This window comes from Pseudomonas sp. NPDC078700, from assembly GCF_044542375.1.
GTDB lineage: Bacteria > Pseudomonadota > Gammaproteobacteria > Pseudomonadales > Pseudomonadaceae > Aquipseudomonas.
Genome location: NZ_JBITUI010000003.1, coordinates 1 through 461373, shown reverse-complemented (window position 1 = coordinate 461373; position 461373 = coordinate 1). Strand labels below are relative to the sequence as shown.

At 53.7% G+C, this 461373-nt stretch carries 412 protein-coding genes, 7 tRNA genes, 3 pseudogenes and 1 riboswitch (1 of these 423 only partly in view); of the genes and pseudogenes, 249 read left to right on the top strand and 173 right to left on the bottom strand.

Annotation, left to right across the window (positions count from 1 at the left end):
* Positions 1–591 carry the beginning of a PLP-dependent aminotransferase family protein gene (locus tag ACIGCM_RS12495; protein WP_397502373.1) on the bottom strand. Its footprint begins 819 nt before the window's first position, so the window shows 591 of its 1410 coding nt (coding positions 1–591); its start codon is at positions 589–591; the stop codon falls past the left edge of the window.
* A 152-nt stretch (positions 592–743) separates the two neighbouring features.
* Between ACIGCM_RS12495 and ACIGCM_RS12490 the strand changes: the two genes are divergently transcribed.
* The 3 genes from ACIGCM_RS12490 to ACIGCM_RS12480 all read left to right on the top strand — a co-directional run bounded on the left by ACIGCM_RS12490 (position 744) and on the right by ACIGCM_RS12480 (position 4570).
* Complete coding sequence (locus ACIGCM_RS12490) at positions 744–1808, top strand: TlpA family protein disulfide reductase (protein ID WP_397502372.1); 1065 nt, start codon at positions 744–746, stop codon at positions 1806–1808.
* 72 nt (positions 1809–1880) lie between these two features.
* Complete coding sequence (locus ACIGCM_RS12485) at positions 1881–3917, top strand: protein-disulfide reductase DsbD family protein (RefSeq protein WP_397502371.1); 2037 nt, start codon at positions 1881–1883, stop codon at positions 3915–3917.
* Between the two features lie 23 nt (positions 3918–3940).
* Entirely contained in the window at positions 3941–4570 is a 630-nt protein-coding gene (locus ACIGCM_RS12480) for an FMN-dependent NADH-azoreductase (RefSeq protein ID WP_397502370.1), read from the top strand.
* Positions 4571–4606: 36 nt separating this feature from the next.
* On the opposite strand, the gene ACIGCM_RS12475 is transcribed toward ACIGCM_RS12480, so the two are convergent.
* Positions 4607–5311: a glutathione binding-like protein gene (locus tag ACIGCM_RS12475; protein WP_397502369.1), complete on the bottom strand. Its 705-nt coding sequence runs from the start codon at positions 5309–5311 to the stop codon at positions 4607–4609.
* Positions 5312–5413: 102 nt separating this feature from the next.
* On the opposite strand from ACIGCM_RS12475, the gene ACIGCM_RS12470 reads away from it, so the two are divergent.
* Positions 5414–5851 (top strand): HIT family protein, encoded by a 438-nt coding sequence (locus tag ACIGCM_RS12470; protein ID WP_397502368.1) that lies wholly within the window; start codon positions 5414–5416, stop codon positions 5849–5851.
* 81 nt (positions 5852–5932) lie between these two features.
* On the opposite strand, the gene ACIGCM_RS12465 is transcribed toward ACIGCM_RS12470, so the two are convergent.
* Positions 5933–6556 (bottom strand): CGNR zinc finger domain-containing protein, encoded by a 624-nt coding sequence (locus ACIGCM_RS12465; RefSeq protein ID WP_397502367.1) that lies wholly within the window; start codon positions 6554–6556, stop codon positions 5933–5935.
* Between the two features lie 79 nt (positions 6557–6635).
* On the opposite strand from ACIGCM_RS12465, the gene ACIGCM_RS12460 reads away from it, so the two are divergent.
* Positions 6636–7478: an alpha/beta fold hydrolase gene (locus tag ACIGCM_RS12460; protein WP_397502366.1), complete on the top strand. Its 843-nt coding sequence runs from the start codon at positions 6636–6638 to the stop codon at positions 7476–7478.
* Here the strand turns inward: ACIGCM_RS12460 and ada are convergent.
* The 3 genes from ada to ACIGCM_RS12445 form a co-directional block, all read right to left on the bottom strand.
* Entirely contained in the window at positions 7475–8554 is a 1080-nt protein-coding gene (gene ada / locus ACIGCM_RS12455; RefSeq protein WP_397502365.1) for a bifunctional DNA-binding transcriptional regulator/O6-methylguanine-DNA methyltransferase Ada, read from the bottom strand. The two genes, ACIGCM_RS12460 and ada, sit on opposite strands and share 4 nt — an antisense overlap.
* 635 nt (positions 8555–9189) lie before the next feature.
* Positions 9190–9534: an FKBP-type peptidyl-prolyl cis-trans isomerase gene (locus tag ACIGCM_RS12450; RefSeq protein ID WP_397502364.1), complete on the bottom strand. Its 345-nt coding sequence runs from the start codon at positions 9532–9534 to the stop codon at positions 9190–9192.
* A gap of 28 nt (positions 9535–9562) precedes the next feature.
* Positions 9563–10024: a MarR family winged helix-turn-helix transcriptional regulator gene (locus ACIGCM_RS12445; protein ID WP_397502363.1), complete on the bottom strand. Its 462-nt coding sequence runs from the start codon at positions 10022–10024 to the stop codon at positions 9563–9565.
* A 272-nt stretch (positions 10025–10296) separates the two neighbouring features.
* Between ACIGCM_RS12445 and ACIGCM_RS12440 the strand changes: the two genes are divergently transcribed.
* Positions 10297–10722 (top strand): organic hydroperoxide resistance protein, encoded by a 426-nt coding sequence (locus ACIGCM_RS12440; RefSeq protein ID WP_397502362.1) that lies wholly within the window; start codon positions 10297–10299, stop codon positions 10720–10722.
* A 64-nt stretch (positions 10723–10786) separates the two neighbouring features.
* On the opposite strand, the gene ACIGCM_RS12435 is transcribed toward ACIGCM_RS12440, so the two are convergent.
* The 3 genes from ACIGCM_RS12435 to ACIGCM_RS12425 are packed head-to-tail and all read right to left on the bottom strand — an operon-like array spanning position 10787 to position 13981.
* Positions 10787–11131, bottom strand: a complete 345-nt coding sequence (locus tag ACIGCM_RS12435) for a YdbL family protein (protein ID WP_397502361.1) — start codon at positions 11129–11131, stop codon at positions 10787–10789.
* 11 nt (positions 11132–11142) lie between these two features.
* On the bottom strand, positions 11143–11292 hold the full coding sequence (locus tag ACIGCM_RS12430) for a YnbE family lipoprotein (protein ID WP_397502731.1): 150 nt from the start codon (positions 11290–11292) through the stop codon (positions 11143–11145).
* A 55-nt stretch (positions 11293–11347) separates the two neighbouring features.
* Entirely contained in the window at positions 11348–13981 is a 2634-nt protein-coding gene (locus ACIGCM_RS12425; RefSeq protein ID WP_397502360.1) for a YdbH domain-containing protein, read from the bottom strand.
* 797 nt (positions 13982–14778) lie between these two features.
* Between ACIGCM_RS12425 and ACIGCM_RS12420 the strand changes: the two genes are divergently transcribed.
* Complete coding sequence (locus ACIGCM_RS12420) at positions 14779–15186, top strand: tetratricopeptide repeat protein (RefSeq protein WP_397502730.1); 408 nt, start codon at positions 14779–14781, stop codon at positions 15184–15186.
* Positions 15187–15586: 400 nt separating this feature from the next.
* Here the strand turns inward: ACIGCM_RS12420 and ACIGCM_RS12415 are convergent, their stop codons facing one another.
* The 3 genes from ACIGCM_RS12415 to ACIGCM_RS12405 form a co-directional block, all read right to left on the bottom strand.
* The gene (locus tag ACIGCM_RS12415) at positions 15587–15871 is read right to left on the bottom strand and encodes a hypothetical protein (RefSeq protein WP_397502359.1); all 285 of its coding nucleotides are present in this window, start codon (positions 15869–15871) and stop codon (positions 15587–15589) included.
* Between the two features lie 213 nt (positions 15872–16084).
* On the bottom strand, positions 16085–17437 hold the full coding sequence (gene rmuC, locus ACIGCM_RS12410; RefSeq protein ID WP_397502729.1) for a DNA recombination protein RmuC: 1353 nt from the start codon (positions 17435–17437) through the stop codon (positions 16085–16087).
* A gap of 441 nt (positions 17438–17878) precedes the next feature.
* A complete protein-coding gene (locus ACIGCM_RS12405) occupies positions 17879–21355 on the bottom strand; it encodes a NahK/ErcS family hybrid sensor histidine kinase/response regulator (protein WP_397502358.1) in 3477 nt (1158 codons plus the stop codon).
* Between the two features lie 294 nt (positions 21356–21649).
* Here ACIGCM_RS12405 and ACIGCM_RS12400 point away from each other — a divergent pair, with 294 nt between their 5' ends.
* The 5 genes from ACIGCM_RS12400 to ACIGCM_RS12380 all read left to right on the top strand — a co-directional run bounded on the left by ACIGCM_RS12400 (position 21650) and on the right by ACIGCM_RS12380 (position 26295).
* Positions 21650–22222 carry a GNAT family N-acetyltransferase gene (locus tag ACIGCM_RS12400; RefSeq protein WP_397502357.1) on the top strand — a complete coding sequence of 191 codons (573 nt, stop codon included), beginning with the start codon at positions 21650–21652 and terminating at the stop codon, positions 22220–22222.
* A 4-nt stretch (positions 22223–22226) separates the two neighbouring features.
* On the top strand, positions 22227–23069 hold the full coding sequence (locus tag ACIGCM_RS12395; protein ID WP_397502356.1) for an AraC family transcriptional regulator: 843 nt from the start codon (positions 22227–22229) through the stop codon (positions 23067–23069).
* A gap of 88 nt (positions 23070–23157) precedes the next feature.
* Positions 23158–23868, top strand: a complete 711-nt coding sequence (locus ACIGCM_RS12390) for an AzlC family ABC transporter permease (RefSeq protein ID WP_397502355.1) — start codon at positions 23158–23160, stop codon at positions 23866–23868.
* Positions 23868–24197 (top strand): AzlD domain-containing protein, encoded by a 330-nt coding sequence (locus ACIGCM_RS12385; protein ID WP_397502354.1) that lies wholly within the window; start codon positions 23868–23870, stop codon positions 24195–24197. The genes ACIGCM_RS12390 and ACIGCM_RS12385 overlap by 1 nt, the downstream gene beginning before the upstream one ends.
* A gap of 223 nt (positions 24198–24420) precedes the next feature.
* Positions 24421–26295 carry an MFS transporter gene (locus ACIGCM_RS12380; RefSeq protein WP_397502728.1) on the top strand — a complete coding sequence of 625 codons (1875 nt, stop codon included), beginning with the start codon at positions 24421–24423 and terminating at the stop codon, positions 26293–26295.
* Positions 26296–26340: 45 nt separating this feature from the next.
* Here ACIGCM_RS12380 and sugE read toward each other — a convergent pair whose 3' ends face one another.
* From sugE to rdgC, 3 genes are all read right to left on the bottom strand, one after another.
* A complete protein-coding gene (gene sugE, locus ACIGCM_RS12375; protein WP_397502353.1) occupies positions 26341–26655 on the bottom strand; it encodes a quaternary ammonium compound efflux SMR transporter SugE in 315 nt (104 codons plus the stop codon).
* A gap of 153 nt (positions 26656–26808) precedes the next feature.
* Positions 26809–27756, bottom strand: coding sequence for a bile acid:sodium symporter family protein (locus tag ACIGCM_RS12370; protein WP_397502352.1), 948 nt, complete (start codon positions 27754–27756; stop codon positions 26809–26811).
* A gap of 113 nt (positions 27757–27869) precedes the next feature.
* Positions 27870–28790 carry a recombination-associated protein RdgC gene (gene rdgC, locus ACIGCM_RS12365; RefSeq protein WP_397502351.1) on the bottom strand — a complete coding sequence of 307 codons (921 nt, stop codon included), beginning with the start codon at positions 28788–28790 and terminating at the stop codon, positions 27870–27872.
* Positions 28791–29074: 284 nt separating this feature from the next.
* Here rdgC and ACIGCM_RS12360 point away from each other — a divergent pair.
* The 7 genes from ACIGCM_RS12360 to ACIGCM_RS12330 all read left to right on the top strand — a co-directional run bounded on the left by ACIGCM_RS12360 (position 29075) and on the right by ACIGCM_RS12330 (position 32413).
* Positions 29075–29150, top strand: a tRNA-Val gene (locus ACIGCM_RS12360).
* Positions 29151–29171: 21 nt separating this feature from the next.
* Positions 29172–29248 (top strand) — tRNA-Asp (locus ACIGCM_RS12355).
* A 227-nt stretch (positions 29249–29475) separates the two neighbouring features.
* Positions 29476–30237 (top strand): FKBP-type peptidyl-prolyl cis-trans isomerase, encoded by a 762-nt coding sequence (locus ACIGCM_RS12350; protein ID WP_397502350.1) that lies wholly within the window; start codon positions 29476–29478, stop codon positions 30235–30237.
* A 365-nt stretch (positions 30238–30602) separates the two neighbouring features.
* Positions 30603–31052, top strand: coding sequence for a YkvA family protein (locus ACIGCM_RS12345; protein ID WP_397502349.1), 450 nt, complete (start codon positions 30603–30605; stop codon positions 31050–31052).
* A 213-nt stretch (positions 31053–31265) separates the two neighbouring features.
* Positions 31266–31583: a multiprotein-bridging factor 1 family protein gene (locus tag ACIGCM_RS12340; RefSeq protein WP_397502348.1), complete on the top strand. Its 318-nt coding sequence runs from the start codon at positions 31266–31268 to the stop codon at positions 31581–31583.
* Positions 31580–31945, top strand: coding sequence for a hypothetical protein (locus ACIGCM_RS12335; protein WP_397502347.1), 366 nt, complete (start codon positions 31580–31582; stop codon positions 31943–31945). The genes ACIGCM_RS12340 and ACIGCM_RS12335 overlap by 4 nt, the downstream gene beginning before the upstream one ends.
* Positions 31946–32413 (top strand): sel1 repeat family protein, encoded by a 468-nt coding sequence (locus tag ACIGCM_RS12330; RefSeq protein ID WP_397502346.1) that lies wholly within the window; start codon positions 31946–31948, stop codon positions 32411–32413.
* A 203-nt stretch (positions 32414–32616) separates the two neighbouring features.
* Here the strand turns inward: ACIGCM_RS12330 and ACIGCM_RS12325 are convergent, their stop codons facing one another.
* From ACIGCM_RS12325 to ACIGCM_RS12315, 3 genes are all read right to left on the bottom strand, one after another.
* Positions 32617–33663, bottom strand: coding sequence for an FUSC family protein (locus ACIGCM_RS12325; RefSeq protein WP_397502727.1), 1047 nt, complete (start codon positions 33661–33663; stop codon positions 32617–32619).
* A gap of 177 nt (positions 33664–33840) precedes the next feature.
* Positions 33841–35589, bottom strand: a complete 1749-nt coding sequence (locus ACIGCM_RS12320; protein WP_397502345.1) for a bifunctional diguanylate cyclase/phosphodiesterase — start codon at positions 35587–35589, stop codon at positions 33841–33843.
* Between the two features lie 155 nt (positions 35590–35744).
* On the bottom strand, positions 35745–37826 hold the full coding sequence (locus tag ACIGCM_RS12315; protein ID WP_397502344.1) for a carboxy terminal-processing peptidase: 2082 nt from the start codon (positions 37824–37826) through the stop codon (positions 35745–35747).
* 127 nt (positions 37827–37953) lie between these two features.
* On the opposite strand from ACIGCM_RS12315, the gene ACIGCM_RS12310 reads away from it, so the two are divergent.
* The 4 genes from ACIGCM_RS12310 to ACIGCM_RS12295 all read left to right on the top strand — a co-directional run bounded on the left by ACIGCM_RS12310 (position 37954) and on the right by ACIGCM_RS12295 (position 42626).
* Positions 37954–38919 carry a zinc-binding dehydrogenase gene (locus tag ACIGCM_RS12310; RefSeq protein WP_397502343.1) on the top strand — a complete coding sequence of 322 codons (966 nt, stop codon included), beginning with the start codon at positions 37954–37956 and terminating at the stop codon, positions 38917–38919.
* Positions 38920–39208: 289 nt separating this feature from the next.
* Positions 39209–39772 (top strand): alkyl hydroperoxide reductase subunit C, encoded by a 564-nt coding sequence (gene ahpC, locus ACIGCM_RS12305; RefSeq protein WP_397502342.1) that lies wholly within the window; start codon positions 39209–39211, stop codon positions 39770–39772.
* Positions 39773–39971: 199 nt separating this feature from the next.
* Positions 39972–41528 (top strand): alkyl hydroperoxide reductase subunit F, encoded by a 1557-nt coding sequence (gene ahpF / locus ACIGCM_RS12300; RefSeq protein WP_397502341.1) that lies wholly within the window; start codon positions 39972–39974, stop codon positions 41526–41528.
* 303 nt (positions 41529–41831) lie between these two features.
* Positions 41832–42626 carry an SDR family NAD(P)-dependent oxidoreductase gene (locus tag ACIGCM_RS12295; RefSeq protein ID WP_397502340.1) on the top strand — a complete coding sequence of 265 codons (795 nt, stop codon included), beginning with the start codon at positions 41832–41834 and terminating at the stop codon, positions 42624–42626.
* 68 nt (positions 42627–42694) lie between these two features.
* Here ACIGCM_RS12295 and ACIGCM_RS12290 read toward each other — a convergent pair whose 3' ends face one another.
* Together ACIGCM_RS12290 and ACIGCM_RS12285 are read right to left on the bottom strand one after the other, a co-directional pair.
* Positions 42695–43249: a TetR/AcrR family transcriptional regulator gene (locus tag ACIGCM_RS12290; protein ID WP_397502339.1), complete on the bottom strand. Its 555-nt coding sequence runs from the start codon at positions 43247–43249 to the stop codon at positions 42695–42697.
* Between the two features lie 142 nt (positions 43250–43391).
* Positions 43392–43931: a PaaI family thioesterase gene (locus tag ACIGCM_RS12285; protein ID WP_397502338.1), complete on the bottom strand. Its 540-nt coding sequence runs from the start codon at positions 43929–43931 to the stop codon at positions 43392–43394.
* A gap of 145 nt (positions 43932–44076) precedes the next feature.
* Between ACIGCM_RS12285 and ACIGCM_RS12280 the strand changes: the two genes are divergently transcribed.
* Complete coding sequence (locus ACIGCM_RS12280; protein WP_397502337.1) at positions 44077–45282, top strand: MFS transporter; 1206 nt, start codon at positions 44077–44079, stop codon at positions 45280–45282.
* Between the two features lie 227 nt (positions 45283–45509).
* On the opposite strand, the gene ACIGCM_RS12275 is transcribed toward ACIGCM_RS12280, so the two are convergent.
* Positions 45510–46943, bottom strand: coding sequence for a catalase (locus tag ACIGCM_RS12275; protein WP_397502336.1), 1434 nt, complete (start codon positions 46941–46943; stop codon positions 45510–45512).
* Between the two features lie 286 nt (positions 46944–47229).
* Here ACIGCM_RS12275 and ACIGCM_RS12270 point away from each other — a divergent pair, with 286 nt between their 5' ends.
* From ACIGCM_RS12270 to ACIGCM_RS12250, 5 genes are all read left to right on the top strand, one after another.
* A complete protein-coding gene (locus ACIGCM_RS12270) occupies positions 47230–47907 on the top strand; it encodes a dual specificity protein phosphatase family protein (protein ID WP_397502335.1) in 678 nt (225 codons plus the stop codon).
* Between the two features lie 388 nt (positions 47908–48295).
* The gene (locus ACIGCM_RS12265) at positions 48296–48748 is read left to right on the top strand and encodes a (2Fe-2S)-binding protein (protein WP_397502334.1); all 453 of its coding nucleotides are present in this window, start codon (positions 48296–48298) and stop codon (positions 48746–48748) included.
* Between the two features lie 14 nt (positions 48749–48762).
* Entirely contained in the window at positions 48763–50943 is a 2181-nt protein-coding gene (locus ACIGCM_RS12260; protein ID WP_397502333.1) for a molybdopterin cofactor-binding domain-containing protein, read from the top strand.
* A gap of 10 nt (positions 50944–50953) precedes the next feature.
* Complete coding sequence (locus tag ACIGCM_RS12255) at positions 50954–52189, top strand: c-type cytochrome (protein ID WP_397502332.1); 1236 nt, start codon at positions 50954–50956, stop codon at positions 52187–52189.
* A gap of 164 nt (positions 52190–52353) precedes the next feature.
* Positions 52354–53853: a flavin-containing monooxygenase gene (locus tag ACIGCM_RS12250; protein WP_397502331.1), complete on the top strand. Its 1500-nt coding sequence runs from the start codon at positions 52354–52356 to the stop codon at positions 53851–53853.
* 15 nt (positions 53854–53868) lie between these two features.
* On the opposite strand, the gene ACIGCM_RS12245 is transcribed toward ACIGCM_RS12250, so the two are convergent.
* Positions 53869–54423 carry a UPF0149 family protein gene (locus ACIGCM_RS12245; protein WP_397502330.1) on the bottom strand — a complete coding sequence of 185 codons (555 nt, stop codon included), beginning with the start codon at positions 54421–54423 and terminating at the stop codon, positions 53869–53871.
* Positions 54424–54782: 359 nt separating this feature from the next.
* Here ACIGCM_RS12245 and ACIGCM_RS12240 point away from each other — a divergent pair, with 359 nt between their 5' ends.
* The 3 genes from ACIGCM_RS12240 (at position 54783) to ACIGCM_RS12230 (ending at position 56304) form a co-directional block, all read left to right on the top strand.
* Positions 54783–55451 carry a TIGR04211 family SH3 domain-containing protein gene (locus ACIGCM_RS12240; RefSeq protein WP_397502329.1) on the top strand — a complete coding sequence of 223 codons (669 nt, stop codon included), beginning with the start codon at positions 54783–54785 and terminating at the stop codon, positions 55449–55451.
* 233 nt (positions 55452–55684) lie between these two features.
* A complete protein-coding gene (locus tag ACIGCM_RS12235; RefSeq protein WP_397502328.1) occupies positions 55685–55924 on the top strand; it encodes a type II toxin-antitoxin system Phd/YefM family antitoxin in 240 nt (79 codons plus the stop codon).
* Positions 55921–56304 carry a type II toxin-antitoxin system VapC family toxin gene (locus tag ACIGCM_RS12230; protein ID WP_397502327.1) on the top strand — a complete coding sequence of 128 codons (384 nt, stop codon included), beginning with the start codon at positions 55921–55923 and terminating at the stop codon, positions 56302–56304. The genes ACIGCM_RS12235 and ACIGCM_RS12230 overlap by 4 nt, the downstream gene beginning before the upstream one ends.
* 34 nt (positions 56305–56338) lie before the next feature.
* Here the strand turns inward: ACIGCM_RS12230 and ACIGCM_RS12225 are convergent, their stop codons facing one another.
* Positions 56339–56800, bottom strand: coding sequence for a nuclear transport factor 2 family protein (locus ACIGCM_RS12225; protein ID WP_397502326.1), 462 nt, complete (start codon positions 56798–56800; stop codon positions 56339–56341).
* Between the two features lie 22 nt (positions 56801–56822).
* A complete protein-coding gene (norR, locus tag ACIGCM_RS12220; RefSeq protein WP_397502726.1) occupies positions 56823–58376 on the bottom strand; it encodes a nitric oxide reductase transcriptional regulator NorR in 1554 nt (517 codons plus the stop codon).
* Between the two features lie 179 nt (positions 58377–58555).
* Here norR and hmpA point away from each other — a divergent pair, with 179 nt between their 5' ends.
* Both hmpA and ACIGCM_RS12210 read left to right on the top strand, forming a co-directional pair.
* Complete coding sequence (gene hmpA, locus ACIGCM_RS12215; RefSeq protein ID WP_397502325.1) at positions 58556–59734, top strand: NO-inducible flavohemoprotein; 1179 nt, start codon at positions 58556–58558, stop codon at positions 59732–59734.
* A gap of 53 nt (positions 59735–59787) precedes the next feature.
* Positions 59788–60849, top strand: coding sequence for an NAD(P)H-dependent flavin oxidoreductase (locus tag ACIGCM_RS12210; protein WP_397502324.1), 1062 nt, complete (start codon positions 59788–59790; stop codon positions 60847–60849).
* A gap of 110 nt (positions 60850–60959) precedes the next feature.
* On the opposite strand, the gene ACIGCM_RS12205 is transcribed toward ACIGCM_RS12210, so the two are convergent.
* Together ACIGCM_RS12205 and zapE (ACIGCM_RS12200) are read right to left on the bottom strand one after the other, a co-directional pair.
* On the bottom strand, positions 60960–61838 hold the full coding sequence (locus ACIGCM_RS12205) for a YihY/virulence factor BrkB family protein (protein WP_397502323.1): 879 nt from the start codon (positions 61836–61838) through the stop codon (positions 60960–60962).
* A 102-nt stretch (positions 61839–61940) separates the two neighbouring features.
* Positions 61941–63107 carry a cell division protein ZapE gene (gene zapE / locus ACIGCM_RS12200; protein ID WP_397502322.1) on the bottom strand — a complete coding sequence of 389 codons (1167 nt, stop codon included), beginning with the start codon at positions 63105–63107 and terminating at the stop codon, positions 61941–61943.
* A 187-nt stretch (positions 63108–63294) separates the two neighbouring features.
* Between zapE (ACIGCM_RS12200) and ACIGCM_RS12195 the strand changes: the two genes are divergently transcribed.
* Complete coding sequence (locus ACIGCM_RS12195; protein WP_397502321.1) at positions 63295–64866, top strand: gamma-glutamyltransferase family protein; 1572 nt, start codon at positions 63295–63297, stop codon at positions 64864–64866.
* Positions 64867–64959: 93 nt separating this feature from the next.
* Entirely contained in the window at positions 64960–65655 is a 696-nt protein-coding gene (locus ACIGCM_RS12190) for a GntR family transcriptional regulator (RefSeq protein ID WP_397502725.1), read from the top strand.
* 71 nt (positions 65656–65726) lie between these two features.
* Here the strand turns inward: ACIGCM_RS12190 and ACIGCM_RS12185 are convergent, their stop codons facing one another.
* The 7 genes from ACIGCM_RS12185 to ACIGCM_RS12155 all read right to left on the bottom strand — a co-directional run bounded on the left by ACIGCM_RS12185 (position 65727) and on the right by ACIGCM_RS12155 (position 74305).
* Entirely contained in the window at positions 65727–66404 is a 678-nt protein-coding gene (locus tag ACIGCM_RS12185) for a type 1 glutamine amidotransferase domain-containing protein (RefSeq protein WP_397502320.1), read from the bottom strand.
* A 42-nt stretch (positions 66405–66446) separates the two neighbouring features.
* A complete protein-coding gene (locus tag ACIGCM_RS12180) occupies positions 66447–67484 on the bottom strand; it encodes an NADP-dependent oxidoreductase (protein WP_397502319.1) in 1038 nt (345 codons plus the stop codon).
* 319 nt (positions 67485–67803) lie between these two features.
* Positions 67804–68388, bottom strand: coding sequence for a TetR/AcrR family transcriptional regulator (locus ACIGCM_RS12175; RefSeq protein ID WP_397502318.1), 585 nt, complete (start codon positions 68386–68388; stop codon positions 67804–67806).
* 47 nt (positions 68389–68435) lie between these two features.
* Positions 68436–69704, bottom strand: a complete 1269-nt coding sequence (locus tag ACIGCM_RS12170) for an amidohydrolase family protein (protein ID WP_397502317.1) — start codon at positions 69702–69704, stop codon at positions 68436–68438.
* Entirely contained in the window at positions 69701–72193 is a 2493-nt protein-coding gene (locus ACIGCM_RS12165; protein ID WP_397502316.1) for an ATP-binding cassette domain-containing protein, read from the bottom strand. The genes ACIGCM_RS12170 and ACIGCM_RS12165 overlap by 4 nt, the downstream gene beginning before the upstream one ends.
* Positions 72190–73059, bottom strand: a complete 870-nt coding sequence (locus tag ACIGCM_RS12160) for a branched-chain amino acid ABC transporter permease (protein WP_397502315.1) — start codon at positions 73057–73059, stop codon at positions 72190–72192. Before ACIGCM_RS12160 ends, ACIGCM_RS12165 begins: the two co-directional genes overlap by 4 nt.
* Before the next feature lie 49 nt (positions 73060–73108).
* Positions 73109–74305 (bottom strand): ABC transporter substrate-binding protein, encoded by a 1197-nt coding sequence (locus ACIGCM_RS12155; protein ID WP_397502314.1) that lies wholly within the window; start codon positions 74303–74305, stop codon positions 73109–73111.
* 189 nt (positions 74306–74494) lie between these two features.
* On the opposite strand from ACIGCM_RS12155, the gene ACIGCM_RS12150 reads away from it, so the two are divergent.
* A complete protein-coding gene (locus ACIGCM_RS12150) occupies positions 74495–74893 on the top strand; it encodes a nuclear transport factor 2 family protein (RefSeq protein WP_397502313.1) in 399 nt (132 codons plus the stop codon).
* Between the two features lie 40 nt (positions 74894–74933).
* Here ACIGCM_RS12150 and ACIGCM_RS12145 read toward each other — a convergent pair whose 3' ends face one another.
* From ACIGCM_RS12145 to ACIGCM_RS12110, 8 genes are all read right to left on the bottom strand, one after another.
* Entirely contained in the window at positions 74934–75215 is a 282-nt protein-coding gene (locus ACIGCM_RS12145; protein ID WP_397502312.1) for a DUF427 domain-containing protein, read from the bottom strand.
* 74 nt (positions 75216–75289) lie between these two features.
* The gene (gene msrB, locus ACIGCM_RS12140; RefSeq protein WP_397502311.1) at positions 75290–75733 is read right to left on the bottom strand and encodes a peptide-methionine (R)-S-oxide reductase MsrB; all 444 of its coding nucleotides are present in this window, start codon (positions 75731–75733) and stop codon (positions 75290–75292) included.
* A 333-nt stretch (positions 75734–76066) separates the two neighbouring features.
* Complete coding sequence (locus ACIGCM_RS12135; protein WP_397502310.1) at positions 76067–76720, bottom strand: HAD family hydrolase; 654 nt, start codon at positions 76718–76720, stop codon at positions 76067–76069.
* Positions 76720–77709, bottom strand: coding sequence for an ABC transporter ATP-binding protein (locus tag ACIGCM_RS12130; protein ID WP_397502309.1), 990 nt, complete (start codon positions 77707–77709; stop codon positions 76720–76722). Before ACIGCM_RS12130 ends, ACIGCM_RS12135 begins: the two co-directional genes overlap by 1 nt.
* Positions 77706–78506 carry an ABC transporter permease gene (locus ACIGCM_RS12125; protein ID WP_397502308.1) on the bottom strand — a complete coding sequence of 267 codons (801 nt, stop codon included), beginning with the start codon at positions 78504–78506 and terminating at the stop codon, positions 77706–77708. Before ACIGCM_RS12125 ends, ACIGCM_RS12130 begins: the two co-directional genes overlap by 4 nt.
* A complete protein-coding gene (locus ACIGCM_RS12120; protein WP_397502724.1) occupies positions 78493–79326 on the bottom strand; it encodes an ABC transporter permease in 834 nt (277 codons plus the stop codon). The genes ACIGCM_RS12125 and ACIGCM_RS12120 overlap by 14 nt, the downstream gene beginning before the upstream one ends.
* Before the next feature lie 17 nt (positions 79327–79343).
* A complete protein-coding gene (locus ACIGCM_RS12115; protein ID WP_397502307.1) occupies positions 79344–80150 on the bottom strand; it encodes an alkaline phosphatase family protein in 807 nt (268 codons plus the stop codon).
* Between the two features lie 91 nt (positions 80151–80241).
* Positions 80242–81300 (bottom strand): ABC transporter substrate-binding protein, encoded by a 1059-nt coding sequence (locus ACIGCM_RS12110; protein ID WP_397502306.1) that lies wholly within the window; start codon positions 81298–81300, stop codon positions 80242–80244.
* A 325-nt stretch (positions 81301–81625) separates the two neighbouring features.
* On the opposite strand from ACIGCM_RS12110, the gene ACIGCM_RS12105 reads away from it, so the two are divergent.
* Complete coding sequence (locus ACIGCM_RS12105) at positions 81626–82342, top strand: UTRA domain-containing protein (protein WP_397502305.1); 717 nt, start codon at positions 81626–81628, stop codon at positions 82340–82342.
* 185 nt (positions 82343–82527) lie between these two features.
* Here ACIGCM_RS12105 and lpcA read toward each other — a convergent pair whose 3' ends face one another.
* The 10 genes from lpcA to ACIGCM_RS12055 all read right to left on the bottom strand — a co-directional run bounded on the left by lpcA (position 82528) and on the right by ACIGCM_RS12055 (position 91402).
* On the bottom strand, positions 82528–83115 hold the full coding sequence (lpcA, locus tag ACIGCM_RS12100) for a D-sedoheptulose 7-phosphate isomerase (protein WP_397502304.1): 588 nt from the start codon (positions 83113–83115) through the stop codon (positions 82528–82530).
* Between the two features lie 7 nt (positions 83116–83122).
* Entirely contained in the window at positions 83123–84412 is a 1290-nt protein-coding gene (locus ACIGCM_RS12095) for a M18 family aminopeptidase (RefSeq protein WP_397502303.1), read from the bottom strand.
* A 76-nt stretch (positions 84413–84488) separates the two neighbouring features.
* Complete coding sequence (locus ACIGCM_RS12090; protein ID WP_397502302.1) at positions 84489–85205, bottom strand: 4'-phosphopantetheinyl transferase; 717 nt, start codon at positions 85203–85205, stop codon at positions 84489–84491.
* Between the two features lie 77 nt (positions 85206–85282).
* Positions 85283–86287 (bottom strand): alpha/beta hydrolase, encoded by a 1005-nt coding sequence (locus ACIGCM_RS12085; protein WP_397502301.1) that lies wholly within the window; start codon positions 86285–86287, stop codon positions 85283–85285.
* Between the two features lie 89 nt (positions 86288–86376).
* A complete protein-coding gene (locus ACIGCM_RS12080) occupies positions 86377–87219 on the bottom strand; it encodes an EamA family transporter (RefSeq protein WP_397502300.1) in 843 nt (280 codons plus the stop codon).
* 100 nt (positions 87220–87319) lie between these two features.
* The gene (locus ACIGCM_RS12075; protein ID WP_397502299.1) at positions 87320–87916 is read right to left on the bottom strand and encodes a cytochrome c3 family protein; all 597 of its coding nucleotides are present in this window, start codon (positions 87914–87916) and stop codon (positions 87320–87322) included.
* A 9-nt stretch (positions 87917–87925) separates the two neighbouring features.
* On the bottom strand, positions 87926–88414 hold the full coding sequence (locus ACIGCM_RS12070) for a nitrate reductase cytochrome c-type subunit (protein ID WP_397502298.1): 489 nt from the start codon (positions 88412–88414) through the stop codon (positions 87926–87928).
* An 11-nt stretch (positions 88415–88425) separates the two neighbouring features.
* Positions 88426–90930, bottom strand: a complete 2505-nt coding sequence (gene napA, locus ACIGCM_RS12065) for a nitrate reductase catalytic subunit NapA (RefSeq protein ID WP_397502297.1) — start codon at positions 90928–90930, stop codon at positions 88426–88428.
* Positions 90927–91187: a chaperone NapD gene (locus ACIGCM_RS12060; protein WP_397502296.1), complete on the bottom strand. Its 261-nt coding sequence runs from the start codon at positions 91185–91187 to the stop codon at positions 90927–90929. Before ACIGCM_RS12060 ends, napA begins: the two co-directional genes overlap by 4 nt.
* A 47-nt stretch (positions 91188–91234) precedes the next feature.
* Entirely contained in the window at positions 91235–91402 is a 168-nt protein-coding gene (locus tag ACIGCM_RS12055; protein WP_397502295.1) for a periplasmic nitrate reductase, NapE protein, read from the bottom strand.
* Between the two features lie 207 nt (positions 91403–91609).
* Between ACIGCM_RS12055 and ACIGCM_RS12050 the strand changes: the two genes are divergently transcribed.
* Positions 91610–92794: an MFS transporter gene (locus ACIGCM_RS12050; protein ID WP_397502294.1), complete on the top strand. Its 1185-nt coding sequence runs from the start codon at positions 91610–91612 to the stop codon at positions 92792–92794.
* Between the two features lie 8 nt (positions 92795–92802).
* Here ACIGCM_RS12050 and ACIGCM_RS12045 read toward each other — a convergent pair whose 3' ends face one another.
* From ACIGCM_RS12045 to ACIGCM_RS12035, 3 genes are all read right to left on the bottom strand, one after another.
* The gene (locus tag ACIGCM_RS12045) at positions 92803–93801 is read right to left on the bottom strand and encodes an AraC family transcriptional regulator (protein ID WP_397502293.1); all 999 of its coding nucleotides are present in this window, start codon (positions 93799–93801) and stop codon (positions 92803–92805) included.
* Between the two features lie 108 nt (positions 93802–93909).
* Positions 93910–95061 carry a lactonase family protein gene (locus ACIGCM_RS12040; RefSeq protein ID WP_397502292.1) on the bottom strand — a complete coding sequence of 384 codons (1152 nt, stop codon included), beginning with the start codon at positions 95059–95061 and terminating at the stop codon, positions 93910–93912.
* 74 nt (positions 95062–95135) lie between these two features.
* Positions 95136–97526, bottom strand: coding sequence for a glucose/quinate/shikimate family membrane-bound PQQ-dependent dehydrogenase (locus tag ACIGCM_RS12035; RefSeq protein ID WP_397502291.1), 2391 nt, complete (start codon positions 97524–97526; stop codon positions 95136–95138).
* 340 nt (positions 97527–97866) lie between these two features.
* On the opposite strand from ACIGCM_RS12035, the gene ACIGCM_RS12030 reads away from it, so the two are divergent.
* A complete protein-coding gene (locus tag ACIGCM_RS12030) occupies positions 97867–99048 on the top strand; it encodes a CaiB/BaiF CoA transferase family protein (protein ID WP_397502290.1) in 1182 nt (393 codons plus the stop codon).
* A 53-nt stretch (positions 99049–99101) separates the two neighbouring features.
* Here the strand turns inward: ACIGCM_RS12030 and ACIGCM_RS12025 are convergent, their stop codons facing one another.
* The 4 genes from ACIGCM_RS12025 to ACIGCM_RS12010 all read right to left on the bottom strand — a co-directional run bounded on the left by ACIGCM_RS12025 (position 99102) and on the right by ACIGCM_RS12010 (position 101957).
* Complete coding sequence (locus tag ACIGCM_RS12025) at positions 99102–99836, bottom strand: serine protease (protein WP_397502289.1); 735 nt, start codon at positions 99834–99836, stop codon at positions 99102–99104.
* A gap of 129 nt (positions 99837–99965) precedes the next feature.
* The gene (locus ACIGCM_RS12020; RefSeq protein WP_397502288.1) at positions 99966–100466 is read right to left on the bottom strand and encodes a SprT family zinc-dependent metalloprotease; all 501 of its coding nucleotides are present in this window, start codon (positions 100464–100466) and stop codon (positions 99966–99968) included.
* Positions 100467–100581: 115 nt separating this feature from the next.
* Entirely contained in the window at positions 100582–101181 is a 600-nt protein-coding gene (locus ACIGCM_RS12015) for a Yip1 family protein (protein WP_397502287.1), read from the bottom strand.
* 167 nt (positions 101182–101348) lie between these two features.
* Positions 101349–101957 carry a DNA-J related domain-containing protein gene (locus ACIGCM_RS12010; RefSeq protein WP_397502286.1) on the bottom strand — a complete coding sequence of 203 codons (609 nt, stop codon included), beginning with the start codon at positions 101955–101957 and terminating at the stop codon, positions 101349–101351.
* Between the two features lie 167 nt (positions 101958–102124).
* On the opposite strand from ACIGCM_RS12010, the gene ttcA reads away from it, so the two are divergent.
* From ttcA to ACIGCM_RS11890, 24 genes are all read left to right on the top strand, one after another.
* Positions 102125–102949: a tRNA 2-thiocytidine(32) synthetase TtcA gene (gene ttcA / locus ACIGCM_RS12005; RefSeq protein ID WP_397502285.1), complete on the top strand. Its 825-nt coding sequence runs from the start codon at positions 102125–102127 to the stop codon at positions 102947–102949.
* An 85-nt stretch (positions 102950–103034) separates the two neighbouring features.
* On the top strand, positions 103035–103706 hold the full coding sequence (locus tag ACIGCM_RS12000) for a DNA-3-methyladenine glycosylase I (RefSeq protein ID WP_397502284.1): 672 nt from the start codon (positions 103035–103037) through the stop codon (positions 103704–103706).
* A gap of 34 nt (positions 103707–103740) precedes the next feature.
* Complete coding sequence (locus ACIGCM_RS11995; protein ID WP_397502283.1) at positions 103741–104529, top strand: NAD-dependent deacylase; 789 nt, start codon at positions 103741–103743, stop codon at positions 104527–104529.
* 45 nt (positions 104530–104574) lie between these two features.
* A complete protein-coding gene (locus ACIGCM_RS11990) occupies positions 104575–105180 on the top strand; it encodes a C40 family peptidase (RefSeq protein WP_397502282.1) in 606 nt (201 codons plus the stop codon).
* Between the two features lie 139 nt (positions 105181–105319).
* Complete coding sequence (locus ACIGCM_RS11985) at positions 105320–105964, top strand: C40 family peptidase (RefSeq protein WP_397502281.1); 645 nt, start codon at positions 105320–105322, stop codon at positions 105962–105964.
* A gap of 41 nt (positions 105965–106005) precedes the next feature.
* Positions 106006–106524 carry a C40 family peptidase gene (locus ACIGCM_RS11980; protein ID WP_397502280.1) on the top strand — a complete coding sequence of 173 codons (519 nt, stop codon included), beginning with the start codon at positions 106006–106008 and terminating at the stop codon, positions 106522–106524.
* A gap of 27 nt (positions 106525–106551) precedes the next feature.
* Positions 106552–107214, top strand: a complete 663-nt coding sequence (locus tag ACIGCM_RS11975; protein WP_397502279.1) for an O-methyltransferase — start codon at positions 106552–106554, stop codon at positions 107212–107214.
* Between the two features lie 10 nt (positions 107215–107224).
* The gene (locus ACIGCM_RS11970) at positions 107225–107545 is read left to right on the top strand and encodes a hypothetical protein (RefSeq protein WP_397502278.1); all 321 of its coding nucleotides are present in this window, start codon (positions 107225–107227) and stop codon (positions 107543–107545) included.
* A gap of 135 nt (positions 107546–107680) precedes the next feature.
* A riboswitch (cobalamin riboswitch) is annotated at positions 107681–107910 on the top strand.
* Positions 107911–108040: 130 nt separating this feature from the next.
* The gene (gene btuB, locus ACIGCM_RS11965) at positions 108041–109891 is read left to right on the top strand and encodes a TonB-dependent vitamin B12 receptor (RefSeq protein ID WP_397502277.1); all 1851 of its coding nucleotides are present in this window, start codon (positions 108041–108043) and stop codon (positions 109889–109891) included.
* A gap of 60 nt (positions 109892–109951) precedes the next feature.
* Positions 109952–110521, top strand: a complete 570-nt coding sequence (locus ACIGCM_RS11960; protein ID WP_397502276.1) for a hypothetical protein — start codon at positions 109952–109954, stop codon at positions 110519–110521.
* A gap of 83 nt (positions 110522–110604) precedes the next feature.
* On the top strand, positions 110605–111906 hold the full coding sequence (locus ACIGCM_RS11955) for a cobyrinate a,c-diamide synthase (protein WP_397502275.1): 1302 nt from the start codon (positions 110605–110607) through the stop codon (positions 111904–111906).
* The gene (gene bluB, locus ACIGCM_RS11950) at positions 111903–112547 is read left to right on the top strand and encodes a 5,6-dimethylbenzimidazole synthase (protein ID WP_397502274.1); all 645 of its coding nucleotides are present in this window, start codon (positions 111903–111905) and stop codon (positions 112545–112547) included. The genes ACIGCM_RS11955 and bluB overlap by 4 nt, the downstream gene beginning before the upstream one ends.
* A 176-nt stretch (positions 112548–112723) precedes the next feature.
* Complete coding sequence (gene cbiB, locus ACIGCM_RS11945) at positions 112724–113632, top strand: adenosylcobinamide-phosphate synthase CbiB (protein ID WP_397502273.1); 909 nt, start codon at positions 112724–112726, stop codon at positions 113630–113632.
* Positions 113625–114617 (top strand): threonine-phosphate decarboxylase CobD, encoded by a 993-nt coding sequence (cobD, locus tag ACIGCM_RS11940; protein WP_397502272.1) that lies wholly within the window; start codon positions 113625–113627, stop codon positions 114615–114617. Before cbiB ends, cobD begins: the two co-directional genes overlap by 8 nt.
* Positions 114618–114619: 2 nt before the next feature.
* Positions 114620–116089 (top strand): cobyric acid synthase, encoded by a 1470-nt coding sequence (locus ACIGCM_RS11935; RefSeq protein ID WP_397502723.1) that lies wholly within the window; start codon positions 114620–114622, stop codon positions 116087–116089.
* A 19-nt stretch (positions 116090–116108) separates the two neighbouring features.
* A complete protein-coding gene (gene cobU, locus ACIGCM_RS11930) occupies positions 116109–116630 on the top strand; it encodes a bifunctional adenosylcobinamide kinase/adenosylcobinamide-phosphate guanylyltransferase (protein ID WP_397502271.1) in 522 nt (173 codons plus the stop codon).
* Positions 116627–117682, top strand: a complete 1056-nt coding sequence (cobT, locus tag ACIGCM_RS11925; RefSeq protein WP_397502270.1) for a nicotinate-nucleotide--dimethylbenzimidazole phosphoribosyltransferase — start codon at positions 116627–116629, stop codon at positions 117680–117682. Before cobU ends, cobT begins: the two co-directional genes overlap by 4 nt.
* Positions 117679–118287, top strand: coding sequence for an alpha-ribazole phosphatase family protein (gene cobC, locus ACIGCM_RS11920; RefSeq protein WP_397502269.1), 609 nt, complete (start codon positions 117679–117681; stop codon positions 118285–118287). Before cobT ends, cobC begins: the two co-directional genes overlap by 4 nt.
* A complete protein-coding gene (locus ACIGCM_RS11915) occupies positions 118272–119006 on the top strand; it encodes an adenosylcobinamide-GDP ribazoletransferase (RefSeq protein WP_397502268.1) in 735 nt (244 codons plus the stop codon). Before cobC ends, ACIGCM_RS11915 begins: the two co-directional genes overlap by 16 nt.
* Before the next feature lie 19 nt (positions 119007–119025).
* A complete protein-coding gene (locus ACIGCM_RS11910; protein WP_397502267.1) occupies positions 119026–119295 on the top strand; it encodes a hypothetical protein in 270 nt (89 codons plus the stop codon).
* Between the two features lie 97 nt (positions 119296–119392).
* Complete coding sequence (locus ACIGCM_RS11905; protein WP_397502266.1) at positions 119393–119818, top strand: MarR family winged helix-turn-helix transcriptional regulator; 426 nt, start codon at positions 119393–119395, stop codon at positions 119816–119818.
* 30 nt (positions 119819–119848) lie between these two features.
* Complete coding sequence (locus ACIGCM_RS11900; protein ID WP_397502265.1) at positions 119849–121057, top strand: MFS transporter; 1209 nt, start codon at positions 119849–119851, stop codon at positions 121055–121057.
* The gene (locus ACIGCM_RS11895; protein ID WP_397502264.1) at positions 121054–121179 is read left to right on the top strand and encodes a hypothetical protein; all 126 of its coding nucleotides are present in this window, start codon (positions 121054–121056) and stop codon (positions 121177–121179) included. The genes ACIGCM_RS11900 and ACIGCM_RS11895 overlap by 4 nt, the downstream gene beginning before the upstream one ends.
* Before the next feature lie 71 nt (positions 121180–121250).
* Entirely contained in the window at positions 121251–121823 is a 573-nt protein-coding gene (locus ACIGCM_RS11890) for a glutathione peroxidase (RefSeq protein WP_397502263.1), read from the top strand.
* 111 nt (positions 121824–121934) lie between these two features.
* On the opposite strand, the gene ACIGCM_RS11885 is transcribed toward ACIGCM_RS11890, so the two are convergent.
* The 3 genes from ACIGCM_RS11885 to ACIGCM_RS11875 all read right to left on the bottom strand — a co-directional run bounded on the left by ACIGCM_RS11885 (position 121935) and on the right by ACIGCM_RS11875 (position 124944).
* Positions 121935–123185, bottom strand: a complete 1251-nt coding sequence (locus ACIGCM_RS11885; RefSeq protein ID WP_397502262.1) for an OmpP1/FadL family transporter — start codon at positions 123183–123185, stop codon at positions 121935–121937.
* 197 nt (positions 123186–123382) lie between these two features.
* Positions 123383–123862 (bottom strand): hypothetical protein, encoded by a 480-nt coding sequence (locus ACIGCM_RS11880; protein ID WP_397502261.1) that lies wholly within the window; start codon positions 123860–123862, stop codon positions 123383–123385.
* A gap of 227 nt (positions 123863–124089) precedes the next feature.
* Positions 124090–124944 (bottom strand): sulfurtransferase, encoded by an 855-nt coding sequence (locus tag ACIGCM_RS11875; protein ID WP_397502260.1) that lies wholly within the window; start codon positions 124942–124944, stop codon positions 124090–124092.
* 165 nt (positions 124945–125109) lie between these two features.
* On the opposite strand from ACIGCM_RS11875, the gene ACIGCM_RS11870 reads away from it, so the two are divergent.
* The 3 genes from ACIGCM_RS11870 to ACIGCM_RS11860 all read left to right on the top strand — a co-directional run bounded on the left by ACIGCM_RS11870 (position 125110) and on the right by ACIGCM_RS11860 (position 126672).
* Positions 125110–125481: an STAS/SEC14 domain-containing protein gene (locus ACIGCM_RS11870; protein WP_397502259.1), complete on the top strand. Its 372-nt coding sequence runs from the start codon at positions 125110–125112 to the stop codon at positions 125479–125481.
* Positions 125482–125514: 33 nt separating this feature from the next.
* Positions 125515–125901, top strand: a complete 387-nt coding sequence (locus ACIGCM_RS11865) for a VOC family protein (protein WP_397502258.1) — start codon at positions 125515–125517, stop codon at positions 125899–125901.
* A gap of 87 nt (positions 125902–125988) precedes the next feature.
* Positions 125989–126672: a spermidine synthase gene (locus ACIGCM_RS11860; protein WP_397502257.1), complete on the top strand. Its 684-nt coding sequence runs from the start codon at positions 125989–125991 to the stop codon at positions 126670–126672.
* 163 nt (positions 126673–126835) lie between these two features.
* Here the strand turns inward: ACIGCM_RS11860 and ACIGCM_RS11855 are convergent, their stop codons facing one another.
* Positions 126836–127894 carry an SMP-30/gluconolactonase/LRE family protein gene (locus ACIGCM_RS11855; protein ID WP_397502256.1) on the bottom strand — a complete coding sequence of 353 codons (1059 nt, stop codon included), beginning with the start codon at positions 127892–127894 and terminating at the stop codon, positions 126836–126838.
* A gap of 201 nt (positions 127895–128095) precedes the next feature.
* Here ACIGCM_RS11855 and rnd point away from each other — a divergent pair, with 201 nt between their 5' ends.
* The 5 genes from rnd (at position 128096) to ACIGCM_RS11830 (ending at position 132473) form a co-directional block, all read left to right on the top strand.
* The gene (gene rnd / locus ACIGCM_RS11850) at positions 128096–129244 is read left to right on the top strand and encodes a ribonuclease D (protein ID WP_397502255.1); all 1149 of its coding nucleotides are present in this window, start codon (positions 128096–128098) and stop codon (positions 129242–129244) included.
* Positions 129241–129534 (top strand): YcgL domain-containing protein, encoded by a 294-nt coding sequence (locus ACIGCM_RS11845; protein ID WP_397502254.1) that lies wholly within the window; start codon positions 129241–129243, stop codon positions 129532–129534. Before rnd ends, ACIGCM_RS11845 begins: the two co-directional genes overlap by 4 nt.
* A gap of 10 nt (positions 129535–129544) precedes the next feature.
* A complete protein-coding gene (locus tag ACIGCM_RS11840) occupies positions 129545–130483 on the top strand; it encodes a D-2-hydroxyacid dehydrogenase (protein ID WP_397502253.1) in 939 nt (312 codons plus the stop codon).
* 150 nt (positions 130484–130633) lie between these two features.
* Positions 130634–131083: a YcgN family cysteine cluster protein gene (locus ACIGCM_RS11835; protein ID WP_397502252.1), complete on the top strand. Its 450-nt coding sequence runs from the start codon at positions 130634–130636 to the stop codon at positions 131081–131083.
* A gap of 154 nt (positions 131084–131237) precedes the next feature.
* On the top strand, positions 131238–132473 hold the full coding sequence (locus tag ACIGCM_RS11830; RefSeq protein ID WP_397502251.1) for a hypothetical protein: 1236 nt from the start codon (positions 131238–131240) through the stop codon (positions 132471–132473).
* A gap of 76 nt (positions 132474–132549) precedes the next feature.
* Here ACIGCM_RS11830 and ACIGCM_RS11825 read toward each other — a convergent pair whose 3' ends face one another.
* Entirely contained in the window at positions 132550–133017 is a 468-nt protein-coding gene (locus tag ACIGCM_RS11825; RefSeq protein ID WP_397502250.1) for an RNA methyltransferase, read from the bottom strand.
* Between the two features lie 56 nt (positions 133018–133073).
* Entirely contained in the window at positions 133074–133445 is a 372-nt protein-coding gene (locus ACIGCM_RS11820; RefSeq protein ID WP_397502249.1) for a YajD family HNH nuclease, read from the bottom strand.
* A 123-nt stretch (positions 133446–133568) separates the two neighbouring features.
* Here ACIGCM_RS11820 and ACIGCM_RS11815 point away from each other — a divergent pair, with 123 nt between their 5' ends.
* Entirely contained in the window at positions 133569–133913 is a 345-nt protein-coding gene (locus tag ACIGCM_RS11815) for a hypothetical protein (RefSeq protein WP_397502248.1), read from the top strand.
* Positions 133914–134048: 135 nt separating this feature from the next.
* Here ACIGCM_RS11815 and ACIGCM_RS11810 read toward each other — a convergent pair whose 3' ends face one another.
* Positions 134049–134522: a cyclic nucleotide-binding domain-containing protein gene (locus ACIGCM_RS11810; protein WP_397502247.1), complete on the bottom strand. Its 474-nt coding sequence runs from the start codon at positions 134520–134522 to the stop codon at positions 134049–134051.
* 103 nt (positions 134523–134625) lie between these two features.
* Positions 134626–136656: a S9 family peptidase gene (locus ACIGCM_RS11805; RefSeq protein WP_397502246.1), complete on the bottom strand. Its 2031-nt coding sequence runs from the start codon at positions 136654–136656 to the stop codon at positions 134626–134628.
* 153 nt (positions 136657–136809) lie between these two features.
* Here ACIGCM_RS11805 and ACIGCM_RS11800 point away from each other — a divergent pair, with 153 nt between their 5' ends.
* The 3 genes from ACIGCM_RS11800 to ACIGCM_RS11790 all read left to right on the top strand — a co-directional run bounded on the left by ACIGCM_RS11800 (position 136810) and on the right by ACIGCM_RS11790 (position 138870).
* Positions 136810–137283 (top strand): MFS transporter, encoded by a 474-nt coding sequence (locus ACIGCM_RS11800; RefSeq protein ID WP_397502245.1) that lies wholly within the window; start codon positions 136810–136812, stop codon positions 137281–137283.
* A gap of 252 nt (positions 137284–137535) precedes the next feature.
* Entirely contained in the window at positions 137536–138312 is a 777-nt protein-coding gene (locus ACIGCM_RS11795; RefSeq protein ID WP_397502244.1) for a class II glutamine amidotransferase, read from the top strand.
* A 33-nt stretch (positions 138313–138345) separates the two neighbouring features.
* The gene (locus ACIGCM_RS11790; RefSeq protein WP_397502243.1) at positions 138346–138870 is read left to right on the top strand and encodes a DUF2937 family protein; all 525 of its coding nucleotides are present in this window, start codon (positions 138346–138348) and stop codon (positions 138868–138870) included.
* Positions 138871–138905: 35 nt separating this feature from the next.
* Here the strand turns inward: ACIGCM_RS11790 and ACIGCM_RS11785 are convergent, their stop codons facing one another.
* The 3 genes from ACIGCM_RS11785 to ACIGCM_RS11775 all read right to left on the bottom strand — a co-directional run bounded on the left by ACIGCM_RS11785 (position 138906) and on the right by ACIGCM_RS11775 (position 142226).
* The gene (locus ACIGCM_RS11785) at positions 138906–140084 is read right to left on the bottom strand and encodes a VWA domain-containing protein (protein WP_397502242.1); all 1179 of its coding nucleotides are present in this window, start codon (positions 140082–140084) and stop codon (positions 138906–138908) included.
* Between the two features lie 88 nt (positions 140085–140172).
* Complete coding sequence (locus ACIGCM_RS11780; protein WP_010483153.1) at positions 140173–141018, bottom strand: MoxR family ATPase; 846 nt, start codon at positions 141016–141018, stop codon at positions 140173–140175.
* A gap of 143 nt (positions 141019–141161) precedes the next feature.
* The gene (locus ACIGCM_RS11775; RefSeq protein ID WP_397502241.1) at positions 141162–142226 is read right to left on the bottom strand and encodes a DUF748 domain-containing protein; all 1065 of its coding nucleotides are present in this window, start codon (positions 142224–142226) and stop codon (positions 141162–141164) included.
* 124 nt (positions 142227–142350) lie between these two features.
* Here ACIGCM_RS11775 and cysK point away from each other — a divergent pair, with 124 nt between their 5' ends.
* Positions 142351–143325: a cysteine synthase A gene (gene cysK, locus ACIGCM_RS11770; RefSeq protein ID WP_397502240.1), complete on the top strand. Its 975-nt coding sequence runs from the start codon at positions 142351–142353 to the stop codon at positions 143323–143325.
* Positions 143326–143387: 62 nt separating this feature from the next.
* Here the strand turns inward: cysK and ACIGCM_RS11765 are convergent, their stop codons facing one another.
* The 6 genes from ACIGCM_RS11765 to ACIGCM_RS11740 all read right to left on the bottom strand — a co-directional run bounded on the left by ACIGCM_RS11765 (position 143388) and on the right by ACIGCM_RS11740 (position 150856).
* Positions 143388–144935 (bottom strand): AbgT family transporter, encoded by a 1548-nt coding sequence (locus tag ACIGCM_RS11765; RefSeq protein WP_397502239.1) that lies wholly within the window; start codon positions 144933–144935, stop codon positions 143388–143390.
* Between the two features lie 21 nt (positions 144936–144956).
* Positions 144957–146114 carry a M20 family metallopeptidase gene (locus tag ACIGCM_RS11760; protein ID WP_397502238.1) on the bottom strand — a complete coding sequence of 386 codons (1158 nt, stop codon included), beginning with the start codon at positions 146112–146114 and terminating at the stop codon, positions 144957–144959.
* Between the two features lie 465 nt (positions 146115–146579).
* On the bottom strand, positions 146580–147518 hold the full coding sequence (locus ACIGCM_RS11755; RefSeq protein WP_397502237.1) for a DMT family transporter: 939 nt from the start codon (positions 147516–147518) through the stop codon (positions 146580–146582).
* 280 nt (positions 147519–147798) lie between these two features.
* On the bottom strand, positions 147799–149106 hold the full coding sequence (locus ACIGCM_RS11750) for a CitMHS family transporter (protein WP_397502236.1): 1308 nt from the start codon (positions 149104–149106) through the stop codon (positions 147799–147801).
* Between the two features lie 56 nt (positions 149107–149162).
* Positions 149163–149504 (bottom strand): hypothetical protein, encoded by a 342-nt coding sequence (locus tag ACIGCM_RS11745; protein WP_397502235.1) that lies wholly within the window; start codon positions 149502–149504, stop codon positions 149163–149165.
* On the bottom strand, positions 149504–150856 hold the full coding sequence (locus ACIGCM_RS11740) for an acyclic terpene utilization AtuA family protein (protein WP_397502234.1): 1353 nt from the start codon (positions 150854–150856) through the stop codon (positions 149504–149506). Before ACIGCM_RS11740 ends, ACIGCM_RS11745 begins: the two co-directional genes overlap by 1 nt.
* A 104-nt stretch (positions 150857–150960) precedes the next feature.
* On the opposite strand from ACIGCM_RS11740, the gene ACIGCM_RS11735 reads away from it, so the two are divergent.
* The 4 genes from ACIGCM_RS11735 (at position 150961) to ACIGCM_RS11720 (ending at position 156021) form a co-directional block, all read left to right on the top strand.
* Complete coding sequence (locus ACIGCM_RS11735; RefSeq protein ID WP_397502233.1) at positions 150961–151830, top strand: LysR family transcriptional regulator; 870 nt, start codon at positions 150961–150963, stop codon at positions 151828–151830.
* A 131-nt stretch (positions 151831–151961) separates the two neighbouring features.
* Entirely contained in the window at positions 151962–153692 is a 1731-nt protein-coding gene (aceK, locus tag ACIGCM_RS11730; RefSeq protein WP_397502232.1) for a bifunctional isocitrate dehydrogenase kinase/phosphatase, read from the top strand.
* 60 nt (positions 153693–153752) lie between these two features.
* Positions 153753–155777 (top strand): TonB-dependent receptor family protein, encoded by a 2025-nt coding sequence (locus tag ACIGCM_RS11725; RefSeq protein WP_397502231.1) that lies wholly within the window; start codon positions 153753–153755, stop codon positions 155775–155777.
* Positions 155778–155886: 109 nt separating this feature from the next.
* Positions 155887–156021 carry a PA1414 family protein gene (locus ACIGCM_RS11720; protein WP_010483193.1) on the top strand — a complete coding sequence of 45 codons (135 nt, stop codon included), beginning with the start codon at positions 155887–155889 and terminating at the stop codon, positions 156019–156021.
* 260 nt (positions 156022–156281) lie between these two features.
* Here the strand turns inward: ACIGCM_RS11720 and ACIGCM_RS11715 are convergent, their stop codons facing one another.
* Together ACIGCM_RS11715 and speB are read right to left on the bottom strand one after the other, a co-directional pair.
* Positions 156282–157676, bottom strand: a complete 1395-nt coding sequence (locus ACIGCM_RS11715) for a sodium:solute symporter (protein WP_397502230.1) — start codon at positions 157674–157676, stop codon at positions 156282–156284.
* Between the two features lie 175 nt (positions 157677–157851).
* On the bottom strand, positions 157852–158811 hold the full coding sequence (speB, locus tag ACIGCM_RS11710; protein ID WP_397502229.1) for an agmatinase: 960 nt from the start codon (positions 158809–158811) through the stop codon (positions 157852–157854).
* Between the two features lie 166 nt (positions 158812–158977).
* Between speB and ACIGCM_RS11705 the strand changes: the two genes are divergently transcribed.
* Together ACIGCM_RS11705 and ACIGCM_RS11700 are read left to right on the top strand one after the other, a co-directional pair.
* Positions 158978–159889, top strand: coding sequence for a LysR family transcriptional regulator (locus ACIGCM_RS11705; protein WP_397502228.1), 912 nt, complete (start codon positions 158978–158980; stop codon positions 159887–159889).
* A gap of 10 nt (positions 159890–159899) precedes the next feature.
* Positions 159900–160499 carry a tRNA-uridine aminocarboxypropyltransferase gene (locus tag ACIGCM_RS11700; protein WP_397502227.1) on the top strand — a complete coding sequence of 200 codons (600 nt, stop codon included), beginning with the start codon at positions 159900–159902 and terminating at the stop codon, positions 160497–160499.
* 3 nt (positions 160500–160502) lie between these two features.
* Here ACIGCM_RS11700 and ACIGCM_RS11695 read toward each other — a convergent pair whose 3' ends face one another.
* The 3 genes from ACIGCM_RS11695 to ACIGCM_RS11685 are packed head-to-tail and all read right to left on the bottom strand — an operon-like array spanning position 160503 to position 165404.
* Complete coding sequence (locus ACIGCM_RS11695; protein ID WP_397502226.1) at positions 160503–161858, bottom strand: HlyD family type I secretion periplasmic adaptor subunit; 1356 nt, start codon at positions 161856–161858, stop codon at positions 160503–160505.
* Between the two features lie 9 nt (positions 161859–161867).
* Positions 161868–164018 carry a type I secretion system permease/ATPase gene (locus tag ACIGCM_RS11690; RefSeq protein WP_397502722.1) on the bottom strand — a complete coding sequence of 717 codons (2151 nt, stop codon included), beginning with the start codon at positions 164016–164018 and terminating at the stop codon, positions 161868–161870.
* Positions 164019–164048: 30 nt separating this feature from the next.
* Complete coding sequence (locus tag ACIGCM_RS11685) at positions 164049–165404, bottom strand: TolC family outer membrane protein (protein WP_397502225.1); 1356 nt, start codon at positions 165402–165404, stop codon at positions 164049–164051.
* Positions 165405–165873: 469 nt separating this feature from the next.
* Between ACIGCM_RS11685 and ACIGCM_RS11680 the strand changes: the two genes are divergently transcribed.
* Together ACIGCM_RS11680 and ACIGCM_RS11675 are read left to right on the top strand one after the other, a co-directional pair.
* Complete coding sequence (locus ACIGCM_RS11680) at positions 165874–173214, top strand: retention module-containing protein (RefSeq protein ID WP_397502224.1); 7341 nt, start codon at positions 165874–165876, stop codon at positions 173212–173214.
* A gap of 109 nt (positions 173215–173323) precedes the next feature.
* Positions 173324–173662, top strand: a complete 339-nt coding sequence (locus ACIGCM_RS11675; protein ID WP_397502223.1) for a tryptophan synthase subunit beta — start codon at positions 173324–173326, stop codon at positions 173660–173662.
* Between the two features lie 112 nt (positions 173663–173774).
* Here ACIGCM_RS11675 and lapD read toward each other — a convergent pair whose 3' ends face one another.
* The 4 genes from lapD to ACIGCM_RS11655 all read right to left on the bottom strand — a co-directional run bounded on the left by lapD (position 173775) and on the right by ACIGCM_RS11655 (position 177640).
* On the bottom strand, positions 173775–175724 hold the full coding sequence (gene lapD, locus ACIGCM_RS11670) for a cyclic di-GMP receptor LapD (RefSeq protein ID WP_397502222.1): 1950 nt from the start codon (positions 175722–175724) through the stop codon (positions 173775–173777).
* 9 nt (positions 175725–175733) lie between these two features.
* Entirely contained in the window at positions 175734–176423 is a 690-nt protein-coding gene (lapG, locus tag ACIGCM_RS11665; protein WP_397502221.1) for a cysteine protease LapG, read from the bottom strand.
* 200 nt (positions 176424–176623) lie between these two features.
* Complete coding sequence (locus ACIGCM_RS11660) at positions 176624–177037, bottom strand: YbaN family protein (RefSeq protein WP_397502220.1); 414 nt, start codon at positions 177035–177037, stop codon at positions 176624–176626.
* Positions 177038–177052: 15 nt separating this feature from the next.
* Positions 177053–177640: a UPF0149 family protein gene (locus ACIGCM_RS11655; RefSeq protein WP_397502219.1), complete on the bottom strand. Its 588-nt coding sequence runs from the start codon at positions 177638–177640 to the stop codon at positions 177053–177055.
* A gap of 263 nt (positions 177641–177903) precedes the next feature.
* On the opposite strand from ACIGCM_RS11655, the gene recQ reads away from it, so the two are divergent.
* The 4 genes from recQ (at position 177904) to ACIGCM_RS11635 (ending at position 183519) form a co-directional block, all read left to right on the top strand.
* Positions 177904–180039 (top strand): DNA helicase RecQ, encoded by a 2136-nt coding sequence (gene recQ, locus ACIGCM_RS11650; protein WP_397502218.1) that lies wholly within the window; start codon positions 177904–177906, stop codon positions 180037–180039.
* Positions 180040–180181: 142 nt separating this feature from the next.
* Complete coding sequence (locus ACIGCM_RS11645; RefSeq protein WP_397502217.1) at positions 180182–180616, top strand: MarR family transcriptional regulator; 435 nt, start codon at positions 180182–180184, stop codon at positions 180614–180616.
* A 334-nt stretch (positions 180617–180950) separates the two neighbouring features.
* Entirely contained in the window at positions 180951–183125 is a 2175-nt protein-coding gene (locus ACIGCM_RS11640; RefSeq protein WP_397502216.1) for a FimV/HubP family polar landmark protein, read from the top strand.
* Between the two features lie 100 nt (positions 183126–183225).
* On the top strand, positions 183226–183519 hold the full coding sequence (locus ACIGCM_RS11635; protein ID WP_397502215.1) for a SelT/SelW/SelH family protein: 294 nt from the start codon (positions 183226–183228) through the stop codon (positions 183517–183519).
* Between the two features lie 49 nt (positions 183520–183568).
* Here ACIGCM_RS11635 and ACIGCM_RS11630 read toward each other — a convergent pair whose 3' ends face one another.
* From ACIGCM_RS11630 to ACIGCM_RS11620, 3 genes are all read right to left on the bottom strand, one after another.
* The gene (locus tag ACIGCM_RS11630) at positions 183569–184420 is read right to left on the bottom strand and encodes a DMT family transporter (RefSeq protein ID WP_397502214.1); all 852 of its coding nucleotides are present in this window, start codon (positions 184418–184420) and stop codon (positions 183569–183571) included.
* Entirely contained in the window at positions 184417–184752 is a 336-nt protein-coding gene (locus tag ACIGCM_RS11625) for a tRNA-binding protein (protein ID WP_397502213.1), read from the bottom strand. Before ACIGCM_RS11625 ends, ACIGCM_RS11630 begins: the two co-directional genes overlap by 4 nt.
* A gap of 84 nt (positions 184753–184836) precedes the next feature.
* Positions 184837–185589, bottom strand: a complete 753-nt coding sequence (locus ACIGCM_RS11620; RefSeq protein ID WP_397502212.1) for an AraC family transcriptional regulator — start codon at positions 185587–185589, stop codon at positions 184837–184839.
* A 150-nt stretch (positions 185590–185739) separates the two neighbouring features.
* On the opposite strand from ACIGCM_RS11620, the gene ACIGCM_RS11615 reads away from it, so the two are divergent.
* A complete protein-coding gene (locus ACIGCM_RS11615) occupies positions 185740–186564 on the top strand; it encodes a UDP-2,3-diacylglucosamine diphosphatase (protein ID WP_397502211.1) in 825 nt (274 codons plus the stop codon).
* A complete protein-coding gene (locus tag ACIGCM_RS11610; RefSeq protein ID WP_397502210.1) occupies positions 186561–187586 on the top strand; it encodes a glycosyltransferase family 4 protein in 1026 nt (341 codons plus the stop codon). Before ACIGCM_RS11615 ends, ACIGCM_RS11610 begins: the two co-directional genes overlap by 4 nt.
* A gap of 28 nt (positions 187587–187614) precedes the next feature.
* Here ACIGCM_RS11610 and ACIGCM_RS11605 read toward each other — a convergent pair whose 3' ends face one another.
* From ACIGCM_RS11605 to ACIGCM_RS11595, 3 genes are all read right to left on the bottom strand, one after another.
* Positions 187615–189003: an adenylate/guanylate cyclase domain-containing protein gene (locus ACIGCM_RS11605; RefSeq protein ID WP_397502209.1), complete on the bottom strand. Its 1389-nt coding sequence runs from the start codon at positions 189001–189003 to the stop codon at positions 187615–187617.
* Between the two features lie 151 nt (positions 189004–189154).
* Positions 189155–189736, bottom strand: coding sequence for an HD domain-containing protein (locus tag ACIGCM_RS11600; protein WP_397502208.1), 582 nt, complete (start codon positions 189734–189736; stop codon positions 189155–189157).
* Between the two features lie 16 nt (positions 189737–189752).
* Positions 189753–190070: an Mpo1-like protein gene (locus tag ACIGCM_RS11595; protein ID WP_397502207.1), complete on the bottom strand. Its 318-nt coding sequence runs from the start codon at positions 190068–190070 to the stop codon at positions 189753–189755.
* A gap of 156 nt (positions 190071–190226) precedes the next feature.
* On the opposite strand from ACIGCM_RS11595, the gene ACIGCM_RS11590 reads away from it, so the two are divergent.
* Entirely contained in the window at positions 190227–191240 is a 1014-nt protein-coding gene (locus tag ACIGCM_RS11590) for an AraC family transcriptional regulator (RefSeq protein WP_397502206.1), read from the top strand.
* A gap of 146 nt (positions 191241–191386) precedes the next feature.
* On the opposite strand, the gene ACIGCM_RS11585 is transcribed toward ACIGCM_RS11590, so the two are convergent.
* Together ACIGCM_RS11585 and ACIGCM_RS11580 are read right to left on the bottom strand one after the other, a co-directional pair.
* A complete protein-coding gene (locus tag ACIGCM_RS11585) occupies positions 191387–192841 on the bottom strand; it encodes a TrkH family potassium uptake protein (RefSeq protein ID WP_397502205.1) in 1455 nt (484 codons plus the stop codon).
* Positions 192842–192925: 84 nt separating this feature from the next.
* A complete protein-coding gene (locus tag ACIGCM_RS11580) occupies positions 192926–194380 on the bottom strand; it encodes a TrkH family potassium uptake protein (RefSeq protein WP_397502204.1) in 1455 nt (484 codons plus the stop codon).
* Positions 194381–194689: 309 nt separating this feature from the next.
* On the opposite strand from ACIGCM_RS11580, the gene ACIGCM_RS11575 reads away from it, so the two are divergent.
* Both ACIGCM_RS11575 and ACIGCM_RS11570 read left to right on the top strand, forming a co-directional pair.
* On the top strand, positions 194690–195061 hold the full coding sequence (locus ACIGCM_RS11575) for a YkgJ family cysteine cluster protein (RefSeq protein WP_397502203.1): 372 nt from the start codon (positions 194690–194692) through the stop codon (positions 195059–195061).
* A 432-nt stretch (positions 195062–195493) separates the two neighbouring features.
* Positions 195494–196054, top strand: a complete 561-nt coding sequence (locus ACIGCM_RS11570; protein ID WP_397502202.1) for a nitroreductase — start codon at positions 195494–195496, stop codon at positions 196052–196054.
* A gap of 24 nt (positions 196055–196078) precedes the next feature.
* Here ACIGCM_RS11570 and ACIGCM_RS11565 read toward each other — a convergent pair whose 3' ends face one another.
* The 5 genes from ACIGCM_RS11565 to ACIGCM_RS11545 form a co-directional block, all read right to left on the bottom strand.
* Complete coding sequence (locus tag ACIGCM_RS11565; protein WP_397502201.1) at positions 196079–197407, bottom strand: ATP-binding protein; 1329 nt, start codon at positions 197405–197407, stop codon at positions 196079–196081.
* 96 nt (positions 197408–197503) lie between these two features.
* Positions 197504–197896, bottom strand: coding sequence for a Spy/CpxP family protein refolding chaperone (locus ACIGCM_RS11560; protein WP_397502200.1), 393 nt, complete (start codon positions 197894–197896; stop codon positions 197504–197506).
* A gap of 117 nt (positions 197897–198013) precedes the next feature.
* A complete protein-coding gene (locus ACIGCM_RS11555) occupies positions 198014–198697 on the bottom strand; it encodes a response regulator transcription factor (RefSeq protein ID WP_397502199.1) in 684 nt (227 codons plus the stop codon).
* Positions 198698–198773: 76 nt separating this feature from the next.
* On the bottom strand, positions 198774–199157 hold the full coding sequence (locus ACIGCM_RS11550; RefSeq protein WP_397502198.1) for a translation initiation factor 2: 384 nt from the start codon (positions 199155–199157) through the stop codon (positions 198774–198776).
* A 64-nt stretch (positions 199158–199221) separates the two neighbouring features.
* The gene (locus ACIGCM_RS11545; RefSeq protein WP_397502197.1) at positions 199222–199521 is read right to left on the bottom strand and encodes a YciI family protein; all 300 of its coding nucleotides are present in this window, start codon (positions 199519–199521) and stop codon (positions 199222–199224) included.
* A gap of 177 nt (positions 199522–199698) precedes the next feature.
* Here ACIGCM_RS11545 and ACIGCM_RS11540 point away from each other — a divergent pair, with 177 nt between their 5' ends.
* The 6 genes from ACIGCM_RS11540 (at position 199699) to rluB (ending at position 205608) form a co-directional block, all read left to right on the top strand.
* Positions 199699–200574, top strand: a complete 876-nt coding sequence (locus ACIGCM_RS11540) for a PHP domain-containing protein (RefSeq protein ID WP_397502196.1) — start codon at positions 199699–199701, stop codon at positions 200572–200574.
* 1 nt (position 200575) lies between these two features.
* On the top strand, positions 200576–201202 hold the full coding sequence (locus ACIGCM_RS11535; protein ID WP_397502195.1) for an L-threonylcarbamoyladenylate synthase: 627 nt from the start codon (positions 200576–200578) through the stop codon (positions 201200–201202).
* A gap of 110 nt (positions 201203–201312) precedes the next feature.
* On the top strand, positions 201313–202527 hold the full coding sequence (locus ACIGCM_RS11530; RefSeq protein ID WP_397502194.1) for a tryptophan--tRNA ligase: 1215 nt from the start codon (positions 201313–201315) through the stop codon (positions 202525–202527).
* The gene (locus tag ACIGCM_RS11525) at positions 202524–203366 is read left to right on the top strand and encodes a segregation and condensation protein A (RefSeq protein ID WP_397502193.1); all 843 of its coding nucleotides are present in this window, start codon (positions 202524–202526) and stop codon (positions 203364–203366) included. Before ACIGCM_RS11530 ends, ACIGCM_RS11525 begins: the two co-directional genes overlap by 4 nt.
* On the top strand, positions 203353–204303 hold the full coding sequence (scpB, locus tag ACIGCM_RS11520) for an SMC-Scp complex subunit ScpB (RefSeq protein ID WP_397502192.1): 951 nt from the start codon (positions 203353–203355) through the stop codon (positions 204301–204303). The genes ACIGCM_RS11525 and scpB overlap by 14 nt, the downstream gene beginning before the upstream one ends.
* Positions 204304–204459: 156 nt before the next feature.
* Positions 204460–205608 carry a 23S rRNA pseudouridine(2605) synthase RluB gene (rluB, locus tag ACIGCM_RS11515; protein ID WP_397502191.1) on the top strand — a complete coding sequence of 383 codons (1149 nt, stop codon included), beginning with the start codon at positions 204460–204462 and terminating at the stop codon, positions 205606–205608.
* Between the two features lie 176 nt (positions 205609–205784).
* Here rluB and ACIGCM_RS11510 read toward each other — a convergent pair whose 3' ends face one another.
* The 5 genes from ACIGCM_RS11510 to ACIGCM_RS11490 form a co-directional block, all read right to left on the bottom strand.
* Positions 205785–206711 (bottom strand): GGDEF domain-containing protein, encoded by a 927-nt coding sequence (locus ACIGCM_RS11510; RefSeq protein ID WP_397502190.1) that lies wholly within the window; start codon positions 206709–206711, stop codon positions 205785–205787.
* 224 nt (positions 206712–206935) lie between these two features.
* The gene (locus ACIGCM_RS11505) at positions 206936–207676 is read right to left on the bottom strand and encodes a YciK family oxidoreductase (protein WP_397502189.1); all 741 of its coding nucleotides are present in this window, start codon (positions 207674–207676) and stop codon (positions 206936–206938) included.
* Between the two features lie 98 nt (positions 207677–207774).
* Positions 207775–208446: an N-acetylmuramic acid 6-phosphate phosphatase MupP gene (gene mupP / locus ACIGCM_RS11500; protein WP_397502188.1), complete on the bottom strand. Its 672-nt coding sequence runs from the start codon at positions 208444–208446 to the stop codon at positions 207775–207777.
* Positions 208446–209144, bottom strand: coding sequence for a bifunctional 2-polyprenyl-6-hydroxyphenol methylase/3-demethylubiquinol 3-O-methyltransferase UbiG (gene ubiG / locus ACIGCM_RS11495; RefSeq protein WP_397502187.1), 699 nt, complete (start codon positions 209142–209144; stop codon positions 208446–208448). Before ubiG ends, mupP begins: the two co-directional genes overlap by 1 nt.
* A gap of 124 nt (positions 209145–209268) precedes the next feature.
* The gene (locus tag ACIGCM_RS11490) at positions 209269–210594 is read right to left on the bottom strand and encodes a TRZ/ATZ family hydrolase (protein WP_397502186.1); all 1326 of its coding nucleotides are present in this window, start codon (positions 210592–210594) and stop codon (positions 209269–209271) included.
* Positions 210595–210776: 182 nt separating this feature from the next.
* Here ACIGCM_RS11490 and mtnA point away from each other — a divergent pair, with 182 nt between their 5' ends.
* The 21 genes from mtnA (at position 210777) to ACIGCM_RS11385 (ending at position 238645) form a co-directional block, all read left to right on the top strand.
* Positions 210777–211853, top strand: a complete 1077-nt coding sequence (gene mtnA / locus ACIGCM_RS11485) for an S-methyl-5-thioribose-1-phosphate isomerase (RefSeq protein WP_397502721.1) — start codon at positions 210777–210779, stop codon at positions 211851–211853.
* Positions 211854–212157: 304 nt separating this feature from the next.
* Positions 212158–214824 carry a DNA gyrase subunit A gene (gene gyrA, locus ACIGCM_RS11480; protein ID WP_397502185.1) on the top strand — a complete coding sequence of 889 codons (2667 nt, stop codon included), beginning with the start codon at positions 212158–212160 and terminating at the stop codon, positions 214822–214824.
* Between the two features lie 95 nt (positions 214825–214919).
* Entirely contained in the window at positions 214920–216005 is a 1086-nt protein-coding gene (gene serC / locus ACIGCM_RS11475) for a 3-phosphoserine/phosphohydroxythreonine transaminase (RefSeq protein ID WP_397502184.1), read from the top strand.
* A complete protein-coding gene (gene pheA, locus ACIGCM_RS11470) occupies positions 216005–217111 on the top strand; it encodes a prephenate dehydratase (RefSeq protein ID WP_397502183.1) in 1107 nt (368 codons plus the stop codon). Before serC ends, pheA begins: the two co-directional genes overlap by 1 nt.
* A gap of 160 nt (positions 217112–217271) precedes the next feature.
* Positions 217272–218381 carry a histidinol-phosphate transaminase gene (gene hisC, locus ACIGCM_RS11465; RefSeq protein WP_397502182.1) on the top strand — a complete coding sequence of 370 codons (1110 nt, stop codon included), beginning with the start codon at positions 217272–217274 and terminating at the stop codon, positions 218379–218381.
* A 59-nt stretch (positions 218382–218440) separates the two neighbouring features.
* The gene (locus ACIGCM_RS11460; protein WP_397502720.1) at positions 218441–220645 is read left to right on the top strand and encodes a bifunctional prephenate dehydrogenase/3-phosphoshikimate 1-carboxyvinyltransferase; all 2205 of its coding nucleotides are present in this window, start codon (positions 218441–218443) and stop codon (positions 220643–220645) included.
* Positions 220645–221331 (top strand): (d)CMP kinase, encoded by a 687-nt coding sequence (gene cmk, locus ACIGCM_RS11455; protein WP_397502181.1) that lies wholly within the window; start codon positions 220645–220647, stop codon positions 221329–221331. The genes ACIGCM_RS11460 and cmk overlap by 1 nt, the downstream gene beginning before the upstream one ends.
* Positions 221332–221478: 147 nt before the next feature.
* Complete coding sequence (gene rpsA / locus ACIGCM_RS11450) at positions 221479–223164, top strand: 30S ribosomal protein S1 (protein WP_339488036.1); 1686 nt, start codon at positions 221479–221481, stop codon at positions 223162–223164.
* Between the two features lie 567 nt (positions 223165–223731).
* Positions 223732–224016 carry an integration host factor subunit beta gene (ihfB, locus tag ACIGCM_RS11445; protein ID WP_087516438.1) on the top strand — a complete coding sequence of 95 codons (285 nt, stop codon included), beginning with the start codon at positions 223732–223734 and terminating at the stop codon, positions 224014–224016.
* 332 nt (positions 224017–224348) lie between these two features.
* Positions 224349–225401, top strand: coding sequence for an LPS O-antigen chain length determinant protein WzzB (locus tag ACIGCM_RS11440; protein ID WP_397502180.1), 1053 nt, complete (start codon positions 224349–224351; stop codon positions 225399–225401).
* Between the two features lie 69 nt (positions 225402–225470).
* Positions 225471–226610, top strand: coding sequence for a non-hydrolyzing UDP-N-acetylglucosamine 2-epimerase (wecB, locus tag ACIGCM_RS11435; protein ID WP_397502179.1), 1140 nt, complete (start codon positions 225471–225473; stop codon positions 226608–226610).
* 61 nt (positions 226611–226671) lie between these two features.
* Positions 226672–227940, top strand: coding sequence for a UDP-N-acetyl-D-mannosamine dehydrogenase (gene wecC, locus ACIGCM_RS11430; protein WP_397502178.1), 1269 nt, complete (start codon positions 226672–226674; stop codon positions 227938–227940).
* A 272-nt stretch (positions 227941–228212) separates the two neighbouring features.
* Positions 228213–229460 carry an oligosaccharide flippase family protein gene (locus ACIGCM_RS11425; protein ID WP_397502177.1) on the top strand — a complete coding sequence of 416 codons (1248 nt, stop codon included), beginning with the start codon at positions 228213–228215 and terminating at the stop codon, positions 229458–229460.
* Positions 229429–230667, top strand: coding sequence for an O-antigen ligase family protein (locus tag ACIGCM_RS11420; protein ID WP_397502176.1), 1239 nt, complete (start codon positions 229429–229431; stop codon positions 230665–230667). The genes ACIGCM_RS11425 and ACIGCM_RS11420 overlap by 32 nt, the downstream gene beginning before the upstream one ends.
* A 49-nt stretch (positions 230668–230716) precedes the next feature.
* Positions 230717–231805 carry a hypothetical protein gene (locus ACIGCM_RS11415; RefSeq protein ID WP_397502175.1) on the top strand — a complete coding sequence of 363 codons (1089 nt, stop codon included), beginning with the start codon at positions 230717–230719 and terminating at the stop codon, positions 231803–231805.
* Positions 231805–232542 carry a glycosyltransferase family 2 protein gene (locus ACIGCM_RS11410; RefSeq protein ID WP_397502174.1) on the top strand — a complete coding sequence of 246 codons (738 nt, stop codon included), beginning with the start codon at positions 231805–231807 and terminating at the stop codon, positions 232540–232542. The genes ACIGCM_RS11415 and ACIGCM_RS11410 overlap by 1 nt, the downstream gene beginning before the upstream one ends.
* A 13-nt stretch (positions 232543–232555) precedes the next feature.
* Positions 232556–233458 (top strand): glycosyltransferase, encoded by a 903-nt coding sequence (locus tag ACIGCM_RS11405; protein WP_397502173.1) that lies wholly within the window; start codon positions 232556–232558, stop codon positions 233456–233458.
* A gap of 227 nt (positions 233459–233685) precedes the next feature.
* Positions 233686–234645: a UDP-glucose 4-epimerase family protein gene (locus tag ACIGCM_RS11400; RefSeq protein WP_397502172.1), complete on the top strand. Its 960-nt coding sequence runs from the start codon at positions 233686–233688 to the stop codon at positions 234643–234645.
* Complete coding sequence (locus ACIGCM_RS11395) at positions 234642–235664, top strand: glycosyltransferase family 4 protein (protein WP_397502171.1); 1023 nt, start codon at positions 234642–234644, stop codon at positions 235662–235664. Before ACIGCM_RS11400 ends, ACIGCM_RS11395 begins: the two co-directional genes overlap by 4 nt.
* A gap of 62 nt (positions 235665–235726) precedes the next feature.
* Entirely contained in the window at positions 235727–237724 is a 1998-nt protein-coding gene (locus ACIGCM_RS11390) for a polysaccharide biosynthesis protein (RefSeq protein WP_397502719.1), read from the top strand.
* 120 nt (positions 237725–237844) lie between these two features.
* On the top strand, positions 237845–238645 hold the full coding sequence (locus ACIGCM_RS11385) for an SDR family oxidoreductase (protein ID WP_397502170.1): 801 nt from the start codon (positions 237845–237847) through the stop codon (positions 238643–238645).
* Between the two features lie 44 nt (positions 238646–238689).
* On the opposite strand, the gene rfbD is transcribed toward ACIGCM_RS11385, so the two are convergent.
* The 4 genes from rfbD to rfbB form a co-directional block, all read right to left on the bottom strand.
* Positions 238690–239568, bottom strand: coding sequence for a dTDP-4-dehydrorhamnose reductase (rfbD, locus tag ACIGCM_RS11380; protein WP_397502169.1), 879 nt, complete (start codon positions 239566–239568; stop codon positions 238690–238692).
* A 2-nt stretch (positions 239569–239570) separates the two neighbouring features.
* Positions 239571–240113, bottom strand: coding sequence for a dTDP-4-dehydrorhamnose 3,5-epimerase (gene rfbC, locus ACIGCM_RS11375; protein ID WP_397502168.1), 543 nt, complete (start codon positions 240111–240113; stop codon positions 239571–239573).
* Positions 240110–240988 (bottom strand): glucose-1-phosphate thymidylyltransferase RfbA, encoded by an 879-nt coding sequence (gene rfbA, locus ACIGCM_RS11370; protein ID WP_397502167.1) that lies wholly within the window; start codon positions 240986–240988, stop codon positions 240110–240112. Before rfbA ends, rfbC begins: the two co-directional genes overlap by 4 nt.
* Before the next feature lie 71 nt (positions 240989–241059).
* Positions 241060–242118: a dTDP-glucose 4,6-dehydratase gene (gene rfbB / locus ACIGCM_RS11365; protein ID WP_397502166.1), complete on the bottom strand. Its 1059-nt coding sequence runs from the start codon at positions 242116–242118 to the stop codon at positions 241060–241062.
* A 234-nt stretch (positions 242119–242352) separates the two neighbouring features.
* Here rfbB and ACIGCM_RS11360 point away from each other — a divergent pair, with 234 nt between their 5' ends.
* From ACIGCM_RS11360 to ACIGCM_RS11350, 3 genes are all read left to right on the top strand, one after another.
* Positions 242353–243543: a CynX/NimT family MFS transporter gene (locus ACIGCM_RS11360; RefSeq protein WP_397502165.1), complete on the top strand. Its 1191-nt coding sequence runs from the start codon at positions 242353–242355 to the stop codon at positions 243541–243543.
* A 90-nt stretch (positions 243544–243633) separates the two neighbouring features.
* Positions 243634–244062 carry a hypothetical protein gene (locus tag ACIGCM_RS11355; RefSeq protein WP_397502164.1) on the top strand — a complete coding sequence of 143 codons (429 nt, stop codon included), beginning with the start codon at positions 243634–243636 and terminating at the stop codon, positions 244060–244062.
* Between the two features lie 12 nt (positions 244063–244074).
* Positions 244075–244407 (top strand): YnfA family protein, encoded by a 333-nt coding sequence (locus ACIGCM_RS11350; protein WP_397502163.1) that lies wholly within the window; start codon positions 244075–244077, stop codon positions 244405–244407.
* Between the two features lies 1 nt (position 244408).
* Here ACIGCM_RS11350 and ACIGCM_RS11345 read toward each other — a convergent pair whose 3' ends face one another.
* The 4 genes from ACIGCM_RS11345 to ACIGCM_RS11330 all read right to left on the bottom strand — a co-directional run bounded on the left by ACIGCM_RS11345 (position 244409) and on the right by ACIGCM_RS11330 (position 249718).
* The gene (locus ACIGCM_RS11345; protein ID WP_397502162.1) at positions 244409–244657 is read right to left on the bottom strand and encodes a YheU family protein; all 249 of its coding nucleotides are present in this window, start codon (positions 244655–244657) and stop codon (positions 244409–244411) included.
* Between the two features lie 127 nt (positions 244658–244784).
* Entirely contained in the window at positions 244785–245981 is a 1197-nt protein-coding gene (locus ACIGCM_RS11340; RefSeq protein ID WP_397502161.1) for an osmoprotectant NAGGN system M42 family peptidase, read from the bottom strand.
* A gap of 80 nt (positions 245982–246061) precedes the next feature.
* Positions 246062–247801, bottom strand: a complete 1740-nt coding sequence (gene ngg, locus ACIGCM_RS11335; protein ID WP_397502160.1) for an N-acetylglutaminylglutamine synthetase — start codon at positions 247799–247801, stop codon at positions 246062–246064.
* A gap of 147 nt (positions 247802–247948) precedes the next feature.
* The gene (locus tag ACIGCM_RS11330; RefSeq protein ID WP_397502159.1) at positions 247949–249718 is read right to left on the bottom strand and encodes an N-acetylglutaminylglutamine amidotransferase; all 1770 of its coding nucleotides are present in this window, start codon (positions 249716–249718) and stop codon (positions 247949–247951) included.
* Between the two features lie 111 nt (positions 249719–249829).
* On the opposite strand from ACIGCM_RS11330, the gene ACIGCM_RS11325 reads away from it, so the two are divergent.
* Positions 249830–250303: a MarR family winged helix-turn-helix transcriptional regulator gene (locus ACIGCM_RS11325; RefSeq protein WP_397502158.1), complete on the top strand. Its 474-nt coding sequence runs from the start codon at positions 249830–249832 to the stop codon at positions 250301–250303.
* Between the two features lie 96 nt (positions 250304–250399).
* Here the strand turns inward: ACIGCM_RS11325 and mnmC are convergent, their stop codons facing one another.
* Positions 250400–252403, bottom strand: a complete 2004-nt coding sequence (gene mnmC / locus ACIGCM_RS11320; protein ID WP_397502157.1) for a bifunctional tRNA (5-methylaminomethyl-2-thiouridine)(34)-methyltransferase MnmD/FAD-dependent 5-carboxymethylaminomethyl-2-thiouridine(34) oxidoreductase MnmC — start codon at positions 252401–252403, stop codon at positions 250400–250402.
* Positions 252404–252612: 209 nt separating this feature from the next.
* Here mnmC and pap point away from each other — a divergent pair, with 209 nt between their 5' ends.
* Both pap and ACIGCM_RS11310 read left to right on the top strand, forming a co-directional pair.
* A complete protein-coding gene (pap, locus tag ACIGCM_RS11315; protein ID WP_397502156.1) occupies positions 252613–254100 on the top strand; it encodes a polyphosphate:AMP phosphotransferase in 1488 nt (495 codons plus the stop codon).
* A 121-nt stretch (positions 254101–254221) separates the two neighbouring features.
* The gene (locus ACIGCM_RS11310; RefSeq protein WP_397502155.1) at positions 254222–255409 is read left to right on the top strand and encodes a thiolase family protein; all 1188 of its coding nucleotides are present in this window, start codon (positions 254222–254224) and stop codon (positions 255407–255409) included.
* A 79-nt stretch (positions 255410–255488) separates the two neighbouring features.
* Here the strand turns inward: ACIGCM_RS11310 and ACIGCM_RS11305 are convergent, their stop codons facing one another.
* From ACIGCM_RS11305 to ACIGCM_RS11290, 4 genes and pseudogenes are all read right to left on the bottom strand, one after another.
* Positions 255489–255698: a DUF6316 family protein gene (locus ACIGCM_RS11305; RefSeq protein ID WP_397502154.1), complete on the bottom strand. Its 210-nt coding sequence runs from the start codon at positions 255696–255698 to the stop codon at positions 255489–255491.
* Positions 255699–256028: 330 nt separating this feature from the next.
* Positions 256029–256170 (bottom strand): annotated as a pseudogene (locus ACIGCM_RS11300) (flavodoxin family protein); the annotation flags it as partial.
* Positions 256163–257569, bottom strand: coding sequence for a class II fumarate hydratase (locus ACIGCM_RS11295; RefSeq protein WP_397502153.1), 1407 nt, complete (start codon positions 257567–257569; stop codon positions 256163–256165). The gene ACIGCM_RS11295 and the pseudogene ACIGCM_RS11300, both read right to left, overlap by 8 nt.
* 101 nt (positions 257570–257670) lie before the next feature.
* On the bottom strand, positions 257671–258681 hold the full coding sequence (locus ACIGCM_RS11290; RefSeq protein WP_397502152.1) for a DUF2804 domain-containing protein: 1011 nt from the start codon (positions 258679–258681) through the stop codon (positions 257671–257673).
* Between the two features lie 256 nt (positions 258682–258937).
* On the opposite strand from ACIGCM_RS11290, the gene ACIGCM_RS11285 reads away from it, so the two are divergent.
* The 12 genes and pseudogenes from ACIGCM_RS11285 (at position 258938) to ACIGCM_RS11230 (ending at position 272274) form a co-directional block, all read left to right on the top strand.
* The gene (locus tag ACIGCM_RS11285) at positions 258938–259438 is read left to right on the top strand and encodes a DUF2059 domain-containing protein (protein ID WP_397502151.1); all 501 of its coding nucleotides are present in this window, start codon (positions 258938–258940) and stop codon (positions 259436–259438) included.
* Positions 259439–259566: 128 nt separating this feature from the next.
* Positions 259567–259872 (top strand): BolA family protein, encoded by a 306-nt coding sequence (locus tag ACIGCM_RS11280; protein ID WP_397502150.1) that lies wholly within the window; start codon positions 259567–259569, stop codon positions 259870–259872.
* A 504-nt stretch (positions 259873–260376) separates the two neighbouring features.
* On the top strand, positions 260377–261315 hold the full coding sequence (locus ACIGCM_RS11275; protein WP_397502149.1) for a rhodanese-related sulfurtransferase: 939 nt from the start codon (positions 260377–260379) through the stop codon (positions 261313–261315).
* 36 nt (positions 261316–261351) lie between these two features.
* Entirely contained in the window at positions 261352–261954 is a 603-nt protein-coding gene (locus tag ACIGCM_RS11270) for a DsbA family protein (protein WP_397502718.1), read from the top strand.
* Positions 261947–263725 carry an ABC transporter ATP-binding protein gene (locus ACIGCM_RS11265; protein WP_397502148.1) on the top strand — a complete coding sequence of 593 codons (1779 nt, stop codon included), beginning with the start codon at positions 261947–261949 and terminating at the stop codon, positions 263723–263725. Before ACIGCM_RS11270 ends, ACIGCM_RS11265 begins: the two co-directional genes overlap by 8 nt.
* A 174-nt stretch (positions 263726–263899) precedes the next feature.
* A complete protein-coding gene (locus ACIGCM_RS11260; protein ID WP_397502147.1) occupies positions 263900–265138 on the top strand; it encodes an alpha/beta fold hydrolase in 1239 nt (412 codons plus the stop codon).
* Between the two features lie 384 nt (positions 265139–265522).
* Positions 265523–266605 (top strand): 4-hydroxyphenylpyruvate dioxygenase, encoded by a 1083-nt coding sequence (gene hppD, locus ACIGCM_RS11255; RefSeq protein ID WP_397502146.1) that lies wholly within the window; start codon positions 265523–265525, stop codon positions 266603–266605.
* 62 nt (positions 266606–266667) lie between these two features.
* Positions 266668–267651: a fumarylacetoacetate hydrolase family protein gene (locus tag ACIGCM_RS11250; protein ID WP_397502145.1), complete on the top strand. Its 984-nt coding sequence runs from the start codon at positions 266668–266670 to the stop codon at positions 267649–267651.
* A complete protein-coding gene (gene maiA / locus ACIGCM_RS11245; RefSeq protein WP_397502144.1) occupies positions 267644–268306 on the top strand; it encodes a maleylacetoacetate isomerase in 663 nt (220 codons plus the stop codon). Before ACIGCM_RS11250 ends, maiA begins: the two co-directional genes overlap by 8 nt.
* Before the next feature lie 117 nt (positions 268307–268423).
* On the top strand, positions 268424–269884 hold the full coding sequence (locus ACIGCM_RS11240; RefSeq protein ID WP_397502143.1) for a sodium-dependent transporter: 1461 nt from the start codon (positions 268424–268426) through the stop codon (positions 269882–269884).
* A gap of 434 nt (positions 269885–270318) precedes the next feature.
* Positions 270319–271419, top strand: a pseudogene (locus ACIGCM_RS11235) (HAMP domain-containing protein); the annotation flags it as partial.
* Positions 271393–272274, top strand: coding sequence for a methyl-accepting chemotaxis protein (locus ACIGCM_RS11230; protein ID WP_397502717.1), 882 nt, complete (start codon positions 271393–271395; stop codon positions 272272–272274). The pseudogene ACIGCM_RS11235 and the gene ACIGCM_RS11230, both read left to right, overlap by 27 nt.
* 155 nt (positions 272275–272429) lie before the next feature.
* Here the strand turns inward: ACIGCM_RS11230 and ACIGCM_RS11225 are convergent, their stop codons facing one another.
* Positions 272430–273488: a metal-dependent hydrolase gene (locus ACIGCM_RS11225; RefSeq protein ID WP_397502142.1), complete on the bottom strand. Its 1059-nt coding sequence runs from the start codon at positions 273486–273488 to the stop codon at positions 272430–272432.
* Positions 273489–273647: 159 nt separating this feature from the next.
* On the opposite strand from ACIGCM_RS11225, the gene arfB reads away from it, so the two are divergent.
* Positions 273648–274061: an alternative ribosome rescue aminoacyl-tRNA hydrolase ArfB gene (gene arfB, locus ACIGCM_RS11220; protein ID WP_397502716.1), complete on the top strand. Its 414-nt coding sequence runs from the start codon at positions 273648–273650 to the stop codon at positions 274059–274061.
* Positions 274062–274089: 28 nt separating this feature from the next.
* Here the strand turns inward: arfB and dkgB are convergent, their stop codons facing one another.
* Entirely contained in the window at positions 274090–274890 is an 801-nt protein-coding gene (dkgB, locus tag ACIGCM_RS11215; RefSeq protein ID WP_397502141.1) for a 2,5-didehydrogluconate reductase DkgB, read from the bottom strand.
* Between the two features lie 230 nt (positions 274891–275120).
* Between dkgB and ACIGCM_RS11210 the strand changes: the two genes are divergently transcribed.
* On the top strand, positions 275121–276011 hold the full coding sequence (locus ACIGCM_RS11210) for a LysR substrate-binding domain-containing protein (protein ID WP_397502140.1): 891 nt from the start codon (positions 275121–275123) through the stop codon (positions 276009–276011).
* Positions 276012–276141: 130 nt separating this feature from the next.
* Here the strand turns inward: ACIGCM_RS11210 and ACIGCM_RS11205 are convergent, their stop codons facing one another.
* Both ACIGCM_RS11205 and ACIGCM_RS11200 read right to left on the bottom strand, forming a co-directional pair.
* Positions 276142–277689, bottom strand: a complete 1548-nt coding sequence (locus ACIGCM_RS11205; protein ID WP_397502139.1) for a nucleobase:cation symporter-2 family protein — start codon at positions 277687–277689, stop codon at positions 276142–276144.
* Positions 277690–277978: 289 nt separating this feature from the next.
* A complete protein-coding gene (locus ACIGCM_RS11200) occupies positions 277979–278611 on the bottom strand; it encodes a cation transporter (RefSeq protein ID WP_397502138.1) in 633 nt (210 codons plus the stop codon).
* 62 nt (positions 278612–278673) lie between these two features.
* Between ACIGCM_RS11200 and ACIGCM_RS11195 the strand changes: the two genes are divergently transcribed.
* Together ACIGCM_RS11195 and ACIGCM_RS11190 are read left to right on the top strand one after the other, a co-directional pair.
* The gene (locus ACIGCM_RS11195) at positions 278674–279096 is read left to right on the top strand and encodes a helix-turn-helix domain-containing protein (protein WP_397502137.1); all 423 of its coding nucleotides are present in this window, start codon (positions 278674–278676) and stop codon (positions 279094–279096) included.
* Between the two features lie 97 nt (positions 279097–279193).
* The gene (locus ACIGCM_RS11190; RefSeq protein WP_397502136.1) at positions 279194–279481 is read left to right on the top strand and encodes a HigA family addiction module antitoxin; all 288 of its coding nucleotides are present in this window, start codon (positions 279194–279196) and stop codon (positions 279479–279481) included.
* A 79-nt stretch (positions 279482–279560) separates the two neighbouring features.
* Here ACIGCM_RS11190 and ACIGCM_RS11185 read toward each other — a convergent pair whose 3' ends face one another.
* Entirely contained in the window at positions 279561–280025 is a 465-nt protein-coding gene (locus ACIGCM_RS11185) for a methylglyoxal synthase (RefSeq protein WP_397502135.1), read from the bottom strand.
* Positions 280026–280041: 16 nt separating this feature from the next.
* Positions 280042–281046, bottom strand: coding sequence for a type I glyceraldehyde-3-phosphate dehydrogenase (gene gap, locus ACIGCM_RS11180; RefSeq protein WP_397502134.1), 1005 nt, complete (start codon positions 281044–281046; stop codon positions 280042–280044).
* Positions 281047–281179: 133 nt separating this feature from the next.
* Between gap and edd the strand changes: the two genes are divergently transcribed.
* The 9 genes from edd (at position 281180) to ACIGCM_RS11135 (ending at position 292068) form a co-directional block, all read left to right on the top strand.
* The gene (gene edd / locus ACIGCM_RS11175; protein WP_397502133.1) at positions 281180–283006 is read left to right on the top strand and encodes a phosphogluconate dehydratase; all 1827 of its coding nucleotides are present in this window, start codon (positions 281180–281182) and stop codon (positions 283004–283006) included.
* Entirely contained in the window at positions 283003–283962 is a 960-nt protein-coding gene (locus ACIGCM_RS11170) for a glucokinase (RefSeq protein ID WP_397502132.1), read from the top strand. The genes edd and ACIGCM_RS11170 overlap by 4 nt, the downstream gene beginning before the upstream one ends.
* A gap of 47 nt (positions 283963–284009) precedes the next feature.
* On the top strand, positions 284010–284744 hold the full coding sequence (locus ACIGCM_RS11165; RefSeq protein WP_397502131.1) for a response regulator: 735 nt from the start codon (positions 284010–284012) through the stop codon (positions 284742–284744).
* Positions 284713–286191 (top strand): ATP-binding protein, encoded by a 1479-nt coding sequence (locus ACIGCM_RS11160; RefSeq protein ID WP_397502130.1) that lies wholly within the window; start codon positions 284713–284715, stop codon positions 286189–286191. Before ACIGCM_RS11165 ends, ACIGCM_RS11160 begins: the two co-directional genes overlap by 32 nt.
* 127 nt (positions 286192–286318) lie before the next feature.
* Positions 286319–287572, top strand: coding sequence for an ABC transporter substrate-binding protein (locus ACIGCM_RS11155; RefSeq protein WP_397502129.1), 1254 nt, complete (start codon positions 286319–286321; stop codon positions 287570–287572).
* A 119-nt stretch (positions 287573–287691) separates the two neighbouring features.
* Positions 287692–288600 (top strand): carbohydrate ABC transporter permease, encoded by a 909-nt coding sequence (locus ACIGCM_RS11150; RefSeq protein WP_397502128.1) that lies wholly within the window; start codon positions 287692–287694, stop codon positions 288598–288600.
* Positions 288593–289429, top strand: coding sequence for a carbohydrate ABC transporter permease (locus tag ACIGCM_RS11145; RefSeq protein WP_397502127.1), 837 nt, complete (start codon positions 288593–288595; stop codon positions 289427–289429). Before ACIGCM_RS11150 ends, ACIGCM_RS11145 begins: the two co-directional genes overlap by 8 nt.
* Positions 289430–289476: 47 nt before the next feature.
* Positions 289477–290640 carry an ABC transporter ATP-binding protein gene (locus ACIGCM_RS11140; RefSeq protein ID WP_397502126.1) on the top strand — a complete coding sequence of 388 codons (1164 nt, stop codon included), beginning with the start codon at positions 289477–289479 and terminating at the stop codon, positions 290638–290640.
* Between the two features lie 204 nt (positions 290641–290844).
* On the top strand, positions 290845–292068 hold the full coding sequence (locus ACIGCM_RS11135) for a maltoporin (RefSeq protein WP_397502125.1): 1224 nt from the start codon (positions 290845–290847) through the stop codon (positions 292066–292068).
* A 48-nt stretch (positions 292069–292116) separates the two neighbouring features.
* Here ACIGCM_RS11135 and ACIGCM_RS11130 read toward each other — a convergent pair whose 3' ends face one another.
* Positions 292117–292971: a MurR/RpiR family transcriptional regulator gene (locus tag ACIGCM_RS11130; RefSeq protein WP_339488709.1), complete on the bottom strand. Its 855-nt coding sequence runs from the start codon at positions 292969–292971 to the stop codon at positions 292117–292119.
* A 190-nt stretch (positions 292972–293161) separates the two neighbouring features.
* Here ACIGCM_RS11130 and zwf point away from each other — a divergent pair, with 190 nt between their 5' ends.
* The 5 genes from zwf (at position 293162) to ACIGCM_RS11105 (ending at position 297166) form a co-directional block, all read left to right on the top strand.
* Positions 293162–294631: a glucose-6-phosphate dehydrogenase gene (gene zwf, locus ACIGCM_RS11125; protein ID WP_397502124.1), complete on the top strand. Its 1470-nt coding sequence runs from the start codon at positions 293162–293164 to the stop codon at positions 294629–294631.
* On the top strand, positions 294618–295331 hold the full coding sequence (pgl, locus tag ACIGCM_RS11120) for a 6-phosphogluconolactonase (RefSeq protein ID WP_397502123.1): 714 nt from the start codon (positions 294618–294620) through the stop codon (positions 295329–295331). The genes zwf and pgl overlap by 14 nt, the downstream gene beginning before the upstream one ends.
* Positions 295332–295364: 33 nt before the next feature.
* Entirely contained in the window at positions 295365–296036 is a 672-nt protein-coding gene (locus ACIGCM_RS11115; RefSeq protein WP_397502122.1) for a bifunctional 4-hydroxy-2-oxoglutarate aldolase/2-dehydro-3-deoxy-phosphogluconate aldolase, read from the top strand.
* 263 nt (positions 296037–296299) lie between these two features.
* On the top strand, positions 296300–296728 hold the full coding sequence (locus ACIGCM_RS11110; RefSeq protein ID WP_397502121.1) for a YciI family protein: 429 nt from the start codon (positions 296300–296302) through the stop codon (positions 296726–296728).
* Between the two features lie 21 nt (positions 296729–296749).
* The gene (locus tag ACIGCM_RS11105) at positions 296750–297166 is read left to right on the top strand and encodes a VOC family protein (RefSeq protein ID WP_397502120.1); all 417 of its coding nucleotides are present in this window, start codon (positions 296750–296752) and stop codon (positions 297164–297166) included.
* A 68-nt stretch (positions 297167–297234) separates the two neighbouring features.
* Here ACIGCM_RS11105 and ggpS read toward each other — a convergent pair whose 3' ends face one another.
* The 3 genes from ggpS to ACIGCM_RS11090 all read right to left on the bottom strand — a co-directional run bounded on the left by ggpS (position 297235) and on the right by ACIGCM_RS11090 (position 302470).
* Positions 297235–299517: a glucosylglycerol-phosphate synthase gene (gene ggpS / locus ACIGCM_RS11100; RefSeq protein WP_397502119.1), complete on the bottom strand. Its 2283-nt coding sequence runs from the start codon at positions 299515–299517 to the stop codon at positions 297235–297237.
* 179 nt (positions 299518–299696) lie between these two features.
* Positions 299697–300968: an MFS transporter gene (locus ACIGCM_RS11095; RefSeq protein WP_397502118.1), complete on the bottom strand. Its 1272-nt coding sequence runs from the start codon at positions 300966–300968 to the stop codon at positions 299697–299699.
* A gap of 170 nt (positions 300969–301138) precedes the next feature.
* Positions 301139–302470 carry a DUF2254 domain-containing protein gene (locus ACIGCM_RS11090; protein WP_397502117.1) on the bottom strand — a complete coding sequence of 444 codons (1332 nt, stop codon included), beginning with the start codon at positions 302468–302470 and terminating at the stop codon, positions 301139–301141.
* Between the two features lie 203 nt (positions 302471–302673).
* Between ACIGCM_RS11090 and ACIGCM_RS11085 the strand changes: the two genes are divergently transcribed.
* Complete coding sequence (locus tag ACIGCM_RS11085; RefSeq protein WP_397502116.1) at positions 302674–302925, top strand: type II toxin-antitoxin system Phd/YefM family antitoxin; 252 nt, start codon at positions 302674–302676, stop codon at positions 302923–302925.
* On the top strand, positions 302925–303350 hold the full coding sequence (locus tag ACIGCM_RS11080) for a type II toxin-antitoxin system VapC family toxin (protein ID WP_397502115.1): 426 nt from the start codon (positions 302925–302927) through the stop codon (positions 303348–303350). Before ACIGCM_RS11085 ends, ACIGCM_RS11080 begins: the two co-directional genes overlap by 1 nt.
* Here ACIGCM_RS11080 and ACIGCM_RS11075 read toward each other — a convergent pair.
* From ACIGCM_RS11075 to phhA, 3 genes are read right to left on the bottom strand one after another with little or no spacing between them, the layout of a single operon-like run.
* Positions 303325–304557 carry an amino acid aminotransferase gene (locus ACIGCM_RS11075; protein WP_397502114.1) on the bottom strand — a complete coding sequence of 411 codons (1233 nt, stop codon included), beginning with the start codon at positions 304555–304557 and terminating at the stop codon, positions 303325–303327. The genes ACIGCM_RS11080 and ACIGCM_RS11075 overlap by 26 nt on opposite strands.
* Positions 304554–304910, bottom strand: coding sequence for a 4a-hydroxytetrahydrobiopterin dehydratase (locus ACIGCM_RS11070; protein ID WP_397502113.1), 357 nt, complete (start codon positions 304908–304910; stop codon positions 304554–304556). Before ACIGCM_RS11070 ends, ACIGCM_RS11075 begins: the two co-directional genes overlap by 4 nt.
* 57 nt (positions 304911–304967) lie before the next feature.
* The gene (phhA, locus tag ACIGCM_RS11065) at positions 304968–305756 is read right to left on the bottom strand and encodes a phenylalanine 4-monooxygenase (RefSeq protein WP_397502112.1); all 789 of its coding nucleotides are present in this window, start codon (positions 305754–305756) and stop codon (positions 304968–304970) included.
* Positions 305757–306011: 255 nt separating this feature from the next.
* Between phhA and ACIGCM_RS11060 the strand changes: the two genes are divergently transcribed.
* Positions 306012–307562, top strand: coding sequence for a sigma-54-dependent transcriptional regulator (locus ACIGCM_RS11060; RefSeq protein ID WP_397502111.1), 1551 nt, complete (start codon positions 306012–306014; stop codon positions 307560–307562).
* 157 nt (positions 307563–307719) lie between these two features.
* Here ACIGCM_RS11060 and ACIGCM_RS11055 read toward each other — a convergent pair whose 3' ends face one another.
* From ACIGCM_RS11055 to gloB, 9 genes are all read right to left on the bottom strand, one after another.
* Positions 307720–319209 (bottom strand): VCBS domain-containing protein, encoded by an 11490-nt coding sequence (locus tag ACIGCM_RS11055; protein WP_397502110.1) that lies wholly within the window; start codon positions 319207–319209, stop codon positions 307720–307722.
* Positions 319210–319428: 219 nt separating this feature from the next.
* Positions 319429–320223 (bottom strand): enoyl-ACP reductase FabI, encoded by a 795-nt coding sequence (fabI, locus tag ACIGCM_RS11050; protein WP_397502109.1) that lies wholly within the window; start codon positions 320221–320223, stop codon positions 319429–319431.
* Positions 320224–320251: 28 nt separating this feature from the next.
* The gene (locus ACIGCM_RS11045; protein WP_397502108.1) at positions 320252–321865 is read right to left on the bottom strand and encodes an ABC transporter ATP-binding protein; all 1614 of its coding nucleotides are present in this window, start codon (positions 321863–321865) and stop codon (positions 320252–320254) included.
* A gap of 1 nt (position 321866) precedes the next feature.
* Positions 321867–322886 (bottom strand): ABC transporter permease, encoded by a 1020-nt coding sequence (locus ACIGCM_RS11040; protein WP_397502107.1) that lies wholly within the window; start codon positions 322884–322886, stop codon positions 321867–321869.
* A 1-nt stretch (position 322887) separates the two neighbouring features.
* A complete protein-coding gene (locus ACIGCM_RS11035) occupies positions 322888–323961 on the bottom strand; it encodes a microcin C ABC transporter permease YejB (protein ID WP_397502106.1) in 1074 nt (357 codons plus the stop codon).
* A 1-nt stretch (position 323962) separates the two neighbouring features.
* Positions 323963–325897, bottom strand: a complete 1935-nt coding sequence (locus ACIGCM_RS11030) for an extracellular solute-binding protein (protein ID WP_397502105.1) — start codon at positions 325895–325897, stop codon at positions 323963–323965.
* A complete protein-coding gene (locus ACIGCM_RS11025; protein WP_397502104.1) occupies positions 325894–327687 on the bottom strand; it encodes an extracellular solute-binding protein in 1794 nt (597 codons plus the stop codon). The genes ACIGCM_RS11030 and ACIGCM_RS11025 overlap by 4 nt, the downstream gene beginning before the upstream one ends.
* A 253-nt stretch (positions 327688–327940) precedes the next feature.
* Positions 327941–329485, bottom strand: coding sequence for a LysM peptidoglycan-binding domain-containing protein (locus tag ACIGCM_RS11020; RefSeq protein ID WP_397502103.1), 1545 nt, complete (start codon positions 329483–329485; stop codon positions 327941–327943).
* Positions 329486–329584: 99 nt separating this feature from the next.
* Complete coding sequence (gene gloB / locus ACIGCM_RS11015) at positions 329585–330358, bottom strand: hydroxyacylglutathione hydrolase (protein WP_397502102.1); 774 nt, start codon at positions 330356–330358, stop codon at positions 329585–329587.
* 77 nt (positions 330359–330435) lie between these two features.
* Between gloB and ACIGCM_RS11010 the strand changes: the two genes are divergently transcribed.
* Together ACIGCM_RS11010 and rnhA are read left to right on the top strand one after the other, a co-directional pair.
* Positions 330436–331218 carry an SAM-dependent methyltransferase gene (locus tag ACIGCM_RS11010; protein WP_397502101.1) on the top strand — a complete coding sequence of 261 codons (783 nt, stop codon included), beginning with the start codon at positions 330436–330438 and terminating at the stop codon, positions 331216–331218.
* A gap of 61 nt (positions 331219–331279) precedes the next feature.
* Positions 331280–331732 (top strand): ribonuclease HI, encoded by a 453-nt coding sequence (gene rnhA / locus ACIGCM_RS11005; protein ID WP_397502100.1) that lies wholly within the window; start codon positions 331280–331282, stop codon positions 331730–331732.
* A 60-nt stretch (positions 331733–331792) separates the two neighbouring features.
* Here the strand turns inward: rnhA and ACIGCM_RS11000 are convergent, their stop codons facing one another.
* Both ACIGCM_RS11000 and ACIGCM_RS10995 read right to left on the bottom strand, forming a co-directional pair.
* Complete coding sequence (locus tag ACIGCM_RS11000; protein WP_397502099.1) at positions 331793–332449, bottom strand: CoA transferase subunit B; 657 nt, start codon at positions 332447–332449, stop codon at positions 331793–331795.
* A 27-nt stretch (positions 332450–332476) separates the two neighbouring features.
* Positions 332477–333175 carry a CoA transferase subunit A gene (locus ACIGCM_RS10995; RefSeq protein ID WP_397502098.1) on the bottom strand — a complete coding sequence of 233 codons (699 nt, stop codon included), beginning with the start codon at positions 333173–333175 and terminating at the stop codon, positions 332477–332479.
* A gap of 116 nt (positions 333176–333291) precedes the next feature.
* On the opposite strand from ACIGCM_RS10995, the gene ACIGCM_RS10990 reads away from it, so the two are divergent.
* The 6 genes from ACIGCM_RS10990 to nudC all read left to right on the top strand — a co-directional run bounded on the left by ACIGCM_RS10990 (position 333292) and on the right by nudC (position 340986).
* Entirely contained in the window at positions 333292–334179 is an 888-nt protein-coding gene (locus tag ACIGCM_RS10990) for a LysR family transcriptional regulator (protein ID WP_397502097.1), read from the top strand.
* 51 nt (positions 334180–334230) lie between these two features.
* Positions 334231–335007, top strand: a complete 777-nt coding sequence (gene dnaQ, locus ACIGCM_RS10985; protein ID WP_397502096.1) for a DNA polymerase III subunit epsilon — start codon at positions 334231–334233, stop codon at positions 335005–335007.
* Positions 335008–335127: 120 nt separating this feature from the next.
* A complete protein-coding gene (locus tag ACIGCM_RS10980; RefSeq protein ID WP_397502095.1) occupies positions 335128–337383 on the top strand; it encodes an Orn/Lys/Arg decarboxylase N-terminal domain-containing protein in 2256 nt (751 codons plus the stop codon).
* A gap of 233 nt (positions 337384–337616) precedes the next feature.
* A complete protein-coding gene (locus ACIGCM_RS10975; protein ID WP_397502094.1) occupies positions 337617–338429 on the top strand; it encodes a crotonase/enoyl-CoA hydratase family protein in 813 nt (270 codons plus the stop codon).
* Between the two features lie 50 nt (positions 338430–338479).
* The gene (locus ACIGCM_RS10970; protein ID WP_397502093.1) at positions 338480–340156 is read left to right on the top strand and encodes a ferrous iron transporter B; all 1677 of its coding nucleotides are present in this window, start codon (positions 338480–338482) and stop codon (positions 340154–340156) included.
* Positions 340156–340986 carry an NAD(+) diphosphatase gene (gene nudC / locus ACIGCM_RS10965; RefSeq protein WP_397502092.1) on the top strand — a complete coding sequence of 277 codons (831 nt, stop codon included), beginning with the start codon at positions 340156–340158 and terminating at the stop codon, positions 340984–340986. The genes ACIGCM_RS10970 and nudC overlap by 1 nt, the downstream gene beginning before the upstream one ends.
* On the opposite strand, the gene ACIGCM_RS10960 is transcribed toward nudC, so the two are convergent.
* Positions 340954–341733, bottom strand: a complete 780-nt coding sequence (locus ACIGCM_RS10960) for a TSUP family transporter (protein WP_397502715.1) — start codon at positions 341731–341733, stop codon at positions 340954–340956. The two genes, nudC and ACIGCM_RS10960, sit on opposite strands and share 33 nt — an antisense overlap.
* Before the next feature lie 95 nt (positions 341734–341828).
* Between ACIGCM_RS10960 and ACIGCM_RS10955 the strand changes: the two genes are divergently transcribed.
* Complete coding sequence (locus ACIGCM_RS10955; RefSeq protein WP_397502091.1) at positions 341829–342476, top strand: hypothetical protein; 648 nt, start codon at positions 341829–341831, stop codon at positions 342474–342476.
* Positions 342477–342662: 186 nt separating this feature from the next.
* Here ACIGCM_RS10955 and ACIGCM_RS10950 read toward each other — a convergent pair whose 3' ends face one another.
* The 4 genes from ACIGCM_RS10950 to ACIGCM_RS10935 all read right to left on the bottom strand — a co-directional run bounded on the left by ACIGCM_RS10950 (position 342663) and on the right by ACIGCM_RS10935 (position 345923).
* Positions 342663–343430, bottom strand: a complete 768-nt coding sequence (locus ACIGCM_RS10950; protein WP_397502090.1) for an SDR family oxidoreductase — start codon at positions 343428–343430, stop codon at positions 342663–342665.
* 25 nt (positions 343431–343455) lie between these two features.
* Positions 343456–344523, bottom strand: a complete 1068-nt coding sequence (locus ACIGCM_RS10945) for a phosphotransferase family protein (RefSeq protein ID WP_397502089.1) — start codon at positions 344521–344523, stop codon at positions 343456–343458.
* A 321-nt stretch (positions 344524–344844) separates the two neighbouring features.
* The gene (locus ACIGCM_RS10940; protein WP_339488174.1) at positions 344845–345156 is read right to left on the bottom strand and encodes an SCP2 sterol-binding domain-containing protein; all 312 of its coding nucleotides are present in this window, start codon (positions 345154–345156) and stop codon (positions 344845–344847) included.
* Between the two features lie 56 nt (positions 345157–345212).
* Positions 345213–345923 carry a histidine phosphatase family protein gene (locus ACIGCM_RS10935; RefSeq protein ID WP_397502088.1) on the bottom strand — a complete coding sequence of 237 codons (711 nt, stop codon included), beginning with the start codon at positions 345921–345923 and terminating at the stop codon, positions 345213–345215.
* A gap of 371 nt (positions 345924–346294) precedes the next feature.
* Between ACIGCM_RS10935 and sohB the strand changes: the two genes are divergently transcribed.
* Positions 346295–347314 (top strand): protease SohB, encoded by a 1020-nt coding sequence (sohB, locus tag ACIGCM_RS10930; RefSeq protein WP_397502087.1) that lies wholly within the window; start codon positions 346295–346297, stop codon positions 347312–347314.
* Between the two features lie 110 nt (positions 347315–347424).
* The gene (locus tag ACIGCM_RS10925; RefSeq protein WP_397502086.1) at positions 347425–348417 is read left to right on the top strand and encodes a YhdH/YhfP family quinone oxidoreductase; all 993 of its coding nucleotides are present in this window, start codon (positions 347425–347427) and stop codon (positions 348415–348417) included.
* Between the two features lie 56 nt (positions 348418–348473).
* Here ACIGCM_RS10925 and ACIGCM_RS10920 read toward each other — a convergent pair whose 3' ends face one another.
* Together ACIGCM_RS10920 and ACIGCM_RS10915 are read right to left on the bottom strand one after the other, a co-directional pair.
* Positions 348474–349478 (bottom strand): DUF2860 family protein, encoded by a 1005-nt coding sequence (locus ACIGCM_RS10920; protein WP_397502085.1) that lies wholly within the window; start codon positions 349476–349478, stop codon positions 348474–348476.
* 521 nt (positions 349479–349999) lie between these two features.
* Complete coding sequence (locus ACIGCM_RS10915; RefSeq protein ID WP_397502084.1) at positions 350000–351046, bottom strand: AraC family transcriptional regulator; 1047 nt, start codon at positions 351044–351046, stop codon at positions 350000–350002.
* Positions 351047–351277: 231 nt separating this feature from the next.
* Between ACIGCM_RS10915 and ACIGCM_RS10910 the strand changes: the two genes are divergently transcribed.
* On the top strand, positions 351278–353581 hold the full coding sequence (locus ACIGCM_RS10910; protein WP_397502083.1) for a tetratricopeptide repeat protein: 2304 nt from the start codon (positions 351278–351280) through the stop codon (positions 353579–353581).
* 21 nt (positions 353582–353602) lie between these two features.
* Here ACIGCM_RS10910 and ACIGCM_RS10905 read toward each other — a convergent pair whose 3' ends face one another.
* Entirely contained in the window at positions 353603–354040 is a 438-nt protein-coding gene (locus tag ACIGCM_RS10905; RefSeq protein ID WP_397502082.1) for a group II truncated hemoglobin, read from the bottom strand.
* Between the two features lie 135 nt (positions 354041–354175).
* Between ACIGCM_RS10905 and ACIGCM_RS10900 the strand changes: the two genes are divergently transcribed.
* On the top strand, positions 354176–354358 hold the full coding sequence (locus ACIGCM_RS10900; protein WP_339488181.1) for a PLDc N-terminal domain-containing protein: 183 nt from the start codon (positions 354176–354178) through the stop codon (positions 354356–354358).
* Here the strand turns inward: ACIGCM_RS10900 and ACIGCM_RS10895 are convergent.
* Both ACIGCM_RS10895 and ACIGCM_RS10890 read right to left on the bottom strand, forming a co-directional pair.
* Positions 354353–354850: a methylated-DNA--[protein]-cysteine S-methyltransferase gene (locus tag ACIGCM_RS10895; protein ID WP_397502714.1), complete on the bottom strand. Its 498-nt coding sequence runs from the start codon at positions 354848–354850 to the stop codon at positions 354353–354355. The genes ACIGCM_RS10900 and ACIGCM_RS10895 overlap by 6 nt on opposite strands.
* Positions 354851–354852: 2 nt before the next feature.
* Positions 354853–355740, bottom strand: a complete 888-nt coding sequence (locus ACIGCM_RS10890; RefSeq protein ID WP_397502081.1) for a DNA-3-methyladenine glycosylase family protein — start codon at positions 355738–355740, stop codon at positions 354853–354855.
* Positions 355741–355969: 229 nt separating this feature from the next.
* Between ACIGCM_RS10890 and speE the strand changes: the two genes are divergently transcribed.
* The 10 genes from speE to ACIGCM_RS10840 all read left to right on the top strand — a co-directional run bounded on the left by speE (position 355970) and on the right by ACIGCM_RS10840 (position 368425).
* On the top strand, positions 355970–356839 hold the full coding sequence (speE, locus tag ACIGCM_RS10885) for a polyamine aminopropyltransferase (protein ID WP_397502080.1): 870 nt from the start codon (positions 355970–355972) through the stop codon (positions 356837–356839).
* A 341-nt stretch (positions 356840–357180) separates the two neighbouring features.
* Entirely contained in the window at positions 357181–359259 is a 2079-nt protein-coding gene (locus ACIGCM_RS10880) for an LTA synthase family protein (RefSeq protein ID WP_397502079.1), read from the top strand.
* A 265-nt stretch (positions 359260–359524) separates the two neighbouring features.
* On the top strand, positions 359525–361915 hold the full coding sequence (locus ACIGCM_RS10875) for an alpha/beta hydrolase fold domain-containing protein (RefSeq protein ID WP_397502078.1): 2391 nt from the start codon (positions 359525–359527) through the stop codon (positions 361913–361915).
* On the top strand, positions 361915–362682 hold the full coding sequence (locus ACIGCM_RS10870; protein ID WP_397502077.1) for an SDR family oxidoreductase: 768 nt from the start codon (positions 361915–361917) through the stop codon (positions 362680–362682). The genes ACIGCM_RS10875 and ACIGCM_RS10870 overlap by 1 nt, the downstream gene beginning before the upstream one ends.
* Positions 362683–363016: 334 nt before the next feature.
* Positions 363017–363364: a ribonuclease E inhibitor RraB gene (locus ACIGCM_RS10865; protein ID WP_087516541.1), complete on the top strand. Its 348-nt coding sequence runs from the start codon at positions 363017–363019 to the stop codon at positions 363362–363364.
* Positions 363365–363495: 131 nt separating this feature from the next.
* A complete protein-coding gene (locus ACIGCM_RS10860) occupies positions 363496–364230 on the top strand; it encodes a type 1 glutamine amidotransferase (protein WP_397502076.1) in 735 nt (244 codons plus the stop codon).
* A gap of 217 nt (positions 364231–364447) precedes the next feature.
* A complete protein-coding gene (locus tag ACIGCM_RS10855; protein ID WP_397502075.1) occupies positions 364448–365857 on the top strand; it encodes a circularly permuted type 2 ATP-grasp protein in 1410 nt (469 codons plus the stop codon).
* 2 nt (positions 365858–365859) lie between these two features.
* Positions 365860–366810, top strand: a complete 951-nt coding sequence (locus tag ACIGCM_RS10850) for an alpha-E domain-containing protein (RefSeq protein ID WP_397502074.1) — start codon at positions 365860–365862, stop codon at positions 366808–366810.
* Entirely contained in the window at positions 366807–367604 is a 798-nt protein-coding gene (locus ACIGCM_RS10845) for a transglutaminase domain-containing protein (RefSeq protein WP_397502073.1), read from the top strand. The genes ACIGCM_RS10850 and ACIGCM_RS10845 overlap by 4 nt, the downstream gene beginning before the upstream one ends.
* A gap of 86 nt (positions 367605–367690) precedes the next feature.
* On the top strand, positions 367691–368425 hold the full coding sequence (locus tag ACIGCM_RS10840) for a peptidase (RefSeq protein WP_397502072.1): 735 nt from the start codon (positions 367691–367693) through the stop codon (positions 368423–368425).
* A gap of 12 nt (positions 368426–368437) precedes the next feature.
* Here the strand turns inward: ACIGCM_RS10840 and ACIGCM_RS10835 are convergent, their stop codons facing one another.
* Both ACIGCM_RS10835 and ACIGCM_RS10830 read right to left on the bottom strand, forming a co-directional pair.
* The gene (locus ACIGCM_RS10835) at positions 368438–369163 is read right to left on the bottom strand and encodes a c-type cytochrome (RefSeq protein ID WP_397502713.1); all 726 of its coding nucleotides are present in this window, start codon (positions 369161–369163) and stop codon (positions 368438–368440) included.
* Positions 369164–369246: 83 nt separating this feature from the next.
* Positions 369247–369606 carry a rhodanese-like domain-containing protein gene (locus ACIGCM_RS10830; protein ID WP_397502071.1) on the bottom strand — a complete coding sequence of 120 codons (360 nt, stop codon included), beginning with the start codon at positions 369604–369606 and terminating at the stop codon, positions 369247–369249.
* A 758-nt stretch (positions 369607–370364) separates the two neighbouring features.
* Between ACIGCM_RS10830 and ACIGCM_RS10825 the strand changes: the two genes are divergently transcribed.
* Both ACIGCM_RS10825 and ACIGCM_RS10820 read left to right on the top strand, forming a co-directional pair.
* Positions 370365–371570, top strand: a complete 1206-nt coding sequence (locus tag ACIGCM_RS10825; protein ID WP_397502070.1) for an acetyl-CoA C-acetyltransferase — start codon at positions 370365–370367, stop codon at positions 371568–371570.
* A gap of 74 nt (positions 371571–371644) precedes the next feature.
* Complete coding sequence (locus ACIGCM_RS10820; protein WP_397502069.1) at positions 371645–373789, top strand: 3-hydroxyacyl-CoA dehydrogenase NAD-binding domain-containing protein; 2145 nt, start codon at positions 371645–371647, stop codon at positions 373787–373789.
* A 105-nt stretch (positions 373790–373894) separates the two neighbouring features.
* On the opposite strand, the gene ACIGCM_RS10815 is transcribed toward ACIGCM_RS10820, so the two are convergent.
* From ACIGCM_RS10815 to ACIGCM_RS10805, 3 genes are all read right to left on the bottom strand, one after another.
* Positions 373895–374140 (bottom strand): hypothetical protein, encoded by a 246-nt coding sequence (locus ACIGCM_RS10815; RefSeq protein WP_397502068.1) that lies wholly within the window; start codon positions 374138–374140, stop codon positions 373895–373897.
* A 154-nt stretch (positions 374141–374294) separates the two neighbouring features.
* Positions 374295–374489, bottom strand: a complete 195-nt coding sequence (gene ptrC, locus ACIGCM_RS10810; protein WP_397502067.1) for a type III secretion system co-regulatory protein PtrC — start codon at positions 374487–374489, stop codon at positions 374295–374297.
* A gap of 38 nt (positions 374490–374527) precedes the next feature.
* Positions 374528–374671 carry a hypothetical protein gene (locus ACIGCM_RS10805; protein WP_397502066.1) on the bottom strand — a complete coding sequence of 48 codons (144 nt, stop codon included), beginning with the start codon at positions 374669–374671 and terminating at the stop codon, positions 374528–374530.
* A gap of 312 nt (positions 374672–374983) precedes the next feature.
* Between ACIGCM_RS10805 and ACIGCM_RS10800 the strand changes: the two genes are divergently transcribed.
* On the top strand, positions 374984–375697 hold the full coding sequence (locus ACIGCM_RS10800; RefSeq protein ID WP_397502065.1) for an amidotransferase: 714 nt from the start codon (positions 374984–374986) through the stop codon (positions 375695–375697).
* Between the two features lie 55 nt (positions 375698–375752).
* Here the strand turns inward: ACIGCM_RS10800 and ACIGCM_RS10795 are convergent, their stop codons facing one another.
* The 4 genes from ACIGCM_RS10795 to ACIGCM_RS10780 form a co-directional block, all read right to left on the bottom strand.
* A complete protein-coding gene (locus ACIGCM_RS10795) occupies positions 375753–376727 on the bottom strand; it encodes a magnesium and cobalt transport protein CorA (RefSeq protein WP_397502064.1) in 975 nt (324 codons plus the stop codon).
* 138 nt (positions 376728–376865) lie between these two features.
* Positions 376866–377588, bottom strand: coding sequence for a 1-acylglycerol-3-phosphate O-acyltransferase (locus tag ACIGCM_RS10790; protein WP_397502063.1), 723 nt, complete (start codon positions 377586–377588; stop codon positions 376866–376868).
* Between the two features lie 265 nt (positions 377589–377853).
* The gene (locus ACIGCM_RS10785) at positions 377854–378543 is read right to left on the bottom strand and encodes a crotonase/enoyl-CoA hydratase family protein (RefSeq protein ID WP_397502062.1); all 690 of its coding nucleotides are present in this window, start codon (positions 378541–378543) and stop codon (positions 377854–377856) included.
* 98 nt (positions 378544–378641) lie between these two features.
* Positions 378642–379079 carry a hypothetical protein gene (locus ACIGCM_RS10780; protein ID WP_397502061.1) on the bottom strand — a complete coding sequence of 146 codons (438 nt, stop codon included), beginning with the start codon at positions 379077–379079 and terminating at the stop codon, positions 378642–378644.
* Positions 379080–379289: 210 nt separating this feature from the next.
* Between ACIGCM_RS10780 and ACIGCM_RS10775 the strand changes: the two genes are divergently transcribed.
* From ACIGCM_RS10775 to leuD, 3 genes are all read left to right on the top strand, one after another.
* Positions 379290–379379 (top strand) — tRNA-Ser (locus ACIGCM_RS10775).
* 271 nt (positions 379380–379650) lie between these two features.
* Entirely contained in the window at positions 379651–381072 is a 1422-nt protein-coding gene (leuC, locus tag ACIGCM_RS10770; RefSeq protein WP_397502060.1) for a 3-isopropylmalate dehydratase large subunit, read from the top strand.
* Between the two features lies 1 nt (position 381073).
* Positions 381074–381682 (top strand): 3-isopropylmalate dehydratase small subunit, encoded by a 609-nt coding sequence (gene leuD / locus ACIGCM_RS10765; RefSeq protein WP_397502059.1) that lies wholly within the window; start codon positions 381074–381076, stop codon positions 381680–381682.
* A 55-nt stretch (positions 381683–381737) separates the two neighbouring features.
* Here leuD and ACIGCM_RS10760 read toward each other — a convergent pair whose 3' ends face one another.
* The 3 genes from ACIGCM_RS10760 to pobA form a co-directional block, all read right to left on the bottom strand.
* On the bottom strand, positions 381738–382661 hold the full coding sequence (locus ACIGCM_RS10760) for a LysR substrate-binding domain-containing protein (protein WP_397502058.1): 924 nt from the start codon (positions 382659–382661) through the stop codon (positions 381738–381740).
* Positions 382662–382792: 131 nt separating this feature from the next.
* Positions 382793–383677: an alpha/beta fold hydrolase gene (locus ACIGCM_RS10755; protein WP_397502057.1), complete on the bottom strand. Its 885-nt coding sequence runs from the start codon at positions 383675–383677 to the stop codon at positions 382793–382795.
* 181 nt (positions 383678–383858) lie between these two features.
* Entirely contained in the window at positions 383859–385043 is a 1185-nt protein-coding gene (pobA, locus tag ACIGCM_RS10750; RefSeq protein ID WP_397502056.1) for a 4-hydroxybenzoate 3-monooxygenase, read from the bottom strand.
* A gap of 129 nt (positions 385044–385172) precedes the next feature.
* Here pobA and ACIGCM_RS10745 point away from each other — a divergent pair, with 129 nt between their 5' ends.
* From ACIGCM_RS10745 to ACIGCM_RS10725, 5 genes are all read left to right on the top strand, one after another.
* Complete coding sequence (locus tag ACIGCM_RS10745; protein WP_397502055.1) at positions 385173–386042, top strand: helix-turn-helix domain-containing protein; 870 nt, start codon at positions 385173–385175, stop codon at positions 386040–386042.
* Positions 386043–386054: 12 nt separating this feature from the next.
* Positions 386055–386987, top strand: coding sequence for a pca operon transcription factor PcaQ (gene pcaQ / locus ACIGCM_RS10740; protein ID WP_397502054.1), 933 nt, complete (start codon positions 386055–386057; stop codon positions 386985–386987).
* A 244-nt stretch (positions 386988–387231) separates the two neighbouring features.
* Positions 387232–388233 carry a tripartite tricarboxylate transporter substrate binding protein gene (locus ACIGCM_RS10735; protein ID WP_397502053.1) on the top strand — a complete coding sequence of 334 codons (1002 nt, stop codon included), beginning with the start codon at positions 387232–387234 and terminating at the stop codon, positions 388231–388233.
* 61 nt (positions 388234–388294) lie between these two features.
* The gene (locus ACIGCM_RS10730) at positions 388295–388771 is read left to right on the top strand and encodes a tripartite tricarboxylate transporter TctB family protein (protein WP_397502052.1); all 477 of its coding nucleotides are present in this window, start codon (positions 388295–388297) and stop codon (positions 388769–388771) included.
* A 15-nt stretch (positions 388772–388786) separates the two neighbouring features.
* A complete protein-coding gene (locus tag ACIGCM_RS10725; RefSeq protein ID WP_397502051.1) occupies positions 388787–390295 on the top strand; it encodes a tripartite tricarboxylate transporter permease in 1509 nt (502 codons plus the stop codon).
* A gap of 82 nt (positions 390296–390377) precedes the next feature.
* Here ACIGCM_RS10725 and ACIGCM_RS10720 read toward each other — a convergent pair whose 3' ends face one another.
* Positions 390378–392114, bottom strand: a complete 1737-nt coding sequence (locus tag ACIGCM_RS10720) for an FAD-dependent oxidoreductase (RefSeq protein WP_397502050.1) — start codon at positions 392112–392114, stop codon at positions 390378–390380.
* Between the two features lie 218 nt (positions 392115–392332).
* Here ACIGCM_RS10720 and ACIGCM_RS10715 point away from each other — a divergent pair, with 218 nt between their 5' ends.
* The 28 genes from ACIGCM_RS10715 to pcaC all read left to right on the top strand — a co-directional run bounded on the left by ACIGCM_RS10715 (position 392333) and on the right by pcaC (position 419535).
* Complete coding sequence (locus ACIGCM_RS10715) at positions 392333–393112, top strand: IclR family transcriptional regulator (protein ID WP_397502049.1); 780 nt, start codon at positions 392333–392335, stop codon at positions 393110–393112.
* A 146-nt stretch (positions 393113–393258) separates the two neighbouring features.
* A complete protein-coding gene (locus tag ACIGCM_RS10710) occupies positions 393259–394308 on the top strand; it encodes a Gfo/Idh/MocA family protein (protein ID WP_397502048.1) in 1050 nt (349 codons plus the stop codon).
* Complete coding sequence (locus ACIGCM_RS10705) at positions 394308–395117, top strand: sugar phosphate isomerase/epimerase family protein (RefSeq protein WP_397502047.1); 810 nt, start codon at positions 394308–394310, stop codon at positions 395115–395117. The genes ACIGCM_RS10710 and ACIGCM_RS10705 overlap by 1 nt, the downstream gene beginning before the upstream one ends.
* 154 nt (positions 395118–395271) lie before the next feature.
* A complete protein-coding gene (gene pcaH, locus ACIGCM_RS10700; RefSeq protein ID WP_397502046.1) occupies positions 395272–395988 on the top strand; it encodes a protocatechuate 3,4-dioxygenase subunit beta in 717 nt (238 codons plus the stop codon).
* Positions 395989–395999: 11 nt separating this feature from the next.
* A complete protein-coding gene (gene pcaG, locus ACIGCM_RS10695) occupies positions 396000–396605 on the top strand; it encodes a protocatechuate 3,4-dioxygenase subunit alpha (protein ID WP_397502045.1) in 606 nt (201 codons plus the stop codon).
* Complete coding sequence (gene zapE, locus ACIGCM_RS10690) at positions 396577–397650, top strand: cell division protein ZapE (protein WP_397502044.1); 1074 nt, start codon at positions 396577–396579, stop codon at positions 397648–397650. The genes pcaG and zapE (ACIGCM_RS10690) overlap by 29 nt, the downstream gene beginning before the upstream one ends.
* Before the next feature lie 10 nt (positions 397651–397660).
* Complete coding sequence (locus ACIGCM_RS10685) at positions 397661–398602, top strand: AEC family transporter (RefSeq protein WP_397502043.1); 942 nt, start codon at positions 397661–397663, stop codon at positions 398600–398602.
* Positions 398603–398718: 116 nt separating this feature from the next.
* Positions 398719–399561, top strand: coding sequence for an IclR family transcriptional regulator (locus ACIGCM_RS10680; RefSeq protein WP_397502042.1), 843 nt, complete (start codon positions 398719–398721; stop codon positions 399559–399561).
* 196 nt (positions 399562–399757) lie between these two features.
* Positions 399758–399985: a DUF2790 domain-containing protein gene (locus tag ACIGCM_RS10675; RefSeq protein ID WP_397502041.1), complete on the top strand. Its 228-nt coding sequence runs from the start codon at positions 399758–399760 to the stop codon at positions 399983–399985.
* A 417-nt stretch (positions 399986–400402) separates the two neighbouring features.
* A complete protein-coding gene (locus ACIGCM_RS10670) occupies positions 400403–401356 on the top strand; it encodes an AraC family transcriptional regulator (protein WP_397502040.1) in 954 nt (317 codons plus the stop codon).
* A gap of 226 nt (positions 401357–401582) precedes the next feature.
* Positions 401583–402941 (top strand): benzoate 1,2-dioxygenase large subunit, encoded by a 1359-nt coding sequence (gene benA / locus ACIGCM_RS10665; protein WP_397502039.1) that lies wholly within the window; start codon positions 401583–401585, stop codon positions 402939–402941.
* The gene (gene benB, locus ACIGCM_RS10660) at positions 402938–403426 is read left to right on the top strand and encodes a benzoate 1,2-dioxygenase small subunit (RefSeq protein WP_397502038.1); all 489 of its coding nucleotides are present in this window, start codon (positions 402938–402940) and stop codon (positions 403424–403426) included. Before benA ends, benB begins: the two co-directional genes overlap by 4 nt.
* A gap of 75 nt (positions 403427–403501) precedes the next feature.
* On the top strand, positions 403502–404512 hold the full coding sequence (gene benC, locus ACIGCM_RS10655; protein ID WP_397502037.1) for a benzoate 1,2-dioxygenase electron transfer component BenC: 1011 nt from the start codon (positions 403502–403504) through the stop codon (positions 404510–404512).
* A 104-nt stretch (positions 404513–404616) separates the two neighbouring features.
* Positions 404617–405393, top strand: coding sequence for a 1,6-dihydroxycyclohexa-2,4-diene-1-carboxylate dehydrogenase (locus ACIGCM_RS10650; RefSeq protein ID WP_397502036.1), 777 nt, complete (start codon positions 404617–404619; stop codon positions 405391–405393).
* 56 nt (positions 405394–405449) lie between these two features.
* On the top strand, positions 405450–406790 hold the full coding sequence (locus ACIGCM_RS10645; protein ID WP_397502035.1) for an MFS transporter: 1341 nt from the start codon (positions 405450–405452) through the stop codon (positions 406788–406790).
* A gap of 21 nt (positions 406791–406811) precedes the next feature.
* Positions 406812–407933, top strand: a complete 1122-nt coding sequence (locus ACIGCM_RS10640) for a muconate cycloisomerase family protein (protein ID WP_397502034.1) — start codon at positions 406812–406814, stop codon at positions 407931–407933.
* 35 nt (positions 407934–407968) lie between these two features.
* Positions 407969–408259, top strand: a complete 291-nt coding sequence (gene catC, locus ACIGCM_RS10635) for a muconolactone Delta-isomerase (RefSeq protein ID WP_397502033.1) — start codon at positions 407969–407971, stop codon at positions 408257–408259.
* 35 nt (positions 408260–408294) lie between these two features.
* Entirely contained in the window at positions 408295–408459 is a 165-nt protein-coding gene (locus ACIGCM_RS10630; protein WP_397502032.1) for a hypothetical protein, read from the top strand.
* Positions 408460–408546: 87 nt separating this feature from the next.
* Positions 408547–409488, top strand: a complete 942-nt coding sequence (gene catA / locus ACIGCM_RS10625) for a catechol 1,2-dioxygenase (protein WP_397502031.1) — start codon at positions 408547–408549, stop codon at positions 409486–409488.
* 122 nt (positions 409489–409610) lie between these two features.
* Positions 409611–410825, top strand: coding sequence for a benzoate/H(+) symporter BenE family transporter (locus tag ACIGCM_RS10620; protein WP_397502030.1), 1215 nt, complete (start codon positions 409611–409613; stop codon positions 410823–410825).
* A 223-nt stretch (positions 410826–411048) separates the two neighbouring features.
* Entirely contained in the window at positions 411049–412257 is a 1209-nt protein-coding gene (locus ACIGCM_RS10615) for an OprD family porin (protein ID WP_397502712.1), read from the top strand.
* 214 nt (positions 412258–412471) lie between these two features.
* Positions 412472–413815: an MFS transporter gene (locus tag ACIGCM_RS10610; protein WP_397502029.1), complete on the top strand. Its 1344-nt coding sequence runs from the start codon at positions 412472–412474 to the stop codon at positions 413813–413815.
* 209 nt (positions 413816–414024) lie between these two features.
* A complete protein-coding gene (locus tag ACIGCM_RS10605; RefSeq protein ID WP_397502028.1) occupies positions 414025–414876 on the top strand; it encodes a CoA transferase subunit A in 852 nt (283 codons plus the stop codon).
* Entirely contained in the window at positions 414876–415658 is a 783-nt protein-coding gene (locus ACIGCM_RS10600) for a CoA-transferase subunit beta (RefSeq protein ID WP_397502027.1), read from the top strand. The genes ACIGCM_RS10605 and ACIGCM_RS10600 overlap by 1 nt, the downstream gene beginning before the upstream one ends.
* Positions 415655–416860 carry a 3-oxoadipyl-CoA thiolase gene (pcaF, locus tag ACIGCM_RS10595; protein ID WP_397502026.1) on the top strand — a complete coding sequence of 402 codons (1206 nt, stop codon included), beginning with the start codon at positions 415655–415657 and terminating at the stop codon, positions 416858–416860. The genes ACIGCM_RS10600 and pcaF overlap by 4 nt, the downstream gene beginning before the upstream one ends.
* 105 nt (positions 416861–416965) lie before the next feature.
* Positions 416966–418327, top strand: coding sequence for a 3-carboxy-cis,cis-muconate cycloisomerase (locus tag ACIGCM_RS10590; RefSeq protein WP_397502025.1), 1362 nt, complete (start codon positions 416966–416968; stop codon positions 418325–418327).
* Positions 418328–418336: 9 nt separating this feature from the next.
* The gene (gene pcaD, locus ACIGCM_RS10585; RefSeq protein ID WP_397502024.1) at positions 418337–419125 is read left to right on the top strand and encodes a 3-oxoadipate enol-lactonase; all 789 of its coding nucleotides are present in this window, start codon (positions 418337–418339) and stop codon (positions 419123–419125) included.
* Positions 419126–419139: 14 nt separating this feature from the next.
* Positions 419140–419535: a 4-carboxymuconolactone decarboxylase gene (gene pcaC / locus ACIGCM_RS10580; RefSeq protein ID WP_397502023.1), complete on the top strand. Its 396-nt coding sequence runs from the start codon at positions 419140–419142 to the stop codon at positions 419533–419535.
* 262 nt (positions 419536–419797) lie between these two features.
* Here pcaC and ACIGCM_RS10575 read toward each other — a convergent pair whose 3' ends face one another.
* On the bottom strand, positions 419798–420631 hold the full coding sequence (locus tag ACIGCM_RS10575; protein WP_397502022.1) for an aldo/keto reductase: 834 nt from the start codon (positions 420629–420631) through the stop codon (positions 419798–419800).
* Between the two features lie 266 nt (positions 420632–420897).
* Positions 420898–422142, bottom strand: coding sequence for an OprD family porin (locus ACIGCM_RS10570; protein WP_397502021.1), 1245 nt, complete (start codon positions 422140–422142; stop codon positions 420898–420900).
* Between the two features lie 728 nt (positions 422143–422870).
* Here ACIGCM_RS10570 and quiC point away from each other — a divergent pair.
* On the top strand, positions 422871–424796 hold the full coding sequence (quiC, locus tag ACIGCM_RS10565) for a 3-dehydroshikimate dehydratase QuiC (RefSeq protein WP_397502020.1): 1926 nt from the start codon (positions 422871–422873) through the stop codon (positions 424794–424796).
* Positions 424797–424899: 103 nt separating this feature from the next.
* Positions 424900–425568, top strand: a complete 669-nt coding sequence (locus tag ACIGCM_RS10560; protein WP_397502019.1) for a TetR family transcriptional regulator — start codon at positions 424900–424902, stop codon at positions 425566–425568.
* Between the two features lie 97 nt (positions 425569–425665).
* Here the strand turns inward: ACIGCM_RS10560 and ACIGCM_RS10555 are convergent, their stop codons facing one another.
* From ACIGCM_RS10555 to aroQ, 5 genes are all read right to left on the bottom strand, one after another.
* The gene (locus tag ACIGCM_RS10555) at positions 425666–426682 is read right to left on the bottom strand and encodes a TRAP transporter substrate-binding protein (RefSeq protein ID WP_397502018.1); all 1017 of its coding nucleotides are present in this window, start codon (positions 426680–426682) and stop codon (positions 425666–425668) included.
* Between the two features lie 56 nt (positions 426683–426738).
* On the bottom strand, positions 426739–428019 hold the full coding sequence (locus ACIGCM_RS10550; protein ID WP_397502017.1) for a TRAP transporter large permease subunit: 1281 nt from the start codon (positions 428017–428019) through the stop codon (positions 426739–426741).
* Positions 428016–428531 (bottom strand): TRAP transporter small permease, encoded by a 516-nt coding sequence (locus tag ACIGCM_RS10545; protein ID WP_397502016.1) that lies wholly within the window; start codon positions 428529–428531, stop codon positions 428016–428018. Before ACIGCM_RS10545 ends, ACIGCM_RS10550 begins: the two co-directional genes overlap by 4 nt.
* A 75-nt stretch (positions 428532–428606) precedes the next feature.
* Positions 428607–429464 carry a shikimate dehydrogenase gene (locus ACIGCM_RS10540; protein WP_397502015.1) on the bottom strand — a complete coding sequence of 286 codons (858 nt, stop codon included), beginning with the start codon at positions 429462–429464 and terminating at the stop codon, positions 428607–428609.
* Positions 429465–429469: 5 nt separating this feature from the next.
* Positions 429470–429910: a type II 3-dehydroquinate dehydratase gene (gene aroQ / locus ACIGCM_RS10535; protein ID WP_397502014.1), complete on the bottom strand. Its 441-nt coding sequence runs from the start codon at positions 429908–429910 to the stop codon at positions 429470–429472.
* A gap of 488 nt (positions 429911–430398) precedes the next feature.
* Between aroQ and ACIGCM_RS10530 the strand changes: the two genes are divergently transcribed.
* From ACIGCM_RS10530 to ACIGCM_RS10505, 6 genes are all read left to right on the top strand, one after another.
* Positions 430399–430608: a hypothetical protein gene (locus ACIGCM_RS10530; protein ID WP_397502013.1), complete on the top strand. Its 210-nt coding sequence runs from the start codon at positions 430399–430401 to the stop codon at positions 430606–430608.
* 155 nt (positions 430609–430763) lie between these two features.
* Complete coding sequence (gene earP / locus ACIGCM_RS10525) at positions 430764–431936, top strand: elongation factor P maturation arginine rhamnosyltransferase EarP (RefSeq protein ID WP_397502012.1); 1173 nt, start codon at positions 430764–430766, stop codon at positions 431934–431936.
* Positions 431937–431982: 46 nt separating this feature from the next.
* Positions 431983–432555, top strand: coding sequence for an elongation factor P (gene efp / locus ACIGCM_RS10520; RefSeq protein ID WP_339488265.1), 573 nt, complete (start codon positions 431983–431985; stop codon positions 432553–432555).
* Between the two features lie 344 nt (positions 432556–432899).
* Positions 432900–434216: a branched-chain amino acid transport system II carrier protein gene (brnQ, locus tag ACIGCM_RS10515; RefSeq protein ID WP_397502011.1), complete on the top strand. Its 1317-nt coding sequence runs from the start codon at positions 432900–432902 to the stop codon at positions 434214–434216.
* 142 nt (positions 434217–434358) lie between these two features.
* Positions 434359–435093: a DUF599 domain-containing protein gene (locus ACIGCM_RS10510; protein WP_397502010.1), complete on the top strand. Its 735-nt coding sequence runs from the start codon at positions 434359–434361 to the stop codon at positions 435091–435093.
* Positions 435090–435482 carry an MAPEG family protein gene (locus tag ACIGCM_RS10505; RefSeq protein WP_397502009.1) on the top strand — a complete coding sequence of 131 codons (393 nt, stop codon included), beginning with the start codon at positions 435090–435092 and terminating at the stop codon, positions 435480–435482. Before ACIGCM_RS10510 ends, ACIGCM_RS10505 begins: the two co-directional genes overlap by 4 nt.
* Before the next feature lie 128 nt (positions 435483–435610).
* Here the strand turns inward: ACIGCM_RS10505 and lpxH are convergent, their stop codons facing one another.
* The gene (gene lpxH / locus ACIGCM_RS10500; RefSeq protein WP_397502008.1) at positions 435611–436345 is read right to left on the bottom strand and encodes a UDP-2,3-diacylglucosamine diphosphatase; all 735 of its coding nucleotides are present in this window, start codon (positions 436343–436345) and stop codon (positions 435611–435613) included.
* A complete protein-coding gene (locus ACIGCM_RS10495; RefSeq protein WP_397502007.1) occupies positions 436342–436836 on the bottom strand; it encodes a peptidylprolyl isomerase in 495 nt (164 codons plus the stop codon). The genes lpxH and ACIGCM_RS10495 overlap by 4 nt, the downstream gene beginning before the upstream one ends.
* Before the next feature lie 471 nt (positions 436837–437307).
* Between ACIGCM_RS10495 and ACIGCM_RS10490 the strand changes: the two genes are divergently transcribed.
* The 3 genes from ACIGCM_RS10490 to ACIGCM_RS10480 all read left to right on the top strand — a co-directional run bounded on the left by ACIGCM_RS10490 (position 437308) and on the right by ACIGCM_RS10480 (position 442377).
* A complete protein-coding gene (locus ACIGCM_RS10490; protein WP_397502006.1) occupies positions 437308–438972 on the top strand; it encodes a glutamine--tRNA ligase/YqeY domain fusion protein in 1665 nt (554 codons plus the stop codon).
* Between the two features lie 116 nt (positions 438973–439088).
* Entirely contained in the window at positions 439089–440471 is a 1383-nt protein-coding gene (cysS, locus tag ACIGCM_RS10485; RefSeq protein WP_397502005.1) for a cysteine--tRNA ligase, read from the top strand.
* A 352-nt stretch (positions 440472–440823) separates the two neighbouring features.
* On the top strand, positions 440824–442377 hold the full coding sequence (locus tag ACIGCM_RS10480) for an arylsulfatase (protein WP_397502004.1): 1554 nt from the start codon (positions 440824–440826) through the stop codon (positions 442375–442377).
* 84 nt (positions 442378–442461) lie between these two features.
* On the opposite strand, the gene ACIGCM_RS10475 is transcribed toward ACIGCM_RS10480, so the two are convergent.
* The gene (locus ACIGCM_RS10475; protein ID WP_397502003.1) at positions 442462–444354 is read right to left on the bottom strand and encodes a sigma-54-dependent Fis family transcriptional regulator; all 1893 of its coding nucleotides are present in this window, start codon (positions 444352–444354) and stop codon (positions 442462–442464) included.
* A gap of 267 nt (positions 444355–444621) precedes the next feature.
* On the opposite strand from ACIGCM_RS10475, the gene ACIGCM_RS10470 reads away from it, so the two are divergent.
* The 6 genes from ACIGCM_RS10470 to ACIGCM_RS10445 are packed head-to-tail and all read left to right on the top strand — an operon-like array spanning position 444622 to position 450625.
* Positions 444622–445716, top strand: a complete 1095-nt coding sequence (locus tag ACIGCM_RS10470) for an ABC transporter ATP-binding protein (RefSeq protein WP_397502002.1) — start codon at positions 444622–444624, stop codon at positions 445714–445716.
* Positions 445716–446882 carry an ABC transporter ATP-binding protein gene (locus tag ACIGCM_RS10465; protein ID WP_397502001.1) on the top strand — a complete coding sequence of 389 codons (1167 nt, stop codon included), beginning with the start codon at positions 445716–445718 and terminating at the stop codon, positions 446880–446882. Before ACIGCM_RS10470 ends, ACIGCM_RS10465 begins: the two co-directional genes overlap by 1 nt.
* Positions 446869–447732 carry a carbohydrate ABC transporter permease gene (locus tag ACIGCM_RS10460; RefSeq protein ID WP_397502000.1) on the top strand — a complete coding sequence of 288 codons (864 nt, stop codon included), beginning with the start codon at positions 446869–446871 and terminating at the stop codon, positions 447730–447732. The genes ACIGCM_RS10465 and ACIGCM_RS10460 overlap by 14 nt, the downstream gene beginning before the upstream one ends.
* Positions 447733–447743: 11 nt before the next feature.
* Positions 447744–448541 carry a carbohydrate ABC transporter permease gene (locus tag ACIGCM_RS10455; protein WP_397501999.1) on the top strand — a complete coding sequence of 266 codons (798 nt, stop codon included), beginning with the start codon at positions 447744–447746 and terminating at the stop codon, positions 448539–448541.
* Positions 448542–448551: 10 nt separating this feature from the next.
* Positions 448552–448824, top strand: coding sequence for a DUF2160 domain-containing protein (locus ACIGCM_RS10450; RefSeq protein WP_397501998.1), 273 nt, complete (start codon positions 448552–448554; stop codon positions 448822–448824).
* 58 nt (positions 448825–448882) lie between these two features.
* The gene (locus tag ACIGCM_RS10445) at positions 448883–450625 is read left to right on the top strand and encodes an extracellular solute-binding protein (RefSeq protein WP_397501997.1); all 1743 of its coding nucleotides are present in this window, start codon (positions 448883–448885) and stop codon (positions 450623–450625) included.
* 78 nt (positions 450626–450703) lie between these two features.
* Here ACIGCM_RS10445 and folD read toward each other — a convergent pair whose 3' ends face one another.
* Complete coding sequence (gene folD, locus ACIGCM_RS10440; protein ID WP_397501996.1) at positions 450704–451558, bottom strand: bifunctional methylenetetrahydrofolate dehydrogenase/methenyltetrahydrofolate cyclohydrolase FolD; 855 nt, start codon at positions 451556–451558, stop codon at positions 450704–450706.
* Positions 451559–451835: 277 nt separating this feature from the next.
* Between folD and ACIGCM_RS10435 the strand changes: the two genes are divergently transcribed.
* The 10 genes and pseudogenes from ACIGCM_RS10435 (at position 451836) to ACIGCM_RS10390 (ending at position 461251) form a co-directional block, all read left to right on the top strand.
* Positions 451836–451912: transfer RNA gene (locus ACIGCM_RS10435), tRNA-Arg, on the top strand.
* Positions 451913–451943: 31 nt separating this feature from the next.
* Positions 451944–452019 (top strand) — tRNA-His (locus ACIGCM_RS10430).
* A gap of 59 nt (positions 452020–452078) precedes the next feature.
* Positions 452079–452163, top strand: a tRNA-Leu gene (locus ACIGCM_RS10425).
* Between the two features lie 608 nt (positions 452164–452771).
* Complete coding sequence (gene tig, locus ACIGCM_RS10420) at positions 452772–454082, top strand: trigger factor (protein ID WP_397501995.1); 1311 nt, start codon at positions 452772–452774, stop codon at positions 454080–454082.
* Between the two features lie 92 nt (positions 454083–454174).
* A complete protein-coding gene (gene clpP / locus ACIGCM_RS10415; RefSeq protein ID WP_397501994.1) occupies positions 454175–454816 on the top strand; it encodes an ATP-dependent Clp endopeptidase proteolytic subunit ClpP in 642 nt (213 codons plus the stop codon).
* 105 nt (positions 454817–454921) lie between these two features.
* On the top strand, positions 454922–456205 hold the full coding sequence (clpX, locus tag ACIGCM_RS10410; RefSeq protein ID WP_397501993.1) for an ATP-dependent Clp protease ATP-binding subunit ClpX: 1284 nt from the start codon (positions 454922–454924) through the stop codon (positions 456203–456205).
* Between the two features lie 150 nt (positions 456206–456355).
* Positions 456356–458752 carry an endopeptidase La gene (gene lon, locus ACIGCM_RS10405; protein WP_397501992.1) on the top strand — a complete coding sequence of 799 codons (2397 nt, stop codon included), beginning with the start codon at positions 456356–456358 and terminating at the stop codon, positions 458750–458752.
* A 114-nt stretch (positions 458753–458866) separates the two neighbouring features.
* Positions 458867–459163: pseudogene (locus ACIGCM_RS10400) on the top strand (HU family DNA-binding protein); the annotation flags it as partial.
* 51 nt (positions 459164–459214) lie between these two features.
* Positions 459215–459291: transfer RNA gene (locus ACIGCM_RS10395), tRNA-Asp, on the top strand.
* 97 nt (positions 459292–459388) lie between these two features.
* Positions 459389–461251 carry a SurA N-terminal domain-containing protein gene (locus ACIGCM_RS10390; RefSeq protein WP_397501991.1) on the top strand — a complete coding sequence of 621 codons (1863 nt, stop codon included), beginning with the start codon at positions 459389–459391 and terminating at the stop codon, positions 461249–461251.
* Positions 461252–461373 lie beyond the last annotated feature (122 nt).

Sequence of the window (461373 nt, the reverse complement as noted above, 5' to 3'; positions counted from 1 at the left end):
GATCAGACCCAGCGCATGGATGATTAAACCCAAGGCACCGGTATAGCCGTTGGTAATGATGATCTGCGCAGGGGAGCAGCTCAAACCACGTGCGACAGACAAATAGGCTGCGATTTCTGTACGCAGTGCGAGTTCACCGCGCGGGTCTGGGTAGCTGACAGAGCCGACTGTTGCCGCTTCGCGTGCGGCTGCCGAGGTTAGGCGACTCCAGAGGCTTACCGGGAACATATCCTGAGCGGGCACCCCCATTTGAAACATCAGCGGTGGCTGGCTGAACGGATGTACAAAAAAATCTGGGAGAGGGCTGCGTAAGTCGCGTATATCGGCATTACTGCTTAAGGGCAGTTGATGGGCGACAAAAGTGCCCGCTGCTCCGCGCGATACGATGAGCTGCTCATCAATCAAGCGCTCATAGGCCACACGCACAGTGCCGCGAGCAACGCCAAGCTGTGCGCTGAGATCACGCCAAGAGGGCAAACGTGCACCCGAGTACAGGCGACCGCTACGAATAGATGCGCCAATCGCGGTGCTTATTTGCGCGGCTATGGGTACGCCTGTGGCGCGGTTTAGCTCGATATGTAAATTTTGCATAACTGATGGTACAGCCAAATGCATCAGTCTTGGGTCTTTATCCTGAACCTATAAGTCGGGATCATCGGTGCTATTAACCCCGCAGAACCTTCTGCATGCTGCACCTAGCAGGACCGGGGTATTTTGTAATGACGGTTTCAAGGAGACTCGCCGTGCAACGCTTAACGTTTTCAACCTGTTTTAAGCAACTGGCCGCATTGTTATTGCTTGCCAGTGTTTGTCATCTTGCCCATGCAGATAATCAAATCGATCACAGTTACGACGCCGAAGGTAAGCGCCGTGCTCAGGCTGCCGGGTCTTCACTTATTGGCAAGCCGGGGCCGGCAGCGGTACTCAAAACCGTAGATGGTGAAGAGATTGACCTGTCCAAGCTCTACGGCAAAAAGCCGGTTTACCTGAAGTTTTGGGCCACTTGGTGTGTACCTTGTCGTCAGCAGATGCCGGGTTTTGAGAAAACTCAACAAGAGCTGGGCGATAAGATTCAGATCATTGCCGTCAATACTGGCTTCAGTGACGACCGTGAGGCGGTGCTGGCTTATCGCAAAGAGCATGGGTTGACGATGCCGATTGTAATCGATGATGGCAGCTTGGCCGCAGAGCTTAATCTGCGCGTGACCCCGCAACATGTATTGATTGATCGCAGTGGTCGTATTAGTTATGTCGGTCATCTTGATGATCAGGTCTTGCATGACGCCCTGCAAGAAGCGCTGGTGCAGGATTCTCAAGCGCCCGTTCAGGCGACAGCTGAAAGCGCCAATACGGATAAGGTTTTTGCCGTAGGTGATGACGTCAGTGGGCTGCAAGCTACAACCGTTGATGGTCGAAAAGTTGAGTTGGGTAAGGCTGCATCGGGCAAGGCGCAGGCGCTGGTTTTCTTTGCGCCTTGGTGTGAGTCGTATTTGGAGACCAGCCGTCCGCAAACATCAAAAGCCTGCCTGAGAGTACGCGAAACAGTTGAGAAAATGCTCGGTCAAGGTGATGTCGAATGGCTCGGCATCTCTTCAGGGCTGTGGGCGAGCCAGGATGACTTGCTGGATTATCAAAAAACCACCACGACCCAATTGCCGCTTGCCCTCGATGCTGAAGATGCCTTGTTTCGCGCCTTTGCCATTCGCGATATTCCGAGCGTGGTGCTGATTGATTCAAAAGGCCGGGTTAGCAAGATCATAGGCCCGCAAGACACCGACATACAGGGTGCTGTGAAGGCCTTACGCTGAGCATAGTTGTCGCTGCTGGGCTGACGTTGTGTCAGTCCAGCTTTTGTTTTATTGCCTAAGGCCGAGCTGCTTATGCCTATCGCATCTTTCAAGGCGCTGTTTGTTTATCTGTGCCTGTGTTTCGTGCCTGCTGTTTGTGTTGCAGCCGACATGCCCGCTCAAGATGAGGTATTAATTGCTTCATCGCTGGTAGCTGAAAGCCAAACGCCAGCCGCGGGAAGTCACACTACAATCGCCATCTACATGCAGCCGCAAGGTGAATGGCATGGCTACTGGAAGCAGCCCGGGGATGTCGGTCTGGCACCCAAGTTAAGCTGGCATTTGCCCCAGGGTGTTAGCGTCGGGGAGGCGGCTTATCCGGTGCCACAGACTCTGCTTGTCGATGGTTTGATGAACCATGTGTATGAGCATCCTTATGCCCTGTTATTGCCGCTGCATATTACTAAAGAAATTGCTGCTGGAACCCCGTTAGAGATAGGTCTGGATATGCAGTATTTGGCCTGTCGCTATGATGCCTGCGTGCCCGAGCGTGCCTCATTAAATCTAACGCTAATGGTTGGCGACGGAGCTAAGGATCCAACCCGCCAACAACAATTCGCACAGTGGCGTCAGGCCTTGCCTAGGCCGCTGGGGTCAAAGGCCAGCTTCAATATTGATCAGGGTGTATTGCAGCTTAAAGTGCCACTTCCGGCCTCTATGCAGATCGAGCAACCGCATCTGTTTTCAGCGCGCAAAGATGCGGTTAAAAATGCAGCGCCACAGCGCTTTGAACGTAAAGGCGATGTGCTGATTATTGAGACTCAAGCGGGAAGCCAGCCATTCGACTCATTAAGTGGCGTTTTGGCGATCGGTAATGGCTTAGGGCTTGAGTTTGAGGCCACGGCTGATGCCGCGCCGAGCAGCAGTGAAAGCACCTTGAGTGTGACCTTGCTGGCGTTAGCCGGGGCTGTAGTCGGTGGTTTATTGCTGAACTTGATGCCCTGCGTATTTCCAATACTCAGTCTCAAGGCACTGAGCATTGCCCGTTCAAGTAGCAACGCGGCCACGGCAAGAGCAGAGGCGGTTGCCTATTCGTTAGGCGTGATAGCAGTGTGTTTGTTGCTCGGTGGCTTGCTGTTGGCATTACGTGCCGGGGGCAGCCAAGTGGGTTGGGCTTTTCAACTGCAAGACCCGCGGGTGATTGTCGTTTTGCTGCTTCTTACCAGTGCAATCGCCTTTAACCTTTCAGGGTTATTTGAGTTGTCGTCCCTAAGTGCTGGCACGAGCCTGGCCGAACGAAAGGGGGCCGCGGGTGCATTTTGGACTGGCGCGCTGGCAGCTTTCGTCGCCACTCCTTGTACCGGTCCATTCATGGCGGCTGCACTAGGCGCTGCGTTGATCCTGCCGACAGCGGCGGCCTTGCTGGTATTTGCTGGGCTTGGTTTCGGCATTGCATTGCCATTTCTGTTATTGGGTTTTATCCCGCCGTTGCAGCGCCGCTTACCTAAGCCGGGTCCCTGGATGCAAACGCTGCGCAATGTGCTTGCGGTGCCGATGTTCATAACGGCGCTGGCATTACTCTGGGTGCTCAGTCAGCAAGTCAGTGCTAATGCGTTGATCGTCGTGATTGGCTGTGCCATGTTGCTTGCTCTTGGTTTGTGGGCAACGGGTTTACGTCAGCGGTTGTTCAAGAGAGCGGCTTGGCTGCCTGCCGTATTGGCGACGGTGCTGGCACTTGCTCTTGGGATCAGCCAAGCCAGTCACAAGCCTGTGACTGCAGTGGCTCAACCCGATCAGTTAGTGTTTGATGAAGCTAAGCTGGCGAGATTGCGCGAAGCTGATAAGCCAGTTTTTCTGTATTTCACCGCAGACTGGTGCGTGACCTGCAAGATCAATGAGCAAGTGGCGATTGATCGAGCTGAAACCCATGCCGCCTTTGCCAAGGCTGGTGTGGTGGTGATGCGGGGCGACTGGACCAATGGTGATGCAAAAATTACTGAGTTCTTAGCCAAACATGGTCGCTCAGGTGTACCGCTGTACCTCTGGTATAGGCCGGGTGAGCCAGAGCTAAAGGTCTTGCCACAAGTGCTTACGCCCAGCGCGCTGCTGGAACCACTCGCGAATAAATAGTTTCGCAAGGATAGGGGATATCGATGAAGACGCTCTTGGTGATAAATGCCAGCCCTAACAAAACTCAATCCCATAGCCGGTTACTCACTGAGCGTTTTGTCAGCCTTTGGCAGCAACAACATCCTGAGGATCATTTCATCTTTCGCGAATTGGGCAATGAACCAATCCCCCATGTTGATCAGCAGTGGGTCAAGGCTGCGTTCACGCCGCCAGAGGCAAGGGACACTGAGGACAACCAAGCCATCGCTTTTAGCGACTTGCTGGTTAAAGAGCTACAGGCCGCAGACGTTATTGTACTTGGCAGCCCAATGCATAATTTGTCTGTACCTAGCAGCCTGAAAGCCTATATCGACCAAGTGATAAGGATGCAGGTCACCACCACGCTGGCACCGGGTACTCCCGGCAGTCCCTATGTTGGGTTGCTGCATAACAAGCAGGCTTATTTATTGTTGGCGCGTGGTGGTTACGGCTTTGGTAAGGGTGAAATCTATGAGCACATGGATTTTCAAGAGCCCTATTTGAAGGCAATCTTGCTTATGCTCGGGATCACCGATGTGACAAGCATCAAAGTCAATCAAACCGCCATGGGCGAGACGTCGAGGTTAGCTTCGTACGAGCACGCCCTGGCGCAAGTGGATGCGCTTTTTATTTAGCCGCAGCGCTGCAACCTCACGCCGCATGTTAGTCGATTAACCACGGCTTGGAATGTTCAAGCCACGTTTAACAGCAGGGCGTTCGACGAATTTATCCAGTACGCGTTTGATGTTCGGGCATTTGTGGAATTCGACCAACTCGCCTGCGTCATAGAAGCCAATCAGATTACGCATCCACGGGAAGATGGCGATATCGGCGATGCTGTAGTCGTCACCCATAATCCATTCGCGGCCCTCTAAGCGCTGCTCTAATACGCTGAGCAGGCGCTTGACCTCTTCCACGTAGCGGTCGCGGGGTCGTTTATCTTCAAAGTCTTTGCCGGCGAATTTATGGAAGAAACCCAGTTGGCCGATCATCGGGCCAATGCCACCCATTTGAAACATCACCCATTGCAGGGTTTCATAGCGCAGGGCCGGGTCGCTCGACATTAGCTGGCCGGTTTTTTCCGCGAGATAGACCAGCATGGCGCCGGACTCAACAAGAGCGAGCGGCTGGCCGTTCGGCCCGTTGGGGTCGATCATCGCCGGGATTTTGTTGTTGGGGTTAAGCGACAGATATTCCGCTGAAAACTGGTCGCGGGTCTCGAAATTCACTAGGTGTGGCTCATAAGCCAAGCCGATCTCTTCGAGCATGATCGACACCTTGACGCCGTTCGGTGTTGGCAAGGAATAAAGTTGCAGGCGCTCGGGGTGAGTGGCTGGCCATTTCTGGGTAATCTTAAATGCGGATAGATCTGGCATATAGGCTCCTGGTTTCAAGGTTATGCGAATAGTGCAGTGGATTTATCTGACACGGCAAAACCGGTATGGTTACAGCTTAATCCACGGATAACGGAAACACTTATGAGCTTGCATGGCGATTACGACTCTCAAAACATTTTTGCCCAGATCATCCGTGGCGATGCGCCGTGCTACAAGCTCTATGAAGACGATGATGTGTTGGCATTTCTCGATGTGTTTCCGCAGTCATTTGGCCACACGCTGGTAATCCCTAAGCGATCTGCCGCACGCAATATGCTTGATGTTGACACCGACAGCCTGTGCAAGGTCATGCAAGTGGTGCAGAAAATCACCCGAGTTTTGGTTGCTGAGCTAGAGCCCGCTGGCGTTCAGGTTGCGCAGTTCAATGGCGCGCCTGCTGGACAAACGGTGTTCCATATCCACATGCATGTGATCCCACGCTTTGCTGGTGAAGACCTTGGCATTCATGCCAGTGCCAAAGCCGATGCAGCCGAACTTGAAGCCTTGCAGGCACGCTTGATTGCCCGCTTAAAAGCCTAAGCGCGGTGTTTGGGCCGTCTAAGCTGCTCGCTGATGGCCCCAAATACCAAGGCCCCTCAACGACAACGCTTTAGTAAGGCGTTATGTGTTGTTTTCATTTTGATAGAAGCGCCGTGCCTTTGCCCGGTTGCCGCAGGTGCTCATGGAACACCAGCGTCGTTTGCGGCTGCGTGAGGTGTCGATAAACATCCATGAGCAGGCCTCACATTCTTTGACCTGCTGATACTTCCCGCCAGTCATGGCTTGGTTCAGATGCAGTGCCAAACGGTACTTGATGGTCAAAAACGCTGCTTGGTGTGAGTCAATGCGCCAGTCGGAGGGCTGACCTGGCGCGTGGTGCAACTGAGCAGAGGCCAATGCCTGCTTGATAACCGTCTGCACACGCTTCGCCGCAACGGCGTGCGGTTCCTCACCGGAGGCGAGTGCATGCAGTAGCGCATGCACCGCCTCACGCCACTGGATTACCTGACTCAGTTCGTTATCAGCAGTTGCTGAGTCGGCTTGAGAGTGCTGCAACAACCGTTGATATTCATCGTTATCAATCAATTGGGAGGCTAAACCCCAGTCAAATAATGCCGGGCTGGAAGCGAGCCTTTCGTTTTCGCGCGCTTTGCTTTTACCACCCGTGGTGTTGAGGAAGTCGAGCAGCAGGTCTTCTGCGATGAAGTCTGCCGCAGTCCAGTATGGGTTTTCGATTGTGTTCATTTAACCCCTTTAAAAGATAATAAAGGTTAGGTATGGTGAAAAATATTCTAACCTTTAAATAAGCTAAAAGGGGTTAAATATGAATGCCGCCGATCAATCATTACCGCTGCCACACAGTTTTGAGTATGCCGGTCAGCAGGTTCGTTACGGCGTGATGGGCGATGGCCCTGCATTGGTTCTGGTGCATGGCACGCCATTTTCGTCTCAGGTTTGGCGGCGTATTGCGCCGCTTCTCGCCACTCAGTATCGGGTCCATTACTTTGACTTGCTTGGCTATGGGCAGTCAGAAATGGCCCAGGGGCAGGATGTTTCGCTGGGTGTGCAAAATGGCTTGCTGGCTGGGTTGATCGAGCATTGGGGGCTGGATGAACCTCATCTGGTTGCCCATGATTTTGGTGGTGCTACGGCCTTGCGTTGCCTGATTCTCAACCAAATAGACTACGCAACACTGACCTTGATTGATCCGGTGGCAATCGCTCCGTGGGGCTCGCCATTTGTGCAGCACGTGCGTCAGCATCAACAGGCATTCAGCGGTTTGCCGGGTTATATCCATCAGACGGTTGTCGCTGCCTATATTCAGGGCGCGGTGTATCAGCCGATGCTTGATAGCGACTTGATGCACTATCTGAAGCCCTGGCTGGGCGAGGGCGGGCAAGACGCTTTCTATCGACAGATCGCGCAGATGGATCAGCGTTATACCGATGAAGTGCAAAGTGCCTATGATTCGATTGAATTCCCGGTTTTGTTGATCTGGGGCGAGCAGGATCAATGGATACCGGTTGATCGCGGCATGGAGCTGGCGCAAAAAATTCGTAACTGCCAAATGGTGCGCGTGCCGAATGCAGGGCATCTGGTCCAAGAGGATGCACCGGAAGCTATCATTGCGGCGTTGCTGAGATTTTTACATAGCCAAAGCGGTTAATTTTGCGACTCACGCTCCAGCAGTTGCTGTTTGCGATCGATGCCCCAGCGATAGCCCGACAGGTTGCCGTCGCTTCTGACTACCCGGTGGCAAGGGATGGCAACTGCAAGCTTATTCGCACCGCAGGCTTGGGCGACGGCCCGGAATGATTTGGGTGCGCCGATTAACTGGGCGATTTCAGCGTAGCTGGCGGTTGTGCCCACGGGGATATTGCGCAGGGCTTGCCAGACGCGCTCCTGAAACGCCGTGCCGCGAAGATCCAGCGGTAGGTCCAGCCCGATTGCTGGTGCTTCAATAAAGCCGACGACCTTGGCAATCAGTTGTTCAAATGCTTTGTCAGCGCCAATCAGGTTGGCATGAGCAAAGCAGTCTTGCAGTTCATGGACCAAGGCTTCGGGCTCATCGCCAAGTAAAATCGCGCACACCCCACGGCTGCTTTGTGCAACCAGAATCGCCCCAAGCGAGCATTGGCCAACCGCAAAGCGGATGTCGGTATTAGCTCCGCCTGCACGGTAGTCGCTGGGCTTCATGCCCAGTAACTCTGCGCTGCTTTCATAGAAGCGGCTGCTGGCGTTGAACCCCGCATCGTATAAAGCTTCTGTGACCAAACCGCCTTTTCTCAGTTGGCCGCGCACCTTGCGCGCGCGGTTTGCCGTGGCGTAGGCCTTGGGCGTCAAGCCTGTGGCCGCTTTGAACAGGCGGTGAAAGTGATAGGGGCTAACGCCCAGTTGTTCAGCCAACTGATTCAAGCTCGGTATCTGCTCGGCATGCTGGATAATCTGGCAAGCTTTATTGACCAGTTGCGCATGCTGTTGGTTGAGTGAAGTGTCGCCGCAGTTGGCCCGCTTGCAAGGGCGATAGCCCGCGTCAACGGCGTGTTCTGGTGTGTCGAAAAATTCGACATTGCTCAACTTAGGACGCCGTGAAGGGCAGCTTGGGCGGCAATAAACGCCCGTGGTTTTAACCCCGTAGACAAAGGGCATATCCAGAGAAGGATCGCGCTGAAGCACACGCTGCCAGCGTGGGTCCTGTTCGCTTATTGTTACTTTAGCGGTTGTAGATTTGGCCTGTCTCATCGCAGTGCCCACAAGCTATGAAGTTGATTGAAGCTTAAGGGGTTAGATCGAAAGTAAAACTCCGAGTCTTGCTTTGTAATTCGTAGACCTTGATTAGTAGCATGGCCGACACTTTTTTTGCCACCATTTTGGCTCATGCAAATTGGCGTTGTGTGCCGGTTTGCGGTGGCCAAGCTTCGCGTTGGCCACCCTACGATGGCCACCGTTTGCAGCCATAAATGTACGCTTGTGGGAAACGCTCTTGTAAGGTGTCGACGCCTTTTTCGGCCACCATTTTGGCCGATGCGAATTGGCGTTATGTGCCGGTTTGCGGTGGCCAAGCTTCGCGTTGACCACCCTACGATGGCCACCGTTTGCAGCCATAAAGGTATGCTTGTGGCAAACGCTCTTGTAGGGTGGTCGACGCCTTTTTCGGCCACCATTTTGGCCGATGCAAATTGGCTTTTGTGCCGGTTTTCGGTGGCCAAGCTTCGCGTTGACCACCCTACGATGGCCAACGTTCGCAGCCATAAATCTACGCTTGTGGCAGACGCTCTTGTAGGGTGGTCGACGCCTTTTTCGGCCACCATTTTGGCCGATGAAATTGGCGTTATATGGCGAGTAATGACGGCCACTCATTGATGACCTATGCGCGGCTAGCCATCATCTCGAGTCAGCACTTCAAGCAGTTCGATTTCGAAAATCAGATTTGAGTGTGGTTTGATGTGCTGACCCATTGAGCGCTCGCCGTAGCCCAGTTCTGAGGGTACAAAGAGCTTGCGTTTGCCACCGACTTTCATGCCCATCAGGCCTTGATCCCAACCTTTAATGACCCGGCCTGTGCCAATTACACACTGAAAGGGTTTGCCGCGATCATAGGACGAATCGAAGGTCGTACCGTCTTCAAGTGTGCCGTGATACTGGGTGGTGATCAGTGCGCCTTTGACTGCTGCTTTACCGTCGCCGAGAACGATGTCCTCGATAATTAATTCGTTGCTCATTAGTGTTCTCAATCAGTCTGTAGCCATTTCAGTCGTTGTCCAGCGATTCGCGCAAGTGTTTGCGTAAGGTCACCAAGGCTTGTTTGATCTCTTCAAGCTGCTCCATGGGCAAGCCAGTGGCTTTGAGGATGCAGCCCGGAATCGTTTTAGCCTGTTCATGCAAAGCGCGACCTTTGGCGGTTAGATGCAGCTCTACCACGCGCTCATCTGCTTTGGTGCGGATACGTTGGAGCAAACCTTCGGCTTCAAGGCGTTTAAGCAGCGGTGTCACAGAGCCCGGGTCGGTGAGAAGGCGGGCACTGATTTCGCCCACGGTGATGCCGTCCGTTTCCCAGAGCACCAACATCGCCAGATATTGCGGGTAGGTGAGCCCCAGTTCTTGCAGCAAGGGCTTATAGGTTTTGGTCATCATGAGCGATGTTGAATGCAAGGCGAAGCACATCTGGTTATCCAGCAGCAGGGCATTGCATGGGTCAAGCGGGGTGTTCATCGAGATGACCTGTGTGCGGGAGAACAAGGCAATTAAGTTAACGCACTAACAGCCTCTACGCCAATAAGCTTTGGCCTTGCTGAGGGCAATCGCAAAAGGTGATTGAGCCGCTCAATCATGGCGATAGATGAATTATTTGTTAATTATATTGCGCGCTAAATAAATGCGCGCTAATATTTTCTCAAGATCAACGGGAACGCTAAGCTGAACAAGCAAGTTCTTGTTGCAGTTTTGAAATCACCCACTTATTTGAGTACCAAGAGGAAATTGCTATGTCGATCGAAACTGTTGCGTATCGTGCTTATGCTGAAGCCACTGGCGGCCGTGATGGCCGTGCTGTTTCTTCCGATGGTGTGCTTGATGTTGCCCTGACCACACCAAAAGAACTGGGTGGAGCAGGCGGTGAGGGTACAAATCCTGAGCAACTGTTTGCCGCGGGTTACTCTGCTTGCTTTATCGGTGCGATGAAGTTCGTAGCGGCGCGCGACAAGCTGCAGATTCCGGCAGATGCTTCGATTGAAGGGATTGTTGGCATTGGTGCAATTCCCAATGGTTTCGGGATCGAAGTTGAGCTGCGCATAAGCCTGCCAGGCCTCGATAAAGATGCCGCGCAGACACTGGTTGAGCGCGCTCACATCGTTTGCCCATACTCAAACGCCACCCGTGGCAACATTGATGTCACCCTGACGTTGGTGTGATGCTGTGATCAAAAGCAACAAAGGCGCCTAAATGGCGCCTTTGTTGTTTGGTTTGGCTGCAGCCCTACTTTTTAACCCACTGACCGCCTTGCTGGATGTACTGACCAGAAGGGGTTTTCTCAATGGCTTTCTTACCGGCAATGGCTTCTACCGCGCTGACTTCAATGCCGTTCTTCTCGGCCAGTTTCTTGTACTCATTGCGCCGTGCGTCGTTAATCAGTTTGGCAATTTCATCGGCATTGCCGCCGGGTTTAACCACACCTAAATAACCGGTTTGCATTTCGCCCAACTGGCCGGACGATTTAGCCCCGCCGAGTGCCGACATGGCATCATTTAGGTTCATGGCAAAGGCAGGAATGCTCAGGCTGAGCAGCAACACCAGGCTGGCGATACGTTTATACAGGGTCATGTGTTAGCTCCTTAAAACAGTCCGCTTGATTCGTTAAACATGCTGTCGAGTTCTTTATCGACCTTGATGTAAATCTCGTGCTCGATTTTGACGTTGAGATTGATATTGATGGGCTCGTTTGGCACCGCAAGCTGGACTGTTGGTGTACAGGCCACACTCATCAAAGCCAACGTCAGAGCGGCTAAACCGTTGCGTAAACGCATGCTGCGTGCTCCCTCATTGATTGTCCTTTGGCGTTGTTTGTTGCTTCCGTTTGAGAATGAATTGCTGGACGCGTTGCTGAACGATATCACTGACCTTATCGCTGAGCTGGATGCTGGCCAACAATGTTGGAATGTTTTCTTCCAGGTTGATATTGAAGTTGATCGGTCGTCCTTTCTCGATTGCCGGGTTTCTGCCTTCCAAACGCAGGGCGAGTAAGAGCTGGCCTTGCGGGTCGTAGCTGACACCACTGGAAAGGGTGGTGTAGTGGAAGTCTTCGAGCGACTGCGCGACCAATTGCATGGCTGGATTACTTTTGCCCATGGCTTTGATTTTGTCGTTGTCGAATTGTAAACGCCCACCGGGTTGTCGCGCGTGGATTTGGCCTTGATTCACGCTGAACCCCGCAGCGTTAATGTGCAAAGGAATCGAGCCGTCAATCAAACCGCTGCCTGACAAGCCTTGGGCTGGGTACGCTGCAAACAGGTTTTCCAGTTTTAAGCCTTTTAGGGTCAGCGGGAAGAGCAGTTCAGGCCGCGCTAGATCCCATTGTTCGGCTGGTAAGGTGACCTGTCCGCCAAGTATTTGGGCCGTGGCCTGCTGCAACTTAAGCTGGCCTTTATCGAGTGCACTGATTGTGGCCTTGTAACTGCCACGCAGGTCGATAGGGCCAAGCGCTATACCCGGATTTGCCTCCGCTAGGGTTAGATGTTCGACCTCGGCCTGGAGTCGTTGGTTCGCCAGACTTAATTGCACCTCAGTGGTCAGGCCGCTAAATTCGGTACGGTCATAAATGCCTGAAAGCCCTTTGCTGGTGAGATCCAGGGTTACTTCTGGGTGACCACCTGGGGCTTGGTGCAGATTGGCCTTGGCACTGATCCGACCATTATTGAGGTCGAGCAGGGCTGGCCAACTGGTAAGGGTGCCTTTGATAGGGTTGCCTGCACGTAGGAAGACCTCAGCGAATTTGGCGTCTAACTGAACACCCTTTTGGGCGTCGTTGAGTGCAATCAACTGGGCTTCTAGACCCGATCCAGCTGTCAGCGAGCCTTCCAGTCTTTGTTTTTGTGCATCGGCCTGTAGTTTGCCTTTGAGGGTCCAACTTTGCGGCTTCACCGCTGACTGCTGCAGCGACTTAACGCTGAGGGCAAAGGGGCCGCTGATTTGCCAATCACTGAGCGCAGAGTCGTTCAGCTGGGCTGTTAGGTTGAGCCCTGCTGTTGTGGCTTCGAGGCCGCTGGCACGCACTTCAGGGTGATTCAGCTGCGTCAGTTGCAGGCGTGAACCTTTAATTAGAGTGAGCCAGACTTGCTGCGCGTCAGCATAGCCATTGAAGGCCAGGGCCGCGTTGATACCATCCGCTTTCCAGTCCCCCAGTTGCAGCGTTTTGCTATTGGCCTTGAGCCTTGCGTCGCGTAGTTGCACAGCCCAAGGCAGAGTGTTGGCCAGCGCGAGGTGGGCCTGCAACTCAAAGGGGCTAGCACCACGGCTACTGATATTGAGGTCCAGCGGCAAATTGCGTCCGCGCAGTTGTTCTTGCAGAGGGTTTGACGCCTCATCTTGCAGCTCAGCAGGCTGCACATTTAGGGTGAACGCATCATTTTCCAGTGCTTCTGGCAGTTGGTTGCGCAGTGTTTCAGCGAGGTGTTGCAGCGTTAGATTCGCTTTAATTTGCTTGGCCAGCCATTGCCCGTTTTGGGCATCTAGAGCCAGACTGAGTTCGCCTTGAACCTGACCAACACCTGGCACTGGCCAAGGCTCGGGTAGGTGGGCGGTGGCGGTAATGGTGCCTGTTGCCTGTTGCAGCTGTTCAAGGCTGATCGCCCCGGCAGGCAACTTTAGTTGCCAATTTGCGGATAACGCAGCTGCATGTGGCGCATCAGGTAATTCAACCTTTGCCGGCAAAGCCCACTGGCGCAGCCAGCCTTGCAAGGTGCTGGCCTGGCTCAGGTTGGGCGCAGCTATAGCGCCGCTAAGTTCGCTGCTTGGTTGCCCAGCAGCATCGGTCAGCTTGTGATAACTGATAGTCACGCCAAGCTGTGGTTGTTCGTCGACTTGAAGCGCCAATTGCAGTTCTAAATCGGTTTCTGAGCGGTGCAACTGGCCATCTACTGTCAGCAGTTCCCCTTGACTCTGTAGGTTGCTCTTAAGGGTCATAGCCAATGGCTGTTGTGAGGTTTTGTTGAGCGTTAAATCGCCTTGCAGAGTGCAGCGTCCTTGCGCGCAAGGCAATTGGGCAGTGAACTGTTGAATTGTGAGTGATTGCGGTGCCAGAACCAGCGGGCCAAGCAACTGCAGCAGATCAATGGCGGGTGAGGGTGCAGGCGCGGCGCTGGGTTTGCCTTGCCAGTCTAGGTTGAGTGTTTCGAGTTCAATGTGCTGCCAGAAGGGGGTGACTGTACTGAAGTCCTGCCATTTTAGGATCAGCCCTTGGGCGTCAATGCTGAGGTTCGCGTTTTCACTCTGTTGGGCGATGGAGAGTGTTTGCAGATGAATGCCGTCAAGGGAGATGGATACACCTTGCCAGTCGAAATGACTGATCTGTTGACGCTGTAAAAAGCGCTGCCAGCTGACGGCAGCAAAAACAGCGAGCAAACATAGAAGCACAATCAGCCCGGCTAATCGCAGCCAGGTTTTTCGGCTAATCATGGGTAACCTTCCATTGCGTGAACTCGGGCAATCAATTGCGATGAAACCTCTGAAGACGACGGTGTTGAGTGATTGTGCTTCGGCTCGCTACAGCATGGGATGACGTTAGCGCATGCTGCTACTGCTGCCAATGCAGATGTCCGCGGCTTTGTGCATGAGCACCATCAAGACCATTTGCTGCTGTAAGCAGAGATGTCGGTGCGTCTCAAATGGTTCCGGTTTATGCGCGCCGAATGTTTGCCGTTACCGGTAATAAGCTGATCGACCGGTTAACTAGGTGAGAATTGGCCACGCCGACAAAATTATTTGGCTGTGTGCGAATTTGTCGCAGATTTATTTACCTTGAGCGTTCAGGTCGGCTGGAGATCGCTTGGCTACTGGGGTTGCAAATTATGGTCAAGACTTTGACGCCTGCTGGCGCGGATTTAAAGATGGTAAATATGCGCTCTATTAGGGCATTTCTGACCTGCGGTAAATTGACTTGTGCACAATTTCAATGCGCCTTATCAAGCTTGTTTCAAAGAGCGCCGTAAATCATTGATTATTCATAGAGATTTTTTAAGTCAATGAAAAATATCAATTTTTTTTGCTGGTGAAAAAATCGTCAGTTTAAGCTCAGCCCCCATACTACAGGCGTTCACAGCGCTTGCTCCCATCTTGTCCACCGAGTTATCCACAGCTTCTGTGGATTGTCTGCCTAGGCGTTACATACGTTTGTCACATTAGTCTGTTTAGGGGTTTACCTCTGAAAAAAAAAGAGTAGAGTGGCGCGCCTTTCCAGCCTAACGCCGTTATTTATGCCTCGCGTATTGCCCCGTACCCAAGCAGCACCTGTCTCCATTAGTTCAAAGTTACCGATGCGCGTCGCGCTGTGGCTGCTCGACAGCCCGCGTTTGGGTCATGCACCTTCGGTTAAGCGCTTTGCGGGTCAACTGCTCAAGCAGCCTGCCCGTGAAGGAGTGGTCGCTGCGCAAAGCCGTTTGGGGCAAATGCTTTGCCGTGATTGTGGTAACACTCGCGACCGCCGTATGGGCCTTGAAATGCTGCGTCTGGCTGCGCGTGCCGGTGATAGCTGTGCTCAGCTGGAGTTGGGCCGTCATTATCTCAAGCCTCGCGTTAACGAGCCGCGTCAAGCCCATCAATGGCTTGAGCAGGCCGCCGCCCACGGTTCACAAGAAGCCAAAGCGTTGCTCAAAACCCTGTAGGGCCACACGCGGAGCTTGTCCGCTAAGACTGGCAAATCGGCGAAATAGCTGTGGTGTAAGTGACGGGCAGAAAAGCGCTGTCTTCCCAATGTTTAGGCTTTAAGCTGTCTGTAACTTGTGGCTATTTTTCTCGACGTATGAAGTACTCGCAAGATAAGCACGTTCTCGGCTTCAATCGCATACACCATCACGAATGGGAAGCGTGTTACCGTCAATCTGCGCTGCTTAGCTGAGCGCGCGATTTATACCCCGGCCTGCGGGTTTTCCTGCAGCAACGCAGCTAACACCTTGAACTTATCGTCCGTGGCGTTCGCTACTTGCAACCCTGCTTCCTTAAATAGGAAGCGGTAGTTGCTTTCTCGGTCTAACTGAGCCCGACTCTCCCAAAGTACATGATGCTTCACAACTTACCTTGCGCTGCCAGAACCTTAAGGTTATCCATGCGCTGGCTCATCTCTTCATTGCTGATAAAGACGCTGTTTCCGGCATCATAACGACTGAAGGCTTCGCAGATTTGCTGTTCTAGCCAATCATCCTGCGTATTGTCCTGATACTGGCGCTCTTGAGCTGCCAGTTCTTGCGCCCGCTGTCTCATTAACTCCGTCAGGCTAATTTTTTGTCGGGCGGCTGCCTGCGTCGCTAGTCGCTTGGTTTCTTCATCTATGCGGAAGTGGATTGTGGTCATAGTTGCTGGCCTTTCATGGTGTCGCTTGTGTTGTCATTATGGGCGTTTTCCGGGGTTTTTTCAGCCAGGTATTTATGCCAAGACCTCTCTTGTGATCTACCCGGTTTTGGCTTTCCTAGGGGGCCACACGCGGAGCTTGTCCATCAAGACTGGCAAATCGGCGAAATAGCTGTGGTCTAAGTGACGGGCAGAAAAGCGCTGTCTTCCCTATGTTTAGGCGTCATCCAAGGGCAGTTGCGCTGCTTGGTCGAGCAGGTCGGCTGGCAAGCTTTTGCTGGCGCGGGCACCCAGTAGCTTTAGATTCTCGACACGGCTAATAATATTGCCGCGGCCATCGCAGAGCTTGTTACGCGCCGAGGCATAAGCCTTGTCCAGTTGCTGCAGGCGTGCGCCTACTTCGTCGAGGTCTTGGATAAAGGCATAGAATTTGTCGTACAGCGCCCCGGCGCGCTCGGCGATTTCCCGAGCATTCTGGCCTTGGCGTTCTTGACGCCAGAGGCTGTCTGTCACCCGCAAAGTGGCCAGCAAGGTGGTTGGGCTGACGATCACGATATTCTGCTCAAATGCCTCCTGAAAAAGTCCAGGCTCGGCCTGCAATGCAGCGGCGAATGCAGCTTCTATCGGTACGAAAAGCAAAACAAAGTCCAGGCTGTGCAGGCCTTCAAGGCGCTGATAATCCTTAATCGACAAACCTTTGAGATGGCTGCGCAGCGACTGCACATGCTGCTTTAGCGCCTGCGTGCGGCTGGCGTCATCCTCCGCCGACACATAGTGCTGGTAGGCAGTCAGGCTGACTTTGGCATCCACCACAATTTGCTTGTCGCCGGGCAACTGGATCAATACGTCAGGTTGAAAACGTTCGCCCTCGGCGCTTCTCAGGCTGACTTGGGTTTGGTACTCGCGGCCTTTTTCCAAACCCGCGTGCTCAAGCACTCGTTCAAGAATTAACTCACCCCAGTTGCCTTGAGTCTTCTGGCCCTTTAAGGCACGGGTCAGGTTGGTGGCTTCATCGCCTAAACGTTGATTGAGCTGCTGCAGGCGTTCCAACTCTTTGCCGAGGGAAAAGCGCTCACGGGCCTCATGCTGATAGCTTTCTTCGACGCGCTTCTCGAATGCCTGAATCCGTTCTTTTAGCGGATCGAGCAACTGGCCTAGTCGCTGCTGGCTGGTTTCAGCAAAGCGCTGTTCACGGTCATCGAAAATCTTTCCCGCAAGCTCAGCAAATTGCGCACGCAATTCATCTCGCGAACCTTGTAAATCATTGAGACGCTGCTGATGGTGCTCTTGCTGATCTCGCAGCTCAGCGCCAAGGGCTGCGCGTTCTGAGCCTAGGCGACGCAATTCAGCTTCTTGCTGCTCACGCTGCTGCTGCCAGTCGCGGGCCGCTTCTCGGGCTATTTGTTGCTCATGCTGCAACAGTTCGGCCTCACGGCGCATAGCCGCGAGCTCGGCTTGCTGATCGGCTTTGATTTCAGCGATTTCAGAGATTTCTTCGCGGCAGGCATCGAGCTGGGCACTCAAGCCAGTTTGTGCCAGTTGCGCGCTGCTTAAGCGCTCCTGCAGCAAGCTGCATTCAAACCCCAGTGCAGCAGCCCGACGCTGCAGCACCAGCGCCAGTGCCAATAAAGGAATGCCGGCCCCGGCAAGGCCGATGAACACACTGGGTAAATCAATAGGCATATGCAACTCCGCATCAACATTACTGGAAGTATACCCAGTAGTTTGCCAATGCGTTAGGCAGCGAATGCCTTAATAAATGGATTTTCTTGAAGCTTGGCCGGGCAGCGCAGCGCGTTGTTGCCCCTGGCCAAACAAACCCTAGGGAAGACAGCGCGTCACTTGCAGCTCAGATAGTGTGTCGATTGGACGATATTGGTGGACAAGCTTAGCTTGTCGCAGCCTAACGAGAGCCAAACCACCTGCCAGCGCAAAATTCTGAGTTCGCGCAAGGATTGCCGACGTTTTGGTGGGTAAAAAAGCGCTACCCACCCGTTAACCATTTTAGGTTTAGCGTAAGGTCAGGTGTCGGCTGAGCAAGGCTCGTAGCGCTGCTGGTTTGACCGGTTTGGACAAGTAATCAAGCCCTGCCGCATGCACAGCAGCAATCAACTCAGGACGACCATCAGCACTGATCACCACGCCGGGCACCGGCTCGCCGAGCCGAGTGCGCAGCCATGCCATTAGCTCCGTACCGGTGTCGCCTTCATCCAAATGGAAGTCGATCAGCGCAAGTTGCGGACGAATATCTTCGCTCAGCAGGTGCTCGCACTCCAAGCGATTGCGCGCCGTCCAAACCTGACAGCCCCAGCGAGACAGTAAGCTGTGCATGCCGGTCAGGATGCTGTCTTCGTTGTCGATACACAGCACGTGGGAGCCTGGAAGCAGCGCATTATTTTGTTCAGCGCCAATAACGACAGGTTTGTGTAACGGGGCCCGTGCCAGAGGAACGGTGACACTGAATACACTGCCCTTACCAGGCCATGAGCGCACTTCCAGAGGGTGATTAAGTACGCGACACAGGCCGTCTGCAATCGCCAGGCCCAGGCCCAGGCCTTTTTCTGCGCGGGTCTGATGACTGTCGAGGCGTTTGAACTCTTCAAAAATTTCTTTGCGCTTATTCTCAGGAATGCCCGGGCCACGATCCCACACTTCAAGGCGCAAATGGCCGGGAGTATGGCGCACGCCCAGGATCACCCTGCCTTGGGCATAGCGGAAGGCGTTAGTCAGGAAGTTCTGCAGCACGCGGCGCAACAGGCGAATGTCACTGTCTACACGCTGGCGACTGCCGCGAAGACGAAAATCGATACCTTGTTCGGCAGCCAATACCTTGAACTCAGCGCCGAGGGTGTCGAACAGTGTACTGAGCGGGAAGGGGTTGCAGTCTGGGGTGATGCGTCCGCTTTCCAGGCGCGAGATATCCAATAGATCGGTGATTAGCTCCTCAGCAGAACGTAGCGAGGTGTCGAGATGACGCACCAACTCCTGCGCTTCATGGGGCAGGGCATCATCCTGATGGGACAGTGCGGCGGAGAATAGTCGAGCCGCATTCAAAGGTTGCATCAGGTCATGGCTGACTGCTGCCAGGAAGCGGGTTTTCGACTGATTGGCCGCTTCAGCATTACCCTTGGCATCGGTCAGTGCAACATTGAGTTGCGACAGCTCATGGGTGCGCTCGCTGACCCGCTGCTCGAGGCCTTCGTTGGCTTCTTTAAGGGCCTGCTCGGCTTGGCGGAACTCGGTAATGTCAGTGAAGCTCATGACAAACCCGCCACCCGGCATTGGGTTGCCGATCAGTTCGATCACCCGGCCATTGGGAAACATGCGCTCAGAGGTGTGGGGTGCACCTTTGCGCATCCAGTACAGGCGTTTGCTGACGTTGGCTTCAATGCCACCTTCACGAAAGAGCCCGCGCTCAGCGTTATAGCGGATGATATCTGCAATTGGGCGGCCTACTGAGATCAAATCCTCTGGGTATTCGAATAGCTCGATATAGCGGTGGTTCCACGCCACCAGCCGTAGTGACTGGTCGACCACACTGATGCCTTGCGTGATGTTTTCAATCGCGCCCTGCAACAAGGCTCGATTGAACTGCAGCACTTCAGAGGCTTCGTCGACGATGCGTACGACATCCTCAACCTGCATGTCACGGCCTTCAATTGCCGCTTTTACCACTGCCCGTGTCGAGGAGGCACCCAGCACGCCGGCCAGCAAGCGCTCAGTGTGAGCGATCCACTCGCTGTTGGCTTGGTGGTTGGGGTTGAACTCAAGCTCTTGGCGCACCGCAAAGCGCATAAAGCTCTGTTTCGCCCGTTCTTCGCCAACAAAACGACTGGCCAACAGCAGCAAGTCATTTACTTGCACCGCCAGGCTGTTGCGTGCGCCGAGCTTGCTGCCCAGGTCGTGGCCAATAAAACGCCCGGCTTGCCAATGTTCCGAGACGCGGGTTCGTGAGAAGTATGAGACCCAGGCAAACAGCAGCATATTGCCCGCCAACGACAACACCACGCCGCGGGTCAATGCATCCACTTCAAAACCAATGGGTGCATACAGCAGGGTGTGAAGACCGGGCATGCGGTCAATCGACCAACCCAGGCCGCCGACTATCAAGGGGATTATCAGGGTGTAGAACCAGATAATCGCACCAACAAGCAGCCCGGCAAACACGCCACGGCGATTAGCCTGTTTCCACACTAAAGCGCCGAACATAGCCGGTGCCAATTGACCAATAGCCGCGAATGACACTTGACCGATGGTGGCAAGGCTCGCGTTGGACCCCAGTAAGCGATAGCAGACATAGGCGAGCAACAGGATCAATACAATGCTGAGGCGACGCGCCGTAAGCATCCAGTGGCGGAATGCCTCGTATGGCCGTTCGGTGCTGTTGCGATGCAAAAGCCAAGGCAAGAGCATGTCATTTGAAATCATAGTCGAGAGTGCAACAGAGGCAACAATAACCATGCCGGTTGCCGCTGAGGCACCCCCAATGAACGCGAGCAAGGCGAGCGCTGGGTGAGCCTCTGCTAGCGGCAGGCTGATCACAAATGAATCGGAGGTCACACCATCAGTCAGAAGCATCTGCCCGGCCAGGGCTATTGGCACCACAAACATTGCCGCCAGCACCAGGTACGCCGGGAAAACCCAGCGCGCTAAGCGCAGGTCTTGGGGTTCGATATTCTCTACAACGGTGACGTGGAATTGGCGCGGCAGGCAGACTATTGCAATCATTGCCAGGCAGGTTTGCACAAGCATGGCGGGCCAGTTGACCGCTACTTGCCAGAAGTCAGTCAGCTCGGTGGAGTGTTTCGCTTGGCTGAATACATCGGCAAAACCATCGAAGAGGCCAAAAGTTACAAAGGCACCAACCGAGAGAAATGCCAGCAGCTTTACCAGGGATTCAAAGGCAATAGCCAAGACCATGCCACGGTGGTGCTCGGTGGCATCAAGGTTGCGCGTGCCGAATAAAATAGTGAACAGCGCCAATACCAGTGTGACAATCAGTGCAGTGTCTTGCGCCCGGGTGCCGGTGGAGTTGGGTACGGAACCGACCAACAGGTTTACTCCGAGCACGATGCCTTTGAGTTGCAAGGCAATATAGGGCAGCACACCAACCAGGCAGATTAACGCCACCGCGATGGCAAGGCCTTGCGATTTGCCGTAGCGCGCAGCGATAAAGTCAGCAATTGAGGTGATGTTCTCTTGTTTGCTGATCAGCACCATTTTCTGCAGCACCCAGGGCGCGAACAGCAGCAGGAGAATAGGGCCGATATAAATAGGCAAGAACGACCACAGTTGCTCGGCAGACTGGCCCACCGCGCCGAAGAATGTCCAGCTTGTGCAGTAAACTGTCAGTGATAAGCTGTAGACCCAAGCGCGAACTTTGGACGGCAAGGGTTTGCGACGTCTGTCGCCATAAAATGCGATCGCAAACAAGACCGCCATATAAGTAAGGGCAACAGCAGCGATCAGCCCGCCAGACAGCGACATGCAGACTCCAACAGCAAACTAAGTAGGTTTAACTCGGTCTCATTTCTAGCAACCGATGTTTATAATATTTTTGGCGTTTCAGAAAAAACAGCTGGCCACCTCAACACAACTTTTCAGGTTGCTTGGGTGTGGCGCTTCAAACGTACCGACAGTGTCGCAGTAAAGTCTGCAAACGTCAGTTGCGACCTTGGTCGCAGAGCGCGTGCAAGGCAATAAATCAACGTTCGGACTTTGTGTAGTGCCAGCCAGCCTGTTAGCGTGATCTGTTGCTTGAAACGCATGTAGAGGAGCCTTATGTTCAAGCCGCAATTAGTAACCCTGCAGCGGGGCGCCTTGCGCATCGAGCCAATGGTTGACGCGGATATTCCGGCGTTGGTCGAGTTAGCAGAAGCTAACCGGCATGAGTTGGTCTACGTCGATGGTGCCCAGCGCCTTGACTGGTACCGTCAGGGGCTATCGGAACAGCGCGAAGGCAGGGCGCTGCCCTTTGTAATCCGCCTCGGTGATCAATTGGTCGGCACCACGCGCTTTGCAGATTTTCTGCCTAAGCTGCCCGCCACCGAAATTGGTTGGACTTGGCTCGATCACGCCCAGCACGGTACCGGACTCAACAGCATGATCAAGTACCTGATGCTGCGCCATGCGTTTGAAAACTGGCGAATGGTGCGTGTGCAGTTAAAAACCGCGGCGAGTAATTTGCGCTCGCAGGCCGCGATAGAAAAACTTGGCGCTGAGCGGGAGGGCTTGCTGCATAATCATCGCCGCCTGGCTGATGGGCGCCTTGATGACACCGTGCTATACAGCATCACTGATCAGCAGTGGCCAGCAATCAAACAGCAATTGGAGGCGCGGTTTAGCGCGTTGTGAAGCAATGAGTCAGGTGGGTGAGCAAACACGGTTCTGGCAGGCTAACGGTTTGGCCGATGTCGAACTGCTGCATGCGCGCTATGTGCAGCAGCGCTTTGCTCCCCATGTTCACGAGGGCTTTGTTTTCACCGTGATTCAAAACGGTGCTCAACAATTCAGGCATCGTGGCAGCGACCATTTAGCGCCGCAAGGCAGCATGGTGTTGATCAATCCTGATGAGGTTCATACAGGCTCCAAGGCCCATGATGATGGTTGGCGATATCGCGCATTTTATCCGGACAACCGCCAAGTGCTCGGCGTATTGCAAGAGCTTGATCTCGCCGGGTCCGGGCTGCCCAGCTTTGCGCTTAGCGTACTCCACGACCCACAACTGCACGCCGCATTTACTAGCTTGCACCTGTTGCTGGAGGGTGGCGCTGACGCCTTGCAGCAGCAAATCGTCTGGCGTGAAGCGATCTTGCTGTTGTTCCAGCGCTACGCCAAGGTGGCGGAGCCGCGTGCACCGGGCCGTGAAACCCGGGCGGTGGAGCAAGCCAAGGAGCTGCTCAGCAGCCAGTTAGCCGCCCCACCTTCACTTGAGGCTTTGGCGGCAGCGGTGAATCTTTCGCCATTTCATTTTGCTCGAGTATTTCGCCGGGCGACGGGCTTACCGCCCCATGCTTGGTTGAAGCAGCGGCGTCTAAGTCAGGCTCGGGCTTTGCTCAAGCAGGGGTGTATGCCGCTGCAAGTGGCCATGCAGCTTGGCTTTGCTGATCAAAGCCACTTGAGTCGTCAGTTCAAGCAGGTCTTTGGTGTTGCGCCCGGCGCGTATCGAGCGGCAAGTTTGGGGTTGGCAAGTCTGCAGTAGGCCTGTTGGCAAAACTCTGTAGGTGAGCAATATCGTTCAAGCTGCACGTCTGCGCCTGCGTTAGGCTTGCGGGTCAAGGAGAAGTGTTATGACCCGCGTGCAGGAATTTTCTCAAGGTGTCCGCGACATGCTGCCAATGCTGTTGGGGGCCATGCCGTTCGGCATTATCTATGGCAGCCTGGCTGTAACTGCAGGGCTCAGCCCATGGCAAACCGTGGCGATGTCGGTTTTTGTCTTTGCTGGTTCTGCGCAGTTTATTGCGATCAGTTTGCTCGGGGGGGGCGTCGGCATTACCGTCATACTGCTGACCACTTTTGTGGTCAACCTGCGCCATGCACTCTACAGCGCCAGCTTGCAGCCGTTTGTGCGTCACTTGCCTACTCGCTGGCGCATGAGTTTGGCCTTTTGGCTGACAGATGAAGCCTTTGCTGTAGTGCAACACCGCTATGCCTTGGGTGATGAGTCGGTCAATAAGCATTGGTATTTTCTCGGCGCATCACTGGCGATGTACAGCAATTGGCTGCTGTGCACGGTGATTGGTTTGGTGTTTGGTCAGTCGGTGCCGAACCTGGCCGAGTGGGGGTTGGATTTCGCCATGCTCGCGACATTTATCGGCATCGTGGTGCCAATGTTGCGTAATCGGCCACAGGTTGCAGCGGCGTTGGTAGCTGCGGCGGTTGCTTTAGCCTGCCATGACCTGCCTTACAAGTTGGGGCTAATGGCTGCGGCCTTCAGTGGAATTATTGTCGGTGTGGTATTGGAACGACGCACTGAGTTGCCAGAGCAGGAGCTTGCCTGATGGATAATTGGTTGCTGATTTTCGGCATGACGGTCATTACCTTCAGCATTCGTTACAGCTTGTTTGCCTTGCCAAACTTGAGCTTTCCACCCTTGGTGCGCCAAGGCCTGCACTACGTGCCAACCGCTGTACTGACTGCGATCGTCGTGCCTGGCATGCTGCTACCTGACGGGCAGCATTGGCAGCTGTCACTGGACAACGTCTACCTCATCGCGGGTTTGATCACCATTGCTATCGCGGCCTTTACTCGGCATCTGCTGGCCACAATCGGTGGTGGGTTATTGGTGTTTTTCCTGCTGCGTTGGGCAATGGGACAGTTGCCGATTTAACATTTTATACAATGAAAGCGCGCCACTCCCGCTTGTACTGGGCGCTGAGGTTTTTCAGCCACCATTGCGCTCGTTAACATTCGGGATCTTCCACCCCCTTTGGGTGGGGGTGAGGTTTACTGTGCTTTTTCACTAATTATCTGCAAATAATTCCTTTGGATGTGGCTTTCGGCGGATGGGATGCAGTCAAATGCATAACGAATCCGCCACAGGTACATGGACGATGACCCAACAATCGCAGTTTGCGTTACTCGGCACCAAGCGGTTTTTGCCGTTTTTTTTGACTCAGTTGCTCGGCGCTTTTAACGACAATATTTTCAAACAGTCGTTGATTCTGGCCATTCTCTTCAAGCTCACGGTGACTGCAGACCGCGATTTATTGGTCAACCTGTGCGCGCTGTTGTTTATCCTGCCGTTTTTTCTATTCTCCGCGCTGGGTGGGCAGTTCGGTGAGAAGTTCGATAAAGACTGGCTGATCCGCAAGATCAAGTTCGCTGAAATCATCATCATGCTCGCGGGTGCGGCAGGGGTGATACTGGGTAGCTTGCCGCTAATGCTGTTGGTGTTGTTTGCGATGGGCACCCAGTCAGCGCTTTTTGGCCCGGTTAAATATTCAATCCTGCCGCAGCATTTGCAGGAGCGTGAGCTCATTGGCGGCAACGCATTGGTTGAAATGGGCACATTTCTGGCCATTCTGGCGGGGACCATTGGTGCTGGCGTGATCATGGCCAGCAGCAACTATGCCAGCATCGTCGCGGGATCTGTGGTGACTGTCGCTGTGCTGGGCTATCTAACCAGCTGCAAAATTCCCGCTGGGCCTGCCGCCTTGCCCGAGCTGAAGATGGATTGGAATATCTTCCGCCAGTCCTGGGCAACAATGAAAATCGGTCTGGGCCAGACCCCAGCCGTGTCACGCTCATTGGTGGGGAATTCGTGGTTCTGGTTTCTCGGTGCGGTGTACCTGACGCAAATTCCGGCTTACGCGAAAAACTGGCTGTACGGCGATGAGAGCGTTGTGACCCTGATTCTCACGGTCTTTTCGCTGGGTATTGGCCTGGGTTCGATGCTGTGCGAGAAAATGTCCGGTGAGAAGGTCGAGATTGGTTTAGTCCCGTTTGGTTCTATTGGCCTGACGGTCTTTGGTATTTTGCTCTGGTGGGTTTCAGGTGGTTTTCCACAAGGCGCGCAACCCTATGACTGGCTCGGTGTGCTGAGCCACGCCCAGGCCTGGGCAATTATGGGCTCAATCATGGGGATAGGCCTGTTTGGTGGCTTCTATATCGTGCCGCTCTATGCATTGATTCAGTCGCGCAGTGTTGAGCGTGAACGGGCGCGTGTGATTGCCGCGAACAATATTCTTAATGCCTTGTTTATGGTGGTCTCGGCAATCGTTTCGATTGCGTTTTTGACACTGGCCAAGTTGTCGATCCCGCAACTGTTTTTGGTCATCTCGCTGATGAACATTGCCGTCAACAGCTACATCTTCAAGATTGTTCCAGAATTCAGCATGCGCTTTATGATTTGGCTGCTTAGCCATTCGATGTACCGCGTTGAGCACAAGCACTTAAATGCGATTCCCGATGAAGGTGCAGCGCTGTTGGTCTGTAACCATGTTTCTTTTGTCGATGCCTTGCTGGTCGGCGGCGCGATTCGGCGGCCAGTGCGCTTTGTCATGTACTACAAAATCTACAATCTACCTGTACTGAACTTTATCTTTCGTACAGCGGGCACCGTGCCGATTGCCGGGCGTCATGAAGACCTGCTGATCTACGATGCGGCATTCAAGAAGATTGCCCAATACCTGCGCAATGGTGAGGTGGTGTGTATCTTCCCCGAAGGCAAGTTGACCACTGATGGCGAGATAAATGAGTTTAAGGGTGGGGTTGAGCGCATTCTTGAAGAGACCCCTGTGCCGGTGATTCCGATGGCGCTGCAAGGCCTGTGGGGGAGCTTCTTTAGCCGTGACCCGGGAAAGGTGTTTTTAAAGCGTCTGTGGTCGCGTATCACTTTGGTTGCCGGACAGCCTATTGCTGCTGAAGAGGCTAGCCGTGGGTATCTGCAAGAGCAGGTTGAGCTGCTGCGTAGCGATATTCGTTGAGCATGACCAACAGCCCGCCAGCGCAGGATGGCGGGCTGTTGGATTTTAGTTGCTGAGCTTCAAGCCGAGTAAGCCGCAAACGATCAAGGCCACACTGATCACGCGCATGGGCGCCATGGATTCGCCAAACAAAATAATGCCCGCAATCACAGTGCCGATGGCGCCAATCCCCGTCCAGATCGCGTAAGCGGTGCCGAGCGGCAGGTCTTTCATGGCCATGCCAAGCAGCATCAGGCTTATCGCCATGGCGGCGATGGTCAGTGCGGTAGGTAGGGGGCGGGTAAAGCCGTCGGTGTACTTTAAGCCGACAGCCCAGCCAACTTCGAACAAGCCGGCGAAAAACAGAATAATCCAAGACATACAAACCTCCAGACGATAAGCAAACGTCGCTGGGGTCGTCCCCGAACAAAGGGTGTGTGGTTTGAGGTCGTCCTCAATATTTGCCTAGTCTACCCTAGTTTTACGCTGGAAGAGCGGCGCGGTGAAGCGCCGCAATATCCAAATGTTTCTGTCTTACTTCTCTTGCTCTGGCGCTTCATCTTTCATGCGTCGATAAATGCTTGCGACCAGAGGGCCGGAAAGGTTGTGCCAAACGCTGAACAGGGCGCTAGGCACTGCTGCCAGTGGTGAGAAGTGGGCGCTGGCAAGGGCAGCGCCGAGCCCTGAGTTTTGCATGCCGACTTCAATGGACATGGTTTTGCGCTGCGCCAATGGCATGCCCATCATTCGTCCGGCAAGGTAGCCAAGCGCCAAGCCGATGCCATTATGCAGGATCACCACTGCCATGATCAGCAGGCCCGATTCAGCGATCTTGGCCTGGCTTGCAGCAACAACGGCAGCGACAATCGCTACGATGCTGACCACTGAAATGAGCGGCAGTACATCAACTGCCAGCTTGACGCGTTCACCCAGCAGGCGCTGGACGATAATGCCGAGGATGATTGGCAACAGGACCATTTTCAGGATCGAGATAAACATCGCCATAAAGGATACCGGCAGCCAAGCTGAGGCAAGCAGCCATATCAGTGCAGGGGTCACCAGCGGAGCGAGGAGGGTGGTCACTGCGGTGATCGCCACTGACAACGCGACATCGCCACGGGCGAACCAGGTCATGACATTTGACGCGGTGCCGCCTGGGCAGCAGCCGACCAGAATCACCCCGACGGCAATCTCGGCTGGCAGGTTGAGCAGTTTGCACAGTAGCCACGCCAGGCACGGCATGATCACAAACTGCGCGATAACGCCGGCAAAAACACGGATTGGGCGACGGGCAACTTCACGAAAATCTTCGGTTTTCAGGGTCAGGCCCATGCCGAACATAATCAAACCCAGCAGCGGTACGATCCAGGCTGTGAGCGGTAAAAATACGCTTGGCAACATAAAGGCCAAGACTGCAAATAACAGCACCCACAAGGCGAAAGTGTTACCGACAAAACGGCTCAGGCTAATTAATGCACGCATGTTGTTGATCCAACGGAAGGTTAGGACTGAGGCAGAGGCATGCGCCACTCTTATTTATAGGGTGGAGCAAACGTTGGGATGCGTCAGTCAGGCGCATCCCAACATTCAACGGGTTAGAGCCCTTGGGGCGTATCTTCACCGCCCAAGGCTTCAAACAAGGCCGGTAAGAACTCGACGAAGGTCAGCATCATCAAGGTGAAGCTGGCATCAAGTTGGCCGAGGTTGTCATCGCCGCCGTCCTGTTCCGCTTGCTCTTGCAGCAGGTCTTCAAAACGCAGGCGTTTAACCGTCAGCTTGTCATCGAGTACGAACGACAGTTTCTCCTGCCACGCCAGGGACAGCTGAGTCACTTGCTTGCCAGATTCCATATGCAGCTGAATTTCATCGCTGGTCAGGTCTTGGCGTTTGACGCGCACCACGCCGCCATCTTCATGGGTGTCGCGCAGTTCGCACTCGTCGAGTACGTAAAAATCGTCGGCACTTTTCTGGGTTTTGACCCAGTCGGTCATGGTCGCGGTTGGGGCGATTTTGACGGTCAGAGGACGCACAGGCAGTGAGCCAATGGCCTCTCGTAGGGTTGAAAGCAGATCTTCAGCACGCTTAGGGCTGGATGCATCAACCAGAATCAGGCCCTGCGCAGGGGCGATAGCGGCGAAGGTTGCGGACTTGCGGATGAACGCGCGGGGCAAGAAAGCCTGGACGATTTCATCTTTGATTTGATCGCGCTCTTTTTTATAGACCTTGCGCATTTGCTCAGCTTCGATCTCATCGACCTTGTCTTTTACAGCGTCACGTACAACGCTGCCCGGCAGAATGCGTTCTTCTTTGCGCGCAGCTATCAGCAGAAATCCTTGGCTGCTGTGAACCAGGGGGGCGTCCTCGCCTTTGCCAAACGGTGCGACAAAACCGTAAGTGGTCAGTTCCTGGCTTGCACATGGGCGCGCCGGCTTGGCGGCAAGTGCGGCTTCTAGCGCATCTGCATCAAACGGCACATCTTGGGTGAGGCGGTAAACCAGCAGGTTACGAAACCACATAGCAGGGTGACTCTCCATTAACGCAAAGCCGCCATTATTCCCGCGTAAGCGTCTCAGGCCAACCCTGAGTTGAGCATTTGCCTTAAAAGCGGGTAAACGGCAGCGGTGCAAGGTTCAATAGTGTGAAGGTGCGTCGCTTGGGCAACGTTTTAACTCAGGAGTGCCTGCTAGAGTAGTTTTTCAGGATTTATCTAAGCCTTTGGCAACTAAATAAAAATTATTTTTAAAAGGGGCTTGCCAAGGTGCGATTGGCTCTCTAGAATGCGCCCCACTTCGAGAGTGAAGGGTGATTAGCTCAGCTGGGAGAGCATCTGCCTTACAAGCAGAGGGTCGGCGGTTCGATCCCGTCATCACCCACCAACTCGCTTTTTGAAGTTACGCGCAGCGGTAGTTCAGTTGGTTAGAATACCGGCCTGTCACGCCGGGGGTCGCGGGTTCGAGTCCCGTCCGCTGCGCCATTTTTCCCCCTCGCTTCAAACGCAACATCCCCTCCTGTTTTTGCAATACACCCTCTAGTTCACCCTGTTTCGCTTTTGATCGATTCTTTTAGCAGGATTTCGACTTAAATAGCTGAACTTATAGGCATTTTCCTACTCTTAAGCTGGTAGCCAGTGATCGTTGTGGCCTGCTAAGCTCGCGCTTTCACTCGAATGCCCTACGGGCGTGCACCGAACAAGGAATAAGCATGAAACAGCATCGTTTAGCAGCTGCGGTAGCCCTGGTTGGGCTGGTGCTCGCTGGTTGTGATTCGCAAACCAACAGCGTGGAACTGAAAACCCCAGCGCAAAAAGCTTCTTATGGTATCGGCCTGAATATGGGTCGTAGCCTGGCTCAAGAAGGCATGGACGATCTTGATTCGAAAGCAGTCGCTCTGGGCATTGAAGATGCAATCGGCAAGAAAGATCAGCGTCTTAAAGATGATGAGTTGGTTAAGGCATTTGCTTCGCTGCAAAAGCGTTCCGAAGAGCGCCTGGCCAAGCTAAGTGACGAGTCGAAAGCAGCTGGCAAAAAATTCTTGGATGAGAACGGTAAGCGCGACGGTGTCGTGACCACTGATTCTGGTCTGCAGTACGAAGTAATCAAGAAGTCTGACGGCGCCCAGCCAAAGCCTACTGATATCGTGACTGTCCATTATGAAGGCAAGCTGACTGACGGCACTGTTTTCGACAGCTCGATTGAGCGTGGTAGCCCGATTGATCTGCCAGTTAACGGCGTAATCCCTGGTTGGGTTGAAGGCCTGCAACTGATGCACGTTGGTGAGAAGGTCAAGCTGTATATCCCTAGTGATTTGGCTTACGGCGCACAAAGCCCAAGCCCGGCAATTCCAGCGAACTCGGTTCTGGTTTTCGATTTGGAGCTGATCGCTATCAAGGATCCAGCAGCAGCTGAGTCCGCCGCTCCTGGCGCTCCCGCCGAGCCAGCAGCAGAGGCTGATAAGGCCGAGTAATTCATACAGTGGACAGCGCCCCGTTTCGACGGGGCGTTGTTGTTTCTGCGGGTCATAAATAGAACCAAAAAGCGACTCTTCGGTCTGAAAGTGAAGAGGAGAGTCTACGACTGTTACGGTTATGCACATTTGTTGAACAGTTCTTTTTTAGCAATTTTACCCGGCCTGAAAAAAACCTTTGATTTATATAACTTATTGAATTTAAAGGAATATATTTGCTGAGCAAAAAATGCCCGATCTGTTGAGAAACCGCATGAGCTGGGCGTTTGGTAAGCTAATCCAGTATTTGTTAACAAGGTTATCCACAGCTTTGGTGGATAACCTATGCCAGCCCTTGCGAGGCGCGGGCTGACGAGGGAGGCACGATGAAAACACCGCGTAATTTTTCGCGCTACCTGAAGCTTGCACAAAATTTTTTAAGCAATGGAAGGTTGCCAGCATTACTCGCGGCCACCACTCAGAAAATCACCAAAAAAAGTGCAGCCTTGAGCGGTTTGAAAGACGACTTGGTCTTGCTGCAAAGTCTGTGCATGGCTTGGTGGCGAGGCGAGTACCGTGCGGTTAGTAACGAAGCGTTACTGGCCTTCGTGGGGGCGTTGTTATACTTCGTAACACCCATTGATGCGATACCCGATTGGATTCTCGGCGTCGGGTTTGTTGATGATCTAACAGTGCTCGCTTGGGTGCTACGCAAATGGTCAGATGAACTGCGCATGTTCCGCTTGTGGCAATCACAGCAACCGGCTGAAAAGCTTAAGCGCATCGAGCAATTACCTGAATTGCCTGCGCTTGAAATGAAAGAGCTCAAGCCTTAAATCCAAGGCAGGCTTGGTGATTTCGGCTCGGTTTAATGGGCTCAATTGATACCCGCAGACTTGTTCAATGGCGCCAAACAGGCGTCGATCACGCTTATTGCCCCTGTGGACTGCTAAGATGTTGATTAGCAGTTGCAAAAATTAGACAGGCGCTGCGCTTTCTCACGAGCATTTGCTCTGTATTAAGAAGCGCAACGGGGTGGAGAGTTGAACATGAGTTTGCAAGTTATCTCACGTGATGGTGAGCCTGAATATGCAGTCATCCCTTGGGCGCAGTATCAAGCGCTTTTGCAGGCAGCAGGGGCCGCTCAGAGTGTTGCTGAACCTGAGTCTGGTGAAACCACCGCTTTAAGCCGATTAAGCGCTCTGCGCGAAGCCAAGGGCATGGATGTTGATTCATTGGCACGTGCCGTGGGGATAAGCCCTCATTATCTAAAGATGATCGAAAGTGGTGAACGGGAGCCAGATGCCGCGATTCAGCGTGCGTTAGCTTGGAATCTGGGCGTTGAGGGCTGGGAGTCAGACTCTTGAGTGTGCGAATTACTCGACACCACTATGACGCTCTACTGATCGCCCTGGATGATGCTCGGCGTCAACGCCATCTGTTGACCTACCGGGCCCTAATTGAACGTTTGGAATTGCCCGCGCCAGCAATGCAAACACTGACAGCAGCGCTTGAGCACTTGGCGGCCCTGGACGCGAGAGCGGACCGTCCGTTGCGCAGCTCCCTGGTTATAAGCCAAGGCGCTAGCCGCCTTCCGCGTACTGGCTATTTTGATTGTGTAGCCCGCCTAGGGCGCTTCAGTGGCGCGACTGATGGCGTGGCGGCTGCTTCGTGGCATGCTGCTGAGGTGGTGCGGGTGTTTGAGTTCGATTATCCCGCGGAGCAATAAATGCTGCATAAATTGCGTGCTCAATTTAGCTACTGGTTAGCTCGACGTTTGTTTCACTGGCCATGGTTTGTGAAGCAGCCCCGGGGTTGGCAGTGGCTTGAAGGGCAGTTTGCTCGAATGGCTAATATTGGTGATGTGCATGCCCAGAGTTTTTATGGGCACATTCTGCTGTTTCGCGGTCAAGGGTTGGGTGCTCGCGAAGAGGGTGCTCGCTTGTTGCGTTTAGCGGCAACTGCGGGTGATGCAAAAGCGGCATATCAGGTCGGAGTGTTGTGCCTCAAGGGCGACACTCGGCAAGCACCCGATGCGAGTCAAACCGCACATTGGTGGGCAATCGCTGCCGCTGCCGGGCATCCACTGGCTGCGCAGCGTTTATCTGAGCTATACCGAGATGGTGGCCCCGGCCTACCCGCGGATCCCGTGCAAGCAGAGCACTTCGCGATGCGTGCCGAATCACTCGGTCTTTAATCAATCCTGTTCTCCTGCGAGGTCATTCCTGCTGCTTCAGGGTGTCGGCGCTGTTTTCGGCCACCATTTAGTGCCGAATAATCCCCGGACGGAGGCCACCTCAAGCTTGCAATCGCTTGAACCACGGTGGCCAAGCTTCGTGTTGGCCACTCGACGACTCCGATGTTGGTGGCCATAGGGGTAGTTGACGCATCGCCAGCCTGTTAATGGGCTTTCCAGCGCTTGGCGCTGTAGGCGAGTTGCTGGCGCATGGTCTCCAGGCTGGCGGATAGCTCAAATGTCAGCAGCACATAACCGCCCATGCTGGAGGCAGCAGCTGCTTGCAAAGCAATCAACTTCTCCTGCGTCGGACCAGGATCATCGAGCATTCTTGCTGAGCCAAGGCGCAGGGCGCGGGCCATGCCGATCAATAGCCCCCTGATCCGTTTGTTTTCAGGTGCGAGGGTCGATTGCAACAGTGCCAGACCTTTGCTGTCATCTGCTTCTGGGCGTGTGTGCGAGAGAATTTCCAAGGTGCTGATGCACATGCGCAAGCTGCGCTGAATGGCGTCCAGACGGGTCATGGATACATGCATTTCTTTTGATGCTGAGGGCATCAGCGAGCGTTGTTCCACCATCCGTTTGTTCAGGCGGCTAAGGAGCTTTTGGTGTTCGTCATCGGTCACTGACATGCCGCTGATGATGCGCCTGTGTATGGTCGCGCAATCGCGTAGCGCGCCTGACAAGTTGTATCGCCATGAGTAGAAGGCATACAGCGGCAGGGCGAACGAAAAGATCAGTGCCAGGGCAATGCCAATGAGGATATTGATCCCGCGCCAGATACCATCACTGATCGGGTTTTCGCCGTGACCGGCAACTACGAACAAGGTGATGGCGGCGAGGAGGGCGGTATACCCCCCTTTGCCAATGGCGTGATAGGCAAAGAAACCGCAGCAAATGGACATCAAGACGTAGGTCAGCCCCGGGACATCCATGTAGCTGTGCTGGAATACCAAGAGCAAACCAAGGCCTGCACCGATCAATGTACCAACGGCTCGTTCAGCTGCTTTTCTACGAATATTGCCATGGTGTTGCAGGCCGCCAATTACCACCAGCATCGTCACTGAGGCCCATTCGCCATGGGGCAAGTTGAAGCCGGTGGTGAGCAGGATCGATGTCAGCAAGCCAACAGAAATTCGTGCCGAGTGAATCAGCCTGGCATTGCGATAACGCCGATAGGGGTCTGTGATGGGTCTGGCGATTTTGCGCATCAATGCGCTGATAAAGGATGTGCGCACGTTACCGGCCTTGGTCATAAGTATGTCGCTGGCTACCAACAATGGCAGTCAGTCTCGCTGCGACAATCTTAACGCAAGGTCTGAGTCTATCGCAGCGAGGTTGTGACTAATTACGTTGCCAGAGGTTCGCTGCGGTCTATTTCAGAGGGTTCAGGCTGTGTCAATCAGGTGCAGGCTGTAGCCGGGAATTGCCTTGGCGTGGTGCTTGGCTTCTGAGGCTAAGGCGGCAAGCTGGCTGGCGTCCATGTCTGTAGAAGATTGCGGGGTAATCTGCACAATGCCTATTGAGATCGACAACAAGGCAAACTCTTGGCGTGTGCCGTGGCGGTCATGGGAAACAAAGCAGCCAGCATTTAAGTCTGCTTCACGGTAGAAGCGCCTGCATTGATTTTGAAAGGTTTCAAATACTCGGCTTAGTTGAGTACGCCATTGCTCCGAACTGAGTACCAACAAGAAGTCATCCCCCCCAATGTGGCCCACAAAATCACGGGTCGGGTCGACGCATTCACTCAGGCATTGAGCCAGGTAAAGTAAAACCTCATCGCCTTTGGCGTAGCCATACAAGTCGTTGAAGGGTTTGAAGTTATCAATATCCACATAGCAAACCACAGCAGGTCTGGCTTGCTGGAGCAGGCGGTTAAGGCATTGCTGGATGGGGACATTGCCGGGCAGCATGGTCAGTGGGTTGGCGTGTTTGGCTTGCTGGATTTTCAGTTCGGTAATGAGCTTGAGCACATCAATGACTCTGCCAAGTCCTTGATAGCGGCCGTTGAGGGTGATGATGAAGTCTTCCTCAATGCGTTGGCGCGCTCGGCTGGTCAGCAGGCGACTGACTTTTTGCAGTGATTGGCCAATCTCGACGCTGAGAAAGTCGGTGCTCATCAACCGGCTTATGGGTTTGCGAGCAAAGAGTTCGGCGGCAAAGGGTTTAAGCAGCGCGTCAGCAAAGGCTTGGCGGTGGACTATACCGACAGGCTGTTTCTCATCGTCCAGCACCGCAAGTGAATTGAGGTTGGCTTGCAGGCGAAAAGCTTCAAGCACCGCGGCTGTTGAGGTGTTGATGGTCACGGCAGGTTGTTCGTTGAGTAGGGCACAGAGGTCACCTCCTTCCTCACTGAATGTGGCAGGCGAGTTGTGCTGTATAGGCAGTAGCTTGCGTGCATCACGTGGCGGCTGCTCCTGCGGGCGGCAGAGTAGATAGCCCTGAAGCAAGTCGATGCCCATCTCTGACAGCACTGCGAGTTCTTCTTCAAGCTCAATGCCTTCGGCTATGACCGTTGCCCGTGAAGCTTGAGCCATTTTCAGGATTGAGCCAACAAACTCACGTTTTACTGAGTCGAGGTGAATGCCGTCGATAAAGTGGCGATCAATTTTTACGTAGTCAGGCCTTAACTCTGACCATAACCGCAAGCTTGAATAACCAGCGCCGAGGTCATCGAGAGCAATTGAAAAGCCCATTGCACGGTAGTGATGCAGCGCGGTATGAAGCAAGCCAAAGTCTTCGGTTGGGGTTTGCTCGGTGAGCTCGATCACCACATTGTTGGGTGATATGCCAAATGCTTGCAGCAGTTGCAGGGTGCGCCCGGGGCGGTGATTGGCCTCCAGCAATGAGTCGGGGGAGACGTTGAGAAACAGCTTGCCTTCGAGTTTTTGTTGGCTGAAACCTTGGCAGGCACTTTTACGGCAAGCCATTTCCAGCTCGCTGAGGCGACCGGCATGACGCGCCACGCTAAATAGGTTAACCGGAGAGTGCAGGACACTATTGGACGGGCCGCGAGTGAGCGCCTCGTAACCGATGATGCGTCGCTCAGATAGCGAAACTATGGGTTGGAAAAGGCTATGCAAGTCGCCGTGAGCCAGGATGTGATCCAAGGCGCTCAACTGCTCGGGGACGGTCATTTAGAGTCTCAGCGTCAGAAAAAACAAAGGGCTGATAGTGATATCAGCCCCTGATTTTGCGACAAATTAATGACTCTTTAATGACAGCTCGACTTGCCGCTAGGGGCAAATCTCAAACCTGCTCAAACTCCGTTTCGAGCTTGAGCAGGTGCAGATCATTTCTTAGCGACAGCTGAACTCAAGTTCAGGTAGTCGAGCAGAATCTGCCCGGCTTCGCTAAGAAAGGCATCATCTTCCGGCTTGGTTTTCTTCTCCTCGGTCGGGGTGGCGTCTTCATCCACCTCTTTGAGTTTGGTCAGCAGTTCTTCGCCTTTTGCCTTGCGTCGGTTGTTTTCGATGGCCAGTTGCTCGCCCTCGATTTGCTTGTGCTGTGCACGGCGGGTGACTTCATTGAGGCTGACTTCGGTTTCCTTCATGAGCTTTTGCGCAAGCGCCAAGCTGTCACGCGCGTATGTGAAATCTGGGTTGTGTGCCGTGCGCGCTTCGTAGTGTTCCTTGAGGCGCACCAAGTAAGGCTTGAACGGGTCGCGCTCAGGCTTGATGGCCGGGCTGATGGTGTCCCAAGGCATGGCTTCAGGCAGCGCACTTTCGCCAATTTCCTTGGTGTCCATTACATCCGGATAGGCGATATCAGGCAGCACGCCTTGATGCTGTGTGCTTTGTCCCGAAACCCGGTAGAACTTGGCCAGGGTCAGCTTCAGCTCGCCGTGGTTAAGTGGTTGGATGGTTTGTACGGTACCTTTACCGAAGGTCTGGCCGCCGATGATCAAGGCGCGGTGATAATCCTGCATGGCACCTGCGAAAATCTCTGACGCCGAGGCGGACAGGCGATTAACCAGCAACACCATTGGCCCATTGTAGAAGATGCCCGGGTTTTCATCGTTGAGCACATCAACACGGCCGTCGCTGTTGCGTACCAGTACCGTTGGGCCTTGATCAATGAACAGGCCGGTCAGTTCGGTGGCTTCTTGCAGGGAACCGCCGCCGTTGTTGCGCAGGTCCATCACAACGCCATCGACTTTCTCTTTCTTCAGCTCAGTCAATACCCGCTTAACGTCACGGGTCGTGCTTTTGTAGTTCGGGTCGCCAGCACGGAATGCTTTGAAGTCGAGGTAGAAGGCAGGTACTTCAATCACGCCGAGCTTATAGTCACGGCCATCGTGCTTAAGCTTGAGAATCGACTTTTGCACCGCTTGGTCTTCAAGTTTCACCGCTTCACGGGTGATAGTGACGACTTTGCTGGTCTGGTCATTCGGTGCATTGCTTGCCGGAATCACATCCAAGCGCACTTTCGAGCCTTTAGGGCCGCGAATCAGTTTGACCACTTCATCCAGACGCCAGCCGATGACATCGACCATCTCGTCATCGCCTTGGGCGACGCCGATGATTTTGTCTGCAGGCTTAATCTGCTTGCTCTTTTCAGCAGGGCCAGCAGGAACCAGGCGCACGACTTTGACGTTGTCATTGTCGCTTTGCAGCACGGCACCAATACCTTCGAGCGACAGGCTCATGTTGATGTCGAAGTTTTCCGCGTTATCTGGCGACAGATAAGAGGTATGCGGATCATAGGACATCGCGAAGGCGTTGATGTAGGTCTGGAAGATATCTTCGCTACGGGTTTGGTCAAGTCGCGCTAACTGGCGCTTGTAGCGCTTGATCAGGGTTTCTTGAATGGTCTTGGTGTCTTTGCCAGCGATCTTCTGGCGCAGCACTTCATCTTTGACCTGGCGACGCCAAAGGTCTTCTAAAGCCGCCTCGTCTTTAACCCACGGCGATTTTTCGCGGTCGAGGGTTAATTCTTCATTGACCGTAAAGTCGATTTTGTCGACGCCTTTTTCGAGCATCGCCAAGGCGGAGTTGAGACGATTTTTCAGGCGCTCAAGGTGGCGTTTGTACATGACAAAGCCAGGCTCAAGGTTGCCGCTTTTGAGGAAGTCATCAAACTGATCTTTCCACTTGTCGAACTCGGCGATATCGGCGTCAGTAAAATAACTGCGCTGAGGGTCGAGCATCTTCAAGTAGCCGGCGTAGATGATCTCCGAGCGGGCATCATCGAGCGGTGGCTTGCTGTAGTGATGGCGCTTAAGCAGCTCCACTACGTTGAGACTTGCAATGACTTGTTCGCGATCAGGCGTCAAATAATCCCAGCTATGGTCGCTGGTGGTCTTTGCTGCCAAAGGCAATGCACTCAGTCCGAGGGCAAGGGCGAGGGTGGCGCTGATAAATGAACGCTTCATGCTGATTCGACGTAGGGGCTGTTGATAAAGCATATTAGGCCATCTTTAAGGGCGCCGAGTTCCACCGGCGCAATGCAAAAGCCCGACAGTCGTGCCGGGCTCGGTTCAAATGCACTATGGAGGCAGCGTGAAGGCATTGCAAGGCGTTGAAGGTCGTACTGAGTGGTTAGAGCTCACAAACACACCCTGTGATGTGGGTGAAATCCGTATAAAAGTGGCGGCTGCAGGGCTTAATCGAGCCGATTTACTGCAGCGTGCAGGGCTTTATCCGCCGCCACCTGGTGCCAGCGTTGCGCTCGGCCTTGAGTGCTCCGGAGTGGTGACAGAAGTCGGTGCAGGTAGCGATTGGCAGGTGGGCGATCGGGTTTGTGCGCTGCTCACTGGCGGTGGAATGGCCGAAGAAGTGGTCGTCGATGCGCGCCATGCGTTGCCAGTGCCAGACGGTGTCTCACTCCATGAAGCCGCCGCTATACCCGAGGTGTACGCGACCGCTTGGCTTAATTTATTTCAATTGGCCGGACTTAAACCGGGTGAAAAAGTGCTGCTGCACGCGGGTGCCAGCGGTGTGGGTTCGGCGGCCATTCAGCTGTGTAAGGCCTTTGGAAGCCCTTGCTGGGTGAGTGTAGGTTCGGCTGAGCGCTTGGCTTATTGTGAGGGCCTGGGTGCACAGGGCGGTGTTCTGCGGGGGGATGATGGCCCGCAAGCGCTGCGCGATTTTGCCCCATTTGATGTGATTCTCGACCCAGTTGGCGGCAAATATGCTGCGCTCAACTTGCAGTTGTTGGGGCTGGATGGGCGTTGGATAAACATTGGTTTAATGGGCGGACGCAAGGCTGAATTGGACATGGCGCTGCTGTTAAGCAAGCGGGTGCAGTTTATTGGTTCGACCTTGCGCAGCCGGGACGACCAGTTTAAGGCGGATCTGATGAGTGATCTGCTGCAACAGGTTTGGCCATTGTTTAGCGAAGGCCGCATCAGCCCACAGCTTGTAAAGAGCTTCCCGATTAAAGATGCTGAAGCTGCGTTTGCCGAACTTGCGGGTAATCAGGTCAGCGGCAAGCTGATTTTGGTGATTGACCCAAGCCTGTCCTAAGCCCTAACTCCTAAGCTGTAGCAGATTGGTATTACCGATCAAAAGAATGTTGACCGCGCTGCTTTGCAGGCGCGGGCGATATTTTGCTGCAACTCTTGCATTTGATTTACAGCCAAAAGCGGCGTTATTGACGGGCTAGAACACAGCTTATCTATATGTTTTAAAAAGGTTTTATCATAGTTCGATTGAGTAAGCTTATCAGCGTTATGGGATCAATCAATAAGACCTTTGATGAGTCGGTGGGTAACCTTGGCAGGGTAAATTTTTAACCCTCCCAAGGAGTTCACCGATGTCTTATATCAATAGCGAAGTTAAGCCGTTCAACGCCACTGCCTACCACCAGGGCGAATTCGTTGACGTCAGCGAAGCCAACCTGAAAGGCAAGTGGTCGGTCGTATTCTTCTACCCGGCTGACTTCACCTTCGTTTGCCCAACCGAACTGGGCGACTTGGCTGATAACTATGCTGAGTTCCAGAAGCTGAATGTTGAGATTTACGGCGTGTCGACTGACACCCACTTCACGCACAAAGCCTGGCACGACACGTCTGACACCATTGGCAAAATTCAGTACCCACTGATTGGTGACCCAACGGGCACCATCACCCGTAACTTCGGTGTGATGATCGAAGAAGCTGGCTTGGCTGATCGCGGCACGTTCGTAATCGATCCAGAAGGCAAAATCCAGATCGTTGAAGTCAACGCTGGTGGCATTGGCCGTGACGCCCAAGAACTGCTGCGCAAAGTGAAAGCGGCTCAATACGTTGCTACTCACCCGGGCGAAGTTTGCCCAGCCAAGTGGAAAGAAGGCGAAGCCACCTTGGCTCCATCGCTGGATCTGGTCGGCAAAATCTAAAACCGCTTTGAACGTTGCCAGCTAATGGCTGGCAACTTTTGATCGCAGGTTTATAACGGCTGAGGTGTCTAGGCACCTGTGTCGTTTGATGAAGCTGGCAACTGCGTTTTCGAATCAACATCGATGACGCATCAAGCGCCTGGGCGCAATCCGTCCGGGCGTTTTTGTCTCTGGAATTTGGAATACGGGAAGTCAAATCATGTTGGACGCAAATCTAAAAAATCAGTTGAAGGCCTACCTGGAAAAGGTCACCCAGCCGTTCGAGATCGTCGCGTCCCTTGATGACAGCGCAAAATCTCGCGAATTGCATGGCTTGCTTGAAGATATTCGCAGCCTTAGCGACAAGATTACCTTGAAGACCGATGGCGCTGATGCACGTACGCCGTCGTTCTCGTTAAACCGTCCTGGCGCTGAAATCAGCTTGCGCTTTGCCGGTATCCCCATGGGGCACGAATTCACTTCATTGGTGTTGGCGTTGCTACAGGTCGGTGGGCATCCATCGAAGCTGGCCGCCGATGTTATTGAACAGATCAAAGGGATTGAGGGCGATTTCGCCTTTGAAACCTACTACTCGCTGTCATGCCAGAACTGCCCGGATGTGGTTCAGGCGCTAAATTTGATGGCGGTACTCAATCCGAATATCCGTCATGTGGCGATTGACGGTGCACTGTTTCAGGCTGAAGTCGAAACACGCCAGATCATGTCGGTGCCAAGCATCTACCTCAACGGCGAACTGTTTGCCCAAGGGCGTATGGACGCCGAGCAGATTCTGGCCAAGATCGACACTGGCGCTTCTGCACGGGATGCTGAAAAGCTCAGCAGCAAAGAGGCCTTCGACGTATTAATCGTTGGCGGGGGGCCGGCTGGTGCTGCCGCAGCTATCTATGCTGCGCGCAAAGGTATTCGTACTGGCGTTGCGGCTGAGCGTTTTGGCGGTCAGGTGCTCGATACCATGGCCATTGAAAACTTTATCTCGGTGCAAGAAACAGACGGCCCGAAAATGGCCCGCGCCCTGGAAGAGCACGTTAAGCAATACGATGTGGATATCATGAATCTGCAGCGCGCCAGTGCCTTGATTCCGGCCACCGCGGTAGGTGGCTTGCATGAGGTTAAGTTCGACAGCGGCGCGTCGCTAAAAGCTAAAACAGTGATTCTTGCCACTGGCGCACGTTGGAGAGAGATGAATGTGCCCGGTGAACAGCAATATCGTGGTCGTGGCGTGGCTTACTGCCCACACTGTGATGGTCCGTTGTTCAAGGGCAAGCGTGTTGCCGTGATCGGTGGCGGTAACTCGGGTGTCGAAGCCGCAATCGATCTGGCCGGTATTGTGGCGCAGGTCACCTTGATTGAGTTTGACAGCCAGTTGCGAGCCGACGCCGTGCTGCAGAAGAAACTCGCCAGCCTGCCAAACGTGACGGTGATCAAGAGTGCGTTGACCACTGAAGTATTGGGTGATGGCCAGAAGGTCAGCGCACTGGTCTATAAGGATCGCAATACGGATGAGTTGGTGACGGTAGAGCTCGAAGGTATCTTCGTGCAGATTGGGCTGTTGCCGAACAGCGACTGGCTCAAAGGCGCGATCGAGTTGTCACCACGCGGCGAGATCATCGTTGACGCTAAAGGCCAGAGCAATGTGCCAGGCATTTTTGCTGCCGGTGACGTGACCACTGTGCCATACAAGCAAATCGTCATCGCTGTGGGTGAGGGCGCGAAAGCCTCGTTAAGTGCATTCGATCACCTGATCCGAAGCATTTAAGCCCCCTGCACGCCTCGAAAGCGGATAACCAGAAATGGTTATCCGCTTTTTTGTGCCTGCTGGTTTGTTATTTTCTGCGCCTGTCAGGCGTTCCATGATCCTGGGTATCGGCTGTAACACCCGTGTGTCGCTGCTTGCCTCTCGCAGCTTAGGGATCAGCTAGCCTTGTTGTGTTGTTGTTCGGCAGCTTGGTTAATTAAAATTATGATCATAATATAAATATAGAATTATGATTGTAATCTAAAGCGCGCAATAGTGGCTTCACCGGCTCAAACGCAGCCACAACACTCAGAGGACGCAGCAATGAATCAACAAACAACTAAAGGCACTGCTTTGGTCACTGGCGCATCCTCAGGGATAGGTGCCACCTATGCGCAGCGCCTGGCTAACCGAGGCTACGATTTGCTGTTAGTGGCCCGTGATCAGCAGCGCCTTGAAGCCCTTGCCGAAACCTTAAGCAAAGACACCGGTGTCAAGGTTGAGGTGCTCAAAGCGGACCTGACTGACAGTGCTGATTTGCAGCGGGTCGTGCAACGGCTGCGCAGTGATGGGGCGATCAGCCTGTTGGTTAACAATGCTGGGGTAGCAATAAATGGAACGCTTGCAGAAGGGGATGCAGGCAAGGTCGATACCCTGATTCAACTCAATATTGTGGCCCTGACGCATTTGTCTGCGGCTGCCGCATCCAGCTTTAGTGCAGCGGGCCGCGGCGCAATTATCAACCTCGCATCGGTAGTCGCCTTGATTCCCGAGATGTTCAATGCGGTCTACAGCGCCAGCAAGGCCTATGTGCTGAGCTTGACTCAAACCTTGCAAGCTGAAGTTTCCAGCAAAGGTGTACAGGTTCAGGCGGTACTGCCTGGCGTGACCCGCACGGAAATCTGGGAGCGCTCAGGCATGGATGCATCGGCATTACCGCCAGAAATGATTATGGAAGTAGGCGAGATGGTCGACGCTGCGCTGGCAGGCTTTGATCAAGGTGAAGGGGTGACGATTCCCTCATTGCCTGATGCGGCAGACTGGCAGGCCATGGTCATCGCGCGCACACACTTGGGGCCTAACCTTTCACGTAATCAGGCTGCTGCACGCTATAAGTAAATCCGCTGCAACAAACGCCCCAGGCAACCTGCGTTGCGTGGGGCGTTTTTGCAGCTTGCCAAGTGCACTCAGGCTTGGTTCAAGAGCTGTTGGCGGGCGGTTTTAAGCAGCCGTTGCGACAGCTCAGGATCACTGACACTGCGTGCGAGCACGAGTGCACCGATCATCGTCGAGAGCATGGCGATACTTTCTTCAGCGGCATTTTCACCGGGCAGGCATGCCTCTATGGCGGCGAGTCGGTTGCGTACAATTTGATCGGTAACGGGGCTGGCCTGTCCACGTTGCCCAAGCTCTGCAGACATCGTCGGCAGCGGGCAGCCTTCACCGGGGTTGGCGCAATGGGCTGTGGACAGGTAGCTGCGGATGAATGTGGCAAGCGGCGCTTCACTGGCAAACACATGTTCAGTACTGGAATTCAGTTGCTCTGCACTATGGGCAAGCGCTGTTTCCACCAGCTCATCTTTTGACTTGAAGTGTGCATAGAAACCGCCATGGGTCAGCCCAAGGGTTTTCATCAGCGGTTGCAAGCCAGTCGCACCGACACCGTCGCGGCGAAACAGGTGCGCAGCTTCTTCAATAATGCGCTGGCGGGTCTTGGCCTTGTGATCATCTGAGTAACGCATCGCTTGCCTCATCGATTATTGCATGCTGATCGACATATTAAAGGACTCTCCAGTACAGGGGGAATCCTTAATGATCAACGGATTCATGCAGCGCGCATGCCCCTGTTACTGCTTTTAAAGAGCAGGGTGAATGTTCGATAGCTCAACTCGCTGTACCAAGGATCATGCAGGTGGTTGAGCCAACGGCGTAAAGACGATCGTCAACATCATAAATGCGCCCCTCAGCGATTGCCGTTGAGCGGCCCACATGCACGATGCGACCTTCCGCGCGTATTGGCCCGACTTTGCTGGTCAGGGCGCGTATATAGCTGATGCGTAAATCAGTGGTGGTGTAACCCTGGCCGCGTTCCAAGCGGGTATGAATCGCACACCCCATGCAGGAGTCGAGCAAGGTGGCTGCATAACCGCCATGCACCGTGCCCAGCGGGTTGTAATGCCGGGCATCGGGCGAGCCCTGAAACAAGAAAAAGCCCTCTGACCATTGCACTGGCACAAAGTCCACTAGGTGGCCGAACGGCGGGCAGGGCAGTTGCCCTTCGCCAATGCCGTTGAAGAACTCTGCCGGTGTCATTTCACTCACTTGAGCAAGGCTCATGCTGCCAGGGGCGGCGAGTTTGCTGCGGGCGAGTTGTTCGGCGTCAATCCAGGCGCTGAGTTTTTCCTCTCTTGAGGCTGTGCTCATGGTGGGCTCTCTATAAAAGTTTATCTGAGTGATTGCTTTATTAAATTACACATGTAATTTTACTGTGTAAATTATAGTCATAATATAAACATAGCAATGTTTATTGGATGACTGGCTCAAGCCACCTTTGTGCAGGAAAATCGTGATGCAAACCGCTGTTGGACCGACGCGACAACTTTTGGTGTTATTGATGGCACTCACAGCGCTGGGCGAGATATCCACCCAGCTGATTATTCCCAGTCTTTCGGCTATTGAATGGGTGATGGCCGCTAAGCCGGGGAGTAGCTTGCTGGCGCTGTCAGTGTTTGTGGCGGCATTTGGCCTCGGCCAGCTAGTGCTCGGGCCGCTGTCTGATCGTCTAGGACGACGACCTATTCTGTTGGCGGGGTTGCTTGTGTATCTGGCGGCCACCAGTTGGATGCTGCTGGCAAACAGCATGGGCGAGTTCATCGGTGCGCGCGCTCTACAGGGATTGGGTGCCTGCTCGGCCTTGGTGATGGCGCGAGCAATCGTGCGAGATGTGTGGCAGGCCCAAGCCGGGCCCGCATTGGCCATGACTGTGATAGGTATGCTTTGCGCCATTGTTGTTTCTCCAGCGCTGGGCGGCTTGCTGACGCGCCTTGGCGGTTGGCAAGCACCGATTTTGCTGGTTCTGATTGTGGCGAGCGTAATTGTGGTGGTTGTCCTTAGCCGCTATCGGGAAAGTAACCTCGTGCGTGATCCACAGGCGGGCAGGCTGTCAACGCTGGCAGCTAACTATGCGGACTTGCTCAAGGACCGCTCATTTTGCGCCTTGGCCCTGACGCTGGCATTCACCTATGGCGCTATGTTTGCGGTTATTGCCGGTTCATCAGCGGTGTATATCGGCTTGCTGCACTTAAGCCCAAGCCAGTACGGGATGACCATAAGCGCCATTGTTGCGGCGTTGATTGCCGGTGCGCTTTTTACTCAGCGCACCATTACTCGGCTGGGCCCGAACAAGATCGTCAGCCTGGGTGTGAGTTTGGTTGCGCTGGGTGGGATTGCGACCTTAGTCACCCATCAAATTCTCGGATTATCTGTGCTGGGGCTTTCACTGCCGCAGGTTTTAGTGACGCTCGGCGGCGGCATGGTGTTGCCGGCCAGTGTCGCCGGTGCAGTGATTCCCAATGCGCATCGAGCAGGGCTTGCGGCGGGCTTTATGGGGTTCGCGCAAATGGCCGGCGCAACGATTTGCGGGTTATTGCTGACCACACTGCAGGACGGCAGCGCCTGGGCTATGGTCATGCTCAATGCGAGCTTTGCATTTGTCGCCTGGTCAATATTCCACCTGCTGCAACGCCAGACCCGGCGGGCTACCGCTTTGCCTTAACCCATTGATTGATGGAGAGGTTCAGGACGACGTGATCATCATTGGCGGCGGAGCTGGCGGTTATAACGCCACCCTCCACACCCAACACGCTCAGAGGCTTTGCATCAGGCGGCGATGAATGTCCACGGCTGGGCGATGCAAGCTTAGGCGACTTCTGCGGGGTATTCGTCGTGGCATATAAAAGCCCGCCAGATTTGCGCTGGCGGGCTTTTATACATCACTAGTTTTTACAAACCGAGCGCCTTGGCAACGCCTGCGCCGTAAGCTGGGTCGGCTTTGGCACAGTTGTCAGCATGGCGTTGTTTGATTTCATTGGGCACGCCTTCCATTGCCCCGGCCGTGTTATCAAACAGCGCCTGTTGTTGCTCTGGGCTCATCAGGCGGAACAGATCCCCTGGCTGCTCGTAATGGTCCACGTCAACGCGATGGTCCCAGGCTTTGGCGTCGCCATCTAGTGGCAATGGCGGCTCAGGCTGATCCTGATGGTCTGCCCATTCGCCATAGCTGTTTGGCCAGTACGCGATTTTTGAGCCCTGGTTGCCATCGGTGCGCATAGTGCCGTCGCGGTGATAGCTTTGATGCGGGCAGATAGGCGCATTGACTGGGATGTGGTTGAAGTTGACGCCCAAACGATAGCGTTGTGCATCGCCATAGGAGAACAGGCGTGCTTGGAGCATTTTGTCTGGTGAGAAACCGATGCCCGGAACGATGTTGGCGGGGGAGAACGCCGCTTGCTCAACCTCGGCAAAATGATTTTCCGAGTTGCGATTGAGCTGCATCACACCGACATCGATTAATGGGTAATCGCCGTGGGGCCAGACTTTGGTCAAGTCGAAAGGATTATGCTTGTGCTCGCGTGCTTGTTCTTCCGTCATCACCTGGATGCATAACTTCCAAGACGGGAAGTCACCCGCTTCAATGCTGTCGTAGAGGTCGCGCATGTTGCTTTCGCGATCTTTACTGACCACGGCTTCAGCCTCTGCGTCCGTCAGGTTTTCAATGCCTTGCAAGCACCTGAAATGAAATTTGACCCACACACGTTCATTGGCGGCATTGAGCATGCTGAAGGTATGGCTGCCGAAGCCGTGCATATGGCGAAAGCTTTTCGGGATGCCACGGTCACTCATGACGATGGTTACCTGGTGCAAGGCTTCAGGCAGCAGGCTCCAGAAGTCCCAGTTGCTAGTGGCACTGCGCATGCCAGTGCGTGGGTCGCGCTTGATCGCATGGTTGAGGTCAGGGAAGCGCATGGGGTCGCGAAAGAAGAATACTGGTGTGTTGTTGCCAACAATGTCCAAATTGCCTTCTTCGGTGTAGAACTTCACCGCAAAACCACGGATGTCGCGTTCAGCATCAGCGGCACCGCGTTCACCTGCAACCGTTGAGAAGCGTACAAACAGTGGTGTCTCTTTGCCCACTGTCGAAAACATGGCGGCGCGGGAGTATTGGCTGATGTCATTGGTCACGGTAAAGGTGCCGTGAGCGCCAGAACCTTTGGCGTGCATGCGCCGCTCCGGGATCACTTCACGGTCGAAGTGGGCAAGTTTTTCGATCAGCCAAATGTCTTGTAAGAGGGCCGGGCCGCGCGGGCCAGCGGTTTGTATATTGAGGTTGTCGACGACAGGTGCGCCGGTTGCGTGGGTCAGGCTTTTCTCGGTCATTGCTGAGTTCCTAGTTATGGGTGTGCTCTGCAGATAAGGTTTCTGAAGGGGCTGCGGCTGGGTTGTTCAGAGACTCACTGGGTCCCTTGACTGATTGGTTATGCGGATCAAGTTGATGCTCAGACTACTCAGCTTAGCCCATGTGTTCCCTTATCCATTGGTATCGACTACTAACCTAGACCACCTTTGTTGCTTATCGTTACTTATGGCGTTTTCTTCACATCCATTTCATGCGGTTTTCACATGTGAGGTAGTACCGTTGTGCTTCTGATTCTAGGAGCCATTCATGTCATTACTTTCCCGCAAAATCATTCTTGGTGTCGCTGCGGTCGGCATAGCCGCTGCTGCTTATGCCAATGTTGATTTGCGTGGGGTAGGGGGCATCAATGCCAGCTCCATCGCGGCGCAGCATCAGCAGCAGTGGGCCTCGCCAGTGGACAAAGGTTTTAATCTGTATCGGATGACACCCTGGCTGTATCGCAGTGCATTGCCGGATGGCAACGATGTTGCGACCCTTAAGGCGGCCAATGTCAGAACTGTGGTCAGTTTTATTAAAGATGATGACAAGCAGTGGATAGGCAATGCACAGATGAGTACCGTCAGTATTCCTTTGCATGCTGACCGGGTCACCGATGCCGATGTCATTCGTGTATTGCATGTGCTTGAAGATGCGCAGAAAAATGGCTCAGTGTTGATTCATTGCAAGCATGGTCGCGACCGCACCGGCTTGATGGCGGCGATGTATCGCATGGTTATCCAAGGCTGGAGCAAAACCGAGGCATTGAACGAGATGCGCAGCGGCGGCTATGGCGACCCGCAAAACATGGAAGATGCTTTAGCTTATGTGCTGCAGGCTGATCCGCTGAAAATCCGCACCGCCTATCGTGCTGGTAAATGCAGTACAACGATCCTCTCGACCTGTTATGCAAAAGCCTGGGTGCAAAGCTTGCTGGCATCTCGGTAGCCGTCCAGTTTCAGTCGCTTCTTGCCCACCCCTTGCATGCTGCGTGTTTTTCTCCCGTAGCAGGGCGCATTAAAATCCAGTCTCTATTTGACCTTAAGCGCGCGTCGAAATTGTCTTTCACTTTTTCGGGCGAAGCATCAGCGGTCATTTGTGCGTTTATGAGTGAAATTTATAGACGACTGGTCTAATATGTAGAAGGCCTTTCTGGCTTACCTCCTTCCTCTCGCAATTGGCACTTCGACGCGTTGAACCTGTAATGTAGATCCAGTGCCTTTAATAGGTAAATGCCATTATTTTTTGTCTGACTTGTAACTAATTGCTGAGAAAGAAATCCAGTCTACTTAGCCTGAATAAATATGGGCACACATAAATTATCCGTGAGGTCGCTATGCACACACTTTTGGTCAATGGACGTGAACAACAGGTTGATGTGCCCGGCGATATGCCGCTGCTTTGGGTACTGCGTGATGTTTTGGGTATGACCGGCACTAAGTTCGGTTGTGGAATTGCACAGTGCGGCGTTTGCACTGTGCACCTTGATGGCAATGCAGTGCGGTCCTGTGTGCTGCCTATCAGTGCCGCTGTTGGTCATGAGATCAGCACGATTGAGGCTGTGGGCGAAACCGAAATGGGTAAAAAGGTTCAGGCTTCCTGGCTTGAGCATGAAGTGGTGCAGTGCGGTTATTGCCAGTCGGGTCAGGTGATGTCTGCAGTTGCTTTGCTTGAGAAACAACCGGGTGCAGATGACTCAGCGATTGATGCGGCCATGGCTGGAAATCTGTGTCGCTGTGCAACTTACACCCGTATTCGTGCTGCCATTAAAAGCATCAGCCAAGCCTAAGGAGAGGTTTATTCATGGAAAATCCAAGGTTTAAATCTTCTCGCCGACGCTTTTTGCAGGGCAGTACGCTTGCAATGGGAGGGCTGGTATTAAGTACGTGGTTACCGCCATTGGTTGCGCGCAGTGCGGCTGCTGACGCCGTGGCAGCAGGGCGTTTGGGTGAGCAAAGCCCCAAGGGTTATGGCGCTTTTGTACGGGTTGGGCACGATGGTCGGGTAACCGTAATTTCACCCAAAATTGAAATGGGTCAAGGTACCCATAGCGGCATCGCGATGATGGTGGCGGAAGAGCTTGAGGTCAGTCTTGATCAGGTTGACGTGGTTGATGCACCACCGAATGCTGAGCTTTATACCGACTCGCTGTTGCAGTTTCAGGCAACCGGTGGATCAACGTCGACACGTGTGACTTGGGAGCCATTGCGCCAAGCCGGTGCCACAGCACGAACCCTATTGATTCAAGCCGCTGCCCTGCGCTGGAAAGTAGCGCCGAGCCAGTGCCATGCCGAAAACGCAGCCGTCATTGGCCCCAATGGTTTACGTGCGGGCTACGGCGAGTTGGTTGATGCAGCAAGCGCGCTGCCGGTACCGAAAGATGTGGTGCTCAAACAACCAGAGCAGTTCAAGATCATTGGCAAACCATTGCAGCGAATCGATACGCCAAACAAGGTCAATGGCAAAGCCAAATTTACCATCGACCTGAATATTCCTGAGATGCAGATCGCCTCGACACTGACGTGCCCTGTGTATGGCGGCACCTTGCGCAGTGTTGATGACAGTGCCGCGCGCAAGGTGCAAGGCGTGCGTGACGTGGTCAAGCTGGATAACGCAGTTGCCGTCATCGCAAGTAACTACTGGGCCTGCCAGCAGGGGCTTAATGCGCTGAAAATCCAGTGGGATCTTGGCGCTAATGTCTCGATTAACTCGGCCGGGCTCGACCAGGCCCTGCAAGATGCCAGCAGTCGTGATGGCGTCATTGCGCACAAATCCGGTGATATCGCCGCAAGCTTGAAGTCTGCAAGCCATCAGTTTGAGGCGGTTTACGAGCAACCCTTCCTGTCACATTCACCGCTCGAGCCCATGACCTGTGTTGCCCACGTTCGGCCCGATGCTTGTGACCTTTGGGTCGGCACTCAAGTCCCGGTTTTTGCCCAGCAGACCGCTGCACAAATCACCGGTTTGGCCCCTGAAAAAATTACCATACACAACCAATTGATTGGCGGAGCCTTTGGTCGGCGCCTGGATTTTGATTTCATTACTCAGGCTGTGGCCATCGCCAAACAGGTCAGTTACCCGATCAAAATGATCTGGAGCCGCGAGGAGGACATGACCCATGACATGTATCGTCCTCACTATGTTGACCGCATGAATGCGGCCTTTGATGGTGACAAGCTGCTGGGCTGGCAGCACCGGATCGCAGGCGCATCAGTGTTGGCTCGTTACGCTGGCAGCCTGCCGCCAAACGGTGTGGATGCTGATGCGGTAGAAGTGGCGATAGAACCGCTATACGCCATGGACAGCTTGCAAGTTCACTACATCCGCGAAGAACCAAAGACTATTCCGGTTTCGTGGTGGCGTGGGGTGGGGCCGCTGCGCAGTACCTATGCGGTTGAAAGTTTTATTGATGAATTGGCCCACAACGCCAAAGCTGACCCGGTTGAGTATCGCCTTAAGCTGATGAAAGACCAGCCCCGCGCGCAAGCAGTGCTGAAAATGCTCGCTGAAAAAGCCGACTGGAAAACGCCACTGCCTGCCGGTCAGGGCAGGGGGTTAGCGGTGAGTGCGGTATTCGGTAGCTATGTTGCAACCTTGGTAGAGCTGGAGATGCAGGGCGACAAAGGCGTGCGCATCAAACGCCTGGTCAGTGTTGTCGATTGCGGCCTGGTAACTAACCCGACGTCGGTTATGGCACAAATTGAAGGGGGCACATTGTTTGGTTTGTCCGCAGCCTTCTTCAACGAGATTTTGCTTGAGCAAGGTCAGGTCCAGCAAACCAATTTCCATAACTATCGCCAGTTACGTATCAGTGAAGCGCCGGGCGTTGAAGTGCATCTAATGCCAAGCCTCGAAATGCCTGGCGGTGTAGGTGAGGCAGGAACTGCGCTAATCGCCCCGGCATTGGTCAACGCACTGCATGCGGCGTCTGGTACGCGTCAACGACGTTTGCCATTGACCCGTGCTGGCTACTTCATTGTTTAGGGATGAACGTATGAGCTATTTCAAAAACACCCTGGTGCTTTTAGGTTTGTCCGTAATAACAGGCACCGCAGGTGCTGCGACAGCCAGTACAGACGCTCTGATCGCAAAGGGCGAGTACCTGACCAAAGCGGCTGATTGCGTTGCCTGCCATACCACTAAACAAGGCAAAGCCTTTGCCGGTGGCGTCGAGTTCGAGCTGCCATTCGGTTCGTTGTTTTCTCCGAATATTACACCTGACGTCGATACCGGGATTGGTGCCTGGACTGATGACGATTTTGTCAGCGCCATGCAAGAAGGTGTGGGCCGTGACGGCAAGCATTACTACCCGGCGTTTCCCTACACCTCGTACACTTTGATGCCTAAAGATGAAATTCTGGCGATTAAGGCGTATTTGTTCAGTTTGGCCCCGGTCAAACAAGCCCCGATTGAAAACAGCTTGTCGTTCCCGTTCAACCAACGCTGGGGTATGTTCTTCTGGAATGCGTTATTTCTTGATAACCAGCGTTATGCACCCGATAGCACGCGATCTGTCGAGTGGAACCGTGGTGCCTATCTGGTGCAGGGGCCAGGCCATTGTGGTGAGTGCCACACGCCACGCACTCTGTTCCAGTCGCTCGATTCAGATCAACAATTAGCGGGTGCGCCGATTCAAGGTTGGCAGGCTTACAACATTAGCAGTGATCCGGTGCATGGTATTGGCGCGTGGTCAACCGACGACCTGACTCAGTACATGGCCAAGGGGTATGCCTCAGGCTACGGTTTTGCGGGTGGCCCCATGGCTGATGTGGTCAAGCACAGCTTGAGCCAATTGACTCCGGAAGACCAAAAAGCCATTGCGGTGTACCTGAAAAGCACTCCAGCCCAAACCACCGGTGTTGCACGTGCAGTCACCGATGATCTGAGTGTCAGGGCGGTGGTTGCCAATGATCTGGGCAGTAAGATTTTCGCCGAGGCTTGTGCCGCCTGCCACCGTTGGGACGGTGAGGGTAATCAGAGTCCAGCCGCTAAATTAGCGGGGCTGAAAACCGTTAATGATCCAAGCGCTGCAAATCTGCTGGGCGTCCTGCTCAACGGCCATATGAACCCGGGCGCCCCCGTCGACCGCCGAATGCCGAACTTTGCCACAGGCTATAACGACCAAGAGCTTGCTGCTGTCAGTAGCTTCGTACTTAAGCAGTTTGGCCAGAGCGGTGCGGTGGTTACACCTGAGGCCGTGGCTGAGCGGCGTAAGGTCAAAAGCCACTGATCAATACGGCTTATTGAAGGTACTCGCGCAACCCAGGCAATCGCCGAGCTTCTATTTCAGAGGCTCGGCGTTTTTTTTGGTGGTGATGATTGCAAATTTAAACCAAGCACCTGCTTGGTGCTATTGTTTGGGTTCCTCAAGTGTTCAGTGCGAGAACAAAAACAATGGCTCATGAACATCATTCAGTTGTGATTATTGGTGCAGGTTTGTCCGGTATCGGTATGGCCTGCCATCTTTCGCGTCAGTGCCCGGGCAAAGGCTTCAGCATTATTGAACGGCGCGACAACTTGGGCGGCACCTGGGACCTGTTTCGCTATCCGGGTATTCGCTCCGATTCGGACATGTTCAGCTTTGGTTACCAGTTCCGTCCTTGGAATGAACTCAAAGTGCTGGCCGACGGCCCCTCCATATGTCAGTACATTAGCGAAACCGCTGAGCAATACGGCATCTCGCAACACATCCAGTTTGGCTATGAAGTCACCGCGGCTGACTGGTCCAGCGCTGAGCAGTGCTGGATGTTAACAGTGCAAGCCAACGCCACTGGCCAGATACGCACTGTCAGCTGTGATTTCTTGATCTCCTGCACTGGTTATTACAACCACCGCAGCGGCTACTTACCGGATTTTCCGGGTATTGAGCAGTTCAATGGTCAATGTATTCATCCGCAACACTGGCCTGAGGACCTCGATTACCGAGGCAAGAACATCGTGGTGATTGGCAGTGGTGCAACCGCTGTAACGCTGGTGCCAGCAATGGCCGAGGAGGCCGGGCATATCACCATGCTGCAACGTTCCCCCTCGTATATTTTTTCGGTGCCGGGGCGGGATCAGTTGAGTGCTTTGCTGCGGCGGTTTCTCCCTGAGTCATGGGTCTACAAGCTGGCACGCAAGCGCAATATCGCCGTGCAGCGCTGGATGTTCAAGGCCGCCAAGCGCTGGCCAAATAAAGTCCGCAACATATTGCTCAAGGGTGTGCGTAAACAACTGCCGGATGACTTTGATATGCGTCATTTCAGCCCAGCCTACAAACCATGGGATGAGCGCTTGTGCGCGGTGCCTGACGGCGATTTATTTCGCGCAATCAGCCATGGCAAAGCGTCCATAGTGACGGATCAAATTGACACCTTTAACCCGCAGGGGATTCGCCTCAAGTCGGGCCAGCAACTCGATGCCGACATCATCATTACCGCTACCGGTCTGCAATTGCAGGTGCTTGGCGGGCTGACGCTAAGCCTCGACGGCAAGCCGTGCTTGATCAATCAACAACTCACCTACAAAGGTGTGATGATGGAGGGTGTGCCGAATATGGGATGGATCTTCGGATACACCAATGCATCCTGGACGCTTAAGGCTGATATTGCCGCCGGTTACCTTTGTCGTCTGCTCAACCACATGGATGAGCAGCAACAAAAAACTGTGGTCGCGCGCGACACTGAAGGGTGCGCGGTGGATGAGTCGATCATGGGGGCACTGCAATCAGGTTATGTGCAGCGTGCCAATGAAGTCCTTCCGCGCCAGGGTTCAAAGTTGCCGTGGCGGTTACTCAATGACTATGCCCGCGATTCAACCATGCTGCTTGAAGAGCCGGTTGCTGATCCCTACCTGCAGTTTGCTCCAGCCAAAGCGGTGCGCACTGAGGGGGTGGTTGAGACGCAACTTAGTTGAACCGCTCTGGGTTGCCTAGCGCTGGGTGACCCAGTAGTCGTGAAGCGCCAGCGCTGCAGGTTTAATCGCTGCAACATTTTGCTGATGCAGGTCGATATCAAGGTCAGCCGGCAGCTCGAAATTGTCTTGCTCAGCGCACAGCGAGAGGGTTTGGAAGGTTGCCGTCAGGGGAGCGGGCAGTTCTGTCCAGTTGGCCAGCGAAACACCGCGCAGGTAACCAAAACACCATTCTTCGGCGAGCGTCAGCGGCTGGCCTTGATGCTCGGTTTGCTCAAGGCGAGGCTCGAACGCCAGGGGATTGGTCGCCAGTTGGCTGGCTAATGTATTCATATGACGCACGCTCAATTCGATAAACTGCTTGGCCTCCTCAGGGCTGCTCCAGTCTGGGTTTTGCCCGTCCCAGATCGCTGGGAACCAATCACTGATTTCCACTTGCGCAGGGCCAGAAACCAGTGCTGTGAAATAGCCATCAAGTTCAGAACAGTTGAGTACGCAATTATCATTGCCGTACTGGAGCAGAGCAGCCTCAAGAAAGTCGAACTCAGTGGCGTTTAGAGGTTGGTCTTGCATGGCAGATTCCTTCAGTAATGGATAGCTACAGCGTTAATGGCTGCATTGAAAATAGGCGCTTAGGATGGCGTTCTTAGCGGGTTTTATCCAGTCTTGGCAGCGGCTAAATGTCGACCTGTTGAGCTGTTGTTTCAAAGCCCTCGGCAAATCCATAGCGCCATCTATCCCTTTGCAGTGAACTCATTCTAGTGAGCTGCTGTCTGTGTTCTGTCGGCCCGCCGGGTGGATGATGTTGGAGTAAGGGACTGCTCGGCCGCTCATACCATCACCCGCGCGTATTTCTGCATTTTACTTGGCCGATCTTATTTGCGTGCCCGTTTGCCGGGTTTCTTTTGATTGCCATGTGAAGATATTGCCCCATGTCCTTATTTAGCCACTCTCTTGTTCGTGCTTTTCCATCTAAGCGCAATACGCTCAGCGCCTGTGTTCTCGGTGGTTTGCTTGTCGCTGGCGCATCTGTGCAGGCCGAAGAAGCTGCTACCAATTCTCGCTGGGTAAGCGATAGCCTTAACACCTATGTGCGTAGCGGCCCCACCGATGGCTACCGCATCGTCGGCACATTGGCTTCCGGGCAGAAACTTGAATTGCTGAAAACCCAAGGCGACTACAGTCAAGTGCGTAGCGAAAATGGCGACAGCGTGTGGATTCCAAGTCGCGATCTGCAGGATGTACCGGGCCAAGCTGAACGTCTGCCCCAATTGGAGCAAAAGGCTGCTGAGCTGACGTCTGAGTTGGCGGGTATCGACGACACCTGGAAAAACCGTGTGCAGGGCATGCAGGAAACCATGGATGCGCGTAAAAAGCTGATCGACGAGTTACAAACGGCGCGTACCACGCAAGACACAGCGTTAAGCCAAGCACGTTCCGAGCTGCGCGAAGCCAAAGCCCAGCTCGGCAATGAGCAGCAGCAAGTTTTGATGCGCTATATGGTGTACGGCGGTGGTATTGCCGGCGCGGGACTGTTTGCGGGTTTGGTCTTGCCGTCATTACTGCGTGTGCGTCGCAAGCGTAATGATCAGTGGTTCTAATCGCTGTGGTCTAGTTTGAGGCGCGGCGATGTTTGCCACCCGCAGAGCATTGCGGAGGGCGTCAGCTACAGGGTGGTTGAGAGAGGCTCGACCCCTCCGTAGCGCTAAGACGGTGTGAGTCTGTTCACTCCCGTACAACCATCTACCGGTTGCTTTTTCATCGTGACGCTTTGCTCTTCAGCCGCCTTGATTTCTCGACTAAACTAACCGAGTTAGTTCATTGGGGAGTAATCATGAGTCTTCAAGTCGTTAACATTCATGACGCTAAGACCAACTTGTCTAAGTTAATCGAGCAAGCGAGTAAGGGCGAAGCCTTTATCATCGCTAAAGCTGGCAAACCAATGGTCAGAGTGGAGTCGGTTAAACCGAAGTCTCGTCTAGGCGCGCTTCGCGGTATCTGCAAGGTGCCTGATGATTTCAACACTTTGATGGCTGACGAAATTGAAACGCTGTTCAATGGGTGTACTGAGTGAGGCTCTTACTTGACACTCACCTACTGATTTGGGCGATGGTTGAGCCTGAGAGACTGCCAGCTTTGGCGGTGAGTATGATTGAGAATCAGGACAACGAAATCTTCTTCAGTGCTGCAAGTATTTGGGAATTGGCAATCAAGCAGAGTGCTAAGTCGGGCTTTGACCTCGACCCTAGTCTATTTCGTCGTGAAATGCTGGAAGTGGGTTATCAGGAACTCCCCATCAACGGCCAGCACAGCGCTGCTGTAACTAGCTTGCCAAAAATTCATGGAGACCCGTTCGACCGTATTCTTGTTGCCCAAGCCAACGTCGAGGGTATGGAGTTACTGACCCGTGATTCGAAGGTCGCGGCGTATCCCGGGCCAATAAAGGGACTGTAACAAACAGGCCTAAGTCCTTCTCGTTTATTTTGCCTCAACCTTTACGCGAACCCCCATGCAATTCGCGGTTACCCCAGCTGCGTAGCAAGCGCTGGGTGATGCTGGCGATTTTTAATCGGCCGTCCTCTTCCCGTAAGACAAACTCGTAAGCCCCGCATGAGTGGTAAAAGTCTTCGCTGTTTTCGCTCACATGATCAGCAAAGCGCAGGATTAGGTACTTGCACCGAGCCTCAATGCCCTCAGCAGTTTTCGACAGCAACAGATTAGAAAAACTGTGGTGCTTATTGAGGCTGTCTACTGCATTTTTGCGGCGCTGCACGAACTCATGGTTGGTCATCAGGCTGGGCTGCTCGCGTCCAGATGAGGCGTAGTCAATATGCACCTGCGGTGCGAGGCAGTCGGTCATCAATTGCCAGTCGCGGGCATCGAATGCCAAAAAGAACTGACTCAACAGTTGATTGATGGCCATAAATTCGAGTGGGTTTGGTGTCTGCATCAGTCATGCTCCTGAGTATTTTTTAGCGAAGCCCTAAACGCTTGGCCAGTCGATTGAGGTTGGCGCGATCGACCCCCAGTTCACGGGCCACTTCTGACCATCGACCTTGGTGGCGAGTCAGTGCTTCGCTGATTAAGCCGCTTTGATAGATATCAATCGACTCTTTCAAATCCCGCCCGCGAACAACTGAGGCGTCGCTCTGTGGGGCGGTGGTCATCTTGTTCTGGGTTTGTGCATCCAGTCCCAAGGCATTTTCATCGATAGTTAACACGCGCGGTCGTTCAGGCTTGGCCTGCATAGCTTTTAGGGCTGCCCGACTGACCAGATGCTCAAGCTCGCGCACATTGCCGGGCCAGTCGTAGGCGAGTAATGCGTGTTGGCTGTCGCTGCTTAAACGCAAGCTGCGCAAGCCGAGACGTGCGCGGTTTTGTTCGAGAAAATAGCCCGCAAGCAGCAAGATATCGCGGCCGCGTTCGCGCAGCGCAGGCACGTGCAGCGGGTAAACACTGAGGCGATGATACAGGTCAGCGCGGAAGCGTCCGTTGCGCACTTCGTCTGCAAGGTCGCGATTGGTTGCAGTGATCAGCCGTACGTCCACATGGTGCTCGCGATCGGAACCGACCCGCTGCAACTGGCCGCTCTGTAAGACGCGCAATAACTTGGCCTGCATGGCCAGTGGTAACTCACCCACTTCATCCAGAAATAGGGTGCCGCCATCCGCCAGGTCAAACTTGCCGCTGCGCTCATTCATGGCCCCGGAGAATGCCCCTTTGACGTGGCCAAACAACTCGCTCTCGGCCAGTGTTTCCGGCAGCGCGGCGCAGTTAAGGCGAATCAGGGGTTTGCCCGCACGTGGCGATTGTTGGTGGATCGCCTCGGCAACCAGTTCTTTGCCGACCCCGGTCTCGCCGGTAATCAACACGCTCAAGGCACTGTTGGCAACGACTTCGATTTCTTTGCGCAATTGGCGCTGGCTGTTGCTTTGGCCGATCAACTCCTTGTTTTGATGACCGTCGGCTGCACGTTTGTAGATCTCGGCCAGTTGTCGCTGATCTTCAGCATTACGCGCCAGTAGATTGATCCGTTCGCTGGCCATTACCGTCGCAGCGGCGAGACTGGCGAATGCCTCCAGATTACTCAAGTCAACGCTGCCAAAACGGGAGGGGTCCAGTGAATCCAGGGTAATCAGTCCCCATAGTTGCTCTTGCACATAGAGCGGGCAACCCAGGCAATCGTGAACCTCAAGGTGCACGCCGTGGTTTTCAACCAAGCCGTCATAGGGGTCAGGCAGTTCGCAGTCCGTTGCAAAACGGGTTGGACCGTTGTTCTCCAGCAACACTTTCAAACGTGGGTGCTCATCCACTTTAAAGCGCCTGCCTAATGTGTCTGTGCTCAAGCCGTTGACGGCCAAAGGCACCAGCACCGGCCCCTCCAGTTTGAGCAGTGCCACAGCATCGCACGGCAGCAATTGGCGCAGTGCCTGAAGCAGGCGGCGGTAACGCTCATCGTCTGGCAGGTCGCGGGTGAGGTCCGCCATCAGCGGTATCAGCGCCAATAATAAAGGATTAGTCAAAATGACTCCTTTTGTCTTTATGACTACAAATATCTAGAGTCACAAAGACTATTTATTTTATAAGCTGTTGAGTTTAAAGGTTAATTTATTTGGCATGGAAAATGATTGCCTATCAGCGAACAACAGTATCACGCGGCTTTACTACCGACTAGTTTGCTGACCTTGCTAAAGGAAATACCAGAATGACCCCCGAACAGCGTGCAATCGTAAAATCAACCGTGCCATTGCTTGAAACCGGTGGCGAAGCGCTCACCCGGCATTTTTACGCGATGATGTTTTCTGAGTACCCGCAAGTTCGCGCTCTGTTCAATCAAACGCATCAGGCCAGTGGTGATCAGCAGCGTGCATTAGCCAATGGCGTGTTGATGTATGCCAAGCACATTGATCGCCTTGAGGCGTTAGGCCCTCTTGTTGGTCAGATAGTCAGCAAGCACGTGTCTTTGAATATCTTGCCGGAACACTACCCAATCGTAGGTACTTGTTTGCTGCGGGCCATTCGTGAGGTGCTGGGTGAAGAAGTTGCCACTGATGAAGTGATTGACGCCTGGGCACAGGCCTACGGCCAACTGGCGGATATTTTGATCGGTGCCGAAGAGCAGGCTTACAGCAGCAATGAGCATGCAGCAGGCGGCTGGCGTGGGCGTCGTCGCTTCAAAGTTGCGCGCAAAGTCATTGAGAGTGAAGAGATTACTTCGTTTTACTTGAGCCCAGTCGACGGCAAACCGGTTCTTGCTCATCAGCCGGGTCAGTACATCTGTGTGGTGCTGACTATAAATGGTGAGGAAGTACGGCGTAACTACTCATTGTCAGCACTGAGCAACGGTGAAACCTACCGCATCAGTGTCAAGCGCGAGCCAGAGGGCAAAGTGTCCAATCACTTGCATGACAACCTCTCTGAAGGTGCTGAAATCGAGCTATTTGCCCCAGCCGGAGACTTTGTTTTACGTGAGTCGAATAAGCCTCTGGCACTGATAACCGCAGGGGTGGGTATCACGCCTGCGCTGACCATGCTTGATGCGGCCAAAGTCAGTGGTCGGCCGGTTCACTTTATTCACTGTGCACGTAATGGTGCGGTGCATGCATTTAAAGATTGGGTTGAAACACAAGCTGCAGCGCATCCTCAGTTGCAGCGGTTTTTCTGTTACAGCGAGCCCGCAGCGGAGGATCAGAGCGATGCCCAAGGCTATCTAAGTCGCGAGCAGTTGGCGCAGTGGCTGCCCGAGAACCTGGATCTGGACGCCTACTTTCTAGGGCCAAAACCTTTTATGGCGCAGGTTAAAAAGCACTTGAGCGATTTGGGCGTGCCGAGCGATCAGTGCCATTATGAGTTTTTTGGTCCGGCCAGCGCGCTTGAAGCCTGACCGGCACTTCCACCAAAACCAATGTGGCATCTGCAGGAATACAAGGGGACACAATGACAGCTCTGACCCAGCGTTTAGGCATCGAGCATCCGATTATTCAGGCACCTATGGCGGGCACTTCAACTGCGCAGTTGGCTGCGCAGGTCAGCAACTCGGGTGGCTTGGGCTCAATTGCTATAGCGGCGGTTGATGCCAGCACCGGGCAAAAAATGATCGCTGAGACCCGTGCGCTGACTTCGCGACCCTTTAATGTGAATGTGTTCTGCCACCAGCCGAGTACACCGAACGCGGCGATTGAGCAGGCCTGGATTGAGCACTTGCAGCCTTACTTCGCTGAGTTTGCTGTACCTGCTCCGGCCGCGTTGAAAGACATTTACAGCAACTTTTGCAACAACAATGAACAGCTCGACGTGTTGCTGGCTGAGCGTCCCGCCGTGGTGAGTTTCCACCTGGGCTTACCGCCACAATCTCGCATTGATGCACTTAAAGCAGCGGGTATTACCTTATTTGCATCGGCGACAACCCTTGAAGAGGGCCTAAGGGTGCAGGAGGCTGGCATCGATGTAATCGTTGCTCAGGGTATTGAGGCGGGTGGACACCGTGGTGTTTTCAATCCAGAGCAAGATCAGGCGATTGGGACAACGGCTTTGGTGCGCTTATTGGCCACTCACACTCGGCTGCCAGTGGTTGCGGCAGGGGGCATTATGGATGGTGCGGGTATCGCCTCGGTTATGGCCCTTGGTGCCAGTGCAGCGCAATTGGGGACAGCCTTTGTGTTGTGTCCGGAAAGCGCTGCGAACGCCGGCTACCGAAGCATGCTCGGCAGTGATCGCGCGCATACCACGCAAGTGACCACGGTGATTTCCGGGCGTCCGGCGCGGGGCATGGTCAATCGCTTTATGCGGGAAGTGGGTGCCCCAGGGCATCCACCCGTGCCCGGTTTTGGTATCGGTTACGACGCGGGTAAGCAGTTGATCGCGGCCGCAGCGGCAGCGGGTAATCTGGAGTTCGCCGCCTATTGGGCGGGGCAGGGTGCAGCACTGGCGAGGGCACTCCCAGCAGCTGAACTATTTAAGTTGCTGGTAGAGGAGTATCAGGCAGCGCTTGTCCACTAAAGCCACAGCGACGCGCAGTGCGTGAGCGGCCTGGATGATCAGCCTCCAAAGAGGCTGTCGTCCAGAGCAGAGTGTTAAAGCGTTAGCGGGCAGTTCAAGGCTGCAACGTCTCAGTCGGGGTCAATCTGCTTTTCGCCCGGGTCTTTGCCTTCTTCGACGCTGTGTTCAATGACCGCATTCAACTCGGCACCAAACAGCAGCACTGCGGAGGATATGTACAGGTACAGCAACAGAACGATGATTGCGCCAATGCTGCCGTAGGTGGCGTTGTAGTCGGCAAAGTTCTGAGCGTAATAACTAAACCCCAATGACGCGGTTATCCAGACGATAACCGCAAGGATAGAGCCGGGCGTGATGAACCGGAATTCTTGTTCGACATCGGGGGCCACGTAATAAACCACGGATACCACCAACATCAACATGGCAATTGCAACGGGCCAGCGCAGGATTGCCCAGAGTGTGACCACGATTTGCTCGATCCCCAACTGTTGTGCAATCCAGTTGAATGCTTGAGGTCCCAACACCATCAAGCCTGCTGCGCCGAGCAAGGTAATGGCGATAGCGATGGTGTAAATGAATGACAGTGGAAAGCGCTTCCAGGCTGGACGGCCTTCTTTGACACCATAAGCCCGGTTGGTCGCAACCATGACCGAGCGAACTGCTGATGACGCTGTCCAGAGTGCAATCACAATAGCGACCGAAAACAACCCTGCTTTTTTTGATTGCAGTTGATCAATGGCTGGATTCACCAAGTCATATGCAGCGCTTGGCATTACCAGCGCTGCTTGTTGGCGCAGCCAATCAAAAAACGGCTGTATATCGAGTACGCCAATGATTGCGACTAAAAACAGCAGGAAGGGAAACAGAGAGAAAAAAAGCTGAAACGCCAATGCAGAGGCATAGGTGGGCAACTCGTCATCGACGAAATCGACAACGGTTTTCTTGATGATTTTGTGTAACTTGAGACCGGTCAAATCCGGAAAAAGCATGCTGTTTCCTTACTGCGTGCGTGTGGTTAACCCATCAAAAAATCAAGGTGTAGCCTAGTTTGAGCGCTACCGATCAATAACAGTTCCCGGCCTTCTGTAGGGTCAAGCTTCGCTGGTCTCTAGTGTGCCCGTCTTTGCCGGTGCTTCACCGCTGAAGCGTTGCAACTGCATCTCTTGCAAGCGACTGAGGGTACGGCGAAAGGCAAACTCTAGATAACCTTCGGTATACAACTCGGTCAGCGGTACTGCCGCTTCAAGATATACCGGTATGCGCCGATCGTAGCACTCATCTATCAGGGCAATGAAGCGGCGCACACTGTCATCAAACACCGCCAGGCTTGGCAGCTCGCGGTCTCCAGCGTCAATGCGCTGTACCCCATCCTCCGTGCCGCGGGCGATCTTTGCGCTGCGTTGCTGGCCACTTAGACATGGCACATCGCTGATCAAAATCGCGCTGAATCGGTCGCAAAGCGCAATATAGTCTTCAGACCCCAGCGGTTCTACGCAGAGATTGGCGAACCGGCACCAAATAACACTGTCGGCACGGCGCACCAGTTTGATCTCGCGCTGATTCAGGGTAATCGCGTCAGCTGTGTTTGGCTGGCCCTTACTCAGCGTATTAAAGACGCTATGCAAGGCGCTGGGGCTGTCATTGGCGGTGAGCCAGTAACGCTGTACTTGCGTGCCCGGATGCAGGCGGTGGTCCTGGCCTCCATCTACATTCACCACCTGCATGCTCGCCTCGATAGCGGCGATTGCAGGGAGAAAGCGCTCACGATTAAAGCCGCCCTCATAAAGCTGGTCAGGCGGTTGATTTGAGGTGCAGACCATGACCACGCCTTCCTCGAACATGACTTGAAACAGCGTGCCGAGAATAATCGCGTCGCCAATATCATTGACGTAAAGCTCGTCAAAACACAGGACCCGGACTTCATCACGCAGCTCACAGGCCAGCGCTCGCAAAGGGTCCGCTGTGCCCGTCAACTGGAACATGCGCTGATGGACCCAGCGGATAAAGTGATGGAAGTGTTGACGTCGGGCGGGAACCTGCAGGCTCTTATGGAACTGATCCATCAACCATGTTTTACCGCGACCCACGGGGCCCCACAGATACACTCCGGTTGCTAGCGGCTTGTTCGTTGCATTGCAATGCAGCGCTTCATAACAGGCTTGCAGTTGTTGGGCGGCAAACAGTTGAGAGTTGTCCGGCTTGAAACCCAGTTCGTCGAGGGCATGCTGATAAGCGGCAAGAGGGGCGAGTTCGGTCATGGATACGCGTGTGCTCTAGAGTTTTACTCGACAATACAGCTTGGGCGATCGCGCAGGCGAGTATGGGTTGCACATAAACCCGATTGTAACGTGCTCAGCCATGAGGTGAAAAAGATTAGGGAACAGATATTGCTTACTTTGTTAGCAAAGTGCTTGTAGATAGCTAGCAAAGTCAGGAGTTGAATTCATGATAGCTGAGTCCCGAGGGGGTGTGATTTGTACCCCACACCCGGATGCGAGTGCCGCAGGCATGCAGATTCTAGAGGCAGGCGGTACTGCGATTGATGCCATGTTGGCTGCGAGTGCGATGCTGGCAGCGGTCTATCCACACATGACCGGCTTGGGTGGTGATGCGCTATGGATGATTCACGACAGCCGGGTTCGCACCATTATGGGTATCGGTCAGGCTGGGCAGCGGCTACCTCAGGGTGGAGTTATTACCTTGCGTGGCCCGGGTGCTGTGGCAACCACTGCTGGTGCAATGGCCAGTTGGAAGACTGCCCAGCAGATCAGCCAGCACGAATGGGGGTCAGGGATGCGCTGGGTTGACCTGCTCGGCGACGCGGCTGCAACCGCTCAGCGCGGTGTAGAAATATCCGAGTCGCAATTGTTCTGGCAAGAACGACGTAAAGGCATCATTGATGGGCTGCCTGACCTGCATTCGCTGTGCAAGCGTCAAGGCCGCTGGATGCAAGCGGGCGATATATTGCGTCAGCCTGAACTGGCCAATACGCTGTTGCAACTGTCTCATGCCGGGATCGATGATTTTTATCAGGGTGAGTTGGCTCAGGCATTTGCCCAGTCGTTCAATCAGTTGGGGTGCGGCTTAACCGCTGCAGATTTAGCTGCCACACAGGCTCCAGAAGTTGCGCCTATATCCATCCGCTATCGTCAGGGCCAGCTCTTCAATATTGCGCCTCCCTGCCAAGGGCTTTACACCCTTCAGGCCATGTCTGCGCTGCAGCATAAACCGCTTTACGAATATGCAAATGGTTCTGCACCTTACTATCACTGCCTGGTCGAGGCTATCAAGCAAGGCCTTCTGCGGCGCAATGCGCAGTTATGTGATCCACTTTCGACGGGCTGGGATTACAACGCCAGCTTGTCTGATTTGAGTGCCCGGCAATACGCCGCGCAAATTGATGATAGTAAAGCCGCTCCTTGGGCTGAGCCGGGACGCCCTGCCGATACGGTGTGGATGGCCGCAACGGATGAGCAGGGCCGTACAGCCTGTCTGATTCAGAGCTTGTTCCATGACTTCGGCTCGGGCTGCATCCTCGGTGATACGGGGGTGCTTTGGCAAAATCGGGCAGCGGGGTTTAGCGCCGATCCTGCACACGCAAATGCCTGGGGAGCAGGTAAGCGCCCGGCCCATACGCTTAATCCTTCTTGTTACTTGGCGGATGATGGGCGTCAATTGTTCTTTGGCACCCAAGGCGGTGATGGACAACCACAAACGCAGATGGTCCTGGCAACCCAATTGATCGACTTTGCGCAACCCATTGATAAAGCCTTGAGCATGCCCAGGTTTTTATTGGGCAGAAGCTTCTTTGATAGCACCGATAATCTAAAACTCGAGGCGAATATCGACAACGCCGTGGTCAATCAACTGGTCGCCTTGGGCCATGAGGTTGAAATTATTCCGGCAAGCAGTCCATTTACAGGTCAAGCCGGTGCAATCGCCATTGAGACAAATGGCAAGCGCTTTGCAATGCATGACCCACGGGGCCAAGGTGTGAGTTTGGCCCAGGCCGAATAGGCCTTGCATGCGCGTTCAGCATTTGCCGGGTTGTCGCCTGTGGCGGATAATATGAGTGTTTTGCAATCTAGCGACTGGGTGACCGAGGACAAGATGGGTTCGATGAGCGTCAGTGCTAAACAAGTTGAGGTTCAGCGCATTGTTGATGTGCTGTCAAAAGCGATTGCCCAGCACCGCTTAAGACCGGGTACACGCTTGGTTGAGGCGCAGATTGTCGAAACGCTGCACGCTAATCGCAACCATGTACAAGTGGCGATACAGCGCTTGGCGATGCTGCGTATTGTCACCATCGAGCCAAATCGCGGTGCCTTGGTTGCGCAGCCAACAGCAAAAGAGGCGCGTGAAGTATTTGCTGCGCGTCGGGCTATTGAGCGGGCGATAGTCGAGAGTATCAGCCCCCGGATGATGCAGGCGCATGCGCAGCGCGTGAGCACTCATTTAAGTAACGAGCGCTGCGCCACCAATGCAACTGATCGCCGTGCCATCGTGCGTGAACTTAGTGAGTTTCACCTGTTATTAGGTGAGCTCAGCGGCAACAGTGTGTTGAGTGAGATCCTGGCCAACTTGATGGTACGCAGCTCCCTTATTGTTGCGCTGTATCAGCGCAATGATGTGCCATCTTGCGCCTCCGACGAACACCAAGAGATTATTACGGCCTTGCAAGAGGGGGATAATGAAAAGGCTGCGCAGGTCATGCTTGAGCATCTGAACGAGCTTGAGGGGCAGTTGGCACTTGATGAGCAAGCACCTGAAGAAGTGAATTTACGTCAAGCCCTTGCCGGGCTTTAAGCCAGACGCAGATGGGCAAAAAGTAAACGCCCCGGCACGCTGAGTAAGCGATGTGACGGGACGTTCATAGCCTACTGAAGCAGTTTCAATACTGCTTCGGCTACAGCTTCCGATGATGCTGGATTCTGGCCGGTTATCAGATGCCCATCACCGACCACGTAGCTTTCCCAGTCGGCTGATTTTGAGTAAATACCGCCATTTGCCTGGATCATGTCCTCAACCAAGAAGGGCACAACATCAGTCAGTTGCACGGCAGCTTCTTCACTGTTACTAAAGCCGGTCAGGCTTTTACCGTTAATCAGTGGCTTGCCATCAACCCCTTTGGTATGACGGAAAATAGCCGGTGCATGGCAAACGGCACTGACCGGTTTACCAGCAGCATATAAGTCTTCGATCAGGGTAATTGAGGTTTTGTCTTCCGCCAAATCCCACAATGGGCCGTGGCCACCTGGATAGAACACCGCGTCATAGTCGGTGGCATTTACGCTTTCAAGTTTAACGGTAGTGGCCAAGGCCTTTTTCGCCGCTTCATCACCTGCAAAACGCTCGGTGGCCGCCGTTTGTGCATCGGGCTCATCACTTTTGGGGTCCAGAGGTGGTTGGCCGCCTTTGGGGGACGCGATTGTGATTGCGGCGCCAGCATCTTTGAACACGTAGTAAGGTGCGGCAAACTCTTCAAGCCAGAATCCGGTTTTTTTACCGGTATCACCCAGGCGGTCGTGGGACGTTAATACCATCAGAACTTTCATATAAACCTCATCGATAAGAGTGCAAATGCGCTATGCGCTGGATCAGTCCTCGTTACCCACTTGAATCACCAGTTTGCCGAAGTTCTTCCCTTGAAGTAGGCCGATAAAGGCTTCTGGCGCGTTCTCCAGACCTTCCACTATCTGCTCGCGATACTTGATCTTGCCGTCGGCGAGCCATTGGCTCATGTCGCGGGCAAATTCGTCATAACGGTGAGCGTAATCATCGAAAATGATGAAGCCTTGAATTTTTAGGCGTTTGGTCAGAATCGTCCGGGTGAGCAAGGTCATGCGGTCAGGCCCATCGGGCAGGGCTGTCATGTTGTATTGAGCAATCAACCCACAAACCGGAATCCGCGCTTGGGCATTGAGCAGCGGTAAAACAGCATCAAAGACCTTGCCGCCGACGTTTTCGTAATACACATCAACACCATTCGGGCAGGCGTTGGCCAGTTGTTCCGCAAAGTCGCTGGCATGGTGATCCAGGCAGGCGTCGAAACCCAGCGTCTCAACCGCATGCCGACATTTTTCCGCGCCGCCTGCGACACCAACTACACGGCATTGCTTAATTTTGCCGATCTGGCCAACGGTTGCGCCAACCGGCCCAGTTGCAGCTGCCACGACCAAGGTTTCACCGGCTTTCGGTTGACCAATATCGAGCAAGCCCATGTAAGCAGTAAAACCAGGCATGCCCATGATGCCCAAGGCATAAGCAGGGTGATTGGGGTTGCTGCCAAGGTTGGTCAGGCCAGTGCCATCGGACAATGAATAATCTTGCCATCCGCTATAAGACAACACCCAATCGCCGACCTTGAAGTCCGGGTTGTTTGAACTCACGACCCGGCAAACAGTGCCACCTACCATCAAACTGTCGACCTCAACTGGATCGGCGTAGGAGGCAGCGTCACTCATGCGTCCGCGCATATAGGGGTCGAGTGACAAGTAGACAGTGCGAAGTAGCAACTGATTGTGTTCAGGGGTGGGCAGTGGCTTTTCTTCAATTCGAAAGTTGTCGACGGTCGGTGCGCCATGCGGGCGAGAGGCGAGAACTACTTGGCGGTTAATACTCGTTGATTGCTGCATATCTGCATGACTCCTTTTGAGTGGGTTCAGGTACGACTTAACGCGTGGCTACTGAATGTATTAGTCGGGCTTTCAGCGCAATGGTTTCAATTTCAGCGGTGCCCGCTCAGCTTAGTCGTTCTTTATCATGAGTTTTATTAGACTGGTCGTCTAGTTATGGTTCAAATCAATTTACTTACGGCTGGAGGGCCAACAGGTGTTGCCTTTTGGCATCCGGGGAGGTGAAACCAGTGAGCACTGTGTGACGAAAGGAAGAGGTTTGGTCTGGAGTGGCATCGCTGGTTTTGGCGGATGATAACCCGCCTGACGGGCAGAGAGCTCAGGGCGCAAGCAGTTGCTGCGATACACGCATGGCTTGCTGCATCGGCTCACTGGTGCGGTGTAGCTTGCTCAACAGGCTTGCGCCCAGCCATAACTGGTAGAGCATTGCAGCATTGGTTTTGGCCTCAAGGCCTGGCAACGAACCGTCAGCGTTGGCGGTTTCAATGCAGTCCGCCAACCGGCCAATTATCTGGTCAGTGCCATCGCGCAGGGTGATACGCATAGGCTCTGAGAGGTCTGCAACCTCGGCACTTAGCTTCACAACAAGGCACTTGGCTTCACATTGCGAGCCACTGTAGCCGTTAAGCCATTGTTGCCAGTAACTCAACAGCCGCTCACGGCCGTTGACTAATTGATTGGCAAATCGCTCATCAAGTTGCGCGAGATAGTGCTTGAAGTAGTCTTCGAGCAGGGCTTGGCCGAATTGCTCTTTGGATTTGAAGTAATGGTAGAACGAGCCCTTGGGAATACCGGCCGTTTGCAGGATTTCATTGAGGCCAACACCCGAAAAGCCCTTACTCGACATGATCTGATGACCGGTGTCGAGTAGGTGCTGGCGAGTGTCGTCGTATTTAGGCTTCATGGGCCATAGCTTAATTGAAACATTGCCCCATGAGCTAGCAGGCTGGGTTATTGGTCGAGAGTCCGTGATGTTTCTGGCTTATCACGAGTCCGGTCAGGCTTTAGCAATTTTGCCTGATTGCGCTGGAAGGTTTGTTTGCCCGCTTTAAAACCAAGCAGCGGTGGGCTGATTTCGGCTATCACTGCTGCACTGTTTGGGGCATCGAAGACAATAAAGTCAGCTTGGCAACCCGGCGCAAGTCCATAATTTTGTAAATGCAGAAGTTTTGCTGACTCCGTTGATACCCAGCTCATGCAGTTGAGCAATTCGCTCTCGGTGGCAAGTTGGCTTACGTTGGCAAACAAGTTTGCCTGGCGTACCAGAGAAGCGTCACCATAAGGGGTAAATGGATTGCCGATGTTGTTGGTAGAAATCGAGCACCTCACCCCGCAGGCATGTAAGTGGGCGAGTGGGGCCAAGCCTCTGGGTTTGTTATGAAAATGCTCGCGAGCGGTTAAAAATAAATCGGTACTTGGCAGGCATGTCACCTGTACACCTGCCTCGGCCAGCGCCATTGCCAAGCTCATCAACTGGGCTTGGGGCAGGGCCGATAGCTTGGTTACATGGCCGATGGCAACTCTGTTTTGCCAACCAAAATCAAGGGTGCAACGAATCACTTCATCAACCGTCAACCCTTCGGGGTTCAGGTCGAAATCGAGGTGGAAGTCGATATCGCAATCGTATTCGTGGGCCAATTCAAACACGCGCTGGATATGCGCCACGGGTTGATCGTCCATATAGGGGCAGCCGCCAATGACGCTGGCTCCTTGCTCCAGTGCTTGACGCATAAGTGCTTCGGTCCCGGGGTTATTAAGCAGCCCTTCTTGGGGGAATACGCACAGCTGTAAGGTGATCGCCCAGGCATAGTCCGCCTGCAAGCGCTTGATCGCGTTAAACCCGGTCAAGCCAATTTGAGGGTCAATCTCAATGTGCGTTCGAATGTGGCTGGTGCCTTGAACTATGGCTTTTTCGAGCACACTTGCACCGCGCTGATAGACATCCTCTTCACTAAAGTTGGCTTTGGCGGCGCGGGTCTGGCTGATTGCTTCACTCAGGGTGCCGTGTACCAGTTGGCAGCGTGACATGATGCAGGCTTTATCTAAGTGAATATGGCTTTCGACCAAGCCCGGCAGGACTAACTTTCCTGCAAGGTCGAGTATTTCGACGTTGCGATCAGGGGAGGGGGCGGCTACGAAATAACCGTCCTCAACATATAAGTCGACTGTCTGGCTGGGGTGTTCGGCGCGCCGTGCGTTGATGATTTTCAAGTACTTCATGCGGCGGCTCCTTCTCCCAGGTAGGCGGCTTCCAGTTCAGGATCACCGCGCAGTTGTTCGGCGCTGCCTGTCTTAACGATCCGCCCGGTTTCAAGCACGTAGGCGCGATCTGCGACCTGCAGAGCGAGGTTAGCCATCTGGTCAACCAGCAGGATGGTCACCCCCTCATCGCGCAGTGCTGCTAGCGTGTTGTACAGCTCACCGATCATGGCGGGTGAGAGACCCAGTGAGGGTTCGTCGAGCAACAATATTTTGGGTTTGGCCATTAGCCCGCGGCCAATGGCGACCATCTGTTGTTCACCGCCCGAGAGCAATCCGGCTGGACTGTCTATCCTGTCGCGCAAACGCGGGAAGCGCTTGAGAATGGCTTCAACTTCGGTTGTTGCATCATAGGTATCGCGACGTGAGTAGCCGCCGAGCAATAGATTGTCGCGCACACTCAGCAAGGGGAACACTTGGCGGCCTTCCGGCACTAACGCCAGGCCTTGCGCGGCAATACTGTTGGGTGGGGCATGATGAATACTTTGGTTATCCAGCAGGATGGAGCCGGAGGTTGCTGAGTGCAGGCCCGCCAGGCATTGCAGGATGCTTGATTTGCCCGCGCCATTAGCGCCGAGGATAGCCACCAGTTCGCCCGGATTAACCAGCAGATTGACCTTGTCCACGACCGGGGATGCGCCATAGTCAATGACCAGGTCTTTGACAAACAGACGTGCATCGCGTGATCCATCCCAAGGGGTATCACGCGGGGTCGCCTGATAGCTGGTACTGCCCAAGTACGCCGCAATTACGCGCTCATTGTTGCGCACTTCCTCAGGCGTTCCCCAGGCTATAGGTTTACCAGCATCAAGCACCAGCAAACGCTCGGAAACGGCCATAACCAATGTCATGTCGTGCTCAACCAAAATCACGGCAATGCCAAACTCGGCCAAGTGCTTGAATAGAACTGCCAGTTTGTCCGTGTCACTGCGGCTCAAACCTGCCGCAGGCTCATCGAGTAACAGCACCGCTGGAGATGTCGCCAGGGCACGGGCAATCTCAACTAAGCGGCGGTCTACGTGCGGCAAGTCTTCAGTAGGCGTATTCACTGAGCCCGCATAGCCAACCAAACCCAGTAGCTGCATAGCCAGTTCACGCTGTTGCTCATTTGCCTGACTGAAGGGTTGCTTGAGTCGGCCTTTTTGCAGGGCAACCAACAGATTTTCAAGTACCGATAATTCACCAAATAGCTGCGTTGTCTGGTAAGTACGGGCGATACCGGCCCGGGCAACCTTCCAGGCAGGTTTGCCAGCCAGGGCTTGGTTCAGGTCGATACTGCCGCTGTCGGGTGCATAGAAACCGCTGATCATATTCAGTACGGTGGTTTTACCCGCGCCGTTGGGGCCAATAATGCTGGTGATACTGCCGGGCTGCGCCGTAAAGCTGATGCCTTGGGCTGCCTGAACACCCCCGAAGCGAATACCTATGTCGTTGGCCTGTAAGCCTGCGCTGGCTTCAGGCTGAGCGAAGTGTTGTGCCAGTAGCTGTGTGTCGACAGTACTGCTGACCAGCAGCTTATTCGGGCGCATCCATAGATTGGCCAGCGTACCCAACACGCCGCGCGGGGCTACCCACAGCACTCCCAGCAACAGGGCAGAGAAAATAAGTAGCCGGTACTCGGCAAAATCCGAAAGCATTTCAGGTAATAGCACGATTAATAATGCGCCCAGTACAGGGCCAAACAATGTGCCGCTGCCGCCGACAATTACTGCCAGCACAAACAGGATGGATTGTGAGAATGGGAAGGAGGCCGGATTGATAAACATCATCAACGGTGCAACCAAGGCACCTGCTAACCCTGCCAGTGCAGCTGACAAGGCGAAGGCCAGGGTTTTGCTGTGCATCGGGTTAAAGCCCAGTGATCTGGCGGCAATCTCGGTTGACTTAACCGCGCGCATCGCCAGCCCCCAGCCGCTATTTCGTAAGCGCTGATAGAACACCAATGATGCAATCATCAAGGCGCTTGAAATCAAGGCCAGGGATATTGTTGGGTCAAGTGAGCCCAACGCGGGCAATGGAATCCCCATGAGACCATTCGCGCCGCCGGTGACTGAGCGCCATTCGATCAAGCTGTGATGGACCACCAAGGCAAAGGCAATAGTAATCATCGCCAGGTAAGGGCCGCTCACACGCAAGGCCGGAATTGCCAGTAGCCCACCAATAACTGCACACACCAGTCCTGAGGCCAGCATGGCGAAACCCAAGGGGACTTGCGCCATGGTCAGCAACGCACAGACGTACGCGCCAATCGCATAAAAAGCGATATGGCCAAAAGATATCTGGCCACTTAGGCCAATCAGAATGTTCAAGCCAACACCGACCACGACGGTTAGCGCGCAGAAGGTGAATACCAACAGCGAATAACTGTCGAGTGTCAGCGCTAGCACGGCGCTGCTAACTGCAAGCAAAGCCAGGCAAGCGGGTGCTACTAGTCGTTTGTTAAGGCTCATACTTTCACCAGTGTCTTGCTGCCAAATAGGCCATTAGGGCGCAGTGCCAAGGCCAGGATAACCAGCGCAAAGGTAAATATCTGGGTAAACGCTGAACCGAAATAAACCGTGATCAGGGCTTCAGCCAAGCCAAATAGCAGCCCAGCCGCGAAGACGCCGCTGGCGCTGGAAATTCCGCCCAAAATAGCCACCGCAAAGGCTTTAAGGCCAAACAAGGTGCCCATCTCAGCACTGACGTTGAAGAGTGGCGCTATCAGCAATCCGGCCAGAGCAGCAAATACACTCGACACGGCGAAAGCGATAGCCACTACCCGATTAACGCGAATACCCATCAGCATGGCTGCACGCGGATTTTGTACGCAGGCTTCCAGCACTTTGCCCAAACGCGTATAGCGGCGTACCAGGAATAGCGCAAGCGCGATGCTGGCACCGGCAATGGGAATAAGCAGTTGCAAGGTGCCAACACTATTACCAAAGAGCTCAACGCTCTGGTTGGCCAGTGCTGAAGTGAACTGGCGCGGTTCTTTGCCAAAGCTGAACATCGCCAGGTTATCGACCAAAATACCTCCGGCGACCGTAGCCATCAGCCAGGCTTCAGAGCCGCGCGAGTGGAAGGGCCTGACCAGAAAGCGTTCAATGGCCAAGCCGTAAATCGCGCACAATGTCAGTGTCGCCGGGACCGCCAGCCAGAGCGGCCAGCCCCAAGTGATATAGAAGCTGTAGCCCAGAACAGCGCCCACCATCATGGCGCTGCCCTGAGCGAAATTGACCGTGCGGGAAACCACGTAGGTGATATGAAAACCCAGGGCCAGCAGGGCGTACATACTGCCCAGGCCGATGCCGGTAATGATGGCGGCGGTGATCATCTAAGTATCCTTTTCGCGGCCCTGCACGCAGAGCCGCTCACTACAGCGTTTAGGGTGCGATCGGAACAATCTGGTTGTTTACGAAGTGTGTGAATACATAATCATCCGGGCCCAGGGCGTCATGTTTGGTCGGCGTGAACGGCTGTTTGTAATCTTTGATCAGGCCGTTGTAGTCGGTGATTGCATAAAAGCCATCACGTACTTCGGTGCCTTGGGTGCTGCCGGCTTTCTCGATAGCTAGAGAGGCGAGGAACATGGCATCGTAGGCGTTGGCAATACCCACGGCTGGCGTGACATCAGCCAGGGTTTTGATTTCCGGGTAGCGCTTTTTCAGTGCAGCCAGAACCGAGTCGCCTTTGGCGCTGTTTTTATCGGTAAAGACATAGGTTTGGATGAAGTGAACCTTGTCTGCATTTGGCCCCGCTAATTCACCGAACCGACCACCTGCCGGACCCCAGTGAGAAACAATCGGCACATCCCAGCCCATGCGGTCGAGTGACTTCACCACTTGCGCCGAAGGACCCACGTTGCCGACCATCAAAAGGCTGTCGGCGCCGGCATTTTTGAGGCGGGTTAGCTGGGGTACAACGTCAAGATCGCTGTCTTCTATGCGCTCAATGCCGGCTGCTTGCATGTTGCGTTTTTCCAGGGCGTGCTTGAAACCGATTTCGTTCGACTCGCCCCACGGGTTGTTAATCAGGATCATGCCGGGTTTGTGCATGCCTTTTTTGCTGACGCCATATTCAACCAAGGCTTCGTCGACCAGCTCGTCGACGGCTGACACCCGAAACACATAATTATCTTTAGCCCCGTTTTCAGTGATCTTGGTTCCGGCCGCCCAGATCCCCATGAAAGGGGCCTTGAGTTGATTGGCCAGTGGCACGATAGCCAGTGATACCGGGGTGTCGAGACCGCCAAATAAAACGGCAACCTTCTCGCGCTGAATCAGCTCGCGTGCTGCCAGCATGCCTTTGGCCGGGTTGCTTTCATCGTCACGGCGAATGAGTTCCACAGGCCGCCCGAGAATCCCCCCAGAGGCATTGATTTCATCAATGGCCACCGTCAAGCCACGAGTTAAGGCTTCCCCTGATTTGGCCGATTGTCCGGAGAGCGCTGCAACCAGCCCCACTTTGATCGGCTCTTCGGCATAAGCACTGCTTAGCGTCAGTAAGCTTACTGTGGCTATAGCTATCGCCTGAGGCAGTAAGTTGGTCAGGGGGGAGAGCAGTTTTTGCATGTTTTGCATGTTGTTTCTCCAGATTGCTAGCATTTGTATGAACTTTGCTAGCAAACTGGGTGCCACATATGAAACGCCAGTGTTTCTGGGGTGTTGGGCACAATTTTGCAGCTTTTGTGCACAGCATTTGGGCGGCTCGCACCAGAGCAAGGCGTCAGTTTGACGGTGTACATTTCTATTGATTCGGAGTTAACAGCTATGCAGCACGACAACCCGGCAGTACAGATTGTGAGTGATTTTTTAGACGCATCGATGGCACCTGACCCCGTCAAGGCAGCAACCTACATGTCTGAAGATGTCCGGATTACCTTTACCGGTGGCCGTGTCATGCCAACCGCAAAAGACATCACGGCCTTCAACGCGGCGCGCTATAACTGGGTGAAAAAGGCCCTGGGCCAGTTTGATTGGACAGAGCGTCAGGATCATACGGTGGTGTACTCGAACGGCACACTTTACGGCGAATGGCCTGATGGCCGCAGCTTCAGTGGCAATCGCTACCTGGACCGCTTTGAAGTGCGTGACGGGAAAATTACTCGGATGGATGTCTGGAACGACAGTGCCGAGTGGATACTGGCACCAGAGGTAGCGAAGGCGTAGGGCGTATGTAATTGGCCGTGATTGCTTCACGGCCAGACTTTCAGTCGCTTATGGAGACGCCTTTCCAGAACGCCACATAACCACGAATCTTGGCTGCTGCATCTTTGGGTTCTGGGTAGTACCAGGCTGCATCAGCGTTGTGTTTGCCCTCAACTTCAAGCGAGTAGTACTGCGCTTGGCCTTTCCATGGGCAATGGCTGCTGTGGTCACTGGGTTTGAAGTACTGGCTGACGATGGAATCTGCCGGGAAATAGTGATTACCTTCAACCACAACGGTTGCGTCTGATTGAGCAATCACGGTGTTATTCCATATTGCTTGCATCGTTCTGTCCTCATCGCATAACAGGGCATGGTGCGAGTAGACACCATGCCCTGAACCCAGCTTGATCAGCGGTGCTAGTCGAGCTTTTTCAGCGCGACTGCGTTCATGCAGAAGCGTAAGCCCGTTGGTTCTGGGCCATCTGGGAAGACATGCCCCAAATGTGCATCACAAACGTTGCAGGTGTTTTCAATCCGGGTCATGCCGTGGCTTGAGTCCGAATGGTAGGCAACCACATTGTCTTTGATGGGCTGGGTGAATGATGGCCAGCCGCTGTGCGACTCATATTTGTTGCTGCCGTCAAACAGTGGCGTATCGCAGCACACACATCCATATACACCCGGTTCAAATAGGCTGCACATTTGTGAACTGTGTGGGCGTTCTGTTCCGGCTTGGCGAGTGACCCTGTATTGCTCCGCGTCAAGCTGAGCGCGCCACTCTTCTTCGGTCTTGGAGACCTTGTGATCGGGCGCTGGGTTGCCGTGGGTGGCTCGAGAAATAACATCGTTCCAGTTATGCATCTAAGGCTCCTAGCTAAATATCGATTGTGCAGCTGAGTGAGACAGCACAGGTAGTCGCTATTTGTTTCGCTTTGTTTGAGAAATCAAGGCCTGTGACTTCTCAGCGAGCGGGCTAACTGGCGTCTACGCACATAGAGACGTACGAGCTGGCACAGTGTTACAAAAAGATCGGTTGATTGGCAGCTTGGCCTGTAACCGTTGACGAATAATGCACCCTCCACCTTACAAAAGGTGTGGCAAGGCGAAGCCTGCCGACCAACCCGCAGCAAGTGAGTGAAGGTCAGCGGTCAACTAAGCGCTATTCAGCGGTCGCGGTGCAGGCAGCTAAAACCTTCAACGCCAGTTGAGGATAGGCCATCCAGCCTGCTCGGCATAGTGTTTAAGCTCTGGGTCTGGATTGACCGCACGCGGGTTGTCGACTTGCTTGAGAAGAGGCAGGTCATTGCGTGAGTCCGAGTAGAAATAGGCTCCGGCAAGGGATTCGCCATTGTCCGCCAGCCACTGTTTCAGGCGTATGACTTTACCTTCGCGATAGGTCAACACGCCTTGAGTGTTGCCGCTGTAGCAGCCATGCTGAATGTCCAAGTCAATGGCCAAAACGTCTTCGATGCCTAGGCGTTGAGCAATTGCACTGACCAGGAAGTGAGCTGAGGCGGAGATCATCACGATTCGGTCGCCTGCCTGGCGATGAGTGGCCAGGCAGCGAGTTGCGTCGCTGTGCAACAGTGGTTCAATCACATCTTCGACGAAGGGCTCGACCACAAACGCGACTTCCTCTGCTGTACGCCCCACAAGTGGCGAAAGGCTAAAGGCCATGTAGTCTTCCATCGCCAGTTCGCCTTTGGCGTACAAGGCCATCAACTGATGATCACGGGCCAGAAAACTTTCGCCGTCGACCCAGCCAATCTTGGCCATCTCATTGCTCCACAAGCTGGCGCAGTCGCCATCGATCAAGGTGTCATCCAGATCAAAAATTGCCAGGGTCATCACGCCACCTCGCGAATGGCTTGGCTGTCGATACTGAGGATGATGCGCTGGCCTTTGCTGTGCAGATCACTCTCGCTGCGGTTGAGCACGTCGACCAGCAGTTCAACACCACGGGCCTCTACCCGGTAGCGGATCACATTACCGAGCAAGCTGTGACTGCGGATCAGGCCTTCAATCTCGCCACTGGGGCTGATGGCGATCGCTTCCGGGCGAATGGCAACGCGGGTGCTGATCGGGCGATCGAGCAGGCGGCTGGCGGTTTGAGCATCCAACAGATTGTAGTTGCCGATAAAGCTCGCAGCGAAGGCATCAACTGGCTCTGCGTAGAGGGTTTCAGCATTGCCGCTTTGCACGATCTTGCCCGCGTTCATTAAGAAAATACGGTCACTCATCACCAGTGCCTCTTCCTGATCATGCGTGACGAAGACCGTTGTCAGGCCCAGGTCTTGCTGAATCTCGCGGATCTGTTCGCGCAAATGTTTACGGATCCGGGCATCAAGCGCCGACAGCGGCTCATCAAGCAATAATAAACGCGGACGGGTCACCAGCGAGCGTGCAAGTGCCACACGCTGACACTGGCCGCCCGACAGTTGATGGGGGTAACGATTGGCGAAATCGCCAAGTTCAACCATTTGCAGCGCATCCTTAACGCGCTCGCGACTTTGTTCTTTGTTGACCTTCTGCATGCGCAGGCCAAAAGCGACGTTTTGCTCGACGCTCATGTTTGGAAACAGCGCATAGCTCTGGAATACCATACCGATGCCGCGCTTTTGCGGGCTGACCGGTACTAAATCATCACCATCGAGAAGAATCTGGCCACCGTTGACTGTGGTTAGCCCGGCAATGCAGCGCAGTAACGTCGACTTGCCGCAACCTGAAGGACCGAGCAGGGTGACAAATTCGCCCTGGGCAATTTCACAATTAATATCGCTGAAAATTTGCGTGTTGCCATAGCTTTTGTTCAGGCCCTGAATACTCAGAAAACTCATGATTTGTCCTTGTTCAGGCGGTTAGCGGCCCAGGTAAATATCAGCACAAAGAAGAAATAAGAGATCACCAGCGCACTGTTGAAGTGACCGCTGCTGTTGCGCATGTTGTTGAGGTAAACCTGCAAGGTTTCGTAGCGCGTACCGACCAGCATATTGGCAAAGACAAACTCGCCAAACAGAAACGAAAACGACAGAAACAGCGAAACCATCAAGCCTTTGCGCAGGTTTGGCAGCACCACCAGGAAGGCGGCTTTCCAAGTGCTGGCGCCAAGCAGGTGGGCGGCATCCATCAGGTCGGGCAGGTTGATTGCCTGCAGGTTATTGGTGATGGCGCGATACATAAAGGGCAGGGCGATGGTGAAGTAACAACCGATCAGAATCCACGGCGTGCCGACCAGCTGAACGGGTCCAGAGCCATAGACCTGCAGCAAGCCAACCGATGACACCACTGGCGGCATGGCGAAGGGCAGCAGGATCAGGATATTCATCAGGGCGTCGAGCTTCGGAAAGTAGTAATGCACCACGAACAGTAACGGCAGAATCAGCACCGAAGCCAAAAACAGCGCAGCAAAGCAGATCAGGAGTGACTGACCAAACGCCCTGAGAAAACGTGGTTCACCCCAGAGGTCTATGTACCACTTGAAGGTGAGGCCGTCAGGCAAAATGGTGGCCGACCAGCTTGTGGCCAAGGAGTACAACAGGGTTCCCGCCAGGGGTAGCAGCAGGATTAAAAACAGCAACCACACGACTGTCCGGTGGTAGAGGATGCTGGCGGTATGGCTCTCAGCGCGCGACATGGTAGCTCCTCTTCAGCAGTACCTGATGGACGATGGTAATCAGCGCCATAAGGCCGAGCAGCACCATGGACAAGGCGCTCGCCAGGTTCGGATTCAGCGAAATATCACCGGATACCAAGCCTGCAATCCGAATCGGCATGATGTTGAAGTTGCCGGTTGTGAGGTAATACACCGTGGCGTAAGCGCCCAATGCATTAGCCAGCAAGATCACGAAGGTGCCCAGCAGTGCCGGTGTCAGCACAGGCAGGCCAATGTGGCGCCAAAAATCCCAGGTGTTGGCACCCAGCAGTGCAGCCGACTCGCGCCAGTCTTCACGCAAGGCGTCGAAGGCGGGGTAGAGAAGCATCACGCCGAGCGGAATCTGGAAGTAGGTGTAGAGCACAATCAGGCCGGTTTTGGAGTACAGATTGAAGTCATCAATCCAGCCAATCTGCTTGAGCAGCAGGGTGATGGCACCATTGAAACCGAGCAAGATGATGAAGGCGAAGGCCAGAGGCACCCCGGCAAAGTTGCTGGTCATATTGGAGAAAGCCATCACGAAGTCGCGCAACTTTGAGTCGACTTGGTGCAGCGAGTAACTGCCAATAATGGCGATGATAATGCCGAACAGACTCGACCAGAACCCAACCTGCAAGCTGTGTTTGATCGCTTGCAGGTAGAATTTTGACGTGAATATTTTTTCGAAGTTGCCCAGGCTCCAACTGCCGTCAACGTTAACGCTGTTGAGGGTTATCCAGATTAGAGGGGCGATCTGAAAAGCGAAAAAAAATACAGCAAAGGGCACAAGGCAAAGTATGGCCAGCCACTTGCTACGGGACAGTGGGGGTTTAGCAGCACTCACTTAAGCAGTTCCTTGCACAGTGGTTTGTCATGAGCGACCCCCAGTAGCTGGCAGACAGTGCCGCACAACTGCGTCTGCTTGGGCGCGGCTTGTAGATCAAAGCTAAAGGCGTCACCCAGAACAAACAACGGGACTTCACGTTCTTCGGCCAACAAGCCGTTGTGTGAGCGGTCGTTATTCATGCCGTGATCGGCAGTGACCATAACTTGGTAATCGGCATCAAGCCAGCGTTGCAAATATTCGGCGAGAACCAAATCAGCGCGCCTGGCGCTGTTACGGTATTGCGCTGAGTCGAGCCCATGCTTGTGACCTGCATCATCAATATTCATAGGGTGAACCAGCAAGAAATTCGGTGCGTGCAGAGCGCGTAAGTGTTCAGCGTCATCAAACAGGTGTGAGTCTGGGTAATGATCGGCGTAGTAGAAGTGGCCGTGTTGAATGGCCAGCGTAGCGTCTTCAGTGTGACGGTCACGCGCGGGGACAAAGGGGGCGCGGTTATACAGCTCGCTCATCCAGTGATAAGCCGCCGCAGCCGTGCTCAGGCCGGCATCACGAGCGTAATGAAAAATGCTGCGTTGATTGCTAAGGCGTACAACATCGTTATGCACGATGCCGCTGTCGATAGGTGCAACACCGGTCATGATGCATTCATAGAGAGGACGAGACAGCGACGGCAGCTCGCATTCGAGCTTATAGAGCGCAGCGCGACCAGCGCCACAGTAAGCCTGCAGGTGACCCATGGCATGCTGGGCGACCTCATAGTTCAGGCCGTCCAAAATCACCAGAATGACATTGTGTTTCATAGTCGACTCAGGGCCCATTCAGCATTGTTCAAAAGTGGCATAGGGAGACAACTCACATTGCCTCCCTATTGGTTGTGCACGCTCGAAGCGCTTATTCCATGTTGATGATGACGTTCTCTTGCCACAGTTGCGGCAGTGCTTTGGATGTGGCTTCCCAAGCGGCGGCATCTTTGATTGGCTTAACATTGGCGTACTGCTCGTTAGGCAGCAGCTTGGCCTGAACCTCGGCTGGCAGCTTCAGGTGGTCAGCGCGAATGGGCCGTGCATTACCTTTAGCCAGATTGATCTGGCCTGCGTCGCTGAGGATGTACTCACGCGCCAGTTTGGCTGCATTGGGGTGCTTGGCGTATTTGTTGATGATGGTGGTGTAGCCCGAAATGACCGATCCGTCAGATGGAATCAGCACTTCGAAGCGGCTTGGGTCGATCTGATCGCGGTAGCTCAGACCGTTGAAATCCCAGACTACGCCGACCTCAACTTCACCTTTCTCCAAGGTCTGGATGGTCGGATTGGACAGCGACAAACGACCCTGCTCGGCAATTGCACCGAAGAAGTCCAAGCCCGGTTGAATGTTCTTCTCGTCGCCGCCGTTAGCGATAGCCGCCGCCAACACACCATTTACGGCTTGAGCGGCCGCGCTGACATCACCAATGGCAACCTTGTACTTACCGTTTTTCAGGTCAGCCCAGCTTTTGGGGATGTCTTTGACCAGCTGTTTGTTGACGATAAATGCAATGGAGCCTGTGTAGGCGAGCATCCAGTGGCCATCTTTATCTTTGGCCCAATCTGGAATTTGATCCCAGTTGCTTGGTTTGTACGGCTGAGTGACACCTTGCTGCACGGCGATTGGGCCAAATGCAGCACCAACATCCCCAATGTCGGCAGTGGCATTGTCTTTTTCAGCGGCAAACTTGGCGATTTCCTGAGCGGAGCTCATGTCAGTATCGAGGTGTTTGAGGCCGTAGGTTTTGTTCAGATCAGCCCAGGTGTCTTTCCAGTTAGCCCAGCTGTCAGGCATGCCGACGCTGTTCACTTCGCCCTCAGTGCGAGCAGCCTGCTCGAGTGCTTTGACATCTGTATCCGCAGCCATTGCGTGTGTCGCCATGGCGATGGCCGAACCCATCAATGTAGCTAGCAGCAGTTGTTTCATTGGAAACTCCCTTGCAATTGAGTGTTGGTCTAGATCAGCAATACCCGAGCCAATTTAGGCGGAAAAAATGACAGTTTTATGTCCTCCGCCACTGCTTATTGTTAATACGCTCTGGCGGCGTACTGCTCTTCAAGCGTAGACCATAGATAAGTGGCTGTTTTAATGGATCATATTTGCCCATCTCGCTGGCATGGGAGGTGCTTTAGATCAGCTTGTCATCTAGCGGTCATCTAGACTGCCTAGGCTTGGCGCAATTGCTGAGCTGCTTAAATGCTGTAATTCATGCCCTTAAATAGGGCTGGACTAGTCCAAGAGGAACAACTTGATGCGTGAGGTATCGCCGCGGGCCGTGACGACCATCTGTCGTGCGCTGGAAGAGCAGATTGAGCACGGCTTATTGGCATCCGGAACCAAGCTACCTGCTGAACGTAAGTTGAGTGAGCTGTTTGATACCACGCGTATTACGTTGCGCGAGGCTCTAGGGCAGCTGGAAGCGCAGGGTTTGGTGTACCGTGAGGAGCGACGGGGCTGGTTTGTTTCGCCAGCACGTGTGGCGTACAACCCTCTGGTGCGCAGCCATTTTCATGCGATGGTCGCAGAGCAAGGCCGAGAGCCTGCGACTGAGGTATTAAGCGCCCGGTTGATTCCGGCCAATGCAGAAATTTGTCAGATACTGGGCCTGGCAGCGCTGACCAGCGTATATCAGATTCGCCGGGCCCGCCGTATTGATGGTCGCTTGGTGCTTTATGTCGAGCATTACCTGAATCCAGCTTATTTTCCGGCAATTCTCGGATTTGATCTGACCCGTTCGCTTACCGAACTCTACGCCAAGCAATATCAGATTCGTTACGGGCGGGTGCGCTTCGACATGGTGCCCACGGCGCTGCATGCAGAGGCCGCGAGCAGTTTGAAAGTGGCGATAGGCAGCCCGGCACTACGGATTACGCGGATTAATCGCGATCAGCATGATCGTTTGATCGACTGCGACCTCGAATATTGGCGTCATGACGCCATTCACGTCAGCGTTGAAGTGCCGGATTAATCGATGTGGGCGGCGCTTTTTAGATCCGCCATTGCGGTCGAGAGCATTCGGGGTATTTGCATGAGCCACGGTTGGCAAGCTTTGGCTTGGCCTGCCACGCGATGCACGGCGTTCATGGTTGTGCGGGTTGTCGGGGGCGATGTGTGGGTGGATGAAGCTATTTTCATCCACCCAATAGGGTGCAGTTATGCGTAGTTTTCAGGGCTTAGCTTACGCTCGATCAGCTCAATCAGGATGTGCACAACCTTGATGTGCAGCTCCTGAATACGGTCTGCATAGTTGCCGCCAGGAGCGCAAATGCACACATCCGCCAGCTCTTCGAGCTTGGAGCCAGGCTTGCCGGTCAGGCCGATGACCTTGACCCCAAGTTGCTTGGCGGCGGCTACAGCATTGAGCACGTTGGGGCTTTTGCCACTGGTGCTGAAGGCCAGCAAAACATCACCTTCCCGGCCATGGGATTCAATATAACGCGAGAAGATGTATTCATAACCGAAGTCGTTGGCCACGCAGCTGATATGGCTGGCGTCGCTGATTGAGACAGCCGCAATGCCGGGGCGATTACCGCGATAACGGCCCGTCAGCTCTTCCGCAAAGTGCATGGCGTCGCACATCGAACCGCCATTGCCGCAAGAAAAGGCTTTGCCTTTTTGCTCAAAGCTATCGACCAGCATTTGTGCGGCGCGCTCGATGTTGTGCAGGGTCTGTTCATTGTTGATGAAGTTATCCAGCGCGCTTTGCGCTTCCAGCAGGCTGTTGCGAATGTGCTCAATCATAAAGGCCTCAAGGCAGCTCAGGGCTGCTGTAGAACGCACTCAGAACGGTAACCAGGTGAGCCAGATCATGGCTGCCGGCAAGCTCACGGATTGAGTGCATGGCAAAGGTTGGCAAGCCAATATCAACGGTACGAACACCCAGCTGGCTGGCAGTGATTGGACCGATGGTCGAACCGCAGGCCATGTCGCTGCGCACCACAAAGCTTTGTACCGGGACTTCGTTTTCCAGGCACAGGTGGCGGAAGAAGCCCGCCGTTTCGCTGTTGGTTGCATAGCGCTGGTTGCTGTTGATTTTGATCACTGGACCGGCATTAAGTTTGGGCCCGTGATTCTCGTCATGTTTGTCAGGGTAGTTCGGATGAATACCATGAGCATTATCCGCCGACACCAGCAATGAGCGCTGGATGCTGCGCACGAAATCCTGATCATTAGGAATGACTCGACGCAGCACTTGCTCAAGCATCGGGCCGTCTGCACCACAGGCTGAGCTGGAGCCAATCTCTTCGTGGTCAGTGCAGACCAGTACGCAGGTTTCGGCGTCCCCGGCGCTAAGTAATGCCTGTAATCCGGCGTAGCAAGACAGCAGGTTGTCGAGACGGGCGCCGGCAATGAAATCACGGTTAAGGCCGATCACTGCTGCAGGCTGGGTGTCGTAAAAGCTCAGTTCGTAATCGAGCACCGCATCGGCATTCAAGCTGTGCTCAAGTGCTAGCTGGCTGGCGAGCAGGGCGCGGAAATCAACCGGTTCAGTGCCCGCTACTTGCGCCAAGATAGGCGGCATTTCGATTTGCTTATTGATTGCCCAACCGTTGTTCGCTTCACGATTAAGGTGAATGGCGAGGTTGGGGATGACTGCAATCGGCAGCTCGAAATTGATCAGTTGGCTTTCAACCTTGCCGTCACGGCGGAAGGTCACGCGCCCGGCCAAGGATAAGTCTCGGTCGAACCATGGCGCGAGCAGGGCTCCGCCATAAACTTCGACACCGAGTTGGAAAAAGCCATGACGTTGTAATTCTGGGGTCGGTTTGACGCGCAGGCATGGGCTGTCTGTATGGGCACCCACCAGACGGATACCGGCTTCGGTCAGCGGGCGTTTGCCGACTTTAAAGGCAATGATGGCTGAATCATTGCGAGTGACGTAGTACTGGCCACCGGCTTCGGTGTGCCAGGTATCGCGCTCATCCAAGCGTTGGTAACCAGCTGCTTCCAAGTGAAGTGCAAGGTTAGTTGTGGCATGGAAGGGTGTAGGCGAGGCTTTGAGAAAGTCGATCAAGCCTTGATTCAGTTCGTCGCGCATAGGTGCTCCTGGCAGCAATTACCAGAGTTTATCGGATTTGCGCGCCAGAGGGGATTAACTAAGGCTACTGCGATGATTAAGCGGGAATATGGACCATGCTCAGCAGATGGTTGTCGAGCCTGCAGAATTGCCCTTCGACTTCGCTTCCGGCAATCCAGTGGTGATTCAGATCGACCAGAAGACGCAGGCGGGCATGGCCCTGTTCGCCGCTGTCACAGTCGACCAGTTCGGCGTCTTCAAAGTAAAAGCGGGTTAAAACCAATGGGTACAGGGCTTTAAACAGGCTTTCCTTGAGCGAGAACGTCAGGCTGACCTGCCTGGCTTGTTGCTGTGGATTGGAAGTTGCGGCCCGATGCATTTCGCGTGGGGTCAGGATTTCCTTGGCCAAACGGGCCGCCCGCTCGGTACTCAGAGGTTGCTCGATGTCTAGGCCAACACCTTGCCAGCGGGTCCTGTCAGCAACAATGGCCGCAGCCAAACCGCTGCCGTGAGATATTGAGCCGCAAACACTGGATGGCCAAACCGGCGCACGGTCTTCACCCACTGCTGGCACTCTAGGTTCGCCGGTCACGAGCCGCAGTGCCTCACGTGCACAAAGACGCCCAGCCAGGTATTCGGTTTGGCGCTTGGCGACGCCACGCACAGGGGCAATTGCACAGCGTTCAAAGGCGGTGGGATCGAGTAGGCTGGGGTCAAACCGGGTGCTGATTAACTGCGTGCCCGGTAGTTCCAGTGGCAATGGCCAGTCTGCACTCAATGGCGAGCAGCAGTTCGGCAAATAGTCTTCATGCATCGCTGTATTCTGACCTGTGTCAGGCAGCGGAGCCAGACAAAGCTGTAAATACACGGTGTTGCGATGCTCAGTGGGGATTATGTCGCCGCTGGGCGGATCAGGTTGTAACACCGCTGCGCCACAGCAGGGCTGCGGGTCGGCAGGATACTGCGGTCAAGGTCGCCCTTGAGTGTTTCAAACAGATCAAGGGTAAATACCCGGTTCCCAAAGAACCATGAATGGTTTTTGTTGCCATGAAAGCCATTGGGTTGATCAGCCGCTTGCAGGGATTCATTTTCGAGTAATGCCTGATGGTAAAGCGAGCAGTCAATATCGGCGCTCGTGTTCGGTGCCAAAGGCGGTAAGCCAATACGCCCGGCACGTGGCGCGACACCCGCGCGCTTGACGTTGCTCAGTTTCAACACGCTGTCACCCAGGCTGAAGTAATTGGTCAGGCGGGTGCTGTGGCGGTAGAGCGAATCGCTTGTGGCGTTACCTTCACTCAGTGATCCGGATGAAATGTCTGCACCAATAAACAACAATTGGCTGATCATCCAGCTGTTGTTCTCAAGCCGGGCATCGTCGGCATCGTCGAAGGCTTCGCGCACCACATAGGCACCCATGGAGTGGGCCAGAATATGGGTGTTGACCGCGCAATCTGGGGTTTGCTTGGCGGCCAGCAGCGAGATCAAATCGGTGACCAGTTGCATCGCGCTTTGCTTGGCATCGTGGCGGTCTTCTAGATAGCCTGCGGTTTTGTTGTCGCTAGGCCAGTCAAACGAGACCAACGCACCTTTCCAGCCAACCTTGTAGAGGTCGTTTTTGAGCTGGCGGTGACGTGCCATCAGGTCCACCGGGCTGTTGTTGTAGCCATGGACGAAAATCAAAATATCGCCACGTGCAGCTCCAGTGCGCTCATCAACACCCCAAATCGCCACCTCAAGCATTTGCTGCAACCAGGCGTTAATCCATGTAACACCGGTACGTCCATCTTGGGGTTGCGGTAACTGGTTGTCTGCAACCAGCAGGAATCGGGAAGGGCCGGGCTCGGCAATAAACGCTCCTTGTTTGATGCGACGTGCGCTGACGACGAAATCGTTCATCGTGAAATCCTCCATGGCTGCCAACAGGTCGACAGACTCAGATTAGGAGGTCGTGAACGCTACGTCCAGCCAGCAAAATGTCTGCTTACTCAGGCGAGTTTTAATGTCACGACGCCGAGCAAGATCACCAGGCAAGAGACAATCCTGAGAACCGGTAATGTTTCTTTGAGCAACCAGCGGCCTATCAACAAGGCAAACAACACACTGCTTTCTCGCAGCGCTGACACCACGGCAACAGGTGCCAGTGTCATGGCCCAGATGACGATACTGTAGGCCATGAGTGACATCACGCCACCGCCCAATCCGCCTTTCCAGTGCTGGCTTAGTTTGCCCATGACTGCTGGACCGCGCATGCCTATAAGAATGATAAATGTCACCGCTCCATTCATCGCAAATAGCCACATGGCGTAGGAAAGTGCATCGCCATTGATCCGTGCGCCTACAGCGTCAGTCAGGGTGTAGCCGGCGATAAAGCTCGCAGTAGTGAGCGCTGTAAGCAGCAGCGGGGTATTGAACGGGCTGTCTTTGTTGGTGCGCAATGCCATCAACCAGATGCCGGTGACCAGGATCATCAACCCGCTGATCTGCCCCCAACTCAGGCTTTCATGCAGCAGAGCAACGGATATCAAGGCCACAATCAGCGGCGAACTGCCACGGGATAGTGGATAGACCTGACTCAAGTCGCCGTATTTATAAGCATGGGCAAGAAAGCCGTTGTAACCAATATGCAGCAGCACCGAGAGGATGATCCACGGCCAGGCAGCGGTTTCAGGAAAGGCTAAAAACGGCAGCGTGCAAATGGCGGCAATGCCAGCCCCCATTTGAATCAGGCATACGCTCAGGTAGCGGTCGAGGCCGATTTTAATCAAGGCATTCCAACCGGCATGCAGGCCAGCGGCGGCCATTACGGCGAAAAAGATACTGCTGTCCAAGCGCGTGGATCCTTGTGCAAAACGTCTGTACGACTAACGCGCTATATCCATAACAGTAGAAACAGGCGATCGCGCTAGCTTACACCTGTCTTTTTACAATTTACCAACCCGGTACACCGCTCATGCTAGGTAATTGATGGGCAATGCCTTTATGACAATCAATACAGGTGGCTTCACCCTTGGCCAGTGAGGTTGAGTGCATTTGTGCGGCGCGTTTACTTTGTTTGGTGAAGTCCATGAAGTCAAAGTTGTGGCAGTTACGGCACTCCAATGAATCGTTGGCTTTGAGGCGTTTCCATTCATGTTCAGCCAGCTCGCGGCGGTGGGCGAGAAATTTGTCGCGGGTGTTGATGGTGCCAAATATTTTTCCCCACACCTCTTTAGATGCCTGCATTTTGCGGGCGATCTTATCGGTCCATTTGTGCGGTACATGGCAATCCGGGCAGGTGGCGCGAACGCCCGAGCGGTTGCTGTAATGAATGGTGCTCTTGAGCTCAGCAAATACGTTGTCGCGCATTTCATGGCACGAGGTGCAAAACTGTTCAGTGTTGGTGACCTCAAGCGCGGTGTTGAAACCACCCCAGAAAATGATGCCGGCAATAAAGCCCCCAAGGGTTAAAAAGCCCAGGCTAAAGTGCAGGCTAGGACGACGCAGGGTGTTCCAGTATCCCTTAAGCCAGGCGAATAAAGATTTCATAACGCCTCCTTAAGGATTGCCCGTGGCCGATTTGTTTTCTTTTTCAAGAACGGTATCGATGTTCTCGAAGGTGTTGCCCACCAGCGGTGGCGTTTCATCCTGGGTCACATGGCACTGGTTGCAGAAATAGCGGCGAGGCGAGACTGCCGCCAGCGCCTGACCATCACGGTCCATATAGTGGGTGATGCTGATCATCGGCGCCTGCGTCTTGGCACTGTTAGCGCGGCTGTGGCATGACAGGCACTTATTGCTGTTTTTGTCCAAATGATAGCCACGGATGCTGTGGGGGATTGTCGGTGGTTGTTCGGGGTAATTACGTTCGCGCTTGATGTCTTTATTCTCGGTGCTGCTCAATTTGGGCGCGGGCAGATCCTGACTCAATGTGCCACCCGGACGACGCCCATCCGGAGCCGGTGCATCGAGTGGGTAGTTGAGATCGCTGGCGACGGCAATGCCGAAGGCGGCGAGTAATAACAGTGGCAGTAGGCGATAGCTCATGGCTGCATTCCTCAGGCCAAGCTGACCAGTTCGATTTTCACCGCACATTTTTTGTAGTCGGTTTGTTTGGATATCGGGTCGGTAGCGTCCAGGGTGACTTTGTTGATCAATTTGCGGGCATCAAAAAACGGTACGAATACCAGCCCTTGAGGCGGTTGATTGCGGCCGCGAGTTTCGATTCTGGCGCGGGTTTCGCCGCGCCGACTGATGACCTTAACTTCACTGCCGCGGCGCGCATTCATGGCTTTGGCATCCTCTGGGTGCATGTAAACCACTGCATCTGGAACCGCTTTATGCAGTTCAGGCACACGCTGGGTCATGCTCCCGGTATGCCAGTGTTCGAGCACGCGACCGGTGCACAGCCAGAACGGATATTCGGCGTCAGGGGACTCGGCCGGTGGCTCATAAGGCAAGGCGAAGATAATGGCTTTCTTGTCCGGATAACCGTAGAACTGCACTTCGCTGCCTTGCTCTACGTAAGGGTCTGAGCCTTCGCGGTAGCGCCACCGCGTCTCCTTGCCATCCACCACTGGCCAGCGCAGGCCACGGGCATTGTGGTAATCGTCAAAGGGAGCCAGGTCGTGACCGTGGCCACGGCCGAAGGAGGCGTACTCTTCAAACAGGCCTTTTTGCACATAAAAGCCAAAGGCTTTGACTTCATCATTAAGATAGCCTTCAGCCAATTGCTCGCTGGGGAACTGGTCGACCTGGCCATTTCTGTAGAGCACATCGAATAGCGACTTGCCCTTGAGTTCTGGTGTTTTTGCCAGCAGCTCTTGCGGCCAAACATCTTCGGTTTTGAACCGTTTGGAGAACTCCATCAGTTGCCACAGGTCCGACTTGGCTTCGCCCGGTGGACTGACCAGTTGGTGCCAGAACTGGGTGCGCCGCTCGGCATTGCCATAAGCCCCTTCTTTCTCGACCCACATGGCGGTGGGCAGTATCAGGTCGGCAGCTTGTGCTGAAACGGTTGGGTAGGGGTCCGACACAATCACGAATACTTCCGGGTTTCTCCAGCCGGGCAAGACTTCCTGCATGATGTTGGGGCCAGCCTGCATATTGTTGCTGGCCATGGTCCAGTAGACCTTGAGCACGCTGTCTTTGAGCATGCGGCTCTGTTGCACCGCATGGAACCCCGGTTTTTCTTGAATGGTTCCGGCGGGCAGCTTCCAGATTCTTTCTGCGGTTTCCCGGTGCTTTGGATTGGTGACCACTAAATCGGCCGGTAAGCGGTGGGAGAAGGTGCCCACTTCACGTGCGGTGCCGCAGGCTGATGGTTGCCCGGTCAGGGAGAATGGGCTGTTGCCGGGCTCGCTGATTTTGCCGGTAAGCAGGTGGATGTTGTAGACCATGTTGTTGGCCCAGACACCACGGGTGTGCTGGTTAAAACCCATGGTCCAGAAGGACACCACCTTGCGCTTTGGATCGGCATACAATTCGGCTAACGCTTGCAGGCGTTCGGCGGGTACACCGCTTTCTTTGGCTGCACGCTCAAGGGTGTAGGGCTTGACGAACTCGGCGTACTGCTCGAAGGAGATATCGTCCCAAGTATTGGCTTTGTCAGCGTTCTTGGCTTGGGTTTCCAGTGGATTGTCAGGGCGCAAGCCGTAGCCAATATCATCGGCTCCCTTGGCGAAGCGGGTGTGTTTGCCGACAAAGTCTTGGTTTACCGCACCCGACTGAATAATGTGATTGGCGATGTAGTTAAGGATCAGCAGGTCTGTTTGTGGGGTGAACACCATCGGGATGTCCGCCAACTCAAAGCTGCGGTGTTCAAAGGTCGACAGCACTGCCACTTTGACATGGGGATGACTTAAACGTCGGTCGGTCAGGCGGCTCCAAAGAATCGGGTGCATCTCGGCCATGTTCGAGCCCCAGAGCACAAAGGCGTCGGTGGCTTCGATGTCGTCATAGCAGCCCATGGGCTCATCCATGCCGAAGGTGCGCATAAAGCCCATTACCGCAGAGGCCATGCAATGCCGTGCGTTAGGGTCGATGTTGTTGCTGCGAAACCCGGCCTTCATTAACTTATTGGCGGCGTAGCCCTCCCAGACAGTCCATTGACCCGAGCCAAACATGCCTAGGGAAGTCGGGCCGTCTGTCTTGATAGCCTCTTTGACCTTGGTTTCCATGATGTCGAAGGCTTGTTCCCAGCTGATCGGTTGGAACTCACCTTGTTTGTCGTACTGACCGTCTTTCATGCGCAGCATGGGTTGAGTCAGGCGGTCACTGCCATACATGATCTTCGACAGGAAATAACCCTTAACGCAGTTCAGGCCGCGATTGACCTCTGCCTTCACATCGCCATGGGTGGCCACAACCTGATTGTCGCGGGTGGCAACCATCACACTGCAACCGGTGCCGCAAAAGCGGCAGGGGGCCTTGTTCCAGTTCAGCGTGGTCATGTCCGACTCTGTGATCAAGTTTGAGGCGGTGGTAATGATTGGCAGGCCTGCTGCGGCTGCAGCTATTGCAGCAGCTTGAGCTTTGGCAAACTGGCGACGTGTCAGATTCATGGTGTTTCTCCTTCGCTGGCGAGGAGTTCGTGGTAAACCAATGCGGCGTTCAGCACGCCGGGAATGTTGTTGATCTGCTCAATGCGCTGGAGTATTTGCGCCTCATCAGAGGCTTCAATCACCACAACCAGCTTGCCCAAGGGGCTCTCCTGGTGCAGTTCAAGATCCGGTAACAGGCGCAAGTTGGCTTTCACCGCGACGAAAAACTCGGGGCGAGCGTGTACAAGCAAACTGGCGATATGCAGGGAATCATCCATGGTCACTTTGCTCCAGGCCTAGGGCATGTCGAACGAGGGGGGCGTGATTAGGAGGGCGGGCCAGGCGGACCGACAAGCATCTGCATAAACCAGATAAAGAAGCCATAGCCACCCACGATGGCAACGGCTAGCGCAGGAAATAGGCAGATCACTAAAAATAGGAAGAGGCGGGTCTCTTTGCCCTTCGTGCCCTTCTTATCCGTCGAAGGTTGCATACAGGCTCACTCATCAGGTGGTCTGAACAAAAGTCTAGACTTGGATGCGGAGCGTCGAATGATCTGAGTCAATAACCAGACAAATGGTAAGGAAAAATCTAGTGTGTTGATGGCTGCTGATTGCGCAGGTTAGAGGGGTAAACAAGGTAGGTAGCATGCTAACATTTGTATGCGGCCAGTCAGGGGCCGTTTTTTGTGAGCTATTTAATGTCCGATACAGCTAGTACAAGCCATCTGCAGCAAGGCACTCCAGCCTATAAGCGCGCCACCTTGGCGCTTTTCTGCGCAGGGTTTTCGACCTTCGCCTTGCTCTATTGTGTGCAACCCTTACTGCCGTTATTGGCCAGTTATTTTAGTGTTTCTGCCGCAGCAAGCAGTTTGGCGTTGTCCCTCACTACATTGAGTCTTGCATTGTGCTTGCTGGTTTCAGGCGCGCTTGCCGAAAGCTGGGGCCGCAAGCCGGTCATGGCGGTGGCGTTGGGCTTGGCTAGCCTGCTTGGAATTGCCTGTGCATTGGTCAGTGATTGGGATCACTTGCTGATCTTGCGTTGCATGCTTGGTTTGGCGCTCAGTGGCTTACCGGCCTTGGCGATGGCCTATGTAGGGGAGGAGTTTGACCCCAAAGCCTTGCCTGCAGCGATGGGACTTTATATCGGCAGTACTGCACTGGGTGGCTTGCTGGGACGCTTGTTGGCGGGTTTTCTCAGCGATATTGGCGGTTGGCACCTGGCCTTGGCCGGTATTGGCAGCCTCGGTGTATTGGGTCTGGGCTTGTTTATCTGGCTGTTGCCAGCATCCAGGCATTTTCAGGCGCAGTCGTTGTCGCTCAGCGGGTTGCTGCGTAACTTTAAAATCCATCTGGCCAACCCAGAGTTACGCCTGTTGTTCAGCATGGGCTTTTTGTTGATGGGCGGCTTTGTCGCCATGTTCAATTATGTCGGCTTCCGTTTAGCTGCGGCACCTTTCAACCTGTCGTCGACTGTGATTGGTTTGCTGTTTACGGTTTATCTGGTGGGTATTTTCAGCGCTGGTTGGGCCGGTAGACTGGTGCCGCGATTGGGCGCACGCCAAGTGATGCAGGGCGGTATTGTCATCATGCTGGTGGGAGTTGGCTTGTGCGCAACACCTTGGCTGGTCGCTGTGGTGATCGGTTTAGGTCTGTTTACCCTGGGCTTTTTTGCTGCCCATGCGGTCGCCAGCGGTCAGATTGGCCAGCGCGCCAAAGGCGCCAAGGCACAAGCCTCGGCACTTTATCTATGTGCCTATTACCTCGGCTCAAGCGTGGTCGGTTATGTCGGCGGCTATGTGTGGGAGCACGCCGGCTGGCTGGCGCTGCTGGGTATTCTGGCCGCTCTGTTTATGGTTGCGGCATGGCGAGCGCGGCGTCTGTGATCTTGGGCTTAGTGTTCTAAGGTGCGGTAGGCACCGGGCGTCAGGCCTGTCCATTTTTTGAACGCCCGATGAAAAGCCGACGGTTCGGAAAAACCGAGTTGTTCGGCAAGCATCTGAATTGAGACTTCATCGCGGCTCAGGTGGTAAATCGCCAAGTCACGGCGCAAATTGTCTTTCAATTCCTGAAAACTTGAACCTTCCTCGCGCAGGTGACGGCGTAAGGTTTGTGGGCTCATGTGCATTTTTTGCGCGATGCTTTCCAGGTCGGGCCATTGGTTACAGTCGCGCCCGAGCAAACGCCGGATCTGGCTGATCAAGCTATGGCCGCCGTCTGGTCTTGCAAGCAGGTCGGCCGGTGAATGCTGTAGAAAATGCTTGAGGGTGCGTTCGTCCTGCAACAAGGGCATCGTCAGGTAACGCTTGTGAAAGCGCAGGCAGGTGCGTGGGCTATTGAAGTGCCGGGGGCAAGGAAATAGCAACTGGTAGTGGGGTTCATGCTCTGGTTTGACGTAGTTAAATGTGGCCTCTTCAAGGCGAATACGTTGGCCGATAAGCCAACTGCCCAGCCGGTGCCAAATCACCAGTAATGACTCGACTAAGAAGTGCTCTGGATCATCCAGAGCTGAGCCATCGACAGTGAGGCAGGCGAGGTCACCTTCATGGCTAAGCTGAATACTGGGGGCTTGAGGAAATAAGCTATAAAACAGACAGCCCCGACTCAGGGCTTTTTCCAGTGAGCGGCAATGGATTATGGCGTGGCACATCATCGCGAAGGTGCCGCGTTTGCTTGGGTATTTACCGAGGCCGAGGTATTCGTCGTCGAGCATTTCCCACAGCTGCTGAATGAGCAACGCGAATTGCTCCGGGGTGATGCGTGCGCGTGGCTCGTCAAGTAGTGCTGGTTGGATATTGAGCTGACGCAACACCATTGAGCAGTCGTAACCTTTGCGCTGCGCACCGCCTATGGCGGCGCGGACAAAATGGCTGGCGATGGTTGCTTCGCTCATAAACACAGATCCCTGATAGCGGCTGGCCGATGGTGCCAGTCTGTCGCTACAGGGACAAGCATGCCTGCTTAGCCATGCGCTGAATTGGCCAATTCAGCGCATCTGTTGTTATCTATCTGCACCGATAAACAGTAGGTCGGAAGGGTTACCGATCTTGACCTGCTGTTGTACTTCACCGAGTTTTCCCGTCTGTGGGTCGCGGCCAATCACCAGCACCTCGTTGCTGCCTTGATTGGCAATCAACATATGCTTGCCACTTGGATCGATGCGAAACTCACGCAATTCTTTACCGGCGACGGGGTGGCGCTGCAGCAATTCAAGTTGAGTGTTAAACACCAATATCTGGCTTACGGGCCCGCGAATTGCCACGTACAAAAAACGACCATCAGCCGAGGTATGCAGAGCGCCGGCCGCATAGGTAGCAGAGCCTGAGCCAGGCGGGTCAAGGTCGATTATTTGCTGCTGATGCAACGAACCTTGCGCATAGCTGAACACTGCCAACTGATTGCTCAGTTCCAGTGTCAGATAGGCATGAGTGCCATCGTTGCCAAACAGCAAGTGACGCGGGCCGCTGCCGGGGGGTAAAGCAGTGCTGCTAGCCTCGCTTAGCGGTTTGTTTGACTGGGCGTCATAGCGATAGCGGACAACTTGGTCGGCACCCAAATCGCTGGCAAAGACATACTGCCGATCTGGGCTCATCACCACCGAGTGAACATGTGAGCTGGCTTGACGCTCTTTATTGGCGTTGCTCGGTTTGTTCGTCAACAGCTGGCTTGGCGGCTGTAGTTCGCCGGCCGGGCTAACCGGGAGTACGCTCAGGCTACCACCGGGCTTTGGATGAACCGCATAATTGGCGACGAATAAGAAGTGACCATCAGGGCTCATGCTGGCGTGGGTTGGCTCATCGCCGCCGGTGTCTACTCGGTTTATTGGGCTGATCGAATGGTCATCAGGCTCCACAGTAAAGCTGCTGGCCTGACCCACATTGTCGGCCTGTCCCGGACCGTTTTCGTTGACGCTATATAACCGGGTCTTATCCGCCGAGAGCAACAAGAATGAGGGGTTAGCTGCCGGGACTATCTGTACCGGTTGCTCACTGATGCGACCCGTCTGCGCATTGTAGTGATAACGGTAAATACCTTGGCTGGTGCCTTGGGTGTAGCTACCGATAAGTAGATCGTATTGACTTGGCATGGTCTGGCTCGTGGTGCATGCGCCTAAGCTGGTGAGGCTTAGGAGTAGGGCAAGAGACTTGAGCATCTTGGCTCCTTGGCTTAATCGAAAAGAGGGCCTTGCGGCCCTCTTATAAGTACATAGAGTCGATTTAGCGGCTGTTACTTTTTCGGCAAAGCAAAGGCCATTACATAATCGCCTTGCTTGGTGCCAAGTGAACCGTGACCACCGGCAACCACCAGCACATACTGACGACCGTCTTTGCCGGTGTAAGTCATCGGCGTGGTCTGGCCACCAGCAGGAAGCCTGCCTTCCCAGAGTTGCTTGCCGTTACTGACGTTGTAGGCGCGCAGGTACTGGTCCAGCGTACCGCTGAGGAAGGCAACGCCTGCTTCAGTTGTGATAGTCCCGCCCAAGCTTGGAACACCCATCGGCAGTGGCAATGGCACCGGTGAGCTGTCGCGCACAGTACCGTTTTTGTGCTGCCAGATAACCTGATGGTTGGTCAGGTCAACGGCTGCAATGTAGCCCCAAGGTGGTGACTGGCAAGGCAGGCCCAGTTGCGACAGCAGCGGCTGCAGGATTACACCGTATGGCGCGCCTTTGTTGGGCTGTACACCTTCGGTTTCACTTTTGCGCGCGGGGCCGCCTTCAACGGCTTCGCTTGGCACCAATTGCGAGGTAAACGCCATGTAGTTAGGGTTTACGATGGCAATCTGGCGCTTAGGATCAACCGAAATACCGCCCCAATCGAACACCCCGAAGTTACCCGGGTAGACGATAGAACCTTGCAAAGAGGGCGGCGTGTAGATGCCTTCATAGCGCAGCGATTTGTACTGGATGCGGCAAAGCATCTGGTCAAACGGTGTGCCGCCCCACATGTCCTTTTCGGTCAGCGTTTTTGGCATGAAGTTGAGTTCCGACATAGGCTGGGTCGGCGAGGTGAAATCACCTTCGACTGCGCCCTGCGGAACTGGCACTTCCTTGACCGGAACTATCGGCTGACCATTGCTGCGATCAAGCACATAGATGCTGCCTTGCTTGGTCGATGCGATTACCGCTGGCTTGACTCCGTCGGCAGTCTTGATGTCGATCAGGGTCGGTTGGCCACCAATGTCCATGTCCCACAGGTCGTGGTGGGTCATCTGGTAGGTCCAGCTGACTTTGCCGGTTTTGATGTCCAGTGCCGTTACGCCAGCGCTGTAGGTTTCCGATGCCTTGGAACGGTTGCCGCCCCACTGATCCGGCATCTGGTTGCCCATCGGCAGGTACAGCAGGCCGAGCTTGTCGTCGATGCTCATCACCGACCACATGTTCGGCGAGTTGCGGGTGTAGGTTTCACCCTCGGCTATCGGTGCGGTTGCATCAGGCTTGCCGCTGTCCCAGTTCCATACCAGATGACCGTCTTTCGCGTCATAGGCGCGAATGACGCCTGAAGGCTCATCCACCGAAACATTGTCCGTCACGTGGCCGCCAATGATGACTAAGTCGCCGCTCACGCCTGGAGGCGAGGTGGAGTAGTAACCCCCCGGCGTAAAGCTGCCCATGTTGGCGGTCAGGTCAACTGTGCCATTGTCGCCAAAGTCGCTGCAGACCTTACCGGTGTCGGCGTTGATCGCCATCAAGCGGGTGTCAGCTGTTGGCAGGAACAAGCGTCGCGGGCAGGCATTTTGCTCAGGCGAGGTGCTGGCCTGAACGGCGCTCTTATCTTCGTGATACGCCACGCCACGGCAGGTCATGTGTGCCCAGCCTTTGAAGCTGTCAGCATGTTGCGTGGTGATTTTAGGATCGAAGCGCCAGATTTCCTTGCCGCTGTCTGGGTCCAGAGCTATTACCTGGCTGTGTGGTGTACACACATAAAGCATTCCGTTGGCTTTTAGCGGGGTGTTTTCTGCGGTGGTTTCTTGCGGGTCGTTTGGCCCTGGGATGTCGCCAGTGCGATAGGTCCAGGCCAGTTCTAACTGGTGCGCGTTTTCCGGGGTGATTTGCCCCAGTGGTGAATAGCGATCACCAAAGCTGGTGCGGCCATATGATTGCCAGTCGCCGTCAGGCATCTCAGGTGCAGCGTTTTCGACATCAGTGCTGGCGCGACTGAGTTCGCCTTTGATTTCTCCGTTGTAACCGGTGAATTGGCTAGCAATTGCCACCGCTCCAGCCAGCACCACCGAGGCACCGAGCAGGCCGTTGGCCAAGCCAACAGGTTGTGGCTGCAGCGGGCGGCGAATCCAGGGTAGACAAAGGACTAAGCCGATGGCGAACCACAACGCCAGACGCGGGACCAGCTGCCACCAATCAAGGCCGACTTCCCACAGCGACCAGCCGGTGCTGGCAAACAGGAAAATCGCATAAATAATGATGACTGCTGGGTGCAGTCGGAACAGGAAGAAGCCGCTCAGGCTAACGCCAATACCGGCCAGCAAGTAATACCAGGAGCCGCCAAGCATGCCCAGGCGAATGCCACCGATCAATAAAGCCAAGCCCATGATCAGGAGAAGCCCAGCTAATAATTTGGCGGGTATTCGGCCGCGACTCCGTGCACGAGCTGTGCGCATAGATAAAGCTCCTGTTAGAAATGAACGACTGCTGTGGTTCGTAGATAGTTAGCATCAGAATATTTGAACAGCTATTTGGTTCAGCGCCGAAGAGCATTTTGATATCACTCGCGCGGGCTGTTGGCTGTTCGGAATATTTTGTGACAGGTGCCTATAGTACCTGACTGAAACAGTCACTGCAGTCTGAGCATATGGGTCATTGAGGCTCAGCGCTGCGGGATCTAGTCTTATTCGGTAGAACCGAATTACTGCTAAGCAGTTTATTTACGGTAAAAACTTTGTTCGCGTTACTTAATGCCAATTTAAAGATTAGCCGATCCATAATGATTAAGGAGTTGCAATGAACGGCCCGCTTGCTTCGCTCAAAGTGCTGGATTTTTCGACGCTGCTACCTGGGCCATTTGCTTCGCTGTTATTGGCGGATATGGGGGCAGATGTATTACGTGTTGAGTCACCTACTCGGGTCGACCTTGTGCGGGTTTTGCCACCGCATGTAGACGGCGTTTCAGCCAGCCATGCCTACCTCAATCGCAATAAACGCAGTATTGCCCTGGATTTAAAGCAGGCCGCAGCGGTCGAGGTGGTCAAGCAGTTGGTCAAGGATTATGACATCGTGCTAGAGCAGTTCCGGCCTGGGGTGATGGACAAGCTTGGGGTGGGTTACGAAGCATTAAAGGCAATAAATCCCAAGTTGATATATGTGTCCATCACTGGTTACGGGCAAACCGGCCCCTACAAAGACCGCGCCGGACACGATATCAACTACCTCGCATTGGCTGGCATCGCCAGTTATACCGGTCGCAGTGAAACCGGGCCCTTACCCTTGGGTGTGCAGCTTGCGGACATAGCCGGCGGTTCGTTGCATGGTGTCATGGGGCTGTTGGCAGCGGTTATTCAGCGTAATCACAGCGGTGAAGGCCAATATGTTGATATCAGCATGACTGACTGCGCATTCAGCCTCAATGGCATGGCGGGGGCCGGGTATTTAGCTGCTGGTGTTGAGCCGCAGATGCAAAAGCAGGCGCTCAATGGTGGCAGCTTTTATGATTACTACCGCACCCGTGATGGTCGTTGGTTTTCGGTGGGCAGTCTGGAACCGCAATTTATGCAGCAGTTTTGTTCGGCAATTGGCCGGCCTGAATTGGCTTTACATGGTTTGTCGCCTAAGGCTGAGGAGCAACAGGCGCTCAAGCGTGAGTTGGAAATCGAATTTGAAAAACACGATTTCGATGAGTTGTGTCAGCGCTTTGCGCAAATTGATGCCTGCGTAGAACCCATGCTTAATCTTTCTGAGGCCTGTGAGCATCCTCAACTCAAGGCTCGTGGGGTGGTCACAGAGGTTTCGCGCGATGGCCAATCTGCGCAAAAACAGTTGGCTTGCCCGATCAAGTTTTCCTCTGGCTTGCCCGAGCCTCGTCATGTGGGGGTTGAGGTCGGGTCGCATACTGCTGAGGTGTTAGCTAACCTGGGTTACAGCGAACAACAAATTGCAGACTTGAGGGCCAGTAAGGCTGCAACCTAGACATTAGCGGGCTCATCAGGGATCAGTTATGACTGAGCCCTGATTTCACGGGCTCAGCTTTCCGTCAGCGTCATCAAAACATCGGCATACCATGTGCAATTGAGGCCTAGCGCTTCATCGAGCGCAAGGTCGCGGGTGCCGACATCAAGCCGCGCCGAGTGGATGCCCAGCAGTACCCAGGGTAATTCGCCGAGTGCGTCTTTTTGCTCCGAGGTCGCCCGCATGATTACGGGTGCACCACTGATGCCACGGTGCGTGCGGGCATCACTCAAGAAGTAACCCTGGCCCTGAAAACGTAGACCAAATGAGGATGCGATCACGGCCTGTCTGACCACGGGAATGTGGTGCAGGGTGTCGTGAAAGCCCAGCGGGAAACCTACCACCAACAGTGAAGTGCCGACCTCGACTTGGTCCAGCGAGTGCTGCAGGTGCTCAGGTGTGTAGGCTTGATAGAACATTTCTTTGGGCAAGGCGGCGCGATCAAGTTCTACCACTGCCACGTCAATTTCGCCCGTGGTGTCTTCAGCCTGCCGCCAAATGCTTTTGCCTTCGTGATACAGCGGGACAGAGAAACCGATTGATTGTGCGATGTTGTCAGCGTCTGTGTGCAGTTCGATTTCGAGGCGGCTGGGGTAGTGCTCGGTGGCTGCGTCGATTACCACGTGCCGGCTGGTGACTAAAAACAGGCGTTCGTCTCGCTCAAAATAAAAGCCCGTGGCGTTAGTCAGGTGACGATCTATATCAAAAGTCGAGAGGCGGGTTGCGGCGAGCAAAATGGGTTCGATCATCGGCGTGTCCTTGCGCATGTGAAGGTTGAGTATGCACCTTGTCGTCATACTTGAGGCATTTGACGAGGCGATGGCGCAATAGTTGCCAGCGCAGCGATTAACGGTTCAGCAGGACCGCATGCACCAGGTTTATTCGACCCGTTGTTCGCCAGTAAAACTCAGCGTGACTTTGCAGCGGCGGCAGAAGTAGCGACGACCTTTGGCAACCAGCGCGTGACGCTGGGCAGAGAAGGGGAATTCGCCCTTAGTATCGGGACAGGTACAGCGGTAGATATAGCGCTGGACTTGGCGGCGTTTGACTTCGTAGCTGTGGCAGCGATGGGGCGGTAGCTCGTACACGCCACGCATTATCAGTTGCCATTCCTCGCCATGGGCCTGAATGCTCAGGCCAAACAGGTGATGGGCAATCAGGTGGGCGACTTCATGAGGGACTGTCTGTTTGAGAAAGTCTTGCTGATTTTCCCGGTACAATTGCGGGTTAAAGCGCAGTTTGTTCTCTGTGAGGTGTGCAACCCCGGCTTTTTGTCCGCGCAGCTTGAAGCAGACTTCAGGGCGCACAAAGGGCTGTTTGAAGAAGGCTTCAGCTTGTAAATAACAGGCCTCTACACGTTCGTGTATCTGGTCGAGCATAAGCGTCACAGTCAATGATTAGCGCCTGATTATGCCCGCGTCCAAGCTTTCTGGCAGCTACAAAACGACGAAACCACCCTTAGGTGGTTTCGCTTGTTGCCTCTTTACCTTGTCATTAGCTGGTGTATTCCGGGCCAAGACCGATGCCCCAAAGGATTACCGATGCGCTAATCATCGCAACCAACACCACCAAACCAACGGCAAGCACCGAGCTTGAGAACATAAAGCCCTCATCATCAGGAATGCTCATAAAGGTTGGAATGCCGACATACAGCAAGTAGACCGTGTAGCAGATGGCTACGGTGCCAATCACCATGCCCAACCACATGTGTGGATAAAGTGCAGCCAAACCTCCTATAAATAGTGGTGTAGCGGTGTAAGCGGCAAAGACCACGCAGCGGGTAAATGACGGGGTGGCGTCATAGGTTCGTGCCATCCAGTGAATGAACGCGCCCATGACCGCAACCCCCGCAAGCATGGCAAGGTAGGCCATGATCGTGAGTTGTAATGCGCTGCCTTCAGTGAGCATCACGGGGGTATGGCCGGCGATTGACCAGCCTACTTGTGTGGTTCCGATATAGGCTGAGACTGCGGGTATCGCTGCGAGTAGCAGGACATGGGTGAGATACATGTGGCTTATGGATTCTTCTTCGCCACGGATTTCTTGCCATTCTTGGTCAGGATGGGTGAAGAGCCCCCAAACATGGTGGATCATACCTGGCACCTCCTTTTGTTATAGCGGTCGCCCCCCGGCGGAGCGCCCGGAGCGCGTGAGCAGCGTTGCCGGGTACAGGCCAATTTAAATGCGACCGTATGTCGCAGTATAGGCACTGTGTGGCGAAAGTGAGGAGGGCTGGCTTAGAGCAAATCGGTATTTACGAGTCACTGGTAATAGCGTGTAAGAATTTCCATGGCTTTATTGATCGACTGCAAGCGCTCTGTATTGCCGCCTCGGTCCGGGTGATGGAGGCTGACCAGTTGGCGGTAACGTTGTTTGATCTGGACTAAATTCAGCGCTTCAGAACTTTGGTTCAGCTCGAAAAGTTCCAGTGCCGCGCGTTTTTCATCGCCGCCTTGCATCCTCGTCCAGAAACTGACCAGCAGTTTTTCAACATCCTGGGTCTCAATACCGCTGAGGTTGTCCATGTCCAAGTAATAGCTGCGCAGCGGATCTTGTTCGCTGGGCATTTGTGCGTCCGCTTGCAAGCTAGGTTGATAGGGACGCAGCTCAATAAGCAGTGCACTGATATGCAAGCAAGCGCTTTGTTGTTGAAAAAGCTGGTCACGCAGCCGGTACAGCGCGTTAAACAGCAAAAAGTGAGTGCGAAACAGCACCAGCTTGTCGGTCAGCGGCAGATTGGGTATGTGGCTTGAGTGCTGGTTTTTAAGCTGCTGAATCAGTGCATATTCGCTGATCCCAGCAGGCGTCGCTTTAAGCAGGCTGAGTATTTGGGCGGGTAGGTCGAGCTCGGGGTCTAAAACAGTCTTCATAATCCAAGCCTACCAACTAAGCGGTCTCCGTGCAGTCGAGGCTCGATATCTGCGTATAGCGTCTCATTTATCACTTGCGTGGCATCAGCTGATTAATGGGGTAGGGCGGCGCGCACAATCTAGGTAAACTAGCGGGCTTAGTATTTCTATGCGGACACCAGCGCACCATGGGCACCCTCTCGGTCAATCAGAACAAACTGCAAAAACGTCTGCGTCGTCAGGCTGGCGAAGCCATAACTGACTACAACATGATCGAAGATGGCGACAAGGTGATGGTCTGCCTGTCTGGCGGTAAAGACAGCTACACCATGCTTGATGTACTGCTGCATTTACAGAAAGTAGCGCCGATTAAGTTTGAAATCGTCGCGGTGAACATGGACCAGAAGCAGCCAGGCTTCCCGGAGCACGTGTTGCCGGCGTATCTGGAGTCGATCGGTGTGGCGTACCACATCGTCGAGAAAGACACTTACTCAGTGGTGAAAGAGAAAATCCCTGAGGGCAAAACCACCTGTTCACTGTGCTCGCGTCTGCGTCGTGGCACGCTCTACACCTTCGCTGATGAAATCGGTGCGACGAAAATGGCGCTGGGTCATCACCGTGATGATATTTTGGAAACTTTCTTCCTCAATATGTTCTACGGCGGCACCCTGAAAGCGATGCCGCCCAAGCTGCGTTCGGACGATGGTCGTAACGTGGTGATTCGCCCGCTGGCCTACTGCAATGAAGCTGATATCGAAGCCTATTCGACCTTGCAGCAATTCCCGATCATTCCATGCAACCTGTGTGGTTCTCAGGAGAACCTGCAGCGTCAGGTGGTCAAGCACATGCTGCAAGAATGGGAGCGCAAGACCCCAGGGCGCACTGAAATCATGTTCCGAGCATTGCAGAATATTGTGCCGTCGCAATTGGCTGATCGTGAGTTGTTTGATTTCGCCAGCCTGAAGATTGATTCGAATGCGACGCCACGCTTTGTCGATGTGATGAACCTGTAACGCCCGATAATTATTTAGGCTGCAAGCAATTGCTTGCAGCCTGCTGGGCTAAAAATGCAGACCCCTCACTTGGCAAAGGTAACCCATGCGCGACTATAAATGGCTCAACGAGTACTGCCTCAATCGCTTTGGATCAGCCGCCAAGCTTGAGGCTCACCTGCCGCAACCTGAAACCTCTGAATACTTACGCAGCATTCCTGATGACCGTTATCTGTCGGTGATGAGCCTGCGGGTGTTTCGTGCAGGCCTCAGGCACAGCGTGATTGACGCAAAATGGCCGGCGTTTGAGCAGGTCTTTTTTGGCTTTGACCCCGACAAGGTTGTGCTGATGGGGGCTGAGCGAATTGAGAACCTGATGCAGGATGCGCGAATTATTCGCCACCTCGGCAAGCTTAAAAGCGTGCCGCGCAATGCTCAGTTTATTCTCGATGTACGCCATGAGAAGGGCAGTTTTGGCGAGCTGATTGCCGACTGGCCGGTAAACGATATTGTGGGCTTGTGGAAATACATAGCCAAGCACGGTGCGCAAATGGGTGGATTGTCTGCACCGCGCTTCTTACGCATGGTCGGAAAAGATACCTTTGTGCCGACCAATGACATGGTCGCGGCACTCAATGCGCAGAATATCATCGATAAAGTCCCAACCAGTCTCAGGGATCTCGCCACGGTGCAAGCTGCATTCAACACTTGGCATGAGCAAAGTGGCCGCCCTTTATGTCAACTGTCTACGATGTTGGCTTATACGGTTAATCACTGACGACGACTATTTACCGCGTCGGCAAGGGGACGAGATGTTGAGTGATATCGAACGGCTGGCCCAGGCCTTCAATTGCGCTGAGCGGGTACTGATTATCACCGGTGCGGGGCTTTCCGCAGATTCAGGGCTGCCCACCTACCGTGGTGTTGGTGGTCTGTACAACGGCAATACCAGCGACGGCTTGCCGATTGAAGCGGCGCTGAGTGGCCCAATGCTTCAGCGCGATCCTGCGCTGTGCTGGAAATACTTGGCCGAATTGGGCCGCGCATGCCTCGGTGCCCAGGCAAATGTCGGGCATCAAGTTATTGCGGAGCTGCAAAGGCTCAAGCCGCAGTGTTGGTTGCTCACGCAGAATATCGATGGCTTTCACCGAGCCGCCGGCAGCCCTGATGATCGGCTGATTGAAATTCATGGCCAGCTTGCGCCGCTCTATTGCCAATCTTGTGGCCAGCAAGAGGATGACTTGGCGGGTCGTTTAACCGAGCAATTGCCGCCGCTGTGCCGCCATTGTGCTGGTATCTTGCGGCCACCGGTGGTGTTATTTGAAGAGATGTTGCCTGAGCGGGCCATCAGCACACTCTATGAACAGCTGGGCGAGGGCTTTGACTTGGTGCTGACCATAGGCACCAGTTCCAGCTTTGCGTATATTGTCGAGCCGGTGCTGCGTGCACGGGCAGTTGGGGCGTTTACTGCGGAGATAAATCCTGCCCGAACTGGAATTAGCGACAGTGTCGATGTGTATTTGGCTGGAAGAGCCTTAGATGTTTTGCCGGAACTCTTAAGTCACATTTCAGTCAATAGAATTTGCAAATCATCGCCATAGAAGGCATAGTCTCGCGAATTTATTAAATTCGACACGGCTGTGCCCATGCTAAAACGCTTCGCACCCCTCGTGCCTATTGCACTTACGGTCCTTCTGGCAGCCTGTGCTAGCCAGGCACCGCAACCTCAAATCAGCACACCAGAACCGGTGGCTGAGGCGATCAATCCAGCGACGGAAGACTTTACCGACTTCACTGATGCGCTAGCCGCACAGAAGTCGTATCAGTTGCCCCAGTTGGCTGACAGTATTCTAGAACACGGTCTTTCGCTGGTCGGTACGCGCTACCGCTGGGGCGGCAGTAGCGTGAAATCGGGTTTCGATTGCAGTGGCTTTATTGGCTATCTGTTTGAAGAAGAAGCGGGCATGCAGTTGCCGCGCTCAACCCGTGAAATGATTAACATCGATGCGCCGCTTGTGAAGCGCGATGAGTTGGAACCCGGGGATTTGGTGTTTTTTAGCACCAACGGCCGTGGTCGTGTCAGCCATGCCGGGATTTACATGGGTGATGATCGTTTTATCCACTCTGCCAGTCGGCGCAGTGGTGGCGTCCGAATAGACAGTCTTCAGGACGCCTACTGGAAGCGCAATTACATGGAAGCTAAGCGCGTACTGGCGATGGCTTCAACCGGGCAGGGAGTTACTGTCCGTTAGTGTGTGTGCAAAGGCGCTTAGGCGCCTTTTTCATTTTTGGTGGTGCCGGTTGTCTCGCACGTTTGTGGGTATGGAGCGGTAAAACTGTATTTTTAATTTTTTTGGCATCCGCAACCGCTGTTGCTGCTCGGGTTTCGTAATGCGTAAATCTCTCTTAAGTGTTTTGTTTTGTTGCTCCTTTGGGTTGTTTTCCAGCTTTTCAGCTCAGGCAAATGAGAAGCACGCCAGCTTGGAAAAGGCCTCATTGCCTAAAGCGGCTGCGGTTGTTGGGCGTGCCCAGGAATTGATCGGTGTGCCTTATCGTTGGGGTGGCACCAATGCGCGTCGTGGTTTCGATTGCAGTGGTTTGATTGTTTATCTTTTCGGTAGCGAGGCCAATATCCATCTGCCGCGCACCACAGGCCAGATGATCAAGATGAACGCGCCGAAAGTCGCCAAAAGCGACCTGCGTGCCGGTGATGTTGTGTTCTTTAATCACAACGGTAATGGCCGGGTCAGTCACATTGGCCTGTATATCGGTGAAGGAGAGTTCATTCACGCACCGCGTACGGGCAAGTCCATCCGCATCAGCAAGCTGGGTAACAGCTATTGGAGCCGTCACTACATTGGTGCCAAGCGCTTCCTTAAAGGCGATGGGTCACGTGATCAGCCTATGCTCGCTTCGCGGGGGCATTCGAAGCTCGGCCATCAGGCCGGTTTTACCCGCACTGTCGTCTCCGCGCACAAGGCTTCGCGCAGTCAGCCAATGCTCGCGTCACGCTCACGCTTGCGTCATAAGCGATAGCACGGCAGAGTAGGCGCACTACGTTATTTGGTGCGCCTCGCATGACTCGAACGATCCGCATTGCATTGTTATCACTTGCAGCGCTACTAAGCGCCTGTTCTAGTCATCCTCCTTCGCCGCAACCTGTCCCTCGAATAACCAATCCTGCTGCTAATGGTAATGCCGACGATGTGCTGATTCGTGCTATTGGCTTGGTTGGCACCCCTTACCGTTATGGTGGCAATACCCCTGATGGCGGCTTTGATTGCAGTGGCTTAATCGGCTTTGTCTACCGTGACGTTGCCGGTATTAGCTTGCCGCGCACCACCAGCCAGTTAAGTCAGATGCGTGGGCAAAACATCAGCCGCAGCAACCTTCAAAGCGGTGATCTGGTGTTCTTTGCCACCAGTGGCGGCAGCAAGGTCAGCCACGCGGGCATCTATGTGGGTGAGGGCCGTTTTGTGCATGCCCCTTCGAGTGGCGGTACTGTACGCCTCGACAGTCTGAGTAGTAGTTATTGGCAGGGCGTCTACTTGGATGCCAAGCGCGTATTTAGCGGTGAGCTGGCGCACAATATGTAAAGGGCTGCATTCGGTACGGAGACGCCAATGACCAATCGAACGCTTAATCTCGACGAACCCTTGTACCACTACCTGCTGGATGTTTCCCTGCGCGAATCCTCTACGCTGAAACGGCTGCGTGAAGAGACGGCCATGCTTGCCAATGCGCGCTGGCAAATTGCACCCGAGCAGGGGCAGTTTATGGCGATGCTGGTGCAGTTGCTGGCGCCCAAACGGATCATTGAAGTCGGTACGTTCACCGGTTACAGCGCGATCTGCATGGCTCAGGCAATGCCCGCTGACGGTAAGCTAATCTGTTGTGATCTGGTGGCCGATTACAACGCAATCGCTGAGCGCTATTGGCAAGAGGCTGGGGTTAGTGATCGTATCGAGCAGCGTTTGGCTCCCGCACTGGATACCCTTGCACAGCTGGAGCGCGAGGGGTTTGCAGAGACGGTCGATATGATGTTTATCGATGCCGATAAAGCCAATTACCCCGACTATTTTGAACAGGCGCTACGCTTGCTTAAGCCGGGTGCCTTGCTGCTTTTCGATAACACCCTCTGGAGTGGACGGGTGCTTGAAGCCGAGCCTGAAAGCGAAGACACGCGCGCGATTCAAGCGCTGAATGCGCAGCTCAAAGATGATGCGCGTATCGATCTGACATTACTGCCGCTGGGTGATGGTTTGACACTCTGCCGCAAGCGTTAACATCTGCCTTATGTCCGAACCTATTCGTCTGCCACCCCAGCCTGACGCCTGTGAATTGTGCGCGCGCGATACGCTGTTGACTCGACATCATCTGATTCCCAAAGCGCTGCACAACAAAACCTATGTGCAAAAGCGCTACGCCAAGACAGAGCGCATCACTGCAACCCTGTGGCTGTGTCGCGCCTGTCACAACCAAGTGCACCGCTTGTTTAGCGAAAAAGAATTGGCGCTGACCTACAACTCGCGGGAGAGCTTGTTGAGTGATGAGCGCCTGCGCACCTTTGTTGAGTGGCTTGCGGTCAAACCCGCCGACTTTTATCCGCGCCATTGAAACTGAATCGACACTTTTTCATCCAGCATTTTAACCGGCAATCGGTTTTTTGAGTGCTCAATGGTGGGTAAACGTCGCGTTGCCACGCCCAGTGCCATTGCATTGGTGTTTGACCTTCTAGTCGCAAGTCACTACTCTGCGCGGCTTGCTTCAGGTGCCTTGTATTTACAGGGTGAAACAGGGAAGTCGGTGAGTTTTGCGTGTTCACGCAAGCAATTCCGACGCTGCCCCCGCAACGGTAAACGAGTCAACTCAAACGCTTTTTCAACCACTGTGCTCAGGCATGGGAAGGTGTGTTTGATGGTGTGCTGGCAACAGTGCGCTGCTCGTAAGCCCGGAGACCGGCCTGTCGCATGTTCACGGCATCGCGGAGGGCTTTGTCGGGCGTATCACCCTGTGGGCGTTTTTTTGCGTACCTGTGGCTAATGCGTCTGCTGTTCTCCGTATGTCTTTCCCAGTCTAGGTCGCACGGGTGAGAGCGGCGGAGCATACGCAATGAGCAGTAAGTCCTTTTTCACGTCAGCAGCCGTCGTGCTGTGTGGCGTATCCAGTGGTTCCCAGGTTTTCGCAGTAGAACCGAACCAGCTTGACGACACCGTGGTTACCGCCACGCGTACAGCACAAACGGCCAACCAGAGCCTGGCTGCTGTCACGGTATTTGATCGTGCAGAAATCGAGCAAACACAGGTCAATTCTGTGCCTGAGTTATTACGAAAAGTCCCAGGTGTTTCGTTGGTCAATAACGGCGGGCCCGGTAAGTCGACCTCGCTATTTATGCGTGGCACTGAGTCTGATCACGTGTTGGTCATGATTGATGGCGTCAAGATTGGTTCGGTCAGCTCCGGCGGTGCTGCCTTGCAGGATCTGCCCATTGAGTTGATTGAACGCATTGAAGTCGTACGTGGACCGCGCTCCAGCCTGTATGGTTCTGAAGCCATTGGTGGGGTTATCCAGATTTTTACCCGCAAAGGAAAGACGGGCGAGGCTAAACCGTTCTTTTCTGCTGGCTACGGCACGCATGACGCCTCTACCGGCAGCGCGGGTGTTTCTGGGGGCAGTGACAAGGGTTGGTACAGCCTTGGCGTCAGCGGTTCGGATACTGACGGGATTAACGTCAAATCAGCTGGGGTCAGCGGGGCTGAAAGTGATGACGATGGTTATCGCAATCTGTCCGGCACCCTGAGTGCCGGTTATCGTTTCGACAACGGCTTGGAACTTGATGCAAACCTGCTTAAAGCCAAGTCGCACAACGATTACGACAGCGTTAACCGCAGCCGTACCTCAGGTTTCAATGCCAATGCTGACGGCGAGTCCAATGTCTATGGTGGCCGTGCCCGTTTCTCGCCGTTCGATATCTGGCTGGTGACTTTGCAGGCTGGACGCAGTGAGGATAAGTCCGATGCCTACACGGACGGCAAATTCAGCTCACGCTTTGATAGCCGACGCGACACGGTAAGTTGGCAGAACGATATAAGCGTTGCTGAGGGTCAGACAGTGACGCTCGGCACTGATTACCAGCGCGATGAAATCAACGGCAGCACTGATTACGATCAGGACTCACGTGACAATAATGGCTACTTTGTTCAGTACTTAGGCGAGGCCGGGCGTCATGACTGGCAAGTAGCGCTGCGCCGCGATGATAACGAACAGTTCGGTGATCATCAGACCGGTAATATCGCCTACGGCTTTGCGTTGACCGACTGGTTGCGCAGCACCATCAGTTACGGCAGTGCATTCAAGGCACCGACCTTTAACGAGTTGTACTTCCCTGACTACGGCAATCCAAATCTGGATGCTGAAACCTCAGAAAGCATTGAAGTTGGGCTAACCGGTCAGCACGATTGGGGGCACTGGTCGGTTAACGCTTTCCGCAATGAAATCGATGACCTGATTGCATACGACGCTTCGATTCAAGGGCCATCCAACGTCGATAAAGCCCGAATCAATGGTGTGGAGCTGGTTGTGGCCAGTCAATTGCTGGGCTTCGATTGGAACGCCAACTACACATTGATTGACCCGCAGAACCAGTCGAGCGGAGCCAATGACGGTAACCAGTTGGCGCGGCGTGCCAAGCAACTGTTCAACCTTGATGTTGATCGCCAACTAGGCAAGTTCAGCATCGGCGGCAGCGTGCATGCTGAAGGTCAGCGTTATGACGACCTGGCCAATACCAAGGAGCTTTCAGGTTTCGCCACCGTTGACTTGCGCGCAGAGTATCGCCTCACAAAAGAGTGGCGGCTGCAAAGCCGTGTCGCGAATTTGTTGGGTGCTGATTATGAGACTGCGGACGGTTACAACCAACCGGGGCAGGCCGTGTATTTCAGCGTGCGTTACCAAGCACTCTAGTCGCCATGCCTTGACCATGGCGTAGTTTCTGCGCCCTGGCACGGCCAAGAGGAGAAGATTATGAACATTTCGCCACGCAGCCAGTTACTGATCGCCATTGCGCTTGCCGCATTGATGGCCATGACCCGTGGTCAGCATTTCGCCACGGTTAACCTGCCCAGTGCATCCTGGGCTGTGTTCTTTCTGGCGGGTGCTTTGCTTAAGCCGCGCTGGGTATTTCCAGCACTGTTTGTCGAGGCTTCATTGCTTGATATCGCGGCCATGCAATGGGCTGGGGTAAGTGACTGGTGCATGTCGCCTGCCTATTGGATGTTAATTCCGGCCTATGGCGCTATGTGGCTCGGTGGTCGGCTTTACGCCGTTATGCATCGTCATCAGCCAAGCAGTCTTCTGTTGCTGGCTGCAATTGCTTCGGTCAGCGCCTTTGTGTGCTATTTGTTTTCGGGCGGTGGATTTCTGTTTTTCTCGGGCCGTTACCCAGACCCAAGCCTTGGCCAGTTGGTTGAGCGTATCGCGGTGTACTACCCGCGTAACCTGACTAATTTGGCCTTGTATCTGGGCGGTGCCAGCGCTTTGTATCTGGGCCTGCACGCAGCCTTTGCAGCACGTCGGCGTGAGGTGCGGTCATAATTATGCTCGCCATAATGCGCAAAAGAAGCGTGAGTCCTGATGTACCTTGCTGTGCTTTCCATCTGCTTAGCGGGGTGAGTTAGATGAGCAGCACAGCGCCGCATCATTGCCCGGCATTGTTGATCGCAGCGCCTGCCTCCGGGCAAGGCAAGACGACGGTTACAGCTGCACTTGCGCGCTTGTATTCACGGCAGGGTAAGCGGGTTCAGGTCTTCAAGTGTGGGCCCGACTTCCTTGATCCGATGATTCTGGCGCGTGCATCGGGTCAACCGGTCTATCAGCTCGATTTATGGATGGTTGGCGAAGCCGAAAGCCGTCGTTTGCTTTGGCAGGCAGCGCAAAATGCGGATTTGATTTTGATCGAGGGCGTGATGGGGCTGTTCGACGGCTCGCCTTCGGCCGCCGATCTTGCTCAGCACTTTGGCGTTCCAGTGATGGCGGTTATTGATGCCTCGGCCATGGCACAAACCTTTGCGGCGCTGGCCCACGGGTTAGCGACGTTCCAGGTGGGTTTACCATTCTCCGGGGTGCTGGCGAATCGTGTTGGTAGTGCACGCCACGGGCAGATTCTGGCCGACTCGATAGCTGACTCCATGCGCTGGTATGGGGCTTTGCCGCGCAGTGTCGAAATCGAACTGCCAAGTCGTCACCTGGGGTTGGTTCAGGCCGATGAGCTGGCCGATCTTGAGATTCGCTTGGACGCGGCAGCAGATGCACTGGCCGCCAGTGCGCAAATTGAATTGCCGCCTGCAATTCACTTTGCAGCCCCTCAAGAACGCAGCATTAAACCGCTGTTGGCGGGTGTGCGGATTGCGGTTGCGCGGGACGCTGCTTTTGCCTTTTTGTATCAGGCAAATCTTGATGTATTGCGCGAGCTTGGGGCGCAGATTTGTTACTTCTCACCGCTCAACGATGCTGCGTTACCACAGGCCGATGGCCTTTATTTGCCCGGTGGTTATCCTGAGCTGCACCTGAAGCAACTGGCTGGAAATCAAGGCATGGCTGATTCAATTCGCGCACATCACGGCGCGGGTAAGCCGTTGTTGGCCGAGTGTGGTGGCATGCTCTATCTGCTTGAGTCGCTGACCGATAAACAGGGCGAGAGTGGCGCTATGCTTGGCGTGCTCCCCGGTCGCGCGATCTTGCAGTCGCGCCTTAGCGCGCTGGCGTTACAGGCGGTTGAGCTGCCAGAGGGCATGCTGCGGGGGCACACATTTCATCACTCTACGCTTGAGGGCCAATTGCCTGAAATCGCCCGGGGTGAATGTCCAAATTACCGGCGCACCAGCGAATCGGTTTATCGCGATGGTCGCCTGACGGCCTCGTACATTCATTTCTACTTCGCCTCCAATCCGCATGCCGTGGCAGAGCTGTTTCGCCCATGAATGAACATGCCTACAGCGCAGCAGAGCGCGCCGCGATCTACCGGGTCATTGCCGAACGCCGTGATATGCGTCACTTCAGTGGCGGTGAAGTTGCCCCTGAATTACTCGCCAGGCTGCTTGAGGCGGCGCATCAGGGGCCGAGTGTGGGCCTGATGCAGCCGTGGCGATTTATCCGCATAACCCAGGTGCAAACCCGAGAAGCCATCGCTGAGTTGGTTGAGCAGGAGCGAGTACGCACAGCAGAAGCACTGAATGAGCGCTCTGACGCGTTTATGCAGCTCAAGGTTGAGGGTGTCCGGGAATGTGCTGAGGTGTTGGTGGTGGGGCTGATGGATCGACGCGAGGCGCATATTTTTGGCCGGCGCACCTTACCCGAGATGGATTTAGCCTCGGTGGCCTGTGCGATTCAGAATATGTGGCTGGCTGCACGCGCTGAAGGTTTGGGCATGGGCTGGGTGTCACTGTTTGATCCGGTTGCACTTGGCAAACTATTGAATATGCCCCTCGGCAGTAAGCCTTTGGCCGTTTTGTGCATTGGGCCTGTGGACGCGTTTTATCAGCAACCCATGTTGCAGGAGCAAGGCTGGGCGAAGCCTCGCGAGCTGCGTGAACTGATTTTTGAAAACCAATGGGGAGCCTGATTGCAGCTACGCTGTGTGCCCGTGAAGGCGTCAGCTCAGGCTTAGCTCGGGGTTGTGCCTGGGGAAAACAGCTGCACGAGATTAAATCGGCGGATATCCTCCTGCCCGACACTGCTGCGCTCAACTAGATGCAGCAATTAGAGGCATTGATAAGAGGTCGCGTAGAAGCGCTAAGGATGAGTTTGTTTTTAAGCACAATTGCGGGGGTGGCGGCGGATGCCGTGTTTGGTGAGTCCAAGGGCTGGCATCCTCTGGTGGCGTTCGGTCAGTGGGCCGAGCGGATTGAGCAACGATTCAATCCGTCAGGGGCAGGTTGGCGCAGTCATGGTGTCAGCGCCTGGTGCCTGGCTGTGTTGCCATTGACAGCAATGGTTTGGTTGCTGAGCCAAGTGGCGGCGTTCGGCTGGTTTGTCGAGATCGTCGCGCTTTATCTTGCCTTGGGTTTGCGCAGCCTTGGCGAGCACGCACGGCCGATTGTGCAGGCATTACGCTTGGGCGACCTGAACTTGGCCCGCGAGCGAGTGGGTTATATGGTCAGCCGCAATACGGCGCAACTGGATGCAAATGGAGTGGCGCGAGCGGGCACCGAATCTGTCTTGGAAAACGGCAGTGATGCGGTCTTTGCAGCGCTGTTCTGGTTTATGGTTGCCGGTGCGCCTGGCGTGGTCCTGTATCGCCTGAGCAATACCCTGGATGCCATGTGGGGCTATCGCAATGAGCGCTTTGAACGCTTTGGCTGGGCCGCTGCAAAAATAGATGATGTGCTCAATTTTATTCCCTCACGCTTGGTTGCCCTGACCTATGCGCTGCTGGGCCATACCCGCAATGGCTTGCGTTGTTGGCGTCAGCAAGCTCCGCTGTGGGATAGCCCAAATGCAGGGCCGGTAATGGCTGCAGGGGCCGGGGCCTTGAATGTTCAACTGGGCGGTGCTGCGCAATATCACGGGGAAACACACCAGCGCCCGGACTTAGGTTCAGGGCCGCAAGCGCGCGCTGCCGATATCGAGCGTGCGCTTAACCTGGTTTACGGCGGTGTATTGCTTTGGCTGCTGCTGTTAGGTGCATGGGAGTTGTTCAGTGCTTGAACACGGTGGACGGTTGCGACTTGCCACGCTGCAATACGGTATCGCGCTAGCGGACTGGCTGGATTTATCAACGGGCGTAGCCCCTTATGGCCTGGCGCTGCCCGATATTCCTGCATCCGCCTGGCAGCGGCTACCTGAAACTGAAGACGGTTTGGAGTCGGCTGCGCGCGACTATTATGGCTGCCGCTCGCTTTTACCGGTGGCTGGCTCGCAAGCTGCAATTCAGGCATTGCCTCGGCTGCGGCGTAAATCAATTGTCGGCATGATGCCTTTGGCTTACGCAGAACATGCTGCTGCATGGCGACGTTACGGGCATAAGTTGCTGACCTTTAGCGAAGCCAGTATCAATCGTGCGCTTGAACGTCTGGATGTGTTGGTGCTGGTCAACCCAAATAATCCAACTGGGCGCTTTATCGAGCCGGAGCAGTTACTGCAATGGCATTCGCGTCTGGCTGAGCGTGGCGGCTGGCTAGTGGTCGATGAAGCTTTTATTGACTGTACGCCGCAGCAGAGCCTGGCCCGGTATAGCCATCTGCCGGGGTTGGTTGTATTGCGTTCATTCGGCAAGTTTTTTGGCATGGCTGGCGCTCGCCTGGGCTTTGTATTGGCGCAGCAACGCTTACTGCATGATCTGGCCGAGATGCTCGGGCCGTGGCCGGTTAGTGGGCCGACACGGGTGATCGCAACCGCCATGCTGAATGACGTTGAGGGGCAGTCAGTGCAGCGCCAACAGTTGCTTAATGACACTCAGCGTCTTGCACAGGTGTTGGCGACGCACGGTTTGCCTGCGCTTGGTGGGTGTTCGCTATTTCAGTGGGTTGCGACCGAGCGAGCGCCGCAACTGCACGAGTATCTAGCCAATAAAGGGATTTTGCTGCGTCACTTCGAGCGCCCGCAAAGCCTGCGCTTTGGGTTACCGGCAGATGAGGTCGGTTGGCAGCGTTTAAACGCTGCACTGCAGGGTTTTAATGAGTGTTTAGAATGAATATGGACGATCCCCAAGGCGCGACATTAATGGTGCAAGGCACCACCTCCGACGCCGGTAAAAGCACGCTGGTGACCGCATTGTGTCGCTGGTTGCGGCGTCAAGGTGTGAGTGTGGTGCCCTTTAAGCCGCAAAATATGGCGCTCAACAGCGCAGTAACTTTTGATGGGGGGGAGATTGGTCGCGCCCAGGCGGTGCAAGCGCAGGCTGCCGGTTTAACGCCGCACACCGATATGAACCCCATATTGCTCAAGCCGAGCAGTGATACCGGTGCCCAAGTGATCATTCACGGGCGGGCAATCAGCAGCATGGATGCGGTGGCGTATCACGATTATAAAAAAGTCGCGATGAATGCTGTGCTGGCGTCTCATCAGCGTTTACGCAGCGCCTATCCAGTTGTGATGGTCGAAGGCGCGGGCTCACCAGCTGAGATCAACCTGCGGGCTGGGGACATCGCCAATATGGGTTTTGCCGAAGCGGTCGATTGTCCGGTGATTCTGATTGCTGATATAGATAAAGGCGGTGTTTTTGCCCACTTGGTCGGCACCTTAGCGCTGCTTTCAGAGAGTGAGCAGGCACGGGTTAAAGGGTTTGTAATCAATCGCTTTCGTGGTGACATTGCTTTGTTGCAACCGGGGCTGGACTGGTTAGAGGCGCGCACTGGTAAGCCGGTGTTAGGGGTTTTGCCCTATCTGATGGACTTTCACCTTGAAGCTGAAGATGCGATCGATACTCGGCAAATCTGCAAGGCTGAGCATGTACTCAAGGTCATAGTCCCGGTATTGCCGCGTATCAGTAATCACACCGACTTCGACCCACTGCGTTTGCACCCACAGGTTGAGCTGACGTTTGTCGGCCCGGGCCAGCCGATCCCTAATGCCGATTTGATCATCTTGCCTGGCTCAAAAGCTGTGCGCGCCGACTTGGCATTTTTGCGCGAGCAGGGTTGGGATTCGGCCATCAACAAACACCTGCGTTACGGCGGCAAAGTGCTGGGTGTATGCGGTGGTTTGCAGATGCTTGGCAATAGTATTGATGACCCGCACGGGCTTGAGGGTACGCCAGGAAGCAGCAGTGGCTTAGGGTTGCTGGCGATTGACACCCGGCTTGAGCCTCACAAGCAATTGCGCAATGTGAGTGGCCGGCTGGTGGCGAGTGGAGAGGCCATAAAGGGTTATGAAATCCATGCTGGGGTCAGTGTCATTGAGCCTTCGCTGACGCCAGCAGTTGAACTTGATGATGGTCGCTACGAGGGTGCCATAAGCGCTGATGGACAGGTTCTGGCGACCTACCTGCATGGATTGTTTGAGTCGCCGGCAGCTTGTTCGGCGTTGTTGCGCTGGGCGGGTTTGAGCGCGGTTGAAGAGGTGGATTATCACGCCCTACGCGAGCGCGATATCGAGCGTTTAGCTGACATGGTAGAGGCGCACCTTGATTGCGCAACGTTAAAAAAACTGTGCGCAATAAGTTGAGGCCGATCAGGGGAAATGTATGCATGAATTAATTCTGGGGGGGGCGCGCTCAGGCAAGAGCCGCTTGGCCGAGCGTTTGGCGCAGGATTGCGGTCTTGCTGTGACCTATATCGCCACCAGCGAACCGCTTGATGATGAAATGAGTCAGCGAGTTGCCCAACATCGCTTGCGCAGACCCGCTCATTGGCCGTTGATTGAAGAGCCGTTGCAGTTAGCCAAGGTGTTGCAGGAAAACGCTGCACCGGATCGCTGTTTGCTGGTCGATTGTCTGACGTTGTGGCTGAGTAATCTGCTGATGGCTGAAGATGAAGTTTTGCTGCAGCAACAGATCGATGCCTTGCTGACATGCATCGACACCTTGCCCGGACGAATTATTTTGGTCAGCAACGAAACCGGGTTGGGGGTGATTCCCATGGGTGAGTTGACTCGCCGTTATGTTGATCAGGCTGGCTGGCTGCATCAGGCCTTGGCTGAGCGTTGCCAGCGCGTGGTGTTTACCGTCGCGGGGTTACCGATGGTGCTCAAAGGAGCTGCGTTGTGAGTGCGTCATGGTTGCAACAGGCCTGCCGCCAGCCCGACTTGACTGTGCAGCAGGCTGCGCTGGCACGTCAGGCGCAGTTGACCAAACCCGCCGGCTCTTTGGCTCAGTTAGAGCAGTTGGCCGTGCGCTTGGCCGCGCTACAAGGGCGTCACGCACCGGCGGTTGAGTCAATCTGGATCAGCATATTTGCCGCTGATCATGGCATCGCCAATGAGGGTGTCTCAGCTTTTCCGCAAGAAGTGACCGGGCAGATGTTGCGTAACTTTGTTGGCGGTGGGGCAGCCATTAGTGTGTTGTCGCGTCAGTTGGCGGCAGCGCTTGAAGTGATCGATCTCGGCACGGCAACGCCGCTTGAAGCATTGCCCGGTGTACGCCATTTAGCCATAGGCCCAGGAACCCAGAGTTTTTTAAACGGCCCAGCCATGAGTGATGCTCAGGTGCTGCAAGCACTGGCAGCAGGTCGTGACGCGGTATTACGCGCTGAGATTGCGGGCGCCGAGTTGTTTATTGCTGGCGAAATGGGCATTGCGAATACCACCTCAGCTTCGGCACTGGCCTGTTGGTTACTGCAATGCGAGGCTAGCGCTGTGGTGGGGCCCGGCACAGGTTTGAACGCGGCAGGTATGCAGCATAAGGCCCAGGTCATTGACGCTGCATTGGCCTTGCATTGCCCTCAAATAAACGATGTGGTTGAGGGCCTGAGGCGCTTGGGCGGCTTTGAAATCGCAGCGCTAGCCGGTGCTTATTTGGCCTGTGCGCAGCAAGGCATCGTGGCGCTGGTTGACGGCTTTATCTGCACTGTTGCAGCCTTGGTTGCGCAGCAGTTAAATCCGGACTGTGTGGACTGGTTGTTCTTCGCGCATCAGGGCGCAGAGCCGGGGCATGCCAAGGTCTTGCAAGCGCTGGGTGGGCAACCACTGCTGAGTTTAGGGCTTCGCCTGGGTGAGGGCAGTGGTGCGGCTTTGGCAGCCCCATTGCTACGGATGGCCTGTGCACTGCACAACGAAATGGCCACCTTCGCGCAAGCCGCTGTTGCCGGGCGGTCAGCATGACCTTGTTGCTCGATTTGTTGCGCCATGGCGAGACCGAGCAGGGCGGCGGTATGCGCGGTTCGATTGATGATGCGTTGACCGCCACAGGCTGGGCGCAACTGCGTGCAGCTTTGGCAGTTGCGTTGGACAACCCGCAGAACCAGCCACTGTGGGATCGGGTGGTCAGTTCGCCGTTGCAACGTTGCGCACGTTTTGCTGAAGAGGTTGCGCAGGCGCAGGGCGTCGCCTTGAGTTTTGATCCAGGTTTGCAGGAGTTGCATTTTGGTGACTGGGAAGGTCTCAGCAGTGCCGATCTGATGGAACAGGATGCTCAAGGACTTGGTCAGTTCTGGAATGACCCCTATGCATTTACCCCGCCCAATGGTGAGCCCTTGGTTCAGTTTGAAACGCGCATTCTGGCCAGTTTACAGCAGTTGCAGCAGGCCTATTCTGGTGAGCGGATATTGCTGATCACTCACGGTGGTGTAATGAATCTACTGCTGGCCAGAGCGCGAGGTTTGCCCCGCAGTGACTTGATGCAAGTCAGCGTTGGGCATGCTCAGTTGATCAAGCTGAAACTTGAAACCAATGGCACGATAAGCGAGCGCCTATGCAAGCATTCCTGATTGCTTTGCAATTCTTAACGCGCTTGCCGATCACTCTCGCGCAGGTGCCCAGCGTCGAGCAAAATGGCCGTTCGGCCCTGTATTACCCCCTAGTTGGGCTATTGATTGGCGGGCTGCTGATACTGGCTCAACATCTGCTAAGCGATGTTCCGATACTGTTGCAGGCTGCACTGTTATTAAGCCTGTGGGTCGCCGTTACGGGTGGCTTGCATCTTGATGGTCTGGCTGATAGCGCCGATGCATGGGCGGGCGGTTTTGGCGACCGCCAGCGCACCTTGGATATTATGCAGGACCCGCGCAGTGGGCCTATTGCCGTTGTGGTGTTGATGCTCCTGTTGCTGCTCAAGTTTGCTGCGCTAGTTGCCTTGCTCAGCTTAGCGTCGGTTTCGGCGCTGGTGTTGGCTCCACTGTTGGCACGCAGCGCCTTGCCTTTATTATTTTTAACTACGCCCTATGTGCGCAAGGGCGGCTTGGGTGAGGCGTTCTCGACACATTTACCGCGTAAACAACTGCCCTGGCTGCTCGCTGCCGTTGTGGGGCTGGCTTTAATCTTTGTTCCAGGCGCTTGGCTGGCTGTGGTAATGGCAGGGCTGGTGTTTGCCCTGTGCCGACACCTTATGCTCAAGCGGATAGGCGGAACCACTGGCGATACCGCAGGTGCGTTGCTTGAGGTGCTGGAGTGCGCAATAGTGGTGGTCCTGGCCTGCGCCGCCAATTGATTAACAACAGGATCTAACCGTGACCGAGAAAATCATCATTGCTGTGGTTGTTATCGTCACGCTCGCCGCCCACTACTGGCTCTATCGCTGGGTGAAGTTCAAAATGGACGAAGGGGTGATTCTCAAGTGCCTTGAAGATGCCAAAACGGTATCAACTGAGGCAGCTCTGAGTAGCCAATCCATTGCTCAGCAGACCCAACTCAAGCCGCAGCGTGTGGCCTTGATCTGCCAACAAAGCCCTAAGATCAAGCGCGCAACAGAAGCTGTAGATACTTGGCAGCTTTCATAACCGAGCTTCGTTTGAACAATCAACAACCCCTCTAAGCAATCGCGATATGGTTCGATTTTGGTTGCTTATTAGTTGATGCGGGTATATACCCGTAATTATGTTATCGACCGAATGTTTATGTACTCAGCTGCGCCGTGCAAGTCGCGGGGTTAGCAAGCTATACGACGATGCGTTAAGTGCTGTCGGGATTAACGTTGCCCAGTACGCTTTGCTTAAGCATTTACAGCGCTTACAACAACCCAGTATTAGTGATCTGGCCCAAGCGCTGGGGCTTGACCGAAGTACACTCGGGCGCAATCTGCGTGTGCTTGAGGCAAAGGGTTTAGTGGTGATGCAAGAGGGCGTTGATCAACGTAGCCGTATCGTTTGGCTCAGCGTTCAAGGGGAGCAGGTCATCATCGAAGCCTTTGCTGCGTGGCAGTGTGTCCAGGCGTTACTCGCCGAGCGTGTAGGGGCTGACCGGGTGGAAACACTCACCCATTTGCTCAGTGAGTTACAAGCATTCGACTCGGAGCCCGATTAACGGCAGGCAACTGTATGTCTAGGAATTGATATGAATAATGTGTGGCGCAAAAGTGCTTGGGTGATGATTGGGGCTTCGCTGATTCTTGCATTGTCGCTTGGAATCAGACATGGCTTTGGGCTGTTCCTGCCGCCTATGAGTGCAGAGTTTGGTTGGGGCCGTGAAGTCTTTGCCTTTGCCATTGCTTTGCAAAACCTCATCTGGGGTTTAACGCAGCCGTTTACCGGTGCTATCGCAGACCGGTATGGCGCTCAACGCACAATAGTCGTGGGCGGTGTTTTGTATGCCTTGGGCTTAGGCTTGATGGGCTTTGCCGACTCACTTTGGTCATTGTCCTTGAGTGCGGGTTTACTGATAGGCATGGGTCTTTCAGCCACGTCGTTTTCGGTGATTCTCGGTGTGGTAGGGCGGGCCGTTGCTGTGGAAGATCGCAGCATGGCAATGGGTATTGCCAGTGCTGCGGGTTCATTCGGACAATTTGCTATGTTGCCCGGCACACTCGGGCTGATTAGTTGGTTGGGCTGGTCCTCAGCCTTATTGGCGCTGGGCATGCTGGTTGCCCTGATTGTGCCGCTGGCCAAGATGATTAAAGATGCGCCCATTCCTGTTCAGGTCGGCGAGCAAACCTTAGTCGAGGCGTTACGTGAGGCCAGTTCGCATTCGGGTTTCTGGTTGTTGGCGTTGGGCTTCTTTGTCTGTGGTTTTCAGGTGGTGTTTATCGGTGTGCACCTGCCTGCCTATCTGGTCGATCAGCACTTGCCGGCTCTGGTGGGAACCACTGTGTTGGCGCTCATTGGCCTGTTCAATGTGTTTGGCACTTATACCGCCGGTCTACTGGGTAGCAGTCACTCCAAGCCGCGCTTGCTCAGTGTGCTTTACTTAGCACGGGCAGTGGTGATCAGTGCATTTGTGCTTGCACCCCTGACGGTCTGGAGCGCTTATGCATTTGGTATTGCGATGGGCTTGCTGTGGCTATCAACCGTGCCCTTAACCAACGGCACTATCGCCACCATGTTTGGTGTGCGTAACCTGTCAATGTTGGGCGGGATTGTCTTTCTGTTTCATCAGCTTGGAGCGTTTTTAGGCGGCTGGCTTGGCGGCTATCTGTTTGACAAAACGGGGAGCTATGATCTGGTCTGGCAGATTGCGATTGGCTTGAGCCTGATCGCTGCGGCACTCAATTGGCCGGTGCATGAAAAACCGGTGGCACGCTTGCAAACTGCCCAGGCTGGGGTATGAATAGCAGTTGGCTGATCCGTTCTGGCCTGGCTGTAGCTGGGCTGTTGTTGCTGGGTTTGATTTGGTGGGGCTGGCATCAGGGCGGCTTGGCAGTCATGCAACTGGGTGTCGGGGTTTGCTGAGTCGTCACTCAGTGATGCTTGGTGAGCCTTTGCCGTGGTATTGAGTTAAATCAGCGGCTTGGAGTTGTACCATGAAACTGGGTCTTTACAGATTGGCGTCAGTACTCGGCAGTATTGCCTTAAGTGGGCTCATGACTGAGTCAGCAACCGCAGCCGATTGTCCGGCGCTACTCAACGGCCAGTTGCAAAAACTGCGCAGCAAGGATTCGATTGATCTGTGCCAACAGTTCGGCGCAAAGCCATTAGTGGTGGTTAACACCGCCAGCTTCTGTGGGTACACGCCGCAGTTCAAAGGGCTTGAGGCTGTGTACCAGCAATACAAGGAACAGGGCCTCGAAGTGCTTGGTGTGCCATCTGATGACTTCCGACAGGAGTCGAGTGATACGGGCGAGACGGCCAAGGTTTGTTTCGTCAATTACGGCGTGACCTTCGCCATGACCCAACCGCAGTCAGTTACCGGTGATTCGGCTATTCCCTTGTTCAAGGCTCTAAGCGAGCAGACTCAGCCGCCGAAGTGGAATTTCACCAAGTACGTGGTCGACCGGCAAGGCCGGGTGGTTGCGCGTTTTCCAAGCAGCGTCAAACCTAATGATCCGCAAATGATTGCAGCCATTGAGCAGGCATTGAATTCCAAACCTAAATAAGATGTGCTGTGCAGCCTTGAGTACTGCCAGGGAAGAGAAGGTGGCGGTAGATTTGCGCGGCTTTCTTATTATTATTTGTGCCGCACAAATTGAGTGCTTAACCGCTACTGATTAGAAGCGGTAAGTCACTTGAGCGCCTAGACCGTGGGCGCTGTTTTCATAGGTAGAGCTGTAGTTACCGCGTAACGGATCACTGTTGTTGACCTTGGCGTCGTCTTCTTTCAGGTAGGAGTAAGCCACGTCGATGGTCATGTCATCGGTGGGGCTCCAGCCGGCACCCAGGCTGAAGATTTTGCGGTCACCGGTTGGGATACGTGGTGAGCGGTTTGTGTTGTTGGCAGGCGACTGATCAACAGCCAGGCCGGCACGCAATACCCACTCTTTGTTCAGCTTGTAAGCAGCACCAATGGCATGGCCCCAGGTGTCGTGCCAGTCTTGTTCTTCGCTGATGGTTTCAAACGGGGCGCTTACGCCTTCGTTGTTGACAGTGATGTCTTCCAGACGACTCCAGCGTGTCCAAGTGCTGCCTGCATAGACAGTCCACTGATCGTTGATGTCATAGGTCAGGGACATATCAACGGATTCTGGCGTGGTGATATCCAAGCTGGCGTCATACTTGCCTTGGAAGCCGCTTAACAAGCTACCCGTTGGTACTGAAACCTTGGTGTCGCCATCCAGTTTGTAATCGACCTTGGAGTGATAGGTCACACCGGCACGGACGTGTTCGTTGAACTCATAAAGCACGCCTGCGTTAAAACCAATGGCAACATCGTCGCCCTTGATTTTGACCTTGCCGTCTTCAGGGGTGAAACTTGGGATCTTCGAGGTCAGTTCGCCCGAGATATGGTTAATGGTTGGACCAAAACCGATCGACAGGTTGTCATTGAAGCGGTAGCTGACGGTTGGCTGCAGAGTGATGACTTGAACTTCACTCTTATCGCCAAAGTAACGCCCTTGGAAGTCGCTCTCGTAGTCGGTTACCAAACCAAATGGTACATACATACCGATACCGAAGCTGACTTTGTCGTCGATTGGCTTCACGTAGTAGCCCATTGGCACGCCTACAACTGGAACCATATCGCCGTCATTGCTGCCACTCAGGCTGCCGTCTGCGTGTTTGATGTCGGTTTTCGCAATCACCGCAGCCGCACCAACCGCCACTTCTTCACGCTTGAGGCGCGACATGCCTGCAGGGTTGCCGTACAAAGTGGTGGCGTCGTCGGCAGAGGAAGAACGGCCAGCAAACGCTGTACCCATGCTACTGATGCTTTGCTCATTGAGAGCAAAGCCGCTGGCTAGGCTGTAGCTGGATGCGACGCTGATGGCAAAGGCCAAACTGCTTTTTAGAATTTTTTGGCTCACAGGAGGACTCCAAAGGTAGCTAGGGAGCGCAAGCTAACAGGCTTTTAAGGTCTTTGCCAAGAGGAAGAAGTTCTCCTAAAAGCCAAGTTTTGTAGGACAATTTGTGGCGTTTAGCTGTCAACTCCGTTGAATGTGAACAGGCGTTCACTGAGTCAAAAGGTCTGAAAGCCTGACTATTCGGACAGTTTGGGATTGTGTCAGGCAACTTGACCGAGTTGGCCGATGCAGCGCTGCCATGCCTCAATAAAGTCTTGTGCGTGTGCCGTTGGTCGAAAAACATGACGCCAGATTTTTGCCATGGCAGCTAAATCATCAACTGCTGGCAGAGGTTTATGCTCGATTTCAATCAGCATCCAGGCGATTGCAGTGGCGTAGCGCAGGTTGACTGTCAGCTCTATGTGCGGGGCATCGAGGAAAGCATGTTGGCTGGCAAGTCCACGGATTTTGCTTGCCAAGTCAGGATCAAATGCAAGATGGACATCCCAGAGTTGTTGATGCCGTGCTTCCGTTATGCGGAAAAGGCCATGACCCAAGCTGTCATCAAGTTCAGAGCAGAGGCTGGATTGGCTGGCCGCAGCGCCCAGTAGTAGCGCTTCAGCGGCAGGTGAGTAGTGGCCCAAGTAGACCAATGTTGGGCGAATAACGTGCTGGCTGAGTTCACAGGCCGCAATTCCCATACCATCCTCACAAATAGGAGACCGGTAGGGAAGGGCGCTTGGCAGCGGGTTGTTTGGATAAAGACCCTACCGGGAGCGGGGTTAGCCGCTTATGTTGAAGTGTAGTGCGACCTTTGGGATGTAAAGGACTGTTTTTAAATTGTTTTCTTTGTTCCTAAATTACCTATATATCACTTGGTAATTAACAAACCCGCTGATGTAGCGGGTTTACATGCCAGTCAATATGATCAATCGCCACTGGCTACGGGCCTTTGCTGGTCGGTAATCCACTCACTCCATGAGCCTGCATAAAGAGCGGCTAATGGATAGCCGGCCAAACATAGGCTAAACAGGTTATGGCAAGCCGTTACGCCAGAACCACAGTAGGCAACCAGTTGTTCGGCCGAGCGCTGTGCGAGCAAATCGCTAAAGCGCTGGCGTAGCTGATCTGCTGGCAGGAAGCGTCCGTTACTGTCTAGGTTGTCGGTGAAAACTGCACATTGAGCGCCTGGAATATGTCCGGCTACAGGGTCTAGAGGTTCGACTTCGCCTTTGAAGCGAGGCAGTGCCCGTGCATCCAGCAGGGTCATTTCAGGTGCGTTCAGGCGTGCCTGTAGTTGCTCGGCCGAGAGCACCAACGATTCATCGGCTTGACCGCTAAACGTGCCTGTCTTCGCCGGTTGTACCTCGCTGCTAAGTGGCAGACCAGCATCTCGCCAGGCATTGAGGCCGCCATCGAGCACGTACACCCCCTCACGCTTACCCAACCACGCCAATAACCACCAAGCTCTTGCGGCATAAGCACCTGGGCCATCATCGTAAAGAATGACCTCGCTGTGCTTGTCCAAACCCAGCGCCGCCAGTCGTGCAATTAACTGTGCCGGTTGTGGCAGGGGATGGCGGCCAGTAGTACCCGCTTTGATTTCCCCGGATAAATCTGCTTCCAGGTCGAGAAACTGCGCGCCCTCGATATGTCCTTGGTTAAAGCTGCGCTGGCCGTAGGCGGTGTCGTCGAGTGCGAATCGGCAATCAAAAATACATGTATTCGGGTTTTGCTGGCGGTCGTGCAGTTGTTCAGCAGTGATCAGTTGGGCGATAGGCATGTGGGCATTCTCGGGCTGGTTGGGGCAGGCGCGCTGCTTGATGCAAATAAGCGTTTTATCATTGCAGCAAGCAAACTCAAACCTCCTAGCGTGGTCTTATTAATTATCGTACCGGTTGAACAGGTGCCTGTGTTTTAAGCATCTGCACATTACGAGGTGGATGAAATGCTGACGATTAAACCGAGTGAACATACTAATATCATTGAGTTTGAGCTTGATGGCAGCTTGAGTCGTGAGGAGTTTGATCAACTGGCGGCGCGTATTGAGCAAACAGTCGTAGAGTACGGTGAGGTCCGCATGATCGAAGTCGTAAAGCATGTCGGCTCGATTTCTCCCTCCACGCTCTGGGCTGATTTTAAATTCGCCCCCAAGCATCTGAAACACTTCTCGCATGTGGCCATTGTTGCTGATCAAAAATGGATTGGCTGGTTCAGCGAGTTGGTTAAGCCATTGCTCCATGCACAGATCAGCAATTTTAGATTGGATGAACTCGAGCAGGCGCGTTACTGGATTCGTAACGCCACAGAAACGGTTTGATTACCACCCTTTATAACCATGAGATCGGGCGAAATGCAGCCACAACCCTTGATCGCAGTTGCCGATGTGATAGCCAGCAGTTTGTGGTACCAGCAATTGCTCGGGTGTAAATCGGGCCATGGTGGCGCTGAGTACGAGCAGTTGGTTGATTCCAAGGGGCACATGATTCTGCAACTGCATGCTTGGGGCGCTCATCACCATAAATACTTGGGCGACCGCAGTGTGGCTGAGCGCGGTAACGGCATGCTGCTGTGGTTTCAGGTCAATGATTTTGCCGCAGCTCTGGTGCGTATTGCTGCCCTGCATATCAAGGTTTTGCAAGGACCATTGTTGAATCGAAATGCCCAGCACCGGGAGGTCTGGCTGCGCGATCCTGATGGTTACACCGTGGTACTTGCAGGCCAGCACGGCGAGTTTTGAGCTAATACGACTGCGCTCGAAAATACCCTTTTAAAGCCGGGCGGCGCTGCTGTATGGTTCGCGCCATTGATTTAATTCGAGTTGCCGATGAAACGCTTTGTGTTGCTGGACACCGCTCCTATTCCCCACAGCGATAGCGCGCTTTGCTTGTTTGAGTATGGCGAGGATTTTGTGATCAAGATTGCCGGTGGTGACGGCGGTCAATTGATGAACACACGTATGCACGGTTCGGAAGATGCCTTGGCGGCTATTCCATGTAAAAAGGTTGCCGCACGCCCTGAACCGCGCGTGTTGATTGGCGGTTTGGGCATGGGCTTTACGCTGGCCTCAGCCTTGTTGAATCTGGGTAAAAATGCCGAAGTTGCCGTCGCAGAATTGGTCCCAGGCGTGATTGAGTGGAACCGTGGCGCGCTCGGTGCTAAATCGGGTTTCCCCATCAATGACCCCCGTACAAAAATCATTGAGGATGATGTTGCCAATGTGCTCAAGGCCGCCAGAAGCGACTATGACGCAATCATGCTCGATGTCGACAATGGCCCCGAAGGGCTAACGCAGAAAACCAATAGCTGGCTGTACTCAATGGAGGGCTTGCGCCAGTGCCATAAAGCCTTGCGCGCCAAAGGCATGCTGGCTGTTTGGTCTTCGAGTGCGGATCGCAAGTTTTCAGAAAAAATAGCCAAGGCGGGTTTCAAGGCCGAAGCGGTGCAGGTCTATGCTCACGGCAATAAAGGCACTCGGCATACCATCTGGATTGCTGAAATGCAGGGCTGATGATGCTCGGCTAGCGTTTGTTATTGGCGGTTGGAGCAAGTCGAAATTTGGCCCGTGGTGTGGCAAGTCCGAGAGTATTTGCGGTGGCCGCGGGTGGCTGAAAAGAGCGTCAACCACCTAAAAGCGTCGACCACAAAAAATGTCGGCCATTCTTGAGTGAGTGTTAGCGAATTTTCAGCTTGCCGATCCGGTCGTTTTCAAGGCTGCCAAGATACAGATAATCGCCCACCGGCTTTGCCGAGGTAACCATACTCAAGTGGCTGCCACTGGTGTCGTGCAGGCTTTGAGTGATTTTTCCTTGCTCGTTAATTGCAATTACCAACCCGTAAGTCGTGGCTTTGGGCCAGAACATGCGTGGCAGTTTACCGATTTGCGCCTTTAACCAAGGGTGTTGGTGCAGGAAGTCGGCATCAGCTTTGCGCGGCGATGGCATTGCAACCCAAAAGGTGCCTGCTCGATCACCCTCAAGATTGTCAGGCAAGCCAGGCAGGTTATCGATAAACACATCATGGCTGCCTGCCTTTTCACCTTTTAGCCAGTAACGGGTGATGCGGTAGCGGTAGGTTTCGTTGACCAACACGAAGTCTTCTTTAGCTGACAAGGCGATACCATTGGCGAAATACAAATCTTTGAGTAGAACCTTGGTTTCCCCGGTGCTCGGCGTGTAGCTGAGCAAACGCCCCCATGGACGCGCTTCGAGCAGGTCCAGCAAGTAGTCGGGTTGTCCAAAGTGCGAGCTGGCATCGCTGAAATAAATCGTGCCGTCGCTGGCGATATCTAAATCATCGGTGAACTTGAAGGGCAGACCATCAGCGCTGGTGGTCAGGACTTTAATGCTGCCCTTGGGGTCAATTGACAGCAGGCCTTTGTATGAGTCGGCGACAATCAGGTTGCCTTGGGCGTCGAAGTCCATGCCCAGCGGGCGACCCCGGGTATCGGCAAAGGTGTCGACTTTATCGCCCTCAATTCGCACGACCCTGCCGTCAGCCAGGCCCGCATACACACGGCCCTGGGCATCAACCGCGGTGTCTTCTGGGCCATGAATCTGACCTTTGCCAATTAATTGCGCTTTCATCAGCGTGTCATTTGGCTCAAGTACACCCGTCATTGCGGGGGCTTTAGGTGCTTGCCAGGCGACAGGGTTGATTGGGCTAGGCGTTACCGCGAGGAAAATCGCGACGCAGGCGATCAGCAGAATTAGAAGACCAAGCAGTTTTTTCATTATTGTTTTCCGTGTTGGGTGATGGGCACAGCACGTTTTAATGCACACCAGCAGACTACAGGGTCAAGACAGGCCCTGCGCCAATTATGCAGGGCTTTGTGGTCGCATCATTCAGCCAACCGGGTTGATCAGTGATCTGCATAAACCCCGATATGTGGCGCGGGCATATATACTGTCTGCCATTCAGCATGGGAGAGCCGCGTGGCTATCGATATTCAGTGGATCAGTGACAATCAAAGCTTGGCTCAGCACTGCGCACAATGGCAGCGCTTGGCGTTTGTGGCGTTGGACACTGAGTTTATGCGGGTGGACACCTTTTACCCGATCGCGGGCCTGATTCAGGTGAGTGAAGGTGAGCGTGCCTATCTGATTGATCCGCTGTTGATTAGCGACTGGATGCCATTTGCTGCGCTGCTTGAAGACCCACAGGTGGTTAAAGTGGTGCACGCCTGCAGTGAAGACCTCGAAGTCTTTATGCGCCTTACGGGCAGCTTGCCGGCGCCCTTGTTTGACAGCCAGATCGCCGCGGGATACCTCAATCTGGGCTTCTCCATGGGGTACTCACGGTTGGTTAAAGCCGTACTGGATATTGACCTGCCAAAAGGTGAGACCCGTTCTGACTGGCTCAAGCGTCCGCTTTCCGAAACCCAGGTTAGCTACGCCGCAGAAGATGTCTTGCACCTGGCGCATGTTTATTTCGAGTTGCAGGCGAAGCTATCGCCGGAAAAATACCAATGGGTGCTTGATGACTGCGCCGACATGGTCAATAACCTGGGGCGTGAAGTTGAACCGCAAGAGGCGTATCGCGATGCCAAGCTGGCGTGGAAACTCTCGCGTGCGCAGTTGGCTGTCATGCGTGAACTGTGCGCCTGGCGTGAGCGTGAGGCGCGGGCGCGTAATCAGCCGCGTAACCGGATTCTGCGTGAGCATTCGTTGTGGCCGTTGGCAAAGACTCAGCCTGACAACTTGCAGAGCCTGGCGCGTATTGAAGACATGCACCCCAAAACCGTGCGTCAAGACGGTGAGTTTATTCTTGAACTCATCAAAAAGGCTGCTGCACTTCCTGCTTCAGAGTGGCCAGAAGCATTGCCAGAGCCTTTGCCAATCGAGGCTTCTTCAGTGCTGAAAAAGCTGCGTGCTATTGGCCAGCGCGAGGCTGAACGGTTGGATATCGCTCCGGAATTGATGCTGCGTAAGAAGATCCTCGAAGCCCTGCTCAAAAGCGGTTACCCAACCGGGCCCTATGAATTACCCGAGTCCCTGACCGGCTGGCGCCGTGAGTTGATGGGGCAAGCATTATTAGATCGTCTGGCTAAAATCAGCGAAGCCAAAGAAGAGGAAAGGGTGTGAAGCGCATCTGCAATATTTACAAGAGCTCGAAACGCAATGAGATGTACCTTTACGTCCTGAAAAGTGATGAGCTTAAGCGTGTTCCAGAATCCCTGCTCCTTGCATTCGGTACGCCGACTTTAGCGTTTAGCATGATCCTGACCCCTGAGCGCGCGCTGGCCCGTGAGGACATTCATCAGGTCTTGGAAAACCTTGATAATCAGGGGTATCACCTGCAGATGCCACCGCAAGAAGAAGACTATATCCAGCACTTGCCTGAAGAGTTGCTGCGCCGTAACGATCCTGTCTAAGCCGATCCCCATGCGCGTATTGATTGCTGAGAAATCCCATCTTGCTTACGTTGAGCAGCTCAGGCCCGCCCTGAGCTCACTCGAGCTTGAGTGGGTTGCCAGTGATGATCCTTTGCGTTTGCCAGCGTTGGCCGCAGATTGTCAAATCTGGCTGGGGCAGCCTGATTTAGTGGCGGGATTGTTGCGCCAGGGTTTCAAGCCGCAGTGGCTCCAGTCGACTTGGGCAGGGATCAGTCCAATGCTGGCTGATGATTTACCCCGTGATTACCTGCTCAGCCGAGCGGTGGGTATTTTCGGTCAGGTGATGAGTGAGTACGTGCTTTGCCACATGCTCGCCCATGAGCGTCAGCTATGCGCCCAGCATAGCGCCCAGATTGAAAAGCACTGGCGTTCGGTCATGCCGCCTAGCCTGGCTGGAAAACGGGTGTTGATTGTCGGCTGCGGTGACATCGGCCACAGTGTTGCCCAGTTTTTGGCACCCTTTGGGGTTGAGCTCTATGGGGTTGCCAGCCAAGCCCGTGAGCAGTCACCTTTTATTCGGGTGGCAGCAATGGCGCAGTTAGCCTCGATGGCAGGCCAGGCGGATTATTTAATCAACCTGTTGCCCGATACGCCCACTACTCAAGATATTTACAACGCTGAGCTGTTTGCTCAGCTTAAACCCAGTGCGGTGTTTATCAATGCCGGGCGCGGGGTTGCGGTGGTTGACGCTGATTTGGTCCGCGCGTTAGAGCTGAACCAACTTGCGGGGGCGGTGATAGATGTGTGCCGGGTCGAGCCATTGCCTGCCGGGCATATATTCTGGACGGCGCCACGCCTATTGCTTACCGGACACAGCTCGGCGCCAACCCTCAATACATTGATGGCGCAGTTGTTTGTCAGCAATTTGCGGCGTTTTATGGCAGGTCAGGCGTTGCAGGGGCAGGTCGATTTCAGTCGCGACTATTAAGCGTGTGGCCAAGGCCCCAGCTTAATCGCTTCAGTCGCGGTCAAAGCGACTACGCTTTAAATATCAGCTATCCGCCGAAGTAGGCTTGGTCGCCCAAGGGGACCGCGTTAGACTGCCGGCCTTTTCGTCCCTCATTCGTAGTTTTTTGCCATGGCCGCTAAAGTCGAACCCTTCTGGAAACGTAAAACCCTCGATCAGCTTGATCAAGCTGAATGGGAGTCGCTGTGCGATGGCTGTGGACTGTGCTGCCTGCAGAAACTTGAAGATGAGGATGACGGCAGCGTCTATTACACGCGTATTGCCTGCAAGCTACTTGATCTGGACACCTGCCGCTGCACCAACTACGAGAACCGGATCAAGTTCGTCCCCGACTGCATCCAACTGACGCCTGCCCAGGCTGATCAGTTCCAGTGGCTACCGCCGACCTGCGGCTACCGCTTGGTCAGCGAGGGTAAAGATTTACCCCTCTGGCATCATTTGGTATGCGGTGACCCCGAAGCCGTGCATATCGAGCGTATTTCCCAGTCCGGGCGGATGCTCAGCGAAAAAAACGTCGCTGAAGATGACTGGGAAGACTATCTGATTTTTCGCGCAGGCTGATTTGCCCACATATAGCTTGCAGAAATATTCGCTAAAGTTACCTGAGTGCTTTTGCTGACTACGCATTAAAAATGCCGGGTCTGGAAAGGAATTGCCAAGCGGGCACCTTGTCTATGCTTGGAGTTGATCTTGTTCGCCATGGAGTTGCCCTGTGATGTCGATTCGTCGTGTATTGCTGTCTGCTGCACTGCTTAGCTTGAGCTCGCCATTATGGGCAGCCAATAAAGTCGATCTGGATTACAACGTGCGATTCGTGCCTGAGAGTGATGTGGCCGAAGTCAGCATGTCATTGGACAAAGGCGAAGCCATTAGCCAGTTTTCCTTTAACCTCGGAGATCAACAGCGCTATTCGGATTTCACCACTGAAGGCGGTGAATGGACTCAGGAAAGTCCTGAACGCGGCATTTGGAAGCCGGGTAAAGGCAAGACCACACTCAGCTATCGGGTGAAGATCAGTCATCCCCGCGATGATGGCAAGTTTGATGCGCGCATGACCGAAGATTGGGCACTGTTTCGGGGTGATAACCTGATACCCAGCGCGACCACGCACATCCAGGACAAAACCATTCTGAGCACGCACCTGACCTTTAAACTGCCTAAAGGTTGGCCGAGTGTTGAAACCGGCTGGCCACGGGTGGGCAAAAACAAGTTCTGGATTGATAACCCTCAGCGCAAGTTTGATCGCCCAACGGGTTGGATTCTTGCAGGTAAAATCGGTACCCGCCGGACCAAACTCGGCGAAACCGATGTCACCATTGCTGCGCCAGATGGCCAAGGTATGCGGCGTATGGACATGCTGACCATGCTTACGTACGTCTGGCCCGAAGCGCAGGCCGTATTCCCGCGGGACCCGAAAAAGCTGCTGGTGGTCGGCGCAAATGATCCAATGTGGCGGGGCGGACTGTCGGCAACCAACTCTTATTTTATGCATGCCGGGCGTCCGACTGTCAGCGAAAACGGAACCAGCTCACTGGTTCATGAACTGGTCCATGTGTTCACCCAAATTAAGGACACCGACAAAAGTGATTGGATCAGCGAAGGCCTGGCTGAGTATTACGCCATTGAGTTGGTGCGTCGCTCCGGTGGTATGACTGAGGAACGCTACCAGAAAGTACGCGAGCAACTGATCAAGTGGAGCAAGCCAGTCAAAAGCTTGCGCACCGAGAACTCAACTGGCCCAATTACTGCCCGTGCGGTACTGATGCTGCAAGATCTGGATCGTGAGATCCGCAAGGCCACTAAAGATCGCAAGCAGTTGTCACTCGATGATGTCACCCGTGGCTTGATGCGTATGGACAAGGTCAGCACCAAAGACTTTATCGAGATCAGCGAAAACGTGATGGGTAAGTCATCTGACGTGCTGGACACCAAGCTGCTGAAGAGCAAATAAGCCAAGCCAGCAACGAGTACTTGGGTGCCTGCTGGGGTGGATGACATTTTTCATCCACCCTTTGCGACGCTGAATATTAAAACTTCGGCCCGGACTTAGTATTGTTGCCTTTGGCCATGCGGTCGTAGAGCACCACGTTAACCGTGGCAGCCAAATTCATGCAGCCTTGGGTGGGGATGTACACCACGTCTTCACACCAGGCGCGAATCTCTTTACTGAGCGAGCCGTCTTCCGGGCCGAAGATATAAATGGCGCGGTCTGGATGGGTGTATTCCGGCAAGGCGTGAGCACCCTCAACCAGTTCTACAGCGACGGGTGTGCAGCCCAGCGGAATGATTTTCTGCAGGTCATCAATGTTGATCAGCGGGATATCAAGGTGCACGCGCTTGGTGTCGGTGACAAAGTCTTTGGCGCGGTCGTAGCGGGTGCCTGTGTAGAACACGCTGCTCACGCTGTAGCAGCCTGCAGCCCGCATGATAGAGCCGACATTATCGGGTGACTTCGGGTTGACCAAGCCAATGCAACTGTATCGTTTGTTCGCCACGGCTTGTGCCCTTTGCGCAAAAGGCGCTGATTATACGTGGAGTTGGGCGTGGGCGTTTACTCTTTGCTTTTTAGGAGTGCCGCCAAGTCAGCAAAGGGATTGTGCGTGGCAGTTGAGGCTTTCGGTGAGCTGAGCGAGTCGTCCGAAAAGTACTGCTGATCGGTATAACGAGAGTGCTCGTTATCGTGGCAGAACAGGCAGAGCAACTCCCAGTTGGAACCATCTTGGGGGTTGTTGTCATGGTTATGGTCGCGGTGATGAACGGTTAACTCGCTCAAGCGTTTACCGGCGAACTCACGGGCACAGCGGCCACAGACGTGCGGGTACATTTTCAGCGCTTTGTCGCGATACCCTTCTTCGCGGCTGCGCTGGGCGTCAGCGAGGATGCGGTCGAGTTTGGCGGTGGCAGGTGGTTTTGGCAAAGTCATGCAGGTTATCCGAGAGAGTGACCAATATCGACTAGTCTAGCGCCAGTGGTGATCAAGGAGAACTGTCTTCAATCCCTGGCGTCCAATCTCTATGTAGCTGAATCCGAGGTAGAGGAGGTTAATATGCAAGGCATAAGACCTGTTGTCGGTGCTCTGGTACTGAGTTTATGCGCCACAGTTACGGCGGTGCAGGCTCAGAATTACGGGACACTTGGTTCTGGTAGCTCATCGAGTCATTCCGCGGGCAGTGCAAATCCGCAGCCCTACGAGCAACCCCGCTTGCGCTCAGCGCCCAGCGGTGCTCCGGCAACCAGTCCGCGGCTGCTTAATAATTCAGTCAACCAACCGATTCGCCAGCAAAGACCGACCACCACCTTGAGTCCGGCGGATAAGCCTATACCTGAGCTTGAAGAACAACTTCAGCGTAACAGCGACGGCCTGAAGACCGAGCCTGAACCCGAGCAGTAGGTTGGATTTTTAGGTGGCTGTGGATGAAGCGCTTGTAGAGTTGCTGACGCTCTTAGCCGTCTACACATATCTAAAAATAACACCACGGTGGGCATGCTTCGCTGTCTCATCCTACGAGTTGCCGATAAACGCCAGTCAGAGCTGTTGCTCAACACGTTGGCCGTCCAGCATTCGTAAACGCTTGGACATGGCCACGGCAATCGCCCTGATCAGTTTGGCGGCGGCCTTGGGGGATTCGTTGATCATCTTTTCCAGCGAATCCCGCGATAACACTACCAAGGTGCAGTCGCTGACAGCCACGCAACTGGCAGAACGGCGCTCACCATCGAGCACCGCCATCTCGCCAAATGCGCGCCCTTTGCGCAGCTTGGCAATTTCAACATTGTCGCCGCTGGAATTGGTCTTGTAGACCGACACCGCGCCGAAATGAATGACGCACATAAAGCTACCGGCTTCGCCTTCGCTGCAAATTAATTGTTCGGGCGCATATTTGCTGATGCTGAAATAGCCTGCTGCTGCCAATACATCTGCTGGGTGCAAGCTATTGAACAGGCCGCAGTCGAGCAGCATGTCGCGGATTTCGTTAATCAGGTAGGAGCTGTCGGTCATGATGTCAGGGCAGTTTCCAGGATTGGCGCAAGCATGCCAGCCTTGTGGTGCGCAAGCTGTGAACGCCAGCACAGCCAGACGTTCACAGGGTGCAACCCAGGCCCTAGCTGATCTTCAACACCTTGAAAATGAATGCATATTCCAAGGCCACATCTTTTAGTGCCTGGTAACGACCGCTCATACCGCCATGCCCTGCATCCAGCTCGGTTTTGAGCAGCAACAGTTTGTCGTCGGTTCTACTGGCACGCAGCTTGGCTACCCATTTTGCTGCTTCCCAATACTGCACCCGACTGTCGTTGTATCCCGCCACCACCAGCATGGCGGGATAGGCCTGGGCGCTGACATTCTCATAGGGCGCATAGGCTTTGATGCTGTCATATACATCGGGGTGGTTGGGATCACCCCATTCGTCGTACTCGGTAACGGTCAGTGGCAGATCCGGGTTTAGCATGGTGTTTAGCACATCAACAAAGGGCACTTCAGCAATGGCTGCTGCGAACAGGTCGGGCCGCTGATTGAGCACGGCGCCCATAAGCAAGCCGCCTGCACTGCCGCCGCTGATGACGAGCTGTTCACTACGGGTAAAACCAGCGGCACACAAATGCTCGGCGCAGGCGATAAAATCACTAAAGCTGTTGGGTTTGTGCGCAAGTTTGCCTGCTCGATACCAGGCTTCACCCAATTCACCGCCGCCGCGAACATGGGCGATCGCGAACACTACGCCGCGATCCAGCAAGCTAAGGCGTGCGTGGGAGAACCATGGGTCCAGGCATTCGCCATAAGCGCCATAACCATAGAGGTACAGCGGGCAGGGCGTGCCGAGCAAGTCTTTGCGCGCAACCAGGCTGACCGGGATTTTCTGGCCGTCGGCAGCCGTTGCCCAGACCCGCTGACTCACATAAGCGTCAGGGTCAAACGGGCCTTCAACTGGCGTTTCTTTGAGCACCTGTTGCTCACCTGTGGCCAGGTCTAGCTGGCGCACCTGTGCTGGGCGGTTCAGTGCCTCGTAACGCAAGCGCATGGTGTTGCTGTCGAATTCCAGCGCATCTTGTACATAGAGGCTGTACGCCGCATCGGGCAAGCTCACGCGGTAAGTTGGCAAACCTTGCGGGGTGACCTCAATGACCGGTAAACCACCTTCACGCAAGCTCAGCAGCAGGGCATGGGCATTGAGCGTCATGCCGTCAATCATCACCCGCTCATCATGGGCGCGCAGTTCGATCCAGCTTTCCCGGGTGAAGCTTTGTTCTGTGGCGTGATACAGGGCGAAGTTGATGCCGCTTTGGTTGCTGCGAATAAACCATTGCCACTGGCCATTGTGCAGGCCGTGGTCAACGTCGTATTCGTGGTCTTCTTGGCGCGGGGCCACGCAGCTAAAGGCTTGGTCCGGTGTCTCAGCATCCAATACCCAGGCTTCGCTGGTGGTCTTGCTGCCCATCATCAGGATCAGCTGGCGTTCAGATGAGGCGCGGTAGCAATGCAAAAAGAAACGCCCGTCAGGCTCATGAAACACCAGCTCGGCCTGATCGCTGCCGAGTGTGGTGCGGTACAGCATGTGCGGGCGATGGGTGTCATCCAGCTCGACAAAAAACAGCGTTTGGCTATCGTTGGCCCAGGTCATGCTGCCATCGCAGTTTTCAAACGCAAGGCTGTGTACGCTGTTATCGCTGAGTTGTTTGACATGCAGTTGGTAAATTTCTTCACCGCTGGTGTCGGTGCTGTAGGCCAAGCGCTGATGATCAGGACTGATACTGAATGCACCGAGCGAGAAGAACCCGCCGTCAGCCAACTGATTGGGGTCGAGGAGCAATTGTTCGCTGCTTTCATCGACCACGTGGGAGCCATCTGCCGGGCGTTTGCAGCGATAGTGTCGCGGGTATTCGTCTCCGGCTGTGGTGCGTTGGTAATACAGGTAGGGCCCCCAAGGCGAGGGCAAGGATAAATCGGTCTCGCGGATTCGGCCTTTAATCTCTTGGAAAAGCTGTTCGCGCAGTTCCTTTTGATCGTCTAGCTGCGCCTCAAGGTAGTCGTTTTCGGCCCGCAAATACTGAAGCACATCTTGGCTATCGCGATTTTCCAACCAGCGGTAAGGGTCGCTGCCAGGCTCGGTGTGGGCGACAGGGGCGTTGGCCATGGAATAACTCCGGAATCATTGAGTACCGACGGCAGGGGCACCGTTCAGCGTAAAAGTCGCTATCATAAGCGTGACTTTACAATGTCCGCCATAATTTAGGGTCGTTCGCGGCTCGTGACGAAATGGGAACAGACCCTAAGGATTTGCCACATTATGTTTGAGAACGAAAACCTGCTCGCCTGGGCTGTCTACGGCATTGCTGCGCTGGGCTGCTTATTGGTTTGGTTCCGTTTAACCAGTTGGATGTGGCGTTATTTGCGCGAACCATTGCGAGTGCTCGTCGCGGTTTTACTGTTCAGCCCGACTATCGTTGACCCCAGCAAAGAGCTGTTTGCACCGGCGATTGCCGTGAGCGCTCTGGATATTTTATTCAAAGTGGGTAACAACCTCTGGCGCGCAGTGGCCGATCTGGCCCTCTATGGCATGATCGCCTTTGTCGCCTACCTGATTTTTGTAGCGGTTCGCTGGCCGATTGAGCGCTGGTGGAAAAATCGCCGCCAAGCAGCGCTTGAACCCGAAGACGCAGGTGATCCGCGCACCTTGCGTGAGATTATGGATGATGGTGATGCTGAGCCCGATTATGCTCACCATGACCGCCCGGGTATGCGCGTAGAACCACGCCTTTAGGCCTATCAAGCGCTGATAGCCTTTGCCTGAACCTTGGGGTTCGCCAACAACTGTTGGCGGGCCTGAGCAGCTCACGCGCTGTCTTGCGCAAAATACTTCGAACCTAAAGACCCTGACCTTTGCTGTTTGCCGATAGCGAACTAGCGTTGTGCTGCCCGTGAGGTAATCTTGGTCAAAGCAAATGAGCGTCACGGCAGCAATAGGACGTCTTTATACTGAGCCATTAAAGCTGCGGCGGGTGGAGAAACAGCAATGTGCGAACTGTTGGGCATGAGTGCGAATGTGCCGACTGACATAGTTTTTAGTTTTACCGGGCTGATGCAGCGGGGCGGCAGCACTGGGCCACATCGTGACGGTTGGGGTATTGGCTTTTATGAAGGCCGTGGCTTGCGTTTGTTTCAGGACCCCAGCGCCAGTTATGAGTCGGAAGTGGCAAAGTTGGTGCAACGTTACCCGATCAAGAGTGAAGTGGTGATTGGGCATATTCGCCAAGCCAACGTGGGGCGGGTTTGCCTGGCCAATACCCATCCCTTTGTGCGTGAGATGTGGGGTCGCAGTTGGTGTTTTGCACACAATGGGCAGTTGGCAGAGTTTGAACCTGAGTTAGGGTTTTATCAGCCCATTGGCGATACCGACAGCGAAGCGGCTTTTTGCGACTTACTCAATCGTTTGCGCAGTGAGTTCCCTTGCGCGGTCGATGTTGAAAAGATGCTGCCAACCTTGGTTGATGCCTGTGTGGCCTATAGACGCAAAGGCGTGTTCAATTGTCTACTCAGTAATGGCGATTGGCTATTTAGCTTTTGTTCAAGCAAGCTTGCCCATATCACCCGTCGCGCGCCCTTTGGTCCGGCGCAGTTGATGGATGCAGATGTACAGGTCGATTTTCAGTCTGAAACTACACTTAACGACATCGTCACAGTGCTGGCAACAGCGCCACTGACCAATAACGAGAACTGGAATTTATACCAGCCGGGTGAGTGGCGTTTGTGGCGTGCTGGGGAATGTATTGCAAAGGGGATCACGGCTTAACCTTTGCTCAACAAAGGATTAATGGGGACTCGGATGCTTAGAAGTTATTTACGCTTGGCATTATTTGCCTTGGGCTTGCTGGTTGGGGTGCAAGTACCAGGTTATATCAACGATTACAGCAAGCGTGTTGATGCGCATCTACTCGAGTCGGAGCAGAGCCTGCAAGGCTTTCGCGAAACTGCCAAGCGCTTCTTCAAGGGCGATATGGTTGCTTTGGTCGCGCATTATCAGGCCAGCGATGATCCGGTGATGCAAAGCGATGCCAAAAGCGTCAACACCCTGGTGATGCGGGCAGACTTACTTAAAACTGAATCTCAAGCCATGCATGGGCCGTGGTATCAACAGGTTTGGCATTTAAGTACTGCGGCCGACTCGCAGTTGCTTGAAGAAACCTACAACGCCTACACCTTCCAGGTGTTGTTGGTCCCTGAGGCGATTGCTTGGGGAATTGCCTGCGCCTTGCTGCTGGCGTGGGTGATCGAGCTGCTGCTGGTGACTATTGTCGGGTTGCTGGGCGGCGGTAATGATCGCCGTGTGCGTGATCGTCACTGGCGTTAGACACACGCCGCAGTGATCTGCGGCGTAGTCAGTGTTTATTTCGAGAGCAGCTTCATACCGTCTTCCAGACCTTGCAAGGTCAGCGGGTACATCTTGTCTTCAACCAATTCCCGCATGATATTGGTTGAAGCGGTATAGCCCCAGGTATCCTTCGGGTAGGGGTTGATCCAGATGAGTTTCTTGTACTTCTCCATGAACCGCTTGATCCACACGTAGCCCGGCTCTTCGTTCCAGTGCTCGACGCTGCCGCCTGCCTGGGTGATTTCATAGGGGGCCATGGCGGCGTCACCGACAAAGACCACTTTGTAGTCAGCGCCGTATTTGTGCAGCAAGTCTTGGGTGGAGAAGCGCTCAGAGGTGCGACGCAGGTTGTTCTTCCACACCGACTCATACACGCAGTTGTGAAAGTAGAAGTATTCCATGTGCTTGAACTCAGTCTTGCACGCAGAAAACAGCTCCTCACAGACTTTGACGTGGGCATCCATCGAGCCGCCGATGTCGAACAGAATCAGCAGTTTGACGGTGTTACGCCTTTCAGGACGCATCTGAATATTGAGCAGGCCCGCGTCCTTGGCGGTGTGGTCGATGGTGCCGTCGAGATCCAGCTCATCTTCCGCGCCTTGGCGGGCAAACTTACGCAGGCGACGCAGTGCCACCTTGATATTACGCGTGCCCAGCTCGACCTGGTCGTCTAAGTTTTTATACTCGCGCTGATCCCACACCTTGGCGGCTTTGCCTTGGCGTTTGCCCGCATCCCCGACACGAATGCCTTCTGGATTGAAGCCGCCAGAGCCAAATGGGCTGGTGCCACCGGTGCCAATCCACTTGTTTCCACCGGCGTGGCGTTCTTTTTGCTCTTCGAGGCGCTTTTTAAACTCTTCGATGAGTTTATCCAGACCGCCTAGCGACTCAATCTTGGCGCGCTCTTCTTCGCTTAGGGAGCGTTCAAATTCTTTGCGCAGCCATTCATCCGGGATCAATGCCTCAATATGTTGATTGAGGTTTTCCAGGCCGTTGAAATAGGCACCAAAGGCACGATCGAACTTGTCGAAGTGACGCTCGTCTTTAACCAAGATAGTACGGGCGAGGTAATAAAACTCGTCCATATCAGCGAACACCACGTTGTGTTTCAACGCATTGATCAGATCGAGCAGCTCGCGCACCGATACCGGCACTTTGGCTGCACGCATTTCATTGAATAGGTTTAGCAGCATGGCTGCACCCTCATCTGTAGATTCTGGCTAGGGCTGTACACCACGGCCATGCGCGGGTCTGGCTTGGCAAACCTGCGGCTGAGGACTGTTAGCGACCGGCGCGGCGGCTCATAAAGGCCAAGCGTTCGAGCAATTGCACATCCTGCTCGTTCTTGACCAAAGCCCCTGCCAGTGGCGGGATGGCTTTCGTCGGGTCACGTTCGCGCAGTACCGCCTCGCCAATGTTGTCAGCCATCAGCAGCTTGAGCCAATCAACCAGTTCAGAGGTCGAAGGTTTTTTCTTCAGGCCCGGCACTTTGCGCACATCAAAGAAAACGTCGAGGGCTTCGCTGACCAGGTCTTTCTTGATGGTTGGGTAGTGCACATCAACGATGCGCTGCAAGGTGTCGCGATCCGGAAAGGCGATGTAATGGAAGAAGCAGCGACGCAGGAAGGCGTCTGGCAGCTCTTTCTCGTTGTTTGAGGTAATGATGATAATCGGGCGCTGGACGGCCTTGATGGTTTCGTCTGTCTCGTAAACGTAGAACTCCATCTTGTCGAGTTCTTGCAGCAAGTCGTTAGGGAACTCGATGTCAGCTTTGTCGATTTCGTCGATCAGTAGAATGACTCGTTCCTGGGACTCAAAAGCTTCCCAAAGCTTGCCCTTCTTGATGTAGTTACGCACGTCATGGACTTTGTCTGAATCGAGCTGTGAATCACGCAGGCGGCTGACCGCATCGTATTCATACAGACCTTGGTGAGCCTTGGTCGTCGATTTGATGTGCCACGTGATCAGGCGCGCACCAAAGGACTCGGCCAGTTGCTCGGCAAGCATGGTTTTGCCGGTGCCTGGCTCGCCCTTGACCAGCAACGGGCGTTCCAGCGTAATGGCAGCATTAACCGCAAGCTTGAGATCGTCTGTTGCGACGTATGACTGAGTGCCTTCGAACTTCATGGGTAAATCCTCACGCCAGAACGCCCGTGGCTCGACCACGGGTCAGCTAGATAAAAAAGTAACTATACCGTGCTGCCTGGGCGACTGTGAACGAAGACGCAGTATTCAGTCACTGAATGGCGGGTCGCCAGGTGACTGCGCAGTTATTCCTGTGGGGAGTCAAACCTATTGCTGAATGCTTTGACGAAGGCATTGCGCAAAATCTCGACAAAGGCTTGCCAAGGGCTGACGTCGGTGGCTTTCAAATCCCCGGAAATCTCGATGCGCGTGGCGAATTGGTCTTCGCTGTGGTTTTTTAACAGCCAGCCACCGCTGCCGACCAGTGCTTCCCAAATCCCGGTGAAAAAGTTTTTATCCTTGGCCTCGACATCTTGCTTCCAGTCGAAAATCTCCATGTCGCGCAGCAAAGGCTTGGCATAACCCTTAACTTTGCCTTTACGGGCATCCAGCTCCATGACGAAATCACCATGCCCTTTGACAAAGTCAAAGTCGGCGTAAGTGCGGGTGAAACTGTTGAGTTGTTTGAGCTCGATATCGGTGATGCGCAGCTTCATGTCGAAGTCGTCCAGTTTGCCCAGCGGGTTGAGCTTGGCACTGGTTTGCAGGGGCGCATTGCCAAATATTTTGGCTGTTGCATTGAAGCTGGCAGGCAGCAGTTCTTTACTTTCGTTGGTGTTACTCAGATTGAGCAGGGTGGCATTGAGCTGCGTGGCTTTTAAATCGACGGGTGGTTTTGAGTTGAAGTTACGAAATGCCAATGTGCCTTGATTCACGCGTACCTCATTGAGGGTGATCGGCAGCAGTGCTTTAAGTTGCTGACGCCAGTCAACGCCTTCACCGGTCTGCGAGTCTTCAGCATTGCCGCCATCGACAAAGGTCAGTTTTGGCTCCTCGAAGACCACACTGGCAACCACTGCGTGATCATTCCACAAGGCTTTCCAGCTGACCGACAGATCAATCGAGGGTGCCTCAAGCAGCGGCACGGGAACCTTGCCGTTTACCTTGCTGATGTTGAGCTGATTGATTCGATAGGCACCGCGCCAGAGCGCTAAGTCAACGTCGGTAATATGTCCGCGGTAATCACCCATGTCGGCCAGTTTGTCGTTTAGGTAGTCGCGCACAATCGAAGGCAACATGATGTGCAAGACCACCAAAGCGCAGGCCAGGGTGATGAGTGTCCACAGAGGTATAGCGAAACGTTTTCTCATAATTAAATCGACTCACTCAATAACAATTAGGTTCCAATCTTCTTAGTTAAGCAGTTGCTAGACACTGGACTGCAACCCGCTTGCGTCATAGGCTAATCAACTCACTTCGTTCAAGGATCCCGTCATGAGCCGCATCTTTGCAGACAACGCACAAGCCATCGGTAATACCCCGCTGGTGATGATCAATCGCTTGGGCCCGAAAGGTGTGACCATCCTTGCCAAAATCGAAGGTCGCAACCCTGCCTACTCCGTGAAATGCCGGATCGGCGCCAACATGGTGTGGGATGCGGAAGCGCGTGGCGTGCTCAAGCCGGGCATGACCATCGTTGAGCCGACGTCGGGTAACACCGGTATTGGCTTGGCGTTTGTGGCAGCTGCACGAGGCTATAAGCTGCTGTTGACCATGCCTGCATCGATGAGCCTTGAGCGCCGTAAAGTGCTCAAAGCCCTTGGTGCCGAGTTGGTTCTGACAGAGCCTGCCAAAGGCATGAAAGGCGCTATCGAAAAGGCCGCTGAGATTGCCCAGTCGGACAGCTCCAAATACTTTATGCCACAACAGTTCGAGAACCCGGCAAACCCGGAAATCCACGAGAAAACGACCGGTCCGGAAATCTGGAATGACACCGAGGGTGCGATTGATGTGCTGGTGTCGGGTGTGGGTACTGGCGGCACCATTACCGGTATTTCCCGCTACATAAAAAACACCCAAGGCAAGCCTATTGTGTCGGTTGCAGTTGAGCCGGTCAGCTCTCCGGTTATCAGTCAAACCATAGCGGGTGAAGAAGTCAAACCGAGCCCGCACAAGATTCAAGGTATTGGTGCTGGTTTTGTGCCGAAAAACCTTGATCTGACCTTGGTTGACCGGGTTGAGTTGGTGACCGATGAGGATTCAAAAGCTGTGGCATTGCGCTTAATGCGCGAAGAAGGGATTCTTTGTGGCATCTCCTGCGGTGCCGCCATGGCTGCCGCATTGAGACTCGCCAATGAGCCGAACATGCAAGGCAAAACCATCGTCGTCATCTTGCCAGACTCCGGTGAACGTTACTTGTCGAGCATGTTGTTCAGCGACATGTTCAGCGAGCAGGAAATGGTTCAGTAACCTGCTGCACCCTGCAGCCACCAATGTGCGCTGCAGGGTGCTATTTCTATGATGTGCTGAGGTTACATGTGCATATAAATGTCAGGGCCTACAGGCAAACCCAGCATGACCCACAGTACGATGAAAATCGTCCAGGTAACCAAGAAACCCAGTGCCAGCGGCAGCATGGTCGCCATCAAAGTGCCCAACTTTAGCTTGGGGTAGTACTGCTGCATAAACGCCAGGACTACCGCGAAGTAGGGCGACAGCGGCGAGATGATGTTGGTTGTACTGTCCCCCACTCGAAACATCGCCATGGTGAAGGCTGGTTCAATATTGAGTTGCATGAGCATTGGGATGAATATGGGCGCGAACAAAGCGAACTGTGCTGAGCCTGAAGTCATGAAAATATTCATCAGCGCAGTCAGCAAGATGAAGCCGACAATCAGGCTGTAGCCGGTCAAGCCCAGTGACGACAAAACTGTCGCGCCTTCAAAGGCCACCAGGCTGCCAATGCCGCTCCATTTGAACAGTGCAATAAACTGCGAAATCATAAAGAACAGCACCAGAATCGAGGCCAGGTTCTTGATGCATTCGGTCATGATGTCGGGAATGTCTTCGGCTTTTTTGATGGCCCCGGAGGCTTTGCCATAGATGTAGCCGATGCTGAGAAAATAGATAAACAGAAAGGGCACAAAGGACTTCATAAACGGTGAAGGAATGAGCCCGCCCTCGGGGTTTCTGAAGGGTGAGTCTGAGGGCAGCAAAATTGCCACAATGAGTCCGACGAACAGCAGAGTAAACAGCCCAACCTGTTTCAGTCCGCGCTTTTCGTCTGGGCTGATGGCCTTGTCCAAGGACGCTTGCGCATTAGGGTTGATGGTCAATACCGACTGCGGTAAAAGCCGGTTGAGTCGCGGCTCGACTACCTTATCGACAATCAAAGTGCCCACAATCGCCAGCATGACCACCGAACAGGCAGCAAAGTAGTAGTTGTCGACGGGTGACACGTACGCATTGGGCTCTATGATTCTGGCGGCTTCTGTTGCAATCCCTGAGAATATGGCATCACCAGCGGTGACGAAGAAACTGGCGTCATAACCGGCACCCACTGCTGCGTAAGCAGCGGCGGCACCGGCAATAGGGTGACGGCCAACTGATTGGAAAATCATTGCCACCAAAGGAATGAAAATCAAAAAGCTGGCATCTGAGGCAATCGAAGATGACACGCCAGTGACAAACACCAGAAAGGTCAGCAGGTGGCGGGGCGCTTTGGTAACGGTTTGCTTCATGACAATGGAGATAAGCCCGACATGATCGGCCACGCCGATGCCGAACATCACCACCAAAATCGTTCCCAGCACCGGGAAGTTAACGAAGTTGCTCACCAGGCTGGTGAATATATGAACAATCCCTTCTCCCGAGGCGAGACTTTTAACCAATACGGCCTCGCCGGTTTTCGGGTTGATGCTCTGCACGCCGAAATAATTCAATACGGCTGACACTATCAGGGTGATGATCGTTAAATAAAAGAACAGATAGAACGGGTGGGGAAGTTTGTTGCCTGCTTTCTCGATGGCCCCTAAAAAACCAGAAGGGGCCTCAGGCACAATTTCAGTGTGCGTGCTCATGCGTCTTTCCTTTTTATAGTTTTAAGACAGTAATGAAGCGGCCAGGCTCAGGTAACAGTCCTTCGCAAGCGGGATCAGGGCGTCGTTGAAGTCATAGTGGGGGTTATGCAAGTAAGCGGTGTTCAGGCCATTGCCGATGAAGAAGTAACAGCCGGGGATTTTCTGCAGGTAAAAACTGAAGTCTTCTGCGCCCAAGGTGGGCATGTAATCAATTTTCTCAATCAGTTGGTTGGGCATGTGCTGCTTGAAGGCGTTGAGTGCAGTATCCGTTGCCTGCGCGTCGTTAATAAGCGCCGGAATATCCAGCAGAAGATTAAATTCGTAGTCACAAGCGCCTGTGAGGCAGGCAGCTTTCAAGGCATCTTCTGCGGCTGCCACCAATAGGTCCCGGGTGGCCAATGAGTCAGAACGGATGCTCAAGGTCAGGCTGCAATCGTTGGGAATCACATTGATACCCTTGCGACTGCCGGCCTGGATGCTCGATACCGTGACAACGCCAGAGGCTAAAGGTGACAACTGCCTCGCAACCGCTGCTTGGACATTGTTGATAAACATCGCTGCTGCAGCGATGGGGTCACGGGCCAGGTGCGGCATGGCGGCATGTCCACCTTTACCTTTGATGATGATTTCAATTGAGGTGTCGCCACCCATGGCTGAACCGGGCTTGGCAAAAACATAGCCTTGTTCGAAACCCGGCCGGTTGTGGTAGCCAAAAATCATGTCGACGTGCGGGTTTTCCAGCACCCCATCGTCAATCATCGCTTTTGCCCCAGCACCACCTTCTTCAGCAGGCTGAAATATCAGTTTGATTTTGCCTTTGTAGTGCGCCTTGTTCTGCATCAGGGCTTCAGCCGCACATAACAAGGAGGCGGTATGACCATCATGGCCGCAGGCGTGCATCTTTCCATCAACAGTGGATTTATAGGGCAGCGCATTTAGCTCATGTATGGGCAATGCATCCATATCGCTGCGAAAGGCAATGCAAGGGCCGGGGCGGCCGGTGTCTAGCAGACCGATGACGCCTGTCTTACCGACGCCTTGGGTCACTTCATAGCCTAAGTCCCTAAGGGTTATTGCGACCAAGTGTGCCGTTTGGGTTTCTTCATATTTGAGTTCAGGGTGTTTATGAATTTCATGGCGAAGCGCAACATACTTGGTAATGTCAATTGTGTGGCTCATTGGACAGATGTCTCTCTGCATACGCACTCGATACCGTCTCCAATACGCCTTGTCAGCGCATGGAAGCGTTATCTATTAAGTGGCGTTTAAGGGGTGTTAATTGAGGTGCATGCCATTAGGCAGGCTGTGATCAATTAATTGGACATCGCTGATTGAGGCACACTGAACGACGCGTCAGGGAATAGAATATTTGCAGCCAGCATATTGGAATTGTTATGGGCATGGTGAACTCCACAAGGGTGCGAAAGTGCACCGCTACCTTAGGCAGGAGAGGTGATCATCATCAATAAAGTTGGCCGAATAACCATTACTCTGGGGTTAATAGTTGTTTCGCTTTAACTAACTTTGGATATGTTGACTGTTTGCCTTAATCAGCCGTTCTTGTGGGAGGGTGTTGATTTTATGTGTAGCCAAAACTAAAACGCGCCACCAACCGGTGACGCGTTATGGCTTAAGTCTGATTAACTACTGAACCGGTTTGTCGGTCACCAGTGGTGCTGCTGGCGGTGCAATGGGCGCTGCTGGTGCGCTGGGTCTTACCACCAGCCACAAGGCGAGGGCGATAATGGCCCCGCCATACACATAGGCCCAAGATAAGGGTTCATCAAGCAGCAGCCAGCCCCAGAGCACTCCGAATATGGGGATCAAAAAGGTCGTGGTGGATGCCTGAACTGGGCCAATATCGCTTATCAGGCGGAAATACAGCACGTAAGCAAACGCGGTGCAGATAAAACCGAGTCCTGCCAGCGACAGCCACTCACTGCTGCCACCCCATGAGACTGGCGGCTGTACAATCAGTGAAGCTATAAATAGCGGGGTCAGGAACAAGCTGGCACCCACCAAGCTGCTGAAGGCCGTTAGGCGATTGTCGAGTCCGCCCTGTTGGCCAATCCATTTGCGGGTCAAGAAACCCGCAAAGCCATAGCAGGTCGTTGCCACTAGACAGGCAGCGGCCCCCAGTAGCATTTGCAGGTCAACGCTGACTGGACCTGTCTGGGTAAAAAGCCACACACCAAATAAACCCAGGCCAACGCCAATTGCTTTGCTGGTGGTCAGTGCCTCTGTAAAAAACAGCATGCCGATGAGAACCCCCATCAGCGGCGTCATCGCATTAAATATGGATGAGTACCCGGCTGGGAGTACGAGGGCTGCTAAGCAATACATCGCTGAAGGCAGGCCAGCGTTGATGATCCCGAGCAGCAAGCATTGTTTGAGCTTGCCGCGAAAATCCCATTTGACGCGCATTATCAGCAGAATAACCAGCAAGCCCAAAGCACCTAGAGTGGCGCGAAAGAATGCGGTCGGCATGCTGCCGAGCACGGGTGCGACGATACGCATAAACATAAAGCTGGCACCCCAAATGGCGGCCAGCAACAACAGTCGGCTTAGGTCAATCAGGCGCACGGCAGAACTCCAGGGCAGGCAAGTTGCGTAGTGTTGCTATCTGCAGGTGCGATGGCAATCCGAAAGTTGCTTTTGAATGTTCTGAGTCACCTTTATGTACAGCGCACATAGGAAAAAACCGTCTAGACCTCAGCGAGCTCTAGACGGTTTTGATGTGCTGAGATCGCGGCGCATTAATGACGGTACTCAGCTTGGAGCACTGTTCAGAACGGGGCGGACACCGCCCGGACTTCCGCGTTTTCTGTTGCACTTTTATGAGCAGGCTTTACAACCGATCCTCTCAGATTTGTACAGCGCCCGTGACCAATGCAAAGGTCAGCATCACCAAACTCACACTCCAGGCCCAGAAGAAGGTGTAAGCGATGTGTTTGCGCAGCTCTACACCTGCCAATGCAAGGGCGAGGTAGACGCTCGGCACCACCGGGCTGATTGCAAAACCGGTGTTTTCGCCAATCAACATGGCCCGTGCGACTGATTCCAGTGGCACTCCTGCTGCTACGGCAACGTCGCGGATTACCGGTAGCAGGGCAAAGTAATAGGCGTCCGGTGAGAAAATCATGCCCAGCGGTACACCAAAGAGGCCAACCAGTACGTGCAGGTATTGCGCTGATCCCTGAGGCAGGATGTCGATGATTGAAAGCGCCATCGCATCGGACATTTTAGCCCCAGACAACACACCTAATAGCACGGCCGCCGCCATCATCACCAAGGACATTTGCAGGGCATCTGCCGCGTGCGCCTTGATCCGCTCGGTCTGCACATTGAGGTCGGGAAAATTCAAGGGCAAAGCGATTCCGAGCCCAACCATAAAACATGCGTACAAGGGGAATGTGCCGGTGAACAGGCAGGCCAGAATGGCGACGGTGAGCGCCACGTTGCACCAATAGCGCAGCGTGCGCGGCGACAAACCAAACTCACGCGTCTCAGGTTGTGCAATGGCGGGGTCGAAGGCAGACGCGGCGCCCAGGGAAACCGGCATATTGCGTTGCGCACGCAGGCCCAGCCATGTCGCTATCATCAGCATCATCGCCAGTCCTACCAGCTGGACCGGGAGCAAGCCAAGCCAGAGTTCTGTCGCATCCAGCCCCGTGGTCGCGGCTGCTCGAGCAGTGGTACCGCCCCAAGGCACCATATTGATGACCCCAGCGGTAGTGCCTATAAGCATCAATAACAGGTGAGGGCTCATATTCAAGCGCTTGTAGATCGGCAGCAATGCGGGAATGACTAAAAGGAAGGTCGCCGCGCCCACCCCATCAAGGTGAACAGATGCGGTGATCAATACCGTGACTAGCGCGATAGCCAGGGGTTTCCCGCCGGTGCGCCGAATCAGGAAGTTGACCAGTGGATCAAACAGTCCACGGTCGCGCATGATGCCAAAATACAGAATGGCGAACAGAAATAGCGCGGCAGTGGGCGCAACGGTTATTAGGCCACTTTTGATAAAGCCGCCGACTTCGCCTGGTGTGAAACCGGCGAGCAGGCAGATCGCGACAGGGATAGTGGTGAATGCCACTACCGGACTCATTTTGCGCAACAAGATTAGCGAGATGATGCCAAGCATCATCAAAAAGCCCATGGCTGTGATCATTTTGTACCTCAATCATTATTTTTATTGTTTAACGCGTCGCCGGTATGGAAGCGACTTTATGCTGTTGCCGATGCCTGATTAGGTGCCGGCAACTGCATGGCTAAAAGCAGATAGCTCAAACTCTTACCGTGGCGATCAAGTCCTGGACTGCTGGTAACTCCGCCTTCCAGGGCATCTTCCAAGACGAAGTTCAGGGCTTGTAGCGAGTCAATTTCATAGCGTTTGATAGCCGTTGGCCGTCGGCCGGAAAACTGCTCGGCAACCCGTTCTGTTGTCAGTTCACGCTTGAGCCATTGATAGTGCTCAGGGTTCAACACAAATACGGCTACGCACAGAATGTTGCCCTTGTCGCCGGCGCGGGCGTGGGCGTAATCGGCAAGGGTAATTGTTGTATTCATCAGTACCACTCCAAGCGGGTTTCAACGGCGCTGCGTGGGATGAGGAAGTCACGGGTGGTCAAGGACTCACTGAGATGCCTCCGGACGCCACCGCCGCCAGCAGGGCCGTTGGTGTAAAGCGACTCAACCTCAGCTTGGAGTTGTTCTATTAACTGACGGTTTTGATCAACGATACCGACGCGGACCTGAACATCTTCTACCACTGGCGACTGGGCAAGACGCTGGTTCAGGTACTTGCCTTGAGAGTCATTGAACAGGCTGGCGACGCCAATCAGATCAATCCATGGTTTGAGTTGCGGGCCAAGCAGCTCGAAGCGCTGAAGCAATATGTCGCGCGCCAGGTTCGCTCGGGCAACAGCGCCGGGGCCTGCGTAGCTAATAGAGGCTTCACCGAACCAAAGCCCGCGCACGCCCGCTAAGCCCTTGAGGGTGTCTGGACGTGGATGGCCTTGAATGCCGGCAACCTTGACCCGGTTTTCACCGACCTGCTCAACGCTCACCTGGCCGAGGTCGAGTATGACGTCTGGCGTCAGGTAGCGCCGTGGATCGTGGATCTCGTAAAGCAGTTGTTCTTTGACCGTGCGCTCGTTGACATAACCACTGCTGCCTTCGACCTTGGTCACGACGAGGTCGCCATCAGCGCTGATTTCAATGATCGGGCAATCAAGATTGGCCGGGTTAGGCACATCTTTTATCCCCGGGTGCGCAAAGTAGCCACCCGTTACCTGAGTGCAGCATTCCAGTAAATGACCAGCAGTTGAGGCGATCGCCATTTTTTGCCAGTCATCAAATGCCCAGCCAAGCCCGTGACGGACGGGGCCTACAGCCAAGGACGGATCGGCAACTCTGCCGCACAATACGATGTTGGCACCTTGCTCTAAGGCTTGGGTAATGCCGTCAGCACCGCTATAGATATTGACCGAAATCAACTCGCCGGGCAGGTCTTCTGCCGCTAGCCATTGCTGTAAGTTCTGCTCGCCAAGTTCGAGCAGATCGTCACCTAGCACGCAGGCAATTTTCAGCCCTGTATGACGCCCCGCTAAGGAGGTGCGTAGCTTGAGCGCTGCAGCCCTTGGATTGGCCGCGCCACCATTGGTGATGATGGGAATGCCCGACTCAATGCAGGTGTCGAGAATAGGGTCGAGGAAGTCAAACAGGCGGGTGGCGTAACCACTGCTTGGGTCGAGCTGTTTACGCAACTGTGCTTCCGCTAGGGTGCGCTCAGCAAGGAGCTCAAGCATCAAATAGCGTTTCCCTGAGCGTTTGGCCAAGCTTCGGGCCAAGCGCAAGGTTGCGTCTGGGCGATCACTGGCAAAACCTGCTCCGCAACCGATATGAATTATATTTGTCATGGCTTAGCGCTCGGTATTCGTGGCCGAGCCATAGTGGCGTTAATTGATATTTCTGTGAATTTTAATTATAAGAACAACTATTCAATAAATTCTAATGATCAGGCATGGACATCAATTTCCGCCAGTTACGGGCCTTCACCCTGATTGCGCAAACCCTGAGTTTTACCCGTACCTCAGAGTTATTACATCTTTCGCCACCCGCGCTGAGTTACAGCATTCGCAAGCTTGAGGAGTCCCTTGGACTAAAACTGCTCGCACGTAACACCCGTAGCGTTGAATTGACCCCGGCGGGTGAGCATTTTTTGCCGCAGGCCCAGCAGTTGCTACGCCTTATGGGTGATGCGGTCAGTGATGCGCAAGACTTGTTGAACCTGGACAGCGGCACCTTGCGGCTTGCTGCATTGCCGACTGCTGCCGCATCATTTCTGCCCAGGGCTATAGCCAGCTTTAGCCGTGATCATCCCGGGGTGCAGGTGTCTTTGCTGGATGGCCGGGCAGGGGAGGTCAGGGACTGGGTCCTGACTGGTGAGGTCGATGTGGGGGTCACCTCTTTGCCTGAGGATATGTTGGGGCTTGAGTTCAAGCATTTGGTCAATGATGACTTGGTATTGCTGGTGCGCGACGATGGAGAAAGCTGGAAAACCAAGCCTTACATTGCTTTAACGACTGACACCAGTATTCGTCCGTTGGCGGATATGACATTGCATCACTTGGGTGTAAGCGCCCACCCATCCTGGCAAGTCTCACACATGAGCACTGCTGCTGCCATGGTTCGTGAGGGGTTAGGGTTTTCGCTACTGCCAGCGAGTTGCGCATTGTTTTTGCATTTGGGTGAAGGGTTACTGGTGTTACCTGTGGAGCAACCAGGGCAAAGAGCCTTGGGGCTGCTGCAGCGCAAACCTGTACGGCAAAGCCCTGCCATGCAGATGTTCCTACACTACCTGGATAACGGCTTGAACCAAACGCCAACCTAAATGCTGGCGGTGCTGTATCGCGAGTTGTAGAGCAATTTTTCAACATGCCAAATGCGGCTGTTCTGCTTTCGCTAACGCGGGCATCTGGCTAAGCTCGGCGACAAAGGAATTGTTACCGCAGAGGCTTGCCCATGATGCAGCAAACGCCAGTGGCAGATATCGCTCGCTTGATCCTTGATGGCTTTGACGATTATCGCGAGCATTTTCGTCAGATCACCGACGGTGCCCGCGCACGCTTTGAGCAAGCGCAATGGCAGGCAGGTCAGCATGCGTCCGCGGCGCGCATCAACCTCTACGAAGAAAAGGTCCAAGAGTTCAACCAACGCCTGCGCCAGACCTTTGGCGATGAGTTGTTTGATGTCGATCGCTGGCCGCATGTCAAATCGGCCTACATCGAATTAATTGACACGCGATTCGACGATGAGCTCTCGGAAACCTGGTTTAACTCGATTTTTTGCAGTTTGTTCAGCCATGATCAGATCAGCGATGACTGCATGTTCATCCATACCACGCGGCCTTCCATACAGAGCCGCCAGCGAGCGGCGCAAACGCGGCGCTACACCTTGGGCAGCGATTATTCCCAGGCTAATGGCTTGGGCTCACTACTTGAAGCAATCTTCACTGATTACAATTTCAGTGCACCCTTTGAGGACTTGCCCCGTGATCTTGCGCGTCTTGAGACGCAACTGCGCGAGAGCTTGCCTGACTGGGTGTGCAAAGACCCGGATCTGACCATTGAGTTGTTTTACTCGGTGCTCTATCGCAACAAAGGTGCCTATCTGGTCGGGCGCGTGTTCAATCAAGATGAGCAGTGGCCGCTGGTGTTTGCGCTGCTTCACCGTGAAGGGTTGGGCATTCAGGCTGATGCGCTGATTACCGATGAGGCGCAGGTATCGATTATCTTCTCTTTCACCCGCTCATATTTCATGGTTGATGTGGATATTCCCGCTGAATTTGTTGGCTTTCTCAAGCGTATTTTGCCGGGTAAACACATCGCCGAACTGTACAGTTCAATCGGTTTCTACAAGCATGGCAAGTCGGAATTCTACCGGTCGCTAATTAACCATCTGGCGAACACTGATGATCAGTTCATCATGGCGCCAGGGGTGCGTGGCATGGTCATGAGTGTGTTTACATTGCCGGGTTTCAATACAGTTTTTAAGATTATCAAGGATCGCTTTTCGCCAACCAAAACGGTGGTGCGTAGCACGGTGATCGAGAAGTACCGTTTGGTTAAAAGTGTTGATCGGGTAGGGCGTATGGCTGACACCCAGGAGTTCGCCGACTTTCGCTTCCCAAAATCCAAATTTACCCCAGCGTGTCTGGCTGAGTTGCTTGAGGTCGCACCATCCACTGTTGAGGTAGAGGGCGATACAGTGCTGGTGCGTCACTGCTGGACCGAGCGGCGTATGACACCGCTCAATTTGTATGTTGAAAGTGCCAGCGAAGCGCAAGTGCGTGAAGCACTTGAGGACTATGGCTTGGCGATCAAACAGTTGGCGGCGGCGAACATATTTCCAGGGGATATGTTGCTGAAGAATTTTGGTGTGACTCGCCATGGCCGAATCGTGTTCTATGACTATGACGAAATCTGTTTTTTGACTGAGGTTAACTTCAGGCGCATACCGCCGCCGCGCTATCCAGAAGATGAAATGGCGTCGGAGCCTTGGTATTCAGTTGCACCCAATGACGTATTTCCGGAAGAGTTTCCTCCGTTTTTATTTGCCGATATCAAGCAGCGGCGGCTATTCAGCCAGCTACATGGTGAGCTTTACGATGCCGATTACTGGAAGAGCCTGCAGGCGGCGATTGTTGAGGGTAAAGTCATCGATGTGTTCCCATATCGGCGCAAATCTGAATAACCCAGTTGTTCTGTCTCACTGGGTTTTCTCAAGTACTTAGGGATTGTTTTGAAATTAACCATGATAACGGCGACCGGCGTGTTGCTCGGAACCAGTGCCGGCTTCTTGAATGCAGCTCAGACCCGTCAAGCTGATGCCCTTGAAATGTCTCCGTTAGTAATTGTTTCACCGCGCACCAGTACCCGCTGGCTAAGCACGCCTGCTGCGGTGAGCGTGGTTGAAAGCAGTAAGTCGAGCGCTGAGAAAAACCTTACGCTGCAGGGTTTGTTAGCCTCGGTGCCTGGTGTGTTTAGTCAGAACCAATACAACCTGGCGCAAGGGTTGCGGCCGTCTATTCGCGGGTATGGCTCCCGTGGCAACTTTGGCGTGCGTGGGGTGCGAGTCTTGGTAGACGGTGTGCCGCTCACCATGCCAGACGGTCAAACTGAGCTTGATGGCTTGGACCTTGGCTTGGTTGAGCGCATGGAAGTGCTGCGTGGACCCTCTTCGGTGCTCTACGGCAACGCGGCCGGTGGCGTGCTCAATATCGAAACCCGGCAACCCCCTGCCACGCCTTACAGCTTCTTTGACCTCAGTGTTGGTGAGCTGGGTTACCAGCGCGCCCGGGTCGAGACCGGCGGCACTGTGGGCGATATTGGTGGATTGCTGGCATTTAACAGCACTCAGTCAGATGGCTATCGGGATCATGCCAAAGCTGAAACCAATAGTTTGACCGGCAAGCTCAATTGGTACAGCGACTACGGCCGTCTGGGCATCAACTTCAATGCCATCGATAATCGCGCTGAAGATCCTGGTGGGCTCAATGCCAGTGAGGTCGCGGACGACCGCGGCCAAGCCGCACCCAATAATCTGCGCTATGACGCCGATGAATGGATTCGCCAGCAGCGTCTCAGTGCTATTTGGGATGGGTATGGCGCAGGGGATGACGAATATCAGCTGCGTACCTATGTTGGGCAGCGTCAATTTGGCAATAGTTTGTCGTTTACAAATGGCGGGCAAACCACTTTTGATCGCCTGTTTGCAGGCGTTGGCAGCCAATATAGTCACCGTGAAGAGCTGCTTGGCATGGCGCATAAATTCACAGGCGGTTTTGACCTCGAACTCCAACGCGATGACCGCAGGCGCTATGACAATCTCCTCGGTGAACGCGGTGATGAAACCTTAAAACAGGATGAAAATGCGGATAGCAGCGGTATTTTTCTCGAAGATCAGATCGATCTGACCGATGATTGGCAGGCGACCCTGGGGGTGCGTTACGACCGTGTTCGTTTGTCGGTTGATGACCGTTTTCTCAGTGATGGCGATGACTCTGGCTCACGTAACCTGGAAGACTGGAATTACAGCGCAGGCCTGAGCTATCGGCTGGATCCGCACCAGTCGGTTTACGCCAAGGTTGGCACCTCATTTGAAACCCCGACCATCAGTGAATTGGCCAACCCTAACGGTGGTGGTTTTAACGCCTCGCTTGATCCCGCGCGTACGCTCAATCGCGAAATTGGCCTGAAAGGTGAGTGGTCAAGCCTGCGTTATGATGTGGCGTTGTTCAGCATGAAGCTGGATGACGAGCTGGTTGGTTACAGCTTGCCGGGCGAGTCGGGCCGCAACTATTACCGCAATGCCGGTACATCAAGTCGAGACGGTCTGGAAATGAGCCTTAGCTGGCAGGTGGCCGAGGCTTGGCGTCTGACAGGTGCCTACGCCTACAGCCGTTTCAAGTTCGATGATTATCAAGTTGACGACAATGATTACCACGGCAACTCGCTGGCTGGTATTCCCCGGCAGACCCTGTTCACTGAAGTTGCCTATGAGCACAACGACAACTACGCCCGCTTGAATTTGAGTGCTTACGACGCCATGTATGCCAATGATGCAAACAATGTTGAGGTCAGCGGCTATGCGTTGACTAACTTGCGCATCGGTAAGCGGATAAAAGCTGGTGGGCAAACGTGGGAGCCTTATCTGGGCGTCGACAATCTGTTTGATCGCGAGTATTACGACAATGTGCGGATCAACGATGCCAACGGCCGCTATTTTGAACCGGGGCCAGGGCGTACGGTCTATACAGGTCTGCGTGTAACATTTTGAGTAAAGTTACTGATGCATATCAAACTGACGCAGAGTCATTCAAGGTAATCTATGCTTATGCAAGACGTGTGATGCGTCTTTTCCGTAAGCCTTGGCAGGAGGAAGTTAAATGATCGCCAAGATGCAGAATGCTTTTCACGATCTTCTGGTGGCCTTGGGGTTGCTTGACCGACCTAAGCTGCAACCCATTCCAGTGCGCAATGACGACCCTCGTCGGCCTCGGGAACCACGCCGCCAACGCTGAGCCTGGCTCAGTCGTTATGCCGTTAAAGATTGATCAGTGGCCTTGCTGGCACTGATCAACTGCCCGCGCACCTGAACATTTGAAATTGATCGCCTTAGTCGGGATGCCGCTTGTGCATCCCGACTGCGTGCCTGCGCTATGCGATAGTCCGCGTAGTAACAATCTTCAATGGCGTATGAGGTCATCGCTCGATAGCCTGCTGTCGTCACTGCTACTGTGCGCCGCATAAGCGCTGAAACCTGGGCGCAAAGCTTGTAGGCTTAGTCATTGGTGGCCAGGCGAGGTTGTGTGCTTGCTATCGGCGAAAGCAGGCTGACAGCTATAAAACTGACGGCGCCTACAGCCAGGCTGTAGTAGATCGGTGTATTGGCTGCTAGCCCATCGGTGAACATGAACACTGCTGCCGTGAGGCTGCCTAGCGCCATACTGGTAATGGCCCCAGCAGTGGTCGCGCGCTTCCAGTAGATCGCACCGAGCAGCGGGATCAGCATCCCGCCAACAAGCAGGTTGTAAGCCATTGTTAGGGCGCTGATCACATCGCTGACAACCAAGGCAATCGCCAAGACCAAAGCGCCCAGCACTAAGGTGAACACACGGTTTATATGTGCGCTTTCACTGGTGTGAGTGCGCTTGCTCAGCAGGGGCCAAAGGTCTTGTGCAGCAGTGGTTGAGGCCGCCAAAAGTCCAGCGCTGGCAGTTGACATCAATGCAGCCAGCGCCGCAGCAATTACCAAACCGCGTATGCCATCTGGCAGGCTGGCTTGCACAATGCTCGCGAACGCGTCATTGGCGTTAGCCAAGTCGGGCAATACCACTTTAGCGGCCATGCCGATAACGGCTGCTGCCAAGCCGTAGAGAATGCAGTACATACCGGCTGCAGTGCCGGAGACTTTTGCCACTTTCTCACTGCGTGCGGTAAAAACGCGCTGCCAAATATCCTGGCCGATAAAGATGCCGAAGAAGTAGATCAGGAAGTAGGTGATGATGGTGTCCCAGCCAATCGCGGTGAGCGAGAAGTAGCTGGCCGGGAGTTTCTCAACCAGTGCATTCCAGCCGCCAGCGTCACTGATCGACATCGGCATGAGGATAAACACCAAGCCGATGGTCATGATCAAAAACTGCACGATGTCCGTCAGGCTCAGCGACCACATACCGCCAATGGTCGAGTAGGCGACCACAATACCGCCACCGATCAGTACGGTCATCCAGAAGGGCAGGCCAAACAATACTTCCATCACTGTGCCGATGGCGATGGTTGAAATGGCGCCGATCATTACCGCGTAGATCAACATAATGGCAGCACTTGCGTGCCTGGCTGTCGGGCTGTAGCGACGCTCAAGGACTTGGGTGACGGTATAGATTTTCAGCTTTAACAGTGGCTTGGCCAGCAGCAGGCTGATGCCGATGATACCCAGCCCCAAGGATGCGCAAAGCCAAAAGCCGGAAAGACCATACACATAACCAAGGCGCACTGTACCGATGGTTGATGCGCCGCCGAGTACGGTTGCAGCCATTGTCCCGAGGTAGAACATTGGCCCTAGATTACGCCCTGCGACTAGGTAATCTTCACGGCTTTTGCTGCGACGCATGCCGTAGAAACCCAGGCCCAACATGGCAGCAACGTAAATAAGAATTACAAAAAGATCTAGAGTCATTTGCTGTGTCTCTTTAATTGTTTTTATATTTGGCACCTGTTTCGGTGCAAATCTGTAGCTCGGGTTTTGCAGGCTGTTGTGAGCATGATGTACAGCTGTCAGCGCAATCTCACGCTGGGTTGGCGCAGCCATTCGGCAGGCTGCGCCACATCCTTCATCTTTCAGGCAGCCGTTTTTAGCGGCGCTCTACACCTGGTAGCACGCAGAGCATTTCATAGAGGAGGTTGGCACCGAGCAACGAGGTGTTGCCGGTGGTGTCATACGGCGGGGACACCTCAACCAAGTCGCCTCCAATCAGGTCGAGGCCTTGGCAGCCGCGGATGATTTCAATCGCCTGGATGGTGGTCAGGCCGCCTATTTCAGGGGTTCCAGTACCCGGTGCCCATGCCGGGTCGATACCGTCGATATCAAATGACAGATACACAGGGCCGCCACCGACCTTTTCACGAACCTCAGCCATCAGCGGTTCAAGTGACTTGTGCCAGCACTCTTCAGCCTGTACCACACGGAAGCCTTGTTTGCGGCTCCAGTTGAAGTCTTCGGCGGTGTAACCCTGAGCACGCAGACCAATCTGAACCACGCGGTCGCAATCGAGCAGGCCTTCCTCAACCGCGCGGCGGAAGGTGGTGCCGTGGGCAATTTTCTCGCCAAACATATGATCATTGACGTCAGCATGGGCGTCGATGTGAACCAAACCAACTTTGCCGAATTTCTTCTTGATTGCGCGCAGAATTGGCAGGGTGATGGTGTGGTCACCCCCGAGGGTAAGCGGAAGAATGCCATCCTCCATAATCTGCTCGTAAGCCTCTTCAATAATGCGCACTGCCTCGGCCATATTGAACGTATTGATCGGCACATCACCGATATCGGCAATGTTCAGCGAGTCGAATGGAGCCGCACCGGTGGCCATGTTGTAGGGGCGGATCATCACCGATTGAGCGCGGATCTCACGGGGACCGAAGCGGGTGCCAGAACGCAGTGAGGTGCCAATATCCAACGGAATACCAACAAAGCCAACGTCCAGCTTTTTGCGTTCTTCAGGGGTTTGGATGTGCGGTAGGCGCATCATGGTGGCTATGCCGCCGAAGCGTGGCATTTCGTTACCGCCCAGGGGCTGGTGCAAAATCTTGTCCATGGGATGGCCTCACGGTTGTTATGGTTGTAATGATGTTGAGCCGATTCTTGGCCATTGCCGCGCTGTGACAAATCGCTGAGAGCAAAAAGTTAGTTCAGAAATTTCTAAACTAATGGTGAAGGGCTTAGACTGGCCAGATTGCTGAGATTACTGCTGTGGAGCTTTTATGAGCCAGGCTTTACCCGACCTGAAGTTACTTAAGATTTTTGCCAGCGTGGTGCGCCATCAAGGCTTTGCTGCTGCTCAGCAAGAGCTCAATTTATCGACTTCAGCGATCAGCACCTACATGAGTCAGCTTGAGGGATCACTGGGCTTGAGTCTCTGTCATCGAGGCCGAGGTGGTTTTAGCCTGACCAGCAAAGGCGAATTGTTTCATCAGGAAACCTTGCGCCTGCTCGGTGAGCTTGAGGGCTTCGAACGCTACTCAGCCGCGCTCAAAGGCGAGTTGCGGGGCACTCTGAATTTAGGTGTTCTTGACTCGACGGTGAGCGATACGGCTTTACCATTAGCTGAAGTAATTGGTGCTTACAGCCACGAACACCCGGCTGTGCACCTGCATTTGTCTGTAATGAGCCCCTATGAGTTGCAGCTAGCGGTGTTGGATAACCGATTGGACATTGCCATCGGTGCCTTCTCAACACGCATGAATGGTCTGTTCTATCAGCCGCTTTACCGTGAGCAACACTGGTTGTATTGCAGTGAGCGTCATTCGCTGTTTGAGCAGCGGCGCATTCCTGCCGAGGTGATTACTCAGCAGCGCATGGTGGGGCGTGGTTACTGGAGCCAGGCTGAGTTGGCGCGTCACGGTTTCAAGCACAGCGCCGCAACTGTAGAGTCGATGGAAGCACAGCTGATTTTGGTATTGTCAGGTGCCTACATTGGTTATTTGCCTGAGCACTATGCTCAGCACTGGGTTGAGTTGCAGCAGTTGCGTGTATTGCTGCCGGCGACCTTTGGCTATCAAGCCCCGTTTTCCTTGATTTTACGTCGCGGACGCTCCCGTGAACCTTTGATTCAGACCTTTCGCGACCTTCTCAAGACCCAGTTGAACGCGGTTGATAAGCACGCCAACAGTTAAGGAATTGCACATGCCTCGCCCTCGCTGTGAACACTGCGCACGCCCACTTGAGCTGTGCCTGTGTAAGTTGATACCGCGCTTAAACAGCCAAACCCAGGTATTGATTTTGCAGCACCCAAGCGAGGTTAAGCACGCGCTGAATACCGCGCGCTTACTGGCGTTGGGGTTACAAAGTGCCGAGTTGTGGGTCGGTGAGGAGTTTGAGCAGTTGGCTGAATATTTGGCGCAACCGGGTTGCCGCAATTATTTGTTGTTTCCGGGGGACGAGGTGCAGTCGCTGGTTGACGTACGCAACGACTCAAGTGGGATGCCGATTCGTCTGGTGGTGCCCGATGGAACATGGCGCAAAGCGCGCAAGTTGCTCTACCTCAATCCCGTGCTCGAAAGCCTTCCGCGAGTCACTTTGCCTGCGGGGCAGCAGTCGCGCTATCGCTTGCGCAAAGCGCCGATGGAAGGCTCATTGTCGACCATCGAAGCGGTAACAGCGGCGTTGGAACTGCTTGAGCCGGAGCGTTCATTTGCCGCGCTGTTGCAACCGTTCGAGGCCTTGATAGAAGGGCAGATCAGCGCCATGGGCGCGCAAACCTTTGCCCGTAATCATCTCAAGTAAGGCTCAGCGTTCGCGCAGCGCTTCGGTACGCGCTTTTAATACAGGCTTGAGCAGGTAATCGAGCACGCTCTTCTGGCCGGTGATGATATCGACTGTAGCGATCATGCCGGGGATGATCATCAGCGGGTGCTTATCGCTGCCTAAATGGCTTTTATCGGTGCGTAATTGGATCAGATAGAAGCTATTGCCTTCATCATCGGTGATGGTATCGGCGCTAATCAGTTCCAGATTCGCCTTCAGGCCACCGTAAATGGTGTAGTCATAGGCGCTGAATTTGACCATGGCTTTTTGTCCGGGATGGAGAAAGGCAACATCCTGCGGGCGCACCTTGGCCTCAATCAGTAAGTTGTCTTCCAGGGGCACAATCTCAAGCATGTCGCTGCCGGGCTGGACCACACCGCCAATGGTGTTGACCTTGAGTTGCTTGATGATGCCGTTGACCGGCGAAATGACCGTGGTTCTGCTGACGCGATCGTCAATCGCCGAGCCGCTGGCATTGATTTTCTTCAGGTCAGTGCGGGCATCGTTCAGTTCTTTGAAAGCGTCAGAGCGAAAGCTCAACTCGGATTCTTCGACCTTGCTTTTTATCTCGCTGATGGCCGACTCCGCTCGGGGAATGGCCAGGTTTGTCGCATCAAGCGAGCCACGGACTTCAACCGCACTACGGCGTAAACGCAGAATTTCGACCGGCGAAATCGCCCCCGCTTTGACCAGGGGTTCTGACATATTCAACTCCTGCTGTATCAAACCGAGGCTGGAGCGATACTGCTGCGCCTTGGAGCGAAACTCGGCGAGCTCCTGGGTCTTTTGCCGCAACTGTTCGCCAAGGGTACGTTGTTCACTTTGCAGACGTTGCTGGCGTGAGTTGTAGAGCCCTGTTTCGTCGTCTGCCAGTTGTGGGGCATTGCGGGTTATTTCTTCGGGCATCGCCATTGGCCGGCCTTCTGCCTCGGCGCTCAAGCGTTCGACGCGGGCGATCAGGGCGAGCCGGTCGGCATCACTTTCACCCTTGTTCGACAGAAAGCGTGTGTCATCAAGGCGCAGCAGGACATCGTTTTTGTTAACGACCTGCCCATCACGGACGAAAATTTCGCTGACAATGCCGCCTTCAAGGTTCTGTATTACCTGAATTTTGCTTGAAGGAATGGCTTTTCCCTGACCGGTGGTGACCTCGTCCAATACCGCAAAGTTAGCCCAAATCAGTGCAGCGGCAATGCAGGCGGTGACTGCCCAAATGGTGATGCGAGCAAACCATGGCGTGTCCTCAAGCACCGCGCCGTCAATCTCCGGCATAAACTCGGTGTCTTGCTTGCGTCCTTTGCTGGCGGTGAAGTAGTTGCTGAGAATCTGCTGGCTCATAACGACTCCTTAAACCGCGGCCGAGCCGACACGGCCTTTGCGCAGTGCTTCGATGACCGATTCTTTTGGGCCGTCGGCGACAATACGGCCGTTATCCAGAACGATGAGTCGGTCAACCAAACTGAGCATGGATGCGCGGTGCGTGATCAGCAGCAGGGTTTTGCCCTGTGTCCAGCTATGCAAGCGATTGCGCAGCGTCTCTTCGCTGGCGTTATCCATGGCGCTGGTGGGTTCATCGAGCAGCATGATTGGCGGATCCAGCAACATGGCGCGGGCCATTAATACCGCTTGGCGCTGGCCCCCAGAGAGCAATTGGCCGCGCTCACCCACTGGCCGATCAAACCCTTGTGGATGCTGCTTGGCCAATTCGTTGACCCCGGTTAACTCGGCGACTTCAAGCATGCGTTCATCACTGACATAGCGCGCACCCAGTGTCAGGTTATCGCGCAGGCTGCCTGATAACAGCGGCAAGTCATGGGAGACAAATCCTATCTGGTGACGCAAATCAGCCACATCCAGCTGGCGCAGGTCCAGATTGTCGAGCAGTACCTGGCCTTCAGATGGCATGTAAAACGCCATGATCAACTTGGCAAGGGTACTTTTTCCCGAGCCACTGCGACCAATAATGCCAACCCGTTCACCGACGGCTAAACGCAGGCTGACGTCATTCAAGGCGGGGCTGGACTGGTTGGGGTAGCTGAAAGTGACCTGACGGATCTGCAGTTCCCCGGACAGGTGAGTGCGTTCCAGGGGCCGTTGTTTGGCTTGGCGCTCTTGCGGCATTGCCATAAGCGCATCGGTGCTGGTCATGGTCAGGCGCGCTTGTTGGTAACGGGTAATCAAACCGGCAATTTGCCCAAGTGGAGCCAGTACCCGGCTACCAAGCATGTAGCAGGCAACCAATGCGCCAACACTAAGATTGCCTGCGATGATGCTGTAAACCCCGGCAACAATGGTTGCCATACCGGCGAACTGCTGCAAGAACAACGTGCCGTTTGTTGCCAGCGATGCGAGGAAGCGCGCATGCGTATCGAGACGGGTGAGGGCACCGTGGGTCTTCTCCCATTGATGCTGGCGTTCACTTTCAGCGCCACATGCCTTGAGGGTTTCCAGGCCGCCAAGGGTTTCGATCAACAACGCCTGCCGCTGAGAAGCCAGAACCAGGCTTTTCTCCACCGTGTCGCGCAGTTGCACCTGAATGATCAAGGCAAATAGGGCGGTGATTGGAAATGCCAGAATGGGGATTGCCACCAACCAGCCGCCAAGGAGGCCGATGACGGTGATCATCAGCAAGGCAAAGGGTAGGTCAATCAAGCTGGTCAAGGTGACCGCAGTCAAAAACTCTCGCAGACCCTGAAAGTCATGAATACTTTGGGCAAAACCGCCAATGCTGGTGGGGCGTGAAGTCATCGACATGCCGGTGATGCGTTCGAACAAGGTTGCCGAAAGCACCACATCGGTTTTCTTCCCGGCAGTGTCGAGCAGGTGGGCGCGAAGTACCCGCAGCAATAGTTCGAAGCTGGTGCCGATAAATAAACCAATGGCTAATACCCACAAGGTCGCAGTGGCTTGATTGGGCACAACCCGATCATAGGTCTGCATCACAAACAACGGGACCAGTAGACCTAGTAAGTTGATCAGCAAGCTGGCTAAAACGGCGTCGGCATACAGCCAGCGTGAGAGTTTTAAGGTGTCGCGAAACCAGGCTTCGATTCGCGGTACCAGCGGCTGCCGGGCTTCCTCCAACTCATGTCGTGGTCGCGCAAATAGCGACTGACCGCTGTAGGCATCCGCAAGCTCTGCGCGGCTAACCGATTGCTCGCCGCCGTCCGCTTCGCAGGGCAATATCAGCGCGGTATCAGGATCAAGCCACTTTTGCAGCACAGCGCTACGGCCATCTTTTAGCAGCAGCAGCACCGGTAGATTGAGTGGCGATATCGCGTTTAGTGGGCGACGCAGCAAGCGGCCTTGTAATCCCGCTCTTGCAGCAGAGCGGGTCAGCAACTCAGGCGTCAGGCATTGCTTGGGCATGGGTAAGCCCGCGCTCAAACTGCCGCGGCTGACAGTGCAGCCGTGGAGTTTGCACAAAATCATCAGGCCATCCAGTAACGGATCGTCGTGACTTAGGCGCGGGTCGCCGTGACTGGTTGGTAGCTCCATGGTCGTCAACGTACTGCTCCTCGCCTTGGGCTACTTCATTTCTGGGAGTCGTGCTTCACTTTTCACATCGCTCAAGGCAATGGCCTCGCTCGGAACGATGACTTGCTCTTGTTGAAGCAATGCGCCCATGGTCGCCATGACCCGGTACATGGAGAACTCTTCGGTGTAGCGAACATCTGCGTAGCGACGGTTGGCGGTGAACAATTCGTTTTCACTGTCGAGCAAATCGAGCAGGGTGCGTTGCCCCAAGCTGAACTGCTGCTGATAAGCCCCTCGCACGCTGGACGTGTAGTTCGCATAGTCACGTGCTTTGGGGGTCTGCAGTCGCGCGTTTTGCAAGGCGTTCCATGCCAGGGAGAGGTTTTCGTTGAGCATCCGCAGTGCATTGTTGCGGATATCCATCGATTGATTAACCTGGTGCGCGGAAGATTGCATCCGTGCTTTGTCGCGCATGCCGTTGTACAGGTTGTAGTTCATCACAACCGCAGCACGCCAGGTGTTGTAGTGGCCTTCATCGCCCTGAATGTTGTTGTCTGCTGTGGTCGCCAACTCACCATCGAAGCGTGGGTAGAAAGGCGATTTGGCTACCTCGTATTGTTTCTCGGCTGCGTTGACATCGGCCTGGGCTGATTTCAGGTAAGGGTTGGACTCCATCATGGTCTGCCGAGCGACCAGTAGGTCTTCTGGCATATTGCCTCGGATGGTTGCCGGGCTCTCCAGCTCATCGGCGGGCCGGCCCACTGCGCTGTAGAAGTTGGCTTCAGCGTCCGCGAGGTTGACTTGCTCGGTATACAGGTTGTTTTCAGCCAATGCTAAACGCGCACTGGACTGATCGAAGTCTGCGGTGCTGCCAACGCCTTGCTGGCTGCGCAGGTCTATCTGGTCGTTGATGCGCTGGTGCGCTTGGAGGTTGTTTTTTGCCAGGCTGACCATTTCTCGACGTTTGAGCACGTCGAGGTATACCTCGACGGTGCGCAGCGCCAAGCTCTCCGCAGTGCCGCGCACGTAGTAGGCACGGGAATTGACCACCGATTCGGTGCGCGCCACTTCGTTTGGCGTATTGAAACCATCGAAAAGCATCTGCCGCAGACGTAACTCAGAGGTTCCGTAGTTCAGCGTTTCGTCGTTGTGGTTGCCAAGAAAACGCGTGCTTGGGCTGTCGGTATTTTCCCGACCATACCCGGCCAGCAAGTCGACGCTGGGTTGATAACCACCCTTGGCAATTTTTACTTCCTCGTCTGCCGAGAGCCGGCTGTTCATTCCCGCATGCAATTCGGGATGATTATCGAGGGTGCTTTGAATCGCTTCAGACAGCGACATAGCCTGCGCCTGTGAAAATGTCATTGCTATGAGAATGCCGCTGTAAAGCACGTTTAATGCGCTCATGTTGTTTGCTCCTTGTTGCTTGCCCTAGCATTGTCGCCAATTAGTTGACGTTTTTTAGTGTTAAACCGTTTCAGGTTTGTAACAACAAAGCTAAGAACATCTTTGGCGAAGCCTCATAAAAATTTCTCACAAGGGTTATTCCTAAAAAATCTTAGGCACTCTGAGAAATTCAGCACATTGTTACTCTCAGATGGGCCAGCAAATAATAGGCTTTGTCCATTTTAGGCAAGTGTGTTGCAGCAAAGGTGCAAGGGCGAATACCAAGAAATAAGTATTAGGGCGGGGCTGATTCAGATGGTTGTGGTAAGTGGTTCGTTAAGCGACATTTTTTTGGCATGACGTGTTTTTGAAGTACTTATCGCGCCATTTGAATCTATTTTTTATGCAAAGCTCGATACCTGAAAATTGTGTGTTCGTCTTCTAAGAGATGTGCCGGTGAAAGCCGGCCGCCGTAGATGAGGACGAGACAATGGCATCCCTGATTGGTGTAGTTACCCAAGTTGTTGGCGAAGTAATTGCGGTGGCCGGCAACGGTTCACGGCGTCCCTTGGTTGAGGGGGATCGCCTGTTCGCAGGGGAGCAAATTATTACCGGGGCAGCGGGTGCGTTGGCGGTCAGACTCAGCAACGGCGAAATGCTTACGCTGGGACGTGACAGTAGCCTTAATCTTTCTGAACAGATGCTTGCCCATTCTTCGGATGGCGCTGGCGTGCCGGTGCAGGATCTGCCTGTTACCGCGCCAAGTGCCGAGGATTTAACCGAGGTTGAAAAGCTCCAGGCTGCAATTGAAGCTGGCCAGGACCCGACACAAGAAGCTGAGGCAACAGCAGCAGGCCCAGGTGGCGGTGCTGGTGGTGCCGGTGGAATCGGCGGTGGTCACAGTTTTGTGTTGCTGGATGCGGTCGGCGGCGGCGTTGATCCTGAAATTGGCTTTCCAACCGTTGGCTTGAACAGGGGGCCTGAGTTCGTCAATCCGGATATTGAGGTCGATCCAAGGCCCGAAGCGGTTGTTGCACCCGAGCCGCCAGTGGTCCAGCCACCCATCGAACCTCCGGTGGTGCAACCGCCTGTTGAGCCTCCAGTTATTATTCCTCCAGTAGTCGAGCCGCCAGCGCCCCCTGTACCTGAAAACTTCACACCCGTTGTCACGGTGGATTACCAAGACTTTATCGGTAGCGTGATTGCCGGTCCGGCCATCGTCGAGGAATCGGCACTTGCCCAAGGCACCAATCCTTCAAGCAATACCGAACAGGCCAATGGCACCTTTGTCGTTGAGTCTCGTGATGGTGTGTCGGCGCTTGAAGTGATGGATGTAAATGGCAACTGGGTGAATGTCACTCAGGGTGCCAGCGTGCAAGGCCAATATGGCGTGCTGACGGTGGATGCCAATGGCAATTGGAGCTATGTGTTAAGCACCAATACCTTGGATCACACCAACCCCAACGCAACCGGGGCAGATGACCAAGTTGGTGAAAGTTTCAGCGTACGGGTAACCGACCTTGATGGTGATGTTTCTCCGACCGCTACTTTGAATGTGTTGGTCAATGATGATGGACCCATAGCCGTTGTTGATGAGGCCGCGCAGATTCATTTGTTTGTCGATGAGGATGAAACCGCCCAAGGCAACACCGATGGCGACAGCACCACCAACAGCACTTCAGCGGCCCCAGGTACGCTCAATACATTGGTCAATTTTGGGGCCGATGGTGTGGGTTCATTTGGCCTATCTCACAGTGGCGCTGCAATCAGCGCTCTTGAAAGCCAGGGCCTTACTTCTGGTGGCGCTGCGCTGAGCTACAGCGTGGTGGGAAACACCCTTACCGCAGTGGCCAATGGGCAAACCATATTTACCTTTACGGTGGGGGCTGACGGCAGTTACAACTTCACCCTGACCGGGCCGGTCGATCATCCCGTGCAGGACGGCAACGATGACGAGCTACTGAGCTTCCCCCTCGACCTTTCGGCGATCCTGACTGCAACCGATGGCGATGGCGACGCTCTGGCAGCAGGTTTCCCGGCTGGTAGCTTTACCGTCAACATTGAAGACGATGTGCCGGTGTTTGCCGGACCGCCAAGCGGCCAGAGTGAGGCTAGAACGCTGTTCGCTGTGGCACAGCCCTTTGGTGTACATGGGAATGTTCAGGAAGATGCGCTTACCACCTCGGGCGGCGCACCCTATCAGGGCAACCCTGAAGGTGGGCAAGTGGTTAGCGCCCATGGTGATGCTGGTGTACTCAGCAGCCTGGTGAATTTTGGTGCGGATGGCCCGGGTGATTTTTTCCTCAATACCGATGTTAGCCAGCTCAATGCCCAAGGCCTAACCAGCGAGGGCTCCGCTTTAAGCTACGCAGTTGTTGGCAATACGCTGACAGCCAGCGCTAACGGTCACACCATCTTCACATTAAGTGTAACTGCCACCGGTGGTTATGATTTTGTACTCGAAGGCCCCATCGATCACCCGGTAATCAATGGCGATGACAGTGAAGATCAATCGGTTCTTAGTGTCGATTTCTCTGCATCAATAGCTGTAACAGATGGCGATGGTGACCCCTTAGCCGGCGGTTTTCCACCCAATACCTTCACCATCAATATTGAAGACGATGTACCGATTCTAGTCGGTGGGGAAAACAGCCCAGTCGTCAGTGGCAGCGTCCAGGAAGATGCATTACTCAGCGCCAATGGCGCGCCTTACCAGGGGAATCCAGAGAGTGGTCAGTCGGTTAGTGCCCACGGCGCTGATGGCGTGCTTAAAGCACTGGTCAGCTTTGGTGCGGATGGCCCGGGTGATTTCTCCCTAAACGGCAAAACGGCGTCACTTATCGCGCAGAACCTGACCAGTGAAGGCACTGCGCTGACCTATACCTTTGCCGGTAATACGCTGACAGCCAGTGCCAATGGTCACGCTATCTTTACCCTGAGCGTAACCGCCACTGGCGGTTATGATTTCGTGCTCAAAGGCCCAATAGACCACCCGCTCGCCAATGGCGATGATAGCGAAACGTTGCCCGGTTTAGGGATCGATTTCTCTGGCATTCTCAGTGCCACCGACGGCGACGGTGACCCGCTGACTGGCGGCTTTGCGGCCAATACGTTCACCATCAATATCGAAGATGACGTGCCGGTTGCACAAAACGCCATCGCCCCATTAATCCTTGATGATGAAGGCTTATCCGGCGGAATCAACGGGGGTGTTGGTGACACCCTAGGTGCCGCCACCAGTGTCAGCGGTACGCTCAGCTATGCCGCAGGTGCTGATGGGTTGAAATCCGTGGTGCTTAGCGGGCCGATTAAACTTGGGGTAGAAACTGTTGATTCGGTATGGGATGCAGCCAGCAACACGCTGACCATTTCCTCGGGCCGTGGCGATTTGGTTACGGTTGTTCTTGACCCCGCGACGGGAGGCTACACCCTGACGTTACTGCAACCCGTCCTGCACGTTGAGGGCGGGGCGGAAAACGATGCACTGCTTAATATCAATGTCACTGTCACCGATGGCGACTCAGACGCGGTGACCAGCACCCTGAGCGTTACCATTGACGATGACACACCAAGCATTGAGCTAGGTGCTGTGGCGGATACCTCGTTTGTGACCTTCAACGGCAGTGATGCAGGTTACGACAATAGTTATGGCTACTACGTTAAGAACTCAGACGGTACGCCCGCCAGCGGCAAAATTATCTGGGCTAATGTGCATGATGTAAGCATTGGCCAAACCGCCAGTCTGGACGGCTTGAACCCTGAGGATGTTGGCTTCTTTATCATTCCAAACGGTGGCGCAAATTCCAGCCTGAGCGATGGTGCTGAGCTGACCTTCGCCATGGTCGACGGCAAATGGCAGGCGCAACTCAATGGTTCAGCCTTGACGGGTGCTGACGGTGCCAATGTGCTGTTTAGCGATGCCACGCTTAATCCGGGCGGTGCGCATTTGCAGGATACGGCTGATCCTGGCAACCAGAACTGGGAAGACCAGACCCTAAGCTCCGACTTCGACTACAACGACGTCAGCACTTCAGTCACTTGGGGCGGGCAGTTACAAGTCGATGAAAGCTACCTGGATATCAATGCCAGTCGTGATTTTAGCGGGGTTTTCAATGTTCAGGCCGGTGCTGACGGCCTGCGCAGCATGACGTATTCGCTGGGCATTGCTGACCCTGTATTTGGCATCGTCGATTCTGGTTTGATCGATTCGCTGACCAATCAGGCGGTGTTGCTTTCAGTCAACTCAGCGGGTGAAGTTGAAGGCCGCACCAGTGGTGGCGATTTGGTATTCACTGTCAGTGTCAGTTCTGCCGGTGTGGTAACCCTGGATCAGGCACGCGCCATTGTTCACCCAACCAGCGACCCGGATGAAGTCAAGGTACTGGGCAGTGACCTTATCCACTTGACCGCAACGGCAACCGACAATGACGGTGATTCGGTTGGCAGCACTCTGGATTTGGGCAAGTTAATCAGCTTCAGGGACGATGCGCCCACCGCCATTGACGATTTTGCGCAAACCCTGACTGAAGGCAATGTGAGCAATATTGCCACCGGCTCGGTATTGACCAATGACCTGGCAGGTAATGATGGCGGCAAAGCCTTCGTCGGCTGGAACAGCACGCTAAACGCTGGCGCGATAACCGAACTGAGCAAGTACGGCACCCTAGTGCTAAATGACACTACCGGTGAATACAGCTTTACCCTGAACAACAGTGATCCTGACACCATCGCGCTCGCCCAGGGACAGATTGTCAGTCAAAACCTCGATTACACCATGCGCGATTTTGATGGTGATATTTCGACTGCAACCCTGACCATAAAAATTGTCGGTAGCGATACCGGTGTGACCCTTGAAGGCTTGAAGGTGGAGGGCGGTGAGCTGACCTTCAATGAAGAAAACCTTACCAACGGCAGTTCGCCCAATGCAACTCTGCTCAGTGATGATGGAAGCTTCACCATCACTGCCGGTGATGGCATTGCCAGTATCCAGATTGGCACCAGCAGCTTCACCTTCGCGCAACTGCAAGGCGCGACCCCCGGGGCTCCATTGAGTGTCGACAGTCCTGCCGGGGTGCTGCATATCACTGGCTACACCGGCACCATTGCTGGCGGCACCGTCAGCTACTCATACACCTTGCAAGACCCATCGATGCACCCAACAGCCAATGGTGAAAACTCAATTGTTGAACAATTTGCCATCAAGGTCACCGACCTTGATGGTGACACCGACAGCGCTACCCTGGATGTGACCGTGATCGACGATGTGCCGACAGCGGTTGATGACAAGCCAGCCTGCATCATTCAATCAGCTCAACCTGCGGTGAACCTGACGCTGGTGCTGGATGTGTCTGGCAGCATGCAGGGCGCTAAGCTCAATGCGTTGAAAGCGGCGGTGGCAAACCTTGCACAGTCTTACGCTGAGTTGGGTACTGCGGTGCATATCAATTTAATTGCCTTTGCAGCATCGGCGTCAGAAATCGGCGATTACAGCTTTTCCTCGACGACTGATCAGGGTTATCTCGACCTGCTCGCCAAAGTTCAAAGCCTGAGTGCTAATGGCAACACCAATTATGAAGCGGCGCTCAACGTCGCTAAAACCGAAATTGGCCATGACCTGGCCGCGCCAGGGGCTGACCCCGCTCAGCAGAATAAGCTGTATTTTATTTCCGATGGCGAGCCCACTACGGGTAAAACCGGTCAAGCGCTTACCAACTGGATCAACGACAATTGGAGCAACAGCTTCATCGGCAATATCGATGGCGATGGCAACCCGGCCACTAACAGTTTTCAGGCCTATTCGGTAGGGATTAGCACCACGGGTTCATATTTGCAGCAAATATCCAGCGACCATACGGTGACCAATACCTCGCCGGCTAATCTGGCGGCAACCCTGGCTGATCTTGCCGGGGTGGGCGGTGATGTTTCTGGCAATGTGCTGGCTAATGATCAACCGGGTGCCGATGGCATCGACCATATCCAGACCATTACTGTTGGTACGCAAAGTTTTAGCCTGAACGCAGCAGGGAATGGCATCATTACCAGCGGTGTTGGATCGGTCAGCTATACCTACGATGCCGCGACCGACAAACTGACGCTGACCACTGCAACCGGTAAATTGACCATCTACCTTGATAGTTCACCTGGCCATGCAGCCGGCGAGTTCAGTTTTGTCGCCAATGCGGACTTGGTGTTTGGTGAAACCGGGCAGATAACACAAACGTTTAACTACACGGTGGTCGATGGTGACGGTGATCCAAGCAGCGCCAACCTGGACATCTGTATCCGCAGTGATCAGGCCGTGCTGGTCGTCGGTAACAACGCCAGCGACTATGGCACCGGCATCGACAGTTCAGTCACGCCGCACTTTATCGCCAGCCCGTTTGACAGTGATGGCAAAGGACAGATTACTGGCGTCGGCGGTAAAGACACCCTGATTGGTGACATCGGCGGTGCTGGCGCGCCGAGCATTGATCCTGCGAAAGACTACAACATCGCACTGATTCTCGATCGCTCGGGCAGCATGGCCGATGACCCGGATGGAGCTGGTGGTCATAGCAGCCGCCTGAGTTTGCTCAAGGATGCCGTGCGTTCTTTTCTCGATAAGCTTGAGGCGCATCCAGGCAATATTAACGTCGCCTTGGTGATCTTCTCTTCGACCTCATCATTATTACTGAGCGGTTCACTGGATGATGTACAGGCGGCACTGAGTGGTAACAGGGATGCGTTGGACAAAGTCACCGCCGATGGAGGCACTAATTACGAAGCTGCTTTCAAAACCGCTAATGCCTGGTTTGCAGGGGTTGAAGGAAATCACTATGAAAATCTGGCGTACTTCCTGACGGATGGTGACCCAACCACCCATAACAATGACAACAGCGATACTGGCACTGTGGTCAATATCAATGATGTCAATCGTGCGCTGGATGACGCCAGCGTACTGATGGGTCGAGCCGAGCTGCATGCAATCGGCATTGGCTCGGGTATTAACAGTGATGTGTTGCGTTACTTTGATAACACCGAGCATCAGCCCGGCAACGTCAGCACCCATGTGGCTGGCGGTACGGTAACCGCAACCACTGGTCAGCCTGAGATTGTGCTGACAGCGGATCAGCTTTTTGCATCGCTTGATCCAGGGCATACCACGCCTGGCTCATTATCGACATTGGGTAACGATCATTTAGTCGGTGGCGGTGGCGACGACCTGATCTTTGGCGACGCCTTGAACACCACATGGATCGCTGGTTATGAAACTGCCGCGCCAGGCTTCCAAGTGCTGGTTGATCACCTGACCAGTGTTAATGGCGGTACGGCACCGAGCCAAGCGCAAATCGTCAGCTTTATCGAAACCAATGCAGAGGCTCTCGGGCTCTCTGTGCCAAACTCGGGCGGAAATGACAGGCTTGAGGGCGGAAGCGGTAACGACTGGTTATTTGCTCAGGGCGGTGATGACCTGCTGATTGGCGGTATCGGTAATGACCAACTGTTTGGCGGCACTGGGGCTGATAAATTCGTATGGACCGCTGATGACCGAGGTAGCGGCTCCCATGATGTGGTGCACGACTTCAGCGCTGCACAAGGCGACGCTCTGGACCTGTCCTCGCTGTTGGTCGGCGTGGCTGACCCCGGCAATGCAAATGAGCTCAGCGCTTATTTAAATTTCGCACCCAGCGGCGGCGGTGCTGATACGCAAATCAACATCTCCAGTTCAGGGCATGTCGCTGACCCCGGCAGCATTGATCAAACAGTTACCTTGGCCAATGTGACGCTATCAGGCGGTGATACCGCAGGCATTATTCAAAACATGTTGGATAATCACACCTTGGTATCGTGATGGCCGTCACCTTGCAAGGCGCTGTTTTTTAAAACAGCGTCTAACCTTAATCAAGCCCGTCAGCTGAAACGCTGGCGGGCTTTTTTCTGGCCTACACGAGGTGATGCCCATGGTTTATGTTCAGCTTGATGAAAAGCAACGGATTCTGCGAGTCGAGCAAGAACCATTTGCGAGCATGACCAAAACCATGGCCCAAGATAACCCTGATGTACAAGCCTGGTTGGCCAGTCATGCCTTGAATAATCGACTGATTGACTTGCAGCGATCTGATCTGGAGATGGTTCGGGTGCTGGAAGATCTGGTCACGGTACTGGTTGATCGCGGCGTCATCCGCTACACCGATTTACCCGAAGCGGCGCGGCGAAAACTGCATGTTCGTGCAGAGGCTAGGGCCACATTGGATGGTTTGAGTGGCTTGTTAGGGGATGCTGATGAGCGCATTCCGTAGAGAGAGAATTACCACAGCTCCGTGGCCGTCATGCTACGCAATACTCGCCACCAATGATGGATGAAAACGCGCCATTTCCCCCCACAAAGGCCTGTGCCAGGGCCTGGTTTTGTTAATCCTGCCAAGGGCTTGGCGCGCCAATCAGGCGGCCCATTGCGCCTTCAACGCCCAATTCTTTGAGCACATCAAGTTCACCCTGCGTTTCTACCATCTCGGCAATCAGCGGCAGATCGATGCTGTTGGTTGCACGGTAAATGGCTTCTATAAACAGACGTTTATCGCTTTCCTGATCGATTGCACGAATATAACTGCCATCGATTTTAAGGTAAGCCAATCCTAAATGGGTCAGATTGCCGATCAAACTAAAGCGCCCGCCAAAGTGCTGTAAACCAAGAGGGTAACCGGAGGCGCGGATTTTCTGGGCCAGTGCCTCAAGCTCTGCCGCTGGTGGCAGATGGCGCTCATCCAATTCCAGGGTCATCAAAGCGGCTTGTTCAGGATGCTGATTTAGCACTTCGAGCAATTTGGCCCAGCTCTGCGGTTCACGCAGGGTGGCCGCCGATAAACTCAAGGCGAGCGGGGTGGGGTGCTGTTCCAAGTGCCTGAGGCTATGTTCAAGCATGGCCAAGTCAAATCTTGAAGCCCAGCCAAGCCGGTCTATCCAGGGGATAAACCGGCCAGCGGCTATGGCCTCACCTTGTGCATCCAATAAGCGTGCAAGCACCTTGTTGTGCATCAGGCTGTTGGTGTCGTCACAACGGCAAACCGGTTGAAAGTACAGCTGGATTTTATCGCCAGTTAACGCCTCGTTGATCCATTCCCGCCAGTCGTGAATGCCTTGACCGGTTGCCAGATTAAAATCGTCAAGGCGTTCCCAAGGTTGCTGCGGGTTTTTACTCTGTGCTTGCGCCAATGCCTGATCGGCGCGACCGATAACGGTCTCGGGGCTTTCTCCCGGGCGGTAGGCGGCAATTCCCATGTGGGCGACCGGCTCGCAATCACTGGCACCCGTTTGACTCAAGAGTTTCAGTTGTTCGCTGAGTTGTTGCGCCAGCTTGTCGGCGTCTTCACCACTCAAGCCTGGCGCGAGCAAGGTGAACTCACCACCACGGCTGCGCGAAGCGAGCCAATCGCCGGCTTCATGTTGCTGCATAACCTGGGTCAGCTGACCGCCAATGGCCTGAATCAACCTGTCGGTTTTTTGCCCGCCCAGACGTTGGTTGAGACCACCCAGATCATTGATCCGCAGGAACATCAAATAACCATCTGAGTTTTGTTCTGTCAGGTCGAGTTGCTGCGTCAGTTTGAGGTCAAACAAACGCCGGTTCGCCAAGCCGGTCAGGCTGTCCTGATAGGCTTGCTCACGCAATTTCTCACTGCGTGCGGCTTCTTCGGCGAACAAGGTTTTGAGTTTTTCGACCATCAGATTCATGGCCAGAACCACGCGTTTGAGTTCGGGCGTACGCGGGACTTTGGGCAGCGTCAGGAATTCACGCCGGGTAATCGCCTGTGCCTGCTGCACCATATTGTCCAGCGGTCGCAGTTGAGTGCGCAGCAGCCAGCCGCCCAGCACAGCACTGACCAAGCCGCAGCCTAGCAGCCAGAGCAAGCTGCCAATGGCGCTATCCCAAAGTTTGGACAAGGCAAACTGCGGATGGCTGAGCACTTCAACGCGGGCGGCCTGTTCCCAGCCGCGCATAATTAACGCGTCACCCCCTTCGGGCGTTAGGTCCACAAGCTCGACAAACCAGGCGGGGACGTTTTCCGGCGCTATGGTGGTGCGCCGCTCGACAATGACGCTGTCATCAGCAATGTTCACCACCCGAATCGTGGCGTAGTAACCACTGTCAAATATCGAGCTAACCATCAGCTCAATCATCGCTGGGTCATCAACATGGGGTGTCAGCGACAGGCCCAGAGCCGTTGCCGCATCCTGCGCGTGGGAGCGCAACTGGCTCAGTAACTGTTCACGCGAGCTTTCCATTCCGGTGATAAAGCTGCCTGTAAAGGCTACGACCAGAAACAGGCAAATTGCCATAAACAGCTGTTTGAGTAATGACATCAGAATCTCCTAGCCTTCGCCTATGGCGAAACCTTCCGCACGCATTTTTTTAAGCAGGTCTTGCCAGCGTGATAGTTTTTTAGTGTCACTTTTCTTGCTGTTCGAACCCGGCAGGTAAACCCCTTCAGCGTTGAACGCATAAACCGGCAACAAATCTTTGCGCTGCGACGCTGGGCGGATCTCACCCACCAGATTGTCGAGCACCAGTGGTTCGCTGGTGGGGCTTGAGTAGTAGGTCAGCACCATGTGCGCTTGGTTTTGCTGCAGTGCTTTGACGTAAGTGATGCGCAGCTTTTCACTGGGAATGCCGAGGCGGCGCAGGGTGAAGTACTTGGCGATGGAGTAATCCTCACAATCGCCTGCGCCTTTGACCAGCGATTCAACAGGGGTTGCCCAGTAGTCGGCTTGACGCCAATTACGGCGGTCATCGGTGAAGCGCAGTTGTTGGTTGAAGAAATTATTAACCTTTTGCAGTTGCTGGTTTTCAGGGCTTTGCAGATTGCTTTCAATCAAGGCTTGCCACTGTTGCAGGCGTTGCTCGGCAGGCCCAAGCGAGCCGTAGCGAGCCTGAGCATTTTGAATGATTAGGGCGAAATCCCAGTTGGCTACAGCAGTGGCTAAGCCCAGCGCAAATACCAAGGCCCCTAGCCATAACAGGCCAAGGTATTGGGAGGCACGGCTGAACAGGCGTGGCGGCATCTGCATTTGCTCGACGAGGATCGCTCAAAGTTTAGGTGCTGTAATGGCTTTGTGCCTTAGGAGATGATCTATAAAAGCGCAATTAAGAGGGGCTAGGGTGGCAGCCTATGGCTTGCCCACCATGGGTCAAGCACCGCAAGGCTTATGGATGAGTCAACCGTGCGTTTTTTTTGCAGCGCTAAAGGGTGGATGCAAAAGCATCATCTACCCAGTTTATTGGCGTCTGGCAGGGTTTTCTGGCGCAGGATATAGACGGTCACGCAGACTGAGCTGGTCAGCATAAAGACGCGGGCCCAGAACATCGGCACCAGGTAACAGGATAAACCGATACTCAGCCACATCAGGCTTATTGAGTAGATTTTGGCCTTGCGCGGAATCCCTTCACCTTCAAGGTAGTCGCGAATCCAGGGGCCTAACTTGGGGTGATTAACCAGCCAATCATAGAAGCGCTCGGAGCTGCGCATAAAGCAGGCAGCGGCGAGTAGCAAGAACGGTGTGGTGGGTAGAACAGGCAAAAAGATACCGATGACCCCAAGCGCTACGCTCAGCCAGCCAATGGCTAGCAGGGCGTAGCGAACAGCGGGGTTACGGCTTTGCCTGACTTTACCCGTCATGCGGACGGCGCGAGATCAGTGTTGACGCGGCTTGAGCAGCGCTGGTTTTTCTTCCGGGGCATTGCACAGAAGAAACAACGCAGTCAGCAATTCAGGAATTTGCTCAACCATGCTGTCTACGAGATCGCGGTCACGGGCGATCTCGTCAAACTCTGGCTGCTCATCAAACAAGCCGGAACCGACCATGATGGGCAGCAGCAACTCGCTGACTTCGTCTTCCGAGTCTTCGAACCAAACCGACTCACGCAGGAATACGCCTTCCATAAAGCCGATACACCAGCCGCGCAGGTCAGAGTCATCTGGGTCTTCGCCCAAATCCAGCTCGCATGGCATCTCAGGATCATCATCACTGGCCAACTGGCGGGCGATGTGAGCCTTGAGCAGCACCAAGGTCGCTTCGATCTCTTCGCGCTCAGCGTCGCTGCGATAGTGTGGTGCTTCAGAGAAGAGGGCGTCGATCCACTCACGCTCAGGCACCTGTTCGCTGCAGATCGACAGGGCAGTGAGGTAGCCGTGGGCGGCGACGTAGTCCAAGGCTTCTTCGTGCAATTCATCAGCATCGAGGAAGTCTTGTAGACGGGACAGTTGCTCGGCAAAGGACATCGGGGGCTACCTTGAGGAAGTAAACGAGGCTGAATTCTAGTCTAGACAGCGCGCAGCGGCCATAGCTCAAGTCTAAACCATGCATAAAGGGTTGCAGGATTGTTGCGGTCAGTTGCATGTAATTCGCTTGGCCTTGTGCCTGAAAGCCACCCTGAAAGACTATTTTCAGGCATTTTTGGGGGCAGCCGGCGACAAATATCAGATGCAAAATTTTCTGCGCCGAGCACGTGCGTATAATGCCGCACTCGATTTGGAGACCTTTCATGCAAGACCCGGCACAACGCATCCTCAAAGACATCTTCGGCTATGACAGTTTTCGCGGCCGTCAGGGCGCGATAATTCAACGTGTAGCCAGCGGTGGTGATGCCCTGGTGCTGATGCCCACAGGCGGCGGTAAGTCGTTGTGTTTCCAAGTACCGGCGCTGATGCGTGACGGGCTGGCGGTGGTGGTCTCACCGCTAATCGCCTTGATGGATGATCAGGTTGCAACCCTTGATGAGCTGGGCGTCGCTGCGGTCGCATTAAACTCGACCTTGAGTAACGATGAGCAACGCGATATTGCCGACCGGATTCGCCGTGGCGAAGTCAAAATGCTTTATCTGGCACCCGAGCGGTTGGTCCAGCCGCGTATGTTGGCTTTTCTCCAGCGACTGGATATTGCGCTATTCGCCATTGACGAGGCGCATTGCGTTTCGCAGTGGGGGCATGATTTCCGCCCTGAATACTTGCAGTTGGGGCAGCTGGCTGAGCTCTTTCCGCACGTGCCGCGTATCGCCCTGACCGCAACGGCAGACATGCGAACCCGTGAAGAGATCATTAATCGGCTGCATTTGCAGGATGCCGAACGTTTTTTATCGAGCTTCGACCGGCCCAATATCTTTTATCGCATCGTGCCCAAAGAACAACCGCGCAAACAACTGCTTGGCTTTCTGGCTGCACGTAAAGGCGATGCAGGTATCGTTTATTGCTTGTCGCGCAAGAAGGTTGATGAAGTCGCCGCCTTTTTGAGTTCGCAGGGGTTTCCAGCATTGCCCTATCACGCAGGCTTGCCCAGCGAGTTGCGCGCTTACCACCAGAAGCGCTTCCTGAATGAGGAAGGCTTGATCATGGTTGCCACTATCGCGTTCGGTATGGGCATCGACAAACCCAATGTGCGTTTTGTCGCCCACCTGGATTTGCCTAAATCATTAGAAGCCTATTACCAGGAAACCGGTCGTGCGGGGCGTGATGGCTTGCCCGCCGATGCGTGGATGGCTTACGGCCTGCAAGATGTATTGCTACTCAAACAAATGCTCAACAATTCCGATGGCGATGAGCGCCATAAACGGGTCGAACAGCACAAGCTCGACGCCATGCTTTCGCTGTGTGAAGAGACGCGCTGCAGGCGTCAGGTGCTGCTGGGCTACTTTGATGAAGTCCTGGAAAACCCCTGTGGGCACTGCGACAACTGTATTGATGGCGTGCAAACCTGGGATGCGACTGAGCCTGCTCGCCAGGCGTTATCGGCTATTTACCGCAGCGGCCAGCGTTATGGCGTCGGCCACCTGGTCGATCTGTTGCTGGGCCGTGATAACGACAAAGTACGCAGTCTTGGGCATCAGCATCTGTCGATCTTCGGGGTGGGCAAAGACCGGGCTGAGGGTGACTGGCGCACCTTGTTCCGCCAGTTGGTTGCCCGTGGCTTTGCGGACGTTGACCTTGAGGGCTTCGGTGGTTTGCGCTTGTCTGACAGTTGCCGGCCGCTGCTGCGTGGCGAAGTACAACTTCAGCTTCGCCGCGATCTTAAACCTCAACAGAGCGCGAAGGCGTCGAGCAGCGCCGCCAGCCAATTGGTTCGCGGTGATGAGCGTGAAATGTGGGAGGCGTTGCGTACACTGCGGCGTAAACTGGCAGAGGAGCATGCGGTTCCGCCTTATGTCATTTTTCCAGATGCGACCTTGCTTGAAATGCTCCGCAGTCAGCCCGGTAGTTTGAGTGAGATGGCTCAGGTTAGTGGTGTAGGTGCACGCAAGCTGGAACGATACGGCGCAGCATTTCTAGATGTGCTGGGCGGCAAAGCGCAGGCTCCACGCGTGGTGACAGATATGCGCCACGAATTAGTCAGCCTGGCTCGCGCGGGCATGACCCCTGAGCAGATCGCCAGCCAACTGCAATGCGGCACTAAAAGTGTGTATGCAATGCTCGCTGAAGCGATTAGTCGTCAGCAGTTATCACTTGAACAAGCCTTGGATATTCCAGAAGAGCTCTTGGGTGAGGTGCAAGACGTATTTCTCAATGGCGACGGCGAACTGCCAAGCGTTAATGAAATCAGCCCGTTGTTTACCGGGCGGGTAGAAGAGGGCGTGCTGCATTGTGTGCGTGCGGCCCTACAAGCCGAGTTTGAAGGCGGAGCAGAGTAGCCTTAAAGCGACATTTATTTAGCCCAGTGCACACTCTGACGCATCTTGTAAGTCATTGGTGGATATCAACCTTGCTCTACTGACGAGGTTATGATTAGCTCACTAATAATTAGTTTTTCATACTTATAAGAGTCGTTTCATCATGTCGCTATCCGATCAGCATCGTTTTGCTATGCAAATTGCACAAATGTCCCGTTCTTGGCGTGCCGAGTTGGACCGTCGTCTAGTCGGTCTCGGCCTTTCTCAAGCGCGGTGGTTGGTTCTGTTGCACCTGGCACGCTTTGCTGAATTGCCGACGCAACGTGAGTTAGCGCAAAGCGTTGGCGTCGAAGGGCCTACATTGGCACGCTTGCTCGACAGCCTGGAAGCGCAAGGTTTGGTCAGCCGTCAGGCAGTGCCCGAAGACCGCCGCGCCAAAAAAATTGCCCTGAGCCCACAAGCAGAACCCCTAATTAAGAAAATCGAAGCGATTTCTACCGAATTACGCCAAGAGCTTTTCGCTGGAATCAGTGAAGACGAATTGGATCGCTGCCAGCAGGTTCACGCCAAGATTCTGAGCAATCTGGAAAAGCGCTAAACGCCACTTAAAGCCAAGAGCAGCCCGTCATTGCGACGTGCTGCTCTTGGCGTCTGCCGAGCTTTTTTAGCAAAACTGTGACGCAGGTCAAATTGATTTCCAGCATCGCCAAAGGGATTCTAGACGGGAACCAGTGATGGCTATTTGCCCAGAAAGTGCCCGTCCCTTATAGGATGCTGGTTTCAATAGTGGCTATACTGTCGAGGCAGTGGGCGGCACAAGGAACGTAACTCCCGATTAAGGTTCTACAGCTACGGATAGATTCATCACTCGGCAAGACGCAGCTAAGGCGTCAGTGATGAAGGCTGAGTTGTTAAGTGTTAAGGGAGAATCTATGTCTCGAGTTCGCCATGTATTAATCGGTCTAGTCTCTAGCTCGGCACTTTATTCTAGTTTTGCACCTGCACTTGGGCTTGGTGAGATAACCCTGCACTCGGCATTGAATCAACCGCTTGACGCTGAAATCCAGCTTGTTCAAGTGGGTGACCTGAATGCCAGTGAGATCAAGGTAAAACTGGCGTCTGCAGATGTGTTTAATCGCTCGGGTGTTGAGCGTTTTGTATTTCTTAATAATCTAAGTTTTACCCCGGTACTGAATAACGGTCGCAGCATTGTTCGGGTCACTTCAAGCCAAGCGGTGCGAGAGCCCTACCTGAACTTTATTGTCGAAGTCTCACGGCCCAATGGCCAGTTGTTGCGTGAATACACGGTATTGCTTGATCCGCCGATCACCTCAACCTACGGTTCCGCCTCGGCTGCGCCAAGCAGTCAGTACAGCGCGGGCGCAGCCCCTGCAGTTTCGACGCGCAATCCTGCGCCCGCTCAAACCTATGTACCGCAAGCACCCAGCGTGATGCCTGCGACCGAGCTCGGCCAGACACATCAGGTGCGCAGTGGCGACAGCATGTGGCAGATCGCATCTCAATTGCGCAATCAGGGCAGCACGGCGTCCCAGCAGACGTTGATGAATGAAATTTACGCCCTCAATCCTCAGGCGTTTACCAATGGGGATATCAGTCGGCTTAAAGCCGGTGTTAACTTGCGCCTGCCAGACACTGTTGTTACCGAGTTAGCCGAGGTGGTGGCAAGCCCAACAAGCCCAACAAGCTCAGCCGAAACTGAACCTGCGCCAACGACCGCTGCCAGCAATGGCTCAGTTGACGAAGCTGTTGGCGCAAACACCGCGGATTCAAACGCACAGAGTGCCAATACTGTTGCAGCGCAAAATACTGACGTCGCAGGCATCGATGCTCAAGCTGAAACCTTGGCGCAGATGCAACGCCGACTGGACCTTGAATTGGCCAATCAAACCAATGAGAGCCTGCGCCTGCAGCAACGCTTTGCTCAATTACAAGAGCAGGTTCACGCCCTGCAAGCCCAAGTTGATGCCAAGGACCAGCAGTTGTCCGAGTTGCAGTCACAACTGGACGCAGGCTCAGTACAACAAGCTGCAAATAGTGATCAACCTCAAGCGATTGCTCCAGCGCCCATCCAGCAGGACGAGCAGCCAACCAATTGGATGAGCTACCTCTATGGTTTGCTTGCGCTGTTGTTGGCCTTTTTGTTGGCACTGTTGTGGCGTTCCAAACGCGAGCCACAGCCGACGCAGGAAGTACCTGCTGTAGCGGTTGCTTCTGCAGAAGTTGAAGAATCGCCGACCTTGGATTCACTGTTTGAAGCACCTGCGCCGGCTCCTAACCCTGCATCCGTGCCTGTACCCGCTGTTGCAGCCAGCCGCCCAGGCGCGCCGGTGGATGCAATTGAGGCTGCCAATCTTTACATCACATATGGTCGTTACCCCGAGGCAGTAAGCGCCTTGCGCAAAGCCTTGCAAGTGCACCCTGAACGTCACGATATTCGTTTTCGCTTGCTGGAGGTTCTGGCATTGCAGGGCGATGCACCCAGTTATCAGGCAGAGGAAAACTTGCTGCGCCACAGCAATTTTTCCTCGGAGCGGATTGATCAACTAAACGCGCGTTACCCGCAGTTGCATGAAGATGACTTGCAGCTTGATTTCGAGGCGCTGGAACTTGACGAGCCGGCTGAGCCAACTGAGCCGAAAGCTGAATCAAGTGCAGCACAGGATTACCAGCTTAACCTTGACGACCTATCCTTGGATGCGGACTGGGACTTGGTGAGTCCATTCTCTCCAAAAACCAAAGCTAAGCCAGCCAAGCCTGAGCACGTAGATATAGAGACGAATCTACGGGACCTGCCAAGCCTCGAAGAGCTGCCCCATGATGACGATGCGTTCGCCACCCTTACCGCGGAAAACGAAGCAGACCTGGATGCGTGGTTCGAGGATGAGCCGAAAAGGTCGCTGGCCAATGTCGATGACCTGGCTGACTTGAAGACCAATACAACTAATGTTGCCAAGCTCAACCAAGCGTTGGCGTATATTGATCAAGGCAGCATCGAAAGCGCCTGCGACATCCTCAATGAGGTCATCAATGACGGCGATGCTAAGCAAAAGCAGGAGGCGCGCGAGCTTCTCGCTAAGATTGCATGAGTGTGCTTATCAAAGCCTGCCCCTGAGAGGCAGGTCTTTATTACTGATCAAGCCGGTTACACAGGTTACTATGGGCTGCCCGTGACAGTTGAGAACGATCATGCCTAGCGCGAAACCTGAAATTACCATCACCTACTGCACCCAGTGTCAGTGGCTGCTGCGCTCCGCTTGGTTGGCTCAGGAGTTACTTTCAACCTTCGGCGATGACCTGGGCAAAGTGAGCCTTGAGCCCTCTACGGGTGGCGTATTCAAGATTGTCTGCAATGGCGTACAAATCTGGGAGCGCAAGGCCGATGGCGGCTTTCCCGAGGCTAAAGTACTCAAGCAGCGAGTGCGCGATCAGTTTGATCCTCAGCGAGACCTTGGCCATAACGATGATCGCAAGATCCATTGATTCAGGCGCCTAGGGTGGCTAACGGTTTTATCCACCCTGGCAGTGCCTGTTACTTAGCCATTCGTGCTGACACAACGATGGCCACTATAATCAAGCTGCCGCCCGCGAGCATGCGCAGGGTCGGTTGTTCGCTGAACAGCCACCACGCAAACGCGATGCCGTAAACCGGCTCCAGAGCAAAAATAACTGCAGCAGTGCGAGCCTTTATCACCCGCAGACTGGCGACAAACAAGCTGTGGGCAAGCCCTGTGCAAAACACCCCTAGCAATGCCAGCCAGAACCAATTGACCAGGGTGATTTGCGGCAGTTGTTGCCATGCCATAGGCATAAAGACCAGCATGACCGTGAGGTTCTGGCACAGCGCCGCCTTGACCGGATCCAGCCCTTGGGTGCTGGCGCGGTTGAGCAGCGACAACAGTGCAAACAAAAAGCCTGAGAGCACCGCCCACAGCAGGCCGACGTTGGCTTGACTGTTCAGGTTGAAGTCTGGCGTCACCAGAATCAAGCCCAGACAGACTACACCCACCATCAGGTACTCGCGGCGGGGGGTGCGCTCACGAAACAACAAACCTTCGAGAAGCACGGTAAAGGCCGGAAAGCTGGCAAAACCCAAGGTGGCGATAGCGACGCCGGAAATTTTCACCGACTCAAAGAAGGTGATCCAGTGGCTGCCCAGTAGCAGCCCGCCAAGCGCCAGTAAGCCCAATTGGCGCGCACTGGGACGAAGGCCACGAGACTGGCTGGACAATTGCGCAAACAGCGCCAGTGCCAGCACGGCAAATACGGCTCTGCCTGCCGAAATATTCAGGGGTGTGGTGGTGGCTAATTTACCAAAAATCCCTGAGAGCCCGAAGAGCAGGGCACCCAAGTGAATGGCCAGTAATGCTTTACGTTCAGTCATGCCAAGCGTGCACCATTGGCAACAGGCATGTCGAAGCTCGCCAGTACCACCTTGTTGTCAGGGTCATATACGCCAGTGACCAGTACCTCTGAGGTAATCCCGGCAATGCGTTTTGCGGCAAAGTTGCACACGCACAATACCTGACGACCGATCAGGTCTTCGGCTTGGTAATGAGCCGTGATTTGTGCGCTTGAGGTCTTGATGCCGAGTTCCCCTAGGTCAACTTTGAGCACATAGGCAGGCTTGATTGCCTTGGGGTTATGGGCTGCCGAGATAATGCTGCCAACGCGCAGTTCAACTCGAGCAAAATCTTGCCATTCAATCTGCTGCATAACGCCTCCATATTTTGACATGGGCCATTCTAGAGTGCCCTGAACGAGGCGTCTGTCGCAGAAATATCAACTTTTATCGCGCTGCTATCGTCTTGCGCGAATTGAACGGGGCGTGCAGCCTGAATGGCGTGATAAGGCCGCAGTAAAAGCACTTTGCGATGAATAGCCAACACGCGCAGCCACTTCACCGACCGCAAGGTGGCTGCTTTGCAGCAACTGACGGGCTATTTCGAGGCGCTGATTGCGCACATATTCCATAGGCGTACAGCCGGTTTCGACTAAGAACCGGCTATGGAACCGTGCATTCGACAGGCCCGCTAAGCGTGCAAGATCGCTCACCTGTAAGGGGTACGCGGCATGCTCATGGATAAACCGGTCGATTGCCTGCAAAGGCAGGCGCGGCTCGTTGGCGTGCAGGCTGGACTGTTCACTGAGCAGGCTTGCCAGTAACAATGCCGCGCCTTGTTCGGCAATCACCGGGTCGTTGATCGGACTGGTCGCCAGCCAATTGACCAGTTGGCCCTGGGCACTGTTGAGGGTCAACGCTTGAATCTTGTCTGCCATCCGCAAACCGGCATCGGCATGTACACCCAGCCGCTCTTTTAGCCATTGTTCAGAGGGGATGTCCATGACTAAACAGTCGCTGCCTTCAGGGCTGCCACAGGCATGTCCGGTTGCCGCCGGAACCACCGCCACACGGTGGCGAATGACCTGACTGCTAACGCCTGCGACCTCGAACTCAAGCAAGCCGTTAAGGCCGAATACCAGTTGTGCATGGTCATGACTATGGCTTAGCAGGTCATGGCTGTAATGGCGCAGTGAGAGTGGCGAGTGCATACCGATATCCCCTTTGAGTCAGGCGATTCTATCAGTAGCCAGCGGGATCAGTGCACGACTGTGCAGTTGTCATTGAATTGAAGCGATAGCGTCATATTGCATTCACCCGCCTCACGCAAGCTCAATAAAACTCTGCCTGAGGATGCCAGGATGACGAGCGCACAGTTGATCAAGCCAAGCAGCAAGCAACGGGTCAGGACCTTATGGATTTCTGATGTCCACTTGGGCACACGGGACTGTCAGGCCGAGCACCTCTCAGCTTTTTTAAAGCGCTATCAGGCGGACAAGGTGTACCTGGTTGGCGACATTATTGATGGTTGGAAATTGCGCAGCGGCGTTTACTGGCCGCAGTCCCATAGCAACGTGATTCGGCGGTTGCTGACCATGAGCAAGCGTGGCACCGAAGTGATTTATGTCACCGGCAACCATGATGAGTTTCTGCGCCGCTACTCGAAGCTGATTCTCGGCAATATTCATCTGGTCGACGAAGCTGAGCACGTCACTGCGGATGGTCGCCGATTGCTGGTGATCCACGGTGACCAATTTGATGTGATCACCCGTTATCACCGTTGGTTGGCATTTTTAGGCGATTCAGCCTATGAGTTCACCTTGACCTTGAATCGCTGGTTGAATCATTGGCGGCGCCGTTATGGCTACGGTTATTGGTCGTTATCGGCTTACCTCAAGCACAAGGTCAAAAGCGCGGTTAACTTCATCAGTGATTTCGAGCAGGCAATCACCCACGAGTGTGCCAAGCGCGGTTTTAACGGTGTCGTTTGCGGCCACATTCACCATGCTGAAATTCGCCCAATGGGCGATGTTGAATACATGAATTGTGGCGACTGGGTCGAGTCATGCACGGCGTTGATCGAACACCTCGACGGCACCATTGAGCTCTACCGATTGGCTGAGGACCAGGCACGACAGGCGCAGTTAGTTGCTCAAGCGTCACCAGCGGTTGAGCCTGTTGCATGAGGATACTGATCGTCAGTGATGCCTGGGTACCTCAGGTCAATGGCGTGGTCACCAGTTTGCAGGCACTTATTGCTGAGCTACAGGTGATGGGCCATCAGGTGAAGCTTTTATCGCCCACTGATTTCCGTTCAATACCCTGTCCGACCTACCCGGAAATTGCGCTGGTCTGGAATCTCTGGCGGGTCGGGCCGGCGATTGAGCAGTTTCAGCCCGATTGCGTGCATCTGGCTACAGAAGGGCCGCTTGGCTGGGCTGCACGACGTTGGTTGAATAGGCGCAACCTGCGCTATTCCAGCGCTATTCACACCCGCTACCCTGAGTACGTGACTGCGCGTTGCGCATGGATTCCTCTACGCTGGGGGTATGCCTATTTGCGCCGTTTTCACCGCCGCAGCCAGGCGGTTTTGGTCAGCACCGAGCATTTGCGCAATGAGCTTTGCGGATGGGGGTTGCAGCGCTTGAGGCTTTGGCGCAAAGGGGTCAATACAAATCTTTTTCACCCCGAGCAAGAGGCGCGTGACGCTGTGCAGTCTGGCCCTGTGTTTCTCTACGTTGGGCGGCTGGCGCCGGAGAAAAATCTTGAGGCGTTTCTTGATCTCGACTTGCCCGGTATCAAGTGGGTCGTTGGCGACGGGCCGCAACGTAAAGCCCTTGAGCAGCAATATCCGGATATTGCGTTCTTGGGTTATCAGCACGGTGAAGCCTTGGCTAAGGCCTATCAGCAAGCAAGTGTACTGGTATTTCCCTCCCGGACGGATACCTATGGTTTGGTCATGCTTGAAGCGCTGGCCTGTGGTACACCTGTCGCTGCATTTGCTGTGCGTGGTCCCCTTGATGTGCTGCAACAGGGAGTCACTGGCTTTATGCATGAAGACCTTGGGCATGCGTGCCTGCAAGCGTTGGCGCTCAATAGTGAGCGCTGCGCCAGCGAGGCGGCCAAGCAGTCATGGAAGGTTTCGGCTCAAGAGTTTCTGGCTGAGCAGCCCTTACTGGATGCCGAGTTGCAGCAGATTCTGATTTGAGCGCCAACCATAAGCAGGCCGCGAAGGCCTACATGATTACCTTATCGCGCAATTCTTTAGCCGCTTGCTGCAACGCTTGAATTACGCGCTCTTTATCGAAGTTCTGAATGCCATTGGTGTCCAAGTACATCGAGAAGCCAGGCAGTTCATGTTCGACGTAACTGGAGGTTGCGCCCAGGTCACGGCGGAAATCGACCACTTGGTAAATCTGCACCGGGCGGGTAAAGCCCTTGACGTTGATCTGGCCTTTATCGCGGCACATGATCAGGTCTTTTACCAGCGAATAAGTCTCGTGGGAGATCAATATCTCGCCTGACTCCGCGGCGCTTTCAAGGCGGCTGGCGAGGTTTACGTCGCGGCCAATGATGGTGTAGTCCATCCGTGTGTCCGCGCCAAAATTGCCCACGGTGCAGTAACCCGTATTGAGGCCCATGCGAATTTCAAGGGGTTTGGTGATGCCTTGGGCGCGCCATTGTTGGCGTAGCACTTTCATGTGCTTGCGCATGGCAATGGCCATTGACACCGCAGCGACGGCGTCTTTCTTCGCGCCTTTGCTGGCGGGGTCGCCAAAGAACACCATAACGCTGTCGCCAATGAACTTATCAATGGTGCCGCCGTATTTCAGGCAGATCTTCGACATTTCATTGAGGTAGGTATTCAGTAGGTCGGTCAGCGCTTCTGCTTCAAGTTCCTCGGACAACTCAGTGAAGCCTTTGATGTCGGAGAAAAATACCGTGAGCTTTTTGCGTTGAGTCTCCAGCCGTACGGTTTTTTTACCACTGAAGATCGACTCCCAGACCTGCGGGGACAAGTACTTAGCCAGGCTGCGCGCCAAACGTGCGGCCTTTTCCTGCTCACGCTTGATGTCGCTGCGCACCTGCGCCAAATGCAAACCCTGTTGGTGGACAAAGTAGGCAGTAATGGCGATATAGAACATGGTGAACAGAATGCTCACCAGCGAGACCAGCGTTGGGGTTTGGCCTATGAACCTGGGGCTGAGCAACGCCGAGCAGGCTAGGGTGCTGATCAAGGTGGTGACCAGTGCCCAGCTCATATTGCGTAATCCGCCGACCACCAACGAGCTAAACAGCAGTGTCAGCAGGCTCATCAAACTCAGGACTGGGGAAAAATTCAGTAGAACAGCCAAGCAACCGCAATGTATGGCGTCAACAATCATTAAGCCTTGAGTGGCTTTTTCTGGATAGTCACGCTTGTAGCGCTGACTAATCTGATACGCCAAATGCGGATAGAGCAGGGCGTAAGGAACAATCCATAAAATGCTGTAATTGAAGTAGTGGGCGTAAGTCCCGGCTGCAATACTGGCAGCGACAGAAATATAAGCCAGAATGCGCGAGTAATATTCACGCATTAATGGCGCTGGCAATACATGGGGTAATGCAGCGGTGCGGACGGTCATGATACGGCTATGATCCCTAGCATTAGAACGCCTCTAGGTGGACGTTATATCGGCTGTTCGGCCAAACAGGGATCATAACCAAGCCGGGCTTAACCGCCAAGCGACAATGATGAATGTAGCGCTTTGGCGGATTATTGGTTGTGAGCGCGATTTAAGCGCTCTGTTTCACATCGCGGTAGATTGAACTTTTAGGTTGGGCAAACACGCGCCTCAACATGGGCTCGAAAAACTCGAGGGGCAGTGTTTCGTATGCGGGGTCAAAGGCTGAGGCATCATATTTTGCGCAGAAATCGATAGTTGCCTGGTACTGGGGATGGTCTTTGAATTGTTCGCGCAAGTGACGATCCATGCCCAAATGATGGAAGAAGTAGTAGCCCTGGAAAATTGCGTGCTTCTCGACTATCCAATGATTCTCTGCGCTGACAAAAGGCTTGAGCATGGCGGCTGCAATGTCGGCATGGTTGTAGCTGCCCAGGGTGTCGCCAATGTCATGCAGCAGTGCACAGACCACGTACTCTTCGTCACGACCATCTTGGTGCGCGCGGGTTGCGGTTTGCAGCGAGTGGGTCAGGCGGTCAACCGGGAAACCACCGAAGTCACCATCAAGCAGTTTAAGGTGCTTGATAATGCGATCAGGCAGCAGGTCGGCAAATGCGCGAAAGTCTTTGGCAATAATGGCCCAGTCATCTTGAGTGCCGTTTTCCATATGGGTGAAACGCGCGTGCATATTCATTGCTGAGCTCCTCTTATTAGAATTGAATGCGGCCGGTAAAGGCATCTTTGAGCATGACCCAGTCACCCAGTAATGAGTAAAGCGGGTATTTGAACGTCGCCGGGCGGTTCTTTTCGAACACGTAGTGGCCAACCCAGGCAAAACCGTAGCCCGCCACCGGCACTGCCAGCAGCCATAGCCATTGTTGCGTCAGTAAGCTGTACGCCAGGATCAACAGCACCAAGCTACTACCGGCGTAGTGCAGGCGGCGGCAGGTCGGATTGCTGTGCTCTTGCAAGTAATAAGGATAGAACTCAGCAAATGATTGGAAACGGTCTGAAACGTGGGCCGTCATGCTATGCCTCCTGTTGTTATTTTATTCAGGCTCAATAATGCTTACAGTCTAGGCTTGCTACGGCTATTAACCAGTGACATTAAGTGCCACATTGCTATCCTTAGCCGCCATTGCTGTCGCTGCGGCGTATGTCGAATCTCACAATAAGAAACCTCAATGACTGAGCGCACAACATCGTCCAACTGGGCTCTAGGTATCGTTCAAGCACTGGAAATGGGCGGTGTAGACTGCCGTACGATATTTCCTGAGCTGGGCCTCGATTACGCATTGCTCGAAGACCCTGACGCGAGGTTTCCGCAAGATGGCATGACTCGACTCTGGACCCGCGCTGTTGAATTGTCGGGAAACCCGGCGATTGGTTTGAACATGGCAAAAGTTGTGCGGCCAGCTTCATTCCATGTGGTGGGCTATGCCTTGATGTCGAGCAGTTCCCTCAAGGAAGGTCTGGCGCGGTTGGTTCGTTATCAGCGAATCATTGCCGAAGGTGCAGACCTGAGCTTCAGGCCAACCGCTGATGGCTATGAGCTGGTGCTGGCGATTCATGGCGACCGGCTACCGCCTGCGCGCCAGAGCGCAGAGGCATCATTGGCTTACGCGTTGGCTTTTTGCCGATGGATGACCGGTAAGTTGATCCGACCCCGCAGGATTCTCCTGCAAGGTGAGCCGCCTGCTGATATCGAGCCGTTTGAGCAAGTGTTCCAAGCGCCGTTGCAGTTCAATTCCAAGCATTACGCCTTGCTGTTTGAGCGCGCCGACATGGAAATGTCATTACCCACTGCCAACCCATCCTTGGCGCAATTGCATGATCGTTTTGCCGGTGAATATCTGGCGCGGTTTTCCGAAAGTCGGGTCACTCATCAGGCGCGACAAGTGATTTGCCGGTTGCTGCCGCAAGGTGAGCCGAAGCGTGAAGTGGTCGCGCAAAGCCTGCACATGTCGCAGCGCACCTTGCAGCGTCGCTTGCAAGAAGAAGGCACCAGCTTCCAGCAAGTGCTCGATGACACGCGCTGTGAGCTGTCAGAGCAGTACCTGGCACAGGCGAGCCTGACTTTGCTTGAGATCTCTTATTTATTGGGTTTTGCGGATCCGAGTAACTTCTTTCGCGCATTTCGCCGCTGGTTTGAATTAACTCCCAGCGAATACCGCGCCCGGCTTGGGGCCGGTGATTGATGCTTTTCTAGGGGGGCGGCGCTTTTTCGGCCACCATTATCACCGCACTCACCAGATAACTGAGTTCATCTTGAGCCTCGTGGTGTTTGATCCATGGTGGCCAAGCACGGAAACTTGCGTCTGCATACAGGCGGTGTGTTTTTGTATTAATGCCGCCAGAACGAAGGCATTAATACCACCATCACCGTCAGGATTTCCAAGCGGCCAAGCAACATGCCGCAGGTCAGAATCCACTTTGCAGTATCCGGCAAGCTGGAAAAATTGCCTGCGGGCCCAATGATTGGACCCATCCCCGGGCCGACGCCGGAGACCGTGCTGGCTGCTCCGCTCAGTGAGGTGATCCAGTCCAGGCCACATAGGCTCAAGCCCAGTGCCATCACCGCGATAGTGGTGGTGAAGAAGAATGAAAAGGTCAAGATCGAACGTACGATGTCTTCGTCGAGGCGGTGTCTGTTGTATTGCTGCTTGATCACCGCACGCGGGTGAACCAATTGTTTAAGGTTGGCTTTGAGCAGGATGTAGGCGACCTGGAAGCGGAATATTTTCAAGCCCCCGGCCGTTGAGCCCGAGCAGCCGCCGATAAAGCCAAGATAGAAAAACAGCATGCCCGCAAAGCCGCCCCAAAGCGTGTAATCCCCCAGGGCAAAACCGGTCGTGGAGATGATCGAGGTGGTATTGACTGCCACATGGCGGACCGCTTCGAGCCAATGTAAATCCGTGGTGAGTGCATACCAACTGCCGAGAATAATCCAGGTGCAGAGCAAGATACCCAGAAACCCACGCACCTGTTGATCGTAATACAGGGCGCGAAAATTACCGCGAAGGGTTGCGGCATAGAGCACAAACGGCAGGCTGCCGAGAATCATCAGCAGCACGGTAACCCAATGCACGGCGGGTTGTTGCCAGTGGCCAATTGAACTGTCTGAGGTGGAGAAACCGCCAGTGGCGATGGCTGACATGGTGTGGTTGATCGCATCAAACCAGCCCATGCCTGCGAGCCACAAGGCCACAACCCCAAAAATACTCAAGCCAACATAGGCCGCGACCATGTATTTGGCGACCATGTGCGAGCGCGGCATGATCTTGTCAGAGCGGTCAGATGATTCGGTCTGGAACAGGCGCATGCCACCAATGCGCAGCATTGGCAAAATGGCCACGGCCATGGCAATAAAACCAACGCCGCCAAGCCAGTGCAAGAGTGAGCGCCAAATCAAAATACCTGGCGACATACTGTCCAGGCCACTGAGAACAGTTGCCCCGGTCGCCGTTATGCCCGACATGCTTTCGAACAATGAATCAGTAACACTCATGTGTTGAGCAAAAATAAACGGCAGTGCGGCAAACAGGCAGACCATGACCCAGCTGGAGACCGTCAGCATATACATGTCACGTGGGCGCAGTTGGGTGATTTGTTGGCGACCTTGGGCAACGAGCACCAAGCCACTGATAAAGGTGACCAGGCTCGACCATAAAAATGAATTGATTTCGCCCGGACGCTCGAAAACCAGCAAGGTAATGACTGGCACGAGCATACTGACCGACAGGGTGATCAGGAACACGCCATTGATAAAGGCGAGAATGCGCAGTGTCGATTTAGACATCCAACTCAACCCCCCGCACTTATTATTAATTTCATTTTGGAACCTGCATCCTTGCGGCTCGTTTTGTATTTTAGTTGGCTGATATCAGTGACGCCAAAATGAGCGAGTGACCAATACCAATACCGTCAGAATTTCTAATCGGCCAAGCAGCATACCTAAGGTCAGTAACCACTTGGCGGCATCTGGCAGGCTGGCGAAATTTCCAGCAGGTCCAATAATAGGGCCTAACCCAGGACCAACGTTACACACTGCAGTGGCTGCGCCGGTCAGTGCGGTTATCCAGTCCAGGCCGAGTAAGGCTAAACCCAGTGCAATGACACCAATGGTGATGGTGAAAAAGAACGAAAAGGTAATCAGCGAGCGAACAATATCTTCATCGAGATTGTGGTTGTTGTATTGCTGTTTGATCACTGCTCGCGGATGAACAAGCTGCTGTAAGTTGGCGCGCAGCAACACGTAGGCCACTTGAAAACGGAAGATCTTCAAGCCGCCAGCGGTTGAGCCCGAGCAGCCACCGATAAAGGTCAGGTAGAAGAACAGCATGACCGCGAAACTGCCCCAGAGCGTATAGTCACCCAGTGCGAAGCCGGTGGTGGTGACCACTGAAGTCACGTTGACTGCAACGATGCGCACTGCATCCATCCAGCTGTAGTCAGAGTTGATCCACAGCCAAGTCCCGAAGACCAGCCAGGTCAAAACAAGAAACCCAATAAAGCCGTGAACCTGGTGATCACGGATCAGTGCGTGGCGGTTGCCACGAGCGGTGGCGACGTACAGGGTAAATGGCAGGCTGCCGGATATCATCATCAGGACAGCCACCCAGTGCACAGCAGGTTGGTCCCAATGGGCCAGTGATGAGTCTGAAGTTGAATAACCGCCGGTGGAGATGGATGTCATGGCATGGTTGATCGCCTCAAAGGGCGTCATGCCTGCGAGCCAGTAGGAGACACCGCCAAGCAGCGTCAGGCCCAGATACACCAGCAGAATGTATTTGGCAGCCATATGCGAGCGCGGCATGACTTTCTCGCCCCAGTCGGAAGACTCGGTCTGGAACAGGCGCATGCCACCGACGCGCAGCAGCGGCAGAATCGCCACCGCCATACCAATAAAGCCAATGCCGCCCAGCCATTGCAGCATTGATCGCCAGATAAGAAGCCCCGGGGATGCGGTGTCGAGCCCGCTGAGCACGGTCGAACCGGTGGTGGTAATACCCGACATGGTTTCAAAAAAGGCATCGGTGTAACTGATGTGGTGGATTTGCACCATTGGTAATGCCGCAAAAATGCACACCACAATCCAACTGCCAGTGGTCAGCAGGTACATATCGCGGGGGCGTAGCTGGGCGTTTTCAGGGCGTCCTGGAATGACCAGTGCAATACCCGCCACGGCAGTAATCAGGCTCGACCAGAGGAAGGGGTCGAGGTCATCGGTACGTCCGTATACCAGTAGCGTCAGCAGAGGAATCATCATGCTGAGCGCTAGCGTCAATAAAAAAATACCGAGGATGAAGCCAATTATTCGCAGTGTCGCCAAGGCCATATAGGGGGCTCAAGTGGTGGACAGACGGAAAGTCGCAAAGGGCGCCATTCTACGCGTGAGAAAAAAGCTGTAAACCAACTATTAACTTTGCTTTACAACGCCATCGGTATGCATAGAATAGCCGCCAGGTCAGGGTGTGTGAAAACGTCACGAACGAAGGCAAGACAAGGCTTTAACAGGCGAAAAAGCGCAGTTTAGGTGTTCTAAATGAGCATTTTTCGTCTGTTTATAACGCTGTATTGTCGAGTGCAGTAGTTTTTCACACAGTCTGAGGTGCCGGCCCTTGCCGGTTTCTGAGTTCTTATTATCATGTCTGAAACTAATCCTTGTTTAACGTGTGGCGCCTGCTGCGCGTATTTTCGTGTGTCTTTCTTTTGGGGCGAGTGCCAGTCTGCTGGTGGTACGGTGCCGGATGATCAAGTGGTATTGATTACTCCGCAACGTGTGGCCATGCGTGGTACAGAGCATAAACCAGCACGCTGCAACGCGCTGCTGGGTGATGTTGGCGAAGGCGTGCGTTGTACCTTGTATGAAAACCGCTCGAGTCCGTGCCGCGATTTTGAGGCTTCCTGGGCCAATGGTGAGCATAACCCGCGTTGTGATGATGCGCGAAAGGCTTACGGTTTGCCGCCGCTGACGCCGCCGGTTGCCCCGAGTGTGTCGCCGGATCGGGTGGCATAAAAACTAGGTTAAACCGCGAAATACTAGGGTGGTCGATGCTGTTTTCGGCCACCATTTTCGCTGCAAAAGCCCGTGCTATTGATCCAACCTCCACGGTGGTAAGTCTTGGTGGCCTTGCGTATGTGGGGTGATTGATGCTTTTGGGTGGTGGGCACTTTTTCGGCCACCATTTATCACCGCGCCCAGCAGATAACTGACTTCACCTTGAGCATTGCGGTGTTTGATCTGTGGTGGCCAAGCTTCGCGTTGACCACCCTACGACGGCTATCATTTCGGTCAGGGATTTTTGCGCGTTTGTTGATGAGTCATGCTGGACACGCTGCGCGTTTCGCACCTTAGGTTGGGTTATATCCGAGGATTTATCTCAGGTTTTTCCCACAGCGGTTGCCGCAGGCTCTAGAATTTAGCTTCATGTTCTACCTGAGGTGACCAATGGACGCGCTAGATGCACTTATAAACCGAGTTTCTGTTCCGCGCTTGAGCGAGCCTGCCCCGGATGCAGAACAGCGTGAGGTGTTGTTTCGTGCGGCACTGCGGGCCCCTGATCATGGGCAACTTCGGCCTTGGCGCTTTTTGACGGTTGAGGGTGATGCACGTCAGGCGTTGGGGGAGCTGTTTGCTGAGGCGCTAATGGCAGGTGATGCAGAGCCTAGCCCTGAGGCGCTCAATAAAGCCCGGGCGATGCCGCTGCGCGCGCCGTTGATGGTTGTGGTGATCGCCAGCGTGAAGGCGTCGCCAAAAGTCCCCGCGCAAGAGCAAATAATTGCCGCATCCTGCGCCGCTCATGGCATCTTACTGGCGGCGCATGCTCAAGGTATTGGTGCGGTCTGGCGTACGGGTGATATGGCCACCAACGCACATGTGGCTGCTGGCCTGGGGTTGTCCGCTAACGAGCAAGTCGTGGCGTACTTATACCTGGGCACCGCTGAGCGTGAGTTGCGTACTCCGCCGACGCTGAATGTCGAGGATTTCGTCAGTGCTTGGCCGCGCTAGCGGCTCAGCAACGGCTCAATAGCTTCAGGATTTTGCCTCAGCCTGAGTTGTGATTATCAAGCTGGCGCAAAAACCGCCTTGAGCATGATTATCCAATACCAGCTTGCCCCCATGGCGTTCCGCGGCGCGACGGGCAATGGCTAAACCCAGGCCATGACCTGCAGCGGTTTGGCCTGGCGCACGGAAAAACGGCTCGCCCAGTTGGTGCAGGTGCTGCTCATCAACCCCGGGGCCGTAGTCGCGTACGCTAATGATTACTGCGCCATCCTTCGGGTACGCCTTAACCTCAATCGGCATGCCTTGAGGGTTGAAACGCAAGGCGTTACGCAGCAGATTGTCGAGGGCGCGTTCAAGCATATTCGGCCAACCATCAAGGCTAATGCCGGGTGCGATATTGATATCGACCTGCTGTTCGGGTGCGGTGATGTGCACGTACTCGACTAATTTTTGCAGCACTTCTTCAAGCTTGACTGGTTGGACAGCACCCAAGTTGGCATCCAGGCGGGCGAGTTCGAGAATCTCACTGATCAGCGCTTCAAGGCGATCACACTCTTTTGTCAGGCGCGGCCACAGCTTCTCACGCTCCTGTGGTTCGGCGCGTTCGGCCAGTGCTATGGCAATGCGCAGGCGTGCCAAAGGTGAACGCAGTTCGTGGGAGACGTCACGCAATAACTGACGTTGACTGCCGATAAGGCCTTGTAAACGTGAACCCATCCGGTTGAAGTCAGTTGCCAGCAGGCCCAGTTCATCGCGGCGTTTGGACAGGTGTGCCAAGCTGTTTTGTTGGTAGCTGGTTTGCCCCAGGTCATGCACCGCGCCACGTAAACGATTCAGGGGGCGGGTTATCGATAGGGTCAGTAGCAGGCTGAATACGGTTAAGACCACCAGTGCAATAACCAATGCGCTGATCGGCCAGAGCAGGCTGTCACGGTGCCAGCCGTTAAGAACCTGATAGGGTATGCGGTAAATGAATAAATAGGTTTTGTCAGTCGTTGGGCTGACGTATTCGGTGGTCAGGCGACGCCAGGGCAGGCGCTTGTTCTTCTGGCGTGACTCAAAGGCTTCGGCACGCGGTGGAAACGTACCGGGTACCAGATGCTGGCCGTTTTCCCCCAGCACCTGCACATCTACTTGATATTGATCTTTGTGCTGCCTGAGGAATGCCTGTGCGGCCTGTTTGCCTGCGCTCTCATAGCGCTCGGTCCAGGTTTCGGCGAGCCCTTGCAGGGCAGGGGTGTTGTTGAGAATCCAACTGTCCTGATTCAGTGCTCGGCCAAGTAGCATCGACAGGCCAGCAACCAAGGCGATGGCCAGCCAGAAACTCGCAAAAATGCGCCAGAACAATGACCGCACGGGGTTCTCCTAGATGCAGTCAAGCCCGAGAGCAAAAAGCTGTCGGGCTTAACAATTAAGTGATCAGCCTCGCCAAGGAGGCTGTGTTCAGGCTAGTTACTCGGTTTTAGCCTTCATTTTTTCAGCGCGAAGCGCTTCCATCTTCTTCAGGTGCTCATCAAACTTGGTTTGCTGCTCTGGAGTCAGTAGGTTACGCATTGCTGCCTGCTGCTTGTCGAAAGAGGCTTTCAGCTCAGCCTTCATGGCTTGTTGCTCTTTTTCTGGCAGTTTTTCCAAGTAGCGCTTGGTGATGTCGTGGCGGGTTTTCATCTGTTCGCCCATCAGTTTGCGCATGTCTTGGCGCTGTTCTTTGTTCAGGTCCAAATCTTTGAACATGTGTGCACCGCGGTGACCAGGGCCTTTACCGTCATGGTGAGCGCCGTCTGTTGCAGCCATGGCCAGTGTAGGCAGAGTCAGGGCGAGTAATACTGCAGTTAATGTCTTGCGCATGATGTATCTCCTAATCTCAAGGCCGGTTCGTTACCGGATGAGCTCAGTTTATGCGGGGCTTGGTCAAGCGCGGTCAGCGAATGGTAAAGGCAGCGTAAAGATCAGGAGCGCGCTAATTTACTCGCTGTAGTAATAGCCGCGACTGCGCAAGGCCATGATGCGGGGGCGGCCGTCTGGGTGCGGGCCTATCTTCTTGCGTAAGTTGCTGACATGCATGTCGAGGCTGCGGTCATAGAGCGTGAGTTTGCGACCCAAGGCCAGTTGCGCCAGATCTTGCTTATCAACCGGTTCGCCCGGTTGATTCAACAAGGCTTCAAGCACTTTGCTTTCTGAGAGTGTCAGCAGTACCTCAGTCTCACCAATGTTGACGACGCCGCGCGCAGGGCTGTGTTGCAGGTCGCCCAACGACTGTTGCTGCGGTGTTGATGCTGTTGCAGTGGTGCTTCGGCGCAACACAGCACGCAAGCGGGCGGTCAACTCACGAGGGTCGCAGGGTTTGGCCAAGTAATCATCGGCACCCAACTCAAGGCCCAGGATACGGTCAAGTGGCTCCCCTCGCGCAGAGAGCATCAGCACCGGAAGTTCGGCATGCTCGCTGCGTAATTGTTTGAGCAGCTCAAGGCCGCTGCCATCCGGCAGCATCACGTCTAGCACCACAGCATCTGGAGCTGAATGACTCAGGGCCTGGCGAGCCTGCTGGCCGTTATGGCAAGCGGTCACTTCAAAGCCTTCCTGGGTAAGCCAGTGGCTCAGCAGTTCACAAAGCTCGATGTCATCATCGATGAGTAGCAGTTGGCTCATGTTGATTGGGGTCTGTTCTCGTTTCGTTCACGGTCGCGCCTTACCTGCTGTTGTGCAGGGTAAGGCACGAGACACATTAATTCGTCCATTCACGGCGGCGACGCCGGCTACCACGCAGAAGTGCACCAATGATAACGCCCAGCAGGCCAGAGCCAGCTCCGACCGCAAACCATTGCTGGCGTTCACTGATCAACGGTGGCGGCGTTTGAGCCTGGGCTGTTTTAAGTTGCAGTTTCAGCCGCTGGTTATCCTGGCGCAGGCGTTGCAACTGAATGCTTTCGCGCTCTGCACTCTGCTCTTGTAATTGCGCATTGAGCTGCACGCGCTGGTCTTCACTCAAGGCGAGGCGTTGCTCCAATGCATCTATCCTAGCTTGCGCCGTTTCAGGTTCGGGCTCTGCCCGCAGAGCAGTCGGTAGTAAACATATGGCAAGCAGCAAGGTAAGCTTAGTAGGGCGCATTGGAGCTCCTTTGTCCTACTCTAATAGTTTGTTCTGAGTTGGCGCGTGCTTGGCAACGTGGTGCTTAGGGCAGCACCAGCTTGAAGGGTTTAACCACGACGCGGGCATACACCCCGGCTGCTTTATAAGGGTCGGCATTGGCCCAGTCTTGCGCGGCGCTTAGAGAGTCAAATTCAGCTACGATTAAACTGCCGGAGAAGCCTGCACTGCCCGGATCGTTGCTATCAATTGCTGGGTGCGGACCGGCGAGAATGAGTCGGCCTTCTGCTTTAAGTTGCTCCAAGCGGGCAAGGTGCGCAGGGCGTGATGACATGCGGTTTTCCAGGGAGTTTTCGACATCAGTGGCGATAATGGCGTAGAGCATTTCAGTCCTTATTCCGTAATGGGCGCAGCGGCCGTAAACATAAGTGCAGATTGAGTCAATTATACAGCGTTGAATCAGCACTTCTGGGCTTATAAAACAGCTGTTTGCGACTCAAGTCAGCAAGAATCTGCATCTGTCGGCATAATATCAACCATAAATTACTGAGATAGTGCCCATATGGATGTTGATTTACATTGTCACAGCACTGCATCCGACGGCGCACTTGCGCCGGCAGTGGTTGTGGCGCGGGCACATGAACGCGGAGTCAAACTCCTGGCATTGACCGATCACGACACGATTGAAGGCCTTGATGAGGCTCGTATTGCAGCTCAAGAGCACGATATGCAGCTGGTCAATGGCATCGAGCTGTCTTGTATGTGGGGCGGTGCGACTATTCATGTGTTGGGTTATGCCTTTGCCAGCGATGCGCCGGCGTTGAATAAAGCCATTGAAGCGCTTCACCATGGCCGCTGGCTGCGGGCAGCAGAAATTGGTCAGCGCCTTGAGGCCAAAGGTATGCCGGGAGCGCTTGAGGGCGCCCGGGCTATCCAGCAAGAGTTGGGCGATAGTGGTAATGCGCCAGCCCGGCCTCATTTCGCCGAATTTATGGTGCGGGCGGGGTATGTCAAAGATCGTGCTGAGGCATTTCGTAAATGGCTTGGTTCAGGCAAGTTGGGCGATGTGAAGCAGCATTGGCCGGCCCTGGATGATGCTGTGGCGACATTAAAACAAGCCGATGCATGGATTAGTCTGGCGCACCCGTGGCAGTACGACTTTACTCGTAGTAAGCGCCGCCGTTTGGTCGCTGCATTTTCAGAGGCAGGCGGGCACGCGCTTGAGGTGTGTAATGGCATGCAGCCGGCTGAGCAAGTTGGAGGCTTAGCCATATTGGCCCGAGAGTTTGATCTGCTGGTCAGCGCTGGCAGTGATTTTCATGCCCCGGGCAACTGGTCAGAGCTGGGTATGTACCGTCCCGTCCCTGAAGACCTTTCGCCACTATGGACGCGTTTTAAGCATGTCCAACATTCAGCAGCCTTACGAGCAGGGAGCTAACGTGAGTCAATTTTTCCAGGTTCACCCGGAAAACCCTCAGTCGCGCCTGATAAAACAGGCGGCGGAGATCATCCGGGGTGGTGGCGTCGCGGTCTACCCGACTGACTCTTCCTATGCCATAGGCTGCCGTTTGGGTGACAAAAATGCGCTGGAGCGCATCAGGCGCTTGCGCCAATTGGATGACAAACACAACTTCACGCTGGTCTGCCGTGATCTGTCGCAGCTGAGCACCTTCGCCAAGGTTGATACAAGTGCTTTTCGTCTACTCAAGACCCATACGCCTGGGCCTTATACCTTCATTCTCAATGCGACCCGTGAAGTACCACGCATTATGTTGCACGCTAAGCGCAGAACCATCGGCCTACGGGTCCCGAGCCATCCGATTGCTCAGTCATTGCTTGAGGAATTGGGTGAGCCGATCATGAGCGTCAGCCTGATCATGCCGGATGAAACACTGCCCATGAGCGACCCCTATGAAATGCGCTCACTGCTTGAGCATCATGTGGACTTGATCATTGATGGCGGTTTTGGTGGTTTGGCGGCTTCTACCGTCGTCAATCTGGCGGATGATGAGCCGAAAGTGGTGCGGGTGGGCTGCGGCGATCCGGAACCCTTTGAAAATCTTTGAAGCATTAATCGGCGTGTGATGCAGGCTGAAAATTCGATGCTTTAACAGGCTGTCGTTAAGCGCTGTGTCTTGCTAATGTCTGTGTAATTGCTTTTAGCGGGAAACCCGGTTTGAACCTTGTAGATTCTGAGCGGCGGGTACTTTCAGGTATGCGCCCAAGCGGCCAATTGCACATTGGCCATTACCACGGTGTCCTAAAAAACTGGGTCCAGCTGCAACACAGCTATGACTGCTTTTTTTGCATCGTCGATTGGCATGCACTGACCACTGATTACGAAGATGTCAGCCAGTTGTCCAAGCATGTGCTGGATATGGCGGTTGATTGGCTGGCCTGCGGCCTGAGCCCAAGCTCGACAACCTTGTTTATTCAGTCGCAGGTGCCGGAGCATGCTGAGCTTCATCTTTTGCTGTCGATGCTCTGCCCACTGAGCTGGCTGGAGCGTGTGCCATCCTACAAAGAGTTGCAGGATCAACACCAGGGACGCGATCTGGCGACCTATGGCTTCCTGGGTTATCCATTGCTGCAAGCCGCTGACATTCTGCTTTACCGCGCAGGTGTTGTGCCGGTGGGCTCAGACCAACTGGCGCATATTGAATTTGTCCGCGATGTGGCGCGGCGATTTAATCACCTGTATGGACGGGAACCCGGTTTTGAGGCCAAAGCTGAGGCGGCAATCCTCAAACTCGGCAAAAAGAATGCAAAGCTCTACAACCACCTGCGCCAGGCTTACCAAGAGCAGGGCGACAGTGAGGCGTTGGACACCGCACGGGCATTGCTTAAAGAGTTGCAGAACGTCACGCTGGGCGACAAAGAGCGTTTGTTCGGTTATTTGGAAGGCGCTGGCAAGCTGCTGTTGCCCGAGCCACAAGCGATGCTGAGTGATGCGCCACGTTTGACTGGGTTGGACGGCGGCAAAATGTCCAAGTCGCACAACAACGCGATTTACCTGCGCGAATCCGAAGCGCAGGTGGAAGAGAAAATTAAACGCATGCCAACGGATCCCGCCCGTGTACACCGCAATGACCCTGGTGAACCTGCGCGTTGTCCGGTGTGGCCGCTCCACAAGCTGTATTCGAGTGAAAGCACCTGTGATTGGGTGCAGCAAGGTTGCACCAGTGCGGGTATTGGCTGCCTGGAGTGCAAGCAGCCGCTGATTGAATCGGTGCAGCAGGATTTGCAGCCCATCCAGCTGCGCGCCGCTGACTATGAAGATAATCCCGATGTAGTGCGCGGCATCCTTGCCAGCGGTGCAGAGCGTGCCCGTGATGAAGCGCGCGACACCCTGGTCGAAGTGCGTCAGGCGCTTGGCATGAACTACCGATGAGCCAAGCCACGCCAGAGATCCTTGACGATCAGGCCAACGCCCAGCAAGAACTGCAGTTTGCCAAGGTCTATGGCGAGGCACTGACTGAGTTGCCGCTGGACTTATATATACCGCCAGATGCACTCGAAGTCTTTCTTGAGGCTTTTGAAGGCCCGCTGGACCTGTTGCTTTACCTGATCCGTAAGCAAAATATTGATGTGCTGGATATTCCCGTTGCGGAAATCACACGGCAATACATGGGTTACGTTGAGCTGATGCACACCGTGCGTTTGGAGTTGGCTGCTGAGTACTTGGTAATGGCTGCAATGCTGGCTGAGATCAAGTCACGCATGCTGCTGCCGCGCTCTGCCAGTGTTGATGAGGAAGAAGACGATCCCCGCGCCGAACTGATCCGTCGCCTGCAAGAGTATGAGCGTTACAAGGCCGCCGCCGAAGGCTTGGATATTATCCCGCGGGTTGGCCGCGACCTGACAGTGCCACGTCTGGATGCGCCGCAAGCCAAAGCGCGCAAGCTGTTACCGGATGTCAGTCTGGAAGAATTGCTCTTGTCGATGGCTGATGTGTTGCGCCGCGCCGATATGTTTGAGAGCCATCAAGTGACCCGTGAAACCCTCTCGACCCGTGAGCGCATGAGTGATGTACTGGAGCGGCTCAAAGGCGGTGAGTTCGTGCCTTTTGTCGGTTTGTTTCTGGCCGAAGAAGGGCGCTTAGGCGTAGTGGTGACCTTTATGGCGGTGCTTGAGTTGATCAAGGAATCGCTGGCTGAGTTAGTGCAAAATGAGCCCTATGGCCCAATTCACGTCCGGGCGCGAGCTGAGCAAATAAATGAATTTGAATGAACCTCAAGACTTAGCCACCTTGCTTGAAGCTTTCTTGCTGGCTTCGGGCAAGCCGCAATCGCTCGAACGCCTTTATGAGTTGTTTGAGGAAGCTGAGCGCCCAGATCCCGCTGTGTTCAAGAAAGCCATCGAGGTGTTGCGCAAAGCCTGTAAAGGTCGCGCGGTCGAACTGGTTGAAGTGGCTACCGGCTACCGGCTGCAAGTGCGAGAGAAATTTGCGCCCTGGGTTGGGCGTTTGTGGGAAGAGCGCCCGCAGCGCTATTCACGGGCCATGCTCGAAACCCTGGCGCTGGTCGCCTACCGGCAACCCATTACCCGTGGTGAAATCGAAGACGTTCGCGGCGTTGCAGTGAATAGCAATATTGTTAAAACACTGCTTGAGCGTGAGTGGATTCGAGTGGTCGGTTACCGCGATGTGCCGGGCAAGCCAGCCATGCTGGCAACCACCAAGCTGTTCCTCGATCACTTCAACTTGAAAAGCCTTGATCAACTGCCGCCTTTGGCTGATTTGCGAGAGCTGGAGTCAGCTGTCGAGCCAGAGCCCGAGTTCGTGGGCTATGCCGAGGGCGAAGCGCCTGTGCCGGCTAGCTTGCAAGCCCGTGCAGACCTGGCGTTGGCGGGTGAGGAAGGCGAAGTCGAAACCGAGAGTCCGTCTGAGAAAATCCTTGAAGAAACCAGCTTTAGCAGTCTGTTGGCCGAGCTGGATAATATGGAACAAGGCCTCAAAACCGACTTTGATGACCTTGAGCCGCTGCCTGCAGATGAGCCCTTAGCCGATGTGCAAGCGCCCGAGGATCAAGCGGTTGATGTGCCTGTCGAGCAGGTTCCGGCAGATGTGCCACACTATGATCCTGTCCAAGCAGAGCTGGACGAAGAAGCCGAAGCTGAACGCGCCTTGCAGGCGGCCATTGCCGATGAGCTTAGCGGCCGTTATTAATCGGGACTGACACGCGAAGCTTGTCCACCAAGCGCAGTGACGTTTCCACGGATTCTGGCGGACAAAAATGCGTTGTCCGCCCTACGTTGGGCGCGTATGATGCGCGCCCTCGACGAGATGTCGTCCTATCACAGAGAAACACCGGGAGGTGCCCAGATGAGTGAAGAAATTGAACAAATAAGCCCTGCAGGCGAAAAACTGCAGAAAGTCCTGGCGCGTATGGGTTTGGCCTCACGTCGTGAGATCGAAACCTGGATCGGCGCAGGCCGTGTCAAGGTCAATGGCGTTGCAGCCAGCTTGGGACAGCGTGTTGATTTGCACGATGCCATTGCCATTGATGGCAAGGTCATCAAGCGCGAAGAGGCTGCCGAGTCCCAGCGTCGTGTGTTGATCTACAACAAGCCCGACGGCGAAATCTGCACCCGTGACGACCCTGAAGGCCGTCCTACCGTATTTGATCGTTTGCCGCGCCCGAAAGAAGGCCGCTGGATCAATATTGGCCGCCTGGACATCAACACCACCGGCTTGCTGATGTTCACCACCGACGGTGAATTGGCCAACCGTTTGATGCACCCTTCCTATCAGATGGACCGCGAGTACGCCGTGCGTGTACGGGGTGAAGTCGATGAAGAGATGATCGAACGCTTGAAGGCTGGCGTCATGCTTGAAGATGGCCCGGCCAAATTTACCGACATCAAAGAAGCACCGGGCGGCGAAGGTTATAACCACTGGTATCACTGCGTGGTGATGGAAGGCCGTAATCGTGAAGTGCGTCGGCTGTGGGAGTCCCAGGGTTTGGTGGTTAGCCGCTTGAAGCGCGTGCGTTTCGGCCCGGTATTTATGACCTCCGACCTGACCATGGGCCGCTGGCGTGAAATGGGTCAGCGCGAAGTTGATATTCTCAGTGAAGAAGTCGGCCTCAAGCCTGTAGCCTTGCCCGATATGAAAGAAAAGGCGCGTGATAAGCTGGATCGTCAACAGCGTAAGTCAGCCAAGCCAGTCGGTCGAGGCGAGCGCTCGGCGCGTACCTTGCGCCCAGCGCATGGTGGCCCGGCTGACGGCGACGTACGTTCTGGTCGTGGTTCACGTGATCAGTCGCGCGGTGGTGCGGGCAAGTCCTCTGCAGTTGCTGAGCGTCCAAGCGACGTCAGAAAGCAGAGCACCTCGGGCAAGCCGCGCACAGAGTCAGCCGAACGTGGTGGGCGTAAGCCTGCAGCTGCGCCGGCTAAGCGTCGCAGTACACCTGCAGCTGAAGGTCAGCGTCCAGGCTTTGGTCGTGGACGTAAGCCCGAGCCAAAGGCATAAGCCTCTAGCGCGTAGAAAAGGGTCGCCTGGTGCGACCCTTTTTGCATTTTGTGGGTTGCGCTAAGGATATTTGGGTAGTCGAGGCGAAGCTTGCCCACCATGGTTTTGCAAATATTCTGAATATTTGTGGCCACAAATGGTGGCCGACAACAGCATCGACCACCCGGTGGAGCAGTTTAGCCGGCCATGCTTAAGCGGTTGCGCCCATCGCGCTTGGATACGTAGAGCGCGTTATCGGCTCGGCGCAGCAGGCTTTCGTCTGATTCGCCGGGCAATAAGCTGGCACCGCCAAGGCTGATCGACAGAGCAACTGGCTGGCCTTGGGTGACATATTGCAGTTCCTCAACCGAATGACGCAGGCGTTCGCCAACCATTGCCGAGGCGTCGCGGCCGGTGCCTGAAAGCAGCACTAAAAACTCTTCACCGCCGTAGCGGAAAATCATATCAACGTTGCGCAGCTGCGCCTTGATGGTGGTCGCCACAGCCTTGAGCACTTCATCGCCAACACTATGGCCATGGGTGTCGTTGATTTGCTTGAAATGGTCCAAATCGAGCATTAGCAGCGATAGCGGCTGTAGATTGCGCCGAGCAACATCCACTTCGCGGTGCAGCATTTGCTCCATTGCAATGCGGTTGCCGGTATTGGTCAGCGGGTCGCGCAATGCGTTCTGGATGGCGGTGCGGTAAAGCAGGGCGTTACGCAGCGGGTATAGCAAGCTGCCAAGCAATGCTTCGAGTTGTTTAAGCTCGTCTTCGCTAAAGCGCAGTTTGCGGCGAAATACCAATTCGCCAAGGTATTCACCTTCATGGCTTAGGCGATAGCTGGCGGCATTGCCGACTGTTTGACCAAACTCCAGGCTGAGGTCACTGACATTATGCTGGTAAGACAAACCATCGAGCATGACCAGACGCTGAATTTCACTGAAAAACAGATTCAGGGTGCGCTCTGCATCCAGGCTGGTTTGCAGCTGTAGATTAAGGTGCTGGCGCAGCTGCGCAAGATTAAGCGGCTGCAGGGATTGCTTTCGCTTGATCAAATAACCGAGACGCTGCAGCTTGGCTGCATCGAAATCGATTGTGTTGTTGGAGTTGGGAGGAACCATAAACGCTAAACCTCTGGCGCTAAAGTGCGGCAATAATGGTTTAGAGCGATTTTCGTGCCAGCTGTTTCAGCCAAATAAAAAATAATGTGAAGTCAGTCACTTACAGCTGGGAGTTAGCTGCTGTAAGGGCCTTGCGGGCGGGCCGATGACAAAAGACCGGCAAGCAGTTGCCGGTCTTTTAAACTCATTGCCAGAAAAATGGCATTGTTTTGCCACTATTGAGTTTACTGAGCGTCAAACGCCTGGCCGCTGACACCTGTGCTGTCTGGGCCCATCAGGTATAGGTAAACCGGCATGATGTCAGTGGGTACTGGGTTGTTGTCTGGGTTTTCACCCGGATAGGCTTGGGCGCGCATGTCGGTACGTGTGGCACCTGGGTTGATGCTGTTGGCGCGCACAGGGGCCACATCTTCCAGTTCGTCTGCCAGGGTTTGCATTAAGCCTTCGGTGGCGAATTTCGATACGCCGTAAGCACCCCAGTAAGCGCGGCCTTTGCGGCCAACGCTACTGGAGGTGAAGACCACTGAACCATCGCTGGAGAGCTTGAGTAGCGGCAGCAGGGTGCTGGTGAGCATAAACATGGCGTTAACGTTCACGTGCATGACCCGCATGAAGTTCTCGCCAGACAACTGCTCGACCGGAGTGCGTGGGCCAATGATAGAGGCGTTGTGCAGCAAACCGTCGACTTTGCCGAATTCAGTTTCGATCATCGCCGCCAACTCATCGTACTGATGGGGCAGGGCTGTTTCGAGATTGAACGGGATGACCGCCGGTTGCGGGTGGCCAGCCGCTTCGATTTCATCATAGACCGCGCTCAGGTTGCTTTCGGTCTTGCCCAGCAAGAGCACCGTTGCGCCGTGGGCCGCGAAGGTTTTGGCGGCTGCTGCGCCAATGCCGCGGCCTGCACCAGTAACTAAAATCACGCGACCTTTGAGAAGCTCGGGGTGGGCGGTGTAATCGAACATGATCGGTCTCACTTGCTGGGCTATGGCGCCGCTGCGTCATAGCCAGTGTCAATGGTATCGCGCCGACCTGCGTAAGATGGCGCAGGTCGGCAGAGGTTTCAGCAGCTGCAGAGGGCGTTGTCGAGCACTGTGCGTAGTTGCAGTGGGTGATCGACGACCACATCGGCGCCCCAGTTGCGCGGGTTATCCTCAGGGTGAATATAGCCGTAGGTAACGGCTGCTGTTTTGGTCCCGGCAGCGCGGCCCGACTCGATATCACGCAGGTCGTCGCCGACAAATAAAACACTGGCCGGGTCCAGGCCCAATGTTTTGCAGGCCAGAATCATCGGCTCAGGGTCGGGTTTGCTGTTTTTGACGTGATCCGGGCAGATCAGGATGGCTGAGCGTTTAGCCAAGCCCAGTTGTTGCATGATCGGTTCGGCGAAGCGCAGCGGCTTATTGGTAACAACGCCCCAGATCAGTTTAGATTGCTCAATTTCGGCAAGCAATTCGTTGATCCCGTCAAAAGGGCGAGTCAGCACTGCGCAGTGGTCTTTATAGCGTTCTAGGAACTCAAGGCGCAGTGGCTCAAAGTCGGGCGCTTGCGGGTCAATGCCAAAGGTTACCGACACCATGGCGCGGGCGCCGCCTGAGACTTGGTCGCGGATCAGTTTTTCAGCAATGGGCTCAAGCCCGCGCTCAACGCGCATGGCTTGGCAGATCGCAATAAAATCAGGGGCACTGTCGAGCAGCGTGCCATCCATGTCGAAAAGTACTGCACGCAGTCGCATCATTGCTCCTTGAGCGTTTGAATCATGTAATTGACGTCAACATCGGATGACAGCTTGTAGTGCTTGGTCAGCGGGTTGTAGGTCAAGCCGATGATGTCTTTGACTTCTAGGCCCGCAGCGCGGCTCCAGCTACCCAGTTCGGATGGGCGGATGAATTTCTTGAATTCATGGGTGCCGCGGGGCAGCAGGCGCAGCAAGTACTCCGCGCCGATCACTGCAAACATATAGGCTTTTGGATTGCGGTTGATGGTCGAGAAAAACACTTGGCCACCCGGTTTAACCATGCGATAGCAAGCGCGGATGATCGAGGCGGGATCAGGCACGTGCTCTAGCATCTCCAGGCAGGTGACGACGTCGAACTGCTCGGGCATTTCTTCAGCAAGGTCTTCAGCAGTTATCTGGCGGTACTCCACCGAAACCCCAGACTCAAGCTGATGCAGCTGGGCGACCGATAACGGCGCTTCACCCATGTCTATCCCGGTTACGGTTGCGCCGCGCTGGGCCATGGATTCACTGAGGATGCCGCCGCCGCAGCCAACATCAAGCACTTTTTTGCCGGCCAGGCCGACACGCTCATCAATCCAGTTAACCCGCAGTGGGTTTATTTCGTGCAACGGTTTGAACTCGCTTTCGCGGTCCCACCAGCGGTGGGCAAGGGCTTCAAACTTGGCGATTTCAGCTGGGTCGACGTTACTCATTGAGCTGTTCCTGATTAAATCTGCAATTCGGTTGCCTGCACGACCTATGGTGCCATTTTCATGACGCCTAGTGGGCGCTTGCCAGCAGGCCAGTGTATGTCAGTTTGTCGCAGTGGCCGCTGGCTTATTCGGCCTTAGCTGCAATTTTTTCGCCCCAGGCCCGGGTTTTTGCGATGATTTGCGCTTCATCCATGCGAGTCAGTTTGCCGTTCTCGAGCAATTGCTTACCCCCGACCCAGACGTGCTCAACACAGGCGCGACTGCTGGCATAAATAAGTTGTGATACGGGGTCGTACACCGGCTGTTGGGCCAGACCTGACAAGTTAAAAGCACAGATGTCGGCAGCTTTGCCAACTTCAAGTGAGCCAATTTCGGCTTCAAGACCCAAGGCGCGCGCGCCATTTAGCGTCGCCATGCGCAGTGCGCGGTGGGCATCGAGCGCCGTGGCTGAGCCTGCGACTGCTTTGGCCAATAGCGCAGCGGTGCGCGTTTCGCCCAATAGATCGAGGTCGTTATTGCTGGCCGCGCCGTCTGTGCCAATGGCGACGTTAACGCCAGCATTCCACAGTTTCTCCACCGGGCAGAAGCCGCTGGCGAGCTTAAGGTTGGACTCTGGGCAGTGGATTACGCTGGTGTTGCTGGCGACAAGCAGTTCCAGGTCGTCGTCATCTATTTGGGTCATGTGCACGGCTTGAAAGCGCGGGCCCAGCAGGCCAAGGCGCGCCAGGCGTGCGAGTGGGCGCTCGCCAAGTAGCTCTTGGCTCTGTTGAACTTCAAATGCAGTCTCGTGGACGTGCATATGAATCCCGGCTTCAAGCTCTTCGGCAAGGACGTTGATATTGCTCAGCTTGTCATCGCTGACGGTGTAAGGGGCGTGTGGGCCGAATGCGATTTTGATTCGCGGGTGGTGTTTTAGATCGCTAAACAGCTCCAGGCCTTTGTGCAGGGCTTCGGCAGCGTCACGGGCACCTGGAATTGGGAAGTCGAGGATCGGAATGGTGATTTGCGCACGAATGCCGCTGCTGTGGACTTGCTGGCTGGCAATTTCAGGGAAGAAGTACATATCCGAGAAGCAGGTGATGCCGCCTTTAAGTTGCTCGGCAATTGCCAGTTCGGTGCCGTCCTTGATGAATGCTTCGCTGACCCATTTGGCTTCGGCTGGCCAGATGTGTTTTTCCAGCCAGGTCATCAGCGGCATGTCGTCTGCCAAGCCGCGAAACAACGTCATTGCCGCATGGCCGTGGGCATTGATCAGGCCGGGGCTGAGGATGTGTTCGGGTAGTTCGCGAACTTCCAGTGCGGCATGTTGGAGTGCTTGTTCCCGTGGTGCAATAAGCACGATTTTACCGTCGCGAATCCCCAGGCCGTGGTCGCGCAACACGACACCTGCCGGTTCAACAGGGACCAGCCAAGTGGGGAGCAGGATAAGGTCGAGTGGGGCTTCAGGCATGTTCGGCGGGTTCCGCAGGGCAAGTGACCCGCAATTCTATAGTGGAACGCGGCGCGCATGAAGCCAAAAGCATGGCAAACGAGGCATGGGTTGCTGATTTCGCGATTTTGCTGCAACTATGGCTACAGGCCTGCTTGCGCATGGGCGTATACTCGGCGGCTTTGCTTTACGAGGGTGGGTCGATGCGCGAGCAGTTGTTAGCAGCAGAAAAAGTCAAGGCTATTGAGTGGCGTGATGGCCGTCTTTATCTGCTAGATCAGCGCGCCCTGCCTTTTGAAGAGCTTTGGCTGGCCTACGACAGCGCTGCTGAAGTCGCTGTTGCCATCAAGTCAATGGTCGTGCGTGGTGCGCCGGCCATTGGTATCAGTGCGGCGTATGGCGTGGTGCTGGGTGCTCGTCAGCGGATTAAAGAAGGCGATGGCTGGCGTGAAGCACTTGAGGCTGATTTCAACGTGCTGGCAGATTCGCGGCCGACAGCGGTCAACCTGTTTTGGGCGCTGAATCGCATGCGCGACCGTTTAGCCCGGATCAAGCCGGAAGATGACGCGCTAGCTGTGCTGGAAGCTGAGGCGTTGGGTATTCACGAGAGCGATCGCGAAGCCAATCTGACCATGGCCCAACTGGGTGTGGACTTGATCCGTAAGCATCAGGGCAATCTGCAAAATCTGTTAACCCACTGCAATACCGGCGCGCTGGCAACGGGTGGCTTTGGTACGGCACTGGGCGTGATTCGGGCGGCCTATCTCGATGGTTTGGTTGAGCGAGTCTACGCCGATGAAACCCGTCCCTGGCTACAGGGTTCACGGCTGACGGCGTGGGAACTGGCTAATGAAGGTATTCCGGTCAGCCTCAATGCGGACTCCGCGGCGGCCCATCTGATGAAGACGCGCGGTATCACCTGGGTCATTGTTGGTGCCGATCGCATCACCGCCAATGGTGATGTCGCCAACAAAATTGGCACCTATCAATTGGCGGTCAATGCCATGCACCACGGTGTGCGTTTTATGGTGGTGGCACCCAGTTCGACCATCGATATGGATCTGGAAAGTGGCGAGGACATCCCGATTGAGGAGCGTGACGGCAGTGAACTCCTGGAGGTTGGAGGCAAGCGCGTTGCGGCAGGGGTTGAGGCCGTTAATCCGGTATTTGATGTCACCCCCGCTGACTTGATCGACTTTATTGTCACCGAAAAAGGTGTGGTTGAGCGCCCGGATTTGGCCAAGATGACTCAGTTGATGTGCCGCAAACGGCTTCATTAACCACGCGAAAGCTGCATTCGGGTGGCCTGTGCGTGTGAGGTCGCTTGAGTGGAAATCGGCTTGTGCGGCCTCTCAGTGCGTCACAGGGCCATTCAGCGATTTTTCAGGGTGGTTTTAGGGTAGGTGTAAAGCGCGCTTTGTGGTAACCTCCGGCAGTTATCAGGGCAACTGCTTATGCTTGCCTCTACTGCATCTATACATGGCATAACTTATTGATTTGTCGTGAGTCGGTTACAGCGACAGGCTTCGCTTCGTTCATGACGAATGGCGCGGAGTTTCACCAGAAAAAGGAACCAGGCTACTCATGGGCGAACTGGCCAAAGAAATCCTCCCGGTCAATATCGAAGACGAACTCAAGCAGTCCTACCTCGATTACGCGATGAGCGTAATCGTCGGTCGTGCACTGCCGGATGCGCGCGATGGCTTGAAGCCCGTGCACCGTCGCGTGTTGTATGCGATGAGCGAGCTGGGTAATGACTGGAACAAGGCGTACAAGAAGTCGGCTCGTGTGGTCGGTGACGTGATCGGTAAGTATCACCCGCACGGTGATACTGCGGTCTATGACACCATCGTTCGTATGGCTCAGCCATTCTCTTTGCGCTACCTCTTGGTAGACGGTCAGGGCAACTTCGGTTCGGTCGACGGCGATAACGCCGCGGCCATGCGATACACCGAAGTGCGTATGACCAAGCTGGCCCATGAGCTGTTGGCCGACTTGCATAAAGAAACCGTGGATTGGGTGCCTAACTACGACGGCACTGAAATTATCCCGGCGGTTATGCCGACCAAGGTTCCTAATCTTTTGATCAACGGCTCCAGCGGTATTGCTGTGGGCATGGCGACCAACATTCCGCCGCATAACCTGACCGAGGTTATTAACGGCTGCCTGGCGCTGATTGAGAACCCGGAGCTAAGCATCGATGATCTGATGCAGTACATCCCGGGCCCTGATTTCCCGACTGCCGCAATCATCAATGGTCGCGCGGGCATCATCGAAGCCTATCGCACCGGTCGTGGCCGCATTTATATGCGTGCTCGTGCCGAGATCGAAGACATCGACAAGGTGGGCGGTCGCCAGCAAATCATCGTGACTGAGCTTCCTTACCAGCTGAACAAAGCGCGCTTGATCGAGAAGATCGCCGAGCTGGTTAAAGAGAAGAAGCTTGAAGGTATTACCGAGCTGCGCGATGAGTCTGACAAAGACGGCATGCGCATTGTGATCGAACTGCGTCGCGGTGAAGTGCCGGAGGTTATCCTTAACAACCTCTACGCTCAGACCCAGATGCAGGGCGTGTTCGGTATCAACGTAGTGGCATTGATCGACGGCCAGCCTAAGGTGCTTAACCTTAAGGACATGCTCGAAGTCTTTATCCTGCACCGCCGTGAAGTGGTTACCCGCCGCACCGTGTTCGAGCTGCGTAAAGCCCGTGAGCGTGGCCACATTCTGGAAGGCCAAGCGGTAGCACTGTCGAACATCGACCCGGTTATCGCATTGATTAAAGCCTCGCCGACCTCGGCTGAAGCCAAAGAAGCCTTGATCGCCAAAGCCTGGGAATCCAGCGCTGTACAAAGCATGGTTGAGCGCGCAGGCGCTGACTCATGCCGCCCGGACAACCTGGATCCGCAATACGGCTTGCGTGACGGTAAGTATTACCTGTCGCCAGAACAGGCTCAGGCCATTCTTGACCTGCGCTTGCACCGCTTGACCGGCCTTGAGCACGAAAAACTGCTGGCTGAGTACCAAGAAATTCTGGCGCAGATTGGCGAGTTGATCCGCATCCTGACCAGCGCTGAGCGCTTGATGGAAGTGATCACCGAAGAACTGGAAGGCATCAAGGCAGAGTTCGGCGATGCACGCCGTACTGAAATCCTCGATAACCGCCTCGATCTGACCCTGGCCGATCTGATTACCGAAGAAGACCGTGTGGTGACAATTTCTCACACCGGTTATGCCAAATCCCAGCCATTGGCCGCGTATCAAGCGCAACGTCGTGGCGGTAAAGGCAAGTCGGCAACCGGCGTTAAGGATGAGGATTACATTTCTCACCTGCTGGTTGCCAACAGCCACACCACGCTGCTGCTGTTCTCCAGCCGTGGCAAGGTTTACTGGCTGAAAACTTACGAGATTCCAGAAGCCTCACGCGCTGCACGCGGTCGTCCATTGGTTAACTTGCTGCCACTGGATGAGGGTGAATACATCACCACCATGCTGCCGGTTGACGAGTACACCGAAGGCCACTTCATCTTTATGGCCACCGCTGGCGGTACCGTGAAGAAGACCCCGCTGGAGCAGTTCAGTCGTCAACGCAGCGTGGGCTTGATTGCCCTTGATCTGGATGAAGGCGACACCCTGATCTCTGCCTCTATCACTGATGGCAGTCGCGAAGTGATGCTGTTCTCCGACGGCGGCAAAGTAACCCGCTTTAAAGAAAGCGATGTACGCGCCATGGGCCGTACCGCTCGCGGTGTTCGCGGCATGCGTTTGGCTGAAGGCCAGAAGCTGATCTCGATGTTGATTCCGGAAGAGGGCAGCCAGATTCTGACCGCTTCTCAGCGCGGCTACGGCAAGCGCACCGAGATCGGCGAGTTCCCAGAGTACAAGCGTGGTGGTCAGGGCGTAATTGCCATGGTCAGCAACGAGCGTAATGGCAAGCTTGTCGGCGCGGTTCAGGTGCTCGATGGTGAGGAAATCATGCTGATTTCCGACCAAGGCACACTGGTGCGTACTCGTGTGGGTGAGGTTTCAAGCCTGGGGCGTAATACCCAGGGCGTCACCCTGATTCGTCTGGCCAAGGACGAGAAACTAGTCGGTCTGCAACGTGTTCAAGAACCTTCGGTTGAAGAAGAATACGATGAAAACGGCGAGTTAATCGTTAATGAAGACCTTGAGGGTGAGTTGGAAGATGCGCCGCAAGAAGGCGCTGAGCCTGAAACACCTGCTGCGGATGAGAACCCCGTCGATCCAGAGTAATCCACGCAACAAGCCTGCTTCGGCAGGCTTTGTTGTCTGTGGTGTTTGATCAGGCGCTGGCTTAGGGCCAGCGTCCATTTTTTGAGAGAGTGGATGTGAGCAAGCGAGCCTTTAACTTCTGCGCCGGCCCGGCCGCGCTTCCCGAAGCTGTTCTGCAACGTGCCCAGGCTGACCTTCTCGATTGGCAGGGCAAAGGCCTGTCCGTGATGGAAATGAGCCATCGCAGCGACGAATACACTGCCATTGCCGAGAAGGCCGAGCAGGATCTGCGTGACCTGTTGTCCATTCCCTCGAATTACAAAGTCCTGTTTTTACAGGGCGGTGCCAGCCAGCAGTTTGCTGAGGTCGCCCTGAATTTATTGCCAGAAGACGGTGTTGCTGACTACATCGATACCGGCATTTGGTCGAAGAAAAGCATTGAAGAAGCCAAGCGCTACGGCAATATCAATGTCGCCGCCAGCGCCAAGCCTTACGATTACTTTGCAATTCCGGGCCAGAATGAATGGCAGCTGTCGAAAAATGCCGCCTATGTGCATTACGCCAGCAACGAAACCATTGGTGGTCTGCAGTTTGACTGGATTCCCCAGGTGGGTGACGTGCCACTGGTTGCGGATATGTCTTCTGACATTCTTTCGCGCTCCTTGGATGTGTCCAAGTTTGGTTTGATCTACGCCGGTGCGCAGAAGAATATCGGCCCGAGTGGTTTGGTTGTGGTCATCGTTCGCGAGGACCTGCTGGGTCGCGCACGCAGTGCTTGCCCGACCATGCTCAATTACAAGGTCGCGGCTGACAACGGCTCGATGTACAACACCCCGGCGACCTTCTCCTGGTATCTGTCGGGCTTGGTCTTTGAGTGGCTTAAAGAGCAGGGCGGTGTCCCGGCGATGGAAAAGCTCAATCGCGCCAAGAAAGAGCTGTTGTACGGCGCCATTGATAGCAGTGGGCTATACAGCAACCCGATCTCATCTAATGCCCGTTCGTGGATGAACGTTCCGTTCCGTCTGGCTGATGATCGTCTGGATAAGCCATTTTTGGCCGGCGCTGATGCGCGCGGTTTGTTGAACCTCAAAGGTCACCGTTCGGTTGGCGGCATGCGTGCCTCCATCTACAACGCCGTTGGCCTCGATGCTGTGCAGGCGCTGGTTGCCTACATGGCTGAGTTCGAGAAGGAGCACGGTTAATGTCGGATCAAATCACCGAGCAGGAATTAAAAGCGCTGCGCCTGCGTATTGACAGCCTGGATGAAAAAATTCTCGAGCTGATCAGTGATCGCGCCCGCTGCGCTGAAGAAGTCGCCCGCGTCAAAATGGCAGCCTTGCCAGAAGGCGAGAAACCGGTTTTTTACCGTCCTGAGCGTGAAGCCCAAGTGCTCAAGCGCGTTATGGAGCGTAATTCCGGTCCTTTGGGCAATGAAGAAATGGCCCGCTTGTTCCGTGAAATCATGTCTTCATGCCTGGCCCTTGAGAATCCACTGAAAGTGGCTTATCTCGGCCCAGAAGGCACTTTCTCTCACGCGGCAGCGATGAAACATTTTGGCCATGCGGTGGTCAGTATGCCGATGACCGCGATCGACGAGGTGTTCCGTGAAGTGGCCGCGGGCGCGGTGAACTTCGGTGTGGTGCCAGTGGAGAACTCCACCGAGGGCGCGGTTAACCACACGCTCGATAGCTTCCTTGAGCACGACATGGTGATTTGTGGCGAAGTTGAGCTGCGTATCCACCATCACCTGTTGGTGGGTGAGTCGACCAAAACCGACAAAATTACCCGTATTTACTCCCACGCGCAGTCTTTGGCGCAGTGCCGTAAATGGCTGGATGCGCATTACCCTAATGTTGAGCGTGTTGCTGTTGCGAGCAATGCTGATGCAGCCAAGCGGGTGAAAAGCGAGTGGAATTCGGCGGCAATCGCAGGCGACATGGCGGCCAGCCTCTATGGCCTGACCAAGGTGGCGGAAAAGATTGAAGACCGTCCGGACAACTCGACGCGCTTCCTGATTATCGGAAGCCAAGAAGTGCCGCCAACAGGAGATGATAAAACTTCGGTGATTATCTCCATGAGCAACAAGCCGGGTGCGCTGCATGAGTTGTTGGTGCCATTTCATCAAAATGGCATTGACCTGACCCGGATTGAGACTCGTCCATCGCGTAGCGGTAAGTGGACCTATGTGTTCTTTATCGATTTTGTCGGTCATCACCGTGATCCATTGATCAAGGATGTGCTGGAGAAGATCAATCAAGAAGCCGTGGCGCTGAAAATTCTGGGTTCCTACCCTAAAGCCGTTTTGTAAGCGATTGGTGGGTGAACACGGCTTTACGTAGGGTGGTTGACGCTTTTTTCAGCCACCATTTACGCGCTTGGATATTTGGATCGTTGCCTGAAAATGGTGGCCAAGCTTCGCGTTGCCCACCCTACGAGTTTGCGGAATTACGGATTGAACGAGGTTAATAATGAGCTGTGATTTCCTCGCGCTGGCGCAGCCAGGCGTGCAAAAACTTTCGCCTTATGTTCCCGGCAAGCCGGTCGATGAACTGGCGCGTGAGCTGGGCCTTGACCCAGCCAATATCGTCAAGCTTGCAAGCAATGAGAATCCGCTTGGCCCAAGCCCGAAAGCGCTTGAGGCAATCCGGGCTGAGCTGGCTGAGCTGACGCGCTACCCCGATGGCAATGGTTTTTCGCTGAAAACCTTGCTGGCCGCGCGTTGTGGTGTTGAAACTCAGCAAGTGACTTTGGGTAACGGCTCAAACGATATTCTCGAACTGGTCGCCCGTGCTTACCTGGCTCCGGGGCTGAATGCGGTATTCAGTGAGCACGCTTTTGCGGTGTACCCGATCGCCACGCAGGCTGTTGGCGCGCAGTGCAATATCGTACCTGCGAAAGAATTTGGTCACGACCTCGATGCCATGGCCAGGGCGATCAATGAACAGACCCGCGTGGTGTTCATTGCTAACCCAAATAACCCGACTGGCACTTGGTTTGGCCCACAAGCCTTGGCGGACTTTTTGGCCAAGGTGCCTGAGTCCGTGCTGGTGGTGCTGGATGAAGCCTACATCGAATACGCCCACGGCAGTGAACTGCCTAACGGCCTGGATTACCTGAACCAGTACCCGAATCTACTGGTCTCCCGCACCTTCTCCAAGGCTTATGGCTTGGCGGCATTGCGTGTGGGTTACGGCATCAGCACTGCACAGGTGGCAGATGTGCTCAATCGCGTACGCCAGCCATTCAACGTCAATAGCTTGGCTCAGGCCGCAGCCTGTGCGGCGTTTGATGATGCTGATTACTTGGCACAGAGCCGCAAAGTCAACGATGAAGGCATGGCGCAGCTTGAGGCGGGCTTCCGTGAGCTTGAGCTCAGCTGGATCGCCTCGAAAGGCAACTTTATTGCCGTGGATTTGGCGCGTGACGCCGGGCCTATCAACCAAGGCTTGCTGCGTGAAGGTGTCATCGTTCGGCCAACGGCGAACTACGGCATGCCGACCTATTTGCGCGTGTCGATTGGCTTGCCAGATGAAAACAGCCGCTTCCTTGCTGCGCTGCGTAAGGTGCTTAACGCGTGACCGAGGTTAAACCTGTCGCAACTGAGTCTTCTGTAACCTGCGCGCAATCCTCTGCTCCTATGATCGGCCGCTTGGTCGTTGTCGGGTTGGGGTTGATTGGTGGCTCGTTCGCTAAAGGTTTGCGTGAGCGGGGCGTTTGTCGTGAGGTGGTCGGGGTTGATCTCGATCCGCAGTCACGGGAAACAGCAGTCGCCTTGGGTGTGGTTGATCGCTGTGAAGAGCAGTTGTCGGTCGCCTGTCAAGGCGCGGATGTGATCCAACTAGCCGTGCCGATTTTGGCCATGGAGCGTGTGCTCGCGGAGTTAGCTAAGCTTGATCTGGGCAACGCTGTGCTGACCGATGTCGGCAGTGCCAAAGGCAATGTGGTGCGCGCTGCGGGCCAGGCGTTTGGTGATATGCCTGCTCGTTTTGTGCCGGGTCACCCCATTGCAGGCTCTGAGCAGAGTGGGGTTGAGGCGGCCAATGCAGAGCTGTTTCGCCATCACAAAGTGATTCTGACACCGCAGCAAAGCACTGATCCGCAGGCGTTGCAGTTGATCGATCAACTCTGGCGCGAACTGGGCGCAGATGTCGAGCATATGCAGGTTGAGCATCATGATCAGGTGTTAGCCGCAACCAGTCATCTGCCTCATCTGCTGGCGTTTGGCTTGGTCGATTCGCTGGCCAAACGCAGTGAGAATCTTGAGATTTTCCGTTACGCTGCCGGCGGTTTTCGCGACTTTACCCGCATAGCTGGCAGTGATCCGGTGATGTGGCATGACATTTTTCTGGCCAATCGCGAAGCCGTGTTGCACAACTTAGACATATTTCGCAGCGACCTTGACGCGCTTCGCGCCGCGGTCGATGCAGGGGATGGGCATCAACTGCTGGGCGTGTTCACTCGCGCCCGCGTTGCCCGCGAACACTTCAGCAAAATTTTAGCCCGCAGGGCTTATGTGGACGCTATGCATACGAATGATCTGATTTTTCTGGCTAATCCTGGTGGCAAGGTCACTGGCAACATTCGCGTACCAGGCGATAAATCCATTTCGCACCGTTCGATCATGCTCGGTTCAATTGCCGAAGGTGTAACTGAAATTGAAGGGTTTCTCGAAGGCGAAGATGCTTTAGCAACCTTGCAGGCATTCCGCGATATGGGTGTTGTGATTGAAGGTCCTCACCATGGTCGCGTAACAGTCCATGGCGTCGGCCTGCGCGGTCTTAAAGCGCCGCCTGGGCCTATCTATGTGGGTAACTCGGGCACATCAATGCGTTTGCTCAGTGGTTTGCTGGCGGCGCAGCCGTTTGATGTGACCCTTACGGGCGATGCCTCGTTGAATAAGCGTCCGATGGGGCGTGTGGCCAAGCCGCTGCGCGCCATGGGTGCGATCATCGAGACCGCCGCTGAAGGCCGTCCACCGTTAACCGTTCGTGCGGGTGGCCGTTTGGGCGGCATGACCTACGAAATGCCAATGGCCAGCGCTCAGGTTAAATCCTGTTTGTTGCTTGCAGGGCTCTATGCTGCGGGTTCCACCACTGTAATTGAGCCAGCCCCGACTCGCGACCACACCGAGCGTATGTTGCGTGGTTTCGGCTATCCGGTGAAATCCGAGGGCAATGCGGCCACCGTTGAGTCGGGTCATACCCTTAAAGGCACCCATATTGAAGTGCCAGCCGACATCTCGTCTGCAGCGTTCTTCCTGGTGGCGGCAAGCATTGCTGAGGGTTCTGATCTGCTCCTTGAGCACGTTGGCGTCAACCCGACACGCACAGGCGTTATCGATATTCTCAAGCTGATGGGCGGTGATATTACGCTTGAGAACGAGCGTGAAGTTGGCGGTGAGCCAGTTGCTGATATTCGTGTACGTTCAGCTAAGCTTAAAGGCATCAATATCCCTGAAGATTTGGTGCCGCTGGCGATTGATGAGTTCCCGGTATTATTCGTCGCTGCGGCCTGCGCTGAGGGCCGTACTGTGTTGCGTGGTGCTGAAGAGCTGCGGGTTAAAGAGTCGGATCGCATTCAAGTGATGGCGGATGGCTTGATTGAGCTGGGCGTGAGTGCTGAGCCGACCCCAGACGGCATCATCATCGAAGGCGGGGCTATGGGCGGCGGTGAAGTGCATGCCCATGGCGATCACCGTATTGCCATGGCCTTTAGTGTCGCCTCGCTGCGCGCCGGCGCGCCGATTCGCATACATGATTGCGCAAACGTTGCCACTTCGTTCCCGAACTTCCTGGCCCTGGCTGCACAAGTTGGGATGCAGGTGGGCGAGGAGGGTAAGTGATGAATGTTGCGCCAGTCATCGCAATCGACGGACCTAGCGGTTCAGGTAAGGGCACTATTGCCTGTTTAGTTGCACAGAAACTAGGCTGGGGCCTGTTGGATTCTGGTGCTCTTTATCGTTTGCTGGCCTTCTCTGCGCGCAATCACGGTGTTGATATTACCAATGAGGCATCGGTGACCATGTTGGCGGCGCACCTTGATGTGCAGTTTGTTGCCACTGCCGACGGTAAAGGTCAGCGCATCATCCTTGAGGGTGAGGAAGTCACCGACGCTATCCGTAACGAGCAAATCGGCGCGGGTGCATCGCAGGTTGCAGCGTTGCCAGCGGTGCGTGAGGCGTTGCTGCAGCGTCAGCGAGCGTTTCAGGAGTCTCCGGGGTTGGTCGCAGATGGCCGAGATATGGGCACGGTCGTGTTTCCGGATGCGCCGCTGAAGATATTTCTGACCGCCAGTGCAGAGGAACGTGCGCGCAGACGTTACTTGCAGTTGAAGGCTAAAGGCGATGATGTTAATCTTGCGAGTCTACTTGATGAGATTCGCGAGCGCGACGAGCGTGATACCCAGCGCACAGTGGCTCCGCTTAAGCCGGCAGCTGATGCGATACAGCTGGATTCAACCGAACTTTCCATCGAGCAGGTGTTTGAACGAATTCTCAGTGAGGTCGCCATTCGCGATCTCGCTGGTTAATAGAGCTGCGGCAGTAGCCGCTAGTTCGCCAGGGAGGCATGCAAGAGACCAGTCCTAGTCTTGCACGCCTCTTTTTATATGAACGTACCCACATTGTCTGGAGTGTGGTTTGGGCAGATTCACTGCCCTGAATCAACAGGAATCAACATGAGCGAAAGCTTCGCGGAACTTTTTGAAGAAAGCCTAAAAACCCTCGACATGCAACCGGGCGCCATCATTACCGGTATCGTAGTCGACATCGACGGTGACTGGGTCACTGTTCATGCCGGTCTTAAGTCAGAGGGCGTCATCCCACTCGAGCAGTTCTTCAACGAACAAGGCGAGTTGACCATCAAGGTCGGTGACGAAGTCCACGTTGCGCTGGACGCGGTTGAAGATGGCTTCGGTGAAACCAAGCTGTCCCGCGAAAAAGCCAAGCGCGCTGAGTGCTGGATTGTTCTGGAAGCAGCTTTCGCCGCTGAAGAAGTGGTTACGGGCGTTATCAACGGTAAGGTTAAAGGCGGCTTCACTGTCGACGTTAACGGCATCCGTGCGTTCCTGCCAGGTTCTTTGGTCGATGTTCGTCCAGTGCGTGATACCACTCACCTGGAAGGCAAAGAGCTCGAGTTCAAGGTCATCAAGCTGGACCAGAAGCGCAACAACGTTGTTGTTTCTCGTCGTAGCGTCCTCGAAGCTGAGAACAGCGCTGAGCGTGAAGCTCTGCTCGAATCTCTGCAGGAAGGCCAGCAAGTTAAAGGTATCGTCAAAAACCTCACCGACTACGGCGCGTTCGTGGATCTGGGCGGTGTCGACGGCCTGTTGCACATCACCGACATGGCTTGGAAGCGCATCAAGCATCCTTCCGAGATCGTCAACGTTGGTGACGAAATCGACGTTAAGGTTCTGAAATACGATCGCGAGCGTAACCGCGTATCGCTGGGCCTGAAGCAGCTGGGCGAAGACCCATGGGTTGCTATCAAAGCGCGTTACCCAGAAAGCACCCGCGTTGTTGCACGCGTAACCAACCTGACCGACTACGGCTGCTTCGCAGAGCTGGAAGAAGGCGTGGAAGGTCTGGTGCACGTATCCGAAATGGATTGGACCAACAAAAACATCCACCCATCTAAAGTCGTTCAGGTTGGCGATGAAGTGGAAGTTATGGTTCTGGATATCGACGAAGAGCGTCGTCGTATCTCCCTGGGTATCAAGCAGTGCAAAACTAACCCATGGGAAGATTTCTCGGGTCAGTTCAACAAGGGCGACAAGATCTCCGGCACCATCAAGTCGATCACCGATTTCGGTATCTTCATTGGTCTGGACGGCGGCATCGACGGCCTGGTTCACCTGTCAGACATCTCTTGGAACGAAGTTGGCGAAGAAGCCGTACGTCGCTTCAAGAAGGGCGACGAGCTGGAAACCGTCATCCTGTCTGTTGATCCAGAGCGCGAGCGCATCTCCCTGGGCATCAAGCAACTGGAAGAAGATCCGTTCTCCGACTACGTTGCAGTTAACGATAAAGGCACAATCGTGACCGGTACCGTTAAAGAAGTTGATGCTAAGGGCGCTGTAATCACCCTGGCTGACGGCATCGAAGCAACTCTGAAAGCCTCCGAAATCAGCCGTGACCGCGTTGAAGACGCGCGTAACGTTCTGAAGGAAGGCGAAGAAGTAGAAGCTAAGATCATCAGCGTTGATCGTAAGAGCCGCGTAATCAGCTTGTCGATCAAGTCGAAAGACGTTGAAGACGAAAAAGAAGCAATCAAAGAAATGCGCACTAAGCAGGACGAAGCTGCTCCTGCTGGTCCGACCACCATTGGTGATCTGATCCGCGCTCAAATGGAAAACCAGAACTAAGTTCGGGTAATCCATAGAAAAAGGGAGCCTTCGGGCTCCCTTTTTTGTACCCGCTATTTACAAGATCTAAGCACGAAACTTTCGTAGGGTGGTCGACGCTTTTTTCGGCCACCATCGCTGTCCGTTCGCCAATGCAATTGCCTCATGCTTACGCACCGCGTAGGGCGGACAACGCTTTTTTGTCCGCCATCTGATCTGGCGAAACACTATTCTTGACAACCGCCTGCTGGGAAAACTGCCTTTTGTTCGCCGTTGGCTCGCACTAACCAACAGCTGTCGCCTCTCTAAGCTGTGATGCTAATACGTCATGTAAACAGCTTGCATAACGGCTCATTGCTAACACCGAACATCATCACTGCAGGGTCCGTTCGAGCGGCTAAAGGCAATAATTATCTAAATCAAAGGTAAGGACGTCGTTCTGGGTTAAAAGACTGTTTGGCTGGCGTAATTGAAGGCGTGAACGGAATCAACATCATAGAAGCGTTTTTAGAGGCTGTTCAAAAGCTTGGTAGCGTGCTAAAACAATTCTATCAAGTGATCTAGCCGCTTGAAAACGAAGGGAAAATTATGACCAAGTCGGAATTGATCGAAAGGATCGTGACCCATCAAGGCCAACTCTCATCCAAGGATGTAGAACTGGCGATTAAAACAATGCTTGAACAAATGTCGAGCGCCTTGTCATCAGGCGATCGCATCGAGATTCGTGGCTTCGGCAGCTTCTCGCTGCACTTCCGTGCACCGCGAGTAGGGCGCAACCCGAAAACAGGCCAGTCCGTCAGCCTCGATGGCAAATTCGTACCTCACTTCAAACCTGGCAAGGAACTACGTGATCGGGTCAATGAGGACGAGTAGCTCTTTTCCAGTTTTAAGAGCGAAATAGCTTAATCAATCAATGATTTAGCTGTTTCTTGTAGTGGCACAATGCTGGTTTAAAACGTTAAACTGCTCACGTTTTTTGTCTTGGGCAAAGTTGGAATGCGTGATTGGCATCACTCGCCACGAAAAATCACCAAAGTCATGGAATAAATGGAATTTGTGGCAGGAATTTGCGTCTAACCTTGTTGGATCGCCTTTTTGCCACTGACGTTGTTGTAATCAGTGTGCGCGGCATAAACCCTTGTTGAGTGCAGTGGGTACCGGACCTACGCGCTCGTGATTAACAATGACAAAAAACTGGAGCTTGTGTGAATCAAAGAATTACTGCTGAGCAGCCTCGTGCTTCCGATGAAATCGATCTGATTGAGCTGGTTAAACAGCTATGGTTGCAGAAATGGCTGATAGTCGGCTGTACAGTAATTATTACCGCTCTTGCCGCCGCATATGCCTTTCTAACCCCGCCCACTTACGAAGCCTCAGCAGGCGTGATGCCGCCCCGTCTCAGCGATATCTCTGGCTATAACCTCGGCCGCAGTGAAGCCAAGTTAAATGAATTCACCGTTGAAGATGTTTTCTCGGTTTATAAACGTAACCTGCTATCAGGTTCGCTCAAATACCAGTTTTTCGATGAGATTTATTTACCGAGCTTGCCGGCTGAAGATTCAGCGGGCGCAAAAGATAAGTTGTGGGATCGCTTTAATTCCGGCTTTAGCGTTCAGGCACCTGATGCAAAAAACAACCCTGATTATTTCGTCGTAAAAGTCAAAGGCGAAAAACCTGAAGTGGTTGCTGAGTGGGCGAATCAGTACGTCAAAATGGCTGCTGATAAATCAGCAGCTGGCATGCGTACAAACTTGTTAACTGAGATTGGTACTCGGGCTCAATCGCTCTCAAGGCAGATCGATGCATTGCGCGTAACCGCCGAAAAACGACGTAATGATAGAGTTGCACGCCTTCAAGAGGCTTTGGTAGTGGCCGATGCAGTTGGTTATGACGCGCCTCAAGTCACACCCGGCAAGACCTCCTCAGACGGTGATTTCGCCGAATTTATGGACGGCAACCTCATGTACATGCGTGGGGCAAAAGCCGTAAAGGCAGAACTCGCCGTACTTGAAAAGCGCACTAACGATGACCCATTTATCGCCGAGTTGCGCGGTATAGAAAATCAGATGGATTTTCTACAGAAGATCGATGTGAATCCTGACAACGTAGCAGTGTTTACGCTTGATAGCCCGGCACTGGTTCCGGAAACGCCTATTGCGCCTAAGAAAATGTTGATTTTAGTTTTAGGACTGGTGTTAGGTGCAATGTTGGGTGTGCTAATTGCATTAGTCCGAGCGCTTATTATTAAGCGTATGTAAGCTAATTGAGTAAAATAATCAAAATTTCATGTTTAGCATGCCATTAAATTCCAAAACGGAGCTGTTTTAATGAAAGTACTTAGCGTTTTTGGAACGCGACCAGAAGCAATTAAAATGGCTCCGTTAGTCCTTGCTCTTGAGTCAGACCCTCGATTTAACTCACGTGTCTGTGTGACGGGGCAGCACCGTGAAATGCTTGATCAGGTGTTAGATCTTTTTTCTATTAAGCCTGATTTTGATCTAAGCATTATGCGTCCCGGGCAAGACCTAACAGACGTGACGTCATCGATATTAATAGGAATGAAACAGGTTTTTACCGAGTTTAAACCTGACGTGGTGCTGGTACATGGCGATACGGCAACGACTTTTGCAACTACTTTAGCGTCTTATTACCAGCAAATACCAGTTGGTCACGTGGAAGCAGGGCTCCGTACCGGCAACCTATATTCTCCTTGGCCGGAAGAGGGTAATCGCAAGCTAACAGGGTGTTTAGCCCAAATACATCTTGCACCGACTGAAACGTCAAAATCGAACCTCTTACGTGAGGGTGTTTCCAAACAAAACGTTTTTGTTACTGGTAATACCGTTATTGATGCGCTGCTAAGTACAGTTGCCTTATTTGATAGCAAGCCGGATCTTAAACAAAACACGGCTAAGGTATTCTCTTTTTTAAATCCAGATAGTCGTTTAGTGCTAGTGACAGGCCACCGCCGTGAAAGTTTTGGGGGGGGATTTGATCGAATCTGTACGGCGCTGAAGCAAATTGCTACTGCTAATCCTGACGTTGAGATAGTCTACCCGGTGCATTTAAACCCAAATGTCCAAGAGCCTGTACAGCGTTTACTCGCAGGTGTAGAGAATATTCATCTAATAGAGCCTCTTGATTATCTTCCTTTCGTATATTTAATGAGCCAGTCTCATATAATTCTTACAGACTCCGGTGGTATCCAAGAAGAAGCACCTTCGCTTGGAAAGCCGGTACTGGTGATGCGTGAAACAACGGAAAGGCCAGAAGCTGTAAATGCTGGGACAGTAAAATTGGTTGGTACTGATAGTTCAAATATTGTTAAAGAATTACAAGTATTACTTTCGGATGATAGCGCTTACCAAAAAATGAGCTTCGCTCACAATCCCTATGGCGATGGCAATGCATGTCAACGGATCTTAAGCGCTTTAATCGAAAATTTAAATAATGATAGCCGTAGTTAATTTCTACTGTTAGACGTTATAGTTGATTTTATTAAAAAGTTATTGATATATAGGGATTCACATGTCGTTTGAAACTATATCTGTTGTTGGCCTTGGCTACATTGGTCTCCCTACCGCTGCAGTATTTGCATCGCGGAAGAAAAAGGTCATCGGCGTTGATGTGAACCAAGCGGCCGTAGATCTCATAAATAAAGGCCAAATACATATAGTCGAGCCAGACCTAGACTTGGTGGTCCACACTGCGGTGACCGAGGGTTACCTTCGTGCCACAATATCCCCTGAGCCGGCGGATGCTTTTTTGATTGCGGTACCAACGCCATTCAAAGACGATCATCAACCTGACCTTAGCTACATTGAGTCCGCAAGTCGGGCAATCGGGCCGGTCCTAAAGTCGGGTGATCTGGTAATTCTAGAATCTACTTCTCCAGTAGGCGCTACTGAACAAATGTCAGCCTGGCTGGCCGAGTGTCGTCCTGATCTGACTTTCCCCCAGCATGCTGGTGAGGAGTCGGACATTCGAATCGCCCATTGTCCTGAGCGCGTCCTTCCAGGCCACGTACTGCGTGAGTTAGTGCAAAACGACCGCGTTATTGGCGGTATGACAGATAGATGCTCTAAAGCTGCAGTAAGTCTATATCAGATTTTTGTCGAGGGTGAGTGTGTTATCACAGGCGCACGCACAGCAGAAATGTGCAAGCTAACAGAAAATAGCTTTCGAGATGTAAATATCGCATTTGCAAATGAGCTTTCGATTATTTGTGAAGAGTTAGACATCAATGTTTGGGAGTTAATACGTTTAGCTAATAGGCATCCTAGAGTAAGTATTTTACAACCGGGCCCCGGTGTTGGCGGGCACTGTATCGCCGTTGATCCTTGGTTTATCGTTAGTAAAACTCCAGACTTGGCAAATCTGATTCGTGCGGCACGAAAGGTTAACGATTCAAAGCCTGAATGGGTCGTGGATAAAGTGAAAATTGCTGTTGCGAGTTTTTTGCAGGCTAATCCTACTAAAACCGCATCTGACCTTACTGTGGCTTGTCTAGGATTGGCTTTCAAGCCAGATATCGATGACTTACGTGAAAGTCCAGCGATGCTTATCAGCCATAGACTATCAGCAATCCATCCAGGACGATTACTGATAGTTGAACCTAATATTAAAAAACTTCCCAGAACATTAGAAAATAGTTGTGAACTTCATGATCTTTTAAGCGCTCAGGAAAAAGCCGATATTGTAGTACTTCTAGTTGATCATAAACAATTTAAAGGGATTAAGCTCAGTAGTTTCAGAACACCGTGGGTAGTTGATACACGGGGAGTCATAAGCAATTGACATTCGCTGTTGTTGCCGGCACTTAATTGTTCAGGGTATCTGGCATCCACAAGGTTAAAGTGTTTACAGATCACTGTATAATCTGTATTTAGGTATAGAGATAGTGGACGGGGAGAATGTATTTATTTTAAATATATTATTGTCTGACAGAAAAAACTGCAGTGATGTAAATTACTGTTTTTCTTGGGTTCTGAAATAGGTTTCGACGTTCTATTTAGCAAAAACTGTAAATTTATTATGGCCAATAAAATTGATTGAAGATATCAAGTAAAATGCGAATAATCCAATATGAACGGTCACTTAGTGTAGCACTAAGAGCGGGTGCACTGGTAAGTCGATTTTTACTGATTCTTTCGTTGGCATACTACTTAACCGCGCTAGAGTTCGGGCAATATGGCTTGTATCTGGCGGCTACAAGTTACCTTGTTTATTTTTTGGGATTTGATTTTTACAATTATACTACACGAAAAATAATAGGGCACAGCAAGAGAGAAATTGAGTTTGCTTTGAAAGGGCAAGCAGTTTTTTTTATGATTTCTTATGCTATAGCTATACCCTCTTTAGTCGCACTGTCTGTATTGAAATACTTACCAATTAATATAACCACGCTATTCATCGTTATTTTGGTTTTCGAGCATGTAAGTCAAGAGTTATATCGGTTACTGATTGCTTTATCTGAGCCGCTCTGGGCAAGTGTCACTCTATTTGTGCGTACTGGGTTGTGGGTCGCCGTTCTTATTCCTTTAATGTTATGGGAAGCCAACTTCAGAAATTTATATATAGTTATGTTGTTCTGGGCTTTTGGGGGAGGACTGTCATGTGGGGTAGCAGTTTATCGCGTACATAAAAAAAAGTTTTCCTTTACAAATATCAGCACCAACTGGAAATGGATATGGCAAGGCATCAAAGTAGCAATTCCATTGTTAGTTGCGACTCTTTCGATTAGGGCATTATTTACATTCGACCGCTTTTTTGTAGATTCAATTAACGGTAAGGACTTTCTTGCTGTTTATGTACTTTTTATCGGTGTCTCAGGAGCTATAGCGTCTTTTCTTGAGGCCGGTGTTTTTGTTTTCACCTACCCACGTTTAATTGAACTGTACAAGAACGATTTAAAAAATGAGTTTGTTTGTGCGGCAAAAAAAATGCTTAAGCAAACGATATTGATTTCTGGGGTCTGCGCAATTTTTTCGTATTATATACTTAAGGTATATTTGAAGGTTTTCGATAAAGAATACTTCTATTCTTATATAAATATTTACCCATGGTTAGGACTAGCTATGTGTATATATTGTCTTTCTATGGTGCCTCATTATGTGCTGTATGCTATGGGGCGTGATAAATGTATTGTATTATCTCAGATTTTAGGTGTTCTAGTTTTTGCTGTCAGTTCATTTGGTTATGACAGTGGAGTACTAACTGTTCCGTATGCTCTTTGTATATCTTTCGTTACGGTTTTCATAGTCAAAACTACCGGGTGTTATTGGTATGATAAAACCTGGACAAATAACAGGTGTTAGCATTAAAAATCAAACAGGTCGTATTTCGGTGTTAATTAATAATAAGTCAGGCTTAAGCTATTTTATAGGATTTCTAATAAATCTTCCTATGCTTCCTGCTATTTTAGGTTTCGATATTTCTGGTGTAAGTGTTATTTATATAATTTCGCTGGTATTGTTCGTTATTAAAATGATGGTAACACCCAGTTCGGTTAAGGTAAGTGTTATTGGGGTTTCACTATTTTTGGGTTTTGTTATATCTTTTGTACTTTCATTTTCCTTTAGTGATTATACAGATTACGCTAACTATAAGTTTGCATTTTTTTTTGTGAAATGCGTAACATTGTTTACTGTAGGTATATTGGCTTCATATAATATTTATAGTTTTTTTAAAGGCTACTTTCACTCGATAGTTATCGTCGCCACAATCGCTTTAGCTCAATTTTACATGCATAGTATTATGTCCGGTCTTGGTTTCTCTATCAGCAATCGGCTTGAGGTTGGCTCGGTAAACCCTATATGGCTATCTAGGCTTTTAACTGAAGCATTTCTTTGTATATTGATATTTTCCTTAAACCGAAAATATCTGGCACTGGCTTTTTTTATAGGGTTGCCGAGTGTTTTGCTATCGGGATCAAAGGGACCAGTGCTAGCTCTTTTTATATCATTATTTTACAGGTTAAAAAATATTGATAAGCGAAAACTTATATTTTTTTCATTTATGGTTATCGCGCTCTTGATTATATTTATAAATAGTTTTGCGAGTAGCGAAGTCCAAGAGTTTTTTCAGCAACGATTCTTGAGAGTAGTACCCGATACAGTTGGTAGTGATGATATTGCTAATAGTCGCAGCGCTATATGGTTGCATTCTTTACAACTGGTTTTTTCAAATGCTGCGCTTTTTTTTCAAGGGGTTGGAGTTGGAAACGCTTATCTAGTAGTTTTTGATTCCCCAATTAGATTTTATCCACATAATATATTCATTGAAATTCTTCTGGAGAACGGTTTCACAAGCTTGCTGTTATTCGTTACAACAGTAACCTGTGCTTTTTTAAAAGCACGTAGGTCCTATTGGATGCCGTTGTTTATATTTCACGTCGTCAATGCTCTATTTTCTGGAGATATAATACAGAATGAAAAGTTATTCTTGTTCATTGGGTTAGCGTTTTCTTCCGCAGTTTATGTAAAGCGCACCCTGAATGGTCAAATATATTATGTTAATAAATAATTAATATACATATTTTGGTTGTTGAGTTTATAGTTGTTAAGAGGTACCCATGAAATATATATATATAACTACAGAGAATATTGATCGCCAACCAATTTTAACTAGTCAGGTTATACCCTTACTTAAAGGTCTAGAAAGGAAGGGCGTGCCGACCTTTTTAGTTACCTCTGGTGATAGTAATTATTCGGACACGCGACGCAAGTCATTCATAAAAAGTAATAATTTTCAGTTGCTGAAAGCGTTTTTTTTCTTTCTAAAAAACAATTCTGACAGTACTTCAGTTATTCATGTTCGCTCTTATTGGGCAATGATACCTGTGCTTTTTTTGAAGTTATTCAAGCGATTTAAGGTTATATGGGACCCCCGAGGGTTGTTACCACAAGAATATATTATGCGGTTTGGAAAACTTAAAGGTGGTGGTGCTTTTATAGTTTTTTCTATTTTAGAGTTTTTTGCTGTGGTATTTACTGATTTAATAATTTTAGTTTCAGATAATTTTAAAACATATTTTATATCAAAATACTCAATTCTTAACGAAGATAAATTGCATGTAATAAGAACTTTTTCTGCAGCTTCTTCGCGGGTATCTATTGGTCGACCTGTAGGCTTAAGTTTTGTATATTCTGGATCTATTGAAGCTTGGCAGTGCATAGATCAGTTAAAAGTTTTTTTTGATAATATTCAACGACTTGAATCGTGTACCTTAACTATACTGACAAAAGATGTTGAAAAAGCATTGAATTTCTTCACAGGGTATTCGACCGTAACAGTCAAATCACTACATCCTGATGAGCTTACAGAAGAGATTTCAAAATATTCTTTTGCAATAATTTTCAGAGAATATGATGTTATTAATCATGTTGCGGCACCCGTTAAAGTTGCTGATTACATAAAGGCGCGTACCCCTATAATAACCAACGGAAATGTAGGGGATTATAGTGATGCGCTATTGGGTTTCGGAGTTGGTTTTTCTTGGAGCGACAATATCGACTTGCCAGAGTTCGTGAATAAACTTAATGATTATAAGTTCAACGATATAGCGTTTGTAAAATTTGAGGAAGAATATCTTTCCTTTGATCGAGCTGTGAACAGTTATTACAATCTGATTCTTGGGTGTTTACCTGAAGGTAAGTTGTAATGACTTTAAATAGACGAGTTAGTGTGTGCATTGCTACCTATAATGGTGCCCCTTTTTTAGAAGAGCAACTTGTCTCAATAGCAAGTCAGCTAAGAGCTGACGACGAAATAATTATTTCTGATGATGGTTCGCAAGATGACACTTTAAAAATTTGTGAATTGGTAAAAAATACTTTTCCGAAAATTAGCACTTCTATTTTGAGCGGGCCCCAATTAGGTGTGTCTAAAAATTTTGAAAATGCAATTTTAGCCTCAACTGGAGATTATATATTTTTATCTGATCAAGATGATGTTTGGTTGCCAGACAAATTGCATACTTTCTTGGAGGCTCTTTCACATGCGGACTTGGTTTTGTCTAATGCATATATTGTAGATTCACAATTAAATATAAATCACAATGCAGTGATTTTTCAAAATGTTGCTGAGCTAGGTTTTTTTAAAAATATTATACGCAATAATTATGTAGGATGTTGTTTAGCTTTTCGTCGTAATATCTTACACAATGCTCTACCGTTTCCATCTCGTATACCAATGCATGACTGGTGGCTCGGGTTGATAGCACGTTCATTTAACTATAATACTTTTTATATTGATAAACCTCTTATGCTTTATCGCCGACACGGTGCGAATGTATCTGCTACATCTGAAGGCTCAAAGTCCTCTCTATACGATAAGGCTAACTGGCGTCTTTATTTACTTTCAAGAATATTATTTCGATGGTTGAAGGCAATTTTTTAATGAGGATTTTAAATTGATTACACGTCCTCGCATTGCAGTCCTTATGGCTTCATACAATGGGATCCGCTGGATTGCGGAACAGGTAGATTCAATTTGTAATCAAGTTGATGTTGATGTTCATCTTTACGTTAGTGTTGACCTGTCCACGGATGGAACCTACCAGTGGTTGGATGAATTGTCTCGCACATCCGCAACAGTTTCTATCTTGCCTTATGGTGAAGTCTTTGGTGGTGCTGCTAAAAATTTCTACCGTCTAATCAGAGATGTAGACTTTGGAAATTATGATTATGTAGCTCTAGCAGATCAAGATGATATCTGGTTTCAATATAAGTTAATAAATGCTGTTGATTCGCTTTTGAAGAATCACTGCAGTGCATATTCCTCTAATGTTATTGCTTTCTGGGAGAATGGTAGCGAAATTATAATAGAAAAATCACAGCCACAACAAAAATACGATTATTTATTCGAAGCAGCTGGCCCTGGTTGTACGTATGTGATGGCTACTGCCGATCTTCTAAAATTCAAAGACTTTTTAGTTGAGCATTGGTTACAAGTTCAGAGTATAAAATTACATGATTGGTTAATCTATGCTTGGTATCGGTCACAACAGAACCTATGGTTTATAGATCCAATGCCCAGCATGCGCTATAGGCAGCATGAATCAAATCAAGTTGGAGCGAACAAGGGGTTCTCTGCAATGCGATCACGTTTACTTTTAATTAAATCTGGCTGGTATAGTGGAGAGGTTTTAAAAATCGCTAGTCTCGTTACCCCTAGTTCAAACGGATTACTGTTAGATGTCTTTAGTGAATCTGGAATTAATAAGTATTTTGCTATTAAAAATTTTTTAACCTTAAGAAGAAAGCTTACAGATAGCATTTTCTTAGCAGTTGTTATTGTCTTAGGTATTTATTAGTCTGGTTTCATTAAGGTATTATATTAGATATATCTAGTTATTTTAAATGCTATGATTTATAGTGAGGGTGTTGAGTAACTCTGCTGCGATGAGTTTTGTTGATGTTTTGACTCGTTATGGTTGTCATTCACTTTCTATGTTGGTTTAGTTTATGAGGCATAAGTTATATTTTTTATAAACTTACTCTAACTAGCAAATATTTTTTATCATAAGACGAGAAGTTAACTGTGAACATACTCTTAACCGGTGCTAGTGGTTTCGTTGGTCGCGAGTTGCTGCAGCAGCTCACGATCGGCGGTCACAAGGTCACCGCTGCTGTACGCATGCATAACACGAACCTAGACCCTAGCGTCAGTCAGGAACTCATCACTGGTTTGACTGTGGACCAAGATTGGATGCATATGCTTCAAGGTCAGGATATAGTTATCCACCTTGCCGCGCGAGTCCATGTCATGAATGAAACATCACTTGATCCATTAGATGCTTTCCGCGCAGTAAACCTTCACGGTACACTCAAACTTGCAAAACAAGCCGCAGCATCAAGTGTTAAACGTTTTATTTTTGTCAGCTCCGTAAAAGTTAATGGTGAAAGTACGCAGTTGAATTACCCGTATAAGACTGATACTCCTGCGATGCCGGTTGATCCTTATGGGATATCCAAAATGGAGGCTGAACAAGGATTATTTGAATTGGCTAATGCCAGTGATATGAACGTTGTGATCGTGCGTCCTGTTTTAGTCTATGGGCCAGGTGTCCAAGCCAATTTCTTGAGCATGATGAGCTGGCTGAATAAAGGTATTCCTCTACCTTTTGGTTCGATTCAAAACTTACGCAGCATGGTTGCTTTGGATAATTTGACAGATCTTATTGTTACTTGTTTGGATCACCCTGCTGCTGCGAATCAGGTTTTCTTGGTAAGTGATGACGAAGATCTATCTACCACAACACTACTTAAAAAAATGGGTTCTGCTTTAGGTAGGCCTCCGCGCTTAATATCCTTACCCGGCTGGCTATTACAAATGATTTTTACTGGAGTTGGAAAGAAAGCTATCGGCCAACGCTTGTGCGGGTCTTTACAAGTTGACATCAGCAAAACGCGTGATTTACTCGGATGGACTCCGCGTGTTTCAGTTGATGATGCTTTGCGTAAAACAGCTAGTGATTTTTTGGAGGGGCGCGATAAATGATTATCTGGTGGATATTGCCCGCTGTAACCCTGCTCACACTTGTTCTCACCGACGTACTACGCCGTTATGCTCTGTCTAAAAGACTTATTGATATTCCGAATGCACGAAGTTCACACTCCGTTCCTACACCCCGCGGCGGCGGGCTTGCAGTCGTTATTATTTATTTGACTGTTCTTCCTGTCCTTTTTTTTATAGGTCTAGTTACTTTTTCTTCTATGCTTGCATTATTCGTTACCGGGGCGGTCATTGCGATTATTGGGTTTGTAGATGATCATGGTCACATTGCGGCTCGCTGGCGCTTGCTGGGTCATATAGTGGCTGCGGTCTGGGCTGTGTTTTGGCTTGGCGGCTTACCACCAATTGCTATCGCTGGGTTCACAGTCAGTAGCGGCTTTATCACCAGTTGCATAGCTGTTTTTTATTTGGTTTGGATGCTAAATCTTTATAACTTCATGGATGGCATTGACGGGCTGGCTAGCCTTGAGGCAGTTACTGTTTGCGTTGGGGGGGCAGTAATTTACTGGTGTTTAGATGAGCTTTCTTACGTTTACCTGCCGCTCACATTGGCGGGAGCTGTTGCAGGCTTCTTGTTTTGGAATTTTCCGCCAGCCAAAATTTTCATGGGTGATGCGGGCAGTGGTTTCTTAGGCATCACCTTAGGCATCTTATCAATTCAGGCAGCCTGGGTTGCTCCACAACTCCTTTGGAGTTGGCTGATACTGCTGGGTGTATTTATTGTTGATGCTACGTTTACCCTGCTTAGACGATTATTGCGTGGTGACAAGGTTTACGAAGCACATCGTAGCCATGGTTATCAATATGCCGCTCGTCACTATAAAAGCCACCTCCCTGTATCTCTTGGAGTGACTGCGATAAATATTGTCTGGTTATTTCCGCTAGCACTGTTGGTTGCCCTTGGCCACATGAGTGGGTTTTGGGCCATGCTGTTAGCCTATGCACCTCTCGTATTTTTGGCTGTAAAATTCAGTGCAGGCTCTATTGAACCCCAAAATTCATAAAGCTATTTAATCTCCACCTATAATTACGATCATGAGTTTTCGCCGTTAGGAATTACGTCAAAATTATGGATACGCTTCGCGTCTGGCTTCTCAAACTCCCTCGGCGATACAAGCGCCTTTTACAGGTTTGCGTTGACACCTGTCTTGTCTGGGGGGCACTTTGGTTGGCCTTCGCTGTGAGGTTGGGAATTGAAAACCCCGTTAATCCAATAGGGAGCCACCTTTGGCTGTTCTTAGCGGCGCCCCTCATCGCAATCCCTGTTTTTACTCGGATAGGCATGTACCGAGCGGTCATGCGTTATTTCGGCAATGACGCGCTGATCACTATTTTTAAGGCGATCAGTGTTTCCTCGCTACTGCTGGCGCTCGCTGTCTATTGGTATCAGTCATCTCCAGTCGTGGTGCCGCGCTCAGTCGTCTTCAATTATTGGTGGCTTAGCCTGGTAATGATTGGTGGCTTGCGTTTGGTCATGCGCCAATATTTTATGGGCGATTGGTACGTAGCTTCGCAGCAGGTGCCGTTCTTCAATAAACATGAAAATTTGCCCAAAGTTGCTGTTTATGGAGCAGGTGCTGCTGGTAACCAGCTTGTCGCCGCGCTGCGTATGGGCAGGGCTATGCGGCCAGTCGCTTTTATCGATGATGACAACGACATCGCTACTCGCGTCATCGCTGGGATTAAGGTCTTTAAGCCCAAGCATATCCAGCAGATGATTGATGAAACGGGTGCGGAAGAGATTCTGCTGGCTATACCGTCTGCAACGCGTGTTAAACGTCGTGAAATCCTCGAGCATCTTGAGGGCTTCCCGCTTCATGTGCGCAGTATTCCTGGATTTATGGATTTAGCCAGCGGCCGGGTTAAGGTGGATGATGTTCAGGAAGTCGACATTGCTGACCTGCTAGGTCGCGACGCTGTCCCGCCACGTAAGCCTTTATTTGAGCGTTGCATTCGTGGTCAGGTGGTTATGGTCACTGGGGCAGGTGGGTCCATCGGGTCTGAGCTGTGTCGACAAATAATCGCCACTGGGCCAACCACGCTTATTCTGTTCGAGCATAGCGAATTCAACCTATACAGTATTCACACCGAGCTTGAGCAGCGCGCTGTACGCGAATCGTTACCCTTGAATCTTGTTCCGATTCTAGGCTCCATCCGTAATCCAGGGCGTTTGCATGATGTGATGCGTACTTGGAAGGTCAATACGGTCTACCATGCTGCCGCTTATAAACATGTGCCTATGGTTGAGCACAATATTGCCGAAGGTGTGCTCAATAACGTCATTGGGTCGGTCAACACCGCTCAAGCGGCGCTTAAAGCGGGTGTTGAGCATTTCGTGTTGATCTCGACCGACAAAGCTGTACGGCCTACCAATGTCATGGGCAGTACTAAGCGTCTTGCAGAGATGGTTTTGCAGGCGTTGAGTCAGGAGTCGGCGCCAGTCTTATTTGGTGATAACGACACCGTACATCATGTTAATAAGACCCGTTTCACTATGGTGCGTTTTGGCAATGTGCTGGGCTCATCGGGTTCCGTCATTCCACGTTTCCATGATCAGATCAAGCATGGTGGGCCGATTACGGTTACGCACCCAAACATCACCCGCTATTTTATGACCATTCCAGAAGCCGCTCAGTTGGTCATTCAGGCTGGCGCAATGGGGCAGGGCGGTGATGTGTTTGTGTTAGATATGGGCCGACCGGTAAAGATCGTTGATCTCGCTGAGAAAATGGTTCATCTCAGTGGTTTGAGTGTCCGTTCGGAGAAAAATCCGCATGGCGATATCAACATCGAGTTCACCGGCTTGCGCCCAGGTGAAAAGCTCTATGAAGAATTACTGATTGGTGACAATGTCAGCCCAACTGAACATCCTATGATCATGCGAGCTAGCGAAGAGCATCTGGCGTGGGATGACTTTCGGCGTGTTATTGATGATCTAGTCCGTTCAGTTGGCAACGATGATTACGACCGGGTGCGCCAGTTACTGCGAGAAACTGTCAGCGGATATAAACCCGATGGTGAAATCGTGGATTGGATTCACCAACAGCGTCGCCTAGAGCCTTGATGCACAGATGAGTTGCTGTGGTTTGCCCTGATCATTCAGGAGGCTAATGGTACGTGGGTAGGATTATTTCCTTGAGTACACTGCTCAGCACTACCCACAGCACCATAAGGCGACCTCGGTATGCAAAATCGCATCATGATTACTGGCGCAGGCTCAGGTTTAGGCCGTGAGATTGCATTACGCTGGGCGCGTGAGGGCAGTCAGCTTGCACTCTCTGACGTAAACGCTGCAGGTCTTGCAGAAACACTGGTCCTTGTTCGTGAGGCGGGTGGGGATGGCTTTACCCAGCGTTGTGATGTGCGCGATTACAGCCAGCTAACTGAGTTTGCTCAGGCGTGTGAGGATAAGTTCGGTGGCATTGATGTGATCGTCAATAACGCCGGCGTCGCTTCGGGTGGCTTCTTCAACGAACTGTCGCTTGAGGATTGGGATTGGCAGATTGCCATCAATCTTATGGGCGTGGTTAAGGGTTGTAAGGCCTTCTTACCATTGCTTGAGCGCAGCAAAGGTAAGATCATCAACATCGCTTCAATGGCTGCGTTGATGCAAGGCCCTGCAATGAGTAACTACAACGTAGCTAAAGCCGGTGTCGTTGCCTTGTCCGAAAGTTTACTGATTGAGCTAAAGGCGCAGGAAATTGGCGTACATGTTGTCTGTCCGTCGTTCTTTCAGACCAATTTGCTTGATTCGTTTCGCGGGCCTACACCGGCAATGAAAGCTCAGGTCGGTAAGTTGCTCGAGAGCTCGCCCATCAGCGCGGCAGAGATTGCGGATTACATATACCAGCAAGTCGAGCAGGGCGAGTTTATGATTCTGCCTCACGAGCAGGGACGCATGGCTTGGGCGATAAAGCAGAAGAATCCGCAAATGCTTTACGATGAAATGAGCAATATGTCTGAAAAGATGCGCGCAAAGCGTTAACAGGTTCGTGACTGAGGAGCCTTTGCAGCTCCTCAGTTGTTTGCTTAAAGCGTTATCTCTTTAAGCATTTCAGCAAGCTCATCCCGCCAGTCACTCAACTCAATATTCAGCTTTTCCTGAATAAGGCTGCAATCCATTACAGACCACGCGGGGCGCTGTGCTGGGGTTGGGTAGTCCACGGTGTTGATTGGATTAACCTTTGGCGCTTTTGCCAGCATTTTTAGCTCAACTGCTTGGCGGAATATCTCTTCAGAAAAGCCATGCCAGGTTGTCGCTGGAGTGTTGCTGAAGTGATAGGTGCCCCAGTTCAAGCCGCCTTCTTTAAAGAACTCGGTTGCCAGCGCCCATAGCGCTTTGGCGATGCTGGCGGCTGAAGTTGGGCAACCCTGTTGATCAGCTACCACACCTAATTCATCTCGGGCTTGCGCTAGGCGCAGCATGGTTTTAACGAAGTTATTGCCATGGGCACCAAACACCCAGCTTGTACGCAGGATGATGTGGTGTGGGCAGTGCTTGGCTACCGCCATTTCACCCGCAAGTTTACTCGCGCCGTAGACACCGGTTGGGCCAGTTGCGTCTGATTCTTTATAGGGCGTTGTAGCATCGCCGCTAAATACATAGTCGGTCGATATATGTAAAAGCGGGATGCCGAGCTTACCCGTTGCTGTGGCTAGGTTTTCCGGGCCTTTTGCATTGACTGCATAGGCGTGGTCGATTTCGCTTTCTGCTTTGTCGACTGCGGTATAGGCGGCGGCATTGATGATTAACTGCGGCTGCAGTTCGACAACTTTGCTGGCAACTTGCTCAGGGTTGCTGATATCAAGTTCTGCGGAGCCAAGGGCTATTACGGTAAATCCAGCTGGGGCAAGACGAACGAGCTCATGGCCGACTTGGCCATGAGCTCCAGTGATTAATACACGCACGCTTAAGCCCCTTTGCCTAGCAACTGTCGCAAGCTCGGGTTTACTTGGTCTTTGCCAGAGAGTTGCGGTTGCTCGATGGGCCACGGGATATTGACGTCAGCGTCATTCCAGATCAGGCCGCCTTCGTCTTCTGGGAAGTAAAGGTCAGTGCACTTGTACTGAAAGTCTGCGATTTCACTCAGAACGCAAAAGCCGTGGGCATAACCAGGTGGTACCCAAAGTTGGCGGTGGTTTTCATCATTCAGTTCAACACCTACGTATTGGCCGCAGGTGGGTGAGTCTGGATTGATATCAACCGCGACGTCATACACCGAGCCACGGCTCACGCTAACCAGCTTGCCCTGAGGGCGCGTGCGCTGGAAATGCAGGCCGCGCAGTACGCCGCGCTGTGAGCGAGAGTGGTTGTCTTGCACGAAGGGCAGGTCGATTCCGGCTTCGCGATAGCGCTCGGTTTGAAAGCTTTCTAAGAAAAAACCACGGTGGTCGCCAAACACCTTTGGCTCAATGATCACTACACCAGCCAGTGCCGTTTCAATAACCTTCACTGTGGTTTCTCCTGTTCTAACAGGCGGCTTAAGTACTGGCCATAGCCTGTTTTGCTTAGCGCTTTTGCTTGGGCAGACAGCTGATCAGCGGATAGCCAGCCTTGGTTGTAGGCGATTTCTTCAAGGCAGGCGACTTTCAAGCCTTGGCGCATTTCAATGGTATGCACAAACTGGCTGGCTTCCATTAATGAGTCATGGGTGCCAGTGTCCAGCCACGCAAAACCACGACCAAACATGCTGACGTGTAGGTCGCCACGCTGCAGGTAGGCATTGTTTACGTCGGTGATCTCAAGTTCGCCGCGTGCCGATGGTTTAACGTTTTTTGCAATCTCGACCACTGAGTTGTCGTAGAAATACAGGCCTGTGACCGCGTAGTTGGATTTAGGCTTGGTCGGCTTCTCTTCGATGGAAATGGCCTTGCCCGTTTTGTCGAATTCGACAACGCCGAAGCGTTCTGGGTCGCTTACATGGTAGCCAAAAACTGTCGCACCGCTTTGGCGGTTCGCCGCTTCCTGAAGCATCGCACTAAAGCCATAACCGTAGAAAATGTTATCGCCAAGTATCAGGCAAACATTGCTGTCGCCGATGAAGTCTTCGCCAATAATAAAGGCTTGGGCAAGGCCATCAGGCGAGGGTTGTTCAGCATAGCTAAGCTCAATGCCAAACTCATCGCCATTGCCCAATAGCTTGCGAAATTGTGGTAAGTCCTCGGGTGTCGAGATGATCAAGATTTCTCGAATGCCGGCCAGCATCAGCACCGACAATGGATAGTAGATCATCGGTTTGTCATACACCGGCAACAGCTGTTTGGAAACGCCGCGTGTAATAGGGTGCAAGCGTGTGCCGGAGCCACCAGCAAGGATGATACCTTTCATAAAAACGTCCTGTACAAAACTCTGATATTTGCTGACGCGGGACAGGTGTATTGATTGCCCCGTAGCATAATTTAGATCTCAGCGCCGAGGCGGCCCAGGCGGTAGTCCCCGGTCAGCACACGTTGCCACCAGTCTTTGTTATCGAGATACCAAAGCACGGTTTTGCGAATACCGCTGTCGAAAGACTCCTGTGGTGTCCAGCCCAAGTCGCGCTCAATTTTCGAGGCGTCAATGGCATAACGCAGGTCATGCCCTGGGCGGTCTTTAACAAAGGTGATAAGCGCCTTGTAGCTCTCTGACGATGCCTGTGGCACCAGTTCATCAAGCAGTTCGCAGATGGTTTCAACAACCTCTAGGTTGCGCTTCTCATTGTGGCCGCCAATGTTGTATGTCTCGCCTACAGCGCCTTTGCTTACCACTTCAACCAAGGCGCGGGCGTGGTCTTCAACGTAGAGCCAGTCGCGAATTTGCGAGCCGTCGCCATAAACCGGCAACGGCTTACCGGCCAAGGCATTGAGAATTACGTGAGGAATCAGCTTTTCCGGGAAGTGATACGGGCCATAGTTGTTCGAGCAATTGGTCAGCAGTACCGGCAAGCCATAGGTGCGCTGCCACGCGCGGACTAAGTGGTCGGAGCTGGCTTTTGATGCAGAGTAGGGCGAGCTCGGGGCGTAGGAAGTAGTTTCGGTGAACAGGTCTTCTGTGCCTTCAAGATCGCCGTACACTTCATCGGTGGAAATGTGGTGAAAGCGGAAATCTTGCTTTTCATTCTCAGGCAATGCATTCCAATAACGGCGCGTCGCTTCCAGCAAGTTGTAAGTGCCGACGATATTGGTCTGGATAAACTCAGCAGGTCCGTCGATTGAGCGATCAACGTGGGACTCAGCTGCGAGATGCATCACTGCAGTTGGCTTAAATTCTGCAAATACTGTATCCAGCGCAGCGCTGTCACAGATATCCACCTCATAGAAACTATAGCGGGATGAGTCTTCAACCTTGGCCAGAGATTCTAGGTTGCCTGCATAGGTCAGCTTATCGAGGTTGGCAACCACGCACTGGGTGTTCTCAATTAGGTGACGCACAACAGCAGAGCCAATAAATCCCGCGCCGCCAGTTACAATAATCCGCATTCATGCTTCTCCGCTAAAGCGACTTTCCAAAGTGCTTTGAGATAAATTTTTTAACCTGAACATATTACATCAACTTTATTCTTGATTCTTTAAAGCCTAGTGCTTTCTGTCCGGCACAGGATCTGAACCTATTCTGACTATTAGGTCAGTTTTTTTGCCGTCTGATCTTGCCCTATTAAAGTGCGGCGGTTAGGGTGGCTGGCTAATCATTTAGCTCACGACTCTGGACGCCTTGTGAAGCCTGCATCTAAGACCTTGCTGCTCATCGTTTTGATTGTTGCAGCGATCAATCTGCGCCCCGGTATTACTTCGCTTGCGCCGTTGATTGAGCGTATTGCCGATGAGCTATCCCTGAGTCGCAGCCTGATCAGTTTGACCACCGCATTACCGGTTTTATGCATGGGCTTGCTAGCACCTTTTGCCCCTCGTTTTGCACTTCGCTTAGGGCTTGAGCGAACCATTATGCTCTGCTTGATGCTTATTAGCGGGGCCTTATCCATTCGTTTAATCGAAGATTCAACCCCTGTTTTGATCGGCAGTTCGGTGGTGTTGGGCGCAGCCATTGCGATTGCTGGGCCGCTGCTTTCGGGTTTTATTAAGCGCTATTTTGTTGGGCATGTCGGCAAGGTGGTGGCATGGTATTCGCTGAGTATGGCTATTGGCGGGGCGGCGGGGGCGGTGCTGACTGCATTGGCGACTCAGCTGCTGGGTGATAACTGGTCGCGCGGTCTGGCTGTATGGGCATTGCCAGCCGTTTTTGGAGTGCTTTTATGGCTGTTTATACCGAATCAGAACGTGGCCGCCGAAGCTGCTGAGCAACCCGCTGGGTTGCCGTGGCGTAAACCGCGCGCTTGGCTTATCAGCGGCTTTTTCGCGCTGCAAGGTGGTTTGTTCTATGCCATCGCAACCTGGACTGTTGCCCGTTACCACGAGGCCGGCTTCAGCTTGCTACAGAGCAATAATCTGTTTGGCATCATTATGTTGATGGGCTTGCCCAGTGCATTTCTTTTACCTTGGCTGGCTCAGCGGTTTAACAATCGTTATGTGTTGTTGATGCTGTGCGCAGCAACTTCGGCGCTGTGTTTGGCGATGATGACGTTTAAGCCAAGCCTTTTGCCGGAAGTGTGGGCCGTTGCGTTGGGCTTCGCGCTCAGTGGCTCTTTTGCTTTGTCTTTGGTGTTGCCGTTATATGAAACCAATTCACCTTTAGACGTCAGCCGTTGGACTGCCATGATGCTGTTCATGGGGTACAGCTTAGGTAGTTTGATGCCGATTATGACCGGTTTTATGCGCGATTTTTCCGGCTCTTACCAGCTGCCTTTTGCCGTAATGATGAGCATGGCATTGCTGATGACTGTACTCGCTGGCTTCTTGCGTCAAGGCACTCAACCCGCTGATGCAGCACAAGAACTCGGGAGTGCCTGACTACGGTTCATGTGCTCGGTGGGCAAGCTTCGCGTTGCCACGCCCTACGACCTAGGATATAAGGCAGCCTGATTTTTGTGGAGTGGCGGTGTGGAGTCTGAGTCGATTGTTTATGGCTGTATTCGCGATTGGCCGTCAGACAGCGCGCTTGAGAGCCGTTTGCGTCGGCAAATTAACCGACAGGTGCTGAGCGAGCTGCCTGCTGGGGATAGCTGGCCGCTGTTGGGGCGTGACATGTTCTCAGCTTCTCCGGCCCCGAGTGGGGGCGTTTACCAAACCCAGGTGATCCACTTTGGCGCGAGTTATAAGTCGGTCGAGTACGAGTGGAACCTGTGGATTGAACAATTCGAGACCTTGCTCAAGCGCTTGTATTGGGCCAGCGCGGTGGTACACCTTGAGACAGAACTGAATGGCACTCACACCTTCCGCTGGGAGTCCGATGGCGACTTTCATAGCCCGCAAGAGGGCGATCTGCGCGTACGTTGTGCGTGGGAGCGGGAAGGTGGCGGGCGTAAATAGCGAGGCGATCCAATGCTGAATTACCTGTGGTTTTTCATGGCAGCGGTATTTGAAATTGCTGGATGCTACGCCTTTTGGATGTGGCTCAGACTCGGTAAAAGCCCGCTGTGGATGCTGCCGGGCTTAGCCAGCCTACTCATATTTGCGCTGTTACTGACGCGAATCGAGGCCAGCTATGCAGGCCGTGCTTACGCGGCCTATGGCGGGGTCTACATTGTTGCATCACTGCTGTGGCTAAGCGCGATTGAAAAAAGCCGGCCGCTGCTAAGTGACTGGCTCGGCGCAGGGCTATGTGTGGCTGGAGCATTGGTTATATTGCTCGGGCCACGCTTTTCGAATCCGTAAACTAGTCGAGCGAGTCGGCTAAATCTTCAAGCCACTCTTTGGGCACATCACGCTTCATCGCCAGTTGGCACTGTTCGCTTTCAGGGTCGAAGATGATCACGGCTTCGCCTTTATCAAGGGCGCGGCGGACACGTTGAACGCGGGTTTCTAGCGGCGTTTCATCACCATTATCCGTGCCGTCACGGGTGACGAAGTCTTCGATCAGCAGGGTTAGCGTCTCGACTTGTAGCATCTGGGCAGGGATTAACACGCGAGCGCTCCATAGCGATGGGAAATTCAGCGGCGATGCTAACCCTTGCGCTCGCCGCTGACCACTTATGTTGCGTTTGAGTGCGCATGCCATAGCCAAGCAATTATGGAGCGGCTATGGCAGGTCGTCACTTCTCCTTGGTGTCTTCTAATGTATTGAGCAGGCTGTCAACCGAGGGTACGCGTGTGTCGCTTTCCATTTGCGCAGTGTGCTCGAGCTGATGGCTGAAACGTTCTAGCGAACCTTCGGCTGGCTGTGCATCGCTGGCAAATACCGGCGGGCTGAGCAGGTAGGCGCTGATGAGCTTGGTCAGTGCTGAAAGGCTGTCTATGTGGGTGCGTTCGTAGCCGTGGGTTGCATCACAACCGAAGGCCAGCAGGGCGGTGCGGATGTCATGGCCAGCGGTTACGGCGGACTGTGCATCGCTGTGGTAATAGCGGAACAGATCGCGGCGAACAGGAATGTCGTTCTCGCTGGCAAGCCGCAGTAGTTGGCGTGAGAGGTGGTAGTCATAGGGACCGCCTGAATCATGCAGCGCCACGCTGACCGCATGCTCACTCGACTGCTGGCCAGGCGCAACAGGGGCGATGTCGATGCCGACAAACTCGCTCACATCCCAAGGCAATGCACCGGCTGCACCTGAGCCGACTTCTTCGGTGATGGTGAAGAGCGGGTGGCAGTCGATAGGTGGCTCAATACCGCTGTCGACTATCGCCTTCAAGGATGCGAGCAGGGCAGCAACACCGGCTTTATCGTCAAGGTGGCGGGCGCTGATATGACCGCTTTCAGTGAACTCTGGCAGCGGGTCGAAGGCCACAAAGTCACCGACCGAAACGCCCAAACACTCGCTGTCGGCGCGGGTGGTCGTTATCGCATCAAGGCGTAACTCGATATGATCCCAGCTCACGGGCATCTCATCGATTGCAGTGTTGAAGGCATGCCCTGATGCCATCAACGGCAGCACACTACCGCGTAACACGCCGTGGTCGGTAAACACACTGACGCGGCTACCCTCGGCAAAACGGCTTGACCAGTGACCGATTGGCGCCAAGCCTAAGCGGCCGTTGTCCTGCACGGTTCTGACGATTCCGCCAATCGTGTCCAGATGCGCCGATATGGCGCGATCAGGGCTGTAGCGTTTGCCTTTGAGGGTGGCGCGGATTGTGCCGCGCCGGGTCATTTCAAAGGGGATACCCAGCTCATTCAAACGCTCAGCAACATAACGCACAATTGTGTCGGTAAAACCGGTCGGGCTGGGGATGGCGAGCATCTCGAGCAGTACTTTCTGCAGGTATTCAAGATCCGGCTCTGGGAGTGATTGCATAAATGCCTCCTGACAAATGAAAGGGTCTTGGGCTTTGAGCACCGACGTGCATGGGCACGCCAGCGCTCAGTGCTGATGGCTTACTTGACGCCGCGACTCAGCGGAAATAACAAGTCTATAAAGCGCTCGGCGGTCGGCTGGGGCTCGTGATTGGCGAGTCCGGCACGCTCATTGGCTTCAATAAATACGTATTCGGGTTGGTCAGCCGCTGGCACCATAAGGTCCAGCCCGACCACGGGGATGTCGAGTGCACGTGCCGCTCTGACTGCGGCATCTGCGAGCACTGGATGGAGTATGTCGGTAACATCTTCAAGGCTGCCGCCCGTGTGCAGGTTGGCAGTCTTGCGCACGAACATACGCTTACCCGCAGGCAAGACGCTGTCGTAATCAAGCCCCGCAGCTTGCAGGGTGCGTAGGGTTTCAGTGTCCTTGGGGATTTTGCTTTCGCCATCGGTTGCAGCTTGGCGGCGACGGCTTTGGGAGTCGATCAAATCGCCAATGCTGTGCCGACCGTCACCCATGATTTCTGCTGGGCAGCGTATCGCGGCGGCCACCACTTCAAAGCCGATTACGACGATACGCAGGTCGAATCCCTCATGGAAACTTTCGAGTAACACGCGCTCATCAAACATTTTGGCGCGTTCGATGGCGTCGTGAACTTCCGTTGGGTTGCGCAGATCGACAGCAACGCCTTGGCCTTGCTCGCCATCGACCGGCTTGACGACTACCCGTTGGTGAGTGGCCAGAAACGCCGCGTTTTCTTCAGCGTTACCAGCCAGTCGCTGCGCGGGCATGCTCAAGCCCGCACGACTCAGCGTGCGGTGGGTAAGGCGTTTGTCTTGGCACAGGGTCATGCTCACGGCACTGGTCAGGTCAGTGAGTGATTCGCGGCAGCGAATACGCCGGCCCCCGTGGTTGAGGGTAAACAGACCGGCTTCGGCATCATCAACGCTCACTTCAATGCCCCGGCGCATGGCTTCATCGACGATGATCCGTGCATACGGGTTCATTTCGCTTTCCGGGCCAGGACCGATAAACAGGGTTTGGTTGATGCCGTTTTTACGCTTGATACTGAAGGTCTGCAGTTCGCGGAAGCCAAGCTTCGCGTAGAGACGTTTGGCCTGTGTATTGTCGTGCAGTACCGATAGGTCAAGGTGGCTCAGGCCACGGCTCATTGAGTGTTCAATCAAGTGACGCACCAGCACTTCGCCGACACCTGGGCGCGAGCAGTGAGGATCAACCGCCAGGCACCACAAACTGCTGCCGTTTTCCGGGTCTCGGTAAGCCCGTACATGGTTGAGGCCCATGACGCTGCCGATCACAGAACCATTGTCTTGATCCTCTGCCAGCCAATAGGTTGGGCCACCTTGTTCGTAAGGGGTCAGCTTTTCAGGATCGATGGGTTGCATGCCGTGTAGCTGGTAAAGGCAGTTGATGGCCTGCCAGTCTTCAGCATTTTGTGCGCGGCGGATGTTATAGCCACGAAAGCCACGGCGCGCAGGGCGGTAGTCCGAGAACCAGATACGCAAAGTGTCGGAGGGGTCGAGAAACAGTTGCTGCGGAGCGTGCGCCAGCACTTGATGCGGTGCCGCTACGTATAGCGCAATATCACGCTCGCCGGGTTCTTCGGTGATCAGTTCGTTGGCCAGTGCAGCTGCATCGGGGAAGGTGTGACCAATCAGGAGCCGGCCCCAACCGCAATGCACCGCTGCCGGCTCACTGGGTTGAGTTTCACGGTCTTCGGCGAGTCGTGCTTGCAGGCGCTCATAAGTGGGAGCTTGGCCGCGCAAAAGGCGCTGGTTGTAGGCATTGGCACGCATTGGAACTGTTCCTTTGCTTTGCGAATCCCCGAATTGAATCCGGGTTATTAAAATATGCGTTAACCCGACGCATAGGTCGGGTTAACGTGAGTTTGCACGACAGTCAGTGGATGCAAGTGACTGCTGCAACAGTTTATTGACCGCGATTTACAGGCCCTGTTCGCTGAGCCACAAATTCAGTGCGGCCATTTGCCAGAGTTTGGAGCCGCGCAGGGGCGTCAATTGGCCTGCAGGGTCGCTTAACAGCTTATCCAGCATGGCCGGATTGAATACGCCACGGTTCTGACTTGGGTCAGTCAGCAGGTCGCGAACCCAGCCCAGTGTTGCGCCTTCAAGGTGTTTAAGGCCCGGAACCGGGAAATAGCCTTTTTTGCGGTCGATGACTTCTGACGGGATAACCTTGCGGGCGGCTTCCTTGAGTACGTATTTGCCGCCCTCTGGTAGCTTGAACTGACCAGGTACACGCGCTGACAATTCCGCCAGGCGGTAATCAAGGAATGGGGTGCGCGCCTCCAGTCCCCAAGCCATGGTCATGTTGTCCACCCGCTTGACTGGGTCATCGACCAGCATCACCGTGCTGTCGAGGCGCAGGGCTTTGTCGACAGCCGCGCTGGCACCCGGTTGGGCGAAATGTTCACGGACAAATTCACCCGCGTGGTCATCAGTCAGCCAAGCAGGCTGCACGCAGGCTGCGTATTCGTCGTGTTCACGGTCGAAGAAGGCTTTGCGATAAGCGGCAAAGGCATCATCAGCACCATCAACCAACGGGTACCAGTGATAACCGGCGAATAGCTCATCAGCACCTTGCCCGCTCTGTACCACCTTGCAGTGTTTGGCCACTTCGCGCGACAGCAGGTAAAAAGCGATGCAGTCGTGGCTGACCATCGGCTCGCTCATCGCTCTAAACGCTGCTGGCAGCTCATCGAGAATCTCGTTCTCGCCAATGCGCAGTTGGTGATGATTGGTCTCGAAGCGCTCAGCAATCAGGTCAGAATACTGGAATTCATCGCCACGCTCGCCACCGGCATCTTGGAAGCCAATCGAGAAGGTCGAAAGGTTTTCAACCCCGGCCTCACGCAGCAGGCCAACCAGCATGCTTGAGTCAACACCGCCTGAAAGCAATACACCCACATCGACTGCAGCGCGTTGACGAATCGAAACCGCTTCGCGCATGCCATCGAGTACTTGGTCGCGCCAATCTTCAAAGCTGTAGTTTGCTTCATCAGGGCGAGGGCCGAAGTCGAGCTTCCACCAGCTTTGCTGCTCGCAGTTGCCTTTGGCATCTATGCGCATCCAGCTTGCCGCTGGAAGCTTTTCAACGTCTGCCAGAATAGTGCGAGGCGCTGGAACGACGGCATGGAAGTTGAGGTAATGGTTCAGCGCAATCGGGTCGAGCGTCTTGCCGATATCGCCGCCCTTGAGCAGGGCAGGCAGGCTCGATGCGAAACGCAGGCGCTGGCCGGTTCGCGACATATACAGCGGTTTGATGCCAAGGCGGTCACGGGCGATAAACAGCTCTTGGCTGTCGCGCTCCCAGACGGCAAAGGCAAACATGCCGTTGAGCTTGGGCAGCATATCTTTGCCCCAAGCGTGATACCCCTTGAGCAATACTTCGGTGTCACCGCCTGAGAAAAAGCGATAACCCAAAGCTTCAAGCTCAGCGCGTAGTTCGGGGTAGTTGTAGATAGCGCCATTAAAGACCATGGACAAGCCCAGATCGCTATCGATCATCGGCTGGCCTGATGCCTCTGCGAGGTCCATGATTTTTAGTCGGCGATGGCCGAGGGCAATAGGGCCTTGGCTGTGAAAGCCATGGGCATCTGGGCCGCGAGGGGCCAGATGATGGGTAATTCGCTCAACTGCAGCCAAGTCGGCTGGTTGATTATCAAAGCGTAGTTCACCTGCTATTCCGCACATATATCCTTACCGGAGTTGCCGTTGGGGAGCTGTTCTGTGTTGCTTAAGCTTTTACACCAAAACAAAAAAATGCTTTCATGTCAAAGTTTGTGGCAGCTAGTAGATAGATAAATGGCAGATAAAAAAGTTTCAACTGAAATTAAATTGTCATCCGTTGTGGCGTTTGAAATGCCGATCTTTCAAGCCTTGAGGCGTCTCCAGCAAGCCGGTGAGGTGCATGCCAAGCGCTTGAGCCGCTTTGGTGATTTGACACCAATGCAACTGATGGTTCTGCAAGTGCTGGAAAAAGAATCACGGATAACCGCCAGTGATTTGAGCGGGCAAGTGAGCCTTACCGCCGCCACATTGTCAGGTTTGCTTGATCGCCTGGAGGAGCGCAACTTGATGCACCGCCAGCGTGATGATCAGGACCGGCGTCGCCAATGGTTATTGATCAGCGATCAAGGCCGTGAATTATTGAAGCGCGCGCCGTCGTTGTTACCGCCGGAATTTAATCAGCGTTTAGCGGCGATTCCTGAATGGGAACGGCACAACCTGACCGCCGCACTGCTTCGCGCCGCCGAGTTCTGTGGTGATGACGAGTAGGGCTGGTAAATATACCGAATGTTTGTGGCTGAAAATGGTGGATGAAAAGGCGTCATCCGCTACGGCTGGGTGCAGCAGATTTCAGGACGCCTTTGGCTAAAGGTTGCGGATCAGCTTTCGTAATACAAAGCGATTGGGGTGGCAGCCCTCGGCAACATCACGCGGGACAGGCAATGGTTCGTCGTTAAGCCAGGCGGCGATTATCTCGCCTGACAATGGCGCGGTGATCAGGCCACGAGAGCCGTGGCCGCTGTTGATATACAAGCCGTCCAGCCAGGGGCAAGGTATGTCCGGTATCTGTCGGGCATCCTTGCGCAGCACGCTGTAACGGTCGAGAAACGCCTGGTGATCAGCCAGTGGGCCAACGATGGGCAAATAGTCTGGGCTGGTGCAGCGAAAGGCTGCGCGTCCGGCTAGGGACTCAGGAGTTTGCTGCGCGATATTCAGGCGGTTGCTGAGGTCGGGTGATATCTCTTCCAGCATCTGCAAGTTACCAATGTGGTCGGCGCTGTTGAGGCTTAAATCATCACTGTCAAAGTCGAAGCTGGCCCCCAGTGTGTGTTCGCCTAGACGAGCCGGGGCGACGTAGCCTTGGGCGCAAACAACCGTGATAAGTGCGCTGCTCGCTGCGGTCTGTTTTAAGCTGCTGATTTGCCCGCGAATACGTTTGAGTGGCAGCTCAATGCTGTAGGCAAAGCCCTTAATATCGGCAGCTCCAGCCAGAACCACGACTTCAGCGCTGGCCAATAACCGCTCGCCATCCCAGGCTTGCCATTGATTACCCGCACGCAGAAGTTGCAGGGCATTATGTTGGCTGAGCAGATTTATAGTTGGATAACGCGTTAGCAGCTCACACAATGCGGGCGGGTGTACCCAGCCTGCCTCTGGATAAAACAAGCCGCCAGCGGGTAGTTGGGTGCCGGCCAATTGCTCAGCGGTGTGCTGATCGATTTGCTGCAACAGCCCCTGTGGGAATGCGTCGGCAAGTTTGCTTTGCCGTTTGTGCTCCTGCTGGTTAAACGCGAGCTGCAAGACGCCACAGTCATCCCAATCCTGGCCTCTCTCCAAACGCTCAAGCAGCCGTCTTGTGTAACCAAAACCACTGACGATCAAGCGCGACAGAGCGGTGCCATGGGCGGAGAGCTTTAGGTATAGCACCCCTTGCGGATTACCCGAGGCCTCCTGAGCTATTGCAGCGTGCCGCTCCAGCAGGCTGACCTGCCAACCCCGAGAGGCGAGGCTCGCGGCCGTGGCGCAACCGGCAAGGCCTGCGCCAATAACGAGGGCGTGGCGGTTGGCAACCTTGAGCAGCGCGCGGCTATACCATGGTTTGACTTGGCTGGTTTGTACCTCTGTTGGTCGTTCATTTGGCTCAATGAAGTGGCCTTTCAGTACGTGCCATTTGCCGCCAATTCCTGCCACCCGTTTGATCTTGAAACCCGCATCTTTCAGTGCGCGACGTACATCCCCAGCACTGGTGAAAGAGCCAAGAGTGGTTCCCGGTGCTGACAGGCGAGCGATTTCGGCAAACAGCTGAGCTGACCACATGTCTGGGTTTTTCGCCGGCGCAAAACCGTCGAGAAACCATGCATCCACCCGCGCATCCAACTGGCTGAGCATCTCCCAAGCATCGCCGATCAGTAGATCCAGGGTGATGCGCCCGTTGTCGAACTGCAAGCGCTGGAACCCCGGATGAATCGCCACATACTGCGCTAACAAAGCCTGAGTAAAAGTTGCCAGCTCAGGCCAGAGACTCAGGGCGCGCTGCAGGTCGGCGCGGCTCAACGGGTATTTCTCAACACTGACAAAATGCAGGCGAGCATCAGCTACAGCATGCTGTTCAAACAACTGCCATGCACAGAAAAAATTCAAACCCGTGCCGAATCCGGTTTCAGCGATGGTCAGTTGTTGATGGTCTGTGAGGGTGCTAAAGCGTTGGGCAAGGTCATTGTTGTGCAGAAACACGTGGCGCGTTTCTTCTATCCCTTGTTGGGATGAAAAATACACATCATCAAATACTGAGGAGAGCGGGTGGCCCTGATCATCCCAGTTAAGCTGTGCTAGCGGGTGCTGGGTTGGGGGTTGTGCTCGCTCAGTCATGGTCTTCGCTCGGGGAGTTAGGCGCGCATTCTAGCTGAATCTGACGGTGAACCCTCCCTCAGTGACGTTCCGGTGGCCGCACAATCAAGACAACAGTTGCGCTAATCCGCTAGTCTGAAACAAGTTTATCGTCTGTTGGCGTTTCGGGCACTGAAGCTGGCTTCGGCATGGCCGGGAACGAAAGGGCAACAGACCCTATGGAGAGGCATATGTTCGAGTCTGCAGAGATTGGTCGCACTATTGACAAGGAAACCTTTGATGATGCTGAGCCAGCACTGCGTGAAGCCTTGCTTGAGGCTCAATATGAACTGCAGCAGCAAAAGCGCTTCCCCGTCATCATCTTGATCAACGGGATAGAGGGTGCGGGGAAGGGGGAGACCGTCAAGCTACTCAATGAGTGGATGGACCCGCGACTGATTGAGGTCAACACCTTTGACTCTCCCACTGATGAAGAGCTGGCCAGACCTGCTGCCTGGCGCTATTGGCGTCAGTTACCGGCCAAGGGCCGTATCGGCATTATGTTTGGCAATTGGTACAGCCAGATGTTGCAGGGGCGAGTGCATGGGCGCTTCAAAAATGCGGCGTTAGACCAAGCCATTGATACCGCTGAAAGCCTTGAGCGCATGCTGTGCGATGAAGGCGCGCTTATATTCAAATTCTGGTTTCATCTGTCGAAAGACCAGATGAATGCACGGCTTGAAACCCTCAAGGATGATCCGCTACACAGTTGGCGCATTAGCCCATTGGATTGGCAACAGTCGAAAACCTATGACAAGTTTGTGCGCTACGGTGAGCGTGTCTTGCGCCGCAGTAGTCGCGATTACGCGCCTTGGTACGTGGTTGAGGGTGTCGATGAAAACTATCGCAACCTCACGGTTGGCCGCATCCTGTTAGAAGGCTTGCAAGCTGCCCTGAAAGTTAAAGATCGACCCGTCCCCCAACCCCATGCAGCGCCATTAACCTCTGCGCTTGATGGCAGCGGTCTGCTCGACAGTCTGGACATGACCCAAGCGCTGGAGAAAGACGATTACAAAGAGCAATTGGCGACTGAGCAGGCACGGCTATCGGGTTTGATGCGTGACAAGCGTATGCGCAAACATTCGGTGGTCGCGGTGTTCGAGGGTAACGATGCGGCGGGTAAGGGGGGCGCTATTCGCCGCGTTGCAGCTGCGATGGACCCGCGCCAGTACCGCATCATTCCAACTGCCGCACCCACCGATGAAGAATTGGCTCAACCCTATTTGTGGCGGTTCTGGCGGCATGTGCCGGCGCGTGGCAAGTTCTGCGTTTTTGACCGCTCGTGGTATGGCCGGGTACTGGTTGAGCGGGTCGAGGGTTATTGCTCGCCAGCTGATTGGCTGCGTGCCTATGGCGAGATCAATGATTTTGAAGAGCAGCTAACCGAGGCCGGGGCGATTGTTGTTAAGTTCTGGCTGGCGATAGACCCAGACGTGCAGCTGGAGCGCTTCAAGGCGCGTGAAAAAATCCCATTCAAGCGTTTCAAGATTACTGAAGACGACTGGCGTAATCGTGATAAGTGGCCGCAATATCGTGACGCGGTTGGGGACATGGTCGATCGAACCAGCACGTCGATCGCCCCCTGGACCTTGGTCGAGGCCAATAACAAGCACTTCGCCCGGGTTAAGGTGATTCGCACAATCAATGAAGCGCTTGAGGCGGCGTTTGCTAAAGACTAGCCGCGGCTTATGCGCAACATATTTGTGGTGAATGATCATCGCATACGAGCATTGTACGAACTTATGCTCAAGCCAACACTCGCTCCAGGTAGCGGGCCCGTACTCAACATGGAGAACAGCTATGCGCGAAGTCGTGATTGTCGAAAGTGTCAGAACCGGTCTGGCTAAGTCTTTCCGCGGAAAATTCAATATGACCCGGCCGGACGACATGGCTGCGCATTGTGTCAACGCATTGCTTGAGCGCACCGGCATTGATCCTAAACTGGTGGACGATTGCATCGTTGGCGCAGGCTCCAACGAAGGTGCGCAAGGCATGAACATCGGCCGTAACGTCGCTGTATTGTCTGGTTTAGGCACGCACGTCGCCGGTATGACACTCAATCGCTACTGCTCATCAGGTTTGCAATCGATTGCGATTGCCGCGAACCAGATTGCCTCCGGTTGCAGTGACGTGATTGTCGCGGGCGGTGTTGAATCAATCAGCTTGACCATGAAAAGCATCAACATGGACAACCTTTACAACCCGATTCTGCAGGAAAATGTCCCTGGAATTTATTACCCGATGGGGCGAACGGCTGAAGTTGTGGCTCGTCGCTATAACATCAGTCGCGAAGCGCAGGACGCACTTGCCTTGCAAAGCCAGCAACGTACTGCCGACGCACAGAAGGCCGGGCTATTCGCTGATGAAATCGTGCCGATGAAGGTCAGTTACCAAGTCGAAGATAAGGCCACTGGTGAGAAATCAATCGTTGAGGGTGTGGTTGATCGCGACGATTGCAACCGTCCGGACACCACACTCGAAAGCCTTCAAGGTTTGAAACCCGTGTTCGCGGAAGACGGTTCGGTCACTGCTGGCAACGCTTCACAGCTGTCAGATGGCGCTTCAATGACTCTGATCATGAGCCTGGATAAAGCCCTTGAATTGGGTCTTAAGCCAAAGGCCTACTTCCGCGGCTTTACCGTAGCGGGTTGTGAGCCGGATGAAATGGGTATCGGGCCTGTCTATGCGGTGCCTAAATTGCTCAAGGCCAAGGGCCTGGAGGTAAGCGACATCGATTTGTGGGAGCTCAATGAAGCTTTCGCATCGCAGTGTCTCTATTGCCGCGATGAGTTAGGGATCGATAACGATAAGTACAACGTTAACGGCGGTTCGATCTCGATTGGTCACCCCTTCGGCATGACGGGCTCACGACTGGTCGGCCATATGATCCGTGAGCTTCAGCGTCGCGAACTGCGCTATGGTGTTGTGACTATGTGTGTGGGCGGGGGCATGGGTGCGGCTGGGTTGTTTGAGGCTTATCAAGCCTGACCCTAAGGGTGGGTGGACAAGCGCCATCCACCCTTGTCGGCCCGTGTAAATGGTGACAGGTAAACCTCATCCCCGGGCGCTAGAACGCTCGACTCTCAATTAGCCTGTGCGCTTGAATCATGCGTTGCACGTAGCGGTCGATGTGGTGTTCGGCATCGACGCGGGTGAAGTAGGGGCCTTCCAGCGTGCCTTCGCGAGTCGAAAAAAAATACTGACCGTTCACCGAACTGATGCGATCACTGCGGTAGTGCGTGTTGGGTCCGGGGTCAATAGCGCGTTGGCCTAGCATGGATACATCCTCAGTTGACGAACCTGTGAGAAACAACTGCGCTACATTTCTCATCGGCTCATTCGACACACGGTTTTTTATGAGTGTAATAGCCAACCCGAATCCTGTCTTGCAGGGCGACAAGTGGTTGTTTTTATAGGCCTTTAGTTTGAATTGGCAGTATTTTGGCGGCGATTAAATGACTTTTCTGCCGGTGCCTTATTATGCCCGTTCACCCAAACTTTCAGAGTCACGCCACTTTTTCGAATATTCATGACCCTAATGGTGGGTGGAAAAACGTCACCCACCCAGGTCGGCCCCTGTAACTGGTGACAGGTAAACGTCATCCCCGCCCACGCTGCGTGCACCCTGTGTGTAGGCATCACAGAGTGCATGGCAAAGACTGCTGCATTTCGGCGTTCCAAAGAATCATCAAGATGCGTTTGCCGTCGCCCTCAACGGGCGTGGCACCGCTCTTGATTGGCTCAGTCATGGTGAGGTTCGAGCATGTTTTCTGGGCGAACCCATTGGTCAAACTCTTCAGCGCTTAGGTGGCCCAATTCTATGGCAGCCTCACGCAAGGTTGTGCCGTCGTGATACGCCTTTTTCGCGACTTCAGCGGCCTTGTCGTAACCGATATGCGGGTTGAGTGCCGTTACCAGCATCAAGCCGTTATCGAGGTGCTTGGCCATCTGCTGTGCATCAGGCTCCAGCCCAGCAATGCAGTGTTGCTGAAAGTTGCTGCAACCATCGGCCAATAAGCGAATTGACTGCAAGATGTTGTAGATGATTACCGGCTTAAACACATTCAGTTGCAGCTGACCCTGACTGGCGGCAAAACTGATGGTGGCATCATTGCCCATCACTTGGCAGGCCAGCATTGATAAGGCCTCGCACTGTGTTGGATTGACCTTGCCCGGCATGATTGAGCTGCCCGGCTCATTGGCCGGTAACCTCACTTCCGCAAAACCGGCGCGTGGCCCTGAGCCTAGCAAGCGCAGGTCATTGGCGATCTTCATCAAGCACACCGCCAAGGTTTTCAGTGCGCCGGACATATTGGTCAAGGGTTCATGGCCCGCCAGGGCTGCAAATTTGTTAGGCGCGCTGGTCAAAGGTAGACCGGTAAGGGCTGCGAGTTCGGCGGCGATTGCCTGGCCAAAACCTGGTGGTGAGTTCAAGCCGGTGCCCACCGCCGTGCCACCTTGGGCTAACTCACAAACAGCAGGCAAGGCAGCGCGAATGGCTCGTTCGGCGTAATTAAGCTGAGCGACAAAGGCCGACAGCTCCTGACCAAATGTGATGGGGGTTGCATCCATCATATGGGTGCGTCCGGTTTTCACCAGCTTACTGTGACGCGCCGACTGTTCTGCGAGCCCCCCGGACAGCTCGGCAATAGCCGGGAGCAGTTGCTGAGTAATCGCCCGCACTGTGGCAATGTGCATGGCGGTGGGGAAGCTGTCGTTGGAGCTTTGAGCGCGATTAACGTGATCATTTGGGTGAACCGGGCTCTTGCCGCCACGCTCACCAGTTGCCAGCTCATTGGCGCGCCCGGCAATCACTTCGTTAACGTTCATGTTGCTTTGCGTGCCGCTACCGGTTTGCCAGACCACCAGCGGAAACTGATTATCGTGCTGCCCGTTGATGATTTCGTCAGCCGCTTGTTCGATGAGCCGGGCAATGTCTTGGGGCAGGTCGCCAATGCGATCATTTACTCGTGCGGCGGCCTTTTTGATCAGTGCAAGCTCGTGCAGTACTGCCAGTGGCATGCGCTCTTGGCCAATGGCGAAGTTAATCAGTGAGCGTTGGGTCTGGGCACCCCAGTAAGCATCTTCTGGTACTTCAATTGGGCCGATGCTGTCTGTCTCGGTACGACCTGTCTCGGTACTACTCATGACACTCCTCCGATTGGTGTTCAAGTCAGTTTAGGTTGTATTTATACCCAACAGGTTCCCGATTCGTCGCTTATTCAGCAAAACCAAAGAGGGTCATTGCGCTACCAGCGTGCATCAGTGGTCCCGAGCCAACCCAGTGCGGCCTTTACGGGTACGTGTTCGCCTTGGGGGCTGAGCAGTTCGCCGTTGAAGTGACCGAACCACTGGCGGGTATCGGCAAAAAGTGGCCCGAGGTGCGGCGAGGCATGATGCAACTGGAGGGGGGTGAATGTCAGATCTACCCGCTGATCAGGGCTTTTGAGACTCCAGCTTGCCATTGGGTCAGTCTGGGTCGGTGCTATCTGGACATTATTTTCCAGCCGCTGTAATTCGCCACCAAACCACAGGGCGTTCTCTGAAAGGCCGCTGTAATCAGTCCAGTCGGTGCCAAAGTTGCCAGCAATTCCGCCGGGTGCAGCGAATGCAGCGCGCTTCCAGTGGCTATGGAGCGGCCAAACGCCGCGGCCGAAATCCATAGAGGCAAAGCTTCGGCCGGGCTCGCAGGCATAACTGCGATCACCTAGCTGGACACTGCCGATAATGGGTAAGCCGAGTTGGCGGCAGGTCGCGTGAAAAGTCTTTTCGCCCATAGGCGCAACTAAGTTGACAGACTCAAGGTGGCTTGGTCGCTGAATATCCAGCAAAACCTCAATCGGATGTCCACCAAAGTCGTTGGCGCTGAGGCTTAAACAAGCGCGTCCTGGGTATTCATTGAATTGGAATGACAGGTTGCGATGATTAAAAGCATGGCTTTGCTGGGGCTGGTCAGGCAGTTTGCACCCGCGCCCCAATATCCGCATTTGACTGAAGCTTGCGAGCTCACCGCTCGTAAGATCAAGAAAATGTGCAGCGCCATAACCCACGTAGTCAAGATTGGCTTGAGTGACTGAAAGCATCCACTTGGGCGTGGTGAAGCACCAGTGGTTCCAGCGTTTGCTTCGACCCCAGTGGTGAGCCAGTGCGCAATTAATTTGCGGGCGATTTGACCAGCCGACTACGTCAGGGTTGAGGGTGCCGTTGTCTAGGCATAAATCTGCCTGGGCAAGAGTAAAGGGGTATGTTGCGCTGTGCATGTTACACGTCCGTGTGGGTGCCACGCGGCCGCGCAGCAATTGTCAGATAATAGAGCATTTACGGCCGCGAGCATGCCTTTAGTGGGCAAACAGCTTCAAGTAATGGCAATTTGCCCAAAAGGCGCTGCGTGATCAAGTGCACAAACCCTACTTTTAGTGGGTAGGTTTGCGCAGTTTTGCGAATTATTCAGTGCTTGGGCACAAAATAGCTGTAGTGGCTGTCCAATCCAATTCAAACCTTTGTTAGGAGTCGCCAATGCCTCGTTTTCCGGTTCTATGCCTTGCTGCTGTGCTGTCGTGCGCCAGTGCTCAGGTGTTCGCAGATGCAGCCAGCCACGCAGCCGATGCTGAGCGGTTTTTACAATTAGCCCATGCCGACAAGCTTGCAGTGCCCGTTTATGCTCAGGTACAGCAGATGTTTGCCCAGCGTTATGCGCAAAGTGGCGCTGGCGGTGAAAAGAAGGCATTGCTTGAGACCTACCAAGCCAAAGCAGATGCGGTGCTCGACCAATCGATCAGCTGGAATAAGGTCAAGCCTGACCTTGTTAAGCTCTACACCACCAACTTTACTGAGCAAGAACTCAAAGAGTTGATCAAATTTTACGAGTCGCCAGTGGGTGCGAAAGTGCTCAAGACCATGCCCCGCCTGACCGCTCAATCAGCTGAGCTGACCCAGAGCAAGTTAGAGCCTGCGGTGCCTAAGGTTAATAAGCTGCTAGAAGACATGACCAAAGAGCTGGGCCCTAAAAAGTCCTGATCGGCGGCACATTCAGGCATTTTTTGGCTGGATGACAAAAATGGCTTTGGCTTGAGCTTTACACTTCGTAAACTCACCGCCTAAGCCATTTTTTTACGCTGCGATTAAGCATGCGTTTTGGAGTCAAGATGACCAAGCTAGCGCAGCTTGAAACCGCACTCGCCACCTTGCAGCCTGAGTATTTGCAGGTGTTGGATGAAAGCCACATGCACAGCCGTGGGCTTGAAACGCATTACAAGGCGGTGATCGTCAGCGATCAGTTTGAAGGGTTGAACTCTGTTAAGCGTCATCAGAAAGTCTATGCCAGCCTTGGCGACCTGATGAGCCAGATTCACGCTTTGGCCCTGCACACCTACACCCCGCAAGACTGGGCGAAAAACGCCAGCGCACCGGCATCCCCGACCTGCCTCGGCGGCAGCAAACACGACCATTGAGCGAGTTGGCCGTATATCCGTATCCGGTTTGAAGCTTTGTAGAGTGGTCGCCGCTCTTTTCGGCCACCATCCCATTCTCGGGCATTAGGATTGTATGTTCAGACCATGGTGGCCAAGCTTCGCGTTGACACACCCTACGCGAGCCAGCATTGGCAGCCACGTCTGCGCAACGCCTGTAGGGTGGTCGACGCCTTTTTCGGCCACCATCCCATTCTCGGGCATTAGGATTGTATGTTCAGGCCATGGTGGACACGGTTCGCGTGGTCACACCCTACGCGAGCCAGCATTGGCAGCCATGTCTGCGCAACGCCTGTAGGGTGGTCGACGCCTTTTTCGGCCACCATCCCATTCTCAGGCATTAGGGTTGTATGTTCAGACCATGGTGGCCAAGCTTCGCGTTGACACACCCTACGCGGGCGGCTGAAAAAAACGGTAAACTACCGCGCACCTGTAAATAATCACCAGTCCGCCCTTTACGTGGGTGACTACTGAGGACGTAAAAGCATGACCGACAAAATTGTCGTTGCAGCCTTGTACAAATTCGTCTCGCTGCCAGATTTCCATGAGTTGCGTGAGCCGCTGCTCAATACCCTAATTGAACACGGCGTGAAGGGCACACTGTTGATTGCCGAAGAAGGTATCAACGGTACGGTTTCAGGGAGCCGTGCAGGTATTGACGGGCTTTTTGCCTGGTTTGCCTTGGACCCACGACTGGCCGATGTCGATCACAAAGAGTCCTATTGCGATGAGCAGCCGTTCTACCGCACCAAGGTCAAATTAAAGAAAGAAATCGTTACCCTCGGCGTCGAAGGCGTTGACCCGAACAAGCAAGTCGGCACCTATGTTGAGCCTAAAGACTGGAACGCGCTAATTGCCGATCCGGAGGTGTTGCTGATTGATACCCGTAACGATTATGAAGTTTCTATTGGCACCTTCGACGGCGCTATCGACCCGAAGACCAAAACCTTCCGCGAGTTTCCTGAGTACATCAAAGCGAACTTCGATCCGGCTAAGCACAAGAAAGTCGCGATGTTCTGCACCGGTGGCATTCGTTGTGAAAAGGCTTCCAGTTACATGCTCAATCAAGGTTTCGAGGAGGTTTATCACCTGCAAGGTGGCATTCTTAAGTACCTGGAAGAAGTGCCTCAGGAAGAGTCGAGCTGGAAAGGTGACTGCTTTGTGTTCGATAACCGCGTCACCGTCCGCCATGACTTGAGCGAAGGTGAATACGACCAATGCCACGCTTGCCGTACGCCCATATCTGCGGCCGACCGCGAGTCTGAGTTGTTCACACCAGGGGTAAGTTGCCCGTATTGCTGGGATTCCTTGCCAGAGAAAACCCGCGACGGTGCCCGCGAGCGACAAAAGCAGATCGAGCTGGCCAAGGCGCGCAACATGCCGCATCCCCTTGGTTTTAATCCGCGTTTAAAAACACAAGGCTAAACCATGCAAACTCGCTTGCTGTATGTGATGGACCCGATGTGTTCGTGGTGCTGGGGGTTTGCCCCGGTTTTTCAGTCCCTCGCAGAGCAGGCGCAGGCCCAAGGCGTTGAATTACACCTTATTGCCGGTGGTTTGCGCACCGGCAGTGGCGCCGCGCTGGACAGCACCAAACGCAAGTACATCCTTGAGCACTGGCAGGCTGTAGCAGATGCAACGGGGCAGCCTTTCAAGTTTGACGGCGCTTTGCCTGATGGCTTTGTTTACGACACTGAGCCTGCGTGCCGAGCCTTGGTCACGGCACGAAATCTTGACCCTCAAAGCGCTTGGCCGTTGGTTAAATTAATTCAGCAGGCGTTCTATGCTGAAGGTCGCGATGTCACTCAGGCCAGTGTTTTAGTCGAGCTTGCCGAGCAGGCCGGCCTGCCGCGCATTGTCTTTGCCGAAGCATTCGACAGTGCCGAGCAGCACAGCGCGACAGCCGCCGACTTCACTTGGGTCCAGGACTTGGGCATAGCTGGTTTCCCAACCCTGCTGGCTGAGCGTGAAGGGCAACTTGCACTCTTGACCAATGGTTATCAGCCGCTTGAAAGTTTGTCGCCTTTACTGGCGCGTTGGTTAGAGCGCGCTGCCAATGCGTGACCGGCTAAGCTGGGCGGAAATTCGCCGTCTGGCTTTGCGCCATCGTAAAGCCTTGATTCTGGCCAATGCTGTGGCAGTGCTGGCGACCGTCTGCAGTGTGCCCATTCCGCTGTTACTGCCACTGTTGGTTGATGAAGTCCTGCTTAAGCAGGGTGATTCCGCCTTGCAGGTCATGAACAATTTCTTGCCAGTTGCTTGGCAAAGTGCGACTGGCTACATCGGCCTGATGCTCGCGTTGACATTTTTGCTGCGGGCCAGCGCGTTGATTTTCAACGTGCTGCAAGCGCGATTGTTTGCTCGGCTGTCGAAAGACATCGTTTATCGGATTCGGGTCCGGCTGATCGAACGCCTCAAGCGCATATCGTTATCCGAGTACGAAAGTCTTGGCAGCGGCACCGTGACCACACACCTGGTGACTGACCTCGACACCTTGGATAAATTTGTCGGCGAAACCTTGAGTCGTTTTCTGGTGGCGATCCTGACGCTGGCCGGCACTTCGGCGATCCTGGTCTGGATGCATTGGCAATTAGCTTTACTGATCTTGCTATTCAACCCGTTGGTTATCTACGCCACGGTGCAACTCGGCAAGCGGGTCAAGCACCTCAAGAAGCTGGAAAACGACAGCACCTCACGCTTCACTCAAGCATTAACCGAAACCCTGGATGCGATTCAGGAAATTCGTGCAGGAAATCGCCAGGGCTTTTTCCTGGGCCGGCTCGGTACGCGTGCCCAGGAAGTGCGTAATTTTGCCGTCGCCTCCCAATGGAAAAGCGATGCGTCAAGCCGAGCCAGTGGGTTGTTATTCCAGTTTGGGATTGATGTGTTCCGCGCTGCGGCGATGCTCACCGTACTGTTTTCTGATTTGTCGATTGGGCAAATGCTCGCGGTGTTCAGCTACCTGTGGTTTATGATCGGTCCGGTGGAGCAGTTGCTCAGCCTGCAATACGCTTTTTATGCGGCAGGTGGCGCGCTGTCGCGTATTAATGAGCTGCTTGCACGCACGGATGAGCCGCAATACGCCGGCGGCGCTGACCCTTTCAGTGGGCGTGAAACCGTTGGCATCGAGATCGAAAAGCTGACCTTTTCCTATCAAGATGAGCCGGTGCTTGACCAGTTGAACCTGCGTATTGCACCGGGCGAAAAAGTAGCCATTGTGGGTGCAAGTGGCGGTGGTAAAAGTACCTTGGTGCAATTGCTGCTGGGGTTATACAGCGCGCAAAGTGGTTCGATTCGATACGGTGGGTGCAGCCTGCAGGATATCGGTCTTGAGCAGGTGCGCGAAAATGTGGCGGTGGTGTTGCAGCATCCAGCTTTGTTCAACGACTCGGTTCGCGCCAATTTGTGCATGGGGCGCGAGCGCAGTGATGATGCCTGCTGGCACGCACTGGAAATAGCCCAGCTTGCCACCACTATTCGCCAATTACCCAAAGGCCTGGACAGTATTGTTGGCCGTTCTGGCGTGCGTTTATCAGGTGGCCAGCGTCAGCGCTTGGCCATTGCCCGGATGGTGCTGGCCGAGCCTAAAGTAGTGATTCTCGACGAAGCGACCTCGGCGCTGGATGCCGCCACCGAGTATGCCCTGCATCAAGCCATGAGCAGCTTTTTGGTTGGGCGCACCACCTTGATCATCGCTCACCGGTTATCAGCGGTGAAACAGGCTGATCGCGTATTGGTATTTGATGGCGGTCGTATTGCCGAAGATGGCGACCATCATCAATTGATAGCCGATGGTGGTCTGTATGCACGGCTCTATGGACACCTTCAGCAGTGATCAGTGCAAGGCGGTACGACTGGTAGCGAGCTGCTAGGGTTGTAGCTAATAGAATTTAGCTAACACTTGGCGTAATGAATGGTTGCGATCTGCGTCTAATTAGCCATCGCCCACCTTCGCCGGATTCTATGGAGAATCATTCTGGCGTAACGATTAACCGCGAGGGATATGTGAATGAATCGAGTCAAGGTTGAGTTTACCGGCAGTTTAGGCCAGCAATTGGCAGGCTTGTTAGAGCTGCCAAATAGCCCGCAACCGGTAAAGTATTACGCACTTTTTGCCCATTGTTTTACCTGTGGCAAAGACATTGCCGCCGCCTCACGAATTAGCCGTGAGCTTGCCGATCAAGGCATTGCGGTGCTGCGCTTTGACTTCACTGGGCTGGGTAACAGTGACGGTGATTTCGCCAACACCAACTTTACGTCCAACGTCCAAGATCTGGTTGCCGCAGCGAAAATGCTTGAGGCCGAGTACGCAGCGCCAAAGTTGATCATCGGCCATAGTCTTGGCGGCGCAGCGGTACTTTCAGCGGTCGATAAAATCCCCTCACTGCAAGCGGTCGCGACCATTGCCGCGCCTTCTAACGCGCATCATGTGCAGCACCTATTCGCCAGTTCAAAAGATGAAATCCAAGCGCAGGGCGAAGCCAAGGTTAAGCTGGGGCTGCGTGAGTTTTCGATTAAGAAGCAGTTGATTGAAGACCTCGATCAATACACCGATTTACAGCACATCGCGCGCCTGCGTCGGCCCCTCATCGTTTTTCACTCGCCGATTGATAACATTGTGCCCGTCGATGAAGCCGCGAAAATTTTTACCGCAGCCAAGCATCCGAAAAGCTTTGTGTCCCTAGATAACGCCGATCACTTGCTGAGCAAGAAGGAAGATGCTCGTTATGTCGCCAAGACCCTGGCTGCCTGGGCTGAGCGCTACATTGAAGTGCCAGTAGCAACTTCTGTTGCATCAGAGCTGCAAGAAGGTCACGTGCTGGTGACTGAGCTGGACAAGAAGTTTCTGCGCGGTCTTTATACCAGTGCGCATCATTGGGTTGCCGATGAGCCGCCAAGCGTGGGTGGTTCAAATCTGGGGCCAACACCCTACGCATTGCTGTTGATGAGTCTGGGCGCTTGCACCTCGATGACGATTCGTATGTACGCTGCACGCAAGGGTATTCCGCTGGAGGATATCGATATTCGCCTGGTCCATGACCGTGTCCATGCTGAGGATTGTGCGGCCTGTGAAGGGCGCGATGGTCAGATAGAGCGCATCCAGCGCTTTATTAGCTTCAAGGGCGACGAACTCACTGCAGAGCAGATCGAAAGCATGATGAAGATTGCCAATCGCTGCCCGGTTCATAAAACCCTTGAGTCCAACCCAGTGATCACCACTGAACTGGAGAGCTTGTCGGGCTTTTGAGAAATAGGCCCTGGTAGGGTGGCTGGCGCTTTTCCAGCCACCCTTTGGCCCCGCGTAACCTGAGTATTTCCGCCGTGCTCCCTTTCCCCACAGTTTGCCTTTGGTGGGCAAGCTTGGCCTTGGCCATTGTGCGATTGGTTGGCGTGCATGATGGCGTTGGCAGCTTATTGAGCCGCCTTGTAACGATAAGTTTACGGGTTGTGGGCGTTGGTCAGGCGGTTCTTGTCATAAATCCAGGGCGTAAGGAAAACGTGCCACGCCAGCCTGACAAAAGGGCAATGGCGGGTCGTCTCTGTGCTTGTTTGCTCGTTGTTCTAAGGGTGTTATGGCTGCACTAAAGCTGCTCTAAGGCAGCGCATAACAGCCCTACAACAAGGAGGCGCAATGAACGCCGTGAACAAAATCGAACAGCACAATCCAATTGGTACCGATGGTTTTGAATTCGTTGAGTACACCGCTCCGACGCCCGAAGGTATTGCCCAGTTGCGTGAGTTGTTCACCGCCATGGGTTTCACCGAAACTGCAAAGCATCGTTCCAAGGAAGTGTTTTTGTTCCAGCAGCACGACATCAACTTCGTTCTCAATGGCAGCCCAACTGGCCATGTTCGCGAGTTTGGTCTCAAGCATGGTCCGAGTGCCTGCGCGATGGCATTCCGGGTTGAAAACGCTGCACAAGCTGCTGCTTATGTTGAGTCTCAAGGTGCCAAACTGGTCGGTAGCCACGCCAACTTTGGTGAGCTGAACATACCTTGCGTTGAAGGCATTGGTGGCTCGCTGCTTTACCTGGTGGACCGCTTTGGCGAGAACACCATCTATGACGTCGACTTCGAGTTTATCGAAGGCCGTACACCAAATGACAACGCCGTTGGCCTGGTCAGCCTTGATCACCTGACGCATAACGTTAAGCGCGGGCAGATGGATGTGTGGTCGGGCTTCTACGAGCGCATCGCCAACTTCCGCGAGATTCGCTATTTCGATATTGAGGGCAAACTCACCGGCTTGCTGTCGCGGGCAATGACGGCACCCTGCGGCAAGATTCGCATCCCGATCAACGAGTCGGCAGATGACAAGTCGCAGATTGAAGAGTTTATCCGTGAATATCAGGGTGAAGGCATCCAGCACATTGCCCTGAGCACAGAGGATATTTTTGCCACCGTGCGTCAGTTACGTGCCAATGGTGTCGACTTCATGAGCACGCCAGGCACCTATTACGACAAGGTTGATACCCGCGTCGCTGGGCATGGTGAGTCAACTGAAACCCTGCGTGAGCTGAGCATTTTGATTGATGGTGCACCGGGCGATGACGGCATCTTGCTGCAGATTTTTACCAATACGGTGATTGGCCCGATTTTCTTTGAAATTATCCAGCGCAAAGGTAATCAGGGCTTCGGGGAAGGCAATTTCAAGGCCTTGTTCGAGTCGATTGAGGAAGATCAGGTCCGTCGTGGTGTGATCGCCGCCGACTAATCTTCTAGCTGGCGCAGCAAATCGTGCTGCGCCATAGCCTGCACCCATTTTAAGGTTTGATTATGAAGTTAGCCTCACTCAAGCACGGTCGTGATGGAACCCTGGTTGTGGTTTCTCGCGACCTTAGCCGCGCTATCAGCGTTCCTGCTATTGCCGCGACCCTACAAATCGCGCTGGATGACTGGGCAACTATTCGTCCGCAACTTGAGGCGGTGTACCAGCGTTTAAATGACGGCCTCGAATCCGCTGCCTTCGCCTTCGACCAAGGTGCTTGCCACAGCCCATTGCCACGTGCCTTTCATTGGGCCGATGGTAGCGCCTATGTGAATCATGTGGAGTTGGTGCGCAAAGCCCGTGGCGCTGAAATGCCCGAGAGCTTCTGGCATGAGCCATTGATGTATCAAGGGGGTTCCGATTCCTTTGTTGCACCGCACAGCGCTATCCGTATGGCTGACGAGGCTTGGGGTATCGATCTGGAAGCCGAGATCGCTGTGATTACTGACGATGTGCCCATGGGCGTTAGTGCTGCTGAAGCCGCCGAGCATGTGCAACTGCTGATGCTGGTCAACGATGTGTCTCTGCGCAACCTGATTCCCGGTGAGCTGGCTAAAGGCTTTGGCTTTTATCAGAGCAAGCCTTCATCGAGTTTTTCACCGGTTGCGGTGACCCCGGATGAGCTTGGCGATAGCTGGAAAGAGGGCAAAGTGCATCGTCCTTTGGTTTCGCATATCAATGGCCAACTGTTTGGTGAGCCGGATGCTGGCACTGATATGACTTTTAACTTTCCGACACTGGTCGCGCATGCCGCCAAAAGCCGTCCCTTGGGGAGTGGCACCATCGTTGGCTCGGGCACTGTGTCGAACTACGACCGCAGTGCCGGATCGTCCTGTTTGGCGGAAAAGCGCATGCTCGAAGTGATTGAGCAGGGCGAAGCGAAAACGCCATTTCTGAAGTTTGGAGATCGCGTACGCATCGAGATGTTTGATGCTGCCGGGCAGAGCATCTTCGGCGCAATTGATCAGGCGGTGGAACGCTACGATGGCTGAGCTGACGCTCTATTCCTATTGGCGTTCCAGTGCGGCCTATCGCGTGCGAATCGCCCTTAATCTGAAAGGGCTGGCCTATCAGCAGGTGCCAGTGCATCTGGTTAAAGAGGGCGGTGAGCAACTGGCCCCTGCGTACCAGCAGCTCAATGCGCAAGGTTTGTTGCCACTGCTGGTCGATCATGTGTCGGGACGTGATGAAATCAAAATCGCCCAGTCCCTGGCAATCATCGAATACCTCGAAGAAGTCTTTCCTGTGCCTTCGCTCTTGCCTGCTGAACCTGCGCTGCGTGCGCAGGTTCGCGCGCTGGCCTTGCATATCGCATGCGAAGTTCATCCGCTGAATAACCTGCGGGTACTCAAGTACTTGACTGCCGAGTTGGGTGTCGCAGATGAAGCCAAGACCCAGTGGTACCAACATTGGGTTCACAGCGGGCTGAAAGCGGTGGAGCAGGGCTTGGCCGTGTTTGCGGGTAAGTTGTCCCTTGGTCAGAGACCTGGATATCTGGAAGCCTGCTTGATCCCGCAGGTGTATAATGCGCGCCGTTTTAACTGTGACCTCGATGCGTATCCGCGCATTCTTGCCATGACGGCGCGTTGTGAAGCCCTCGAAGCCTTTAAAAAGGCCGCTCCGGAGGTGCAACCCGACGCAACTTAAGGTTTACCAGCCTTGCGGGGAGACCGGTGTGTTAGCCACGCTGGACTCTTCATCACTCCGCCGCGCCACAAGCGTAGCGGGTTAGATCCCGTCACAGATAAAAACAACAGGTGACGCATGACCCGAGAAAAACCGAAAAACCTCTGGCTCTCTCGCTGGGGCTTTATTCTTGCTGCTACTGGCTCTGCTGTGGGGCTGGGCAATATCTGGAAATTCCCTTACATCACGGGTGAGTACGGCGGCGGTGCCTTCGTGCTGATGTACCTTGCCTGCATATTAGCCATTGGCATCCCGGTGATGATGACTGAGATCGCCATTGGTCGCCGTGGTCGTGGCAGCCCGATCGATGCAATCGGTCGTGTTGTTAAAGAAAACAACGGCAACCCGTTGTGGAAAGCGGTAGGCGGCATGGCCATGCTTGCCGGGTTTATGATCCTGTGTTTTTACGTGGTGGTGGCCGGCTGGGCCTTTGCTTATACCTGGAAAATGCTAGACGGCTCACTTGCTGCCACAAGCGTTGATGCCTTGGGAGCCGTGTTCGAAGCGCACAATGCCAACCCATGGCAACTCGGCGGCTGGAGCGTGCTGGTGGCACTGCTGACATTGTGGATCGTCGCCAAGGGCGTGCAAAAGGGCATTGAAAGCTCGGTGCGCTGGATGATGCCGGGTCTGGCAGTGATGTTGGTGGCGCTGGTTGGCTATGCGTTTACCAGCGGTAGCTTCTCAGCAGGTTTCGACTTCTTGTTCACCTTTGATGCCTCGAAGATTACAGGTGAAGCGCTGCTTGCAGCTTTGGGTCATGCCTTCTTTACCCTGAGCTTGGCATCCGGGGCGATTTTGACTTATGGCTCGTATATCCCTGACGGTCAGTCAATCGCGCGGACGACCTTTATGGTTGCCATCTGCGATACCGCTGTTGCCTTGTTGGCGGGCTTGGCCATCTTCCCGATCATCTTCGCCAACGGCATGAGCCCGAGTGCAGGTCCTGGCTTGATCTTTATGAGTTTGCCGCTGGCCTTTCAGCAGATGCCATTTGGTACGGCATTCGGTGTGCTGTTTTTCGCCATGGTTTCAATTGCGGCGTTGACTTCCGCGATCTCAATGATCGAAGCGACTGTGGCTTATCTCAACGAAAAACATGGGATCAGCCGGATGAAATCCGCCGTGGTTTCAGGTGCGGTGCTGTTGGTCATCAGCATGTTGGCGATGCTCTCATTCAATCTGCTCGCGGGTTGGACGCCAATGGGTAAGAACTTCTTTGATTGGCTCGATTATCTGACGTCACGCTGGATGATGCCCTTGGGTGGAATCTTTATCGTGCTGTTTGCCGGTTATGCGCTGCGTGATGAAATCATGCGTGACGAACTGAACTTGCCACCCCTGGGTTATGCCCTTTGGCTGTTTATGGTGCGTTATGTATGCCCGGTGCTGATCATGATCGTGTTCCTCAACGCCTTGGGCTGGTTGGGCTTTGACCCGATTGCAGGTTGGTACTGGATTGCTGGTGCCATTGGCGTGCTCACCATCTTGGGCGAGCTCTTTCGCCCACGTGTGATGCCGGTGTTAGCCGGACGTTAAGCGCTCGCGGTGGACGACGCGTCATCCGTCCACCGCCTACAACGCAGATATCTGGGTTGTACGCCGAGTTTGCTGGATAAGCTGCGTTTGTCGCACCCCCCGTTTCGGCATCGGGGACGGCGGAATCTTGTCGCATAGGGTGAGCGCTTCACCGGCAACAGCGTTGTCACATTCAGCAGAATATTGACGCCTAAGAAATGGCGAAATCTCGCCAATCATTAGTTCAGCTCAGCGTAAAGCTGCCGATAAAGCTGTACTAGAGGTTGTGATTCGTTCCTCGTGGTCCGCTGAAATGCCCGCAATAGAGGCTGTTGCCAATTGTGGCTCATTGATGGCACAAGGCTTGCGATGGTAAGGGTCCAACAATCACTGTGTCAGCCCAACCTTGCTAGCAGGCTGGCGATTTCAGTGAATAAATATAACGGAGTAGTCCCATGTCCTTGTCTGTCTCACGCCTTTTCACTGATCTTGCCGTAGGTAAAAAACTGCTGGGTGGTTTTGCCTTGGTGCTGCTGCTGACGCTGGCAGTTGCCTTGACCGGTTATTGGGCTGTGGAGGCTGTTGCAAGCAGGCATGAGCAAGTCAGTCAGTTTTCGGAAATTGATTTGGCAGTATTGGAGGCGCGCCGCTTTGAAAGTAACTTCGCGCTGAAGAAAACCCCAGAGGCGGCCGCGAAAACCACGCAACAATTAACCTTGGTTAAGCAGCTGATTGCGACGCAAATCGCTGTGGCGAATGCTGACAAAAAAGTCCAGCTGCAGGCAATGGATAAGGCCGTCACTGAATATCAACAACAGTTCGACGGCTTTGTCCGGTTTAATGATCAGTCGCGCACTGCACGGGAGCAAATGAGCAAAGCGGCAGGCGAGGCGCGTGATCAGTTTGATGTTATCGAGTTTGAGATGTATGACGCTGTGCGTGAATTGCGCCTGCAGGGAGACAACCTGAAGGGCAGTGACCCGTTGACACTGGCAGAGACCGCTTCAGGTTTGAGCAAGCGCATGCTTGACCTGCGCAGTAACGAAAACCTGTACATCATTGATAAATCTGCAGATGCCTTGAAGGATTGGAAATACACCAACGAAGACTTAGAAACCGTTGCACGCAATTTGATGATCTGGCTCACCGATGAGCAAAAAAGCTCGATCACAGCCGCCCTGGACGCGCTGAAGGTCTACCAACAAGCCTTCACCAATTATGAGCACGTGATTGATCAGAGTGAGAACGCTGAAAAAACCATGCAGCAAAAGGCGCAATCGGTGCTGGATCTGGTTCAGGCGGCCAAGGCAGTAGAAGATCAAAGTATGCTGGAAATTCGCAATCAAGCCCTGCTGGGTTTGATTGTGATAGCGCTGGCGGCCTCGGTCATCGGTGTACTGGCCGCACTGTTGATTACCCGTTCGATTGTCACTCCATTGCGCCAGGCGGTGCGCTTTGCCGAGCAAATATCTGAGGGCGATCTCAGTCAAAATATTGCCAGCAACCGCAGGGATGAAGTTGGCCAGTTGATGTCGGCCATGCAGCGCATGACCCAGAGTCTACGTGAGTTGGTCGGCCATATTGGTGGTGGCGTAGGTCAAATCGCAGCGGCAGCCGAACAGCTTTCGGCCATCACCGCGCAAACCAGTTCCGGTGTACAAGAACAGAAGCTTGAAACCGAGCAGACCGCAACCGCAATGCACCAAATGGCAGCCACTGTGCAAGAGGTCGCACAGAATGCTGATCAGGCATCGACTGCGGCGCGTGAGGCTGATCAAGAAGCGCAGCAGGGCAATCAAGTTGTGCAGCAAGCGGTTGGGCAAATCAACAGTCTTGCCGGTGAGGTCGAGCAATCTGCCCAGGCCATTCAGGCGCTCAATCTTGAAAGCGAGCGTATTGGCAGTGTGCTTGAAGTGATTCGTTCGGTTGCAGAGCAGACCAACTTGTTGGCATTGAATGCTGCTATTGAGGCAGCGCGAGCGGGCGAGCAGGGCCGAGGGTTTGCCGTAGTGGCCGATGAAGTTCGAGCCTTGGCGCAGCGAGCACACAGCTCGACCGAAGAAATCGAAGCGCTGATTGCAGGTTTGCAATCGATGGCCAAAGATGCGGTGGCGCAGATGGACAGCAGCTTGAGCCTTACTCAGCGCACCGTGGTGTTAGCCGGTCAGGCCGGTGACGCCCTGGGTCGTATTACTCAGTCGGTGAGCACCATCGAGCAGATGAACCATCAAATTGCGGCGGCAGCTGAAGAGCAAAGCAGCGTGGCTGAAAACATCAGCGAGAGCATTACCCGCGTTCGCGATATCGGTGACCAAAGCGCTTCTGCAAGCGAGCAAACCGCAGCCTCCAGTGCCGAGTTGGCGCGTCTTGGGGTTGAGCTACAAGGCTTGGTTAAGCGCTTTCGCACATAGACCTTTGTGATGGGGAGGGGGCGGCGCGTAGCCGTCCATCGTGGTTCACGCAAAAAAACCGAATATTCGAGATCGCAATGGTGGCCGAAAAAGGCGTCGACCACCCGGGAGATCCGCGTAACGGTGGATTGGGAGAGCGCGATCCGCCGCTGGTTTTAATGGCTTTGGCTGACCATTGGCTTGCTTAATTCGCTGGCCCAGAGCGCGAGTGGGATTGGGGTTTGTGGCTGCCAAATGCGTGTCCACAGGAGCTTCAAACGGTTAAAGTCCCCGCGCCCGGTTGGCCAGCGTTGGATATCAGGTTGTACCTGCCATTTGCCGTCTTGCCAGTGGGCGAAGTCAAAGCGAAAGGGGTGAAAGCCCGTCATACCTAAGCGCAGGTCGGTGACGATCAAGTGATCATCAATGCGGTCATAGCGCAATACGCCGTCGGTGAACCAGCTCAGGCGGGTCAGCGCAGGTGAGCCAGTCAGCGCTTTACCCAGTTCAGTGCCCAGCGGAATCCGTTCAAGGGTTGGCGGTGCGGTATCAAACCAGCCTGAAAGCGCCTCAAAGTAGTCATCGCCATCGATAACAATTACGCGCCATAACAGGGTATTGAAAGGTGTTGGCGTGCTGAATATTTGCTGCGCCTGAATTCCTTGCCGGGCAAGTTCTGCTTCAACGCGATGTTCAGCGACGTTTTTGCCTATCAGGCTTGAAGCCAGATAGGCGGTTGAAATTGCCAGGGCGATAGCGGGAGCTTTTGCGACTTTGCCCCGCAGGCCATAAATCAGTCCGAGGATCATCGCCACCAGCAATGGCACGGTGTAGAGCGGGTCTATGATAAAAATACTTGACCAGGCAACAGGTGTGGGTGTCATCGGCCAGAACAGTTGCGTGCCGTAACTGGTGAAGCTATCGAGCAGTGGGTGAGTGGCCAGGACCAGCCAGAGTGTCAACATCAAACGCTGGCTTGAATAACCGGCGTTTGGCCAAAAGCGCCTGACCAGAAGCGTTAATAGCAGTGCGACACCGCTCAGTACGAATATTGAGTGGCTGAAGCCACGGTGATAAGTCATCTGTGCCACGGCATCGCCGTAGTGAATCAGTACATCCATATCCGGCAGTGTGCCGAGCAACCCGCCATACAGCAGCGCTTTGCGGCCTTGCCAGCGCCCCAATAACGCGCCTTGGATGCCAGCGCCAAGCACCACCTGTGTAAGCGAATCCATTGCCAGCCCTCATATTCGAATAGCGCTTACGTTAACCGAGACTGGCCCGCGCCGATGAACTGAAATGTACTAAAAAACATTTCAGTTGAGGTCTCAATATCCGGGGTAGGACGAGCCGATGTTGTATTCTTCATGCATATTCTTGTCCAAGGTTTTGCCATGCTGGTGGTTTCAAACAGTATTCACCTCGCCGATGATGAAATTGAGCTGACTGCAATCAGGGCTCAAGGCGCAGGTGGGCAAAACGTCAACAAGGTATCCAGCGCCATGCACCTGCGTTTTGACAGTCAGGCGTCGTCCTTGCCGCCATTCTATAAGGAGCGCTTGCTAGCAATGCGTGATAGCCGGATCACCGCTGATGGTGTGGTGATTATCAAGGCCCAGCAATTTCGCACCCAAGAAAAGAATCGTGCAGATGCGCTGGAGCGTCTGAGCGAGTTGATTCGCAGTGCCGGTAAAACCGAAAAAGCCCGGCGCCCGACCAAACCAACTTTAGGCTCAAAGAAGCGCCGACTAGAAGGTAAGACCAAGCGCGGGGCTATCAAGGCTGGGCGCGGGCGAGTCGATTTTTAGCCTTGAAACCCATGCCTGCTGGCCGCCATTAATCCCAGTTAGGCGCAAAGCCTGGGTTGGCCAAGCGCTCGCCACGATCCAGTTGGGCTATTTCAGCCATTTCAGATTCGCTTAGCTTGAGGTTCATTGCCTGCAGGTTACTTTCCAGATTGTTGCGCTTGGTCGAGGAGGGGATCACAGCAAAGCCTTGCTGAAGTAGCCACGCCAGTGAAACCAGTGCCGGGGTGGTGCTGTGGGAGCTGGCGATACGCTGCAACACCGGATCATCCATTACTTTGCCGTAAGCGAGCGGCATATAAGCGGTGAGTTGCAGACCGTTTTCATGGGCAAACTCAATGACCTTGTGGTTTTGCAGGTAAGGGTGAATCTCGACTTGGTTGGTTGCGATCTGCTCTGCACCGACGGTTTCAAGCGCCTGCTGCATGTGTTTGATGGTGAAGTTTGAAATACCAATCTCACGGGTCAGGCCTTGGGCTTTGGCCTCAAGCAACGCGCTCATATATTCACTGACTTGGATCTCATCGTCAGGCGATGGCCAGTGAATCAGCGTGAGGTCGACATAATCTGTCTTCAGCTTGCTCAGGCTTTGTTTAAGGCTGGGGATCAACGCATTGCCAGCAAGGTTATCGGTCCAGATCTTGGTGGTGATATACAGGTCTTGACGAGGTATACCGCTTGCGGCAATTGCTTGGCCGACCTCGGCTTCGTTGCCATAAATCTGTGCAGTGTCGATATGCCGGTAACCGAGCTCAAGGGCCATGGTGACTGAGTCGATGACTTGTTGATCCTTTAGGCGGAATGTACCAAGGCCGAATGTTGGAAGCGTCATTGTTACTCCTAACTGCTTGAGTGAGTCGTTAAAAAATATTCAATCGATAGATCAGCTGACAGTGCTTGTTGCGGGTCAGTTCGATCCATTTGCCCGTCGGGTAAAGCAATGGATAAGGGATTTGTCGTTAAAAGCGTGTTTGCTGAGGTGCGAGTGCGCTGCAGTTTGCGCGGTTTATTTGTGCGCAGTAATACAGTTGCAGGCCTAAGATATTTGACTAAAATTCATGAATGAAAACGACATTAGATGAATTGCAAGCCTATGTGACTGTGGTGGACAGCCGCTCCATCAGTGCGGCTGCCGAGCAACTTGAGCAAACCGCCTCCGGAGTTAGCCGGGCCTTGAGCCGGCTTGAAGAAAAGCTCGATGTGACCCTGATGCGGCGCACTACCAGGCGTCTTGAGATCACTGAAGAGGGGATCGTCTTTCTGGCTCAGGCGCGCAAGATTCTGGCTTCAGTTGAAGAGGCCGAAGAGCAGATGGCACTGCGCCGTCAACTGCCTGCAGGGCGTTTGCGGGTCAATGCAGCTGCCCCTTTTGTGTTGCACAGCATTGTGCCGCTGGTGGCGGGCTTTAGGCAGCAGTATCCGGATATTGAGCTTGAGCTTAATAGCAGTGACCAGATTATTGATCTGCTTGAGCAGCGCACGGATATCGCGATACGTATTGGTCCGCTGCGCGATTCAACCCTGCATGCGCGTCTGTTAAGCACCAGCCCGAGGCGGGTTCTGGCCAGTCCAGAATATCTACGCCAGCATGGCGAGCCGAAAACAGTTGAGAGCTTAAGTCAGCACAGCTTATTGGGTTTTACTCAGCCTGAATCGCTCAATCACTGGCCGCTGCGTTGTGAGCAGGGCAACGCTTATGCAATTAACCCGAGCTTATCGGCGTCCAGCGGGGAGACGCTGCGACAACTGGCTTTGGAGGGGGCGGGTATTGTCTGTTTGGCAGGATTCATGACGGATAAGGACCGCGCCAGCGGCAGGCTGCAGCAACTACTTAAGCGCGATACCCTTGAAGCGTTGCAACCGATCAATGCGGTTTACTACCGCAATACCGCCTTGGCTTCGCGGATTACCTGCTTTATTGATTACTTGGCCCAGCACATGCCTAAGCAATAATGCCGTTGGGTGGTTGAGGCTTATGCAGCCATTATCTGCGGGGGTGGGAGCGGTTGCGTCTTGGGGATGAACTTCGCGTAACACCCTGCGGCACTTATGTGCTCGCAGGGTGCTTGATGCTTTGTTGGGCCTAGACGTGTTCCGTCGAGGGCTTGCCTGTGGCGTTCGTTCGCGCCTCGGTTGGGTTGAGTGCCGCGCTTTGTGTCTCGGCACCGATGATCGGCACTTCATCACCTTGGGCGTTGAACAACTTGCCACCTTTGAAGTAGTCGCCGTCTTCCAGTGCTTCAACATCGCGGTAGCGCAGGCTGCGCTCAGTGCCAGCCACGAACACCGACTGCTGATCTGAGTTGCCAGTGGTGAAGTGGTTGAAAGCCAGGTTCAACAGAATCGCCATGATTGCAGCTGAGCTGATACCCGAGTGGAAAATGGTTGCAAACCAGCTTGGGAAGTCATGGTAGAACGTTGGTGCTGCGATAGGGATCATGCCGAAACCGATTGAGGTAGCGACGATGATCAGGTTCATGTTGTTGCGGTAATCAACTTTCGACAGGGTACGAATACCGCTGGCTGCAACGGTGCCAAACAACACAATGCCAGCACCGCCCAGTACCGAGGTCGGCACCGCTGCAATGATTCGGCCCATTACCGGCAGCAAACCGAGCAATACAAGGAATATACCGCCAGTGGCAACCACGTAACGGCTTTTGATCCCGGTCACTGCGACCAGGCCGACGTTTTGAGCAAAAGCACTTTGAGTGAATGAGCCGAAAATCGGTGCCAGCATGCTTGAGAGCATGTCGGCGCGCAGGCCGTTACCGAGTCGCTTGGAGTCAACTTTGGTCTCGATGATTTCACCGACCGCCAGGATGTCCGCACTGGTTTCGACCAGGGTCACCATGATTACGATGCACATCGAAACAATGGCGGCAATGTGGAAGGTTGGCATGCCGAAATGAAAAGGGCTAGGCATTGCTACCAGTGCGCCATCGCCAATGCGCGAGAAGTCGGCCATGCCGAGGGTCATGGCAACCAGCGTACCGATGACCATCGATAACAGAATCGATAAGCGCGAAATGCTTGCACTGCCAAGTTTGCTCAGCAGCAACACGAAGACTAGGGTCACCGCAGCCAAGCCAATGTTGGCCATGCTGCCGAAGTCCGGTGCGTGGCTGTTACCGCCCATGGCCCAGCGAGCAGCCACCGGCATTAAGGTCAAGCCGATAGTGGTGATGACGATGCCCGTCACCAATGGCGGAAAGAACTTGATGATTTTGGAGAATATGGGGGTAATCAAGAGGCCTATTAACGAGGCGACTACCACCGCACCGAGTACGGCTGGAATACCGCCGGCACCGTCGCCTGTCACGATAGCAACCATGGTTGCTACGCCCGCAAATGAAACACCTTGAACCAGCGGCAGTTGGCAGCCAAAAAATGGCAGGCCCAGGGTTTGCAGGAGAGTGGCCAAACCACCGGCAAATAACGATGCGGTGATCAGCAGGCCGATATCGCTTGGCGATAATCCGGCTGCCTGCCCGACAATCAGCGGCACCGCGACAATGCCGCCGTACATGGTCAGGACATGCTGTAAGCCGTAAGCCATATTGGCTCCGACGCCGAGGTTTTCATCTTCAGGGCGTTGCGATGAAGCACTTTCAACTGATGGCGATTGCATAGTGAGGTGTTCCCGTTTTTTTCTTGTGTTCGTAATGTAGGGAACAATAGGGGGGCTTGGCTAGTGCTTGTATACAATTTATTGATAAAAATTGCATAACCTGTCCGAACGGTCAGTCACAAAGTGTCTGGGTAGTTATGCTGTAGGCCTTGTAGATAGGAGTTTTCTCTGTGGTTTCTGAAGAATTATGCTGATAAATATTGTGTACGATTGGCTAATAACTAATCGACAAAAGGTACAGGGGTGCCGCAGTTTGGGCGCTGCGGCGGACCCTTATCGCTTTAAATTGTTAGGCATGAGCGTGTTCTGTACGCAATTCTTGCTGGGCCTGGCGGGTGACTTGGTAAGCCGAAGTGATCGCCAGTAGTGCCATGACGCTGGCGACAAGTAAGTCTGGCCAAGCGGTGCCAGTACCGAATACACCCACGGCAGCAAGCAGTACTGCAACGTTGCCGAGCGCATCGTTACGTGTACACAACCACACGCTGCGCATATTGCTATCACCTTCACGGTAGGCATAGAGCAGGGCGGCTACGCCTAGGTTTGAGAGCAAGGCCAGGCTGCCGATCAATCCCATGGTTTGCGGCTCTGGAACTTGGCCGCTAAGTGCGTGCCAAATCGCCATTCCCAATACGCCCACACCAAATATCAACATCGACACCGCTTTGAATAATGAGGCTTTAGCGCGCAAAGCGATGCCCATGCCCAGCACCCACAGACTGATGCCGTAGTTGGCGGCGTCCCCGAGAAAATCCAGTGAGTCGGCCAGCAATGAAACCGAACCTGCTTTAACGCCGCTGGCAATCTCGATAAAGAACATCCCGAGGTTGACCACCAGGGCTATCCACAGAATTTTGCGATAACGCGCGGGTCGTTGTTGGCTGGATGGATCTGGGGTGTGATTGCAGCAATTGGCGCCCATAAGACTTCTCCTTGTTTGCGATAGGCGTTACGCTAAACCCTGTAGTCGCTACGGAGTCAAGCATGAGCAAGCCATTTACCATCAGCGCATTAAGCAAGCAGAGTGGCGTCAATCTTGAGACGATTCGTTTTTACGAGCGCAGCGGCTTGTTACCGGAGCCACAGCGCACGGCATCTGGCTATCGTAATTATCAGGATGCTGATGTACGGCGTGTGCTGTTTATTCGTCGGGGGCGCGAGTTGGGTTTTAGCTTGGATGAGATTCGCACCTTGCTGGATCTGGCAAATAGACCGCATAGCCCGTGTGAGCAAGCAGATAAGCTGGTGCAAAGCCATCTGGTGACCATTGAGGAACGTATCCGCGATTTGCAAAAAATGCAGTCCGAGTTATCGCGAATGGCCAATTGCACCAGCGCAGAGGCCGAACATTGCCGGCTTTTAGAAGCGCTCGATAATCGCCAGTGTTGCGCTCCTCCACCGACGTAGGATGCTACAAGCGAAGCTTGTTCACCATTTTCCATTTTATTGGCTCCATTAGTGAGTTGGTCAATTACTTGGATTACCACTAATGCGAGGGCACGACATGCCGATACACAACCCGCCCCATCCGGGCGAAGCCTTGCGCGATGACATTCTGCCAGCCCTAGGCTTGAGCGTTACCGCGTTGGCTCAGCATTTGGGCTATTCGCGGGGCCAGCTCTCGACAGTGATTAATGGCCATGCCGGCATTAGTGCCGACCTAGCGCGCCGTCTGGAGCTTGCAGGCGTTGGCGCTGCTCGAGCCTGGCTCGCCCAGCAAGCAGCGTTTGATTTATGGCAGGCGGAACAGCGCCCATGCCCTGAGATAACGAAGCTCAAGACAGTGGCGTAGGTGCCTCAGTATTTTTCCGGGAAAAACGGCTTGGGATGACGCGTTAATTTCAGGCGCAATACCGTGGCCCGCCGTGTATTTAACAACGCTCAGCCAAATAGCTTTGGTAATCGGGGATTCGGTATGAATGTTGTTGTTCCAACAAACTACTGCTGAGCATGTAGTCGGCGCTGCTCTCGTTGCAGGCCACAGGTATGTTCCAGACTGCCGCCACTCGCAATAGGGCTTTGATATCTGGATCGTGGGGTTGTGGCTCAAAGGGATCCCAGAAAAACACCAGCATATCGACACGTTGTTCGGCGATGCGCGCGCCAATTTGCTGGTCGCCACCCAAGGGGCCGCTGATCATGCTTTCGACGGGCAGATTTAGCTTGCTGCTTAATAACGCCCCAGTGGTGCCAGTGGCCAACAGGTCGTGATTAGCCAGTTTAGCTCGGTGGCGCTGGCACCAATCCAGCAAGAATACTTTGCAGTGATCATGGGCAACCAGCGCTATGCGCTTACGCGCTGCCAACGTGGCGGTGGTGAAGTTGATGCGGCTCATGTGCTAATTCCTACAACTATTGAGGTGCGTTGCACAGGGCTAGGCAAGTATCGAGCATACGATTGGAGAAGCCCCATTCGTTGTCGTACCAGGCCATGACTTTGAGCATTTTGCCGCTGACCTTGGTGTGATTAGCGTCGAAAATCGATGAAAGCGGGTTATGGTTAAAGTCGCATGAGACCAGTGGCAGGCTGTTGTAGCCGAGTACGCTTGAGCGTTCGCTGGCACTTTGCATCAATGCATTCACCGCTTCCGGGCTGGTTTCTCGGCTGACCATCAGGGTTAAATCGACCAGTGATACATTGATCACCGGAACCCTCACAGCCATCCCCGTTAGCTTGCCGGCTAGCTCGGGAAGGACTAAACCTACAGCTTCGGCTGCGCCGGTTTTACTTGGAATGAGCGATTGGGTGGCCGAGCGCGCGCGGTACGGATCGCTGTGGTAAACATCGGACAGGTTTTGGTCGTTGGTGTAGGCGTGAATGGTGGTCATCAAGCCATTCTCGATGCCCAGTTCGCGGTGCAAGACCTGGGCAACCGGTGCCAGGCAGTTGGTGGTGCAAGAGGCGTTAGAGATAATCTGATGAGATTGGCGCAAAATATCCTGATTAACCCCGTAAACTATGGTTGCATCAGCCCCTTTAGCAGGTGCAGAGATAATCACTTTGCGGGCACCAGCGCTGAGGTGCGCAGCGGCTTTATCCCGTGAAGTGAATAGTCCGGTGCATTCAAATACCACATCAATTGCCAGGCGCTTCCATGGCAGTTCACTCGGATTGCGAATTGCACTGACAGCGATACGGTCACCGTTTACCGTCAGGCTTTCCTGATCAAACTCAACATCGCCATCGAAGATGCCATGCACGCTGTCGTACTTGAGCAAATGAGCATTGATAGCGCTATCACCAAGGTCGTTGATAGCTACGATTTGGATGTTTTGGCGGTAGGCTTGGGTGTAGAGGGCGCGCAATACATTGCGGCCGATACGACCAAAGCCATTGATAGCGATACGCAGAGTCATAAATGCAGTCCATTAATTATTTTGTTGTTGGAATTACAAGATTATTCCCGTGAATGTAGAAATCAAGCCTTTTAAGTGGCAATATTTTGTTAAAGGTACAAATAAATTTGCCCGCTAGCCTGGAGTCGACAACATGCATCCCCGTGTCCAAGAGGTAACTGACCGCCTTATCGCCCGCAGCCGTGCTACACGTGAGCGTTATTTGACGATGATTCGTGCAGCAGCGAGTGACGGTCCGCAGCGTGGCAAATTGCAGTGCGCCAACTTTGCTCACGGCGTCGCCGGTTGTGGCGCTGATGACAAGCAAACCTTGCGCTTGATGAATGCTGCCAACGTGGCAATCATTTCTGCATACAACGACATGCTCTCTGCACATCAGCCTTACGAGACCTACCCAGAGCAGATCAAGCAAGCCCTGCGCGATGTTGGCTCGGTGGGCCAATTCGCCGGTGGTGTGCCTGCCATGTGTGATGGCGTGACCCAGGGCGAGCCGGGCATGGAGTTGGGTATCGCCAGTCGTGAAGTGATTGCCATGTCGACTGCCGTGGCGTTGTCGCACAATATGTTCGACGCCGCACTCTGCCTGGGTATTTGCGACAAAATTGTGCCGGGTTTGGTGATGGGCGCATTGCGCTTTGGTCACCTGCCGACAATGTTTGTGCCTGCTGGGCCTATGCCGTCTGGTTTGTCGAACAAAGAAAAAGCTGATGTTCGCCAGCGTTACGCAGAAGGCAAAGCCACTCGTGATGAGCTGCTTGAAGCTGAAATGAGTGCTTATCACAGCCCAGGCACCTGTACATTCTACGGCACCGCCAACACCAACCAACTGCTGATGGAAGTGATGGGCTTGCACTTGCCGGGTGCTTCCTTTGTGAATCCCAATACGCCATTGCGTGATGCGCTGACTGTTGCGGCTGCGCGGCAAATCACTCAGATGACCAAGCAAAGCGGACAGTTTATGCCGCTGGCTGAGATTGTTGATGAGCGCTGCCTGGTTAACTCGATCGTCGCCTTGAGTGCGACGGGCGGATCAACCAACCACACCTTGCACATGCCTGCAATTGCACGGGCTGCCGGGATTATGCTGACCTGGCAGGACATGGCTGATTTGTCCGCTGTGGTGCCGACCCTGGCTCATGTTTATCCAAATGGTAAATCCGACATCAACCACTTTCAGGCAGCTGGCGGTATGTCATTTCTGATTCGTGAATTGCTCGATGCCGGTTTGCTCCATGAAAATGTCAACACAGTTGCCGGTCATGGCCTGAGCCGTTACACCCAAGAGCCTTTTCTTGAGGATGGTGCGCTGGTGTGGCGCGACGGCCCACGCAAGAGCCATGACGAATCAGTCTTGCGCCCGGTGGCCAATCCGTTTTCTGCCGAAGGTGGGTTGCGGGTAATGGAGGGCAATCTGGGGCGTGGAGTCATGAAAGTTTCGGCTGTTGCCCTTGAGCATCAGATTGTAGAGGCTCCAGCGCGTGTATTCGAAGATCAGCAAGAGCTGGCTGATGCCTTCAAGGCCGGTGAGCTTGAGCACGACATGGTGGCTGTGATGCGTTTTCAGGGGCCGCGCTCCAATGGCATGCCTGAATTGCACAAGATGACGCCATTTCTGGGTGTGCTGCAGGATCGCGGTTTTAAAGTCGCGCTGGTGACGGATGGCCGTATGTCGGGGGCTTCAGGCAAAATTCCGGCAGCTATTCATGTGTGCCCTGAAGCATTTGATGGTGGGCCGTTGGCGCGGGTTCGCGATGGCGACATCATCCGGGTCAATGGCCACACCGGCGAGCTTCGGGTGCTGGTAGATGAGAAAGAGTTGGCTGCTCGTGAGTTGGCGAGCAGTTCGCTGAACAATGGCGAAGGTTGTGGGCGTGAGTTGTTCAGCTTTATGCGCCATTCATTCAGTACCGCCGAGCAGGGTGCCAGTGCATTCACAGAGAGCCTGGAGTCGCTTAAGTGAAGCTGGCGCTAGTCGGAGATATTGGCGGCACCAACGCGCGCTTTGCGTTGTGGCGTGATGAGCAGTTGGAGTCGGTCAGCGTTCTGCCAACGGCTGATTTTGCAACGGCTGAAGCGGCGATTGAGCAGTATCTTGCCGAACATAATGTGCCACTGGGTTCACTTGGCTCGGTGTGCCTTGCCTGTGCTGGGCCAGTGAGCGATGCCGTGTTTCGTTTTACTAACAATCACTGGCGGATCAATCGCGCCGAGTTTTGCCAGCGTCTTCAGATCGATCAGTTAGTGCTGATTAATGACTTCAGCGCCATGGCCCTAGGCATGACCCGGCTGGCTGAGGGTGAGCGCCTGACAGTGTGCGAGGGTGTTGCCGATGCCAGTCGCCCAGCGGTGGTGATTGGTGCTGGCACCGGCTTGGGCGTGGGTACATTGCTGCCGCAAGCTGAGGGTGGCTGGGCCGCACTGCCGGGCGAGGGCGGTCATGTGGATTTACCCATTGGCAGCGCCCGTGAGGCGCAGCTCTGGCAAGTGCTGTTCCGTCAGTTGGGGCATGTACGCGCTGAAGATGTGCTCAGTGGCAATGGTTTGCTGGTGTTGTATCGCGCCATGTGTGAGTTGGACCAAATTGCTCCGCAACTGGCCAGCCCGGCCGAGATAACCACTGCGGCATTGGCAGGTGATGCCACGGCAAGTGCTGTGCTTGAGCAGTTTTGCTGCTGGTTGGGGCGCGCTGCCGGCAATAATGTCCTGAGTTTGGGCGCGCGCGGCGGGGTTTACATCGTTGGCGGTATAGTCCCGCGGTTTGCTGAGTTTTTTTGCGGCAGTGGTTTTGCGCACAGCTTCAGCGACAAAGGCTGTATGAGCGATTACTTTGCCGGCATACCGGTGTGGCTGGTAACGGCTGAGTATCCGGGTTTGATGGGCGCAGGCGTGGCGCTGCAGCAACAACAAAGTCTGTAGTAGAAGCCGGCGTTGGCGGCCACTCATAACAATAAAAAGGTGATGTCTTGAGTCAGAATGGAAGGTCGATCTTATTGGTCGATGACGATCAGGAAATTCGCGAACTTCTGCAAACCTATTTGAGTCGTGCCGGTTTTCAAGTGCGTGCTGTCGGCGATGGTGCGGGGTTCCGTCAGAGTCTCACCGCGGACTCGGCTGACCTGGTGATCCTCGATGTGATGCTGCCCGACGAAGACGGATTCAGCCTGTGTCGCTGGGTGCGTGAGCATCAACGCTTTGCCCATATTCCGGTGATTATGTTGACCGCCAGCTCTGATGAAGCTGACCGAGTGATCGGCCTTGAATTGGGCGCTGATGATTACTTAGGTAAACCCTTTAGCCCGCGTGAGTTGCAGGCGCGAATCAAAGCGTTGCTGCGTCGGGTTAACTTCAGTCAGGAGCGAGGCGCTGAGGTATTGGCCTTCGAGGGCTGGCGACTGGATATGGTCAGTCATCGCTTATTCCATACTGACGGTGAAGAAGTGATTCTTTCCGGGGCGGATTTCACCCTGCTCAAGCTGTTTCTCGACAATCCGCAGCAAATCCTGGATCGCGACACCATTGGCAACGCTACCCGTGGTCGAGAGGTCATGCCGCTTGAGCGAATAGTCGATATGGCGGTAAGTCGATTGCGTCAGCGCCTGCGTGATATCGAAAAACCACCGCGACTGATCCGTACGGTTCGTGGCAGTGGTTACTTGTTGGCTGCCCATGTTGAACCCCATCAGGGTCACGGTTATTAAGCGCTTGTTAGGGTTGCTGATACCGCGTTCCTTACTGGCCAGAATGCTGGTATTGACCTTGCTGGTGGTGGTTATTGCCCAGGCGCTTTCAAGCGTTATCTGGGTTTCACAATTGCGCGCCAGTCAGGTTGAAGGCTTGGTCGCCAGTTCGCGCAGCTTGGCGCAGTCGATGGCTGCCAGTGTCAGCTATTTTCGCTCGTTGCCGTTGGGCTATCGGCCAATGGTGCTGGATCAGCTGCGCAATATGGGTGGCACCCGTTTCTTCGTATCACTCAATGACAAACCACTGAGCATGGATGTGCTGCCAGTTACGCCGCGTAAGCGGGCAGTGATTGATGCGGTTGACGCAACGCTGCGCGAGCGCTTGGGTCACGATCTAGATTTGTCAGTGCAATTTGTCAGCCCTGATGATCTGCGTATTTTCAATAATGCGGTGAAGCTCGATGAGTTGCCACGCTCATGGGCACACTACGCATTGAGCCTTGAACCGATGAATCCGCCCGTGCTGGTTACGCAGATACGAATTGGCCCGGAGGAGTGGTTGTACCTGGCCTCGCTGATGCCCGAACCCTATGTGAGCCTGGAGCAGCCAGGGCTGCCTGCCCAGCAGCTCTGGTTCATTATTTTGACCAGTGGATTCTTGCTGCTGTTTATCGGTTTGATGGTGCACTGGCAAAGCCGGCCGCTCAAGTATCTGGCGGTGGCCGCGCGGGAAATGTCACTGGGCACCGAGGTTGAGCCACTGAAAGAGGCGGGCGGCAGTGAAGTGGTGGAGGTCAGTCGTGCCTTTAACACCATGCGCGAGCGGATTGGTCGTTATCTGCGCGAACGCAGCCAGCTGTTCAGTGCCATCTCCCATGACTTGCGCACGCCGATTACCCGGTTGCGCTTACGGGTTGAATTGCTCGACGATGAGGCCGTGCAGGAAAAGTTTGGTCGCGACCTTGATGAGCTTGAGCTGCTGGTAAAAGGCGCTTTGCAGTGCGTCAAAGACACAGATATTCACGAAAATATCGAAGCGATAGACCTCGATTATCTGATCAATTGCGTGATTGAACCCTATCTGGCACCTGCCGGTAATGGCTTGGTAACGCTTGCCGGGCAGAGCGACTCAAATTACCAGGGCAAGCCCTTAGCCTTAAGGCGCTGCATCGGTAATCTGGTCGATAACGCCTTGAAGTATGGCCAGCGTGCGCTCTTGAGTATTGAAGATAATGATGGCGTCTTTGTGCTGCATGTTGACGATGAAGGGCCTGGGGTGCCTGAGCAGCAACTGGAGCACGTGTTTGAACCGCACTTTCGCTTGTCCGCACAACAGCAGGGCTACGGCCTTGGTCTGGGTATCGCGCGCAACATCGCCCACAGCCATGGTGGCGAAGTAACCCTGAAGAACCTCCGCGAAGGAGGTTTGCGCGTGTCGCTGTATTTACCCCGTTTCGCCGATTAGCTTTTGTAACTGTTCGGTGACGTTTCTCTATCCCTTCGTTACCCGTTTTCGCCGATGTCTTGGTTAGTATCCAATGCAGCACAAGCGTCAGACTTGTTCGCGAATAACAACAAGAAAGGTACTGTTGATGAAAGTTATCTCTCGCCTGGCAACTGCTGTTTACCTTGCCTCCCTGATTCCGTTTGCTGCCCATGCTGGTGAAGTCGAAGTGCTGCACTGGTGGACGTCGGGTGGTGAAAAGCGCGCCGCTGATACCCTTAAGCAAATGGTTGAAGCCAAAGGCCACACCTGGAAAGACTTTGCCGTCGCCGGTGGCGGTGGTGAGGCGGCCATGACCGTACTCAAGACGCGTGCTGTTTCAGGCAATCCACCTGCGGCTGCACAGATTAAAGGCCCGGACATTCAAGAGTGGGGTGAGCTGGGTTTGCTCACTGATTTGAATGACGTTGCCAAGCGCCAAAAGTGGGACGAGCTGCTGCCTGAGCAAGTCGCCAAAATCATGAAGTACGACGGTGATTACGTGGCCGTGCCGGTGAATGTGCATCGGGTTAACTGGCTGTGGATCAACCCAGAGGTATTTGCTAAAGCCGGTGCTACGCCGCCAACCACGCTGGACGAGTTCTTTACCGCAGCAGACAAGCTGAAGGCTGCAGGCTTTATCGCAATTGCCCATGGTGGCCAGCCTTGGCAAGACGGTACGGTTTTTGAAGATTTAGCATTCGCCATTCTCGGTCCGGCTGATTTTCGCAAAGCCTTTGTCGATCAAGATGAAGCCGTGTTAACGGGCGACAAGATGGTCAAGGTTTTTGCCACCCTGAAAAAACTGCACGGTTACATCGATGCCAACGCAGCGGGGCGTGATTGGAATACGGCAGCTGGCTTAGTTATTAATGGCAAGGCTGGCATGCAGATCATGGGTGATTGGGCCAAGAGCGAATGGACCGCTGCTGGCAAGACCGCTGGCAAAGATTACACCTGCATACCGTTCCCCGGCACTCAGGGCAGCTTCGCCTACAACATCGATTCCCTAGCGATGTTTAAGCTGGCCAATGCCGACAACCGCAAGGCCCAAGAGGATCTCGCCGAGATTGTTATGGGCAAGGAATTCCAAGGCATCTTCAACAAGGCCAAGGGCTCGATCCCGGTTCGTCAGGACATGGACATGAGCAGCTTTGACAGTTGCGCCCAAGCCTCAATGAAAGACTTCAAAGAGGCTGCCAAGACTGGTGGCTTGCAGCCAAGTCTGGCCCATGGCATGGCGGCTTCAAGCTATGTGCAAGGCGCGGTTTTTGACGTGGTGACCAACTTCTTCAATGACGCCGATGCAGATCCGAAGAAAGCGGCCCAGCAATTGGCTGCGGCAATTCAAGCCGTTCAGTAGCCGTCCATAGCTGCTGGTTCGCCGGCAGCGACTCCTTAGGTAGAGCCATTCAAGGTGTGCAAACCCGCACCGCGGATTGGCTCGTCTGGAATTTGTCTTTGCGATGTTGAGGGGCCTGTATGCGCTCAGTAGCAATTATGAGCAAAACGTCACCACTGGATGCGTTGCAACGCTGGCTACCTAAGCTGGTGTTGGCACCGACCATGCTGATCGTGCTGGTTGGCTTTTACGGTTATATCCTGTGGACCTTTTTATTGTCCTTTACCAGCTCGCGGTTTATGCCCAGCTACAAATGGGTTGGCTTGCAGCAATACCAGCGGCTGATGGAAAACGACCGCTGGTGGGTGGCGAGCAAGAACCTGATGATCTTTGGTGGCTTGTTTATCAGCATCAGCTTGATCCTTGGGGTGTTTCTGGCGGTGTTGCTTGATCAGCGCATTCGCCGTGAAGGCTTTATCCGCACCATCTTCCTGTATCCGATGGCGATCTCGATGATTGTCACTGGTACCGCCTGGAAGTGGTTGCTTAACCCTGGGTTGGGGCTGGATAAACTGCTGCGTGACTGGGGCTGGGAAGGCTTTCGTTTTGACTGGCTGGTGGACACCGATCGCGTGGTCTATTGCCTGGTGATCGCCGCTGTGTGGCAGGCCTCCGGCTTTGTCATGGCGTTGTTTCTGGCAGGTTTGCGTGGGGTTGATCAGTCAATCATTCGCGCCGCTCAAGTGGACGGTGCCAGCCTGCCAAATATCTACCTGCGCATTGTGTTGCCCAGCCTTGGCCCGGTGTTTTTCAGTGCGGTGATGATCCTTTCACATATTGCGATCAAGAGCTTCGATTTGGTCGCGTCGATGACCGCAGGTGGTCCCGGTTACTCGTCTGATCTGCCCGCCATGTTTATGTATGCCCATACCTTTACCCGCGGCCAGATGGGGCTTGGCGCGGCCAGTGCAATTTTGATGCTGGGCGCGGTGTTGGCGATTTTAGTGCCCTATCTGTATTCCGAGTTGCGGGGCAAGCGCCATGACTAATCAGCCTAAATTCAGCTTTAGCCGTTTGGCTATTTACGCGACGTTGCTCGCGGCCTGTGCGGTGTATCTGGTGCCGTTGATTGTGATGTTGCTCACCAGTTTCAAAACACCGGAAGACATTCGCAGTGGCAATCTATTGACCTGGCCTGATGTGATTACCGCCATTGGTTGGGTTAAGGCCTGGGACAGCCTCGGCGGCTTTTTCTGGAACTCGGTGAAGATCACCGTGCCTGCGGTGCTGATCTCCACCGTATTGGGAGCGCTTAACGGCTATGTGCTAGCCATGTGGCGTTTCAAGGGCTCGCAGTTGTTCTTTGGCTTGCTGCTTTTTGGTTGTTTCCTGCCGTTTCAGGTGGTGTTACTGCCGGCGTCTTTCACCCTTGGCAAGCTGGGTTTGGCCAATACCACGACCGGGTTGGTGTTGGTGCATCTGGTTTACGGCATCGCCTTTACCACGCTGTTTTTCCGCAATTACTACGTCAGTGTTCCGGATGCTTTAGTGCGTGCTGCGCGGCTGGATGGGGCAGGGTTCTTCACGATTTTCGGGCGCATTCTGCTGCCGATGTCGGTGCCTATCATCATGGTTTGTTTGATCTGGCAATTTACCCAAATCTGGAACGACTTTTTGTTTGGGGTGGTGTTCGCCAGTGGTGACACCCAGCCGATTACGGTGGCGCTCAATAATCTGGTCAACACCAGCACTGGAACCAAGGAATACAACGTCGATATGGCTGCCGCAATGATCGCTGGGTTACCCACGCTGGTGGTCTATGTGCTGGCAGGTAAGTACTTCTTGCGCGGGCTGACAGCTGGCGCGGTGAAAGGCTAACAGGTCGTTACCTGAACGCTGGGCAATGGCCTGTTTGGAGAGACAATATGGCAACGCTTGAACTTCGAAATGTACACAAGAGCTACGGCAGCGGGTTGGCTGACACGCTGAAAAATATCGAATTGAACATTGAGTCAGGCGAGTTCCTGATTCTGGTTGGACCCTCGGGTTGTGGCAAGTCGACGCTAATGAATTGCATCGCGGGGCTTGAAAGCATTAGCGGTGGCGAAATTATTGTTGAAGGTGCTGATATCAGCGGCAAGAGCCCGAAAGATCGTGACATCGCCATGGTCTTTCAGTCGTATGCGCTGTATCCAACCATGAGTGCTCGCGACAACATTGCCTTTGGTTTGAAGATGCGCAAGATGGCACCAGAGGCGATTGATCAAGAGGTTGCACGTGTCGCCAAGCTGCTGCAAATCGAGCATTTGCTCAAGCGCAAGCCGGGGCAATTATCGGGCGGCCAGCAGCAGCGTGTGGCGATGGGGCGTGCTTTGGCGCGGCGGCCAAAAATCTATTTGTTTGATGAGCCCTTATCCAACCTTGACGCCAAGTTGCGTGTCGAAATGCGCACCGAAATCAAGCTGATGCATCAGCGGCTCAAGACCACCACTGTGTATGTCACCCATGACCAGATCGAGGCCATGACGCTGGGCGATAAAGTGGCGGTGATGAAGGATGGTGTGATTCAGCAGTTTGGTACGCCGCAGCAAATTTATAACGATCCAGCCAACCTGTTTGTCGCCAGCTTCATTGGCTCGCCGCCGATGAATTTTATTCCTGTGAAGCTTGAGCGTCGCGACGGTCATGTGGTTGCGCAATTGAGCAGTGGTGAAAAGGGCGAGCTCACAGCTGATTTGCCTTTGCAGGCTATGCCCGAAGGTGTCGAGGAGCGCGACGTGATTCTGGGGGTGCGCCCTGAACAGATCCAGACTGTGGCCAGTGCCCCAGGGTTGGTGGCAATCAGTGCCGAGGTAGAGATTATCGAGCCAACAGGGCCGGACACTTTAGTGTTTGTCACGCTCAATCACACCAAGGTGTGTTGCCGCATGGCACCTGATGATGCGCCGCGTGTTGGGCAGGTGTTGGCGCTGCAGCTTGACCCGGAGAAGGTCATGCTGTTTGACGCCAAAAGTGGCGAGCGTCTTCGTTCAGGCGCGTCTGTAGGCAGAGATTCAACCGCCAATGTCACGCGTTTGAGAAGCCTTTAGGTAGGCGATTAACCGCGGATTTAAGCGCCGCGATAGAGATCACGAGATGTTACTCAGCCGGGCTTTTGGGCTCGGGTGAGGGAGCTTTTGCGCATTTTTTTTGCGTGGATATGGATATCGCCAAGGGTTCAGGTGATGGCTGCCTTGTTACGTCACCTGAGCTGATCAATGACCGACTTAACAATAAAAATAATTGGAGTTGAAATGAAAGCAGCAACGCAATTGAGGTTTGTCTTGGCGCTGGGCTACTTGGCGATGCCAGTGGCTGCCAACGCACTGGAGTTCTCGGGGTACGTGCGTAGCGGTGCGGGTGGGTCGGAAAACGGCGGGACTCAATCCTGCTTCCAGTTGCCGGGTGCGCAGTCCAAGTATCGTCTGGGTAACGAGTGTGAAACCTACTCAGAGCTGGATTTACGTCAAGATCTGCTAAGCCTTGACGATGGCTCAACACTGAGTGTCGAGGGCATGGCTCAGCTGTATAACGAATATGGCCATACGCCTAAGTTTACCGGTGATTATGGTTTTGCCCGGATGAATCAGATGTACGCCGAGTGGAGCAACATGCCGGCGTTGAATGGTGGCTCGTTGTGGGCGGGTCGACGTTTCTATAAACGTAATGACATTCATATCTCTGACTTCTACTACTGGAACCAGAGCGCGACCGGTTTCGGTGTTGATGAAATGGTTATTGGTGATCTCAAGTACAGCTACGTGTTTTCACGTAAGGACAGCTACTTTCAGGATGACTACACCACTCGCCAGGACTTCAACGTAGGCGGTTTCAAGACTAACCCGGGCGGGGAAGTCGAGGTGGGTTACAGCTATATCAACAATCCGCACCGTGGCGACAGCAGCAGCGGTTGGGCAATCACCGGGCAGCATGTGCAAAAAATGTTTCTCGGTGGCACCAACAAGTTCGCTTTGCAATATGGTCAGGGGCCAGGTACTGGCTTGGGTACTACGGGGGATGTTGGGCTTGATCGCGACAGCAAGAGCTACCGTCTGGTGGAGTTCTTTGATTGGCAGATTACACCACGCCTGGGTGGTCAGGTTGAGGTGGTCTACCAGAAAGATATTCGCCCAGACAGCGATGACCAAAACTGGTTATCTGTGGGTGGGCGCACCACCTATGCGTTGACTGATCAATTCAAGCTGGTCGGTGAATTGGGCCGCGATCAGGTGGATGCTACAGGTGGCACACGCAAGTTGACCAAGTTCACCGTTGCGCCTACATGGTCGCCGGCGGGACCTGGTTTTTGGGCGCGACCTGAATTTCGTCTGTATTACACCTATGCCAGTTGGAATGAGGCGGCGCAGCGGGCTGCCAGCCAGATGTCCGCAGGTTCAGCGCTGTCTGATTCAGGGGTGTTCGATAATGCGCGGCATGGCTCGAACTTTGGTGTTCAGGTCGAGTACTGGTGGAAGTAAGCCTGCGTTGGGACAGGCAGAATCTGCTCTGCCTGACCGCCAAAGGAGTCAGTCTTCGTCAGTTGGATAGCGGCTGGCGTTGAGGCTTTCTTTGATCTTGCGCAGGTGCGGTTGGAAGTCGACGCCGCGGCGCAAGGTGACGCCCGTTGCGAGCACATCGAGCACGGTCAATTGAATGATCCGTGAGGTCATCGGCATATAGATGTCGGTGTCTTCCGGCAGGGGAATATTCAGGCTTAAGGTGCTGGCTTTTGCTAGGGGTGAGTTGGCGGCGGTCAGGCCCAAAACTGAAGCGCCTTTTTCCCGGGCGATTCGTGCCACTTCAACCAGCTCACGGGTGCGGCCGGTATAGGAGATAATTACGAATAAGTCACCGGTATGGGCGACCGAGGCCAGCATACGCTGCATCAGCACATCGGCATGTGCAGTCACGGCGAGGTTAAAACGGAAAAATTTATGCTGTGCATCCAGCGCCACCGGGGCCGAAGCGCCTAGACCGAAGAAGTGGATCTGCCGGGCTTGAATCAACAGGTCGACAGCGCGGCTGATCAGCTGTGGATCAAGCGACTGGCACGCACTGTCCAGCGAGGTAATAGCGCTGCCAAAAATTTTGCGAGTGTAAGCCTCTGGGCCGTCATCTGCTTCAACGGCGCGACTGACATAGGCTGCGCCACTGGCAAGGCTTTGGGCCAGTTGCATCTTCAGTTCCGGATAGCCGTTGACGCCGAATGAGCGGCAGAAACGGTTAACCGTTGGTTCGCTGACCGAGGCCGCTTGTGCAAGCGCGGCTATGCTCAAGCGGGTTGCTTGCTGCGGGTTGTGCAGAATCACTTCGGCAACCTTGCGCTCGGCCTTGTTGAGGCTGTCGAGACGGGTCTGAATTTGCTCCAGAAGGTTTCGCACGCGATCCATTTTTGTTCCTTATGCAGACAGGCAGCTGACGAAAATGCAGGCCTATCGTACTGATCAGCCCTGATTGTCACCACTTGTTATGTTAATTTCCGCGAAATGTTGTTTTTATTACTACATATTGCGGTGTAACATGCCAGCAAATCCGCTATTGCTCGCTTAACTTGATAGAAGAACATATATCATGCCAAGCATAACTGTTGAACCTTGTACCTTCGCCTTGTTCGGTGCCTTGGGTGATCTAGCGTTGCGCAAGCTGTTTCCCGCGCTTTTCCAGCTGGATCAAGCTGATCTTTTACATGCCGATACGCAAATTCTTGCCCTCGCACGCGATGCGGGTGAACCGCAGCAGTACATCGACGCGATTGAAAACGCTCTGCGCGGGTACATTGAAGCAAAAAACATCGATGAGGCGGTGATGCAGCGCTTTTTGGCGCGCCTTGACTACCTGCGGATGGATTTCTTGCAGGCCGATGATTACTCAGCGCTGGTAGAAAAAACTGCAGGCGATAAATGCCTGATTGCTTACTTTGCGACCCCTGCATCGGTTTACGGCGGCATATGCGCAAATTTGGCGGGAGTCGGTTTGGCTGAAAATACCCGGGTTGTTCTGGAGAAGCCGATCGGTCACGACTTGGCTTCATCCCGTGAAGTCAATAATGCGGTCGCGCAGTTCTTCCCGGAGACACGGATCTACCGTATCGACCACTATTTGGGTAAAGAAACCGTGCAGAACTTGATTGCACTGCGTTTCGCTAACAGCCTGTTCGAAACCCAGTGGAATCAAAATCACATTTCCCATGTGGAAATCACCGTTGCTGAAAAAGTCGGCATCGAAGGCCGTTGGGGTTACTTCGATAAGGCCGGCCAGTTACGCGACATGATCCAGAATCACTTGTTGCAGTTACTGTGTTTGATCGCGATGGATCCGCCAAGTGATTTGTCTGCCGACAGTATTCGCGACGAGAAGGTCAAGGTGCTAAAAGCGCTTGAGCCGATCACCGCCGAACAGCTTAGCCACCGTGTGGTGCGCGGTCAGTATGTGGCTGGCAACAGTGCGGGTAAGCCCGTGCCTGGCTACCTTGATGAAGAAAACTCGAATACTGAAAGTGATACTGAAACCTTCGTTGCACTGCGGGCCGATATCCGTAACTGGCGGTGGTCGGGCGTGCCTTTCTACCTGCGCACCGGTAAGCGCATGGCGGAGAAAATGTCGCAGATTGTGATTCATTTTAAAGAGCCGCCGCATTACATCTTCGCAGCGGAGCAACGCCCGCTGATCAGCAACCGACTGATTATCCGCCTGCAACCCGATGAAGGTATATCGCTGCAGGTCATGACCAAAGACCACGGCCTCGACAAAGGCATGCAGCTGCGCAGTGGACCCTTACAGCTGAGTTTCTCGGATGCTTACCAAAGCGCACGCATTCCCGATGCCTATGAGCGTTTACTGCTTGAGGTGATGCGCGGTAACCAGAATTTATTCGTGCGTAAAGATGAAATCGAGCACGCATGGCTCTGGTGTGACCAGCTCATTGCGGGCTGGAAACGTCTTGGTGATAAACCCAAACCCTATGCCGCTGGCTCGTGGGGGCCAATGGCTTCAATTGCTCTAATTACTCGTGACGGGAAGGCTTGGTATGGCGATCTCTAAACTGCAACTACCGGCTGGAGTGGTCACCCACAGCCTTAACAGCCCAGCCAAACTGGCCAATCAGTTGGCCGCAGACGTGGCGGATGCGTTACGTGCGGCTATTACTGAAAAAAACCAAGCCACATTAGTGGTGTCGGGTGGTCGCAGTCCGGTGGCGTTCCTTGAGGCGTTGTCGCAGCAAGAACTGCAGTGGTCCAGCGTTGTGGTAAGCCTGGCTGATGAACGCTGGGTGCCGACGACCCATGCTGACAGCAATGAAGGTCTGGTACGGCGTCACTTGCTGCAAGGCCCCGCTGCTGCGGCACGGATGCTGGGTCTGTATTACAGCGCCCCATCCCTGGATCAGGCCGCACTTGTTGCTGATCAGGCGTTGCAGGATTTACCGCCAATAGACGTAGTGGTGCTGGGCATGGGCGATGACGGCCACACCGCTTCTTTGTTTCCTGGCAGCCCCAATCTGCTTGAGGCCATGTCGCCAAATGCTCAGCGCCATTGTTTGCCAATGCTTGCGCCGAGTGTGCCGCATCAGCGTTTAACCATGACCCTGCCATTGCTGACCTCAGCGAAACGGCTGGTATTGGCAATCCAAGGTAACAGCAAGCTGGCAACGCTGACACAAGCCTTACGGGTCGACTCACCGGCGAATATGCCCGTGCGCGCATTCTTGAAATCACCTCTTGAAATTTACTGGTGCGCCTAGCCCGGTAGTTCTAGTTTTAAAGGACCTTGAATAATGACAACTCACGAAACGAATCAGCAGCGCATGGTTGCTAAGACTGCCCAGATTGACGCCATCTGTGCGCAGGCGAAAATAATTCCGGTCATCACCATCTCCCGTGAGGAAGATATTCTGCCGATGGCCGATGCGTTGGCTGCCGGTGGTCTGACGGTACTGGAAGTGACCCTGCGCTCTGAGCATGGTTTGACAGCTATTCGCCGCTTGCGTGAGGCGCGTCCGGACTTGATCGTGGGTGCCGGCACTGTGCTTGATGTCGATATGCTGGCTGCGGCTGAAGCGGCGGGTGCGCAATTTATAGTCACCCCGGGTTGCACCCGTGAACTGTTAGAAGCCAGTTTAGCCAGTGATATACCACTGCTGCCGGGCATCGCCAGTGCTTCGGAAATCATGCTGGGCTATGCCCTAGGCTATCGTCGCTTCAAGTTGTTTCCTGCTGAAGTTAGTGGCGGTACAGCAGCACTTAAAGCCTTGGGCGGACCATTCCCCGCTGTGCGTTTTTGCCCGACTGGCGGTGTCAGCTTGGCGAATGTCAAAAGCTACATGGCACAGCCTAATGTGATGTGCGTCGGTGGCACATGGATGCTCGACAGTGCCTGGATCAAAGCCGGTGACTGGGCGCGTGTGGAGCAAACCAGTGCTGAAGCGCTGGCATTACTGGCCCAATAAAATCCGCCTCACGGGCCGGCTGATAATCAGCCGGCCTGCTGTTTTTCCTTTTCTCTTTTACCCTCGTCGATTCACCGTTAGTCAACCAGGCTAGCGACTGTTTGATCCCTCTCCTATGGTCATTCGACCAACCTTAAGCGCGGCATACCCAGCCATCCGGCGCGCCAATTCAGTTGTGCAAAATATTTTTCCCCGCGCTGTCGAATTGCCGTGCACCGGTTCGACTATTGGATAGTCAAATCGAAAATAAGAAGGAGGTGGTTATGCGTTGCATGGTGATAGTGAAAGCCAGCCCAGAGTCAGAAGCCGGTGAGATGCCCACAGAAGCGTTGCTTGAGCAGATGGGTAACTTTAACCAGGAACTGGTAGATGCAGGGGTCATGCTTGCCGGTGAAGGTTTGCACCCCAGCAGTAGGGGTGCGCGGGTGCAGTTTTCGGGTGAGCGGCGCACGGTGGTGGATGGCCCTTTTATGGAGACCAAAGAGCTCATCGCCGGCTTCTGGATATTCAATGTCGCCTCCATGCAAGAGGCCATTGATTGGGTCAAGCGCTGCCCAAATCCGATGCTCAGTGATTCGGAAATCGAAATCCGGCCGATATTTGAAGCCGAAGATTTTGGCGAAGAATTTACCCCGCAGTTGCAAGAGCAAGAGCGTCTTTTGCGTGAGCAAATTGAACAACAAACCAAATAAATCGATTAGAGGGAGTGAACAATGAAAATTAATAGCTACCTGACATTTGATGGCAATTGCGAAGAGGCTTTCAACTTTTATGCGCAATGCCTGGGCGGCAAGATTGAGGGCTTAATGCGCTTTGCGGATATCCCTTGTGAGGATGCTCAAATTCCACCTGGGTCCGAAGAGCGCATTATGCATATGCGTTTGCTGGTGGGTGACCAGGTGTTGATGGGATCGGACTCATGCCCCATGCAACCTTACGAGGGGATCAAGGGTAACTCGGTAGCCTTGAATCTGGATTGTACCGATGAAGGTGAGCGCATCTTCAATGCGCTGGCCAAAGGCGGAACCATCGAAATGCCCTTTGAGAAAACCTTCTGGGCGACTCGTTTTGGATCGGTCAAAGACCGTTTTGGCGTGCCGTGGCTGATTAACTGCGAAGTCACTGAATAAATGCGCAAATGCCCTGTACTACTTAGTAGCAGTGCAGGGCATTTTTAGCCTGGCAGCTGTTCAGCGCCTTAGGACGCTAGGCCAATGGTGCTGATGTTTTCAGGCTTTTCCAGTTCGAATGGCGCTTCGGCAACCGCCGAGAGGAATTCATCGCCCCAGCGACGAATGTCGTTGTAGCTGACAATGTCGAATAGCTCCCGCAGACGTGCCTGTGCTTCAACCTTAGGCAAGTTCAGCGCCCAGTAGCAGGTGCTGACAAGGTCAGCCGGATCATGAGGGTTGGTCAGCAGTGCGCCTTTAAGCTCTGCGGCTGCACCTGCAAACTCGGACAGCACCAGTACGCCGCTGCCACCGAGTAAACCTTGGGCTGCGACAAACTCTTTGGCGACCAGATTAAGGCCGTCGCGCAGTGGCGTGATCCACATTACGTCGGCCATGGCATACCAAGCGCTGACTTCTTCAAATGGCAGACTGCGGAAGAAGAACTGCAGGGGCGTCCAGCCAATGCGGGCAAAGCGTCCATTGATGCGGCCAACAGCTTGCTCAATCTGGGATTGAAGCTCGTTGTAGATGGTCATCTCTTTGGCCGCCGGTACACATACAGTGACTAAGGTGACCTTGCCGATTAGCTCGGGGTTCTCTTCAAGAAGGCGTTCATAGGCATTGAGTTTTTCCAGAATGCCCTTGGTGTAGTCGAGGCGTTCTACTGAGAGAATCAGCTTGATGCCGGTCAGCTCTTCACGCAGTCGCCCCATCATTTCGCGGATTTTCGGGTTATCCAGGGCGGTGCGCACACGGTCAATGTCCAGACCCACGGGATGCGCGCCGAGTTTGACCACGCGGCTGCCCGTGTCGACCGCTGTGGTCATGCGCTCAAGCCCAACCGCGCAACCATAGGTGATAAAGCGCGGTGCGCAGTTTTGCCGGCTAACTGTTTGCAGCGGCGTTACACCGCGCGCTACGTCGACGAAGTTTTCCACCTGGCGGGGAATATGAAAGCCAATGTAGTCGCACTGCAGCAGGCTACCAATAATCTGACGACGCCATGGCAGTACGTTGAAGACGTCAGCCGATGGAAAGTAGGTGTGGTGGAAGAAGGCAATCTTCAAGTCCGGGCGCATCTCGCGCAAATAACCGGGCACCATCCACAAGTTGTAATCGTGCAGCCATACAGTTGCGCCTTCTGCGGCTTCAAGGGCAGTGCGTTGAGCAAAGGCCCGGTTTACCTTAAGAAAGATCTCCCAGTCGTCTTCACGGAAGGTGGCACGCTCCCAGAAGGTATGGAGTGTCGGCCAGAAGGCTTCTTTGGAGAAGCGCTTGTAGAAGATATCGACTTCTTCTTTGGTCAGGGCCACACGTGCCGCTTTGAGTTTGGGATAGCGCTCGGCATCAACTGTGGTATGGGTTTCAAAAGGCTCTTCTTCATCGCCTTCGTGAATTGCCCATGCCACCCAAGAACCTGGGCGGCCATCACCAAAGAAGCTGAGCAGGGTCGGAATGATGCCGTTGGGCGAGGTCGGTCGCCGGCGCTGTAGCTTGCCGTCAGTGCCACGGTACTCTTCGTAGGGCAGGCGATGGTAGACCATGACCATTTCTGATTTGCCCGGCTGCGCAGCTTGACGTTTTTCGGCGGCGATACCGTGCTCACCCAGAAAACCAAAGTGAGCAAATGCTTCGAGAATCCCACCGCAGCCACTGCGATGTGCATGCAGGGTGCGTGAATGGTGCAGGGTGGCGTCTAACAACGCTTGTTCGGATTTACCCACGCAAACGCCGTGGAATTTGCTGTTGAGCATATTCAGGTCGTTAAGGGTGTCGCCTGCGGCGAGAACTTGATCGCTATCCAGTTCAAGCCACTCGGCCAATGCTTCTAGGCTGCTGCCTTTGTTTACGCCCTTGGGCAAAAAATCCAGGTAGCGGGCAGCCGAGTAGAGCAGGTCGCAACCCAGTGCGTCGGCAGCGGCTTGCAGTTCAGGTGCAGCGGCTTGTTCTGGGGTGCAAAAGTAGGAGCAGCGGCGCACTTGAGGTACATCCTGACGCTCAAGGTTAAAGCCCTCGATGGCACTGGCCACTTGACTTTCGCCCGGCCAGCGGGCATCGACGGCATTTTGCAGGGGTTGAATAGGTTGCAGGCTATCACCGTGAACCATGGTCGCACCGACATCAGCAATGATGTAGTCGGGGTGCGGCAGGGTTGGGTCTGCCAGTAAAGGTAATACCGCTTCAAGACTGCGGCCAGTGACATAGGCCAGCTTGATTTCAGGGTGAGCGGCAATGGTTTGGTAAAGGCTTAAACGATCCTCTGGATCGCCAGCAAGAAAAGTACCGTCAAGATCGGTTGCAAGTAGCATGCGCTGTCTCCCTGTCCATTTAGTGGGTGCAGTTGACGCGCCGACATCAGCCGACGAGCTTGAGCGTGCTGTTGAATAACTGCGCTGTTAGTCAACAACAGGCTCTGCGTTTCGGGCAGATGCACCCAGAGTGTAGGTGACTGCCATTATTGTTATGTAGCAGCAGAATATGACTGCTGTTACGGTGATTCCGGTTCAGGCCCAGCATGGTTGGTGCCTGAGTCTAGATCTGCATGCGGTGCATCAGGCATGAGTTCCAATACGGTGTGGCTTGTGCGCAGCATCGGCACAAAGTGAGCCTGATCGCCGCTGACCAAATCGCTGACATGGCGCAGCCGGTAAAGTGTATAGGCCGCCAACAATCCCAATACAGCAGCAAAATACAGCGGTAAGGCTTGCGCGCCGATGTGCTGCATAAGAACACCAGCAAGGAGCGGGCCACATACTGAGCCAATACCGTTAACCATCAGTAAACTGCTGGAGCCTGCGAGGATTTCGTCGCTGTGTAACTGGTCAATCAGCTGTGCCACAGCGATGGGGTAGATGGCAAAAGCCAACCCGCCCCAGACAAACATTAAGCCTAGCAGGATGGGGCCTGCGGGCATGAAACTCATCAATATAGCGACCACTACCGACAGCGCTACGACCCAGAACATGATCATACGTCGATCGTGTTTATCTGAATAACGACCAATGGGCAGTTGCAGTAACGCGCCGCCAAGAATGGCGCTACTCATCAGCAAGCCAACGCCTTTGGCGTCGAACCCGCTGAGGTTGGCATATACCGGTGCCATGCCCCAAAAAGCGCCAAGGGCCAAGCCAGACAGGCCGGCGGCAGCTATCGACAGAGGTGCGATTCTGGCGATTTGACGAACGTCGGTGTGCAGGGTTTCTGGCACCGTGGGCTGAATCTGCCGGGTCATGGTAATGGGCATCAATGCCGCGCTGATCAGTATCGCCGCCAGGGCGAAGAGCATGAACTCGGTTGGCTCGGCCAAGTTGAGCAACTGTTGCGCTGCGGCTAATGCACCCAAATTGACCGCCATATAGATGGCGAACACGGTGCCGCGCTTGTCATTGGGCACCTGAGCGTTTAGCCAGCTTTCAATAACCATGTACAGGCTGACCAAAGCCAGGCCGTAAATAACCCGCAAGCCAAGCCAGACCCAAGGGTTAACAATCAACACGTGGAGCAGGGCGGCGATGGCCGCAAGTGCTGCACAAAACGCAAACGCACGGATATGTCCGATGCGCCGTACCAGCGGAATCGCTAGCCAGGTGCCAAGGAGAAAGCCGACAAAGTACCCGGACATAATCAGTCCGAGCATTCCGGTGGAATAGCCTTGGGCTACGCCGCGCAGAGTCAGTAGTGTATTGAGCAGGCCATTGCCGAGCAGGAGTAACGCGACCCCGCTCAGCAGTGAACTGATAGGGGCAATAAGGGACCACATGGCGAGCTACCCTAGGGAACTAGTCCTAAGATAGCAAGCACAAAGCGCGCCACTAACTTTTGGTTTGTTTTGCTAACTTGTTGATTTTAATCAATAAATATAGGTTGAAAATATATTCACTAATTTTTTATGACCAGGCCGTGCACCGTGGCGGTGCGTTATTCCAACGGCTAGCAGGCTTTTGCCTTTGTCAGGGCAGGCAGATTCACTTTAGCGGCACTGTTAATTCGCTCGATAAAATCATTGATTTCCTCGCGGTCTCGTGGCGTTGCGAGGTTCTCATCAGCGGTTTCCAAAACACTGCGTGTATGACGCAACAGCTGGGCTTTGTGCTCCGACTTTGGGTGTTGGTGGAGGATGTTTTTAAAGGCTTGAAGCAGGCTTACCAGCACGCTCGGGTCTGCGGCACCATAGGTGCGAATAGGGCCGAGGATCTGCTGCAACAGCTGATCCAGGGGCAACTCATTGAGGAACAGACGCGGAGGCCCCTCTTCCGACTCGCTAAAGTCAAAATCCGGTAGGTTCAAGCGCTGGCTGAACAGCACACTGAGCATATCAATGGCTTTGATTGCAGTGCCGGGGTCATTGATTCCCGGGCTCAATGCCTTAACCGCAATTTCAGATATTTGTTTGCAGCCAAACAGATAATGGGTGCTGGGGTATTCCTCGATAAAGAAGTCGAAGCAATCCAGTAGTTTGTTAATCAGCGCCTCATCGACTTTGCGGTTGAGCTTGAACAGCGGATGGCCTTCTATGACGAAGAATCCACGGTGCACCTGGATGGTCATGGTCAGGTCATGGTCGCTGAGTATTTCATTGGCCAGCGCTGAGTTGATCTCCTTGAAATAACCACTGCGTTGAGAGCGGACTTGTTGCCATTTACGGTCATCAGGCCAGTGTGGTGCGGGGCTTTGGGCTGCCATCTTGCTGACACGTCCGTTGAAAACGTCCCGCGTCACATGGTAGAGGTTGCTTAGGATGTGCTCGACTTGGATTGACTGTGAAATTGACCGAATGAAGTAAACAAACAAGGCCAAACAAGCAATCCCCAGGCCGAGTGAAATCAATACACCGAGGCTTGGAACCTTATCGCTGCCATTGAGCTCAATGGTGGTAATCAGCAGCAGTGCGTAGATGATAGTGCCCAAGTAAAAGCCTAAGGTCTTCTGGTGACTTTTACTGCTTACAAGGCCTGGCAGTACCCGCGGAGAAAGGACCGAGGCTGCATTGTTGAGCACCACCATGACCATTGAGAAGCTGAACACCATCAGTGATATCAGGCCGGCGACCAAGGTGCCGAGAATCAGTCGGGCGTTATCTGCATTGCGCACCAGGCCCACTTCAAACTCATCTTTAATGGCCATTAACCAGGGCTGGTATTCAATGGAAATATTGACCAAGCAGGCCAAGACAAAACCCAAGGCAATCAGCGTCGGATAAAACGCCAAGCTGTGAATCATTCGCTGATAGACGCGAAAGAGTATGTTCGAGGGACTGATCACAAATGTTCCTTTTCAGACAGTCACCGAACTATAGCTAAGTGGACGGGGGAGATAAAACTATGGATTAAGGAAAGGCGTATATCGACGCGGATATCCTTGGGTATAGGGTCAGTGAGCAAGATTGGCATACAAGAGGTTGCAAGATTGACCATATGGGCATATGTAGTAACGTGTCTACTTATTGTGAATGGGAGGTTGTCGCCATGCACACAACATTGAGCAGCCGCGAATTTAATCAGGACACCAGTGGCGCTAAGAAAGCTGCCCGCTCAGGACCCGTTTTCATTACTGATCGTGGCAAACCCGCACATGTATTGTTGTCGATTGATGACTACCAGCGCCTTACTGAATCTAATGTCAGCATTGTCGACATACTGGCGATGCCGACAACGGATGATATTGAGTTTGAGCCGCCTCGTGTGGCTATTAAAGCCCGTCAAGTCGATTTGTCCTGATGTTTGTTCTCGATACAAATGTGGTTTCAGAGCTGCGTAAGGTTAAATCCGGGAAAGCGGATGCCAGAGTCATTAAATGGGCGCGTTCCATTCGAGCAAGTGAGATGTTCGTGTCGGCTATTACCATCATGGAGCTAGAAATGGGCGTGCTTCAAATGGAGCGGCGCGATGTTGTTCAGGGTGCTGCTTTGCGGGCATGGCTTGATCAACATGTGTTGCCAGGTTTCAAAGGCCGTATCCTCACGGTAGATGCCGCTGTTGCGATACGCTGTGCCCAGTTGCATGTCCCTGGTCCGAGCGCTGAGCGTGATGCGTTGATCGCAGCAGCTGCGCTCGTCCATAGGATGACAGTGGTGACCCGGAACGTATCCGACTTTGCGCCTACAGGGGTACCTGTTCTCAATCCATGGAGCCTGACTCCATGATTGTTTCAGGCGCAGCGCAGACTATCGCAATCGCCTGTGCCAGTTGCTCAAAGCGCAGCGCGTCGATACCGGCCACATTGGCCCGGCCTGAACCGACCATATAGATGCTGAAGTCTTCACGCAGCCGTTTCACCTGAGTGGGTGATAAGCCGGTGTAAGAGAACATCCCCCGTTGTTGGCTGATATGGGCGAAGCGCTCTGCCAAGCCATGGGGCTCAAGCGCGGCCACAAGGCCCTCGCGCAAACTGGCCACCCGTTGGCGCATATGGTTTAGCTCATCAACCCACAGAGCTTTAAGGTCATCGTTGGCTAAAATTGTAGCGACCACGGCTGCGCCATGGGCCGGTGGCGTTGACCACAGGTTGCGCGCCATAAACGCGAGTTGACTGCGTATATCGATTAGCTTCTCGGTATTAGCCGCGCACACCAGTAGCGCGCCGGTACGCTCGCGATAGAGGCCGAAGTTTTTCGAGCAGGAGCTGGTAATTAACAGCTCGGGCAAGGCGTCTGCGAACAGTCTGACCGCCCAAGCATCTTGCTCGAGGCCGTCGCCAAAACCTTGGTAGGCAAAGTCGATCAGCGGCAGCAGCTCGCGGGCTTTGACCACCTCAAGCACGCGCAACCAGTCAGCCTGACTTAAATCAAAGCCGGTCGGGTTGTGGCAGCAGGCATGCAGCAGTACCACGTCGCCTTGGGGGATCTGGTTGAGCGCGGCAAGCATGGCTTCAACATTTAAGCAGTTGTCCGGCCCCACATAAGGATAATGACTGACGCGCAGGCCTGCTTCGGCAAAGATGCTTTCATGGATAGGCCAAGTCGGGTCGCTTAACCAAATGCCACGTCCGGGCAGTTGATGGCGAATGAAGTCTGCTGCGAGGCGCAACGCACCGGTGCCGCCCGGTGTTTGCGTAGCGCCGGCGCGCAGTTCGGTCAGGGCTTGGTTGTCCGTTCCCAGGACTAATTTTGCCAGCAACTGGGTAAACAGCGGATCGCCGTGGCCGCCGATATAACCTTTGCTGGTTTCAGTCTCAAGCAGACTTTGCTCAGCCAGTTTGACCGCTTTGGGAATGGGTGTCAGGCCCTGAGCGTCTTTGTAAACGCCGACGCCAAGATCGAGCTTGCCCGGGTGGCTGTCTGCGCGGTACGCCTCCATCAGGCTCAGAATTGGGTCACCGGGTACGCGGGTTACAGAGGCGAAGTGGTTCACTTGCGACCCTCTGCGCCTGCGGCGACCTCATCGGTACGTGCGGCCATGATGAAATCATTGCGGTGCAGGCCTTTGATGGAGTGGCTCCACCAAGTCACAGTCACTTTGCCCCACTCAGTCAGCAGACCCGGATGATGGCCTTCAGCCTCGGAAATGTCGCCAACAGCGTTGGTGAAGGCCAGTGCATGCTTGAAGTTTTTGAACAGGTAAATTTTTTCCAGCTGCATGATGGAATCACGAACTTCGATGTTCCAATCTGGGATTTGCTTGAGTAATTCAGGCAGTTCTTGATCCGAAACCTGGGGGGCACCTGATTGGCAGGCTTCGCAATGGGCTTGAGTGAGCGCAGTCATAATGACTCCTTAAAAAATTGAGGTGATGAGTCTGAGATGCCGCAAAGTGGCGGGGGTTCACGCCGCTTGTTTAGGCGGAAATTGGGGAGCATGAAGACCCAACTGACGGGCTTTAATGACCATCGCCATGATGTCCTCATGGGCAAGGTCGAACAGTCGTTTCAGCTCAGGCAAGGCAAAGTAAACCGGCTGCAAGATGTCGATCCGATAAGGGGTGCGCATTGCCTCGACTGGGTCAAAGGCCTGATGTTGTGGCTGATCAGACAAGCAATACACCGTTTCTTTCGGGGATGACAGAATCCCACCTCCATAAATCTTGCGGCCTTGGCTGGTGTCAACCAGGCCAAACTCGATGGTCATCCAATACAAGCGGGCGAGGAACACGCGTTGCTCCTTATTGGCTTGCAGGCCGAGCTTGCCGTAAGCGTGGGTAAATTCAGCGAACCAAGGGTTGGTCAGCAGCGGGCAGTGGCCGAATATCTCGTGAAAGATGTCGGGCTCCTGCAGGTAATCGAGTTCTTCCGGGGTGCGGATAAAGGTTGCGACCGGAAATTGCTTGCTGGCCAGCAATTCAAAAAATGTCTGGAAGGGGATGAGTGCAGGCACCCGGGCGACTTGCCAGCCGGTGGTCGATTGCAGCACCTGATTAACCTCATTGAGCTGCGGGATACGCTCATGGGGCAGTTTCAGCTGCTCAATACCATCGAGGTATTCTTGGCACGCACGGCCCTCTATCACCTTTAACTGACGTGTGATTAGGGTGTTCCAAAGCTGATGCTCAGCTTCGGGGTATTCAATAAAGCCGTCGTCATTCGGCTGGCGGGCGACGTACTGCGTACTTTTCATCTATTCGCCTTCTGATGGAGATTTTGTTGTTGTGTTAGCTATGGATAACTCAACAGCAGAGGCGTTTACAGCCTAAAGCAGCAGCCCGGCTTTAATTTCGCCGGTAAATACGTAAAGAATTGATTACAAATATGCGAAGGTGGCGAAATAGAATCTTGCTGAGCCGCTAAACTGTCACATATTCTTGACGGGTAATCCGCGCATTCAGCGATTTCTTACGGGTGCGGTCCATAAAAATACGATCAGAGCTCAGTCATGCGTATCAAAGTTCACTGTCAAAACCGCATTGGCATCTTGCGTGACATTCTAAATTTGTTGGTTGAGTACGGTATCAACGTCGCCCGAGGTGAGGTCGGCGGTGAACAGGGCAATGCGATTTACCTGCATTGTCCGAACTTGATCAATCTGCAGTTTCAATCGTTGCGCGCCAAGTTTGAAGCCATTACCGGCGTGTTTGGCGTTAAGCGTGTGGGCTTGATGCCCAGTGAGCGTCGTCATCTAGAGTTGAATGCATTGCTGGGTGCCTTGGACTTCCCGGTGCTATCGATCGATATGGGCGGATCGATCGTTGCGGCTAACCGTTCTGCTGCGCAGTTGTTGGGAGTCCGCGTCGATGAGGTGCCAGGAATTCCACTGTCGCGCTATGCCGAAGACTTCGACTTGCCTGAGTTGGTACGGGCAAATAAATCGCGAATCAATGGCCTGCGGGTCAAGGTTAAGGGCGATGTGTTTCTCGCTGATATTGCGCCGTTGCAGTCGGAGCATGATGAGAGCGAAGCGTTAGCTGGAGCAGTGCTGACCTTGCATCGAGCAGATCGGGTAGGTGAGCGCATTTACAACGTGCGCAAACAAGAGCTGCGCGGCTTCGACAGTATCTTTCAAAGCTCAAAAATCATGGCCGCTGTGGTGCGTGAGGCGCGGCGGATGGCGCCATTGGACGCGCCCTTGCTGATTGAAGGTGAAACCGGCACGGGTAAGGAGCTATTAGCTCGCGCCTGTCATTTGGCCAGCCCGCGGGGACAGTCACCTTTTATGGCGCTTAACTGTGCTGGTTTGCCGGAGTCGATGGCTGAGACTGAGCTATTTGGCTATGGGCCGGGCGCATTCGAAGGTGCCCGCCCTGAAGGTAAGTTGGGCCTGTTGGAGTTGACGGCAGGCGGCACGCTATTTCTTGATGGGGTGGGAGAGATGAGTCCACGCCTTCAAGCCAAACTCCTGCGTTTTTTACAAGATGGCTGCTTTAGGCGAGTTGGCAGTGATGAGGAGGTGTATCTCGATGTACGCGTGGTATGCGCCACTCAGGTGGACTTATCGGAATTGTGCGCGCGAGGTGAGTTTCGCCAAGACCTTTATCACCGGCTCAATGTCCTGAGCCTGCATATTCCCCCCTTGCGTGAATGCCTGGATGGCTTGGCACCGCTGGTTGATCATTTTCTTGACCAGGCCAGTCGGCAAATTGGTTGCGCGCTGCCTAAAGTCGCGCCACAGGTGCTCGAACGCCTCAGTCACTATCACTGGCCAGGGAATGTGCGGCAGTTAGAAAACGTGCTGTTTCAGGCGGTTTCCTTATGTGATGGCGGCACGATCAAAGCTGACTACATTCGTTTACCGGATTATGGCGCGCCGCAGCCCATTGGTGACTTTTCCCTTGAGGGTGGGTTGGATGCGATCGTAGGTCGGTTTGAAAAAGCCGTGCTTGAGCGTTTGTTTAGTGAGCATCCGAGCAGTCGTCAACTCGGCAAGCGCCTGGGTGTTTCGCACACAACTATTGCCAATAAGCTGCGTGAGCACGGCATTGGCAAATAGATGAACAAATACCCTGAATAAATGGCTCGCGTAGGCTGGCCAAATGGTGGGTGGACAAACGCCACCCGGCCTACCAATCGACCCGCGCAATGAGAAGTGTAGGGCGGCCAAGCCAAAGCTTGCCCGCCTAGGTTCTAACGCTAAGGGGTCATAATCCTCAGCTTTCAGGTCTGATCAACGTGCGTTGCTGCGCAGCGTTTTTCAGTTGGTTTTGAAAGCTGTTCGCCGTTTGCGCAGGTTCAGGTTGCCGTTCTCGATCCTGTTCTTGATTTTGATCTCGCTCAGGTACCTGCCATGAATGAATCAGGTTATCCGGGTTGGTGCCGAACAGCGATGGATCACTGAGCAAGCCGTCGGCAGTCAAATCTACTCGCTGTTGACGACTGAGTATCCAGGTCATGTCCAGTTCGCTGTCGAATTGACTGTCAAGCACCTCCTGATGGACAAACTGGCCAGGAACAGGGTCAATCCCACCCTTGTCGCTGAGGAACCCGCCAGGAGCGCCTAGCATCAACTTGCTGCCGTCGACCTCGCGGGCCATAAAGGCGTTGATCTTGCTATCACGTTGCACGACAGGACTGATGAACACCACAGGATCAATATCTTTGAGTAATGGCTGATATTGATCTGCGGGATCACGATCGTCTTCATGGTGGAAGGGGCCGTCTACCGGTGCCGGAATAAAGGGGGCGGTGATATCCAGATTAATGACCAGCTCGGCAGGGTCTGTTGCACCCGCCAAGTCACCCAGGGTGTAGGTGAATACATCGCTCAGCACCTGCCCCAGCCCTGCGGCTGCAAGCACTTCATTGTTGGTTAGGTCGATGCTGTAGGTGTAGCTGCCGTCAGCATTGAGCACCAACGTTCCGTAGCGTCCAACCAGTGGCTGGCCAAGGGTGCCTGTTGTGCCGGTTGCATTCTCAGCGCCGGTGCGGATCGCCACCACTTGCAAGCTGTCGCCGCCATCGACGTCGCTGTCATTTGGCAAGACGTTGCCACTGGTTTGCGGGGCCGGGAACTGATCACTGGCCACATTGCTGTCATTGACCGCCAGCGGGTTGTCATTGGCCCCCTGAATCAGCAGGTTCAAACGTGCAGTCGACTCAGCCCCTGCCGTATCGCGCATGCGGTAGGTGAAGGTTTCGCGCAGGGTCTCGCCAGCCGTGCGCAGGGCTTGGACTGTCGGATTGTTGTTGTCCAGTACGTACTGATAGCTGCCGTCGGCATTGAGTGTAAGGCTGCCATAGCGGCCCACCAGTACTTGACCTGCGCTGGCTGAGTTGCCGGTTTCGCTACCGGCGCTGATAACCTGCTTGGTTTCACCATTGGCCACGCTGTCGACGTCGGTGTCGTTATCCAGCACATTGCCTTGCGGGTTCACGCCTGGGGTATTGTTGAACACCCCTCCCGCTTCAACGGCGGTGGCGTTATCGTCATTAGCCACAGGCGTGTCGTTGCGCCCGTCAATGGTAATCACCAGCTGGGCAGTGTCGTCGGCAAGGTAGGGGTCTTCGACTGTGTAAGTGAAGGTCTCGGTGAGTGTTTGGCCACTGATGCGCAGCGCTTGCACCGCGGCAAGGCTGTTGTCCAATACGTAATTCCAGCTGCCGTTGCTGTTGAGGGTCAGATTGCCATAAAGGCCACGCAGGCTGGTGCCGACGCTGCCGTTAGTGCCGGTTGCTGATTCAGCGCCGGTGCGTATACCTGTGACTGTGAGTACTCCATTCTCCAGATCGGTATCGTTGCTCAGCACATTCCCGCTCGGGTTGACCCCGGGCGTGTTGTTGTTAAGCCCGCCAGCCTCAATGGCCGTGGCACTGTCATCATTGGCAACGGGTGGATCATTGCGGCCGATAATCAGGATCGACAGTTGCGCCGGGTCGCTGAGGCCGCCGTCGTCAGTAGCGGTGTAGGTGAAATAATCGAAGAGGGTATCGAGCAGGTTGAGGGCCAGAACATCTGGATTGCTCTTGTCGAGCACGTAGTCGTAGGTGCCGTCGGCATTGATTATCAAGCTGCCGTATTGACCGACCAGTACGCTGCCCACAGTACCAGCAGTGCCGGTGCCACTCTCTTGGCCAGTGCGAATGGCGGTGACGGTTAAGCTGTCGCCGGCATCAACATCGGTATCATTGTTGAGCACGTTGCCGCTTGGGTCGATTGAAATACCGTCACCATTGTCGGCAACGGCGATACCCACATCATTGGCTGCAACAGGTGTGTCCCACGCGCCTTGAATGGTGATCAGAAGTTGCGAGGCAGCTTGAGCTCTAGCTGTGTCGTGCATGCGGTAACTAAAGGTTTCGCGCAGGACGTCGCCAGGCTTAAGTGCTTGTACGGCGGCTAAACTATTGTTAACCACATAGCTGTAGTCGCCATTAGCCAATACGGTCAGCGTGCCGTAGGTACCGGTGATTGATTGGCTGGCATCCACGCCAGTGAAACTGCCGCCAACCAAGATGACGCCGTTACCGATGCCATCAAGGGTTTTGCTATCGCCGCTGTCAACATCGGTATCATTGGCGAGTAGATTACCGCTTGGGTTCGTACCAGGTGTGGTGTTGTTGATGCCACCTGCTTCAATGGCAGTGTTGCTGTCGATGACTGCCCTCGGGGTGTCGTTTTGCCCGGAGATGGTGATGGTCAATGTAGCGGTAGTGGTTGCACCCGCCACATCGCGAATGGTGTAGGTGAAGCTTTCACTGACTCGGTTTAGCGCGGTTCGCAGTTGTTGTACCAGAGGATTGTTGTTATCAACGGTGTAGGTGAAGCTACCGTCGCTATTCAGTCGCAAGCTGCCGTAGGTCCCCGCGAATGCAGTGCCAATGCTGCCGCCGGTTACCGCGGTAACTGTGAGCGCTTCGCCATTGCGGTCCACGTCGGAGTCATTGTTCAGCACATTACCGCTTGGATTAACCCCGGGCGTGGTGTTGTTTAACCCGCCGGCTTCAACAGCCGCAGCGCTATCATTTCTGGCGACCGGGGTGTCGTTAGTGCCCTGGATGGTGATGGTCAGCAGTGCTGTATCGGTTGCGCCAGCGGTATCAATTACGGTGTAGTTAAAAGTGTCAGTGAGCGTATTACCTTCTCGCAAAGCCTGAACCGCTGCCATGTCGTTGTTGACTCGATAGCTGTACTGCCCATTACTACCAATGGTCAGCCAGCCATAGGTGCCCTGAAGTTCAACCCCAAATGTACCTGCGGTGCCTGCTCCTTCCGTTGCGCCTGTTCGCACTGAATCTACGGCTTTAGTTTCGCCATAATCAATTGGATCGGCAGGGATTTCGCCGCCATCAACATCAGTGTCGTTGGTCAGTACGTTGCCGGTAGGATTCAGCCCGCCGGAGCCGTTATTAATGCCCCCTGCTTCAATGGCGGTTACGCTATCGTTTACTGCTATAGGATTATCATTTTTGCCGCGAATGATAACGTTGATTTCGGCGCTATCGCTTAACAAACCCGCGTCGCTAACGGTGTAGGTGAAGGTTTCAGTAAGGGTATCGCTCTCCACACGCAATGCCTGCACTGCGGCCAGGGCGTTGTTGACTTCATAGGTGTAGCTGCCATCTGCGCGTATGGTCAGCCAGCCATAAGTGCCTTGGAGGCGGGTACCAACGGTGCCGGCTGTGCCCGTGCCTGCTTCTGTGCCGGTACGTATAGCGGTAACGGTAAGCGCGTCGCCATCTGGGTCTGCGGCCGAGATATTGCCGTTCGGGTTAATCCCTGGAGTGGTGTTATTTATGCCCCCAGCCTCTGTTGCCAAGGCTTGCTCATCTTCGGCGACAGGCGGGTTGTTTGCGCCGGTGATTCTGATCACTAATTGCGCGGTATCAGTCAACCCGGCAGTGTCGGTTATTTCATAGGTGACGATAACATCGAGGGTTGCGCCAGCCGGTAAGGCAATAATATCTGGGTGATCGCTGTTGACATCAAAGCTGTAGGAACCATCCGAGTTGATGGTCAGTTCGCCATAGGAAATTGCATTCGGATTAGCGAGGGCAGTCCCGGTTGATGTCTGCGCGTAGAGGGTGTCGAGAGTGGTGCCAGCACCGACTAAGCCCAGCGCGCCACCCGCCAATTCAGTGCCGTTGCGAATACCTGTTACGGTCAGATTAGTGTTAGGGGTGTCAGCACTGTCAACGTCTTGATCGATACCGTTACCGCCAGGGTCGTTAATATTCCCCGGCCGACTTGGCAGGGTAATAACGTTGCCAATCGGATTATCCTCTGTGCCGTCATCGTCAGTCACTCCCGCTTGTGCTTCGCCCAGGTCATCACTGGCAACCGGGTTGTCGTAGTTGCCTTTAACAGTGATGGTCAGGTTGGCCAAGTCGTTTAAGCCCAGCGCATCGGTAACCTGATAACTGAACACATCGGTCAAGGTGTCGGTCGGGCCTAAGCGTTGAACATCAATATTATCCTGATCAATTACGTAGCTGTATTCACCATCGGCGGAGATGGTTAATCGGCCGTATAGGCCATCGATGGAGGCCGAACCACCAGGTGGCACAGAAGTGGGTGTACCGATCTCTGTTTCGGGCACATTACGAATAGCGGTGACGCTTTTCGACTCGCCATAATCAATAGGATCGCCGGCAGTACCATCCACATCGGTGTCGTTGTCCAGCACGTTGCCCGTGGCATCAGCGCCAGCAATTGGGAAGCCTGGTGGTGGCGTATCTCCAGGATTACCTACGTCAGTGTTACCGACGCCGCCTTTTTCTATTGCCGTGCCGGTGTCATCGACGCCTACAGGTGTATCGTTGGCGCCTCGGATGGTTATCGTGAGATTTGCTTGTGAATTTGGCGTGTCAAGGGGGTCGCCGCTGTCACTCATTTCATAGGCGAAGACTTCGGTTAGCGTCTGGCCACTCAGGCGCAGGGCTTCGACTTCAGGGTTATCGTTATCGACAACGTATCGATAAGCACCGCTGGTATCGACAAATAAACTGCCGTATTTGCCGATAATTTCAACAGGGGCACCCGCTGTAATTGTAATGGTTCCGATGGTGTCATCAGGTGACGTGACGGATACCAGAATAAGCTCTTCGGTGTCTGGGTTGGTAATCAGGTCGACGTCTGTATCATTGTCAAGCAGGTTGCCAGTTGGGTTTACCCCAGGGGTTGCGTTATTACGACCGCCAGCTTCTGTCGCTGTCGCAACATCATCTACAGCCGTCGGTGGATCATTGACGGGTGCTACGATGATTGATAAGGAATCCTCATCAGTAAGTGCGTCAGTGGTTTCACCGGGAATGCCGTTACCGTCGAAGTCACCAAAGTTACCTAAATCACTGGTGAGCACGGTGAGTGTGTCGTTACCGTTGAAGTCCTGGTTGCCCAAATAGTTGAGGTTGGCCAGTGCTGTGTTGATGTCCGTGATACGTCCGACCAAAACCAGGGTGTTGCTGTTGCTGCCACTGACTGTGATGCCAGAAGGTGCTGCGCCGGTCAAGAACAATGTGCCTTGGGTAACGCTCAAGGTGACTTGAATAGCTCTGCTAGTATCAACTGGATCGCGTTCGGCATCGGCGTCACTCACGGTAATGCCGGTGATGTTTAAGGCAATGTCTTCTTGGGCATTCTGTGTGCCTGGCAGGCTGTTTACCGGGGCATCGTTGAGTTCGACGTAACCGGAGTTGGCTTGTTGACTGTCGGCTTCGCCTAAGATGATATCGACTTGACCAAGGGTGCTGCCATCGGTGTCGATGCGAATGCGTAGGTTGCCAAAGTCATCGGGAATCAGATCTGTAGGCGTGTTGTTTATATCGGTGGGGGAGTCAATGCGATACAGGCCTGAGGGTAAAACCCCGAACATGAAGCGACCATTGCTGTCCGTTATCGTGGTGAAAGAATCATCGTCAGCATTGCCCCAGATGCCGTCAGCACCCGCCCAGTTAAGCGTGACTTCTAGCCCCTCAAGACCCGGGCCATCTGGCGTAGTCGATGTATCGGCTGAACTGGTGTCATTCCACAGGGTGCCACTGATGATGCCAAGGCCTGCGGCTTCAACCAGTTTGTAGTTATTGAGCACCGTGTTGTCTGGCCCAACCCCGTCAGCGCTGGTACGCTCGCCGTCAGCAGTGCCGTCGGTGCCGACAGTGCTGTTGCCCCAAGTAGTGAAGGTTTCTGGCAAGCTGCTCCAGGTGAGGCTGGCATCGGTGTTGGCAACAACGGCATCGTTGGGTACATCAACGGTGTAGACCACGCTAACTTGACTGCCAACATCAATTTTTGTGAAGTCAATATCAAGTCCACCGGTGGTGCTGACAGTGATGCCAGCAGCAGCAAGTTGAGCGGGTGTTGTATAGGTAGTACCGTCAACGGTTACACTGACCAGTTGATAGTTGGTGCCGGTTGGGAAACTGTCGCTCAGGTTAACGTCATAAGCAGGCAGCTCCCCGCTTTGATTAAAACCGACGGTTACGGTTGCGGTGCCTGTGGTGCCGCCGACATTTGGGTTGAAATCTGTCACTGATTTGTCTAAGTCAGTAAAACCGCCTTCTACAACGCGCTCGAACAAGGTGTCGCTTGTAGCGCGCAAGGTGTCGCTAACTTGGTCTTGAACGAAGACACCGAGTTGATCACCCGCTTGATTGTCCAGTGTGTTGTTTACCCGGGCGGTAAACTCGATAACGATACCTTCGAGGTTGTTATCGACTAGGTCCCCTTCAGTGTTAGTGATTGTGCCTAAATTAATGGTGACGACCATTTTGCCACCCACCATCTCAGTGGTCACGTAGGGTGGAATTGCGTTCAGTATTCCGGTTGGACTTAAACCAGAAAGATCGGGCTGGATGAAGCCGGCTTGAGCAGAGTTCTCATCACCGAAAATGGCTAAATTACCGTTGGTGGTGATGTCGGCGCGGCTACTTGTGAGACCTCCGTTGGAGATGAAACCAATCCGCATACTGGCGAGGTCTGCCAATGTCAGGCCCGCATCCAGGGTTATTATCATTTTATAGTCAGGGTTTTCACCTGCGGGTATAAGCGCGGTAGCGCGATAGCGCACCAACTCACCGACGGCGACATTCTCGACACTGGCGTTGGTCGGGTTGGGGGCGGCGGTATCATCCAGACCACCCACCCGAGAAATTCTGATGCCTTGGGCCACGGGGATGATCAATGTGCTGTCACGGCGGTAATCATTGAGTACGCCGCTATCCAGCACGCCGTCTACGCCTGTGCGTTCATCGCTATTGGTACCCTCCATGCTGGTCCATTGAACTTGCGCTTGGTTATCAAAATTTGGCACTGCCGCGCCGGTGGCGTTGACCACGCCACTGACATTAATTGCAATGCTGCCACCTTTGGCAATATCAACATTGCCGGTGTTTACCAAGGTGTTGCCGACTATGGCGAAGCTCGCAGTGATATCAGTCGGCACCCCGTTAACCGTGTAGATAACGCTGGTGATAGTCAGGCCGCTTAATTCGGTCGGCAGGGTGTCAGTGAAGTTGATATCAAAGGCATCAAAATCAGTGCTGCTGTTGCCATTGGTGATGGTAATGGTGAAGTCAATCGGGTCATCTTGGTCAAAGCCGAAATCGGTCGGGGTATTGATGGTCTGGCTAATTTGCAGGGTCGGTTCACGCAGGGTGATGGTGGGTTTGTCGCCGGTTAACAGCACAGCCACGTCAATAGCGTCCGCTGGGTCGGTGCTGTTGGCTGTGTTGCCGTCAGTGTCGGTATAGCCGAGTGTCGCATCGTTTTGGCGTACGGTGCCGGCTTGATTGTCGATGACGTCGGTGGCAATCAAACGCACCCGAATCACAAATTTATTGTTGTCGACATTATTGTCGCCCGTGGTCGTTGACGCACTAAAGGTAAAGCGCGCATCGACGCCATCTGTACCAAGGGTGCCGCTGGGTGCGGAAATTGTGTCGATCACCACGTTACCGGCGAAATCAAAGTTCAGTACATCGCCCTGAGTGGTAATCAACTGGTAACCACCGGTGCCGAAACTGGTGTCCAGACGCATGCCTGGCGGTATCAAATCGGTGATGTTGAGTGACTGAGTGACGCCTTCAGGCAGGGTGACAATGATGTCGTAGAGCATGCTTTCGCCTACGACCAAATCCGCTCCAGTGGTATGGCTCGCGCTTGAGTCGCTGTCATCGAGACCTCCGCCGGCGAAATCCTTGCTGATAGTCGGTGCTGCGACCTGTTGCCCAGCGGTGTCGGTTAGTACACCGCTATCGAGGAAGTTTGCGCCGCCTTCAACACTGGCGTAGTTGACCAATGTGCCGGTGCTTTGCAGGGTCGCGCTGGCGTTGATAGTGCTAGCCACCACCGCGTCGTAGGTGATCACAATCAGGTTGGCACCGCTGTTATCAGCATCGGTCCCCGGGCGACCCGCGAGCAGAGCGCCAACGCCTGCACCATCGATAAAGGTGATGGTGTTGGTGGCATCATCGACGGTGAAATCCACTCCCACAGTAAGCTGGGTGCCATCACCGCGGAATATCAGCAGGTTGGCGGTAGACAGGTTGTCGCCAACAAAGGATAGGCCCGGTGGCAGGGTAATTTGGGTGCTGACATCATAGGCATTGCCGCCCCCGGAGTTTTCAATTGCCGTGGCTAATCGGACTGTGTCGTTAGCGTCAATATTAACGACATTACCTTCAATCGCATTGATATCAGTGACACTGCCGGTGAAGGGCGGCGTCGTTGTTCCTGGCTGGCTCCAGCTCCCCGTGGTGCCGCTAACGGTGCCGTTGGTTGAAGACACGACACCATGGGTGATGCTCAGCTCTGGTTCGGCTACCGAAGCAATAAGGGTCACGTCATCCGAGGACAGAATTTTGTTTTTATCAAGGGTGGTGGTTTGGCTCGACTCAGCCAAAACGTTAAATGAACGTTGGTCAGCAAAGGGCTGATCGCTGACGGTCAGGGTAAAGTCGATTTGAATGGTGCTGCCATCAACGCCTGTGTTGACATAGTCGTCGAAGGTGAAAATTAGCGAGTTACCTGGCCCAATAGTCACAGAGCTTGGGCTGTTGGGGTTGGTGTTGTCGGTACCGAGTTGCCACAAGGTGTTGGCATCAAGACCGGTTAAGTCAAATAACGGCAATGGTAGATAAGCGGTGAGGCTGAAGTTCTCGTAATCACCTGTCACCAAGTCATAGGTCAGGCTAAAGGTTACTTCATCGCCTGGACGCAACTCTGTGCCTGGGGCTGGTGCGCCATTGTTGTTGAGGTCCGCAATCTCGATATCTACATTACTGGTTGGGATTGTGCTGGTGGTGGTCGATGAGTCTGATTGGTCTTCTCCGGTGAGGTTAACCGGGTCTTCCATAATGGTGGCGGTCACTGTTGCATTATTGCCTAGCGAGTCACCTTCGTTGATTTCACTGTGGGGATTACCAGCTGGTGGCGTATAGCTTTGGCCAATGATGGCTTGATAGCTCAGAACGGCTGTACTGGCACCCTGCAAAAAGTCATCGAACGCAAGGTCGCCATTGATCCACTGATGGTTTGGATAAACTTGCTCAATTGATGCCGCGATATCGAATACCAGCGTGGTGGAACCATCTGGATTTACTGTTTGGGTAAAAACCACTGGAATTTGATAATTAACTCCGTCGATGTTGCCAGATAGCGTAAGGGAGTCGCTGTCCAGCGTTTGTCCATCACTGAGCTTGTCGGTGATCACAAAGCTACCCTGGTTGAGTAGGGTTTCACCGAAGGCGAAATAGTCGGAAATGTTGATATTAATGTTGTAGCTCAGGGTGTCACCCGGGCTCAAGCCGGTGGTGCCAACATCAGTATCTAGCGTGACCTGTTTCTCTAAGGTGATTGACTTGGCAATGATGCTTGTTGCCGTGCCGTCACCACTGAAGGCAATGGTGCCGCCTGGGGTGTCGGTGTCTCGCGGGTCCAGTGGCTGCCAAAAACCACTGGCGCTGGGCGGACCAAAGGTGATGGTTGAGTCGTCACCGGTGATAGGGTCGAGGACTGGATTACCATCGACATCAGCATCGGGGATGAAGAAATCAACACTGGTGGTCACAGGCGCTGAAAAATCGCTGTACGACACGGTAAACGACTGGATATACACATCATTGGTCTGATCGGCGTCGTTATTGCGTGCAAATACTGCATTGATTAATGCGGGGTTGCTGATGGTGTCGCCGTTATACAAGGTGATGGATGTGAGCGTGCCGTTTGCTCCCGGTGTTATCTCGGTAATGATTACATCGTCAGGGACCGGCTGAGTGATCACAAGGTTGGTGATGGTCTGTGATGTTGCCGGGCTCACGGTAAGCTGCAATTCGCGGCCAAAGTTAGGCCCGGTCGCGGTTTCACCTTCTGGAGCGATGATGGTTTCATCGAAGGTGATAATCGTTGGGTGGACGACATAGCTGATCGCTGCGGCTTCAACCAGACTCGGGTCAAGCGTCGGGTTGTTCAGTGCGTCATTACCGTATTGAAAACCGCTGCGGGCGCGGATTGTTAAATCAGGCGAGGCTGCAGAGCTTGAAAAATCGGTATCGGCCAGATCGCTCAGGCTTGCCGTAACTTGAATGCCGATATTCGGCTGGCCCTGACTGACGCTGGCAAAGGGCAGCTCCAGCACAACCATTTGGTCGCCTGCGCGCATGCCATATGTGGATGCACTAATGACTAAAGGCTGACCATCGGCCCCTACTGCCAGAGGGTGAACCGCCTGCCCATTGGCATCGAATGTAATCACATGTGCTACCAGTGCTTGACCCTGATAGCTGGCCGAGACAAAGCTGATGCCGTCATCAATCTCAGCACCTGCACCGTCGACACCTGTTGTGGGCAGGAATACGTCTACAAAGGGGGCGTAGCCTGACTGTGACGAGGTATTGGAGAAGTTCAGGGTAAAGGTAAAGTTGCCGCCTAGCTGAACATCCGCTCCGGCGCCACCGACTGACAAGGTGGGTGCCGCATCTGCCAGCAGACCGGAAAAACTATCGAGAGTCGCAGCGCTTAGGGCAATTGATTTATCAATATCGCCATCGCGTACTTCCAATTCCCAATTGCCACCCGCGGCTTTACTGCCAGTGTCATCATTGGATGCGCCAACATCCGCGCCTGTCCAGCGAGCCAGTTCACCCACCAAGGTTTTACCTGCCTCGCCGGCACCGACCTTGCAGCCATAGAGTTGAATGTCCGCACCGGTATTGAGGTTGTTGCTCCACTGGGCGAAGCGACTGCCAAGTTGATCAATATTGTCGCTTGATACCGTGGTGCTGCCCAAGGTGAACTGGCCAGCGCCGCCATGGGAAAGAATCTGTATGGAGTCGACCTTGCCCAAGGTTTCAAGGGCTTGCTCGATGGCCGCAATACCATCTTGTTTGCTGTCGACCACTATGGCTTTGACGCCCTGAGGCAACTGCTGGGTAAGTTGCTGGCTGTTTTCCAGCCGACTGTCTATGACCAATAACGCCGTGGTAGCAGATGTTGGCGCAGGCGCCGAACGTGCAGCCTCGACTGGGCTCGCAGGCGGATGGCTGTTGTCTTGGGTGTCGTGACTGGACTGTGCGGGGGCATCGCTAGCATGTTGCTCGGTCGCAACTGCTGCTGCACCGTCGAAAAGAATCCTGGGTTCCAATGCCAGCGTCCGGGCGCTAGGCTTGAAGGGATTACCATTACGACCGATGGTGGCTTTTGACATCGACAGGGCTCCATGCACATAAAAAAGATCGTGAATAAAGAATAGACGGATCTGTCGAAAGCGTCGTGCAAAAATCAAATAAACCGCGTGCTAAAGCGGTAACGCAGCAATTTACAGGGTCGTAAAGCAACACAGATTGGAATATTGGGGCGCATAAAAAACGCCCGGGCAAACAATGCGCCGGGCGTTTCAGGGTGCAAGCATTATGCGTGGGGCAAATTACTCGTCCATTGCACCCATTGCGGTGGTGTTAAAGCCGCCGTCGACGTACATGATCTCACCGCTCACGCCCGAAGCCAGGTCGGAGCAAAGGAAGGCACCCGCGTTGCCAACTTCTTCGATGGTTACGTTGCGGCGCAGGGGTGTTTGTTTTTCGTTAGCGGCCAGCATTTTGCGGAAGCTCTTGATGCCCGAGGCCGCCAGCGTGCGAATAGGGCCAGCAGAGATGGCGTTAACACGGGTACCCTCTGGACCGAGGCTGCCTGCCAGATAACGGACACCGGCTTCAAGGCTGGCTTTGGCCATGCCCATGACGTTGTAGTTAGGCATGGTGCGCTCAGCACCCAGGTAGGACAGGGTCAGCAGGCTACCATTGCGGTCCTTCATCATTTCGCGACCGGCTTTTGCCAAGGCAACAAAGCTGTAAGCGCTGATGTCGTGAGCGATGCGGAAGCCTTCGCGGGTGGTGACATCAGTGAAGTCGCCATCCAGTTGGTCGCCAGGGGCAAAGCCGACTGAGTGAACGATGCAGTCAAGGCCGTCCCACTTTTTGCTCAGGGCTTCGAAGACAGAGACAATTTCTTCATCGTTTGCCACGTCACATGGAAAGCACAGATCCGCGTTTGAGCCCCAATCAGCGGCAAAGCCTTCAACACGGGCTTTGAGTTTTTCGTTCTGATAGGTGAACGCCAGTTCAGCACCTTCACGGTGCATCGCTGCAGCAATGCCCGAGGCGATTGAGAGTTTGCTGGCAACGCCAACGATCAGTACGCGCTTACCGGTTAGAAAACCCATGTGTTGTTCCTCTTCCTATTCGCAAGGATTAGTCAGCCGTTGCTGGTGCCAAGAAGGCTGCCTCCAGCAGTTGCTGAGTATAAATATGCTGCGGTGCGGCGAATATCGCCTCTGCCGGACCTTGTTCAACTACCTGACCTTGTTTAACCACCATTAAATGATGGCTGATTGCCCGGACAACTGCCAAATCATGGCTGATGAACAGATAGGTCAGGTTGTACTTGGCCTGCAATGACCGCAACAACTCAATAACTTGGCGCTGAACAGTCCGGTCGAGCGCCGAAGTGGGCTCGTCGAGTAGTATCAGCGCCGGTTTAAGTACCAGTGCACGGGCAATGGCGATACGTTGCCGTTGCCCACCTGAAAACTCATGGGGATAGCGATGCCGAGACTCCGGATCGAGACCTACCTCTATGAGTGCATCAATTACAGCTTGTTCCTGCTCCGCCTTGCTGCCCATGCTGTGAATATCCAGGCCTTCACCGATGATTTGTCCCACTGACATGCGTGGGCTCAAACTACCGAAGGGGTCCTGAAACACCACCTGCATTTGCCGGCGTAACGGCCGTACTTGCTTCTGCGAAAGGCCATCAACTGCCTGACCCTGAAAGCGTATCCCGCCTTGGCTCCCGAGCAAGCGCAAGATAGCCAAGCCAAGGGTGGATTTACCGGAACCACTTTCACCCACAATGCCCAGGGTTTGGCCCTGTGGCAGGCTAAAGTTAATGCCATCCACTGCTTTCACATAATCAACGGTACGGCGCATGAGCCCTTTTTTGATCGGGAACCACACGCGCAGGTCGTCAACTTCCAATATGGGTTCACCCGGCGGGTTATCGACGGGGTCGCCGCTGGGTTCCGCTCCGAGCAGTTCCTGAGTATAGGAATGCTGCGGTGCAGCGAACAAATCTTCACATGACGCCTGTTCGACGATCTTTCCGCGCTGCATGACACATACGCGGTTAGCAATTCTTCTGACCAGGTTCAGATCGTGGCTGATCAGCAGCAATGACATACCCAGTCGCGCCTGCAAATCCTTGAGCAGTTCAAGGATTTTCAGCTGCACGGTGACATCAAGTGCGGTGGTCGGCTCATCGGCGATCAGTAGCTCTGGTTCGTTGGCCAGCGCCATGGCAATCATCACCCGCTGGCGCTGACCGCCTGACAATTCATGGGGATAAGCCTTGAGACGTTTGCGTGGTTCAGGAATGCCGACCAGGCCGAGGAGTTCAAGGGTGCGCGCCGTGGCTGCTTTACCGCTCAGGCCTTTATGCAGCGCGAGGACCTCGTTGATTTGTTTTTCGATGCAGTGCAGTGGGTTCAGCGAGGTCATGGGCTCCTGAAACACCATGGCGATGCGGTTGCCACGGATGCCACGCAGTTTCTTCTCGTTCATGCTCAGCAGGTCTTCGCCCTGGTAGCGAATGGTGCCGCTTGGGTGCTGGGCCAACGGGTAGGGCAGCAGGCGCAGAATCGAGTGGGCGGTGACGGATTTACCCGATCCACTTTCACCCACCAGGGCCAGTGTTTCACCGCGGCGGATATCGAAACTGATGTTTTCGACCACCCGCTGGCGTTTATCCCCGGTGACGAATTCAACCGCCAGGTCGCGTACTTCGATGAGGTTGTCAGTGTCGGTCATCTTACTTCCTCGGGTCGAAGGCATCGCGAGCGGCCTCGCCTATAAACACCAACAAACTGAGCATGATTGCCAGCACGGCAAATGCACTGATCCCCAGCCACGGCGCTTGCAGGTTGGATTTGCCTTGGGCAACCAGTTCGCCAAGCGACGGTGCCCCTGGCGGCAAGCCAAAGCCGAGGAAATCCAGCGCGGTCAGGGTGCCAATCGCGCCGGTGAGAATAAAGGGCATAAAGGTCATGGTCGAAACCATGGCGTTGGGCAGAATGTGGCGGAACATAATGGCACCGTTCTCCATGCCCAGTGCACGGGCGGCGCGCACGTATTCTAGGTTGCGCCCGCGCAGAAACTCGGCGCGGACCACGTCGACCAGGCTCATCCATGAGAACAGCAACATGATGCCCAGCAGCCACCAGAAGTTGGGCTGGACAAAGCTGGCCAGGATAATCAGCAAATACAAAACGGGTAGGCCGGACCACACTTCAAGAAAGCGCTGGCCGACCAAATCGACCCAGCCGCCATAGAAACCCTGCAAGGCACCTGCGAATACGCCGATGATCGAACTGAGTATGGTCAGGATCAAGGCGAACATCACCGAGATCCTGAAGCCATAAATCACCCTCGACAACACGTCACGACCTTGGTCGTCAGTGCCTAGCCAATTGACCGAGGAGGGTGGGGCTGGCGCGGGAACTTGCAGGTCGTAATTGATGCTCGAATAGCTGAACGGGATGATCGGCCAGATCATCGTGCCATCTTTATCGGCAATCAGTTCCTGAATGTACGGGCTCTTGTAGTTGGCCTGGAGTGGGAACTCGCCGCCGAACACGGTTTCTGGGTAGCGCTTGAATACCGGAAAGTACCATTGGCCGTCGTAGCGCACGGCCAGGGGTTTGTCGTTGGCGATCAATTCCGCGCCCAGAGTCAGGGTGAACAATGCGAGGAAGATCCACAGCGACCACCAGCCACGCTTGTGCGCTTTAAATCGCTCGAAGCGGCGCTGGTTAATGGGGGACAGTGCCATATCAATTCTCCCTGCTTTCAAAGTCGATGCGCGGATCGACCAGGGTGTAGGTGATATCGCCAATCAATTTCACCACCAAACCCAATAATGTGAAGATAAACAGGGTGCCAAATACCACTGGGTAATCACGGTTGATTGCTGCCTCAAAACTCATCAGACCGAGGCCGTCGAGTGAGAAAATCACTTCAATCAATAGGGAGCCGGTAAAGAAAATACCGATAAACGCCGCCGGGAATCCGGCAATGATCAACAGCATCGCGTTGCGAAACACATGGCCGTATAGCACGCGGGTATTGGTCAGGCCTTTGGCGCGAGCGGTGACTACATATTGTTTGTTGATCTCATCGAGAAAGCTGTTTTTGGTCAGCAGCGTCAGCGTGGCGAAGTTGCCGATTACCAGCGCTGTGACGGGCAGGATCAAGTGCCAGAAATAATCCAGAATCTTGCCCGTGGTACTCAGGTCATCGAAGTTGTTTGAGGTCAGCCCACGTAAGGGAAACCAGTTGAGATAACTGCCGCCGGCGAATACCACAATCAACAGAATGGCAAATAGAAACGCCGGAATCGCATAACCGATGATAATTGCCGAACTGGTCCAAACGTCAAACGCACTGCCATGGCGGGTCGCCTTAGCGATGCCCATGGGGATCGAGATCAAATACATGATCAAGGTGCTCCAGAGCCCAAGCGAGATGGAGACCGGCATTTTTTCGATGATCAGGTCGAGTACCTTGGCATCGCGGAAGAAACTCTCGCCAAAGTCGAAGTGGGCGTAGTTTTTGAGCATGATCCAGAAACGCTCTGGCGCGGGTTTATCGAAGCCATACATATGCTCGATCTCAGCAACCAGTTCTGGATCCAGGCCTTGTGCACCACGGTAGTTGGAGCCCGCGACCGAGACTTCAGAACCGCCACCCGCAATCCGGCTGGTGGCACCTTCAAAGCCTTCCAGCTTGGCAATCATCTGTTCAACAGGGCCGCCTGGAGCGGCCTGAATGATGATGAAGTTAATCAGTAGAATGCCAAACAGCGTCGGAATGATGAGCAAGAGGCGACGAATGATATACGCCAGCATATTATTGCTCCGTGCCTTTAGCTTCAGGCGCTAGGTCAGGCGTTTCGGGTGTTTCTTCTGGCTCGGCAGCGGGTGCTGCAGCAGGGTTTTCAGCTTCAGCTTCAGCTTCAGCTGCGTGCTTTGCGGCTTCTGTTTCAGGCGAAGCCGGGCGGGCCCACCAGGTATTGATGCCAATGTCATACATGGGCGTTACATCGGGGTGCTGAAGGGTGTTCCAGTAGGCTACGCGCCACGTTTTGATGTGCCAGTTAGGTACGACGTAGTAGCCCCAGAGCAGGACGCGATCGAGGGCACGCGTGTGATCAATTAGATTCTTGCGCGAGTCAGCGCCGATCAGGCCAACCACCAGTTCATCGATAGCAGGGTCTTTGAGTCCGATAAAGTTACGGCTGCCCGGGCGATCGGCACTGCTCGAATGCCAGTATTCGCGCTGTTCGTTACCCGGTGAGTTGGATTGCGGAAAGCCCCCCACAATCATGTCGTAATCACGCGATCGCAGGCGATTGATGTATTGCGAGACATCGACGCGGCGGATGACCATGTCGATACCCAAATCGGCCAGGTTGCGTTTGTAAGGCAACAGGATGCGCTCAAATTCCGTTTGGGCGAGTAAGAATTCGAAGCTGACCGGTTTGCCACTCGCGTCCAGCATATGGTCGCCTTCGACACGCCAGCCGGCTTCCTGCAATAGCTGGTAGGCGCGGCGCTGCTGTTCGCGAATCATGCCGGTGGCTTTGGTCACGGGCAGGGTGAATTCGTCGGTAAACACCTTGGCAGGAATCTTGTCGCGTAGCGGTTCAAGTATTTTCAGTTCGTCGGCATCCGGCAGGCCACTGGACGCCAGCTCAGAGTTATCGAAATAGCTGTGGGTACGGCTGTAGGCACCATTGAATAGCTGTTTGTTAGCCCACTCAAAGTCAAACAGCAGACCGAATGCCTCTCGCACACGCGGGTCTTTAAACAAATCCCGGCGGATGTTGAAGATAAAACCTTGCATCCCGGTTGGGTTGGCGTTTTTCAGTTCTTCTTTGATCAACTGGCCATTGGCTACGGCTGAAGTGTTATAGGCCGTTGCCCAGTTCTTTGCACTGGTTTCCAGCCAGTAGTCGAACTGACCGGCCTTGAGCGCCTGCAACGCCACGTCGTTATCGCGGTAGTAGTCGATCCGCATGGTGTCGAAATTGTAGAAGCCGCGGTTGACTGCGAGGTCTTTGCCCCAGTAATCCTTGACCCGCTCGTAGCGGATGGTACGGCCAGGCTTAACCTCGGCAATGCGGTAAGGACCACTGCCCAGTGGAACGTCCAGGTTACTTTTGCTGAAATCGCGCTCCGCCCACCAGTGTTTTGGTAACACTGGGAGTTGACCGACAATCAGCGGCAGTTCGCGGTTGCCTGCATGCTTAAATTTGAAGCGAACTTTAAGAGGGCCTTCAACTTCGACGCTTTCTACGTCCGCGTAGTAGCCGTGGTACATCGGGGAGCCTTTGCTGATCAAGGTGTCGAAGGTGAACTTGACGTCTTCGGCGGTGACTGGGGTGCCGTCATTGAAGCGGGCTTCGGGGCGCAGGTAGAAGCGTACCCAACTGCTGTCTGGGGCTTTTTCTATTTTGCCGGCGATCAAGCCATATTCAGTGAACGGCTCATCCAGGGAGTGAACGGTGAGGGTGTCATAGATCAGCCCCAGGTCATCGGCAGACACCCCTTTGTTGATATAGGGGTTGAGGCTGTCGAAGCCGCCAAAACCGGCCTGGCGCAAGGTTCCACCTTTGGGCGCGTCCGGGTTCGCATAGTCAAAGTGGGTGAAGTTCGCCGGGTATTTTGGCGCTTCGTCATACAAGGTGACGGCATGTTGCGGCGCTGCCTGTGTCAGGCAGGACAGACCGAGCAGAAAAATGGCGCTTGTGTGAACTGCAAATGAGCGCAGTGAATGCGTCATTGGGTTTTCTCCGTGGGTTTCAGCCACCAGGTACGCAGCCCCAATGTATAGGGCGGTGTGGGGACATGAGCAAAGCGATTGCGATAAGCCAGCCGATGATAATTGATGTACCAGTTGGGGATACTGTAATAGCCCCATAGCAGCACACGGTCTAAGGCGCGCGTTGCTGCAACTTGTTCGTCGCGAGTTTGTGCCGAGAGCAGCTTTTCAACCATGGCATCAACCACGGGGCTGTCGATCCCTGCATAGTTTTTGCCGCCCTTGACCTTGCCTTGGCTGGAATGGAAATACAGGGACTGCTCTAGTCCGGGGCTAAGGGTTTGCGCAAGGGTCAGGGATATCATGTCAAAGTCGAATTGATCCAAACGTTGTTTGTATTGGGCACGATCGACGCTGCGCAAATCTGCTTGAATCCCGAGGATTGCCAGGTTCTTGGCAAATGGCTGATAGATGCGTTCAAGGCTTGAGTTAACCAGCAGTAATTCAAAATGAAACTGTTCACCCTTGCTGTTCACCAGGCCATTGGCTGAAGGCTTCCAGCCAGCGTCGGCCAATAGACCCAAGGCGCGGCGTAAGGTTTCCCGCGGAATACCGTGACCTTGTGTTTGCGGTACAACAAAGGGGTCGGTAAACAGCTTTTCCGGCAGCTCGCTGCGGTAGGGCGAAAGCAGCAGCCATTCAGCACCTACCGGCTTACCAGTGGCAGAGAACTCGCTGTTTGGGTAATAACTGCTGGCGCGGGTGTATGAGGTGTTAAACAGCGTGCGGTTGGTCCACTCAAAGTCAAACATCAAACCTAATGCTTCGCGGACTCTGACATCGGCAAACAGCGGCCGCCGTGAGTTCATAAACAAGGCTTGGGTTTGGGTTGGAATCTTGTGCGGGATTTCAACCTTGACCACGTCGCCACGTTCCACTGCCGGGAAGTTGTAGCCGTTGGCCCAGTTCTTGGCTTGTTGTTCGATGTAGAAATCAAACTCTCCAGCTTTGAACGCCTCGAACGCGACATTGCTATCGCGATAAAAATCGACCCTAACCTTATTGAAATTGTATTTGCCGCGGTTTACCGCCAGGTCTTTGCCCCACCAGTTTTTCACCCGTTCAAAGGTCAGGCTGCGGCCTGGGCTGACGTTAGTGATTTTGTAGGGGCCACTGCCGAGCGGCGGCTCGTAAGTGGTGGCGGTGAAATCGCGGTCTTTCCAATAATGCTGCGGCAACACTGGCAACTCGCCCAAGCGCAGTATCAGCAGTGGGTTGCCTGCACGCTTGAACACAAAGCGAATGCGATGCCGATTGAGGATATCGACGCGCTTCACTTCCTGCAGGTTGGTGCGATATTGCGGATGGCCTTCCTTGAGCAATGTGCGATAGGAGAAGGCGACATCATAGGCGGTAATCGGTTTACCGTCGTGAAACTTGGCATTTTTACGCAGGTTGAAGACCACCCAGCTGCGATCTTCGCTGTATTCAACCGTCTCGGCGATCAAACCATAACTTGATGCCGGCTCATCCCCAGATGGGTCATAAGCGCCGGTGCCAACCATCAAGGGCTCATTCATCTCGGTGACGCCGTACTGCAAGAAATTTGCAGTCGAGATCGGGCTAGACCCCTTGAATGTATAGGGATTAAGGGTGTCAAAGGTGCCCGAGGCCATGATTTTCAGGGTGCCACGCTTCGGCGCATCAGGGTTTACCCAATCGAAATGGGTAAAGCTAGCAGGGTACTTGAGCGCACCGAATTGAGCATAGCCATGGCTTTTGATAATGGTTGCCCCGGCGGGACAACACATAACAAGGCTGATCAGTAATGGGATGAGGCGACGTATCAAGTGATATTTCCGATCCGTGGCGGCTATGGGCATCTTGCCCGGTACAGTAACAGCTTGTATCGACAGGAAAAAGACTAGGCGCTTGAGTGTCTTTAGCCGTGTGATTAGTTTTGTCGTGGGAGTGGCCGGGCAGCGCACTGCGACAGCACTGCAATCCCACAAAGCAATTGGTGACTGGCAAGGTGAGCTACCCAAGCGCCGGGCGGCGCTTGCATTAGCGTGGCAGGCGTAGGGTCAGGGTTTGGCCGGGACGAAGCGCGCTGCCGGTGCGCGGGTTCCAGGTTTTAATGTGTTTCATCGGGACTTTGAAGCGCTGCGCAATCACCGACAGGGAATCACCTTTACGCACCTTGTAATAGGTCACAGCGTTTTGCTTGCGGCTAATGGCTGATCGCGCGCTGGATGTATCCGCCATGGCCAGGGTTTGACCTACTTTCAGCGAATTGCCGCTGAGCTTGTTCCAGCGTTTTACTTCAGAGACTGAAACCTTGTTGGCCTTGGCAATCGACCAAAGGTTATCACCTGACTTGACTCGATAGTTTCGTAGCTTTGCCGGGCGGGCACTGGCAAGTTGTTGGCCTGAACTCAGCGTTGTTCCTGCGCGCATCGGCAAGCTAAGGTTTTGGCCGATGCGCAGGTTATTGCCGCTTAACTTGTTCAGCTCGCGAATACCGCTGATGCTGGTGTTGTAGCGGTTGGCGATACTGCTAAGGGTGTCGCCACGACGTACTTTGTATTCCTGCCAGGTCACCATGTCTTGCGGTTTCATGGTTGACAGGCTGGCGGTCAATATTTCGGCTTTTTCGACCGGTACCAACAAGCTTGGCGGGCCGTCCATGGTGATACGACGCTTGAAGGCCGGGTTGAGTTGATAGAGCTCATCCTCATCAAGGTCCATCATTTCGGCAATTTTCGACAGATCCATGTTTCGGTTCAGTGCGACTTGCTCGAAGTAGGGCTGGTTGGCCACTGGGCTGAGGCTGACGCCATAAGCTTTTGGCGTCATGATGACCTGTGAAAGGGCCAGCAGTTTTGGCACATAGTTTTGCGTTTCAGTCGGCAGCGAGAGGTTCCAGTAATCGGTTGGTAGCCCCAGTTTCTGGTTGCGTTCGATCGCGCGGCTGACCCGGCCTTCACCGGCGTTGTACGCCGCCAAAGCCAGTAGCCAGTCACCATTGAACATATCGTGCAGGCGCGACAGGTAATTCATGGCTGCATTGGTTGACGCCATGACATCACGGCGGCCGTCATACCAGCTTGTTTGGCGCAGGTTGAAGTGTCTGCCGGTGGCGGGCATAAATTGCCACAAGCCTACTGCGTTGGCGTGAGAAAGCGCGAGGGGGTTATAGGCACTTTCAATCATCGGTAGCAATGCCAGCTCTGTTGGCATATCGCGCTTTTCGAGCTGTTCTACGATGTAGTGGATGTAGGGGCTGCTGCGTTCGCTGGCGTTCTCGATAAAAGAGGGGTTGCTGACAAACCAGAGACGCTGCTGTTCAATGCGAGGGTTGATACCGATGGTATCTTGCATCGCGTAACCGTCACGCACCCGTTCCCATATATCAGTGGCGACCTCTGGCTCGGCCTGAGTGTTGAGCCACACAGGTTGTGGTTTGTGGCGCTGGATTGACGTCACTTCGTCGCTGACCTGTGGCGTGCTTTGACAGCCAGCCAGAGTCGCACAGAACACCACCACGAGCGCTTGTGCGCCTTGTGCTAATGCCTTTGGATTCAAGGGGTTGCGTGGTGATAAAAGCATTAGCGATGATGGTCTTCCAGATGCAAATGTCGGGCGATTCTAGAAACCGTTTTTACCCTGGTCAAGTTTTGACCAGGGTTTTGTGGATGCGTCGACCTTTTAAAAGCTGTCTTTCCAGGCGCGAAGTTCAGCAAAGGCCTGCACCTGGGAGCGCTCGCGGGGGCCGCTCCGCTCGTCTAGTTTTTGCAAAACAGCAGGTTTGTCTGTACGTAAAAAAGGATTGGTTGCCAGTTCCAGTTCGAGGCTGGAAGGCAGGCTGATCTGATCATTTTTTCGCCATTGACTGACATCGTTGATGCGCTGTTCAATGGCTGGGTTGCCGGGTTCAGCTGCTTGGGCAAAGCGTAAATTGCTCAGGGTATATTCGTGGGTGCAGTACACCGCCGTATTGGCAGGCAGGGCAGCCAGACGACTGAGTGAGTCATGCATTTGCTCAGGCGTACCTTCAAACAAACGGCCGCAACCTGCGGCAAATAAGGTGTCACCGCAGAACAGCAGGTTCTGATCTTGCTGGTAGTAGGCAATATGACCCAGTGTATGGCCCGGGACTTCAATAACCCTTAAGGTTTGCCCCAGTACTTGAACTTCATCGCCTTCGCGTAACGCCACGTCGCGTGCCGGGATTTTTTCATTGGCTGGGCCGGTCACGCGCGCGCCAGTAGCGGCTTTGAGTTGCTCGACACCGCCCACATGATCGAAATGATGGTGGGTGATCAGGATGTCGGTTAATTTCCAGTCTGGGTTACTGTTCAGCCAGGCTTCAACCGGTGCGGCGTCACCTGGGTCCACCACTGCACAGTGGCGTAACTCGGGATCTTGTAACAACCAGATATAGTTGTCTGAGAATGCAGGTAGGGCTTGGATGTTTATCATGGTCGTCAGTCGCCAAGGTTTAAACAAAGGTGCATCTTAGGCTTCACGGCCTCTAAGGGCTACGCAGGAATCGATGAATGTCAGATCAGCAACGCTCAGAAACGCCGTTTGCCAACGCCGACGTACAGTGGCTAGATTTGATTGCCAGTGCTCGACAATGGTTTAGCGGGCCTTATGGCCAGCTAATGCTGGAAAGTCAGCAGCCCTTGATTGAAGAGGAGCTGGCACGCTTCTTCGGCAGTTACATGCTGCATTACGGGCCATTTGCAGGCGAGCCTCCCCGGGTCGAACAGATTCAACATTGCGTGCGGGTCGGTGCTCCCTTTGCTGGGGTCGACATTGCCTGTGAAGAGCACGCTTGGCCAATGACCGAGCATGCGGCTGATGTGGTGGTGTTGCAGCATGGGCTTGATTTCAGCCTGTCTCCCCATGGTTTATTACGTGAGGCTGCGCACAGTGTCAGGCCCGGCGGGCATTTACTGATAGTCGGTATCAATCCGATCAGCAGTTGGGGTTTACGGCATGTCCTGACGCGCGATGCCTTGCATCAAGCGCGCTGCATTTCTTCCAGTCGGGTGTGTGACTGGTTACGCCTGCTTGGTTTCGCGCTGGAGAAACGCCGCTTCGGGTGCTATCGTCCGCCGCTTGCTTCACGCGTCTGGCAGCAGCGACTCGCGCCATTAGAATCATGGGCGGGCGCTTGGCAAGCACCAACGGGTGGCTTTTATTTATTGGTGGCGCGCAAATTGGTTGTCGGCTTACGGCCGCTGCGTGAACCGCGACGTGAGCCTATGGGCGCTCTAGTGCCGATGCCGGTGGCTAAGATCAGCCGCTGCGATGCGGATAAGTCCGCTACCTAGGTGCGTATTACCGCATTTGTCGGCACCGGCTTGATTGAATTTATTGAGAGAAACGCTCTGCATGTCAGAACAAGTTGAAATCTATACCGATGGCGCGTGCAAGGGTAACCCTGGCGTAGGTGGCTGGGGTGCTTTGTTGGTGTTTAAAGGTGTCGAGAAAGAGTTGTGGGGTGGGGAAGCCGAAACCACCAACAATCGCATGGAGCTTACCGCTGCAATTCGGGCCCTGGCTGAGCTTAAGCGTGAGTGCGATGTGCGCCTGGTTACGGACTCGCAATATGTGATGCAGGGCATTCAAGACTGGATGCCCAACTGGAAGAAGCGTGGCTGGAAAACCGCTGCCAAGCAGCCGGTCAAGAATGCTGACCTGTGGCAACAGTTAGATGAGCAGGTTAATCGCCACAAAGTGACCTGGCAGTGGGTGCGCGGCCATACCGGCCACCCTGGCAACGAGCGGGCGGACCAACTGGCGAACCGTGGCGTTGATGATGTTAGAAGCCTGAAGCAGGGCTAGCGTTTAAGGCGTTAGCCTTCCCTCGCCATTTGACGGAGGGAAGGCTAGGTGCAAATGCCATCAGAATGTCATTTCCGGTACATGTTCAGGGATGATCAAGCGCCCTGCAGTTTTTTCGGCAATTTCTTCGACGCTCACGCCAGGTGCGCGTTCACGAAGAATGAAAGCGCCGCCTTCGATTTCAAGATAGGCAAGGTCGGTCAGTACTTTCTTGATGCAGCCAGCGCCCGTCAGCGGCAGGCTGCAGCGTGGCAGTAGCTTGGACTCACCGTCTTTGGATGCATGCGTCATTGTCACGATGATGTTGTCGGCTCCTGCCACAAGATCCATTGCGCCGCCCATGCCTTTGATCAGCTTGCCTGGAATCATCCAAGAGGCGATGTTGCCTTCGATATCAACCTCGAAAGCACCCAGTACAGTCAGGTCAACATGACCGCCGCGGATCATGGCGAAAGACTCTGCCGAGGAAAAAATTGAAGCACCCTTGATTGCCGTGACTGTCTGTTTACCCGCGTTGATCATGTCTGCATCGACATCTTCATCCTTGGGGAAGGCGCCCATGCCGAGAAGGCCATTCTCCGATTGCAGCATCACTTGGATGTCATCCGGTACATAGTTGGCTACCAGTGTTGGAATGCCAATGCCCAAATTCACGTAAAAACCATCTTTTAATTCGCGGGCTACGCGCTGAGCCATTTGTTCGCGGGAAAGTGCCATAAGCAGCCTCTCTTTAGTGTGGGTGGCTCACGCCTGTACGGTGCGTTTTTCAATGCGTTTTTCGAAGCTGCCTTGAATAACTCGGTCGACGTAGATGCCGGGCGTATGGATCTGCGCCGGGTCGAGTTCGCCAGGCTCGACAATCTCTTCGACCTCAACCACCGTGATGCGGCCAGCGGTGGCGGCCAGTGGGTTGAAATTTTGTGCCGTGTGACGGTAGATGACGTTACCGAAGTGGTCAGCCTTCCAGCCTTTGACGATGGCGAAGTCGCCAGTGATTGACGGCTCAAGAATATAGTGGCGATCACCGTATTGGCGTACTTCCTTACCCTCGGCCACTGGAGTGCCATAACCGGTGGCAGTGAAAAATGCCGGGATGCCAGCACCGCCTGCGCGTAGTTTTTCCGCAAGCGTGCCCTGTGGCGTCAACTCAACTTCCAGTTCGCCGTTGAGTAACTGCTGTTCAAAGAGTGCGTTCTCGCCGACGTAAGAGGCAATCATCTTGCGAATCTGTCGATCTTCAAGCAGTACGCCCAAGCCAAACCCGTCGACGCCGCAGTTGTTGGATACCACGGTCAGGCCTTTTACGCCTCGGCGGCGGATCTCGCCGATCAGGTTTTCGGGGATGCCGCAAAGCCCGAAGCCCCCGGCCAATACGGTCATGTCATCAGTGAGGCCAGCAAGGGCCTCCTCATAGCTGTATACGCGTTTATCTAGCCCAGCCATCTCATTGCTCCTGTGGTCGTGGCGTCGGTCGGGGACCGGAGATGGCTTCAGTGTCTGTTGCTGAGTATTATTTGTTAAGTTTGTTTTTAATTAGAATTAATAGGTTTTTCTGAATAATGTCCATTAAGCAGCTTCGTGCCTTTCTTGCTGTTGCGCAGTCCCTGTCGTTCGCCCAGGCAAGTCACCACTTGCACCTTTCACAGCCGGCACTGAGTTTGGCGATCAAGACACTTGAAGACTCGCTCGGCGGAGCTTTGCTCGTCCGTACAACCCGCAATGTAGCGCTGACTCGCGAAGGGGAGGTGCTATTGCCGCTTGCCCGCCGGCTGGTGGCTGACTGGGACAATACCGAAGAGCTTTTGCGTCAGCATTTCACCCTGCAACTGGGGCGTGTGGCTGTTGCTGCGCTGCCATCGTTTGCGGCCAGCCTGCTGCCGGTGGCGCTCAAGGCATTCCGTGATTGTCACCCCAACATCAATGTCACGGTGCATGATGTGGTCAATGAACAGGTCGTGGAAATGGTACGCAACCACCGTGTCGAGTTGGGGGTTGTGTTGGAGCCGCAGTCTCTTGAAGGCTTGAATTTCACGGCCCTGTATTTAGATCGATTTATCGCTGTAGTGCCCGCAACCAGCCCGTTGGCGGACTATGCAGAACTGCAATGGAACGACTTGCTCAGTGAGCCGTTTATTGCCTTGCAGAGGCCTTCTGCGGTGCGAACCTTGCTGGAAAACAGCGTAAGCGCAAGGCCCGGTCGACTGCCCGTTGCATTCGAAAGTCATCAACTGGTGACCATCGGGCGCATGGTGTCTCAAGGTTTGGGCGTCAGCGTGGTGCCAAGCCTGTGTCGCGAACAAATGCAGGCGTTGGGCGCGCGTTGTGTGCCGCTCGACCAACCGCGCATCGAACAACGCGTCGGGTTGATTCATCTAGCGGGAACCAATCTTTCAGCGGCAGCCAAAGCCCTTACGGAAAAACTAATTGAGACTGCTGGCAAGCGCTAGTGGCGGTTCAGCCATGTTAAGATTCAGCCTGAGTTTAAAGGCGGATATGTGATGACGGTTAACAATCAAGTGGCTGATAGAAAAGTAGTTCTCGATACTGAAACCACGGGTTTACCTGTTACAGATGGACATCGGATCATCGAGATCGGTTGTGTTGAGCTGATTGGCCGACGTTTAACGGGTCGTCACTTTCATGTGTACCTGCAACCTGATCGTGAAATCGATGAAGGTGCAATCGCCGTCCACGGTATCACCAACGAGTTTCTGACGGGTAAACCGCATTTCAAAGACATCTCGGATGAGTTCTTTGAATTTATCAAAGGCGCTCAGTTAATCATCCACAACGCGCCGTTCGACGTCGGTTTCATCAACAATGAGTTTGTCCTGCAAGGCCGCCAGGATCGCTCCGACCTGACCGACCATTGCGCTATTCTCGACACCTTGGTCATGGCCCGTGAGCGGCATCCGGGGCAGCGCAACAGCCTTGATGCGCTGTGTAAGCGTTACGATGTCGACAATTCAGGCCGTGATTTGCACGGTGCCTTGCTCGACGCCGAAATTCTGGCAGACGTTTACCTGGCAATGACCGGTGGCCAGACCAACCTGTCGTTGGCTGGTGACGGTTCCGAAGGCGATGGTTCAGGGGGGCGTCAGCAACCCACGGCAATTAAGCGCCTGCCAGCAGATCGCCTGCTGACCAAGGTGATCGCTGCCAATGAAGCTGAGTTGAGCGAGCACAGCACACGTTTGGCTGCGATTGAAAAATCAGCCGGTGCACTGCCTTTATGGCTGCAGTTGGAGCAGCCGAAGGTCGAAACCGAGTCTTGAGAATTATCCGCGCGCGACCTTTTCGTACACTGTGAAGCAGTGGGGGTTCCGTCGGCGTTGCGCAAGCTCTAACCTGAGGTGATAGACAGGCCGTGGTCTGTCACTTTCAGGGACAACATAATGCATAAAGATCTAAAGTTTCCTGTACTGATCGTCCACCGTGACATCAAGGCTGACACTGTCGCCGGTGATCGCGTACGGGCGATTGCCCAAGAGCTTGAGCAGGATGGGTTCAGCATTCTGTCGACAGCAAGCTCGGCAGAAGGGCGCATTGTTGCCTCAACCCACCATGGTCTGGCCTGCATATTGGTGGCCGCCGAGGGAGCGGGGGAAAATAAACACCTGCTCCAGGATATGGTTGAGTTGATTCGCATTGCCCGTATGCGTGCACCGCAACTGCCCATCTTCGCCCTGGGCGAGCAAGTCACTATCGAGAATGCCCCGGCTGAAGCCATGGCTGATTTAAATCAGCTGCGCGGCATTCTGTATTTGTTTGAGGACACCGTTCCCTTTCTCGCCCGCCAAGTAGCGAGGGCAGCACGCAATTACCTTGATGGTCTGTTGCCGCCTTTCTTCAAAGCGCTGGTTCAACATACTTCGCAATCCAACTACTCCTGGCACACGCCAGGCCATGGTGGCGGTGTGGCCTACCGTAAAAGCCCGGTGGGGCAAGCATTTCACCAGTTTTTTGGGGAAAACACCCTGCGCTCAGATTTGTCGGTTTCTGTGCCTGAGTTGGGCTCACTGCTTGACCATACGGGGCCGTTGGCCGAAGCGGAGGCTCGTGCAGCGCGTAATTTCGGCGCCGATCACACCTATTTCGTGATTAATGGCACCTCGACAGCCAACAAAATCGTTTGGCACAGCATGGTTGGGCGCGATGACTTGGTGTTGGTTGACCGCAATTGCCATAAATCGATTTTGCATTCGATCATCATGACCGGCGCGATTCCGCTCTATCTCTGCCCGGAACGCAATGAACTGGGGATTATCGGGCCCATTCCACTGAGTGAATTCAGCCGCGAGTCGATTCAGGCCAAGATCGATGCCAGCCCTCTGGCGCGTGGTCGTGAACCCAAAGTCAAGCTGGCGGTGGTGACCAACTCGACCTATGACGGGCTCTGCTACAACGCCGAATTGGTCAAGCAAACCCTGGGTGACAGCGTTGAAGTGCTGCATTTCGATGAAGCTTGGTTTGCCTATGCGGCATTCCATGAGTTTTATCGAGGTCGCTATGGCATGGGCACAACACGTACAGAAAACACGCCACTGGTTTTTACCACGCACTCCACACACAAATTGCTCGCGGCTTTCAGCCAGGCGTCGATGATTCATGTGCAGGACGGCGGCGTGCGCCAACTGGATACTGATCGCTTTAACGAAGCCTTTATGATGCACATCTCGACTTCGCCGCAGTACGGGATTATCGCCTCGTTAGATGTGGCATCGGCGATGATGGAAGGTCCGGCAGGGCGTTCGTTGATTCAGGAAACCTTTGACGAGGCTTTAAGCTTTAGGAGAGCACTGGCCAACCTAGGGCAGAATCTCAGTGCTGATGATTGGTGGTTCACTATTTGGCAGCCACCGCAGGCCGAGGGCACGGATGAAGTAGTAACCACTGATTGGGTGCTGCAACCTCAGGCTGATTGGCATGGTTTTGGTGACATTGCCGAAGATTACGTGCTGCTTGACCCCATCAAGGTCACCCTAGTCATGCCCGGGCTCACCGCAGGCGGTAAGCTCGATGATCGTGGCATTCCAGCGGCTGTGGTGAGCAAGTTCCTGTGGGAGCGCGGCTTGGTTGTTGAGAAAACCGGCCTGTATTCATTCTTGGTGCTGTTCTCAATGGGGATTACCAAGGGTAAATGGAGCACGCTGCTGACCGAATTGCTTGAGTTCAAGCGCAGCTACGACGCCAACCTACCGCTGCTCAGTGTGTTGCCATCAATTGCCAAGGCGGGTGGCGTGCAGTATCAGGGTCTTGGGTTGCGCGACTTGTGCGATGCATTGCACAACTGTTATCGCGAAAACGCCACAGCCAAAGCCCTCAAGCATATGTATACCGTGCTGCCTGAAGTCGCCATTAAGCCCGCCGATGCCTACAACCAGTTGGTCCGTGGGGAGGTCGAAGCCGTGCCCGTCAATCAGTTGGAAGGGCGTGTGGCTGCCGTGATGTTGGTTCCATATCCACCGGGGATTCCGCTTATCATGCCAGGCGAGCGCTTTACGCCAGCAACGCGGGCAATTATTGATTACCTGGAGTTCGCACGGCGCTTCGATAACAGCTTCCCGGGATTTGATGCGGACGTGCATGGTTTACAGCGCCAGGAGGAGGCTGGCGAAGTGACCTATACCGTTGATTGCATCCGCCAGTAATGCATCTGTTGCGGGGCTTGCACCGGCACGGGGTGCCAGCATCCGCTCAGGGGGGATTGCTATTGCCGGTAGATCAAAGTGTTAGCTGCGCTTATCAATGTCATGCTTTAGCCTGAGAAGGTGGCCTGCGTCACAGTGGATAGGATCGACATTTATGCCGGCCTTGATATAGTTGGGCGGTTATTATTAGAAGAAAATTATGCGCGCTCCGTCTGCCGCTGAGGAACCAAGCCATGGCCGAATACAAAGCCTTTCACGTTGAATTGGCGGATAAAATTGCCCATGTGCAAATCAATCGCCCGGAAAAAATCAACGCAATGAACGCGGACTTCTGGACGGAGATCATTGATATCTTCCGCTGGATTGATGCCACTGACGAAGTTCGCGTTGTAGTGCTTTCGGGTGCGGGTAAGCATTTTTCGTCAGGGATAGACCTGATGATGTTGGCGCAAGTTGGCAATAACTTGGGCAAAGATGTCGGACGCAATGCCGAAACCCTGCGCCGCAAAATTCTTGAGCTTCAAGCCTCTTTCAATGCCGTTGACCTGTGCCGCAAGCCCGTGCTCGCGGCCATTCAAGGGTATTGCCTGGGCGGTGCCATTGATTTGGTCTCTGCCTGCGACATGCGTTACTGCACTGAAGATGCACAGTTTTCCATTAAAGAAATCGACATCGGCATGGCCGCAGACGTCGGCACATTGCAGCGCCTGCCGCGTATCATCGGCGATGGCATGATGCGTGAGCTGGCCTTTACCGGCCGAACCATTGACGGTCATGAGGCGCGCTCCATCGGCTTGGTCAATCGCACTTATGCTGATAATTCAGCCTTACTAGACGGCGTGATGCAGCTGGCTAAAGACATTGCTGAGAAATCGCCCGTGGCAATCCGTGGCACCAAAGAAATGATTCGCTACATGCGTGATCATCGTGTTGATGATGGCCTGGAGTACGTTGCCACCTGGAACGCCGCCATGTTGCAGTCCGCAGATTTACGCGTGGCCATGGCTGCTCATATGAGTAAACAAAAGCCGGAGTTCGCCGACTGATGCAGCGCCCGCAATCAATAAAACTGACCGCGCGGGAGGCGCAATAGCTCATGGTTTCCGGTGCGACTTCGCTTAACCTGGTTCGTGAAGAACTATTCGCTACTATGTTTGAGGCCGAATCGAGTCTCGAGCAGTTTATTCTCGAGCGGCACAACGGCAGCTTGTTGCAACAAGCTGTGGAAAGTCTGCATCAGGTGCGAGGCACGCTCAACTTGATCGAGCTGGCCGGTGCTGAATTGCTGGCTCAAGAAGTGCTCGATCAGGCCACTGATATTCCAGCAGGGGCGGGTGAAGAGCGTGACGTGCAGATTTCCGCACTGAGCAATGCCTTGCACGTATTGCGTCGCTATCTTGAAAACGTTGACGCTCATCGTCAGGAAATGCCCGAGTTATTGCTACCGGCCATCAACGACCTGCGCAAAGCGGGCGGCCAGCATGCATTGCCGGAAAGTTTCTTTTTCAGTGTGCGGCTTGATCAGCCGCGGCCGCGTACCCCGACTGCCGCGTTGGATGGTGCTGCCAAAGAAGTTGAAGGCCGTCGGCTACGGCAGATGTATCAGGTGGGCCTGCTTGGGTTTATTCGTGAGCCAAACCCGCAAGGTAGCCTGAAATTAATGACCCGGGCCATGCAACGCCTTGATGGTTTGTTTGCCAATGAGCCCCGTGGTCGACTGTGCTGGATTTGTGCTGCCGCTTTGGAAGCGCAAAATGAAGGCTTGTTGCTCTCCCGTCAGCCGCGTAAGCAGCTGTTTGGCCGGGTTGACCGCGAGTTGAAAAAGATCCTGCTCAACAGCACCTATGAGCCGCCGCGCAGTTTGCTCAAAGAATTGCTTTACCTCGTTGCGTTGTCCGACAGTGCAGGCCCGCAAGTGTCTGCCTTGCGAGATGTTTTCGGGCTCACGCCGCTGCCGTTTACCGACCACCTGATCGAGGAAGAGTCGAAGCGGCTAGCTGGGCCGGGCAAGTCCGTCATGCGCTCACTCAGCACCGCGATTCGTGAAGAGTTGTCCAGCGTCAAAGATATGCTCGACCTCATCGAGCGCGGCACTGTTCAGGCTGATGTGTTGACCAGTTTGCACGCCTTGCTTGGCAAAATGAGTAAAACGCTGGGCATGGTTGGATTGAGCTCGGCTGGCAACTCACTGAGCGAGCAAGTGCTGGTCGTTGCAACTTGGCGCGAGGGGGCTGTACCGCCCATGGCTGAGTTGCACAAATTGGCTGATACGATTCTTTATGTCGAAGGTATGGTCGCCAGCCTCAATGCTGACCAGCCACGCATGCGTCCTTCAGCTGAGCCCCAGCGTAGCGAAGCGGAACTCTTTGCTTATCATCAATTACTCGAAGCGCGAATTGTGGTGATTGATGAGGCGCAAGCAGGTTTGGCCCTGAGCAAGCGGGCAATTACTGCTTATCTGGAGTCCAATGGCGATCGCATGCACCTGTCCAATGTGCCATTTAGCCTGCAGGCGGTCCGTGGCGGGCTGTGGTTCCTGGGTCAGGAGCGCGCCGCTGAGTTGATCGGTGCCTGCGCGGGCTATATTCAGAGCCAGATGGTGGACAGCACCCAAATGCCAAGCGAACATATGCTCGAAACGCTCGCGGATGCGCTGAGCAGTCTTGAGTATTACCTTGAAGCAGGTGCGGTGATGCAAGAACAAACACGTCCAAGCGTATTGGACCTTGCGGCTGAAAGCGTTCGTACGCTGGGCCTTTCGGTAGCAGCCTGATGAGCACACGATGGCAGCCATCCATTGTCGATCATCTGCAGGCCGGTGGCTGGGCCATTGCTCACTGCAAGCAACACTTTCTGGCAGACAGCAATGGTGTTTTGTTTCCGCGTGAGTGGCTGAAGAAGCAAGATATTGCGGTAATCGCCGAGCACGGTATCGGTCATTTTGATGGCGATACTATTTACTTGCTTGAGCTTGACTCGGCAGTGGATTTACCGGGGTTTAGTTGGCAAAGCTTGCGCCAGGTCATGCTTGAAGGTGATGCGGATATGTTCCGCTTGCTCAGCTACGCGGCACAGATTGGCACCTGGTCTCGTGAACACCGTTTTTGCGGTAGTTGTGCAGCGCCGATGCAGCAAGTGCTTAATGAGCGCGCAATGCAGTGCCCGCGTTGCGAACTGCGCCATTATCCGCGCTTGTCGCCGAGCATGATCGTGTTGGTCACGCGTGGTGATGAGGTTCTGCTGGCGCGCTCCCCGCGCTTCGTCAGTGGTATTTACAGCACTTTGGCGGGGTTTGTTGAGGCCGGTGAGTCGGTGGAGCAATGTGTCGCCCGTGAAGTCTTTGAGGAAGTCGGCGTTCAAGTCAAAAACGTCAATTACCTGGGGAGTCAGGGTTGGCCATTTCCACACTCTTTGATGCTCGGTTTCCATGCTGAATATGCCGCTGGCGATATCGTCATGCAGCCAGAAGAAATTGAAGATGCGCAGTGGTTCAATGTGCGCGAGTTGCCACCTTTACCGGCCAGCCGCTCGATTGCGCGCTACTTGATTGATCTGTATGTGGCGCGTCGCTTAGGGATGCCCGAACCAGTGCTGCCAAGCTAGGCGCGCGGTCAACGCTAAGACCACCAGGATAAACACCGGACGGATAAACTTAGAGCCGCCTTTGATTGCGGTGTGCGCGCCAATATAAGCCCCCACCATCAGGGCTGAGCCCATGCAAATGCCCAGAATCCAGGCCACTTGCCCGCTGGCGATAAAGATCGCCAGGGCGCAGATATTGCTGACAAAGTTCATGGTGCGGGCGACGCCGCTGGCCCGAACCAGATCAAGTGGGTAGAGCAGCAGTGTGCTGACTGTCCAGAACGCACCAGTGCCTGGGCCAGCAACGCCGTCATACAAACCCAAGGTGATGCTTTGCGGCCACTGGCGGCGTTTGGCGATGGGGGCGTCAGGGTCAAGGGGGATATCCGGGGTTTTACCGAACAGCAAGTACAGGCCACAGCCAAACACGATTACCGGCAGCATTTGATTCAGCCACTCGGCGGGTAACCATTGTGCGATGGCTGCGCCAAGCAGTGCGCCCACCGCTGTGCCGATTAGCGCGTTGCGCCAGTTGACCGGGTTAAACAACTTACGCCGGTAAAAGGTGTAACTGGCGACTGCGGCTCCAAATGTAGAGCTGAGTTTGTTAGTGCCCAATACCAGATGAGGGGGCAGGCCTGCGGTTAGCAGGGCTGGAATGGTCAGCAAACCGCCGCCACCGGCAATGGCATCAATAAAACCGGCGATAAATGCGACACCTACCAGAATTAGTAAAGTCGTTGGGTCAACAGCAAGCTCGAAAGGCAGTAGCATAAGAAAAGAAAACCTGTGTTCGGTTCGCAGGGCGGTAATGCAGTCGCTGCGCATAATGCCAGCATTTTCATCAATAAGGGATGTGCTTGATGCAATACGATGGCTTGGCGTGGGCAACAGCGCTGTTGGCGGTATTAGCGGTGCTGGTAGCAGCGCGTATTTTGTTTGGCGGCAACTGGTTACTTGGCTGGCTGCGTGGCACCTGTGGCTTGATTTTTTTAGGCTTGGCTGCGCTTATCGGGTTGGTCGCCTACGACCTTTACAGCTATTCGCCCTTGCCTGAAAACGGCCCGTTGGCCACGCTGAGTTTTAAAGCCGATGGCGATCGCTATCAGGTTCAAATCACTGAAGGCGAGGCCAGGCACAAGGTGATCATTCAGGGTGATTTGTGGCAGTTGGACGCGCGTTTGCTGCGCTGGAAAGGCATCGCTGATCTGATTGGTCTCAAGCCGGGCTATCGCTTGCAAAAGCTTACCGGGCGGTTCTTGGCAATTGAGCAGCAGTCTATGTCGCAACACGCGCAGGCTGAGCTTGCGCAAAGCCCGTATGGTATTGATCTGTGGCGCTGGCTGCGCTTGGGTAAACACGACTTGCTGATGTTTGAGCCGCAGGCACTGCGCGTGACCTATCTGCCTGTCGCCGACAACGCCCAGTATGCCGTTACCCTGACGCCGACCGGGCTGCTTGCAGAACCCACCAATGAGGCGGCCCGCCAGGCACTTAAAGACTGGAAGTGATGCTCCGTGTAAGGAATAGTTGGCAAGGTTTGCGCCGTTCGTAATGGCTTGGTTTTTGGTAAGGCGGATGACGTGTGTTCATTCGTCTTTAGGCTTCACATCTGCGGAGTCAAATTTGCAGGACCCTCGCGCAATGGTGGCTGGATGCTTTTCAGCCACCATTGCGCTGCGAATAGCCGCCTGACTTTACGAAAGGAAGCCGCCGTCGACGTTCAGGGCAACACCTGTGGTGTAGCTGGATGCGTCACTGGCAAGGTAGAGCACAGTGCCAGCCATTTCGCTTGGGTCGGCTACACGCTTGAGTGGAATACGTTGCAGTGCAATGTTGAGGATGGCGTCGTTCTTGGTCAGTGCCGAAGCGAATTTGGTGTCGGTCAGGCCCGGTAGCAGTGCATTGCAACGGATACCGAATTGAGCGCATTCCTTGGCAAAGACCTTGGTCATGCTGATGACCGCAGCTTTGGTCACGGAGTAGATGCCCTGAAACTCGCCTGGTGAAACACCGTTAATTGACGCAACGTTGATAATGCTGCCGCCGCCGTTTTGCTTCATCAGTTTGCCGCCTTCGATCGACATGAAGTAATAACCACGAATATTGACGTCGACGGTCTTTTGGAAGGCGGACAGGTCCGTGTCAAGCACGTTGCAGAACTGTGGGTTGGTGGCGGCGTTATTGACCAGAATATCCAGGCGACCAAACTGTTCACGAATCTGCGCGAACACACTTTGGATTTGCTCCATCTCACCAATGTGGCAGGCAATCGCAGTGGCTTTTCCGCCCTCAGCGATTATTGCATCGGCAACGGCTTGGCAGCCATCAATCTTGCGGCTGGAAACAATAACGTGAGCGCCTTGCTGGGCCAGGAGCTTGGCAATGGCTTCACCAATGCCTCGGCTGGCACCAGAAACGAATGCGATCTTGCCGTCGAGGTCGAACAGTTGCGTCTTGGACATGAAGTTCTCCTGAAAAGGGGTCAGCTTAAAGTTGTGATTTATTGATGACCTGCAGGCTCATTTGCTCCAGCAATTTGTTCATGTGAATGAACTGTGCAAAGCGCTTGTCCTGAGTCTGTCCGTGGTAAAAACGGTAGTAAATTTGTTGGACAATGCCCGCCAAACGGAACAAGCCGTAGGTGTAATAGAAGTCAATGCTGTCGATTTTGATACCGGCGCGCTCGGCGTAGTAATCGGCAAACTCCTGGCGCGTCAGCATCCCCGGAGCATTGCTCGGTTGGCGACGCATCAGTTGCATGGGGGCTGAGTCTTTAGCTTCAATCCAGTAGGCCAGGGTGTTGCCAAGATCCATCAGCGGATCGCCAATGGTGGTCAGTTCCCAGTCAAGCACGCCAATGATTTGCATTGGGTTGTTTGGGTCGAGGATGACGTTATCGAAGCGATAATCATTGTGCACAATGGCCGGCTTATGGTGGTCTGCTGGCATCTTATCGCGCAGCCAAGCCTTAACCGGCTCCCAGAGTGGGGCGTCAGGTGTTAAGGCTTTCTCATAGCGATCTGACCAACCGCTGGTCTGGCGCTGAACATAACCCTCTGGTTTGCCCAGATCACCTAGGCCGCATGCCTTATAGTCAACGTTGTGTAGATCGACCATTTTGTCGATGAAACTCATGCACAACTGACGGGTTTTTTCAGCATCGAGATTAAGCTCGGCCGGAATGTCTGAGCGCAAAATAATGCCGTTGACCCGTTCCATAACGTAGAACTCTGCGCCAATCACCGTTTCATCGGTGCAGTGCACGTAGGCTTTTGGGCAGTATGGGAAGCCGTCATTAAGCTGGTTGAGAATGCGGAACTCACGGCCCATATCGTGGGCTGACTTGGCCTTGTGACCGTGGGGTGGACGGCGCAACACAAACTCTTTGTCGGGGTATTCAAGCAAGTACGTCAGGTTCGAGGCTCCGCCCGGAAACTGGCTGATTTGTGGCGTGCCGTTCAGGCCTGGAATATGTGCCTTGAGGTAGCTGTCTATGGTCGCCGCATCAAGTTCTTCGCCTTCACGAATACGGGTGGACTGATCAGTAACCGCCATGTTTATCCCTTTTACTTATGATTAGGGTCCGAGATTATTGACTAATCTAATGCCGAGTTTGCGCGCCTACAAGCAATTCGCGTCGTTATAGATGGGGTTGTTTCTGCTTAATCAAGGTGCCTGATTTTTGCGTCCAATGGTGCTTGTTGATGTGACCCCAATACTGGGCCTTTCGCTGCTGCTCTCTGTGCGTATTGGGGGTTGTTGGTTGAAAAAAAACCGGAGCCTGGGCTCCGGTTTTAAGGGTGTCTGCATAACTGTCTTGATGACTAATACTGTGCCAGGCACTGGGCGTAGGCCAAAACAATCATCAAGCGGTTATTAAACTGGGAACAGTTCGCCCAGTTTCATTGCCAGCATCATGTCGCCTTCGGCGCGCAGCTTGCCAGCCATAAAGGCCTGCATGCCGTCGGTTTCGCCGCTGGTGATGCCTTTCAGGGTTTCGGTGTCCATGATCAGGGTCACGTTGGCGTCAGCGCTTTCGCCTTGGTGAACAGCACAAGTACCGTCTTTAACGACCAGGTAGTGGTTTTCGCCATCTTCGATGTTGAACTGGAAGACCAGGTCCAGGCCAGCTGCGGCACCGGCGTTGAACTTGGAATTCATGGTTTGGACAATGTCTGCAACGCTCATGGTGTGTTCCTTTATTTTCAAGTTTTTATTGCGCCTAGGGCGCATGAATCCAGATCTCACCGATAGGTGATGAGTTCTGGGGTCCTCTCCAGCATTAAATGCACATTGCTGTTGAAGGAAGCCAGGCTCACTTGTTTACCGCGAAATCTCAGGCAACTAAGTGAGCTGTTAACAATTTGCCAGTTCAGCTCAAAGGCTTTATCTGGGCGTATTCCGGTGATCAGGTGGAGCAGGGCGGTTATTGTTCCGCCTGAGGTAAACACCGCAATACTTTCTTTGTCGTGGGCGCTATCGAGTAAACGGTTGAGCCCTTGCTCAACTTGAGCGACAAAGCCAGTCCAGCTTTGCAGCTCAGGTTTGTCATATTCGCCGCTAATCCAACGACCGATCAGCTTGGCAAACAAACGTTGAAATTCGCTGCGTTGCTGTTTGGCGTTGCGTAGGACCTCCAGCGCTTGGGGTTCTTCCGGCAAAATGTCGGGAAGCAGGGCACGGATAACCGCGTCTGCGTCAAACTCATTAAAGGCTGGGTCAATCTGCAAATGCGGAGCCGCATCGCCCGCTTTACTTAACTCAGCCATAGCCGAGTTAGCCGTATGTTGTTGACGTCGTAGGTTGCCGCTAATGCAGCGATCAAGGCTGACGCCTTGCGCGGCTAAGTGTGCGCCTACGATTTCAGCCTGACGGATTCCGATTGGCGACAACACGTCGTAATCATCGGTGCCAAAAGAGGCTTGACCATGTCGAATCAGGTAAATTTTGCCCACGTGCGCTGGTATCCAGGTACGTTGAAGTTTAGCGAGGGTATGAGCTTCACAGGGATACTGTCAACGAAAAAACATACGCTTGTTTGAATCTCTATGTTGCACCGCTTTGCTCGCCGCGAAATTACTGGGCATGGCGCTATACCATAACCCTTTGACTGTAATAGCTGATGGCATACGCCTGGCCTAGCACTTGAGCTCTGCTGTATGGGTTGGCATTAGTCGCTGTGATCTGGATGGAGGGAATAAACCCTGTTGCTAGGCGTTATCGAGGGAGATCGGTATGCTTGATCAATCTACAACTAGGGTGCTTATGAGGGTTTTTCATGGGTGCACTATGCAGTGTGGTTTTGAATATATTTTGAGGGGATGACGTGGATTTTCTTGCCGATTACGCAGGGTTCTTAGCCAAAACTGTCACCTTGGTGGTGGCAATTCTGGTGGTATTGGTCGCCATAGGTGCGGCGCGCAGCAAAGGCCGACGTGCGCCAGGGCATTTGCAGATCAAAAAGCTCAATGACTTCTACAAACAACTGCGTCATGGGCTAGAAGAGGCCGTTTTAACCAAGGACCAACTCAAACAACTGCATAAGGCGGAGGCCAAGACCGCCAAGCAGGAAAAAAAATCACCTTCGACAAAGTCCCGGGTCTTCGTGCTGGATTTCGATGGCGATATCAAGGCTTCGGCAACCGACAATTTGCGCCACGAAATAACCGCGCTGTTGAGTCTTGCGACACCACAGGATGAAGTCGTTGTGCGCCTGGAAAGCGGTGGCGGTATGGTTCACAGCTATGGTTTGGCATCCTCTCAGTTGGTGCGGATTCGTGATGCGGGTGTGCCATTGACCATTTGCATCGACAAAGTGGCCGCCAGCGGTGGTTACATGATGGCGTGCATAGGCGAGAAAATAATATCTGCGCCCTTTGCGATTCTCGGCTCTATTGGCGTGGTTGCTCAGTTACCCAATGTGCACCGCTTGCTGAAGAAACATGAAATTGATTTTGAAGTCCTGACTGCCGGTGAATACAAGCGCACGTTGACTGTGTTTGGTGAAAATACCGATAAGGGCCGCGAGAAGTTTCAGCATGACTTGGAAACCACTCATGAGCTGTTCAAGGGCTTTGTCTCGCGGTATCGGCCGCAGCTCGATATTGATGCAATCGCCACGGGTGAAGTCTGGTTAGGCATGGCTGCTCAAGAGAAGCGTTTGGTTGATGAGTTGAAAACCAGTGATGAATACTTGGCCAATCGTGCTAAACAAGCGGACCTGTTTCATTTGCATTTTTCCCAGAAAAAAAGCCTGCAAGAACGTGTTGGAATTGGTGCAAGCGTGGCGCTCGATCGCTTTGTATTGAATTGGTTGAGCCGTCTCACTCAACAACGTTTCTGGTAATCCGCGCTACCGCTTTGTTTACAAAAGCCTGTAGTTCTGGCGCCGTTCGGACCCGATTGTGAAAAGCAGTTGTTACTACGCTGACCATCTAAAAACTTTGGAGAATTGCGATGAGTACATTTAGTGCATTGGTTGCACGCCAGAACGCTGAAGGGAAATTCGAGCAAGTGGTCGTTCAGCGCTACATGGACGATTTGCCGGCGGGTGAGTTGTTAATCCGGGTTAAGTACTCTTCGGTCAACTTCAAAGATGCCTTGTCAGCCAGTGGTAGCAAAGCCGTAACCAAGCATTTTCCGCATACCCCAGGCATTGATGCCGCAGGCATTGTTGAACGCTCAAGTGTTAGTGGTTTCAGGGACGGAGATGAAGTGATCGTCACTGGCTATGACCTCGGCATGAATACTTCCGGCGGCTTGGCTCAATACATTCGCATCCCCGCAGCCTGGGCGATTAAACGCCCTGAAGGCCTGACCTTGCGTGAATCGATGGTCTTGGGCACTGCTGGCCTGACGGCTGCGCTGTGCATTGATAAGTTACAGTCGGCAGGCGTGATGCCTGAGTCTGGCCCGATTCTGGTCACAGGTGCGACTGGCGGCGTTGGTACTGTTGCTGTGTCATTGCTGACTAAGCTGGGTTACAGCGTTACAGCCTCAACGGGCAAGGCCTGGCAGAGTGACTTCCTTAAAGCCTTGGGTGCGAGCGAAGTGGTGCTGCGCAGCGATTTACAGCAAGGTACTGAGCGGCCGATGCTCAAGGAGCAATGGGGCGGTGCAGTCGATACGGTTGGCGGTGCCATATTGTGTAACGTGGTCAAATCGTTGCGCTATGGCGCGAGCGTCGCGGCGTGTGGTTTAACCGCAGGTGTCGATATGGCAGGCACTGTGCTGCCGTTTATTCTGCGCGGGGTTAACTTGCTGGGGGTTGACTCAGTTGAGCTGCCGTTGTCGGTAAAAGCCGCAGCTTGGCACAAGCTGGCAAATGAGTGGAAGCTCGATACGCTGGATTCTTTGGTGACTGAAATTAGCCTTGAGCAAGCGCCTGAGGCGTTGGCCAAATTGCTCGAAGGGCAGATGGTTGGCAGGGTAGTTGTTGCTTTAAGTTGATCGGGTTGTACCGGGCAAGGGCTCAACACCGCTTGCCCGGTACAGTTTTGTACGCCTTAGAAGTTGTAGAGCATACCCAAGCTTAAGCTCTTGATGCTGGTGTCATAGAAGTCGACGTTGCTGTCTTCTTCGCCGTAGTTGGCCACGACACGGGCACGCCAGTTTTTCAGGCCGAACGGCTCTTTGTAGGTGGCCGCAAGCGAGATACCCATGCGGTCCAGATCAGTTTTTTTATCGTAGATCGGGTTGTCGTCATCGCTTTCCAGATGGCCCGCCGTCAAGTTGGTCACCAACTCCCAACGATCAAAACCGGTGTACGCGTAGTTCAACTCCAGCTGATAACCGTCCATGGCCATGGCATCGCCATCGAGGTCACGGTTGATGTAGCTCAGGGTCGGGATCACGATGTGATCAGTGCCGATACCCCAGACATAACGCACATCGACTTTGTTTTCGTCGCCTTCACGGTCCAGCAAGTCACGCTGAGCGGGCGTCAGGCCCAATGCCTCACCGCTATTTTCGTCGTCGATGTCTATTTTGCGGTGGGTGAGGGTCACATCAAAGTCGGATTGAAAAATGTGCTCCCAAGCCACCCGTGCGCCGCTGCTGGTGCGGTCGGTTTCTTTGCGCTTGCCGTTGACCAAATAGGGGTCTTCCCAGACTTCAACCGGGGTCGAGGCCAAAAAGCTGGCGCTGAGGTTGCCCATCTGGCCAATGCCTTGGCGAACGCCGAGGGCAAGCGTGCCGTCTTGGGTCAGGAAGTCTTCAAGTTCAGTACCGCCGAAAAACTCGGTGCGGCTGCCTTGCAGTTTATAAGATAGGCCAAACGCCGGAAGGATTTTGCTAAAGCTCTTGCTGTCGGGCGAGCTGTTTAAAGAATCAATATGGCTGTCGCTGACATCAGTGCCGCCCAAGGTCGCAACCGTATTACTTTCCATGCGGTTAGTGCTGGCACCAAGATAGACATAACCACTAAAACCATCCTTCTTAGGTATACGGTCGAAGGCTTGCGCAGAACAAGCGACCGCCAAACCCAGCGTGGTAAGGATAACTCTACGCATGTATTACTCCTGTAAATGCAATTGGGCATAAGAAATCATTGGGTACTGAAAACAGCCAAGGGGTTGCGTCCCTTATAGCTTTGTTTAACGCGCGAGCATTAAGGTCTGTATTTTTACCCGTATTAGCGTGATGGGCGACGTCGTCGTGATGAACACAGCAACTGCATGAATAATATGCACAATCGTGCGCTTGTCGAGCGTTGTGCCGAGATTAAAGACAAATAGTCACAATAAAACCGACCGTTAACTTGGGTCTCAACTGCCTACGGATTAATCTGCGTTATCTGATTAGGTTGTTTAAAGCCGAGGGCGACACATTGGTCGCATGCAATTAGGGATCCTCTGAAAAAGGTAGCGAGCGACGGGAGTACAAGGCAAAAAGATGCGAAAAAGCGCAGTTTAGTTGTCCTAAATGAGCATTTTGAGCAGATTTTTAACGCCGTAATACCTAGCGCAGTAGTTTTTCAGAGGTTCCTTAGGTTCGCTGATAGAAACTGGCTAAAGCTTGGACTGTGGTTCAGTCAGTGCTGGCGTTTTGATGTTGCTCGAAGGCGTGGCGTTAATCGTTGTTGAGTATTTTGTTTTTTCCATTCGCGTGGGCTTACTCCAGTCCACCGCTGAAAGGCGCGTGAAAAAGCACTGAGTTCAGAATAACCCAAGAGTTCGGCAAGCTGGGTCAGGCTTGTCGATGAGTCACGCAGGTAGCGGGTCGCCAAAGACTGGCGGGTCTGATCGAGCAGGTTCTGAAAGGACGTGCCTTCCTCCGCTAAGTAGCGTTGTAAGGTCCGTGTGCTGAGCATCATATAATCAGCGATCTGCTCAATAGTGACGCGACCATTGGGCAAAAAATTACGCAACAGTTGCTGCACATAACTGGGCAGTTCATTAATTTGCAGTTCATCGAGATTGTCGAGGTGCGCCTGCAAAAGCTTATGCAACTCTTCATCGGCAGAGCTTAAGGGGATGTCGAGTAACTTGGCATCAAATAACCAGGCGTTGTAGGGGCTGTTGAACTGGGGCGTAACATCCCAGGCACGTCGGTAGTTGTTCGAACTTGCAAGTGCGGCATGCTGTAATAACACCCCCTGGGGTTGCCAACGCGCGCCGAGCAAGGTTCGCATTAGCTGCGCACCAACAGAAATTGCCAGTTCAGCCGCCTGAGGCAAGCCTACGAGGTTTTGATCTTCAGTGTGGTAGCACAACAAGATGTGGTTACCTTGAACCTCAATCCGTACCTCGGCGGCCCCCATGTGCAGGTGGAAATAATTACCGAGGTCATGTAAGGCATCGCCTACAGTGCGAGCGTTACGGATGAGGTAAATTAGGGGGCCAAATACACTGATGCCTTGATGCAGGCCGTAGTGCAAACCAAATAAAGGGTCATTGCATTTCAAGGCGCTGATGTTGAGTAAATTGACGAACTTACGGTACGAAATCATCGTTTCCTGACTGTTTAACATATCGCTTGGCAATTTTGCCTCAGCCAGTAACTCAACCGGGTTGAGCCCTTTGCTAAGGGCAAACGCGTGATAACCGGACAGCGAGGAAGCACGGGCAAAGTCGGTCATAGTCGGGCCATTTATTGGTATGGGTCAGGAAGGTAAATTTTGAAGATGGCACTGATAGTCGCATCATGTCGTAAATTGTCAAGTTACCAATTGTTTTACATTTTCATGGCCTTGGCAGGTCTTTTGCCATTGGGTAACGCTTGCAAAGACCATCAAGTGACTATTCAATCAGCGGTCTGACGCACAGATAATTACCTGGTTTAGCCTCCGGTTCATAATAAGGATCATCTTTTGCTTTACGTCCGTGCTTTGTTCATTGGTTTTCTGTTGGTTGTGCTGGGAAATACACCCTTGCTCGCAGATCAAACGCTAACGCCAGGGGTGGCAAAACAGGCCGAAGGCTATGCGCCAGAAGGCACTTGCGATGCTTGCCACACCCAGCAAGTCAAAGATTGGAAAGACTCTGATCATGCATGGGCGATGCGTAAGGCAACAGCTGAATATGTACTGGGTAACTTTAATAACGCGACATTCAAAGATGGCGATGTCCAGGCGCGTTTTTTTAAGCGTGACAACAAGTACTTCGTCAATATTGAGGGCGAGGACGGCAAGCTCAAAGACTTTCAGATTGCCTACACCTTTGGACATGATCCGCTGCAACAATACCTGATCGAGTTAGATCGCGGCCGCTTGCAAAGCCTTACTATCGCTTGGGATTCCCGCACCAAGGCTGCAGGTGGACAGCGTTGGTTTTCATTGTATCCGGGGCAAAAATTCACCCCCAATGATGCCTTGCATTGGACCGGGCGCTACCAGAATTGGAATGCCATGTGTGCAGACTGCCACTCGAGTAATCTGCAAAAAAACTACGATGACAAAACCGACTCATTCGCCACGACTTGGCATGAGCAGAATGTCGGTTGTCAAAGCTGCCATGGTCCAGGTCAGGCCCATGTCGATTGGGCAAGCAAGGCTAAACAACAATCGCCGACTGAGCAGGATTACAACTCGGTCGCCGACATCGGCTTGCCAGTGGATTTCAAAAAACTGGGCAGCCATGGGCTTGTTGAGCAATGTGCGCGTTGCCACAGCCGTCGACAAGGCCTTGGCGTAGGTCCGCAGCCGGGTAAGCCACTGCTAGACGCGATGCTGCCATCAACTTTGCGTCCGGACCTTTATCACGCTGATGGCCAGATTGACGGCGAGGTCTATGTCTATGGCTCATTCACTCAAAGTAAAATGTTTGCGGCAGGTGTGACCTGCACTGATTGTCACAACCCGCATAGTAATAAGGTCAAGATTGAAGGCAATGGCCTATGCCTGCAGTGCCACACGCAAACCCCGCCTAAACGGTTTCCAAGTCTGCAAGCGAAAAACTACGATAGCCCAGAACACCACCATCACCCTGTGGGCTCGGCCGGGGCGCAGTGCGTCAATTGCCATATGCCGACCAAGACATATATGGTTGTTGATCCGCGCCGGGACCACAGCCTGCGTATTCCGCGTCCTGACTTAGATGAAATAACCGGCAGCCCTGACGCCTGCACGGCATGCCATACCGATCAAAAGCCGAAGTGGGCCGCCGAGGCCATCAAGGGCTGGTTTGGTGAGCCCGGATTGCCTACGCACTCCGGTGAAGCGTTTCAGAGTGTACGGCAAGGCCATCCTGACTCAATCAGTCAACTGGCGGGCATTATTGGTGATTTGGGCAAGACTGAAATTGTTCGTGCAACTGCAGCGGAGCAACTTGCAAACATGGGTGCACCTGCGGTCTCAGCCCTTGAGCCTGCGCTAAAAGATGACAGCGCCTGGGTGCGCGCAAGTGCAGCGTCTGGCTTTGTGGGAATGAGCCCGGTCGATCGCGTCAAGCACCTGCTGCCGCTTATGGATGACCCGCACCTAGCGGTTAGAGATGAGGCTGTTCGTGCGCTGGCCGGCATCCCGTCTATCGCCATGCCGAAGGAGCGTCGTGATGACTACAAAGCAGCCTTGCAAGATTATGAAAAGCGCTTGCGCGCCAACGCCGACTTGCCCGGCAATCGGCTTAACCTTGCGGTTCTTATGGAGCGCCAAGGGCGTGTACTCGAAGCGCTTGAGCAGTACCGCGAAGCTTTGAAGCTTGACCCGTACTTCTCACCTGCACGGGTTAATTTGGTCACTCTGGCAAACAATAACTTGCGCCAGGATGAAGCCATCAAAACCTTGCGCGAAGGCTTGGACTTGCCGGATATGCCCAAGGGCGATCACGGCAATTTAGCCTATATGTTTGCATTGTTGCTGGTTGAAGCCGGGCAGCAGGAGGAGGCTTTAAAGTGGATGAATGTTGCCGCGCTGGAACTGCCTGATAATCCACGAATCCTGTATAACCAAGGGCTGCTCAATATGCAGCTCAAACACCCGGAGCAGGCGGTAAAAGCCCTTGAGGCCAGCATTGCGCTAAATCCCAATGACCCAGATGTGCTCTATGCATTGCTGTTTTTGAATGCAACTTCAGGCAATCGTGAAAAGGCGGCTCAATACTATCAGCGCATGCAACAGGTTGCGCCGAATGACCCACGTTTGCAGCAGTTGCAGCAGCAGGGTGGTCCTCGCTAATGGTGTTCAGGCCTGGCGTGCTTAGCGCCAGGTCTGTTGCGCGGCGCGGCGATTACTGCTGGCCTGGACCACGCGTTGTGCAGGTATGCGCAGTTGACGTAGCAGGTATTCGGCAAAGGACGCCGAATAGTTTTGCCGGGCGATTGCCAGCGTCATGCAGTGCAGCCAAGCTTCGCTGTGGGCTTGGTCGATGGGCCACTGTGCATGAAAGACCGGGATCGAGATTGAACCGTATTTTTCGCTATACAGTCTGGGGCCACCTAGCCAGCCACTGAGAAAGCATGCCAGTTTGTCTCGTGCCATATCCAGGCTGGCGGGGTGCATGGCGCGTATATCCCGCGCAACCGGTTCGGTGTCGAGCAGCATGTAAAAGTCATCGACAAGTTGGCGAATGCCATTAATTGCGCCTGCCGCTTGGTAGGAAGCATCAGCATTGCCATACACTTCAGTTGTTGTCATGGCTCTACCTCAATATTCAAAGTCTACTTTGGTCACGAAGCACAAATCATAGTTTTATCCGCAATCAGTGGGGGCGGGTTTATTTTAAATTGCGGTCTATGCTCAGAGAGTTAACCCAAATTAAGGATAAAACACATGCTCTCTAACATTGTCGCACTGATAATTTTGGCATTGGATATCTGGGCAATCATCAGTATCGTCAAGAGCAATGCAGAAACCGGCAAGAAAATATTGTGGGTCATTCTGGTGCTGCTGCTGCCAGTGATTGGCTTGATTATCTGGGCGCTTATGGGGCCGCGCGGCAACGTCAAACTATAAAGATAATCGAGTTTGCTCAGGGAATGACGCACCTTCCAGCGTGAGTAGCTGAGCTTTACGATGCAGGCCCCCAGCATAGCCTGTGAGGCTACCGTCGCGGCCAATGACTCGGTGGCAAGGAATGATCACCGAGATTGGGTTTGCACCATTGGCCGTGCCGACAGCACGGACTGCTTTAGGCTTGCCCAATTGTTCGGCGAGCCGGCTGTAATAACTGGTTTGGCCATAAGGAATTTTTTGCAGGGCTTTCCATACGCTTTGCTGAAACGCGGTTCCTTGGGGTGCCAGTGGCAGTTCAAAGACCTGGCGGCGTCCGGCAAAGTATTCATCGAGTTGCCGGCAAACATTATCGAACTGCTTGCCTGCAAGTTGCCAATCTTCGGCTATGTGCCACGAATGCCGCTCTGTATCCATTAGCAACTGCTGCAAGCCGCCGATGTCGCCACTGAGGAAAATGCGGCCGATAGGGGTTTCGTGATAACGATAAAACACGCTCATACCTCTGAATAGTTTTGCCATAAATGCGCTGCCGCATAGGCGCGCCAAGGACGCCAGCTTTCAGCAAGGGCATGTAGCTGTTTGGCATTGATTCCTTGGGCTCCCCAGACCGGGGCTTTAAGTAGCCCCAAGTCGCTTGCCGGAAAGGCATCGGGCTCGCCAAATGCACGCAATGCAATGTACTCGGCCGTCCAGGGGCCGATACCGGGAAGCGCGCAGAGGGTTTCAACGAGTGAGAGATAACCCTGCTGCATGTTAAGTTGCAATTCACCGTTGGCGATTTGCCCAGCGAAATATTGCAGGGTTTGCACGCGTTTACCAGGCATGCCGATACCTTCAAGGTTCGCTTCGGCGATCGCCTGCGGTTGTGGAAATAGACGCTCAATGCCCTCAGGGTTTGTACCCGCCAAAGGCTCGCCTAAGCGGCTGACTAATCGACCTGTCACTGTCACGGCAGCTTTAACCGTGACCTGCTGGCCTACAATGGCGCGTACCGCTTGCTCAAACGGATCAAATGCAGTGGGCAGGCGCAGGCCAGGATTACCTTTGACCAGATCAGCGACATGTGGGTCCGCGCTAAAATGTTTCGCTATCGCCAGTGGGTCTGCGTCCAGATCAAACATTTTACGAACACGCGGGATCAATTGATCCAGGCAGCCACGTGCAGACTCACTGACGCTGAGCTTGAGCGCATTTTGCTCAGTCTGCGGCTCAACCTTAAACCAGCCAGCATACGCGCCCAGCTGGAAGCTGCGCGTGTAGCTATTGTCACTCAGGTGCTCAACACCGAGCAGTTTGCGCAATGCAAAATGCGCATGAAACTGTTGCCAATGCCACGGCGCATTGTAAGCCAGTAAAACCGTTGTGACGTTTGAGGTATCCATCGCTCGACAATAACCCTGCCCAGGTATTTTGTCAGCCTTATACCGAATAGAGGTTCGACCTGTCATAGGGCGCAACGTAGAATAGCGGCCTGAGTTTATTTGGCCGCCTTAATGGCCATTCATTGCGCGGGCTTAATCGTCTGGCGCGACACCTGATTTCGACGTTTTTTTTTGACATTCGCCTTGCTGCGCGTGTCAGACATGTTCTGAATTTGCTAGGAGCACGCCCATGACTGATTACCAAGAAACCCTCTACCCAGGCTACGGCCAACGCTTCGCCATGGATAAACTGTTGCATGAAGTTCGCACCGAGCATCAGCACTTGGTGATCTTTGAGAACGCCCGTATGGGTAGAGTGATGGCATTGGATGGGGTCATTCAAACCACCGAAGCGGATGAGTTTATCTACCATGAGATGCTCACCCATGTTCCGATTCTCGCCCATGGCCTGGCCAAGCGTGTACTGATCATCGGGGGTGGTGATGGTGGGATGCTGCGTGAAGTGTGCAAGCACGATACGGTTGAACATATCACCATGGTCGAGATTGACGGCACTGTAGTGGACATGTGTAAAGAGTTTTTGCCCAATCACTCAGGTGGCGCCTATGAAGATTCACGGCTGAATCTGGTCATCGATGACGGCATGCGGTTTGTCGCAACCACTGAAGAGAAGTTTGATGTAATCATCTCTGACTCAACCGACCCGATTGGTCCGGGCGAGGTGCTGTTTTCTGACAACTTCTACCAAGCTTGCCGGCGTTGTTTAAATGATGGCGGTATCTTGGTGACCCAAAACGGCACGCCATTTATGCAACTCTCTGAAGTGCAAACAACCGCAGGGCGGATGAATGGGCTGTTCAGCGACTGGCATTTTTACATGGCCGCAGTGCCCACCTACATCGGTGGCAGCATGACCTTCGCTTGGGGCAGTACTGACCCCGCCTATCGAAAAGTCTCGCTGGAAACCCTGTGCGCTCGTTTCACTGGTAGCGGCATCGTCACCCGTTATTACAACCCGGCGATTCACATTGGCGCATTTGCGTTGCCGCAGTATGTATTGCAAGCGATCAATAAACCGAGCAATGACTGTATCGAGTAATTGTTAAGCTGTTTAAAAGGGCCGGCTCAGGCCCTTTTTTGTACTTGCCCGTTGCGCGGAAACAAATTGTGCCAGTGCGAGGATTAGAAAAATTAACTAAACGACAGAATTTTCACACTTTAAGCCGTCGGGTTGATTTATTCTCATCATCGCTTTGCCGCATGGCCTTGCACGCCCCAGAACATCTCGAGACAGTCAGTGTCTACCTGTGTTGAATCCATTCACGCATTCTGTTGTGCGCTTTGGCGTCGCGTTTAAAGGCGCCTGTTGCGGTGTGTATTACATATAAACTGACGTGCTGACTTCAGCGATAAATGATTGCCTAACGGATCCGGAATTACATGGCTACCAACGTTAACAAGACTGAGTCACCTGCTGCGGCAAGGTTCAGGCCAACGATTAAAAGCCACTTGGCTTTTACAGCACTTAGCGCTGCTGCGCTGTTAATCATTTACGCATTATTGCGTGTGGCGTTGCTGGTTTATAACCGCGAATTGATTGACGATGCGCCCGTCTCGAATTTTATCGAAGCGTTCTACAACGGTTTTCGTTTTGACTTGCGCTTGGTGGTGTATGCCTGCGCACCGTTGTTGTTGTCGTTGCTCAGTGTCAAGGCGATGACTGCCCGTGGTTTTCATTGCGCCTGGTTGACCTTCTTCGCCAGCGTCACATTGTTCCTTGGGATTACCGAGCTGGATTTCTACCGGGAGTTTCATCAGCGCTTGAATAGCCTGGTTTTCCAATACTTCCAAGAAGACACCAAGACCGTCATGAGCATGATCTGGAATGGTTTTCCAGTGGCGCGTTATTTGATTGCTTGGGCCATAGCAACCTGGTTATTGGCCAAGTTGTTTAAAGCATTGGACGTGCTGAGCCGACCAAAAGCCTCGGCCAATACGTCGACAAAAGCCCCGGCTTGGTATCTGCGTGGGTCGGTGTTCGTGGTGTGCTTGCTGGTTGCGGTTATCGCTGCGCGCGGCCATTTGCGTCAAGGCCCGCCTTTGCGTTGGGGTGATGCTTACACCACCGACTCAATGTTTGCTAACCAACTGGGCCTCAATGGCACCCTGACCTTGACCTCAGCGGCCATGGCGAGCTTTTCTTCGCACCGTGACAATGCATGGAAATCAACCATGCCAGACGAGGAGGCCTTGGCAGCCGTGCGCAAAATGCTGCTCACGCCACATGACAAGTTAGTGGATGCTGACACCGCTGCCATTCGCCGTGATTTCACCCCGCCTGCCGACAATACCTTGCCGGTGAAAAACGTGGTGGTCATTCTGATGGAAAGCTTCGCCGGGCATTATGTCGGTGCGCTGGGAGGTCGCAGCAATATCACCCCGTATTTCGACAAATTGGCCGAAGAAGGCCTGCTGTTTGATCGTTTCTTCTCCAACGGCACTCACACCCACCAGGGTATGTTTGCGACCATGGCCTGCTTCCCGAACTTGCCAAGCTTTGAATACTTGATGCGTACGCCAGAAGGCGCGCACCAATTCTCGGGCTTGCCGCAGTTGCTCAGTGCCCGGGGTTACAACGACCTGTATGTCTATAACGGTAACTTTCAGTGGGACAACCAATCGGGTTTCTTCAGTAACCAGGGCATGACCAACTTTATTGGCCGTGAAGACTTTGTAGACCCGGTCTACATGGATAAAACTTGGGGTGTGTCTGACCAAGACATGTTTGACCGTGGTGCAGCAGAGCTGGACAAAAACTTTGCCGGTAAAGACAAACCCTTCTATGCCTTGCTGCAAACCTTATCCAACCATACGCCCTATGCGCTGCCTGAAAACTTGCCGGTTGAACCTGTCACCGGTCACGGCTCCACCGATCAACACCTGACAGCCATGCGTTATTCGGATTGGGCCTTGGGTCAGTTTTTCGAGAAAGCCAAGAAGTCCAAATACTACAAAGACACCTTGTTTGTTATCGTAGGTGACCATGGTTTTGGCAGTGACGAACAGCTAACCGAGATGGATCTATTCCGCTTCAACGTGCCGCTACTCTTGATTGCGCCGGGTATCCAAGAGAAATTCGGCAAGGTCAATCATCACGTTGGTACTCAGATTGATATCGTGCCCACCATCATGGGCCGTCTTGGCGGTGAAGTGCGTCATCAGTGTTGGGGCAGGGATCTGCTCAATCTGCCAGAAGGAGATGAGGGCATGGGTGTTATTAAGCCATCTGGCGGGGAGCAAACAGTTGCAATCGTGACCCCTGAGCGAATTTTGATTCAGCCGAAAGGTTTTGAACCACGCCTCTACGAGTACCAGCTAGGGGCTAAGCCAAGTGCAACACGTTTGCATACGGATATCGACCCTCTGCTGCAAAAGGACCTGGAAGCTTTTATACAAACCGCGACCAAGAGCCTGCTGGATAACAGTGCCGGGGTGAAGGACAGCCTCAACCAAAAATAAACCACAACCCGCACTGTTAACGACCTTAAAAAAACGCACGAATAAGTGCGTTTTTTTATGCCTGCCTGAAGTTGGATCTGGAGCCGGTTATACCCGGCTGTAAGAACAGTTATGCAAATTTTCGGCTGACTAATGCGGCATATCTGTCATTTTGCAGGACGATATTTCTGCATGTTCCCACTCGACCAATCGGCTATGTCATAACGCTGGGAGGAAATGGAAAGCAGTTCTGCACTGCTCATGTCAGCACACTGGGCCTATAACAATGCATAAGAAAGCCGAAACATGCGCGAATGTGCGCATCCTCATTATTGGAAGTGGTTTTGCCGGGCTGGGCCTCGCCATACAGCTGCAAAAGGCAGGCATTGATGACTTTCTAATACTGGAGAAGGCAGAGGAGGTGGGTGGCACCTGGCGTGATAATAGTTACCCTGGCGCCGCCTGTGATGTGCCATCGCATTTGTATTCTTTCTCTTTTGAACCCAAGCTGGACTGGACCCGTAAGTTCGCCCCGCAAGCAGAAATCCGCAGCTACATTGAGCACTGTGCGGATAAATATCAGCTCGGTCGGCACATCCGCTTTAACAGTGAGGTGGCGAGTGCTGTGTATGATGCCGAGCAGTCCCAATGGCAGGTTTCCTTACGCAGTGGTGAGCAATTCATTGCGCACATACTCGTCAGTGCCTGCGGGCAGCTCAACCAACCCGCTTATCCCTCGATACCGGGTCATGACAGCTTTACGGGCGTAACTTTCCACTCGGCGCGCTGGCGCCATGATATCGACCTGAGTGGTAAGCGGGTCGCGGTTGTCGGCACGGGCGCATCGGCTATTCAATTTGTGCCGCAAATTCAGCCGGATGTAGCTCATCTGACCCTGTTCCAGCGCTCAGCGGCCTATGTGATCCCTAAGCCTGACCGTGCCTACCGGCCGTGGGAATTGGCAATCATGCGCCGTTTCAGCTGGCTGCAGAAAGTTGATCGGGGCCTTAAATATATTCAGCATGAGTCACGTGCACTGGCGTTTGTATCATTTCCAGTGCTGCTTAAAGGCATGCGCTTAAGCTTTGAACGTACCCTGGCGCGAGGTATTAGCGACCCTGGGTTGCGCCGCCAGCTGATGCCTGATTACCCAATGGGCTGTAAGCGAATCTTGATCAGTAACGATTATTACCCGGCGCTGAGCAAAACCAATGTCAGTGTGGTCAGTGCGGGTATCAAAGCGATCAGCAGCGATGCAGTGATCACCGATGATGGTGTTGCTCATCCCTGCGATGTCCTTATATACGGTACCGGATTTGCGGCTACTGACTTCTTGTCACCGATGAAAATTACAGGACTGCAAGGCCGGGATCTGAATCAATCATGGCGCGAGGGGGCAGAGGCCTACAAAGGCATTAGCGTCAGTGGTTTTCCTAACCTGTTCCTGCTGTATGGGCCCAATACCAACTTGGGCCATAACTCGATTATTTACATGCTCGAGAGCCAGTTCCGCTATGTACTCGGCTGCATAGATGCGCTGGAGCGCTCAAGCTTGAAGGCCCTGGATGTTAAGCCGCTGGTGCAACGCCAGTTCAATGCCAGGGTGCAAAGCGCAATCCACCGCACAGTGTGGGATCAAGGGTGCACCAGTTGGTACCAGACAGCCTCAGGCAAGAACACCAATAACTGGCCGGGTTACACCTTTAACTATCGGCGAATGACTCGAGCCCCGGACCTGCAGGACTATGAAACCATGCCTACACATTTCACGCCTCCGGCTGAAGCTCAACCGCTTGCGCGCGCACTGTTGCGCGGGCTGCTCTGCCTGGTCTTTCGCGGTTTAGTCCGGCCGCCAGTGCCGATCGCGATTCAGCGTGGGCTGGTTACTGCCTTGACCGTGCCACATTTGGTTAAAACGCTTGGCACTCGCCGTAAAAGCACTTTAGCGGGTCGCACATGTGAGTGGTATATGCCTGCTGAACCGAGTGATAGCATCATTATGTATTTGCACGGCGGTGCCTATCTGATTGGGGGCGCGCACACACATCGAGCTATTTGCAAAACACTGATGAGCAAGGCCCAGGTTCAGCTTTGTGCGCTTAATTACCGCTTGGCTCCTGAGTCGGTGTTTCCTGCAGCGCGAGACGATGCAGTAGCCGCTTATCAAGGCTTGTTGGAACAAGGTTTTGACCCCCAAAAAATCATTATTGCTGGCGACTCAGCTGGCGGCAATCTGACCCTGGCTACGGTGCTGCATTTACGTAAATTGGGTCTGGCACTGCCTAAAGCCATGGTCTGCTTGTCACCCTTGACCGACTTCAGCCTTGAGCGTCTGCATACACCAGAATCGGGCGACCCCATGCTCTCTAAAGCCTGGCTGGAGCAATCCCGAAAACTCTATCTACCTGAGGCTGTATCCGCGACAAGCCCGGATGTATCGCCTGTCTATGCTGATCTGAGCGGGTTACCACCTGTGCTGATTCAGGTCGCAGAGCAAGAGTTACTGCTTAATGACAGTTTGCGTCTTGAACAGCGGCTTAAAGCTGCCGGTGTTGATGTTCGCCTAGAGCTTTATCCAGGTGTCTGGCACGTATTTCAGGCCCATGCGGGGCTACTCAAATCATCTGATTATGCACTTGCACGTATTGTCAGCTTTATCAGCGAACAAGGACTTTAATGAACAATAATAATATTTTGATCACGGGCGCTGCTTCTGGCATTGGCGCAGCAACTGCTCGCTTATTTCATTCGCGAGGCTGGCAGGTGGGGCTGCTGGATATTAACAGCGAGGCCTTGGCCCGCTTGTCCGCGGAATTGGGTGGTTGTTGGTATCAGCAACTTGATGTGACCGATATTGATCAGGTGCGGCCTGCCTTGGCTGCGTTTTGCGCCCTGCATAATGGTCAACTGCGTTTACTCTTCAACTGCGCGGGTATTTTGCGGTTTGGCTATTTCGAAGAAATTGAACAGGCTGAACACCTGCGCATCATGCAGATAAATGTAATGGGCGTCTGCAATATGACCCACGCTGCATTTAGCTATCTCAAAGCCACCCACAATGCGCAAGTTATCAATATGGGCTCGGCATCCGGGCTCTATGGCGTCCCAGAAATGGCAACCTATTCGGCCTCAAAATTTGCGATTCGCGGGTTCACCGAGGCGCTGGATCTGGAGTGGGAGCGTCACGGGATTAGGGTCGCAGATCTGATGCCGCCTTTTGTTAATACTCCAATGGTCAGCAGTCAGCAGCATGCGCCCGCCACGTTGTCACGCTTAGGGGTGAACTTGGAGGCCGCTGAAATAGCCAACGCCGTATGGCAGCAGGTTGATAGCCATGCTGTACACCGGCCCATAAGCCTACAATTTAAGTTGATGTATTGGGCGGGCCAGATCTCACCGGCATGGATGTCACGCCTGAGCATGCGCTTGTTGAGTCGCAAGTAGCGGACTGGAAGCGGCTTGAATGCTTGGCGTGTCGTCATGGTTTTGTCACACGCTGTAAGCAAAGCATGCATAATTTTTTCTACAGCGCTATTCTGCAACAGACGCTTGCGAATAAATCACTTTGAGAGGCGTGTAACAAAGGAGGGACATCGCGTTCTAAAAAGCAGCGTCTTAAAGGTTTGGATCCACTCCAAACCTACGACTCATCAGTCAGGACCTAGTTTGCACTTTGTTGATACTCGGGCGACACGCTAATAGGTGTCGCGACACCGCTGAGGTTCAAGCGGTTGCAATGGAAGAGCAGCATCCAACCATCGCCTGAGGAGATCGTATCATGAGCATAGTCATGCAAGATGATGTCAGCAGCAACGTCCTAAAGCGCATGAAAGAGGGTGGTTTCGATTTCGCGCGCTTTCATCCCATTGAGTTCTACGCCATTTTTCCCGACGAGGAACGGGCCCGAATGGCGGCCACAAACTTTCGTGGTGAATCCCTTAATGCGCAGGTCACACCCCGTGAAGATGGTGTCTGGCACTTACAGGTCAGCAAAGTAATGTTCGCGACCTATTACGGCATCGGTGATTTTGAGCAGGACCTGGGCTCAGTCGTGCATCCGCTGGGTGGCAAGCTTGAAGGTTGGGGCGTCACTCAGGAGCGCAAGGATTTATTGCCCGTTGATTGACGCTGCTATCTAACGACCAAGCAGTACACGTCGGCTAACAGAGGTTGGCCGACGTTTAGATCAGCCTTCTTTTCCAAATACCTATCGACCTCAAACCGGTTATTGCGCGAGACTGGCGCAAAGGAGGGTGTATGGCCGACATTCTGATTATTACCCATATCGACTACTGCACACCGGGGCATTTGGCAAAGGTGCTTGATGACGCGCAACTCACTTTTATCGAGTTACGTGCCGACCTTAATGAACTTGATGGTTACGACCTGGACCGTCCTAAAGCCGTTGCGATTATGGGTGGCCCCATGAGCGTTAACGACCCCTTACCTTGGCTGCAGACAGAAATCAGTGCGATCCGGCACTTTATCAAGCGCGATATCCCGCTGCTGGGCCATTGTCTGGGAGGCCAGTTATTGGCTAAGGCATTGGGTGCGCGAATCAGCAAAATGACCTATACCGAAAGTGGTTGGCAAGCCATGGATATTGTTGCGGGAGCAGAGCAGAGTCCCTGGCTCGCACACCTTCCTGAGCGGTTTGATATTTTTCAGTGGCACGGGGATACCTTTGCTTTGCCTGATGGTGCCGAGCCGTTGCTGAGTAATCAATGGTGTCAAAATCAAGCATTCGCATGGGGCGATAAGGTATTGGCATTGCAGGGGCACCCTGAAATGACCGAAGCGTTAGTCAGTCAATGGTTGCGTGACTGGTCGCATTTACTGGATGTCAGCCAGCCAAGTCAGCAGTCACTTGAGTTCATGTTGGATGGGCTCAATCACAAGGTTGCCGCACTGAACCAAGTGGCAGAAGGCTTTTATCGTCACTGGTTGAATAAGGCATCAGGCCTTGATGTTCAGCTAAACGGTTTGAATTAACTGCTTCAGCGTTGTCTATATTTAAATGGTAGGGCAGATAAAAAACCAAAAGGAGAATGCTTCGCCTTGGCGCAGGAACCGCTGAGGCATTTAATACGTCGCACTGTTTCGGTGCCTGATATTTTTGCTTAATAATTAAGTGTTTGATTTTTAATAAAAATATCAGCTGGCTCGGGCTTTGCAGTGCTATGGAACATTGGGTGACAAGGAGTTAGGCATGGCCCACACCTTTTATGACGAAATGTACTTAGCGAATGGCGAGTGCCGTTCTCATTATCGGGAATTTACCCGTTGGTTGGCAGAAACGCCCAGCGATGTACTGGCACAGCGTCGACGCGAAGCTGACTTGCTGTTTCACCGTGCAGGCATCACCTTTACGCTCTATGGTGACGATCAAGGCACTGAGCGATTAATTCCCTTCGACATTATTCCCCGCAGTATTCCAGCCAGTGAATGGCGCATCGTTGAGCGTGGTTGCATCCAGCGTGTGCAAGCGCTGAACATGTTTCTTGCCGATATCTATCACGACCAGCGCATTCTTAAAGCTGGCATTGTCCCACCTGAACAAGTGCTGGCGAACGAAGGCTATCAGTTGGCGATGCAAGGATTGGATCTGCACCGCAATATCTACTCACACATCTCCGGCGTTGACTTAGTGCGCGACGGTGATGGCAGTTACTACGTGCTTGAGGACAACTTACGCACGCCAAGCGGTGTGAGCTATATGCTCGAAGACCGCAAAATGATGATGCGCCTGTTCCCTGAGCTGTTTGCCGCTCAGCGCGTCGCACCCATCAATCACTACCCGAACATGTTGCTCGATACCCTCAAGTCTTCCAGCCCGATGGAAAATCCAACGGTGGTGGTGCTGACGCCCGGGCGCTTTAACAGTGCTTATTTTGAGCATGCATTTTTGGCCCGCGAGATGGGCGTTGAGTTGGTCGAAGGGGCCGACTTATTTGTACGCGATGACAAGGTGTATATGCGCACCACAGCAGGTGCGAAACCGGTAGATGTGATTTACCGCCGTCTCGATGACGCCTTCCTTGACCCCCTGGCTTTTAACCCCGACTCGATGCTGGGTGTGCCAGGGCTGCTCGCAAGCTATCGTTCGGGTAATGTGGTGCTGGCAAATGCCGTGGGCACAGGCGTTGCGGACGACAAGTCGATTTACCCTTATGTCGATGAAATGATCCGTTTCTATTTGTCAGAAGAACCGATTCTGAAGAATGTGCCGACCTGGCAGTGCCGCAAGCCCAAGGATTTGTCACACGTATTGGCCAATCTGCCTGACCTGGTGGTTAAGGAGACACAAGGCTCTGGCGGCTACGGCATGTTAGTCGGGCCTGCTTCAACCAAGGCGCAGATCGAAGAGTTCCGCGCCCGCTTGATAGCCCGGCCAGAGGCCTATATTGCTCAGCCGACTTTGTCGCTGTCGACCTGCCCAACCTTTGTCGAGAGTGGTATCGCACCGCGCCACATCGACTTGCGTCCGTTTGTATTGTCGGGCCGGGAAACGCGGCTGGTGCCCGGCGGACTGACCCGTGTTGCCTTGCGTGAAGGTTCACTTGTGGTGAACTCGTCACAAGGCGGCGGAACCAAAGACACATGGATAGTGGGGGACTAATTATGCTCAGTACGACTGCCTCCAACCTGTACTGGATGTCGCGTTACCTGGAACGTGCCGAGAATCTCGCGCGCATGCTTGAAGTCAGTTATTCGCTGTCATTGATGCCGCAAGATGACCACGGAAATGGTCTTGATGAATTAGCCATGCCGCTGATTATTACCGGCACCCTTGAAGAGTATCTCGAGCAGAACGGCGAAATGCATGCCGAGCGTATGCTCAACTTCTTTGGCCTGGATGCCAATAATCCAGCGAGTATTTATTGCTGCCTTCAAGCCGCGAGGGTCAACGCCCATGCCGTGCGTGGACGCATAACCGCGGACATGTGGGAGAACATCAACGCCAGTTGGCTCGAGATTCGCGACATTGCCCAGCAGGGCATTGGCCGGTACGGCATCAGCCATTTTTGTGAGTGGGTCAAGGAGCGTTCGCACCTGTTTCGCGGAGCAACATTCGGCACCATCATGCGCGGTGAGGCCTATCGGTTTATTCGCCTGGGAACCTTTATCGAGCGTGCCGATAACACCTTGCGCCTGCTTGATGCTCGCTACGAGTTGTTAGGTGAGGATATCGACGAAATCGAAGGTCGCTCAGCCCGGAGTTATTATCAATGGACAGCATTACTGCGTGCGCTGTCTTCATTTGAGGCGTTTGCCGAGATCTATCGTGGATCGCCGGGCGCACGCAAAGTATCTGAGCTGTTGCTGCTGCGCCCAGAGGTTCCACGCTCACTGCGTTCGTGCACAGAAGAGCTGTATTCGATGCTAAGTAGTTTGCCCGGTGACAACGGTCGTCCGGCGCAACGTCTGGCAGCAGAGCTTGAAGCGCGTTTGCGCTACACCACCATTGACGAAGTGTTGGACGAAGGCCTGCACACCTGGCTGAATGATTTAATTCTGCTGATCCGTGAGCTGGGCCAAGCCATTCAAAGCTCTTATCTGGAGGTCGCATGAGACTGTCCATTAGCCACGACACCACCTACCACTATGACCAACAAGTGCGTTCCAGCATTCAGTACCTGCGCATTACGCCGCAGCAAAGTGAGCGGCAAAAAGTACTTAACTGGGAGCTGAACTTGCCTCGCCCGGTGCGTGCTCAGCGCGACCCCTATGGCAATATTTTGCATGTGCTGACGGTTGATGTGCCCCATGACAACATCGTTATCGGTGCTCAAGGGCAGGTGGACATCGACATCACCTGTGAATCCGAACATGAGCAGCAGTCCGCGTTGCCTTTCTTGCGGGTTACCCGTTTAACCGAGGCGGATGAAGCCTTGCGCGAGTTTGCACAAGTGCAATGCAAAACCCGACGTGACCGTACTGCGATGATTGATTTGATGCAGGCCTTGAACGCGCATATTCGCTACCAGAAAGGGGTGACCACCACCGAAACCAACGCCGCTGAAGCTTTTGCCGCCGGTTGTGGTGTTTGCCAAGATCATGCCCATGCATTTCTAGCCTGTGCACGCAGTCTGGGTGTGCCGTCACGTTATGTCTCAGGTTACTTGTATACCGATGATAGCGACCACCTTGCCAGTCACGCATGGGCTGAGGCCTGGTTGGACGGTGCTTGGTATAGCTTTGATATCACCAACAACTTGACCCTTCCCGAGCGTCACCTGAAGCTGGCGGTTGGCCTTGATTATCTTGATGCCTGCCCGGTGCGCGGCATGCGTCGTGGTGGTGGCAGTGAGCAGATGCATGCTCACGTTGATGTCTCGCCACTTCTTATGGTGCAGGTCCAGTAGCGTTGCTCTAGTGTTTGCACCGTCAAACTGCAACACAAAAAGGCCCAGTATTCGCTGGGCTTTTTCATCTTACGAAGGAAATAGATATGACCTATTGCGTTGGCATCAGCTTGGAGCAAGGCTTGGTGTTTGTGTCGGATTCACGCACTAATGCCGGGGTAGATCAAATCGCCACCTTTCGTAAGTTGCATGTGTTTGGTGTGCCTGGAGAGCGGCTTATTGTCCTGCAAACCGCGGGTAATCTGGCCACCTCACAATCGGTGATCAGTCTGTTACGGCAACGCTTAAACGGTGAGGGCATCAACCTACATAGTGTCATGAATATTTACCAGGCAACCTCGCTCGTAAGCGAAACCATGCGCGAGGTTATGGCCCGTGATGGTAATGGCGTGATGATGCAAGGCGTCGATCTGAGCTGTTCGTTTATTGTCGGGGGTCAGGTAAGGGGCGAGCCACCAGAACTCTATAATATTTATCCGCAGGGTAACTTCATTGCGGCAACTGAGGACACGCCTTACTTTCAGATTGGCGAAAGTAAATATGGCAAACCCGTTCTCGATCGCTCCTTAGATAGCAGTGTAAGTCTGCAGCATGCATTGTTGACTGCCTTGATTTCTTTTGACTCGACTATTCGCAGTAATATTTCCGTGGGTATGCCATTGGACGTGTTGGTCTACAAGGCTGACAGCCTTGAAGTACCCACTGGATTCCGTGTCAGTTCAGATGATGCCTATTACCAAGGTATTCGCCAGCAATGGGGCAATGCTTTGCAGCAACTTATATTGGAGTTGCCGCAAGCACCCGATGAATATCTGTTGTAATAGCCAAGGGCTTTATTGAGTTTTGCGGCCGGCCATATGGCTTAGGTAGGCCACTAGCTGACTGAGCTCAGTGTTGCTGATACTGCTTTCTGTAAAACCCGGCATCTTGCCTTGGGGCCAGTGGCGCATGCTTTGCGGGTCACGAATATAGCGGCTGAGAAACTCTGGCTTGAAGTATTCAGTTGGGTTGTGTGGCAGGTTCAAGTCTGGCCCAAACTGCGAGTCACCGGCCTTGTTGAGGCGGTGACAAGCCAAGCAATTTTTTTGGAATTGAGCAAAACCGAGCTTCACGTCCTCACTGGCATCGGCGGCTGGCAGGAGCGCGGGGAAGCGCTCTGCAACCGGAGCCAGTCGGCGTAAGGTGGCGACTTGAAATGGCCATTGTTCAGGGCCGATATGGCTTGCTTCAGGCTTGTCCCACACGAGGTAAAAGGGGCCCGCACTCTCACCTTTTTTATTCAGCGCAGGCCAGGGTTTGCCCGGCTCCTCAATCGCCAGCCAAGCGGTTGCACCTTTGTTATTTAACAGAGGTGCTGCCGGTAGTTCTGCGGCAAATCCATCAGCAGCAATCGCTTGGATATGCTCACTGGGCTTAACCGACTTGAGCAGTACAGCCACGGGCACAGCCTTGTAAGTCATATCACGCTTGTAGCTAACATCGGCGGTGATCTTGATTTCCCGCACCTGTGGCAGCGCAAGTAACTCAGCTGTCGACCAGCGCCTGCTCTGCTCGCCCAACTCAACACTAAGCTCAGCGGCATGGCTGGTTGTGTAGGTAAAAAATACTGAAAAAAGCGCGGTACAAAAGAGGTTATGGAGCTTCAATCACTTGCCTCCAGTACCGACTTCAATTCGTCATAACCACCCGCGTTAATCACGTTGCTATAGCCCAGCTTGGTAAGCTCGTCCTGGGCGATGCCAGAGCGTCGTCCGCTTTTGCAATACAGCACAATCGGCGCGTCTTTATCGGGCTGCAATTGACTGATTTTTGCAGCGATGTCCTGATACTCGACGTGCTCGGCACCTTGCAGCATTCCGCTAGCAACCTCTTGGTCGGTCCGCACATCTATCAACAACGCATCCTTTGTTTGCAGCGCGTCGACTGCCGTGAGCTGGTCAACATCGGCCGCCAAAACAGTTGCGCTTAAGCACAACGCAACTAAACCCATTAATACGCGCATGATCGTCTCCTTTGACCATTACTGGTAGGGCTAACATAGCAGCAAAGACTCTTTAGTGCAGAATTCAACAGCGCCAATGAGGCGTATGAATCTGCGCACTGATCGTTGATAAATAGATTCGGGCTGGGCGAACGCTACCTGATGATGTGGGTCAGGTTGGGGATGATCAGAACGACTGTAACAACAAATACAATCAAGCTGGCTTGGCGGATTTTTGGCTGATTACGCATGGCAATTGCCTTTTATTGTTGGAATAACAAATTGTCATTTGGGTGCAGTCGTTAGCCCTTCAACTGAAGGCGCTTCGCGTCCAAAATGTTCACCGAAACTACAGGTGCGGCAGCTGGGAATTAGGCCCCATCATCATTGATGTTTTTAGTGTGTGTTAACGCACTGTAGATTTTTTATCTTAGATGTCTATCACAACAAATCTAGATGACTTGGATGTAAATCTTGTGGCTTTAACAACTTGTTGTTCTGTCGAACTCGCATTGGGTCAAAGCAACCCTTGAGCCAGAGGCATTCATTGTTGCGCTCGGGCAAAGTGCCATCAGTTAACCGTTTGTCTGACAGTTAAAAGAGACTTTCACCACGCCACTGTGTTGGCATGAACAAAGCGGTCAATGGCGCTGAGCAGTTCGGTCATTGAGGCGAGCGTCGGGCGGCGTATTGTGTGTACTGAACAATGTATTCAGGTTGCTGCCCGCGACCTAACACGCCGTTGCGCTATCCACCTCCAAAGAAGGTTTGAGGCCGTTATGACCGAAGCATATATTTTTGATGCGGTGCGCACGCCCCGCGGTAAGGGTAAGAAAGATGGGGCGCTCTACAGTGTCAAACCGGTCAACCTGATTGCCGGGCTGCTAAGCGCACTGCAAACACGGAACCACCTTGATACCAGCCATGTAGATGACATTGTTCTGGGTTGCGTGACCCCGGTCGGTGATCAGGGCGCAGATATTGCCAAAACGGCAGCTATGGTTGCCGATTGGGATGTGAGTGTCTCGGGTGTGCAACTTAATCGGTTTTGCGCCTCAGGGCTTGAAGCAGTCAATCTAGGCGCAATGAAGATACGGTCTGGCTTTGAGGATTTGGTGGTGGTCGGCGGTGTAGAGTCGATGTCACGAATTCCCATGGGGTCCGACGGTGGGGCATGGGTAATGGACCCTGAAACCAATATGCATACCCATTTCACACCGCAAGGGATTGGCGCTGACTTGATCGCCACGCTTGAAGGTTTCAGCCGTGCCGATGTCGATGCCTATGCACTGCGTTCGCAGCACAAAGCCGCCCGGGCCAGTGCTGATGGTTCGTTCAGCAAGTCCTTGGTTCCGGTGGTGGATCAAAACGGCATTGTATTGCTTGACCATGATGAGTTTATCCGCGGTGACTCAACTGCTGAAGGTTTGGGCAAGCTCAAGCCGAGTTTCGAAATGATGGGGCAAATGGGCTTTGATGGCACGGCGCTGCGGGTTTATAGCCACGTTGAACGTATCAATCATGTGCATACACCCGGCAATAGCTCAGGCATCGTCGATGGCTCTGCCTTGATGTTGATCGGTTCTGAAGCCAAAGGCCGTGAGCTAGGCCTGAAGCCACGTGCACGGATAGTCGCCACTGCAGTCACCGGCACGGACCCAACCATCATGCTCACCGGCCCTGCGCCAGCTACACGTAAGGCATTGGCCAAAGCAGGCTTGAATGTCGCCGACATCGATCTGTTTGAGGTGAATGAAGCGTTTGCGTCTGTCGTGATGAAGTTCATGAAGGACATGGGCGTCAGTGAAGACAAGGTCAACGTCAACGGGGGTTCGATCGCCATGGGCCATCCACTGGGTGCAACAGGTTGCGCCATCCTTGGCACCTTGCTCGATGAGCTGGAACGACGCGAGTTGCGTTACGGCCTGGCCACCTTGTGCGTCGGCGGCGGTATGGGCATTGCCACCATCATTGAACGAACTTAATCAGCGTTTCGCGCGTGCATGCAAGCCTGCTTGCAACATCGCTGAAGCTCTCCCAGCGCTAGGGAAAACACAAAATGACAGATGCAATTGATTACCAAAAAGGGCAGGACAATATTGTCGTCCTGACTCTCGACATGCCGGGCCAAAGTGCCAACACCATGAACGCCGTTTACCGTGAAGCAATGGCGGCAACGGTTGATCGATTAGAAGCTGAAAAAGACAGCATTTGCGGGGTGATCATTACCTCTGCCAAGAAAACTTTTTTTGCAGGCGGCGACTTAAACGAATTGATCAAGGTCACCAAGGCCGATGCCAGTGATTTTTACCACATGGTACTTGGCATTAAAGCGCAATTACGCCGCCTTGAACTGCTGGGTAAACCCGTGGTGGCGGCTATCAATGGGGCGGCTTTAGGAGGCGGTTGGGAGATTTGCTTGGCTTGCCACCAGCGCATCGCACTGGATAACAGCAGTGTGCAAATCGGCTTGCCTGAAGTCACCCTTGGATTACTGCCCGGCGGTGGTGGCGTGGTGCGTATGGTGCGCTTGCTCGGTCTGGAGAAAGCACTGTCGTTTCTGGCCGAGGGTAAAAAGGTTCGCCCAGATGCAGCGCTGAAAGCGGGTTTGATTCACCAGCTAGCCACTGATAAAGACGACATGATGACCAAGGCCCGGGCCTGGATTAGCGACAATCCGAACGCTAAACAACCCTGGGATACGCCGGGCTATAAAATACCGGGTGGCACTCCGTCGAGCCCTAATATTGCGCAAATGTTGGCAATTGCACCCTCCGTCTTGCGCGATAAAACCAAAGGCTGCTTTCCCGCGCCAGAGAAAATCATGTGTGCCGCCGTTGAGGGCGCGCAGGTTGATTTCGATACCGCGCAACTGATCGAAACCCGTTACTTCACTGAGCTGACAACCGGCCAGGTAGCCAAAAACATGATCGGCACCTTTTGGTTTCAGCTCAATGAAATCAATGCGGGCGGTTCTCGGCCTAAAGGATTTGAACCCGCCCTTACACGGAAAGTCGGTGTGCTGGGTGCTGGCATGATGGGGGCCGGTATCGCTTATGTCTCAGCCGCGGCAGGGATCGAAGTGGTACTCAAAGATGTATCACTTGAGGCGGCAGAGAAGGGCAAAGCCTACTCGGCCAAGTTGCTCGATAAGAAAGTGGCTCGCGGACACATGAGCGCTGAAAAGCGTGATGCGTTTTTGGCCTTGATCATACCCAGTGAAAACGAGGCGGATTTTGCTGGCTGCGACTTGATCATCGAAGCGGTTTTTGAAGACCGCGAGCTTAAAGCTAAAGTCACTGTTGCAGCAGAACGTCATGCATTGAGTGATGCGGTGATTGCTTCAAACACCTCAACCTTGCCAATTACTGGCCTCGCCAAGGCCGTCGACAAGCAAGATAAGTTTATTGGCCTGCATTTTTTCAGCCCAGTCGACAAGATGCCGCTGGTTGAGATTATCCGTGGCGAACACACCAGTGACGCCACGCTTGCCCGTGGCTTTGATTACGTGATGCAGATTAAAAAGACCCCGATAGTGGTCAATGACAGCCGCGGCTTCTTCACCTCGCGGGTATTTGGCACCTTCACCAACGAAGGCCTTGCCATGCTCGGCGAAGGTATAAGTGCCGCACTGATTGAAAACGAAGCGCGCAAAGCTGGGATGCCGGTGGGGCCGTTGGCAATTAGTGATGAAGTTTCGATGAGCCTGATGAATCACGTACGCCAACAAACCATTAAGGACCTCGAAGCCGAAGGCAAGCAATTGCCTCAGCACAAAGCCTTTGCGGTTATCGACATGATGCTCAACGAATACAAACGTCCAGGCAAGGCCGCAGGTGGCGGTTTTTATGAGTATCCAGAAGGTGGCAAGAAATACCTCTGGCCTGAACTGAAGACAGCTTTTGAGCTGGCCTCTGCGCAAATTTCACAGCAGGACGTACGTGACCGTATCTTGTTTATTCAGGCTATAGAAACCGTGCGCTGTCTGGAAGAGGGCGTTTTGACCTCAGTGGCTGACGCCAACATAGGTTCAATCTTCGGCATTGGTTTCGCTGCTTGGACTGGTGGCGCGCTGCAGTACATTAACCAGTATGGCTTGCAGGATTTTATTGCCCGCGCCGAGTATCTGGCTGAACAGTACGGCGAGCGCTTCAATCCACCTGCTTTGCTTTTGGATAAGGCCGCGAAGGGAGAGGCATTTTAAGCCCTCATGGGGCGAATGGAAAGCCGGCCGATCTTGAGCCGGTTAATGAGAGGGTCAGTCCCACACCCTGCGAGAGCTATGCTTTCCCAGGGTGTTATTTAAGGCTTAGGCCGATGCAAAACTGCCAAGCTCAAAGCGGCTAACGAATACACAATCTGCTTTATTTGGCGGGGTGCTGGTCATTAATTTCAGTTGTTGGGCGACTTGCAGGTTTCGCGCAATATTTGAATTGCACTCAATGGTCCGCGCCAATGCACCTGCAGAGCCGTAGTTGAGCCCGAATAAAGACAGGCCGTTGGTCATGATTGCCAGCGCCGCGATGATCAGCAGATTGCGATTTTTCAGTTTCATGGTGCGTTGACCTAAAATTGAGCTGTAGCGGATATTGGTGATTGTCAGTTCAGTTAGTAGGGGCAAGCCGCTTTCTCGACTTATGGCCAAAAAGAGCGGTTTGCCGGGGCATGGTGAACAAGCTTTGCGTTGTCTCAACCTGGAATGGGTGCACTCAACAGCCGTATTGCTCGCACATCACCTGTTCAATAGCCCTGCGCTCACTGAGCTGGGTCGGCATTCGTAAGGTGGCCAACTTACCGTCAGCGAGTTGGATTGCCAGTTCCGACTCGTAGTGAATCCCACGGTCATCAAGCGTGGCGTAGGTGACTGCATAGACATTTTGTTGAGTGATGGATTCGACTCTCATAACCCGCTCCTGAGGCTGCAAATAAACCCTTGTGTGATTTATTTGCTGGATGAGACAGAAGGCTTTTGCCCTTGAGTTGCAACGCTTTGGGCTTTATCCAGCTGGCGCTGACTGTCAGCATTTATGCTGCCAGTAAATGCTGATGCGGCGATCAAGCTGGCGATTGCGGCGAAACTATTCATGATGAGTTTCCTTCTGTCTAAGTAGGCGGCTGCCCGATGGAGCGATAATCCGTCGCGGCGAGAATTAACAGAAGTGAATGGTCGTTATGGTGACTATCAAGGCCACTGATATAAGGGGGCCGCTGTGTCTCAACGTTGCTCAGCTATGTCTAATCCTTAGTGCTGGGCTCTTGCCATCTGAGGTTTCTCAAGGCAGGCTACTGGCGCTCGCAAAAACCGTTCTTTGCAAACGGCACTGATCGCGCCGTTTATCGAACTTGGACGGATTTTTGCTACTCAATGCATAACCACTCGCTCACCAGGAACACTTCCATGCCGTTGCAAATTTGTATTCTTGAAACAGACGTACTGCGCCCCGAGCTGATCGATCAATACCAAGGCTATGGCAAGATGTTTGAGCGCCTGTTTGCGAACCAGCCGATTGCCGCTGAGTTCACCGTATACAACGTTATGCAAGGCGAGTATCCGGCGGACAGCGAGCAATTCGACGCCTACTTGGTAACCGGTAGCAAGGCTGACTCATTCGGCGAAGACGCCTGGATTCAAACACTCAAGACCTATTTGCTTGAGCGCTATACCCGTGGCGATAAGTTGCTCGGTGTGTGCTTTGGCCATCAGTTACTCGCACTGTTGTTGGGCGGTGAGGCCAAACGTGCTGCTCAAGGTTGGGGCGTGGGCATTCATCGGTATGACTTGGCCAACAAGCCACAGTGGATGACGCCAGTGCTTGATGACCTGACGCTGCTGATCAGCCACCAAGACCAAGTCACCAAGCTGCCGGAAAACGCCACATTGTTAGCGTCGAGCGAGTTCTGCCCGATTGCAGCTTATTGCATTGAGGATCAGGTGCTTTGCTTCCAGGGGCACCCCGAGTTTATCCACGATTACTCGAAGACCTTGCTGGATATTCGCCAGCAGCACATCGGTGAGCAGAACTACCGTAAGGGCGTTGATAGCTTGAAAGACGCCCATCAAGGCCATGCAGTGGCCGAGTGGATGATGCGTTTTGTGGCCAACGGACGTTAAGCTTCAGCTTCTGCATAAAACCATAAAGCCCAGCTCCAAGCTGGGCTTTATGGTTTTACAGCCAGCCGTGGTATTTGAAGCTGGCGAATAAGCTGACGCAGCCTGCCCCGATGAATCCAAGTACGCCAAAGTAACCGTATTGCCAGTTCAGTTCTGGCATGTTGTGAAAGTTCATGCCGTAAATCCCAGCGATTGCGGTTGGAAAGGCCAGAATTGCTGCCCAGGCTGCAAACTTGCGTTGGGTAATACTTTGCCGGGCAGAATCCATCAGTAGGCCGATTTCGATTGCATGGTCTGCCATTTCACGCAGCGCCGTTAGGTCTTCTAACAGGCGATTTACATGGATCGCCACGTCCCGGAAGTACGGGCGCATTTGTTTGTCTATAAACGGGAAGTCTAGGCGTTGCAGCTCTTGGCAGATCTCCACCAGCGGACTGATATTGCGGCGCAAGCGCAGCAAGTCACGGCGTTGGCTCTGGATTTTCACCGCATCGGCCATGGTTACAGCATCTTTAAGCACCGTTTGTTCGATTTCTTCCAGCGTGCTGTTGTAGCTGTCCATTATTGGCCGGTAGTTCTCAGTGACGAAGTTGAGCAGGGCGTACAGCACGAAGTCCTCGCCGTGTTCAAGCAACAGCGGCCGTGCCTCGCAGCGTTGGCGCACACTTGAGTAAGGAGCAGATTGGCCATAACGGGCACTGATTACATAACCCGAGCCCGCAAATAACTGAGTTTCGACAAATTCCAGCTCGCCGTTTTCAAGAATGGGGGAGTAAAGCACCATAAACAGCGCGTCACCAAAGGTTTCGAGCTTGGGTCTTGTATGGCGAAGCAGCGCGTCCTCGATTGCCAGTTCGTGCAGGTGGTATTGCGCCTGGAGCTTGGTGAATACCTCAGGTTCAGGGTCCTTAAGGCCTATCCAGGCAAAATGTCCGGGCTTACCCACCCAAGTTACATCGTCCTCCAGACTAATATCCCTGACCTTTTTCCCCTGGCAATACACTGCTGCTGCAACAACACTCTTATCCATATTCTACTCAGCCAACGTGTTCCGATATGCGCCCAGCTTAGCCTGAGTAAGGCCTTCGTGCTGAATCAATCGCTGGGTTGAAGCACAAAAAAGCCCGCGCTCAGTATTGCTGACGCGGGCTGGTTGAGTGGCTGGCGCTTAAGCTTGAGCCAGCTCTTTATTCATGCTCTCGATACACGCCTGCATTTGCGCTTGGCAAGTCTCGATCAATGCGGGCACGTCGGCGACGCTCATCCCAGTGGTGGGGATCTCGGGCAGCGAGCGGATTATGATCGTGCCGCTGTTCCATTTATTGACCTGCAGTTGGTTTGCATACGTGCTGGTGCAAACCGGAATAATGGGAACGCCAGCGGCAATCGCCATTAAAAATGCCCCTTTCTTAAATGGCAGCATTTGCGGGCCTGGATGGCGCGTGCCTTCTGGGAATACCCAAATGGAAGTGTTTTTGTGCTTAAGCGTTTCGGTGGTCTGTAGCATCGCCTGTTTAGCACTGCGCGAGTTGCCACGGTCGAGCAAAATATTGCCAGCCAACCAATAGAGCTGGCCGAAAAAAGGCACCCATTTCAAGCTTTTCTTACCGAGGCTCACAGTGCGATAGGGCACCACTCGGCCAAGCACATACAAATCGTAGTTGGACTGGTGGTTAGCAATCACCACGCATGATTTACTGTGGTCACGCAGTCCATCCGTTTGCGGGATGACCTTTAGATTTAGGATGCGCAGTGCCGGTAGCGAGTAGATGCGTGCACAAATACGGCTGTTATCAGGGTTAAACGGGCGGCAAATACCAACCAATAAACCCAGCACGCCAGCGATAATAAAGTGCACGCCCATTAACGCCATGCGCAGAATAAAAAGCATTGAATACGCTCGTTTAACCTAAAAGGCGCGCAGTGTACGGCTGTAAACTGTTTTCAGCAATTGCGGCTGACCAGCAAAAACACAATAACTGTGTGTGAATATGATCGGCACAAAAAAGCCCGGAAAATCCGGGCTTTAGCGCGATCGGGTGGGTGAATGAGGCTTTATTCATCCGCTGCTTCGGCCGCGAATCCTGGGCTACTTACGACCCACTGCGAACAGGCTTGGCGTTGCTCCCCCATCAATAACCGCAAAACTGCAAAGGTTAGAGGGTGATGCTTTTATCCAACTCGATGGCCTGGTCGAGGGTTTCCAGCAGCGCCTTGCGAACTTTGAGCTTGGTGTTCTTGTGCGCAGTCATATTGATTTTTTTCAGTTGTTGGGCAACCGCCTGTGCTGTCGCCATCAACTGCTCCGCGGGAACAACCTTATCAAGGAAGCCTGCTTCGACAGCGCCTTGTGGATCAAACATCTCGCCACAGATGACCGAACGGTGGAAAGCCGATTTACGCAGGCGGTCACGGGCCAGCTCAATACCCACGTGATGCATGGTCATGCCGATCTGAACTTCATTGAGGCCAATGCTGAACTTGCCCTCAGTACCCAAACGGTAGTCAGCAGAAAGCAGGATAAATGCGCCCTTGGCAACGGCGTGACCTGGGCAGGCAACAACAACCGGGTAGGGGAACGCTAACATGCGTCTGGCCAGCGTCGAGCCTGCCGCAACCAGATCGATGGCATTTTGTGGGCCAGATGTCATCACTTTGAGGTCGTAACCACCTGATAGAATGCCGGGTTGACCGGTAATGACAACAACGGCTTTATCCTGTTCTGCGCGATCCAGGGCCTGATTAAAGGCTGCAATTACATCGGGGGAAATAGCATTAACTTTGCCATTGCTCAGAGTGAGCGTGGCGATGCCATCTTCTAATTGGTAGCTGATCAGGTCGCTCATGGTCGAAATCCTTGTGCTGAAGATGCGCAGACGTTACCCATCCCGAGCCCGTCGGTAAAGCGCTATAAGCGACTGATCAGTCAGTAATGACGCCGTGCTTATACCTGCGCTGCCTGCGTCCCGTGTTGCTTGCGGGCACGCACCAGATACAACCCTGCACAGCTAAAAACAGCTAATGACAGTATGTAACCGATATAAAGTAATGTGCCTGCTCGATTGAGGGCACTGTTGAAGTCCATGCCTTCGGTTTCCATGACATGACCCACAGCTCCCCATACCGCGCCGGTTACCAAACTGATCAGCAGTGTTGGAATGTAGGTTGAGAGCATTACCAATTGCGAGCCGCGGTGTTTGGCAGGGGCAATGAACCATGCAGCAAGGTAAAGCAGGGAAATCGTCAAGGCGCTAGCGTACGCACCGACATTCATCGCCCAGTGTGAAAGAGGTCTATGGTCTAGTGTTGGTAGGGCTAATGCGGTGAGCAGTAGTGCGCAGGCACCGATAAATGTGATCAGCCATAGATTTAGCGAACGCATAACCATCCTTGTCATGTCTTGAGTGTGCTTCTATTTTTACCATCTTATGATAACCCAATGTTTGGGCCTGCTTCACAGGGCCGGCAAGCCGGCGGAGGGTTGCCGTGATGAAAGGGTAAGCACATGAAAATTCTGAAAAAACTTTTGCTTTTAAAGCTTTGTTCGGCTACATTAGCGCGCCTCGACAGACAGCAATGCATGTCGAGACCCGGTGAAGTGTCCGAGCGGTTGAAGGAGCACGCCTGGAAAGTGTGTATACGAGAAATCGTATCATGAGTTCGAATCTCATCTTCACCGCCACTTTCAAAAAAGCCCTGCAGATCAATGATCTGCGGGGCTTTTTGTTTTCAGATACCCCAATCGGAGCGCAATGCTCTGTCCTCGCGCTTACTCCTCTAGCTTAATTCTCATGCCGCCGTAGGGCACGGCTTCGGCCTGAAGATGGAGTTACTATTCACGAACCGTGTACTCAGGCATTACTTAATGGCTGTTGAGTTGCATATTGCACTCAATATCATGGTTGGTATGACTAGTGGCTGTGAAGCCTTCAATCTGCCTGAGCGAGAACACCATGAGCGGCCCCAGAACGCTTTACCAAAAGCACATCGATTCTCATACAGTCTGCACCTTGGACGATCAAGGGCATGTGCTGCTTTATATCGACCGGCAAGTCGCCAACGAGTACACCAGTCCGCAAGCGTTTAGTGGTTTGCGCGAGGCTAATCGAAGGGTTCGACGCCCGAGCGCAACCTTGGCGGTGGTTGACCATGTGAATCCGACCAGCCCCAAGCGCGTTGCCGCAATGGCTGATGCGGGTGGCGCTTTGCAGGTGTCCTATTTTCAGGAGAACTGCAATGAATACGGTATTGAGCTGTTCAATGTGTTGGATAAACGCCAGGGCATTGAGCATGTCGTCGCGCCTGAGCAGGGGTTTATCTTGCCAGGAATGGTGATCGCCGCGGGTGACAGTCACACCACGACTTATGGGGCATTGGGCGCTTTTGGTTTTGGGATCGGTACATCTGAAATCGAACACCTGCTGGCCACCCAGACACTGGTCTATAAACGCTTGAAAACCATGCGGGTGACGGTGCTGGGCGAGTTGGGCGCGGGTATGACTTCCAAGGACATTATCATGGCCTTGATACAGCGTATCGGTGCCTCAGGTGCAACCGGCTATGCCATCGAGTTTGCCGGGCCTGTGATCACTGCGCTGAGTGTTGAAGCGCGCATGACTATTTGCAATATGGCCGTTGAGGCCGGTGCCCGTGGTGCATTTATGGCTCCGGACGATAAGGTTTACGCTTATCTGGCAGACAAGCCGCGAGCGCCAAAAGATGAGCTGTGGGATCAGGCACTAGTCAGTTGGCGTGAGTTGTACACCGATGCAGGTGCACAGTTTGATCGTGAAGTTGAGCTTGATGCTGCGGGTTTGGAGCCAATGGTGACTTGGGGTACAAGTCCCGATCAAGCCGCAGCCATTGGCGGTTGTGTGCCGGACCCCATGAATGAACGCGACTTGATTCGCCGTCAGGATCTGCAGCGCGCGCTGCGCTATATGGGGCTGGAGCCAGGGTCGCTGTTGAGCGATATTCAAATCAGTCACGCCTTTATTGGCTCGTGCACCAATGCCCGAATCGAAGACTTGCGTGACGCAGCCCGTGTGGTTCGTGGTCAGAAAGTTGCAACTCATGTGCGGGCAATGATCGTACCGGGTTCGACCCAAGTGCGAGAGCAAGCCGAGGCAGAAGGTATTGCGCAAGTGTTTATCGATTCTGGTTTCGAGTGGCGTCAATCGGGTTGCTCGATGTGCCTGGCAATGAATGACGATGTGCTGGCGTCTGGTGATCGGTGCGCATCAAGTACCAACCGCAACTTCGAGGGTCGCCAGGGTGCAGGCGCGCGCACTCACCTTATGAGCCCCGCCATGGTTGCCGCTGCTGCAATACGTGGCCATCTAACCGACGTGCGCTGTATGGCTGAGGAGGCCTGATATGCAAGCTTTCAAAACTGTTAGTGGGGTTGTCGCGCCAATGCTTGCAGCCAATGTTGATACCGACGTGATCATGCCCAAGCAATTTCTCAAAGGTATTGACCGCAGTGGCTTGGATAAGGGCGTATTTTTCGACCTGCGTTTCTTGGCCGATGGTAAGGCCAACCCAGAGTTTGTGCTGAACCAGCAGCCATGGGTGGACAGTTGCTTTCTTGTCGTAGGGCCAAATTTTGGCTGTGGCTCAAGTCGAGAACACGCGGTTTGGGGGTTAAAGCAGTTAGGTATTCGTGCACTGATAGGCAGTAGTTTTGCTGGCATTTTTTTTGATAATTGCCAACGCAATGGCGTGCTCTTGATCCAGCTCAGTGAGGCGCAGATTCAAGCCTTAGGCCAGTTGGCAGCAGAGGGGCAAAACGCGACGATAAGCATTGATCTTGAACAGCAAAAAATCCTCTTGCATGACGGGCGCAGCATTGAATTTGAGATCGATGCGTTGCGCAAACAATCGCTGGTGCTCGGTTTGGATGCGATTGGCGGCACGCTGCAACGAAGCGAGCAAATTAACGCCTTTGAGGCCAGGCATTTGCAGCAGAACCCTTGGCTGGCGTAAGCCGATCATGAACCGCGTGCGGGTATGCCGCACGCGTGGTTGAGTTCATGTTTCGTCACAGAGAAAGGGCTTTAAAATGCTCGCTCAGAAATTCGACGCAAACGCGCAGCTTGGCAGAGTTGGATAAACGCGTCGGATAGAGCGCCCAGACGTTGGCGCTCTGGCTGTACTCGGGGAGTACCTGAACCAATTCCCCTGTCTCCAGAAGCGGTTTCACATCCCAGAGTGAGCGCAACAAAATGCCTCGGTCCTTGAGCGCCCATTGCAGCACGATCTCGCCGTTGTTTGAGGATAGCGGCCCGCTGACCCGGACTGAGTGCTGTTTGCCTGCGTTGTCCAGATCCCAGACGCCAAAAACGTTTTTGCCCTCCTTGATCACCAGACAATCGTGGTGTTGTAAGTCTTCCAGACTTTCAGGAACACCCCGTCGCTGCAAATAAGCGGGCGTCGCACAGAGAATGCGCTTGTTACTGACCAGACGCTTGCAGATGTGTTGACCCGGCAGGTCATCCCCGACACGAATCTCCAGATCAAAGCCTTCGCCGACCAGATCAACCACACGGTCGAATACCTCCAGGCGGATTTCCAGCTCAGGGTATTGTTCTGCCAAGTGGGAAATGGCAGGCGCGACATGATTTCGACCGAAGCCAAACGAGCTGCTGATATGCACCAGTCCTCGTGGGGTATGCCGGGCCTGAGAAAGCTCATCGAACAGATCATCAAGATCGCCAAGGATGCGCACGGCCCAGCGCTGTGCACGCTCGCCATCTTCGGTCAAAGCGATACGCCTGGTTGTGCGATGGAGTAAACGGGCTTTGAGGGCGCTTTCGAGAACCTGAATGCGCTTGCTGACGTAGGCCGGAGAAGCGCCCAGTTCATCAGCAGCACCGGCAAAACTTTGTTTGCGAATGACCGCAAGGAAAACACGGAGGTCCTCAGGCAGTGGGGATTGCTCACGAACTGTGTTGATAGGCTCCATAAAGCACCATTTTTTTCACGATAGGTGAAATATAGCATGGCGACTATGATGGGTGCTTAAACCCCAAGTTGGCGGCTTGCCATCTTTCAGACTGCAGGCAAGTACACCGCTAACTTGGTCAACAGTGTTTTCTATAACGGCGTTGTCAAGAAAGGTATTACCTCGGCAAGCAGCTGCTCAGGTGCCTCTTCGGGGATGTAGTGACCACAAGGCAGCGCCTTGCCTTGCACATTGGTCGCGATCAAGCGCCACTCATGCAACGGATCGAAACAGCGCCCGACCACGCCTTCAGCTCCCCATAACACCAGCAACGGTGTCTCAACGCGCAAACCCGCTTTGCGGTCTTGCTGGTCATGTTGTAAATCGATACCGGCGCTGGCGCGGTAGTCCTCGCATATCGCATGAGCCGTTCCCGGAAGTTGCAAGCAGCGTAGGTATTCGGCAAAGGCTTCGTCCGTGAAGGGTTGCATACCGGCGCTGCGCGTCCCCATGACGCTGCGTAGATAAAACTCGGGGTCCGACTCCAGAAGGCGTTCGGGGAAGGGCGCTGGGCGAATCAGAAAGAACCAATGCCAGTAAGCCCGCGCAAACGCTTCGGTGGTCTGAGTGTACATGGCCAAGGTCGGCGCGATATCCAGCATGATCAGGCGGCGCACTGCTGCGCCATGATCAGCGACCATGCGGTGGGCAACCCGAGCACCGCGATCATGGGCTAATACGTCGAATTTATTGAAGCCCAGTGCACGCATCAGCTCGACGTTATCCTGAGCCATTGCGCGTTTTGAGTAGGTCAGATGCTCCTCGTCGCTACTCGGTTTACTGCTGTCACCGTAGCCGCGCAGATCGGCTGCAACGACGGTGAAGTGCTGAGCGAGTTGCTCGACAACCTTGTGCCAAATCACATGGGTTTGCGGGTGTCCGTGGAGGAGCAGAAGGCCAGGCCCTGTTCCACCTATACGGTAACTAATACTGACCCCATTAACCTGGCACTCGCGCTTTTTGAACTCAGCGAACATAGCGAAATTTCCTAATCGTTAGTGCCTGACATACTAGGCCGAAGTAGAGCAGCCGCAAGCTCGCAACCGTGGTTGGGTTATTTATGAATCGTGGATAAAGGCTGTATTTTTACACGCATTAGCAGCAGTCTTGGTCGCAATTATCATGCTCGTTTGTGGCTGACTCTGCATGTAGAACGCCTTATTCAATGGGCTCATATTCAAGGCCGACATAGTTTTCGGCGATGGTTGTACGCCCGGCCTCAGAACCGACAAAGTAATCCAACTCGGTTTGTTGCATGCGCTGGCTAAAGGCATCTGTATCGGGGAATTTGTGCAGCATTGTGGTCATCCACCAAGAGAATCGCTCCGCTTTCCAGACGCGTTTCAGGCAGACCTCGGAATAGCGCTCGAGCAGGTCAATGCGGTATTCGCGATAAACCTTGAGCAGGATTCGGTACAAGGTATTGACGTCACTGGCCGCTAAGTTAAGGCCTTTGGCGCCAGTGGGGGGAACAATGTGGGCTGCATCGCCGACTAGAAACAGGTGACCATATTGCATGGGTTCGACCACGAAACTGCGCAGCGGCGCGATAGATTTCTCGATCGAAGGGCCAGTAACCAAGCGCTGTGCGGTATCTGCAGGCAAACGGCTTCTCAGTTCATCCCAGAAGCGCTGATCGGGCCAATCTTCAACTTTTTCTTCGGCCGCAACCTGTACGTAATAACGCGTGCGAGTAGGGGAGCGCATGCTGCACAAGGCAAAGCCGCGTTCATGGTTGGCGTAGATCAACTCCTCATTGACTGGCGGGGTATCCGCGAGCACACCGAGCCAGCCGAACGGATAGACCCGTTCAAACTCTTTCAGCACGCCCTCTGGAATGGATTGCCTGGAGACTCCATGGAAGCCATCGCAGCCCGCGATATGGTCGCAGTCCAGGTGTACGAGTTCATCGTTGAGGGTGAAGGTTACGTGGGGCTTGCTGCCCTTGAGCTCATGCAGCTTGGCGTCTTTGACGTCGTAGAAGGTTTCAGCACCACTGGCTTTTCGGGCCTCCATCAGGTCTCGGGTGACTTCGGTCTGGCCGTAGATCATCACCGTCTTGCCGCCCGTCAATTGCTTGAGGTCGATACGCTCGCGACGCCCAGCGAAGGCTAATTCAAAGCCGTCATGGGGCAGGCCTTCGCTGTCCATGCGTTGGCTTACGCCAGCCTCACGCAGCAGGTCAACCATGCCTTGTTCGAGCACCCCGGCTCGAATGCGGCTAAGTACGTAATCCGGGGTCTGACGTTCAATAATGATGTTGTCGATGCCTGCTTTGTGCAGCAACTGGCCAAGCAGAAGCCCGGACGGGCCGGCACCAATAATAGCGACTTGAGTCTTCATTTTTATTGTCCTGTGCGAGCCGGGTTGCTGGCTCGATGTGGTTGAAGTCGCTGTATTTTTGGTGGAATGCTGAGGCTTTTGAAGGCACTATCCGATTACTTTTATGGACTTTCCGAGGATGGCTGGCCAATGAGCAAGACACCCACCACTCATGTGCCGGTGTTCAAGTTATACGGCGAAACGGCTGCCTGGCCGACGCCAGACTTGATTCATTGTGAGTCCATCCCTGAGCGCAGCCGCCTGCACGACTGGCAGATAAAGCCGCATCGCCATGGTGATCTGGTGCAGTTGCTGTATGTTCAGGCAGGGCAGGCAGAGCTTGAGGTCGAGGGTCAAATCAATAGTGTGAGCCAGGCATCGCTACAAGTTGTACCTGCCTTCAGTGTCCATGGATTTGGCTTTTCCGAGGATGTGCAAGGTTATATTTTAAGTCTCGCTCAACCCTTGGTCGATACGCTCAGCAGCGCTTTGGAAAGTACGCCACTGGCCACTGCCGCTTGTTATCCGCTGGGATCAGAGCATGCGTATATAAGGACTTTGTTTGATTCGATAGTTGAGGAATACAACGATCAGGCGTTGGGTCGCGAGCTGATGCTGCAATCACTGATCAGCACCTTGTTGGTGTGGGTTGCTCGGCGTTCGCAAGCACTGGATTGCAATGATGCGCAGGTTCCAGATCGCGGTCGAGAGCACTTGCAACGTTTTACCGGCTTGCTGGAAGCTCACTATCGCGGGCACCGGCCCATTGAATTTTACGCCGGTGAATTGGGCATCAGCGCCGCCCATCTCAACGCCTTGAGTCGGCGTTTGGCAGGGCAGTCAGCCTTACAGTTGATCAACCAACGATTATTGTTGGAGGCCAAGCGCAGCCTGGTTTATACCGCGATGACGGTCAATCAGGTTTCCGATAGTCTGGGGTTTTCAGAGCCGGCCTATTTCTCCCGCTTCTTCAAGCGTGGTTGCGGGCTTACGCCTAAAGCCTTCCGTATGCAGCGTTGAATTGAGCCCTACATGAATATCGATAATCGCATCAAGTTTCGCCACCTGTTGTGCTTTCTTGAAGTGGCGCGCCAAGGCAGTTTGGCGCGCGCTGCTGGTGAGCTAGCCATCAGCCAACCAGCGGTTTCAAAAACCCTTAAAGAGCTTGAGGAAATTCTCGACAGCCGCTTATTCGACCGCAGTAAGCAGGGGGTTGCGCCGACTGCTGCAGGCTTAGCTTTTTTGCGTTATGCCGGTCCAAGTGTGCAGGCATTGCAAGAAGGGGTGCGCAGTTTGCGTTCTGGAGAGCATGAAGCCGGCGTGGTTCGTCTTGGGGTTCTGTCAACGGTCGAAAGCTCGTTGTTACCCGACGTGGTCAAGCGTCTGCACGATGCACATGCCGCTGTGGTGGTTAGCATCGAGACTGGGCCAAGTGCCTATTTATTGGGCCAGTTACGACTTGGCGCGCTGGATTTGGTGGTTGGCCGTATGACCGACAGCCCACAGATTGCCGGGCTAACATTCGAGCATTTGTATAGCGAGTCGATGGTGCTGGTGGTCAGTCCTGGTCACCCATTGCTGCAGGTCAATCTGAATGACCGCAGCCGCTTGGGTGACTACCCGGTGGTGTTGCCGCTGGCTGGCACGACTATTCGCCGCTATGCCGACAGTCTCTACGTGCAATGTGGTATTCATTTACCGCAACAGCGCTTGGAAACCTTGTCCGTGGCATTGAGTCGGCGCTATGTGCAATCCAGCGCGGCGGTATGGGTCGCCCCCCATGATGCCGTACGCCAAGATTTGGACCGAGGTGAATTGGTGATGCTGGATCTGGGGTTGAGAGAGCCGGGCGGTTCAGTGGGCATTTGTAGCAACCCCTCAACGGCCGCAACCCTCGCAGCGCAGTGGTGCTGTGAAGCTTTACGGGCAAGTGCCGCTGAATACCTTGAGTTGTATGACGCTTGATTTCATTTCTCAAGTAGCGGTTTAGATGCTTGCAGTGAGCTGTCGATTATCGGTATAGATCCCTAAGTTGTGCGGTAATCGGACGGCAAAACCTCGCAGTATTTGACGGGGCGTGGCTATAGCAAATAAATTGTACTAACTGGTTAATTTGCAATCTTGAAGATTGTTACCGGATTGTCACGAGCGACCCAATGGAGTCGAACGGGCAGAGCACAACAACCATAAAAAGCTCAGAGGATTTAACATGTTCAAACATCTTGTTGCAGGTGTTCTGCTGTCTTCTACCTGCCTATTGGCCGCGTTGCCGGCCCATGCCGATTACCCCGAACGTAATATTCAAGCCGTTGTTCCCTGGAGCCCGGGTGGTGCCACCGACAACGTCGCCCGCAGTTTGGCCGCGCTGGTCGAAAAAGAGTTGGGGCAAAGCCTGATCATTTCTAATCGCCCGGGCGGAACCGGTGTGATTGGAACTAGCTTCGTCATGAAGCAACGTCCCGACGGTTATACCTTGCTGATTGGCGCTGAAAACCCGCAGTTGTATCCGCTACTTGGTCTTGCCAACTTCGATTACAACGGACTCGATCTGATTAGCCTGATCGGCCAGAACATGGCGGTAATCGCCACGCCACCTGATAGCCCATGGAACAGCATGGAAGAACTACTGGCTGACGCCAAGGCTCACCCCGGAACCTTGCGTATGGGTAGCACCGGCGCTGGCGGCTTGCCGAGTAGCGTACATGCAATGATCAGCTCGATTCAGCCACTGGATGTGCGTGAAGTGACCTTTGCGGGCGACGGCCCAGGTGTTGCTGCATTGCTGGGCAAGCATATCGATTTTATGCCGCTCAGTATGGCTGCTGCTCGTGAGCAGATCGCTGCTGGCAAGCTTAAAGGTTTGGCTGTCGTCGGCACTGAAGAGCTAGACAGTTTGCCGGGTGTCCCGCCTATCACTAAAGCGCTGCCGGAGATTGCCTCATACCTGCCTTGGGGCCCGTTCTGGGGCGTGTGGGTGCGTAAAGGCACGCCTGAGCCGATCAAGCAAAAGCTGACCGAGGCATTCAGCAAAACCCTGGCAACGCCCGAAGCACAGACCTTTATCAAGAACTTTGGCGCCACCCCGCTGAACCTGAGCGGTGCTGATGCCAAAGCCTATCTTGACCGCTGGCAGTCAGTGACCACCTGGTCCATGTACAAAGCTGGCGCAGTTAAGGTCTCGCCTGAATCGCTGGGCATTCCAAAGCCTTAAACGTCGTTTTGCTGGGCGAACTGGATAGGCATCGCTGTCCATCCAGTTCGGGAGGTCTGTTATGAACGTTGAATCCAAGAATCCGCTGCAGCCACTTGAGCGGACGTTCTATTGGTTGCTGCTGATTTTTAGTGTTGCAGTTATTTATCAAGCTTTCAGCATTGCTGGGTTTGAGATCGCCAACTCTTCGGGCTCCTTGCCAATGGGAGCCGGTCTGGCGCTAGGCATTTCGTCACTGGTTATTCTGATCGGCTCTTATCGCCGTCAGCCTCCAGAGTTAAGCGGCCTGCTGGACCAAATACGAGCGTTTCGCCGGGTTAATCTACCGGCCGACGTGCTGGTGTTCTCGACGTTGTGCATTGTCTATGTGGTCGCCATGTATTACCTGGGGTTCTACCCGTGCACCTTGGTGTTTCTGGCGTGCAGCATGATTTATTTGATGCGGGGCAGGGTGTTTTATGCGCTGTTGATTGCAGGCGGCTCGCTGCTGTTTATCTATGCGCTGTTTTCTCTGGTTTTCCATGTTTATTTGCCCTGAGTCGAGACTGCCACAATGACTGATATGTTTTCATTCTTGACCATGGCCTGGGTTGACCCCCAGTTGCTTATGCTCACTGCGCTTGGCACCTTTGCCGGTATTTACATTGGCGCGATGCCTGGGCTTTCCGTGACCATGGCGGTGTCTTTGCTGGTTTCATTTACCTTTTCATGGGAGGTCAATGATGCGCTGGCGCTGATCGTCGGTATATTTGTCGGCGGTGTGTATGGCGGCTCGCGGGCGTCTATTTTGCTGAATATGCCGGGGACTCCGGCAGCGGTTGCGACTTCCTTTGATGGTTATCCACTAGCCAAGCTCGGTGAAGCAGGGCGGGCAATTGGACTGACGACCGTCATGTCGGTTATCGGCGGTCTGATCAGCGTTTTGGTGTTGGCGCTATTAGCGCCCTATCTCTCTGAATTCGCATTGGAGTTCGCCCCGCGCGACTATTTCTTGATTGCCATGCTGGGGTTGTTACTGGTGGGCAGTCTGGCCACGGACTCCTTGGCCAAAGGTGTATTTGCTGCCGCACTTGGCGTGCTTATCAGTATGGTCGGCATGGACCCGGTGACCGCGCAAGGCCGTTTTACCATGGGCAACATGGACCTTTTGGGCGGCATTAACTATGTCGCGGTCATGATCGGTCTGTTTGGTGTTTCTGAGGCGCTTTATCAGCTGCATAACCTCAAGCAGGTGCCGGTTCGGCAGGATGTCAGCAAGATTGTGCCGCCACTGCGACTGGTGCTGAAGTTCTTGCCCTTGTCGATTCGCACTTCATTGATCGGCGTATTGGTCGGTGCATTGCCGGGTGCTGGCGGTGATATCGCGGCATTGTTTGCCTATGATCACGCTAAACGCACCGTGAAAAACCCATCACGACCATTTGGTCAGGGCGCTTATGAAGGGCTGGTCGCGCCAGAGACCGCCAACAGTGCGGCAGTGGGTGGTGCGTACATGCCCATGCTGACATTGGGCATGCCCGGGGATGCGGTAACAGCAGTAATCCTCGGTGCACTGGTGATTCACGGGATTAACCCGGGGCCACTGATGATGGTGGAAAACCCGCATATATTCTGGTTCACCGTGGGCAACCTGGCGTTGGCGAATATCTTTCTGCTGGTGTTCGGGTTGATGGGGATCAAGCTGTTCGCCAAAGTTGTTGAGCTGCCTAAATCGATCCTGGTGCCGGTTATTCTGGTGCTGTGCGTGGTTGGCACCTACTCGATTAACAGCAACATGAGTGATGTGACCTGGATGCTTAGCTTTGGCTTTGTGGGTTATCTGCTGAAACTCTTCGGCTTCCAGATGGGGCCCATAATCCTCGGCGTCATTCTTGGGCCGCTGATGGATACATCCTATCGTCAGGCGATGTCTTCCGTCGGGGATAGCCCAGTTGCGCTGCTTCAAGAGCTGATCAGCAATCCGTTATCGGCTTTCTTGTGCGCAGTATTGATTCTGCTATTGCTAAGCCGTGCACCAGGGGTCAAGCGCCTGTTCAAGCGTGGCTCTACTGCAACGGCTTGATTCACTTAACGCTGAAATAAAAAACCGGGATTTAAATCCCGGTTTTTTATGCAAGGGTGGACAAATACCGCGTCGTCTCAAGTCAGTTAAAGGCCTTTACAGGGGAAGCGCCTGCCACATGACAGGCTGCGATGTAGCCAAATGTCATGGCTGGGCCAAGGTTGATGCCGCCGGATGGATAGAATCCGCCCATGATGCTGGCCATGTCCGAGCCCGCTGCATATAAATCGGGAATCACCTTTCCCGCTGCGTCGAGCACGCAGGCGTTAGCGTCTGTGTGCAAGCCCGCGAAAGTGCCGAAACTGCCGGGTTGAACCTTCACTGCATAAAAAGGGCCGCTTTCGATGGGCGCTACACAGGGGTTCTTGCCCTTGTGCAGCGGGTCACCATTTTTACGGTTGAACGCTGTCGTGCCACGTCCAAACTCGGGATCTTCGCCGTCGCGCGCTGCTTGGTTAAAGCGCTGGACCGTTTGCACCAGACCTTCTGCGTCAATGCCGCAGGCCTCGGCCAGTTGCTCAAGAGTTGCGCCGCGTTTGAGGTAGCCGTTGCGCACATGTGGACCAACAGGTAAGGGGGCCGGGCGGGCAAAACCGAGGCCATAACGGCGTTGAAAGCGATGGTCGCAGATCAGCCATGAACAAACTTCCTGATCTGCGGGGACTTGTTTGATCATCGCCGAAACGTAGTCGTAATAGCCGTGGGCTTCATTGACGAAGCGCTTGCCGTTTTGCAGCACGCCGATAATGCCGGGCTTACCGCGTTCGATAATGTGCGGGAAATGTCCAAAGCGGCCATTACCATAGGGCACCCTGGACACTGGAGCCCAGGCCACAGGCGATTGCAGTTCGGCACTGACTTGAGCGCCAACAGCCTCCGCCAGACGCAAACCATCGCCACTGCAGGATTTGGGCGGTAATGCCAGGTGCTCATGATCGGCGCGTGGAAACATTGCTTGGCGTCGCGCCGCGTCATGGGGAAAGCCGCCTGTGGCCAGTAACACGGCTTTGGCGCGCACACTGCGTTCACCGTTTTTACCCGCGAGTACTGCACCGCTGATGCGTTCTTGCTCTTGCAGCAGGCGCACGGCGGGGGCTGAATCGATCAATTGCACCCCCAGATCAGTAGCGGATCTGGCCAGCCGTGCAATCAAAGCAACGCCGTTAACCAAGTGCATGCTGCGACCGTAACGCGCCAAATGATAGAGGTGGGTCGTGAAGCGTTTACTCACATGCATCAAGGCTTTCGGCGAGCGGGTCATCGAGAGAAATGCAGCCAAGTCTGCACCGGCCATGATGGGCATGCCCATAAATGAAGTTTCAGCCATGGTTTTGCGCAATCGCGGCAGTAGGTCGCGTACCTGCAGGGCGTTATAAGGCGCTGCAATCAGTTGATGGCCACCGGTTGCCGCTCCTGGTGTGTTGCCGTGCATGTCCGGAATGGCATTGCCTTCGGCAAATTGCAGTGCGCTGTTTTGCTCAAAGAACGACACCATGGAAGGGCAGGCATTGAGAAAGGCATCAACCCGCTCGGCGTTGAATTGGACGCCCAGTTCGTTCTGCAAATAGGTGCGAGGCTGATCAATGGATTCGTTGATCCCGGCACGCTGCGCAAGGGGATTACGGGGCAGCCACATCCAGCCACCTGACCAGGCCGTTGCGCCGCCAAGTACCTCATCTTTTTCTGCAACGACCACGTTCAGCCCATGCCAGGCAGCTGTCACGGCGGCAGACAATCCAGCAGCTCCTGAGCCGATGACAAGCAAGTCGCAGTTTATATCTGCATCTGCGCAGGGCAATTGAGTGGCTGTATCAGGCATAAGGCAATAGTCTCATTTTGCATATTGTTAAAAATGGAACTGTGTTCCAAATTGTAATTTGCATAAGCTCAACTGCCAAGCAACAATTGCCTGCAGCGACTAAGCGCATTTCAATGGGTTAACGCTAACCGCTGTTGTGGTAAATAAACGCGGTGAGTTCCCTGCCTTGAACGATGCCGTTAGAATCCCCGCACAAATTCAAACTGGGTTTCAGCACTATGGCCGGTAGTCAGATCGAACGCGCGCTCAGCCTTCTGGAAAGTCTGACGCAAGAGCCTCAAGGTTTGCAGATGCAGAGCCTGGCAGACGCGTTGAATATCCCCAAAAGCGCGACCCACCGCATGCTGGCCGAACTGATCCGCTTGGGTTATGTAAGGCAGAATCCCGACAACAGCCGGTATCAGCTGTCGACCAAGTTAGTGGCGCTGAGCTTTCGCTATTTGTCGAATGCAGGCTCTGATGTTGTTCAGTCGATTCTCGATCGATTGGCCGAAGAGTGCGGTGAGCTGGTGCGTCTTGGCGTGATTGATGGCGATCGCCTGACCTGGATTTCCAAGGCCCAGGGCGCAAAAGGTGGCCTACGCTATGACCCTGATATGGGGCGCGATGCGCCGTTGTTTTATACCGCATCCGGCCATGCATGGTTGGCGAGTATGGATGACGCATCGGCGTTGGCATTGGTAGAGCAGCAAGGGCCAGTGCTTGACCCGCAACAGTTAGGGCCAAACGCGCCCCGTGACGCTGCAGATTTACTTGGCTATCTGCAGCGGGCACGGCAATTGGGCTATGCCTGGGTTGAGCAAAGCTCAGCCATTGGTACTTCTGCGTTGGCTGCCGTGGTTTTAAGCCCAGATCATGGACGTTGCATTGGCGTATTGAGTATTGCCGGACCCAGTGCGCGTTTGGATGAGCCGCGGATACAAGCGCTGGCGCAGCAGCTGCTGGCTGCGGCGCAAGAGCTGTCCGCGACCAGTCCAGCTTCCGAGTTCTTTCCCTGATCCCAGGCCGCTTTTGCGGCCTGAATTTTATCGATTGCAGTTAGTGGTCGGTTATCGATCTGTTTTCTTGATTTGAAAATGGAACTAGGTTCTAAATACAAATGTATTTTCAGAACCTGATTCTAATAAGACCGGAGACAGACGCCGTGCAAACCCCACTATCTATCGCCTTGATCGGAGCTGGCTCTATGGGCCAGCAACACCTTGAGCATCTCGAAAACCTGAGCCAGGCCAAGCTCTGCGCCATATCCGATCCTAATCCGCAGGTCGCAGACTTTGCTAAGGCCCGTGGTGTGGCGTACTTTGCCGATCACCGGCAGATGCTCATTCAAGCTAAACCACAGGCGGCGATCATCGCCAATCCAAATAATTTGCACGTGCAAACAGCTATTGAATGCTTGGAAGCTGGTGTGCCGGTCTTGCTGGAAAAGCCTGTTGGCGTAGGTCTTGATGAGGTTCGCAAACTGGTCAAAGCATCGCAAGACAGTGGTGTTGCGGTTTTGGTTGGCCATCACCGGCGTCATAACCCCTTGATTGCAAAAGCCCGGCAGCTGCTTGAAGCGGGTAAGTTAGGGCAACTGACATCGGTTACTGCTTTGTGGCAGTTACGAAAGCCTGACAGCTATTTCGAGACCCCTTGGCGTCGTGAGCCGGGTGCAGGAATGCTGTTAACCAACTTGATCCATGACCTTGATTTGCTGCGCCACCTCTGTGGCGAGGTCCAGTCGGTGCAGGCTATAACCAGTAATCAAACCCGCGGATTACCTAACGAAGATAAGGTGGCGGTGCTGTTGCAGTTCGCTAATGGCGCCCTTGGCAGCCTGACTGGTTCGGATGCTGTAGTGGCACCTTGGAGTTGGGAGCTGTGCTCGGCAGAGAATCCGATCTACCCCCATCAAGCCGATCAGCCTTGTTATTTGCTGGCCGGTACAGAGGGCGCATTGAGCTTGCCACAATTGAAGCATTGGCATTACGCCGAGGCTGACGGCGGCTGGCATCAGCCGTTACTGAGCGATGTGCAGCCCTACACGGATGCACCTGCATTGACCCGCCAGTTGGCGCACTTTATTGAGGTTGCCCAAGGTAATGCCGAGCCATTGGTCAGCGCTGCAGATGCCGGTCGTACGCTGGCCTTAATCGAGGCCATTCGCCAAGCTGCTGAATCAGGACAGGCATGTACGCCTGAGCAGATCTGATGGCTGATCAAGTCTTTTCACTGGCCGCGCTCACTGTGCTTGAGCTGTCGCCACCGGAGATGGTCGAAGTCGCCGCCCGTGCTGGTTATAGCCATATCGGCCTGCGTTTGCTGCCAGCTACGGCAGAGGAGCATCATTTTCCCTTGATGACCGATTCCGAATTAAGACGTCAGACCCAGCAGCGCCTGCGCGACACCGGTATCGGCGTGCTGGATGTTGAAATATTGCGGCTTAAGCCAGATACCTGCATTGCTGATTTACGCCCGCTGATGGAAGTTGGCGCTGAGTTTTCTGCCAGTGAATTGCTGGTCGCGGGTAATGATCCGGATGAAGCTCGGCTGAGCGATAATTTTGCCCACTTATGCGACTTGGCCAAGCATTTTGGCCTGCATCCGCACCTCGAATTTATGCCCTGGACTGATGCCCCCGACCTTAACAAAGCGTTGCGCATTGTCGAGGCGGCGGGGCGCAGCAATGGTTGCGTGCTGGTGGATGCTTTTCACTTTGATCGCTCAGCTTCAAGTCTTGAGCAGCTTGCGCAGGTTGATCCGACTCGTCTGCGCTATGCCCAGCTTTGTGATGTGCTTGGCCCGCGACCGGAAGATATGGCCGAGATTTTGCGACAAGCGCGAAGCGAACGCCGTTTTCCAGGGGAGGGTGACTGTGATTTGCAGGGATTGCTTCACGCCTTGCCCGCACAGATCCCACTAAGTCTCGAAGTGCCGGTTCAGCTGCAAGGCATCAGTGCCTTGGAGCGTGCAGAAATGGCCCTTGCCGCGACCAAAATACTGCTGGCTGAACGGCGATAGCCTCACAGTTCAACACCTTCACCCATAACCGCTTGGTTATGGGTGGCTTTGATATTTTCAATATTCAAATATGAAGTTCTGCTGGAAACTGCAGGTCACTTGGCCTTTAAAAGCCAGCGGTAGGATTAATTCATTCTAATAAGAGGATATCGGTATGTCTGATGCGGATAGCCGTTTCGTCATTCGTGATCGCAACTGGCACCCGAAGGCATTAACGCCTGACTATAAAACTTCGATTGCCCGCTCGCCGCGCCAAGCATTGGTGAGTATTCCTCAATCTATTTCAGAGACCAGCGGGCCAGATTTCTCGCACCTGAAAATGGGCGAGTACGATAACGACCTGCTGCTCAACTTCAATAACGGCGGCCTGCCAGTTGGCGAACGCATTATCGTAGCCGGTCGAGTGATTGATCAGTACGGCAAGCCAATCCCACATACCCTGGTGGAAATGTGGCAAGCCAATGCCGGTGGCCGTTATCGCCACAAGAACGACCGTTACCTGGCACCGCTCGATCCTAACTTTGGTGGCGTTGGCCGAGCCCTGACTGATCGTGACGGTTATTACAGCTTCCGTACCGTTAAGCCGGGTCCATATCCATGGCGCAATGGCCCGAACGACTGGCGACCTGCGCACATCCATTTTTCCATCAGCGGTCCGTCTATTTCGACGCGCTTGATTACCCAATTGTATTTTGAGGGCGATCCGCTGATTCCGATGTGCCCAATCGTTAAGTCAATCGCCAACCCTGATGCGGTACAAAGCCTGATCGCCAAGCTTGATATGAGTGCAGCAAATCCAATGGATTGCCTGGCCTATCGCTTCGATATTGTGCTGCGTGGACAGCGTCAGACTCACTTTGAAAATCGCTAAGGGGAATTGAGATGCCTATTGAATTACTACCCGAAACCCCTTCGCAAACAGCTGGCCCCTATGTGCATATCGGTCTGGCTTTAGCTGCTGCGGGTAACCCATCTAGACCACAGGAAATCTGGAATAGGATGGCCAAGCCTGAGGCAGCAGGCGAGCACATTCTGTTGATCGGCAATGTCCACGACGGCAATGGTCATCTGGTTAAAGACTCGTTTCTGGAGTTTTGGCAGGCTGACCACCAAGGCCACTACGACAGTGAATTTGATGTGGAGAAGCCCTTCAATTGCTTTGGCCGCACTGCCACCACTTTTGAAACCGGCGGCTGGACGCTCAACACGATCAAACCCGGTGTGGTCAACAACGCTGCGGGTGTGCCGATGGCGCCGCATATCAATATTTCGTTGTTTGCCCGCGGGATTAACATTCACCTGCAAACACGCTTGTACTTCTCCGATGAAGAGCAGGCAAACGCGGTAGATCCGGTGCTTAACCTGATTGAGCAGCCACAACGACGCGAGACATTAGTCGCGCAACGCTGTGAAGTTGATGGCCAATTGGCTTATCGTTTCGATATCACGATCCAAGGCGATGGAGAAACGGTGTTTTTTGACTTCTAGCGAGAAGCTGCCAGAGCAGCTTGTGAGTGCGCATTTTACGACGCTGCTGCAATCAAATGGCTTTATCGCCGACAGTGCACAACAGATTGCCATTGACCGTCTTGGTCAGTGGCTTTCGGCGTTTCTGGCTGGCCGTTCTCGTTGGTTAGCCAAGCCAGCGGCTGGCGTGTATCTGTGGGGCGGGGTTGGGCGCGGTAAAAGCTTTGTGATGGATGCCTTCTTTGCTGGCGCTCCGCTGCAGAATAAACGCCGTGTGCACTTCCATGGTTTCTTGCAAGAGTTGCAACAGCGCATGTTGGCATATACCGGCCAGCCCGATCCTTTAGCGCGAGTTGCCCGGGAGATTGCTGAGCAAACGCGACTCCTGTGTTTCGACGAGTTCCACGTACACGACATTGGCGATGCAATGCTCTTGGGGCGTTTGCTTAAGGTGCTGGTGGAAGAGGGCGTCGGCGTGGTGTGCACCTCCAACTATGCGCCTCAGGGCTTGTGCCCGAATCCACTGTATCGCGAGCGTTTTATGCCGGCGATCAGTTTGATTGAGCAGCGCTTTGATGTACTGCAACTTGATGGCGGTACTGACTATCGCCAACGTACAGGCTATTGCTGGGGCGAGTTTACCTGGCCTGTTGACGAAGTGAGTGATGCATTTGGAGCAGGCCTTGGTTTTACTGAGCGAGCTGAATATGACGTTGCGATCAGCCTTAATCACCATCCATTGAAACTGCGCGCCCGTGAAGGCGCGATGCTTTGGCTTGATTTCAGCGAACTGTGCCGCCAGCCGCGCTCAACTGCTGATTATGTGTGGCTGTGCAATGAGTACGCCCAGTTAGCGGTTGGCGGTGTGCCCTGTCTCGATGCTGAAGGGATCGATGTGCAGCAGCGTTTTCTCAACTTTATCGACATTGCATATGACCGTGCCGTGCACCTTTTATTGGGTTGCGCAGCGGGCTTGGATGAGTTGTGTCAGCCCGGCAGTCATGTCGATTTTTCGCGTACGCTCAGTCGTCTTCAGCAGTTGAACAACTGCCAATTGAAACCATGAGTTCATCACTATGCTGCAGATTTTAGGTATTACTGCACCGATTTTTTTGATCATCGGCATTGGTTTTGTTGCGACCCGCCTGCAATGGATAAGCCGTGAGCAAGTAACGGGAATGGGCCGTTTCGTGATCAGTTTTGCGCTGCCTGCGTTGGTCTTTAAAGCGCTGGTTGAGCGCCCGTTGGATGAGGTGTTTGAACGTAACTACATACTCGCCTACGCCATGGCATCGCTGCTCATCTTCACCTTGGGTTTTGTCATTTCACGGCGTTTGCGCGGTGACACACTTAGCGGCAGCGCACTTGCTGCAGTCGGTATGTCAATGTCCAACAGCGGCTTCATCGGCTATCCGATTGCCGCGCTGGTGGTCGGTGAGGCTGCAGCGGTCGGGTTGGCTATGGGCGTGCTGATCGAGAACTTGTTGATGCTGCCGCTGGCCCTTGCCTTGGCAGAGGCGGGTGAACACCAAGGGTTGGGTATGCGCGCAGCGGTAATCTCAACCGCCAGGCGGCTGCTGAGCAACCCCATCATTATCGCTATCTGCTTGGGGTTGGTCGTCGCTTTACTCGGGTTGCATGTGCCCGCGATCCCTATGCGAGCAGTAGAGATGCTGGCCCAGTCCTCAGCGCCAGTGGCCTTGTTTGTAATTGGAGGCAGTTTGGTTGGAATGCGTGCAGGTGGGATGGTTGCGGATGTATTGCAAATAAGCCTGGGCAAACTGGTTTTGCACCCGCTCGCGGTGATGCTGTGTTTTGTATTGCTTCCGGTTGAGGACCCCGCCTTGCGCGTGGCTGGGGTGTTATTTGCCTGTGCCCCGATGATGAGCATTTACCCCATTGTCGGCCAACGGTTCGGCTTGGAAGGCCGCTGCGCTGCGGCTTTGGTCGGCGCAACGGTGTTGTCCTTTGTGACCTATAGCGTCTTTATCGGTTGGTTTGCCAGCGCCCATTTATAAATTACAGATCGGCTCACAAGGTCCAGGCCTTACGCTGGGAATGCCATTATTGCGATTATCGATCATTGGTTCGATAATCGCTCAAGGGATTTGTATATCAAAACAGGATTACCACAATGAGCGATGAGCAACGCCAACCGCTGTCAACACTGGCACCGCCTATTGTGGTCTCGCCAGCCAAACGTATTGAAGCGCTGACTGGCGATCCAAACTTCATGACCTCCTTGGCACGTGGGCTGGCAGTTGTACATGCCTTCCAAGAGCGCAAGCGTCACCTGACCATTGCCCAGATCAGCCACCGTACCGAGATACCGCGCGCCGCTGTGCGCCGCTGCCTGCATACCCTGATCAAACTGGGTTATGCCACCACCGATGGGCGCACCTATTCGCTGTTGCCAAAAGTGCTGACGCTCGGTCACGCCTACTTATCTTCGACGCCTTTAGCCGTAACGGCCCAGCCGATCCTGGACCGCATCAGCGAGCAACTCCACGAAGCCTGTTCGATGGCCAGCCTTGAGGGTGATGAGATCCTCTACATTGCACGGTCGGCCACACCACAGCGTTTGATTTCAGTGGATCTCAGTGTGGGTAGCCGGCTGCCAGCCTACTGCACATCAATGGGCCGGATTTTGTTGGCAGGGCTGGATAACCCCACGCTCGATGAATACCTCGAACACGCCGATTTGCAGATTAAAACCAGTCGCACATTGCATACCCCGGAAACCTTGCGCGAGAACATCGAACAGATCCGTCAGCAGGGCTGGGTGATCATCGATCAAGAGCTTGAGATCGGCCTGCGCTCGATTGCGGTACCACTCAAGGATTCTGCAGGTCAGGTGCTGGCCGCATTGAACGTCGGTACCCATGTCAGCCGAACCAGTCGTCAAGAGCTTGAAGCACGCTTCCTGCCGGTGCTGCTTGAAGCCAGTAAAGAGTTGAGTACGCGACTGTTTCACTGAGCATTCAACTTTAAAACTTCAATTGTCAGATCGTGTAATTGTCATGGCTGCCCAGCATTACATTTAGCGAACGAGTCACTGTTAAGTAGTGGGGTATTGTTGCTTTTAATGTAATAGTGCCTTGCTTACAACCTTCTTTTTCAGCTTCTGAATCCTACTTAAGCTGTGCCTCATTAAGTAATCACTGAGGTGCCCGATGAAATCTAAATACTGGTTGTTTGGCCTGGCTGTTGTAGCTCAGGGCGCTTTCTCCGCAGATGTACAGCAATACAGCTATGGCCAAAAGCTTGATGTTGCTCAGATTATTTCTATCAAAGCGCCTGAAGGTTGTGATGTCGGGGAGGCGACCATGGTGTACAAGGACTCGAACGGCCAAACTCATACCCTGACTTATCTGCGTACTGGCGAAAACTGCTATGAGTAAGTGGGTGTGGTGATACGATTTTTGGTCTCTAGATATTTCGCAACAAAGACTTTATCCGCTGCTTAGTACATTGCTGGCTGACTGGTGCATCAGCCGCCAGTAATGCTCTAGACCGTGTGTTCAGCTCATATCTACCCGGCGCCACGTACACGCACACTATGCATTTCATTGGCGAGCGGAGCGGTTGGGACCTTGTTGAATTTGTGCGATTATCGATCGCGAAGCCTATTTTACTCACTCCAACTATCTAAACTGCGCTATTAATCAGCATCGATTCAGTCGCTAGCCTCAGGCTGTGTATTTAGATCGATCTTGATGTTGCCGATAAAGCTTTATTAATAATGACCCGTGAGCGGATGCCTTGCCCCGACCGGCTCAGAGTGTCTAAAACTATAAAAATTATAAGAGCACCCCGTGATGAATTGTCGTCTTCTTGACACGAGTAGTCAGGTCTTCCTCAATGCGGACCCTTATGCGGTTTCCGAGTATGTGAACCAGCACGTCGGCTCGCATTGTATCCGGTTACCTAAAAGCGGCAGGCCCGAAGCCAGCTTGAGCCATCGTACATTCGGCAGCCTCGATTTATGCCGAATCAGCTACGGCGGCAGTGTTCGTGTTACCTCTCCCGCGCTGGAAACCATCTACCACCTGCAGATTCTGCTGCAAGGTAATTGCTTGTGGCGTGGCCATGGCCAAGAGCATTACTTCACCCCCGGTGAGTTATTGCTAATCAACCCGGATGATCAAGTCGATCTGACCTACTCAGATGACTGTGAAAAATTTATCGTTAAGTTACCTTCTGCATTTCTAGATCGAGCATGCACGGATAATCACTGGCAACGCCCAACCGACGGCATCCGTTTCACGGCCCGTCATGACCTCCAGCAAGTCGAGGGCCTGGTGAGTCTGCTTGGCTTAGTCTGCGATGAGGCCGAAGGCACGCAGCAATTGCCGCTGGTGCAAGAGCAGTACACGCGTATTATCGCCAGCAAACTGCTGGGTTTGCTGACAAACAATGTGTTGCGCGAAGAGCTGGCTGAGAGCAATCCTTCATTCGAGCGTATCGTCCAGTTCATTGAGGACAACCTCAAACAAGACATTAGCCTGGAGCAACTCGCACAAGTGGTACGCATCAGTCCGCGCTCGCTCTATGCGCTATTCGACCGGCATCTCGGCACCACGCCCAAGCACTACATCCGCAATCGCAAGCTGGAGAAGGTCCATGACTGTCTGACTGATCCAGCGTCCAAGGTGCGCAATGTCACTGAAGTGGCGCTGGATTACGGCTTTCTGCATCTTGGGCGTTTCTCTGAAAGCTACAAAAACACCTTCGGCGAACTGCCTTCAGATACGCTTCGCCGCCGCGGCTGAGCCCCATCTATCAGCGTGTCGTTCGACAGTTCAGCGCTAACCCTTTACTTAACTCCTGTGACTTAACTCGCCAGGCAGCCGTGTTTATCTAGGGTCTGTTACAGCATTATTCCAAAACCGAAAAGCTGCAGAAAACGGATAGTGGTCGTGTAAAAACTGGATATTGCCGTTGAGGGCAGCACCGTAGTCTTGGTTTCGTTGAAACAATAATAACGGAGCCATGGCGATGAACCTGGGACTCGAATACTTAAGTAGCCTGCTTGAAGATGATAAGGATCAAGGCGTCTACCGCTGCAAGCGTGAGATGTTCACCGATCCGCGTTTGTTCGAATTGGAGATGACCCACATCTTCGAGGGTAATTGGATTTATCTGGCCCACGAAAGCCAGATTCCCAATAACAACGACTTCCTCACTACCACCATGGGCCGTCAGCCGATCTTCATCGCGCGCAACAAGGACGGTGAGCTTAATGCCTTCCTTAATGCCTGCAGTCATCGAGGCGCCATGCTATGCCGTCACAAGACCGGCAATCGCTCGAGCTACACCTGTCCATTCCACGGCTGGACTTTTAACAACAGTGGCAAACTGCTGAAAGTTAAAGACCCAAAAGAGGCTGGATATCCAGAAAGCTTCAACTGCGAAGGCTCCCATGACCTGACCAAAGTTGCGCGCTTTGAGTCCTATCGCGGCTTCCTGTTCGGCAGCCTAAATGCTGACGTTAAACCATTGACCGAGCACCTCGGAGAGTCGGCGAAGATTATCGACATGATTGTTGATCAGTCTCCAGAGGGGCTGGAGGTGCTGCGCGGTTCCAGCTCCTATATCTATGAAGGTAACTGGAAATTGACCGCCGAGAACGGCGCCGATGGCTATCACGTCAGCTCAGTGCATTGGAACTACGCTGCCACCCAGAACCAGCGTAAACAGCGCGAAGCGGGTGAAGAGATCAAAACCATGAGTGCCGGAAGTTGGGCCAAAAACGGCGGTGGTTTCTATTCGTTCGACCACGGCCATTTGCTGTTATGGACGCGCTGGGCTAACCCTGAAGATCGTCCTGCATACGAGCTACGTGAAGAGCTTGCACGTGATTATGGCCAAGCCCGAGCAGACTGGATGATCGAGAACTCGCGCAATCTGTGCCTGTACCCGAACGTCTACCTGATGGATCAATTCAGCTCGCAGATCCGCATTGCCCGACCAATCTCGGTAAACAAGACCGAGATCACTATCTACTGCATCGCGCCCAAGGGTGAGAGTGCAGACGCGCGCGCTAAGCGAATTCGTCAGTACGAGGACTTCTTCAACGTCAGCGGTATGGCCACCCCTGATGACTTGGAAGAGTTTCGTTCTTGTCAGACAGGTTACGGCGCTGGTCGCGGCTGGAATGATATGTCGCGTGGGGCCGAACATTGGGTGCAAGGCGCAGATGCTGCTGCCCAAGAAATCGAACTTAAGCCGTTGCTCTCTGGTGTGCGCACCGAAGACGAAGGCCTGTTCGTGTTGCAGCACAAGTACTGGCAAGAAACCATGCTCAAAGCTGCTGCGCAAGAATCGCAGTTGATCCCTGTGGAGGCGGTGCAATGAGCAGCACCTACGAAATCGTGCGCGACTTCCTCTATCGCGAGGCGCGCTATCTGGATGATGGTGAATGGGATCAGTGGCTGGAACTCTACACAGCCGATGCGACGTTCTGGATGCCGTCATGGGATGACAACGACAGCCTGACTGAAGACCCGCAAAGTGAGATCTCACTGATCTGGTACGGCAATCGTGGCGGGCTTGAGGACCGTGTGTTTCGCATCAAAACCGAGCGCTCCAGTGCGACGATGCCGGATACACGAACCTCGCACAATCTCGCCAATATCGAGATCGTCGAAGAGGCTGACGGGCTATGTCAGGTGCGTTTCAACTGGCACACCCTGAGCTTTCGCTACAAGACCACCGATAGCTATTTCGGTAGCAGTTTCTACACCCTTGATATGCGTGGCGAGCAGCCGCTGGTCAAGGCTAAGAAAGTGGTACTGAAGAACGATTACGTTCGCCAGCTAATCGATATTTATCACATCTAAGGGACGCAGCAGCAGGCCATTACGTGACGCCATGAATGGTGCCTGATGAGCCAAACTGTGCCCGCGAGGTGCGCTATGAATTACCAGATTGCTTTAAGTTTTGAAGACGGTGTTACGCGTTTTATTGAGGCTACTGGCGAAGAAACTGTCGCCGATGCTGCATACCGCCAAGGCATCAATATTCCACTGGATTGCCGCGACGGTGCCTGCGGAACCTGCAAGTGCATGGCTGAAAGCGGCCGTTATGACCTCGGTGAAGAATACGTTGAGGACGCGCTTAGCGAGGAGGAGGTTGAGCAAGGGTATGTGTTGACTTGCCAAATGCGCGCCGAGAGCGATTGCGTGCTTCACGTGCCCGCATCAAGCGATGTATGCAAGACCGCGCAAGCCAGCTACGAAGCGTCGATTAGTGCTGTGCGGCAGCTGTCTGACAGCACCATTGCGTTGTCAATCAAGGGCGAGGCGCTGAGCAAGTTGGCGTTCCTGCCGGGGCAATACGTCAACCTTAAAGTGCCGGGCAGCGAACAGGCGCGTGCCTATTCATTTAGCAGCCTGCAAAAAGATGGAGAGGTCAGTTTTCTGATCCGTAACGTACCCGGCGGGCTGATGAGTAGCTTTCTTACCAGCTTGGCCAAAAACGGCGACAGCATGACGCTGGCGGGCCCATTGGGTAGCTTCTATCTGCGCGATATTAAGCGGCCATTGCTGTTACTGGCTGGCGGTACCGGCTTGGCGCCATTTACCGCCATGTTGGAAAAAATTGCCGAGCAAGGTAGTGATTATCCGCTGCACCTGATCTATGGGGTCACTAACGATTTTGATCTGGTCGAGATGGACAAGCTTGAGACCCTGGCCACTCGCATTGCCAATTTTACCTATAGCGCCTGCGTAGCCAATGCCGAGAGCAATTATCCGCATAAAGGCTATGTCACCCAGCATATCGAACCTAAGCACCTCAATGATGGCGACGTTGATGTCTACCTTTGTGGACCGCCGCCGATGGTCGAGGCCGTGAGCGGTTACATCCGCGAGCAAGGCATCGCACCTGTGAATTTCTACTACGAGAAGTTTGCCGCTAGCGCCTAAACCACTTTGGGCCGTCTTTGCGTTATGTCGGCCTGTTTTATTCAGTTACCCGTGCGCTGGCGAAATTTGCGGCGCGCGGTGAATAACAGATTGAGGTCAAGACCATGAATCAGCGTTTTCACAATAAGGTCGCAGTAATCACCGGTGCTGCCCAAGGGATTGGTCGTCGTGTGGCTGAACGTATGGCCGAGGAGGGCGCGCAACTGGTATTGGTTGATCGTTCTGAGTTAATCCATGAGCTCGCTGACCAGTTGGCAAATGTAACCCAGGTGCTGACATTGACTGCCGATCTTGAACAGGCTGCAGATTGCCAGCGAGTAATGGCTGCAGCAATTAAGACCTATGGCCGCCTGGATATTTTGGTCAATAACGTCGGCGGCACTATCTGGGCCAAGCCTTTTGAGCATTATCGCGAGAACGAAATAGAGGCCGAAGTTCGTCGTTCGTTGTTTCCTACGCTCTGGTGTTGCCATGCAGCATTACCGCAAATGTTGGAGCAGGGGAGCGGGGCCATCGTCAACGTTTCCTCGATTGCCACACGTAGCGTTAATCGTGTGCCTTATGGCGCGGCTAAAGGCGGCGTAAATGCACTGACGGCTTGTTTGGCTTTTGAAACTGCTGAGCGTGGTATTCGGGTGAATGCCACCGCGCCGGGTGGCACTGAAGCACCGCCCCGGCGCATACCACGCAATGCCGCTGAGCAGAGCGAGGAAGAGAAAGTCTGGTATCAGCAAATTATCGACCAGACCGTCAGCAGCAGTCTGATGAAACGCTACGGCACCCTCGATGAGCAGGTCGGTGCAATTCTGTTTTTGGCATCCGACGACGCCGCTTATATCACCGGTCTAACCCTTCCTGTGGGCGGTGGCGATCAAGGCTGAACTCAGAAACATCCATTTAACCGCATCAATAACACAACAATAAGAGACCCGATGCCATGCGAACTATTGACGTACATGAAGTGATCGACAACGCGCGATTCAACCGATACCACTGGATGGTTATGTTCTGGTGCGCTTTGTTGCTGATTTTTGATGGCTATGACTTGTTTATCTACGGCGTGGTGCTGCCAGTCATCATGAAAGAGTGGGGGCTGACCCCTTTGCAAGCGGGCGCATTGGGTAGTTATGCCTTGTTCGGAATGATGTTCGGCGCACTGATCTTTGGCACCCTGGCAGACAAGATTGGCCGCAAGAAAGGGATCGCCCTGTGCTTTGTACTGTTTAGCGGTGCAACCCTGATCAATGGCTTTGCCAGCAACCCTACCGAGTTTGGAATTTGTCGTTTTATCGCAGGGTTGGGCTGTGGCGGTTTAATGCCCAACGTAGTGGCGTTGATGAATGAGTATGCGCCGAAGAAGCTGCGTAGCACGCTGGTTGCGATTATGTTCAGCGGCTATTCGTTGGGCGGCATGCTCTCCGCTGGTGTCGGTATCTATATGCTGCCGCGTTTTGGTTGGGAGTCAATGTTCTTCGCGGCGGCTGTGCCCTTGCTATTGCTGCCACTGATTTTCTATTTCCTGCCCGAGTCTGTGGGATTTCTGGTTCGCCAGGGGCGCACTGAACAAGCGCGGGCAATCCTCAACAGGGTTGAACCGAGCTGCGCGATTTCGGCTGACGACATCTTGAGTGTTGGCGCTGCGAAGAGTGGTTCTGCCTCAGTGCTGGAACTGTTTCGCGAAGGGCGATTGCTGCGCACGCTGTGTATCTGGGTGGCGTTCTTCTGCTGCCTGCTAATGGTTTATGCCTTGGGTTCGTGGCTGCCAAAGCTGATGGCTAATGCGGGCTACAGCTTGGGTTCGAGTCTGTCATTCCTGTTGGCCCTGAATTTCGGTGGCATGGCAGGGGCAATATTCGGCGGTTGGTTGGGGGATCGCTTGGATCTGAGCAAAGTAACTGCGGTGTTCTTTATCGCCGCAGCCGTTTCAATCAGCTTGCTCGGTTTCAAAAGTAGCCCTGCGCTTTTGTATTTTCTGATCTTCATCGCTGGCGCTACCACCATTGGCACGCAGATTTTGTTGTATGCCGGAGCCGCCCAGTTTTATGGCCTATCGATACGCTCTACCGGCCTGGGTTGGGCATCCGGCATCGGCCGCAATGGCGCCATTGTCGGTCCGTTACTGGGTGGTGCGCTGCTGGGCATCAACCTGCCGTTGCAACTTAACTTTTTGGCATTCGCCGTGCCGGGCGCCATCGCTGCAATCGCCATGGCGGTATTTGCTATCAGCAGCCAGCGCAGCCTCGGTACCACCGCTGATCCTGCGCTGACAGCTTCCTGATTATTCTCTGTGGAAACTGAAATGAACCAAGTTCTGATCGAAAACATTGAAACGATCATTGTAGATCTGCCAACCATCCGGCCGCACAAGTTGGCGATGCATACCATGCAAAAGCAAACCCTGGTGGTCATCCGGTTGCGCTGCTCAGATGGCATCGAAGGCCTCGGCGAGTCCACCACAATTGGTGGGCTTGCATACGGAAACGAGAGTCCGGAGAGCATCAAGCAGAACATCGACAGCCACCTTGGGCCGCTGTTACTGGGTCAGGATGCGGCCAACATCAATGCTGCAATGTTGCGGCTTGATAAAGCTGCCAAGGGCAATACATTTGCCAAATCGGGCTTGGAGAGCGCGCTGCTCGATGCGCAAGGCAAGCGCCTTGGTTTGCCAGTAAGCGAACTGCTGGGCGGCCGTGTACGTGACAGCCTTGAAGTTGCCTGGACGTTGGCCAGTGGTGATACCGGTAAAGACATCGCCGAGGCTGAACAGATGCTCGACGCGCGTCGCCATCGTATTTTCAAACTGAAGATCGGTGCCAACCCAGTCGAACAGGACATCAAGCATGTGGTTGCGATCAAGCGTGCTCTGGGTGATCTGGCCAGCGTGCGAGTTGACGTTAACCAGTACTGGGACGAGTCCCAAGCCATACGCGCTTGTCAGGTGCTGGGTGATAACGGCATCGATCTTATTGAACAGCCGATTTCGCGCATTAACCGTTCCGGACAGGTGCGCCTGAACCAACGCAGTTCTGCGCCAATCATGGCGGACGAGTCGATTGAAAGCGTTGAGGACGCATTCAGCCTGGCCGCTGCCGGAGCCGCAAGTATCTTCGCCCTGAAGATCGCTAAAAACGGTGGGCCACGTGCCGTACTGCGTACCGCGCAGATTGCCGAGGCGGCGGGGATCGCACTGTATGGCGGAACCATGCTCGAAGGCTCAATCGGCACGTTGGCCTCGGCCCATGCCTTTCTCACCTTGAAGCAGTTGACTTGGCACACCGAGCTGTTTGGCCCGCTACTGCTTACCGAGGAAATCGTCAACGAGGCGCCGGTCTACCGCGACTTCGCTTTACACGTCCCGACCACGCCGGGGCTTGGCCTGACTCTAGACGAAGAACGTTTGGCGTTTTTCCGCCGCTCTTAATCTTTTGCCAAGGCCTTAGGGCCAGGAGAAACGCGATGTTGTTCCACGTAAAAATGATCGTAAAGCTGCCGGTAGATATGGACCCGGCTAAGGCCGCTCAACTCAAAGCGGATGAAAAAGAACTGGCACAAGGCCTGATGCGAGAAGGCAAATGGCGCCACTTGTGGCGCATCGCTGGGCAATACGCCAACTACAGCGTGTTCGACTTGGAAAGTGTGGAAGCGCTGCACGACACGCTGATGCAATTGCCATTATTTCCGTACATGGAGATTGAGATTGCACCGTTGTGTCGACACCCCTCATCAATTCACACAGACGACCGCTGATTAGCCCTATAAAAACAATGCCGAGGTAGATTCTGATGACCGTTAAAGTTAGCCACACCGCCGAAATTCAATCTCTGTTCAACGAAGCAGCTGGTCTCAACAATGATCAGGGCAGTCCACGTGCAAAGCAGATCTTGCTGCGTTTAATCAATGATGTGGCCAAGATCATCGAAGACCTTATTTCCGTACATGGAGATTGAGATTGCACCGTTGTGTCGACACCCCTCATCAATTCACACAGACGACCGCTGATTAGCCCTATAAAAACAATGCCGAGGTAGATTCTGATGACCGTTAAAGTTAGCCACACCGCCGAAATTCAATCTCTGTTCAACGAAGCAGCTGGTCTCAACAATGATCAGGGCAGTCCACGTGCAAAGCAGATCTTGCTGCGTTTAATCAATGATGTGGCCAAGATCATCGAAGACCTTGAGATCACCGATGACGAGTTCTGGCACTCGGTGGATTACCTAAACCGCCTAGGCGCTCGTAGCGAAGCCGGTTTATTGGTGCCGGGGCTTGGACTGGAGCATTTTATCGACATTCTGCAAGATGCCAAAGATGCTCAGCTAGGGCTTACTGGCGGTACCCCGCGTACCATTGAAGGTCCGTTGTATGTAGCGGGCGCGCCAATCGCCGAAGGTGAAGTGCGAATGGACGATGGTACTGAGCTGGACCATGCCACAGTGATGTTCCTTGATGGAGTGGTGCGTGATACAGACGGCAAGCCCATTGCGGGTGCGGTGGTTGATGTGTGGCAGGCCAATACCAAGGGCAACTATTCATACTTTGACCAGAGTCAGAGTGAATACAACTTGCGTCGTCGTATCGTTACCGATGCAGAAGGTCGCTACCGCGCACGCAGTATTGTTCCTAGCGGTTACGGTTGCGCTCCGGATGGCCCTACACAGGAATGCCTGAACCTGCTCGGTCGTCATGGTCAGCGCCCAGCGCATATTCACTTCTTTATCTCGGCTCCAGGCCACCGTCATCTGACCACGCAGATCAATCTTTCAGGTGAAGAATACCTCTGGGATGACTTCGCCTATGCCACTCGTGATGGCTTGGTGGGGGATATTAAGTTTGTAGAGGATGTTGCGGCTGCGCACGACCGTGGTGTTGAGGGAGAGCGTTTTGCTGAGATGCAATTCAATTTCGAGTTGCAGAAGGCTCCTGCTGCACAAGCTGAGCAGCGCAGCAATCGGCCGCGGGCGTTGCAACAAGCCTGATGGTTATAGCCCGGTAGCCGACATTTGCACACGGCTATCGGGTTCAGATTTACATTACCTACAACAATAGCGATCCGGGCTATGTGCCACGGATGGCCTGTTGCACCTTGCTGCGAGGTTCCATGAAAGCCTTGGTCCACGATTGTTCATTGTCTGCTGTGGTGGCGGGTTTTATTGCCACTCTTATTTCTTACGCTGGCCCCCTGGTGATTATCTTTCAGGCGGCTGATAGTGCTGGTTTGTCGCACGCTGTAGTTACTTCGTGGGTCTGGGCGATTTCTATCGGAAGTGCGCTGCTGGGCATTGGCTTGAGCCTGCGCTATCGCGTGCCGATTATCATCGCCTGGTCTGCGCCGGGGTCTGCACTGTTGGTCACATTGTTGCCCCATATCAGCCTGAACGAGGCTGTGGGTGCTTACATCATTGCCAACCTGATTTTGTTACTGGTCGGGTTGTCAGGGGCTTTCGATAAGATCATTGGTCGGTTGCCAGCAGCAATATCCGCCGCAATGCTGGCTGGCATTCTGTTCAGCTTTGGCACTGGCCTGTTTGTCTCACTTAATAACCAGCCGCTTTTGGTGTTGGCGATGTTCGCAACCTACCTGCTGTGCAAACGGTTACTACCTCGCTATGCGGTAATGGCTGTATTAGTGGTCGGCTGTTTGATCGCGTGGCTGAACGGGGACTTGCACGGGGAGGCACTGGTTATCGGCTTGGCAGTGCCCGTTTGGATTAGTCCGGAGTTTAGCCTGACTGCTGCTCTAAATATTGCCTTGCCGTTGGTGGTTGTGGCCTTAACGGGGCAGTTCGTGCCGGGCATGGTGGTGCTACGAAACGACGGCTACTCAACCCCTGCCAGCCCGCTTATTAGCGCCAGCGCTGTTGGCAGTTTGTTGTTGGCCCCTTTTGGCTGCCATGGTCTAAACCTGGCTGCCATTACCGCAGCCATTTGTACCGGACGCGAGGCCCATGAAAACCCCGGTAAACGCTATGTTGCGGGTGTTTCGGGGGGCGTTTTCTACCTATTGTTAGGGTTGTTTGGTGCCACACTGGTGTCACTGTTCAGCGCTTTGCCTAAGGAGTTGATTGCAGCCCTGGCTGGGCTCGCACTCTTCGGTGCTATTGCGGGATCACTGGCGAACGCCATGTCTGTACCGCAAGACCGCGAAGCGGCTCTGATTACTTTTTTGGTCACCGCATCAGGCATGTCTTTACTTGGTTTATCAGCAGCTTTTTGGGGGCTGATCTTCGGTATTGCAGCCCACCTGCTATTAAACGCGCGGCGTACGTCAGCCCTCCAAACGCAAGTTATTAGCAAACAAGAGGCCGCTCGCTAACCTTCGCTATCGAATATTGCCTTTCTACCCACCAAGCATTGGAGTAGGGCGCGATAACACCACCCTGAGGGATTCATGCGTCTGTCGCCACGGGTGGATGCAGCACCAATTACACCTAAAACAATTACAAATGAGTGAAATGATGATGCAATCAAACTGTACGTTATTCGTGCTGCGGGCACCTTTGTCCCTGGGTTTTGCCTTGGCCCTTCCGTCCACTCTGATGGCAGCTGAAGCTGGCTTCATTGCCGACACCAGTGCGACCTTGCAGGCACGCAAATACTACTTCAGCCGCGACTATTCCGACATCGTCGGGCCCAACCCTCAATCCAAGGCGCAGGAATGGGCGCAGGGCTTTATTTTTAACCTTAAATCCGGTTACACCCAAGGCGCGGTGGGCTTTGGCTTAGACGCTATCGGTCTATTGGGGCTCAAGCTGGACAGCAGCCCGGATCGCACCAATACCGGTCTGTTAAGTGTAAATGACGATGGTCGGGCCGCCGACAATTACAGTCGCCTGGGCGGGGCACTGAAGATTCGGCTATCGAAAACCGAGTTGAAACTTGGCGAGCAGCAACTGGTTCTACCGATTCTCTACTTCGGTGATATCCGTCTGCTGCCTCCGACTTATCAAGGTGCCACCTTGGTCTCAAACGAGATTGATGGCTTGACCTTACAAGCGGGCCGGCTGAACTCGACCAGCCTGCGCGATGAGGCGGGTGATGGAAAAATAGGATTCATGGTGGGATTCGTGCCCCGGCGTCAGGCAGGTGTATTACTTACTGGCGATCATTTCAATTACAGCGGTGCCGATTACACCTTCAATAGTAAGCGTACTGCTGTGGGCGCCTGGTACTCGCAATTGGAGGACTTGTACAACCAGCGTTACTTCAGTCTCAAGCACAGTGAACCCGTCGGTGATTGGGTGTTGGGTGCCAATGTCGGCTATTTCGACTCGAGTGAAGACGGTAAAAAACTCAGCGGTAAGATTGATAATCAAGCCATATATTCTTTGCTGTCCGCCAAGTACGGTGCCAGTACATTTTACCTCGGCTATCAAGCCATGTTCGGTGATGACGGCCTGCCACGTGTGTTTGCTAACGTCAGCCCACTCGGCAACGAAGTGCCGACCTATACCTTCGATGCTGCAGATGAACGTTCTTGGCAGGCGCGGTATGACTATGATTTTGCCGCTGCGGGGCTACCAGGGCTAGTTGCCGGTGTGCGGTATATCAAAGGCGATAACGTTGACACCAATCTTGGTTTCGAGGGCCAGGAATGGGAGCGCGATTTGGACGTTAGTTACAGCGTACAGAGTGGCTCGCTCAGAGGCCTGAATATCAAAGTTCGTAACGTCACAGCTCGCTCAAATTATCGTACTGACGTTAACGAGAATCGGTTGATTTTTAACTACAGTTGGAAACTACTCTGAATCTAACCCGTTGTTTTATTGGCTAATGTCGCTGCTTTGAAGGTCGTGGGCAGACTAAAACTCGGCCTGAAGTATAGACTAAGGTCTGATTCTGATCGTTAATCGAACGTTGAAACGCTTAGCCTATTGAGCTGCTTAATGGTCGCGCTTATGTTGCTGACGCCGCACCGAATGCCTCGGCATTCGGTGCTTAAATCAAAAATAAGAGACGCCCATGACCGCCATGACTTCCTCGACTGCCAGCCTAGATGTGCAGTCGTTTATCAATGCTCAACCTCTTTCGCGCTATCAGTGGCGCATCATGATTCTGTGTTTTCTGATTGTTTTTCTCGATGGGCTGGACACGGCTGCCATGGGGTTTATTGCGCCAGCGCTGACACAAGACTGGGGAATTGATCGCGCCAGCCTGGGTCCTGTCATGAGCGCCGCTTTGATCGGTATGGTATTTGGCGCATTGGGTTCTGGCCCATTGGCTGATCGCTACGGGCGCAAAGTGGTGCTGGTGGTTGCGGTCTTTCTGTTCGGTTTATTCAGTTTATTGTCGGCCTTCAGTGGCAATGTCGATCAATTGGTCGCGCTGCGGTTCCTCACTGGGTTGGGGCTGGGTGCTGCGATGCCTAACGCCACGACGCTGTTGTCTGAATACACCCCGGAACGCCTCAAGTCACTGCTGGTGACCAGTATGTTCTGTGGCTTCAATCTGGGCATGGCCTGCGGCGGTTTTGTGTCTGCTGCGCTGATTCCTGCCTACGGCTGGCACAGCCTGCTGTTGCTTGGTGGCGTTCTGCCGCTGGCGCTCTCTTTAGTATTGCTGCTGCGCTTGCCGGAGTCGGCGCGGTTTCTGGTGGTGCGAAATCGTGGTGCGGTTAAAGTGCGCAAGGTGCTTGAGCCTATAGCGCCCGCAGCCATGAATGGTGTCAGCGCTTTCACAGTCCCAGAGCAAAAAACTGTTCAAAGTCGCAACGTACTCAAGGTGATTTTCTCTGGCACCTACAGTGCTGGCACGCTGTTGTTGTGGCTGACCTATTTCATGGGGTTGGTGATTGTCTATCTGCTCACCAGTTGGTTGCCGACGTTGATGCGCGACAGCGGCGCAAGCATGGAGCAAGCAGCCTTTATCGGCGCGCTGTTCCAGTTTGGCGGGGTACTCAGTGCCGTTGCTGTTGGCTGGGCGATGGACCGCTTTAATCCGCACAAGGTCATTGGTGGCTTCTACCTCTTCGCCGGCGTGTTTGCCTATCTGGTCGGGCAGAGCCTTGGTGAAGTGACCTTGCTGGCCACATTGGTATTGCTGGCCGGTATGTGCGTGAACGGTGCGCAATCTGCAATGCCATCACTGGCCGCACGCTTTTACCCAACCCAAGGGCGCGCCACGGGTGTGTCGTGGATGCTTGGTATTGGCCGCTTTGGTGCCATCCTCGGTGCTTGGATGGGGGCAACCTTGCTTGGCCTGGGCTGGAACTTCGAACAGGTACTGACGGCGCTGGTAGTGCCTGCCGCTATCGCCACGGCTGCTGTAGTAATCAAAGGTTTGGTTAGCCACGCGGACGCAACCTAGTAAACCAATTGCGACTTGAAGCAGTCGGCTGAAAGTATTGAGCTCGCCAGCGCCCAGTTTTCTGGGCGTTGTTGCCTTGAACGACGGTACAGAGTGTTGTTCGATAATCGCCCGAATAGTCGATTATCGGATTGTTTGGGCGTCGCCGTCAGAGTACTTTTTACCTACACGACGTGCTGCCACGTCCCGCCTACCAATCGAGATCTACCATGGCTGACATTATTTCTCTGAGTGAAGCGGTTCAACGCTTCGTCAACGACGGCGACACTGTTGCCCTCGAAGGCTTTACCCATTTGATTCCAACTGCCGCCTCGCATGAGCTGATTCGGCAGAACAAGAAAGACCTGACGTTGGTGCGCATGACGCCGGATCTGGTCTATGACTTGCTGATTGGTGCCGGTTGCGCGAAAAAGCTGATCTTCTCCTGGGGCGGTAACCCTGGTGTAGGCTCCCTGCATCGTCTGCGTGACGCTGTGGAAAAGGGCTGGCCTCAACCGCTTGAGATTGAAGAGCACAGCCACGCTGCAATGGCCAACGCTTATGTCTCCGGTGCTTCTGGTTTGCCTTTCGCCGTGTTGCGCGGCTATCAGGGTTCGGATCTGGCCAAGGTCAATCCACGCATCAAATTTATCGACTGCCCATTCACCGGCGAGACCCTGGCAGCAGTGCCAAGTGTGCGCCCGGACGTGACTGTGATCCATGCACAGAAGGCTGACCGCAAAGGCAATGTGCTGATTCAAGGCATCCTGGGTGTGCAGAAAGAAGCCGCGCTGGCGGCAAAACACTGCATCGTAACCGTTGAAGAAATTGTTGATGACCTGCAGGCACCCATGAATGCCTGCGTGTTGCCGACTTGGTCGATTGCTGCCGTGTGCGTGGTGCCGGGTGGTGCGCATCCGTCTTATGCTCACGGTTACTACGAGCGTGACAATCGTTTCTATCAAGCATGGGACCCAATTGCTCGCGACCGTGAAAGCTTCAATGCATGGATTGATAAATACATCCGTGGCACTGCAGATTTTGCTGAGTTTCAAGCGCTGGTGAATGGGGAGAGCAAGTGATGACCGACTTCAATACCAATGAAATGATGACCGTTGCAGCTGCCCGCCGCCTCGGTAATGGCAGCGTTTGCTTTGTCGGTATCGGCCTGCCATCCAAGGCCGCTAACCTGGCGCGTTTGACCCATGCCCCGGAAGTGGTACTTATCTATGAGTCTGGCCCTATCGGTGCCAAGCCCACGGTATTGCCGCTCTCTATTGGTGATGGCGAGCTGGCAGAGACGGCTGACACCGTGGTGCCCACTGGCGAAATTTTCCGTTACTGGCTGCAAGGCGGTCGTATTGACGTCGGCTTCCTGGGCGCTGCGCAGGTCGATAAGTTTGGCAATATCAACACCACGGTGATTGGTGATTACCATCAGCCTAAGGTCCGTTTGCCGGGCGCTGGCGGCGCGCCAGAAATTGCTGGTTCGGCCAAGAAAGTGCTGATTATCCTTAAGCAAGGGCATCGCACCTTTGTTGAAAAACTGGCGTTTATTACTTCCGTTGGTCATGGCGAAGGCGGCGACCACCGCAAGCGTCTCGGCTTGCCGGGCGAGGGGCCAGTGGCGATCATTACTGACCTATGCATTATGGAGCCGGAAGCCGGTACTAATGAGTTTATCGTGACCTCGATGCATCCTGGTGTAACGCGCGAGCAAGTGATTGAGAACACCGGCTGGCAGATTCGCTTTGCCGAAAATGTCACCACCACCGAAGCGCCGAAGTTTGAAGAATTGACAGCGCTGCGCGACCTCGAAGCACGCACAGCCGCTGCTCATGGTCAGGCTGGAGGTGATGAATGAGTCGCGACGTATTTATCTGTGATGCCGTACGCACACCGATTGGCCGGCTCAACGGCGGCTTGTCTGCCGTGCGCGCCGATGACCTTGCTGCTATCCCGTTGAAAGCACTGATTGAGCGCAATCCGCAAGTTGACTGGAGCGCCATTGATGAAGTGTTTATGGGGTGCGCCAACCAATCTGGCGAAGACAACCGCAACGTAGCGCGCATGGCGTTGTTGCTTGCAGGTCTCCCGGAAACGGTGCCGGGCGTCACCCTTAATCGGTTGTGCGCCTCTGGTCTGGACGCTGTGGGCTCTGCATTTCGCGCTATTGCCTTGGGTGAAATGGACCTGGCGATCGCTGCCGGTGTTGAGTCGATGACCCGCGCGCCTTATGTGATGGGCAAGGCCGACAGCGCCTTTGGCCGTGGTCAGAAAATCGAAGACACCACCATGGGCTGGCGCTTCATTAACCCGTTGCTCAAAGAGCAGTACGGTGTTGACGCGATGCCAGTCACCGCTGACAACGTTGCGGCTGACTACGATGTCAGTCGCGCGGATCAGGACGCCTTTGCGTTACGCAGTCAGCAACGTGCAGCGGCTGCTCAGGCATCCGGTTTCTACGCTGAAGAAATAGTCCCGGTGGTGATCAAAACCCGTAAGGGCGAAACCGTTGTCGACACAGATGAACACCCTCGCGCTGACAGCAACGCTGAGACCATGGCCAAGCTCAAGCCGGTCAATGGCCCAGACAAAACGGTCACTGCAGGCAATGCTTCGGGCTTGAATGACGGTGCTTCGGCAATGATTCTGGCTTCTGCCGAAGCGGTGCAAAAATACGGCCTGAAGCCCCGCGCTAAAGTGTTGGGGATGGCGAGTGCCGGTGTGGCTCCACGGGTAATGGGTGTTGGCCCGGTACCTGCTGTACGCAAGTTGCTTGAGCGTCTGAATCTCGACATTAACGCCTTTGATGTGATCGAGTTGAACGAAGCGTTTGCTGCTCAAGGTTTAGCGGTGACTCGCGAGCTGGGTCTGGCCGATGACAGCGACAAGGTTAACCCAAATGGTGGTGCAATCGCCCTGGGTCATCCACTGGGCATGAGTGGCAACCGCCTGGTGCTTACAGCGGTTCACCAGCTTGAGAAAACCGGCGGCAAGCTGGGTTTGGCGACAATGTGTGTAGGCGTTGGCCAAGGTCTGGCGCTGGCAATCGAACGGGTTTAACTAGCCTGGGCCAGCCATGCCAAGATCAGTTGCGAATCCGCTGCTGGTCTTGGCGCGCTCACTGCTATAAAACAGGCACTCATTCCAACTTTCTGGAGCACCGGCTTGAACAGCCCGAGCAACCAACTATTCGACGCCTACTTCACTCAGCCCGCCATGCGCGCGATCTTCTGCGATCAGGGCAGGGTCCAGGGCATGCTCGATTTTGAAGCGGCGCTGGCCCGTGCTCAAGGCCGCGTTGGCTTGATCCCCGCGACAGCTGTTGGGCCAATCGAGGTGTCCTGCAAGGCCAATCACTTTGACTTTGCAGCGCTGGCGCAAGCCATCACCATTGCGGGGAATTCAGCGATTCCATTGGTCAAGGCCCTGGGTAAGCGGGTCGCCAGTGAAAATGTCGAAGCTGAGCGCTATGTGCATTTAGGTGCGACCAGTCAGGATGTCATGGACAGCGGTTTGGTCGTGCAGTTGCGCGGCGCAATTGAGTTGCTTGAGCCGGCCTTGCAGGCATTGGGTGATGCACTGGCGCAACAAGCCCAGCGTCATGCGGATACGCCAATGGCAGGGCGCACATGGTTGCAGCATGCAACCCCGGTGACCTTGGGCATGAAGTTGGCGGGTATTTTGGGCGCGATTAGCCGCCATCGTCAGCGCTTGTCTGAGCTGAAACCGCGCTTGCTGTGCCTGCAGTTTGGCGGAGCATCTGGCAGCTTGGCTGCATTGGGTGATCAAGCTTGGCCGGTCAGCGAGGCCTTGGCCGATGAGCTAGGGCTTAATTTGCCGGATCAACCTTGGCATACCCAACGAGATCGACTTGTTGAGTTTGCCAGTTGGCTGGGCATGCTTGCCGGTAGTCTCGGCAAGCTGGGGCGTGACTTGAGCCTGCTGATGCAAACCGAAGCGGGTGAGGTGTTCGAGCCTGCCGCGCCGGGTAAGGGCGGCTCATCAACCATGCCGCACAAGCGTAACCCGGTCAGCGCCGCGGTGCTGATCGGCGCAGCCACGCGTGCGCCGGGCTTGGTCGCAACCATGCTTTCGGCAATGCCACAGGAGCACGAGCGCAGCTTGGGCTTGTGGCACGCGGAATGGGAGTCTCTGCCCGAGCTGTGCTGCATTGTTTCTGGGGCACTGCAACAAGCATTGTTGGTCGTGCCGGGGCTAGAGGTGCAAGCGCAGCGTATGCGCGAGAATCTTGAGATGACTCAAGGCCTGGTGCTGGCTGAGGCTGTCAGCATTGCTCTGGCCCAGCGAATTGGCCGTGATGCGGCTCATCATTTACTTGAACATTGTTGCCGCGAAGCGGTAGCCCAAGGCGTTCATTTACGTGCGGTACTGGGGGCAAATGCTGAGGTGACTGCGCAACTCACTGCTACTGAATTGGATCGTTTACTTGATCCTGCCTTTTATCTCGGGCAGGCGCGGCGCTGGGTCGAACGCGCTTTAGCCGAACACCAAAATCTCTGCCAATAGGAGCCCCAAATGTCTGCTGTGCAACTGGCTGATGGCGAACTGAATTATCTGCTCGAAGGTCCCGCTGATGCGCCTGTATTGGTGCTGTCTAACTCTTTGGGCACCGACTTGCACATGTGGGATGTGCAGATTCCTGCATTCACTGAACACTTTCGTGTGTTGCGCTATGACACCCGTGGACATGGCAAATCACTGGTGACCGAAGGCCCTTACAGCATCGAGCAAAATGGCCGAGATGTGCTGGCCTTGCTTGATGCGCTGGATATCCAGCAAGCGGCTTTCTGTGGCCTGTCGATGGGTGGTTTGATTGGCCAGTGGTTGGCGATTAACGCGCCGCAGCGTCTGACGAAAGTAGTGGTGTGCAACACGGCAGCGAAAATCGGTACCCCAGATATCTGGAATCCACGTATTGAGACGGTGCTGCGTGATGGCGCTGCAGCAATGGCAGCCTTGCGGGACGCTTCGGTTGCGCGGTGGTTTACCGAGGGGTTTGCAGCCAGCGAACCAGCTAAAGTCGAACCCATCGTTGGTATGCTCGGGCAAACCTCGCCTGAAGGCTATGCGGCCAATTGCGCGGCGGTGCGTGATGCCGATTTCCGTGAGCAAATCGCTGCAATTACATTGCCCGTGTTGGTGGTGTGTGGCACTCAAGATGTGGTGACAACGCCAGTTGATGGGCAGTTTATGAGCTCACGTATTGCCGGTGCCCAGCAGGTGGAATTTCATGCGGCGCATTTGTCCAACGTCGAAGCAGGTGAGTTGTTTACTCAGTCTGTGCTTGATTTCTTGCTGGCTTAATCGGAGTTTTGATAATGGACGAAAAACAACGCTACGAAGCCGGTATGCAGGTACGTCGCTCAGTATTGGGTGATGCCCATGTTGATCGCAGCCTGGAAAAAATGACGCCGTTCAATGAAGAGTTCCAGGAGATGATCACGCGTCATGCCTGGGGCGATATATGGACGCGCCCGGGTTTACCACGCCATACCCGCAGCCTGATCACCATTGCCATGCTGATCGGCATGAATCGCGAGGGCGAGCTTAAGTTGCATCTCAAGGCGGCCAAGAACAACGGCGTAACCCGCGAAGAAATCAAAGAAGTACTGATGCAAAGTGCGATCTACTGCGGCATTCCTGCGGCCAATGCGACTTTTCACTTGGCTGAAGAAGTCTGGGATGAAATGGGTGTGGAGTCGCTGCAGGATTAAGCATGTAAATGGCGGACAGGTTGCGCGTTGTTCGCCTTTTTTACTGTATTTCGTTGCCTTGGCTCGACCCTTTAATTGCGTGAATATTGGGTTGATGGTTGGCTTCTGGTGGACACATTACCGCTTGAATGATTTGCGGTAGCGCGTAAGGCGGACAACGTTTTTTGTCCGCCGTCACCCGACGCAAATGCCCGGTGAATTCGCCAATATTTGGTGGACAAGCTGCGCCTGTCACACCCTAGGGTCAGCACCCATAATGGCGCTATTTATCCCACTGTGGTGCGAAGTCTGGGCTTACCACCCGAACGTTTTTCGGCAGCTGTTCGAGCAGTGCAAGGTCTTCGCCATCGAGGCGAATATCAAGCGCTGCCAGGTTACTTTGCTGATTGGCTTTGCCGCTGGCCTTAGGAATCGCTGCGACACTGTCTTGCGCCAATAACCACTGCAGGGCCACTTGGCTTGGTAGCACGCCATGTTTCTTGGCGACCTGCTGTACCTCTGCGGTTTCAGCCGCTTTGCCCCGTGCCAAAGGCGTGTAGGCAGTCAATGCCATGCCATGTTGGCGAACAAAATCGAGCAAAGGTTGTTGATCGAGCATCAGGTGATATTCAACCTGAAGGGCGGCCAAGGGCGCGCCTAACTCGTCTACCGCACGGCGCAACATCGGCAGGGTGAAATTGGCCACGCCAATGTGTTTGGCTTTGCCACTTTGTTGCAACTCGACCAGGGTTTCGATGCTCTGCTCAAGGTTCCAATCCTTGCCGGCATTGCCTGGCCAGTGAATCAAAAACAGATCCACGTAATCACTTTGCAAGGCTTTGAGGCTGTCGTCGAGGGATTGGCGCATCGCCTCCGGTTGTAACTTGTCCCACCACACTTTAGTCGTGACATGTATTTGCTCACGCGGGATGCTGGAGCCGGCTAATGCCTTACCCACAGCGGCTTCATTGTTGTAGCCGGTGGCGGTGTCGATATGCCGGTAACCCAGTGCTAATGCCTGTTGAACGGCGTGGGTGCACTCTTCATCAAGCATGGGCCAAGTCCCTAAGCCAAGCTTGGGTAAGTGCAATTTTTGGCGTGTGGCGATGGTTTGCATAAAACGTCTCCGTGGCGAGTGAATGACATGCAGTGTGCCTACTTGATAGTACAACTGTAGTGTCGCTGCCTGTGCGCTAGGGCTGAAGGTCGGGGTAATCAGCGTTCGATAAGCGAACGCTTGGGGGCCGTAAAAAAAGCCCGTCACGAGGATGGGCTGAAGGTCGCTGGAGCAAGCAAAATGAACGACGAAATGCAAAAGCCCGGTTAGCGGGGACTTAGGCTCTGTACGAAAAGTCGTCGAGCTCAGGCGCTTTCGTGGAGAGCCTAAAGAATATCTAACGGATAGTTGATGATGATTCGGTTTTCATCCATGTCACGCATGGCGAAGTTCTGGCGCAGCGTCGAGTTGCGCCATTTCATATTCAGCGCTTTAAGTGCACCGCTCTGAATGGTGTAGGCCAGTTCGGTTTCGCGGCCCCATTCTTTGCCATCGCTTGTGGTTGCAGTGTGTACATTGTCGCCACTGATGTAACGGTTCATCAGGGTAAGACCAGGAACGCCAAGCCCTGCGAAGTTGAAATCATGGCGTACCTGCCAGGAACGCTCTTGGGCGTTGTCATAGCTGTTGTTGAAGCTGTCGTTGGCCAGGGTTCCGCCGCTGGTACCGTTGACCCGCATCCAATTGTTATCGCCGGTGAGCTTCTGCAGACCAACAATGAAGGTATTGCTGCCATACTTGGCTGAGAACAAGCCTGAAATAGTTTTGTTATCCAGGTCACCGGCCAGTGCGCTGCCGTCTTCTTTGCCAATAAAGAAACCGAGGTTGGCACCCAGCACCCAGTCACCCACAGGCTGGCTGTGTTGCAGGTTGTAGTATTGTTGCTGGTAAACATCTTCCAGTTCGGCGTACCAAACACCTACTTGGGTACGTTTGTCGTTGAATGCATATTCGCCACCTGCAAAGTTGAAACGGTCGGAAAACGCGCCCCCGTAGCTCATGTCATCCATGCTTGCGCTGTCACGCGGGCTGTTCTGGCGGAACTGACCGCCATAAAGATTAAGGCCGTCAATCTCTTTGGAGGTCAGCTGCGCACCCTCGAAGGTCTGCGGCAGTGAGCGGCCATCATCAGAGCGCAGAATCGGCAGCACAGGCACCCATTCACCGACTTTTAATTCGGTGTTGGATATTCTGGCTTTAGCGGCCACTGCCAACCGGCCAAAGTCATCAGATGGGCCGTCGTGGTGAACCGGAAGCAGGGCGGTCCCGTCGGTTCCGTTGCCGCCGTCCAACTTGATTGCCAGCATGCCAAGGGTATCGAGGCCGAAACCCACGGTGCCTTCAGTGAAACCTGACTGAGCATTAAGAATGAAAGCCTGTGTCCATTCTTCGGCGTAGTTTTGCGGCGCGTCGGAGTCAACGAAGTTGCGGTTAATGTAGAAGTTACGCAGGTTGGTGGAAACCTTGGCGTCTTCGACAAAGCCAGCCGCGTGGGCTAGCAGCGGTAGGCCTGTACTGGATATGGCGATTGCCAGTGCGGCGGGCAGAATACGGAGGCGTTGAGCAGTCATGTGTGTTTCCTTGGTTTATTGTTTTAAAGACGCATGCAATAGGCGAGCGCGGTTCTACCACCTGGCTGCGAGAGCAGGGTGAGTCGTGTCGGTTTGCTGAAAGGGTGCGCTGTCGCAGCGCTGTGGTGCTAGCTGTAGATCACGGACACAAACTGTCGCCATGCAGGGCGCAGGTGCTCTTGATTCGTCTATCGGTGATGGGAGTTGGTACAGCAACTGGGCTGTTCAGACGCAGCTGGCCATTCAGGCCGCTAAGTAATATCAACATGGCAATGAACCTTTATTTGTATTTATCGGCACATCTGAGAAGGCGTCACCACGAGGGCTATGCACTTCATTGAGAGTTTCATAGTGGAAGCTCAGTGCAGACGGCGCAATTACCTGAGGCGGGTTTTGTTCGCTGATCGAACAATTAGTTAACTGTTTGGTACATTTCTCAGTCGAGAATCAGCTTCTACCTAAGCTGAATTGGTGATGTTTACTATGTTTTTGCCCATTTCTATATTTAAAGCATTTTATCAAGTCAGTTCTTGATCTTGCCTGTTCGATAATCGAACAGAAAAGTAACCAGGCAGTTCAAAGTGTTTGCGCTATCGGACACAAGCTCGAATACTCCAGATACCCTGATCCGATTCTGCTCGATAGTGGTTTTTACTCATGTCATATGCGCTGACTTGAAACCATGTCGGAACAGGTCCGGCAGTGACAATAAAAACAGGAGTTTGAGCATGCAGCGTTCGATTGCCACCGTGTCCTTGAGCGGTACCCTGCCAGAAAAGCTTGAAGCTATTGCTGCTGCCGGTTTTGACGGTGTCGAAATCTTTGAAAACGATTTGCTTTATTACGCAGGCAGCCCGCGTGATGTCCGGAAAATGTGTGCTGACCTGGGTATAGCAATCACCTTGTTTCAGCCGTTTCGGGACTTTGAGGGCTGCCGCCGCGAACGTTTGCAGCGCAACCTCGACCGCGCTGAGCGCAAGTTTGACCTGATGCAGGAATTGGGTACCGATCTGGTATTGGTATGCAGTAATGTGGCCGCTGATTCGCTGGGCGATGAGCAAATCCTGATTGATGACCTTAGCCAACTGGCTGAACGTGCGGGTGCGCGTAACCTGCGTATTGGCTATGAAGCGTTGGCCTGGGGACGCCACGTCAGCACCTACCAACAGGTCTGGGATATCGTGCGACAGGCGGACCACCCGGCGCTAGGGGTGCTGCTCGACAGTTTCCACACCTTGTCATTGAAAGGTGACCCTGCGGCGATCGCCGATATTCCGGGCGATAAGATCTTTTTTGTACAGATGGCTGACGCTCCGATTTTGGCCATGGATGTGTTGGAGTGGAGCCGGCATTTCCGCTGTTTCCCAGGGCAGGGCGAGTTCGACCTAGCCGGTTTCCTCGCACCTATTCTGCGTACAGGCTACAAGGGACCGCTGTCGTTAGAGATTTTCAATGATGGTTTCCGTGCTGCTCCGCCGCGAGCCAATGCGGCGGATGGTTTGCGGTCATTGCTCTATCTGGAAGAGAAAACCCGTGACTTGCTGGAAAAGCAGGCCCGTGAGCAGGTCGAGGTTGCACAGCCTGATCTCGACTTGCTGTTTGATCCGCCTGCGGCAAGTCAGTATGACGGTGTTGAGTTTCTTGAGTTTGCCGTCGACAGTGAGCAAGGCAGTAAGCTGGGCAATTGGTTAGAGCGCCTCGGGTTTGCTCGGGCCGGTAAGCACCGTTCTAAAGACGTTAGCTTGTTGCGTCAGGGCGATATTAATATTGTGCTTAACGCCGAGCCATACTCCTTTGCCCATAGTTTTTTCGAGGCGCACGGCCCGTCACTGTGTGCGACAGCCTTGCGAGTACGTAATGCAGCGGATGCGCTGGAGCGTGCGCGCCAGTTCAAAGGTCAGCCTTATCGCGGTCTCGTTGGCCCTAACGAGCGTGAAATCCCTTCAGTGCGAGCACCCGATGGCAGTCTGATTTATTTGCTCGACAAATCACCGGCCGGAGCCACCATATACGACAGCGATTTTGTTGTGGATGCCCAGGCGGAGCCTACCGGCAATCTGCAGCGCATCGATCATATGGCGTTGGCACTTCCAGCAGATAACCTCGACAGTTGGGTGCTGTTTTACAAGAGCCTGTTCGATTTCGAAGCCGATGATGAGGTGGTACTGCCTGATCCCTATGGGCTGGTCAAAAGCCGCGCCTTGCGCAGCCGCAATGGCAGCGTACGTCTGCCGCTGAATATTTCGGAGAATCGCAATACTGCGATCTCGCATGCGCTATCCAGCTATCGAGGCTCTGGCGTGCACCACATCGCTTTTGCTTGCGAGGATCTTTTCACTGAGATCAACCGCGCCAAGGATGCAGGCGTGCCGCTGCTGGATATTCCGCTGAATTATTATGATGATCTGGCTGCTCGCTTTGATTTCGATGACGAGTTCCTCAGCGAACTGGCTTACTACAATGTGCTCTACGACCGTGACGCCCAAGGTGGCGAGCTGTTCCATGTGTACACTGAACCCTTCGAGGGGCGCTTCTTCTTTGAGCTGTTGCAGCGCAAAAATGGCTATATCGGCTATGGTGCGGCAAACGTAGCTGTGCGGCTTGCAGCCATGGCCAAGGCGCGAAGTGGGGTCGTTGTTAAGCCGCGCCTGTAGTGAAATTGCTGAGAAGCGGGCTCTGTACATTGTCGTGCCGGGCTTTCTTCGCTACGCATACGCGACCATAATCATGATCAACGCATTCAAATGATCGGTAACTATGACTATAACAACAGAGCTTGCCGAAGACGCAGCCAGTGCGCCGCGCAAAAGCCGCAAGAACAACCCAGAAAAAACCCGTGAGAATATTCTCCAAGCCGCGGTTACTGAGTTTGTTCAGTTTGGCCTTTCAGGTGCGCGGGTGGACGCTATAGCCGAGCGGACACACACCTCCAAGCGCATGATTTACTACTACTTCGGCAGTAAAGAGTCGCTCTACCAGGCGGTGTTGGAGAAGCTTTATGGCGATATTCGCTCAACCGAACAAGGGTTGCATTTGGGGGAGTTGGGGCCCGTCGAGGCAATTCGCAGATTGGTCGAGTTCACCTTCGATCACCATGCCCGCAATGTCGATTTCGTGCGCATTGTCAGTATCGAGAATATCAACTTTGGTCAGTACGTTGGCCAGTCAGAAACCATCCGCACATTAAGCAGTCATGTGCTTAAGTCGCTCGGTGAGATCCTCGAACGTGGTGCCGCGGCAGGATTGTTCCGTCAGGGGCTTGATCCGGTGGATGTGCATATGCTGATCAGTTCATTCAGCTTTTATCGGGTTTCCAACCGCCACACCTTCAGTTCGATCTTCCAGATTGACCTGCAAAGCGACGAGGTCATGCAGCGACAAAAACGCATGATCTGCGATTCTGTTTTGGGTTTTTTGCAACGCTGAATCAATAGCGTCCCATAAAAAAACGGCCTGATGGCCGTTTTTTTGGTTACTACTGACTGGCTCCGTAATGTGTGAGCCTTATCATGAGAGCAGTGCTTCAGTTGTTCGCCCGAGTTTTTTCGATGGTGTCGTACATTGATTTTACGAGCGCAGGATCCATGTCTTTGGAGAACTGCTCGATAACCGGTTTGACCTTTTCGCGGAAGCGATCCATTTCTGCTGGGCTCACAGTGTTGGCCTCCATGTCCTTAGACAGCTCAGCAAATGCTGCGTCCTGAGCGGCCTCGGTAATCTGGCGCTGATAAGTTGTGGCTTCTTTGGCTGCATCAGTAATCACTGCTTGTTCTTCGGCATTGAGCTTGCCCCAGCTCTTCTCGCCAATGATGAACGACTGTGGGTTGTAGATGTGCTGAGTAACCGACAGGTATTTCTGCACTTCGTTAAACTTGGTGTTCTCAATAACGGTGAAGGGGTTTTCCTGGCCGTCAACGGTGCGCTGCTCAAGGCCTGTATAGACCTCTGGGAAAGGCATTGGCACTGGGTTGGCACCCAAGGCCTTGAACGTTTCCAGATAAATTGGCGACTGGATTACGCGTATTTTCAGACCAGCCATATCTTCCCACTTGGTAACTGGGTGTTTGCTGTTGGTCAGGTTGCGGAAACCCAGATCCCAATAGCCCAAGGTTTTAAGGCCTTTGCCTTCCAGGCGTTTCGACAGTTCTTGACCCACTGGTCCGTCAATTACGGCTTGCGCTTCACTGGTACTGTTAAACAGAAATGGGAAGTCGAGCAGGGCGAACTCAGGTACCTGAGCTGCGAGGATTCCCGAGTTAAGCACAGTAAGGTCCAGAGTTGCGCCCTGGAGTGCGGAAACTGTTTGCAGATCGCCGCCGAGCACTCCGCCCGGGAACAGGCGGACTTTCATTTTTCCGCCACTTTTCTCTTTGACCAGCTCAGCAAACTTCTTGGCACCCAACGCTTGGGGGTGGTCATTGCTATTCTGGAAAGCAAAACGCAGGGTGTGCTCACTAATTTCGGCATGGGCCGAGACACTATTAAGCAGCAGGCCTGCAAGGCAGGCGGAAGTCAGCAGGGGTTTAAACCATTTAGTCATCGTTTGGACACTCCATCGTTATTGTTTGAGTTACGGGCTTGCGGTGGATAAAAACGTCAACCGGTGAAGAACTTCAAAGGTCCCAAAACCAGTTGTGGGAACAACACCAGAAGAATCAGGACAATCACCTGTGCCAACAGGAACGGCCAGACGCCTCGTGTGATTTCGTCTATGCGCAGTTTGGAAACCCCGCAGACCACGTTGAGCACAGTGCCCACTGGTGGGGTAATCAGACCAATTGAAGTGTTCACAAGAAACAGCACGCCAAAATACACAGGATCGATACCTGCCTGTTTCATGACGGGCATCAATACTGGGGTCAAAATCAGGATCGAAGGGGTCATGTCCATGACCATGCCGACCAGAATGATCAGCAGCATGACCATCAGCAGTAGTAAAGTGGGCGAGTCGAGGAATGGCGCAAGCAGATCAGTGAGTTGTCCTGGCAGATCAGCAATGGTCACCAACCATGATGAAACCATAGCTGCCGCGACCAGCAACATCACCACTGAAGTGGTTTTAGCCGCCGATAACACGACTTCAAATAGCTGGCTGATTTTCAGCTCACGGTAGATCACCAGCGACACGAACAGGGCATAAACAGCCGCCACCACTGCCGCTTCGGTCGGGGTAAAAATACCGAATTTGAGGCCGACAATAATGATGATCGGCAAGCCCATGGCCCAACTGCCATCGAGCAGGGTTTTGATGATTTCGCTGCGACTGCGCTTCGGCGGTACCTCGACATTCTCACTGCGTGAGACAAACCACCAGGCGATAGCTAGCGCGCCTCCGAGCATGATGCCTGGCACTATTCCCGCTAGGAAAAGCTTGGAGATCGATACGCCCGAAGCCACGCCAAATACGATAAAGCCAATGCTCGGTGGAATGATCGGTGCAATGATCCCCCCTGAAGCAATCAGCCCGGCTGCACGCTCACGGTTATGCCCAGCTTGTACCATCATCGGCACTAACAGGGCAGCCAGTGCTGCCGCATCGGCCACAGCAGAACCTGATAATGAAGCCAACAGGCATGAGGCGATGATTGCCACGTAACCGAGGCCGCCGCGCTTGTGGCCAACCAAGGCCATGGCGATGTTAACTATGCGCCTGGACAGGCCACCCGCATTCATCACTTCGCCAGCAAGCATGAAGAAGGGTACAGCCAGTAATGGGAAGCTGTCGGCGCCGTTAAGCAGGTTCTGCGCGATGATTTGCGCATCGAACAGATCAAGCTGCCACATCAAGGCAACGCTGACCATCAAAAGGGCAAACGCGATGGGTATACCTAACGCCATGGTGCCAAGCAGAGTGCCGAGAAATAGCGCGAGAGTCATGGCTTAGCCCCCTGCGGGCTCGGTAAATAGTCGGGCTTGCCTTGTGGCAATTGGCCGCGCAAGGCCATTACAAGGTCGTAAGCAATTACGGGGATGGCCGTCACGCCAAACAGCACGCCGACACCATAAAACCAAGCCATGGACAGGCCAGAGGCGGGGGCGGCGACGTTAAGATTGATTTGCGCTTGCTGCCAACTGCCGCTTAGCACCAGCCAAGCGATGAACAGCATCATCAGGTGACCCAGGGCAAGGCAGGTATTGCGACCTGCGGGGGGCATTTTCTTGATGATCAAATCCAGACCGAGGTGGCTGCGCTCACGCAAGGCCACCAGGGCGCCAAGAAACACCATCAGCACGAACAGCCAGCGCGACAGCTCTTCAGAAACGGTAATGCCCGAGTTGAAGGCATATCGCATGACCACGTTGCCAAACACCATCACCACCATGCTCAGCATGCACAGGACAATAATTAGTTTCAGCAGGCTAAAGTACAGGTTGACGATTTTTGTCATTTTGACCTCACAAGGCTGGCCAGTGCGCAAGGCACCTGGGGCCATTCTTATTGTTAAGCACGGCGCAGTGATTGCTCAGCTCATCGCATTAAAGTGTTCTTGCATGCGTTGAGCATCGGCTTCTAGACCGCTGAACAACTCAAAGGCTTTGACTGCTTGAAATACCGCCATGGTGCTGCCATCAAGCGTGCGACAACCCAACGCACGGGCTTCACGCAGCAGCTCGGTTTCAAGTGGGAAGTAGACAATCTCGGCCACCCACAAATCTGTGCGCAACAAAGCTTTGGGTACAGGCATACCCGGTAGCTTTTGCATGCCCATTGGTGTGGTGTTGACCAGTCCATCGGCACCTTGCATTGCACTGAGCAAGTCGACTCCGACCTGCGCGCGGTTGCAAGAAAAGCTCTGGTTTAGATTGTCAGCTAACTTCTGTGTGCGACTGGCGTCGACATCAAAAATAATCAGTTGCTCTACGCCCTCGCTCAGCAGCGCATGGGCGACAGCAGCACCTGCGCCACCTGCGCCCATTTGGACCACTTGTGCGCGAGCAACATCGGCCAAACCACGACGAAAACCTTCGGCAAAGCCAAGGCAGTCAGTGTTGTGGCCAATGCGCTTGCCATCGCTGAACACCACGGTATTGACTGCGCCTATGCCACGGGCTTCGGCTGACAGCTCATCAAGCAATGGGATAACGGCTTGCTTGCAAGGAAAGGTGATGTTGAGCCCTGTGAAACCGCTGTTCTGCGCACCTTTAAGTAGGTCGGGCAGGGCGTTTAGATCCAGTTTCAGGGTGTCGAGATCAATCAGGCGGTACAGGCATCGTATACCCTGCGCATCGGCCTCATGCTCGTGCATGGCAGGTGTTCGCGAGGCTTGAATACCCGCGCCGATCAGGCCAGCAAGAATGCCAGGGGTTTTAAGCTGCGGCATAAACATCAGTCCTGCAGAAGGTGAGCGAAGTGTTCGATTGCCATGCGATAGCCATTGCTGCCAAGACCACAAATCACCCCAACCGCGATTGCGGAAACATAGGAGTGATGGCGAAACTCTTCGCGCTTATGGACGTTGGAAAGGTGCACTTCGATAACTGGGACTTCGCTTGCAACTAGGGCATCACGAATGGCCACTGAGGTGTGGGTCCAGGCACCGGGGTTGATGACAATTCCGGCGCAGCGGTTGCGTGCCTGATGTATCCAGGTAATCAACTCGCCTTCGTGGTTGGTCTGCTCAAACTCAGCCTCAAAGCCGTGTTGCTTGGCGCTATGGCGACAGAGCTCGGCGATATCAGACAGGGTTTCATGACCGTAGGTGGCCGGCTCGCGGGTGCCGAGCATGTTCAGGTTAGGTCCGTTAAGGACCAAAATGGTACGAGGCATTTAAAGGTACTCCACTCTTATTTTTGTGCTTCTGAATACGAGGTCCAGGGCGCTTCAGAGCAAAATGTACCAACTAGTTAGTATGGTCAACTAGCTTAAAGGCTAATAAACAACAGTCTGGGCAATTTCAGTGTTGTGATAAATAAGATAAGTTGCTGTTTATTAAGCATTTGTAGAGAAATCTTTGAGTTTCAAATAGACCCACCATCCTGTAGTAAAGCGTTCGTTTATCGGCCACTTGCTTACGTTTTGGGAGATTGTTCCCGAAAAGCGCTTCAGGCCGGAGGCATTTGCAATGGGTTGGGGGTTGAATGTTTTGCGTGGGGGCGACAGCAACGCACGAGGTCGAAGCCGGCGCAAAAGGTGATTGATCCAGACGTTACAGCTCAGGCCATGTTTTCTATAGATAACGACTATCAATTCGACTGATTTCACCTGACGGGGCTGCAGGCATATCGTTTGTCTCAAGCAAAGTTCTGGAGGTGACCATGTCACACATCAACATCATGTCAGTCGTTGGCAGTGCAGTACCGGCGGCGTTACGGGCCGCAGGATCATTAGCCTGTTGGTATGTAGTCGTTGATGGCGTGCAAAAGTCAGGACCTTTCACATCCCTTGATGCTGCCATTGCCAACCAGTCGGTGTGGGAAATTGAGCAGCTCATGCGTCATAAGGGCCTCCAGTCATTTGCTGCCTGATCTTTAACCTGCCTTAGCGTTGGCAGTACAGCGATTTTCCTTTGTGTTGCTCCTCCCTTTACCCGCCTTCGTGGCGGGTTTTCTTTATCTGTGATTCACCACTGGTCAATAGATATTAATTTGCGCGCTGGCACCTATTGAGGATGTAGCGGGCGATGACGCACGGTAAACTGGCTCATCGAATATCAGCGGTGCGTGCTGTGAAGTGGGATATTTTCTGCAGTGTGGTGGATAACTTCGGCGACATAGGGGTGACTTGGCGCTTGGCCAAGCAACTGGTGGCTGAACATAACGGGGTTGTTCGCCTGTGGGTTGATGATGTCAGTGCCTTCGCGCGAATTTGCCCAGCGGCAGATGCCAATGCTGATTGTCAGGTCCAGCAGGGGGTTGCTGTTCATGCGTGGCATGAGCAGTGGCTAGATACCGATCCAGCAGATGTGGTGGTTGAAGGGTTTGCCTGCCACCTGCCAGAGGCTTATATAGCCGCGATGGCAGCGCGTGAGCGCAAGCCGTTATGGTTGAATTTGGAGTACCTCAGTGCCGAAGAGTGGGTGGCAGGCTGCCATGGCTTGCCATCTATGCAGTCCAATGGCTTGCAGAAATACTTCTTCTTCCCCGGATTTAGTAAAGACACTGGCGGCTTGTTACGCGAGGCTGCGCTTATAACTGAGCGTCAGGCGTTTCAGGCAGCGCCTGCTGCACGCCCAGCCTTTCTGCGTGGTCTCGGGGTTGAGCCTGTGGCCGGTGCACGGCTGATCTCCTTGTTTGCCTATGAAAACCCGGCCTTGTCCAGTTGGCTCGAGGCTTTGGCCGTAAATAGGCAAGCCACTCAGCTACTGGTGCCCGAGGGGCGAATTCTGGCGGATGTCCAAGCCTGGGTTGGCGGTGAGCAGTTGCGGGCGGGTGATTGTCGGGTGCATGGCCAGTTGCAGATCAATGTGCTGCCCTTTATCGAGCAAAGCCAATACGACCGCTTGCTGTGGAGTTGTGACTTCAATGCAGTGCGCGGCGAGGATTCATTCTTGCGGGCGCAGTGGGCAGGTCGGCCGATGCTTTGGCATATCTACTCGCAAGAGGAGGGTGCCCATCTGGACAAACTTGAGGCGTTTCTAAAACGCTATATCGATGGTTTGTCTGCACCTGCCAGTGAGGCGCTGTTGTCACTGTGGCGAGACTGGAATAGTGCTCAATCGGTGAGCAAAAGTTGGTCGTTGTGGCTTGAAAACGCTGAAGAGCTGACCGTTCATGCAGAAAAATGGTGTCTAGAACAGGCTTCTCACACAGATCTTGCTGCTGCGCTGGTGCAGTTTCAGCAAAATTGGATATGATACGCCACCTAGAATTCTGTAACTCCATTCATATCCGGATATTAGTATGAAAACCGCACAAGAAATGAAGCCCAACAGTGTGGCTCTGATCGACGGCCAGCCTTGGCTCATCCAGAAAGCCGAGTTCACCAAATCCGGTCGTAACAGCGCCATCGTTAAAATGAAATTGCGCAACCTGCTGACCGGCTCTTCGACAGAAACCGTTTACAAAGCAGACGATAAGCTTGAACCAGTTATCCTGGACCGTGTTGACGTGACTTACTCGTATTACAGCGAGCCAAACTACGTGTTCATGGACGAAGAGTTCAATCAGTACGAGCTGAACAAAGAAGACCTGGAAAGCGTTCTTCCTTACATCGTTGATGGCATGACCGACGTTTGCGAAGCCGTATTCTTCGAAGGCAAAGTAGTTTCGGTTGATCTGCCGACCACTATCGTTCGCCAGATCACTTACACCGAAGGTTCCGCCCGTGGCGACACCTCTGGCAAAGTGATGAAGCCAGCCAAGCTGAGCAACGGTACTGAAGTCAAAGTTGCTGACTTCTGCGAGATCGACGATTGGATCGAAATCGACACCCGTACCGGTGAATACAAGTCGCGCGCTAAAGCCCCAGTTTGATCTGAGCTTTAACCCGTCGTAAAAGACCCGGCCCTGTGCCGGGTTTTTTCATATTTACGCCTTGTCACCCAATAGGCCATGCCGCCGTGGTGCCGACCAGTCGTCGATGCATCCAGGTTAAAAGTAGTTGATGCGACACCAAGTTATTGCGCGTCGACACACTGCCCTAGGTCAATGCCGCTTGAGGGCCGTATTTGATAACATTGCAGAGATAACTTGGTCAGGGCTTTTACAAGAGGCCTTCGACCCCCCAGTGGTTGTGCTTAACCCGCACGGCGCCGTTTCCCCCGATCCTTCGGGAAACCCTCGGAACTCATTATTTTCTGCATGCGGTATTCCCCACTATGACTCGTTTAAAAGGCTCAGATCTCCTGGCCCTAGGTTTTATGACGTTTGCCCTATTTCTCGGTGCAGGCAATATTATTTTTCCGCCAAGCGCCGGTATGGCGGCGGGCGGCAACATGGGCATGGCCGCGATTGGTTTCTTGCTGACTGGCGTAGGCTTACCCTTGTTGACAATCGTTGCGCTGGCTCGCGTTGGTGGTGGCATGGCGCTGTTGACTGCACCACTGGGTAAAGCGGCGGGCATTGCCTTTGCTGTGGCGGTTTATCTGGCGATTGGCCCGCTGTTTGCGACCCCGCGCACGGCAGTGGTTTCGTTCGAGATGGGTGTCGCACCATTTACGGGTGAGAACGGTACTGCGCTGCTGATCTATACCTTGGCGTATTTTGCCGCCGTGATGTTCTTGTCACTCAACCCGGGGCGGCTGGTTGATCGTATCGGTAAATTTATCACCCCGGTTTTGCTGGCCGCTTTGTTGGTGCTTGGTGGTGCGGCGCTCCTGGTTCCGGCGGGCGAGATCGGCCAAACCACTGCTGAGTATCAGTCTGCACCTTTTGTGCAAGGCTTCTTGCAGGGTTACCTGACCATGGACACCTTGGGTGCATTGGTTTTTGGCATTGTTATCGCCATGGCGATTCGGGATCGTGGCGTCACCGATAGCAAGTTGATCACGCGTTACTCGATTATTGCCGGTTTGATTGCTGCAACGGGGTTGTCGCTGGTGTATCTGGCACTGTTTTACCTCGGTGCAACCAGCCAAGGCATTGCCGGTGAAGCCCAAAATGGCGTTCAGATTCTGACCGCTTATGTACAGCACACCTTCGGTACGGCGGGCAGTTTGCTACTGGCTGTGGTCATTACCTTGGCCTGCTTGACCACAGCCGTTGGTTTGTTGACGGCTTGTGGCGAGTTCTTCAGTGAGCTGTTGCCAGTCCTGCCATACCGCGTGGTAGTGGTGGTTTTGGGTGTGTTTAGTTTGCTGGTAGCGAATCAAGGCCTGACTCAGTTGATCAGCTTGTCAGTACCTGTATTGGTTGGCTTGTACCCACTGGCGATCGTGTTGATTTGCTTGAGCTTGCTTGATCGGTTCTGGTTGTCGTCATCTCGAGTGTTTATACCTGTGATGTCGATTGCTTTCATTTTCGGCTTTGAAGCCGCCTTGTCAGCTGCGGGCTTTAAAAATCTAGTGCCAAGTATTTTTTCCCAGCTACCACTTTCTGAGCAGAGCCTTGGGTGGGTGTTGCCGGTAATGGCAACCTTGCTACTGGCAGTGATTGTTGACCGCATTGCAGGGCGACCGGACGCCGTGACGGCCTAACGCAGGAAGCTGCAATTTGTTCAATAAGAAGCCGCCTTTAAGGCGGCTTCTTATTGCGCGGGTTTTGTTAAAGCATTGGTTTTTGTTAGGCAGTCAGGGTTGCAGCTTGTCTATAATCGCCATGGGCTAACAAGGAGTACCCATGTCGATTAGTGATGTTCACCTGCCGCATCTGATTGCAGTCATCTGGTTCTTGATTTGCTGGATCGGCTACAGCCGTTATTCCTTGGCAAAGGCCAAGACGACACCTTGTCTTGCCAGTGTCCTGCATTTGTATCGTGAAGATTGGATGCGCCGCATGTTGCTGCGCGAAAATCGCATCGCCGATGCTAACGTTATTGGCAACCTGGAGCGTAATGCTTCATTTTTTGCATCGAGCACGCTGATTATTCTGGCCGGTATTTTGACCGTATTGGGCTCATCTGACCGGGCGCTTTCCTTGTTGGCAGATTTACCCTTTGTGCAAGAGGCCAGCCGCAGTTTGTCTGAAGTCAAGTTATTGGGTTTAGGCGTGGTCTTTGTCTACGCTTTTTTCACCTTTAGCTGGTGCATGCGTCAGTACAACTTTGCTGCAATCCTGGTGGGCTCAGCGCCTATGGTTGGCGAGCGCAATGTGACAGAGCAAGAGCGCAAGGCCTTCAGTGAACGCACTGCTCGCGTCATCTCAATGGCGGCCAACCAGTTTAACTATGGGCTGCGTGCTTACTACTTCGGCATGGCGACCTTGGCCTGGTTTATCAATCCATGGTTTTTCATCGCAGTGACCACGGGTGTGGTCATGATCCTGTACCGCCGTGAGTTCCACTCAGATGTGCTTGAGGTCATGGTTTACACCCAAACCCCAACAATTGAACCGGTAAAGGAGAAGGCTGAATGAGTCTGCCATTTTGGTGTGTGTTTATCAGTGCGCTATTGATCTTTATCGCCAAGATTCCAGTGGCCAAAGCAATGCAGCAGCAGGGCGGTGGTCACTACGACAACCATCATCCGCGTAGCCAGCAGGCCCAGCTCACCGGTTTTGGCGCGCGCGCATTAGCGGCGCATTTGAACAGCTTTGAGGCATTCCCGCTGTTTGCCGTGGGCGTATTGATGGCCCATGTCACACAAACTCAGGGGTATTTGATCAATGCACTGGCGCTGACGTTTGTGATCGCGCGGGTTGTGTATCTGGTTTGCTACTGGGCGGATTTGCACTGGCAGCGCAGCCTGGCGTGGTTTGTCGGGCTGATTTGCAGCTTGTTATTGATGCTTTCGCCTGCACTGTAAAGCCCGGTCAATGGGTGGGTGACGTTTTTCATCCGCCATTGCCGTCGTGACTATTTGGGCTGTTTGTATGGGAAATAGTGGTCAAACTTGGCGTTTTCAGACCCTAGGCTATTGCGTCCATCTTCGACTCAGGACGCAATAGCTTCAAGATTGAAAGCTGCTTGATTAAAGCCATTTTCATCGACTTGCAGGGCCCAGCCTTGCCGGTCCCAATCGCCTAAAACTATGCGTCTCGCGGGCGCTTCGTTTACCTGCAGTTTGTGCACTGCTGGGCGATGGGTGTGGCCATGGATCAGGGTTTTGACTGAGTGTTGAGCCATGACCCTAGTGACTTCATCTGGGGTGACGTCAACAATATCGCTGGCTTTCATCCGGGTTTGTGCGCGGCTTTCATTACGCAGCTTGCGGGCAAGCTTGTGACGGGTGCGTAGGGGAAGATTGCGCAAAACCCACAGCGTCAGCGGATTACGCAGGTAGCGGCGCAGGCGCATGTAGTTTTCATCGCGGGTGCATAGGCTGTCGCCGTGCATCAGCAATACGGACTCACCGCCCATCTCGACCACGCTGGGGTCTTTAAGCAGGGTGCAGCCAGCTTCACGGCAAAAGCCTTTGCCGATCATAAAATCGCGGTTGCCATGCATGAGGAAAATAGCTGTGCCGCTTTCACTTAGCTGCTTGAGGGCGTCGGCAATCGAGCGTTGGAAAGGGGTGATGGCATCGTCGCCAACCCAGACTTCAAAGAAATCGCCAAGGATGTACAACGCCTCAGCCTGACGTGCTCGAGTGCTGAGGAAATGTAGAAACGCCCGGGTTATATCCGGGCGCTCCTGTTCAAGGTGTAGATCAGAGATCAGTAGAATCACTCAACGATCTCTGCACGCTCGATGATGACGTCGTCCACGGGTACATCTTGGTGGCCAGACTTCATGGTGGTGGGAACGGCTTTGATTTTTTCGACTACATCCATGCCATCGGTTACTTCGCCGAATACTGTGTAGCCCCAGCCTTGCACGGTCGGTGCGGTGTGGTCGAGGAAGGTATTGTCAGAGACGTTGATAAAGAACTGTGCTGAAGCCGAATGTGGCTCCATGGTGCGGGCCATGGCAACGGTACCGACTTTGTTGGAAACGCCGTTGTTGGCTTCGTTTTTGATGGTCGCGCGAGTCGACTTCTGCTTCATGCCCGGCTCAAAACCACCGCCCTGGACCATGAAGTTGCTGATCACACGGTGAAAAACGGTGCCGTCGTAATGGCCGCTTTTTACGTATTCTTCGAAGTTGGCCACGGTTTCTGGTGCCTTGTCAGCAAACAGGGTGAGGGTGATAACGCCGTGGTTAGTGTGCAACTTGATCATGAGAGTAATCGCTCTGTCGAATTAAGCAGGAGGCCGAATCAAGCCAAGCAAGCCTTGAAACTACTGCATTAGGTTGTTGCTGAGGCCCAATAAATCAATACATTTGAGGCCTTGCAGGCCATATTTTGCCTGAGCCCATAGGTGCAACAGACATTGTAAACGTAAGTTAAGTAGTACGCAGCGCAAATGAACTGGGTTCAAGGCCTGTCAGGGGGTTGACAGCTTCGGCTATGATAGGCGCTTTGGAATTGTCGGAAAACCATCACGTCAGTTATTAACGTGCTTAGCTGGACTATCGTTTGAGCAACTCCGTTGTTTTGATCTTCATGCGTTGAACATCAATCCAATTCATAATGATAGCGCCCCTACACGTTTGTAACACCCAGGTTGCATACGGGTCTGTTGGTTTTCAAGCATTCATTGTATTAGTCGGCCGTTGCTAAGCCGCGCACCTGCATGATCAAGGACACCATGAGCAAGCCAGAGACTCCCGTCGCAACGAACTTCCTTCGCCCAATCGTCCAGGCTGACCTGGAGACAGGTAAGCACGCGAAGGTTATTACACGTTTTCCGCCGGAACCTAACGGTTACCTGCACATTGGCCACGCTAAATCGATCTGCCTGAACTTCGGTCTGGCTAAAGAGTTTGGCGGTGAGTGTCATTTGCGTTTTGATGACACCAACCCGGCCAAGGAAGACCAGGAATACATCGATGCGATCAAGCAGGACGTGCAATGGCTTGGCTTCCAGTGGGCGGGTGAGGAGCGTTATGCGTCCAACTACTTCGACCAACTGCATGATTGGGCCGTCGCGCTGATCAAGTCTGGAGATGCCTTCGTTTGCGATTTGTCGCCAGAGGAGTCGCGGGAGTACCGCGGCAACCTGACCGAGCCAGGTCGCAACAGCCCGTTTCGTGACCGCTCGGTTGAAGAGAACCTTGACCTGTTTGCGCGCATGAAAGCGGGCGAGTTTGCCGATGGCGCACGTTCGCTGCGGGCCAAAATCGACATGGCTGCGCCAAATATCAACTTGCGCGATCCGATTCTCTACCGCATTCGTCATGCTCATCACCATCAGACCGGTGATAAGTGGTGCATCTACCCAAGCTATGACTTCACCCACGGTCAGTCGGATGCGATCGAAGGTATTACCCATTCGATTTGCACCCTTGAGTTCGAAGATCACCGCCCGTTGTATGAGTGGTTCCTGGCTAAATTGCCGGTGCCAGCACAGCCGCGGCAGTACGAATTTGCGCGTCTGAACCTCAACTACACCATCACCAGCAAGCGTAAGCTTAAACAACTGGTTGACGAAGGCCATGTGAACGGTTGGGATGACCCACGTATGTCGACCTTGGTCGGCTATCGTCGTCGTGGCTACACGCCGGCATCGATGCGCCACTTCTGCGACATGATCGGAGTTAACCGCGCCGGTGGCGTGGTGGATATCGGCATGCTTGAATTCGCGATTCGTGAAGACCTCGACGCCAATGCTTCGCGTGCCATGTGTGTGCTTAAGCCGTTGAAAGTGGTAATCACCAATTACCCTGAAGATCAGGTGCAAATCCTCAGCCTGGCGCGTCATCCGAAGCAGGATATCGGTACGCGTGAGTTGCCATTCGCCCGTGAGATTTACATCGACGCCGGTGATTACGACGAGAACCCGCCAAAGGGCTACAAGCGCCTTGAGCCGGGTGGCGAAGTACGTTTGCGCGGCAGCTATGTGATTCGTGCTGATGAAGCCATCAAAGACGCCGAAGGCAATGTCATCGAACTGCGCTGCTCCTATGACCCGGAAACCCTCGGTAAGAACCCGGAAGGGCGCAAAGTCAAAGGTGTGGTGCACTGGGTTCCGGCGGATGCCAGTGTTGAGTGTGAGGTGCGTTTGTATGACCGCCTGTTCCGTTCGGCCAACCCTGAAAAAGCAGAAGAGGGCGCAAGCTTTCTCGACAATATCAACCCTGAGTCGCTGGTCGTGCTCAAGGGCTGCCGCGCTGAGCCTTCATTGGCGACTGCCACGGTTGAGGATCGTTTCCAGTTTGAGCGCGAAGGTTACTTCTGTCTCGACGCGAAAGATTCCAAGCCGGATGCACTGGTGTTCAACCGCACCGTAACGCTGCGTGATTCCTGGGGTTAAGTCCCGCCCGTAGTGCTGAGTGAATTACCCGGTTCGCTGCAGGCGTTAGGTACGTCTGTGGCGCACTGGGACACTCCTGATTTTGTGGCTCAAAGGGCCGCGTTTAAGGATTTTTTATGCTGACCATCTACAACACCCTGAGTAAAACCAAAGAAGAACTTAAACCGCTGGTTGGCAATCATGTGCGCATGTATGTCTGCGGCATGACGGTTTATGACTTCTGTCACATTGGTCATGCTCGGGTGATGGTTGCGTTTGATGTGATCGCACGCTGGCTGCGCTTTCGCGGTTATGAGCTGACCTATGTGCGAAATATCACCGATATCGATGACAAGATTATTCGTCGCGCTCAGGAAAACGGTGAAAGCTTTGAGGTGCTGGTTGATCGGATGATCGCCGCCATGCACGAAGACGAAGCGCGCCTGTCGGTGCTGCGCCCAGATATGGAGCCGCGCGCAACAGGGCACATTCCGGGCATGCACGAAATGATTCAGACCTTGATCGACAAAGGCTTCGCCTACGCGCCGGGCAACGGGGATGTGTACTACCGTGTCGGTAAGTTTGTCGGCTACGGCAAGCTGTCGCGCAAGAAAATCGAGGACCTGCGCATTGGTGCGCGGATCGAAGTCGACGAGTCAAAAGAAGATCCGTTGGATTTCGTCCTGTGGAAGGGCGCCAAGCCGGGCGAGCCAAGCTGGCTGTCGCCATGGGGTGAAGGGCGTCCGGGCTGGCATATCGAATGCTCGGTGATGTCCACCTGCTGCTTGGGCGAGACCTTCGACATTCACGGTGGAGGCCCGGACTTGGTGTTCCCGCACCATGAGAACGAAATTGCCCAAAGCGAGGCGGCAACCGGCAAGCTCTATGCGAATGCCTGGATGCATGCCGGTGCAGTGCGGGTCGACGGCGAGAAGATGTCCAAGTCTTTGGGTAACTTCTTCACCATTCGCGAGGTGCTGGAAAAGTATCACCCTGAAGTGGTGCGTTACTTCCTGGTGTCGAGCCAATACCGCAGCCCGATCAACTACTCAGAAGACAGCTTGAAAGAAGCCAAGGGCGCGCTGGAACGGTTTTATCATGCACTCAAGGGCTTGCCTGAGGTCGCAGTCGCTGGCGGTGAAGCCTATGCAGAGCGGTTTGCGGCCGCGATGGATGATGACTTCAACTCACCTGAAGCCTGTGCCGTCTTGTTTGAAATGGTTCGCGAGATCAACCGTCTGCGCGATACCAACCTTGATGCTGCCGCAGGCTTGGCTGCGCGCTTGAAAGAACTGGCTTCGGTGCTGGGTGTTTTACAGCTTGAGCCAGAAGCTTTCTTGCAGGCGGGCGCTGAGGGCAAGGTTGATGCCGCTGAAGTTGATGGGCTGATTGCAGCGCGACTACAAGCCCGTGCTGATAAAAACTGGGCTGAGTCTGACCGCATTCGTGATCAGTTGACAGCCATGGGTGTTGTACTTGAAGACGGCAAAGGCGGAACCACTTGGCGCTTAGCTGAGTAACTGACTGTCTGATTTGCTGCAGGAAAAAGCCGCTTATGCGGCTTTTTTTCTGCCTGCAAAATGCTTCTACTTCGAAAGCGTGATATTGATGGTTTGCGCTGTCACTGAAAGACAAATTATTGTCGCGTTATGTCAATCCAAGGCGTCACCCAAAGGTTTATTGTGCACCTTGGATTGCCTTGTTCTGAGTAAAGTCAGGGCATTGAGGACTGGTAATTAAATTGCCGCTTCAATACCGCTCAAAGGTTCAAGTTAACGCTTTTGTAGGTTTTGGCGTGTGTTTATCTCTGAAGTTCTAGAGCTAAGCTGGGGCGCACTACAGACTAATAATAATGACCAAAAGGATGTCACGATGGCTTGGCTACAAGTACGTCTTAAAACTATTGGCGCGTTAGCGCTATTAGCATCTTCAGTTTGCGCTGCCTCTCTGGTTTCTGCCGCCGACAAACCCAATATTTTAGTGATAATGGGCGATGACATCGGCATCACAAACATCAGCAAATACAGCTACGGCATGATGGGTTACCCAACCCCTAACATCGACCGCATTGCCAACGAAGGCATGATGTTCACCGACTACTACGGTGAGCAAAGCTGTACCGCTGGGCGCGCAGCGTTTATCACCGGCCAGCATCCTGTGCGTACCGGTTTGACCAAGGTCGGCATGCCAGGCTCGACAGTCGGTTTGCAAAAAGAAGACCCAACCTTGGCCGAACTGCTTAAACCACTCGGTTACACCAGCGGTCAGTTTGGTAAAAACCACTTGGGTGACCGCGACGAGTTCTTGCCGACAAACCATGGTTTTGATGAGTTCCTCGGTAACCTCTACCACCTCAATGCTGAAGAGGCACCAGAGGACGAAGATTGGACCAAGAATCCAGTTATCGATAAAGCCATCCGCCCTCGCGGCATTATTCACAGCACCGCCGACGGCAAGATCGAAGACCTTGGGCCGCTTAATCGCAAGCGCATGGAAACCATTGACCAAGAGTTCCTAGATGCGTCGCTTAACTTCATGGATAAAGCGGTCAAGCAAGACAAGCCGTTCTTTGTCTGGTTTAACTCGACGCGCATGCATTACTACACCCATATCAAAGAAGAAACCAAAGGCATTTCTGGCCAGGGCTTCTACAACGATGGCATGGTTGAGCATGATGGCCAGGTCGGTGAGATCCTTAAAAAGCTAGACGACTTGGGCGTTGCTAATAACACCATCGTCATCTACACCACCGATAACGGTGTGCACTTCAACCAATGGCCCGATGCAGGTATTACTCCCTTCCGTGGTGAGAAAAACACCAACTGGGAAGGTGGATACCGAGTTCCGGCGATTATCCGTTGGCCAGATCACATCAAGCCTAACAGCGTCTCCAACGAAATCGTCTCCGCGCAAGACTGGGTACCAACCCTCATGGCAGCAGCGGGTGTGCCTGACGTGAAAGAAAAACTGCTGAGCGGCTACACAGCAGGCGACAAGCACTTCAAGGTGCACTTGGATGGCTACAATCAGTTGCCTTACCTTGAAGGTAAGGAGCAGAAGGGGCCGCGCACTGATTTCTACTACTTCAGCGACGACGGTAAGCTACTGGGCGCGCGCGACGGTGACTGGAAAATTGTTTACGCAGAGCAACGTGCACACCGCTTTGATGTATGGCGCGACCCGTTCATAGACCTGCGTGCACCTAAGCTGTTTAACCTCCGTCGCGACCCTTTCGAGCGAGCTGACACCGACTCCAACAGCTACAACGTGTGGTGGGACAAGAAAGCTCAGTCGGCTATCTTTCCGGGGATCTTCCGCACACAGCAGTTCTTGATGACGTTCAAGGATTTCCCACCGCGTCAGCGTCCTGCATCGTTCACCATCGACCAAATGGTTGAGAAACTGATGAACTTTAAAGATAAATAAGCAGCGCAAGGGTTCTTGCACAGGCTTGTTTGTAAAACAAATAAACCACCTTCGGGTGGTTTTTTTGAGCCTAAAATCCAGTCGTTACAGCTTCAAACCTTGCTCACGCAGGCGCTTGTACAGTGTATTACGGCTTACACCGAGGCGTCGGGCAAGCTGGGAGACGTTGCCTGCACAGGCTTGCAGTTCTTGATCAAGGTCTGCTTGATCACTGGGTTCGACCGTTTCAGTTGGCTTTAGGCGACTACAGTTGGCCAACGTTGAGCCTGTACGGGCTGAAGCTTGGTCATGCAATTCCTCAAGGAAATCATCCGGTAGATGTTCACGCTTGATCGGCTGGTCATCGGCCATTGCCAGCGCCACCTGAATCACACTGCTGAGCTGACGCAGATTGCCGGGCCAGGGGTGTGCGTTGAATATTTCCAGCACCTCATTGCTTAACCCCGCCCATTGCTGAGGCTCTCGGTGTTGTTGCCACAGGCGTTTGAATAAGGCTGCTTTATCACTGCGTTCACGCAGCGGTGGTAACTCAAGGCTAAGGCCATTGATGCGGTAGTACAGATCTTGTCGGAACAGCCCGTGTTCGACGTCATTGCGAAGCGGGCGGTTGGTCGCCGAAATCAGGCGTATGTCGACTGGAAAGCTTTCACTGCTGCCCAAGGGTTGTACGCACCGTTCTTGCAGTACGCGCAATAGGCGGGCTTGCACCCTTGGCGGCATGTCACCAATTTCATCAAGAAACAGGGTGCCTTTGTCGGCCTTGCGAATCAGCCCGCTGCTGCCTTTTTGATTGGCACCGGTAAAAGCCCCTTTCTCGTAACCAAAAAGCTCCGACTCAACCAGTTCGCTAGGGATAGCTGCACAGTTCACCGCAATTAGCGGTTGTTGTGCGCGGCTGCTGGCTTGATGCAGGGCTTTCACGAATACTTCTTTACCGACGCCGGTTTCGCCATAAACCAGCAGTGCAATATCTTTCTCAATAAGGCGTTGAGCTTGCATGATGGCTTTATCAACCTTGGCATCGCCTGCACTCAGGTTACCCAGGCTAAGGGGCTCGTTGGATGCCGGCGTTGGTGTGTGTTTGGATTGCGGGCGAAAGTCGCGGGCCTTGGGTGCAGCAGGTTGTTCTGGGTGAATGACCTGTGCGTGAAAGCGAAAGCGTCCGCCGGCCTTCAGGGTGAAGGGTTGCCCGGAAGGTTGGTTGAGTAGTTGCCTCAGGGGGACATCAAACAGGCTTTCGATATTAACCAGCGCCAAACTGCTGCCGAGCAGGTTATCAGCCCGACGATTGGCCGAAATCACCAGGCCGCTTTCATCAAATACGACAAGTCCAGCCCAAGGGCTTTGCAGGTTGTTGAGGCTGGTATTGAACGTCAGTTGGAAGTAGTGCTGTTTGAACAGGTTCAGAATCAGCCGGTTTTCAACCGACTGGCTCATCATTTTGACCATGCCCAGGGTGTGCGATGGCGGCAGATAGCTGTCGCTGGATACATCAAGCACTGCAATGACCTGGCGTTGCTCATCGAAAATAGGTGAGGCCGATCCCGTCATGAATCGATTGGCCTTGAGGTAGTGCTCATCCTGTTGAATGTGCACGGCCTGGGCACAGTTAAGAGCAGTACCTATGGCGTTGGTCCCGGTTTGGCGTTCCTGCCAACTGGCTCCGGCAACAAAGCCCTGGCTGTGCTGTGAGTCCAGAAAGCGCTGGTCGCCCCAAGATTGCAAAACCTGGCCTTGATTGTCAGCAAGCATTATCAGGCAGCTTGAGTTGGCGAGGATATTTCCGTAGTAGGGCAGCACTTCTTGGTGAGTGGTGACCACCAGGCTTTGGTGACGATCAAGCAGTGCACTGACCTCGCTCTGCACCGGTGAGCCAAAGCTCGGTGCGGTTTGATGCGTCAGGCCGAAGTGGCGACAACGCGACCAAGAGTCCTCAATAATTGCTTGGTGAGTCAATGTCCGGGCAGATTCAGCCATGGGCGGCAGTTCTCCGTTGCAGCGATTTTTATTGTTGTGAGTCACGGTCTTCGCCGAGTTCAATGAGTGTCGTTGATGACTGTTCAATGTCAACGCTTGAGTGTTCAATTGTTCAGTTAGCAACTGTTCAAAACTGTTCAAGGGTCATCAAATTGCGTGTTGGATTTTCTTAAATGTTCATTTAAAACAAGGTGGTAGGACCGCCAGCTGCTAGCTGGCACGGACATCGCTTAGTGCTGTGAAATGGCATAACAAAAAGGAAGGGCCATGTCACTGACGCTGGAGCATGTCAGCCGCACGGTTGATAACCAGGTTTACATTGACGATGCTTGCCTGAGTTTCGAGCCTGGTTCATTCAATGTGCTGCTGGGGCGTACGCTGTCTGGTAAGACCAGCTTGATGCGATTGATGGCGGGTCTTGACCGTCCAAGTAAGGGCCGCATATTGATGAATGGCGCTGATGTCACCGCTGTTCCGGTGCGTCAGCGCAACGTGTCGATGGTCTATCAACAGTTCATCAATTATCCAACGCTTAGTGTGTTCGAGAACATCGCTTCCCCCTTGCGACAGGCGCGTTGCTCTGAGGCTGAAATCACCGATAAGGTCCATGCAACCGCCAAGATGCTGCGTATTGAGGGTTTGCTCAAACGCTATCCCTTGGAGTTATCTGGTGGCCAACAACAGCGCACTGCCATGGCCAGGGCGCTGGTTAAAGATGCTTCGCTCATTCTTTTTGATGAGCCGTTGGTCAACCTCGATTACAAGCTACGTGAAGAGCTGCGCCAAGAAATGCGCGAATTGTTTGCGGCGCGTCATACCATTGCTATCTATGCCACCACAGAGCCGAATGAGGCCTTGGCCCTTGGTGGCACTACAACCATTCTTCACGAGGGGCGGGTGATCCAAAGTGGCAATACGCCCGAGGTCTATAATCGTCCACAGCAAGTGTTGGCGGCCGAGTTGTTTTCTGAGCCGCCGATTAATATGTTGCCGGGGCAAATCAGCGGTACTGAAGTGAGTTTTGCCGAAACGGTGCATTTCCCTTTAAACCCGGATTTGCAGCAACTTGAGCCAGGCGAGTACCGGTTTGGTGTGCGCCCTAGTCATATTGGCTTGATGCCTTCCAATGATGATGACCTGGAGCTTGCGGTCGCGGTTGACCTTGCGGAAATAAGTGGCTCAGAAACCTTTCTGCATGTGCGGGGTGAGCAGTTTTCACTGGTGCTGCACCTTCCCGGCGTTCATGAATATGACGTTGATACGCCGATTCTGATTTACATCCCAACCCACAAATTATTTGTCTTTGATGTACAGGGGCAGCTCAAGCAAGCACCTGCTCGGCGCGCAGGGAGGGCTGCCTGATGGCCGAGATCCGCTTGCACAACCTTGCCCACAGTTACAGCCGTATACCGCAGAACGCCTCAGACTATGCGATACGCGAGATGAATCATGTATGGGAGCAGGGCGGCGCTTATGCGCTACTTGGGCCATCTGGCTGTGGTAAATCAACCCTGCTGAATATTATTTCGGGGTTGCTCAGTCCTTCTCAGGGCGAGGTGCTATTTGATTCCGTCGTGGTCAATGCCTTACCGCCGGAGAAGCGCAATATCGCTCAGGTTTTCCAGTTCCCAGTGGTTTACGACACCATGACGGTATTCGATAACCTCGCTTTTCCGCTGCGCAACCAGGGCATGGCAGAGCCACAAGTACTGAGCAAGGTTCATGAGATCGCCGAGGTTCTGGATTTGCATCCATTGCTGGCGAAAAAAGCCAGCAACCTGACCGCCGATGAGAAGCAGAAAGTCTCGATGGGGCGAGGCCTGGTGCGTGATGATGTTTCGGCGATCCTGTTTGATGAGCCGCTGACGGTAATTGACCCGCATTTGAAGTGGAAACTGCGGCGCAAGCTCAAGCAGATACACGAGCAATTCAACATCACCATGGTCTACGTGACCCATGATCAGTTGGAGGCATCGACCTTCGCCGACAAGATTGCAGTGATGTATGGCGGTCAAATTGTTCAGTTCGGCACGCCGCGTGAACTGTTTGAGCGGCCAAGTCATACCTTTGTCGGTTACTTCATCGGCAGTCCGGGCATGAACCTGATTGACGTCGAGCCTTGTGAAGGCGGCGTGGCGTTTGCAAATACCCAGGTGAGCCTTAATGCAGCACTGAATCAGCGTCTCGAAACACTCGACTATAAGCAGCTAAAAATAGGCATTCGCCCTGAGTTTGTTCACCTATGGGATACGACCAGCGCTGATAGGTCGGGCGGTACCCAATTGCAGGACACCTTATCTGGCGATGATGCCTTTAATGCCGAGGTGATTCATGTCGAAGATTTGGGGACTTATAAAATCCTCACCTTAAACCTGGATGGTCAGCCGCTCAAGGTACGCCTGCAGGAAGACCAGGCCGTGCCCAAGCTGCGCGCAGCAGTGAGTTTTCCTGCGCAGTGGCTGATGGTCTATGCCGACGACTTTCTTGTCGAGACAGGCACGCAGGAGGCACACAATGAAAGTGCATAACAACAAAGCATGGTGGCTGGTGCTGCCGGTGTTTTTGCTGGTGGCCTTCAGTGCTGTGGTGCCGATGATGACTGTGGTGAATTATTCGGTGCAGGATATTTTTGATTCATCGAGCCGCTTCTTTGTCGGTGTCGATTGGTTCAAGCAGGTGCTTCGTGACTCACGCCTTCATGACTCGCTGCTGCGCCAGTTTATTTACTCCGGCTGCGTGCTATTGATCGAAATTCCGCTGGGTATCGCCATCGCGCTGACCATGCCGACCAAAGGGCGCTGGGCGTCGTTATGTTTGATTGTGATGGCGATTCCGCTGCTGATTCCGTGGAATGTGGTGGGGACCATCTGGCAAATCTTTGGCCGGGCCGACATCGGTCTGCTCGGCTGGAGTTTGAATGCCTTGGGTATCAGCTACAACTACGCCTCTAATACCGCTGATGCTTGGGTCACGGTGCTGGTGATGGATGTCTGGCATTGGACTTCGTTGGTGGCGCTTCTGTGTTATTCAGGTCTGCGCGCGATACCTGATGTGTATTACCAAGCCGCACGCATTGATCGTGCATCTGCCTGGGCGGTGTTTCGGCATATCCAACTGCCCAAGCTCAAGAGCGTGCTACTGATCGCGGTGATGTTGCGGTTTATGGACAGCTTCATGATTTACACCGAGCCCTTTGTGCTGACGGGGGGCGGCCCGGGTAATGCGACCACCTTCCTTAGCCAAACCCTGACCAAAATGGCGGTGGGCCAATTCGATCTGGGCCCAGCTGCAGCGTTCTCGCTGATCTACTTCCTGATCATCTTGTTGGTGTCATGGCTGTTCTACACCGCCATGACCCATACCGATAAGAACCGCTAAGGAGACTGGCAATGTTGCGTAAACGCTTGGTTTTAGGGTTCTACATCGTGTTTTTACTGGTGCCGATTTACTGGCTGGTGAACATGTCGTTCAAGAGTAATACCGAGATTCTCGGCAGCCTGACACTCTGGCCCAGCAGTTTTACCCTGGACAACTACAAGGTGATCTTCACTGACCCGAGTTGGTATCAGGCTTACCTCAATTCACTGTATTACGTGAGCTTGAATACACTGATCTCGCTGACTGTAGCGCTGCCGGCAGCCTATGCATTTTCACGCTATCGCTTTCTGGGCGATAAGCACCTGTTCTTCTGGTTGCTAACCAACCGTATGGCCCCGCCTGCGGTGTTCCTTTTGCCGTTTTTCCAACTTTATTCATCGATCGGCTTGTTCGATACCCACATTGCCGTGGCCTTGGCCCACTGTTTGTTCAACGTGCCATTGGCGGTCTGGATTCTCGAGGGCTTTATGTCGGGCGTGCCGAAGGAGATAGATGAAACGGCTTATATCGATGGCTACAGCTTTCCGAAGTTTTTCGTGAAGATTTTTATCCCGCTGATTGGCTCTGGAATAGGTGTCACGGCGTTTTTTTGCTTCATGTTTTCTTGGGTTGAGCTGTTGCTGGCGCGAACCCTGACCTCTGTTGATGCCAAGCCGATCGTTGCGGTGATGACGCGTACGGTTTCAGCCTCAGGTATCGATTGGGGGGTGCTGGCCGCAGCGGGCGTCTTGACCATTTTGCCGGGCATGTTGGTTATTTGGTTTGTGCGCAATCACGTTGCCAAGGGCTTTGCCTTGGGTCGGGTGTAAGGAGAAACCTATGGAATGGATGGCTTGGACATTACCCACCGCGCTGTTTTTCAGTGGCATTGGCCTGTTGCTGCTCGGTATGTCGTTCTGGGAGTTGCGTTCACCCTGTGTTGAGCGTCGTGGTTTTTTGCCGATTACCACCAGCCGTGGCGATCGTTTGTTTATTGGGCTTCTAGGCAGTGCATACCTGCACCTGATGGTCATTGGTGTGACTGACTGGAGTGTCTGGATAGCCTCGGTGCTATCCGTTGTGTGGTTATTGGTTGTGATGCGTTGGGGCTGACGACAGGCTAGAACGGCTTTTATTCAGCTTTAGTAAATACCCTGAGATGGAGGTCTCTATGTTCGAAAATAACAACAAAACCCGACATAGCATGGCGCTGACAGCCTTGCTGGCGTTGTCCGGACTAAGTGGTGCGGCATGGGCTGACGCTTATGAGGATGCGGCAAAGAAATGGATGGCAAGCGAGTTCAGTCCCTCGACACTTACCCCCGAGCAGCAACTCGCCGAACTCAAGTGGTTTATCAAAGCCGCTGAACCGTTTCGCGGAATGACCATTAACGTAGTGTCTGAAACCATTGCCACCCATGAGTACGAGTCCAAAGTACTGGCCAAGGCGTTCAGTGAAATTACCGGGATAAAACTGACTCATGACCTGATGCAAGAAGGCGATGTCGTTGAAAAATTGCAGACGCAAATGCAGTCAGATAAAAACATCTATGACGGCTATATCAATGACTCCGACTTGATCGGCACGCACTTTCGCTACGGTAAGGCTGTGGCGATCAGCGATATGATCGCCAACGAAGGCAAGGACTTCACCTCGCCAACCCTGGACTTGCCTGACTTCATCGGTATCTCGTTTACCACTGGTCCAGACGGCAAACTCTATCAACTGCCAGATCAGCAGTTCGCCAACCTGTATTGGTTCCGCGCAGACTGGTTTGAGCGTGCTGACCTGAAAGCCAAGTTCAAGGAAAAATACGGCTACGAATTGGGTGTGCCGGTTAATTGGTCGGCCTATGAGGACATTGCCAAGTTCTTCTCTGAAGATGTTAAGGAAATCGACGGTAAGAAAGTCTATGGCCACATGGATTACGGCAAGAAAGACCCGTCATTGGGCTGGCGCTTTACCGATGCCTGGTTTTCCATGGCTGGCGGCGGCGACAAAGGTTTGCCCAACGGCCTGCCGGTGGATGAGTGGGGGATTCGAGTAGATGGCTGTCGCCCAGTGGGTTCCAGTGTTGCCCGTGGTGGCGCAACCAATGCGCCTGCGGCGGTATTTGCCACGCAGAAGTATGTTGATTGGTTGCGTGCCTACGCGCCACCTGAAGCGCAGGGCATGACTTTCTCAGAGGCAGGGCCGGTGCCTGCTCAGGGAAATATCGCGCAGCAAATTTTCTGGTACACAGCCTTTACCGCTGACATGACCAAGCCGGGCTTGCCGGTGGTGAATGAAGACGGCACGCCAAAGTGGCGTATGGCACCTTCACCCAAAGGGCCGTATTGGGAGGAGGGCATGAAGCTGGGTTACCAAGACACCGGCTCATGGACATTCCTCAAGTCAACGCCCGAGAAACAACGGCTGGCCGCATGGCTTTATGCGCAGTTCGTGACCTCGAAAACAGTGTCGCTCAAAAAGACCCTGGTGGGTCTGACGCCCATTCGTGAGTCTGATATCAACTCGCAGGCAATGACCGATATCGCGCCGAAATTAGGCGGTCTGGTTGAGTTCTATCGCAGTCCGGCCCGGGTGCAATGGACGCCGACCGGCACCAACGTGCCCGATTATCCGCGGCTGGCTCAGCTTTGGTGGCAGTACATTGCAGAGGCCGCCAGTGGCGATAAAACCCCGCAAGAGGCACTGGATGGCTTGGCGGCGGCACAGGACACCATGCTGGGTCGGTTGGAGCGAGCCAATGTGCTGGGTGAGTGTGGGCCAAAACTAAATGAAGAACGTGATCCGCAATACTGGTTGGATCAGCCGGGCGCACCAAAACCTAAGCTGGCCAATGAGAAGCCGAAAGGTGAAACGGTTAACTACGCTGACTTATTAAAGTCATGGGAGCAGGCGCGCAAGTAACTAAAAATTACGCAGAATGCACCTACAAAAAAACGGCAGAAGCCAGGCTTCTGCCGTTTTTTAGTTTAAGTGCGGCGCTTATTTGTGCAGGTGTTCTGCCGCGTGCAGGGTGTTTTCAAGTAAACCGGCGCGGGTCATCGGGCCAACACCGCCGGGCACTGGGGTGATCCAGCCAGCGCGGGGCAGGGCGGTCTCGTAAACCACATCGCCAATTAGCTTGCCGTCCTGCTGACGGTTGATGCCCACGTCAATCACGATAGCGCCTGGCTTGACCCACTCGCCTTTAACCAATCCCGGCTTGCCAGCAGCGACCACCAACAAGTCGGCATCACCGACGTGGCGTGCCAGGTCCTTGGTGAAGCGGTGGGTCACAGTGACGGTGCAGCCCGCGAGCAGCAACTCCATTGCCATGGGCCTGCCAACGATGTTCGATGCGCCAACCACAACCGCGTGCAAGCCATACAGGTCAACGCCAGTGCTTTCGAGCAGGGTCATGATGCCTTTTGGCGTGCACGGACGTAGCAGCGGCATGCGCTGAGCAAGACGGCCGATATTGTAGGGGTGGAACCCATCGACGTCTTTATCTGGGCGAATGCGCTCAAGAATCAATGATGAGTCGAGGTGCTCCGGCAGTGGCAACTGAACCAGAATGCCGTCGATGGTCGGGTCTTCGTTCAACTCATCAATCAGTGTCGCCAGCGTTTCTTGGCTGGTGTCAGCAGGCAGGTCATAGGCCTGTGAAAGGAAGCCGACTTCTTCACAGTCTTTACGCTTGTGCGAGACATAAACCTGAGAGGCAGGGTCGCTACCAACCAGGATCACTGCAAGGCCTGGCGCTCGCAGACCTTGCTGGCGTCGCTCGGCGACAGATTTAGCTATCTGTTGGCGAAGGCTGGCAGCAATCGCTTTGCCGTCAATCAGTTGTGCGGTCATTGCGCGTGGTTAACCATAAGAGAGGATGGAAAAAGGATGCGCATTCTCGCACGGAGCGGGCGCGGGGCAAAGGCGCTAAGCTACGAAATTCGTGTAACTCCTTTATCTCACTGAATTTTTTTAATTTTAGTGTTGACGGATATCGAAACGGCCATTAACATTCGCCCCGCTTGTCGAGCACAGCCAGTCGCTGGGTAAGACGGCAAACAAGCAAACAACTTACTTGTAAGTGTTTGTGAGAATGCCGAAAGCTTGAAGTCTGCTTGCAGATGGATAAGCGCCCGTAGCTCAGCTGGATAGAGCATCCGCCTTCTAAGCGGATGGTCGCAGGTTCGAGTCCTGCCGGGTGTACCATTTGGTATCTTTGGCTCAAGTAAGTTATATGGTGGGCGTAGCTCAGTTGGTAGAGCACAGGATTGTGACTCCTGTTGTCGTGGGTTCGATCCCCATCGTCCACCCCATATTGCTGAAATAAGAGCCAGGCCTAAGGTCTGGCTCTTATGTTTCAACCCCTTGTTCTGCGGACGTGGTGGAATTGGTAGACACACTGGATTTAGGTTCCAGCGCCGCAAGGTGTGAGAGTTCGAGTCTCTCCGTCCGCACCAATTAAGGTCTGCTTTCAAAGCGATTAACAGTCAATTTGAAAGCAGCGAAAGAAAGGCAGCCCGAAAAGGCTGCCTTTTTTCGTTTCTGGGGCTGAGTAATGCCCTTGAATTTGTGCGGTGCGGTGGGCTTAAGGCAGAAGTGGTTTGCGAGCGGATAACGAACCGCCTGACGCGCGGCGGCGGCTCTGTTGCGGGCTATTTATAACAATCTGATGCGCTCTGTTCAGGCGCGCCCTAGCTGATTGATTTATATCGTTTTGTGTCGGGCTTAATGCCAAAAAGGCAGTAAATAGCTTTTTTCCATTGGTCAATACAAAAGGTGTATCATGCGCCCCGGCTGTGCCCTAAAGGCTGTCTCAGGTGAAACCGTGGCGGCGTTTGGGGAACACAAATACGCTGATTAACAAAGCACAACGCCCGCATTTAAAGGCGTTGCTGCAATGGTGGCCGGTGCATGAGTCCAAGACTCTGCGTGCCACCATCTATTAGTTATCTCCCGTTTGCCGCCTGCTTCTAGGGTGACTTCTGTAAATTGACCCTCTAGAATGCATGCCCTTGATCTGGGGCTGGAAACAGTCGGCTTAATGTCTGTGCAACGAGGATTATCAATGCAAGTTTCTGTTGAAAACACTTCCGTACTCGAGCGTCGCATGACCGTCGGTGTACCCGTCGAGCGCATCGAGACCGAAGTCAACAAGCGTCTGCAGCAGACTGCTCGTCGCGCCAAGGTTCCTGGCTTCCGTCCAGGTAAAGTACCGATGAGCGTTATTCGTCAGCGCTACGAAGATTCTGCGCGTCAAGAAGCCCTGGGCGACCTGATTCAGGCAACCTTCTATGAGGCAGTTGTTGAGCAGAAGCTGAACCCAGCTGGCCAGCCTGCTGTAGAGCCTAAGTCGTTCGAAAAAGGCAAGGACCTCGAGTACGTTGCTACTTTCGAAGTGTTTCCTGAGTTTGAAGTGACTGGCCTCGACACCATCGCGGTTGAGCGTCTGGAAGCTGAAGTTGTTGATACCGATGTCGACAACATGCTGGATATCCTGCGTAAGCAGAACACCAGCTTTGAAGCTGTAGAGCGCGCTGCTGAAACTGGCGACCAGCTCACTATCGACTTCGTTGGCAAGATCGACGGCGTTGAGTTCGCTGGTGGTTCGGCCAAAGGCACTCAGTTGGTTCTAGGCTCTGGCCGTATGATTCCTGGCTTTGAAGATGCTCTGGTTGGCGCTAAAGCGGGCGAAGAGAAAGTTATCAACCCGACTTTCCCAGAAGATTATCAAAACCTGGATCTGGCCGGTAAAACTGCAGAATTCACCGTTAACGTAACGGCTGTTGCTGCACCGAAGCTGCCTGAGCTGAATGACGATTTCTTCGCGCTGTTCGGTATCAAAGAAGGCGGTATCGACGGTTTCCGTGCTGAAGTCCGCAAAAACATGGAGCGCGAGCTGCGTCAGGCCATTAAATCCAAGGTTAAGAGCCAGGTGATGGACGGTTTGCTGGCCGCTAACCCGATTGAAGTGCCAAAGGCACTGCTGTCGAGCGAAGTTGACCGTCTGCGTGTGCAGGCTGTTCAGCAGTTCGGCGGTAACATCAAGCCAGACCAACTGCCGGCTGAGCTGTTCGAAGAGCAGGCCAAGCGTCGTGTGGTCCTGGGTTTGATCGTTGCTGAAGTGGTCAAGCAGTTTGATTTGAAGCCTGATGACGCTCGCGTTAAAGAGCTGATCACTGAAATGGCTTCTGCTTACCAAGAGCCAGAGCAGGTTATTTCTTGGTACTACAAGAACGATCAGCAGATGAACGAAGTTCGTTCTGTTGTGCTTGAAGAGCAAGTTGTAGATACTGTTTTGCAGAAGGCTAATGTGACCGATAAAAAGGTCTCTTACGAAGAAGCTGTCAAGCCGGTGGAAGCTCCAAAAGCCGACTGATTTCTTTACCTCGTTCGAACACACCATAAGCCAGCCTTCGTGCTGGCTTATGCGTATTTGAAATATGACTATTTAGGGAGCGAGTGCAAGAAATGTCCCGCAATCCTTTCATGCAACACATGCCTGACATCCAAGCCGCTGGCGGCTTAGTTCCTATGGTTGTCGAGCAATCGGCCCGTGGCGAGCGCGCCTACGACATTTATTCACGTTTGCTTAAGGAGCGAGTGATCTTCCTGATTGGCCCGGTCGAAGACTACATGGCCAACCTGGTTGCTGCTCAGCTGTTGTTCCTTGAGGCAGAGAACCCAGACAAAGACATTCACCTGTACATCAACTCCCCGGGTGGCTCGGTGACTGCGGGCATGTCGATCTACGACACCATGCAGTTCATCAAGCCTGACGTGTCCACTACCTGCATCGGCCAGGCCTGCAGCATGGGTGCGTTCCTGTTGGCAGGTGGTGCGGCGGGTAAGCGTCACTGCTTGCCTAACTCGCGAATGATGATTCACCAGCCTCTGGGCGGTTTCCAGGGCCAGGCGTCGGACATTGACATCCATGCGAGGGAAATCCTTCACATCCGTCATCGTTTGAATACCTTGCTGGCGCATCACACCGGTCAACCGCTTGAAACCATTGAGCGTGACACCGAGCGCGACAATTTCATGAGCGCTGAGCGTGCGGCTGAATATGGCCTGATCGACTCGGTAATGATGAAGCGTGACATGCCTGCCTAAGCAGTTCAGATGAAGGTGGTTGGTCTATCTAACCACCTGTGGACTTGAAAAAGCCCACGTTTGCCTTCATCTTGTGTTTCAAGCCTACCGTATTGGATTGATCGAATGACTGACACCCGCAACGGCGAGGACAACGGCAAGCTGCTCTATTGCTCCTTCTGCGGCAAAAGCCAGCATGAAGTGCGCAAATTGATTGCTGGTCCCTCCGTCTTTATCTGCGACGAGTGCGTCGACCTGTGCAACGACATCATCCGCGAGGAGGTGCAAGAAGCCCAGGCCGAGAGCAGTGCGCATAAGTTACCTGCGCCAAAAGAAATTAGCGCGATCCTCGATCAGTACGTGATCGGGCAGGAGCGCGCGAAAAAGGTTTTGGCTGTAGCGGTGTATAACCACTACAAGCGCCTGAATCAGCGTGACAAGAAAAGTGACGATGTTGAATTGGGCAAAAGCAATATTTTGCTGATTGGTCCAACTGGCTCGGGTAAAACCTTGCTGGCTGAAACCCTGGCGCGTTTGCTCAATGTCCCGTTCACTATCGCTGACGCCACCACCTTGACCGAAGCTGGTTACGTGGGTGAAGACGTCGAGAACATCATTCAGAAGCTGTTGCAGAAGTGCGACTACGATGTAGAAAAAGCTCAGATGGGCATTGTCTACATCGACGAAATCGACAAGATTTCGCGCAAGTCTGACAACCCGTCAATCACCCGCGATGTATCGGGTGAGGGCGTTCAGCAGGCGCTGTTGAAACTGATTGAAGGCACCGTCGCTTCAGTTCCGCCGCAAGGTGGGCGTAAGCATCCACAGCAGGAGTTCCTGCAGGTAGATACCCGCAGCATTCTGTTTATCTGTGGTGGCGCTTTCTCCGGTTTGGAAAAAGTGATTCAGGGCCGCTCCGAGAAGGGTGGTATCGGTTTTAATGCTCAGGTTCGCAGTAAAGACCTTGGCAAGAAAATCGGTGAGTCACTGCGCAATGTTGAGCCAGACGACTTGGTTAAATTCGGGCTAATTCCTGAGTTCGTTGGCCGTTTGCCGGTTATCGCAACGCTGGATGAGCTGGATGAAGCTGCATTGATGCAGATTCTGACCGAGCCAAAAAATGCCCTGACCAAGCAATATGCAAAATTGTTTGAGTTGGAAGGGGTTGATCTGGAGTTCCGTCCTGACGCGCTGAAATCAGTTGCGCAAAAGGCGCTGGAGCGTAAAACCGGTGCTCGTGGTTTGCGTTCTATCCTTGAGGGCATCCTGCTCGACACCATGTATGAGATTCCGTCTCAGACTGATGTCAGCAAGGTCGTCATCGACGAAAGCGTGATTGATGGTACTTCTCAGCCACTGTTGATCTACGAAAACAGTGAGCCACCAGCCAAGGCTGCACCAGACGCTTAACCCGTCTGTTACATCCTGAATGCAAAAGGGCCTGCGGGCCCTTTTTGTTTTTCTGTTGTAACGCTTGTTTTTTCCTGGGGGTAGCCCCATCTTAGGGGAAAGGGTTATTCCCATCGTTTACGGCCGTATGGTCGCTGTAGAGCCGAAATCATGAAGACAACCATCGAATTGCCTCTCCTGCCGCTGCGCGATGTCGTGGTCTATCCGCACATGGTCATCCCGCTGTTTGTAGGGCGTGAAAAATCCATAGAAGCACTCGAAGCCGCGATGTCGGGCGAAAAGCAGATCCTGCTGGTCGCACAAAAGAATCCGGCTGACGATGATCCCAATGAAGCAGGTCTCTACCGAGTCGGCACCGTTGCTACGGTGTTGCAGTTGCTCAAATTGCCTGACGGTACCGTTAAGGTGCTGGTCGAGGGTGAGCAGCGGGGTGAAATAGAACAATTCATCGAAGCTGACGGCTACTTCCGATCGGAAGTGCAACTGCTGGATGAGGCCGAAGTCGCTGAGCGTGAGTCAGAAGTATTCACGCGCAGCCTGCTCAGTCAGTTCGAGCAATATGTGCAGTTGGGCAAAAAAGTCCCGGCTGAAGTGCTCTCGTCGCTTAACAGCATTGATGAGCCAAGCCGCCTGGTCGATACCATGGCCGCGCACATGGCGCTTAAAATCGAACAGAAGCAAGAAATCCTCGAAATTACCGATCTGTCTGCCCGTGTTGAACACGTGCTGGCCTTGCTCGATGCGGAAGTAGACCTGTTGCAGGTTGAAAAGCGCATTCGTGGCCGGGTCAAGAAGCAGATGGAGCGCAGCCAGCGCGAGTACTACTTGAATGAGCAGATGAAGGCCATTCAAAAAGAGCTGGGTGATATCGACGAAGGCCACAATGAAATTGATGAGCTGAAAAAGCGCATCGAAACCTCAGGCATGAGTAAAGACGCCCATGCCAAGGCCGCCAGTGAGTTGAACAAACTCAAGCAGATGTCGCCGATGTCCGCTGAGGCGACTGTGGTGCGCTCATACATCGAATGGCTGACCAATGTGCCGTGGAAGGCGCAGAGCAAGGTTCGCCTTGATCTGACGCGTGCCGAGACGATTCTTGACGCCGATCACTACGGCCTTGAAGAGGTTAAAGATCGCATCCTTGAGTACCTGGCCGTGCAAAAGCGGGTTAAGAAACTTAAAGGTCCGGTGCTCTGTTTGGTAGGGCCCCCAGGTGTGGGTAAAACCTCGCTGGCAGAGTCGATTGCCACCGCAACCAACCGCAAATTTGTGCGGATGGCCTTGGGTGGTGTGCGTGATGAGGCGGAAATTCGCGGTCATCGGCGTACTTATATCGGTTCGATGCCTGGCCGATTGATACAAAAGATGACCAAGGTTGGCGTGCGCAATCCACTGTTCTTGCTCGATGAAATCGACAAGATGGGTCAGGACATGCGTGGTGATCCGGCTTCGGCATTGCTTGAGGTGCTCGACCCTGAGCAAAACCACAATTTTAACGATCACTATCTTGAGGTCGATTACGACCTTTCTGATGTGATGTTCCTCTGTACTGCCAACTCGATGAACATTCCCGGTCCGCTGTTGGACCGTATGGAAGTGATTCGTCTGCCTGGCTATACCGAAGACGAAAAAATCAACATCGCTATCAAATACCTGGCGCCAAAACAGACTCAGGCCAATGGCTTGAAGAAGGGCGAATTAGAGTTTGAATTGGATGCGATTCGCGACATCGTGCGCTATTACACCCGTGAAGCGGGTGTGCGTAGCCTTGAGCGTCAAATCGCAAAAGTCTGTCGTAAAGCGGTTAAAGATCACGCCAAAGAGAAGCGTTTTAAGGTTGTTGTAACGGCCGAAAGTCTCGAAGATTTCCTCGGTGTGCGCAAACATCGCTATGGTTTGGCCGAGCAACAGGACCAAATTGGTCAAGTTACCGGTCTTGCCTGGACTCAAGTGGGGGGTGAATTACTCACTATTGAGGCAGCCGTTGTGCCCGGTAAAGGTCAACTGATCAAGACCGGTTCGTTGGGTGATGTAATGCTTGAATCCATCACTGCTGCGCAGACCGTTGTACGCAGTCGGGCGAAAAGTTTGGGCGTGCCTCTGGACTTCTACGAGAAGCGTGACATTCATATCCATATGCCGGAAGGGGCAACGCCGAAAGACGGCCCTAGCGCGGGCGTAGGGATGTGTACGGCACTGGTTTCAGCGCTGACCGAGATTCCCGTGCGTGCAGACGTTGCAATGACCGGTGAAATCACCCTGCGTGGTCAGGTTTTGGCCATCGGCGGCCTCAAGGAAAAGCTCCTTGCAGCACATCGTGGCGGCATCAAAACCGTGATTATTCCGGAAGAAAATGTGCGCGATTTGAAGGAGATTCCGGAGAACATTAAGCAAGATCTGCAGATTAAACCGGTTAAATGGATTGACGAGGTCCTGCAAATTGCGCTGCAATACGCCCCGGAGCCCTTAACTGATGCGGCTCCTGAGTTAGTTGCAAAGGATGAAACTCGCGAGTCTGATTCCAAGGAGCGAATCAGCACGCATTAGCCGGAAGGGTTCCTTGACACCATTTTAGAGCCCTTGTTATAAAGCGGCTCTAACTGGGGCTAATGAACCCACCAGCACTCGCTTCACGTACACTAAAAAACGAAGAAATATTCTCAACAGAAATTAAGGGGACTTAGAGTGAACAAGTCGGAACTGATCGATGCTATCGCTGCATCTGCTGATATCCCAAAAGCTGTTGCTGGCCGCGCGCTGGACGCAGTAATTGAATCTGTAACTGGTGCTCTGAAGGCTGGTGATTCTGTTGTATTGGTAGGCTTTGGTACTTTCGCTGTTAAAGAGCGCGCAGCTCGCACTGGCCGCAACCCACAGACTGGCAACCCAATCAGCATCGCGGCTGCCAAGATCCCAGGTTTCAAAGCGGGTAAAGCACTGAAAGACGCCGTTAACTAAGCGCCTTTCGAGCAGTACCTATCAGATCAGCTTCATCGCTGATCTGACAGCGGAGCGGTAGTTCAGTCGGTTAGAATACCGGCCTGTCACGCCGGGGGTCGCGGGTTCGAGTCCCGTCCGCTCCGCCAGTTACGAGAAGGCGCATCCTCGGATGCGCCTTTCTTCTATCCGGAACTTACCCACACTGCGCGGCTGATTTCTTTATACAGTCGTTCTGGGGGATGCATGCTTCAGAATATTAGGGACAATTCACAAGGTTGGATTGCCAAGACTATTATCGGCATTATCGTTGCATTGCTCGCATTGACGGGTATTGACGCGATATTTACCGGTACCAGTAATAGTCAAAATGCCGCCGATGTTAATGGCGACAAGATCACTCAAAATGAGCTTGGCCAAGCTGTAGAAATGCAGCGCCGCCAGCTTGTTCAGCAATTGGGCAAGAATTTTGACCCAGCTTTGCTCGATGAGAAATTGCTGCGCGATGCTTCGCTAAAAGGCCTGATCGAACGTAGCCTGTTGTTGCAAGGTGCTACCGACGCCAAATTCGCTTTCTCTGAAGCGGCACTGGACCAGGTTATTTTGATGACGCCTGAGTTTGCAGTTGACGGCAAATTTAATGCTGACCGTTTTGACCAAGTGATTCGTCAAATGGGCTATTCGCGTCTGCAGTTCCGGCAGATGCTTAAGCAGGAAATGCTGATCGGTCAATTACGTGCAGGCTTGTCGGCTAGCAGCTTTGTGACCGACGAAGAAGTGCAGGCCTTTGCCGCACTGGAAAAGCAGACGCGTGACTTTGCAACGCATACAGTCAGCGCTGACCCAGCAGCTGTAACGCTTAGCGATGACGACGTCAAAGCCTACTACGATGCGCAGAGCAGCCAGTTTATGAGCCCTGAGCAAGTTGTTGTGCAGTACGTTGAACTGAAAAAAGATGCATTCTTTGATCAGATCAAGGTTGATGACAAAGACTTGCAGGATGCCTACAAGACTGAAATCGCTAACCTCACTGAGCAACGGGACGCCGCGCATATCCTGATTGAAGTCAATGACAAGGTCAGCGATGCCGAGGCTAAAGCCAAGATCGAAGAAGTCCAGAAGCGCCTGCAAAACGGTGAAGATTTCGCCGCTCTAGCGAAAGAGGTCTCGCAGGATCCTGGCTCTGCCAACAATGGTGGTGACTTGGGCTATGCAGGCCCAGGCGTGTACGACCCTGACTTTGAAAAGGCACTGTACGCCCTCGACAAAGACCAGGTCTCTGCACCGGTGCGCAGTAGTTTCGGCTGGCACTTGATCAAGCTATTGGGTGTGCAGGCGCCAGAAGTGCCGAGCTTCGATAGCTTGAAAGAAAAATTGGTTAACGACCTCAAAGCACAAAAAGTTGAAAAGCGTTTTGTTGAAGCGTCCAAGCAACTCGAAGATTCTGCTTTCGAGGCAGCGGATTTGGCTCAGCCAGCTCAAGAGCTGGGTCTGAAAGTCGAGACCAGCAAGCCTTTTGGTCGCGAGGGTGGTGAAGGCATCACTGCTAACCGCCAGGTCGTTGAAGCCGCTTACAGCAGCGATGTGCTGGAAGGTGGCAGTAACAGTGCAGTGGTCGAGCTGGATCCGAGCACTGTGGTTGTGGTTCACGTCAAACAACACCTCAAGCCTGAGCAGTTGAAGCTTGAAGAGGTCGCTGACAAGATCCGTGAGCACCTGACTACTGTGCGTGCCAGCGAAGCTGCTAAAGCCGCGGGTGAGAAGCAGATTGCTCAGCTCAGTGCTGGTGATGCAGCGGTTGATAAGGGCCAGTGGGCTGTGACTGAAGCTGCAACCCGCGCGCAGGAAGGTGTTGACCCTGTTGTCTTACAGGCGCTGTTCCGTATGCCAAAACCTGCTGATGATGGTAAGCCGACTTACACAGGTGTGAGCTTGGCAAGTGGCGACTTCACGGTGATTCGTCTTGATGGTGTCAGCAAGCAAGAGCAAGCACTTACCGATGAAGAGAAAACGACATACCGTCGCTTCCTGGCATCGCGTATTGGCCAACAAGATTTTGCGGCTTATCGCAAACAGCTTGAGGCTAAAGCAGACGTTGAGCGTTACTAACGTTTAAGGCTGACTGTCTGACCCATAAAAAATCTATGGTCACCCCATTTTTTGCAATACTGATTAACGGGTGAAATGGTTGGCTTGCTTAAATCTATCCGGCGTCCAATTGGGGCTAGCCC

Coding starts and splice junctions, on each gene's coding strand:
- ACIGCM_RS12485 (WP_397502371.1), top strand. CDS start 1,881: ATGCCTATCGCATCTTTCAAGGCGCTGTTTGTTTATCTGTGCCTGTGT.
- ACIGCM_RS12480 (WP_397502370.1), top strand. CDS start 3,941: ATGAAGACGCTCTTGGTGATAAATGCCAGCCCTAACAAAACTCAATCC.
- ACIGCM_RS12475 (WP_397502369.1), bottom strand. CDS start 5,311: ATGCCAGATCTATCCGCATTTAAGATTACCCAGAAATGGCCAGCCACT.
- ACIGCM_RS12470 (WP_397502368.1), top strand. CDS start 5,414: ATGAGCTTGCATGGCGATTACGACTCTCAAAACATTTTTGCCCAGATC.
- ACIGCM_RS12465 (WP_397502367.1), bottom strand. CDS start 6,556: ATGAACACAATCGAAAACCCATACTGGACTGCGGCAGACTTCATCGCA.
- ACIGCM_RS12460 (WP_397502366.1), top strand. CDS start 6,636: ATGAATGCCGCCGATCAATCATTACCGCTGCCACACAGTTTTGAGTAT.
- ada (WP_397502365.1), bottom strand. CDS start 8,554: ATGAGACAGGCCAAATCTACAACCGCTAAAGTAACAATAAGCGAACAG.
- ACIGCM_RS12450 (WP_397502364.1), bottom strand. CDS start 9,534: ATGAGCAACGAATTAATTATCGAGGACATCGTTCTCGGCGACGGTAAA.
- ACIGCM_RS12445 (WP_397502363.1), bottom strand. CDS start 10,024: ATGAACACCCCGCTTGACCCATGCAATGCCCTGCTGCTGGATAACCAG.
- ACIGCM_RS12440 (WP_397502362.1), top strand. CDS start 10,297: ATGTCGATCGAAACTGTTGCGTATCGTGCTTATGCTGAAGCCACTGGC.
- ACIGCM_RS12435 (WP_397502361.1), bottom strand. CDS start 11,131: ATGACCCTGTATAAACGTATCGCCAGCCTGGTGTTGCTGCTCAGCCTG.
- ACIGCM_RS12430 (WP_397502731.1), bottom strand. CDS start 11,292: ATGAGTGTGGCCTGTACACCAACAGTCCAGCTTGCGGTGCCAAACGAG.
- ACIGCM_RS12425 (WP_397502360.1), bottom strand. CDS start 13,981: ATGATTAGCCGAAAAACCTGGCTGCGATTAGCCGGGCTGATTGTGCTT.
- ACIGCM_RS12420 (WP_397502730.1), top strand. CDS start 14,779: ATGCCTCGCGTATTGCCCCGTACCCAAGCAGCACCTGTCTCCATTAGT.
- ACIGCM_RS12415 (WP_397502359.1), bottom strand. CDS start 15,871: ATGACCACAATCCACTTCCGCATAGATGAAGAAACCAAGCGACTAGCG.
- ACIGCM_RS12405 (WP_397502358.1), bottom strand. CDS start 21,355: ATGTCGCTGTCTGGCGGGCTGATCGCTGCTGTTGCCCTTACTTATATG.
- ACIGCM_RS12400 (WP_397502357.1), top strand. CDS start 21,650: ATGTTCAAGCCGCAATTAGTAACCCTGCAGCGGGGCGCCTTGCGCATC.
- ACIGCM_RS12395 (WP_397502356.1), top strand. CDS start 22,227: ATGAGTCAGGTGGGTGAGCAAACACGGTTCTGGCAGGCTAACGGTTTG.
- ACIGCM_RS12390 (WP_397502355.1), top strand. CDS start 23,158: ATGACCCGCGTGCAGGAATTTTCTCAAGGTGTCCGCGACATGCTGCCA.
- ACIGCM_RS12385 (WP_397502354.1), top strand. CDS start 23,868: ATGGATAATTGGTTGCTGATTTTCGGCATGACGGTCATTACCTTCAGC.
- ACIGCM_RS12380 (WP_397502728.1), top strand. CDS start 24,421: ATGACCCAACAATCGCAGTTTGCGTTACTCGGCACCAAGCGGTTTTTG.
- sugE (WP_397502353.1), bottom strand. CDS start 26,655: ATGTCTTGGATTATTCTGTTTTTCGCCGGCTTGTTCGAAGTTGGCTGG.
- ACIGCM_RS12370 (WP_397502352.1), bottom strand. CDS start 27,756: ATGCGTGCATTAATTAGCCTGAGCCGTTTTGTCGGTAACACTTTCGCC.
- rdgC (WP_397502351.1), bottom strand. CDS start 28,790: ATGTGGTTTCGTAACCTGCTGGTTTACCGCCTCACCCAAGATGTGCCG.
- ACIGCM_RS12350 (WP_397502350.1), top strand. CDS start 29,476: ATGAAACAGCATCGTTTAGCAGCTGCGGTAGCCCTGGTTGGGCTGGTG.
- ACIGCM_RS12345 (WP_397502349.1), top strand. CDS start 30,603: ATGAAAACACCGCGTAATTTTTCGCGCTACCTGAAGCTTGCACAAAAT.
- ACIGCM_RS12340 (WP_397502348.1), top strand. CDS start 31,266: ATGAGTTTGCAAGTTATCTCACGTGATGGTGAGCCTGAATATGCAGTC.
- ACIGCM_RS12330 (WP_397502346.1), top strand. CDS start 31,946: ATGCTGCATAAATTGCGTGCTCAATTTAGCTACTGGTTAGCTCGACGT.
- ACIGCM_RS12325 (WP_397502727.1), bottom strand. CDS start 33,663: ATGCGCAAAATCGCCAGACCCATCACAGACCCCTATCGGCGTTATCGC.
- ACIGCM_RS12320 (WP_397502345.1), bottom strand. CDS start 35,589: ATGACCGTCCCCGAGCAGTTGAGCGCCTTGGATCACATCCTGGCTCAC.
- ACIGCM_RS12315 (WP_397502344.1), bottom strand. CDS start 37,826: ATGAAGCGTTCATTTATCAGCGCCACCCTCGCCCTTGCCCTCGGACTG.
- ahpC (WP_397502342.1), top strand. CDS start 39,209: ATGTCTTATATCAATAGCGAAGTTAAGCCGTTCAACGCCACTGCCTAC.
- ahpF (WP_397502341.1), top strand. CDS start 39,972: ATGTTGGACGCAAATCTAAAAAATCAGTTGAAGGCCTACCTGGAAAAG.
- ACIGCM_RS12295 (WP_397502340.1), top strand. CDS start 41,832: ATGAATCAACAAACAACTAAAGGCACTGCTTTGGTCACTGGCGCATCC.
- ACIGCM_RS12290 (WP_397502339.1), bottom strand. CDS start 43,249: ATGCGTTACTCAGATGATCACAAGGCCAAGACCCGCCAGCGCATTATT.
- ACIGCM_RS12285 (WP_397502338.1), bottom strand. CDS start 43,931: ATGAGCACAGCCTCAAGAGAGGAAAAACTCAGCGCCTGGATTGACGCC.
- ACIGCM_RS12280 (WP_397502337.1), top strand. CDS start 44,077: ATGCAAACCGCTGTTGGACCGACGCGACAACTTTTGGTGTTATTGATG.
- ACIGCM_RS12275 (WP_397502336.1), bottom strand. CDS start 46,943: ATGACCGAGAAAAGCCTGACCCACGCAACCGGCGCACCTGTCGTCGAC.
- ACIGCM_RS12270 (WP_397502335.1), top strand. CDS start 47,230: ATGTCATTACTTTCCCGCAAAATCATTCTTGGTGTCGCTGCGGTCGGC.
- ACIGCM_RS12265 (WP_397502334.1), top strand. CDS start 48,296: ATGCACACACTTTTGGTCAATGGACGTGAACAACAGGTTGATGTGCCC.
- ACIGCM_RS12260 (WP_397502333.1), top strand. CDS start 48,763: ATGGAAAATCCAAGGTTTAAATCTTCTCGCCGACGCTTTTTGCAGGGC.
- ACIGCM_RS12255 (WP_397502332.1), top strand. CDS start 50,954: ATGAGCTATTTCAAAAACACCCTGGTGCTTTTAGGTTTGTCCGTAATA.
- ACIGCM_RS12250 (WP_397502331.1), top strand. CDS start 52,354: ATGGCTCATGAACATCATTCAGTTGTGATTATTGGTGCAGGTTTGTCC.
- ACIGCM_RS12245 (WP_397502330.1), bottom strand. CDS start 54,423: ATGCAAGACCAACCTCTAAACGCCACTGAGTTCGACTTTCTTGAGGCT.
- ACIGCM_RS12240 (WP_397502329.1), top strand. CDS start 54,783: ATGTCCTTATTTAGCCACTCTCTTGTTCGTGCTTTTCCATCTAAGCGC.
- ACIGCM_RS12235 (WP_397502328.1), top strand. CDS start 55,685: ATGAGTCTTCAAGTCGTTAACATTCATGACGCTAAGACCAACTTGTCT.
- ACIGCM_RS12225 (WP_397502326.1), bottom strand. CDS start 56,800: ATGCAGACACCAAACCCACTCGAATTTATGGCCATCAATCAACTGTTG.
- hmpA (WP_397502325.1), top strand. CDS start 58,556: ATGACCCCCGAACAGCGTGCAATCGTAAAATCAACCGTGCCATTGCTT.
- ACIGCM_RS12210 (WP_397502324.1), top strand. CDS start 59,788: ATGACAGCTCTGACCCAGCGTTTAGGCATCGAGCATCCGATTATTCAG.
- ACIGCM_RS12205 (WP_397502323.1), bottom strand. CDS start 61,838: ATGCTTTTTCCGGATTTGACCGGTCTCAAGTTACACAAAATCATCAAG.
- zapE (WP_397502322.1), bottom strand. CDS start 63,107: ATGACCGAACTCGCCCCTCTTGCCGCTTATCAGCATGCCCTCGACGAA.
- ACIGCM_RS12195 (WP_397502321.1), top strand. CDS start 63,295: ATGATAGCTGAGTCCCGAGGGGGTGTGATTTGTACCCCACACCCGGAT.
- ACIGCM_RS12190 (WP_397502725.1), top strand. CDS start 64,960: ATGGGTTCGATGAGCGTCAGTGCTAAACAAGTTGAGGTTCAGCGCATT.
- ACIGCM_RS12185 (WP_397502320.1), bottom strand. CDS start 66,404: ATGAAAGTTCTGATGGTATTAACGTCCCACGACCGCCTGGGTGATACC.
- ACIGCM_RS12180 (WP_397502319.1), bottom strand. CDS start 67,484: ATGCAGCAATCAACGAGTATTAACCGCCAAGTAGTTCTCGCCTCTCGC.
- ACIGCM_RS12175 (WP_397502318.1), bottom strand. CDS start 68,388: ATGAAGCCTAAATACGACGACACTCGCCAGCACCTACTCGACACCGGT.
- ACIGCM_RS12170 (WP_397502317.1), bottom strand. CDS start 69,704: ATGAAGTACTTGAAAATCATCAACGCACGGCGCGCCGAACACCCCAGC.
- ACIGCM_RS12165 (WP_397502316.1), bottom strand. CDS start 72,193: ATGAGCCTTAACAAACGACTAGTAGCACCCGCTTGCCTGGCTTTGCTT.
- ACIGCM_RS12160 (WP_397502315.1), bottom strand. CDS start 73,059: ATGATCACCGCCGCCATCATTACCGGCATCGGCCTGGGCAGTATGTAC.
- ACIGCM_RS12155 (WP_397502314.1), bottom strand. CDS start 74,305: ATGCAAAACATGCAAAAACTGCTCTCCCCCCTGACCAACTTACTGCCT.
- ACIGCM_RS12150 (WP_397502313.1), top strand. CDS start 74,495: ATGCAGCACGACAACCCGGCAGTACAGATTGTGAGTGATTTTTTAGAC.
- ACIGCM_RS12145 (WP_397502312.1), bottom strand. CDS start 75,215: ATGCAAGCAATATGGAATAACACCGTGATTGCTCAATCAGACGCAACC.
- msrB (WP_397502311.1), bottom strand. CDS start 75,733: ATGCATAACTGGAACGATGTTATTTCTCGAGCCACCCACGGCAACCCA.
- ACIGCM_RS12135 (WP_397502310.1), bottom strand. CDS start 76,720: ATGACCCTGGCAATTTTTGATCTGGATGACACCTTGATCGATGGCGAC.
- ACIGCM_RS12130 (WP_397502309.1), bottom strand. CDS start 77,709: ATGAGTTTTCTGAGTATTCAGGGCCTGAACAAAAGCTATGGCAACACG.
- ACIGCM_RS12125 (WP_397502308.1), bottom strand. CDS start 78,506: ATGTCGCGCGCTGAGAGCCATACCGCCAGCATCCTCTACCACCGGACA.
- ACIGCM_RS12115 (WP_397502307.1), bottom strand. CDS start 80,150: ATGAAACACAATGTCATTCTGGTGATTTTGGACGGCCTGAACTATGAG.
- ACIGCM_RS12110 (WP_397502306.1), bottom strand. CDS start 81,300: ATGAAACAACTGCTGCTAGCTACATTGATGGGTTCGGCCATCGCCATG.
- ACIGCM_RS12105 (WP_397502305.1), top strand. CDS start 81,626: ATGCGTGAGGTATCGCCGCGGGCCGTGACGACCATCTGTCGTGCGCTG.
- lpcA (WP_397502304.1), bottom strand. CDS start 83,115: ATGATTGAGCACATTCGCAACAGCCTGCTGGAAGCGCAAAGCGCGCTG.
- ACIGCM_RS12095 (WP_397502303.1), bottom strand. CDS start 84,412: ATGCGCGACGAACTGAATCAAGGCTTGATCGACTTTCTCAAAGCCTCG.
- ACIGCM_RS12090 (WP_397502302.1), bottom strand. CDS start 85,205: ATGCATGAAGACTATTTGCCGAACTGCTGCTCGCCATTGAGTGCAGAC.
- ACIGCM_RS12085 (WP_397502301.1), bottom strand. CDS start 86,287: ATGAACGATTTCGTCGTCAGCGCACGTCGCATCAAACAAGGAGCGTTT.
- ACIGCM_RS12075 (WP_397502299.1), bottom strand. CDS start 87,916: ATGAAATCTTTATTCGCCTGGCTTAAGGGATACTGGAACACCCTGCGT.
- ACIGCM_RS12070 (WP_397502298.1), bottom strand. CDS start 88,414: ATGAGCTATCGCCTACTGCCACTGTTATTACTCGCCGCCTTCGGCATT.
- napA (WP_397502297.1), bottom strand. CDS start 90,930: ATGAATCTGACACGTCGCCAGTTTGCCAAAGCTCAAGCTGCTGCAATA.
- ACIGCM_RS12060 (WP_397502296.1), bottom strand. CDS start 91,187: ATGGATGATTCCCTGCATATCGCCAGTTTGCTTGTACACGCTCGCCCC.
- ACIGCM_RS12055 (WP_397502295.1), bottom strand. CDS start 91,402: ATGCAACCTTCGACGGATAAGAAGGGCACGAAGGGCAAAGAGACCCGC.
- ACIGCM_RS12050 (WP_397502294.1), top strand. CDS start 91,610: ATGTCCGATACAGCTAGTACAAGCCATCTGCAGCAAGGCACTCCAGCC.
- ACIGCM_RS12045 (WP_397502293.1), bottom strand. CDS start 93,801: ATGAGCGAAGCAACCATCGCCAGCCATTTTGTCCGCGCCGCCATAGGC.
- ACIGCM_RS12040 (WP_397502292.1), bottom strand. CDS start 95,061: ATGCTCAAGTCTCTTGCCCTACTCCTAAGCCTCACCAGCTTAGGCGCA.
- ACIGCM_RS12035 (WP_397502291.1), bottom strand. CDS start 97,526: ATGCGCACAGCTCGTGCACGGAGTCGCGGCCGAATACCCGCCAAATTA.
- ACIGCM_RS12030 (WP_397502290.1), top strand. CDS start 97,867: ATGAACGGCCCGCTTGCTTCGCTCAAAGTGCTGGATTTTTCGACGCTG.
- ACIGCM_RS12025 (WP_397502289.1), bottom strand. CDS start 99,836: ATGATCGAACCCATTTTGCTCGCCGCAACCCGCCTCTCGACTTTTGAT.
- ACIGCM_RS12020 (WP_397502288.1), bottom strand. CDS start 100,466: ATGCTCGACCAGATACACGAACGTGTAGAGGCCTGTTATTTACAAGCT.
- ACIGCM_RS12015 (WP_397502287.1), bottom strand. CDS start 101,181: ATGATCCACCATGTTTGGGGGCTCTTCACCCATCCTGACCAAGAATGG.
- ACIGCM_RS12010 (WP_397502286.1), bottom strand. CDS start 101,957: ATGAAGACTGTTTTAGACCCCGAGCTCGACCTACCCGCCCAAATACTC.
- ttcA (WP_397502285.1), top strand. CDS start 102,125: ATGGGCACCCTCTCGGTCAATCAGAACAAACTGCAAAAACGTCTGCGT.
- ACIGCM_RS12000 (WP_397502284.1), top strand. CDS start 103,035: ATGCGCGACTATAAATGGCTCAACGAGTACTGCCTCAATCGCTTTGGA.
- ACIGCM_RS11995 (WP_397502283.1), top strand. CDS start 103,741: ATGTTGAGTGATATCGAACGGCTGGCCCAGGCCTTCAATTGCGCTGAG.
- ACIGCM_RS11990 (WP_397502282.1), top strand. CDS start 104,575: ATGCTAAAACGCTTCGCACCCCTCGTGCCTATTGCACTTACGGTCCTT.
- ACIGCM_RS11985 (WP_397502281.1), top strand. CDS start 105,320: ATGCGTAAATCTCTCTTAAGTGTTTTGTTTTGTTGCTCCTTTGGGTTG.
- ACIGCM_RS11980 (WP_397502280.1), top strand. CDS start 106,006: ATGACTCGAACGATCCGCATTGCATTGTTATCACTTGCAGCGCTACTA.
- ACIGCM_RS11975 (WP_397502279.1), top strand. CDS start 106,552: ATGACCAATCGAACGCTTAATCTCGACGAACCCTTGTACCACTACCTG.
- ACIGCM_RS11970 (WP_397502278.1), top strand. CDS start 107,225: ATGTCCGAACCTATTCGTCTGCCACCCCAGCCTGACGCCTGTGAATTG.
- btuB (WP_397502277.1), top strand. CDS start 108,041: ATGAGCAGTAAGTCCTTTTTCACGTCAGCAGCCGTCGTGCTGTGTGGC.
- ACIGCM_RS11960 (WP_397502276.1), top strand. CDS start 109,952: ATGAACATTTCGCCACGCAGCCAGTTACTGATCGCCATTGCGCTTGCC.
- ACIGCM_RS11955 (WP_397502275.1), top strand. CDS start 110,605: ATGAGCAGCACAGCGCCGCATCATTGCCCGGCATTGTTGATCGCAGCG.
- bluB (WP_397502274.1), top strand. CDS start 111,903: ATGAATGAACATGCCTACAGCGCAGCAGAGCGCGCCGCGATCTACCGG.
- cbiB (WP_397502273.1), top strand. CDS start 112,724: ATGAGTTTGTTTTTAAGCACAATTGCGGGGGTGGCGGCGGATGCCGTG.
- ACIGCM_RS11935 (WP_397502723.1), top strand. CDS start 114,620: ATGGACGATCCCCAAGGCGCGACATTAATGGTGCAAGGCACCACCTCC.
- cobU (WP_397502271.1), top strand. CDS start 116,109: ATGCATGAATTAATTCTGGGGGGGGCGCGCTCAGGCAAGAGCCGCTTG.
- cobC (WP_397502269.1), top strand. CDS start 117,679: ATGACCTTGTTGCTCGATTTGTTGCGCCATGGCGAGACCGAGCAGGGC.
- ACIGCM_RS11915 (WP_397502268.1), top strand. CDS start 118,272: ATGCAAGCATTCCTGATTGCTTTGCAATTCTTAACGCGCTTGCCGATC.
- ACIGCM_RS11905 (WP_397502266.1), top strand. CDS start 119,393: ATGTTATCGACCGAATGTTTATGTACTCAGCTGCGCCGTGCAAGTCGC.
- ACIGCM_RS11900 (WP_397502265.1), top strand. CDS start 119,849: ATGAATAATGTGTGGCGCAAAAGTGCTTGGGTGATGATTGGGGCTTCG.
- ACIGCM_RS11895 (WP_397502264.1), top strand. CDS start 121,054: ATGAATAGCAGTTGGCTGATCCGTTCTGGCCTGGCTGTAGCTGGGCTG.
- ACIGCM_RS11890 (WP_397502263.1), top strand. CDS start 121,251: ATGAAACTGGGTCTTTACAGATTGGCGTCAGTACTCGGCAGTATTGCC.
- ACIGCM_RS11880 (WP_397502261.1), bottom strand. CDS start 123,862: ATGGGAATTGCGGCCTGTGAACTCAGCCAGCACGTTATTCGCCCAACA.
- ACIGCM_RS11875 (WP_397502260.1), bottom strand. CDS start 124,944: ATGCCTATCGCCCAACTGATCACTGCTGAACAACTGCACGACCGCCAG.
- ACIGCM_RS11870 (WP_397502259.1), top strand. CDS start 125,110: ATGCTGACGATTAAACCGAGTGAACATACTAATATCATTGAGTTTGAG.
- ACIGCM_RS11865 (WP_397502258.1), top strand. CDS start 125,515: ATGCAGCCACAACCCTTGATCGCAGTTGCCGATGTGATAGCCAGCAGT.
- ACIGCM_RS11860 (WP_397502257.1), top strand. CDS start 125,989: ATGAAACGCTTTGTGTTGCTGGACACCGCTCCTATTCCCCACAGCGAT.
- ACIGCM_RS11855 (WP_397502256.1), bottom strand. CDS start 127,894: ATGAAAAAACTGCTTGGTCTTCTAATTCTGCTGATCGCCTGCGTCGCG.
- ACIGCM_RS11840 (WP_397502253.1), top strand. CDS start 129,545: ATGCGCGTATTGATTGCTGAGAAATCCCATCTTGCTTACGTTGAGCAG.
- ACIGCM_RS11835 (WP_397502252.1), top strand. CDS start 130,634: ATGGCCGCTAAAGTCGAACCCTTCTGGAAACGTAAAACCCTCGATCAG.
- ACIGCM_RS11830 (WP_397502251.1), top strand. CDS start 131,238: ATGTCGATTCGTCGTGTATTGCTGTCTGCTGCACTGCTTAGCTTGAGC.
- ACIGCM_RS11820 (WP_397502249.1), bottom strand. CDS start 133,445: ATGACTTTGCCAAAACCACCTGCCACCGCCAAACTCGACCGCATCCTC.
- ACIGCM_RS11815 (WP_397502248.1), top strand. CDS start 133,569: ATGCAAGGCATAAGACCTGTTGTCGGTGCTCTGGTACTGAGTTTATGC.
- ACIGCM_RS11810 (WP_397502247.1), bottom strand. CDS start 134,522: ATGACCGACAGCTCCTACCTGATTAACGAAATCCGCGACATGCTGCTC.
- ACIGCM_RS11805 (WP_397502246.1), bottom strand. CDS start 136,656: ATGGCCAACGCCCCTGTCGCCCACACCGAGCCTGGCAGCGACCCTTAC.
- ACIGCM_RS11800 (WP_397502245.1), top strand. CDS start 136,810: ATGTTTGAGAACGAAAACCTGCTCGCCTGGGCTGTCTACGGCATTGCT.
- ACIGCM_RS11795 (WP_397502244.1), top strand. CDS start 137,536: ATGTGCGAACTGTTGGGCATGAGTGCGAATGTGCCGACTGACATAGTT.
- ACIGCM_RS11790 (WP_397502243.1), top strand. CDS start 138,346: ATGCTTAGAAGTTATTTACGCTTGGCATTATTTGCCTTGGGCTTGCTG.
- ACIGCM_RS11785 (WP_397502242.1), bottom strand. CDS start 140,084: ATGCTGCTAAACCTATTCAATGAAATGCGTGCAGCCAAAGTGCCGGTA.
- ACIGCM_RS11780 (WP_010483153.1), bottom strand. CDS start 141,018: ATGAAGTTCGAAGGCACTCAGTCATACGTCGCAACAGACGATCTCAAG.
- ACIGCM_RS11775 (WP_397502241.1), bottom strand. CDS start 142,226: ATGAGAAAACGTTTCGCTATACCTCTGTGGACACTCATCACCCTGGCC.
- cysK (WP_397502240.1), top strand. CDS start 142,351: ATGAGCCGCATCTTTGCAGACAACGCACAAGCCATCGGTAATACCCCG.
- ACIGCM_RS11765 (WP_397502239.1), bottom strand. CDS start 144,935: ATGAGCACGCACACTGAAATTGTGCCTGAGGCCCCTTCTGGTTTTTTA.
- ACIGCM_RS11760 (WP_397502238.1), bottom strand. CDS start 146,114: ATGAGCCACACAATTGACATTACCAAGTATGTTGCGCTTCGCCATGAA.
- ACIGCM_RS11750 (WP_397502236.1), bottom strand. CDS start 149,106: ATGATCACAGCCATGGGCTTTTTGATGATGCTTGGCATCATCTCGCTA.
- ACIGCM_RS11745 (WP_397502235.1), bottom strand. CDS start 149,504: ATGAATACAACAATTACCCTTGCCGATTACGCCCACGCCCGCGCCGGC.
- ACIGCM_RS11740 (WP_397502234.1), bottom strand. CDS start 150,856: ATGACAAATATAATTCATATCGGTTGCGGAGCAGGTTTTGCCAGTGAT.
- ACIGCM_RS11735 (WP_397502233.1), top strand. CDS start 150,961: ATGGACATCAATTTCCGCCAGTTACGGGCCTTCACCCTGATTGCGCAA.
- aceK (WP_397502232.1), top strand. CDS start 151,962: ATGATGCAGCAAACGCCAGTGGCAGATATCGCTCGCTTGATCCTTGAT.
- ACIGCM_RS11725 (WP_397502231.1), top strand. CDS start 153,753: ATGATAACGGCGACCGGCGTGTTGCTCGGAACCAGTGCCGGCTTCTTG.
- ACIGCM_RS11720 (WP_010483193.1), top strand. CDS start 155,887: ATGATCGCCAAGATGCAGAATGCTTTTCACGATCTTCTGGTGGCCTTG.
- ACIGCM_RS11715 (WP_397502230.1), bottom strand. CDS start 157,676: ATGACTCTAGATCTTTTTGTAATTCTTATTTACGTTGCTGCCATGTTG.
- speB (WP_397502229.1), bottom strand. CDS start 158,811: ATGGACAAGATTTTGCACCAGCCCCTGGGCGGTAACGAAATGCCACGC.
- ACIGCM_RS11705 (WP_397502228.1), top strand. CDS start 158,978: ATGAGCCAGGCTTTACCCGACCTGAAGTTACTTAAGATTTTTGCCAGC.
- ACIGCM_RS11700 (WP_397502227.1), top strand. CDS start 159,900: ATGCCTCGCCCTCGCTGTGAACACTGCGCACGCCCACTTGAGCTGTGC.
- ACIGCM_RS11695 (WP_397502226.1), bottom strand. CDS start 161,858: ATGAGCCAGCAGATTCTCAGCAACTACTTCACCGCCAGCAAAGGACGC.
- ACIGCM_RS11690 (WP_397502722.1), bottom strand. CDS start 164,018: ATGGAGCTACCAACCAGTCACGGCGACCCGCGCCTAAGTCACGACGAT.
- ACIGCM_RS11685 (WP_397502225.1), bottom strand. CDS start 165,404: ATGAGCGCATTAAACGTGCTTTACAGCGGCATTCTCATAGCAATGACA.
- ACIGCM_RS11680 (WP_397502224.1), top strand. CDS start 165,874: ATGGCATCCCTGATTGGTGTAGTTACCCAAGTTGTTGGCGAAGTAATT.
- ACIGCM_RS11675 (WP_397502223.1), top strand. CDS start 173,324: ATGGTTTATGTTCAGCTTGATGAAAAGCAACGGATTCTGCGAGTCGAG.
- lapD (WP_397502222.1), bottom strand. CDS start 175,724: ATGTCATTACTCAAACAGCTGTTTATGGCAATTTGCCTGTTTCTGGTC.
- lapG (WP_397502221.1), bottom strand. CDS start 176,423: ATGCCGCCACGCCTGTTCAGCCGTGCCTCCCAATACCTTGGCCTGTTA.
- ACIGCM_RS11660 (WP_397502220.1), bottom strand. CDS start 177,037: ATGACGGGTAAAGTCAGGCAAAGCCGTAACCCCGCTGTTCGCTACGCC.
- ACIGCM_RS11655 (WP_397502219.1), bottom strand. CDS start 177,640: ATGTCCTTTGCCGAGCAACTGTCCCGTCTACAAGACTTCCTCGATGCT.
- recQ (WP_397502218.1), top strand. CDS start 177,904: ATGCAAGACCCGGCACAACGCATCCTCAAAGACATCTTCGGCTATGAC.
- ACIGCM_RS11645 (WP_397502217.1), top strand. CDS start 180,182: ATGTCGCTATCCGATCAGCATCGTTTTGCTATGCAAATTGCACAAATG.
- ACIGCM_RS11640 (WP_397502216.1), top strand. CDS start 180,951: ATGTCTCGAGTTCGCCATGTATTAATCGGTCTAGTCTCTAGCTCGGCA.
- ACIGCM_RS11635 (WP_397502215.1), top strand. CDS start 183,226: ATGCCTAGCGCGAAACCTGAAATTACCATCACCTACTGCACCCAGTGT.
- ACIGCM_RS11630 (WP_397502214.1), bottom strand. CDS start 184,420: ATGACTGAACGTAAAGCATTACTGGCCATTCACTTGGGTGCCCTGCTC.
- ACIGCM_RS11625 (WP_397502213.1), bottom strand. CDS start 184,752: ATGCAGCAGATTGAATGGCAAGATTTTGCTCGAGTTGAACTGCGCGTT.
- ACIGCM_RS11620 (WP_397502212.1), bottom strand. CDS start 185,589: ATGCACTCGCCACTCTCACTGCGCCATTACAGCCATGACCTGCTAAGC.
- ACIGCM_RS11615 (WP_397502211.1), top strand. CDS start 185,740: ATGACGAGCGCACAGTTGATCAAGCCAAGCAGCAAGCAACGGGTCAGG.
- ACIGCM_RS11610 (WP_397502210.1), top strand. CDS start 186,561: ATGAGGATACTGATCGTCAGTGATGCCTGGGTACCTCAGGTCAATGGC.
- ACIGCM_RS11605 (WP_397502209.1), bottom strand. CDS start 189,003: ATGACCGTCCGCACCGCTGCATTACCCCATGTATTGCCAGCGCCATTA.
- ACIGCM_RS11600 (WP_397502208.1), bottom strand. CDS start 189,736: ATGAATATGCACGCGCGTTTCACCCATATGGAAAACGGCACTCAAGAT.
- ACIGCM_RS11595 (WP_397502207.1), bottom strand. CDS start 190,070: ATGACGGCCCACGTTTCAGACCGTTTCCAATCATTTGCTGAGTTCTAT.
- ACIGCM_RS11590 (WP_397502206.1), top strand. CDS start 190,227: ATGACTGAGCGCACAACATCGTCCAACTGGGCTCTAGGTATCGTTCAA.
- ACIGCM_RS11585 (WP_397502205.1), bottom strand. CDS start 192,841: ATGTCTAAATCGACACTGCGCATTCTCGCCTTTATCAATGGCGTGTTC.
- ACIGCM_RS11580 (WP_397502204.1), bottom strand. CDS start 194,380: ATGGCCTTGGCGACACTGCGAATAATTGGCTTCATCCTCGGTATTTTT.
- ACIGCM_RS11575 (WP_397502203.1), top strand. CDS start 194,690: ATGTCTGAAACTAATCCTTGTTTAACGTGTGGCGCCTGCTGCGCGTAT.
- ACIGCM_RS11570 (WP_397502202.1), top strand. CDS start 195,494: ATGGACGCGCTAGATGCACTTATAAACCGAGTTTCTGTTCCGCGCTTG.
- ACIGCM_RS11560 (WP_397502200.1), bottom strand. CDS start 197,896: ATGCGCAAGACATTAACTGCAGTATTACTCGCCCTGACTCTGCCTACA.
- ACIGCM_RS11555 (WP_397502199.1), bottom strand. CDS start 198,697: ATGAGCCAACTGCTACTCATCGATGATGACATCGAGCTTTGTGAACTG.
- ACIGCM_RS11550 (WP_397502198.1), bottom strand. CDS start 199,157: ATGCGCCCTACTAAGCTTACCTTGCTGCTTGCCATATGTTTACTACCG.
- ACIGCM_RS11545 (WP_397502197.1), bottom strand. CDS start 199,521: ATGCTCTACGCCATTATCGCCACTGATGTCGAAAACTCCCTGGAAAAC.
- ACIGCM_RS11540 (WP_397502196.1), top strand. CDS start 199,699: ATGGATGTTGATTTACATTGTCACAGCACTGCATCCGACGGCGCACTT.
- ACIGCM_RS11525 (WP_397502193.1), top strand. CDS start 202,524: ATGAGCCAAGCCACGCCAGAGATCCTTGACGATCAGGCCAACGCCCAG.
- scpB (WP_397502192.1), top strand. CDS start 203,353: ATGAATTTGAATGAACCTCAAGACTTAGCCACCTTGCTTGAAGCTTTC.
- rluB (WP_397502191.1), top strand. CDS start 204,460: ATGAGTGAAGAAATTGAACAAATAAGCCCTGCAGGCGAAAAACTGCAG.
- ACIGCM_RS11510 (WP_397502190.1), bottom strand. CDS start 206,711: ATGGTTCCTCCCAACTCCAACAACACAATCGATTTCGATGCAGCCAAG.
- ACIGCM_RS11505 (WP_397502189.1), bottom strand. CDS start 207,676: ATGTTCGATTACACCGCCCACCCCGAGCTTCTCAAAGGTCGCGTGATT.
- mupP (WP_397502188.1), bottom strand. CDS start 208,446: ATGCGACTGCGTGCAGTACTTTTCGACATGGATGGCACGCTGCTCGAC.
- ubiG (WP_397502187.1), bottom strand. CDS start 209,144: ATGAGTAACGTCGACCCAGCTGAAATCGCCAAGTTTGAAGCCCTTGCC.
- ACIGCM_RS11490 (WP_397502186.1), bottom strand. CDS start 210,594: ATGCCTGAAGCCCCACTCGACCTTATCCTGCTCCCCACTTGGCTGGTC.
- mtnA (WP_397502721.1), top strand. CDS start 210,777: ATGCGCGAGCAGTTGTTAGCAGCAGAAAAAGTCAAGGCTATTGAGTGG.
- gyrA (WP_397502185.1), top strand. CDS start 212,158: ATGGGCGAACTGGCCAAAGAAATCCTCCCGGTCAATATCGAAGACGAA.
- pheA (WP_397502183.1), top strand. CDS start 216,005: ATGTCGGATCAAATCACCGAGCAGGAATTAAAAGCGCTGCGCCTGCGT.
- hisC (WP_397502182.1), top strand. CDS start 217,272: ATGAGCTGTGATTTCCTCGCGCTGGCGCAGCCAGGCGTGCAAAAACTT.
- ACIGCM_RS11460 (WP_397502720.1), top strand. CDS start 218,441: ATGATCGGCCGCTTGGTCGTTGTCGGGTTGGGGTTGATTGGTGGCTCG.
- cmk (WP_397502181.1), top strand. CDS start 220,645: ATGAATGTTGCGCCAGTCATCGCAATCGACGGACCTAGCGGTTCAGGT.
- rpsA (WP_339488036.1), top strand. CDS start 221,479: ATGAGCGAAAGCTTCGCGGAACTTTTTGAAGAAAGCCTAAAAACCCTC.
- ihfB (WP_087516438.1), top strand. CDS start 223,732: ATGACCAAGTCGGAATTGATCGAAAGGATCGTGACCCATCAAGGCCAA.
- wecB (WP_397502179.1), top strand. CDS start 225,471: ATGAAAGTACTTAGCGTTTTTGGAACGCGACCAGAAGCAATTAAAATG.
- wecC (WP_397502178.1), top strand. CDS start 226,672: ATGTCGTTTGAAACTATATCTGTTGTTGGCCTTGGCTACATTGGTCTC.
- ACIGCM_RS11425 (WP_397502177.1), top strand. CDS start 228,213: ATGCGAATAATCCAATATGAACGGTCACTTAGTGTAGCACTAAGAGCG.
- ACIGCM_RS11420 (WP_397502176.1), top strand. CDS start 229,429: ATGATAAAACCTGGACAAATAACAGGTGTTAGCATTAAAAATCAAACA.
- ACIGCM_RS11415 (WP_397502175.1), top strand. CDS start 230,717: ATGAAATATATATATATAACTACAGAGAATATTGATCGCCAACCAATT.
- ACIGCM_RS11410 (WP_397502174.1), top strand. CDS start 231,805: ATGACTTTAAATAGACGAGTTAGTGTGTGCATTGCTACCTATAATGGT.
- ACIGCM_RS11395 (WP_397502171.1), top strand. CDS start 234,642: ATGATTATCTGGTGGATATTGCCCGCTGTAACCCTGCTCACACTTGTT.
- ACIGCM_RS11385 (WP_397502170.1), top strand. CDS start 237,845: ATGCAAAATCGCATCATGATTACTGGCGCAGGCTCAGGTTTAGGCCGT.
- rfbA (WP_397502167.1), bottom strand. CDS start 240,988: ATGAAAGGTATCATCCTTGCTGGTGGCTCCGGCACACGCTTGCACCCT.
- rfbB (WP_397502166.1), bottom strand. CDS start 242,118: ATGCGGATTATTGTAACTGGCGGCGCGGGATTTATTGGCTCTGCTGTT.
- ACIGCM_RS11350 (WP_397502163.1), top strand. CDS start 244,075: ATGCTGAATTACCTGTGGTTTTTCATGGCAGCGGTATTTGAAATTGCT.
- ACIGCM_RS11340 (WP_397502161.1), bottom strand. CDS start 245,981: ATGCAATCACTCCCAGAGCCGGATCTTGAATACCTGCAGAAAGTACTG.
- ngg (WP_397502160.1), bottom strand. CDS start 247,801: ATGCGTGCCAATGCCTACAACCAGCGCCTTTTGCGCGGCCAAGCTCCC.
- ACIGCM_RS11330 (WP_397502159.1), bottom strand. CDS start 249,718: ATGTGCGGAATAGCAGGTGAACTACGCTTTGATAATCAACCAGCCGAC.
- ACIGCM_RS11325 (WP_397502158.1), top strand. CDS start 249,830: ATGGCAGATAAAAAAGTTTCAACTGAAATTAAATTGTCATCCGTTGTG.
- mnmC (WP_397502157.1), bottom strand. CDS start 252,403: ATGACTGAGCGAGCACAACCCCCAACCCAGCACCCGCTAGCACAGCTT.
- pap (WP_397502156.1), top strand. CDS start 252,613: ATGTTCGAGTCTGCAGAGATTGGTCGCACTATTGACAAGGAAACCTTT.
- ACIGCM_RS11310 (WP_397502155.1), top strand. CDS start 254,222: ATGCGCGAAGTCGTGATTGTCGAAAGTGTCAGAACCGGTCTGGCTAAG.
- ACIGCM_RS11305 (WP_397502154.1), bottom strand. CDS start 255,698: ATGCTAGGCCAACGCGCTATTGACCCCGGACCCAACACGCACTACCGC.
- ACIGCM_RS11295 (WP_397502153.1), bottom strand. CDS start 257,569: ATGAGTAGTACCGAGACAGGTCGTACCGAGACAGACAGCATCGGCCCA.
- ACIGCM_RS11290 (WP_397502152.1), bottom strand. CDS start 258,681: ATGCACAGCGCAACATACCCCTTTACTCTTGCCCAGGCAGATTTATGC.
- ACIGCM_RS11285 (WP_397502151.1), top strand. CDS start 258,938: ATGCCTCGTTTTCCGGTTCTATGCCTTGCTGCTGTGCTGTCGTGCGCC.
- ACIGCM_RS11280 (WP_397502150.1), top strand. CDS start 259,567: ATGACCAAGCTAGCGCAGCTTGAAACCGCACTCGCCACCTTGCAGCCT.
- ACIGCM_RS11275 (WP_397502149.1), top strand. CDS start 260,377: ATGACCGACAAAATTGTCGTTGCAGCCTTGTACAAATTCGTCTCGCTG.
- ACIGCM_RS11270 (WP_397502718.1), top strand. CDS start 261,352: ATGTGTTCGTGGTGCTGGGGGTTTGCCCCGGTTTTTCAGTCCCTCGCA.
- ACIGCM_RS11265 (WP_397502148.1), top strand. CDS start 261,947: ATGCGTGACCGGCTAAGCTGGGCGGAAATTCGCCGTCTGGCTTTGCGC.
- ACIGCM_RS11260 (WP_397502147.1), top strand. CDS start 263,900: ATGAATCGAGTCAAGGTTGAGTTTACCGGCAGTTTAGGCCAGCAATTG.
- hppD (WP_397502146.1), top strand. CDS start 265,523: ATGAACGCCGTGAACAAAATCGAACAGCACAATCCAATTGGTACCGAT.
- ACIGCM_RS11250 (WP_397502145.1), top strand. CDS start 266,668: ATGAAGTTAGCCTCACTCAAGCACGGTCGTGATGGAACCCTGGTTGTG.
- maiA (WP_397502144.1), top strand. CDS start 267,644: ATGGCTGAGCTGACGCTCTATTCCTATTGGCGTTCCAGTGCGGCCTAT.
- ACIGCM_RS11240 (WP_397502143.1), top strand. CDS start 268,424: ATGACCCGAGAAAAACCGAAAAACCTCTGGCTCTCTCGCTGGGGCTTT.
- ACIGCM_RS11230 (WP_397502717.1), top strand. CDS start 271,393: ATGTCGGCCATGCAGCGCATGACCCAGAGTCTACGTGAGTTGGTCGGC.
- ACIGCM_RS11225 (WP_397502142.1), bottom strand. CDS start 273,488: ATGGATTCGCTTACACAGGTGGTGCTTGGCGCTGGCATCCAAGGCGCG.
- arfB (WP_397502716.1), top strand. CDS start 273,648: ATGCTGGTGGTTTCAAACAGTATTCACCTCGCCGATGATGAAATTGAG.
- dkgB (WP_397502141.1), bottom strand. CDS start 274,890: ATGACGCTTCCAACATTCGGCCTTGGTACATTCCGCCTAAAGGATCAA.
- ACIGCM_RS11210 (WP_397502140.1), top strand. CDS start 275,121: ATGAAAACGACATTAGATGAATTGCAAGCCTATGTGACTGTGGTGGAC.
- ACIGCM_RS11205 (WP_397502139.1), bottom strand. CDS start 277,689: ATGCAATCGCCATCAGTTGAAAGTGCTTCATCGCAACGCCCTGAAGAT.
- ACIGCM_RS11200 (WP_397502138.1), bottom strand. CDS start 278,611: ATGGGCGCCAATTGCTGCAATCACACCCCAGATCCATCCAGCCAACAA.
- ACIGCM_RS11195 (WP_397502137.1), top strand. CDS start 278,674: ATGAGCAAGCCATTTACCATCAGCGCATTAAGCAAGCAGAGTGGCGTC.
- ACIGCM_RS11190 (WP_397502136.1), top strand. CDS start 279,194: ATGCCGATACACAACCCGCCCCATCCGGGCGAAGCCTTGCGCGATGAC.
- ACIGCM_RS11185 (WP_397502135.1), bottom strand. CDS start 280,025: ATGAGCCGCATCAACTTCACCACCGCCACGTTGGCAGCGCGTAAGCGC.
- gap (WP_397502134.1), bottom strand. CDS start 281,046: ATGACTCTGCGTATCGCTATCAATGGCTTTGGTCGTATCGGCCGCAAT.
- edd (WP_397502133.1), top strand. CDS start 281,180: ATGCATCCCCGTGTCCAAGAGGTAACTGACCGCCTTATCGCCCGCAGC.
- ACIGCM_RS11160 (WP_397502130.1), top strand. CDS start 284,713: ATGTTGAACCCCATCAGGGTCACGGTTATTAAGCGCTTGTTAGGGTTG.
- ACIGCM_RS11155 (WP_397502129.1), top strand. CDS start 286,319: ATGAAAGTTATCTCTCGCCTGGCAACTGCTGTTTACCTTGCCTCCCTG.
- ACIGCM_RS11150 (WP_397502128.1), top strand. CDS start 287,692: ATGCGCTCAGTAGCAATTATGAGCAAAACGTCACCACTGGATGCGTTG.
- ACIGCM_RS11145 (WP_397502127.1), top strand. CDS start 288,593: ATGACTAATCAGCCTAAATTCAGCTTTAGCCGTTTGGCTATTTACGCG.
- ACIGCM_RS11140 (WP_397502126.1), top strand. CDS start 289,477: ATGGCAACGCTTGAACTTCGAAATGTACACAAGAGCTACGGCAGCGGG.
- ACIGCM_RS11135 (WP_397502125.1), top strand. CDS start 290,845: ATGAAAGCAGCAACGCAATTGAGGTTTGTCTTGGCGCTGGGCTACTTG.
- zwf (WP_397502124.1), top strand. CDS start 293,162: ATGCCAAGCATAACTGTTGAACCTTGTACCTTCGCCTTGTTCGGTGCC.
- pgl (WP_397502123.1), top strand. CDS start 294,618: ATGGCGATCTCTAAACTGCAACTACCGGCTGGAGTGGTCACCCACAGC.
- ACIGCM_RS11115 (WP_397502122.1), top strand. CDS start 295,365: ATGACAACTCACGAAACGAATCAGCAGCGCATGGTTGCTAAGACTGCC.
- ACIGCM_RS11110 (WP_397502121.1), top strand. CDS start 296,300: ATGCGTTGCATGGTGATAGTGAAAGCCAGCCCAGAGTCAGAAGCCGGT.
- ACIGCM_RS11105 (WP_397502120.1), top strand. CDS start 296,750: ATGAAAATTAATAGCTACCTGACATTTGATGGCAATTGCGAAGAGGCT.
- ggpS (WP_397502119.1), bottom strand. CDS start 299,517: ATGCTACTTGCAACCGATCTTGACGGTACTTTTCTTGCTGGCGATCCA.
- ACIGCM_RS11095 (WP_397502118.1), bottom strand. CDS start 300,968: ATGTGGTCCCTTATTGCCCCTATCAGTTCACTGCTGAGCGGGGTCGCG.
- ACIGCM_RS11085 (WP_397502116.1), top strand. CDS start 302,674: ATGCACACAACATTGAGCAGCCGCGAATTTAATCAGGACACCAGTGGC.
- ACIGCM_RS11080 (WP_397502115.1), top strand. CDS start 302,925: ATGTTTGTTCTCGATACAAATGTGGTTTCAGAGCTGCGTAAGGTTAAA.
- ACIGCM_RS11070 (WP_397502113.1), bottom strand. CDS start 304,910: ATGACTGCGCTCACTCAAGCCCATTGCGAAGCCTGCCAATCAGGTGCC.
- phhA (WP_397502112.1), bottom strand. CDS start 305,756: ATGAAAAGTACGCAGTACGTCGCCCGCCAGCCGAATGACGACGGCTTT.
- ACIGCM_RS11060 (WP_397502111.1), top strand. CDS start 306,012: ATGCGTATCAAAGTTCACTGTCAAAACCGCATTGGCATCTTGCGTGAC.
- ACIGCM_RS11055 (WP_397502110.1), bottom strand. CDS start 319,209: ATGTCAAAAGCCACCATCGGTCGTAATGGTAATCCCTTCAAGCCTAGC.
- fabI (WP_397502109.1), bottom strand. CDS start 320,223: ATGGGTTTTCTAACCGGTAAGCGCGTACTGATCGTTGGCGTTGCCAGC.
- ACIGCM_RS11045 (WP_397502108.1), bottom strand. CDS start 321,865: ATGACCGACACTGACAACCTCATCGAAGTACGCGACCTGGCGGTTGAA.
- ACIGCM_RS11040 (WP_397502107.1), bottom strand. CDS start 322,886: ATGGCACTGTCCCCCATTAACCAGCGCCGCTTCGAGCGATTTAAAGCG.
- ACIGCM_RS11035 (WP_397502106.1), bottom strand. CDS start 323,961: ATGCTGGCGTATATCATTCGTCGCCTCTTGCTCATCATTCCGACGCTG.
- ACIGCM_RS11030 (WP_397502105.1), bottom strand. CDS start 325,897: ATGACGCATTCACTGCGCTCATTTGCAGTTCACACAAGCGCCATTTTT.
- ACIGCM_RS11025 (WP_397502104.1), bottom strand. CDS start 327,687: ATGTGTTGTCCCGCCGGGGCAACCATTATCAAAAGCCATGGCTATGCT.
- ACIGCM_RS11020 (WP_397502103.1), bottom strand. CDS start 329,485: ATGCTTTTATCACCACGCAACCCCTTGAATCCAAAGGCATTAGCACAA.
- gloB (WP_397502102.1), bottom strand. CDS start 330,358: ATGATAAACATCCAAGCCCTACCTGCATTCTCAGACAACTATATCTGG.
- ACIGCM_RS11010 (WP_397502101.1), top strand. CDS start 330,436: ATGTCAGATCAGCAACGCTCAGAAACGCCGTTTGCCAACGCCGACGTA.
- rnhA (WP_397502100.1), top strand. CDS start 331,280: ATGTCAGAACAAGTTGAAATCTATACCGATGGCGCGTGCAAGGGTAAC.
- ACIGCM_RS11000 (WP_397502099.1), bottom strand. CDS start 332,449: ATGGCACTTTCCCGCGAACAAATGGCTCAGCGCGTAGCCCGCGAATTA.
- ACIGCM_RS10995 (WP_397502098.1), bottom strand. CDS start 333,175: ATGGCTGGGCTAGATAAACGCGTATACAGCTATGAGGAGGCCCTTGCT.
- ACIGCM_RS10990 (WP_397502097.1), top strand. CDS start 333,292: ATGTCCATTAAGCAGCTTCGTGCCTTTCTTGCTGTTGCGCAGTCCCTG.
- dnaQ (WP_397502096.1), top strand. CDS start 334,231: ATGACGGTTAACAATCAAGTGGCTGATAGAAAAGTAGTTCTCGATACT.
- ACIGCM_RS10980 (WP_397502095.1), top strand. CDS start 335,128: ATGCATAAAGATCTAAAGTTTCCTGTACTGATCGTCCACCGTGACATC.
- ACIGCM_RS10975 (WP_397502094.1), top strand. CDS start 337,617: ATGGCCGAATACAAAGCCTTTCACGTTGAATTGGCGGATAAAATTGCC.
- ACIGCM_RS10970 (WP_397502093.1), top strand. CDS start 338,480: ATGGTTTCCGGTGCGACTTCGCTTAACCTGGTTCGTGAAGAACTATTC.
- nudC (WP_397502092.1), top strand. CDS start 340,156: ATGAGCACACGATGGCAGCCATCCATTGTCGATCATCTGCAGGCCGGT.
- ACIGCM_RS10955 (WP_397502091.1), top strand. CDS start 341,829: ATGCAATACGATGGCTTGGCGTGGGCAACAGCGCTGTTGGCGGTATTA.
- ACIGCM_RS10950 (WP_397502090.1), bottom strand. CDS start 343,430: ATGTCCAAGACGCAACTGTTCGACCTCGACGGCAAGATCGCATTCGTT.
- ACIGCM_RS10945 (WP_397502089.1), bottom strand. CDS start 344,523: ATGGCGGTTACTGATCAGTCCACCCGTATTCGTGAAGGCGAAGAACTT.
- ACIGCM_RS10940 (WP_339488174.1), bottom strand. CDS start 345,156: ATGAGCGTTGCAGACATTGTCCAAACCATGAATTCCAAGTTCAACGCC.
- ACIGCM_RS10925 (WP_397502086.1), top strand. CDS start 347,425: ATGAGTACATTTAGTGCATTGGTTGCACGCCAGAACGCTGAAGGGAAA.
- ACIGCM_RS10920 (WP_397502085.1), bottom strand. CDS start 349,478: ATGCGTAGAGTTATCCTTACCACGCTGGGTTTGGCGGTCGCTTGTTCT.
- ACIGCM_RS10915 (WP_397502084.1), bottom strand. CDS start 351,046: ATGACCGACTTTGCCCGTGCTTCCTCGCTGTCCGGTTATCACGCGTTT.
- ACIGCM_RS10905 (WP_397502082.1), bottom strand. CDS start 354,040: ATGACAACAACTGAAGTGTATGGCAATGCTGATGCTTCCTACCAAGCG.
- ACIGCM_RS10900 (WP_339488181.1), top strand. CDS start 354,176: ATGCTCTCTAACATTGTCGCACTGATAATTTTGGCATTGGATATCTGG.
- ACIGCM_RS10890 (WP_397502081.1), bottom strand. CDS start 355,740: ATGGATACCTCAAACGTCACAACGGTTTTACTGGCTTACAATGCGCCG.
- speE (WP_397502080.1), top strand. CDS start 355,970: ATGACTGATTACCAAGAAACCCTCTACCCAGGCTACGGCCAACGCTTC.
- ACIGCM_RS10880 (WP_397502079.1), top strand. CDS start 357,181: ATGGCTACCAACGTTAACAAGACTGAGTCACCTGCTGCGGCAAGGTTC.
- ACIGCM_RS10875 (WP_397502078.1), top strand. CDS start 359,525: ATGCATAAGAAAGCCGAAACATGCGCGAATGTGCGCATCCTCATTATT.
- ACIGCM_RS10870 (WP_397502077.1), top strand. CDS start 361,915: ATGAACAATAATAATATTTTGATCACGGGCGCTGCTTCTGGCATTGGC.
- ACIGCM_RS10865 (WP_087516541.1), top strand. CDS start 363,017: ATGAGCATAGTCATGCAAGATGATGTCAGCAGCAACGTCCTAAAGCGC.
- ACIGCM_RS10860 (WP_397502076.1), top strand. CDS start 363,496: ATGGCCGACATTCTGATTATTACCCATATCGACTACTGCACACCGGGG.
- ACIGCM_RS10855 (WP_397502075.1), top strand. CDS start 364,448: ATGGCCCACACCTTTTATGACGAAATGTACTTAGCGAATGGCGAGTGC.
- ACIGCM_RS10850 (WP_397502074.1), top strand. CDS start 365,860: ATGCTCAGTACGACTGCCTCCAACCTGTACTGGATGTCGCGTTACCTG.
- ACIGCM_RS10845 (WP_397502073.1), top strand. CDS start 366,807: ATGAGACTGTCCATTAGCCACGACACCACCTACCACTATGACCAACAA.
- ACIGCM_RS10840 (WP_397502072.1), top strand. CDS start 367,691: ATGACCTATTGCGTTGGCATCAGCTTGGAGCAAGGCTTGGTGTTTGTG.
- ACIGCM_RS10830 (WP_397502071.1), bottom strand. CDS start 369,606: ATGCGCGTATTAATGGGTTTAGTTGCGTTGTGCTTAAGCGCAACTGTT.
- ACIGCM_RS10825 (WP_397502070.1), top strand. CDS start 370,365: ATGACCGAAGCATATATTTTTGATGCGGTGCGCACGCCCCGCGGTAAG.
- ACIGCM_RS10820 (WP_397502069.1), top strand. CDS start 371,645: ATGACAGATGCAATTGATTACCAAAAAGGGCAGGACAATATTGTCGTC.
- ACIGCM_RS10815 (WP_397502068.1), bottom strand. CDS start 374,140: ATGAAACTGAAAAATCGCAATCTGCTGATCATCGCGGCGCTGGCAATC.
- ptrC (WP_397502067.1), bottom strand. CDS start 374,489: ATGAGAGTCGAATCCATCACTCAACAAAATGTCTATGCAGTCACCTAC.
- ACIGCM_RS10805 (WP_397502066.1), bottom strand. CDS start 374,671: ATGAATAGTTTCGCCGCAATCGCCAGCTTGATCGCCGCATCAGCATTT.
- ACIGCM_RS10800 (WP_397502065.1), top strand. CDS start 374,984: ATGCCGTTGCAAATTTGTATTCTTGAAACAGACGTACTGCGCCCCGAG.
- ACIGCM_RS10795 (WP_397502064.1), bottom strand. CDS start 376,727: ATGGATAAGAGTGTTGTTGCAGCAGCAGTGTATTGCCAGGGGAAAAAG.
- ACIGCM_RS10790 (WP_397502063.1), bottom strand. CDS start 377,588: ATGCTTTTTATTCTGCGCATGGCGTTAATGGGCGTGCACTTTATTATC.
- ACIGCM_RS10785 (WP_397502062.1), bottom strand. CDS start 378,543: ATGAGCGACCTGATCAGCTACCAATTAGAAGATGGCATCGCCACGCTC.
- ACIGCM_RS10780 (WP_397502061.1), bottom strand. CDS start 379,079: ATGCGTTCGCTAAATCTATGGCTGATCACATTTATCGGTGCCTGCGCA.
- leuC (WP_397502060.1), top strand. CDS start 379,651: ATGAGCGGCCCCAGAACGCTTTACCAAAAGCACATCGATTCTCATACA.
- leuD (WP_397502059.1), top strand. CDS start 381,074: ATGCAAGCTTTCAAAACTGTTAGTGGGGTTGTCGCGCCAATGCTTGCA.
- ACIGCM_RS10760 (WP_397502058.1), bottom strand. CDS start 382,661: ATGGAGCCTATCAACACAGTTCGTGAGCAATCCCCACTGCCTGAGGAC.
- ACIGCM_RS10755 (WP_397502057.1), bottom strand. CDS start 383,677: ATGTTCGCTGAGTTCAAAAAGCGCGAGTGCCAGGTTAATGGGGTCAGT.
- pobA (WP_397502056.1), bottom strand. CDS start 385,043: ATGAAGACTCAAGTCGCTATTATTGGTGCCGGCCCGTCCGGGCTTCTG.
- ACIGCM_RS10745 (WP_397502055.1), top strand. CDS start 385,173: ATGAGCAAGACACCCACCACTCATGTGCCGGTGTTCAAGTTATACGGC.
- pcaQ (WP_397502054.1), top strand. CDS start 386,055: ATGAATATCGATAATCGCATCAAGTTTCGCCACCTGTTGTGCTTTCTT.
- ACIGCM_RS10735 (WP_397502053.1), top strand. CDS start 387,232: ATGTTCAAACATCTTGTTGCAGGTGTTCTGCTGTCTTCTACCTGCCTA.
- ACIGCM_RS10730 (WP_397502052.1), top strand. CDS start 388,295: ATGAACGTTGAATCCAAGAATCCGCTGCAGCCACTTGAGCGGACGTTC.
- ACIGCM_RS10725 (WP_397502051.1), top strand. CDS start 388,787: ATGACTGATATGTTTTCATTCTTGACCATGGCCTGGGTTGACCCCCAG.
- ACIGCM_RS10720 (WP_397502050.1), bottom strand. CDS start 392,114: ATGCCTGATACAGCCACTCAATTGCCCTGCGCAGATGCAGATATAAAC.
- ACIGCM_RS10715 (WP_397502049.1), top strand. CDS start 392,333: ATGGCCGGTAGTCAGATCGAACGCGCGCTCAGCCTTCTGGAAAGTCTG.
- ACIGCM_RS10705 (WP_397502047.1), top strand. CDS start 394,308: ATGGCTGATCAAGTCTTTTCACTGGCCGCGCTCACTGTGCTTGAGCTG.
- pcaH (WP_397502046.1), top strand. CDS start 395,272: ATGTCTGATGCGGATAGCCGTTTCGTCATTCGTGATCGCAACTGGCAC.
- pcaG (WP_397502045.1), top strand. CDS start 396,000: ATGCCTATTGAATTACTACCCGAAACCCCTTCGCAAACAGCTGGCCCC.
- zapE (WP_397502044.1), top strand. CDS start 396,577: ATGGAGAAACGGTGTTTTTTGACTTCTAGCGAGAAGCTGCCAGAGCAG.
- ACIGCM_RS10685 (WP_397502043.1), top strand. CDS start 397,661: ATGCTGCAGATTTTAGGTATTACTGCACCGATTTTTTTGATCATCGGC.
- ACIGCM_RS10680 (WP_397502042.1), top strand. CDS start 398,719: ATGAGCGATGAGCAACGCCAACCGCTGTCAACACTGGCACCGCCTATT.
- ACIGCM_RS10675 (WP_397502041.1), top strand. CDS start 399,758: ATGAAATCTAAATACTGGTTGTTTGGCCTGGCTGTTGTAGCTCAGGGC.
- ACIGCM_RS10670 (WP_397502040.1), top strand. CDS start 400,403: ATGAATTGTCGTCTTCTTGACACGAGTAGTCAGGTCTTCCTCAATGCG.
- benA (WP_397502039.1), top strand. CDS start 401,583: ATGAACCTGGGACTCGAATACTTAAGTAGCCTGCTTGAAGATGATAAG.
- benB (WP_397502038.1), top strand. CDS start 402,938: ATGAGCAGCACCTACGAAATCGTGCGCGACTTCCTCTATCGCGAGGCG.
- benC (WP_397502037.1), top strand. CDS start 403,502: ATGAATTACCAGATTGCTTTAAGTTTTGAAGACGGTGTTACGCGTTTT.
- ACIGCM_RS10650 (WP_397502036.1), top strand. CDS start 404,617: ATGAATCAGCGTTTTCACAATAAGGTCGCAGTAATCACCGGTGCTGCC.
- ACIGCM_RS10645 (WP_397502035.1), top strand. CDS start 405,450: ATGCGAACTATTGACGTACATGAAGTGATCGACAACGCGCGATTCAAC.
- ACIGCM_RS10640 (WP_397502034.1), top strand. CDS start 406,812: ATGAACCAAGTTCTGATCGAAAACATTGAAACGATCATTGTAGATCTG.
- catC (WP_397502033.1), top strand. CDS start 407,969: ATGTTGTTCCACGTAAAAATGATCGTAAAGCTGCCGGTAGATATGGAC.
- ACIGCM_RS10630 (WP_397502032.1), top strand. CDS start 408,295: ATGACCGTTAAAGTTAGCCACACCGCCGAAATTCAATCTCTGTTCAAC.
- catA (WP_397502031.1), top strand. CDS start 408,547: ATGACCGTTAAAGTTAGCCACACCGCCGAAATTCAATCTCTGTTCAAC.
- ACIGCM_RS10620 (WP_397502030.1), top strand. CDS start 409,611: ATGAAAGCCTTGGTCCACGATTGTTCATTGTCTGCTGTGGTGGCGGGT.
- ACIGCM_RS10615 (WP_397502712.1), top strand. CDS start 411,049: ATGGCAGCTGAAGCTGGCTTCATTGCCGACACCAGTGCGACCTTGCAG.
- ACIGCM_RS10610 (WP_397502029.1), top strand. CDS start 412,472: ATGACCGCCATGACTTCCTCGACTGCCAGCCTAGATGTGCAGTCGTTT.
- ACIGCM_RS10605 (WP_397502028.1), top strand. CDS start 414,025: ATGGCTGACATTATTTCTCTGAGTGAAGCGGTTCAACGCTTCGTCAAC.
- ACIGCM_RS10600 (WP_397502027.1), top strand. CDS start 414,876: ATGACCGACTTCAATACCAATGAAATGATGACCGTTGCAGCTGCCCGC.
- pcaF (WP_397502026.1), top strand. CDS start 415,655: ATGAGTCGCGACGTATTTATCTGTGATGCCGTACGCACACCGATTGGC.
- pcaD (WP_397502024.1), top strand. CDS start 418,337: ATGTCTGCTGTGCAACTGGCTGATGGCGAACTGAATTATCTGCTCGAA.
- pcaC (WP_397502023.1), top strand. CDS start 419,140: ATGGACGAAAAACAACGCTACGAAGCCGGTATGCAGGTACGTCGCTCA.
- ACIGCM_RS10575 (WP_397502022.1), bottom strand. CDS start 420,631: ATGCAAACCATCGCCACACGCCAAAAATTGCACTTACCCAAGCTTGGC.
- ACIGCM_RS10570 (WP_397502021.1), bottom strand. CDS start 422,142: ATGACTGCTCAACGCCTCCGTATTCTGCCCGCCGCACTGGCAATCGCC.
- quiC (WP_397502020.1), top strand. CDS start 422,871: ATGCAGCGTTCGATTGCCACCGTGTCCTTGAGCGGTACCCTGCCAGAA.
- ACIGCM_RS10560 (WP_397502019.1), top strand. CDS start 424,900: ATGACTATAACAACAGAGCTTGCCGAAGACGCAGCCAGTGCGCCGCGC.
- ACIGCM_RS10555 (WP_397502018.1), bottom strand. CDS start 426,682: ATGACTAAATGGTTTAAACCCCTGCTGACTTCCGCCTGCCTTGCAGGC.
- ACIGCM_RS10550 (WP_397502017.1), bottom strand. CDS start 428,019: ATGACTCTCGCGCTATTTCTCGGCACTCTGCTTGGCACCATGGCGTTA.
- ACIGCM_RS10545 (WP_397502016.1), bottom strand. CDS start 428,531: ATGACAAAAATCGTCAACCTGTACTTTAGCCTGCTGAAACTAATTATT.
- ACIGCM_RS10540 (WP_397502015.1), bottom strand. CDS start 429,464: ATGCCGCAGCTTAAAACCCCTGGCATTCTTGCTGGCCTGATCGGCGCG.
- aroQ (WP_397502014.1), bottom strand. CDS start 429,910: ATGCCTCGTACCATTTTGGTCCTTAACGGACCTAACCTGAACATGCTC.
- ACIGCM_RS10530 (WP_397502013.1), top strand. CDS start 430,399: ATGTCACACATCAACATCATGTCAGTCGTTGGCAGTGCAGTACCGGCG.
- earP (WP_397502012.1), top strand. CDS start 430,764: ATGACGCACGGTAAACTGGCTCATCGAATATCAGCGGTGCGTGCTGTG.
- efp (WP_339488265.1), top strand. CDS start 431,983: ATGAAAACCGCACAAGAAATGAAGCCCAACAGTGTGGCTCTGATCGAC.
- brnQ (WP_397502011.1), top strand. CDS start 432,900: ATGACTCGTTTAAAAGGCTCAGATCTCCTGGCCCTAGGTTTTATGACG.
- ACIGCM_RS10510 (WP_397502010.1), top strand. CDS start 434,359: ATGTCGATTAGTGATGTTCACCTGCCGCATCTGATTGCAGTCATCTGG.
- ACIGCM_RS10505 (WP_397502009.1), top strand. CDS start 435,090: ATGAGTCTGCCATTTTGGTGTGTGTTTATCAGTGCGCTATTGATCTTT.
- ACIGCM_RS10495 (WP_397502007.1), bottom strand. CDS start 436,836: ATGATCAAGTTGCACACTAACCACGGCGTTATCACCCTCACCCTGTTT.
- ACIGCM_RS10490 (WP_397502006.1), top strand. CDS start 437,308: ATGAGCAAGCCAGAGACTCCCGTCGCAACGAACTTCCTTCGCCCAATC.
- cysS (WP_397502005.1), top strand. CDS start 439,089: ATGCTGACCATCTACAACACCCTGAGTAAAACCAAAGAAGAACTTAAA.
- ACIGCM_RS10480 (WP_397502004.1), top strand. CDS start 440,824: ATGGCTTGGCTACAAGTACGTCTTAAAACTATTGGCGCGTTAGCGCTA.
- ACIGCM_RS10475 (WP_397502003.1), bottom strand. CDS start 444,354: ATGGCTGAATCTGCCCGGACATTGACTCACCAAGCAATTATTGAGGAC.
- ACIGCM_RS10470 (WP_397502002.1), top strand. CDS start 444,622: ATGTCACTGACGCTGGAGCATGTCAGCCGCACGGTTGATAACCAGGTT.
- ACIGCM_RS10465 (WP_397502001.1), top strand. CDS start 445,716: ATGGCCGAGATCCGCTTGCACAACCTTGCCCACAGTTACAGCCGTATA.
- ACIGCM_RS10460 (WP_397502000.1), top strand. CDS start 446,869: ATGAAAGTGCATAACAACAAAGCATGGTGGCTGGTGCTGCCGGTGTTT.
- ACIGCM_RS10455 (WP_397501999.1), top strand. CDS start 447,744: ATGTTGCGTAAACGCTTGGTTTTAGGGTTCTACATCGTGTTTTTACTG.
- ACIGCM_RS10450 (WP_397501998.1), top strand. CDS start 448,552: ATGGAATGGATGGCTTGGACATTACCCACCGCGCTGTTTTTCAGTGGC.
- ACIGCM_RS10445 (WP_397501997.1), top strand. CDS start 448,883: ATGTTCGAAAATAACAACAAAACCCGACATAGCATGGCGCTGACAGCC.
- folD (WP_397501996.1), bottom strand. CDS start 451,558: ATGACCGCACAACTGATTGACGGCAAAGCGATTGCTGCCAGCCTTCGC.
- tig (WP_397501995.1), top strand. CDS start 452,772: ATGCAAGTTTCTGTTGAAAACACTTCCGTACTCGAGCGTCGCATGACC.
- clpP (WP_397501994.1), top strand. CDS start 454,175: ATGTCCCGCAATCCTTTCATGCAACACATGCCTGACATCCAAGCCGCT.
- clpX (WP_397501993.1), top strand. CDS start 454,922: ATGACTGACACCCGCAACGGCGAGGACAACGGCAAGCTGCTCTATTGC.
- lon (WP_397501992.1), top strand. CDS start 456,356: ATGAAGACAACCATCGAATTGCCTCTCCTGCCGCTGCGCGATGTCGTG.
- ACIGCM_RS10390 (WP_397501991.1), top strand. CDS start 459,389: ATGCTTCAGAATATTAGGGACAATTCACAAGGTTGGATTGCCAAGACT.